Raw genomic sequence first — 461,373 nt, forward strand, 5'->3', positions numbered from 1 at the left:
CTCGGTCGTGGTGCTCGCCGCGGACGAGAGCGTCGCGGCCGTCCAGGCCGACACGGAGGCGGCACGAGGCCGGGTGGAGATCGTCGCCGGCGAACCCGCCGGATCGTTGCCGCAGCTCCGCACGGACGACGACACGACCTTCGGTGTGGTGTCCGCCGACGTCTCGCGGGCCGGTGCGGCCGAGGCCGTGCAGTACCTCGAGTGGGCGCTGGTGCTCGGTCGACCCGGGACCGCCGTGGTGGTCACCGGTGACGCCGACGGGGCGACGTGGACAGCGGTGCAGGACATGGTCGACGGTCACCCACGGCTCGCCGCGGCGTCGTGGACCGCGGGCACCGCGGTGATCGTCGCCGCCGTGACCGATCAACCCTGAGTCGAGGTCCCGACCGGCGGAGGGGTCAGGTCGCCGGAGTGCCGGGAAAGGCCACCGTCGACGGGAAGATGCCGAGAATCGCCTTCCACGCCGAGGCGCGCCGAGCTGAGTCCGTGAGGGCGACGATGCCGATGTCGCGGGTGTGCCCGGACTGGGCCCGTTCGACGACCGACCGCCAGGCGACTGCGGCGTCGTCCTCGACCTGCGCCGCGAGCCGTGCCGCTGCCACCGCGTCGGTCACCGGGAACGGCACCGTGTACCCGGCCGCGGGCTCCGGTGCGGTGACGCTGGCCGCGGTCAGGGCGTCGATGGTGCCGTCGCGCCGCGCTCGGTGGTCGGCGGCGTACTGCGCGACCATCGGATCGCGGGTGGGGTTCGAGAACGCCGCGATGACGCCGTACGCGAAGACGGCGGCGAACTCCACGTTCAGCGCGTCCACGAGGGCCTGCTGCTCTGGGCCGAGATCACTCATCCGGCCACCGCCGCGGACGCCAGCGTGCACGCGGCACTGATCGACCCGAGCAGGCCCGCTCGGTAACCGGACAGCGCACGCGCGTCGTCGGCTGCGCTGCGGCCCGCGTCCGACAGCGCCGTGGACAAGTCGATGAGAGCCGGAGCCGGCACCGGCTCGGCAGTGCCGGTCGTCGCAGTGGCGGTCCCGGACACCGTGGGCGGGGGAGTGAGACGTGCGATCTCGGTGTCGAGTGCGTCGGCGTGGGCGGTCCGCTGATCGGCGATCACGGTGAGAGTGTCGACCGCCGCCGGGTTCTGCGCGATCGCCGCCGTTGCGGCGGCCGCGTCGCGGCGGGCCCGGGCGGCATGGGCCGCGAGCGGATCGGGCTGCGCCGCCTCGTCGTCCTGCGTACCGTCCGAGCACGCGACCGTCGAGGCGAGGATCGTCGTGCCCGCTACCGCTGCTCCCGCACCGCGTAACATCGTGCGCCGCGAGAGCGTCGGGAGACTGCGGCCGTGCAGGAAGACCGGTCGGTGCGGAACTGTCGGTGGCACCCGGTCATCGTGCCAGACACGGACACCGTCCCCGCGCCGGACACGAGCACTCTCGGCGCGACGACGCAGCGTGTCGGGAGACGCGCCCCGGTCGCGGTATCGTGGTCCCTTCCCAGTTCGCCGGTGGCGAGCTGTACAACTTCAGCGAGGAGTGGTCGAGCGATGCCGGTTCCATCCAGGGAGAGGGTCGTCGCACTCCTCTCCGCACACGTGGCGGGCCCGGGGTTCACCGACGGCGATCTCGATCTCGAGGACGTCACCGTGTCGAAGGCCGGTGCTCACAGCGTCGTCAAGGTGATCGTCGACCGGGATTCCGGATTCGAGCTCGACGCGCTCGCTCGGCTGAGCCACGAGATCTCCGACATCCTGGACGCGGCAACCGAATTCGGGGACACCGCGTACAACCTCGAGGTGACCACGCCCGGTGTCGACCGACCCCTGACCGAGCCTCGCCACTGGCGTCGTGCTCGCGGCCGGATGGTCACCGTCGTGCTCGGGGACGAGACGATCGACGCCCGCGTCGGGGAGCTCAGGACCTCGGAGGGCGGTACGACCGAACTGGATCTCGTTCTCCGCTCGCGCACCGGTCCGACGCTGCGCACCGTGCCGCTCGACGCGGTCACGTCGGCCACCGTGCAGGTGGAGTTCAAGAAGCCCAATCCTGCGGAGCTCGAGATGGCGGGCGGCGTCACGCCCGGACGCTTCGATCCGCTGAACCCGCCGGAGGAGCCCGTCTCCGGTGACGAAGACGACGACACAGACGACGAAAGCCGATAACGACGTGAACATCGACATGACTGCCCTCCGCGCGATCGAGGCGGAGAAGGGCATCACCATCGACGCGGTGATCGAGACGCTGCAGAGTGCGCTGCTCACCGCGTACAAGCACACGGCCGGTCACCGGTCCGACGCCTACATCGACGTGAATCGCAAGAGTGGCGAGGTCCGCGTCATGGCACGCGAGACCGACGAGAACGGGAACTTCGTCTCCGAGTGGGACGACACCCCCGAGGGGTTCGGTCGCATCGCCGCGACCACCGCGCGTCAGGTCATCCTGCAGCGACTCCGGGACGCGGAGAACGAGAAGTCGTTCGGTGAGTACTCGACGCACGAGGGCGAGATCGTCGGCGGTGTCATCCAGGCCGACGCACGGCTGAACGCACGCGGCACGGTCGTGGTGCGGATCGGCAGCGACTCCGAGGGCGTGGACGCGACCATCCCGCCGGCGGAGCAGGTGCCCGGTGAGACGTACGAGCACGGCGACCGCATCAAGTGCTATGTCGTGGGTGTCACCCGCGGCACTCGCGGCCCGCAGGTCACCCTGTCCCGGACGCACCCCAACCTGGTCCGCAAGGTGTTCGCGCTCGAGGTGCCGGAGATCGCGGACGAGTCCGTGGAGATCGTGTCGGTGGCCCGCGAGGCGGGACACCGGTCGAAGATCGCCGTGCGGACGTCGGTGTCCGGCCTCAACGCCAAGGGCGCGTGCATCGGTCCGATGGGCCAGCGTGTCCGCAACGTCATGAGCGAGCTGGCCGGCGAGAAGATCGACATCATCGACTACGACGACGATCCCGCCGTGTTCGTCGGGAATGCGTTGTCACCGTCGAAGGTTGTCTCTGTCACGGTCGTCGACGCGGCTGCCCGCGCCGCGCGTGTGGTGGTGCCCGACTACCAGTTGTCGCTCGCGATCGGCAAGGAAGGTCAGAACGCGCGGCTCGCCGCGCGCCTGACCGGGTGGCGTATCGACATCCGGAGCGACGCCGCGCCGACCGAGGACGATCACTGAGTCGGCGCGCGCGAGCGGGCGACGTTCCGAACCGGACCGAATCCGCGTTAGACTGTGACACGGCTCGACACGCGTTGTCCGACGACACCGCGTCCGCACCAGCTGGACCGGTGCGTACGTGCGTAGGATGCAGACAGCGCGAGTCGCCTTCCGCCTTGGTGCGGATCGTCGCCGGCGTCTCCGACACCGGCACGGTCGGTGCCGTGGTCGATCATCGCCGCAGACTGCCCGGCCGGGGTGCATGGTTGCATCCCGACGCGACTTGTCTGCAGCAGGCGGAGCGACGTCGAGCCTTCGGGCGTGCCTTGCGCGTGACCGGTCCGCTGGACCTGTCCGCGCTTGCCCGAGAGTTCGCACCGTGACGGTGTGGACCACACCCGATCGACCGGCCGAACGGTCGCGGCACCTCGCCGCGCCACGAGGAGAACAGGTACACGAATTCATGAGCACACCGTGAAGCACCGACGATGAACATCGTTTCGAGATAACCCGAGGTCGTGCGGGCGCCTGCCATAGGAGCCGCGCTCGACCTCTCAGTGAGGAGAGCAGTGGCAGGCAAGGCCCGCGTGCACGAGTTGGCTAAAGAACTCGGTGTCACCAGCAAGGATCTACTCGCTCGGCTGAAAGAGCAGGGCGAGTTCGTGAAGTCGGCGTCGTCGACCGTGGAAGCACCGGTCGCGCGACGTCTCCGTGAGTCGTACCCGTCCGCGTCCGGCGACGCGGCACCGTCGACCGGCGCCCGTCCGTCCGGAAACGGCGCAGGCCCGAAGCCGGGCGGCCCCCGCCCCGGTCCGAAGCCGGCTCCGGCGGCCCCCGAGGCACCGGCCGCAGCAGCACCCGAGGCGCCCGCCGCGCAGGCTCCGGCCCCGTCGGCTCCCGCCGCCCCGGCACCCGCTGCCCCGGCTCCGACACCCGCAGCACCTGCCGCTCCCGCGGCACCGGCTGCTCCGGCGGCACCCGCCCCCGAGGCACCGGCAGCGTCGGCGCCCACAGCGCCCGCTGCTCCCGGCCCCAAGCCGGGACCGAAGGCACCGCGCGTCGGCAACAATCCCTACTCGTCCGCACCCGTCGAGCGCCCCGCGCCGCGTCCCGCTCCGGGACAGGCCGGTCCGCGACCCGGCGCCCCGCGTCCGGCTCCGGGCCAGGGTGGACCTCGTCCGGCCGGCGGTGCACCCGCTCAGGGTGGAGCAGGTCGTCCCCCCGCAGGTCAGGGTGGACCTCGCCCCGGCGGACCCCGTCCCAATCCCGGCTCCATGCCTCCCCGCCCGAACCCGGGTGCCATGCCGAGCCGCTCGGCTCGTCCGGCTCCGGCAGCCGGCGGTCGTCCGGGTCGTCCCGGCGGCGCACCGGGCGGTCGTCCCGGCGGTGCCGGTGGCGGCGGCGGTTACCGCGGTGGCGGCGGCGGTGCACCCGGCGCTCCCGGTGCCGGCGCACCTGCCGGTGGCGGCTTCCGTGGTCGTCCCGGTGGCGGTGGCCGTCCCGGCCAGCGCGGTGCCGCGGCAGGCGCGTTCGGTCGTCCCGGCGGCGCGGTCCGTCGTGGCCGCAAGTCGAAGCGGGCGAAGCGCGCCGAGTACGAATCCATGCAGGCTCCCGCAGTCGGTGGCGTGCGGTTGCCCCGTGGCAACGGTGAGACGATCCGTCTCGCTCGCGGCGCATCGCTGTCCGACTTCGCGGACAAGATCGACGCGAACCCGGCTGCACTCGTGCAGGCGCTGTTCAACCTCGGCGAGATGGTGACGGCGACTCAGTCGGTCAACGACGAGACGCTGGAACTGCTCGGCGGCGAGATGAACTACGTCGTCCAGGTCGTGAGCCCGGAGGACGAGGACCGCGAACTGCTGAACTCGTTCGACCTCACCTACGGCGAGGACGAGGGCGGCGAGGACGAGCTCGAGCAGCGTCCCCCCGTGGTCACCGTCATGGGTCACGTCGACCACGGCAAGACGCGACTGCTGGATTCGATCCGTAACGCCACCGTGCGTGAGGGCGAGGCCGGTGGCATCACGCAGCACATCGGTGCCTACCAGGTCCTCACCGAGCTCGAGGGCAACGAGCGTCTGGTCACCTTCATCGACACCCCCGGTCACGAGGCCTTCACGGCCATGCGTGCCCGTGGTGCCAAGGCCACCGACCTCGCGATCCTCGTGGTCGCGGCCGACGACGGCGTCATGCCGCAGACGGTGGAGGCGATCAACCACGCCCAGGCAGCAGACGTGCCGATCGTGGTCGCGGTCAACAAGATCGACAAGGAAGGCGCGAACCCGGACAAGATCCGGCAGCAGCTGACCGAGTACGGCCTCATCGCCGAGGAGTACGGCGGCGACACGATGTTCGTCGACATCTCGGCCAAGCAGGGCACCAACATCGATGCCCTTCTCGAGGCAGTGCTGTTGACGGCCGACGCGGCGCTCGATCTGCGCGCCAACCCGGACATGGACGCACAGGGTGTCGCCATCGAGGCACATCTCGACCGTGGTCGCGGACCGGTGGCCACCGTGCTCATCGCTCGCGGAACCCTGCGTGTCGGTGACTCGATCGTCGCCGGCGATGCCTACGGCCGCGTCCGTCGCATGGTCGACGAGCACGGCGAGGACGTCATCGAGGCGCTCCCGTCGCGTCCCGTCCAGGTCATCGGCTTCACGTCGGTGCCGGGTGCCGGTGACAACCTGCTCGTCGTCGACGAGGACCGCATCGCCCGTCAGATCGCGGACCGCCGCAACGCTCGCAAGCGCAACGCGCTGGCAGCGAAGTCGCGCAAGCGGATCAGCCTCGACGATCTCGATGCCGCACTGAAGGAGACGTCGCAGCTCAACCTGATCCTGAAGGGCGACAACTCCGGCACCGTGGAGGCCTTGGAGGAGGCGCTGGTCGGTATCGCGATCGACGACGAGGTCGAACTGCGCGTCATCGACCGCGGCGTGGGTGGTGTCACCGAGACCAACGTCAACCTGGCGTCGGCGTCCAACGCGATCATCATCGGCTTCAACGTCCGTGCCGAGGGCAAGGCGACGGAGCTGGCGAACCGCGAGGGCGTGGACATCCGGTACTACTCGGTGATCTACCAGGCGATCGACGAGATCGAGAAGGCCCTCAAGGGTCTGCTCAAGCCGGTCTACGAAGAGGTCACGCTGGGCCAGGCCGAGATCCGCGCGCTGTTCCGTTCCTCGAAGGTCGGAAACATCGCCGGTTGCCTCGTCACCTCGGGTCTGGTGCGCCGCAACGCGAAGGCTCGACTGCTGCGTGACAACAACGTGGTCGCCGAGCTCGTCACCATCTCGTCGCTCCGGCGCGAGAAGGAGGACGCCACCGAGGTCCGCGAGGGCTACGAGTGTGGTCTGACGGTGACGTACTCCGACATCAAGGTCGGAGACGTCGTGGAGGCGTACGAGCTTCGGGAGAAGCCGCGCGACTGATCGACGAGAACGTACGGGTGTGGCCCGCGGCATGTCCGCGGGCCACACCCGTTCGTCGAAGACGGTGTCCGACCCTGCTATCGATGAGGTGCTCGTGTTTCTCGGTGCTCTCGAACTCGACATCCTGCTCGGCGACGTACATTCGCTGAAGGAGAAACGTTCGGTGATCAAGCCCGTCGTCGCTGCCCTGCAGCGCTTCGGTGTGTCGGCCGCCGAGACCGGGGAACAAGAGCGTTACCGTCGTTCGATGGTGGGTGTCGCCATCGCCACCGGGGACGTCGCCCACCTGCACGAGGTACTCGACTCGTGCGAGCGACACGTGGCCGAGAGGCCGGAACTACAACTACTCGCAGTTCGGCGCCGAGTGTTCGGGCCAGAGGACTGATGGACGAAGGAGACGCATCGTGGTGGACCAAGCCCGCGCTCGTAAACTGGCCAAGCGCATCGGTGCGATCGTCGCGACGGCCATCGATCACGAGATCAAGGATCCGCGGCTGTCGTTCGTGACGGTCACCGACACCAAGGTGACCCCGGACCTGCACGACGCCACCGTCTACTACACCGTGCGCGGCGAGACGCTCGACGCCGAGCCCGATTTCCAGGCTGCCGCTCTGGGTCTGGAGAAGGCCAAGGGCGCTCTGCGCACCAAGGTCGGTGCCGGTACCGGCGTGCGCTTCACCCCGACGCTGACCTTCCGTGCGGACACGGTGCCCGACACCGCGCGCCACATGGAGGAACTGCTCGAGCGTGCCCGCCAGATCGACGACAAGGTGGCTCAGGCCGCTGCGGGGGCGCAGCCCGCCGGTGATCCGGATCCGTACAAGGTGCCTCGAAGCGACACCGACGAGCTCTGAGACCCCGGTGACCGACACGCTGCGCGCAGACATGCAGAAAGCCGTCCGTCTTCTCGAGGACGCCCGGACGGTGACTCTGCTGTGCCACGTGCAACCCGACGCCGACACCATCGGCAGTGCGCTCGCCCTGGCCGTCGCGCTCTCGCGACGCGGCGCGCGGCCGACCGTGTCGTTCGCGGCGCCCGCCTCGTTGCCCGAGTCGATGATCGGTCTGCCGGGAGCGGAGTTCCTGGTGCCGCCCGCCCAGGTCCCGACGGACGCGGACCTGGTGGTCACCGTGGACGCCGGCAGTCGAGGCAGGCTCGGGTCACTGGGTGACCGGTTGGACGGCGCCGTGTCCCTGGTCGTCGACCATCACCGGTCCAACACCTTCTACGGCTCGCATCACGTGATCGATGCGAGTGCGGAGTCCACCACAGCGGTGGTCGCCGTGCTGTTCGACGAGTGGGGCGTCGAGATCGACCGGGACCTCGCGCACTGCCTGTTCGCCGGCCTCGTGACCGACACCGGATCGTTCCGCTGGGTCCGGCCAGGCTCCCACCTGCTGGCCGAGCGACTTCTCGCGACCGGGATCGACGGCGCCGCCATCTCGCGCCGCCTGCTTGACACCCACCCCTTCGCCTGGCTGCCGATGCTGGGCGCCGTCCTGGGCTCGGCGCGCCTGGTGCCGGACGCGGCCGGCTCGCGTGGGCTCGTCTACGCGATCGTGCGGCTCGAGGACTCTCGCGGACTGCGTCCCGAGGAGATCGAGAGCGTCGTGGACATCGTGCGCACCACCGCGGAGGCCGAGGTGGCCGCCGTGTTCAAGCAGAACGAGGCGGGCTGGGCCGTGTCGTTGCGCGCGAAGAGCAGTGTCGACGTCTCCGTCGTGGCGTCCGCGCTGGGTGGGGGCGGCCACAAGTTCTCCGCCGGCTACACCGCGACGGGCCCGATCGAGGACGACGTCGACGCCCTGGTCGCCGCGCTCGGGTGACCGATCGCTCCGCCGTGGACGGGCGGGTGTCCGCTCGCACCCTGTTCGGCCTCGCGTTCCCCGCACTCGGCGTCCTGGTGGCCGAGCCGCTGTACCTGCTCTTCGACTCCGCGGTGGTGGGTCGACTCGGTGCGCTCCCACTCGCGGGTCTGGCCGTCGGTGGCCTCGTTCTCGCCCAGGTGAGTACGCAGCTGACGTTTCTCTCGTACGGGACGACCGCGCGCGCGGCACGGCTGCACGGTGCGGGCCGGGACGACGACGCCCGCAACGAGGGCGTCCAGGCCACGTGGCTCGCAGTGGTGCTGGGCCTCCTTCTGATCCTGGTGGTCCAGCTCTTCGCGAACCCGATCCTGTCGGTGCTGGGCGGCGGGGGAGACATCACCGCCGAGGCCACCACGTGGCTCCGAGTCGGCGTGCTCGGCACCCCGTTGATCCTCGTCACGCTCGCCGGGAACGGGTGGATGCGCGGCGTGCAGGACACCGTGCGGCCGTTGCGGTATGTGGTGGCGGGGCTCGCACTGTCGGCCGTGCTGTGTCCCGTCCTCGTGCACGGTCTGATCGGCGTTCCGGCCCTCGGCCTCGTCGGGTCCGCCGTGGCCAACGTCACCGGCCAGGCCGTCGCCGCGACGCTGTTCGTGTCCGCCCTGATGCGCGGGCCGCGGACCCGCTCGCTCCGGCCGGATCTCGCGATCATCCGCCGCCAGCTCGTCCTCGGCCGGGACCTCGTGCTCCGCTCGTTCGCCTTCCAGGCCTGCTTCCTGTCCGCGGTGACCGTGGCGTCACGCTTCGGTGCCGGTGCGGTCGGGGCCCATCAGGTGGTTCTGCAGTTGTGGAATCTCGTCGCGTTGATGCTGGACTCGTTGGCCATCGCCGCACAGTCCCTGGTCGGCGCCGCGTTGGGAGCGGGCCGTGGCCGCGCCGCGTCGATGCTCGCCTCGCGGGTGACCGCGTGGTCCGTCGGTTTCGCCGTCGTGCTCGCAGGACTGTTCGCCGCCACCCACGCCGTGATCCCGCCGCTCTTCACGTCCGACTCGTCGACCCTGACGAGCATCGACGGCATCTGGTGGTTGTTCGTCGCGCTGATCCCCGTCGCCGGCGTCGTGTTCGCCCTCGACGGTGTGCTGCTCGGGGCCGGGGATGCCGCCTTCCTGCGGAACGCGACTCTCGCGAGCGCCGTCGTCGGATTCCTACCGCTGATCTGGCTCGCGGCGATCCTCGACTGGGGGTTGCCGGGAATCTGGGTGGGCCTGATGGTGTTCGTCAGCCTGAGAGCGGTCTCCGTGGTCTGGCGGACCGCGTCGGGCGCCTGGATCAGAACGGGGACCGATACCGTCGGGAGCCGAACATCAACCGCAGAAGGGTCGTGAGTGTGCCAGCCAAGTTGTGGGCCGTCAGCGACATCCACGTCGGTCACAAGGGCAACCGGCCCGTCACCGAGGCCATCGAACCGGAGAGCCCCGAGGACTGGCTGATCGTCGCCGGAGACGTGTCGGAGAAGACGGACGACATCCGCTGGGCGCTCGCCGAGCTGAAGTCGAAGTTCGACACCGTGATCTGGGTGCCGGGAAACCACGAGCTGTGGACCACGGTCAAGGACCCGGTACAGATGCACGGTGAGGCGCGCTACGACTACCTGGTCACGATGTGCCGGGAACTGGGTGTGCTGACGCCCGAGGACCCGTTCCCCGTGTGGGAGGGGGAGGTCGGGCAGGCCGGAGGCCGGTCGGGATATATGGGCCCTGTCACGCTGGTGCCGATGTTCGTGTTGTACGACTACTCGTTCCTGCCCGCGGGCACCACGAACAAGCTCGACGGTCTGGCCCTGGCGCGCAGCCGCAACGTGGTGGCCACCGACGAGTTCCTCATCACCCCGACGCCCTACGCGTCCCTCGACGCGTGGTGCGCGGCGCGGCTGGCGATCACCGAGAAGCGGTTGGCCGAGGTGGACACCTCGATCCCGACGGTGCTGATCAACCACTGGCCGCTGGTGCGGCAGCCCACCGAGGTGCTGTTCTATCCCGAGTTCGCCCTCTGGTGCGGAACCACGGCGACCAAGGACTGGCACACCCGCTACAACGCCCTGTGTGCGGTCTACGGCCACCTCCACATCCCACGGACGACGTACTACGACGGCGTCCGGTTCGAGGAGGTGTCGGTGGGCTACCCGCGCGAGTGGAAACGCCGCGGACTCCCGGATCAGGTGCTGCGACAGATCCTTCCGGTCCCCGAGTACCCGCCGGGATCGTTGAACAAGTTCGGCGGCCACTTCACGGTCACGCCGGAGATGGAAGCGGAAGTGGAGAAGATGCGAGCGGAGAAGCGACTGTGACGACGGCACGAGAGACCTCCCTGCTCGGCGGGCTGCTCGCGCGCGGCGTCGTCGCCGAGGAGCTGTTCGAGGATCCGCCCGGTCTCACCCCGCACCCCCGCGAGGCGCATCTCGTGGAGAAGGCCGTCGACAAGCGCAAGCGCGAGTTCACCTCGGCGCGGCACTGCGCCCGACTCGCGATGGGCCGGCTCGGACTCGAGCCCGGTCCGATCCTGCGCGGCGAGATGGGATCGCCGGTGTGGCCGGGCGGCGTCGTCGGCTCGCTCACGCACTGCGACGGCTATCGCGCCGCCGCCGTGGGCTACGCGTTGCAGGTCCGCTCGGTGGGCATCGACGCGGAACCGCACGAACCGCTGCCGGACGGCGTGCTGAAAGCCGTGAGCATCGAGGCCGAGCGTGAGGTCCTGGCCACCCGCACCGACGACGAGGTGCAGTGGGACAAATTGCTGTTCTGCGCGAAGGAGGCGACGTACAAGGCCTGGTACCCGCTGACCGGGCGGTGGCTCGGATTCGAGGACGCGCACATCACCTTCGAGCGCGATGCCGACTCGGCGGGACGCTCGACCGTCACCGGTACCTTCCGCTCCCGGCTGCTGGTCCCCGGCGACACCACCAGCGGCGCACCGCTCACCTCCCTCGACGGACGCTGGGCCGTCTCCGACGGCCTCGTCGTCACTGCGATCACGGTCTTCTGACGGCCGGCCTCCGGCCTTCCCGCTTTATGGACGGCCGGCCTCCGGCCTTCCCGCGATCTTCTGACAGACTTCTCCCTCGTGCCAGCTCACCCCAAACCCCCCACAGGACTCGACGGCGCCGGACTTCTGGTGGTGGACAAGAGTGGCGGAGTCACCAGCCACGACGTCGTCTCCGCCTGTCGCAAGGCCTTGAAGACGCGCCGCATCGGACACGCCGGCACTCTCGATCCCATGGCGACGGGGGTGCTGGTGCTCGGTGTCGAACGAGCGACCAAGATGCTGGGTCTGCTGTCGCTGACCACCAAGGAGTACACCGCGACCGTCCGCCTCGGAGCCGCCACCACCACCGACGACGCCGAGGGCGAGACGGTGTCGACGGCAGACGCGAGTGCGGTGACGGACTCCGGGATCGACGAGGCCGTCGCCGCGCTGACCGGGAAGATCAGTCAGGTCCCGTCGAGTGTCAGCGCCATCAAGGTGGACGGCAAGCGCGCCCACGCTCTCGTTCGGGAGGGCGAGGACGTCGTGCTCGAACCGCGCACGGTCACCGTCTCCCGCTTCGACGTCCTGGAGCGTCGCCGGGGGAGCGACGTGATCGATCTGGACGTCCACGTCGAGTGCACGTCCGGGACCTACGTGCGGGCGCTCGCGCGAGACCTGGGTGCGTCCCTGGGCGTCGGCGGCCACCTGACCGCGTTGCGGCGCACCCGGGTCGGACCGTTCACGTTGGAGCACGCCCGCACTCTCGACGAGGTGCGGGACGACCCGCACGTGAGCCTCGACATCGACGCTGCCGCTCGCACGGCGTTCCCGCACCGGACGGTCACGTCGGACGAGGCCGAATCGTTGAGCCAGGGACGCTGGCTCGACCCGATCGGGATGCCCGGCATCTACGCGGCACTGGACGAGAACGGCCACACCATCGCCCTGGTGCAGGAACGCGGCAAGCGGGCCAGCACCGTGATGGTCGTGCGGCCGGCCACGCTGCGCCCCTGAGTTCGTCGGGGCGGTCCGGCGTCAGTCCGTGGTCATCCAGATCGCCTCGGCGGCAACATGACCCAGGTCGAGTACCGTGTCGGCCACCTGCACGGCCACGGTCCCGGCGAAGTCGCGGCGCTCGACCATCGTGATCGACAGGTCGAGGGTGATGCCGATGGAATCGAAGTACCGCAACATGTCCGGATCCGAGTCGGAGATGCGGGTGACGTGGCCCTTCTGGCCCGCGACGAAATCGCTGAGCGGTACCGCCGGCGGCGCGGGAATGGTGCCGTCGATGGTAGGGATGGGATCACCGTGCGGGTCGCGTGACGGCCGACCGAGTTTGGCGTCGATGCGCTCGACGAGCAGGTCCGACACCGCGTGTTCGAGCACCTCGGCCTCGTCGTGCACCTCGTCCCAGCCGTAGCCCATCTCCTCGACCAGCCAGGTCTCGATGAGCCGATGCCTGCGGACCATGCCGATGGCGGCGCGCCGCCCGGCCTCGGTGAGTGTGATGGACCCGTAGCGGGCGTGGTCGACGAGGCCCTGATCGGCGAGTTTGCGTACGGCCTCGGAGACCGTGGACGGCGAGACGCACATCCGGGAGGCGAGCATCTTGGTGCTCACCGGCTCGTCGGAGTACTCGCTCGCGGTCCAGATGACCTTGAGGTAGTCCTGCGCGACGGTGGAGAGGGCAGGGGCTGGCACGCCGACAGCTTAGCCGTCGGTGCGCCGGACGTGACCGGTCCATCGTCGGCCCGTAGGCTCCTGGTCGTGGAGAGATGGCGAGGTCTCGACGATGTCCCGGCCGACTGGGGCAGATGTGTTCTGACGATCGGCGTGTTCGACGGCGTACACCGCGGCCACGCCCAATTGATCGACCGCGCCGTGACATCGGCGGCGGCACGCGGAGTGCCGAGTGTGCTCATGACCTTCGATCCGCATCCGATGGAAGTGGTGCGTCCGGGCAGTCACCCGGCCCAGCTGACCACCCTCACCCGGCGTGCCGAACTGGCCGAGGAACTGGGCATCGACGTCTTCTGCGTCATGCCTTTCACGCCGGAGTTCATGAAGCTCACCCCCGATCGCTACATCCACGACATCCTCGTCGAGCGGCTGCACGCCGCCGAGGTCGTGGTGGGGGAGAACTTCACGTTCGGCAAGAAGGCCGCCGGCAACGTCGCTCTGCTCCGGTCCGCCGGCACGCGGTTCGGGTTCGCGGTCGACGGTGTCACTCTGCTGGCCGAGGAGTCGGTCACGTTCTCCTCCACCTACATTCGTGCCTGCGTCGACGCCGGTGACGTCGCGGCCGCCGCCGACGCGCTCGGTCGACCCCACCGAGTCGAGGGCGTGGTGGTGCACGGTGACGGCCGTGGCCGCACCATCGGCTACCCCACGGCCAACGTCAAGCCGCCCATGCACGCCGCCATCCCGGCGGACGGGGTGTACGCGTCGTGGTTCACGGTGCTCGGGCCCGGACCGATCATGGGTACCGTGACTCCCGGAAAGCGTTGTCGCGCAGCGGTATCGGTGGGGACCAATCCCACGTTCTCGGGGCGCACCCGCACGGTGGAGGCGTTCGTCCTGGACGGCGACGCCGATCTCTACGGGCAGCACGTCGCGGTGGACTTCGTCGAGCGTCTGCGCGGCATGGAGGCCTTCGCGTCGGTGGACGAGCTGATCGCGCAGATGGATCTCGACGTCGACCGCGCCCGCGACATCCTCGCCGCCCTGGACGCCTGAATGAAGAGGTGTCGTTCGGGCCTCGGCCACTGAGGTAGGATGGACGACTGTTGTTCGCTGCGGTCCGCGGCGGCTGCAACACCGCGCCCTCGGGTGCGGCACCATCCACGCGCGGACGGCATTGCATCAGGAGTTTCACTGTGGCTTTGACCACCGAACAGAAGAAGCAGATCCTCGGCGAGTACGGCGTCCACGAGACGGACACCGGATCGCCGGAAGCCCAGGTGGCGATGCTCACCAAGCGCATCCAGGATCTCACCGAGCACCTCAAGGTGCACAAGCACGATCACCACTCGCGTCGCGGCCTGCTGCTGCTCGTGGGTCGTCGTCGTCGTCTGCTCAAGTACGTGCAGAAGGTCGACGTCGCGCGGTACCGCTCGCTCATCGAGCGTCTGGGACTGCGTCGATAATTTCCGTCATGGTTCACGCGATCGCGCCGGCGAGGCAGCCCACGGCTGTTCCTCGTCGGCCGTTCGTCGTGGACCGGTAGTGTCACAGCAGTACTCCCTCTCCGGGAGTGCGCAGCACCACAGGTAGGCCGCCGACTCGGCGGTGAGCACCATCAGCCGTTCGTCCCCGACACACGTCGCGGTGTCGGTCTTCGGTAGTGGTCTCTCGGTTTCCGGACGCGCGGAGCGCGACCCGGCCCGGGGGACTTCGATCGTGGGCCGCCTCCGCTCGCACGTCGACTCGGGGACGCCGCACCGGACCACCGGGTTCGAGTGCGCGCCCGGGTGGGCACGGCGAAGACGAGAGGACGAGAAGACTTCCATGTCAGAGACCACCACGAACACCGCAGCGGCCACCGAGGTCGACGAGGGCGTGTTCGAGACCACTGCCGTCATCGACAACGGGTCGTACGGCACCCGCACCATCCGCTTCGAGACCGGGCGGCTGGCCAAGCAGGCCGCCGGCGCCGTCGTCGCGTACCTGGACGACGAGACCATGCTGCTCTCGGCCACCAGCGCCTCGAAGCATCCCAAGGACCACTTCGACTTCTTCCCGCTCACGGTGGACGTCGAGGAGCGTATGTACGCCGCCGGCCGCATCCCCGGATCGTTCTTCCGTCGTGAGGGACGCCCCAGCACCGACGCCATCCTGACCTGTCGCCTGATCGACCGGCCGCTGCGTCCGACGTTCGTCGACGGACTGCGCAACGAGATCCAGGTCGTCATCACCGTGATGAGCCTCGATCCGAAGGACCTGTACGACGTCGTGGCCATCAACGCCGCGTCGGCGTCCACCCAGCTCGCGGGCCTGCCGTTCTCCGGCCCCATCGGCGGCGTCCGTGTCGCCCTGATCGACAAGCAGTGGGTCGCGTTCCCCACCAACGAGCAGCTCGAGAAGGCCGTGTTCAACATGGTCGTCGCCGGCCGCGTCGTCTCAGGCACCGGTGCGGACGCCGATGTCGCGATCATGATGGTCGAGGCCGAGGCGACCGAGAAGGTCATCGCCCTCATCGAGGACGGCGCGCAGGCGCCCACCGAGGCCATCGTGGCCGAGGGCCTCGAAGCGGCGAAGCCGTTCATCGCATCGCTGTGCGAGGCGCAGAAGCAGCTCGCCACGGCGGCCGCCAAGCCCACCGGCGACTTCCCGCTCTTCCCCGCGTACCAGTCCGACGTGTTCGAGGCCGTCGAGGGTGCGGCTCAGATCCCGCTCAACGAGGCGCTCACCATCGCCGGCAAGACCGAGCGCGAGAGCAAGCTCGACGAGGTCAAGAACCAGATCCTCACCAGCGTGGGCGACCGGTTCGAGGGCCGCGAGAAGGAGATCGGCGCAGCGTTCCGCTCGCTGACCAAGAAGCTCGTGCGTCAGCGCATCCTGCGCGACCAGTTCCGCATCGACGGCCGCGGCATCACGGACATCCGTGAGCTCTCCGCCGAGGTCGCCGTCATCCCGCGCGCCCACGGCAGCGCGTTGTTCGAGCGTGGCGAGACCCAGATCCTGGGCGTCACCACTCTCGACATGGTCAAGATGGCCCAGCAGATCGACTCGCTCGGACCCGAGACCAGCAAGCGCTACATGCACCACTACAACTTCCCGCCGTACTCCACCGGCGAGACCGGACGCGTCGGATCGCCGAAGCGTCGCGAGATCGGCCACGGAGCCCTCGCGGAGCGCGCGCTGCTTCCCGTGCTGCCCAGCCAGGAGGAGTTCCCCTACGCCATCCGTCAGGTCTCGGAGGCGCTCAGCTCCAACGGCTCCACGTCGATGGGCTCGGTCTGTGCGTCGACGCTGGGCATGCTCAACGCCGGTGTGCCGCTGAAGGCACCGGTCGCCGGCATCGCCATGGGTCTGGTCTCCGACCAGGTCGACGGTGAGACCCGCTACGTCGCCCTCACCGACATTCTCGGTGCGGAGGACGCGTTCGGCGACATGGACTTCAAGGTCGCCGGCACCCGCGAGTTCGTCACCGCCCTGCAGTTGGACACGAAGCTCGACGGCATCCCGTCGCAGGTTCTGGCCGGTGCGCTGTCGCAGGCCAAGGACGCGCGCGTCACGATCCTCGACGTCATGGCCGAGGCCATCGACGCTCCGGACGAGATGAGCCCGTACGCACCGCGCGTCACCGCGATCAAGGTCCCCGTGGACAAGATCGGCGAGGTCATCGGGCCCAAGGGCAAGATGATCAACTCGATCACCGAGCAGACCGGCGCCAACATCTCGATCGAGGATGACGGCACCGTCTACGTCGGTGCTGCGGACGGCCCGTCCGCACAGGCTGCGATCGACATGATCAACGCCATCGCGAACCCGCAGCTGCCCAAGGTCGGCGAGCGGTTCCTCGGAACCGTCGTCAAGACCACGGCATTCGGCGCGTTCGTCTCGCTGCTCCCCGGTCGTGACGGCCTGGTGCACATCTCCAAGCTGGGCAGCGGCAAGCGCATCAACAAGGTCGAGGACGTCGTCAGCGTCGGATCGAAGCTCCGCGTGGAGATCGCCGACATCGACAACCGCGGCAAGATCAGCCTCGTCCCGGTCGAGGACGACGCGGCAGCCGCCGCGCCGGCCGACGATCAGGTCGCCACCTCCGACGAGGTCAGCGCTGAGTAAGAAGTACACGAACGCGGCGGCGCGGTCTGCGGAGCTCTCGGGCTCCCGGCCGCGCCGCCGTGTGCGTACACCCGAACCGTCCGGCGTCCGCCGCACGGTGTTGCCGGGCGGCGTCCGAGTCGTCACGGAGTTCGTTCCCGGCGTGCGGTCCGCCTCGGTCGGCGTCTGGGTCGCCGTCGGTTCGCGCGACGAGGGCCGCACCGTCGCCGGTGCCGCGCACTTCCTCGAGCACCTGCTGTTCAAGGCCACCCCCACCCGTACGGCTCTGGACATCGCGCAGGTGATGGACGGAGTCGGCGGCGAGCTCAACGCGTTCACGTCCAAGGAGCACACGTGCTTCTACGCGCACGTGCTCGACGAGGACCTGCACCTCGGACTCGACCTGGTGGCGGACGTGGTGCTCCGCGGTCGCTGCCGCGCCGAGGACGTCGATGTCGAACGCCAGGTGGTGCTCGAGGAGATCTCGATGCGCGACGACGACCCCGAGGACCTGCTCGGTGACGCCTTCCTCACCGCGCTGTTCGGTGACCACCCCATCGGTCGTCCCGTCATCGGATCGGTGGAGTCCATCGAGTCCATGACGCGGAATCAGCTGCACTCGTTCCACACTCGGCGCTACACCCCGCCGCGCATGGTGGTGGCGGTCGCCGGCAACGTCGACCACGACGACGTGGTGGCGGGGGTCCGTCGCAGTTTCGCCGACCGGATCGCCGGTGCCGCCGAACCGGCACCGCGGCGTGGGGGAGCGGGCCGCATCACCGCGCGCCCGGCCCTGAGCCTGACGACGCGGGACAGTGAACAGGCGCACCTGTGCCTGGGCGTGCGGGCGTTCGGACGCCACGAGGGTCATCGGTGGGCGTTGTCGGTTCTGAACACCGCCATCGGCGGTGGGCTCAGTTCGCGTCTGTTCCAAGAGATCCGGGAGGAGCGCGGTCTCGCGTACTCGGTGTACTCGTCGGTGGACACGTTCTCCGACACGGGTGCGTTCTCGGTGTACGCCGGATGCCAGCCCGAGAATCTCGGCGAGGTCACCTCGGTGATCCGCGACGTGCTCGCGTCGGTGGCCACCGACGGCATCACGGACGCGGAGTGCGCTCGCGCGAAGGGGAGCATGCGCGGGGGACTGGTTCTCGGACTGGAGGATTCCGGATCGAGAATGAACCGGATCGGTCGCAGCGAGCTCAACTACGGCGACCACAGGTCGGTGGAGGAGACGCTCGCGCGCATCGATCAGGTGACCAACGACGAGGTCCGCGATGTCGCCCGGACCCTGCTGGCGCGGCCCATGGCGGCCGCCGTGGTCGGGCCGTTCTCGAAGGTGACGAAGCTCCCGGCCTCGGTACGCGGAGCCGTGGCCGGGAGCTGAGGCGTCTCAGGCCAGGTGAACGGTGGCCATCGCCTTGTGGCCGAGGATGCGCTTGCCCTTGTAGCGGGCGTCGATGGAGACCACCGCAGTCCGGGTCGCCTCGTCCTTCGACTTCACCGTGCCGTCGATGACGATCTCCGACTTGGACACCGGGTCGACCATGACGGGGCTGGTGAAGCGCACGGTGCAGTCCTTCAGGGCACCCGGGTCGCCGAGCCACTCGGACACGAAGCCGGTGCCGAGGCCCATGGTGAGCATGCCGTGGGCGACGACGGTGTCGAGCTCGAGCAGCGACGCGAAGTGGTCGCTCCAGTGCACGGGGTTGTTGTCGCCGACCACGCCCGCGTAGTTCACGAGATCGCCGCGCGAGAGCAGCACCGTCCTGGTGGGCAGTGCGTCGCCGACCGCCACGTCCTCGAAGCGCCGACGGGCATGGCCGGTGTGCGGGACGACGACGGGCGGGGCGTAGACCGTCTCGAGGTCGTCACCGCCGGGATTGACGTCGGCCACCTCGTCGGACGTGGACAGGGTGAACATGCCGTTCATGACCATGCCGCGCGCGACGTCCGCGATGCTGTCGTCGCCGTCGTCGGCGCGCCCGATGAGCAGTGTGGTGTACGTGATCTGCGCAAGCTCGTTGCGCTGGTTGGTGATGACGGTCTTGGTCACCATCATGTCGCGGCCGACGACTGTGCGGAAGGAGTCGAGCGAGACGTCGCACGTGAGCCGGTCGCCCGCCAGGATCGGCGCGAAGTACTCGGCATGCTGGTCTGTCTGCAGCATCCGGCTGAGGTCGTATCCGGTGGCGATGCGCTCGAGCAGCTTCTGCTGGGCGATGATGCCGACCAGCGAGAAGAACGTGGGCGGCGCCATCAGCGCCGGATAGCCGACCTCGAGTGCGCCCTCCTCGGTCCAGTGGACCGGATGGAAGTCGCGGACGGCTTTCGCGTACTCCCGCACCTTCTCGCGGCCGACCTCGTAGTAGTCGTCGGCGCGGTAGTGGTAGCCCACCATGTCCAGCGCATGCTGCGCCGGGTCGAACGTGGTGTCGCTCGCGACGGCGTCGGTGGCCAGGATCTCGGCAGTCATGACGGCAACCTATCCCCGGCGACGAGCGCTGTGCAGTGCCAACGGAGTTCTCCGGGCTGATCACAGAAAAGCGACTTCGAGATTGTTATACGCACCCAATGCTGATCGGCATGCGGAGAATCAGGCCCCGAGGCTCTTCCTCATCCTGGTGAACGATCGGGCGTTGTTCATCGCCAGGACGGCGACGACGTCGTCCGCTCGCTCGTACACGGCGACGAACGAGCCGGCCTCCGGGTCGCCCTCGACCACGCGCACCGAATCGGTCGACTGGCGACGGCCGGCGAACTGGATGCGAGAGCCGTACTGGTCCGACCAGAAATACGGAACACCGGACGGCGCGGGCTGCGCCCCCACGATCGACCGCGCCACTCGCCGAGCCTGGGTGACCGCGTGCGACCAGTGTTCGCTGCGATGGTGGTCCTGCAGCACCTCGTCGAACGCGCGAGCGCAGTCCCCGATCGCGTAGACGCCCGGAACGGTGGTGCGGCACTGCGCGTCGGTGACGAAACCGCCGTCGATGGCGAGGCCGGACGCTGCCGCCCACTCCGTGTTGGGGATCGATCCGATTCCGATCACCACGACGTCGGCGGGCAGTACCGTCCCGTCCCCGAGCAGGACGGAGGTGACGGCCCCGTCGCGGCCCTCGAGAGAGTCGACGGCGGCGCCGAGCAGGAGGGTCACGCCGTTCGCACGATGCAGATCGACGCAGACCTCCGCCATCGTCAGGCCGAGCGGGCCGGACAGGGGAGCGGTGGACGCCTCGACGATGGTGACGGAGATGCCGAGGCCGGCGGCCGTGGAGGCCACCTCGGCTCCGATGAATCCCGCGCCGATCACCACCATGGTGGTCGCCGTGGCCAGCGACGAGCGCAGTGCGGCGGCGTCGTCCAACGTGCGCAGCGTGTGAACGCCGCGGAGGTCGTCGGCGCCCAGCAGGGTCCGTGCGCGCGCGCCGGTCGCGATGACGACGACGTCGGCACTCACCTCCCGCCCGTCCGCGAGCTCCACGCTCCGCCCGGTCATGCCGACAGCCGGTGTCCCGAGCACCCAGTCGACGTCGAGCGCATCGGGTTCGGGAACGAGCCACGGGTCGGGAGCCGATCCCTGCAGGAAGGCCTTGGAGAGGGGCGGGCGATCGTACGGCAGGTGGGGCTCGTCGCCGACGACGGTGACGCGACCCGTGAACCCGTCCTCGCGGAGAGCGGTCGCGACGGTCGAGCCCGCGAGCGACGCCCCGACGACCAGGACGGAGTTCACCGTCTCGACGTCGGGCCTGTCAGGGGTCGTCACGAGCCGGGGAGGTCGAGCACGACCGCGCCGTCGACGACGTGCACCGCATATGTCCGAACGGGAGTCTTCGCCGGTGTGCCCGAGGGCGCGCCGGTCCGCAGATCGAAGCACGACTCGTGGAGCGGGCACTCGACCGCGCAGTTCTCCACCCATCCGTCGGCGAGCGAGGCGTCCTGGTGTGTGCACGTGTCGTCGATCGCGAAGAGGCCCTCCTCGGTGTGGAAGACGGAGATCGCGGTGTGACCCGGCGGGGTGACGGTGGCGACCTCGCCGACGGGGAGGGCCGATGCGGAGCAGACGGCGACGCGATGAACGGTGTCCGGCATGATGCCTCCCGCAAGTGTGACGGTGTTGCGTCGATCGCAACTGTGATCGATCTGCGCAACAGGATGCACCAGGACGATCCACCACGTCAATCGCTGCACCGGTGTGTCGAACCACAGCGTGCCGGGTTGACAGCCCGGCCCGGGGCGTCGAGTCTGTGTTGCGTAAACCACCCATCGTTGCGCTGATCGCAACAGGTCCCAGGGGGACGCTCGTGACACCTCGTATCGTCGTCATCGGCGCCGGCATCGTCGGGACCTCCCTGGCGGACGAACTGACCGCCCGTGGGTGGACTGACGTCACCGTGCTCGACCAGGGGCCGCTGTTCTCCACCGGCGGATCCACCTCGCACGCCCCCGGGCTGGTGTTCCAGACGAATCCCTCGCGCTCCATGGCCCACTTCGCGGCCTACACGGCCGACAAGTTCCGCGCACTCACGCACGACGACGGGCCGTGCTTCGACACGCTCGGCGGCCTCGAGATCGCGACGACCGAAGCTCGGTGGACGGATCTGCAACGCAAGGCCGGGTGGGCGCGCTCGTGGGGCATCGAGGGACGGCTCGTCGACGCCGCGGCCGCAGCGGCTCTGCACCCGCTCGTGGACCCCGACGTCGTGCTCGGCGCGTTCCACACTCCGAGCGACGGTCTCGCCCGGGCGGTGCGGGCCGCCGAGATGCAGGCGCGTGCGGCGCAGGCCCGCGGGGCGGTGTTCCGGGGGGACAGTCCGGTGACCGAGATCCTCCAGGCGAGTGGACGTGTGACGGGAGTGCGGACCCCGCACGGCGACGTGCCGGCGGACATCGTCGTGTCGGCCGCGGGCTTCTGGGGTGCCGAGCTCGGGCGCACGGTGGGACTCACGGTTCCCCTGGTCCCGATGGCGCACCAGTACGCCTACACCGGACAGATCGAGGCGCTGGTCGGCCGGAACACCGGTGCGACGGACGCGAGTCTGCCGATCCTTCGTCACCAGGACGGCGACCTCTACTACCGGGAGCACGGGGATCGTCTCGGTATCGGCTACTACGGCCACGACCCGATGCCCGCGGACATGGGCGCGCTGTCGTGGGACGCGGACGGTGACGCGTCGTCCGTGGCACCCCCACCGATGCCGTCGATGCTGCCGTTCACCGAGGACGATTTCGCGCCGGCCTGGCGTGAGTCCGCGAGAGTGCTTCCGGCGTTGCGGGAGTCGAAGGTCGAATCCGGATTCAACGGCATCTTCTCCTTCACTCCCGACGGTCACTCGATCGTCGGGGAGCACCGGGATCTGGCCGGCTTCTGGGTGGCGGAGGCGGTGTGGGTGACGCACTCCGCCGGTATCGCGCGCGCTCTCGCCCAGACCCTGATCGACGGCGCCTCGGAGATCGACCTCCACGAGTCCGATCTGTATCGCTTCGAATCGGTCGAGCGCAGTCCCGCCTTCATCGCCGCCACCAGCGCCCAGGCGTTCGTGGAGGTGTACGACATCGTGCACCCCCGCCAGCAGCGCACGGCGCTGCGAGGACTGCGGCGCAGCCCGTTCCACGCCGCGGAGGTCGCGCTGGACGCCCGCTTCGTCCAGGGCGGAGGCTGGGAGCGCCCCGCCTGGTACGAGAGCAACGCGGGCGAACTCGCGGCGCTCCTCGAGACCGGGTTCCACCTTCCGGTCCGCAACGAGTGGTCCGCGCGTCACTTCTCCGACATCGCCGTGGCCGAGGCCGCGGTGACGAGGAGCCGGGTCGCGATGTACGACATGACACCGCTCACCCGGTACGACGTGGAAGGACCCGGCGCAGCCCACTTCCTGCAGCACCTCACCACCAACGACGTGGACACCGCGATCGGCCGTGTCACCTACACGCTGATGCTCGACGAGAGAGGCGGGATCCGCAGCGACCTCACGGTCGCGCGACTCGGCGCCGATCACTATCGCGTCGGAGCGAACGGTCCACTCGACCTCGATGCGATGCTGCGCCGCGCCAGGACGGGAACGCCCGACGGTCCGGTGACGGTGCGGGACGTCACCGGAGCGACGTGTTGTGTCGGAGTGTGGGGTCCCCGTGCCCGCGCGATGGTGGCACCGCTGGCCGACGCGGATTTGGGACACAAGGCCTTCGGCTACTTCCGGGCCGTGCGGACGTACCTCGGTGCGATTCCCGTGATCATGATGCGGGTGTCGTACGTCGGCGAACTCGGGTGGGAGATCTACACCGACGCCGAGTACGGCGGCGCCCTGTGGGACCTGTTGTGGGAGGCCGGGTCCGACCACGGGGTGATCGCTGCCGGTCGGCTCGCGTTCGACAGCCTGCGACTCGAGAAGGGGTACCGCGCGTGGGGGCACGACATGACCTCCGAGGACACCCCGGCCGACGCGGGCGTCGAGTTCGCCGTCAAGGACGCCACGGACTTCGTCGGTCGGTCGGCCCTGGCCGCTCGGCCCGCGACGCGACGGCTGCGGACCCTCGTGTTCGACGACCCGGACGCCGTGGTGCTCGGGAAGGAGCCGGTCTCTCTCGACGGCACGGTCGTCGGGTACGTCACGAGCGCGGGATGGTCGGCGACCCTCGGGCGGTGCGTCGCGTACGCCTGGCTTCCGCTGGACACTCCACTCGGCACCGCGGTGTCGGTGACCTACTTCGCCGCCGCACTGGGTGCGACGGTGTCCGACGACGCGGTCGTCGATCCCGCCGGACAGCTGATCAGGAGATGAACCACGTGAGCTACGACGTCATCGTCATCGGACTCGGCGGCATGGGCAGCGCCGCCGCCTTCCATCTGGCCGACCGCGGACAGCGGGTGCTGGGACTCGAGAAGTTCACCCCCGCCCACGACAAGGGATCGAGCCACGGCGGATCGCGGATCATCCGGCAGTCCTACTTCGAGGACCCGGCCTACGTCCCGCTCCTCCTGCGGTCCTACGAACTGTGGGACGAACTGAGGAGCATGTCCGGGAAGGAGGTGCATCGGATCACCGGAGGACTGTTCCTCGGGCGCGAGAGCTCGGTGACGTTCTCGGGCTCGCTGCTGGCGTCACGGCAATGGTCGCTGCCGCACGAGATCCTGGACGCCGCGCAGGTGCGCGAGGCGTTCCCCACCTTCGATCCCGACCCCGACGAGGTGGCACTGTTCGAGGCCGCCGCGGGTTTCGCGAGGCCTGAACTCACCGTTCAGGCCCATCTGGACCTCGCCGAGAACCGCGGTGCGACATTGCAGTTCGGTGAGACGGTGCTCGGCTGGGAGGAGTCGGGGGACGGCGTCACCGTCACCACCGACAAGGGGACCCACACGGCGGGCCAGGTGGTGATCTGCCCCGGTGCCTGGGCGCCGCAGTTGCTCGAGCAGTTCGCGGTACCGATCGTCGTCGAGCGCCAGGTACTGCACTGGTTCGGCGCGAGCGCCGGTACCGCAGCGTACGAGAACAACCCGATCTTCATCCACGAGGCCGCGGACGGTATGCAGGACTACGGTTTCCCGGCGATCGACGGTCCCGACGGCGGCGTCAAGGTGGCCTTCTTCCGCAAGGGCATCGAGTGCACGCCGGACACCATCGACCGTACGGTGCACCCGCACGAGATCGAGGCGATGCAGACCCGAGTGCGGCAGACGGTGCCCGGCCTCGACGGGCCGAGCGTGCACTCCGCGACGTGCATGTACTCCAACACTCCGGACGAGCACTTCGTCATCGCGCGGCACCCCGACGCCACCAACGTCACCGTCGCGTGCGGGTTCTCCGGCCACGGTTTCAAGTTCGTGCCCGTCGTCGGTGAGATCCTGGCCGACCTCGCGACCACCGGGACGACCGCGCACCCCATCACCCTCTTCGATCCCCGCCGATTGGTGACCGTATGACAAGCGCCGCGCCCCGCACTCAGTCGTTGATCCCCACTCTCCCCGGATCCTGGTACACCAGCGCGGAGACGTTTCTGGCCGAGCAGGAGCACGTGTTCGAGACGATGTGGTTCTGCGCCGTCCGCAGTGCCGATCTCGCGGCACCCGGCGCCTTCCGCCGCGTCGACGTGGGCCGCGAGAGCGTGCTGGTGGTGCGCGGGCGTGACGGGGTCCTGCGCGCGTTCCTCAACGTGTGCCGCCACCGCGGCGCACAGATCTGCACGGAGGAGTCGGGCCAGGTCAAGCGTAATCTGCAGTGTCCGTACCACGCCTGGACGTACGGGCTGGACGGGAAGCTCGTGGCCGCTCCCAATCTGTCCGCGTTGTCGGACGGGTCCGGTGCCCCGCTCGACCGTACGGAGTGGGGTCTGATCCCCGTCGCGCTCCGGGAGTGGCTCGGCTACGCGTGGCTGTGCCTTGCGGACGAGCCGCCGTCCTTCGAGGACGAGGTGATCGGCGCGGTCACCGAGCGGCTCGGCGACCCGACGGCCATCGACCGGTACGACATGCAGTCTCTCGAACTCGGTCGCCGCGAGGTCTACGACGTGGCGGCCAACTGGAAGCTGATCGTCGAGAACTTCATGGAGTGCTATCACTGTGCCACGATCCACCCGGAGCTGACCGAGGTCCTCCCCGAGTTCGCGGACGGGCTCGCGGCCCAGTACTTCGTCGGCCACGGTGCGGAGTTCGGCGCGGAGATCGACGGATTCACCGTGGACGGGTCCGCGGGGTTCGGCGCCCTGCCGACGCTCTCGGAGGATCAGGACCGGCGGTACTACGCCATCACGATCAAGCCGACCGTCTTCGTCAACCTGGTTCCCGACCACGTGATCCTGCACCGCATGTACCCGGTGTCCGCGGACCGCACCGTCGTCGAGTGCGACTGGCTGTACACGCGGGATGTCGTCGAGTCCGGCCGCGACGTCAGCCGATCGGTCGAGTTGTTCCATCGCGTCAACGTGCAGGATTTCGACGCATGTGAGCGAACCCAACCGGCGATGAGCTCACGGGCATACCGTGACGGTGGCGTTCTGGTGCCGGCCGAGCATCACATCGGGCTCTTCCACGACTGGCTGGCGGAACGCCTGCAGGAGGACGGGCGCCTGCAGGGGTGACCGATCGGTGAAAGGGTGGGGCAGTGAATCAACAGACCGAGCACGACGTCGATCCGACACTGTTCGAGCGCGTTCTCCTCATCGGGGGTGAGTGGGTTCCTGCCACCTCGGGGGAGACCCGAGACTGCATCGACCCCGCGACCGGTCGAGTCCTGGTGTCGGTCGACGAGGCCTCGCCGGACGACGCCCGCGCCGCCGTCGCCGCGGCCCGTGCCACCTTCGATCGCGGCGACTGGCCCGCCACCCCGGTCGCGGAACGCTGTGCGGTGCTCGACCGCGTGGCGGATCTCCTGCAGCGCGACAAGGAGCGACTGTCGGTCATCGAGACCCTCGACACCGGGAAGACGTTGGCGGAGAGCCGCATCGACATCGACGACGTCACCTCGGTGTTCCGGTACTACGCTCAGCTCGCCGCCGTCTCGAGCGATCGTCTCGTCGACGTGGGTGATCCTGCGGTCATCTCGCGCGTGGTGCACGAGCCGATCGGTGTCTGCGTGATGATCGCGCCCTGGAACTACCCTCTGCTGCAGATCTCGTGGAAGATCGCGCCTGCGCTGGCTGCCGGCTGCACGATGGTGCTCAAGCCGAGCGAGGTCACCCCGCTGAGCACCATCGCGTTCACCCATCTGCTGGAGGAAGCGGGGGTGCCGGACGGTGTCGTCAATCTGGTGCAGGGCAGCGGCGCGACCATCGGGCCGGCGCTCACGGACAATCCGGACGTCGACTTCGTGTCGTTCACCGGTGGACTGGCGACCGGCAGCGCGATCCTCGCGAGTGCCGCGCCGCACGTGACCAAGGTGGCGGTGGAACTCGGGGGCAAGAATCCGCACATCGTGTTCGCGGACGCCGCCGACGAGGACACGTTCGACGCCTCCGTCGACCAGGTGCTCACCGGCGTCTTCCTGCACTCCGGCCAGGTGTGTTCGGCCGGAACACGTCTCATCGTCGAGGACTCGGTGGCGGATCGGTTCGTCGACGAGATCGTGCGCCGCGCCGAAGCCATCCGGATGGGACCGGGAACGGACCCGTCCAGCGAGACGGGGCCACTGGTCTCCACGACTCAACGCGACAAGATGGAGGCGTTCGTCGAGACCGCCCTCGCGGAGGGTGCAGTTCTGCGCACGGGCGGCCGCGCACCGTCCGATCCGGCTCTGGCGGACGGAAGTTACTTCCTGCCCACGGTGTTCGACCACTGCTCTCGTGAGATGGACATCGTGCAGCTCGAGACGTTCGGGCCCATACTGACCGTCGAACGGTTCACCACCGAGGAAGAGGCACTGCGACTGGGCAACGACACGGACTACGGTCTCGCGGCCGGTGTGCGCACCACCGATCCCGAACGCGGCGAACGCATGGTGCGCGGGCTGCGACACGGAACCGTGTGGCTCAACGACTTCGGGTACTACACGGCCGCGGCCGAGTGGGGCGGTTTCAAGAAGTCGGGCAACGGGCGCGAACTCGGGCCCGCGGGACTCCACGAGTACCAGGAGACCAAGCACATCTGGAACAACACCGCAGCACCTCGGGCGGACTGGTTCGGCACCGGCGGGTAGGCCGGAGGCCGGCCGGGGTCGGACGAGCTAGTTTCTTCCATTCTCACGTGAGCGAGGCGACATGGTGTCTTCCACTTCCGACGTCGAGGACGGCGGTCTCGGCGATTTCGGATACAAGGAATCTCTCGACCGCAGTCTGGGCAAGTTCGCGAGTTTCGCGGCCGGCGTCAGCTACATCTCGATCCTGACCGGCACGTTCCAGCTGTTCTACTTCGGATTCGGGTCCGCGGGCCCGGCTTATCTGTGGTCCTGGCCCATCGTCTTCGTCGGGCAGATGGCCGTGGCGCTGTGTTTCATGGAACTCGCGGCCAAGTATCCGGTGGCGGGCTCGGTCTACAACTGGGCGAAGCTGCTCGGCAGCCGCATCGTCGGATGGTCGTCGGGGTGGCTCATGCTCACCGCGTCGATCGTCACGTTGTCGGCGGTGGTGCTCGCCCTGCAGGTGAACCTGCCTCGGTTGTGGTCCGGCTTCCAGCTCATCGGGGACGGCACGGGGGAGTACGACTACGCCACCAATGCCGTCGTTCTCGGCACCATCATGATCGCGTTCACGACTCTGGTGAACGCCGCGGGCATCCGGTTGATGGCGCGGATCAACAGTGCCGGCGTCTTCATCGAACTCGTCGCGGCCGTGCTCATCGCCGTGATCCTGGCGTTCAACATTCAGCGCGGCCCGGAGATCTTCTTCTCCACCAACGGGTACGGAACCGAGGAGAGTGCCGGGTACCTGGGCGCGTTCCTCGTGGCGTCGCTGGCGTCGGGCTACGTGATGTACGGCTTCGACACGGCGAGCTCGCTCGGTGAGGAGACCGTCGAACCGCGGCGTACCGCCCCCAAGGCGATCCTGCGGGCCATCCTCGCGTCGTTCGTCATCGGCGGCGCCATCCTCGTGTTCGCCGTCATGGCGGCGCCGGATCTGAACGATCCCGAGCTGGGCACGCCGCAGGGTGGACTGCAGTCCATCGTCACCTCGGTGCTGTCCGGACCCCTGGGAACGGTGTTCCTGATCTGCATCCTGGTGGCCGTCACGGTGTGCTCGCTCGCGGTGCACACGGCGGCGATCCGCCTCACCTTCGCGATGGCGCGCGACAACGCGCTGCCGTTCGGCGAGCGGCTGGCCACCGTGCATCCGAAGTACCAGACGCCCGTGGTGCCCGCCGTCGTGATCGGTCTGCTCTCGATCCTGATCCTGGTGATCAACGTGGGGCAGCCCAAGATCTTCACGGTGCTCACGTCGATCGCGATCATCATGATCTACCTGGCGTATCTGATGGTCACGGGACCGCTCTTGAAGAAGCGACTGAAGGGCGAGTGGCCGCCGAAGGACCTGAAGGAGGGTGGCTACTTCACGATGGGTCGCTGGGGTCTGCCCGTCAACATCTTTGCGGTCGTGTGGGGCGCCGGTATGGCGCTGAATCTGGCGTGGCCGCGCGAAGCCGTCTACGGGACACCCTGGTACAACACCTGGGGTGCGTTCGTCTACATCGGTGTCATCCTCGGGCTCGGATATCTGTGGTACTTCACCGTCGGTCGCGGACACATCGGTACGTTGACGTCACACGCAGCGACCACCACAGCGGGTACGGCGGAAGGCGAGAAGGTATGACGGACGCGATCTTCGACTACGTCATCGCGGGCGGTGGAACAGCGGGATGTGTTCTCGCCGCACGCCTCAGCGAGGATCCCACCGTGACCGTGTGTCTGGTCGAGGCGGGACCCACGGACGTCGGGAACGACGACATCCTGGTGCTCGACCGGTGGATGCATCTGCTCGACTCCGGCTACGACTGGGACTATCCCGTCGAGCCGCAGGAACGCGGCAACAGCTTCATGCGCCACGCGCGGGCGAAGGTGTTGGGCGGCTGCTCGTCTCACAACTCGTGCATCGCGTTCCATCCACCGGCCGGGATCCTGGACGACTGGGAGGTCATGGGCGCCACGGGCTGGAACGCCGAGTCGATCCTCCCGTACGTATCGCGCGTCACCGGACCGGTGACGCTGCGGGACGTTCCGCCACTCGATCCGTGTGGTGCCGCCGTCCTCGAGTCCGCGGCCGGCGTGGGACTGCCGACCGTGCAGTTCAATCGCGGTGAGACGGTGCTCAACGGGGCCGGCTGGTTCCAGATCAACTCGTCCGACGACGGGTTGCGCATGTCCACCTCGCACGCGTACCTGCATCCGATCATGGCGACGCGCCCCAATCTCGAGGTCCGCACGGGTTGCTGGGTCAGCGAGATCGTCATCGACGACTCGCTCACGGCCACCGGAGTGCGGTATAAGCGTCCTGATCTGACGGGGCACGACGTCGTCTCCGCACGCCGTGAGGTCATCGTCACCGCGGGTGCGATCGACACTCCGAAACTGTTGATGCTGTCGGGAATCGGGCCCTCGGTGCACCTGCGCGAGATGGGGATTCCGGTGCGTGTCGACTCGGCGGGCGTCGGCGCGAACCTCGACGACCACGTCGAGGGCCTGGTGTTCTGGGAGGCGTCGAAGCCGATGGTCACCACGTCGTCGCAGTGGTGGGAGATCGGCCTGTTCGCCACGACCGAGGACGATCTGACGTATCCGGACGTGATGATGCACTACGGCAGCGTGCCGTTCGACATGAACACCCTGCGCTGGGGCTACCCCACCACGGACAACGGCTTCTGCCTGACTCCCAATGTGACACAGGGCCGTTCACGCGGAACCGTCCGACTGCGCTCACGCGATTTCCGTGATCGCGCCAAGGTCGATCCGCGGTACTTCACCGACAGCGAGGGGCACGACGACCGCGTGATGCTCGCGGGTCTCAAGCTCGCTCGACGCATCGCCGACCAGCCGCAGCTGAAGGACTGGATCGCCCGCGAGTTGGCGCCGGGGCCGGACGCCGTCACCGACGACGATCTGCTCGACTACGTGCATCGCACTCACAACACCGTGTATCATCCGGCCGGCACCGCGAAGATGGGTGCCGCGTCGGATCCGATGGCGGTGCTCGATCCCGAATTGCGCGTCAAGGGCGTGCACAATCTGCGGGTGGTCGATGCGTCGGCGATGCCGAAGCTGCCGGCGGTGAACCCGAACATCACGGTGATGACGATGGCGGAACGGTGTGCCGACCTCGTCACCGGCTGACACGCTCGCAGAATTCCTCGCCGGTCACTCGCCGTTCGACTCGCTGACCAGAAGCGATCTCGCCGATCTGGCGGCGACGGCGTCCACCGCCGAGTACGCGGCGGGCGACGTCGTGGTCGGACCGGGTGTCGACGACATCGACGCGGTGTGGGTGGTGTGGTCCGGCAGCGTCGACCTGCTGCACCCCGACGACGTCGACGGCGCCGCGCCGCTCGACACGATCGAGCCGGGTGGGCTGTTCGGCTTCTCGGCCATGCTCGTCGGTCTGCGCACGACCTTCACGGCGACGGCGGCGCGGCCGTCGGTCGTCGTGCGCCTGCCGGGTCCGTCCGTGCGACCGGTGTTCGCGAGCCCCGCGGGCGTGACGTACCTGGCTCGCACGATCGCGCAGTCCTTCGGCGGCCGGTCCATCGCCTCACCGAGTCCCGACGGCGCCGGTCTGTCGGCGGCGCCCGGCGGCACCGCGGCCGCCCTCGTGCGTCGTGCGGCGGCGACCGTGGACGCCGACACCTCGATCCGCGACGCGGTCTGCCTGATGACGGAGCGCGGGTCGTCGTGCGTGGTGATCCCGACGACGCGGGGCCGGTACGGCATCTTCACCGATCGAGACCTGCGGACGCGGGTGGTCGCCGCCGGTGTGCCGGTGGACACACGGATCGGATCCGTCATGACAGTGCCCGCGGCCGTGGTGGACGCGGACCGGACGACCACCGGCGTCCTGCTCGAGATGCTCGAGCTCGGCGTGCAACACATGCCGGTCGTCGATGTCCGGGGCGGTCTGGTCGGTGTCCTCGAGAGCGCCGATCTGCTGGCCAACTCGACCACCCGCAGCTTCTCGTTGCGTCGGCACGTCGAGGCAGCCGTGTCCACCGACGCGTTGATCGAGGTGAGTGCGGGTCTGCGTCCGCTGATCGTCGACCTGTGGCGCACCGGGACCACCGCGGGGGCCGCGTCCGGGATCCTGTCCGTGGTGGTGGACGCCCTCGTCCGTCGTGCCGTGGAGCTGGCGATCGCGGCATCGCCGACCCCGCTGCGCGGCCGAGATCTCGCGTGGTTGTCGCTGGGAAGCGTCGGACGACGGGAGGCGATGCCGTCGTCCGACGTCGACAGCGCGTTGTCGTGGAGCGACGGTCTCGCCGGCCGAGAGGAGGCGCTCCGCGACCTCGCTCGCGCCGTGCACCGCACGCTCGACGCCTGCGGACTGCCCGCCGACACCAACAACGCGATCGCGTCCAGCCCCCGCTTCGCCCGATCGGCCTCCGCGTGGCGCGCGGCCGCGAGCGGCTGGCTCGACGACCCCCTGGGCGATCGCGGCATCGTCATGTCCTCGCTCCTGGTCGACGGCCGGGTGGTGTGGGGCGATCCCGATCTCCACTCGGTTCCGGACGCGTACCGCGAGATGGCCGTCGAGCATCCCGAGGCGCTGCGGCTCCAGCTCCGCGATGCGCTGGCCACCCGAGCACGGGTGCGGTCGGTGCGGGACGTGCTCGCGCGGCGCGGTACGACGGTGGATCTCAAGTCGCACGCGGTGTCGCCGATCGTGAACCTGGCGCGGTGGGGCGGTATGAGTGTCGGCGTCGCCTGCGCGTCGACACCCGCCCGGCTGACCGCGGCGGCGGGCAACGGATTGCTGTCGGAACCGGACTCACGCGTGCTCGTCGACGTGTTCGAGCGGCTGCAGCACCTGCGTTTCGGCCATCAGGTGAACTGCCTGAGCGACGGGCGCACCCCGACGGACGTCGTGGCCCTCGGTGAGCTGACACCCCTCGAGCGCAGCATGGTGATGGACGCGATCCGGGAGATCGCGTCGGTCCAGCGCAGGGTGGGCCACGTGGCGTCCACCGTCGGTGTCCCCGTGCCCCGCGCGGTGCGCGACCGCTGACACCGGGTGCCGGATAGAATCGGACACCATCATGGCTTCTTCCGAGATCTCCGTGTCCGACACGTCCGGCACCGACGACGGCGACGACGCGGGGAGAGCGGTGACGCGCGGTACCGCGGTGCAGTCGGTCGACCGCGCTCTCGAGGTCCTCGAGATCGTCGCTCGACTCGGGACGGCCGGTGTCACGGCCATCGCCGACGAACTCGGGGTGCACAAGTCCACCGTCTCGCGGCTGCTGGGGGTGTTGGACGCCCGCGGCTTCGTGGAGCAGGTGGGTGAACGGGGCAAGTACCGGCTGGGGTTCACCATCGTCCGCCTCGCCGGGTCCGCGACGGCCGAACGCGACCTCGCGAAGGCAGCGCAGGGCATCTGCGACATGTTGGCCGAGAAGGTGGGGGAGACCACCAACCTCGCGGTGCTCGACGAGGACCGCGCCGTGAACATCGTCAAGGCTCGGTCCGAGTCCGAGGTCGCGCTGCGTACGTGGGTGGGCCAGGGCAGCCCGGTCCACGCCACGTCGAGCGGGAAGATCCTCCTCAGCGGACTGTCGCGGGACGAGGTACGTCGGCGCCTCCCGTCCCGGTTGGACTCCTTCACGGAGACCACGGTGACCTCGTCGACCGCGCTGGAGCAGGAGCTCGAGGCGGTGCGCTCGCGGGGCTGGGCCTCAGTGCGTGAGGAACTCGAGATCGGTCTGAACGCGGTGTCCGCGCCCGTGCGTGACCACACCGGGGACGTCGTGGCTGCGCTCAGCGTCTCGGGTCCGGCCTACCGGCTCGAACCGGACGACTTCGCGTCCGTCGCGGCGGACGCGATGAGTGCGGCCCTCGAGATCAGCCGCAAGCTGGGATACGGCGGCGACTGACACCGTGACTTCTCACAGTCTCGGCGGTGAGTGTTCCGAAGGGAAACATACTTCAGGTATGGTTACGGAGTCCTTGACCTGATCGCCGATAGTTTCCTCGGCAGTTGGCGGTGTTGCGGTATGACCGGTCTCCACCCGCGCGGCGTGCTCGACGCACCGCCGTCGTCGGCGCTCCAGAGCGGTGTCGTCGCCGCGATCGACGCGGTGGCGCGGCGGAACCCGTCGAGTCTCGCGCTGGTCTCATCCGCCGACTCGATCACCTACGGCGAGCTCGCCGTGGCCGCCAGAAACCGCGGAGCCGCGCTGCGCCGTGCCCACTCCCGCGACCGCGTCCCGCTCGCCGTACTCGCCGACGGCTCGGTCGACGCGGTCACCTCCGTCCTGGCCGTCCTCGCCTCCGGGCATCCCCTGTTCGCCGTCGACGCCGAACTTCCCGACGTGCTCCGCGCGCACGCCTGCGCGGCCGTCGGTGCCGTACCGGCCGCGTCGGTGACGTTCGATGCTCGTCGCGACGCCGTCGTGGATCACGAGGGTGTCTGGTGGGAGTCGCCCGCCTGGGATCAGGGTCTCACCGAAGCCGGCCGGCCCACCGCACTCGACGCCTGGCGGCCCGCCCTCGTCGCGCTCGGTCCGGGCACGACCGGACGCGTCACCGTCACGCACGAGGAGTTGGCCGCGTCGGTGTCCGATCTCGCCGTCCGTGCGGGTCTCGCGCCGGGCACTCTCTTCGACCTGTCCCACCCGTCGGCCTCGGTCGCGGGTCTCGTCGGACTTCTGGCCGGTCTGGTCACCGGCTGCACCGTCAGCGCGCCCGGACGGGGATTTCCCGCGGCGGTGTGACGCCCGGGCCTCCGGTGCGATGCACGTCCGCGTCCGTCGGGGCACACTGTGGCGGTGACCGACGCCGCAGATCAGCCTGCACACCCGACCGTCGAGCACTCTCGGCTCGCCGAATCGCCCGGAGCACAGAGCGCCTGGCGTACCTGGGGCCCGTATCTCGCGGGCCGTCAGTGGGGCACCGTGCGCGAGGACTACTCCGAGGACGGCAACGCCTGGGAGTCCTTCCCCTTCGACCACGCCCGCTCGCGCGCCTACCGATGGGGCGAGGACGGCCTCGGGGGCATCTGCGACCGCTTCGGCTTCCTCAATTTCTCGGTGGCCCTGTGGAACCGGCGCGATCCGATCCTCAAGGAGCGGCTGTTCGGACTCACCAACGGTGAGGGCAATCATGGCGAGGACGCCAAGGAGTACTGGTGGGCGCTCGACGGAACGCCCACCCACAGCTGGATGACCTGGCTCTACCGCTACCCGCAGGCCGAGTACCCCTACGAGGGGCTGCGTGAGGCGAGCCGCGCGCGCACACGCATGGACCGCGAGTTCGAACTGGCCGACACCGGGGTGCTGGACGAGAACCGGTTCTTCGACGTGGTCGTCACCTACGCCAAGGCGTCGCCGGACGACGTGTGCATCGTCGTCGACGTCACCAATCACGGGCCCGAGGCCGCATCGGTCGACGTGGTGCCGCATCTGTGGTTGCGCAACACGTGGTCCTGGGGGCGCGACGATCGCACCGCCTCCATCGTCGACGTCACGGCGGACGCGCTTCCCGGTGACATGGCCGTGGTGCGTGCGGAGCACGGTTTTCTCGGCCGGTACCACCTCGCCGCTCAGGGTGATGCGCGAGTGCTGTTCTGCGACAACGAGACCAATGCGGTGGAGCTGTTCGGCGCCGCGGAGAACCTCTCGGCCTGGACGAAGGACGGCATCGGGCGGCGCATCGTCGAGGGCGACGAGTCGGCCGTCAATCCGGACGGCACGGGGACGAAGAGTGCGTTCTGGTACTCGCTCGACGACGTGGCGCCCGGCGAGACCCGCAGCATCCGTCTCCGGTTGAGCACCGCGGTGCCGGACTCGTTCACGTTCGGCCCCGGCTTCGACGCGGTCCTCGCCGACCGACGGTACGAGGCGGACCAGTTCTACGACCACGTCATCGGCCCGGATCTGTCCGCGGCCGACCGCCACGTCGCACGGCGCGCCTACGCCGGCCTGCTGTGGTGCAAACAGCTCTACCGCTACGACGTACGCGAGTGGGCGCAGGGTGATCCGGTGGGAGCGTCGGCGCCGCAGTCGCGACTCGACGCGACCGCCCGCAACCATGCCTGGTCGCACTTCTCGCTCGCGGACGTCGTCTCCATGCCGGACGAGTGGGAGTACCCGTGGTTCGCCGCATGGGATCTCGCCTTCCACACCATCCCGCTGGCGCACGTCGACCCGGACTTCGCCAAGGAACAGCTCGTGCTCATGTGTCGCGAGTGGGCGATGCACCCCAACGGTCAACTGCCCGCGTACGAGTGGGAGTTCGGAGACGTCAACCCGCCGGTCCACGCGTGGGCGGTGTGGCAGGTCTACCGCATCGACGGACACCGCGACCGTGAGTTCCTGGTCCGGGTGTTCACCAAGCTGTTGTTGAACTTCTCGTGGTGGGTCAACCGCAAGGACGCGGGCGGCTCCAACATCTTCGAGGGCGGCTTCCTCGGGATGGACAACATCGGGATGTTCAACCGCTCGGAGCCACTGCCTCCCGGTTTCCGACTCGAGCAGTCCGACGCGACCAGTTGGATGGCGTTCTACTGCCAGCAGATGTTCAAGATCGCGATCGAACTGGCACGCCACGACTCCGCCTGGGACGACGTCGCGACGAAGTTCTTCGCGCATTTCCTGTCCATCGCGGAGGCCGTGGGATCCTTCGGGTCGGCGCAGATGTCGCTGTGGCACGAGGAGGACGGATTCTTCTACGACGTCCTCGCCCCACCGCACGGTGACGCGGTGCCGCTGCGGGTGCGCTCGATGGTGGGCCTCCTGCCGATCCTGGGGGCCACCGAGATCCCGTCATGGGTGCCGAAGGAGTGTCCGGACCTGACGTCTCGCTTGCGGTGGTTGCAGCACCGGAGACCGGATCTGGTGTCCCCGATGATGTCGCGCAACGACAACGGGACCTGGCGCATGCTCCTCGCCCTCGTGGATCCCGATCGGCTGCGGCGCATCCTCGAGCGCATGTTCGACAGCGACGAGTTCCTGTCGTCCTTCGGTATCCGGTCGCTGTCCGCGTCCTACCGCGACGGCGTCACGATGGAGGTCGAGGGCCGATCACTGTCCATCGAGTACGAGCCGGGGGAGTCCCGCACGTCGATGTTCGGCGGGAACTCGAACTGGCGCGGCCCGGTGTGGTTCCCCGTCAACGTGCTGCTCGCCGACAAGCTCCGCGCCTACGGTCGCTACTTCGGCGACACGTTCACCATCGAGATCCCTACCGGATCCGGCGTGCAGCACACCCTGGTCGAGGCCGCCGAGATCATCGAGAACGGCCTCGCGGACCTGTTCCGCGTGCGCGGATCCGGTCGGCCGTCGGACGGCGATCGCATCGAGTCCTCGGACGATCCGCTGTGGTCGGAGCATCCGACCTTCAGCGAGTACTTCGACGGGGACACCGGAGAGGGGCTCGGCGCCAGCCATCAGACCGGCTGGACCGCGCTGGTCGCGCATCTTCTCAATCCCAGAGTGCCGCAACCGCCGACGCCGCCGGGTTAACGTGGCGGCATGAAGATTCGCGGAGCTGTCCTGGAAGAGATCGGCCGTTCGCGGCCGTTCGCGGAGTCGCGTCCCCTGACGGTGTCCGAGCTCGAGCTCGATCCTCCCGGCGAGGGGGAGATCCTCGTACGCATCGAGGCGGCGGGGTTGTGCCACTCCGATCTGTCGGTGGTCGACGGCAACCGCGTGCGCCCCGTCCCGATGCTGCTGGGGCACGAGGCCGCGGGCATCGTCGAGGGCGTCGGCCCGGGGGTCGATCTCGCGCTCGGCACGCGCGTGGTGATGACCTTCCTGCCTCGATGCGGTGAGTGCTCGGGGTGCCGGTCGAACGGGCGCACACCGTGCATCCCCGGCAGCGCGGCCAACAACGCCGGCACTCTGCTCGGCGGAGACGTGCGGCTGCGCCGCGACGGCGTCGAGATCAAGCACCATCTCGGGGTGTCCGGTTTCGCGACGCACACGGTGGTGGACCGCCGGTCGGTGGTGCCCGTGGGCGACGACGTCCCGCCGGCCGTCGCCGCGGTGCTCGGGTGCGCGGTGCTCACCGGCGGCGGCGCACTGCTGAACGCCGCGTCCCCCACCGAGGGCGACACCATCATGGTGGTGGGGCTCGGCGGAGTGGGCATGGCCGCGGTGCTCACCGCGGCCTCGCTCGGACTGGGCGACGTCATCGGGGTCGATTCGATGCCGGAGAAGCTGGAGACGGCCCGCGAGTTGGGCGCCACGTCCGTGTACACCCCGCAGGAACTGGCCGAGTCCGGCGTGCGTGCCCAGATCGTCGTGGAGGCCGCCGGCAACGCGCGCGCCTTCGAGACCGCTCTCGCTGCCACTGCTCCGGGCGGCACCACCGTGACAGTGGGCCTGCCGTCGCCGGACGCCCGAGCGTCGATCTCGCCCCTCACGCTCGTGGCCGAGGCGCGGACCATCGTCGGGAGCTACCTCGGGTCCGCCGTTCCCGAACGGGACATTCCGACGTACGAGCAGATGTGGCGCGAGGGCCGCTTCCCGGTGGAGAAACTGGTGTCCTCACGCATCACGCTCGACGGGATCAACCGGGCGATGGACGAACTTGCGGACGGCAAGGCGATTCGTCAGGTCATCGAGTTCGACCACTAGGCTGTCCCCGACGGTTCCAGGTGAGGGGTGAACAGGTGACAGAGGCGATACGTGTCGGAGTACTCGGCGCGGCCGGCAAGGTCGGCCAGGCGGTGTGCGAGGCCGTCGAGGCCGCGGCCGACACGGAGCTCGTCGCTCGCGTGGACAAGGACGACCGGCTCGAGACGTTCGCTGAGAACGGCGCGCAGGTCGTGGTCGACTTCACCCATCCCAGTGTCGTCATGGACAACCTGCAGTACCTGATCGGCGCCGGGATCCATGCCGTCGTGGGCACCACCGGGTTCGACGACGAGCGCCTCGATCAGGTGCGGTCCTGGCTCGCGGACTCGCCCGCGACCGGAGTGCTCATCGCTCCCAACTTCGCCATCGGCGCCGTGCTGTCGATGGCGTTCGCGCAGCAGGCGGCACGCTTCTTCGACTCGGTCGAGGTGATCGAGCTGCACCACCCGAACAAGGCGGACGCGCCGTCCGGCACCGCGTACCGCACGGCGGCGCTCATCGCGGACGCGCGGCGCGCGGCGGGAGTGGGCCCGAGTCCCGACGCGACCACCACCGAACTCGACGGTGCGCGCGGCGCCGACGTCGACGGAGTGCGTGTGCACTCCGTGCGTCTCGCCGGTCTGGTGGCGCACCAGGAGGTGCTCCTGGGAACGCAGGGCGAGACTCTCACCATCCGGCACGACTCGATCGACCGCACCTCCTTCACTCCCGGTGTGCTGCTGGGCGTCCGGTCCATCGCGGCGCGGCCCGGATTGACGTTGGGCATCGAACCGCTGATGGATCTGTGATGAGCAGCGGGAAGTCCGGAGGACGGTCGGAGTGAGCAAGTATTCGCGGGTGGTCGCGATCATCGCCGTGATGGTGTTGGTTCTCGGCGTCTACTTCGTCATTCTGGGCGGGCGGGGGATCGACTTCATCCAGCTCGGCGGTCCGGTGAACATCGGGCTGGGTATCGGTGTGCTGATCCTTCCGCTGCTGGGCCTGTGGATCGTGGCGGCGACGCTGCGGGCGGGTTTCCGGCACCAGCACCTGGCCCGTCGGATCCACGACGAGAATCTCGAGCTGGACGTCGACGACCTTCCGCGCATGCCGTCGGGGCGCATCGAGCGCGGCGCGGCGGATTCGCTCTTCGCGGACGTCAAGGCGGAGTACGAGAAGTCGCCCGACGACTGGCGCACGAACTACCGTCTCGCCCGTGCGTACGACTACGCGGGCGATCGCGGGCGCGCACGCGAGATCATGCGGCGCGCCGTGGAACTCGAGCGCACCGAGAGCGCGTGACCGTCCTGCTGGTGGTGCACCACACGGTGTCGCCGCCCATGGCGGAGATGCTCGAGGCGGTGCTGGCCGGGGCGCGGGATCCCGACATCGAGGGTGTCGACGTCCGGGTGCGCCCGGCCCTGGGTGCCACGATCGCCGACGTGGTCGACGCGGACGGCATCCTCCTCGGCACTCCCGCGAACTTCGGGTACATGTCCGGTGCTCTCAAGCATTTCCTCGACACGGTGTACTACCCGACGCTCGGGTCGATGAACGGAAAGCCCTGGGGCGCCTGGGTGTACGGCAACAACGACACTGCGGGCGCGGTGCGCGCACTGACGAGCATCGTGAGCGGATGGGGCCTCGAGCCGGCCGCGGTGCCCGTCGAGGTGACCGGGTTCGACGCCGCTGCGCGGGAACGGCTCGTCGAACTCGGTGGCACGGTGGCCGCGACGATCATGCCTGCCTGATCACTCCGGAAGGGTCAGCGGGGACGCGGGATCCGGCGCGCTCTCGACGAACGCCGGCGGGTTCGCCGTGTCGAACGTGGTGGGCAGGGTCGCGCACGTCGCGCCGGGCTCCGGGAAAGTGTTCGGATTCAGGCGCAGTGCCGAGACGAAACGGTCGATGCGCTCGTCGTCGCTGCTCTCCACTGCCAGGCGATGCCCCCACGACTGCAGCGAGATCCGGCGATCCATGCCCGGATACGGCGACATCATCAGGTACGGCTCGCCCTCCACCCGCGCGGCCAGCGCTGCGATCTCGCCGTCGTCGAGCGCTTCGGGGTCGTATGCGATCCACACGGCACCGTGTTCGAGGGAGTGCACCATGTTCTCGGTGCGCACGGCCTCCGGATAGACCACGCCGGTGCACGTCGCCCACGCGTTGTCGTGTCGACCACCCATCGGCGGTGAGAAGGCGTACGCCACACGGTAGTTCGGCAGTACGTGGTAGGCGGGCGGGTAGTCGACCACCTCGATGCCGTCGAGCGCGAGAGAGGGGTCGGGATTGTCGGCGGTGGGCACCCACGCGTCGGCCGTCGGACGTCCCTCGACGGCCCTGCCGCAGCCCCCGGCGAGGAGGGCGGCCGACAGGATCAGGGGAACGAGCGCCGACCGATGCATGATTCGAGAGTATCCGTCCGGCCGCACCGTCCTGCTCGTCAGCCGTTCCGCACCACCGCGACGACGAAGACGCGTCGGAACGGGAAGAAGGTGGTCCCGTCGGATCGTGCCGGGTAGGCCTCGGCCAACAACGGAGCGAGGTCGTCGCGGAACTCGTCCCGACCCTTCTCGTCGAGAAGGTCGAAGATCGGGGTGAGAGCGGTGCCGGAGACCCAGTCGAGAACGGGCCGGGCACCACGGAGTTGCTGGACGTACGTGGTCTCCCAGGCGTCCACGGCGCAACCCCGGGCGGCCAGCAGGTCGGCGTACTGCTCGGGATCGTCCACGGCGTTCGCGTGCCGCAGCTCGAGAGTGGGAAGTCGCGGTGCCCAGGCGTCCGATGTCGCGAGGTCCCGGATGATGCGGTGCGACGGTGCATCGAAATTGCCGGGCATCTGGACGGCGATCACGGCACCGTCCGGCAACTGGCCGGGCCAGCGCGCCAGCAGTTCCCGGTGTTCGGGCACCCACTGCAGAGTCGCGTTGGAGACGACGACGTCGGTGTCGGAGGACGGCACCCAGTCCCGCACGTCGAGCACGGTGGCGTCCAGACCGGCAGCGCGCGCGGCCGCGACCATGTCCGGCGAGTTGTCCGACGCCTCGACGGCGGTGTCCGGCCAGCGGTGCGCGAGCAACGCCGTCGCATTGCCCGGGCCGCAGCCGAGATCGGCGACGCGCCGGGGACTCTCGACAGAGATGCGTGCGAGCAGTTCGCGGAACGGACGGGTGCGCTCGTCGGCGAAGGTGAGGTAGTCGGACGGGCTCCACATGATGGCTCCTTCGACGGGCCGGCAAACAGTACGCTTGTACTGTTACGCACGCTACGCCGGAGTGAGCAGCACTGTCCACCGGCGCTACGGTCGCTGGACACGTGAGGGTGAGGAGGCTGCCGGTGCCGCACACGAGTGCGCCGCGATCCGGTGTGGCGTTGCTCGTCGTCGCCGCCGTGCTGTGGGGGACCGGCGGTGTTCTCGGAACCGCGCTGGGTCGCTCCGCGGACCTCCCGTCCACCGCGGTCGCCGCGTACCGGCTCGGCCTCGGCGGGCTGATGCTCCTCGCGGTCGTGGCCGCGACCGGGGGCGTCCTGCCGCGCGGCCGACCTGTGTGGCGTCGCATCGCCGTCATCGGAACACTCGCCGCGGTCTTCCAGGGTGCCTACTTCGCGGCCACCGTCACGGCGGGCGTGGCGGCCGCGACCCTGGTGACCATCGGGTCGGCTCCGGTGGTGGTCGTCCTCGTGGAGTCGCTGACGGCACGTCGCCGCCCGGCGGGTGCCGTAGTGCGGACCGTCGTCGTCGGTGTCGCGGGGCTCGGGCTGCTCGTCGGTTCCCCGGCCGACGGCGATCTGCGGTCCACCGTCGTGGGCGGCGCTCTGGCGGTGGTGTCGGGCAGTGCGTTCGCGACGATGACCCTCGTCGGTCGTCGACATGCCGCGCAGGGCGACGACACCGTCGTCACCGGATGGTCGTTCGTGCTGGGCGGGGCGCTGCTCGCGGTGGCAGCGACAGCCACGGACCGCACGGCGCTGCTCCCGGTCGTGTCGGTGACGAGCATTCTCCTCGTGCTCAGCTTCGCCCTCGTCCCGACGGCTGTGGCCTACAGCGCGTACTTCCGCGGACTGCGGACCGCGGCGGCGTCGACGGCGGCGGTCGTCGCACTCCTCGAACCTCTCACCGGTACCGTCCTGGCAGTGATCCTGCTGGACGAACGACTCACGGCGGTGGGCGCCGTCGGTGCGGTGCTGCTCCTGGTGTCCGTCGTCGACGCCGGAGTGACCCACGCCCGGACGAACGCAGGCGGTGCCCATGCGTGAGCTGTCCGCGGCAGCAGCGCGTCGCACGGCCGTCGCGGCCCAGGGCTTCGGTCGAGCGCGGTCCGGCGCGGTCTCCGGCAGGCGCGCGGTGGCGGGTGTCGTGCGCTCGACGAAACTGCTGCAGATCGATTCGGTCTCCGCGGCGGTGCGGGCCCACTACGCGCCGGTGTTCAGTCGTGTCGGCCCCTACGATCGCCAGGCTCTCGACGATGCGGCATGGACCGACACGGCGCGATCACCGCGCCTGCTCGTCGAGTACTGGGCGCACGAGGCGGCATTCCTGCCCGTCGCCGACTGGCCGCTGATGCGGTGGCGGATGGACCAGTACGTGCACGGTCGGTGGGGCGGCGCCGCGAGGGTCGCTGCCCGCAGTCCCGGACTGGTGGAGGACGTGCTCGACGCGATCCGCGACCAGGGGCCCGTCACCGCGCGAGAGCTCGAAGTTCTGTTGGATCGCCGGAGACCCGGCCCCAAGGGGCCGTGGTGGGACCACAGTGACGTCAAGGTGGTGTGCGAACAGCTCTTCGCCGGCGGCGTGTTGTCGGTACCGCGGCGGGAACGGTTCACGAGGCTGTACGACCTCGCCGAGCGCGTGCTGCCCCCGGACGTCGTGTCGCGACGGGTGGACGAGGTGGACGCGGTGCGTCAGCTCGTCGAGAAGTCGGCCGAGGCGATGGGGGTCGCCACGGCGGCCGACCTGCGCGATCACTACCGGCTGTCGGCGGCCCAGACCACTCGGGCCGTGGCCGACCTGGTGGACGCGGGCGTGCTGGTGCCCGTGACCGTGACCGGGTGGCGGGATCAGGCCTTCCTGCATCGAAACACCCGGGTACCGCGGTCGGTCGAGTCGGCCGCACTGCTGTGCCCGTTCGACCCGCTGATCTTCGGGCGTCCGCGCACCGAGCGTCTCTTCGACTTCCACTACCGCATCGAGATCTACACGCCCGAGCCGAAGCGGACGTACGGGTACTACGTCTTCCCGTTCCTGCTGCACGACGAGCTCGTCGCCCGCGTCGACATCCGGGTCGATCGCTCCGCCGGAGTGCTCACGGTGCCCGGTGCGTTCACCGAGCCCTCCGTCGACGCCCGCGGCCGCCGTGGCGAGGTGGCGGCGGCGCTGGCCGCGTCGGTGACGGAGATGGCGCGATGGCTGGACGTGGCCGACGTCGTGGTCGGTGACCGTGGTGATCTCGCGGCCGACCTGGGCCGCGAGGTACGCGCCGTCTCTCGATGACTCCGCCACCCCATAGTCTGTGTCGAATGTCCCAGCGTCCAGTGTCAGAGCATCGAGCCGGTGCCCCGTTGTCCGTTCAGCTCGTGGCCGCGACGTCCTTCACCCCTCCGTCGGAGGTGCCGTGGGAGACCGACGCCGACGGCGGTCAGGCGTTGGTCGAGTTCGCCGGCCGGGCCTGCTACCAGAGCTGGTCGAAGCCCAATCCGCGCACCGCGACCAACGCCGGGTATCTCAACCATCTACTGGCGGTGGGGAACTGGTCGGTGTTCGAGCACGCGTCCGCGAGTTTCTACATCACCGGCATCTCACGATCCTGCAGTCACGAGTTGATCCGGCACCGCCACTTCTCCTTCTCTCAGCTCTCCCAGCGTTCGGTGTCCGAACGCGACGCGCTGATGGTCGTGCCTCCAGCTCTCGAGTCCGACGCGACGTTGCGTGAGTTGTTCCAGAATGCGACCGACTCGTCCCGTGCCGCGTACGACGCGTTGCTGTCCGCACTCGAAGCGGAGTCCGGTGCGGACTCGCCTGCGGTCGTCGCCGGGAAGCAGGCGCGGCAGGCCGCGCGCTCAGTGCTCCCGAACGCCGTGGAGACGCGCCTGGTGATGACCGGGAACTACCGGTCGTGGCGGCATTTCGTCACCATGCGGGCCTCCGAGCACGCGGATCTCGAGATCCGACGGCTCGCGGTGGCCTGCCTGCGGCGCCTCGTCGAGGTCGCACCCGACGTCTTCGCCGACTTCGAGATCGAGACACTGGCCGACGGAACGGAAGTCGCCAGGAGTTCGTACGCGGGGGAATAGGCGGCGCGGGTCGTGGGGGTCCGGCGGCCGGACGGGGACCGGGTAACCTTCCTGACCATGACCATCGGTGACACCGCGAGGACTGTCGACGCTGCGGGGACTGTCGACACTGCGGCACGAGTGCAGACGAGCAGCACGCCCTCGCCGTTCGGTGCCGTCTCCGTCGCGATGGTGACACCGTTCACTCCGGACGGTGCTCTCGACATCGACGCCTCCGTCGCACTGGCCGCGCATCTGGTCTCGAGCGGGTGCGACAGCCTCGTGATCTCGGGAACGACGGGCGAGTCGCCGACCACGACGGATCGCGAGAAGGCCGACCTGCTGCGCGCCGTGGTCGCTGCCGTCGGAGATCGCGCTCGCATCGTCGCCGGCGCCGGTACCAACGACACCGCGCACAGCATCGAACTCGCTCGTGCCGCCGCCGACGCCGGGGCACACGGACTGCTCGTCGTCACCCCGTACTACTCGCGCCCGCCGCAGGCCGGCCTGTACGCCCACTTCGTCGCCGTGGCCGACTCGACCGATCTGCCCGTCATGCTGTACGACATCCCACCCCGCTCGGTGGTGCCGATCGAGACGGAGACGTTGCGTCGCCTCGCCGATCATCCGCGCATCCTCGCCGTCAAGGACGCGAAGGGCGACCTCGCCGCGGGAGCCGAACTCATCGCCTCGACCGGTCTCGAGTACTTCTCTGGCGACGACCCGCTCAACCTGCCCTGGCTGTCCGTCGGGGCCGTCGGCTTCGTCAGCGTCATCGGGCACCTCGTGCCCGGCAAGCTCCGGGATCTCCACTCCGCCTGGGCCGCGGGCGACATCGCCGCAGCGCAAGCCATCAACGTCGGCCTGCTCCCGATCGTGCGGTCGTTCGCCCGACTCGGCGGCGTCACGGGCTCCAAGGCGGGCCTTCGTCTTCTCGGCATCGACGTGGGGGAGCCCCGTCTGCCGCAAGTTCCACCGTCCACCGATCAGATCGATGCTCTGGCAGCCGATCTTCACCGTGCAGGAGTTCTTTGATGACTCGACCGCCCAGGCGGCGCAGTGCCACCCGTAGTGCCGGACCGCCCGCGGAACTTCCTCCGCAGGAACAGCAGCCCGCTCCTCCTGCACCGAAGGCCGAGGCCGCGCCCGTGCAGGACGCCCCCGCGGCGCAGGCGCCGGCGAAAGCCGCTCCCGTGAAGGAGGCGCCCGTGAAGGACGCGCCGACCGGCCGCGACCGCCAGTCGGGCGGCTCGCGATCGTCGAACGGCAACTCGGGCTCGGGTGGGGGCCGCGGTCCTCGGTCGCGTCCCGCGCGCACCCCGCAGAACTCCGCTGCCATCCAGCGACCCGATGCGCGCACGGTCGTGGACAAGACGCAGCGACTCGGAGCTCCGCCCAAGGCACCGAAGAACGGTCTCCGCGTCGTCGCCCTCGGCGGCATCGGCGAGATCGGCCGCAACATGACGGTCTTCGAGCACAAGGGCAAGCTGCTCATCGTCGACTGCGGTGTGCTCTTCCCCGAGGACGCACAGCCCGGTGTCGACCTGATCCTCCCGGACTTCCGTCACATCGAGAACCGGATGGACGACGTGGTCGCCCTGGTGCTCACCCACGGTCACGAGGACCACATCGGTGCCGTGCCGTTCCTGCTGCGCCTGCGCCCGGACATCCCGGTCATCGGCTCCAAGTTCACGTTGGCGCTGCTGGCGGCGAAGTGCCGTGAGCACCGCCAGAAGCCGAAGCTCGTCGAGGTGCGCGAGGGCGAGAGCACGAACCACGGACCGTTCGAGCTCGAGTACTTCGCGGTCAACCACTCGATCCCCGACGCGCTCGCCGTCGCCATCCGTACCGATGCCGGTGTCGCGCTGCACACCGGCGACATCAAGCTCGACCAGCTGCCGCTCGACGGCCGCCTGACCGATCTCGGCGGGTTCTCGCGACTCGGCGACGAGGGTGTCGACCTCTTCCTGGTGGACTCCACCAATGCCGAGGTGCCCGGATTCGTCACGCCCGAGCGTGAGATCGGCGGTGTCCTCGACACGGTCATCGGCAAGGCCAGGAACCGCGTGATCGTCGCGTCGTTCGCGAGCCACGTGCACCGCATCCAGCAGGTCATCGACGTCGCACACCGCTACAACCGCAAGGTCGCCTTCGTCGGGCGGTCGATGGTGCGCAACATGGCCATCGCTCAGGAGCTCGGGTACCTGACGGTGCCCTCGGGTGTCGAGGTCGACATGGACACCGCGACGAAGCTCGCGGACGACAAGCTGGTCCTGGTCTCCACCGGCTCGCAGGGCGAGCCACTCTCCGCGCTGTCCCGGATGGCGCGGGGTGAGCATCGTCAGATCAACATCCGTGCCGACGACCTGGTCGTCCTCGCGTCGTCGCTGATCCCCGGCAACGAGAACTCCGTGTTCGCCGTCGTCAACGGGCTCGCGAAGCGTGGCGCCAAGGTGGTCACGCAGCAGAGCGCCAAGGTGCACGTCTCCGGCCACGCGTCGGCCGGCGAGCTGCTGTACCTCTACAACGCGGTCCGTCCCACCAACGCGATGCCCGTGCACGGCGAGTGGCGGCACCTGCGCGCCAATGCCGCTCTCGCGGTGTCGACGGGTGTGCCGGAGGAGCGCGTGGTGCTGGCCGAGGACGGCGTCGTCGTGGACATGGTCGACGGCCTCGCCGAGATCGTCGGCCAGGTGCCGGTGGGCCACGTGTACGTCGACGGCCTGTCCGTCGGCGACGTGGGCGACTCGACGTTGTCCGACCGCCTCGTCCTCGGTGAGGGCGGCTTCATCGCCATCACGATGGCCGTGGACACCACCACCGGCAAGTCCGTCGGCACTCCCGAGGTCTCGGGTCGCGGCTTCTCCGACGATCCCGCGGCACTGAAGGAAGCGGCGCAGCTGGTCGAGGCGGAGTTGGTGCGTCTCGCCGGCGAGGGTGTGCGGGACACGCACCGCATCGCGCAGTCCGTCCGCCGCATCGTCGGTCGCTGGGTGGCGGACAAGTACCGCCGCAAGCCGATGATCGTGCCGACCGTGCTCGAGGTCACGCCGAGCTGACACGGTCGCACTCGACAGGCCGGCCCCGGGGACACCCCGGCGCCGGCCTGTCGTGTCTCTCGCCCCGTCGTCGACCGGCTAGGCGAGCAGGTTGTACAGACCGACGAGGCCCAGCAGGACGATGCAGGCACGCAGCACCCGCGGTGACAGACGCCGGCCGTACCGTGCTCCCACCGCGCCGCCGATCAGGGAGCTGACGGCGATGAGACCGGCTGCCGCCCAACTGATCCGGTCGAAGGCGAAGATGATGAACGATGCCGCCGCCACGACGTTGACCACGAGCGACAGCAGATTCTTGGCCGCGTTCATGCGCTGGATGTTCTCCGGCAGCAACGCGCCCATGACGCCCATCAGCAGAATGCCCTGGGCCGCGGTGAAGTAGCCGCCGTAGACACCCACGGCGAACGTCCCGATCACCAGCAGCACGAAGCGTCCGCGGCCGATCCCGGCGGCGGTGTCCGGCTCGGAGCGCTTCTGGGCCCAGGCCTGGATGCGGGGGCCGGTGACCACCAGGACCAGCGCCAGGATCAGCAGCACCGGAACCACGGCGGTGAAGGTCTTCTCGGGCAGGTGCTGCAGGAGCCATGCACCGAGCACGCCGCCGAGCAGCGATCCGGGGAGCTGCCAGCGCAACCGCGACCACTGGCCGCGTAGTTCGCGTCGGTAGCCCCATGCGCCGGAGGCGCTGCCTGCCACCAGTCCGATCGCATTGCTCATGGTCGCCGTGACGGGTGGGTACCCGAAGGCGATGAGAGTGGGGAACGTGATGAGCGTTCCTGACCCGACGACGGCGTTGATGCCACCGGCGGCGAACCCCGCGAGCAGCACGAGGACTATTTCGGAGACGGGCACACCGGCGACCGTACGACACGGCTAGATTCGTGTGTCATGAGCCTTGCGCACGACGAACGTCTGGAACTGGCCGACACGATGGCGAAGGTCGGTCCGGACGCTCCCACCCTGTGCGGTGACTGGACCGTCCGGGATCTTGCGGCGCATCTGGTGATCCGCGAACGCCGCCTGGATGCGGCTCCGGGCATCTTCCTACCGCCGCTGGCGGGGTACACGCGCCGCGTGCAGGACTCGGTCGCCGCGGGGGAGTGGGTGGGCCTCGTCGACGACGTGCGCACGGGACCTCCGGTGTGGTCGCCGTACAAGCTCCTCGACGCGCAGATCAACCTCGGGGAGATGTTCGTCCACCACGAGGACGTCCGGCGGGCCGACGGATCCGCACCGACTCCGCGAGAACTGAGCGCCGAGATGCAGACCGCCCTGTGGGGTCTGCTGGGTCTGCTCGGCCGTGTCGCCTACCGGGGAGCCCCCGTGGCCGTGGACGTGGAGACCCCGGACGGTCGTCGGCGGACGTTCGGGAAGAAGTCGGCCTCGCGCCGGGTGGCGCTGCGCGGGGAGCCGTCGGAGCTGGTGCTGCACGCGTTCGGCCGCGATGCGGTGGTGCTGGAGTTCGACGGCGACCAGGCGGACGTCGCCGCGGTGAAGGGCCTCGACCGCGGCGTGTGACAGCGGTCGAGCTGTTACTGGTGTTGCGGATGGTCCGGATGGGGTCGACCGACTAGCCTGACGGGTATGGCAGGCAAGACGAGTACGCGCGCGTCCCGATCCGGCGCGGCCGGATCGAGCAAGGCAGGCACCGGCACGAGTGGTGCCTCCACCGGACGCGGGCGGACGGTCACGACGCCGCGCAAGCCCACCGCCCCCCGGTCGTCCACCGGGCGCACCCCGGCGACTCGCTCGTCCGGTACCGCACGGTCATCGTCCGGAGCCCGACCTCGCAGCGCCCCCAAGCGCACGATCTCGCCCGGTCGCGCGGCCCTGAACTCCGTGGGTCGCGGCATCGGCAAGGGGTGGGGCCTCGCCGCGCGCGGACTCGGTGCCACCACTCGCACCGTCGGCAAGGCCGCCGACATCGAACACGGCCACCGCCGCGACGGCATCGCCCTCGGGTGCCTCGCGGTCAGCGTGGTCGTCGCCGCCGGTCTCTGGTTCTCGGCCGGTGGCCCGGTCGGGGAGTGGATCGAGATCGGGCTGCGCGCCGTCGTCGGCAGCGCGGCCATCCTGCTGCCGCTGCTCGGCATCGGCGTCGCCGTAGCCCTGATGCGGACCGAACCCGCTCCCGACGACCGCCCCCGGCTCGTCCTCGGGTCTCTGCTCGTCGGCCTGCCGATGCTCGGACTCTGGCATCTGGGTTCGGGATCACCGGACGACCTGGCCGGGCGTGCGTCCGGCGGCGGCTTCGTCGGCTTCGTCGTCGGCGGTCCGCTCAGCAGCGGGGTCACCGTCTGGCTCGCCGTGCCGCTGCTCCTGCTCGCGGTCCTGTTCGGCGTCCTTCTCCTCACCGGGACGACCGTGCGCGACATCCCCGCGCGTCTGCGGACCCTGTTCGGTACGGCGAACCGCGGCGACGAGTACAGCGACTACGAGGACTGGGAGGAGGAGTCGCACCTCGGTGACTTCGCACCGGACGGGTACGACTCCGCGGGCTACGGCTCCTCGTACGACGAGTACGACCCCGCCCTGTTCGACGCCGACGGCTACCCGGTCGACGAGAAGCCGGCGAGGTCGCGCCGCCGCCGATCGTCCGCGCCGGCCGACGCGTACCCGGTGGAGGAGTCGGCACCGGTGGACGACGCTCCCACCGAGTACGTGCCGGTGCCGCCGCCCGTCCGCACGCGTGCGAAGGAACCGGTGGTCGAGCCGACGCCGAAGCCGAAGCCCGCTCCGGTCGTCGCGGCGACTCCGCCGAAGCCGAGAGAGGACGACAAACTCGTCGTGGACCGGGTCGTCGACGGCGACTACGTCCTGCCCTCGCTGTCCCTGCTGATCGACGGCGACCCGCCGAAGACGCGCAGCCAGGCGAACGACGCGATGATCGAGGCGATCTCCGAGGTCCTCGAGCAGTTCAAGATCGACGCCGCCGTCACCGGCTTCACCCGCGGACCGACGGTCACGCGCTACGAGGTCGAGCTCGGACCGGGCGTCAAGGTCGAGAAGATCACGGCGCTCGCCCGCAACATCGCGTACGCGGTGGCCACCGACAACGTGCGTCTGCTGGCCCCCATCCCCGGCAAGTCGGCGGTGGGCATCGAGGTGCCCAACTCCGACCGCGAGATGGTCCGCCTGGCCGACGTGCTGACGGCGCCCTCGACCCGCAAGGATCACCATCCTCTGGTCATCGGCCTCGGCAAGGACATCGAGGGCGACTTCGTCAGCGCCAACCTCGCGAAGATGCCGCACCTCCTGGTGGCGGGCTCCACCGGCTCGGGCAAGTCGAGCTTCGTCAACTCCATGCTGGTGTCGTTGCTCGCGCGGGCGACGCCGGAGGAGGTCCGGATGATCCTCATCGACCCCAAGATGGTCGAGCTGACCCCGTACGAGGGGATCCCGCACCTCATCACGCCGATCATCACGCAGCCGAAGAAGGCTGCCGCGGCCCTCGCCTGGCTGGTCGAGGAGATGGAGCAGCGCTACCAGGACATGCAGGCAAACCGGGTGCGCCACGTCGACGACTTCAACAAGAAGGTGAAGTCGGGCGAGATCACCGCACCGCTCGGCAGCGAGCGCGTCTACAAGCCCTACCCGTACATCCTCGCGATCGTCGACGAGCTCGCGGACCTGATGATGACCGCGCCGCGGGACGTGGAGGAGGCGATCGTCCGCATCACGCAGAAGGCGCGCGCGGCCGGCATCCACCTCGTGCTCGCGACCCAGCGCCCGTCCGTCGACGTCGTCACGGGCCTGATCAAGACCAACGTCCCGTCCAGGCTCGCGTTCGCCACGTCGTCGCTGACCGACTCCCGCGTCATCCTGGATCAGCAGGGTGCGGAGAAGCTCATCGGTATGGGCGACGCCCTGTTCCTGCCGATGGGCGCGGGCAAGCCCACCCGTCTACAGGGCGCCTTCATCACCGACGAGGAGATCACCGCGGTCGTCGACTTCGCCAAGAACCAGGCGGAGCCGGAGTACCAGGAGGGCGTCACCGCGCAGAAGGCCGCGGAGAAGAAGGACGTCGACGCCGACATCGGCGACGATCTCGACGTGCTGCTCCAAGCCGTCGAACTCGTCGTCACGAGTCAGTTCGGCTCGACGTCCATGCTGCAGCGCAAGTTGCGCGTCGGCTTCGCCAAGGCCGGCAGGCTCATGGATCTGATGGAGACGCGCGGCGTGGTCGGCCCGAGCGAGGGATCGAAGGCCCGCGACGTCCTGGTCAAGCCCGACGAGTTGGACGGGCTGCTGTGGTCGATCAAGGGCGGGGATCCGGGAGAGTCGGACAATCCGGACGAGTGACGGTGGCCCCGTTGTGAATTGACTCTCACGCTAGCTGAGTTTTACCTGTGCATTACCCTTCGCGTGTCTCCATACGGCCGGGGCTGTGGCATGGTTGTTCTCAGGAGGGGAGTATCCCCAGCTTGCGAAGGACCCGTCAGCACGATCGAGCCCTGCCTCGATCCGGGTCATCGGCAGACACAGTGGTCACACGAGACATCATCACTGGTTCTGTGGGAGAGACCTCCGGAGCCCACCCATGGACTACCGGAGGTAGTTGCTCACATGAATGTCTCGTCCACAGTCTGGATCGTCACCATCGTGGTGATCCTGGGACTCTTCGTCTTCGACTTCTTCGCTCACGTGAAGACCCCCCACGAGCCGACCTTCAAGGAATCGGCGACGTGGTCCGTCGTCTACATCACGATCGCCATCATCTTCGGCGGAATCGTGTTCTGGCAGTACGGCGCGACCTACGGCGGTGAGTACTTCGCCGGGTACGTCACCGAGAAGGCGCTCAGCGTCGACAACCTGTTCGTCTTCCTCATCATCATGACGACGTTCGCCGTACCGCGTCAGTACCAGCAGAAGGTGCTGCTCATCGGCATCGTGATGGCGCTCGTGATGCGCGGTGGCTTCATCGCCCTCGGTGCCGCGGCCATCAACAACTTCAGCTGGGTCTTCTACCTCTTCGGTGCGTTCCTCATCTACACGGCCTACAAGCTCATCAAGGAGGCCGGGGAAGAGGAGGAGAACGAGGTCCAGCAGGACACCAAGATCATGAAGTTCGCCAAGAAGATCCTCCCCACCACGGACGAGTACCACGGTGATCGTCTGACGGTGAAGATCGACGGCAAGCGCGTGGTCACCCCGATGCTGCTGGCCCTGGTCGTCATCGGTTTCACCGACATCCTGTTCGCGTTGGACTCGATCCCGGCGATCTACGGTCTCACCACCGAGCCGTACATCGTCTTCACGGCCAACGCTTTCGCCCTCATGGGTCTGCGCCAGTTGTACTTCCTGATCGGCGGACTGCTCGATCGCCTGGTCTACCTGTCCTACGGCCTGTCCCTGGTACTGGCGTTCATCGGCGTCAAGCTCGTCCTCCACGCGCTCCACGAGAACGAGCTCGGCTTCATCAACGGCGGCGAGAACCTGTCGGTCCCCGAGATCAGCACCGGAGTGTCGCTCAGTGTCATCATGGGCATCCTGATCGTCACCACCGTGGCCAGCCTGCTCAAGACCCGCGGCGACGCGAAGCCCGCGGTGAAGGACGGCGAGACCGGAAGCCCGGTCCTCGGCGATGACACCACGGCCGCCTCGACCGGTACCACGTCGACCGGCGTCACGGACACCGAGCGCGACTCGCGCTGATCCGTCCCGCACGAGAACAGCCCGGCACCGAGAGGTGCCGGGCTGTTCTCGTGTCCGGCGGGTGCCGGAGGGCGGGTCACTCCGCGAGGACGCCCATCACCGGCTTCCACTCCTGGATCGCCACGGCGTCGACGAGCTTCTCCGCCGCGAACGGGTCCTCGGCGAACAGCGTTCCCACCTGGTCCGCACTCTCACCCTTGACGATGATGGTGGCGCCGCTGTCGTCCGCGTACGGCCCCGCCACCACCACGATGTCGCGAGCGAGGAGATCCCGCAGCCAGTCGCGGTGCTCGGCGCGGACGCGGTCGCGTCCCTCGGCGGTGGCCGACGAGTACGTGTAGTTGACGAGGAAATGGGCCATCGATGTTCTCCTGCGGTGTGAGCGGGTGGTGGGTGATCTAGAGCGTGAGCAGCATGCGGGTGTTGCCGAGAGTGTTCGGCTTGACGTAGCTGAGATCGAGGAACTCGGCGACACCGGTGTCGTACGAGCGACACATCTCCGCGTAGACCTCGGCGGTGACCGGGGTCCCGTCGATCTCGGAGAACCCGTGGCGGGCGAAGAACGGCACCTCGAAGGTGAGCACGAAGATGCGGGAGAGCTGCAGTTCGCGGGCGACGTCGATCAACCGGGACACGATGAGGTGGCCCACGCCGTGTCCCTTGACGGACGGATCGACGGCGACCGTGCGGATCTCGCCGAGATCCGCCCACAGCACGTGCAGCGCGCCGCAGCCGGCGACGACACCGTCGACCTCGGCGACCCAGAACTCCTGGACCGCCTCGTAGAGGGTCACGAGATTCTTCTCGAGCAGGATCCGGCCCGCGTAGATGTCGATGAGTCGCTTGATCTCCGGGATGTCGGAGGTGCGGGCACGGCGCAGGCGCACGCGCTCGGTGGTGGACCCGGACGCGGTCCGGACGTCTGCGCGATCCTGCGCCGCCCGGGAGTCCGTCTCCGGATCGAGGTCGGAAGTCATGGGGTGAACAGTAGTCATCGGGCGTACCGATATTGTGACCGTGTGTCCCGCGCCGGTAACTCACGTCACGTCCCGAGAGCGGGCTCGGCGACGTGAGCGCTCAGTACGACGTCGGTCGTGGCCCCGGTGACGCGTCCGCGCCGACGCCGGACGCCGTCGTCGGCTCGGGCCCGCTCACTCCGGCTCCACTGCTCAACATCGCCAACGTCCTGACCGTCCTGAGGATCGCGCTGGTCCCGGTGTTCCTGTGGGCTCTGTTCGCGGACGGTGGCCAGGAGACCGGGTGGCGGCTCGCGGCCTTCGGGATCTTCGTCGTCGCGGCGATCACCGATCGCATCGACGGCCAACTGGCGCGCAAGCACGGACTCGTGACGGAGTTCGGCAAGATGGCGGACCCCATCGCCGACAAGGCACTGATCGGGGCGGCCCTGGTCGGACTGTCCATGCTGGGGGACCTGCCCTGGTGGATCACCCTCGTCATCGGTGCCCGCGAGATCGGCATCACGCTCCTGCGGTTCGCCGTCCTGCGGCACGGTGTCATCCCCGCGGGACGCGGCGGCAAGCTCAAGACCCTCGTCCAGAGCGTGGCCATCGGGGTCTACGTTCTGCCGCTTCCCGACGCTGTGATCCCGGCAGCGATGGTGCTGATGATCGTGGCCGTGGCGCTGACCGTGATCACAGGCCTCGACTATGTGGTGCAGGCAGTGCGGCCGCGGGTCCGGACACCACACGACGGGCGATGAGCCGTCCGGTGCTCCGCCGCGTGCGGATCGCGAGCGGGGGTTAGGGTTCTCTCACCCGTTCCGACGGGTGTCCACACGCGTCGCGGGAACCGATCGGACCGTTCCGGCGTTGTAGGTGGACGAGGGTCGAGCGACGGTGCACCGACAGGCGTTCCCGCGGTCGACCACGACGTAGTTCGAACACGATGAAGGAGGGGCCACATGGCGCTGCTCTTGCGTGAGGCATTGGGCGACAGTCTTCGCCGCACACGGGTCGCTCAGAGCCGCACGTTGCGCGAGGTCTCCAACACGGCGCGCGTCAGCCTCGGGTATCTCTCGGAGGTCGAGCGTGGCCGCAAGGAGGCGTCGAGCGAACTGCTCAACGCCATCTGCGATGCCCTCGACGTCCCACTGTCGGACGTTCTGTTCGACGTGAGCGAATCGCTCACGGACACGATGGCGAGTGCGGCCGCGTCGACGGGTGTTCCCGCCGAGCGCGGTGCGGCCCACATCTCGGACGAGACGCGCGTGGTCATCCCGGCCCCGACCGCGCGAGCACTCGCCGCTGCCTGATCTTCGCGTCCCGTTTCCGACCATTCGTGGTTCGACATGGGATCATGGCGGGTACCGATCACAGACAGACCGCGTGTCCCGGACACGCGCAGCATCACCGGCGGTGACGGTCGCCAGCCGGGTCGCGTACGCGGCGGATCACATGGAGGCAGGAAGAACCGATGGCCAATCCTTTCGTCAAGGGCTGGAAGTATCTGATGGCTCTGTTCAACTCCAAGATCGACGAGAAGGCGGATCCGCAGGTCCAGATCCAGCAGGCCATCGAGGACGCCCAGCGTCAGCACCAGGCGCTCTCGCAGCAGGCCGCGTCGGTCATCGGTAACCAGCGCCAGCTCGAGATGAAGCTCAGCCGCCAGCTCGACGAGGTGGAGAAGCTGAACGCCAATGCGCGCCAGGCCGTCACCCTCGCCGACCAGGCCAATGCTGCTGCCGACGTCGAGAAGGCCACCCAGTACACCAATGCCGCCGAGGCGTTCGCGGCTCAGCTGGTCACCGCCGAGCAGAGCGTCGAGGACCTCAAGGTTCTGCACGACCAGGCGCTCCAGGCCGCCACCCAGGCCAAGAAGGCTGTCGAGCAGAACGCCATGACGCTGCAGGCCAAGGTCGCCGAGCGCACCAAGCTGCTCAGCCAGCTCGAGCAGGCCAAGATGCAGGAGCGCGTCAGCGAGTCGCTCCGCTCGATGGACTCCACGCTGTCCGCGCCGGGCAACACGCCCAGCCTCGACGCCGTCCGGGACAAGATCGAGCGCCGCTACGCCAACGCGCTCGGCTCCGCCGAGCTCGCTCAGAACTCCGTGCAGGGCCGCATGATGGAGGTCCAGCAGGCGAGCGTCCAGATGGCCGGACACAGCCGCCTCGAGCAGATCCGTGCCTCCATGGCGGGCGACTCGCTCACCGCCGGCCCCTCCGCGGACGGCGTGTCCACGCAGAAGAACCTGTCGTCCCCGCAGGCGACCCCCGAGCCTCCTCAGGCCAACTGATCTGCCTGCACGAGACCCTCACGGAGCGTTGATGTCCGGACACGGCGACCCGCACCGACGGCAGATGTGGCACGAGCGGCCCGCTGCACCGGCCGAAGTGGGGCGCGCTGCCGACCTGGTGCGCGCCCGGGCTCGTGGTGTCGTCGACGTCACGCGGCCGTTCCTCGACGCCGCCAAGTCGTGGAACGACCCGCGCAAGAAGGCCGAACGGCGGATCCGTCGGACTCGCCGGCGGGCCACGCTCTTCGGTGCGGCGTCCGGGTCGATGGGCGTCGCCACCGTCACGGTGGCGGCCACGTCCGCACCCGACTGGATCGTCGTCGGGGGATCGGGCACCACGGTGTTGTTCGCGGTGCCCGCCGTGGCCGCGGCGGCGGCCTACCGACGGCTGCGGGCCCAGCCACTGCCGGCAGCAGCGCCGGTCCGCCGTGCTCTGCCTCCGGTGGGCTCCGCCGCTCGCGAGCCCATCGAACGTCTCGCGGCCGCCGAACGCAGTCTGCACGAGCTGACGGGCATCCTCGCTCGGTCCGGGGCGGTCGCCGCGGACGACGTGCACGACACGACCCGGATCGCCGCGGCCGCGTCGGCAGCCCTCACCGAGGTCGCGCACGACATCGTCGCGATGGAGAGAGCAGCGCTGGGAAGTCCGGCTGCAGCGGTCCATCTGTCCGCGTCCATCGGGTCCACCGCGGCCCGGTTGACGGACGGTGTGCACCAGTTCGACGGGCTCGTCGCCGCGGCTGCGTTGCTCACCGCGCCGGGCTCCTCCGGTTCGCTCACCGCACTCGACGCGCGACGGGACGCCCTCCAGTTCGCGTCCGATCGCCTCGAGGGCTGGGCATTCGGCCTCGAGCACCTGCAGAGGCCCTGACCTCGGCGGCGGTCTCACCCGGACTGCGACCCTGAGATCGACCTACCGTCCTCGGGGTCGACCCCGATCTTCACCCTGAACTCCGCGACGAACCGGTGCTGTGCCAGTTCGGTTCTGGCAGTGTCGAACTCGTCGACGGATCGCCGGTGAACTCCACCGCGGCCGGCGACGGGAGTCCCCGACGAGAAGGAGTTCGACATGTTCTGGAAGATTCTCGGTGCGATCGTTCTGGTGTGGATCGGCATCGTCGTTCTCGGCGCCCTGCTGAAGGCGCTGTTCCCCCTGGTGGCGCTGGCCGTGGTGGGAACCGGTCTCTACTTCCTCTTCCGCGCGATGAGCGGCGATCGCGACTCGGCGAAGTCACCCTTCTGACGTCCCCGGTGCCGCGCTGACCTAGGCTTCGCCCATGCTCGTCGCGGTGGTCGCCGGCCCCGATGCGGGGCACGCCTTCCCTGCCATCGCGCTCGCGAAGGCGCTGACGGCCGCAGGAGAGACGGCCGTGGTCTACACCGGCGATCGGTGGCTCGACGCCGCGCGAGCGGACGGGGTGGACACTCGCCTGCTGCCGGGACTGGAACCGCGACCCGAGGACGACGACGCGGACGCCGGCCGCAGAATCCACGAGCGAGCGGCCCACATGTCCTCGATGCTGCTGCCGGTGCTCTCCGAGGCGGCTCCCGATCTGGTGGTCTCGGACATTCTCACGGCCGGCGGCGGTCTCGCCGCCGAGCGGCTGGGAGTTCCCTGGGTGGAACTGTCTCCGCACCCGCTCTACCGGCCCTCCGTGTCGTTGCCCCCGATCGGGAGTGGTCTCGCACCGGGCACGGGACTGCGAGGTCGGTTGCGGGACACCGTGATGCGAGCTCTGACGGACCGCTCCGTCCGAGCGGGGCTGGCGCAGCGCGCTCGGGCGCGCGAGGGCGTCGGTCTGCCCGCGTCGGACCCCGGCCCCGCGCGGCGCCTCGTCGCGACCATCCCCGCGCTCGAGGTGCCGCGGTCGGACTGGCCGGCCGAGGCGCGGGTCGTCGGTCCGTTGTTGTGGGAGCCGACGACCGCTCTCCTCGACCCGCCCCCGGGGACCGAACCGCTGATCCTGCTGGCACCGTCGACGGCCGCGACCGGCGCCGTGTCCATGGTCGAGGCCACTGTCGAGGCGACGGCGGCCTCACGTGCGCGCGGCCGGAGTCGTCGACTGGTGATCACCACGGTGGACGACGTTCCGGCCGGTCTACCGTCCTGGGCGGTGGGCGGACTGGGGCGCCAGGACGCGCTGCTGCCGCTGGCGTCGGTCGTGGTGTGCGGCGGCGGCCACGGGATGTTGGCGAAGGCGCTGTCCGCCGGCGTCCCGGTGGTCGTGATCCCCGGCGGGGGAGATCAGTGGGAACTGGCCAACCGCGTGGCCCGGCAAGGAAGCGCCACGATCGTGCGTCCGGTGTCCGCCGACGCCGTGGCGGAGGCGATCGACCGGGTGCTGAACGACTCGACGTACGCCGCCGCGGCAGGTCGCGCCGCGGCGACCGCCGCCGCGGTCGAGGATCCCGTCGCGGTGTGCCGCAGCGTGATCGTCGACTCCCGCCCGCGCTGAGGGGGAGCGCGGACGTCCCGGGTTACGGTGACATGGTGCGCCTGACCGACTTCCACGACCGTGTCGCCGAACAGTTCGGAACCGTGACCGGGGACTCGATGCTGGTCGACCACCTGCTGCTGAGCCTCGGGAACCGCACCGCCGCGCAGGCCATCGAGGACGGCGAGGATCCGAAGGACGTGTGGCGCGCACTGTGCGTCGAGTTCGACGTTCCCCGATCGCGGTGGTGAACCTCCGGCGTGTCGCTGGGTATCGAACACCTGTTCGCTTATAGTCGTGTGCAGAGTCGACGGGAATCGCACGGCAGCGGTTCTTGTCGGTACCCCCCTCTACCTTGGCGACAGATCGACGGGGTACAGACGCTTCGGGGACAAGAACTTCGAGAAGGAGACCATGATGGCTGCAGCTGCATACGATCGGGACAAGGCGCTCGATCTCGCGCTCGCGCAGATCGACAAGAACTTCGGCAAGGGGTCGGTCATGCGTCTCGGCGACGAGGCCCGTGTGCCCATCGCCGTCATCCCCACGGGTTCGATCGCGTTGGACGTCGCGCTCGGCATCGGCGGACTCCCGCGCGGCCGCATCGTCGAGGTCTACGGCCCGGAGTCCTCGGGTAAGACGACGGTCGCGCTCCACGCGGTCGCCAACGCACAGGCCGCCGGCGGCATCGCCGCGTTCATCGACGCGGAGCACGCTCTCGATCCGGACTACGCCGCCAAGCTCGGTGTCGACACCGACGCGCTGCTGGTCTCCCAGCCGGACACCGGTGAGCAGGCGCTCGAGATCGCGGACATGTTGATCCGGTCCGGTGCCATCGACATCCTGGTCGTGGACTCCGTGGCAGCCCTGGTTCCCCGTGCCGAGATCGAGGGCGAGATGGGTGACAGTCACGTCGGTCTGCAGGCCCGCCTGATGAGCCAGGCCCTGCGCAAGATCACCGGCGCCATCAGCTCGTCCGGCACCACGGTCATCTTCATCAACCAGCTGCGCGAGAAGATCGGCGTCATGTTCGGCTCGCCCGAGACCACGACGGGCGGTAAGGCGCTGAAGTTCTACGCATCGGTGCGCCTGGACATCCGTCGTATCGAGACGCTCAAGGACGGAACCGACGCAGTCGGTAACCGCACCCGCGTCAAGGTGGTCAAGAACAAGGTGTCGCCGCCGTTCAAGCAGGCCGAGTTCGACATCCTGTACGGCAAGGGCATCAGCAAGGAAGGCTCGCTCATCGACATGGGTGTCGAGCACGGCTTCGTGCGCAAGTCCGGCTCCTGGTTCACCTACGAGGGTGATCAGTTGGGCCAGGGCAAGGAGAACGCACGCAAGTTCCTGCTCGAGAACACCGACATCCGTGACGAGATCGAGAAGAAGATCAAGGAGAAGCTCGGCATCGGTGCAGACGTGCGTACGCCCGACGAGGCCGTCGCTGCTCCGGTCGACTTCTGACAGCAGGTCTCTCGACTGTGAACGACGACGAGTTTCCGGACTCGCGTGCACCGGGCGCCCGACGTACGTCGGGCGCCCGGTCCCGTTCCGGCCGCCGATCGGGCGAGACGCCGCCCCCGGGCGGGGGCACGGCGGTGCAGGCCAAGGATGCCGCGTTGCGGTTGCTCACCGATCGCGCCCGGAGCCGCGTCGAGCTCGAACAGCGGTTGGCCGCCAAAGGATTCACGGACGAGATCATCACGTCCGTGCTCGACAGGCTGACCGAGATCAAGCTGGTCGACGATCGCGACTTCGCCCATCAGTGGGTCCGCTCGCGACACACGTACTCGGGCCGAGGCAAGCAGGCGCTGCGCAGAGAACTACGCACCAAGGGCATCGATCCGGTGCTGGCCACCGAGGCACTCGACATGATCGAGCCCGAGGGCGAGCGGGAGCGTGCGCGCGAACTGGTCGTCAAGAAGCTCCGAGCCCCGGCTCTGCTGTCCGCTCTGAACGAGGAGATCGAGGATCCGCGGGAGCGGCGTGCGCAACGCGACAAGGTGGTGCGCAAGCTCGTGTCGATGCTCGCGCGTCGCGGGTTCGCCCAGGGCATGGCCTTCGACGTGGTTCGGACAGAACTCGAGGCCCTCGGAAACGATTCCGAAGGCCTCGAGTACTAGAACGTCAGACTGTCGCGCCACCCATGGCGGCACCCTGATCGACAGGAACCGGACTCTTCTTCGCTCGTCGCAGTCGCTTCTCCACCTTCGTGGCGAGGTACGTCAGCAGCGAGTTCAGGATGATCATGATGATGGCCACGATGATCAGCGCCGGCAGGAAGTTGCCGTAGAAGGCACCGACCTGCTGGCCCGACCGGACCACCTCGACATAGCCGATGATGTACCCCAACGCGGAGTCCTTCAGCGCCACCACCATCTGCGAGATAATGGCCGGCAACATCGCGGTCACGGCCTGGGGAAGCAGGATCATGCGCATGATCTGGCCCTTGCGCAGGCCGATGGCCATGGCCGCCTCGGTCTGACCCTTCGGCAGGGACTGGATGCCCGACCGCACGATCTCGGCGATGACCGAGCCGTTGTAGAGCGTCAGGCCCGTCACCACCGCGGCCAGGGCCAGGTAGCGGGACTTGAACACCTGGTACTCGGCGAAGAACTGGTACAGGAAGATCATCAGGATCAGCACCGGGATGGCGCGGAACAGTTCGACGAAGAATCCGGCGACCAGCCGCACCGGGCGGTGGTCGGACAGGCGAGCGATCCCCAGGACCGCGCCGAGGATCAGCGCGAACACGATGGACAGGAACGCGGCGATCAGCGTCCCCTGGATGCCGGGAATCAGGTATGTCGTCCAGGTCGAGGACTCGGTGAAGGGGCTCCACTTCTCCGATGTCAACTGGCCCTTCTCGTCCAGCTTCGCGTAGATCACGTACGCCGCCAGCAGTACCAGGACGAGCACGACGGCCGAGATGATGTGATTGCGCACCTTGGCGCGGGGCCCCGGAGCGTCGTAGAGAACGGTGGCGCGTTCGGCGGAGGCGACCTTCTTCGGCGGTGCCTCGGTGCTCAGAGGTGCGTTCGCTGTGGTCATCGGGCAACCGCCAATCGCTTGCCGAGGTAGCCGAAGAAGAGGCCGGTGGGGAAGGTCAGGATGACGAAGCCGAGCGCGAAGATACCGCCGACGACGAAGATCGCCGCCTCGTTCTCGATCATCTCCTTCATCAGAATGGCCGCTTCGAGGACGCCGATCGCCGCGGCGACGGTCGTGTTCTTCGTCAGGGCGATGAGCACGCTGCCCAGCGGGCCGATGACCGCACGGAACGCCTGGGGGAGCACGATGAAGCGCAGGTTCTGCGAGAACGTCAGACCGAGCGAACGCCCGGCCTCCGCCTGCCCGACGTTCACCGTGTTGATTCCGGACCGCAGCGACTCGCACACGAACGAGGCCGTGTAGATGCTCAGACCGAGAACGGCGAGCCGGAAGTTGTTGTCCGCCTGGCCGGTCGGGGACGCCTGATCGGCGAGCGTGACGCCCAGGGTCTGGTAGAGGCCGAAGGCGCAGAACAGCAGGATCAGCGTGAGCGGGGTGTTGCGGAAGATGGTGACGTAGGTGGCACCGATCCACCGCGCGACGGGAACGGGGGAGACCCGCATCGCCGCGAGCAGGGTGCCGAGGACGAGAGCGCCGATGGCGGAGAGCACCGTCAGCTTGATCGTCATCCAGAACGCGTCGAGGAGTTCGGGCGCGTAGTCACTCAGTATGTCCACCGGCGACTCCTTCCGAGAGCGGTGACGAGTCGAACGGGCGGTTCACCGGTGTGAACCGCCCGTTCGGGTCTCGCGAAGAGTGGTGATCAGTAGCGATCGACGGTCGGCTGTGCGGGCAGCGGGTACCCGGACGGTCCGACGGTGTCCTCGAATGCCTTCTGCCACGACCCGTCCTCGATCATGGCGTCGATCGCGTCGTTGATCTTGGTGCGGGTCTCGTCGTCGCCCTTGGCCAGGCCGATACCGTAGCGCTCCTCGGTGAACGGCTCGCCGACCACCTTGAGCTCACCCGGGTACTGAGCCGCGTAGCCGGCCAGGATGATGTCGTCGGTCGTGACCGCGTCGACGGCGCCGTTGCGCAGTGCCTCGACACAGGCGGAGTAGGTGTCGAACTCCTGCAGCTGCACGTCCTGCGCGTACTGGTCCTTGACCTTCTGCGCGGGGGTGGAGCCGGAGACGGAGCAGAGGCGCTTGCCACCGCTGAGCGACTCGGGGCCCGTGATGTCGGTGTTGCCGTCGGCAACGAGGAGCGACTGTCCGGCGACGAAGTACGGTCCGGCGAAGTCGACCTTCTCCTTGCGGGCGTCGGTGATCGAGTAGGTGGCTACGATGTAGTCGACCTCACCGTTCTCGATCAGCGTCTCGCGCTGCGCCGACGGCGACTCCTTGAACGTGATGTTCTCCGGCGTGACACCGAGCTTGCCGGCGACGTACTTCGCGACCTCGACGTCGAAGCCGCTGAACGAGCCGTCGGGGGTGCGCAGGCCCAGGCCCGGCTGGTCGAACTTGATGCCGACGGTCAGCTTGCCGCTCTCGGCGCTGGACGACGCGCTGGTGGCCTCGTCGCCACCACACGCGGTGGCGGCGAAGGCGAGCGCGAGTGCGGCGACGCCGACACGGGCGGTACGGGTGATTCTCATCGAGATCCTCCAGAAGTTGGGACGAGCGGGTGGGAGATCAGTGACTCAGGATCTTGCCGAGGAAGTCCTTGGCGCGATCGGACTTCGGTGTGGTGAAGAAGGTCTCGGGATCGGTGTCCTCGACGATCTGGCCGTCGGCCATGAAGATGACACGGTCGCCGGCGCGTCGGGCGAAGCCCATCTCGTGGGTCACGACCACCATGGTCATGCCCTCCTTGGCCAGCGACGTCATGACGTCGAGCACCTCGTTGACCATCTCGGGATCGAGCGCCGAGGTCGGCTCGTCGAAGAGCATCACCTTGGGGTTCATGGCGAGTGCACGCGCGATGGCGACACGTTGCTGCTGGCCGCCGGAGAGCTGCGCCGGGTACTTGTCGGCCTGGTTGGCGATGCCGACGCGTTCGAGCAGACGCTGCGCGGTCTTCTCGGCCTCGTCCTTCTTCATCTTGCGGACCTTCGTCGGCCCGAGCATGACGTTCTCACGAATCGTCTTGTGCGCGAAGAGATTGAAGGACTGGAAGACCATGCCGACGTCCGCGCGGAGCGCGGCGAGCGACTTGCCTTCGGAGGGAAGTGCCTTGCCGTCGACCTCGATGGTGCCCTCGTCGACGGGCTCGAGCCGGTTGATGGTGCGGCACAACGTCGATTTACCCGACCCGGAGGGGCCGAGGACGATGACGACCTGGCCGCTGGGAACGTCGAGTTCGATGTCCTTGAGGACGTGCAGATCACCGAAGTGCTTCTGCACGCCGTGCATCGCGATCATGGGGGCAGACGATGCTGTGGACGAGCGATGTTCGCGCTCGCCGTCAGGGTGGGTCATGGCGATGACCCTAGAGGTAGTTTCCTCCGCCACTGCTCGTTTTGGTGCGGGGACCGCGGATATGTAATGGAAACTTTACTCGGACCGCTCGGTGGGTCGGGTTCGAGCGCCGCCGTACCCTGGAGGGGTGGACACGATCGACACCCAGACCCTGCCTGCGCGGTCCGGGACTGCGCGCACCTACGAGGTGCGCACGTACGGCTGCCAGATGAACGTGCACGATTCCGAACGACTGTCCGGCCTTCTCGAGGAGGCTGGTTACGAGAAGGCCGACTCCGGGTCGTCCCCCGATCTCGTCGTCTTCAACACGTGTGCGGTACGGGAGAACGCCGACAACAAGTTGTACGGCAACCTCGGCCAACTCCGGCCGGCCAAGGACGAGAACCCCGACATGCAGATCGCCGTCGGTGGGTGCCTCGCACAGAAGGACCGCGACGTCGTGGTCACGAAGGCGCCGTGGGTGGACGTCGTGTTCGGCACCCACAACATCGGATCCCTGCCGGCGCTGCTCGATCGGGCGCGCCACAACCAGCGCGCCGAGGTCGAGATTCTCGAGTCGTTGGACGCGTAGCCCTCGACTCTCCCGGCCAAGCGCGACTCCGCCTACTCCGGGTGGGTGTCCATCTCGGTGGGGTGCAACAACACCTGCACCTTCTGCATCGTGCCCGCACTGCGCGGCAAGGAGGTCGACCGCAGGCCGGGCGACATCCTCGCCGAGGTGCAGGCCCTCGTCGACGAGGGCGTGCTCGAGGTGACGCTGCTCGGACAGAACGTCAACGCGTACGGCGCCTCGTTCGCGGATCCCGAGCAGCCGCGTGACCGGGGTGCGTTCGCATCGCTCCTGCGCGCGTGCGGGGAGATCGACGGTCTCGAGCGCGTCCGGTTCACCTCGCCGCATCCCGCCGAGTTCACCGACGACGTCATCGAGGCGATGGCGTCGACGCCCAACGTGTGCCCGACGCTGCACATGCCTCTGCAGTCCGGATCGGACCGCGTGCTGCGTGCCATGCGCCGCTCGTACCGCAAGGAGAAGTTCCTCGGCATCATCGACCGGGTGCGCGAAGCCATCCCGCACGCGTCACTGACGACGGACATCATCGTGGGCTTCCCCGGGGAGACCGAGGAGGACTTCCAGGAGACCCTCGACGTCGTCCGTCGCGCTCGCTTCAGCAGCGCCTACACGTTCCAGTACTCCAAGCGACCGGGAACGCCGGCCGCCGACATGCCGGATCAGGTGCCGAAGGCCGTCGTGCAGGAACGCTACGAACGGCTCGCCGCTCTGCAGGAGGAGATCTCCCACGAGGAGAACCGTCGCGTCGTCGGAACCGAGGTGGAGTTGCTCGTCGCCGACGGGGCCGGACGCAAGAACGCCGTCACCGAGCGGATGAGTGGACGCACCCGCGACGGGCGACTCGTGCACTTCACCCCGACGGGCGCCATCGACCGCGCCGTCCGGCCCGGCGACGTCGTCGTCACCACGGTGACCGACGCGAAGCCTTATCACCTGGTCGCCGACGTCCCGGTGCGCTCGCACCGGCGCACCACGGCCGGCGACCGACACGAGCGGGGCACGATGCCCCGGACCGCACCGGTCGGTGTCGGGTTGGGGTTGCCGTCCGTCGGCGCCCCGGCGCCCGAGCCGGTCACGACGATGGGATGTTCACTGTGAGTACGGAGCCGACGACCGGGTCCGATCCGGCGGCCGCCGAGAAGCGGATCTCGGGGCGTATCGACCCGGGGGTCCGCGCCGTCGTCGTGGCGGTGGTGGTGTTGTTGCTGCTACTGAGCTTCGCACTGCCGCACACAGGTTCGGCCAACGCGTGGGACGTGCTGGTGCACGACGAGGACGCCGTGGCGGAGTCGGTGGCACTGCCGTCACGCATCTTCGTGTGGCTGACCCTGGTGTTCGCGGTCGGCTTCTCGGCCCTCGCCCTGGTCACTCAACGCTGGGCGCTGGCCTGGGTCGCGCTCTACGGGTCCGGGGTGGCGACGGTGCTGGGCATCCTGGCCATCTGGTCGCGTCAGACCGTTCCCGTCGGCCTCACCGGGGCCGGCCCCGGGCTGGGCCTCGTCCTCGGCTGGTTGCTCGTGGTCGTGCTGGCGTTCCACTGGTTCAAGGTGGTGTGGAACCGCTCCAACGCTCAGTGGGCGGCTGCCGCCGCCCGGCGCGACGCGGCCGTGATGGACGAGGCGCGGCGCGAGAACGTGCTGGACACGTCCCGGCGCCGCGACAACTGATCCTCCGGAGTCACAGACCGCCGAGGGCGCTGTCGGCGGCGTCGGCCCACTCGCGCCACTGCTGTGCCTGCGCACGGGCCTTCTCGGCGTCCTTGGCCTTGCCCGCGGCCTCGGCCTTCTGGGCCTGCTCCTCGAACTGCGCGACCCGCTCGCGGAACTGAGCCGCGCGCGCCATCGCCTCGGGGTCGGTGCGTCGCCACTCGGAGTCGGCGGCGTCGCGGACGCGCTTCTCGATCGCGCGGAGCTTGCCCTCGAGATCGTGCATCTTCTCCCGCGGGACCTTGCCGATGGCGTCCCACTTGTCCTGCAATGTCCGCAGTGCTGCGCGGGCCGCCTCGATGTCCTTGGACGGGTCGATGTGACCGGACTCGGCCAGCAGCCGTTCCTTCGCCTCGGCGTTCTGCTCGAACTCCGCGTTCTGCTCGGACTGAGCCGCGTTGCGTGCCTCGAAGAACACGTCCTGGGCGCCCTTGAACTTCTGCCACAGCGAGTCGTCGGCGTCGCGGGGAGCCCGGCCGGCGGCCTTCCACTCGGTCAGGAGATCGCGGAACACCTGCGCGGTGCCCACCCAGTCGGTGGACGACGACAGTTCCTCGGCCTTGGCGACCAGTTCTTCCTTGCGCACCTTGGCGGCACCGCGTTCGCGGTCGAGATCGGCGAAGTGCGCGCCGCGGCGGCGGTTGAACGCCTCCCGTGCCTTGGAGTAGCGCTTCCACAGGGCGTCGTCGACCTTGCGGTCGACGCCGCGGATGGTCTTCCACTCCTCGAGGATCACGCGAAGACGGTCACCCGCGGCCTTCCACTGCGTGGATTCGCTGCCGATGGTCTCGGCCTCGACGGCCAGCGCCTCCTTGCGTGCCGTCGATTCGGTCCGCTCGGAATCCTTGCGCTTGCGATGCTCGGCGGCGACCTCGTCGGAGTGTTCGATCACGGCCTGCAGGCGGGTCGCCAGCGCGTCGATGTCGCCGATCACAGCAGCGGTGGGCAGGGTCTCGGCGAGCGCGACGGCGGCGGTCTTCGTCTTCTTGGCGTCGCCGGCGCCGGAGGCGAGTCGCGCTTCGAGGAGTGCGACCTCCGTGGCGAGATCGTCGTAGCGGCGCCCGAAGTGTGCGAGGCCCTCGGCCGCGTCACCGGCCTGCCAGGAACCGACCTGCCGCTCTCCGTCGGTGGTACGTACCCACGCGGAACCGTCCTCGTCGACCCGGCCCCAGCGGGACGGATCGGTCACGACCGGGACGACAGCGGGCGTCGTCGGCACGTGGTGTGCAGCCGGATGCGGCGTCGGGTGCGACTCCCCGTCGCCTGTGGACGACGACGGTGCGGACGGATCGGCCGGGGCACCGGGCCGGGTGGGCGCCGGGCGCGGTGCGCCGCCGGGTCGAGGACCCGGTCGGGGCCCGGGCCGGGGAGGTGTGGGGCTCGCCTGCGCCTCGCCGGGGGCGTTCTCGGTCGTCTCGTGCTCGGTCATGGTTCTCTCCGTCTCTGCCGCGCGTCACGGCTGCCTGGCGCTACGTGGTTCTCTGCTCGGTCGTTCTCGGCCCATTCAACCCCCTCCGCGCGTCGGCGACCATGCAAACCCCGAGGGACGCGCGGAAAAGGGACGCCCTCGGACGGTCGACTACCGTGGCGTCCGTGCTGTCCGCCCTCGCCTTCGTCCCGTCGCCTCCGTTGCTGCTCGCGGAGCTCGCCGGTTCCGCCACAGGCGAACTGGACGATCTGCGTGCAGCCGTGCGCGAGGTGTGCGACGACCTGGGGCAGTCCTGTCACGGCTGGATCGGGGTCGGGGTCGGTGCGACCACGACCTGGATCGACGGCGATGCCGCGGGTACGTACGCCGGTTTCGGGGCCGATGTCGTGGTCGGTCTCGCCCCGGATCGCGGGCCTGTCGATCGCGCGATGGAGTTGGCCGCGCTGACCGTCGGGCTGCTTCGCGAGCAGGCTGTTCCGCAGTGGTCGGTCCCCGTACAGCTCGTCGCTCGGAACGCGAGTGTCCAGGACGTGGCGGCAGTGGCGCTCGACCTGCGCGGCCGCGTCGACGCCGCGCCCGGCCCGGTGGGGCTGCTCGTCGTCGGTGACGGGGCGACGACCCTGACCGACAAGGCGCCCGGCGCGTTCGACGACCGGGCCGAGGCGGTGCAGCACGCGATCGACGATGCGCTCGGCAGAGCCGACGTCGATGCGCTGGCGTCCCTGGACCCTGCTCTGTGTGATGCCCTCGGCGTGGACGGGCGGGTGGCATGGCAGGTGGCGGCCACGCTGGTCGGACCCGCACGAGTGGTGCCGCACAGTCTCTTTCGCGGTGCCCCCTACGGAGTCGGGTATCACGTCGCCTCGTGGTCGCTGTGACGCGACCGACACCGGTCGCGGTGATCGGACCCACGGCCACGGGCAAGTCGGCCCTCGCGCTCGATCTCGCCGAGCGCCTCGGCGGGCACATCGTGAACATCGACGCGATGCAGCAGTACCGAGGCATGGACATCGGTACCGCGAAGACGCCGGTGGCGGAGCGTCGCGGCATCCCGCACCACCGACTCGACGTCCTGGACGTCACGGAGACGGCAACGGTGGCGGCGTACCAGGACGCCGCGGTGCGGGAGATCGAGGAACTGCTCGAGCAGTCCGTCGTGCCCGTCGTCGTCGGCGGATCGATGATGTACGTCCAGGCTCTGCTGGACCGATGGCAGTTCCCGGCCACGGATGCCGCGGTGCGTGCCGAACTCGAGGCCAGGCTCGCCGCCGAGGGGGTCGCGGCGCTGCATCGCGCACTCGCCGAGTCCGATCCGGCGGCCGCGGCATCGATCCTGCCGACCGACGGCCGACGCATCGTCCGCGCGCTCGAGGTGGGACGCCTCACCGGGAAGCCGTTCGCCGCGTCGGCGCCCACCATCGGCGAGCCGCGCTGGGACACCGTCGTCCTCGGCATCGACCGTGACACCGACGAGCTGGACGCGCGCATCGCGGCACGCACCGACGCGATGTTCGCCGAGGGGCTCGTCGCCGAGGTCGAGACCCTCGTGGGGCAGGGACTGCGCGAGGGAGTCACCGCCCCGAGGGCGATCGGCTACGCGCAGGTGCTGCAGCTGATGGACGGCGAGATCGACGAGGCGGCCGCGCGCGAGGCGACCTTCGTCGGTACCCGTCGCTATGTTCGCCGCCAACGGTCCTGGTTCGGCCGCGATCCCCGCGTGCACTGGCTGCGCGGGGGCGCATCGGACCTGCTGGACGCCGCACTGCGCACGAGGGGAGAACACCGATGAGCGATGCGCTCGTCCTGTCGAGGAACGCGCGGTTCCAGCAGTGGCAGTCCTACCTCGTCACCCGCGGCAAGCGCACCAAGGCGGGAGTCTTCCTCGTGCAGGGAGTGCGGCCGGTGACGCTGGCCGTCGAGCACGAGTGGCCGCTCGAGTCCGTGCTCTATCGAACCGGCGACCCCTTGTCGTCCTGGGCCACGTCGACTGTGGACCGCTGCCGGGCCGCAGGCGTGTCCGCGGTGGGTGTCGCGCCGGAGTTGATGGCGGAGCTCGGCGAACGCGTCGATCAACCACCGGAGGTCCTGCTCCTCGCACGGTCCCGGCTCCTCGATCCCGGCCACTGGACTCCGACGGGCGACGCGCCGGTGGTGGTCGCGTTCGATCGGCCGACGTCGCCGGGCAATCTCGGCACCCTGATCCGGTCCTCGGACGCCTTCGGAGCGTCCGGGCTGCTGGTCAGCGGGCATGCCGCGGACCCGTTCGATCCCGCGTGCGTCCGCGCGACCACCGGGTCCCTGTTCGCACTCCCCGTGGGACAGGTCGGAGGTCCGGAGCAGGTTCGCGCGATGGTGGACAGGCTGCGGCAGCAGGGCACCGACATGACGATCGTGGGCACCGACGAGACCGGCACGGTGGCAGCGCACGAGCACGACTTCACAGGAGGAACGGTGCTGGTGGTGGGCAACGAGACCCGCGGCATGAGTGCCGCGTGGCGGGATGCCTGCGACGTCGTCGTGTCCATCCCGATAGGCGGCGCGGCGAGCTCCCTCGGAGCACCGTCCGCCGGCGCCGTCGGGCTGTACGAGATCACGCGCCAACGGCTGATCGCGCGGACGTCCGCGCCGGTGGGAGACTGATCCCATGCAGTTCACCAAGGGACACGGAACGCAGAACGATTTCGTCGTGCTGCCGGACCCGGACGCACTCCTCGATCTGAGCGCACACCGCGTGGCGACGCTGTGCGATCGCCGAGCCGGGCTCGGCGCGGACGGGGTACTGCGAGTCGCCCGCAGCGGTGCTCTCGTCGACCGCGGCGTGCTCGACGCGCTGCCCGAGGGCGTGTCCGCCGGCGACTGGTTCATGGACTACCGCAACGCGGACGGGTCCATCGCGGAGATGTGCGGCAACGGTGTCCGGGTGTTCTCCCATTACGTTCGTGCGGCCGGTCTCGTGGACTCGGACGAGTTCGTCGTCGGATCGCGCGCCGGCGGAAAACCGGTCACGGTGCACTCGCACGACGCCACCGACGCCGTGGTCACCGTCGAGATGGGCACCCCGCAGGTCTTCGAGACCTCCGACACCGAGGTCGACGGCAGGTCCTTCACGGGCATCGGCGTCGACGTCGGCAATCCGCACCTGGCCTGCGTGTCCGCCGATCTCGATGCGGAGACCCTCGGCGACCTCGACCTCACGGCGCAACCCACCTTCGACGGTGCGGTGTACCCGCACGGGGTCAACATCGAGTTCGTCACCGTGCCGAAGGACGGTGCGGTGAGCATGCGTGTCCACGAGCGCGGCGTGGGGGAGACCAGATCGTGTGGCACGGGCATCGTCGCCGCCGCGGTCGCCGCCCTGCGTTTCGACGGGTCCGGCGACGGTGAGCTGGCCGTCCACGTTCCCGGTGGTGTCGTGTCGGTGCGCGTGTCGAACGGTTCCGCGTCGATGCGGGGGCCGTCGGTGCTGGTGGCGTCGGGGGAGCTGTCGGACGCCTGGTGGGCGGGGCTGGAAGCGTGACGGCCGGGGTGCGGGTATTCCCCGCGACACGGTTGCGTAAATGACAGTGCACGTCAGGACGTTCTCGTGGATCATGGGTCTCGTATGACGACAACGAATGCAGCGGCCGACAGGGCCGACACGACAGGTTCCTCCCACAGCGACGGGTTCGAGCAGGACGCCGAGTGGTCCACCGGCGACATGCAGCTCGACGATCGCAGCGCACTGCGCCGTGTGGCCGGACTCTCCACCGAGCTCACCGATGTCACCGAGGTCGAGTACCGCCAGTTGCGGCTCGAGCGCGTGGTGCTCGTCGGTGTCTGGACCAGCGGTTCCGCCGAGGAGGCGGAGTCCAGCATGACCGAACTCGCGGCTCTGGCCGAGACGGCGGGTTCCGAGGTGCTCGAAGGGCTGGTGCAGCGTCGCGACCGACCCGACGCCTCCACCTACATCGGCTCCGGCAAGGCGAAGGAACTGCGCGAGGTGGTCATCGCGACCGGCGCGGACACCGTCGTGTGCGACGGTGAACTCACGCCTGCGCAGCTGACGGCACTGGAGAAGATCGTGAAGGTGAAGGTCATCGACCGCACCGCGCTGATCCTCGACATCTTCGCTCAGCATGCCTCCTCCCGCGAGGGCAAGGCGCAGGTCGCCCTGGCGCAGATGGAGTACATGCTTCCGCGTCTGCGCGGCTGGGGTGAGTCCATGTCGCGTCAGGCGGGTGGCCGCGCCGGCAGCAATGGCGGTGTGGGCCTGCGTGGTCCCGGTGAGACGAAGATCGAGACCGATCGTCGTCGCATTCGCGAGCGCATGGCGAAGCTACGTCGCGAGATCCGGGGCATGAAGCAGGCCCGCGACACCAAACGTGAGCGCCGGCTGCAGGGCAACGTGCCGTCCATCGCCATCGTCGGCTACACCAACGCGGGGAAGTCGTCGCTGCTCAACGCGTTGACCGGATCCGGTGTGCTGGTGCAGAACGCACTGTTCGCGACCCTGGATCCGACCACGCGCAAGGCGACGCTCGAGGACGGCCGCGAGTGCGTGCTCACCGACACCGTCGGCTTCGTCCGCCACCTGCCGACCCAGCTGGTCGAGGCATTCCGCTCCACGCTCGAGGAGGTGACGGACGCCGATCTGCTGCTGCACGTGGTGGACGGGTCCGACCCGCTCCCCATCGGGCAGATCGAGGCGGTCCGCGAGGTCATCGTCTCGGTGGTGCGCGAGCAGAACGCCGCGGCGCCCGAGGAACTGATCGTGGTCAACAAGATCGACGCCGCGGATCCCGTCACGCTGACGCAGCTGCGGGGCCTGCTGCCGGGTGCGGTCTTCGTGTCCGCGAAGACCGGTGAGGGCATCGAGGAGCTGCGGACACGACTCGGCGAGCTGGTCCGCCCGCCCGAGGTGTCGGTCAGCGTCCTGCTGCCCTACGACCGCGGCGACCTGGTGTCGCGCATCCATGCGGACGGACGGATCTCGAGCACGAGTCACGAGAGCGGCGGTACGCGCATCGACGCGACCGTGCCGACGGCGCTGGCCTCGATACTCACGCGATACGCCCACAGCGCGTGAGCCGTCGGTTCGCGCCAGTGCTCGGCGCTGCCGTGGTGGCGCTCGTGGCAGCGTCTCCCGCGGCGGCGCAGACCGAGGCACCGGATGCGGAGCCGTACTGTGTGCCGACCGATCCGGGACTGTCCGAACTCTCGGGTATGACGGTGCTCGACGGGACGGTGTACGCGATCGGGGACAGCGGCGCCGACGACCGTGTCGCGCGCCTCGACTCCGAGTGTGCTGTCGCGGAGTGGCTTCCGAATCCGGTGGATCCGTACGACGTCGAGGATCTCTCGTCGTTCGAGGGGTCGTTGTGGCTCGCGGACATCGGCGACAACGACCGTCGACGCGACGCCGTGGCCCTCACCCGGATGGATCCTGCGGCCGGTGGTGCCGGTGAACTGCATCGGCTCACCTATCCCGACGGTGCGCACGATGCCGAAGCACTCCTCATCGGGCCCGACGGCCGTCCCGTCGTCGTCACGAAGGACGGTCTCGGAACCGGTGCCGTGTACACCGCGGACACGTCGGTGTCCGATCTCCCGAGTCCCGGTCCCACCCCGCTGCGCCGCGTGGCCGACTTCGCGCCGTCCGCGACGACCACACCCGGGGGTCCGCCGCTGCTCGACGGCAGTCGCCTGGTCACCGGCGGCGCCGTGAGCGCCGACGGGTCCATCGCTGCCGTGCGCACCTACACCGATCTGTACCTGTGGTCCGTGCGGGACGGTGACGTGGCCGCGGCCTTCGCGTCGGCCCCCGCCCGCGTCGTCGCGCTCCCGCCGCAGCCGCAGGGCGAGTCGATCGCCTTCACCTCGGACTACGAGGTGCTGCTCGGGTCCGAGCAGGGTGTGGACACGGCTGCAGCTCGTCCCGCCGTCCTCGTCCTGCGCGATGTGGCACCCTCCGCCGAGGCCGGCCCGGAGGCCACCGAGACCGCGGACTCCGAATCACCCGCCGAGCCCACCGGGTCCATCCTCGTTCCGTTGATCGCCGCCGCGGCGTCGGTCGGTGTGGTCGTGGTGCTGACCCTGTTCTTCGTGCGTCGACTGTTCCGGTCGCGGTAGACACAGAAGCACACATGACGACGGCCCCCACGGTGTGTGGGGGCCGTCGTCGTCTGTGCGGAAGATCAGGCGTCGAGGTCCGACGCGACCAGTGCGGCGACCTTGTCGAGCGTGGCCTGATCATCACTGGTGATCGTGACCTCGGTGCCCTTGGTGGCCCCCAGCGTCATGATCATGAGCGCGGAGCCGCCGTCGACGGCCTCTTCGCCCTCCACCTCGAGGGTGACGTCGACGCCGGAGTCGGCGACCGCCTCGGCGATGACGGCGGCGGGACGGGCGTGCAGGCCGATGGCGGATCCGACCGTGACCGTGGTGCTGGGCATCGTGGTGATCTCCTTCTTCGTCAGGTGAGTGCTGGTGTCGATACTGCCAGCTGTGGGGGTGGTGACGTGGGTGTCAGGCTGCGACGGCGACGGGTTCGTCGACGATCTCCGCAGGCTTCTTGCCGGCGAACTGCTTGGCCGCGGTGATGAGCGCCGCGGAGACCACGGTGCCGATCGCCAGAGCCAGCAGGAACAGGAAGAAGTTGTTCATCGCGAAGAACACCAGCAGTCCGCCGTGGGGCGCGCTGAGCGTCGTCCCGAAGGACATGATCAGGGCGCCGGTCACAGCGCCGCCGGCCATCATCGAGGGGATGACGCGCAGAGGGTCGGTCGCGGCGAACGGGATCGCACCTTCGGAGATGAACGCAGCTCCGAGAAGCCATGCAGCCTTGCCGTTCTCGCGTTCTGCCTCGCTGTATAGCTTCGGACGCAGCGTCGACGAGAGTGCCATGGCGAGCGGGGGAACCATGCCGGCAGCCATGACGGCGGCCATGATGCGCAGCGATGCCTCGTTGTCGACGCTGAGCCCGGCGGTAGCGAAGGCGTAGGCGGCCTTGTTCACCGGTCCACCGAGGTCGAAGCACATCATGAGGCCCAGGATGATGCCGAGGATGATGACCGACGAGCCCGAGAGGCCGTTGAGGAAGTTGGTCAGGCCGGTGGTGATGGCAGCGAGCGGGCGACCCAGCACGAGGAACATCAGACCGCCGACGACGAGGGTCGCTCCCAGCGGGATGATGACGACGGGCATCAGGCCACGCAGCCACGGCGGCACCGCGATCCGGCTGATCCACAGCGCCACGAAGCCGGCGATGAGGCCACCGACGAGGCCACCGATGAAGCCGGCACCGACGAACAGGGCCACCGCACCGGCGGTGAAGCCGGGTGCCAGACCGGGACGGTCCGCAATGGCGAAGGCGATGTAACCGGACAGAGCCGGGACGAGGAAGCCGAAGGCCAGGCCGCCGAGCTGGAACAGCACCGCACCGATGAAGATGCGGAGCCCGCCGTCGGGCAGGTTGGTGAGGCTGTTGTTGGTCATGATGTCCTCGGCCACACCCTTGATCTCGTATCCACCGAGAAGGAAGCCGAGGGCGATGAGGAGTCCACCGGCCGCGACGAACGGGATCATGTAACTGACACCGGTCAGGAGGATCTGGCGCAACCGCGTGCCCCAGCCGAGTCCACCGGCAGCGGCGGCAGCGGACGCTCCCGGTGCGGTACCGGAGACGCGTGCGGCGTTCGGGTCACCGCCGGCGCGCAGAGCCTCGGCAACCATCTTGTCGGGCTCGTTGATCGCGCGCTTGACGCCGGACTCGATGACAGGCTTGCCCGCGAAGCGCTCGCGGCCCTTGACGCCCACGTCGGTGGCGAAGATGACGGCCTCGGCCGACGCGATGAGAGCCGGGTCCAGTGCCGTGGAGCCGCTCGAGCCCTGCGTCTCGACGTGCACGGTGACGCCCGCACGGTCGCCGGCGTCCTTGAGGGAGTCGGCAGCCATGTAGGTGTGGGCGATGCCGGTGGGGCACGCGGTGATGGCGACGATGTGCTTGGCAGCGTCCGCCGTGGCGGTCGGAGCGGGAGGAGCGGTCGTCGTGGTCGTGACGGGAGTCGCAGCCTTCGGAGGCTTGGGGGCCAGAACGCCCTCGACCAGTGCGACGACGTCGGCGGGGGTGGCCGCCTCGCGCAGCGACGTCACGAATGCGGGCTTGACCAGCGCGCGTGCGAGCGAGGACAGCAGCTTCATGTGCTCCGCGCCGGCGCCCTCCGGTGCGGCGATGAGGAAGACCAGGTCCGCGTCGCCGTCGGGTGCGCCGAACTCGACCTTCGGGTTCAGGCGAGCGAATCCGAGCGATGCCGTCGTGACCGCGGCGGAGCGGCAGTGTGGAATCGCGATGCCGCCGGGCAGGCCGGTGGCCGACTGCGCCTCACGAGCCATCGCGGCGTCGCGCAGGGCGTCGGCATCCGATGCACGGCCCGCGTCGGTGAGGACGCGAGCGAGGCGGGCGATGACATCGTCCTTCGTCGAGCCGAGATCGGCGTCGAGCAGGATGAGGTCCTCGGCGATGATGCCGGGCTTGGCATCGTGAGCCGTGGTGGGACTGGACATGTCGTTTCCTCTGGGAGTGGAGTGGAGCTGGGGGATCAGGACTGGGGTTTCAGGACTGGGGTACGGCGGGTGACGAGTCGAGGGTGTGGACGGGGACGGCAGTGACGTCGACGTCGGACGGCGTCGGCAACCGGGTGCCCGGTAGGGCGGCGGCTGCGGATCCGTAGGCGACGGCCCGGGCGAGTCGACCGGCACCGTCCTCGCCGTCGAGATCGGCCAGGATGTATCCGGCCAACGACGAGTCGCCCGCGCCGACGGTGCTTCGCGGGGTGATCGGGGGAGGGGTGGCGAACCACGACCCTGTCGCGGTGACCAGGACGGCCCCGGACCCACCGAGTGTCGCCAGGACGGCAGCCACTCCGCGGTCGACGAGAATGCGCGCGGCCTCGACCGTGGGATACGGGTCACCCTGTGCGGCACTGGCTTCGAGCATGGCGCCGTCGTGGCCGGTGAGGTGCGCGAGTTCTTCCGCGTTCGGCTTGATCAGATCGGGTGCCGTCGCCGGGAAGCCGGCGGCGAGTGCCGAGAGCGGATCGTCGGAGGTGTCCACCGCGACCGTGGCCGACACCTCGTGCAGCGCGGTGACGAGGCGGCCGTACCAGGTGGCGTCGATTCCGGGCGGGATCGATCCGGACAGGACGACCCAGTCGGCGCGCTGCGCGAGTTCCAGGACGGACGCCATCAGGGCGTCGACCGTCTCGGGCGCGAGTCCGGCCCCGGGCTCGTTGATCTTGGTCGTCGTGCCGTCGGACTCGCTGATGGTCAGGTTCGTGCGCGCGACACCCGACGTGGGTACGGCGTGGTACCGGACTCCGAGGGTGCCGAGCGCGCTGAGCAGCGGATCGGAACCGCTGCACGGGAGCACCGCTGTGGCGGTCCGTCCGGCGGAGGTGACGACGCGTGCGACGTTGACCCCCTTGCCGCCGGGCTCCGTCGTGGTCAGTGCGCTGCGATGCACCGATCCGCGCACCAACGGCACGTCGAGGGAGACCGTGCGATCCATGCTGGGGTTGGCCGTCAGGGTGAGGATCATGCGACCACCACCTCCAATCCGTGTTGCTGCAGACGGGTGCAGTCGGTGTCGGTGATGCCGTCGTCGGTGACGAGGACGTCCACACAGTCGAGTGCGGCGAAGGACATGAAGAACTGCAGGCCGATCTTGGCCGAGTCCGCGACGACGATCACGCGGTCCGCCGCGCTCACCATCGCGCGCTTGACGGCGGCCTCGTCGGTGTCGGGAGTCGAGAGACCGTGGCCGACGCTGATCGCGTTGGTGCCCATGAACGTCACGTCGACACGCACGGTCCCGAGCACTCGCAGGGTGTCCTCGCCGACGGTCGCCTGCGTGACACCGCGGACGCGGCCACCGAGTAGGTGGAGATCGAGCGACGGAACCGCGGCGAGACGCGTCGCGATGGGAAGCGAGTTGGTCACCACCGTCAGATCCGACTCGACGGGGATCAGCGCGGCGAGTCGACCGGTGGTGGTGCCGGCATCGAGCGCGATGGATCCGCCGGGTGCAGGCAGGTAGGCGAGGGCGGCAGCGGCGATGCGGTCCTTCTCCTTCGCGCGGGTGTGTTCGCGCTCGGCCATCCCTGGCTCCACCGCGGTGACCGACGTGGCGGGCACTGCGCCACCGTGGACTCGGCGCACGACGCCCATACGGTCGAGCGAGGCCAGGTCACGGCGCACGGTCTCGGTGGTGACACCGAACGTGTCGGCCAGGTCGGCGACGGAGACGCGACCGCGCTGTCCGATGAGGCCGGCGATGGCGTTCTGCCGCTCTTCCGCGTACATCGTGTTCACCGCCCCTCCGTCCGATCCGTTGTTTCACTGTTGGTTTATGTTGTTTTACGCCCGTCTCTGTTGACATGTCAAGAGGTTCGAGTAATCTGAGTCACAAGAGCCATCGCGGGAGACGCGATGCACAGCGGGTAGGCGAGATGCCCCCGCACCACCGCGCAGCAGGAGGAAGCAGATGACGGGATCGCTCACCGTGAACGAGGCACAGCCGACGGCCCACGCGGTGCAGGGCACGCCGGTGGTGCCCGGCGTCGGCTACGGCCCCGCGATCCGCCCGGCGCCGCGCCCCTCACGTCCCGACACGGCCGTCGAGATCGCCGAGGACGCGCGCGATGCAGAGAAGGAGCGCTTCCGCGCCGCGGCGGCCGAAGTCGGTCGACGTCTGCAGGCCCGTGCCGCACTGGCAACCGGCTCCGCGTCCGAGGTGCTCGCCGCCAACGCCGCGATGGCCGAGGACCGCGGGTGGATCGGCGCCGGCGTCAAGGCCATCGGCAAGGGTTCCGACGCCGCGTACGCCGCCGTCACCGCGACGGACCAGTTCGTCGCCATGTTCGCCAAGCTCGGCGGACGCATGGCCGAGCGCATCACCGACCTCATGGACATCTGCGACCGCGTGATCGCCGAGCTGTCCGATCTCCCGGAGCCCGGCGTTCCCACACCCTCGGAGCCCTCGGTTCTCCTGGCGGAGGACCTCGCACCCGCCGACACCGCGGGACTCGACGCCACGCTGGTCGTCGGCCTCGCGACCTCGCTCGGTGGACCCACCAGCCACACCGCGATCATCGCCCGTCAGCTCGGCATCCCGTGCATCGTCGCGGCGACGGGCCTCGACGACGTCCCCGCCGGGACGCTCGTCATGGTGGACGGCACCACCGGCCTCATCGAGATCGAGCCCGATCCGTCCACGGCACGCTCCGCGGTCGAGGAATCGGCCACCCACCTCGCCGAGGTCGCCGACTGGAGCGGGCCCGGCCGGACGTCCGACGGTCACCGTGTCGACATCCTCGCGAACGTGCAGGACGGCGCCGGCGCTCGCGCAGCCCGCTCGACCGCGGCCGACGGCGTCGGACTCTTCCGTACCGAACTCAGCTTCCTCGACCGCGACGTCGAGCCCACCGTCGACGAGCAGGCCTCGATCTACGCCGAGGTGCTCACCGCGTTCGAGGGCACCAAGGTGGTCGTCCGCACGCTCGACGCCGGCTCGGACAAGCCGCTGCGCTTCGCGAACCACGCCGACGAGGCCAACCCGGCCCTCGGAGTGCGCGGCATCCGTATCGCCGAGGGCAATCGCGGCATCCTGCATCGCCAGCTCGACGCCATCGCGGCCGCAGCGGCCTCGACCGAGTCGTCCCCGTGGGTGATGGCCCCGATGATCGCCACGTCCGCCGAGGCGCAGGCCTTCGCCGCCGACGTGCGGGAACGTGGGCTCACCCCCGGCGTCATGATCGAGGTGCCCGCCGCGGCGCTGCTCGCGGACCGGATCCTCGATCACGTCGACTTCCTGTCCATCGGAACCAACGACCTCGCGCAGTACACGATGGCGGCCGACCGCATGTCCGCCGACCTGGCCGCACTGACCGATCCGTGGCAGCCCGCCGTCCTGACGCTCGTCGCCCACGCGGCGAAGGCCGGCGCAGCGGTGAACAAGCCTGTCGGAGTCTGCGGAGAGGCCGCCGCGGACCCGTTGTTGGCCTGTGTCCTCGTTGGCTTCGGCGTCACGTCCCTCTCGGCCGCGTCGGCCGCCGTGGCCGGTGTCGGCGCGAAGCTCGGCACCGTGACGCTCGAGCAGTGCAAGGCCGCGGCCGAGGCCGTGCTGTCCACCTCCAGCCCGGCCGAAGCACGCGAGGTGGCCGCCGGCCTGCTCGGGTGATGCGCTCCCGCCCTCCGACCGGCCTCCGGCCTTCCCGGTGACCTGCCGACCGGCCTCCGGCCTTCCCGGTGACCTGCCGACCGGCCTCCGGCCTTCCCGCATGACATCATTTCCGCCGTGACGACAACTCGATCCAGGCAGTTCTTCCCTCGCTGGTCCGTCCACGGTGACGGTCGCACCGTGGCGCCCGACGCGGTCGTCGCTCCGGACGAACGGCTCTCGTGGCCGCGCACGATCGGGATCGGGATGCAGCATGTCGTCGCGATGTTCGGCGCCACTCTGCTGGTGCCGACCATCACCGGGTTCCCGGTCACGACGACGCTGTTCTTCTCCGGTCTGGGTACCGCGATCTTCCTGTTGGCCACGCGCGGCCGGATCCCGAGCTACCTGGGCTCGTCCTTCGCCTTCATCGCACCCTTGGCGGCGACGGCGGGCGACGGTCCCGCTGCGCAGCTCGGCGCGGTGCTCGTGGTGGGCGTGGTGTTGTTCCTGGTCGGCCTGCTCGTCCGGCTGGCAGGGAGCCGCGTCCTCGACGCCGTCATGCCGCCGCTCGTGACCGGCGCGATCGTGGCGCTCATCGGCCTGAACCTCGCGTCCACCGCCGCGACCTCGTACGAGGCTCAGCCGCTCGTCGCGACCGTGACCCTCGTGGCGGTCCTGCTGGTCACCGTCGCGGTGCCGGGGCTGATCGGCCGCCTCGGCATCCTCGTCGGCGTCGTCGTGGGATGGGTGTTCGCTGCCGTCACCGGTGCTCTCGATCCCGCACGCGTCGACGCACTCGGTAGCGCGTCGTGGATCGGACTGCCCGAGTTCACGGGCCCTTCGTTCCAGCTGTCCGTCGTGCTCGTCGCACTGCCCGTCGTCGTGGTGCTCGTCGCCGAGAACGTCGGTCACGTGAAGGCGGTCGCGGCGATGACGGGTCGGTCCCTCGACGACGTCGCCGGTGACGCCCTCATGGCGGACGGCGCGGCGACCGTCCTCGCCGGTGCCGGTGGTGGTTCGGGCACCACGACCTACGCGGAGAACATCGGCGTCATGGCCGCCACCCGCGTGTACTCCACCGCTGCCTACTGGGTCGCCGCCGCCACGGCGCTGGTGCTCTCGTTCTCCCCGAAGTTCGGCGCTCTGATCTTCACGGTCCCGAGCGGTGTGATCGGCGGCGCGACGCTCGTGCTCTACGGTCTCATCGGCCTTCTCGGCGTGCGGATCTGGCAGGAAGCGGGGATCGACTTCACCAAGCCGCTCAACCTGATGGTCGCGGCGGCCGCCCTCGTCGCCGGTGTCGGTGACCTGACGCTGACCATCGGATCCGTCGAACTCGGCGGCATCGTGTGGGGCTCGGTCGGCATCCTGGTCGCGTACCCGGTGCTGCGCGCGCTGTCGGAGCGGCGACGAGACTGAGCGGTCTGTGTCACGCTGAGGCGGTGAGCCACGCACACCTCGACCCGATGCGACCCGTGCGCCTCGCGCCGGACGAGTGGCCGTCGGCGCCGGCGTGGAAGGTTCCGCTGATCGGCGTCGTCTGGGTTGCAATCGTCGTGGCGACCTTCGCGCTGCCGAACTCTGTTGCTCGTGCGGCCGTTGCGACTGTTGCCCTGATCGTTGCTGTGGTTCTCGCCGTTGCGTCGACGAGGCGGACCGTGCGCGAGAGCGGCGACCAGCGCATCTCCTGGTTGCGCGGCCCCGCGGTGCGTCGCCGTGACGTCGACCTGCTGCGGAGTGCCAGTGGTTCGGCGGTGATCGTCGTCGGCTTCGCTCTGAACGGCGTGCCGGGTCAGTACTGGTGGGTGACTCTGGCAATCGTCGCCTGGGTTCTGCCGCCACTCGTCCTGCAGGCTCGGCACAATCGCCGCGTCTAGGCTGGCTCCGTGCCGCATGCCCTCGTCTCGACCCGACACGTCGATGCGGAAACGGTGATCGAGCGGAGCCGGTTCCTCGCCCGCGTGGTCACCGTCCACACCGAGTCCGAGGCGCTCGACGTGGTCGCTGCGGTGTCGGCAGAGTTCCCCGATGCGGGCCACCACTGTTGGGCTTTCGTCGTCGGCGCAGATCAGGAGCACCGTCGTCAGCGCGCATCGGACGACGGCGAACCTGGCGGTACGGCAGGTGTTCCGATGCTCGGCGTGCTGACCGGCCGCGACCTCGTCGATGTGGTGGCCGTCGTCAGTCGGTGGTTCGGGGGCGTCAAGCTCGGCGCCGGTGGGTTGGTGCGCGCGTACTCGGGTGCGGTGAGTGCGGCGCTCGATCGTGCGGAGGTGGGCGAGCTCGCGCGTGTCGACGTTCTCGAGATGGCTTTGCCCCATGCGGATGCCGGTCGGGTGGAGGGCGTCCTGCGAGTGCACGGATTCGCCGTCGACGACGTCGCCTACGGATCCGACGTGCGGCTCCGGGTGATCGGTGACGGCGACCGGCTCGACGGTGTCCTCGCGTCCGCGACCGGCGGCGGTGTGGTGGCAGAGCGCGTCGGGCACCGGTGGGTGCTCGGTCTCTGAGGCGGCTGGGTGCGCTGAGCCGCGGATACCGCGGCTCAACACACCGGATTCGAGTCAGTGACGCCGAGGTCACCGAACGTGCTCGCACTGGTCATCGACCCCGCTCGTACCTGGTTCTAGGCTCGAGACAGATCCGCCGTACGCACGACGAGGAGAATCATGAAGCGCACGTTGTTCGAGCCCGAGCACGACCTGTTCCGCAGCTCGTACAAGAAGTTTCTCGAGCAGCACGTCGCGCCGCATCATGCGGAGTGGGAGACGCAGAACATCGTCGACAGAGGTGTCTGGGTCGAGGCCGGCAAGCAGGGCTTCCTGGGCATGGCAGTGCCGGAGGAGTTCGGCGGCGGCGGAGTCAAGGACTTCCGCTACAACGCCATCGTCACCGAGGAGACCACGGCCGGTGGGTACAGCGGCATCGGGTTCACGCTGCACAACGACGTCGTCGCTCCGTATCTCATCGAGCTGACGAACGACGAGCAGAAGCAGCGCTGGTTGCCCGGGTTCTGCTCCGGCGAGCTGATCACCGCGATCGCGATGACCGAGCCGGGCACGGGCAGTGACCTGCAGGGCATCAAGACCAAGGCCGTCCGTGACGGTGACGACTGGGTGCTCAACGGCTCCAAGACGTTCATCACCAACGGCATCAACGCCGACATCGTCATCGTGGTGGCGTGCACCGATCCGGAGAAGGGCGCGCAGGGCTTCAGCCTGTTCGTCGTCGAGCGCGACATGCCGGGCTTCGAGCGCGGCCGCAACCTCGACAAGATCGGTATGAAGGCGCAGGACACCGCGGAGCTCAGCTTCACCGACGTCCGCATCCCTGCCGCCAACATGCTCGGTCAGGAGGGTATGGGCTTCATCTACCTGATGCAGAACCTGCCGCAGGAGCGCCTGTCGATCGCCGTCGTCGCGGCTGCCGCGATGGAGTCCGCGCTCGCGATGACGATCCAGTACTGCAAGGACCGCAAGGCGTTCGGCAAGCCGATCGGCAAGTTCCAGAACACGCGATTCGTGCTGGCGGAGTGTGCGACCGAGACGACTGCCGTCCGCATCATGGTGGACAAGTACATCGAGCAGCTCAACGCGAACGAGCTGTCGGTCCAGGAAGCCGCCATGGCGAAGTGGTGGACCACCGAGAACCAGGTCAAGCTCATCGACCGGTGCCTGCAGCTGCACGGTGGCTACGGCTACATGAAGGAGTACCCGATCGCCAAGGCGTACATGGACTCCCGCGTGCAGACCATCTACGGCGGCACGACGGAGATCATGAAGGAGATCATCGGTCGCGGTCTGGACCTGTAGGAACCTCGAACACGACGACGCCGGCGCTGGAAATCCAGCGCCGGCGTTCGTGTGTCCGGAATCAGAGCTTGCGCATCACGGTGACGACCTTGCCCAGCACCACGGCGTCGTTCCCTTGAATGGGCTCGAACAGGTCGTTGTGGGGGAGCAGCCAGACGTCCCCACCAGTCCGCTTGAACGTCTTGACGGTGGCCTCTCCGTCGATCATTGCGGCGACGATGTCCCCGTTGTCGGCCACGTTCTGCTGACGCACGACCACCCAGTCACCGTCGCAGATGGCGGCGTCGATCATCGACTCACCGACGACGCGGAGAAGGAACAGCGAGCCGGACCCGACGAGCTCGCGCGGAAGCGGGAACACGTCCTCGACGGCCTGCTCCGCGAGAATCGGACCACCCGCGGCGATACGTCCCAGGACGGGGACGAAGGTCGGTGCGGGCAGGCGATCGTCGTCCGACGACGGTGTGTCCGCGCTGTCGAGGTGATTCGTAGTGTCCGCGGCGACGAGATCGTCCTGCGCGACGGCAGAGACCTCTTCGGGGCGCCCGTTCTCGCCCGGCAGACGCACGTCGACGGCGCGGGGACGGTTGGGGTCGCGGCGCAGGAACCCCTTGCGTTCGAGGGTGCGCAGTTGATGCGCGACCGACGAGGTGGACGTCAATCCGACGGCGTCACCGATCTCCCGGATGCTCGGCGGATAGCCGCGCTCGACGACCGACGCACGGATCACCTCGAGCACTCGCCGCTGACGTTCGGTGAGACCGGACTCGGTGTCGGCGGTCGTGGCCGAGCCGGTCGCTGACGCGCGCCCGCCGACCGTGCCGGATGAGCTGTCGTCCTTCATCGAGATACCTCCATCGGTAGCAGTGGACGTGGGGCAGGTGGTGCTGGTGTCACGTCCGTTGTGCGTGTGTCGAACCTAAACCGAAACGGGACTCGGATCAAACACCTGTTCGAAGCGTGTCGCGTGTTCGATGCACTTTGTCGGACCGGACTGCTATACATCGAACATGCGTTCATTCGAACGCGTGGGCGAATGTGTTGTTCGAACACCTAGGTGCATCGGCGACGCGGACGGCCACCGGCTATCCACGAGGAGTGGTTGCAATGACTCGAAGTGACCTGCTGACTGTCGGCACCGCACGTTCCATCGACATGCATGCACCCGTCCGCACGCGCTGGACCTGCGACGACGATTCCTACTGGGGTGTGGCCGACCGCGCGGCCGGGTCCACGACGACCGACGTGCGCGAGCGCACCACGGTCCGCCGCAGCCCCGCTCCGCGCGACTCCCGCCGCCCCGACGGCGGCACTGTCGACTACCGTCGCCGCTCGAACGGTGTCTCGCAGGTCGAACACCGCACTCGTCGGGGACACGGATTCGCGACGCCCATCGCTGTGGCGCTGATCACAGCAGTGTCCGTTTTGGGGCTGGTGGGGTTGGCGAACATGCGCTCCGCCGACGTTCCGGCACAGCCGTCCATCTCGGAGCAGGTGGAGATGGGCGTCGTCTCCGGACGCTGACACCGGCCGGACACGCCCCCGGGGCCGCGGAAGGCCGTCCCGGTACGCTGGACACACCGAGAGCCGCCGTGGCGCTCGGGAAATGCCCGAGCCATCGAGGGGTCTCTGTCCGATGCACTGCCCGTTCTGCCGTCACCCCGACTCGCGCGTCGTCGATTCGCGTGAAGCGGAAGAGGGCCAGGCGATCCGGCGGCGTCGTTCCTGCCCCGAGTGCGGTCGACGCTTCACCACGGTGGAGACAGCAGTGCTCTCCGTCGTGAAACGCAGTGGCGTGAGTGAGCCGTTCAGTCGCGAGAAGGTGGTCAAGGGAGTCCGTCGGGCCTGCCAGGGCCGCCAGGTCGACAACGACGCGCTCGTCCTCCTCGCCCAGCAGGTCGAGGACACGGTGCGGGCTTCCGGGTCGGCCGAGATCCCCAGCAACGAGGTAGGGCTCGCCATCCTCGGGCCACTGCGCGATCTCGACGAGGTGGCCTACCTCCGATTCGCCTCCGTCTACCGCTCGTTCAGCAGTGCGGACGACTTCGAGCGCGAGATCGAGGACCTTCGTCGCCACCGCGCCGAGCACGATGCCGCCCCCGCCCAGGACGCGGAGCCCGCCGCTCAGCGGTGAGTCAGCGCCGCACCGCACGTCGGACGTCGTCGATGGCCTTGCGCACCCGCTTCTCGCTCACCGGGTACAGCGTTCCCAGGGTCTGAGCGAACAGGTTGACCCTCAGCTCCTCGATCATCCAGGCGATCTCCCGCACGGCATCGCTGCGGCCCACCGAGTCCGGTACCGACCCGAGCAGGGCGTCGTAGTCCGCATAGACGCGGTCCAGCACGTCCATCCCCGCCGCGTCGCGGCGAGCGCTGGACGGGAATGCGCGAAGTCGGCGCTCGGCCGCCGCGAGGTAGCGCGGAAGATGTGGCAGGTGCGCTTCGCCGGTCTCGAAGACGTATCCGGGGAAGATCAGCCCGTCCAGCTGCTGGCGCACGTCGTCCGCGGCATCACCCGTCGCGTCGTCGAGTGCGAGGCGGACCCTCGTCGCGGCACCGAGAGATGGTTCCGCCACCCGGAGCACCGCGGCCGTCCGGCCGGCGAGCTCGCCCCGGACCGCCTTCTCCAGCACCGCATACGCCTCGGGCGTGGACACCGGGCCGCCGTGCTTCATCATGAGCTCGTCGGCCGCGAGGGTGCGGCAGTCCTCGACGAACGCCTCGATGCTTCCGTGCGGATTCTGCCCCAGCGCGAGCCGCTGAGCCGGGGAGCGTCCGGTGAGCAGGTTCTTCGTCGACAATGGGATGGCGTCGAGCAGGAGGCGTCGGGTGCCCTCGCGCATCGCTGCTCGCTGCTCGGCGGCGGTGCCCAGGACACGAACGGCGACCCCGCCCTTCTCGGGAACCAGGGCGGGATACCCGGTCACCTTCTGCGAGTTGACCGTTCGGGTGACGGTGGGCTCGAGTGTGCCGATGGTCTCGGACGTCCACCGTGTCACCGGGGCCTTCTCCGAGTCCTTGGCGGCGACGCCGACCGCAGCGGCCGCGGCGGCACCGAGTCGGGTGCGCAAGGCGGAGAGGGACGTGTCCTTGTCCAGTCGACGGCCGCGATCGTCGACCACCACGAACGTCATCTTCAGGTGGCGGGGCAGCGCGGCCGGGTCGAAATCCGACGGTGCGATCGGCACGGCGCCCATGCGGGTGAGTTCACGCGACAGTGCGACCAGTAGTGGTTCCGTCCTCGGTCGCATCGCCGCGACGGCGGCCACCGCGTGGTCGGGCGCTGGGACGACGTTGCGGCGCAACTCCTTCGGAAGAGTCTTGATCAGGGCCGTCACCAACTCGACGCGCATGCCGGGGACGAGCCAATCGAATCCGACGTCGGCGACGCGGGGGAGGAGGGCGATGGGAATGGTGATGGTGACGCCGTCGTCCTCCTTGCCCGGCTCGAACTGGTAGGTCAGGGGGAACTGCGCCTCGCCCTGACGCCAGGCGTCGGGGTAGTCGCCCTCGACGACCGCGGCGGCGTCCGGGTTGACGACGGTGGCGCGGTCGAAGTCGAGCAGGTCCGGCGTCGTGCGGGATGCCTTCTTCCACCACCGGTCGAAGTGACGGGCCGACACCACGGTCGCAGGTACACGCTCGTCGTAGAAGGCGAAGAGGGTGTCGTCGTCGACGACGATGTCGCGTCGGCGGGCGCGCGACTCCAGTTCCTCGGCGTCGCTGCGCATCTCCTGGTTCGCGTGGAAGAAGCGGTGGTGCGTCCGCCACTCGCCCTGTACGAGAGCGTGGCGGATGAACAAGTCGCGAGACACCTCGGCATCGATACCGCTGAAGGTGACGGGCCGGCGGGCGGCGAGAGGAATGCCGTACAGCGTGACGCGTTCGTAGGCCATCGCCACTTCGCGCTTCGTCGACCAGTGCGGCTCCGAGTACTGGCGTTTGATCAGGTGCGGGGCCAGCTTCTCGGCCCATTCGGGTTCGATGCGCGCACCCATCCGGGCCCAGAGTCTGCTGGTCTCCACGAGTTCGGCCGCCATGATCCAGCGCGGCGGCTTGCGGAACAGGCTCGAACCGGGGAAGACGGCGAAGGTCGACCCACGTGCTCCGAGGAAATCCTTCTTGTCGCCCTCACGAAGACCGATGTGCGACAACAGGCCCGGCAGCAGTGCCTGGTGGATCACGGCATGGTTCGGCTCCGAGGAGTCGCCCGCGTCAGGCATGGTCCAGCCCAGGCCGCGCGTGATCTGGCGCAGCTGACCGTGCAGGTCCTGCCATTCGCGGATGCGCAGGTAATGCAGGAATTCCGATCGGCACATGCGTCGGAACTGGTTGGAGGACAGCTCTCGGCGCTGGTCTCCCAGATACGTCCACAGTTGCCACAGTGCGAGAAAGTCCGAACCCTCCACCACGAAACGCTTGTGCATCTCGTCGGCGGCCTGCTGATGCTCCGCGGGCCGCTCGCGCACGTCCTGGATCGAGAGCGCCGAGACGATGACGAGAACTTCCCGCAGGCATCCGTTGCGGTTGGCCTCGACCAGCATGCGCGCCATGCGCGGGTCGACCGGGAGGCCGGCGAGCTCCTTGCCGAGCGAGGTGAGGACGGGCCCGTCCTCGCCCTGCGACTCGAGCGCCCCGAGTTCGTCGAGCAGGCCCAGGCCGTCACGGATGCTGCGCGGGTCCGGTGCCTCGACGAACGGGAACGCGTCGATTCGGCCCAGTCCCAGCGAGGCCATCTGCAGGATCACCGATGCGAGGTTCGTGCGCAGGATCTCGGGATCCGTGTACTCGGGGCGGGCCTCGAAGTCCTCCTCCGAGTACAGCCGGATGCAGATGCCGTCCGCGACGCGACCGCACCGGCCGGCACGCTGGCGGGCCGACGCCTGCGAGATGGGTTCGATCGGCAGACGCTGCACCTTGGTGCGCAGCGAGTACCGCGAGATGCGCGCGGTTCCGGGGTCGACGACGTACCGGATGCCGGGCACGGTGAGCGACGTCTCGGCGACGTTGGTGGACAACACGACTCGTCGACCGGTGTGGCCGGTGAAGACGCGGTGCTGCTCGGCTGCCGACAGCCGGGCGTAGAGCGGAAGAATCTCGACGTTGCGCAGTCGGCGGTCCTTCAGAGCATCGGCGGTGTCGCGGATCTCGCGCTCGCCCGACAGGAACACGAGGACATCGCCCTCCGGTTCGGTGAGCAGTTCCTCGACGGCGTCGCACGTGGCGTCGACCGGGTCGAGTTCGATGGTCTGCTCGCCGTTCTCGACCGTGAGCGGCCGATACCGGACCTCGACGGGGAACGTCCGGCCCGACACCTCGACGATCGGCGCGTCGACGCCGTTCACCGCGAAGTGGTGCGCGAAGCGGCCAGGGTCGATGGTGGCCGAGGTGACGATGACCTTCAGATCGGGACGCTGGGGGAGCAACCGGGCGAGATATCCCAGGATGAAGTCGATGTTGAGGCTGCGCTCGTGCGCCTCGTCGATGATGATCGTGTCGTACCGACGCAGCAGCCGATCCCGCTGGATCTCGGCGAGCAGGATGCCGTCCGTCATCAGCTTGACGAGGGTGTTGTCGCTGGAGTGGTCGGTGAAGCGCACCGTGTAACCGACGGCGTCGCCGATCTCCTGCCCGAGTTCGTCGGCGATACGTTCCGCGACCGTCCTGGCGGCCAGTCGCCGGGGCTGTGTGTGTCCGATGACGCCCTGGACGCCGCGACCGAGCTCGAGGCAGATCTTCGGAATCTGTGTCGTCTTGCCCGAGCCGGTCTCGCCCGCGACGATGACGACCTGGTTCTCCGCGATGGCGGCTGCGATGTCGTCCTTGCGGGCGGACACCGGCAGTGCCTCGGGGTACGTGATCGTGGGAACGGAGGCTCGACGAGCCGCGATCGTGGCTTCGGCGCGGCCGATGTCGGCAGCGATCGATTCGAGTTCGGCGGGCTTGCGGCTGCGGTCGAGCCGACGGCGCAGCCTGTGCGCGTCACGGAAGGTGAGGTCGGACAGGCGGGCCGTGAGGTCGCGGCGGGTGGGTCCGGAGGACGGGGGAGCAGATGTCGACATGGCTCACGCCAGTTTATCCGTCACCGCGGTGTCAGGATGCGTGGCCCGTCGTCCGTGATCGCGATGGTGTGCTCGGAATGGGCGGTCATGGATCCGTCGGCCGACCGGAGGGTCCATCCGTCCGGGTCCATGACGAGCTTCGCCGTCCCGCGGGACCACCAGGGTTCCAACGCGAGTGTCATGCCGGCCCGGAGTGTCAATCCCGATCCCGCACGGCCGGCGTTGGCCACGTGCGGGTCCTCGTGCATCGTCCGGCCCAGGCCGTGACCACCGAAATCGGTGTTGACCTGCTTTCCGGTCTCCCGGGCGACGTTCTCGATCGCCGCCGAGATGTCCCCGAGTCGCCCACCGACGACGGCCGCGGCGATGCCGGCATCCAGTGCGCGCCGGGTGCTCTCGATCAGTTCGACGTCTGCGGGATCAGGGTTGTCGCCGACGACGACGGTCAGCGCCGAGTCGGCGACCCATCCGTCGATGGAGACAGCGAAGTCCAGGCTGAGGACGTCCCCTGCGGCGAGCGTGTGGTCGAACGGGAGGCCATGCAGTACACGGTCGTTGACCGACAGGCAGATGACGTTGCGGAACGGCCCGCTGCCGAACTCGGGGGCGTAGTCCCAGTAGCAGGACACCGCGCCGCGGGTGGCGACGAGGTCGCGGCAGTGATGCTCGAGATCCATCAGGTTCACGCCGGGCTGCGCCTGCTCCGACAGCGTCGTCAGTGTCTCGGCCACGAACGCGCCGGTCACCGCCATCTTGTCGATCTCGGCAGGGCCCTTGAGCTCGATCATCCGTCCATCGCTTCCTGTCGGTATTTCAATACCAACGAACGGTAGCAGACCGGTACAGGAATACCGCTATGCTGACCTCGTGGTCCGCATTCCCCTGAGTCCCGAGCAGGTCGAGGCCGGTCGTCGCCTCGGCGCCGTCCTGCGCGCCGCACGAGCGGGACGAGACCCCGAGATCGTCGCCCGTGACGCCCGGATCTCACCCGAGACGCTCCGCAAGATCGAGGTGGGTCGGATCGCGAGCCCCAGCTTCGGGACCGTGCTGCAGATCTGTGCGGCACTGGGACTGCCGGTATCCGACGCGGTGGACGCATGGCAGGGCGACAGGGAGCATCGCGTCGCGATCTAGTGCTTCGTTGCTCGGCGCCGAGGACCGCGCTCGTGTGAGGATCGCTCCATGACTCCGCCGGACGATCGCGTCGCCACCCCTGTCGCGCTGCGCGTTCTCCGAGTCGTCGCCGCGCTGCTCGGGCTGGCCGCCCTGATCTGGATCCCCGTCCGGTCCGCGGACGTCGCCGGATTCTCGCTAGCCAACTTCTTCAGCTACTTCACCGTGCTGAGCAACGTGCTGGCCGTCGTGGTCTTCGTGATCGGCGGGGTCGTCGATCCCCGCTCCGAGACCTTCGACAGGCTTCGCGGGGCGGCCACGACCTACATGGTGATCACCGGAATCGTGTACGCGGTGTTGCTGTCGAACGTCGACGTGCAGATCCAGGACGCGTGGACCAACTCGGTGCTGCACCGCATCGTGCCCGTCCTCATCGTTCTCGACTGGATCCTGGCGCCACCACGTCGTCGCAGCGCGGAGAGCGGGCCGGTACTGTGGTTGGTCTTTCCCCTGGTCTACGGGGTCTACAGCCTGATCCGCGGGCCCATCGTCGAGTGGTACCCGTATCCGTTCCTGGACCCGCGGGAGCGGGGGTACGGCCCCCTCGCGATCGGGCTCGCCGTCCTGGTCGTGGCGTTCCTGCTCATCGCCCTGGCGGTCGACAGAGTGGGCGAACTGGCGGCGTCCCGCCGGTCGCGGAAGCACGCCACGAGTGGCCTAGGCTGACCTCTCGTGACCACTCCCCAGCACACGTCCTCCGCGTTCTGGCACGGCTTCGCCGACATGCACACCGTCGAGTCCGGCGGCCGATTCGTCGTCGCCCGAGGTGAGGGCGCGCGCATCTGGGACACGGCCGGCACCGAGTATCTCGACGGCACCGCGGGTCTGTGGTTCACGAACGTGGGTCACGGCCGCACCGCCATCGCGGACGCCGTGGCGCGGCAGCTGTCCACGCTCGCGCACTACTCGACGTTCGGCGACGTCGTTCCCGACGTGACGCTGGAACTCGCCGACCGCCTCGCAGCGATCGCGCCCGTCGCGGGCAGCAAGGTCTTCTTCACCTCGGGCGGCTCCGACTCGATCGACACCGCTGCCAAGCTGGCCCGGCGTTACTGGCACCAGATGGGCAAGCCCGGCAAGACCGTCGTCGTCGGCCGCCAGAAGGCGTACCACGGCATGCACGTCGCCGGCACCGCACTGTCCGGACTCCCGCTGAACCGGGAGAACTACGGCGAGCTGATGACGGACGCGCGGACGGTCGCGTGGGACGAGGGCAAGGCGCTGCTCGAACTGATCGAGAAGGAGGGCGCGGACACCATCGCCGCGTTCTTCGCCGAGCCGATCATCGGTGCCGGCGGGGTCTACCTGCCGCCCGAGGGCTACCTGCACGAGGTGCGTCAGATCTGCCGCGACCACGACATCCTGTTCGTGGCCGACGAGGTGGTGACCGGATTCGGTCGTATCGGCGGAGCGTGGTTCGCGTCGTCGAAGCTGGGCCTCGAGCCCGACATGATGTGCACCGCGAAGGGTCTGACGTCGGGCTACGTGCCGATGGGTGCGGTCTTCGTCGCCCCGCGCGTCGCCGAGCCGTTCTACGAGGGCGGCGCCTGGTGGCGCCACGGCTACACGTACGGCGGGCACGCCGGCGCCGCTGCCGCGGCCATGGCCAACCTCGACATCATCGAGAACGAGGACCTGCTGACGCACGCGTCGCGCCTCGAAGCCACGCTGCACCGGCATCTCTCACCCCTGGCCTCGCACGACCTGGTCAGCGAGGTCCGCAGTGGGATGGGTGTCGTCGCCGCGGTGCAGTTCGCCGATCCGTCCTACGCGATGCCGTTCGTCAAGACTCTGCGCCGCGAAGGTGTCTCCGCGCGAGCGGCCGGCAACGGCGCGATCCAGTTCTCGCCGGCGTTCGTCATGACCGACGAGCAGGTCGAACAGATGGCGTCCGCCACCGCGCGGGCGCTGGACGCCACGGTGAGCTGAGCGTCGTGGCAGTTCCCGATCACTGGATCCCGCACGCCCGCGAGGACGGCGAGGTGGTCGGGTGGATCGACATGCAGACGGCGACTCCGAATCTGATCCCCATCGATCGACTGGGTCGACCCCTGTCGGCGGTGTCGGAGTGGCCCGATGCGGAAGAAGCGTTGGAGCGCCGCGGCCTCCGGTTCCTCATGAACAGGTTCCGGTTCGAGGGGCGCACGGTGCGCATCCGATCTCTGGACGACCACCGCATCGTCCTGACGACCGCCGCGTCCGATGCTGTGGGGGACGTGGGCGAGGAATACGTGCTCGACTTCCCCGCGGGGCCGGAGTTGGTGGAGTCGCCGTAGTTCCCGCGGACGTCATCGGGAGTGGTGGATGCTGCAGCATCAGCGACTCCCGAGAACGTCAGCGTGTGTGTGGCCTCAACCCCTGCGTGCGCTTTCTGCCACACGATCGTCGCGATGTCCACCGATCCGCAGAATGTGTCGCAATCATGTGGCGTCAGGCGCGCCCCGACTGCAGCCACGAAAATGGGGTCGCGCGCTCGCTGGTCGAGCACCTACCGTGCAAGGGCCGACCGAGAGGGGTTCGACCCTGCGAGAACTGACCTACTACGTCGCCACGAGTCTCGACGGATTCATCGCGGCTCCCGACGGCACCTGGAGCGCGTTCCTCGACGAGGGCGACCATATGGACGTGCTGGTCGACGAGTTCGCGGACACACTTCCCGGACACGTGCAGGATGCGCTCGGGATCCATTCGGACGCAACGATGTTCGACACGGTGATCATGGGGTGGACGACATACTCCGCGGCCCTGGACGTGGGGATCGTCAGCCCCTACCCGCACCTGCGGCAGTTCGTGGCTTCTCGGCACCGGCAGACGGAGTCGCCGGACGTGACGGTCACCGCGGACCCCGTCGCCACCGTCCGCGAGCTCCGTGAGGAGGACGGCGCCGGAATCTGGCTGGCGGGTGGGGGAGCGCTGGCGGGTGACCTCGTCGACCAGATCGACCGACTCGTCCTGAAGATCAACCCGGTTGTTCTCGGAGACGGTGTGCGCCTGTTCGCCGGTGCCCGATACGCTGACCGGCCGTTCGAGCGCACCCGACTGCGGGCGTTCGACTCCGGAGTCGTCATCGCCGAGTACACCCGTCGAGCGGGGGTCGGATCATGAGCGGCCGGGTGTGGCTGATCACCGGTGCGAGTCGAGGGCTCGGTCGCGCGCTAGTGGACCGTGTGCTCGACGTGGGGGACAGCGTGATCGCGACCGTGAGGGGCGAGGCAGACCTTCCCGCTCACGAGCGACTCGTCGTCGATCACCTGGACGTGCGCGATCGCGGCGCGGCGCGGGCGGTCGTCTCGTCCGTCGTCGAGAAGTTCGGCCGCCTCGACGTACTGGTCGACAACGCGGGTCACGGGGCGGTGGGTGCCATCGAGGAGACGACGGAGCAGGAGGCCCGCGACATCGTCGACACGAACTTCTTCGGTGCGCTCTGGCTCAGTCAAGCGGCTGTCGAGGTCATGCGGCCTCGGCGGTCCGGCCACATCGTGCAGATATCGACCGTCGGAGCCGTCGGCACGATGCCCACCCTGGGTCTGTACGCCGCGTCGAAGTGGGCGCTCGAAGCCTTCAGTGAGGCGATGGCAGCTGAGGTGAAGGATTTCGGGATTCGCGTGAGCATCGCGGAGCTCGGCGCGGTCGACACCCAGTGGGGCACAGTAAGCATGCGATTCAGCGCTCCGTCTCCCGACTACGACGATCTGCGGACCGCGGTGTTCGGCACTCCCGCCGTGCCGTGGCCGCGAGAGGGGACGGGCGGTGGGACGGCGCCCGCGGATGCTGCGGCGGCGATCGTCGACCATGTCCGCAGCCCGGGCGACGACAGGCTGCGACTGCTGGTGGGCGATGACGCGCCCGGACAGGTTGCCGAGGCGCTCGCGCGCCGACTGGGGGACTATCGGCGCGACGAGCGTTTTCCCGCGACTGCGCTCGCCACTCCGAGCAGTTAGGAGGTGACGATCGAACGCTAGCGCTTCGTGGACGTGGCCACGGCCAGCCGCTGGTGCAACCGCTCGCGCACCTCGTCCGGTTCGTACTGACGACGCTGACGCTCGTTGCGGGCGACGAGGACGCCGGACGCTGCCACGCCGACGGCGCCGGCGAGACCTGCGACCTTCAGCAGACCGCGCACGGAGATCTTTCGGGATCGTGCAGCCATTCATGAAGGCTAGCGCCACGAACTAGGCTCGTCGTCGATGAGCGTCGACGGAGTGTCCTCAGTCAACCTCGCCACCGCCGTGGAGACCACGCGGACAGGCGATCTCTGGATCTTCCGCGGCCGGTCGGCGGCGGATCGAGCGATCCAGACGCTGACGAACAGCCCGGTGAATCACGTGGGCATGGCCGTGGTCCTCGACGACCTGCCGCCCTTGATGTGGCATGCCGAGTTGGGCCAGTCACTGCCCGACATGTGGACCGGGCGCCATCAGCGCGGCGTGCAGCTGCACGACCTACGCGACGCCGTCACTCACTGGGGCGAGCGCTACGACCAGAAATGCTGGTTCCGGCAACTGCAGTCGCCGATCACGCGTGAACAAGAAGACGAGCTGATGCGGACCATCGCGCGACTCGACGGCACCGCATTCCCGACCACCGCGAAGCTGGCGGGTAGATGGTTCGCGGGGCGGCTCCCAGCGGTGTCGGCCAAGGACGACCGTCGACTCGAGACCGCCTACTGCGCGGAGGTGGTTGCCCTGACGTACGAGGCGATGGGCCTGCTCGATCCACGAGAGTCACCGACGCCGCTGAAACCTTTCGACAAGGTGGGCCTGAAGCCACCGCGGCGCCGCGCGAACTGGTACGACCCCGGCCGGTTCTGGAGCGGCGATCACCTTCCCTTGGCGGAGGGCGTCGAGCTGGGGCGTGAGATCGCGGTCGTGCTGGACTAGTGGTTTCGGTCTGTCACGCGATCGGTGCAGGACAGACGCCGTTCGTTTCTCCGAGCGAGTTGATCTCCGCGTTCGATCTCGGGTCGCCGGCGTAGTCGATCTGGTTCGTGCACCTGTCATCAGGCGCAGCATTCGGATCCGGGTACGAGGCGCCGTTCGGATATGTGCAGACGGAACCATCGCAGGTCGGCGTGTTCGCGGCAATCTCGCTTTGTAGGACCTGATCGTGAACGGACTGGCAGTAGTCGCTGTACCCCGTGACCGTTCCGTCCGACCAGTACGTGACGACCGGTCCCAGGCCCATCTGGCAGTCGACAATCACCGGCTCCGCCTGGACGGGTTCGGTGTAGATCGGTTCGACGTCGACTGTCTCGGTGACCGTCTGCGCGCCGGCGGGGGGTGGTGCGGCGGCAGTCGTCGTGGTCTGCGTGGAGATCGTTGTCGACGGCGCCACGCTCGGCTCCGTCGGCGCACTGTTCTCGGCACCGCAGGACGACAGAACGATGACGGTGCAGGCGAGGAGCGCGGCCCGGAATTTTCTCATGCAGTGTCATCGTCGGCGTCGACCCGTTCCGTTACGGTCGGTCTGTTTCAGTGGCTCGCAACGGTGCGCGAGGTGTCCACCACCACTCGCCCACCGAGCTCCACCCACCCGTCGTCGGACAGCGTGGTCGACAGCACCGAGCCTCGGCCCTGCACGATGCCCAGGTCGCGACCGAGCAGTTCGGTGACGCGGACGGCGGCCGCGCCCGTGGCTTCGTCCTCGGGGACGCCCATGTCGGGTGCGAACATGCGGGAACGGATCGCACCTCGGTCTTCGTCCACCCACGCCCAGACGTAGTGGTGACCCTCGGTGAAGTCGGACGGGTCCACGTCGAGGACCTCGGCAGGCGAAGAGACCCGATGGAACTCGAACTGCGGCGCCCACGCCGGCCGGGCCCGGACGTAGGTGACGCCGTCGGCGACTCGGACGGCAACCTCGCCCGCGGGGACGAGCAACGTCTCCACCGGAGTTCCGCGGCCGGCCAGCCATGCTGCCGTGCCCACGGTGGGGTGCCCGGCGAACGGCAACTCGACGGCGGGCGTGTGAATGCGGAGGGCGGCGGAGTCGACAGGGCTCTCGGGAACATCGACGAACACCGTCTCGCTGTACTGCAGGTCGTGCGCCACGGACTGGCGATCCGACGGGGCAACGGACGCAGCGTCGACGATGCCGAGGGGGTTGCCCCATCGACCCTGGTCGTCGGTGAACACCCGCACGACATGGACGTCGAATGACATGGTCTTCCTCTCAGCCTGCGGTGACGGTGATGTCGTCGAACACGACCTCGGCCAGTTCGTCCGACTCCTCGACGTCGACTGTGGCGTCGAAGGACCACCCGTGGTCGCCCTCGGGGTCGTCGAGAACTTGCCGTGCGGTGGTCTCGTCGCGGGTCTGGACGAACGAGAACAGGTGGGGTCCGCGCGCGGTCGGTGTCATTCCGATCTCGCCGTACTCCTCGAAGTAGGGCTCGAGTTCGTCCTGCCAATCGACGTCGTCGCCCAGCTCCTCGAGGAGGTCCCAGCGACGACGGGACGCCAGCTCGACGCGTCGGAACAGGGCGTTGCGCACCATGATCCGGAACGCTCGGGGGTTCGCAGAGATGGGTTTCGGTGTGTCGGCTCCGTACGCGACGACGGGTGTACCGTCCTCCTCGAACGTCGGATCGGTGAGGTTCTCCCACTCGTCGAGAAGGCTCGAGTCGACCTGGCGCACCGTTTCGCCGAGCCATTCGGTGATGTCCTGGACGTCCTCGGTGCGAGCCTCCGGTGGAACCGTCTGTCGCAGAGCGCGATACGCGTCGGCGAGGTACCGCAGCACGGAGCCCTCCGAGCGGGAGAGACCGTAGTGTGAGACCAGCTCCGTGAACGTCATCGACTTCTCGATCATGTCGCGCACCACGGACTTGGGGGAGAGGCCGAACTCGGACAGCCAGGGGTGCCCACCGCGGTAGATCTCGAAGGCGGGGCCCAGAAGACCGGCCAGGGGCTTGGGCCAGGTCACCTCCTCGAGCAACTCCATGCGTTCCTCGTACTCGAGGCCGTCCGCCTTCATCTGCGCCACGGCTTCGCCGCGCGCCGCGTGCTGCTGTGCCATCAGGATCTGGCGCGGGTCGTCCAGGGTGGCCTCGATGACGGACACCACGTCGAGCGCGTAGGACGGCGACTCCTGGTCGAGCAGCTCGAACGACGCGAGGGCGAACGGCGACAGCGGCTGATTGAGAGCGAAATCGCGCTGCAGGTCGACGGTGAGCCGTGCGGTGCGCCCGTCCTCGTCCGGCTCGGGAAGCTGTTCGACGATGCCGGCGTCGCGTAGACCCCGGTACAACCGCACCGCCTGGAGAATGTGTCGCCGTTGGTTCGCCCTGGTCTCGTGGTTGTCCTCGAGCAGATGCCGCATCGCGTCGAAACAACTGCCCGGGCGGGCGATGACGTTGAGCAGCATCGAGTTGTTCACCGAGAACTTCGATGTCAGCGGCTCCGGGCTCGCCGCCACGAGTCGCTCGAAACTGGGCTTGCCCCAGGAGACGAAACCGTCGGGTGCTTTCTTGCGCTGAATACGTTTCAGCTTCTTGGGATCGTCGCCCGCCTTGGCGACGAGTCGGGCGTTCTCGACCTCGTGTTCGGGTGCCTGCACCATGACGGTGCCGAGCGTGTCGTAGCCGGCTCTGCCTGCGCGACCGGCGATCTGATGGAACTCGCGGGCGCGCAACTGGCGCGTGCGAACACCGTCGTACTTCGTCAGTCCGGTGAGCAGCACGGTGCGGATGGGCACGTTGATCCCGACGCCGAGAGTGTCCGTTCCGCAGATCACGGCGAGCAGACCCTCCTGCGCCAGCTTCTCGACGAGCCGCCGGTAGCGCGGCAGCATGCCCGCGTGGTGCACGCCGATGCCGTGACGGACCAAGCGGGACAGCGTCTTACCGAAACCGGTGGTGAACCGGAACCCACCGATGGCCTCGGCGATGGCCGCACGGGTCTCCTTGGAGGCGACGGTGATCGAGGTGAGCGCCTGAGCCCGTTCGAGTGCGGAGGCCTGCGTGAAGTGCACGACGTAGACGGGTGCGAGGTGCGTGGAGACGAGTTCCTCGATGGTCTCGACGACGGGTGTGAGTCGGTAGGAGAACATCAGCGGCACAGGGCGTTCGGAGCCCTCGACGACGGTGGTGACCCGTCCGGTCCGGCGGGTCAGGTCGTCGCGGAAGAAGGAGACGTCGCCGAGAGTGGCGGACATCAGCAGAAACTGGGCGTGGGGGAGTTCGATGAGCGGCACCTGCCACGCCCAGCCGCGATCGGGCTCGGAATAGTAGTGGAACTCGTCCATGATCACCTGGCCGATGGACGAGTCCGGTCCTTCCCGCAGTGCCATGTTGGCGACGATCTCCGCTGTCGCACAGATGATGGGTGCCGATGCGTTGACCGAGGCGTCGCCCGTGACCATGCCGACCTTGTCCGCGCCGAAGATCTCGCACAGTGCGAAGAACTTCTCGCTGACGAGCGCCTTGATCGGCGCCGTGTAGAACGATCGGATGCCGGCCGCGTACGCGGCGAAGTGAGCGGCGATGGCCACCATCGACTTTCCCGACCCGGTGGGGGTGGCGAGCACCACGTTGTTGCCGGAGACCAGCTCGATGACCGCCTCGTCCTGCAGCGGATACAGCTCGAGTCCACGGTCGGAGACCCAGGTGGTGAACGCGTCGTACAGATCGTCGGCCGACGCGGAGTCAGGAACCATCTCGGTCAGCAGCATCACTACAGGTTACGTAGCCGACCTCTCGTCCGACCCCATGGCACCCAGGACCGCCTGCCTCGTCGTCGCACTGCCGGTGATGGCGTCCTCGCCGACACCGGAGACGAGCATCTGCCGCCACCGCTGTTCGTCGAACTTCAGCGGCATCGTCGTACCGAGGAAGTTCTCCAGGACCTCGAGGAATCGCATCGGATCGTCGCGGTACGGGAAGTGGCCGGCGCCGGCGAAGACGTCGAGGCGGGAGCCGGGCATCGCGGCGTGAGCGAGCGTCGCGTGGGCAATGGGGATGACCGTGTCCTGATCACCCCAGATGAGTTGCACGGGCAGGTTCTCGGTCAGGTAACACCGGTCGAGCATGGTGACCACCTGCCCGCGCCAGTCGACGACGGCCCGCAGCGTGCGCAGGTAGGCGTCGTAGGCGGTGGAGTCGAGAAGGTTGCCGAGGACGCGGACCAGATCGGGCGTGTCGTGCAGGACGGCCCCGGGGTGCAGAGGAGTGCCGTCCAACTGGTCGATCGCAGCGCCCGCCATGCGCAGCAGGCGCATGGCTCCGGGCAGGCGCAGCAGTTTGAACGCCTCGTTGACGATGGGCGTGGACATGAGTCGCAGTGCCGGGTGCACGTCCTTGGTGACACCGCCCGCCGAGACGAGGACGAGGCGCTCGACCATGTCCGGATACTGGTAGGCGAACTGCATGGCCACACCGCCGCCGAGCGAGTGGCCCACCACGGACACCGCGTCGATGTTGAGGGTGACGAGCAGATCGCGGATGCCGTTCGCGTATGCGGCCACCGAGTAGTCGGCACGAGGCTTGTCGCTCAGTCCGTGGCCGAGCAGGTCCGGCGCGATGACGGTGTACTTCGACGCGAGATGGGGGAGCACGTCGAGCCAGGTCTCGGAGCTGTCACCGATGCCGTGGATCAGCAGCAGTACCGGTCCGTCTCCCGCCATCCGGAAGGCACGTCGATAACCGTGCACCGTGCGGAAGTGCAGCCGCGGTTCCGCGTCGGGAACCGGACGCAGGGCGCGGCGGCGTGTGTCGGACATCCCGGCCCCTCTCGATCGGCGGCACCGTGTGTGTCGCCGACCGAGCGTAAACCGGGATCGTCACCGTTCACACAGCCGTCGGGTTACGGCTGGGTAAGAACTCGTGACGTCAGGAGCGGTCTGTTCCGTCCTCGGGACCCTCGTGCGTCTCGGGCGACGGCTCGTCCTCGACGAACTCGGTCTGCTCCGCGAGGAACTTCTCGAACTCGGCACCCAGTTCGTCGCCGCTGGGCAGTTCCTCGTCCGCGGCGAGGAGCGTCGACTGCTGCTCCTGCGCCGTGACGAAGGTGTCGTACTGACGCTCGAGTGCCTGGACCACGGACTGGACCTCCGGGTTGCCCTCGACGTGCTGGTCGACCTGCTCGCGCACCCGTGCCGCGGATTCCGTCAGTGCGTTCAACGGGATGGTCAGCTTCGACGATTCGGCGACCAGTTCGAGCAGCGTCTCCGCCGCGCTCGGGTACGCCGTCTGTGCCAGGTAGTGCGGCACGTGCACCGAGAAGCCCATCGATTCGTGGCCGTGCTGAGCCATGCGGTACTCGAGCAGGGACGAGGCGCTGGCCGGCACCTGCAGCTCACCCGACCACTTGTGGTGCTCGCCCACCAGGTCGGTGTCGCTGGAGTGGGCGGTGACGCCCAGCGGCCGGGTGTGCGGCACCGCCATGGGAATGGAGTTGAGGCCGATGGTGCGGCGTACTCCGAGCTGCTCCGACAGCAGACGCACCGCGGTGGTGAACTTCTCCCACTTCAGGTCGGGTTCGAGACCCGCCAACAGCAGGAACGGGGTGCCCACGGCGTCCTGCACCGCGTAGAGATTGAGGTGCGGCTCGTCGTAATCGGAGAAGTGGTCGGCGGAGAACGTCATCATGGGGCGACGTGAGCGGTAGTCGAGCAGCTCGTCGACGTCGAAGGACGCCACCAGTTCGGTCTCCAGGGTCTCGCGCAGATGCGTGGTGGCCAGCTTGACCGCGTGACCTGCGTCGGAGAAACCCTCGAGGCCGTGAACCAGCACCGGACCCACGCCGTCCTCGGACGACACTCGGGGCGCTGGAAACTCCAGCTCGTACATTCTCGACTTCTCGTCCATGCCGGTGTCCTTCCTCGTCGCCGTGCGTGTCCTGCCGGGGCACCACTGTGCGGTTACCCCATTTTCCCACAGCGACCCTGCGCGACCGGGCTTCACCCGTTTCTCCTCCCAACGACGGCGGGGACCCCGACATTCCCCGCCGTCGCCGGTCAGCGCGTGAAAGCCTCCAGAGCCCGGATCTTGTTGGCGACGTCCAGCGCCGCGACCTTGTACGCCTCGGACATGGTCGGATAGTTGAAGACGGCGTCGACCAGATAGTCGACCGTGCCCCCGCACCCCATGACCGCCTGGCCGATGTGCACGAGGTCGGTCGCGCCGGAACCGAAGATGTGCACGCCGAGGACCCGTCGGTCGACGGTGGACACGATCAGTTTCAGCATCCCGTGGGAGTCTCCCGCGATCTGTCCGCGCGCGAGTTCGCGGTAGCGGGACACGCCCACCTCGTAGGGAACCGAGTTCTTCGTCAGTTCCACCTCGGTCGCGCCGACGTAGGACACCTCCGGGATGGAGTAGATACCGATGGGCTGGAGGTCGGTGAGCTTGTTCCCCGGCTCGCCGAAGGCGTGATACGCGGCCAGTCGGCCTTGATCCATCGACGTAGCGGCCAACGCGGGGAATCCGATGACATCACCGACCGCGTAGATCGTGTCCACCTTGGTCTGGAAGTCGTCGTCGACGTCGATCCGTCCTCGGGCGTCCGCCTCGAGTCCGGCCTTCTCCAGATCCAGCCCGTCGGTCATGCCCTGACGTCCGGCCGAGTACATCACCGTCTCGGCCGGGATCTTCTTCCCGCTCGCCAGCGTGGTGACCGTTCCCGACGGACCCACGTCGACGGCCGTGACCGCCTCGCCGAAGCGGAACGTGACCGCGAGGTCGCGCAGGTGGAACTGCAGCGACTCGACGATCTCACGGTCACAGAAGTCGAGCATGGTGTCGCGCTTCTCGACCACGGTCACCTTGCATCCGAGCGCCGCGAACATGGAGGCGTACTCGATCCCGATGACGCCGGCTCCGACCACCACCATCGACGACGGGATGAACTGCAGATCCAGAATGCCGTCGGAGTCCAGCACGCGGTAGTTGTCGAACTCGACGTCGTCGGGACGGGCGGGCGCCGTCCCGGTGGCGATCACGACGTTCCGCGCGCCGACCGTGATGCGCTCGCCGCGGCTGCGGTCGTCCACCGCGATGGTGTGCGCGTCGAGGAACCGGCCCTCGCCGGTGATCATCTCTATTCGGTTGCGCAGTAATTGCGATCGGACGACCTCGACCTCCTTGCCGATCACGTGGGACGTCCGGGCCAGCAGATCCGACGGCGTGATGTTCGCCTTGACGCGATAGCTCGCTCCGTAGAGCTCGCGTTGATTGAGGCCTGTCAGATAGAGAACCGCCTCGCGCAGCGTCTTCGACGGGATGGTGCCCGTGTTGACGCACACGCCGCCGAGCATGCTGCCCTTCTCGATGATGGCGACGCGCTTGCCCAGTTTCGCCGCCGCGATCGCGGCCTTCTGCCCTCCCGGTCCGGAACCGATGACTACCAGGTCGTATTCGAGTTGGTCCGACATGCCCCAACAAGTAGTCCCGTCAGGAGAATCCGGTGTGCCGTGCGTGTCACGACTGGGTGAACACCTCTCCGATGCAGCAGTTCGCACCTGTGCATCGTTAGGGTGACGGTCAGGTTCGCAGCAACCGGCAGTACCGACAGATGGAGGCAAGAAATGCCACAGCAGGTCCGCGGCGTCGTCGCTCGGAGCAAGGGTGCTCCGGTGTCCCTCGAGACGATCGTCATCCCCGATCCGGGCTCCAACGACGTGGTCGTGCGGGTGCAGGCCTGCGGCGTCTGCCACACCGACCTGCACTACCGCGAGGGTGGCATCAACGACGAGTTCCCGTTCCTGCTCGGCCACGAGGCGGCCGGCATCGTGGAGACGGTCGGCGACGCGGTCACCCACGTCGAGGTCGGCGACTTCGTGGTGCTCAACTGGCGCGCCGTGTGCGGTCAGTGTCGTGCCTGCAAGCGCGGTGAGCCCTGGTACTGCTTCGACACGCACAACGCCTCGCAGAAGATGACACTAGAGGACGGCACGGAACTCTCGCCCGCACTGGGCATCGGCGCCTTCGCCGACAAGACCCTCGTGCACGAGGGCCAGTGCACCAAGGTCGATCCCTCCGCCGACCCCGCCGTCGTCGGACTGCTCGGCTGCGGCGTCATGGCGGGCCTCGGCGCGGCGATGAACACCGGCAACGTCGGTCGCGGCGACTCGGTCGCGGTGATCGGCTGCGGTGGTGTCGGTGACGCCGCCATCGCCGGTGCCCGGCTGGCAGGAGCGGGCACGATCATCGCGGTGGACCGCGACAAGGGCAAGCTCGAGTGGGCGACGGGCCTGGGTGCCACGCACACCGTCGACGCCTCCGACGTGGACGCGGTCGAGGCCATCCAGGAGTTGACGGGCGGCTTCGGTGCCGACGTGGTCATCGACGCCGTCGGACGTCCCGAGACGTGGAAGCAGGCCTTCTACGCCCGCGACCTGGCCGGCACCGTCGTCCTGGTCGGTGTCCCGACGCCGGACATGACGCTCGAGATGCCGTTGATCGACTTCTTCAGTCGCGGCGGTTCACTCAAGTCCTCCTGGTACGGCGACTGCCTTCCCGAGCGCGACTTCCCGATGCTGGTCGACCTGTACCAGCAGGGTCGTCTGCCGCTGGAGAAGTTCGTGACCGAGCGCATCGCGCTGGACGACGTCGAGGCGGCGTTCGACACCATGGCCAAGGGTCAGGTCCTGCGTTCGGTGGTGGTCCTGTGACCACGCCTTCCGGCTTCCGTGTCGAGAAGGTCGTCACCACGGGCACGTTCGAGCTCGACGGCGGATCCTGGGCCGTCGACAACAACATCTGGATCGTCGGCGACGACTCCGAGGTGGTGATCGTCGACGCAGCGCACGACGCGGCCCCGATCGTCGACGCGGTCGGTGGCCGGAAGGTCGTCGCCGTGGTGTGCACCCACGGACACAACGACCACGTGACGGTCGCGCCCGAGCTCGCGGAGCGGCTCGACGCACCGATCCTGCTGCACCCGGCAGACGACGTGCTCTGGGAACAGACGCACCCGGGACTGGCTCACCGTGATCTGGCGGACGGGGACCGGATCTCGGTCGCCGGCACCGAGATCGAGGTCCTGCACACGCCGGGTCACTCACCGGGATCGAGTTGCCTGTATCTCCCCGAGGCCGGTCAGCTCTTCAGCGGCGACACGTTGTTCTCCGGCGGGCCCGGTGCCACCGGGCGGTCCTACTCGGACTTCCCGACGATCATCGGCAGCATCCGGGAACGACTGTTCGCCCTGTCACCGGAGACGGTGGTCAACACCGGACACGGGGACGGGACGTCCATCGGCGACGAATCGCCCCATCTCGAGGAATGGATCGCACGCGGATCCTGAGCCGAGTCCCGGGTAACGAACCGGACACCCCTCGGTGTGGCCCGCGGGCGGGCGGGCGCCGGTGTGGCAGCGTCGAGGCCACGCACGGTCACCGGACGCCCGGGGACCTCACCGACAGGGGAGACATGCAGACGCGAGCGACGAGTACCGGTGCCACCAGCAGAGTGTCCGCGGTGCGTGCCGGTGCGCTCGTCGCCCTCGCCGCCGCCGTGCTGGCGGGATGCGGTGGCTCCACGGTGAGCGGGACGCCGGAGGCCGGCGGTCCGCCGCCCTCCGCCGCGCCGTCCAGTGCACCCGGCTCGTCGTCGTCGACCACCACCACACCGTCGAGCTCTTCGTCCAGCACCTCGGCGAGTCCCGACGCGGCGGGATCGCTGTCGGCCCTGCTCCTCGATCCCAGCACCTTCACGGCGCCGTACCAGGCCGTGGTGTTGCCCCCGCAGGCCGTGGCGCAGGCGGCTCAGGACCTCGACGGCATCGCGGCCGACGCGTCCGTCGAACCGACGGGATGCAAGCCCGAGGCACGATCGTCCGATCCCGACTCGACGGCACTGCTCGTCGCGACCGATCCCGACGACCGGGCCACCATCTCCATCGAGTTGTCGCGGGTGGACACGACGCTGGAGGATCGGAAGGCACTCTGGGAGCAGTGCTCCGAGGTCGAGGCCACCTCAGCCGGTGTGACGAGCCTGGTGACCACCGACATCGTCCCGCCCCCGCCCATCGGTGCCGACGACACCCTCGCGCTACGTCGTACCGTCACCTCCGGTGGCCAGGCGGGCGAGGTCACGCAGTCCATGCTGTCGCTGCTCGCCCAGGTCGACGACGTCCGCGTCACGGCGACGTACATGTCCTTCGGGGAACTGACGCCCGACTCCGCCACGCTCGACCGCACGTTCACCGCCGCGGTGCAGAAGGTCAAGGCCGGGGGATAGCCCATGTCATGGGCAGTGCCCGAGCTGTTCCGGGTCCTCGACCTCACGGGTGTCTTCGCCAACGCCCTTCTCGGCGGCGCCGTCGCTCGGGCCTTCCGCTTCGACCTGGTCGGCTTCTCGGTTCTCGCCATCGTGTCGGGGCTCGGCGGCGGCATCATCCGCGACACGCTGCTCCAGGCCGGGCCGCCCGTCGCACTCACCGACTACCGCTATCTGACGGTGGCGCTGATCGGTGCCGTCGTCGCGTTCGCCGTGCGCTTCGAAGGGCGTGGGTGGGACCGCGTCTTCCCCTACGTCGACGCGCTGGCACTCGGTTGTTGGGCCGCGGCGGGAGCGCAGAAGACCCTGGGCGTCGGGCTCGGGTGGCTCCCGGCCATCGGGCTCGGCGCCGTCACCGCGGTGGGCGGCGGTGCGATCCGCGACGTCGCGGTGGGGCGCATCCCCACCATCTTCGGTGGCAACACGCTCTACGCGTCGTGCGCCCTGATCGCGAGCGCCACCCTCGTGGTGGTGCAGGCTGCAGGGCAACCGACGATAGCTCTGATCGCCGCGACCGTGGTCGGCGCGGCCCTGTGTCTCCTCGCGCGCCGTCGCGGCTGGATGTTGCCGGAGGAAGTGGTGTGGCGCCGTCCGCGGCGCCGACGAGGCCGGTGAGTCAGGGGCTGTCGACGAGGACGGTCATGGGCCCGTCGTTCACCGACTGCACCGCCATGTGTGCGCCGAACACACCTGTCGCGACCGTGATGCCGCGCGCACGGAGCGACGCCACCACCGCATCGACCAGCGGTTCCGCGATGTCGCCCGACGCCGCACCGTTCCACGACGGCCGACGGCCCTTGCGCGTGTCCCCGTACAGCGTGAACTGGGACACGACGAGGACCTCGGCTGCGTCGGGATCGTCCGAGACGGATCGTTCGTCCGGCAGGATGCGGAGATCCGCGATCTTGCGGGCGACGTATTCGACGTCCGCGCCGCCGTCCGACGGTGACACCCCGACGAGGGCCAGGAGTCCGGCGCCGATACGTCCGACCTCCACGCCGTCGACTCGAACGGTCGCTTCGCTCACTCGCTGAATCACTGCGCGCACGGTTGCCTCTCGTCGTCTCCTGACGAGTGTGGCAGCCGCGCAAGCGTCCATCCCCGGGCGCGGGCCGATCCACAGGCCGTTTCATCGGCCCAGGTCGACCCCGGAGGACCTGTCGGCCGCACGCGGACAGTCCTCCTCATGACTCGACGCCCGTACCCCGTTCCCCGCCATCGATCCCCGTCGTCCACGACGGCGGACCACCCCGTCGTGACGTCGGTGGGCGACCTCATCGCCGCCGTTCCGGCTCTGCTCGGCTTCGTGCCGGCGCGGTCCATCGTGCTCATCTGCCTCAGCACCGGCAGCCCCACCGTCGTGGAGATGTGCATGCGGCAGGACCTCTCCGACCGGCTCGACTCACCCGAGCTCGCCGACGTGATCGAGCGGTGCGGCGAGGTCTGCACGAGAGAGGGTCTGGACGCGGTCGTCGCGGTGCTGATCACCGGGTCGAAGTTCACGATGCCGTACGAGGTGGTGGCCGATGCTCTGCGGGACACACTCGACCCGCGCGGGATCGACCTGTTCGGTGTGCACCACGTGTCCCACCTGGCGGTCGGTCAGCGGTGGCGCAGCCTGGGTGGTGATTCGCGGTGCGGCACACTGCCCGATCCCGGATCGTCGCAGGTCGCGGCGTCCCGAGTGATGGCGGGACGGCAGATCCGCACGTCCCGGTCGGAGATCGCGCTGCTGCTGCAACCCGTTCCGGAGTCGGAGTGCGAACGGTTCCGCAACAGCCGACTGCGGGTCGAGCTGGAGGACGGGCCGGTCGGCCACTCGGACCTGCTGGCGGACACGGTCGTCTTCCTCGAGGCGCTGCACGCCTCCGACGAGCTCGACCACCTGACGGCGGCACGCATCATGGTGGCGATCAGCACGATCGCGGTGCGGGACGCCGTTCTCGGCCTCGCGACGACCGCGCTGGGACCCACGGCCGAGGCGGTGTGGGTCGAGCTGACGCGGCGGGTCAGCGGACCGGACCGAGCGCACCCCGCGACGATGCTGGGGGCGTGGGCGTACCTGCGCGGAGACGGACCGCTCGCCGGGGTGGCGCTGCAGACGGCGTTGACCGCGGATCCGGAGTACCGCTTCGCGCAACTGCTGGACACGGCTCTGCAGAACGGTGTGCGACCCACCGTGGTGCGCGAGCTCGTGCTGTCCGCGCGGTCACTGGCGGAGGACCTGGGGGTCGAGTTGCCGCCGGACGCGGTGTGAGCCCGGGGTCAGCGACGGGCGGAGTGCGCCCTGTCGCCGAGAGACTGCAGGAACGCCCAGGCGTCCGCGACGATCACGTCGAGATCGGTGAGCTCGGGCTTCCAGCCGAGCTCGGCCATGGCCTTCTCGCTCGACGCGACGAGCACTGCCGGATCGCCGGCTCGCCGGGGTGCGTCCGTGACGGCGATGTCGACCCCGGTGACGCGGCGGCACGCGTCGATGACCTCGCGCACCGAGAACCCTTCGCCACTACCCAGATTGAAGATCCGGTGACTCCCGGGGACGCTCTGGGACAGGGCGCGCAGGTGCGCGTCGGCCAGATCGCGGACGTGAATGTAGTCACGGACGGCCGTACCGTCCGGTGTCGGCCAATCGGTGCCGAACACCGAGATGGACTCACGGTGTCCGAGAGCGACCTGCAGGACGAGAGGAATGAGGTGGGTCTCGACGACACGGTTCTCGCCGAGGCCGGCGTGTGCTCCGGCCACGTTGAAGTACCGGAGGCTGGTCGCCCCGAACCCGTGCGCCGCGGTGTATCCCGTGATCGCATGGTCGATCGCGAGCTTGCTGGCTCCGTACGGGTTGGTGGGCCGAGTGGGGAAGTCCTCCGTGATGGGCGTGCGCTCGGGCTCCCCGTACGTCGCGGCGGTCGAGGAGAACACGAGGCGCGGAACCTGGTGCTCGACGACGGCATCGAGCAGTTCCAGCGCCGCACCGAGGTTGCCGCGCCAGTACTTCTCCGGCTTCTCCACCGACTCGCCGACCAACGACTGAGCCGCGAAGTGGAGGACCCCGTCGACCTTCTCGCGTCCGAGCACGGACGAGACGACCTCGGCGACGGGGCCCTCGACGAACTCCGCACCCGAGGGCACTCCGTCGGCGTTGCCGGTGGACAGATCGTCGACCACGACGACGTCGTGATCGTTCTCCATCAGGACGGCCGCACACACACTGCCGACGTAGCCGGCGCCGCCGGTCACCACGAACTTCACTCGAACTCCGATTCCTGTGTCTGGGAACTCCGCGAGAGACCCGAGCAGCTAGATGGTGCGGACCTGAACGGCGTGCGCCATCTCCTCGGACAGGTCGACGTCGTCGTGGCCCGGCACGGTGATGGTGACCGCGCCCGGCGTGACGGACACGGTGACGCGCGCGTCCGGGACGACTCCGGCTTCGCGCAGGCGCGCGATCGTGTCGGGGTCGGACTGCACGTACTCCGCGAGGCGGCGCACCACCACGGCGGTGGGCGTTCCGGGCGCGATGTCGCTGAGGCGCACCAGATCCTCCGGCTGCTCGGTCGGCCGGGACGAACCCAGCAGTGCGAGACCGGGAATCGGGTTCCCGTACGGCGAGGTGGTCGGGTTGTCCAGCACCTCGACGAGGCGACGTTCGACCTCCTCGCTCATGACGTGCTCCCAGCGGCAGGCCTCGGCGTGCACGTCCTCCCAGCGCAGGCCGATCACGTCCACGAGCAGCCGCTCGGCGAGCCGGTGCTTGCGCATCACGGCGACCGCGAGCTCACGGCCCTTCTCCGTCAGCTGCAGATGCCGGTCGCCCGCGACCAGGAGCAGCCCGTCGCGCTCCATCCGAGCCACGGTCTGGCTCACGGTCGGTCCGCTCTGCTCGAGGCGCTCGGCGATGCGGGCGCGCAGGGGAACGACCCCTTCTTCTTCCAAGTCGTAGATGGTCCGGAGATACATCTCGGTGGTGTCCACCAGATCCTTCACAATCACACCCTTCGTCGTCGTGGATTCTACCGGTACGGACGGTCCACCGGTGGGTCCAGGTGCGGCGTGGTGAGCCGCGGTGTGTCCGCCCTGCCACGACCCGTCGAGCACGTGTGCGCGAGTCGATCACGAACGCCGAATCGGACACGTAGGTTGAGGGCCATGACTCTGCAGTCGTCCTCGACATCGCAGTCGCCTCCGGGGCAGCCCGCTCTGGTCTGGAGCGCGGACTACCTGAACTACCGGTGGAGCGACGACCACCCGATGAATCCCACCCGCCTCGCACTCACCATGGATCTGGCACGGGGGATCGGTCTGCTCGAGGGGACCGAACTGCTGCCGCCGGAGGTCGCGTCGGACAGTGAGCTGTTGCGGGTGCACACACCGGGGTACGTCGAGGCGGTCAAGCGCGCGCCGCGTGACCTGCCGCTGGGTTCGCGGGCGTCCGAGGTGCTGCACGGTCTCGGATCCGAGGACAACCCGGTGTTCCCCGACATGCACGAGGCCAGTGCGGTCATCGCGGGTGGCACCCTGACCGCCGCGCGGGCCATCGCGTCGGGACGCTCGCGCCGCGCGGTGAGCATCGGCGGGGGCATGCACCACGCCATGGCCGACTGGGCGTCGGGCTTCTGCGTCTACAACGACGCGGCCATCGCCATCTCGTGGCTGCTCGACAACGGGTACGACCGCATCGCCTACATCGACGTGGACGCTCATCACGGTGACGGTGTCCAGGCGGCGTTCCTCGCCGATCCCCGCGTCATGACGGTCTCGGTGCACCAGCACCCTGCCACGCTGTGGCCCAACACCGGATGGTCCACCGAGGTGGGTGCCGACGCCGCGGAGGGCACCTCCGTCAACGTGCCGGTCCTGCCCGGCACGGGAGACCGGTTGTGGCTGAGAGCGTTTCACGCGGTGGTACCCGGAGCGGTGGCGGCGTTCAAGCCGCAGATCATCATCAGCCAGTGCGGCGTGGACAGTCATCGGGAGGATCCGCTCGCCGATCTGGGACTCACCGTGGACGGGCAGCGCGCCGCGTTCCGTGCGATGCGCGACCTCGCCGACCAGGTCTGTGAGGGTCGGTGGCTCGCGGTGGGGGGTGGCGGATACGGGTTGGTGCGGGTGGTGCCCCGTGCCTGGACCCATCTCATCGCCGCGGTGCTCGACCGCGATCTCGATCCGACGACGTCCATTCCGGACGAGTGGCACGAGAAGGTGCGGCTCGCCGCGCCGAGCATCGACCTGCCGTCCACGATGAGCGACGACGGCGACGTGGACTACCCGCCGTGGGACGGGCCGGGTGGTTCCCCGGAGTCGGGTGTCGAGCACGTCGATCGCGCCATCCAACGCATCGACACCGCCATCGTGGCCACCCGCCGCGCCGTCTACCCGCTGTGGGGACTCGACCCGGAGGATCCGCGTGACTGACGAGACACCCGCACCCGAGACACCGACAGCGCAGACGGCACCGGACGCGCCGACGCCGCCGGATCCCAAGGAGCTCGAGCGGCAGCGGGCCGAGAACTACCCGCGGCACTGGGCCGCCGACGTGCTCGCGTCCGACGGCCGCGTGGTGCATCTGCGGCCGATCGTGCCCGGTGACGCCGACGCCCTGGTCGAGTTCCACGGCAAGCTGTCCGAACGGACGCGGTACCTGCGCTACTTCGGTCCGTACCCCACCATGCCCAAGCGCGACATCCTCAACTTCACGACGGTCGATCACACGTCGCGGGTGGCCCTCGTCGCGACGCTCGGCGACGAGATCATCGCCGTCGGCCGGTACGAGCGTCTGCCGCAGGGCGACGGCAACTCCGCCGAGGTGGCCTTCGTCGTCGCCGACGCGCACCAGGGTCGTGGGCTCGGTCCGATCCTGCTCGAGCATCTGGCGGGGGCGGCCGCCGAGAACGGGGTGCGCCGCTTCGTCGCCGAGGTGCTCGCGGAGAACCGCAACATGGTCACCGTGTTCCGGCAGGCCGGCTACCAGGTCAGTCGCAGCTTCGACGGCGGCGTGCTCAACCTGGACTTCGACATCGATCCCAGCGACGCGCTCGTCCAGGTGCGCAACTCCCGCGAGCGCGCGGCCGAGGCCCGCAGCGTCCGCAACGTGCTCGGCCCACGCTCCGTCGCCGTCATCGGTGCCTCGACGGACCCCGAGAAGGTGGGCAACGCGGTGCTGACCAACCTGCTGCGCGGGTCGTTCACCGGACCCGTCTATCCCGTGAACGCGGAACACACGTCGGTGCGCGGAGTGCGCGCGTACCCGACGGTGCGGGACATTCCCGACGAGGTGGATCTCGCGGTGGCCGCCGTGCCGGCCGACCAGATCGACGCGGTGCTCGACGACTGTCTCGCCAAGGGCGTGAAGGCGCTGGTGGTGGTCTCGTCCGGGTTCGGTGAGACGGGAGAGGACGGGCGCGCGAACGAACGGCGCCTGGTGCACTCCGCTCGTGCACACGGCATGCGCCTGGTCGGCCCCAATGCTCTCGGCGTCGCGAACCTCGATCCCGCGGTGTCCCTCAACGCCACGCTGGCGACGGACCTCCCGGGTCGCGGACGCGTGGGCTTCTTCTGCCAGTCGGGTGCCCTGGGTATCGCCATCCTGGCGCAGGCGTCGAAACGGCTCCTGGGACTGTCGACGTTCGTCTCCGCCGGCAACCGCGCCGACCTGTCCGGCAACGACCTGCTGCAGTACTGGGACCAGGACGAGGCCACCGAGGTGGTCCTGCTCTACCTCGAGAGCTTCGGCAACGCCCGCAAGTTCTGGCGCATCGCGCGCCGGGTCGCGCGGTCCAAGCCGATCGTCGCGGTCAAGAGCGGACGCGGAGCCGTGCCGCCCGCGCTGGCGACCGGCACGGACATCGACGACACGATCGTGCGTGCCCTCTTCGAGCAGGCGGGGGTGATCCAGGTCGACTCGATCGCGGAACTGTTCGACTGCGCCATCCTTCTGGGTTATCAGCCGCTGCCGGCAGGTCCGCGGGTCGCGGTGGTGGGCAACTCGACGGCGCTCGGCGTCCTCGCCGTCGACGCCGCACGCGACAGCGGCATGACCGCACCGGACCCGGTCGACGTGGGCGCGCAGGCCACGCCCGAGGAGTTCGCGGCCGCGGTCACCACGGCGCTGCGGTCGGACGACGTGGACACCGTTCTCGCGGTCTTCGTGCCTCCGGTCGCCGTCCGTGTCGCCTCCTACGCCGAGGCACTCGGCGCGGCGGTCCGCGGCGCCGACAAGCCGGTGCTGACGACCTTCCTCGCCGCCGAGGGCATTCCGGACGTGCTGGCGGTCCGCGGCGACGACGGAACGCCGATCCGCGGATCGGTGCCGTCGTATCCCGACCCGGCGCGGGCGGTCTACGCGCTGCAGAAGGCGTGGCGGTACGCCTCGTGGCTGAATCGACCGGCCGACAGCGTGGTGCGGCCCGGCGGCGTCGACGCCGACGCGGCGCGCGCACTGGTGGCCGGCTGGATGGCGGCCAGTCCCTCGGGGCGGTGGCTCTCGGACGTCGAGACCGAGCAGTTGCTGCGGTGCTACGGCGTGGAGATCGCCGCCTTCCGCACGGTGACGGACGAGGCCGAGGCGGTGGAGGCGGCTCGCGAGCTGGGAGGACCCGTCGCGGTGAAGGCCACCGGCGATCAGTGGCGACACCGCCCCGACCTGAGCGGTGTCCGCCTCGACGTCGTGGGGCCGGACGCCGTCGCCCGCGCGTACCGGGATCTGTTCGAGGCATCGGGCACCCCGGTGATGCAGGTGCAGCGGATGGCGACCAAGGGGATCGGGTGCCTGGTGCGGGTCCAGGACGATCCGTCGTTCGGCTCACTGGTGTCGTTCGGGCTGTCCGGCATCATGTCGGATCTGCTGGGAGACAGGGCGTACCGTGTGCTCCCACTCACCGAGAGGGAAGCCGCGGAGCTCATCGACGCACCGCGGGCCGCGCCGATGCTGTCGGGGTACCGCACCGCGTCCCCGGTGAACAAGGGCGCGCTGGTGGACGTCGTGCTCCGGGTCTCCACACTGGCGGACGATCTGTCCGAGGTGCGCGAGCTGGTGTGCGACCCGGTCCTCGCGTCACCGAGTGGCGCGGAGACCACCGACGCACGGATCCGCATCGGACCCGAGCCCAGCCGTATCGATCTGGGCCCCCGTCGCCTGCGCTGAGCCCGTCAACGACGACAGGCCCCCGGCGAGAGCCGGGGGCCTGTCTCGTGATGCGGGGGACGATCAGCTGGCGTAGGACCGCAGTCGCTCGGCGCGGTCGCCCTGACGCAGCTTGCCCATGACCTCACGCTCGATCTGGCGTACGCGCTCACGCGAGAGGCCGAACAGCTTGCCGATCTGGTCGAGGGTACGCGGCTGACCGTCGTCGAGGCCGTAGCGCAACCGGATGACCTGTTGCTCACGCTCGTCCAGCGTGGCGAGCACGCTGCGCACGTCGGTGTGCAGCAGCCCGGCGATCACGGCGTTCTCGGCGGACGTCGCCTCCGAGTCCTCGATGAAGTCGCCCAGCGGCGCCTCCTCGTCGCTGCCGACGGGCATGTCGAGCGACACCGGGTCTCGGCTGTGGTCGAGCAGATCCGCGATCTTCTCGACCGGGATGCCGGACTCCTCGGCGAGCTCGTCGTCGGTGGCCTCGCGGCCGAGCTGCTGGTGCAGCTCACGCTTGATCCGCGCGAGCTTGTTCACCTGCTCCACCAGGTGCACGGGGAGACGGATGGTGCGGCTCTGGTCCGCCATGCCGCGCGTGATGGCCTGACGGATCCACCAGGTGGCGTACGTCGAGAACTTGAAACCCTTGGCGTAGTCGAACTTCTCCATCGCACGGATCAGACCCAGGTTGCCCTCCTGGATGAGGTCCAGCAGCGGCATCCCGCGGCCGGTGTAGCGCTTGGCGAGTGAGACGACGAGACGGAGGTTGGCCTCGAGGAGGTGTGCCCGAGCGGACTGGCCCTCGCGGACGATGAGCGCGAGGTCACGCTTCTTGGCGGGGGAGAGGCGCTTGCCGGTCGCGAGCACATGGGTCGCGTACAGACCCACCTCGATCTTCTTCGCCAGATCGACTTCCTCCGCGGCCGTCAGCAGAGCCGTGCGGCCGATGCCGTTGAGGTAGACGCGAACGAGGTCCGCTGCCGGGCTCTGTGCATCCAGGTCGGCATCACTCGGTCGAGGGCGAATGGTGGTGGGGCTGGTCATGACGTGCCTCCTGATCGGTGGTGTCTCACTGGCTACAACGCCGGGACACGTCAGAAAAGTTCCCGAAGCCCACCTCCGTCAAACACTCTGAGCTGCGGTTTCACCACCTCAGCCCTGAGAAGTTGCTGAGAGAAACGACTGCTCGGCTCAGGTGGGGATCACCAACCCGTGCACGACGAGCCCCGCGACCAACGCGACGACCGAGTCCGTCAGCTCCGCGGCGTCCACACCGCGTGCGGCCGCGAGAAGCTCGGTGAGGTCGCCGACCGTCAGTCCGCCCGCGCGCATCCCGGCCAGGAGTGCCGCCCCGTCCGCGTCGATCTCGTGGGACCACGCGGGCCCGTCGCCGCGGTGGACCCGGCGTACGACGGTGGTCCACCCACCGTCCGGATCGGGGGTGGAGACCTCCTCGAGTGCCGTGGTCGGGGCGACGGCCACACACTCGTCGAGCAGATCGTGTGTGCGGAGCCAGTCAACCCGGTCCAGGACGTCGAGTGCCTCGTCGCCGAGGGGATCCTCGTACCCGTGCATCAGGTCCTCCGCGAGGACGCTGGTGGGCCGGTCGGTCCGGCGGAGGTACACGAAGCCGAAGCCGACACCCGTGACGCCGGCGGCGTCGAGGTGATCGAGCCAGGCGGTCGCCGTCTCGTCGACGGCCGGGTCTCGCAGATCGAGGCCACCGTCCCGCAGCCACGTGCCCACGTAGAGAGCGGGGTCCGCGATGTCGCGCTGCACTATCCACGCGTCGACACCGTGGTCCGGCAGCCAGGAGGCGACCCGTGACCGCCAGTCCTCACCATCCACGTGAACCCAGGAGGCGAGCAACGAGGCGGTCCCGCCGGGAGCGAGATGCTCCGGTGCCGCTCCCACGACGAGGCTGCTGGCACCGTCGAGGTCCAGGCCGGAATCGCGGTAGGAGTGGGAGACTCGGCCCGATCCGACGACGAAGGGCGGGTTGGCGACGATGCGATCGAAGGTCCGCCCCGCGACGGGTGCGAACCACGAGCCCGGGATCGTCTCGAAGTCCAGACCGTTGAGGGCAGCCGTCATGCGGGTGAGGGCGATGGCCCGATCACTGACGTCGGTGGCGGTGATCGACCGGGCGTACGGCGCCGCGTGGAGCGCCTGGATGCCGCAGCCGGTACCGAGATCCAGGACGGTGGGCGGACTCCCGTCGACACGGGTGGGTGTCCCGCGGACCAGCGACAGCGACGCGTGCCCGACGCCGAGCACGTGATCGGATCCGATACGGACGTCGCGCATGCTGCCGTCGATGTCGGACACCACCCACCGCGTGCCCGTGCCGAGATCGAGGGGGCGGATGTCGAGCAGACTGCGCACGGTGTCGCTGCCGGTCTCGAGGAGGCCGGCAGCGACCGCCCCGTCGAGTGTCGTCGGCGCGAGGGCGGTGGTCGCGGCGTCGATCGCCACGTCGTCGGAGAGCAGGAACAGTCGGACGAGCGTGCCGAGGGGACCGAGTTCTCCGCACCGGCGTCGCACCGGTGCGGGTTCGCCACGTCCCAACGCGGCATGAACCGAGTCGCCCAGTGCCTCCAGGATCCCGTCCGCGGTGAAGTCCGCTCGGTCGAACGCGACCCGCAACGTGGACGCGAGGTCGACGAGGCGGTCCGCGTCCACCGGGACGGACGGGGGAGGCGAGGTGCGGTGGTTCGAGTCGGTCACCGCGTCAGTGTGTCAGCAGACCGATCTCGGGACGGACCTGTCTCAGGACGTGGCGCGCGGATTCGAGATCGCGCGGCGGTCGAGATCGGGTTCCTCGTCGAGGTTCACCACCGGGTGGCTGCGGGCCTCCAGCGCGGTGGAGTCGGTCGCCCGCCAGCCGTAGCGGCTGGGCTCGTCCGCGGTCCGCGGCGGTCGGTCGTTGGCGATCAGGACTGCCATCCACGGGAGAGGAATGGACACGCCGACGATGGCCATGGCGATCCACGGGTTCTGCCACGCGCCATACGACAGCGCCGCGAGGACCAGCGCCGGGATACGGAAAGACATGATGAAGAGGTATTTGCGCACGCGCGCTCGGTGCTGTTCCTCGACCGACGTTCGTGCCTCGGTGATCAGTACGGCCTCGCGAACGCTGTCGCGGGGTGAGATGCCGTCGTGTGCCATGACTCCACTGTGTCACTACTGAACGAAGTGTGCAGTAATCGGAGGTGGTGAGATGTGCGACGCGCGTGTCGGGAACAACCGTCATAATCGATGCATGAGCACGCAGACCAAGGAACGCCCCGACGTCAGCACCGACGAGACCACCGACGACGACACTCCGAAGTTCTTCCACTACGTGAAGAAGAACCGCATCGCCGAGAGCGCGGTGATGGGCACCCACGTCGTCGCACTGTGCGGCGAGGTCTTTCCCGTCACGAAGTCGGCCAAGCCCGGGTCACCCGTGTGCCCCGACTGCAAGAAGGTCTACGACGGCTTGCGCAAGGGCGAGTGATCCTGCCGATCACGCGTCACCTGACGCTTCTCCGGTGACTCGCCGCCGTCCCGATCCGACCGTGCGATGCGGATCGGGCCGGTGGCCAGCCGGCCGAGAGCGCCGACGGTGCCCGCACCCGGATCGGCTGCCTTCTCGGCGATCCATCCCTTGACCTGGTCCATGCGTGTGGCGCGCGCCGGCCAGAACTCCTGGACCGTGGCGTTGAACTCCGCCCCCAGCACCACCGCGAATCCCAGGAAGAACGTGAAGAGCAGGAAGGCGATCGGAGCCGCGAGCGCGCCGTAGGTGTAGCCCGTTCCGGTCACCCAGGACAGGTAGGTGCGCAGCACCGCACTCGCGAGCATGAAGAACACTCCGGCCAGCAGCGATCCGCCGAGCAGGCGGTGCCACGGCAGCGAGGTGTGCAGAGCCACCTTGTAGAGCGTCGTCAGGCCGACGATGAGCAGCAGTCCGACACCCGGGTAGTACGCGATGTCGATCACCTGCGAGCCGATCTCGAACCACGACGACGGCAGCACCCGACCGATGATGGTGGGCCCCAGCGCGACGAGGGGCAGGACGAACACCGCGACGATCAGGAACGCGACGTACAGCAGCAGAGCGAAGATGCGCTGCCACACGGGGTTGCGCGCGTCCTGCTGACCGTGTGCCTCGACGATGGAGTCGACGAAGGTGGAGATCGCCGACGAGCCGGCCCACAACGACAGCAGGAAGCCCACGGACACGACGGGACCGTGTCCGCTGTTGAGGATGTCCGTCAGCGTGGGGGCGATGATCTCGTCCACGACGTTGTCGCTGAACAGCGTGGAGCTGAACGTCACGATCTTCGACTCGATGATGTCGAGAGTGTTCGGTCCGAACCACCCCGCGATGTAGGTGAGGCTGCCGAGGAGTGCGAGCACCAGCGGCGGCAGCGACAGGGTCTGCCAGAAGGCGGCGGTGGCGGACTTGCCGAAGATGGAGTCGTCCCACGCCTTGCCCGCCGTCCTCGCGACGACGCGCCAGGCCGTGCGCAGCGGCCGTCCCGGGACGGGACCGGGCCCCGGCTCTCCGTCGGGCGTCGACGCTGCCGCGGTGTCCCGATCGGACGTGTTGTCGGCGGGTGCGCTCATGATGACTCCAGCATGGCCCACCGGCGTCGCTCGGGCACGTCCCGGCCCGGTGTGTCGCCGTCGCGGGCACCGGCGGCGACGTGCGCATTGGTGGGCGCGCCGACGTCCGCGATAGTCTGATCGACGGATGTGCACACGAGACGACGAGCCGAACGGGAGTTCCATGCCACGGGTGGTTCGCATCCTTTCAGGTGGACGTACGGCGCCGGACGAGGCCCGTTCATGACGGCCGAGATCGGCGAGAAGGTCGACAGCGCAGGAGGTCTCCCTGTGACAGGGCCGGCCGGAGTCGCCCTGCCGCCACTGCGCGCCTGGCAGCGGCGAGCGCTCACGAAGTACCTGTCGGCGGGTCCGACCGACTTCCTGGCCGTCGCCACTCCGGGAGCCGGCAAGACCACGTTCGCGCTCCGCGTGGCGCTCGAGCTGCTAAGCGACCGCACCGTGGACCAGGTCACGGTCGTCGCTCCCACCGAGCACCTCAAGCACCAGTGGGCGGAGGCGGCGGCGCGCGTCGGACTCGCCCTCGACTCCCGCTTCTCCAACAGCACCGGGCAGACGTCCAGCGACTTCCACGGCATCGTCGTCACGTACGCACAGGTGGCGTCGCACCCTTCCCGCCACCGGGTGCGGACCGAGAACCGCAAGACGCTCGTGATCCTCGACGAGATCCACCACGGCGGTGACGCCAAGAGCTGGGGCGAGGGCATCCGCGAGGCCTACGGCGACGCGACGCGCCGCCTGGCATTGACGGGAACGCCCTTCCGCAGCGACGACAGCCCCATTCCTTTCGTGAACTACGAGCCGGACGACGAGGGCCTGCCCCGGTCGCGCCCGGACCACAGCTACGGCTACGCCGACGCGCTGGCGGACGGTGTCGTGCGGCCGGTCGTCTTCCTCGCGTACTCGGGCGAGGCACGCTGGCGCAACAGTGCGGGCGAGGAGTTCGCCGCCCGTCTCGGGGAGCCGCTCAGCGCCGAGCAGACGGCGCGGGCCTGGCGTACCGCTCTCGACCCGTCCGGTGAGTGGGTGCCGTCGGTGCTCGCCGCGGCCAACACCCGGCTGCACCAACTCCGGCAGGGCGGCATTCCCGACGCAGGTGGCCTCGTCATCGCGTCGGATCAGACCACCGCGCGCGCCTACGCGGGAATCCTCGAGGCGGCGACGGGGGAGACCCCGACGCTCGTGCTGTCCGACGATCCCGGGTCCTCGGCCCGCATCGCCGAGTTCGGCGCGGGAACGTCGACCTGGATGGTGGCCGTGCGCATGGTGTCGGAGGGCGTGGACGTCCCGCGCCTCGCGGTCGGCGTCTACGCGACCAGCGCCTCCACACCGCTGTACTTCGCCCAGGCCGTCGGGCGCTTCGTGCGTTCTCGCCGCAAGGGTGAGACGGCGAGCGTGTTCCTGCCCTCGGTGCCGGTGCTCCTGGACCTGGCCAGCCAGCTCGAGGCGCAGCGCGACCACGTCATCGGGAAGCCGCACCGGGAGAAGGACGGTCTCGACGACGACCTGCTCATCGAGGCGAACCAGCAGAAGGACGAGCCCGGCGAGGAGGAGAAGGCGTTCACCTCGCTCGGTGCCGACGCAGAGCTCGACCAGGTGATCTTCGACGGCTCCTCCTTCGGCACCGCGACGTTCTCGGGCAGCGACGACGAGGCGGACTATCTCGGCCTGCCGGGCCTGTTGGACGGCGACCAGATGCGCGCGCTGTTGCGGAAACGGCAGGAGACGCAGCTGGCACGCCCGGCGACGCCCACGGAGACTCCGGCTCCGGTCACCCTCCCGCCCGCCGGGCGGTCCGCGGACGCCGCGAAGCTGGCCGATCTGCGTAAGGAGCTCAACGGCCTGGTGGCGATGCATCACCACCGCACCGGCAAGGCCCACGGCATCATCCACGGCGAACTCCGACGGAGCTGTGGTGGGCCGCCCACCGCGATCGCGACGGCGGAGCAGCTCACCGAGAGGATCTCGGCCCTGCGTTCGTGGTGATCGCAGCACTGCACGAGCCCGCGCACGACGAAGGGCGACCACCGGATCGGTGGTCGCCCTTCGTGGTGTCAGGAGTCGAGTGCTGGTGCTGTGGGACCGAGTGCCCCGGTCATCACGCCATGGCGTCGGAATCCGCGTCCGCGACGATGGTGGCGTTCATCTCGAGGAGACGCGCTTCGTGCTCGTTGGCGTGGTGACGGCAGAACAGCAGTTCTCCGCCGGTGGGGAGGACGGCACGCACCCGCGCTCCCGCTCCGCAACGATCACACCTGTCGGCAGCGGTGAGGGTGGTGTCGGTCAACAATTCGGGCATGACTCCTCCGTACTGACCGTGACTACCACGGTCCTGGGGTCGGTCCGCCACGTCGGTTCGACGCGGTTCGTTCACTCTTACAGACGTATGGGGTTCGTGCGTTGTTCCCACGCGGATGGCCGTGTGTTGTCACAGACACGAAACATGCTGGTGAACCACGTCCCTCTCGAGCATCGTTCGCTGTCGGCAGAACGCACCCGCCCCTGTGCGCCCGTGTCGCGACCGGTGGATACGGTTCGACCATGACGGATGTGGACGCGCGCGGCCTCGCGTCGGTGGGGCGTTCGTTCCCGCCGTGGTCGGTGCCGTTCGTCTTCGTGGTCGGAGCGCTCGCGCAATATCTCGGTGCCGCCATCGGCGTCCATCTGTTCGACACCATCTCGCCGGCGGCCGTGGCGTGGCTGCGCGCGGCAGGCGCAGCGGCCGTTCTGCTGGCCTGGCGTCGTCCCTGGCGCACGCGATGGACGGCCCGCACCATCGCGGTGGCCGGTGGGTTCGGTGTCGTCACGGTGGGAATGAACCTGGCGTTCTACGAGGCGATCGCCCGCATCCCGTTGGGCACCGCCGTGGCGATCGAGTTCCTCGGTCCTGTCCTCGTCGCCGCACTCGGATCGCGGCGCGCTCGCGACGTGCTCGCACTCGTCCTGGTGGTCGCGGGAGTCGCGCTGGTGGCCGGAGCGCGATTCGACGTGGGCCTGGTCGGGGTCGGTTTCGCACTCCTCGCCGCCGGACTGTGGGCCGGCTACGTGGTGCTCGGGAAGTCGGTCGCGACGGCGGGCGACGGGCTGGACTCCCTCGCCGTCGGCATGGCGGTGGCGTCGGTGATTCTCGCCCCGCTCGCGTTGACGCCCCAGGTCCTCGACGATCCGTCGGTGTTCACCGCGCCGTCCACGTGGCTGCTGGGTGTCGGGGTGGGTGTGTTGTCGAGCGTGATCCCCTACGCGCTCGACCAGGTGGTCCTGCGCACGGTCGGACGGGCGCGGTTCGCGTTGTTGCTCGCGTTGCTGCCCACCACTGCGACGGTGGTCGGCGTCGTGGTGCTGAGGCAGGTGCCCTCGATCGCCGAACTCGCGGGCATCCTGTGTGTGATCGTCGCCGTCGCGCTGGGCGGTGTGGAACGACGCGCACGACCGGCGCCGCCGGCCGACACGACGCGACTGCAGGACCCGACACGAGAGGACGGCCGATGACCGAGATCCTGGTGCACATGTGCCCGGCGGCGGACTGGGAGGCGAGTGTGGCCGCGGGGGAGGTGGCACCCGCGTCGCTCGCCGAGCAGGGGTTCGTCCATCTGTCGACGCCGCAGCAGGTTCATCTGCCAGCCAACCGGCTGTTCGCCGGGCGCCGGGACATCGTGCTGCTGTCGTTGGACCCCACTCGACTGAAGGACCGGCTGGAGTGGGAGCCGGGAGTACCCGGTGATCCGAGTTCGATGCTGTTCCCACACCTCTACGGACCGGTCCCGCTCACCGCGGTGGTCGAGGTGCAGCCCTACCTACCCGACGACGACGGGACGTTCGTCGCCGTCGGGTGAGGTGCGGAACTGTCAGTCGAGGTAGTCGCGCAGCACCTGCGACCGGCTCGGGTGCCGCAGCTTCGACATGGTCTTCGACTCGATCTGTCGGATGCGCTCACGCGTGACCCCGTAGACCTGGCCGATCTCGTCGAGTGTGCGCGGCTGGCCGTCGGTGAGGCCGAAACGCAGTCGCACGACACCCGCCTCGCGCTCGGAGAGGGTCTCGAGAACCGACTGGAGCTGGTCCTGCAGGAGGGTGAACGACACCGCGTCGACGGCGACGACGGCCTCGGAGTCCTCGATGAAGTCGCCGAGCTGGCTGTCGCCCTCGTCGCCGATGGTCTGGTCGAGGGAGATCGGCTCGCGAGCGTACTGCTGGATCTCCAGCACTTTCTCGGGCGTGATGTCCATCTCCTTGGCGAGTTCCTCGGGAGTGGGCTCACGACCCAGGTCCTGAAGGAGTTCACGCTGGATGCGTCCGAGCTTGTTGATGACCTCGACCATGTGCACCGGGATACGAATGGTGCGGGCCTGGTCCGCCATGGCGCGGGTGATGGCCTGACGGATCCACCACGTCGCGTACGTCGAGAACTTGTAGCCCTTGGTGTAGTCGAACTTCTCCACCGCGCGGATCAGACCGAGGTTGCCCTCCTGGATGAGGTCCAGGAACGCCATGCCGCGGCCCGTGTAGCGCTTGGCCAGTGAGACGACGAGGCGCAGGTTGGCCTCGAGCAGGTGGTTCTTCGCCCGGTTGCCGTCGCGGCAGATCCAGGTCATGTCGCGGCGCTGGGCCACGGGGAGCTTCTCGCCCTTCTCGGCGGACTCGGCCATGAGCTGGACGGCGTAGAGACCGGCCTCGATGCGCTTGGCGAGCTCGACCTCCTCTTCGGCGTTGAGGAGGGCGACCTTGCCGATCTGCTTGAGGTAGGCGCGGACGGAGTCGGCGGAGGCGGTGAGTTCGGCGTCCTTGCGGGCCTGTCGCAGCGCCTCGGACTCCTCCTCGTCCCACACGAAGTCGCCCGACGCCTTGTCCTCCGGCGTGGGTTCGGTGGTCGCGTCGTCCTCGACCTCGTCGCCGACGGCGACGACCTCGACGACGTCCGACTCGGCTGCGAGCTCGCCCTCGGGAACGTCGATGTCCTCGATGTCCGCGGTGGGCTCGTCGGCGTCGTCGCCGGTCGCAGGAGACGTCGCCTTCTTCGCTGCGGTCTTCTTCGCTGCGGCCTTGCGCGGCGCGGCCTTCTTGGCTGCTGCCTTGCGCGGGGCCGCCTTCTTGGCCGGGGCCTTCGCGGGTGCGGTTCCGACGGCGCCGGGTGCGGTGCCGTCGGCCGACGCGGTGTCGACGGCCGGAGTGCTGTCGACTGCCGGCGCGGTGTCCGCGGTCTGACGAATATCGATGGCTGCCACGTACGCCCTTTCGTGACGGTGTCGTGCGGCGTCACGCCAGAGTGATGATCCGGCGGAGAGGTCTGTGGATTTCCCGGCGTGAAACCGGGGCGTGGACCATTGTAACGACCGCCGCGAGTGCACAGCACCAACGCGCGGGAGGACGCCGAGGTTCCCGGCTCACCGGCAGTGGGGTGTGAGTCACATCGCGCATCGGCGAGCCGACGCGGCGCAGGTCAGAGGGGCGCGTGGTCGCCCTCGACGAGAATCAGGGCGCCACACCGGACTGTGCGGCGAGGGCCGCGCCGACGATTCCGGCGGCGTTGCGCAGCGTCGCGGGCTGCACCGGGGTGCGGTTGGTGAGCAGGGGGATCCACTTCTCGGCTTTGCGGCTGATGCCGCCGCCGGCGATGAAGAGGTCCGGCCAGAACAGATCCTCGATGCGCTCGAGCACGCGCGAGACCTCTTTGGCCCACGCCTTGTACGACAGTCCGTTGTCGTCCTTGACCGACGACGCGGCGCGGTGCTCGGCCTCCTTGCCGTCCACCTCCATGTGCCCGAGCTCCGTGTTGGGCAGGAGGACACCGTTCTGCAGGATCGCGGATCCGATGCCGGTGCCGAAGGTCAGCAGGATGACCACACCCTTGGAGTCCTTGCCGCCGCCGAACTTGTCCTCCGCGATACCCGCGGCGTCGGCGTCGTTGAGCACGGTCACCGAACGACCCCCGAGATGGTCGCGGAACAGCGCGCCGGCGTCGGTCCCGATCCAGCCCTTGTCGACGTTCGCGGCGGTTCGCGCCACGCCACCGGTGACGACGCAGGGGAGGGTGATGCCCACGTCCCCGGTCCACTCGAAGTGGTCGACGATGGCCGCGACCGTCTCGGCCACGGCCGTGGGAGTCGACGGTTGCGGGGTCTCGATCTTGTAGCGCTCGCCGATCAGTTCGCCGGTGGCGAGATCGACCACGCCACCCTTGACGCCACTGCCACCGACGTCGACACCGAAGCCTCGGCCCTCGGGGTGCGAGCCCGTCTTCCCGGCGATGGAGACCGGGCCGGGTTCGGTGTGGTCGTTCGTCATGACAGAACCTCCTGGTGGCGTACGCACGCGTCGGCGACCGGCGCGTTCGTGCGAGATCTGGTGCGCGCACGTCACCCTAGTTGCTGGCGGCGTTCCCGGTCGCGCGGCACCGCGGCGGGTGGCGCGCCGTACCGCTCCGCCGCCCGATGTGTTCGGATTACCGGGTGACTCCTCATGACGATCTGCCGCAGGACGACTCGACGAGCGCCCTCGACCCGGAGATGTTGCGCCGCATCGCCGTCGACGTCGCACGTGAGGCGGGACGCCACGTACGTCGGCGTCGGCCGGAGGTGTTCGGCGCGGGCGGTGCGGCGGTGGACGCCGTCCGGTCGAAGTCGACGCCCACCGATCCGGTGACGGTGGTCGACACCGAGACCGAACACGTCATCCGGGACCTGTTGAGCCGGCTGCGTCCCGACGACGCGGTACTGGGCGAGGAGGGCGGCGGGGAGGACATCGCCCCGTCCGGTGTCCGGTGGGTCCTCGATCCGATCGACGGCACCGTGAACTTCCTCTACGGCATCCCGGCCTACTCGGTCTCCGTGGCCGCGCAGATCGACGGTGCGTCGGTGGCGGGCGCCGTGGAGGACGTGGTGGGGGATCGCACGTACGCGGCGTCGCTCGGCGGTGGCGCGTGGTGCTCGGACGCGGGCGGAGACTGGGTGCGCCTGCGAGTCAACGACATCGACGACGTGGCACTCACGTTGGTGGCCACGGGATTCGGTTACGACGCGGCGCGCCGCCGCCGTCAGGGCGCGCTGATCGCGGCTCTGCTGCCCGAGGTGCGGGACGTTCGTCGCATCGGCTCGGCGGCACTGGATCTGTGCATGGTGGCGGCGGGGCGCGTCGACGCCCACTTCGAGCACGGGCTCAGCCCGTGGGACTGGGCGGCGGGCGCTCTGGTCGCGGCGGAGGCGGGTGCGCGGGTGATCACTCCGTCGCCGCACTCCCGCAGCGACGACGGCGAGGTGACGATCGCCGTGGCGGAAGGTGTGGCAGACGGGTTCCTGTCCGTACTCGACCGTCTCGGTGGCGTCGCCGCCATCGCGAAGGCCTGACCCGCGTCAGCAGTTGACGCGGTGCGCGGCGGCGAGCAGATCGACGTCCAGGTTCGGTGCCGCGGCGCCCGGAGCCACGTCCGCGAGCGAGCGGATGACCTCCTCGCCGTCGGTGTTCGGTTCCAGCGCACGGAAGTTGGTGCCCAGCGCGAGATCCACGGTGTCGTCCTCGCGGGTGTCCTGAACGAACTCGGCGCACGGCGCGACCAGTGCGACGGTGCCAGCGGCGGCCACGCCGGCCGCGCCGAACCGGATCTGAGCTATGCACTGCATGTTCTGGTCGACGTAGACCGGGTCGTTGCCCACCTGCACGTCCGGTGCGCTGGCGAAGCCGAAATCGCTGAGATCGGCGGCGATCTCGGCGGCCTGGCCGCCCTGTCCGTTCGCGTTGAACACGCGCACGCGGGTGGCGGACAACGGGGCGGGCTGGGTGTCCGTGACCACCGAGGCGTCCACGACGCTGCCGGGCTCGGCGGCCGCGGGGGCGGCGGGATCGGAGGCCGGCTGGGGGGCGTTGCAGGCGACGGCGTCCGTGCCGGTCTCGGTCGTGGTCAGGATGTTCACCCACACGGCCGCACCGGCGAGGGCGAGCACGACGAGCACCACGAGGATCGGGAAGGCCCGACGCCGCGCGTACGGCCGCCCCTTGTCGTCGGTCGAGGAGCCGTGAGTGATGAGTGAGACCACGGGAGCGTGCCCTTCTGCTGATACGTGTCGCGCTGTCGTGTCACGGGCGGTGACTCGCTCACTGTAGTGGGCCGCGCCGGCATGTGACGCGCGACGCACGGCGGGTGGGAACGTCTGCACGGTCGACGGCGTTGGGCGGGGTGAACAGGGGAGATGCGGTTCCTGCGGGAGCCGTTCGCGCCACGACACACCGCGCTGGGCAGGGTGTTTTCCACACCGGCTCGTCGTCGGCTATTGTCTGGCGGCCCGGCGGATCGAACTCACGGCCGGTCGGGCTCCTCGGGCCTGCACGCCCGCAGCAAGCGAATGTTTTCCCGTCACGGGGATTCGGGCACAGTCGGCTCACCCGCACGCCGGCCGTCATCCGTCAGGACGACGGCTGCGAATAGGTGAGCGAGAAGGACGGAGATCCTCCCGGCGGAAGTCGGGAAGAAGTCCGACCGGATCGATGTTCTGCCACGAACAGCAGACGAGGAACACGAACGACCTGCATCGGGATCCGAGGGTGTGAGTCCGACAGAGGACGAGTTCGTCGAACAAGAAGCGGTCGACGTCTTGAACATCCCCCATGAAGGCGATCGAAGGAGACCGGGCACACCCGGTCTCAGCAGGAAGGTAAGGGGAACAACATGGCCACCGATTACGACGCACCACGCCGTACCGAGTCCGACGACGTGTCGGAGGACTCCCTCGAAGAACTGAAGGCACGCCGCAACGAGGCGCAGTCCGCCGTCGTCGACATCGACGAGACGGACACCGCGGAGTCCTTCGAACTGCCGGGCGCAGACCTGTCCGGTGAGGAACTGTCCGTGCGTGTCGTGCCGAAGCAGGCCGACGAGTTCACGTGCTCGAGCTGCTTCCTGGTGCATCACCGCTCGCGGCTGTCGTCCGACAACGGCGGCGTTCTGGTCTGCCGCGACTGCGCGGCCTGACCGAGGAGACCTCCGTCAGGAGGTCGGTGGCTGCGGAGTCAGAGCCGCAGCCACTGCATCCGGGTTCCGGGTGCTCACCAACCAGTACGGTGTCGGGTCGTTCTCGTCGTCGAGGACGACCAACACCATCGGCTTGACCCACGAACGATGCTGCACGAAGGCGGAGGGGTCGAGCTGGCGTCCGAGGGCGGCACTCTTCGCCGTCCCCGGCACCACCGCCACCCGATCGATCACCGATGCGGGGAGCCGAGCCTTGCCGGCGTGCAGCATGCGCTCGCCGTTCTGCTCCGTCACCTCGACGCGCATCCGGCCCAGGTACGTGACCACCCAGATCGCGAACGGCACCAGCACCACGTACGGCAGCCAGGCCATCACGCCGGGTGATCCCATGTGCACCTCGGCCGAGAGGATCGCCGCGACGCCGATCGCGGCCACCCAGTACCAGACGGGTACGCGGAGCCGTTCGCTGTAGACGACCGTCTCACCCCCGCCGTCGTGTGCCGTCCCGGACGTCCGGGTGGCGTGATCTGCTGAGGTCTCTCTCGAAGCTGCGTCGGACACCTCTCCAGAGTAGAGGGTCGGACGGGCGGGAGGTCGACGGTGCATCGGCGAGTAATCTCGACCGATGTGAGCGATCTGACGGCCGAGACGGCGACACGCACGACCCGCGGAGACCAGGGATCGGCACCGGCCGTCGAGACGGTGGCCGTCAGACGACTCGATCCGGACATCCCGCTGCCCGTCCGTGCACACGCCGGTGACGCGGGTGTGGACCTGTGTTCCACCGTCGACGTCGTCATCGAACCCGGTGAGCGTGCCATGGTCGGTACGGGCATCGCCGTGGCGCTGCCGGTCGGCACCGTCGGCCTGATCCACCCCCGGTCCGGCCTCGCCGCGCGAGTGGGATTGTCGGTGGTCAACACGCCGGGAACGGTCGATGCCGGTTATCGCGGCGAGATCAGGGTCTGCCTCATCAACCACGATCCACGCACCCCCATCGAACTGCGGCGCGGGGACCGCATCGCCCAGCTGCTGGTGCAGCGGGTCGAACTGCCCGACTTCGTCGAGGTGGCCGAGCTGGACGACACCACCCGTGGTGTCGGCGGCTACGGCTCCAGCGGCGGACACGCGGTTCTCGATGCCGTCACCGCCAGCGAGAAGGAGAACTGAGCATGTTCGGACGCAAGAAGAAGGGGCGCGACGACGTCGACGCCACCGATCTCGACTCCGCGCAGGACGTCGAGGTCGAGGAAGTGGACGAGGTCGACGAGGTGGACGGTACGGCGGACGACACCACCGGGCCGTGGTCGATCGACGACCTGGACGGCGACCGCGAGAGCATCGCGGAGGGACGGCTCGATCTGGGATCCGTGCTGTTGATGCTTCCGGCCGGCGGACAGCTGCAGGTCGAGATGACGCAGGCCGGCGCACCCCAGGCCGTCCACATCGTCACTCCGAACGGGCGCATCACCGTGGCGGCCTTCGCCGCTCCGAAGTCGCCCGGTCAGTGGCGTGACGTCGCCGCCGAGTTGGCCGACACGCTGCGCCGCGACAACGCGCGGGTGGCCACCGAGACCGGCCCGTGGGGCCGTGAGGTGGTGGGCTCCGCGGCCGGCGGGGATCTGCGTTTCATCGGCGTCGACGGGTACCGCTGGATGATCCGCGGCGTGGCGAGCGGACCGGCAGGCAGTGTCGAGGCCGGATCGCCGCTGGTCGAGCAGGCGCGTGCCGTCGTGGCGGCGACCGTGGTCGATCGCGGCGCGGATCCGCACCCGGTGCGGACGCCGTTGCCCATCAGTCTGCCGCCGGCACTCGCTCAGCAACTCGCGGCCGCGCAGCAACAGCAGATGGCGGCCGCACAGGCGCAGGCACAGGCGGCGGTGCAGCAGCAGGTGCCCCAGCAGCAGGTACCTCAGCAGCAGGCCCCCGACGCGGACGCCGCTGCCGAGGCGCAACGTCGGCGCGGGCCCTCGGGTTCGGCGATGCAGCAGCTCGACTGAGTTCTCGGCGAGAGCAGCTCGACTAGGACCCGCCCGTCGCACGCCGGAACGCGTTGACGCCCAGCCTGCCGAGCTCGCCCGGGGACGCGGCGAGGACGTCGAGCGCGAAGGTGTCGAGGTGCGCCGTGGGAAGAGCCGCGCACCAGTCCTGCGCGACACCGAGCGGGTGCACCGGGTCGTCGATCGCTGCCACCACGCCGACCGGCACCGCGAGGGATCGCAGGTCGTCGAGGGTGGGTGCCACATACCGGGCGGCGTCGTCCAGCGCCGTCGGCAGCAGCGGCCACTGTGCTCGCCACGACCGCGTCAGCGCCTCGGCGAGCCACCGCGGACTCGACTGCGCCATCGCCGCCACCGACGCATCGAGGCCGTGGGCCCGCAGCGTCGCCGCCGTCGCGGCGGCACCGACCGCAGCGGGGGAGTCGCCCGGAGATCCGGTCCACGCCGGCATCGCGAGGACGGCGCCCTGCGCGGCGCCCCGACGGTCGAGCGCCCACCGCGCCGCGACCGCCGCGCCGAGTGAGACACCGCCCACGATCAGGTCCCCTCGAACGGCGCCTCGTACGTGGTCGAGCGCCCGCACGTAGCCCCCGACGACGTCGGCGGGTTCGGGCTCGATCACCCGCAGCGACCAGCCGAGATCCGCCACGGCATCACCGAAGGCCCCCTCGACGAACGACGCGTCGGAGCCGGTGCCGGGCAGCAGTACGACGGTGGTTGTCTCCATGGTGTCCGCATCTTCTCGTGGCGTTCACCGACCCGACCGGCCGGGTGTGGTGAGGCGTGCTCGGAAAGGTCTACAGTGGCGCTGACAGAAGCAGAACATCCGCCGCGGAAGGCCCGCGCGAACCGCTCCAGGAGCACTCATGGCACCCGCTGCCGCAGGATACTTCCGCCGCATGGCCCGGAAGTTGACCGAGGACATCGATCAACTCGATGCCGAGGAGTTGGAGTCGACGTCGAAGGCGTCCGGCGCCCAACGAGCATGCGATTGCACTCGCGGTGACGAGGTCACCATGGTCGGACGGCTCCGCAGCGTCGAGACGTGCAGCAAGGCCGCCAACGCCATCGTCGAGGCCGAGTTCTTCGACGGCACCGACACCATCTCGCTGATCTGGATCGGCCGACGCAAGATCGCCGGTATCGAGTCCGGCACGCAGTTGCTGGTCCGTGGTCGCGTGGGGGAGCGCGAGGGCCGCAAGGTCATCTACAACCCGTACTACGAGCTACGCACCGAGGACTAGTTCTTCGGGAGCCGCATCGTCTGGCACCCTGAACTGCATGAGCGAGTCACCGAACAGTCAGCCCACCGAGGACGCGCATCCCGAGACGATCCTGTCCCAGCTCGGTGGGGTCAGCGGACTGGTGTTCTCCACCCTGCCCGTGCTGGTCTTCGTTCCGGTCAACTCCCTCGCGGGTCTCACCGCGGCCGTCTGGGCCGCCCTCGGTCTGGCCGTGGCGATCCTGGTGTGGCGCGTCGTGAAGCGGGATCCGATCCAGCCGGCCGTATCGGGATTCTTCGGCGTGGCTGTGTGCGCGTTCATCGCCTACCGCACCGGAGACGCCAAGGGCTACTTCCTGTTCGGGATCTACACCTCGCTCGCGTACGGCGGGGTGTTCCTCGTCTCGATCCTCGCTCGTCGGCCGCTCGTCGGCATCGTGTGGGGCTACCTCAACGGCACCGGCAAGGCCTGGCGCGAGCATCGGGCCGCCGTCCGCGCGTACGACATCGCGACGTTCGCCTGGGTTCTCGTGTTCGTCGCGCGGTACGTCGTGCAATCGCAGCTCTACGACTACGACCAGACCGGGTGGCTCGCGGTCGCCCGCATCGCGATGGGCTGGCCGCTCGCGGCGGTCGCGTTCGCCGTCACGTTCTGGGCCGTGCGACGGGCCGACGCTGTCGTGGCCGCAGCGACGCACCGGGAGAGCGAGACCACCGAGGTCGTGGACGCGGACCGCATCGAGCCCTGACGGCTGTCGGTCGGTCCTGTCGGTCAACGCTGGGAGAGTCCCAGCACCTCGCGGAGTTCGTCCTCGACGTCGACGGTGGTGACGAACAGCAGTTCGTCGCCGCCCTCGAGCGGGTCGTCCTTCTCCGGGACGATGACGCGGCCACCGCGCAGGATGGTGACCAGCGCGACGTCGCGAGGAAGCGTGATGCGGCGCACCGGTTTGCCCGCCAGCGGTGTGTTCGCCGGCAACGTGATCTCCACGAGGTTCGCCTTGCCCTGCCGCAACGTCATCAATCGCACCAGATCTCCCACCGAGACCGCCTCCTCGACGAGCGAGGCCAGCATGCGCGGTGTCGACACGGCGACGTCGACTCCCCACGACGCGTCGAAGAGCCACTCGTTGCGCGGGTCGTTGACGCGGGCGACCACTCGGTCGACGCCGAACTCGGTCTTCGCCAGCAGGCTCAGGACCAGGTTGGCCTTGTCGTCGCCCGTGGCGGCGATGACCACGTCGTACGACTCGATGCCGGCGCCCTCGAGGGTGGCCAGCTCGCAGGCGTCCGCGTGGATCCACTCGGCCGCCTCGACCGATGCCGGGTCGACGTGGTCGGCCTTGCGTTCGATCAGCAGGACGTGATGGTCGGACCTGAGGAGCTCGCGGGCGATCGAACGGCCCACGGCTCCCGCTCCGGCGATGGCGACTCTCATGACGGATCCTTCGGTGACAGGTCTGGTGCGGGGACGGACACGAGGTGAGGCAGGAGCCGTCAGTCCTCGGGCGGAGGGTTGCTCGCGAGCGCCACGGCCTCGGCGACCATGCCGTCGACAGCCGCGATCCACACCTCGTCGTCGGCCTGGATCACCGTCTTGCGGTCGGGCAGCAGTCCGGCACCGAAGCGGATGATGAAGGCCACTCGGGACTTGGTCGCACTCTCGAGCGCGGTCACGCCCTTGCCCACCCATCCCTCGCCGATGTCGAGGCGGGCCACCGCGACGCTGCCCGACGGATCGCGCCACTTGGTGAGCTCGTTGTCGTGGATCAGCGTGTGCAGGAATCGATCCGTCGTCCACGGCACCGTGGCCACCGTGGGGATGCCGAGGCGTTCGTACACCGCGGCGCGCTTGGCGTCGTAGATGCGCGCGACGACGCGCTCGACACCGAACGTCTCGCGGGCGACACGCGCGGAGATGATGTTGGAGTTGTCGCCCGAGGACACCGCGGCCAGTGCGTCGGCCTTCTCGATGCCCGCCTCGACGAGCACGTCCCGGTCGAACCCCATGCCGATCACCTGACGTCCGGTGAAGTTGGGACCGAGCCGGTGGAACGCGGTGGGATCGCGGTCGATGACCGCGACCTCGTGGCCGATGCGGGTGAGTGCACCCGCGAGGGCGGAGCCGACGCGGCCACACCCCATGACGACTACGTACAACAGACGCTCCGTTCGGGAGTCGAGAGGACGGTGCCCAAGGTGATTGCTGCCGGGAGGGACTTCGCGCAACGCTATCGGTCACCCTGCCCCACGGTCGAGCCCGGTACGGCCTACGCTCTGCGATGTGTCCAAGCTTTCGACGGCCACCAAGAGGCTGCTGCTGGGTAGGCCGTTCCGTAGCGACACGCTCGGACACACGCTCCTGCCCAAACGCATCGCCCTCCCGGTGTTCGCGTCCGATGCAATGTCGTCCGTCGCCTACGCGCCCGAAGAAATCTTTCTGGTGCTGTCGGTCGCCGGGATCTCGGCGTACTCGTTCTCCATCTGGATCGGTCTCGCCGTCGCCGTCGTCATGGCGGTGGTCGTGGCGAGCTACCGCCAGAACGTGCACGCCTACCCGTCCGGCGGTGGCGACTACGAGGTGGCCACCACCAACCTGGGACCGACCGCGGGCCTGACCGTCGGCAGCGCCCTCCTCGTCGACTACGTGCTCACGGTCGCCGTGTCCATCTCGGCCGCCGCCTCCAACATCGGATCGGCCCTGCCGTTCGTCGCGGAGCACAAGGTGCTGTTCGCGGTCGCCGCCATCGTGCTCATCACCTCGATCAACCTGCGCGGCGTCCGCGAGTCCGGTACCGCGTTCGCGATCCCCACCTACGCCTTCATGGTGGGCATGGTCGTCATGCTCGTGTGGGGCCTGGTGCAGGTGTACGTCCTCGGCGACGACGTGTCGGCCGAGTCGTCGAACTTCGAGCTGCAGGCGGAGGACAGTCACCTCTACGGCATCGCGTTCGCGTTCCTGCTGGCGCGCGCGTTCTCCTCCGGGTGTGCGGCGCTGACGGGTGTCGAGGCCATCTCCAACGGCGTGCCCGCCTTCCGCAAGCCGAAGTCGCGCAACGCCGCCACGACGCTCCTGCTGCTCGGCTCGATCGGCATCACGTTGCTGCTCGGCATCATCCTGCTGGCGGAGAAGATCGGTGTGAAGTACGCGGCGGACCCCGCGACCCAGCTCGTCGGGGCTCCCGAGAACTACCAGCAGAAGACGCTCATCGCGCAGTTGGCCGAGGCCGTGTTCCGGCACTTCACGCCCGGCTTCTACTTCATCACCATCGTGACGGCGCTGATCCTGGTGCTGGCCGCCAACACCGCCTTCAACGGGTTCCCCGTACTCGGGTCGATCCTGGCCCAGGACCGCTTCCTGCCCCGCCAGTTCCACACCCGCGGCGACCGGCTCGCGTTCAGCAACGGCATCCTGTTCCTCTCGGCCGCCGCCATCTTCTTCGTCGTCATGTTCGGCGCCGAGGTGACCAAGCTGATCCAGCTCTACATCGTCGGAGTGTTCGTCTCGTTCACGCTCAGTCAGACCGGCATGGTGCGGCACTGGACGCGGTTGTTGCGGACGGAGACCGACCCTGCGCAGCGCCGGTCGATGATGCGGTCGCGTGTCGTCAACGGCATCGGCCTGGCCATGACGGGCGCCGTCCTGGTGATCGTCCTGCTGACCAAGTTCCTCGCGGGTGCCTGGATCGCGATCATCGCGATGCTCGCGATCTTCGGACTGATGAAGCTGATCCGCAAGCACTACGACTCGGTGGCCACCGAGCTCGCCGACGTCGAGTGGGACGGTGTGCTGCCCAGCCGCACGCACTCCATCGTGCTCGTGTCCAAGCTGCACAGCCCGACGCTGCGCGCCCTCGCCTACGCCCGTGCGACCAGGCCGGACACCCTCGAGGCGATCACGGTCAACGTCGACGAGGCGGACACGCGCACCCTGGTGCGCGAGTGGGAGAAGAGCGACCTCAGCGTCCCGCTCAAGGTGGTCGAGTCGCCCTACCGCGAGATCACCAAGCCCGTGCTCGACTACGTGCGCCGGGTCAAGCGGGACTCACCGCGCGACGTCGTCACCGTGTTCATCCCCGAGTACGTGGTGGGTCACTGGTGGGAGCAGGTGCTGCACAACCAGAGTGCGTTGCGACTGAAGAGTCGGCTGCTCTTCCAGCCCGGCGTCATGGTCACCAGCGTGCCCTGGCAGCTCAACTCGTCCGAGCGGGCGAAGCGCGAGAGCCTCGAGAACGCACCGGGCTCGTCCCGTCGTGGTTACGAGCCCACCTCGGCCGAACGGCGATCCGAACGATGACCGACTCGTGGCTCGGCGCGGTCGTCGAGGTCCGCGTGGGCAAGCCGGGACACGGCGGCTTCTGCGTCGCACGGCACGAGGGACGCGTCATGTTCGTCCGGCACAGCCTTCCCGGCGAGCTGGTGACGGCGCGGGTCACCGAGGACACCGGCAAGTCCTTCTGCCGCGCGGACGCCGTCGAGATCCTGGAGGCCTCGCCCGACCGCATCGCGCCGCTGTGTCCCATCTCCGGCCCCGGTGGGTCGGGATGCTGCGACTTCTCCCACGCGACCGCCGAGGCCGGACGCCAGATCAAGGCGGCCGTCGTCGCCGAGCAGCTGAGCCGCGTCGGGGGTATCGAACGCACCGTCGAGGTGGAGTCGCTCGGTGATCAGACCGGCTGGCGGACGCGCATCCGGTTGGGTGTGGACGACGAGGGACGGCCCGGTTTCCACCGGCTCCGCAGCGCCGACATCGTGACGGATCTGGCCTGCCCACAAGCGGTTCCGGGGATGTACGACGGGCTGGCTGCCCGGTCGTGGACGCCGGGCGCCGATCTCGCGGTGGCCGTGGACTCCGACGGGACCCGTCACATCGTGGAGATCGCTCCTGCCGTCGACCGTCGCATGCGCGCCGACACCGGTCGTCGCGGCGCCTCCTCGCGCCGCGCCGCGAAGTCCGGTGACCGCGCGCACCGGGTGCGCGCGGGCTCGGGTCGGGCCGTCGAGCGCGTCGGGTCGCGCGAGTGGACCGTGGACTCGTGGGGGTTCTGGCAGGCTCACCGGGCGGCTGCCACGCAGTACGCCGAGGTGGTCCGGGAGTGGTCCGGTGCTCGGCCCGGTGACACGGCCTGGGACCTCTACGCCGGTGCGGGCACCTTCGCGTCCGTCGTCGCCGAGGCGGTCGGACCGGGCGGCACCGTCGCAGCGGTCGAGTTCTCCCACCGGGCGGTGGTGGACGGGCGTGCGGCGGTGACGGACCTGCCGCAGCTGTCGATGCAGGCAGCGCCCGTCGAGCGCGCGATCGGATCCCTGCCGCCACAGCCGTCCGTCGTCGTCCTCGACCCGCCACGATCCGGCGCCGGCAGACAGGTGATCGCGGCGGTCGCCGGTGCGCACCCGGATCGTGTGGTGCACATCGGGTGCGACCCCGCGTCCTTCGCACGGGACGCGGGGCTCTACCTCTCGCACGGCTACCGCCTGGAGAATCTCCGTGCGTTCGACGCCTTCCCGATGACCAGCCACGTCGAGTGCATCGGATCGTTCGTCCGGGACTGACGCGTCACTTGGCGTTGTACAGGCGCATCGTGATCGGTCCGAACACCGCCAGCAGTCCGACGGACCAGATGCCGGTCCACATCAGCGCGTCCGTCTCGAGCACACCGTCGGCGAAGCCGCGCAGCGTCGTCACCAGATGCGACACCGGATTGACCGACACGAACGCCTGCAGCCACCCGGGCATCGTCGTCGGGTCGACGAAGATGTTGCTGGCGAAGGTCAGCGGGAACAGCACGAGCATGGACACGCTCATCACCGCGGTCTCGCTGCGCAGCATCAGCGCGAACATCGTCCACACCCACGAGACGCAGAACGAGAACGCCAGCAGCAACGCCACCGACGCCAGCACGCCGAGCACGCCGCCCGCCGGCCGGAAGCCCAGCGCGAGACCCAGCACGAGCACGATCGTCGAGGCGAGGGTGTAGCGGACCACGTCTCCGAGCAGGGCGCCGACCAACGGCGCCGGCCGCCAGATGGGCAGCGACCGGAACCGATCGAAGACGCCCTTCTCGATGTCTTTGTTCGAGGTCAGACCCGTGTACATCGTGATCATGACGACGGTCTGCACCAGGATGCCCGGCAGCAGGAACTGGATGTAGGCACTGGTCGAGCCCGCCAACGCGCCGCCGAACAGGAACGTGAACATCAGCGTGAACATGACCGGGAACATGGTCACGTCGAACAGCTGCTCGGGGACGTGCTTGATCTTCAGCAGTGCTCGCCACCCGAACGAGAGCGCCGCCGACATCGACGACGGTCGATCGGGACGGGGACCGGAGTCGCGGAGCAACTCGGCGATGGTCGGCTGCGCAGTGCCCGTCGCGGCGGTGGGGGAGTTGGTGGTGGTCATTCTCAGGACGCCTCCAGTTCTGTCGTTCGTCCGGTCAGTGCCAGGAACACCTCGTCCAGGCTGGGTTGCCCGAGGGCGTAGGTGGTGACGCCGATGCCGTCGTCCGACAGCGTCGCGAGTGCGCGGGCCACCAGGGCGGTGTCGTCGACCAGCGCTGTGACGGCGAAGGGATCGGACTCGAGAGTCACGTCGGTGTGCAGGGTCGCGCGCAGGACGTCAGCGGCGTCGTCGCGGCGCGACTGTTCCGCGACGCGGACGTGCAGCGACCCCGAGCCGACCGATGCCTTGAGCTGACCGGTGGTGCCCTCGGCGATCACGCGGCCCCGGTCGATGACTGCCACCCGGTCGGCCAACTGATCGGCCTCGTCGAGGTACTGCGTGGTGAGCAGGACCGTCGTGCCGCCGGCGACCAGGGAGCGCACGATCTCCCACACCTGGTTGCGGCTGCGGGGATCGAGACCCGTGGTCGGCTCGTCCAGGAACATCAGCTCCGGCGTGACCACCAGACTCGCCGCGATGTCGAGGCGGCGCCGCATACCGCCGGAGTACGCCTTGACCTGCTTGCCGCCGGCCTCCACCAGATCGAAGACGCCCAACAGCAGATCGGCACGCTCCCGCGACGCCGGGCGCGAGAACCCGTACAGCCGCGAGAGGAGCACCAGGTTCTCCACTCCGGTCAGGTCCTCGTCCAGCGAAGCGAACTGGCCCGTGAGCGCCACCTTCGACCGCACCGCGTCGGACTCCGTCGCCACGTCGTGGCCGAGCACGCGGGCCGACCCGCCATCGATGCCGGTCAACGTCGCCAACATGCGCATCGTCGTGGTCTTGCCGGCCCCGTTCGGCCCCAGCACCCCGTAGACCCCGCCCCGCGGGACGGCGAGATCCACGCCGTCCACCGCCACGGTGTCCCCGAACCTCTTCACCAGACCGACAGCCTCGATCGCCAGGCCCCCGGCCTTCCCGTCCGTCGGCGGCCGGCCTCCGGCCTTCCCGTCCTCCAGCGGCCGGCCTCCGGCCTTCCCGTCATGTGTCGTCATGTGAGTGCTGACTCCTGATCCGCCACGATCTCATCGGTATGTCCGGATCGTCCGATCCGGTGCGACGAGCGTCCCGCAGTCATTGCAGGTCCGCAACGGGTTTTTCGCCGGAGACGCCGGTCACCGATCCACTCACGCCCCGGTGACGAATGAATCCTGCACGATGTTCGCGCCGTGGCGTGGGCGCCATGACCCGGCGACGTGGGCGCCATGACCCGGTGGCGCGTACGCCAGGACCGCGACGCGCAGGACCACGATCGCCGAGGGGGTGAGGATATGACGACGATGGCCACTAGTCTCATGGTCGATGAACTCGACGATGAACGTCTCGCAGCGAGGTGGGGGTCTGTGAGCGCCGGAGGTACGAGCGCAGCCGACCCGAGCGCCGGCGAGCCTCGGCACCGACGCGCCCCGGACGACACCGCCGATCCGTCGTGCCCCGTTCCCGATCCCGACCTCAAGCGTCGGCGTGTCGCCGAGGCCGACGAACTGCGTGCGTTACTCGCACGTGTCGCCACCGGTGACCGCCGAGCGTTCGCCGATCTGTACGACGCGACCTCGTCTCGGGTGTTCGGCATGGTGCTGCGTGTGCTGCGCGATCCCGGGTTCAGCGAGGAGACCGCGCAGGAGGTGTTCCTGCAGATCTGGAAGACGGCCGACCGATACGACCCCGCGCAGGGGTCTCCGCTCGCCTGGATGATGACGTTGGCGCATCGCCGCGCCGTCGACCGTGTCCGGTCGGAGCAGTCCGGCACGGATCGCGAGGCGCTCTACGGCTCCTCGACCCACAGTCCCGCGCACGACGAGGTCCTCGAATCCGTCACCCAGACCCTGGAGTCGGAGTCGGTGGTCCGATGCCTGGACACGCTGACGGAGACCCAACGCGAATCGGTACGGATGGCGTACTACAGCGGGTTGACGTATCGGGAAGTGGCCGAGCGCCTGGGCGTGGCCGTTCCCACCGTGAAGTCGCGGATCCGGGACGGTCTGATCAAGTTGAAGAATTGTCTGGGGGTGGAGACCGGTGAGTGACGGAGACGGTCGCCATCGCCGCCATGACGACGCGTCCGCACCCGACGACGTGTCGAAGCAGGATGCGATGCAGGACGTGAACGAGATGAACGTCAGCGTGGTGGACGACGCCTACGCCTACGCACTGGACGCGATCGACCCCGCCGAGAGGGCGGACATCGAACGCAGGCTCGCGCAGTCGGACGCGGCGACGCGGTCGTGGTTCGAGAGCATCGTCGAGTCGGTCGACGAGACGATGGCGCTCAGCGCGTCGTCCACGGCCGCGGAACCGCCCTCGTCGTTGCGTGCGAGCATTCTCGCCGCGGTGGAGAGCACTCCGCAGGGTGATGCCCGGCCACTGGCCGATCCGATCGACGACGCTCCGGTCGCCCCGGTGGTGTCGCTCGACGATCGCCGCCGCACACGCCTGCGCGTGCTCGCGGCAGCCGCGGCGGCCGTCGTGATCGTCGGAGTGGGCGGCGCCGTGGTCACGCAGCAACTGGGAGACGCACCGTCGTCGCCCACGTCGCAGGTGCTTGCGGCCGGTGACATCAGGACCAGCACCGTCGAGGTCGAGGGTGGCGGTACCGCCACCGTGCGCTGGTCGCGCTCGCAGGACGCCGCCGTGGTCACGCTCGACGGGCTCGCGGAGCCCGGCGACGGCAAGGTGTTCGAGATGTGGCTCATCGGAGAGGATCCCGCGCCGCGCCCGGCAGGTCTCGTCCCCGCCGATGCCGCCACGCCCGCTCGCGAGCACGTCGTCACAGGCTTGAGCGACGCGACCACGTGGGCGGTGACGGTCGAGCCCGAGAGCGGTTCGGACGCACCCACCACCACGCCCATCGCCGCGGTCACGCTCGACGCCTGAGCGCAGCCGCCGGCTCAGACGACGCCGGAACGGCGCAGTGCGGCGACGATCGACTCGGCCTGCTCGTACGCGCGATCGAGAAGCACCTCCAGCAAGGCTGTCTTCGCAGCGGGGTTGCTCTCGGTCAGCGCGTCGAAGTCCTTCGGGCCGAGGATCGCGACCGTGGTGTCCTTCACCGCGGTGATGCGGAGCCCGAAGCGTGAGCGCCGGACCAACGGCATCTCACCGAAACTCATGCCGGCGGACAGCGTCGACACGGCGCGGGCCCGGCCGTCCGCGCCGATGAAGTCGACCGCGACGCGGCCGGACAGCACCATCACCAGACCCAGTGACACGTCACCGACCTCGGCGATGACGCTGCCTGCGCTGTACTGCGCGTCCGTCGTGCGGGAGGTGACCGCATCGCGGTGGGCCTCGTCCAGCGCGGTGACGATCGGGTGCTGATCGACCGTCACCTCCGTGGGTTGCCGTGCGCCGCCGCACCACCGGTCGAGGACGGTGTCCTCGCCCCAGCGCAGTGCGGAGTCCAGATCGTCGAAGACCCGGCCACTGCCGTCGTGTTCGGACAGGGACGACACGGTGTGCGCCATCGCAGCTCGGGGATCGACCAGGACGGCGGCACAACCCTGTCGGCGGAGCCCGGCGGCGAGGGTGTCCAGCATCGAGCGGGCGACGTCGCTCACCTCGTCGACCCGACGCATGTCCAGGATCACGCCGTCGAGTGCGCTCCCGTCGTCGGCGCCGTGGTCGACGGCCGTGGACACCGCGCGCACGACGCTCTCCGCTGCGGAGAACAGCAGATCGCCGTGCAGTTCGAAGACGCGGACTCGGCGTCCCCGCGCGGCGAGCGTCTCCTGCTCGGCGGCGGTGCGCCGGCGACGCGAGGGGGAGTCGGCGACGGTGTACTCGGCGCGCACGGCGCTGCGTGCGGCCCGGCCGACGTGGAGGAAGTGCAGTTCGAGGCGCGAGGACAGCTCGCGGCACGCCTTGACTCCGCGCACGCTGTTGCCGTGGGCGTCGAGTCTGGGTGAGAACACCGAGATACCGAGCTGACCGGGCAGGACCGCGAGCACCGCACCGGCGACACCGCTCTTGGCGGGGAGTCCGACGCGGTTGACCCAGTCGCCGGCTCCGTCGTACATGCCGCACGTCGTCATGACGCTCAGCACACGCTCGACGAGCACCGGTTCGAGGGCTCGGACGTCGGTACACGGGTTGAGGCCGTTGTTGGCGAGGGTCGCCGCCATGACGCCGATGTCGCGGCACGTGACGTCCAGCGAGCACTGGCGGAAGTAGAGATCGACCATCGCGTCGGGATCGCCCTCGACGATGCCGAAGGAGCGCAGCATGTGGCCGATGGCGCGGTTGCGATGGCCGGTGCGCGATTCCGAGGCGTGCACGGCGGCGTTCATGGCGAGTTCGCGTCCCGCGTACCGCGAGAACGAGGCCCGGATCCGTTCGAACTGCTCGTCGGGCGTCGCGCCTCGCACCAGCGACGCGGAGGTGATGGCGCCCGCGTTGATCATCGGGTTGCGCGGGCGCTCGGTGACGGGGTCGAGGCTGATCTCGTTGAACGGCTCACCGGACGGCTCCACGTCGATCTTGCGGGCCACCGCGGTCTCGCCGCGATCGGTGAGAGCGAGGGCGTAGGTGAACGGTTTGGACACCGACTGGATCGTGAAGGGCACGTCCGTGTCGCCCACCTGGTACACGTGGCCGTCGGCCGTCGTGAGACAGATACCGAAGCGATCGGGGTTCGCGGCCGCCAGTTCGGGGATGTAGTCGGCGACGCCACCGGAGGTGTCCGCCACACACAGCGCGTGGACCTCCTCCAGAATCTCCTGCACGACGTCGGTCATCGTCACCACTCTCTCGATTCTGTGCCGCGGCTCGGCGCTCGTACGGTAACCCGCCGATCCGGGTCCACGTAGACTTGTCCGAACTGGCCTGTCCGAGTGCCTCACGGCACGACGGACGACAAGGCAATCTTCGGAGGGGAGCGATTTCGTTGGGTGTTCTGGACGGCGTGCACGAGCCCAGCGACCTGCGTGCCCTCGGCCCGGTGGAGCTGGCCGAACTGGCGGACGAGATCCGTCGGTTCCTGGTCGAGAAGGTGTCTGCCACGGGTGGCCACCTCGGACCCAATCTCGGTGTCGTCGAGCTGACTCTGGCCATCCACCGCGTGTTCGACTCGCCTCGTGACCCGGTGATCTTCGACACGGGCCACCAAGCGTACGTGCACAAGATGGTCACCGGTCGAGCGGACCGCTTCGACTCCCTGCGCAAGGAGGGTGGGCTGTCCGGCTACCCGTCCCGCAGCGAGAGCGAGCACGACTGGGTCGAGTCCTCACACGCGTCGGCATCCCTCTCCTACGCCGACGGCCTCGCCAAGGCCTTCGAGCTGACCGGGCGCGGCGATCGTCACGTCGTCGCGGTCGTCGGGGACGGCGCCCTCACCGGTGGCATGTGCTGGGAGGCGCTCAACAACATCGCGGCCGGCAAGGATCGTTCCGTCGTGATCGTCGTGAACGACAACGGTCGCTCCTACTCGCCGACCATCGGCGGCCTCGCGGACCATCTCGCGACGCTGCGCCTGCAGCCCAACTACGAACGCGCGCTGGACACCGGCCGTCACATGGTGAAGAACCTGCCCGTGGTCGGGTCGGCCGCGTACGCCATGTTGCACGGCATGAAGGCCGGCCTCAAGGACGCGATCAGCCCGCAGGTCATGTTCACCGATCTGGGCATCAAGTACCTCGGTCCGGTCGACGGACACGATCAGGCGGCTCTGGAATCGGCGCTGCGCCGCGCGAAGGCCTTCGGCGGGCCGGTCATCGTCCACGCGGTGACGCGCAAGGGCATGGGCTACTCGTTCGCCGAGAACGACGTCGCCGACCAGATGCACTCGACGGGAGTCATCGACCCGCTCACCGGCCTGGCGACCAGCGTCGCGGCTCCGGACTGGACGTCGGAGTTCTCCCGTCAACTCATCGCCCTGGGAACCGACCGCGAGGACGTCGTGGCCATCACCGCCGCGATGGCCGGACCCACCGGGCTCGCCGCGTTCGGCGAGGTGTTCCCGGACCGTTTCTTCGACGTGGGCATCGCCGAGCAGCACGCGCTCACGTCCGCCGCCGGTCTCGCACTCGGTGGTCTGCATCCCGTGGTGGCGATCTACTCGACGTTCCTCAATCGGGCGTTCGATCAGCTGCTGATGGACGTGGCACTACTGAACCTGCCGGTCACCCTGGTGCTCGATCGCGCCGGGGTCACCGGATCGGACGGCGCCAGCCACAACGGCATGTGGGACATGTCGCTGCTCGGCATCGTGCCGAACATGCGCGTGGCGGCGCCCCGCGACGGAGCGACCCTGCGCGAGGAACTCGCCGAGGCACTCGCGGTGTCCGACGGTCCCACCGCGCTGCGCTTCCCCAAGGGCGCCATCCCCGACGACATCGAGGCGGTGCGGCGTCTGGACGACTCCGTCGACGTGCTGCACGAGCCCGAGGGGGAGTCGGACGTACTCCTCGTCGCCGTCGGTCCGTTCGCGTCGTTGGCACTGGACACGGCGCGAGAACTCGCCGCGGACGGTGTCTCGGCCACAGTCGTCGATCCGCGGTGGGTGCTGCCCGTTCCGGACTCGCTCGTGAAGCTCGCCGCGGACTTCCGCCTGGTGGTCACGCTCGAGGACAGCGGTCTGCACGGCGGCATCGGTGCATCCGTGTCGGCTGCCCTGCGCGCCGGCGGCGTGGACGTCCCCTGTCGGGATCTCGGTGTGCCACAGCAGTTCCTGGACCACAGCTCGCGGGATCGCATTCACGCCGACATCGGCCTCACCCCGTCGGACATCGCCGGCCGGGTGCGCGGATGGATCGCACACCGGCCCGGCGACATCTGACGGTCGCTACGTCGCCTTGGTGGCGGCGTCCTTCAACTGCGGGAGGATCCGGTCGAGTACCCACGGGGTGCTCACCGGGTTGACGTTGCTCAGACCGGCGATGACCTGCTCGTCACTGAGCGCGACCGCGGATCCGGAGGCGACCGCGGGCAGCGTCGCCACAGCCGGGGCCGAGGCGAGGTCGAAGCCCTCCGGAGTGAACGCGACGATCACGTCGGCGTCGAAGCTCTGCACGTTCTCCAGTGACACGGTGGAGAAGAAGGTGTCCGCGGAGTCGGCCTCGTCGAGTGCCACGACGCCGGGGGCGTTGACGAAGCCCATCTCGTTGAGAACCTGCACGCGAGGATCGGACGGCATGTAGACGTTCGCCTGACCGGCGTCCGTGTCCAGGTTCACCACCGCGACGGTCTTGCCGGCGAACTCCGGATTGGCCTCGGCCTCCGAGGCGAGCCGCTGGCCCATACCGTCGATGAGAGCCTGTGCCTCCGTGGGCTTCCCGACTGCCTCACCGATCATCGTGGTCTGGTCCTGCCACGTCGTCTGCCAGGCCTCACCGGGGTAGGCGACGACGGGCGAGACAGCGGACAACGTGTCGTAGTACGACTGCGGGAAACCCTCGTAGGGCGCGAGCACCAGGTCGGGTGCCAGGGCCGCGAGGGCCTCGACGTCGGGCTCACCCGCAGCCGGATCCTCGTACAGGGTGGTGGCGTCCGCGTCGTAGAACTCCTGTGCCCACGGCATCACGCCGTTCTCGTCGGCACCGTAGGTGTACTTCGGCTGGCCGACGGGCGTGATGTCGAGGGCGCCGAGGATGTCCTGTGCGTTCCAGCCCATCGTGACGATGCGCTCCGGTGCGGCGTCGATGGTGGTCGAACCGAAGGCGTGGTCGATGGTGACGGGGAACGCGCCACCCGACGCGGCGGCGGGCGCGTCGGAGTCGGCATCGGACGAACATCCGGCGACGAGGGCGAGCGCGGCGGTGGCCGCGACGGCGGGGAGAAGGCGAAGGCGTTTCACATGGTTAGCCTAACCTATGTATGGCCTCCGGCCCCGTGCGCCCTTCGCGTATCCAGGGATGCGCAAAGGGCGCACGAGGGCGCAGCCCCATCACACGCTGGCGACACCCTTGTCGAGGAACCGGTGACCGGTGACGGCCTCGGAGGTGCCGGTGCGATCGAGGTACGGCACGATGCCGCCGTTCCAGAACCCGAAGCCGCCGCCGAGGATCAGGCAGAGGTCGATGTCCTGAGCGGCCGCGACGACGCCTTCCTGCAGCATGATGTCGATCTCCTCCGCGAAGGCGCGGCGGGTGCGATCGAGCACCTGCTCGGCCGTCGACGGTGAGTCGCCCTGCGGCCACAGATCGGCGATCTCGGGGTCGACGGTCTTGGCTCCGTCGGCGCCGTAGGTCCACACCGCGGACTTCTTGTTCGCGACCATCGCCTGCAGGCCGGGGGAGTCGTGGAACCGCTCCGGGTAGTACTCGGCCATGGTCTCGCCGGTGTGCAGTGCGACGGCGGGGCCGACCAGCGAGAGCAGCGTGAGCGGGCTCATCGGCATGCCGAGCTCGCTGATGGCGTTGTCCGCGACGTCGAAGGGCGTGCCCTCGTCGATCGCGTTCATGACCTCGCCGAGGGCGCGGGTGAGCAAGCGGTTGAAGACGAAGCCGGGCTTGTCGGCGATCAGCACGGCCGACTTCTTCAGAGACTTCGCCGTCGCGAATGCTGTTGCGAGCGTGGCATCGTCGGTCTTCTCGCCGCGGACGATCTCCAGCAGCGGAAGAACGGCCACGGGGTTGAAGAAGTGGAATCCGACGACCCGCTCGGGGTGCTTCAGCTCCGCCGCCATACGGGTGATGGACAGCGACGACGTGTTCGTCGCGAGGATCGTCTCGGGGGAGACGAACTCCTCGAGCTCGGCGAAGACCTTCTTCTTCACGTCGAGATTCTCGAACACTGCCTCGATGACCCAGTCGGTCGTCGCGAATGCGGACTTGTCGAGCGATCCGGACACCAACGCCTTGAGACGGTTCGCCGCGTCGGGGGAGAGTCGCTTCTTGCCCTGCAGCTTGTCGATCTCGGCGTGAACGTAGCCGACGCCCTTGTCGATGCGCTCCTGGTCGATGTCGGTGAGGATCACCGGCACCTTCAACTGACGTACGAACAGCAGGGCGAGCTGGCTGGCCATGAGGCCGGCGCCCACGATGCCGACGCCGGTGACCTTCCGGGCGAGGGACTTGTCGGGCGCTCCGGCAGGCCGCTTGGCACGCTTCTGCACGAGGTCGAATGCGTAGAGCCCGGCCCGCAGTTCGTCGGCCATGAGAAGGTCGGCCAACGCCTCGTCCTCGGCAGCGAAGGCGGCGTCGAGCGACGCGGAGTCGGTGATGTCGGTCGACTTCGCCAGCTCGAGCAGCTGCACGGCGCGCACCGGTCCCGGTGCGTGGTCTCCCGTCTTGCCGGAGACGATGGCCTTGGCCCGCGCGATCGCGTCGTCCCAGCCCTGGCCGCGGTCGATCTCGGGGCGGGTCGGGGTGACGTCCCCGGAAACGACCTTCGCGGCCCACAGCAGGGACTGCTCGAGGAAATCGGCGCCGCCGAAGACTTCGTCGGCGATGCCCAGCTTCAGCGCGTCCGCAGGCTTGAGCATCCGGTTCTGGTTGAGCGCGTTCTCGATCACCACGGTGACGGCATTGGCCGGCCCGATCAGGTTGGGGAGCAACTGCGTTCCGCCCCAGCCGGGAACGAGGCCCAGGAAAGTCTCCGGGAGCCCCAGTGCCGCAGCGTTGTCCGCGACGGTGCGGTAGTGGCAGTGCAGCGCGATCTCGAGTCCACCGCCCAGAGCGGCGCCGTTGACGAACGCGAACGTGGGCACTGTGGACTCGCGCAGGCGGCGGAACACCTTGTGCCCCAACGTGCCGATCTCCAGCGCGACGGCGCGGTCGGAGATGTTCGGCACACCGTTGAGGTCCGCGCCGACGGCGAAGATGAACGGCTTCCCGGTCACCGCGACGGCCACCGGATTCGCCGCGTAGGCCGCGTCCAGTGCCGCATCGAGCTCGGTGAGTCCGGCGGGTCCGAAGGTGGACGGCTTGGTGTGGTCGAAGCCGTTGTCGAGGGTGACGATGGCGACCGGGCCGTCGAGGCCCGGCACGGTGACGATCCTGGTGAACGCGTGGGTCACCACTTCGTCGGCAAAAGCTGAAGTCATGGCAATCACTTGCTTCCGTCGTAGGCGGGGTTTTCCCAGATGACGCTGCCGCCCATGCCGAGGCCGATGCACATGGTGGTGAGGCCGTAGCGGACATCGGGACGGGTGGCGAACTGTCGGCTGAGCTGGGTCATCAGTCGAACGCCCGAGGACGCGAGGGGATGGCCGCAGGCGATGGCTCCGCCCCACTGATTGATCCGGGCGTCGTCGTCGGCGATGCCGAAGTGCTCGGTGAACGCGAGGACCTGGATGGCGAAGGCCTCGTTGATCTCGAAGAGGCCGATGTCCTCGATGGACAGGCCGGTGCGTCCGAGCAGCTTCTCGGTGGCGGGGACGGGACCGATGCCCATCACGGCCGGATCGACGCCGGAGAACGAGAAGCCCACCATGCGCATCCCGACCTTCAGGCCGAGTTCCGCGGCGGTGTCCTCGCCGGCCAGGATCGCCGCTGTCGCACCGTCGTTGAGTCCGGCGGCGTTGCCGGCGGTGACGCGTCCGGCGGGCCGGAACGGAGTCTTGAGCTTCGCCAGATCGTCCAGGGTCGTGCCGGGGCGCGGCGGCTCGTCCTCGGTGGCCAGACCCCAACCCGCAGCGGACTTCGTGGCGACGGGAACCAGTGTCTCGGCGATCAGGCCGGCCTTCTTCGCGGCGTCGTACTTCTCCTGGCTCGCGACGGCGTAGGCGTCCGTGCGGTCCTTGGTGATGGACGGGTAGCGGTCGTGCAGGTTCTCGGCCGTGTTGCCCATGACGAGCGCACTCGGGTCGACGAGATTGTCGGCCAGGAAGCGCGGGTTCGGATCGACGCCCTCGCCCATCGGGTGCCGGCCCATGTGCTCGACGCCGCCGGCGATGACGACGTCGTACTGTCCGAAGCCGATGCCCGACGCGGTGGTGGTCACCGCGGTCATCGCGCCCGCACACATCCGGTCGACGGCGAAACCGGGCACGCTGCGGGGGAGCCCGGCGAGCAGTGCCGACGTGCGGCCGATGGTCAGACCCTGGTCGCCGGTCTGCGTCGTGGCGGCGATGCCGACCTCGTCGACGCGCTCGGGTGGCAGTTCGGGATTGCGGCGGAGCAGTTCACGGATCGCTTTGACCACGAGGTCGTCCGCTCGGGTGTCCGCGTACATACCCTTGGGGCCGGCCTTGCCGAACGGCGTACGAACACCGTCGACGAACGCGACGCCACGACTGGACGCGGATCGAGCGGGAGCGGATTTCGGAGAAGACATGGTTCCTTCCGGCAGGCGCTGGAACGAGCCGGACGCCCGGCTCGCGCGCCCACTCTAACCCGTGCCTACTCGCCGGTAACTTCGGCCGTCCTCGACTCAGCGGCGGTCCGTAGGCCTGCTGCCACGACGGGGCCCGCCACCGCGCGCTGCCAGGGCCGCGACCCGTGCGCCTCGAGGAAACGGTCGACGAGCACGTCCTCGTCCGTCCCGTACTCCGCGACGAGAGCGGGGTGGTCCCAGCAGATGCGACGGACGAGATCGGGAGTCAGCAGGTTCTCGACGGGAATCGCGACATCCGCGGACAGGGCGGCCATCGCGTCGCGGACGGCGGACAGACGCCCGGCGGCCTCCGGATCGCGCCGCGCCCACCGACTGACCGGCGGGGGCCCCACGAAGGGCTGGGTCACCGGGGGCAGCGCATCGTCGGGAAGTGCGCGGGCGTGCTCGATCGCGTCCATCCACACGCGCGCCTGGCGACGCTGACGAGGTCCGCCGAAGACGGGCAACGCGTTCAGCTCGGACACCGTGGCGGGGTTCCTCTGCGCGGCGGCGACGATCGCGGAGTCCGGCAGGACGCGGCTCGGCGCGATGTCGCGGCGGCGCGCGAGATCGTCGCGGGCGGTCCACAGAGCGCGGACGACGGCGAGCGTCCGCGCGTTCTTGATGGTGTGGATACCGGAGGTGCGGCGCCAGCGGTCGGGCTTGGGAGGCGCCGGGGGTGCGGTGCGAATGTACTCGAATTCCTGTGCGGCCCAGTCGGTCTTGCCCTGGCTCTCGAGCTCCTCGGCCATGGCGTCACGCAACTCGACGAGCACCTCGACATCGAGTGCCGCGTAGTTGAGCCAGGTGTCGGGCAACGGTCGGGTGGACCAGTCCGCCGCACCGTGACCCTTCTGCAGCGACAGGCCCAACGTCCGTTCGACGATGGCCGCCAGACCGACACGGTCGAAGCCGGCGAGTCGGCCCGCCAGCTCCGTGTCGTACAGCGACGCGGGCGTCATGCCGAGCTCGGCGAGCCCCGGCAGATCCTGATCGGCGGAGTGCAGTACCCACTCCATGTCGTTCACGACGGCGGCGAAGCCCGCGAGCGCCTCGACACCACCGTCGCGGACCACCGGAATCGGATCGAGCAGGACGGTGCCCGCACCCCGGCGACGGAACTGCAGCAGATACGCGCGAGCCGAGTATCGGAAACCCGATGCGCGTTCCGCGTCGACGGCCAACGGTCCGGTTCCCGACGCCAGCAGCTCCGCGGCCGCTCGCACCGCGTCCGCCGTGTCCGTCAACGGCGGGACCCCCTCGCGTGGAGCGAGAAGGGGAGTCGCCTCCGGCTCGACGGCGGTGTCGCCGGAGGAGGCAGGAGTCGAGTCGGGCGTGTCGGGCATTGTTCGAACTCTAGGCTGTCCGACGGTCAGGCGTCGGAGCTGCCCGAGTCGGCGCGTGCACCCAGCGCCGTGATGCCCGCCGGGGGCAGCCCCGCGGCGTAGGCGAGAACCTCACGCGAACGCCTCGACGTGCACCGACAGTTCCTCGCTGAGCGCGGTCCACGAGGCCCGCAGCTCGAGCTGGTGGGCACGCGGCGGGCCGGCGATGTCCCCGTACCGCACCGAACTCGTCGAGGTGACCGTGCCGCCCAGCGCCGTCAGCGGCTCGGACCGCGCCTCGAACGCGTCGACCAGCCAACTCCACGCCACCTCGGGCAGCAGCGGATCCGACGCCAGCGACGCGTCGACGTCGGCCTGGATGTAGGCGACCAGGCGCATGGTGCCGTTCCACGCCTCGTCGCCGTCCGGGTCGTACAACAGGATGAGACGCCCGAACGCGTCACCCTCGCTCTGCTCGGGCACCGACTCCGTCTCGGAGTGGCGCACCTCGGCCCCCAGTGCGTAACTGAACGGTGCCAGGCGCTGCGGAGGCCGGATCGGCCCGACCTCGATGCTCGGGTGGACCGTCGCCCGGTGCATCGCGTCGATGGCGGCGCGGAAGGGCGCAGGCTGCGAGGCGCTCTCGGACGTGGTCACGTGTGCGGACGTTAGCCGCGACCGTCGGCCCAGCGGAGGAGGCGCGCCGGGCAGGTGTGCGTCTCTGGCAGCATGGACGCCGATGAACACCATCCCTGACGCCGTCGGTCCGCGTCGAAGCCTGCCCGAAGCTCCCTTCCTCGCGGCCGCGACGGGACGGACGCCGTCGCGTCGGCCCGTGTGGTTCATGCGTCAGGCCGGTCGGTCGCTGCCCGAGTACCGCAAGTTGCGGGAGGGCACCTCCATGCTCGCCTCGTGCTTCGACCCCGAGATGGTCTGCGAGATCACGATGCAGCCGGTCCGGCGGCACGGGGTCGACGCGGCGATCCTGTTCTCCGACATCGTCGTGCCGCTCAAGGCGGCCGGCGTCGACCTCGAGATCGTGGCCGGCACCGGTCCCGTCGTGGCGAACCCGGTGCGGTCCGTGGCCGACGTGCAGTCGTTGCCGGTCCTGCAGTCGGAGCAGATCGAGCCGGTCGCGAAGGCCATCTCCCTGCTTCTGGCCGAGTTGAAGGACGTGCCCCTCATCGGCTTCGCGGGCGCACCGTTCACGCTGGCGTCCTACCTGGTCGAAGGCGGTCCGAGTCGCAACCACGAGCGCACCAAGGCGCTCATGCACTCGGATCCGCAGACGTGGCATGCATTGCTCTCGTCGCTGGCCGACATGACCATCGCCTTCCTCACCGCGCAGGCCGATGCCGGCGTCGACGCGGTCCAGCTCTTCGACTCGTGGGCCGGGGCGCTGTCACTCGCCGAGTACCGCGAGTTCGTGTTCCCCCACTCCAGCCGCGTGTTCGAGGCCATGGCGTCGGCCGGCGTGCCGCGCATCCACTTCGGTGTCGGGACGGGCGAGCTGCTCGGGGCGATGGGGGAGGCGGGCGCGGACGTCGTCGGTGTCGACTGGCGGATCCCGCTCGACGTCGCCGCTCGTCGAGTCGGTCCGGGCAAGGCTCTGCAGGGCAATCTCGATCCCGCCGTGCTGTTCGCGGGCCCCGACGCGGTGCGCCGTGAGGTCACCCGCATCGTGGGCGAGGCGGACGCCGCACTCGCGGCCGGCGCCACCGGGCACATCTTCAACCTGGGCCACGGGGTCCTGCCCGCCACCGATCCCGACGTGGTGACGTCGGTGGTGGAGCTGGTGCACTCGCTGTGACCTCGGTCGCCGTCGTCGGAGCGGGCATCAGCGGACTGGTGGCCGCGTACCGGCTGCGGCAGTCGCTGGGACCAGCCGCGCGGATCGTGGTGGTCGAGAAGGCGCCGCGCATCGGGGGCAAACTCCGGTCCGTGGACCTGGCGGGTGGCCCGGTCGACGTCGGTGCCGAGGCGTTCATCGCGCGTCGTCCCGAGGTTCCCGCTCTGCTCGACGAGCTCGGACTCGCCGACCAGCTCGTGCGGCCGTCGCCCGCCGCCCGCCCGCTCCTGCGCTCGGGCGGCGCACTGCACGGACTGCCGACCGGCACGTTGATGGGCATCCCGGCCACATCCGACTCGGTGCGGACTCTGGTCGACGACGCCACGTGCCGCCGCATCGACACCGATCGTGACCGGCCGCTGCGGTGGGCACCCGGCGACGACGCGTCGGTGGGTGACCTGGTGTCCGAGCGGTTCGGCCCCCAGGTGACCGCGCGAAGCGTCGACCCACTGCTGGGCGGCGTCTACTCCGGACTCGCCGTCACCACGAGCATCCGGGCCGCGGTGCCGACGCTCGCCGCGGCCCTCGACGCCGGTGCCCCCTCGCTGGTGGACGCCGTCGAGCGCGCCCGCCCGACGCCGGCGCCGGGACCGGTGTTCGGCGGACTGCGCGGTGGCTACGGCGTGCTTCTCGACGCGCTGCTCGCCGCTTCCGGTGCCGAACTCGTCGCCGCGGACGTGCGGCGCGTGACGTCCGACGACCGCGGCGTGTGGCACGTCGACGGCGTCGGGGTGGTGGACGGCGTCGTCCTCGCCGCGCCCGCACCGCAGACGGTCTCGATGCTGCTCGACACGGCGCCGGCACTCGCGCGGGAACTCGGGGACGTGGAACTCGCCTCGTCGGCGGTAGTGGCCCTGGGGTTCGAGGACGGGGGACTACCGCAGAACTCGGGTGTCCTGGTCGCCACGGGGGAGCTCGATTCCTCCGGTGTCCCGTTGCGCGCCAAAGCTTTCACGCTGTCGAGCCGCAAGTGGCCGCATCTCGCCGAGCGCGGTGGCCAGCTGGTGCGGGTCTCCTTCGGACGCTTCGGGGACGCGGACATCGTCGACCGGCCCGACGCCGACCTGGTGTCGGCGGCCCGCACGGATCTGCGTGAGGTGCTCGGTGTGGACGAGGAGCCGACGACGACGTTCGTACAACGCTGGCACGGCGGACTGCCGCAGTACCGCCCCGGCCACACCGACCTCGTGGCCCGCGTCGAGGACGCCGCCTCGGTGGTGCGCCGACTCGAACTCGCGGGCGCGTACCTGCACGGCGTCGGAGTTCCCGCGTGCGTCGCGACGGCATCCGCGGCGGCGGCCCGGCTGGCGGAGGCGCTGGCCTGACGGCCCGATCGGGACGGCCGGGTGGCACGATGGGTGTCATGGCACGTCTCGATTTCGAAGCACTCAATTCCACGTTGCGCTACTCGATGCACTCGGTGTTCACGGCTCGGCCGGGCGCCCTCGGTGAGGATCGGGAGGCGGCGCTCGCCGAGGCCCGCGCGTTCTTCGACGGTCTCGACGAGACCGACGTCGTGGTGCGCGGGATCTACGACGTGGCCGGACTGCGCGCCGACGCCGACTTCATGATCTGGTGGCACGCGGAGAAGATCGAGGACCTGCAGGCGGCGTACGCGCGCTTCCGTCGGTCCACGGCTCTCGGCCGCGCGTGCGACGCGTTCTGGAGCAACGCCGCGTTGCACCGCCCTGCGGAGTTCAACAAGTCGCACGTCCCGGCCTTCATCGCCGGCGAGGAGCCGGGCGCCTACATCTGCGTGTACCCGTTCGTCCGCTCGCTCGACTGGTACCTGCTGCCCGACGCGGAGCGTCGCACGATGCTTGCCGACCACGGCAAGGCGGCACGCGGCTACAAGGACGTGCGCGCCAACACCGTCCCGTCGTTCGCCCTGGGCGACTACGAGTGGATTCTCGCGTTCGAGGCTCCGACGCTGGACCGCATCGTCGACCTGATGCGTGATCTGCGTGCGACCGAGGCCAGACGTCATGTGCGGGAGGAAGTTCCGTTCTTCAGCGGACCCCGGGTGACGGTCGAGGCGCTCGTCGAGTCACTACCGTGACCACGCCGGCCGCGGTGCTCTTCGACTTCTCCGGCACGCTGTTCCGTCTCGAGGAGGACGAGAGCTGGTTCACCGATCTGCGTGTCGGCGACGACGAGCAGATCGACGGTCATTTCCAGGCCGAGTTGATGCGCCGCATGACCCAGCCCGTCGGGTCGGTGGTCACCCTGGACGACGACGGCCACCGGGCCTGGGAGGCTCGCGATCTCGACCCCGCGATGCACCGGGCCGCCTACCTGGCAGTGCTGAAGGCGTCGGGTGTGCACCGCGTCGAGCACGCCGAGGCGTTGTACGACAAGGTGATCGACCCGTCCTCGTGGACGCCGTACCCCGACACGGCGCGAGTGCTGCACGGCCTCGCCGATCGCGGCGTTCCCGTGGCGGTGGTCAGCAACATCGCGTTCGATCTACGCGCGGCGTTCGATCTGCTCGGCGTGCACGACACCGTCGCGCACTACGCTCTGTCGTTCGAGGTGGGCGCCGTCAAGCCCGATGCCGCGATCTTCCGTTCCGCCGTGGACGCTCTGGGCGTCGACCCGGCCTCGTGCCTGATGGTCGGCGACAGCGAGGAGGCCGACGGCGGAGCGCAGGCGCTCGGTATGTCCTTCGCGCTGCTCGATCCACTGCCGACGTCCGAACGACCGTCGGCTCTGCTCGACGCCGTGGCGGCGCACGGTCTCGCGCTCGCGTAGGGCGCCGTGACGTCCGCGCGCCGTGGGGTGCAGCACATGGCCCACTTCGGTATGTACACCGCCGACACGGACGGCCGGGACGTGGTCGCGGTCCGTCCGCCGACGGGCGACGCCGATCCGTCCCCGATCCTGGGCAACGTTCCCGGGTCGGTGACCCATCGCTCGCGTATCCGTCGACCGGCGGTGCGTCGGGGCTGGCTCGAGAACGGCCCCGGACCGTCCACCGCGCGTGGCGCCGATGCGTTCGTCGAGATGGAGTGGGACGAGTTCCTCCCCCTGCTCGCCGGCGAGCTCCGTCGAGTCGTGCGCGAGCACGGCAACGAGGCCGTCTTCGGCGGGTCGTACGGGTGGGGCAGCGCGGGCCGGTTCCACCACGCGCAGAGTCAGGTTCACCGGTTCCTGAACACCCTGGGTGGCTACACGCGGTCGGTGGGCAGCTACTCCCTCGGCGCCACCGGCACGATCATGCCGCGGGTCATGGGGACGCACTGGAAGATGTTCTCGCGCTCCACCTCGTGGGACGTGATCGCCGAGCACACCGATCTACTGGTCGCGTTCGGCGGCGTTCCGCTGAAGAACACGTCGGTCAATCACGGTGGCACCAGCGATCATCCGACACGCGACGCGCTGCATCGCCTCCGTGCGCGCGGCGGCCGGATCGTCTCGATCTCGCCGCTGCGTGACGACACGGACGGAGCGGCGGAGTGGATCGCACCCGTACCGGGGTCGGACGTCGCCCTCATGTTGGGGCTGGCACACGTGCTCGCCTCGGAGGGGTTGCACGACACCGCGTTCCTGCAGCGGTACACCACCGGGTACGACGTCTTCGAGCGCTACCTGCTCGGCGAGACCGACGGTGTCCCGAAGTCACCGGAGTGGGCGCAGAACCTGACGGGAGTCCAGGCGTCGGACATCACCGCCCTGGCGCGGCGCATGGCTCGCGCCACCACGCTGGTCACCGTCACCTGGTCACTGCAGCGCATCCGCCACGGTGAGCAGGCGCCGTGGATGGGTCTCACGCTCGCCGCGATGCTCGGCGGCGTCGGTGTGCCGGGCGCGGGCTTCGGCCACGGCTACGGGTCGATGAACGAACCCGGCCTGGCACCCGTGCCGTATCCGCTGCCCACGCTTCCCCAGGGCATCAACGGTGTGTCGACGTCGATTCCGGTCGCCGCGATCTCGGACATGCTGTTGAACCCTGGTGGGCCGTACGACGCGGACGGCACCGCGTCGACGTATCCGAACATCCGGCTGCTGCACTGGGCCGGCGGCAACCCGTTCCATCACCACCAGGACATCGGCCGGTTGCGCACCGCGCTGGCTCGCCCCGAGACCATCGTGGTGCACGAGCCGTACTGGACACCGATGGCACGGCACGCCGACTTCGTGGTGCCGTCGACGACGACCCTCGAACGCGACGACCTGAGCTGCACCCGCAACGACCCGCTGCTCGTGGCGATGCAGGCCGCCGTCCCGCCCTTCGCCGACAGCCGCGACGACTACGACACCTTCGCGCTGCTCGCGCGAGAGCTCGGCGTCGAGTACGAATTCACGGAAGGTCGCTCGTCCGCGGACTGGCTGCGGCACCTCTACGAGCAGTGGCGACGGTTCGTGTCCGATGCGGGGCGGGTGACGCCGCCTGTGTTCGACGAGTTCTGGACCGAGGGAACGTTCCGGATGGACACCGAGGACGGTCTCACGCTGCTGTCCGATTTTCGCGACGATCCCGAGCGGGCCCCCTTGCGGACACCGAGCGGGCGCATCGAGATCTTCTCGGCCGACATCGAGTCGTTCGGCTACGCCGACTGCGGGGGACACCCACGGTGGTACGCACCGGACGAGTGGCTGGGCGGTGAACGCGCACAGGCGTTCCCGCTGCACCTGATCGCGAATCAACCGCGGACCCGGTTACACAGCCAACTCGATCACGGGGCCGTGAGCCTCGCGTCGAAGATTCAGGGCCGGGAACCGATGCGCATGCATCCCGCGGACGCCGCAGCGCGCGGACTCCGCGACGGCGACGTGGTGCGGGTGTTCAACGACCGTGGCTCGTGCCTCGCGGGGCTCGTCGTCGACGATCGCCTGCGCGAGCGCGTGGTGCAACTGTCGACCGGCGCCTGGTACGACCCGCTCGATCCGTCGGACCCGCGCTCGATGTGCGTGCACGGCAACCCGAACGTGCTCACCGCCGACCGCGGCACGTCGTCGCTCGCGCAGGGGTCCACCGGCCAGCACGTCCTGGTGGACGTCCAGAAGTGGACCGGCGAACTGCCGCCGATCCGCGCGCACGATCAGCCGGAGTTCGTCGATCGTGGGGACGTGCGTCAGAAGTAGACGCGGCTGATGACCTGGGCGACCAGCGCGGGCTTCGTCGCACCCTCGATCTCGATGGTCGAGTCGACGGTCATCTGCACCGCTCCGCCGTCCAGCCGATCTGCTGCGTCGAGGACGGCCGTCAGACGAACGCGCGACCCGACGAGCACAGGATTGACGAAGCGAACCTTGTTGCTGCCGTAGTTGACTCCCATCGTGGAGTTCTCGACCGTGTAGGTCTGCCAGGACAGGGCCGGCAACAGGGACAGCGTGAGGTACCCGTGGGCGATGGGACCACCGAAGGGGCTCTCCTTCGCGGCGCGCTCGGGATCCACGTGGATCCACTGGTGGTCGCCGGTGGCGTCGGCGAACTGGTTCACGCGCTCCTGCGTGATCTCCAGCCAGTCGCTGGTGCCGATGGTCTCGCCGAGGGCGGACACGATGTCGTCCGCGGACGTGAAGGTACGCATGGAGCCGACACTAGCGGCGGCGAGCCGTTCTGCACAGAACCTCTGTCGGGGCGCCACATCCGGCCCTGCGGACCCGGCCTGTGTGCAGGACGAGCGCAGTACGATGCGCCGATGACGTCCCACCCGGAACCCACCGGCCTACTCGAGCGCGCCGAGACGGGTGTCGATCTCGTGCTGGAGCGCGTCCTGGACGTACCGATCGACGACGTCTGGGACAGTCTCACCGTCAGTGAGCGCACCGCGCGGTGGTACGGCAGCTGGGAGGGAACGCAGGGAGCCGGCAGCACCGTGCGGGTGACGATGGGGTTCGAGGAGAACGCACCTGCCTCCGACCTGACGATCCTGGCGTGTGACGCGCCGAGGTATCTCGCACTGGAGTCCGACGGGTGGACGTTCGACGTGACGCTCAGGACCACGGGAGACGGGACCATGCTGATGTTCCGGCACCACCTGACGACGACGGACGGCCTCGAGGGCATCGGCCCGGGATGGGAGTACTACCTCGACATGCTGGTCTCCACACACACGGAAGGGTGGTCGCCGTCCTTCGACGACTACCACCCGTCCCAGTGTGGGTACTACGGCTCACTCAGCCCTTCGGCTCCAGCGTGAGCGAGATCGAGTTGATGCAGTACCGCTGATCGGTCGGGGTGGGGTACCCCTCGCCCTCGAAGACGTGGCCGAGGTGACTGTGGCAGTTGCTGCACAGGACCTCGGTGCGCTTCATGCCCATCGACCGGTCGACCTTCAGGATCACGGCGTCGGTGTCCTTGGGATCGAAGAAGGACGGCCACCCGCAGTGGGACTCGAACTTCTCGGTGCTGCGGAACAGTTCGGCGTCACAGGCGCGGCACTTGTAGACGCCCTCGGTGGTGGTGTCGGTGTACTCGCCGACGAACGGCCGCTCGGTGCCGGCCTTGCGCAGCACTGCGTACTCGGCTGCGGTGAGCTTGGTACGCCACTCGTCGTCGGACAGCTCGAACGTGGGCTTCTTCTCTGGTGCGGAACTCATGCCTCCACGCTAATGCGTGGCCGCGGTTCCCGCTGTCGTCGCAGGTACAGGCTTCGGTGAGGTCGTGTTCTCGTCGAGCAGGAACGCCGGATCGATGCCGCCGTCCAGCCGGCCCTCGCGTCGCGCGGTGAGATAGCGACCGACGAGCACGGCGAAGATCACGACGATGATCAGCGACCAACCCCACGTCGTGCGGAGGTACTCGATGGAGCGCCCGAACTCCGGGAAGCGGCCGACGAGCCAGCTGTCATAGCTGAGGAACCCGTACACGGCGAGCCACGCCGGCCAGTTGCGCATCACCGAGTTGCGCAGCACCACCGACATGATCAGCGGGAACAGCATCATCGAGTAGTACATCTGGCCGAGCGACGCGAGCAGGAACGATGCGACCAGCAGCAGCCCACCCGCGGTGGTCACGAAGAACAGCTCGTCGTGGCGGTAGTACTTCCACAGCAGCCACAGGGACACGAGCACCATCACGGCGAACACGGCGCGGAGCGCGAGCACCAGCGCGGTGGGCAGTCCGTAGTAGAGGCCGTTGCCGACGATCGCGCTGTTGAAGTAGTCCCGCGTCTCGAGGAGGTACGGCACCGTGTGGGAGACGAAGGCCATCGGGTCGACCGACAGCGGGAGGGCGAGCAGCGTCAGGACGACGGGGATACCGACAGCGGTGACGAAGACGCGCCACTCCTTGCGGACGAGCGGCAGCAGAAGCAGCGGTGCGAGAGTCGGTTTGACGGCGATGGTCAGGCCGATGGCGGCGCCGGACCAGTACGGGTGCCGCCTCAGCAGCAGCATCATGAACAGCACTTCGCCGAGCAGGATCAGGCCGTTGATGTTGGTGAAGATCAGTGTGTTGGTGACGGTCTCGGTGGAGAACGCGGCGAGCAGCACCACCGGTGCGGCCACCGACGACAGGCCGAGCTGGAACATGCGCAGTAGCAGGTAGAGCGCGACGATCACGGCGACGGCGTTGACCCCGATGAACAACCAGCGCGAGCGCTCGGGGTCCAGCACGGCCAGCGGCGCGATGATCAGCGTCCCGCTCGGCGGATAGAGATAGTGCGGGTCGACCGAGTCGAAGTTCGCCGTGTAGACCTCGCGCCGGTTCAGAAATGCCAACGCGGCGTTGTAGACCGGGCGGAAATCGTCGGTGATGTTGCCGTTGACGGCCTTGACGATCACGCGATTGAGGACCGTCAGGATGGCGATGGGCCACAACGCGAAACGGATCACCTGCGCGGTGGTCTCACCAGTTCGCGGTTCGAGATGACGGAACGACACCCGGAGACGGTACCCCGGCAACTAGGCCGGACACGCATTACCGCCTTCCGGCACGTCGCCCGTTTCGAGGTACGCCGCGACGGCCGCTCGCCCGCACCCCGAGCCCACCGACACGGGGTGTCCGATGCCGTCCCAGGTGATCGTCGTGGTGGCCGCGCCGGCCGCGCCCAACGCTCCCGTGACCGCCGGAAGCGGCTCCGTACCGGTGACGGCGTCGGCGTTCCCGCTGAGCACCAGGACCGGGAGCCCCAGGGTGGAGGGGACGGGCGGCGGGGTGGTCGCCGGCCACGCCGAGCAGGTGAGCAGGTTCAACGCCGCCGTCGCACCGAAGGCCGGGTACTGGCCCGACCACGACGTCTGCAGCTCCCGGACCCGGTCGGGCGCGGGCCACTGCTGGCCGTCGGTGCAGCGGCTCACGAAATGACCGTCGGTCTCGGTCAGGGCACGCACCTCGTCGACCGCGTCGTCGAGTGCGGTGGTGTTCCCGACGAGCGCACCTGCCACCCTGTCCGACGTGGAGCGCACCCGCGCGGCGCCGTCGGCGGTGGACGGATACGCCAGCAGGTGGACGACTGCCTGTCGAACGGTGGCACCGGACAGCGGTGCGAGATCACCGGCGTCGGCGCGGCGGAACAACTCCACCACCTGTGAGCGCGGATCCGCCCCGAGCGAGCATCCGACGGCGGCGCATCGGGTGGCGAACGCCTTCAGGGCGGCCTCCTCCCCGCGCACGGTCTGCTCGGCGCTGGTGACGGCGTCGGTGATGACGCTCGTGGGGGAATCGAGCACGAGACGGGCGACGTGGTCGCCGTACGCGGCCGCGTACCCGAGCGCGACGAGGGCGCCGTTGCCCGATCCCAGGAGCGACAGGGCACGCACTCCCCACGCCTCCCGGAGCGCCTCGAGATCGTCGGCGCTGTTGGTGACCCCGAAGATGAGTGCCTCGGGAAGCAGGAAGTCGGTACACGCGATCGTCGCGTCGCGGGCGAGGGTCGCGACCTTGTCCGCCGCGTCGGTGCCGGGTGAGTACTGCCCGAGGTCGGTCAGCGCGTCGCGGGTGGACGTGGCACCCGAGTAGCAGTCGAACGGCGCGGAGTTGCCGATGCCGCGCCGATCGACACCGACGATCGGGTGGGCGTCGAGGAGCGCGGTGTCCGGCTGCGCGGCGAGCGCCGCCATGTCCGCGGACGACGGTCGATCGGTGCCGGACGTGTAGACCAGCGGCGCCGCGTCCGCCGGCGTGGCGGCCGTGCGCACGCGGACCGCGGAGAGTTCGAACGTGCCGTCCGAGGCGACGGTGCGGTCGATGGGAGCGGGGAAGGTCGCGCAGTCCACCAGCACTCCGGGCGCGGCCGTGACCCCGCGAGCAGCGGTGGTGCGGGCCGTGCAGTCGGTCCAGTTCAGGTCGGTGACCGGTGCCTCGAGGGGGCGTGGCCCCTCGTCGGTGGGTTCGGTCGTCGCGGGCCCGCCGTCGGACCCGGCCGATCCACCCTCGATCGCCACGTCCGGACGGGTCGACGGTCCGGCCCCGCACGCGGCGGCGACCACGACGACGGCCGTCAGGGCGGCGAGCCGTGACCCGAACCTCGACATCTGCATACGTTCAGCGTGCCATCTCGCGCGCCCGCACCCAGCGCACCAGGATGGTCCCGTCGTCGTCGAGCAGGATGTGGCCCGGGGTCATCGGGCGGTCGACGGCGGCATCGGACGTCGCCATCCGGCCCGAGGTCCCGGCGCTGAGGGTGGGCGAGGTGGTCACGCAGACCTCGTCGACGACATCCGCGGCGAGAAGCGACCCGAAGAGTCCGGGCCCGCCCTCGCACAGCACTCGCTGCAGGCCGAGGTCCTGCAGCAGCGCGACCACGACGTCGCCGGTGAGGTCGCCGTCGGCGCGGACGACGGTGAGCCCGGCGTCGCGCAGTGCCTGCACCTTGTCCTCGGGCGCGTGCGAGGTGGTCAGCACGATCGGCGGCACCTCCGCGCCCGTCACCACCGTCGACTCGGGATCGACGCTCGCGGAGCCGGTCACCACGACGATCGGAGGGACCTCGCTCTGACCCCGCGCGGTGCGCGCGGCGCGCACCGCGTCGGACACCTCCACACCGCCGTAGTTCTCTGCCGTGACGGTGCCCGATCCCACCAGGACGGCGTCGGCGAGCGAGCGGAGCTCGCCGAAGACCGCCTTGTCAGCAGGGGTCCCCAGCCCACCGGACACCCCGTCCTGCGACACCGCACCGTCGATGCCCGCCACGAAGTTGACGCGGATCCAGGGGGAGTGGAGCTCGGCCGGATACGCGTAGAGATCGGTGAGATCGTCGTCGGTCACTGTGAGGTAGGTCCCATTATCGATACGCTGCACAAAAGCCATCACACCACGTCGTTAACCTCGTCCCATGCCACAACGCCTCGTCGACCGCGATCCCGTGGTGCCCGCCGACCAGCTGATCGCCCAGATGGTGCCGCCGGCGATGTTCGACGACGTGAGTTTCGCGTCCTACATCCCGGACCCGAACGAGCCGACGCAGACCGAGGCCGTGCGCAAGGCGGAGGAGTTCGCCGGCAAGGTCGCGAAGATCCGGTCGGGCGGGAAGCGCGGTCTGTTCGGCAAGAAGACGCCGGCCTCCGGCGCAGGTCTGTACCTCGACGGTGGGTTCGGCGTCGGCAAGACCCACCTGCTGGCGTCGATCTTCCACGCGTCGCCGGAGCCCAAGGCGTTCGGCACCTTCGTCGAGTTGACGCACGTCGTCGGAGCGCTCGGATTCACGAAGGCGCTCGACGAGCTGTCCGGTCACAGCGTGCTGTGCATCGACGAGTTCGAGCTCGACGATCCGGGCGACACGATGTTGGTGTCTCGGTTGCTCACCGAGTTGGCCGCCAAGGGCGTCTCCATCGTCGCGACGTCCAACACGCTGCCCGGCCAGTTGGGCGAGGGTCGCTTCGCCGCTCAGGACTTCCTGCGTGAGATCAAGAAGCTCGGCTCGATCTTCGAGTCCATTCGTGTCGACGGTCCCGATTACCGGCACCGCGACCTGCCCCCGGCTCCGGACCCGATCGGCGCGGACCAGATCGAAGCCGCCGCGGCGGCCGTCGAGGGATCGACGCTCGACGACTTCGACGCGCTGGTGAAGCATCTGAGCACCCTGCACCCGTCGCGCTACGGGAAGTTGATCGAGGGTGTCACGGCCGTCTTCATCGAGAACGTCCACGCGGCACCCGACCAGTCCGTGGCGCTGCGCCTCGTCGTGCTGGCCGACCGCCTGTACGACGCGGGTACGCCGGTCACCGTGTCGGGTGCGAAGCTCGACGAGCTCTTCACCGAGGAGATGCTCCAGGGCGGATACCGGAAGAAGTACCTGCGCGCGACGTCGCGTCTGCTGGCGCTCTCGCGCTTCGCCTCCGTCTGAGTCGCTACCGTCCGAGTCGGCGTCAGGTGAGGTCGCGCTGCATGACGAAGTCCTCGTGCAGCACGGCTCCCAGCGCGAAACGCTTCTCTCCCAGCTGCCGGAAACCGCTGCGCCGATAGAACGCCAGCGCGCGGGCGTTCTGCTGGTTCACTCCGAGCCACAGCGCGCTGCGTCCGAGCCGTCGAGCCTCGTCCGCGGCCGACTCCATCAGTGCTGCAGCAACTCCCGTGCCGTGGGCGGCGGGGTCGCTGTACATCTTGCTCACCTCCACGGCGTCCGTGGCCGTGAGGGCGCTCGACACGTCCGGGTCGGTCGACGCCGACAGGATCAGCATCGTGTACCCGACCAGTGCCGTGCCCTGCGGAGCAACCCGCACGATGCGCTCGTCGTCGTCGAGGTAGGTGCGGAACGCCGACTCCGACAGCACGGTCGCCACGAAATGGTCGATGTCCTCCTGCAGCGTTCCGGGTGGACACGCCAGGGGGAAGGTCCGTCCCGCCAGATCGGCGAGGGCCGGCACGTCGGCGTGCGTGGCGCGTCTCGTGGGCTGTGTCGCCACCCGTCAGGCCGATCGAGGGTGGGCGGCGTGGGGGCGGTCCGTCGCCTCCACGGCGTCCACCACGTTCTTCGCTTGTCGCAAAGGCATTCCCGTGCGATCGCGCAGCAGCGACATCGCCTGCGCCGGCTTGCGCGCGTGCACCAGAGCGGCCACGGCGGTGTGAGTCTCGGCGTCGACGGGATGACGGTCGACGGTCTCCGTCCGTGCGGCGGCGGTGCGGTGTCGCAGCGCGAACCAGGTGACGACGACGGCGAGATCGATGACCACGAGAGCCACGACGAACCAACCCCAGGTAGGCATGAGGCAAGTCAATCACCCTGCGCCGGACGCACACGGCGATTCGGGTGATCGGCGGGCGATCGCCGTTGTGTCTTCTCACTCCCGACGTCCGAGACGTGTCGTTCACGACACCGGACGATCGGGTAGGCGGAGGATGAACGACGAACGATGGCGCGGGGTCACGACGCCGCAGCGTGGCGACGACGAGAGGATCGACATGAGCGAACAGATGACGGTGCAGTACTTCACGGGTCGCGTGGACCGGGTCAAGGCAGCGGTTCAGAAGGCCGTCGACGAGGCGGGCGCGTACGGCAGCGATCAGCTGGTGGCGGATTTCGAGTGGATCCAGTACGCCCACGATCACGTGCACGTGACGACGCGCGACGAGGTGGACTACGTCGACGACGAGACGACGACGCGGCACCTCGACGAGCTGTTCGAGCGGTACAGAGTGGGATGAGGCGGAATGCACGAAGCCCCCGTCCGAGGACGGGGGCTTCGTGTGGTGGTGCGCGATACTGGGATTGAACCAGTGACCTCTTCCGTGTCAGGGAAGCGCTCTCCCGCTGAGCTAATCGCGCGGGACCCGGTGACGGGTGACGAGGTGGAGACGGGAATCGAACCCGTGTGCACGGCTTTGCAGGCCGTTGCCTCACCACTCGGCCACTCCACCGTGGTGACGAGAACCCCGGCTCGTGAGAACCGGGGGACTCGATACCCTCGAGCGGACGACGGGATTCGAACCCGCGACCCCAACCTTGGCAAGGTTGTGCGCTACCAGCTGCGCCACGTCCGCACACTCCTCGGTGGCGTTTCCGCCTCCGTGGTGCGGTTCGAAACATTAGCCCACGTCGGCCGGAAGTCACAAATCCGCTGTTCACACCGTGTTTTCCTGCCGTCACTCCTGTCACGACCGCCGCAGGGTCGGTCGGCCGCAGCGGTGGCCGGCGCGGGTCGGGGACCGTGTTGGGAGCACCCTCGGGGACGTGTTAACGTTTCCCCTCGTTCGGACGGCGTGCTCGCACGCGGCCCGGTCCCGTGGCTCAGTGGAAGAGCGTCCCGTTCACACCGGGAAGGTCGCTGGTTCGATCCCAGCCGGGACCACAGAGAAGACGACAGGCCCTCGCTGCAGCGGGGGCCTTTCGCCGTTCCGAGGCCGGTGTCCCCGGGTATGGTGACCTGGTGAGTACCGACAAGGCCCCCGCCGACAGGGTCGCCCCCGCAGAGCGCGCAGCGACTGCCGACCCGTCCGCGGTGACGGACTCCGGATCGCGTGAGCGCGGCAGCCGCGGGCGCGAGGAGCGCAGCCGGTACCGCGAGTGGCGTGACGGCATCGCCTCGCGCCCGACCGTGGATCGTGCGTACCGCATCGCGGTGGCCGCGGTGGGAACCGTCGTCCTCGCCCTCGGCATCGTCGCCATCCCGTATCCCGGTCCCGGATGGCTCATCGTCTTCGCCGGTCTCGGCATCCTCGCCTCGGAGTTCGCGTGGGCCAAGACCGTCCTGCACTGGGTGCGGGCCCGGTACGACACGTTCATGGAGTGGTTCGGTCGGCAGAACATCGTCGTCAAGGGACTCGGCGCACTGTTGACCACCGTGGTCGTGCTCGCCACGCTGTGGCTGCTCGGCGCCCTCGAGCTGGTCGCCGGTTGGGTGGGCCTGGACTGGGCGTGGCTGCAGAGCCCACTCTGACCGCCGCGGACGTCGTCACGCGCACCCGCGAAGGCGCTGCCGTGGACCGCGAACCTCATGGTGGTCCCGCCCGGGGACGGCTGGGACATCCCCGATCCAGCGCTGCTGGACGTCGCACTGGCTCGGTCCGCCGCGCGGTGGCCCGACGTCTCGGACACCACGTGCGCGACGCTGTGGTGGTACGGCTCCAGCTCGACGCTCGCACTGGTCCTCGGCGCTCAGATGCTCGTCACCGGGCACTGTGTCGACCCGACGGCTCCCGATGCGGTGGTGGCGATCGGCGACACCGGGACCGTTGCCGCACTGACGTCGCCCACGGTGGCGACGTCGGCGGACACAGTCGTGGCGGACCTGGTCGAACGCCTGGTCGGGGGGCTCGCACAGCGCGTGCCGGGGCTGTCCGCACCGAGCCTGTGGGCGATCGCCTCGGACTCCGTGGCCAACCGGGTGCTCGACGTGGCCTCCGCACTCGGACGCGTGGCCGACGCCACCGCGATGGCGCGGCTCCTCACGTCGCAGGCTCGGACGCACCGGTTCCCCGAACCGCGTTTCGTGGACGTGACGGCGGACGCGATCGTCACACCGGCGACTGCGAGTGCGCCGGATGCGCACTCGCGCCGTGTCGTCCGTCGTGGATCGTGCTGTCTGGTCTTCGAGGCCGGGGTCGACATGTGCGTCAGCTGTCCGCGTCGCACCCCCGAGGACAGAGCCCGACGGTGGTCGGCGCTTCTCTGACGCGCCAGGCGTTCGGGCGAGGTGTCTGCCGCGTCCCCGATGCCGATACGCTGTGCACGACACCCGACCCACACCTGTCGCCGCCGCCCCACCCGGGCGGCACCGACCCACGTCCGTAGGAGCGCATCACCGTGAGCATGCCCGATTCCGCTGTCCTCGCACCTCGCATCAGCGTGGCCGCAGGGACGACCGCCGGAACGGCGCTGCGCGACACCGGCCTTCCCAACAAGGGGCCGGACGCCATCGTGGTGGTCCGGGACGAGGAGGGTCGACTCCGCGACCTGTCGTGGGCGCCCGAGGCGGACATCGAGGTCGAGCCCGTGCGCGCCGACAGCGAGGACGGCCGTAGCGTCATCCGCCACTCGGCCGCGCACGTGCTGGCCCAGGCGGTGCAGGAGATGTTCCCGAACGCGAAGCTGGGCATCGGCCCGCCCATCGAGAACGGCTTCTACTACGACTTCGACGTGGAGAACCCGTTCACTCCGGAGGACCTGACCAAGCTCGAGAAGAAGATGAAGCAGATCATCAAGAGTGGTCAGCGGTTCTCGCGGCGCGTCTACGACTCCCTCGACGCCGCCAAGGCCGAGCTGGCCGACGAGCCGTACAAGCTCGAACTCGTCGACGACAAGGGCTCGGTCGACGATCCCGAGGTCATGGAGGTGGGCGGGGGAGAGCTCACCGCCTACGACAACCTGAACCCGCGGACCGGCGATCGCGAGTGGGGCGATCTGTGCCGCGGACCGCACGTGCCCACCACCAAGTACATCCCGGCGTTCAAGCTCACCCGCAGCTCGGCCGCGTACTGGCGCGGCGATCAGTCGAAGGCCGATCTACAGCGCGTGTACGGCACCGCCTGGGAGTCGCAGGAGGCGCTCGACGCGTACCTCGAGCTCCTCGCGGAGGCCGAGCGTCGCGATCACCGCAAGCTGGGGTCGGAGCTCGACCTGTTCAGCTTCCCCGACGAGTTGGGATCCGGCCTGCCGGTCTTCCACCCCAAGGGTGGCATCGTGCGCAAGGAGCTCGAGGACTACTCGCGCCAGCGCCATGTCGAGCAGGGCTACGAGTTCGTCTACTCACCGCACATCACCAAGAGCACGCTGTACGAGGTCTCCGGTCACCTCGACTGGTACAAGGACGGCATGTTCCCCGCGATGCATCTCGACGCGGAACTCGCCGAGGACGGCACGGTGCGCAAGCCCGGCCAGGACTACTACCTCAAGCCGATGAACTGCCCGATGCACAACCTGATCTTCGACTCCCGCGGCCGCTCGTACCGCGAGCTCCCGTTGCGGCTCTTCGAGTTCGGGTCGGTGTACCGCTACGAGAAGTCGGGTGTCATCCACGGGCTGACCCGAGTGCGCGGCATGACGCAGGACGACGCTCATATCTACTGCACTCGCGAGCAGATGCACGAGGAGCTCACGAACACGCTGAACTTCGTGCTCGGACTCTTGAAGGACTACGGCCTCGACGACTTCTATCTCGAGCTCTCCACCCGTAACCCCGACAAGTCCGTCGGCTCCGACGAGGTGTGGGAGGAGGCCACCGCCATCCTCGCCGAGGTCGCCGCTGCCTCCGGGCTGCACCTCGTTCCCGATCCGGGCGGCGCCGCGTTCTACGGACCCAAGATCTCGGTGCAGGCGAAGGACGCGCTCGGCCGGACATGGCAGATGTCGACCATTCAGCTCGACTTCAACCTTCCCGATCGTTTCGGCCTCGAGTACACCGGTAGCGACGGTGTGAAGACGCGCCCCGTCATGATCCACCGCGCACTGTTCGGTTCCATCGAACGCTTCTTCGGTGTGCTGACCGAGCATTACGCGGGTGCCTTCCCGGCGTGGCTCGCCCCCGTGCAGGTGGTGGGCATCCCCGTCGCCGAGGCATACGCGGACCACCTCTTCGGTGTGATCGCTGCGCTGCGGAAGGCGGGCATCCGCGCCGAGGTCGACGCCAGTGACGACCGCATGCAGAAGAAGATCCGCAACCACACCACGCAGAAGGTGCCGTTCATGCTGCTGGCCGGGCAGAACGACGCGGATGCCGGTGCGGTGAGCTTCCGCTTCCGCGACGGCACCCAGATCAACGGTGTCCCCGTCGACGACGCGGTCACCGCGGTCGCCTCCTGGGTGGCGCAGCGCCGCAACGAGTCCCCGACGGCGGACACCTTCGACACCATCCCCGGCGGGAGTGACGGAGCATGAGCGAGGACGACGCCACCGCCGACGCGGTAGCCATCGTGGACACCGGGACGGGTGACGAGGACCGCCTTCAGCGGCTCTGGTCGCCGCATCGGATGTCCTACATCGCGACGGCTCCGAAGGTCGACGACAAGATGGCGTCGGAGCCGTTCACCCAGATCCCCACGCTGGAGGACGAGGACGGGCTCATCGTCGCGCGCGGAGAGCACGTGTACGCGGTGCTGAATCTCTACCCGTACAACCCGGGTCACCTGATGGTGGTGCCGTACCGCAAGGTGGCCGACCTCGAGAACCTCACGGACGAGGAGAGCGTGGAGCTGATGCGATTCACGCAGCACGCGATCCGCACGATGAAGCGGGTCTCACGCCCGCACGGGTTCAACGTCGGGCTCAATCTCGGTGCGCCCGCAGGCGGTTCGCTCGCCGAGCACCTGCACCAGCACGTCGTCCCGCGGTGGGGCGGTGACGCCAACTTCATCACCGTCATCGGCGGTGCGAAGGTCATGCCGCAACTCCTCCGAGACACTCGCGCGTTGCTCGCCGCCGCGTGGAAGGACTGACTCCGTCGTGCTGAGCATCTTCGGTAGGGCATCGGCGTCCAAGGTCACCGCGCCGCTGGGCCGCGCCCTCAACAGCACGGGTCTCACGCCGGACTCCGTCACCATCATCGGCACCGTCGCGAGCGTCGTCGCCGCGATCACGCTGTTCCCCGCGGACCATCTGTTCATCGGCACGCTGGTGATCTGGCTGTTCGTCATGTTCGACATGCTCGACGGTGCGATGGCACGTGCGCGGGGCGGCGGCAGCAAGTACGGCGCCGTGCTCGATGCGACGTGCGACCGCGTGGCCGACGGCGCCATCTTCGCCGGGTTGTCGTGGTGGGCGGTCTTCCACCAGAACGATCGGCCGCTGTTCGTCGCGATGCTCGTGTGTCTGGTGACGTCGCAAGTCATCTCCTACGCCAAGGCCCGTGCCGAGGCGAGCGGACTGTCCGCAGACGGTGGCCTGATCGAACGTCCGGACCGCCTGGTGATCGTCCTCGTCGGATCCGGGCTCACCGGCATCGGCCAACTCGCCGATCTCACCTGGCTGCAGTTCGCTCTGCCCGTCGCGACGTACTTTCTGGCCGCGGCGAGCATCGTCACGGTGTTCCAGCGTGTACTGGCCGTCCGCAACTCCGCCGGTGCCCGCGACATCATTCCGATCCAGCCGAAGGCCAACCGGATCGAGCCGGACAGCACGGCTGGATGAGTCTGTCGGAGCGGCTCGGCGCCGCGGGATACATCGCCGGATGGCGGGTCGTCCGGGCGCTGCCCGATGGCGTCGCGACCCGACTCTTCGACGCCGGCGCCGACCTCGCCGCGCGCCGCAACGGTGGACCGGAGCAGCTGCGCCGCAACCTCGCCCGCGTGCTGGGCACCACCGCGGACGCGGTACCGGACGACCTCGTGCAGGCGTCGGTGCGCTCCTACGCGCGGTACTGGCGCGAGGCGTTCCGGTTGCCGTCCATGGATCTCGCGGCACAGGCCGCGGCCATCGACGACGCCGTCGTCGGCCAGGAACATCTGGACGCGGCGTTGGCGTCCGGCCGCGGCGCCGTGCTCGCGCTCCCGCACAGCGGGAACTGGGACATGGCGGGCGTCTGGCTCACGCGCACCCGCGGCCAGTTCACGACGGTGGCCGAACGGCTGAAGCCGGAGTCGCTCTACCAACGCTTCGTCGCGTACCGCGAGTCCCTCGGGTTCGAGATCTTCCCGCTGAGTGGCGGCGAACGCCCGCCGTTCGAGCAACTCTCCGAGCGCCTGCGAGACGGAAAGGTCGTGTGCCTCCTCGGTGAGCGCGACCTCGCCCGCCACGGGGTGCCCGTCACGTTCTTCGGGGAGCCGACCCGCATGCCGGCCGGGCCCACGCGTCTCGCGATCGACACCGGTGCGGCTCTGCTCCCGGTGCACTGCTGGTTCACCCCCACCGGCTGGGGTTTCTCGATCGAGCCCCCGATCGACGTCTCCGCCGGCGTCGAGCAGGCCACCCAGTCGCTCGCCGACCACTTCGCCGCCAACATCGCCGCGCATCCGGCCGACTGGCACATGCTGCAGCCGCTGTGGTGGGACGACCTCTCGCAGGGCCGGCGTGACCGCATGACCGGTGAGGCCGACCGGTGAAGATCGGCATCGTCTGCCCGTACTCGTTCGACGTCCCGGGTGGCGTGCAGGCGCACGTCGCGGAACTGGCCGAGGTACTGATCCAGCGCGGTCACCGTGTCAGCGTCCTGGCGCCGGCGAGCGACGAGACGGCGCTGCCCGACTTCGTCGTCTCGACGGGCAAGGCCCTGAGCTTTCCGTACAACGGCTCGGTGGCGCGCCTGGCGTTCGGTCCGGTGACCTACACCCGCATCCGGGCGTGGATCGAGAAGGGCGAGTTCGAGGTCCTGCACATCCACGAGCCGAACGCGCCCAGTCTGTCGATGCTGTCGCTGAAGATCGCGGACGGTCCGATCGTGGCCACGTTCCACGCCTCGACCACGAAGTCGTTGCTGCTGAGCACCTTCCAGGGTGTGCTGCGCCCGTATCACGAAAAGATCGCCGGGCGCATCGCCGTCTCGGAGCTGGCGCGACGGTGGCAGGTGGAGGCTCTGGGGTCCGATGCGGTGGAGATCCCCAACGGGGTCCACGTCCCCGCGTTCGCGACGGCGCCCCTGCTGCCCGGGTATCCCCGGCCGGGCCGGACGCTGGTGTTCATCGGCCGCTACGACGAGCCCCGCAAGGGCATGCAGACCCTGCTGGCCGCGCTCCGGCCCATCGCCGCGGTGTTCCCGGACATCGAGGTGCTGGTCGTGGGCCGCGGCGACGAGCAGAAGTTGTGCCGAGAGGCCGGCGATCTGGCGAAGCACTTCCGCTTCCTCGGCCAGACGACGGACGCCGAGAAGGCGTCGGCACTGCGCAGCGCCGACATCTACTGTGCTCCCAACACCGGCGGCGAGAGCTTCGGCATCGTGCTGGTGGAGGCCATGGCCGCGGGCGCGCCCGTGGTCGCGAGCAATCTGGACGCGTTCCGCCGCGTGCTGCGGGACGGCACGGCCGGTGTGCTCTTCCACGGTGGGCGATTCCGAGGCCATGGCGGACGCGGTGATCCGCGTGCTGTCGAACGACGACGAGCGGGCCGACCTGGTGCGCCAGGCGAGCCGCGCCGCCGTGTCCTACGACTGGCCGGTCGTCGCGGAGCAGATCGTCCGGGTGTACGAAGCGGTCGCGGTGGCCGGTCGCACGGTGAAGGTGATCGACTGATGACGTTCTGGGTGGCCGCCGCCGTCGTGGTCGTGGCACTGCTGGTCCTGCTCCTCGGCCTGTGGGCGTACTCGACGGCGCACCGTCTCGACCGACTGCACGTGCGCTCGGACCGGTCCTGGCAGTCCCTCGAGGCCGCCCTTGCCCGTCGGTCGGTGGTGACCCGTGCGGTCGCCGCCGCCCTGGACGCGCCGGGATCGGTGGAGAGCCGCACCCTGACGACGCTCGCGGATCGGGCGGAACGGGCGGAGCGAGCCGACCGGGAGCGCGCCGAGAACGCGGTGTCCGTCGCGCTGGGCCGCATCGACCTCGCCCGGCTGAACCCGCAGATGATCTCCGAACTCGCCGACGCGGAGGCGCGGGTGCAGATCGCCCGGCGGTTCCACAACGACGCGGTCCGCGACACCGTCGCACTGCGATCGCGTCGACCCGTCCGCCTGCTCCGACTCGGCGGGACGGCCGCGATGCCGACCTACTTCGAGCTCTCCGAGAGCGAGGCGACCCTCGAGGAGGTCGAGGGCGCGTCGACCCGGACCTCGGCGCGCGTCGTGCTGCTCGACGGGCGCGGCCGCGTGCTGCTGCTGCGGGGTCACGATCCGTCGGTGCCCGACGTGCACTTCTGGTTCACCATCGGTGGGGGCGTCGAGGTGGGGGAGACCCTGCGCGACGCCGCCGTTCGCGAACTGCGCGAGGAGACCGGCATGGTCGCCTCGGCGGAGGACCTGCGCGGGCCCATGTGGCGTAGGACTGCGACGTTCTCCTTCGACGGTGTCGTGATCCGGTCGGAGGAGCTGTTCTTCGCTCTCCGCGCCGAGGCGTTCGAGCCGGTGCGCACGGGCTTCACGGAGCTCGAGCGTCGCGTCGTCACCGGGCATCGCTGGTGCACGGCGGACGAGATCCGGTCACTGGCCGCCTCGGGCGACGCGGTCTATCCGCGCGCGATGGCGGAGCTGCTCGACGAGGCGGACACGGTGCTGGCTCTCCGCACCGATCCGGACGTGCGCGCTATCCACTGACCTGGTGTGATGGCAGCCATAGCGGGCCAGTGCGGTCGAAGTGGTTATCGCGACGAGGTCCAGCCGAGCCTAGGCTCGCGGTGCACACATTCCCGCATGCCTGAGGAGATCACCGTGACCACCACCCTCCCGTCCGAGCAGGACGCCACTCCGTCCACCGGAACCGCCCGCGTCAAGCGCGGTATGGCAGAGATGCTCAAGGGTGGCGTCATCATGGACGTGGTCACCGCCGAGCAGGCGAAGATCGCCGAGCAGTCCGGCGCCGTCGCCGTCATGGCTCTCGAGCGGGTGCCCGCGGACATCCGCGCACAGGGCGGCGTCTCGCGGATGAGCGATCCCGACATGATCGACAGCATCATCTCCTCGGTCAGCATCCCCGTCATGGCGAAGGCGCGCATCGGCCACTTCGTCGAGGCACAGATCCTGCAGAGCCTCGGCGTCGACTACGTCGACGAGTCCGAGGTGCTGACCCCCGCCGACTACGCGAACCACATCGACAAGTGGAAGTTCACGGTTCCCTTCGTCTGTGGTGCGACCAACCTCGGCGAGGCGCTGCGCCGGATCACCGAGGGCGCGGCCATGATCCGCTCGAAGGGCGAGGCCGGCACCGGTGACGTGTCCAACGCGACCACGCACATGCGCACCCTGCGTGACCAGATCCGCCACCTGACGTCGCTGCCCGAGGACGAGCTGTACGTCGCCGCGAAGGAGCTGCAGGCTCCCTACGATCTCGTCGTCGAGGTCGCCCGCGCGGGCAAGCTCCCCGTCACCCTGTTCACCGCCGGTGGCATCGCCACCCCGGCGGACGCCGCGATGATGATGCAGCTCGGTGCCGAGGGTGTCTTCGTCGGCTCCGGCATCTTCAAGTCCGGTAACCCCGAGCAGCGTGCCGCCGCCATCGTCAAGGCGACCACGTTCTTCGACGACCCGGACGTGCTGGCCAAGGTCTCCCGCGGCCTGGGCGAGGCCATGGTCGGCATCAACGTCGACGAGATCCCGCAGCCGCACCGCCTCGCCGAGCGCGGCTGGTGATCTGACACCACCTCCGGTCTGCGGGGGTGGTCAGCGCTCGACGAGCAGGGCCGGGCGGTCGGGGTGGTCCATCCGCACCTCGACGTCCGCCCGTTCGCCGTGCTCCGCGTGCGCCGTCAGGGCGGGCACCGTCCAGCGCTCGTCCTCCGGGGTGAGGCGCGACGCGGTGCGCTCGGTGAGCGTCAGCGCCACCGTGACGTCGAGATCGAGGCCACGCCCCAGCAGCATGGGGCCCGCGACGACCACCACCTGATTCTGCGCCGCCGTTCGCGGCCGAGCGCGAGCGGAGCGATCGGACCGCTCGTCCCACAGCGCGGGCAACCACTGATCGCGCGTGCGCACCGCCGTGATCACCTCGCGCGTCAGTGCGTCGTAGTCGAACCACAGGGTGCGGTAGGAGAGTTCGTCCTCGTGCCCGTACTCGAGTCGCAGCGACGCGGGCCGCACCCAGTCGTGCAGGGAGACGAGATCGGCGGCGCGGCCGTCCGCGCGGAGCCGGGCGACGACGCGCTGAGCGAAGGCCACCGGATCGGCGGCGTCCGCGCCGTCGACGGCCACGACACACCGTCCGTCGACGGCGTCGATGCGGTCCACGACGTGGTCCACCACCGCGTCGGGAGTGGTGGGGGAGAAGCGGGGCACGGCCTCGATCCTGCCCGACGCGCCGCCTCCGCCCCCCCGCGAGTACGGCCGAAGTGTCGTTCCGGGGCCCGATTCTGCGACACTTCTGCCGTACTCGCGGGGCAGGTCCCGTCTGTCCCGACCGGAAAGGGTGATCATGGCCGGAATCGAAGAGATCCTCGAGCTCGAGCGCATCGAGAACGACATCTATCGCGGGAGTTCCGTCCCGAGTCAGCTGCAGCGCACGTTCGGCGGCCAGGTCGCCGGGCAGTCGTTGGTGTCCGCGGCGAAGACGGTGGATCCCGCGTTCCGCGTGCACTCGCTGCACGGATACTTCCTGCGTCCCGGAAACCCGAACGAGCCCACCGTCTTCACGGTCGACCGCATCCGCGACGGTCGGTCGTTCGCCACGCGTCGGGTCACGGGCATCCAGGACGGCAAGGCGATCTTCACGATGTCGGCGTCGTTCCACGTGGAGGACGAGGGCATCGAGCATCAGGACCGGATGCCGGCGGTGGTGGGTCCGGAGGACCTCCCCGACGTCGCCGAGGACGAGGCGTTGCGGCAGAAGATGTTCTACAAGGAGTGGAACCGGTGGGACGTGCGGCTCGTCCCGCAGGACCGCATCACCCGGAGCTCCAGTCTTGCTGCGCAGCAACAGGTCTGGATCCGATACCGCGATCCGCTGCCGGACGATCAGGTCTTCCACGTGTGCGCTCTGGCGTACATGTCGGACATGACGCTGCTGGGTTCGGCGAAGGTCCCGCACGAGGACGTCGCCACGCAGACCGCGTCGCTCGATCACGCGTTGTGGTTCCTGCGCCCGTTCCGTGCGGACGAGTGGTTGCTGTACGACCAGACGTCGCCCTCCGCCGGCCTCGGCCGCGCGTTGACCCAGGGGCGGATCTACGACCGTCAGGGCCGGATGGTCGCGGCCGTCACGCAGGAGGGTCTGATGCGCTACGACCGCTCGGCGCAGCACACGCCGGGCCTCGAGACGTCACGGTGACAGCTTCGACCATCGGAGTGCTCGCGCTGCAGGGTGACGTGCGAGAGCATCTCGAGGCGCTCACTGCCGCCGGTGCGAGCGCGGTGACGGTGCGCCGTCCCGAGGAACTCGACGCCGTCGACGGTCTGGTGTTGCCCGGCGGCGAGTCGACCACGATGGGGAAGCTGCTGCGGATCTTCGATCTCCTCGATCCGCTCCGCGAGCGCCTCGCGGCCGGTATGCCCGCCTACGGGTCCTGCGCCGGCATGATCCTGCTGGCCTCCGACATCCTGGACACCACCCCGGATGCCGTGCATCTCGACGGCCTCGACATCACGGTGCGGCGCAACGCCTTCGGTCGTCAGGTCGATTCTTTCGAGGCCGACCTCGACGTCGCTCGGGTGGGCGGCGAGCCGATGCGTGCCGTGTTCATCCGGGCACCGTGGGTCGAGCGGGTCGGCGACGGAGTCGAGGTGTTGGCCACCGTCCCGGAGGGTCCCGCGGCGGGCCGCGTCGTCGCCGTGCGGCAGGGCGACGTGCTCGCGACGTCGTTCCATCCCGAGGTCACGGGGGACCGCCGGGTCCACGCCCTGTTCGCCGACATGGTGCGGGAGCGAAGGACCTCGTCCACGCCCGCGTAAGATAGGCACGTTCTCTGCCGGTACGAAAGGGGCTATTGCCGATGAGCGGCCACTCCAAATGGGCGACCACGAAGCACAAGAAGGCTGTCGTCGACGCCCGCCGATCGAAGTCCTTCGCCAAGTTGGTGAAGAACATCGAGGTCGCCGCGCGCACGGGTGGTGGTGACCCCGTCGGTAACCCCACGTTGTACGACGCCATCCAGAAGGCGAAGAAGACCTCGGTCCCCAACGACAACATCGAGCGTGCGCGCAAGCGCGGCGCCGGTGAGGAAGCGGGCGGCGCCGACTGGCAGACCATCATGTACGAGGGCTACGGGCCCAACGGTGTCGCCGTCCTCATCGAGTGCCTCACCGACAACCGCAACCGCGCGGCCGGCGAGGTCCGTGTCGCGATGACTCGCAACGGCGGCAACATGGCCGACCCGGGTTCCGTGTCCTACTTGTTCTCCCGCAAGGGCGTCGTCACGCTGGAGAAGAACGGCCAGTCCGAGGACGACGTCCTCATGGCCGTGCTGGACGCCGGCGCCGAGGAGGTCAACGACAACGGGGACACCTTCGAGGTGGTCTCGGAGCCGACCGACCTCGTCGCCGTGCGCACCGCGCTGCAGGAGGCAGGCATCGACTACGACTCCGCCGAGGCCAGCTTCCAGCCGTCCGTCAGTGTGCCCGTCGACGTCGACGGAGCGCGCAAGGTGTTCAAGCTGATCGATGCGCTCGAGGACAGCGACGACGTGCAGAACGTGTGGTCCAACGTCGATCTGTCCGACGAGGTGCTCGCGCAGCTCGACGAGGACTGACTCCAGCGCGCCGCCCACACTCGTCACCGACTCGCCGCTAAGGTATCGAACAACAGTTCTACGTGTTCGAAGGTCCGGAGCGGCCGAATCCGGTGAGGGAGTGGGCGTTGCGTGTCATGGGAGTCGACCCCGGGCTGACCCGGTGTGGACTGAGCCTGGTCGAGTCCGGCGCAGGCAGAGCGGTCACGGCGCTCGACGTCGACGTGGTGCGGACGCCGGCCGACATGGAGCTGGCGCAGCGACTTCTCCTGATCGCCGAATCCGCCGAGTACTGGCTGGACACCCACCGGCCCACGGTGGTCGCCGTCGAGCGGGTGTTCTCCCAGAACAACGTGCGCACCGCGATGGGCACCGCGCAGGCCGGGGGAGTGATCGCCCTCGCGGCCGCCCGGCGCGGTATCCCGGTCGCCTTCCACACCCCGTCCGAGGTCAAGGCCGCGGTCACCGGGAACGGCACCGCGGACAAGGCTCAGGTGACGGCCATGGTGACCCGCATTCTCGGCATGCAGCAGGCCCCCCGCCCCGCCGACGCCGCCGATGCTCTCGCCCTGGCGATCTGTCACTGCTGGCGGGCACCCATGATGGCGCGGATGGCCGCCGCCGAGGCGCAGGCAGCCGCGGCGAAGGCCGCGTACGAGAAGAAACTGAAGCAGCAGCGCGCGGCCGTGCGGGCCGCCGCGAGGACGGGAGCGCAACCGCGATGATCAGCTCGGTACGGGGCGAGGTGCTCGAGATCGCCCTCGACCACGCGGTGGTGGAAGCGGCAGGCATCGGCTACCGCGTCAATGCGACGCCGGCGACGCTGGCCGGGCTCTCTCGCGGAACCGAGGCGCGCCTGGTCATCTCGATGATCGTGCGCGAGGACTCCATGACGCTGTACGGCTTCGCGGACGCCACGTCGCGCGATCTCTTCGGCCTGCTCCAGACGGTGTCCGGCGTCGGTCCCCGGCTCGCCATGGCCGTGCTCGCCGTCCTCGAACCCGACGCGCTGCGCACCGCGCTGACCGACGGCAACGTCACGGCCCTGATGCGGGTACCGGGTATCGGCAAGCGCGGCGCCGAGCGTCTCGTGGTCGAACTGCGCGACAAGGTGGACGCGGTGGTGTCCGGTCCGGCCGGTGTCGCCGCACCCGGCCACTCGTCGGGCCCGGTGCGTGATCAGGTGGTCGAGGCGCTGCTCGGCCTCGGGTTCCCGGCCAAGCAGGCCGAGCCCGCCGTCGATGCCGTGCTGGCAGACGACCCCGCCGTCGGAACGGCGCAGGCTCTGCGCTCGGCCCTGGTGAGCCTGGGCAGGTCGCGGTGACGGACCCGGACGGCACCGATGACTCACTGGTCACCGCCGAGATGGTGCCGGACGACGGCGATCTCGATGCGAGTCTGCGGCCGAAGTCGCTCGACGACTTCATCGGTCAGCCCCGCGTGCGGGAGCAACTGCAGCTCGTCCTGCAGGGCGCGACGCAACGCGGCGGAACACCGGACCACATCCTGCTGTCCGGTCCGCCCGGACTCGGCAAGACCAGCATGGCGATGATCATCGCGGGGGAGCTGAACTCGGCGTTGCGCCTGACGTCCGGGCCGGCCCTCGAACGAGCGGGAGACCTCGCGGCGATGCTGAGCAACCTCGTCGAGGGTGACGTGCTCTTCATCGACGAGATCCACCGCATCGCGCGGCCGGCCGAGGAGATGCTGTACCTGGCGATGGAGGACTTTCGCGTCGACGTGGTCGTCGGTAAGGGGCCGGGCGCCACCTCGATCCCGCTCGACGTCGCACCGTTCACGCTCGTCGGTGCCACCACCCGGTCCGGCGCCCTCACCGGCCCGCTGCGCGACCGCTTCGGCTTCACCGCGCACATGGACTTCTACGACCCCCGCGAACTGCAGCGCATCCTGACGCGGTCGGCGGGAATCCTCGGAGTGCGCATCGAGGCGGATGCCGCCGCGGAGATCGCGGGACGATCGCGCGGCACACCCCGCATCGCCAACCGCCTGCTGCGCCGGGTGCGGGACTACGCCGAGGTGCGTGCCGACGGCCGCGTGACACTCGAGGTCGCCCGGGCGGCGCTCGAGGTCTACGACGTGGACGAGCTCGGCCTCGATCGCCTCGACCGGGCCGTGCTCGGCGCACTCGTCCGCAGCTTCGGCGGCGGGCCCGTGGGGGTCTCGACGCTCGCGGTCGCGGTCGGGGAGGAACCGGCCACCGTGGAGGAGGTGTGCGAGCCCTACCTCGTCCGCGCGGGCATGATCGCGCGGACGCCGCGCGGTCGGGTGGCCACGGCCGCCGCGTGGGAACGGATGGGTCTCACACCCCCGCCGGATCTCGCGGTCGGCGGCATCTCGGTGCGGACGAACGAGCCGCAACGCACGCTCTTCGACGAGACCTGAGCCGGTGGATCCGGACGATTCCGGCGTTTCAGGCGGTCGACACGCCCGATCGCCCGACCGAACGTGGCACACTGAAGGTTCCGAGTCCCAAGATCTAAGGATTGACGTTTCTGATGGAACTGCTGTTTCCGCTTCTCGTTCTCGCCCTGCTCGTGCCCATGTTTCTCGGCATCCGCCGCCAGAAGCGTGAGGTGGCCAAGACGGTCGAGCTGCAGGAAGCGCTGTCCATCGGTGATCGCGTCCTGACCACGTCCGGTCTGCACGGTCTCGTCGACGGACTCACCGAGACCACCGTCGACCTGGAGATCGCTCCCGGCATCATCACCACCTGGTCGCGTGCCGTCGTGCGCGACGTGCTGCCCGACGAGGACGAGCTGGACGAGTCAGGTGCGGAGAACTCCGGTCCGACCAGCAACTTCGAGGACCACAGCGACGCCGGATCGCGCGTCGACAGCCTGGAGAACGGCCTCGGCGGCGCGGACGACGGCCGATCGCAGGCACGACTCACCAAGGAGTGAGACAAAGCGGATACACCGCCCCCGAGGTCGTCCTCGGGGGCGGTGCGTCGTTGTGGAGAGGGTACGGTCGGTCAGGCTCCGGCCGTCCGTGACGCCCGCCGCCGCCGCGCTCCACCCCCGTCCGACCAGCAGCAGGTCCGTCTCCTCCAGCCGGTCCGTCTCACTCAGGAGAAGCACTCACCGTGGCCCCATCCAGCGGATCCTCGTATCCGGTGCGGTATCTCGCCGTGTTCGGCGTCTTCATCGCCCTCGTGTACGTCCTGGTCTTTTTCACCGGTGACAAGTCCCCGACTCCCAAGCTGGGCATCGACCTGCAGGGTGGAACACGCGTCACGCTCACCGCGCGCACGCCCGACGGCAGCGCCCCGAGCCAGGAGAGCCTGCGTCAGGCGCAGCAGATCATCGAGACCCGCGTCAACGGTCTCGGTGTCTCCGGCTCCGAGGTGGTCGTCGACGGTCAGAACCTGGTCATCACGGTTCCCGGCGACGACAGCTCGCAGGCCCGCACACTCGGTCAGACGGCCCGGCTGTACATCCGCCCGGTGCTGACGTCCCAGGCCCCCACTCCGGCGGGCACTCCCGCTCCCGCGGCGACCGATCCGGCCGCCGATCCCGCCGCGGCCGATCCTGCGGCCACCACGGCTCCCGCGACACCGGCACCGCAGAACCGCCCCTTCCCGGCGCAGGACCCCACGGACACCCCCGCCCCGTCCGAGACACCCGCGCCGTCCGACACCTCCGCCTCCGAGCCCGGTGCCGCCCCGCCCGCGTCGTCGGCGGACGAGACCGCCGACGCGATCGCCGAGGCGAAGGCGCAGCGGCAGAGCACCGACCCGACAGTGCAGCAGCAGGCCATGGCCACGATCGACTGCTCCGCGCCCGACCCCCTGCAGGGCAACGACGATCCGGCCCTGCCGCTCGTCGCCTGCTCCACGGACGGCACCGCGGTCTACATCCTCGAGCCGTCGATCATCGACGGACAGCAGATCGCCGACGCCAGCTCGCAGTTCGACACCCAGCAGTCCCGCAACGTCGTCTCCCTCAGCTTCACCACCGAGGGTGGCAACACCTGGGCTCAGTTCACGTCGGCGAACATCGGCAAGCAGGCCGCGTTCACCCTCGACTCCAAGGTCGTCAGCGCACCGGTCATCCAGGGCGCGACCCCCGCGGGCAGCGCCACGCAGATCACCGGCAATTTCACCGCTGACAGTGCCCGCGAGCTCGCCAACACGCTGAAGTACGGATCGTTGCCGTTGTCCTTCGCCGCCTCCGAGGCGGAGACAGTGTCGGCGACGCTGGGACTCGCGTCGCTCGAGGCAGGCCTGATCGCCGGCGCCATCGGTCTCGTGTTCGTCCTCATCTACTGCCTCCTCTACTACCGCATGCTCGGCATCCTCACGGCGCTGTCGCTGGTGCTGTCGCTGGTCGCCATCTACGGGATCCTCGTACTGCTCGGTCGATGGATCTCGTTCACGCTCGATCTCGCCGGCATCGCCGGTCTGATCATCGGTATCGGTATGACGGCGGACTCGTTCGTGGTGTTCTTCGAGCGCATCAAGGACGAGATACGCGAGGGCCGCAGCTTCCGCTCGGCGGTTCCGCGTGGTTGGGCCAGGGCGCGGCGCACCATCCTGTCCGGCAACGCGGTGAGCTTCATCGCGGCCGCGGTGCTGTACGTGCTCGCCGTCGGTCAGGTGCGCGGCTTCGCGTTCACGCTCGGCCTGTCGACCCTGCTGGACATCGTCATCGTGATCCTCGTGACGTGGCCACTGGTCAATCTCGCCTCGCGGTCCGAGTTCTGGTCCAAGCCGTCGATCAACGGTCTCGGTGCGGTCCAGGAGATCGCCCGCGCGCGCAAACGCGCTGCCGCCGCCAAGACCACCCGCGATGCTGCTACCGCGGCAGCCGGCCCGAGCAAGGAGGCCTGACCCGTGGCCGAGACGACCACCACCACCGAGGACACCGTTCCCGACGCACCCGAGGCCGGTCGCGGACTCCTGTCGCGGCTCTACACGGGCACCGGCGCGTTCGACATCATCGGACGCCGTCGCCTCTGGTACGGCGTCACCGCGGCCTTCGTGCTGGTGTCGTTGCTGTCGATCGCGGTCCGCGGCTTCACGCTCGGTATCGATTTCGAGGGCGGCACGCGCGTGCAGTTCCCGGCTCCGCAGGGCGTCGACACCGCGCAGGTCGAGGAGATCTACACCGACACCCTCGGTCAGGACGCCGTCGCCGTCCAGACCGTGGGCACCGGATCCGGCGCCACCGTGCAGATCCGCTCCGAGTCGCTGGACCAGGGGCAGGCGTCCGCGCTGCAGACGGCCCTGTTCGACGCGTTCCAGCCCGCCAACGCGGAGGGTGAGACCACGCGCGATGCGGTCTCTTTCACCGACGTCAGTGAGACCTGGGGTTCCCAGATCACCGACAAGGCGCTGATCGCGCTCGTGGTGTTCCTGGTGATCGTCAGCATCTACATCGCCGTCCGGTACGAGCGGGACATGGCGCTCGCCGGTATCGCGGCCCTGTTCTTCGACATCCTCGTCACGGCGGGTGTCTACTCGCTGGTCGGGTTCGAGGTCACTCCGGCGACCGTCATCGGACTGCTGACCATTCTGGGCTTCTCGCTGTACGACTCGGTGGTGGTGTTCGACAAGGTCGAGGAGAACACCCGCGGCATCCTGCACCTCAACAGGCGCACCTATGCCGAGCAGGCCAACCTCGCGGTGAACCAGACGCTGATGCGCTCGATCAACACCACCGTCATCAGCGTGCTCCCTGTCATCGCCCTCATCGTCATCGCGGTCTGGTTGCTGGGTGTGGGGACGTTGAAGGATCTCGCACTGGTCCAGCTCGTCGGCATCGTCATCGGCGCCTACTCGTCGATCTTCTTCGCGACCCCGCTGGTGGTCACGCTGAAGGAACGATGGGGCCCGGTCGCGGCGCACACGAAGAAGGTGCTCGCGAAGCGCGAGGGCACCACGCGTCCGCGCGCCGAGAGCGCGGTTCCGGCCGGCGCCACGTCCACGGCGACCGCCACGGCAACCGATGCTCCGGCCAAGACCGCACGCGCTGCGGCCGCGGCGCCCCGCGCAGTCGCACGCCCGACGGGTAAGCGCGGCAAGCGGAGGAGCTGACATGCGTGCGTCGTCAGGGGTCAGGACAGGCGTCGCCGTCGCGGCGATCGCCGCGATCACGGCCACGACACTCGTGGCGTGCGGCGACGAGGACACCCGCATCCCGTCCATCGGCTACGCCGTCGACAACACCGTCACCACCTACAACGGCGGAACCGTCGCCGGATCGGTCTCGGCTGCGCCGCAGGCCTTCTCGCGCGTGCTGCCCGGATTCGCGCTCACCGCCCCGAGCGGCGGTGCCGTGAGCGACACCGACATCGGGACGGCCGTGGAGGTACCCGGCGAGCAGCAGGTGGTCACCTACACGCTCGCCGCGCCCGCCGTGTGGTCCGACGGTGTGCCGATGACGTGCGACGACCTCGTGCTGGCGTGGGCCGCACGCAGCGGCCGGACAGCCGCGGACGGAGCGCCGCTCTTCAACGCCGCGTCCACCGCCGGTTACACCGACATCGAACGCATCGACTGCGCTCCCGCGGACAAGGTCGCGACCGTGACGTTCCGCTCGGGACGCGGGTACGTCGAGTGGCAGTCCCTCTTCGGCGCCGGGACGATGATGCCCGCACACGTCGCGGCCCGCATCGCCGGCGTGCCGGACGTGGTGAGCACCCTCGCCGGCGGTGACCAGGACGCACTGCGGCGCGTCGCGGACGTCTGGAACACCGGATGGAACCTCACCCCGGCGGAGGGGGAGGACGTCGGAACCGTCGACCCGGCGGTCTTCGTGTCGTCCGGGCCCTTCCGCATCGAGTCGTACTCGGTCGAGAACGGTCTCGCGCTCGTTCCCAACGAACGGTGGTGGGGTGTTCCCGCCGCCACGGATCGTGTCGTCGTGTGGCCCAAGGGCGCCGACATCGCGGCCAAGGCGGCATCGGGCGACATCGAGGTCGTCGACGCCGACGGCGGCACGGCGACTCCCGACGGCTTCACGTCGACGGCTCAGCCGTCCTTCGGCGTCGAGCAGTTGACCCTGGCCACGTCCGGTGTCTTCGTCGACCCGGCCGCACGCCGCGCCTTCGCTGCATGCGTTCCCCGCGGCGAGCTGTACGCGCAGCACGGCCACCCCGGATACGAGGCGGAGACCGGCCGCGGGTCCGGCATCGTCGACAGCCGGACCACCCTTCCCGCGACGCTGCCCTACCGCTCGGTGGCGGCCACCGCGGCGGAGCGGTACCGCACCGCGGACGTCGCCGGGGTGACCGCGGGTCTCGCCGAAGCGGGTCTGACCGACCCCGTCGTCCGCGTGGGCTACCTGGGGCCCGACGAGCGCCGCGCGGCCGTCGTCGCCGCCATTGCATCGTCCTGCGCACCTCTCGGCATCGAGATCGTGGACGCGTCGTCGCCGACCTTCTCGCCGCTCGCTCTGCGCGCCGGGGAAGTGGACGCCGTCCTGGCCTCCACCGCCGGACAGGCGGGAGCGTCGGGCACGTCCTCCGCGGATCCCGGTCGCTTCGCCCTGCGCGGCGGACAGGGCGTCAACGTCGGCGGCTACGCCAACGGGCGTCTCGACGAGCTGATCGATCGCCTGGCCGTCGACCAGTCCGACGCCACCGTGCTCTCCGCGGCGGTCGAGGCGGAGAACATCCTGTGGACCGACATGCCCACCCTCCCGCTCTACAACGCGCCGCGCGTCACCGCGGTGGCGTCCGGAATGCGTGGTGTGGAGTCGAACCCGACGGTCGCGGGTGCGGGCTGGAACATGGACAAGTGGATACTCGTCGGATGAGTACACCCGGATCGAGCAGCCCCACCACGAGCGCACCCGGTGGCTCGGACGTCGTCGCCCGGTTGACGCGCTGGGCCGACGACTTCCCCACGCCGGGAGTGCGCTTCGCCGACCTCACGCCCGTGTTCGCCGACGCGGAGGGGCTGCGCACCGTGGTGGACTCGCTCGCCGAGGCGGGCCGTGACGCCGACGTCGTGGCCGGTATCGACGCGCGCGGCTTCCTGCTCGGTGCCGGCGTCGCGCTGGCGTTGAACACCGGCGTGATCGCCGTCCGCAAGGCGGGGAAGTTGCCCCCGCCGGTGCACCGGCAGTCGTACGAACTCGAGTACGGCACGGCGGAGCTCGAGATCTCCGCCGAGGGCATCGCACTCGAGGGGCGCCGCGTACTCGTCGTCGACGACGTGCTCGCGACCGGCGGCACACTCGAGGCCGCCGCCGAACTGTTGACGCGGTGCGGAGCGATCGTGGTGGGTGCCGCCGTCGTTCTCGAGGTGGAAGTTCTGGGCGGCCGCGAGCGTTGGAAGCATGGACCGCTCACGACATTGGGCGTCGTCTGAGCATCCGACCTCGAGAAGATGTGAGGGCGTGCGCTGTGCGCTCCGGTGACGGCGGATAGAGTCGGGTCTCTCGAGCAGCTGAGGAGGTGTCGATCATGACGCGATACATCGGTCGTACCGCCGAGGAGTCCGCAGCAGTGCCGCCTGCCGCGGGGGAGTCGCTGCCGTCCGACGCCGTCCTGCCTGCCGACGCTGCGGCTGACGAGGCCGCGACGGAGCCCGTGCCCTTCGGGGCGGAGCCTGCCGATCCGACAGCGCGCACCGATGCCCTGACACCGGAGCCGGTCGCACCCGCCGCGGAGCCAGTGCCCGATCCGGCACCCTCCTCCGCCACCCCCACTGCGCCGTCGTCCGCGTCCCGGCGCGTTCGTGCGCGGCTGGCCCGCCGCATCACCGCGCAGCGCAACACCGCGGTCAAGCCGGTGCTCGAGCCGTTGGCCGGCACCCACCGGTCGATGTACCCGAAGGCGGACCTCGGGCTGCTGCAGCGCGCGTACGACGTGGCCGACGAGCGGCACGCAACGCAGATGCGCAAGTCGGGTGACCCGTACATCACGCACCCGCTCGCGGTCGCCAACATCCTGGCCGAGCTGGGAATGGACACCACGACGCTCGTCGCGGCGCTGCTGCACGACACCGTCGAGGACACCGGCTACTCGCTGGACCAGCTGCGCACCGAGTTCGGCGACGAGGTCGCCCATCTCGTCGACGGCGTGACGAAGCTCGACAAGGTCGCGCTCGGCACCGCCGCCGAAGGCGAGACCATCCGCAAGATGATCATCGCGATGGCGCGGGATCCGCGGGTGCTGGTCATCAAGGTGGCCGACCGGCTGCACAACATGCGTACGATGCGCTTCCTGCCGCCGGAGAAGCAGGCGCGCAAGGCGAAGGAGACCCTCGAGGTCATCGCACCGCTCGCGCACCGCCTCGGCATGGCGACGGTCAAGTGGGAGCTCGAGGACCTCGCGTTCGCGATCCTGCACCCCAAGAAGTACGACGAGATCGTGCGCCTCGTCGCCGACCGGGCCCCGTCACGCGACACCTATCTCGCCAAGGTGCGCGCCGAGATCAATGCGACCCTGTCGGCCTCCCGCATCAGTGCCGTGGTCGAGGGTCGGCCCAAGCACTACTGGTCGATCTACCAGAAGATGATCGTCAAGGGCCGCGACTTCGACGACATCCACGATCTGGTCGGCGTGCGCATCCTGTGCGACGAGATCCGGGACTGCTACGCCGCCGTCGGCGTGGTCCACTCGCTGTGGCAGCCGATGGCCGGACGGTTCAAGGACTACATCGCGCAGCCGCGCTACGGGGTCTACCAGTCGCTGCACACCACGGTCGTCGGTCCCGAGGGCAAGCCTCTCGAGGTGCAGATCCGCACCCGCGACATGCATCGCACCGCCGAGTTCGGCATCGCCGCGCACTGGCGATACAAGGAGACGAAGGGCCGTCACTCCGGTGACGCGACCGAGCTCGACGACATGGCGTGGATGCGCCAGCTGCTCGACTGGCAGCGGGAGGCCGCGGATCCGGGGGAGTTCCTCGAGTCGCTGCGGTACGACCTCGCGGTCAAGGAGATCTTCGTCTTCACCCCCAAGGGCGACGTGGTGACCCTGCCCGCCGGATCGTGTCCCGTGGACTTCGCCTACGCCGTGCACACCGAGGTGGGGCATCGGTGCATCGGTGCCCGCGTCAACGGGCGCCTCGTCGCACTGGAGCGTCAGCTCGACAACGGCGAGGTGGTCGAGGTCTTCACCTCGAAGGCCCCGACAGCCGGACCGAGCCGCGACTGGGCCACCTTCGTCGCGTCGCCGCGTGCGAAGACCAAGATCCGCCAGTGGTTCGCCAAGGAACGCCGCGAGGAAGCGCTCGAGGCCGGCAAGGACGCCATCGCCAAGGAGGTGCGGCGCGGGGGACTTCCGTTGCAGCGCTTGATGAACGGTGAGTCCATGTCGGCCATCGCGCACGAGCTGCGGTATGTCGACGTCTCGGCTCTCTACACCGCGGTGGGGGAGAACCACGTCTCGGCGCAGCACGTCGTGCAGCGTCTCGTCGCTCACCTCGGCGGTGTCGGCGATGTCGAGGAGGAACTGGCCGAGCGGTCCACCCCGTCCACCATTCCCACCCGTCCGCGCCGCGTCGGCGACGCAGGGGTCATGGTGTCGGGTGCGGACGGCGTCGTCGCCAAGCTGGCGAAGTGCTGCACCCCGGTGCCGGGAGACGACATCATGGGCTTCGTCACCCGCGGTGGCTCGGTGAGCGTGCACCGCACCGATTGCACCAACGCCGGGTCGCTGCAGACGCAGTCGGAGCGGCTGATCGAGGTCGAGTGGGCCCCGTCGCCGTCGTCGGTGTTCCTCGTCGCGATCCAGATCGAGGCACTCGATCGCCACCGTCTGCTCTCCGACGTCACGAAGGCGCTGGCCGACGAGAAGGTCAACATCCTGTCGGCGTCGGTGACCACCTCTGGCGATCGGGTCGCCATCTCGAAGTTCACCTTCGAGATGGGTGATCCCAAGCATCTGGGCCACGTGCTCAACGTGGTGCGCAACGTCGAGGGCGTGTACGACGTGTACCGCCTGACCTCGGCGGCCTAGAGCTCGACACACCCCCGGCGAGTACGTCCGACGTGTCGTGATCCCGTCCGGAATCACGACACTGTCGGCGTACTCGCGGGGAGGGTGCGGGGTGAGCCGTCAGGCCAGGTCGAGCCGCACCGTGTTCAGGGTGGTCGCGAGAGCCGGCGCACCGTCCTGCGCGCCACCCTCGACGCCGGCTGCAGCGATCTTGTCGAGCGTCGCGAGGCCGGTCTCGTCGATCGTGCCGAACACCGTGTAGTTCGGGGGCAGCTGCGAATCGCCGAACACGAGGAAGAACTGGCTGCCGTTGGTGTCGGCGCCGGCGTTCGCCATCGCGATGGTTCCGCGGGGGTACAGGACGGGCGACTGCAACGCGGCCGGATCGTCGGCGTACTGGTCCGTGGGGAACTCGTTGGCGTACTGGTAACCCGGGCCGCCCGTTCCGGCGCCGGTCGGGTCACCGCACTGCAGGACCTTCAGGCTGTCGGCCGTGGTCAGACGGTGGCAGGGAGTGGCGTCGTAATAGTTCTGCCCGGCCAGCGAGGCGAAGCTGTTCACGGTGCAGGGCGCCTTCGTGGCGTCGAGAGACAGGCCGATCGGGCCCTGCGAGGTGTCCATGCTGACGCTGACGTTGTCGTCCGTGGTGGGCACGTTCTCGGTCTGCGGAGCGTTCGCCGGCTTCGCGGCAGTGCCGCCCGCAGGGTAGGAGCAGCTCACGGTCTCGGGCAGCGGTTCCGAGCGGCCGGCGGGCAGCATGCCCTCCGGGGTCGCGTTCTCGCTGGTGGGGGAGTCGGAGGCCTCGACGGCGGTATCGTCGTCGCCGCGTGTCACACCGATGGCGACAGCGACGCCGCCGATGACGACGACCAGTCCGATGACGGCGGCGGCGATGGTCGCCTGCTTGCGTCGTCGCGCCCGAGCGGCACGGTTCTCGAGCTGGCGTTCGAGCTTGCGCTTGGCAGCGTCACGTCGTTGTTCGTTCGTCGGCACGGTTGGCGTTCCTCTTCTCGCTGGAGCGGGTGAGCAGCAGAAGTGTGCCAGGCTTCCCTGAGAGGCACCTGACCCGGTGGACGGCCGAGGTGCCTGCCCCACGTTCCGGGGCGCCCGGCCGCACCGCCTACGCTGGTGGCATTCGTCCGATCGCGGATCGCTGCACCGCAAAGCATGAGGAGTCCTTCACTGTGCGTGTCACCGGATTCCCCGCCGGCATGTTCCAGACGAACTGCTACGTCGTCAGTCGGGACGAGGGGACGGACTGCATCGTCGTCGATCCCGGCCAGGACGCCGCGGCGCCGCTCTACTCGTTCCTCGACGACGCGGGCCTGACGCCCATCGCAGTGCTCCTCACGCACGGCCACCTCGATCACATGTGGGACGCGACGCCGGTGTGCGCGCGCTTCGACATTCCCCTGTACGTGCATCCCGACGACCGCCACATGCTCACCGATCCGGCGTCCGGTATCGGCCCGGTCCTGGCACCGCTGATCGCGCACTCCACCTTCGAGGAGCCCGCGACGGTGGTGGAACTTTCTCACGGCGACGTTCTCGACGTGGCCGGACTCGGTGTCACGGTCGCGCACACGCCCGGTCACACCCGTGGCTCCGTCGTCTTCCGTCTCGACGGGGGCGAGCAGCAGGTGATCTTCTCGGGGGACACGCTCTTCGCGGGATCGATCGGCCGCTCCGATCTGCCCGGCGGCGATCACGAGCAGTTGCTCGCCTCGATCGCCGAGCACCTGCTGTGCCTCGACGACGAGACCGCCGTGTTGCCCGGACACGGCGAGTCCACCACCATCGGCGCGGAACGCGGCAGCAACCCGTTCCTCGTGGGACTCGGTGGTGTGCGATGACCGGCGACACACAGCGCATCCAGCCGTTCGCCGCCCCCAAGGGCGTCCCGGACTACCTGCCACCCGACTCCGCGACCTTCGTGGCAGTGCGCGACGGTCTCACCGCCGCTGCCCGGGCCGCGGGCTACGGCCACATCGAGCTCCCCATCTTCGAGGACACGGCGCTGTTCGCACGCGGCGTGGGTGAGTCCACCGACGTGGTGAGCAAGGAGATGTACACCTTCGCCGACAAGGGTGACCGCAGTGTCACGCTGCGACCCGAGGGCACCGCCGGCGTGATGCGCGCGGTCATCGAGCACAGTCTCGACCGCGGAGCGCTCCCGGTGAAGGTCAGCTACTCCGGCCCGTTCTTCCGCTACGAGCGCCCCCAGGCCGGTCGGTACCGGCAGCTGCAGCAGGTCGGCGTCGAGGCCATCGGGGTCGACGATCCTGCGCTCGACGCCGAGGTCATCGCCGTGGCCGACAGTGGCTTCCGGAGCGTCGGTCTCACCGGTTTCCGGCTCGAGCTCACCTCGCTCGGCGACGAGACCTGCCGCCCGCAGTACCGGGAGCTGTTGCAGGACTTCCTGTTCGGTCTCGAGCTGGACGAGGACACGCGTCGCCGCGCCGAGATCAATCCGCTCCGCGTCCTGGACGACAAGCGACCGCACGTCCGTGAGATGACGGCCGACGCACCGTTGATGATGGACCACCTGTCGGAGTCGGCTCGCGTCCACTTCGACACCGTGCGTGCCCATCTCGACGCGATGGGCGTGCCGTACGTGGTCAATCCGCGCATGGTGCGCGGTCTCGACTACTACACGAAGACCACCTTCGAGTTCGTCCACGACGGTCTCGGTGCGCAGTCCGGCATCGGCGGCGGTGGACGGTACGACGGCCTCATGGCGCAGCTCGGCGGGCAGCCCCTGTCGGGCATCGGTTTCGGTCTCGGCGTGGACCGCACGGTGCTCGCTCTCGCGGCCGAGGGCGTCGCGCCCGCGTCGACGGCCCGGTGCGAGGTGTATGGCGTGCCCATGGGTCCGGAGGCCAAGCTGCGTCTCGCGGTGATCGCCCGGGAACTTCGGGCCGCCGGCGTCCGCGTGGACCTCTCCTACGGCGACCGCGGAATGAAGGGCGCCATGAAGGGTGCCGACCGTTCCGGTGCCCGCCTCGCGCTGGTGCTCGGTGATCGCGATCTCGAGGCCGGAGAGATCGGCCTGAAGGACCTGGCGACCGGCGAGCAGTCGTCGATCCCGCTGTCCGAGGCCACCGCTCGCGTGCGTGCCACGCTGTCGCCAGTGAGCTGACCATGGCCGACAGAGGGCTGGTGGCGCTCGATCTGGTGCCGCCGGAGCTCATCGTTCCGCGGCTCCGCGTCGCCGGTGCGGTGTTCGCCGTGGTCGGTGTCGTCGCCGGACTGTTGATCTCGCCGTACGTCGGTGTCGCTCTGGGAGCTGCGCTCGTCGCCACTGCAGGGTTCGCCGTCGTGTCGGGCGGCCGCAGACGCGTGTGGATCGATCACGGTGTGGTGAGCCGGCGCGGGTCGTTCCGCGTGCGACGGGTCAACCTGTCGGACGCGACGAAGGTCGAGGTCCTCGTGCGGGTCGCGCGCGTCAGCCAGGTGCTGATCCGTGTCGGCGACTCGTCCGGCGACGTCACGGTCGGCGTGGCGATGTACACGACCGACGGCGGTCGCGAACTGCAGCCGATCGCGCTGCGCGCGGTGGCGGACGGACTGGCCTCGTCCCCGCTCGCGTCGGCTCTGGCGCTGTCGTCGGTACTGGTGACCCAGCTTCGCGCCGAGGCCCGCGAGGCCGGGCTGTCGGAGCGCCCGCTCTATCGGGCGATCGACGTGGTCCGCACGTCCGGGCGAGCCCCGGCGACCGTGCTCACCGACGCCGAGGTCGCGGCTCTCACCGACTGATCGGCCGAGCGGCGTCGAGCAGTGTCGTGGCCGTGTCACGCAGCGACGCCGTCGAGCCCGTCCACCCCAGCACGCGCACCGCGGCGTCGGCGATCGTGTCGGGCGTCGCGAGGGAGTGCCGCGTCGATTCCGCATCGGACCGGGCGCTGATCACCGATTCGACGATGCGGAACGGGAGGTGTGTGAGTTCCTCGGAGACCACCAGCGTGCCGATGTCGACGAGAGCGTCCCGCGACAGCGAGGCGTAGAGCGCCATGAGGTCGGAGCGACGAGTGCGGAACTGTTCGAACCGTGCGCTGCGCAGTTCGGGGACGAGGTACAGGGCGCCGAGGTTCCATCGCGAGGTCATGAGCTGGTCCGCGTCGAACCACACCAGGGCATACAGCGCCCTCGGAGCGTCGGCCGCGGCGTCGCGCAGCGCCTGCGCACAGGCCAGGGGTGCGTCGACGGTCCCCACCAGCAGCGCCGCGAGCATGTCGTCCTTGGTGGCGAAGTGGTGGTACAGCGACGCCTGCCGGACCCCGACCGCGTCGGCGATCATGCGGGTGGACGTGCTGGTGACACCCCGCGTCGTGAACAGCTCCGCCGCCGCGTCGAGGATCTCCTCCCGCGCCGTGGCTCCCGGTCGCTTACGGGTGGTGAGCCTGGGACGCCCGGCACCGGTGGTGGTCATCGACTACGTGACCAGGAACGCGTCGACCACGGACTGGGTGCCCTGACGCGAGCCGGAGGTGACGATCACGGCCCTGTTCAGGTAGGCGAGCGTCCGGATCGACGTGGACACCGTGAGGGTGCCGCGGAAGTAGTAGAGCGCGGACTCGACGTCCTCCCCGCGATCGAGGGCCTCGACGACCTCGGCCGATCCGAAGCGGACGGAGTTCAGCGTCAACCGCATCACGGCGCCCGGGTCGTCCGACTCGACGTCGGCCAACAGGTCGGTGGAGTACGTGGTCGATCCGTCCGCTCGGACGTGGGCGTGCTCGGCACCGACGGCGCGGACGACGGCCTCGACCCCGGGCCCACTCAGCACACCACCCACGACCGGTGCCACGGACTCCGCGCCGACGGGAGTGTCGCCGAGCTGCACCGGATCCGCGGTGCGCAACACGATGCGCAGCAGCGGCTCGAGCGTGGGAGCGGTCGGTTCGATCGACGCGGACGGGTCCGTGGGTTCGGTCACGCGCTCGACCGTATCCGATCCACCTGGTGCCCTCCTGCCGACTTTCCGGCCGGGCTCCGCCCTCCCCGCCTACTTCCCGGCCGGCCTCCGGCCTCCCCGCCTACTTCCCGGCCGGGCTCCGCCCTCCCCGCTCCGACGCCCGGCGCCACGCGCTGAACGACCGCACCGACGATCGGGTCGGACGCACCAACCACGGCCACGGGTGCACCTCCACCGGATCGAGGGCGGCCGCGATGCGTGCCCACCCCGGTACCGGGGCGTATGTCGCGGCGAGGCGCCGTCCGGCGAGCTCCTCGGTGACCCGTCCCCGTCGTACCTCCAGAGGCCGGACGGCGGCGAGCTCGCCGAGTGTCTCGGCGAGGAAGACCAGTCGCTTGCCGGACAATCGCAACCGTCGGAGCAGCGGCTCGTCGAACACGAACACCGCGGGGCGGGCGTCGTCGGCCGCGAGGGCCGGATCCGCGCTGCCGAGCGACTCCGCCGTCAGCCACACCTCGTCGCCGTCCTCACCCACGGTGTCCGCGGGGCCGGCCGGGGTGTCGCCGGTAGCCAGGCTCGGTCCGTCGACCGACGGGCCGAGAGCGGCCGTCGGCCAGTCCTGAATGGGACACGCTGACGACAGCGCGCACGATCGGCACAGGCTGGGTGCGCGTTTCTCCACCTGCCAGCGACTGAACCCGTAAACCTTGCCGCTGCCGGTACCGACGGTCCACTGCCAGCCGAGTCGGTTGGCCGCCCTCGAGCCGTCGAGGAGATGGGTGAACATCTCGTCCTCGCCGTCCCGCCATGTCGCGCCGGCCCGCACGGCCCACTGCGACGCCAGCCACATGCGCGTCTGGTTCACCAGCCACCCGTCCTCGTGCAGCTCGTCGACGACGGACTCCATGCAGCGCATCCGGGCCGGCCACGGATCGTCGGACCAGGTGTCGTGCGCCGAGACGGTGGGACGGGGCTGCTCGCGCGTGAGTGACGCCCCCAGGTGCGAGCCCACCCGTGCGTACAGGTGACGGGCGTACTCCTGCCACAGCAACTCGTCGCGGTAACGAGACCGGTCGCGGGTCGGCGCGTCCGCCACCGCGTCCCACACCTCGCTCAGCGTGAGCAGGCCGTGCCGGATGTACGGCGACATGCGACTCGCCCCGCGCCGCGACGGCGGTTCCACCGTGCTGCGGGACCGGGCGTAGCCCGTGATGTCCAGGCTCGCGAGAGCGGCGTCTGCTGCCGACTGTCCGCCGCGCAGACCGCCCGCCCGGATCTCCTCGGGCTCTTCGAGGGTGAGGTCACCGAGGTGCTCGGCGACCCAGGCGACGACATCGTCGGACCGGGCGCCGTCCGCAGGTGACGGGGGAGACGGGAGGAGGGCCATGTTCACCGACACTACCGAAGAGTTGACACCTCGATAGAACGGATGTTCGACTGTCTGCGATTCGTCGATCGATCGTGTGTTCGAGGCATTCGCGTGCCGGGGTCGCCGGAGAACAGGAGGGGTCATGCGGTGGGACGGTCAGACACTCGACGCTCCCGACGGGGCGCTTCCCGGCCTCGAGCGCACCGGGCTGGTGCGTGCAGGTCTGGTCCGCACCGTCCGCACGCCCGAGTTCGAGGGCGTCACTTTCCACGAGGTGCTCTGCAAGAGCGCCCTCAACCGGGTGCCCGAGGAATCGGCGCTGCCGTTCCGCTGGACCATCAACCCCGCGCGCGGGTGCTCGCACGCGTGCCGCTACTGCTTCGCCCGGCCGACCCACGAGTACCTCGACCTCGATGCGGGCCGCGACTTCGACTCGCAGATCGTGGTCAAGACCAACATCGTCTCGGTGCTGCGCAAGGAGCTCGCCCGCGCCTCGTGGAAACGTGACCCGGTCGCCCTGGGCACCAACACCGACCCGTACCAGCGCGCGGAGGGTCGCTACGAGCTCATGCCGGGCATCATCCGGGCGCTCACCGAGTCCGGCACCTCGTTCTCGATTCTGACCAAGGGCACGCTGCTGCGACGGGATCTGCCGCTGCTGACCCTCGCCGCTCAGCAGGTGAACGTGCAGGTGAGTGTCAGTCTCGCCTTTCACGACGAGGATCTGCAGAAGTCTCTCGAGCCGGGGGCGCCGTCACCGCGCGCTCGCCTCGACATGATCCGGGCCATCACGGACGCGGGTCTGTCGTGCCACGTGCTCATCGCGCCCGTCATCCCGTTCCTGACCGACAGTCCCAAACACCTCGGCGCCCTGATGGCGGCCCTGGAAGACGCGGGCGCGACCGGTGTGACCGCGCTGCCGATGCATCTGCGGTCCAGCACCAAGGAGTGGTTCATGAGCTGGCTCGCCGAGCATCATCCGGCTCTCGTGCGCCGCTATCGGGTGCTCTACGGACGCGGGGCGTACGTCAGCCCGGAATACAAGCAGTGGCTCCGCGACAAGGTGGAACCGTTGCGGGAGAAGCACTCTCTGACGGGGCTCGATCCGGCCGGTGCGCGGCGTGTGGCCAGTGCAGCTCCCGCGGAACCCGCTCCGGAACCGGCGATGACCCTGTTCTGAGTCGACCGGTCAGAAGCCGGGGGTCACGCCGATGTGCTCGAGGTAGCGCCGCGCCGAGCGGACCACCGCGCCGTGAGCGTCCTCCTCGACGACCCGGTCCCACCACGCCCCGACGATGCGCTCGAAGGCCACGTTCTCGAGAAGGGCGACCGTCCGGCGGATCGTGTCGGGATGTTCGGGGATCAGGTTGGGGTAGCTGTACATGAACGAGACCCATCGGCGGTCGGACACCACCTGGACGATGTCCCCGGTGCACAGCGCGCCGCGGCCGTCGGTGCCCGGCCAGTGCAGCACCGAACCGCCGGCGAAGTGGACCCGGGTGTTGATCAGCGTCCGCCCCGGCAGTATCTCCAGGGAGTCGCCCGACCACGTGCGGATGTTGCCGGCGCGGGGCAGCCACGCACGGTCGGACTCGTGCACGTAGATCGGCACGTCGCCGAAGGCCTCGCTCCACTCGACCATCGCGCTGTAGTAGTGCGGGTGGGACAGAGCGACGGCCGACACGCCGCCCAGTTCGGTGACACGGGCGATCGCGGCGTCGTCGATCGTGGTGATGCTGTCCCACAGCAGGTTTCCGCCGTCGCCGGGGACCAGCAGCGCGCGTTGACCGATCGCGAAGGTCGGCTCGGTGCCGATGCCCCACAGGCCCGGGTACTCCTCGCGCACCACGGTCCGGTGCGACGCCGACACCTCGGCGACGGTGGTCCACCGCTGGCCGCCGCGTCCGACGTACTGGCGCTCGTCGGTGCAGATCGGGCACTCGTCCGGATCGACGCGGTCGAACTGCACGCCACACGTCTCACAGACCGGCAGCTCCGTGCGGGACGACATCAGCGGACGGACGACGGGTCGTTCAGATCCGACGCGTCGTAGGTGTTGCAGGCGGCGACAGCTCCCGTGCGGTAGCCGGCGTCGAACCACGCCTGTCGCTGGTCGGACGAGCCGTGGGTCCAGCCCTCCGGGTTCACGCGGCCCGTCGAGGCCTGCTGGATCCGGTCGTCGCCGACGGACGACGCGGCCGACAACGCGTCGGACACGTCCTGGTCGGTGAGCGGATCGAGCAGCGGCTCGGAACTGCCGGGTGCGGGAACGTCGTCGGCCTTGTTCGCCCACACGCCGGCGTAGCAGTCGGCCTGGAGCTCGGTGCGCACGGCGCCGGACTCGGGTCCGTTCGGGTCGGCCTGCGCCCGGCCGATGTCGCCCAGCTGGTTCTGGATGTGATGGCCGAACTCGTGGGCCACGACGTACTCCTGCGCGAGCGGGCCGCCGCTGGAACCGAACTGGTCGACGAGCACCTGGAAGAATCCGGTGTCGAAGTACGCGGTGGAGTCGGCGGGGCAGTAGAACGGGCCGACGTCGGACGTCGCGGCGCCGCACCCGGTGGAGACCTGACCGGAGAAGATGTCGACCTCGGGGCGCTCGTACGGCACGCCCGTCTGCGCCGCCAGCTCGGCGTCCCACACCTGATCGAGACTGTTCACGGTGGCCGTGACCCGGCAGTCGACATTCGCGTTGGCGTCGGCCCCGGTGTCGCAGTTCTCGATGGCGCCGCTGCCCGAGTCCTGCGACGTGGCCTCACCGCCGCCGAGCTGCCCGATCACCGACGACGGGTCGCCGCCGAGCAGCAGGGTGATCACCACGATGACGATGCCGCCGAGACCGCCGCCGACGGCGATGCCCTTGCCGCGGCCACCGGAGGACCGTCGAACCCGGGAGGAGTCGATCCTGGCGTCGGGGTCGAACGTCATGAGTCACCACTTTCGTCGGCGTGTGCGGCTCACAGCTTCGCACGTGGCCACCACCGACACAGCGCTGTTTCTCCCGGCGTCGGGGTGGGCTCGAATGGTCCGTAGGATCACCAGCTGTATTCGTCTACTTCTGGAAGGACTCCTGTGCTGCGCACGCACCTCGCCGGTTCGCTTCGAGCCGAGCACGCGGACCGACACGTCACCCTGACCGGTTGGGTCGCTCGACGGCGCGATCACGGCGGAGTCATCTTCATCGACCTGCGTGACGCCTCTGGAGTGGTCCAGGCCGTGTTCCGCGACGGTCCGGCGGCCGAGCAGTCGCACCGCCTGCGGTCGGAGTTCTGCGTCAAGATCACCGGCATCGTCGAGCTCCGCCCCGAGGGCAACCAGAACCACGAGATCCAGACGGGCGCCGTCGAGGTGAACGTGACCGAGCTGGAGGTGTTGGGCGAGAGCGCGCCGCTGCCGTTCCAGCTGGACGAGACTCCGGGCGAGGAAGCGCGGCTCAAGTACCGCTACCTGGACCTGCGTCGCGCCGGACCCGGTCATGCGATCCGACTGCGCTCGAAGGTCAACGCGGCGGCACGGTCCGTCCTGGCCCACCACGAATTCGTCGAGGTGGAGACGCCCACGCTGACACGCTCGACCCCCGAGGGTGCCCGCGACTTCCTGGTTCCCGCGCGACTCCAGCCGGGAAGCTTCTACGCACTCCCGCAGAGCCCGCAGCTGTTCAAGCAGCTGCTCATGGTCGGCGGCATCGAGCGGTACTACCAGATCGCCCGCTGCTACCGGGACGAGGACTTCCGCGCCGACCGGCAGCCGGAGTTCACCCAGCTCGACGTCGAGATGAGCTTCGTCACGCAGGACGACGTCATCGTCCTCGCCGAGGAGATCCTCACCTCGCTGTGGAACCTGATCGGCCACGAGATCACCACACCCATCCCGCGCATGACCTACGCGGACGCGATGCGCCGCTTCGGTTCCGACAAGCCCGATCTCCGCTTCGGAGTCGAGCTCGTGGAGTGCACCGAGTACTTCGCCGAGACCCCGTTCCGCGTCTTCCAGGCGCCGTACGTCGGCGCCGTCGTCATGCCCGGCGGTGCGTCGCAGCCGCGTCGTCAGCTCGACGCGTGGCAGGACTGGGCGAAGCAGCGCGGTGCCAAGGGCCTCGCGTACGTCCTGGTCCAGGAGGACGGCACCCTCGGTGGTCCCGTCGCCAAGAACCTGTCGGACGCCGAGCGCGACGGACTCGCCGCCCACGTCGGCGCGAAGCCCGGTGACTGCGTCTTCTTCGCGGCCGGCCCCGCCAAGGCGCAGCGCGCACTGCTCGGTGCCGCCCGCGGTGAGATCGCCCGCAAGCAGGGCCTCATCGACGAGAACGAGTGGGCCTTCGTCTGGATCGTCGACGCGCCGCTGTTCGAGCCGACGTCCGATGCCACCGCCAGCGGCGACGTCGCCGTGGGTTCCGGCTCGTGGACCGCCGTGCACCACGCCTTCACCTCGCCGAAGCCCGAGTCGATGGACACCTTCGACACCGACCCCGGCAACGCCCTGGCCTACGCGTACGACATCGTCTGCAACGGCAACGAGATCGGCGGCGGCTCGATCCGTATCCACCGCAAGGACATCCAGGAGCGCGTCTTCGCGATCATGGGCATCGACGCGGAGCAGGCGCAGGAGAAGTTCGGCTTCCTCCTCGACGCCTTCGCCTTCGGTGCGCCGCCCCACGGTGGTATCGCCTTCGGTTGGGACCGCATCACGGCCCTGCTGGCCGGGGTGGACTCCATCCGTGAGGTCATCGCATTCCCGAAGTCGGGCGGCGGCGTCGATCCGCTGACCGACGCGCCGGCTCCGATCACCCCGGCGCAGCGCAAGGAGTCGGGTATCGACGCGAAGCCGGTTCCTCGTCAGACGCCGGGTGGCGCATCGGGCGAGAAGCCCGCGTCGGAGGGCCCCACGACCTAGGGTCGAGGCGTCGCCGGTCACGCGTCGACGACGCGCGGACGGAGAGTGCATGCAGAACCTCAGGGTGGTCAGTCCGGCGGACCGGACCGACGAGGTGCTGCGGGTGCTCGACGAGACTCCCGGCGTCGCACACGTCGTCGTTCTGCGCGGTGCCGCCGTGCGCCCGGAGGGCGACGTCGTGGACGCCGTCGTCGTGCGGGAGTGCGCGAATCAGGTTCTCGACGGTCTGCGTTCGCTGCGCCTGACCCACGACGGAGCCATCACCATGCAACCCGTGGAGACGGTGCTGTCGGACGCGGCGCGCACCGCGGAACAGGACGCGCCCGGTGACCCGGACGACTCGATCGTCTGGGACGAACTGGTCGGACGTACGCGGGAGGAATCGTCCCTCACCCTGACGTTCGTCGCCTTCCTGACCATCGCGCTGCTGCTGGCGGCCATCGGCGTCGTGACCGACTCGCCGGTCACCATCGTCGGTGCGATGGTGGTGGGACCCGAGTTCGGTCCGCTGGCAGCGCTGTCGGTCGGCCTGGTGCGTCGTCAGCGATCACTGATCCGTCGATCGTTGCTGGCGCTGCTCGTGGGTTTCCCGACCGCGATGGTCATCACGGCGCTGGGGGCGTTCGGGGCCGAGGCCCTCGGATGGATCCGACCGGAGGCGATGGACGACCTGCAGCAGGTCGACTTCATCTACCAGGTGGGTCCGTTCTCTCTCGTCGTGGCTCTGCTCGCCGGCGCCGCCGGCATGCTCGCGCTCGTGTCGGCGAAATCGGCCGCCCTGGTCGGGGTCTTCATCTCCGTGACCACCGTTCCGGCAGCAGGTTTCGCCGTCGTCGCGGCCACGGTGGGGAGCTGGCGCATCGCCGCTCTGTCCGCAGGACAGCTGGGTATCAACCTCCTCGGCATCGTCGTCGCGGCGACCTTCGTGCTCTCCCTGCACCGGCGATCGGCTCGGGCACAGGCGGACAGGTAGATTTCTCGCGGACGTGCGCCGAGCGCGGTGCCGGTCGTCTGCGGAGGGGGAGTTGCGTGCAGCAGGGTGAGGCCACGTCTCCCGTGCTCGCGGCGTACCTCGACGAGATCCGTCCGGACGGCCACGACGACCTCGTGGAGAACGCCGTCGACGGTGGTCCGCGGTTACGAGAGCGCTGGGCGGCCCTCCCCGGCGCCGAGGACGTGACCCCGGCTGACCTCGCCGCCGCACAGTTGCGCGTGGGCCGTCTGGTGGACGACTCCGGCATCACCTACAACGACACGGCGGACGCGTCGTCCGAATCGCCGTCGTCGACGCAGTCCGGTGCGCGGTGGGAGCTCGACGTGGTGCCGACGGTGGTGTCGGCGCCGGACTGGGACCGGCTCGAGGCCGGCATGCTGCAACGCTCGCGCATCCTCGACGCGGTGCTCACCGATCTGTACGGCGAGCGCACCCTGATCCGCCGCGGTCTGCTGCCGCCGGAGATCGTCTTCCGGCATCGCGGCTATCTCCGCGCCGCGCACGGCATCACCATCCCCGGCCCACATCAGCTGTTCTTCCACGCGGCGGACATCGCCCGATGCACCGACGGCGAGTTCCGAGTCCTCTCCGACCGCACTCAGGCACCGTCTGGCGCCGGCTACGCCCTGGCGGACCGGTCGATCGTCGCGCGCGCGGTACCGGCTGTCTTCGGCCGGGTGGCGCCCCGTCCCGCGAGCACCTACGTCGGTGCGATGCGCGTGGCCCTCGTCGAGGTGGCGCCTGCCGCCGCCGAGAACCCGCTCGTGGTGGTGCTCAGTCCCGGTGTCTGGTCGGAGACGGCGTTCGACCAGGCGCATCTCGCCTCGGTGCTCGGATTCCCCTTGGTCGAGTCCGCTGATCTGGTCGTCCGCGACGGCGCCCTGTGGATGCGCTCGCTCGGCACCCTGCGCCGCGTCGACGTCGTGGTGCGCCGTGTCGACGACGACTACGTGGATCCGCTCGACCTGCGCCCCGAGTCACGCCTCGGTGTCGTGGGACTGCTCGAGGTCGCGCGGCGCGGAGCCGTGACCGTGGTCAACACGATCGGCAGCGGCGTGCTCGAGAACGCGGCGCTGTTCGGACGGCTGCCGGAGCTGGGCCGGGCGCTGCTCGGCGAGGAGCCCCTGCTCGACTCGGTCCCCGCCTTCTGGGCGGGGGATCCACACGGCTTGTCGCACATTGTCTCTCGTATCGGTTCGCTCGTGGTGTACGCGATCGGTTCACACCGGAGCGTCGTCGGTCCCGCGCTGTCCATGCGCGAACGGGACGAGCTGGTGCGGCGGATCGGGGCGGACCCGACGGGGTGGGCGGCGCGGGCGATACCGGACCTGGCGACGTCGCCCGTCGGGCCGGTCGGTCATCGCCGGCACGACGCCGCCGTGCTGCCGAGGCCCGTCGGCATCCGACTGTTCGACGTGGCCGGGCGCCGGGGCTACACCCCGATGACGGGCGGTCTCGCCCAGGTGTTGGTCACGGATCCGCCGTCGGAGCCCATGTCCACGACCGCTGCCAAGGACGTGTGGGTGCTGGCCGAGCGTCGCGGCCGGCCGGATCAGCCGGACGTGTCGAGCGCCGTCGACGCACCGCGTCCGATGGGTGGACGCCGTCCCCGTGTCATCGACTCGGTGAGTACGCCGCGTGTGCTCGACGACCTGTACTGGATGGGTCGCTACGGCGAGCGTGCCGAGGCGACGGCCCGCCTGCTGGTGGCCGCGAACCAGATGGTCCGCGATCATCGCGGCGAGACGCCGTTCGGGGAGAAGGCGCGGTCCGACACGGACGTCGCCCTGGCCGTGGTGCTCGACGCGGTGACCGCGGTGACCGCGACGGCGCCGGGGTTCCGCGCCGCGACCACGCGGTCGGACCTGCTCGCGGAGTTCCGGTCGCTGACGGTGCGGACGCGGCGCACCGGTTCGCTCGCGCACGCCGTGGCGGCGTTGCAGACGTGTGCCCGCGCGGTGCGGGATCAGCTGGGCGAGGACACCTGGGCGGTGTTCAACCGGCTCGACACCGCGCTCGCCGAGTGTGCGGCGTCGCCGGTGTCCGACGAGGCGGGGCTCTGGTCGACGCAGAGCCGTGTCGTGGGGTCGATGCTCGCCGTCGCCGGTCTGTCGGCCGAGTCGATGGTGCACGATCCGGGCTGGTTCCTCATGGACACGGGCAAGCGCATCGAGCGCGCTCTGCAGATCACCGCCCTGCTCGCCGAGACCGTGGGCACCGCGCGCCCACCGGCCGTCGAGCAGGCCGTGCTCGGGGCGGTGCTGAACGCCGCCGACTCGTCGGTCACCTACCGGCGCCGCTATCGCGGTGCTCCCGAGGTGGGCGCCGTGGCCGAGCTCGTGCTCTTCGACGGCGGCAACCCGCGCTCGGTCATCCACTCGGTGGAACGAGCAGCGGTGAACCTTGCGTCGCTGCCCGGGTCGACGGGGACCTCCCGCACCGATCGGGCGCTCGAGCGCATCGTCGCGACGCTGCGCCGAGTCGACCCGTCCGATCTCGAGGACGTCGACGCCACCGGGACCCGATCGGAGTTCGACGACGTCGTCCGGTCGGTGCACACCGATCTGCTCGACCTCTCCGAGTCGATCACCGCGGCGCACCTGACGCTGCCCGGCGGCACGCAGCCGTTGTGGGGACGCGGCGGCGGACGGGTGTTGTCGTGACCGATCACGAGGGTGCGCGGTGGTACGCCATCACCCACCGCACCGAGTACGTCTATCAGGGCACCGTGTCGTCGTCGTACGGCCGCGGCCACCTCTTCCCGCGCTCGACCTCGGAGCAGCGGTGTCTCGACGCCTCCGTCACCGTGACGCCGACGCCGACCGACCGGTCCACCGGTGTCGACCTCTTCGGGAACGAGGACGTCTACTTCCACGTCACCACCGATCACGACCGGTTGTGCGTGACCGCGCGCGCCCTGGTCGCCGTGGACCCTCCCGACCCCGCTCGCCTCACCACCCGGGCTGCGACTACGGCGTGGGAGAGTGCTCGTCCCACCGGGGTCGACGGGGCCCTGGACGTCGACTTCGTGCTCGATCTCGTGCCACCGGAGATCACCGACGAGGTGCACGAGTACGCCGCGCTCTCGCTGACCGAGGGCCGCCCGTTGGTGGAGGCGGTGTTCGACCTCAACCACCGGATCCACACCGACTTCGCCTACCTGTCGGGGTCGACGACCATCTCGACGACCGTCGCGGACGTCCTCGCCGCCCGGACCGGTGTGTGTCAGGACTTCGCGCGGGTCGCCGTCGCGTGCCTGCGCTCGCACGGCCTCGCCGCGCGCTACGTCTCCGGCTACCTCGCGACTCGACCGCCGCCGGGCAAGGAACGCATGGTGGGTGTGGACGCCACCCACGCCTGGGCGGCGGTGCGGTCACCGGACGGCTCGTGGCTGGCCTTCGACCCGACCAACGACCAGTGGGTGGACGAGCGCTACGTGACGGTGGCGTGGGGCCGTGACTACGACGACGTCCCTCCGCTGCGCGGCATCATCTACACGGAGTCGGCGGGGAGCCGCATCGCCGTGTCGGTCGACGTCGCGCCGATCGTCCGAGCCGTCTGACCTCGGATCTTGCCTCTCGTGGGCACCGCGGTGCCAGCGGCGCCCCCGAGCTGTCGGGAGAGTGCGATAGGGTCGAGAAACCGCACAGCGAGCCCGTTTCATCGACTGTGGAGCGGGGAACCCGATCCTGCTCCGGCAGTACGCACACAGCATCACAGGCGGCCCTCACGGGCCGACGCGAGTACGGAAACGAGGAATGACCTGCCCGTTCACGAACGAGGTGGGTCGGACAATCGATGACGGCAATGTTGGCAGATCCGGTCACCGAAGCAGTGGCAGCAGCACGAGAACTCCTCACCAGACGCACGGGAGCATCGGTGACCCTGGTCGACCCGGTCGATCTCGGCGGCAGCGGGCGCACCGTGGTCATCCGTGTCCGGGTGGCCGAGAACCCGTTCCAGTTGCCCCGCACGCTCGTGATCAAGCAGGTCCGCGAGACGTCCACGGAGTCGGTGTCCCGCACGGGTCTCGGCGCCGGAGACCACACGGCGTTCCTGCGCGAAGCGGTCTCGTACCAGTTCGCCACCGCCCTCGCGACGCACACCCGTCCCGGTCCCTCCCTCATCGCGTACGACCTGAAGGAACGGCTCCTCGTCCTCAGTGACCTGGGGGACGCCGCGCCGTTCACCAGTCTGATCGCGAATCCGGATCCGTCGTCCGTCACCAACTCGCTCATGGCTCTGGCCCAGGCACTCGGGCGGATGCACGCCGCCACGTTCGGCCGCGAGGAGGATTTCGGGGCGCTCCTCGGTCGCGCCGGCGTCGCCGATTCTCGAGACGGGCTGGCCGATCAGGTCGCGGTGGCCCAGTCGGACGTCCCGGCGATGCTCGCCGCGGATCTCGGCATCGAGGTGCCGCCCGCGGTCGCCGCCGCCGTCGCCCGCGCGGCCAAACTCTTCGGTTCCGGCGGACACCGCGCCTTCAGTCCGTCGGACCTGTGCCCGGACAACATCATCGTCAACGACGAGGGCGTGCGATTCCTGGACTACGAGTGGGGCGGCTTCCGGGACGCCACTCTCGACGTGGCCTACACGCTCCTGTCCTACCCGGGCTGCCTGTGCCGTCTCGATCTCACGCCGGAACGCGCCGAGGCCATGGTCGATGCGTGGCGAGCCGAGGTGGTCGGAATCTGGCCGCACCTCGCCGACGACGACGTGCTGCACGCCAAGTTGCTGGACGCCCAGTTGGTGTGGGCCTGGCTCACGACGCACTGGTTCCTCCCCGACGACGACACCCGCAACGCCGCATTGCGTCGGCACCACCTCTCGGTGCCCCGCGCCGCCGCGCTGACCACGCGGTGGTCCATCCTCTCGGAGTACGCGCGCTTCGTCGGGCACCACGACCTCGCGGACTTCGCGGGCGATGTCCGGCAGGCACTCGCGGCGCGGTGGCCCGCCGCCGCGTCCTGACCGTCCGATGAGCGCCGACGACTCCCTCTTCGACGACGACACCGCTGCTCCCGACGGGGACGCGTTCGTCCCGTCCCCGCGTGCGAGCACACCGGGTGCGCCGCTGGCCGTGCGGATGCGTCCACGGTCGTTGGACGAGGTCGTGGGCCAGGGCCACCTCCTCACCCCGGGTGCCCCGCTGCGCCGCCTGGTGGAGGGGTCCGGGGCAGCGTCGGTCATGCTCTACGGCCCACCCGGCACCGGCAAGACCACGCTCGCGTCCCTGATCTCGGGTGCCACCGGCCGCAAGTTCGAGGCCCTGTCCGCGCTCTCCGCGGGCGTCAAGGACGTCCGGGCCGTGATCGACCTGGCGCGTCGCCGGCTGCTGAACAACGAGCAGACCGTGCTCTTCATCGACGAGGTGCACCGGTTCTCCAAGACCCAGCAGGACGCCCTGCTCGCCGCCGTCGAGAACCGGATCGTGCTGCTCGTCGCCGCGACGACGGAGAACCCGTCGTTCTCCGTCGTGTCGCCGCTGCTGTCACGGTCCCTGGTGCTACAGCTCCGGTCGCTCACCGACGACGACATCCGCGAGGTTCTCACGCGGGCCCTGGCGGACGAGCGCGGTCTCGGCGGGTCGGTGACGGTGACCGACGAGGCGCTCGGACACCTCGTGCGGCTGGCCGGCGGTGACGCTCGACGGGGTCTGACAGCGCTCGAGGCGGCCGCCGACACTGCGGGTGCGGGCGGCACCGTGGATCTCGAGACCGTGGAGAAGAGTGTCGACCGAGCCGCGGTGCGGTACGACCGGGACGGTGACCAGCACTACGACGTCATCAGCGCGTTCATCAAGTCGATCCGCGGTTCCGACGTCGACGCGGCCATGCACTACCTCGCCCGGATGATCACCGCCGGTGAGGACGCACGCTTCATCGCCCGCAGGCTCGTGGTGCACGCCAGCGAGGACATCGGCATGGCCGACCCCACCGCGTTGCTGGTCGCGACGGCGGCGTCGCAGGCGGTGCAGACGATCGGGATGCCCGAGGCGCGGCTCGCCCTCGCCCAGGCCACCATCCACCTCGCCACCGCACCGAAGTCCGGTGCCGTCACCAGCGCGCTGTCCGCGGCGATGGCCGACATCGCGGCGGGGAAGGCAGGCGCCGTGCCGCCGCACCTGCGCGACGGGCACTACACGGGAGCCGCCTCACTGGGCAACGCGGTGGGCTACAAGTTTCCGCACGACGACCCCGACGGTGTGCTCGCCCAGCAGTACCCGCCGGACGAGCTGGTGGGCGCCGACTACTACCGGCCCACCAACCACGGAGCGGAGCGAGACCTCGAGACGCGCGTCGGCAAGCTCCGCAGAATCGTGCGTGCTCTCGCGCGCTAGGGTGTTTCCGTGCAGACTCACGAGATTCGCCGTCGTTTCCTCGACCATTTCGAGAAGCTGGGACACACCCCCGTCCCCAGCGCCTCGCTGGTCCTCGACGACCCGAATCTGCTGTTCATCAATGCCGGCATGGTGCAGTTCGTCCCGTACTTCCTCGGGCAGCGCACCCCGCCGTTCGCGCGTGCCGTGAGTGTGCAGAAGTGTGTGCGCACCGGCGACATCGAGAACGTGGGCGTGACCACCCGCCACAACACGTTCTTCCAGATGGCCGGCAACTTCTCGTTCGGCGACTATTTCAAGCGCGAGGTCATCGGCTTCGCGTGGTCACTGCTCACCTCGTCCGTCGAGGACGGTGGCTACGGCTTCGATCCCGAGAGGATCTGGGCCACAGCGTATCTCGACGACGACGAGGCCATCCAGATCTGGAAGGACGTCGCCGGTCTGCCCGACGAGCGCATCCAGCGCCGAGGCATGGCCGACAACTACTGGTCCATGGGCATTCCCGGACCCTGCGGGCCGTGCTCGGAGATCTACTACGACCGCGGACCCGAGTTCGGCAAGGAGGGCGGTCCGGAGGCGGACGAGGACCGCTACATCGAGATCTGGAATCTCGTGTTCATGCAGAACGAGCGCGGACAGGGGACGTCGAAGGACGACTTCGAGATCCTGGGGCCGTTGCCGCGCAAGAACATCGACACCGGTATGGGTGTCGAGCGCGTGGCGTTCCTGCTGCAGGACGTCGACAACGTCTACGAGACCGATCTGGTCCGTCCCGTCATCACCGAGGCCGAGGCACTGTCCGGCCGTCGGTACGGGGAGAACCACGACGCGGACGTACGGTTCCGCGTCATCGCCGATCACGCCCGCACCGCGGTCATGCTCATCGCCGACGGCGTGACTCCGGGCAACGACGGCCGTGGCTACGTGCTGCGGCGTCTGCTGCGCCGGATCGTGCGCAGCGCACGCCTGCTCGGTGCCGAGGACCCCTCGATGGCGCGGTTCGTCACGGTCGTCCGCGACACGATGGCCGAGTCGTACCCGGAACTGGTCGAGGACTTCGCGCGCATCGAGTCCGTCGCCGTCGGCGAGGAGAAGGCGTTCCTCGCGACCCTCACGTCCGGATCGCGCCTTTTCGACAACGCTGCTCAGGCCGTGACCGCGTCCGGCGGCACCCGCATCAGCGGTGACGAGGCCTTCGTCCTGCACGACACGTACGGCTTTCCCATCGACCTCACACTCGAGATGGCGGCCGAGGCGGGCCTGCAGGTCGACGAGGCCGGATTCCGCACGCTCATGGCGGAGCAGCGTAACCGTGCGAAGGCCGATGCGCAGTCGCGCAAGCACGCGCACACCGACCTGACGGTGTACAAGGAGTTCGTCGACCGTGGTCCCACCGAGTTCACCGGTTTCGACGAGCTGGACAGCGAGGCAACGGTTCTCGCGATCATCGCCGGGGGCGTGCGGGTGCCCACCGCCGCTGCGGGGGAGAAGGTCGAGGTCATCCTCGACCGCAGCCCGCTGTACGCCGAGTCCGGCGGACAGCTCGCGGACATCGGCACCCTCACGGGCCCGGGACTGAGTGTCACCGTGGGCGACGTGCAGAAGATCGCGAAGACCGTGTGGGTGCACAAGGTCACCGTCGACGAGGGGCAGCTCACCGAGGGCGACGTCGTCACCGCGCACGTCGACCAGCAGTGGCGCCGCGGCGCCACCCAGGGACACTCCGGCACGCACATGGTGCACGCCGCACTCCGCCAGATCCTGGGCCCGAACGCGGTACAGGCCGGATCGCTGAACAAGCCCGGCTACCTGCGGTTCGACTTCACGTACCAGGGTGCGTTGTCGGAGTCGCAGCGCGAGGACATCGAGTCCGTCACCAACGACGCCGTCGCGTCCGACTTCGCGGTCAACACCTTCGTCACCGATCTCGACGACGCCAAGGCCATGGGGGCGATGGCGCTGTTCGGTGAGAACTACGGCGACGAGGTCCGGGTCGTGGAGATCGGCGGACCGTTCTCGATGGAACTGTGCGGCGGCACCCACGTCCAGCACTCGTCGCAGATCGGCCCGGTGACGCTCCTCGGAGAGTCGTCGGTCGGGTCGGGCGTGCGACGCGTCGAGGCCTTCGTCGGCCTCGACTCGTACAAGTACCTCGCCAAGGAGCGCGCGCTGCTCGCCGGTGTCGCCTCGTCGCTCAAGGTGCCCACCGACCAGGTGCCCGCGCGGATCGAGAACCTCGTCGAACGGCTCCGCGTCGCCGAGAAGGAGCTCGAGGCCACTCGCGCCGCCGCCGTGCTCTCGTCCGCCGGGTCCTACGTCGACACGGCGCGCCGGGTCGGGTCGCTGCTCGTCGTCGCGGAGCCCGCGCCGGCCGGCGTCGGTGCCGCGGATCTGCGCACCCTCGTCGGCGACGTTCGCGGCCGGTTCGGCACGCAGCCCGCGGTGGTGGCGCTGTTCGGAGACGTCGACGGCAAGGTGCCGTTCGTCGTGTCGACGACCAAGGCCGCGCAGGAACTCGGCGTGAAGGCCGGTGAACTGGTAGGTGCCTTCGGTCCGAGCATCGGCGGCCGCGGCGGTGGCAAGGCCGACACCGCGCAGGGAGCCGGGTCCGACGCGTCGGGTATTCCGGCGGCGATCGAGGCTCTGCTCGGTCGCGTCACCGAGATCGCCGGGAACTCCTGACGGTGGCCGCCGGCAGCTCCGCGCCCGACCGGCCGGGCGCCGACGACCCGGGGCGGGGGCGGCGGCTCGCGATCGACGTCGGGAGCGTGCGCGTCGGAGTGGCGTCCTCCGATCCCGACGGCACCCTCGCCACACCCGTCGAGACGGTCCCGCGCGCAGCGAAGACGCACACCGACTCGGCCGACGTCCAGCGGATCGTCGCGCTCGCCGAGGAGTACGAGGCCGTCGAGATCATCGTCGGTCTGCCGCGCACGCTGCGCGGCGAGCGCGGAACCGCCGCCACGCTGGCTGTCCGTTTCGCCCGAGTCCTGCACCGTGCGCTGCCCGGCGTGCCGGTGCGGCTGTCCGACGAACGCTTGACTACGGTGAGTGCCGCGCGTGGTCTTCGAGACAGCGGCGTCCGCGCGAGAGACCAACGGTCGATGATCGACCAGGCGGCGGCGGTCGCCATCCTGCAAGGGTGGCTCGACGAGCGCCGCAGTGTCCTGGCGCGAGAGATGGTCGCCCAGGCGAACGAGGAGGGGGCAACGGTGCCCGAGAATCACGGTCCGGAGCAGGACACACCGGGGACGACCCCGTGACGGACGACGGTCGTGGACAGCGGCCCGGCCGACGCGACGAGTGGGACACCGACGAGCTGAATCTCCCGGTCGACGACCTGCGCCGTCAGCCGCTCGCCGACGACCGCCGCGCCCGTCCTGCGCGAGTGGCGTCGGGTCCCGGTGACCGCCCGAGCCGCGCGAGCCGCGCGGACACCCGCCGCGACCGCGCCGCGGCCGGTCGCAAACGTCGCTCGCGCATCATCGGCGGACTCGGTGTGCTGGTCCTGGTCGGCCTCGTGGCCGTCGGAGGTGTGTGGGGAGTGTCGAAGTTCACCGGCGGCGGGGCCGCGGTCGCGGAGGACTACCCGGGTCCCGGCGGCGACGCCGTGGTGGTGCAGGTCGCCTCGGGCGACACCGCACAGGAGATCGCGACCGAGATGGCGGACAAGGACGTCACCGCCAGCTCGGCGGCCTTCTACGAGGCCGCGGTCCAGAACACCGCGATGACCTCCGTGCAGCCCGGTTTCTATCGGATGCGCTCGCAGATGGCGGCGGCCGACGCCGTCTCCGCACTGGTGGACCCGGCATCGCGAGTGGGCCAGATCCAGATCGCCGAGGGCCGTCAGCTGCACGACTCGACCGACGTCAACACAGGCGCCGTCCGCAAGGGCATCTACACGCTGATCTCCGAGGCCAGTTGTGCTGTCGGAGAGGGTCTTCCGTGCGTGACATACGACGACCTGAACCTCGCGGGTGCGGGGGACGATCCTTCCGCACTCGGTGTCGCCGACTGGGCGACCGACGCGGTGCGGCAGGTGCCGGATCGCGATCGTCAGCTCGAGGGGCTCATCGCCGCGGGCACGTTCAACTTCGACCCCAGCGCCGCACCGACGGACATCCTGCGTCAGCTCGTGTCCGAGAGTGCCGCGATCTACGAGGACACCGGTCTACTGGAGGCAGGCGCCTCCTCGGGTCTCGACCCGTACCAGGTGCTCGTGGCGTCGTCCCTCATCGAGCGCGAGGCGTTGCCGCAGGACTTCGCCAAGGTGGCGCGCGTCATCCTCAACCGTCTCGCCATCGGGCAGCGTCTGGAGTTCGACTCCACGGTCAACTACTCGCTGGACACCACCGAGGTGGCCACCACCGACGCCGACCGTGCGAACGTCACGCCGTGGAACACGTACGCCAAGGAGGGTCTGCCGGCGACGCCGATCTGCTCTCCCGGTGTGGCAGCGGTGCAGGCCGCCGAGGCTCCCGAGCCCGGCAACTGGCTCTACTTCGTCACCATCAACGCCGCCGGTGAGACGCTCTTCACCGACGACTACCAGGTGCACCTGGACAACATCACGAAGGTCGAGGGCGGGTTCCTCGACAGCGGCCGGTGACGTCCGTCTCCGACGCCTCGTCGACGAGGCGCGCGGCCGTTCTGGGGTCGCCGGTGGCGCACTCGCGTTCACCGATCCTGCACGCGGCGGCGTACCGGGAGCTCGGGCTCACCGGGTGGACCTACGAGCGGGTGGAGTGCACCGCGGAACGGCTTCCGGAGTTCGTGGACGGCCTCGGACCCGAGTGGGTGGGACTGTCGGTGACAATGCCGGGCAAGTTCGCGGCTCTGGCCTGTGCGACCGAACGAACGCAGCGCGCAATCGCTGTGGGCTCGGCGAACACCCTGGTACGCACCGACTCGGGCTGGCGCGCCGACTGCACCGACGTCGACGGTGTCACGGGCGCCCTCGGCACGGTCGGTGTCCGTGACCTGTCGGGAGCGTCGGTGGTCGTCGTCGGGGCGGGCGGAACGTCCCGCCCGGCGCTCGTCGCTCTGCGTGATCTCGGGGCGAATGCGGTCACCGTCGTCTCGCGGGACGAGGAGCGGGCGGAGGGAGCTCTGGTCTGTGCGCGCGACGCCGGTCTCACCGCCCGGTGGAGTGCACCGGACGACGACGCGCTGCCGCGAGCGGTCGCGGACGCGGCAGCCGTGGTGTCCACCGTCCCGCCCGAGGGCGGCGCTGCGATGATCGACGCACTGCGCGGGACGCGCGTGCTGCTGGACGCGATCTACCACCCGTGGCCCACGCCGCTGGCCGCCGCGGTCGAGCAGTCCGGTGGCGTCGTCGTCGGCGGCCTCGCGATGCTGCTGCACCAGGCCTTCGGTCAGGTGGAGCAGTTCACCGGTATGCCTGCCCCGCGTGCTGCGATGGAGCGGGCTCTGCGGGAGTCCTGATCATCCCCGGGTGCGCCGTCGTCCCCGGGCGGGTCTCCGCGGCACGGATCATGGGAGTCACCGGTGCCACCGTGACTGCATGACCGTCCTCCTCGGATCCGCGCTGTGTTGCCTCGCTCTTCTCACCGTCGGTCGGTGGGTGACGCCGACGGTGCCCGACCTGCTCGCGGCCGCCGTCGTCGGTGCCGCGCTCGGCGCGGTCACCACCGACGTGGCGATCCTCGCGGTCGGGGCGTGGTCCTGTGCCGTCGCGCTCGTCGACTTGGTCCGTCACCGCCTGCCGGACGATCTGACGCTGCCCGCCGCGGGTGCGGTGCTCCTGGCAGCCGCCCACCAGGGTGGGGGCGAGTCGGCGCTCCTCGGCGGCCTGGCTCTGGCCGGTGTGCACCTCGTCGGGTCGGTGGCGTCACCCGGATCGATCGGAGGCGGCGACGTCAAGCTGTGCCTCGCACTCGGGGGACTGGGCGCGGTCTCGGGGCCGTCCGTGTGGACCGTGGCCGCCGTGCTGGCACCGACGACGACGCTGGTGCTGGCGGCGATGACGGGACGAACCGGGGGAGCGGCGGGGATTCCGCACGGACCCGCTCTGTGTGCGGCGACCCTGGTGGCGTGGGTGAACGCCGGGACGTGAAAAGATCGATCCGTGTTGCGATGGATCACTGCCGGAGAATCTCACGGCCCTGCCCTGGTTTCCATTCTCGAGGGCATGGTGGCCGGAGTCGAGGTGACCTCCGAGGACATCGGAGCTCAGCTCGCCCGACGACGCCTGGGCTACGGCCGCGGCGCCCGCATGAAGTTCGAGGCCGACAAGGTCACCGTCATCGGCGGTGTCCGGCACGGCTCGACGCTCGGCGGTCCCGTCGCCATCGAGATCGGCAACACGGAGTGGCCGAAGTGGGAGACCGTCATGGCGGCCGACCCGGTCGATCCCGCCGTGCTCGCCGACCTCGCGCGCAATGCGCCCCTGACCCGTCCGCGCCCCGGCCACGCCGACTACTCGGGCATGCTCAAGTACGGCTTCGACGACGCCCGGCCCGTGCTCGAACGCGCCAGCGCACGGGAGACCGCCGCCCGCGTCGCGGTCGGCACCGTCGCGCGACAGTTCCTGAAACAGGTCCTCGGCGTCGACGTCCTGTCGCACGTCATCTCGATCGGCGCGTCCGACCCGTACGAGGGCCCGGAGCCGTCGGCGGGAGACATCGAGGCGATCGACGCCAGCCCCGTGCGGGCGTTCGACGCCGTGGCCGAGCAGTCCATGATCACCGAGATCGAAGCGGCCAAGCGCGACGGGGACACCCTCGGCGGCATCGTCGAGGTGGTCGTCCACGGCCTTCCCGTGGGACTCGGCTCGTTCGTCACCGGCGACAGCAAGCTCGACGCGCAGCTCGCCGCGGCACTCATGGGCATCCAGGCCATCAAGGGTGTCGAGGTCGGCGACGGGTTCGAGACCGCACGCCGCCGCGGCAGCGCCGCCCACGACGAGATCCTCCCCGGCCCGGACGGGATCGTCCGCACCACCAACCGCGCCGGCGGCATCGAGGGCGGCATGACCAACGGCGCCCCGCTGCGGGTGCGCGCGGCCATGAAGCCCATCTCCACGGTTCCGCGTGCCCTGGCGACGGTGGACATGTCCACCGGCGAGGGTGCGGTGGCCATCCACCAGCGCAGCGACGTCTGCGCCGTGCCGGCCGCGGGGGTCGTCGCGGAGACCATGGTGGCTCTGGTGCTCGCCCGCGCCACGCTGGAGAAGTTCGGAGGCGACTCCGTCGCCGAGACCGCCGGCAACGTGCGCCGCTACGTGGAGAACGCGCAAGCCCGTCCGCCGCGATGACCGGGCAGGCCGGAGGCCGGTCGCAGGATGCCGGGCAGGCCGGAGGCCGGTCGGGGGAGACCGGTGAGGCCGGGGAGGTTTCCGGTCCGCCGCGCGCGGTGCTGATCGGGCCACCCGGCGCCGGGAAGTCCACCATCGGCCGACGGCTGGCTCAGGCCCTGGGCACGCAGGTGTACGACACGGACGTGGCCATCGAGAAGGACACCGGCCGCACCATCCCGCAGATCTTCGCCGAGAGCGGTGAGGCGGAGTTCCGTGCCATCGAGGAGCGCATCGTGCTCGATGCGCTGCGCACGTATCCGGGCATCGTGTCCCTGGGCGGTGGGGCGATCCTGTCCTCGCGCACTCGTGCGGCGCTCCGCGGTCACACCGTCGTCTACCTCGAGATCAGTGTCGGCGAGGGCCTCCGGCGCACCGGTGCGACCACTGCCAACGCCTCGCGACCCCTCTTGGCCGGCTCGGACCCGCGGGCGAAGTACCGCGAACTGATGCGCACTCGGCGACCCCTGTACCGCGAGGTGTCCACCATCCGTGTCCGCACGGACGGCCGCAGCCCTGCTCGCGTCGTCACCGCTGTGCTCGGCCGTCTCGGCGTCGCCCCCGCCGACCGCGTCCCCGCGCCGGCCGCACCACCGCAGCGGACCTCGCCGCGGCGCCGGATCCGGCGCAAGGGCGGACGTCCGATCCCCACCGATCCGGGACCGTTGCCGCGGCAGTCGGCACCACGGACCGGCCGTACCCGACCACCGCAGGATCCACCCCCAGCACAGGAGACGCTCTCGTGACAGAACCTGTTCGTATCGACGTCCGGACGGCGAACCCGTACCCCGTGATCATCGGTCGCGGTCTGCTCACCGACCTGGTGGAGCAGCTCGCGGGCACGCGCACCGTCGCGATCTTCCATCAGCCTCCGCTCGCCGAGACCGCCGAGGCCGTCCGAGCAGCACTGGCGGACAACGGGATCGACGCACACCGCATCGAGATCCCCGATGCCGAGGACGGCAAGGAACTGGCCGTCGCCGGCTTCTGTTGGGAGGTGCTCGGCCGCATCGGTCTGACGCGGAGCGACGCCGTGGTCAGCCTGGGCGGCGGCGCGGCCACCGATCTCGCCGGCTTCGTCGCGGCCACCTGGATGCGCGGCGTCCGCATCGTGCACGTGCCCACCACGCTGCTCGCCATGGTCGACGCGGCCGTGGGAGGCAAGACCGGCATCAACACCGACGCCGGGAAGAACCTCGTCGGTGCCTTCCACGAGCCTGCGGCCGTCCTGGTGGACCTGGCGACCCTCGAGACGGTGCCGCACAACGAAATCGTGGCCGGGCTCGCCGAGGTGATCAAGACCGGATTCATCGCCGACCCGGTCATTCTCGACCTCATCGAGGCGGATCCCGCTGCCGCGCTGGACCCGACGGGCGAGGTGTTGCCCGAGCTGATCCGGCGCTCCATCGAGGTGAAGGCTCGGGTCGTCGCGGCCGATCTCCGGGAGTCCGATCTTCGCGAGATCCTGAACTACGGCCACACCCTGGGACACGCGATCGAGCGCCGCGAGAAGTACAAGTGGCGCCACGGCGCCGCGGTCTCCGTCGGTCTGGTGTTCGCCGCCGAGCTCGGACGCCTCGCGGGGCGACTGTCGGACGATGTCGCCGACCGGCACCGCAGCATCCTGCAGGCGGTGGGACTGCCCGTCAGCTACGACGCGGACGCGTTCGCCCATCTGCTGTCGGGCATGCAGACGGACAAGAAGAACCGAAACGGGCTGCTGCGCTTTGTCGTGCTGGACGGACTGGCCAAGCCGGGCCGCCTCGAAGGACCGGATCCGGCGCTCCTGGCCGCCGCGTACTCCGCAGTGGCGCGTGAGGAGCCGACGACGGGGTCGTCGATCTTCCTCTGACGACGGGGTCGGTCAGGAGGAGCGGTCGCCCTTCGCGAGGTTCGGGCGCCGATCGGAGTCCCGGACCGGCGCGAAGACCTCGGTGTCGGCGTCCGACTCGCCCCGTGCGGGTGCTCCGGAGGTGACGCGGTCGCGCTCGGTCGCGTCCTCCTTCTTGCCCGGCCGCAGGTCCTCCTGCTTGTCGTCGCCGCGTCCGGCCAGCCAGCGGCCCACCGTGACGGCGATGACCGTGGGGATGAAGACGAGCAGAATCGTGAACGCCGCGCCGGAGGTGACCTCGAAGAAGAGGGAGTTGCTGCTCACCGCGAGGTTCGCCACCGCCGAGAACACCCAGCAGACGAGCCCGGCGAGAACACCGGCCACGACCGACGCCTTCAGCCACAGCATCGTGAAATCGGTCCGGCCCTCACCGTGGTCGCCGCGGCGGTGCGCGTTGATCCCGTCGATTCCGCCCCACACGACGGCCACGAGAACGACGGCGGCCAGCGTGATCATGCGCAACACGGACCCTTGCGCGGGCCAGGCGGAGACCGCCAGCGCGAGCAGCACTCGTGCCACCACATGAACCAGCGCCATCCCCACACCGCGAACCACCCACCCAGTCATGCTGCACACAGTAATCACCCCGGTCGGCCACGTGTGCTTCTGCCCACATATCCGGGTGCGGTGTCGTCGGGCGGACCGGTGTCGCCGGCCGTCGGTGACGGCGGCGGTAGGTTCGAGAGATGCCGTCCTCCGACCGCGCCGCACGGCGCGACGCCCTCCGAGAGCTCGTCCGCGACCGGGAGGCCGACGCGCTCCTGGTGACCGATCTGCTCAACGTCCGCTACCTCACGGGGTTCACCGGTTCCAATGCCGCGCTGCTGCTGAGTGCGCACGACTCCGCCTCCGACGAGTCCGGCACCGTGGTGTGCACCGACGGTCGGTACGTGACGCAGGTGGCCGAGCAGGTGCCCGACCTCGCGGCGGTGATCGACCGCGCGGGCCCTGTTCGCCTGCTGCAGGACGCCGGCGGTGCGCGGGGCGGGCAGACCGTCGGATTCGAATCGCACGTCGTGTCCGTCGACGAGCATCAGGCATGGTCCAACGCCGCGTCCTCGCTCTCGCTCCAGCGCATGCCGCGACTGGTGGAGAAACTGCGGATGATCAAGGACGAGAGCGAGATCGACGCGCTGCGACGCGCCTGCGGTGTCGCCGACGCCGCGCTGGCCGCGTTGATCGAGCGGGGCGGCATCAGCGCCGGCCGGACCGAGAAGCAGGTCGCGATCGATCTGGAGTTCCTCATGCTCGAGCTGGGAGCGCACGCCATCTCGTTCGAGACCATCGTGGCCGCGGGCGCACACTCGGCGGTGCCGCACCACCGCCCCACCGGTGCGGTGCTCGAGCAGGGTGACCTGGTGAAGCTGGACTTCGGCGCGGAGGTGGACGGGTACCACTCCGACATGACGCGTACCTACGTGCTGGGCACCCCCGCGGACTGGCAGCGCGAGCTGTACGCCCTCGTCGAACAGTCACAGGCCGCCGGACGCGCCGCCGTCCTCCCCGGCGCCGACGTGCAAGCGGTGGACGGAGCGGCTCGCTCGGTCATCGTGGACGCGGGGCACGGGGACAAGTTCCTGCACGGACTCGGCCACGGCGTGGGACTCGAGATCCACGAAGCGCCGGGAATCGGTGCCACCGGCACCGGTACACTGCTCTGCGGTGCTGCGGTGACAGTCGAGCCCGGCGTGTACTTCTCCGGTCGCGGAGGCGTACGGATCGAGGACACGCTCATCGTTCGAGAGAACGAGCCGGAACTGCTGACGCTCACCAGCAAAGAGTTCACCGTTCTGTAGGCGAGGGCCTGCCGACCAGTGCTTGTCAGGCCCGGAGGCCGTGCGCGGCGTCCGGGTACCGAGAGACCGAGACGACAGTCGACGAGGAGACGCGAAGCAAGTGGCTTCCACCAGTGATTTCAAGAACGGACTCGTTCTCAACATCGAGAACCAGTTGTGGTCCATCATCGAGTTCCAGCACGTCAAGCCTGGTAAGGGACCGGCCTTCGTGCGCACCAAGCTCAAGAACGTCACGTCGGGCAAGGTCGTCGACAAGACCTTCAACGCGGGCGTCAAGGTCGAGACCGCGACGGTCGACCGACGCGACATGACGTACCTCTACCACGACGGTTCGGACTACGTCTTCATGGACGGCGACACCTTCGACCAGATCTCCGTCGCCGAGGCGACCATCGGCGAGGTCTCGCGCTTCCTGCTCGAGAACATGAAGGTCCAGGTGGCGATGCACGAGGGGCTGCCGCTGTACGTCGAGTTGCCGGTCACGGTCGAGCTGATCGTCCAGCACACCGATCCGGGTCTGCAGGGCGACCGCTCCACCGGTGGCACCAAGCCGGCGACCCTCGAGACGGGTGCCGAGATCAACGTGCCGCTCTTCATCAACACCGGCGACAAGCTCAAGGTGGACTCCCGCGACGGCAACTACCTCGGGCGCGTGAATTCCTGAGTGAGCGAGCCTTCCAAGAACCCTGCCGCACCGGGCAAGCCGGCGGCGAAGAAGCTCGGAGCACGGCACAAGGCGCGTAAGCGCGCCGTCGACTTCCTCTTCGAGGCCGAGGCTCGGGATCTCGATCCCGTGGTGCTCGCGACCGAGCGCGGCGAGCTGTCCGCTCACGAGGAGACGGTGGCGCCGGTCAACGCGTACACCACGACTCTCGTGACCGGAGTGGCCGAGAACCTCGACCGCGTCGACTCGGTCATCGGGGATCACCTGCACCAGTGGACTCTCGATCGTCTCCCCGCCGTCGACCGCGCGATCCTGCGCGTCGCGGTGTGGGAACTGCTGAACGCGGTCGACGTCCCGCCGGTGGTGGCCGTCGACGAGGCGGTCGAGCTGGCCAAGCAACTCTCCACCGACGACTCGCCGTCCTTCGTCAATGGGGTGCTGGGCCAGATCGTGCTCGTCGCACCCCAGGTGCGCGCCGCCGCGGCGGCGCGTCCGGCGGCGCAGAGCCGGCCCGTGACGGAGAACACCGCCGACGACGCCGTACCGCCCGCCTCGAGCTGAGTTCGAGCCCGGCGTGGTTGGTATAGTCACCGCGTCAGACATCCTTTAACGATCCGTCCAGTGAGGCGGAGAAGGAGGTCACCTGTTCTCGTGTCCTCAGACGAGCCCGGTACCCCCGGTCCAGCAGGCCAGTCCCGCGAGCTGTTGTCGTCGGCGGACGTCGGCCGCACCATCGCCCGGATGGCCCACCAGATCATCGAGAAGACCGCGTTCGGCTCGGCCGACGCCGCTCCGCTGGTTCTCGTGGGTATCCCCACTCGCGGTTCCACTCTCGCCACGCGCCTCGCGGCGCGGATCGAGGAGTACTCCGGACTCCGCCCGCCGGTCGGCTCTCTCGACATCACGCTCTACCGCGACGATCTGCGCAGCAAGCCCCACCGCGCGCTCGAGCGCACCTCGATGCCCGACACCGGTGTGGACGGCGCCCTCGTCGTGATCGTCGACGACGTGCTGTTCTCCGGCCGATCGGTGCGCGCCGCGCTCGACGCTCTCCGCGATCTCGGGCGTCCGCGGGCCGTGCAGCTCGCGGTGCTCATCGACCGCGGCCACCGCGAACTCCCGCTCCGCGCGGACTACGTGGGCAAGAACGTGCCGACCGCGCGCACCGAGGACGTCTCGGTGCTGCTCGACGAGCACGACGGTCGAGACGGGGTGGCGCTCTCGTGAGTGCCCGGCACCTGCTGTCGACGATGGACCTGAGCCGCGACGACGCCACCGACATCCTGGACGAGGCGGAGCGCTTCGAGCAGGCGCTGCTCGGCCGTGACGTGCGCAAACTCCCCACCCTGCGCGGCAAGACGGTCATGACCGTCTTCTACGAGAACTCGACGCGCACCCGGGTGTCGTTCGAGGTCGCGGGCAAGTGGATGAGCGCGGACGTCGTCAACGTCAGCGCGAGCAGCTCCTCCGCGTCGAAGGGCGAGTCGCTGCGCGACACCGCCCTCACGCTGCGAGCGGCCGGCGCGGACGCCCTGATCGTGCGGCACCCCGCGTCCGGCGCGGCGCACCGCATCGCCCAGTGGACGGCCCTGTCCGACGGCTCGGGTCCGGCCGTGATCAACGCCGGGGACGGCACGCACGAGCATCCCACCCAGGCGCTGCTCGACGCGCTGACGCTGCGCCAGCGTCTCGGCGGAATCGAGGGCCGCCGCATCGCCATCGTCGGTGACGTCCTGCACAGCCGCGTCGCCCGGTCCAACGCGTTCCTGCTGGCCACGCTCGGTGCCGAGGTGGTGGTCGTCGCGCCGCGCACTCTGCTGCCGGTCGGCATCGAGACCTGGCCCGTCACCGTGGCACCGTCGCTCGACTCCGAGCTGCCGGCGCTCGACGCCGTCATGATGCTGCGCGTCCAGGCCGAACGCATGAACGGTGGCTTCTTCCCGTCGGCACGGGAGTACTCCATCGGATACGGGTTGTCGCAGAAGCGGTTCGATCTGCTTCCCGACCACGCGGTGGTGCTGCACCCCGGTCCGATGCTCCGCGGCATGGAGATCGGCTTCTCGGTCGCCGACGCACCCGAGACCGCCGTCCTGCAACAAGTCCAGAATGGAGTGCACGTGCGTATGGCAGTGCTGTTCCGCCTGCTCATCGGGTCCGAGCCGACCACGGGACTCGCGCGATGAGCGGGACCGTGGTGCTGCGCTCGGTGCGCCCCTACGGCGAGGGTGATCCCGTGGACGTGGTGGTGTCGGGCGGCGTCATCGACGCGATCGGCGCGGACGTCACCGTTCCCGAGGGTGCCGAGATCGTGGACGGTGCCGGTGGCGTTCTGTTGCCCGGCTTCGTCGATCTGCACACTCATGTCCGGGAGCCGGGCCGCGAGGACACCGAGACTATCGAGACCGGTTCCGCCGCAGCAGCTCTCGGCGGATACACCGCCGTCTTCGCGATGGCGAACACCTCTCCGGTCGCGGACTCCGTGGTGGTCACCGACCACGTGTGGCGTCGCGGCCAGGAAATCGGGCTGGTCGACGTCCACCCCGTCGGCGCCGTCACCGTGGGCCTGCAGGGCAAGGCCCTGGCGGAGATGGCCACCATGAACGCCGGTGTCGGTGCGGTCCGGATGTTCTCGGACGACGGTCACTGCGTCGCAGACCCACTGCTGATGCGCCGTGCCCTCGAGTACGCGGCCGGCCTGGGAGTGCTCATCGCCCAGCACGCCGAGGAGCCGCGGCTCACCGAAGGTGCCGTCGCCCACGAGGGTCCGACCGCGGCGCGCTTGGGTCTCACCGGATGGCCCCGGTCCGCGGAGGAGTCCATCGTCGCCCGCGACGCGATCCTCGCGCGGGACGCGCGCAGCCGCGTCCACATCTGCCACGCCTCCACCGCCGGCACCGTGGAGCTCCTCGACTGGGCGAAGAAGCAGGGCATCGCCATCACGGCCGAGGTGACACCGCACCATCTGTTCCTGGACGACTCGCGTCTCGAGACCTACGACGCCGTGAACAAGGTGAACCCGCCGCTGCGGGAGGCCTCCGACGTCCAGGCACTCCGCGCGGCGTTGGCCTCGGGTGTCGTGGACTGCGTGGCCACCGATCACGCGCCACACGCCGAGCAGGACAAGTGCTGCGAGTTCTCGCAGGCCCGGCCCGGCATGCTCGGTCTCGAGACCGCCCTGTCGGTGATCGTCACGACCATGGTGGAGACCGGTCTGCTCGACTGGCGCGGCGTCGCACGGGTCATGAGCGAGCGACCGGCGGAGATCGTCGGGCTCACCGACCAGGGTCGGCCCATCGCGGTCGGAGAGCCCGCCAACCTGACGATCGTCGACCCGGACGTCCGGTGGACCGTCGTCCCGAAGGATCTGGCCTCGCTGTCCGCCAACACCCCGTACGAGTCGCTCGAGCTGCCCGCGAAGGTCACCGCGACGCTGCTGCGCGGACGGATCACCAGCCGCGACGGAGTCGCGGCCGCGCCATCGGGAGGGATGAACTAGATGGACAGAGTGCTGTTGGTGGTCGGCTTCCTCGTGTTCTGGGTCGCCATGATCGGCCTGATCATCTGGGGCTGGAAGAACCGTCAGAAGCGTCAGGCCGACGCGATCGGAACCCTCCCGGCCGTGCCGGAGCAGCTCGGCGCCGTCGTCACCCCCGGCCTGCACAGGTCTGTACGTGGGATCGACGTTGGCCCCGAGCTGGCAGAACCGGATCGCCGTGGGCGACATGGGCCATCGCGCCACCGGAACGCTGACGCGCTACGAGACGGGCATCCTGCTCGAGCGCACGGGGGAGTCCGACATCTGGATGCCCGCCGACTCGCTCCGCGCCGTGCGGACCGAGCGTGGCCTCGCCGGCAAGGTCATGACCAGGGACGGCCTGCTGGTCGTCCGCTGGGAACTGCCCACCGGCACCGAGATCGACACCGGCTTCCGAGCCGACGACAAGACGGTCTACCCGCAGTGGGTGGACGACACGAGCAGTGACGAGAAGGAGACCGCGTGAGCACCCAGGACGCCGCGGCACTGGTCCTCGAGGACGGGCGCATCTTCCGTGGCACCGCGTTCGGAGCCCGGGGTTCGACCCTGGGCGAGGCGGTGTTCTGCACCGGCATGACCGGCTACCAGGAGACGCTGACCGATCCGAGCTACCACCGCCAGATCGTGGTGGCCACGGCCCCTCAGATCGGCAACACCGGCTGGAACGGTGAGGACAACGAGTCCGTCGGACGCACCGGCGACGCCGACGACTCCCGTATGTGGGTCGCCGGGTTCGCCGTCCGCGACCCCAGCCGCCGCAGCTCGAGCTGGCGCTCGACCGGCACCCTGGGCGAGGAGATGGCGCGGCAGGACGTTGTCGGCATCGCCGAGATCGACACCCGCGCGCTGGTGCGGCACCTGCGCACCCGCGGGTCGATGAAGGCCGGCATCTTCTCCGGCGAGGCCCTCACCGACGTCGACGCGCTGATCGAGACCGTGCGCAGCCAGCCGAGCATGGTGGGTGCGGACCTGGCGGGCGAGGTGAGCACGACCGAGGGTTACACGGTCGACCCCGAGGGCGAGCCCCGGTACTCGGTCGTCGCGGTCGACCTCGGCATCAAGTCGAACACGCCGCGCATGTTCGCGCAGCGGGGAATCCGGGTCCACGTGGTCCCGGCTAACGCCGACATCGACCAGGTGCGGGCACTCGGCGCGGACGGCGTGTTCCTGTCCAACGGACCGGGCGACCCGGCCACCGCGGACTCCGTGGTGCGGCTGACCGAGCAGGTGCTCGGCGACGGCACCCCGCTGTTCGGCATCTGCTTCGGCAACCAGATCCTCGGCCGCGCCCTCGGCCGCTCCACCTACAAGATGACCTTCGGTCACCGCGGCATGAACATCCCGGTGATCGAACACGGCACGGGCCGCATCTCCATCACGGCCCAGAACCACGGGTTCGCACTCGAGGGCGAGGCCGGCGAGGAGTTCGACACCCCGTTCGGCCGGGCGATCGTCAGCCACACGTGCGCGAACGACGGCACCGTCGAAGGTGTCCGCCTGCTCGACGACTCGGCGTTCTCGGTGCAGTACCACCCCGAGGCCGCGGCCGGTCCGCACGACGCCGAGTACCTCTTCGACCGTTTCCTGCAGCTCCTCGACAAGAAAGCCGGCCAGTAATGCCACGGCGCACAGACCTCCAGCACATCCTGGTCATCGGATCCGGACCGATCGTCATCGGTCAGGCCTGCGAGTTCGACTACTCCGGAACGCAGGCCTGCCGTGTGCTCCGCGAGGAGGGCCTGCGGGTCAGCCTCGTGAACTCGAACCCGGCGACGATCATGACGGACCCCGAGTTCGCGGACTCCACCTACGTCGAACCCATCACGGCGGAGTTCGTCGAGAAGGTCATCGCGAAGGAGAAGGCCGAGGGCCATCCCATCGATGCGGTGCTCGCCACCCTCGGCGGCCAGACGGCGCTCAACTGCGCGGTGGCGCTGCACGAGCAGGGGATCCTCGAGAAGTACGACGTCGAGCTCATCGGAGCCGACTTCGAGGCGATCCAGCGTGGTGAGGATCGCCAGAAGTTCAAGGACATCGTCGCGAAGGTCGGCGGCGAGAGTGCCCGGTCGCGTGTCTGTTACACGATGGCCGAGGTGCACGACACCGTTGCCGAACTCGGCCTGCCCGTCGTCATCCGGCCCAGCTTCACCATGGGCGGGCTCGGCTCCGGCATGGCGTACACGACCGAGGATCTCGAGCGTCTCGCCGGCGGCGGACTGGCCGCGTCGCCGTCCGCCAACGTGCTCATCGAGGAGTCCATCTACGGGTGGAAGGAGTACGAGCTCGAGCTGATGCGCGACAACCGCGACAACGTGGTGATCGTGTGTTCGATCGAGAACGTCGACCCGATGGGTGTGCACACGGGCGACTCCATGACGGTCGCTCCGGCGATGACGCTCACCGACCGCGAGTACCAGAAGATGCGCGATCTGGGCATCGCCATCCTCCGCGAGGTCGGCGTCGACACGGGCGGATGCAACATCCAGTTCGCGATCGATCCGAAGGACGGTCGTCTGATCGTCATCGAGATGAACCCGCGCGTCTCGCGGTCGAGTGCACTCGCCTCGAAGGCGACGGGATTCCCGATCGCCAAGATCGCGGCGAAGCTCGCGGTGGGGTACAGCCTCGACGAGATCGTCAACGACATCACGGGCGAGACACCGGCCTGTTTCGAGCCGACGTTGGACTACGTCGTCGTCAAGGCGCCGCGCTTCGCGTTCGAGAAGTTCCCGGGGGCCGACGCCACCCTCACGACGACGATGAAGTCGGTCGGCGAGGCGATGAGCCTGGGCCGCAACTTCACCGAGGCGCTCGGCAAGGTGCTGCGGTCGCTCGAGACCAAGGCCACCGGATTCTGGACCACGTCGGACGAGGTGCTGGCGGGGGACCGGGCGCACGATCTGCAGGCGGTGCTCGCCGACCTGAAGGTTCCCACCGAGGGACGCATCTACGACGCCGAGTTGGCGCTACGCCTCGGCGGCACCGTCGAGGAGGTCGCCGCCGCGTCCGGTATCGACCCGTGGTTCATCGACGAGATCGCCGGTCTGGTGGAACTGCGGACCCGGCTGCTCGACGCTCCCGTCCTCGACGAGAACCTGCTGCGTCGGGCCAAGCACTCGGGCCTGTCCGATCGGCAGATCGCGGCACTGCGTCCCGAGCTCGCGGGCGAGGACGGGGTGCGCTCGCTGCGCCACCGGCTGGGAGTGCGGCCCGTCTTCAAGACCGTCGACACGTGCGCCGCGGAGTTCGAGGCGAAGACGCCGTACCACTACTCCACGTACGAGCTCGATCCCGGCGCGGAGACCGAGGTGGCCCCGCAGACCACGCTCGGCAAGGTGCTCATCCTGGGCTCCGGTCCCAACCGCATCGGCCAGGGCATCGAGTTCGACTACTCGTGCGTGCACGCGGCCACGACGCTCTCGGCCGCCGGCTACGAGACCGTGATGGTGAACTGCAACCCCGAGACCGTCTCCACCGACTACGACACGGCGGATCGTCTGTACTTCGAGCCGCTCACGTTCGAGGACGTGCTCGAGGTGTACCTGGCGGAGAAGGAGTCGGGCGAGGGCGGACCCGGTGTCGTCGGTGTCCTCTGCCAGCTCGGTGGGCAGACGCCGCTCGGTCTCGCGCAGCGACTGCAGGACGCCGGTGTGCCGATCGTCGGCACGTCGCCCGAGGCGATCGACCTGGCGGAGGACCGCAAGGAGTTCGGTGAGGTGCTCGTCGCCGCCGGTCTGCCCGCGCCGAAGTTCGGCACGGCCACCACGTTCGACGGCGCGAAGCGCATCGCGAGCGAGATCGGCTACCCCGTGCTCGTGCGTCCGTCGTACGTGCTGGGCGGACGCGGCATGGAGATCGTCTACGACGAGGCGTCGCTGGACGACTACATCTCCCGCGCCACCGAGCTCACGCCGGAGCACCCCGTGCTGGTGGACCGGTTCCTCGAGGACGCGATCGAGATCGACGTCGACGCCCTGTGCGACGGCACCGAGGTCTACCTCGGCGGCGTCATGGAGCACATCGAGGAGGCCGGCATCCACTCCGGCGACTCCGCGTGCGCGCTGCCCCCGATCACGCTCGGCCGCACCGACATCGACGCGGTCCGCCGGTCGACGGAGGCGCTCGCGTTCGGGATCGGGGTCCGCGGGCTGCTCAACGTGCAGTACGCCCTCAAGGACGACGTGCTCTACGTGCTCGAGGCCAACCCTCGTGCGAGCCGCACGGTGCCCTTCGTCTCCAAGGCCACGGCGGTGCCGCTCGCGAAGGCCGCGGCCCGGATCGCTCTGGGCGCGACCATCGCGGAGTTGCGGGCGGACGGCGTGTTGCCGCCCACCGGTGACGGCGGGCACGCTGCCTTCGATGCACCGGTCGCGGTCAAGGAGGCCGTGCTGCCCTTCAACCGGTTCCGCAAGGCGGACGGCAGTGGCGTCGACACCCTCCTGAGCCCCGAGATGAAGTCGACCGGCGAGGTCATGGGAATCGACGCGGACTTCGGTACCGCGTTCGCGAAGAGCCAGACCGCCGCGTACGGCTCGCTGCCGACGACGGGGTCGATCTTCGTGTCCATCGCGAACCGCGACAAGCGGTCGATGGTGTTCCCGGTCAAGCGGCTCGCCGATCTGGGCTTCCGCATCCTCGCGACCGAGGGAACGGCGGAGATGCTGCGCCGCAACGGCATCAGCAGCGACGTGGTGCGCAAGCACTCCGACGTGCTCGAGGACGGTGAGCGGACCATCGTGGACCTGATCCGCGAGGGGGAGGTCGACATGGTGTTCAACACACCGTTCGGCAACTCCGGCCCGCGGGTCGACGGGTACGAGATCCGCAGCGCCGCGGTGGCGCGCAACATCCCGTGCATCACCACCGTGCAGGGTGCCGCGGCCGCGGTGCAGGGGATCGAGGCGAGCATCCGCGGCGACATCGGGGTGCAGTCGCTCCAGGATCTGCACAGCTCGCTGACGACGTACCTGCGAGCGGGCACCGGGCCGACGGCCACGACCGACCCGGTCACCCCTCGGTGACCGGTAGTCCGGAGGCCGGGGTGTGGCGCAGGAAGCTGACCGCGGCCGTCCGGTCGCGGGGACGCCTGTGTGTCGGCATCGATCCACACTCCGCGATCCTCGCGTCGTGGGGCCTCGACGACACCGTGGCGGGCCTCGACCGCTTCGCGCGGCTCTGCGTCGAGGCGTTCGCGTCGGACATCGGGGTGGTCAAGCCGCAGGTGGCGTTCTTCGAGCGCTTCGGGTCCGGTGGACTCGCCGTGCTCGAGCGGACCATCGCCGATCTGCGTGCGGCGGGCGTGCTCGTCGTCGCGGACGCGAAGCGTGGGGACATCGGGTCCACGTCGGAGGCGTACGCCCGGGCGTGGCTGGACCCGTCCTCACCACTCGCCTCGGACGCCGTGACGGTCTCGCCCTACCTCGGGGTGGGTGCGCTGACGCCGTTCGTCGAGCAGGCGACTGAGCACGGCTGCGGCCTGTTCGTGCTCGCACGCACGTCGAATCCCGAGGGCGCGGCGCTGCAACAGGCGGTCACCGCCACCGGTGCGAGCGTCGCGCAGGCCGTGGTCGACGAGGCCGCGGCGGTCAACACGCGGGCGAACGACGACGTCATGGGTCTCGTGGTGGGTGCGACACGCGGACACGGGCTCGATCTGCGGACGTTCTCGGGGCCGATCCTCGCGCCCGGACTCGGCGCCCAGGGTGCCACCGCGCTGGACCTGCCCTCCCTGTTCCAGGGTTCGTCAGAGTTGTTGCTGCCCAACTCTTCCCGCGACGTCCTGCGACACGGTCCGGACGTGGCCGCTCTACGGGGAGCGGCGATCGTCGCTCGCGACACCGTCGAGCACGCCCTCGCATAGACCACCATCGCGGCGACACGGCGGCGGGGGGCAAGTTCGCAATCGGCGCCCTGCCCGGGTACGGTCGCTATCGCCGCTGGTCAATCCGGTGGCAGTGACTGGATGTACCAGAACGGCCGGCTCGCGCACATCGCGTGACGCGAGTACGGAATGCACTTCTCGACAGAGATTCACCGATGAGACGGAGGAACCGTGGCCCTTCCCCAGTTGACCGATGAGCAGCGCGCTGCTGCCTTGGAGAAGGCGGCACAAGCTCGTCGTGTCCGGGCTGAGCTCAAGGAACGCCTCAAGCGCGGCGGAACCGACCTCAAGCAGGTCCTCAAGGACGCCGAAGAGGACGAGATCCTCGGCAAGATGAAGGTGTCCGCACTGCTCGAGGCTCTGCCCAAGGTCGGCAAGGTCAAGGCTCAGGAGATCATGACCGAGCTGGAGATCGCACCCACCCGCCGCCTGCGCGGACTGGGCGATCGTCAGCGCAAGGCGCTTCTCGCCAGGTTCGACTTCGAGGCCTGACAGCGACGTGTCGACCGACAACGAGTCGACGGCAGTGTCGAGCGAGGACTCCTCGCTCAGGAAGGGTCGGCTGGTGGTACTGGCCGGCCCTTCCGCCGTCGGTAAGTCCAGTGTGGTCGCGAAGGTGCGTCAGCAGCTTCCCGATCTGTACTTCAGCGTGTCGGCGACGACGCGCGATCCCCGCCCCGGCGAGGTGCACGGACAGGACTACCGGTTCGTGGACGCAGCGGAGTTCGATCGCATGATCGAGGCCGGTGATCTCCTCGAATGGGCGGAGATCCACCGTGGCCTGCACCGCAGCGGTACGCCCGCCGAGCCCGTGCGTCGCGCGCTCGCCGCCGGTGAGCCGGTTCTCCTCGAGGTGGATCTGCAGGGTGCGCGCGCGGTCCGTGCCGCCGCCCCGGAGGCTCTGCTCGTGTTTCTCGCGCCGCCCTCCTGGGACGTGCTGGTGGGTCGGCTCACCGGCCGCGGCACCGAACCGCAGGACGTCATCGAGCGTCGGCTCGAGACCGCGCGCGAGGAACTGGCGGCCTCCGACGAGTTCGACACGGTCATCGTGAACGACGATGTCGACCGAGCGTGCGCGGAGTTGGTATCCTTGTTGGTCGGTGGCGTCCCGAACGGTGAGTTCGGGACCGCGTGACCGCACAGGTAACACCAGTTTTCTCTTCCGAGGCATCCGCCCCGGTGAATCTTCAGGAGCATTTGTGAGTAGTCCCTTGGCGAACGTGTCCGATTCCTTCTCCCGTATCGACGTGGCGACGTACGACACCCCGCTGGGCATCACCAACCCGCCCATCGACGAGCTGCTGGACCGGACGTCGTCGAAGTACGCGCTGGTCATCTACGCCGCCAAGCGCGCGCGTCAGATCAACGACTACTACAACCAGCTCGGTGACGGCATCCTCGAGTACGTCGGCCCCCTCGTCGAACCGGGTCTGCAGGAGAAGCCGCTGTCCATCGCCATGCGCGAGATCCACGCCGACCTTCTCGAGCACGTCGAAGGGGAGTGAGTTCCCTGTCTCCCTCGGACACGACGACACGGCGTCACGTCGTGGTCGGTGTCGGGGGAGGGATCGCCGCGTACAAGGCGTGCGGGCTGATCCGCCACTTCACCGAGGCGGGTGACGACGTCCGCGTCGTCCCCACCGAGTCGGCGCTGCAGTTCGTCGGCCGGGCGACCTTCGAGGCGTTGTCGGGCAACCCGGTGCACACCGGAGTGTTCGCCGACGTGCCGGAGGTACCGCACGTCCGCCTCGGTCAGAACGCCGATCTCGTCGTCGTCGCCCCGGCCACGGCCGACCTGCTGTCGCGGGCCGCTGCCGGACGCGCCGACGACCTGTTGACGGCGACGTTGCTCACCGCGCGGTGCCCGATCGTGTTCGCGCCGGCCATGCACACCGAGATGTGGGACCACCCCGCGACCGTCGAGAACGTCGCGACGTTGCGCCGGCGCGGTGTCACGGTGATCGAGCCGGCCTCGGGTCGGCTCACCGGCAAGGACACCGGAGCGGGCCGTCTGCCCGAGCCGGACGAGATCGCCGGCATCGCCGAGCTGCTGCTCGAGCGACCCGATGCGCTGCCTCGTGACCTCGAGGGGCGGCGCGTCGTCGTCTCCGCCGGCGGCACGCGCGAGCCGTTGGACCCGGTGCGGTTCCTCGGCAACCGCAGCTCCGGCAAGCAGGGTTACGCGCTCGCGCGGGTCGCCGCCCAGCGCGGTGCCGACGTGCTGCTGATCTCCGGCTACACCAGCGACCTGTCCGCTCCTGCCGGTGTCCGCGTCGAGACGGTCCGCACCGCCGAGGACATGCGCACCGCGGTCACGGCCGCCGCCGTCGGTGCCGACGCCGTGATCATGGCCGCGGCCGTCGCCGATTTCCGGCCGACGACGCTCGCCACCAGCAAGATCAAGAAGGGTGCCGACGAGCCGGACACCATCCCGCTCACGCGCAACGCCGACATCCTGGCCGGCCTCGTCGCGGCACGCGATGCCGGCAACCTGGCCGCCGACGCCGCGATCGTCGGCTTCGCGGCCGAGACCGGCGACCAGCACGGCGACGTGCTGACGCACGCCCGCGCCAAGCTGGCACGCAAGAAGTGCGACCTCCTGGTTGTGAATGCGGTCGGTGAGGGTAAAGCATTCGAGATGGACGACAACGACGGCTGGATCCTGTCCGCGGACGGGACCGAGCTGGCGCTCGAACACGGATCGAAGGCGCTCATGTCGTCTCGTGTGATCGATGCGTTGGTGCCCCTGTTGCGCGTGCGTCAACCGTCACCGACGTCGCAGGAGTGTACGAGCGCCGACGACTCGCGGTGACCCGCAGTACTCGAGACGTCGGTGGCTCCGTCTATCGTCGACTGGCGTCTCGGGGAGCGGTTCGATCATGTCGACACATTCATGCGTGTACGAGAGGAAACATCTGTGAGCACGTCCGCCAGTCGGCTCTTCACCAGCGAGTCCGTCACCGAGGGTCATCCCGACAAGATCTGTGACGCCATCAGCGACTCCATCCTGGATGCGCTCCTGACCGACGATCCGCGCGCACGCGTCGCCGTCGAGACCCTGGTGACCACCGGGCAGGTTCACGTCGCCGGTGAGGTCAACACCACCGCCTACGCCGACATCCCGCACATCGTGCGCGAGAAGGTGCTCGAGATCGGCTACGACTCGTCGGCCAAGGGCTTCGACGGCAACTCCTGTGGCGTCAACGTCGCCATCGGCGCGCAGTCGCCCGAGATCGCCCAGGGCGTCGACAACTCGCACGAGTCCCGCGTCGAGGGTCTGACCGACGACGAGATCGACCGTCAGGGTGCGGGCGACCAGGGCCTGATGTTCGGCTACGCCATCAAGGACACGCCCGAGCTCATGCCGCTGCCGATCGCACTGGCGCACCGGCTGTCGCGTCGCCTCACCGAGGTGCGCAAGACCGAGGTGCTGCCGTACCTGCGTCCCGACGGCAAGACCCAGGTCACCATCGAGTACGAGGGCAACAAGGCCGTTCGCCTCGACACCGTCGTCATCTCCACCCAGCACGCGGCCGACATCGATCTCGACAACATGCTGTCCCCGGACATCCGGACCCATGTCCTCGAGGCCGTACTGGCCGAGCTCGGGCACGACTCGCTCGACACCTCGTCGGTACGCCTGCTCGTCAACCCCACCGGCAAGTTCGTCCTCGGCGGGCCGATGGGCGACGCCGGCCTGACCGGTCGCAAGATCATCGTCGACACCTACGGCGGCTGGGCCCGCCACGGCGGCGGCGCGTTCTCGGGCAAGGATCCGTCGAAGGTCGACCGCAGCGCCGCGTACGCGATGCGGTGGGTGGCCAAGAACGTCGTGGCCGCAGACCTCGCAGAACGAGTCGAGGTGCAGGTCGCCTACGCCATCGGCAAGGCCGCTCCCGTCGGTCTCTTCGTCGAGACGTTCGGATCCGAGAACGTGGATCCGCTCAAGATCCAGTCCGCCATCACCGACGTGTTCGACCTGCGTCCCGGCGCGATCATCCGTGATCTGGACCTGCTGCGTCCGATCTACGCGCCCACCGCGGCGTACGGCCACTTCGGCCGCACGGACATCGATCTGCCGTGGGAGAACACCGACCGTGCCGAGAAGTTGCGGTCCGCCGCAGGTCTGTGACGTCTCGCTCCACTTCGTGATCATCGTCTGAAAGGGGTCGGTCGGTGAGTGCCACCGCATCCGGTGTGCGCTCACCGGCCCCCACCCGGCCCATTGCCCGCGTGCTTCCCATGCTCGCGTTGTCCCACCTCGATCGCGATTTCGACTACGTCGTCCCCGCCGAACTCGATGCCGTGGCGCAACCCGGTGTGCGTGTCCGCGTCCGCTTCGCCGGCCGTCTGGTCGACGGGTTCCTGCTCGCCCGCCTCGACACCAGCGACCATCCGGGGAAGCTGGGCTTCCTCGACAAGGTGGTCTCCGCCGAGCCGGTGCTCGGCCCCGAACTGCTCGGTCTCGTCGACGCCGTCGCCACGCGCTACGCCGGCACCCGTCCGGACGTTCTTCGTCTCGCGGTTCCACCCCGCCACGCGCGGGTGGAGAACGAATCGCTCGCTTCCGGTGCGCAGTCGATCCCCGTCCTTCGCCGCGACGAGTGGTCCGCGTACCGGCACGGCGCCGAGTTCCTCGACGCGCTCGGCGGCAGTCGGGCGCCGCGGGCGGTCTGGCAGGCGTTGCCGGGGGAGGACTGGGCCGCCCGGCTCGCCGACCTGGCAGCCGTGGCCGTGTCGTCGGGACGGGGAGCCGTTCTCGTCGTCCCGGACCAGCGCGATCTCGATCGCGTGGACACGGCCTGCCGAGCCGTCCTCGACGACGACGCGGTGGTCGCGCTCGCCGCGGGGCTCGGTCCCGCCGAACGCTACCGACGGTGGCTCGCCGCCGCTCGTGGCCGCGCTCGCGTCGTGATCGGCACGCGCAGCGCCGTCTTCGCCCCGGTGCACGACCCGGGATTGATGGTCGTCTGGGACGACGGCGACGACTCGTTGTCGGAGCCGCGTGCGCCGTACCCCCACGCCCGTGAGGTCGCGTTGCTGCGTGCACACCGAGCCGGGTGCGCCGCCGTGGTGGGCGGTTTCTCCCGGTCGGCGGAGGCACAGGCTCTGGTCGAGACGGGCTGGGCGCACGATCTCGTGGCCACCCGTGACACCGTCCGCGGGCGCGTTCCACGGGTCACCGCCCTCGCGGACAGCGACCACGCGCTCGCCCGCGACCCCGGAGCGCGCGCGGCGCGACTCCCGGCGATCGCCTTCGCGGCGGCCCGAGCGTCGCTCACCGCCGGGCACCCGGTGCTGGTCCAGGTCCCGCGGCGCGGGTACGTGCCCTCCCTCGCCTGCTCCAAGTGCAGGACGCCCGCCCGGTGCCGACGGTGCCACGGACCCCTGGCGCTGCCGTCCGCGCCCGGTGCCGACGGCGCGGGCAGCCCCACGTGCAAGTGGTGCGGCACCGCCGACCCGTCGTACTCGTGCCCCACGTGCGGTTCACGAGCACTGCGCGCCGTCGTGGTCGGCGCAGGACGGACCGCCGAGGAGCTGGGCCGGGCGTTCAGCGGCGTCACCGTGCGACAGTCCGGCGGTACCTCGGTGCTCGACACGGTGCCGGCCGGCCCGGCCATCGTCGTGTCCACCGTGGGCGCCGAACCCGTCGCGGACGGCGGCTACGGTGCCGCGCTGCTGCTGGACGGGTGGGCGCTGCTGGGTCGAGCTGATCTGCGCGCCGCAGAGCAGACCCTTCGCCGCTGGATGGCCGCCGCCACCCTCGTGCGCCCGTCGGCCGAGGGCGGTGAGGTGGTCGTGGTCGCCGATTCGGGACTTCCCACCGTGCAGGCATTGGTGCGGTGGGACCCCGTCGGACACGCGCGCACCGAACTCTCCGAACGCACCGAGGTCGGGTTTCCACCCGCGGTGCACATCGCCGCCGTGGACGGCACCACCGAATCGCTGCGCGCCCTGCTGGACTCGGCGCGGCTCCCGGACGACGCCGTCACGCTGGGACCCGTGGACCTGCCACCCGGCGAGCGGCTGCCGTTCGGCAGCGAGATCGACGCCGACTCGTCCGCGCCCGTCGAGCGGATGCTGGTCCGCGTCCCGCGATCGTCCGGTGCCGCCCTCTCCCGCGCACTCGGTGAGGCACGGGCCGTGGTGGGGGCGAAGAAGACCGCGTCGGCGCTGCGAATCCAGGTCGACCCGCTCCGCATAGGGTGAACGGCGTGCGCCTCGTCTTCGCCGGTACTCCCGACCCCGCTCTCCCGTCGCTGCGGCGACTGCTCGACTCCTCCCGTCACGAGGTGGTCGGTGTGCTCACCCGACCCGACACGGTGGCCGGTCGAGGGCGCAAGGTCGTGCGATCGCCCGTTGCGATGCTGGCCGACGAGCACGGCATCCCGGTGCTGCAGCCCGCGAAGCCGTCCGACCCCGAGGCGATGGCCGCGCTCCGCGATCTGGAACCGGACTGTTGTCCCGTCGTCGCCTACGGCGCGCTGCTGCCACAGCCCGTGCTCGACATTCCGCGACACGGCTGGATCAATCTGCACTTCTCCCTGCTGCCGGCCTGGCGCGGGGCCGCGCCGGTGCAGGCCGCGATCGCCGCGGGTGACGAGGTCACCGGCGCGTCGACGTTCCTCCTCGAGCAGGGGCTGGACACCGGTCCGGTGTACGGCGTCGTGACCGAGAGGGTGCGCCCCACGGACACCGCCGGAGATCTGTTGACCCGGCTCGCGGACAGCGGGAGCCAGTTGCTCGCGTCCACCCTCGACGGGATCGACGACGGTGCACTGCAGGCGGTTCCGCAGTCGAGCGACGGCGTGTCACACGCGCCCAAGGTGACCGTGGAATCGGCCCGCATCGACTTCGGTCGCCCGGCGCACCTGATCGACCGGCACGTCCGGAGTGTGACACCGGCACCCGGAGCGTGGACCGAGATCGGCGACGTCCGCGTCAAGATCGGTCCGGTGACGATCACCGACGAGGAGTTCGAACCCGGGCGCGTCGAGGTACGGAAGAAGGCGGTCCTGGTGGGTACCGCGACGACGGCCGTGTCGCTCGGGCTCGTGCAGCCGCACGGCAAGAAGCAGATGGCAGCGACCGACTGGGCGCGCGGCGCCCGCGATGTGAACGGAGCGACTGCACGATGAGCGGTGAGCAGACACCGGGGTCCGGCGGTCCTCGTAAGCGTGGCGGGAAGGCCGGCGGGAAGGCCGGAGGCCGGCCGAGTGAGAGCGGGAAGGCCGGAGGCCGGCCGAGTGAGAGCGGGAAGGCCGGAGGCCGGCCGAGCGCGAGCGGGAAGGCCGGAGGCCGGCCGGCGGTGGCCGGGGGTTCGAGCAAGGCCGGTGGTCGGTCCGGGAATTCGCGTCCGAAGCAGCCGGGTCGCCCGAATCCTGCCGAGGCGGGATTGGACCCCGCACGGATCGCGGCACGGGACGTCCTGCGCGCGGTGCGGGAACGTGACGCGTACGCGAACCTGGTGCTTCCGGGTCTGCTCCGGGATCGCCGGTTGAACGAGCGTGATGCCGCCCTCGCGACGGAGTTGGCCTACGGCGCGGCCCGCGCGCAGGGGGTGCTGGACGCGGTCGTCGAGCACGCGGCCTCGCGTCCGGTGTCGGACATCGACGGTCGACTGCTGGACGTCATCCGGCTCGGTGCGTACCAGTTGCTGCGCACGCGGGTGGCTCCGCACGCGGCGGTGGCGACGTCGGTCGACCTGGTGCGCAGCGAGGCCGGGCAGGGGCAGGCAGGGTTCGTCAACGCCGTGTTGCGCCGGGTCTCCGAGCGCACGGAAGCAGAGTGGATCGAGTTGCTGGCTCCCGACGCGGAGCGAGATCCGGTGGGTCACTCGGCGTTCCGGCACGCACATCCCGCCTGGATCGCACAGGCGTTCAACGACGCGTTGGGAGCGGATGCTGCGGAGCTGGACGAGGCGCTCGCCGCCGACGACGCCCGCCCGCTGGTGCACCTGGTGGCGCGGCCCGGCGAGATCTCGGCGGACGAGCTCGCGTCGATCACCGGCGGTGAGCCCGGACCGTGGTCGCCCTATGCGGTGCATCTGGACAGTGGCGGCGATCCGGGTCGTCTCGACGCCGTGCGTGAGGGGCTGGCCGGCGTCCAGGACGAGGGCAGTCAGCTGGTCGCTCGGGCTCTCACGCTCGCGGAGCTCGACGGGCCGGACGGAGGTCGGTGGCTGGATCTGTGCGCTGGCCCCGGCGGCAAGGCTGCGCTGCTCGGCGCCATCGCGGCGATCGACGGTGCGACGGTCGATGCCGTGGAACCGTCCGAGCATCGAGCCGACCTGGTGCGCAAGACGGTGCGGGATCTCCCGGTCACCGTGCACGCGGTGGACGGTCGCGCGAGCGGACTGGACGCGGGATACGACCGCGTCCTCGTCGACGCACCCTGCACCGGTCTGGGTGCACTCCGTCGTCGACCCGAGGCGCGGTGGCGTCGTCAGGCGAGCGACGTGGCGGGTCTGGTGACGTTGCAACGCGAGTTGCTCGCGGCAGCAGTGGAGCTGGTGCGGCCGGGCGGAGTCGTCGTCTACTCGACGTGTTCGCCGCATCTGTCCGAGACGGTCGGCGTCGTGGCCGATGCGGTCCGACGTCACGGTCTGACCGCGCTCGACACCGCGACGCTCGCGCCCGGCGTGCCGCGGGCGGCCTCGGGAACGTCTGTGCAGCTGTGGCCGCACCGGCACGGAACGGACGCGATGTTCTTCGCCGCGCTGCGCAAGGATGCCTCCTGACCGCGCTCGTTACCGGTCGGCAACGACTCGCGGGTACAACAGGAACGTGACTCCGCGACTCCTTCGACACCGCACGGCCGGGGCAGCGGTGGCCGCCCTCGCCTCGGTCGCGGTGCTGGGTGGCTGCTCGCTGTCCCCGTCGGTGACGGCAGGAACGGCCTCGGCGCGGACCGCCGACGCGGAGCGGGTGGTCGCGGCAGAGTCGGAGTGGAGCGCGGTCCGTGTGTCGGTGATCGGCGACTCGTTCTCCGCCGGCTCCATGAACGACGTGGTCTGGCCGGACGTCCTGGCGGAGGAACACGGATTCGAGGTGACCAACGCGAGCCTGGGCGGCGCCGGTTACGAGGCGGGCGACGACTATCTCGGCACCTTCGCGGACCAGGTCGCCTATGCCACCGAGGAGAACCCGACGGTCATCCTCGTGGTCGGCAGCGAGAACGACGTCGACGCGGATCCGGCGGACGTGCTCGCCGACGCCACCGACCTGTACGCGTCGCTGCGCGAGCGCTCACCCGAGGCCCGCATCGTCGTCATCGGACCGATCTGGAGCGGGGAGCCGGTGAGCGAGGAGATGTGGGACGTGGACGCCGCGGTCTCCGCCGCCGCGGTGTCGGCCGGGCTGGACTACGTCGACGCGCTGCCGCAGGAGTGGCTGGCCGACCCGCTGATCATCCAGGACGACGGTGATCACCCGACCGACGAGGGTCAGTACCTCCTCGCCGGCCACATAGACGACGCTCTGATGCAGGTGGATCCGGACCTACTAGGCTGATCGCCCGTGGCCCCGACTCCGCAGCACCCGATGATCGCACCGTCCATCCTGTCCGCCGATTTCGCGCGGCTCGCCGACGAGGCCGCGGCCGTCGCGGGCAGCGACTGGCTGCACGTCGACGTGATGGACGCGCACTTCGTCCCGAATCTCACCCTGGGTCTGCCCGTGGTGGAGAGCCTGCTGAAGGCGACCGACATCCCGCTCGACTGCCACCTCATGATCGAGGACCCGGCCCGGTGGGCGCCGCCCTACGCCGAGGCCGGCGCGTACAACGTGACGTTCCACGCCGAGGCCACCGACGATCCGCGCGCCGTCGCCCGCGACATCCGGGCGGCGGGCGCTAAGGCCGGGCTGTCGGTCAAGCCCGGTACCCCGATCGAGCCGTACCTGGAGGTCCTGAAGGACTTCGACACGCTGTTGATCATGAGCGTCGAACCGGGATTCGGCGGCCAGAGCTTCATGCCGGAGGTGCTGGACAAGGCTCGCGCCGTCCGCCGGCTGGTCGATTCGGGTGAACTGACGCTGGTGATCGAGATCGACGGCGGCATCAACGCCGACACCGTGGAGCAGGCCGCTGCCGCGGGCATCGACTGCTTCGTCGCGGGCTCGGCGGTGTACTCGACCAGTGACCCCGCGGGTGCCGTGCGTTCGCTGCGTGAGTCCGCCGCGAGCGCGTCGCCCCACCTGTCCGGCCGGTGACCGGGAGCCTCGACCCGATCGATGCCGCGATGCGGCGGGCGATCGAGGCATCGGTCGCGGCGCGCGGTGTCAGCACTCCCAATCCTCCCGTCGGCGCCGTCGTCCTGGACCGGGACGGGCTGGTGGTCGGAGTCGGCGCCACCGCGGCACCGGGCGGCCCCCACGCGGAGATCGCCGCGCTAGCGCAGGCGGGCGAGCGAGCGCGCGGCGGCACCGCCGTGGTGACGCTGGAGCCGTGCGACCACACGGGACGCACGGGTCCGTGCTCGCAGGCGCTGCTGCGCGCGGGTGTCGTCCGCGTCGTGCACGCGCTCGGCGATCCGAACCCGCTGGCGGCAGGCGGCGCGGAGACTCTGCGCGGTGCCGGCGTCGAGGTACGGTCCGGCGTTCTCGCCGATCTCGCCGAGACCGGGCCGATGCGTGCCTGGCTGCATCGGCAGCGCACCGGGCGCCCGATGCTCACGTGGAAGTACGCCGCCACGCTCGACGGCCGCACCGCGGCGCCGGACGGCACCAGCCGCTGGATCACGGGGGAGATCGCTCGCGCACACGTCCACGCCGAGCGCGCGCGGATCGATGCGGTGGTGGTCGGTACCGGGACCGTGCTCGCCGACGATCCGGTGTTGACGGCGCGACTGCCCGACGGGTCGCTCGCTGCGCACCAGCCGGTGCGCGTGGTCGTCGGGCTGCGCGACATCCCTGCCGGGTCTCGGATCCTCGACGACTCCGCCCCCACCCGCATCGTGCGGACCCGCGACCCGTTCGCGGTGATGGAGGCCCTCGCGGATCTGACCGACGTGGTGCTGGAGGGCGGATCGACGCTCACCGGAGCGTTCCTGTCGGCGGGCCTGGTCGACCGCGTCACGGCGTACCTCGCCCCTGTCGTGCTGGGCGAAGGTCCGACCGCTGTGCGGGGGACGGGTGTCGGAACAATTGCCGATGCGATGAGGTTTCGACGAGAGTCGGTGGAGACGCTGGGCGACGATCTGCTCGTCCGACTCGCTCCGCTACGGTCGTCCGACCACTGAGCCGAACAGAGATCACTGCACCAGCTGGTGCCGAAGGGATGACGAGCATGTTCACCGGAATCGTCGAGGAACTGGGCAGTGTCACCGCCAAGGAGGATCTGGCGGACGCGGCTCGCTTCACCGTTCGTGGCCCGCTGGTCACCTCCGATGCGTCGCACGGGGATTCGATCGCCGTGAACGGTGTGTGCCTCACCGTCGTCGAGGTCGCGGACGGCGCGTTCACGGCCGACGTGATGCAGGAGACACTGAACCGTTCGTCACTGCAGTCCCTGGCCGTGGGGTCACCGGTCAACCTCGAGCGTGCCGCCTCGCTCGCGTCGCGGCTCGGTGGGCATCTCGTCCAGGGCCACGTCGACGGGACCGGGGTGGTGCTCTCGCGCACCCCGTCGGACAACTGGACCGTGGTACGCATCTCGCTGCCCCGTGACATCGCGCGATACGTCGTGCACAAGGGGTCCATCACGGTCGATGGGGTGTCGCTGACGGTGTCCGCGCTGGGCGGCGAGAAGGACGATCAGTACTTCGAGATCTCCCTGATTCCTACCACCCTGTCGCTCACCACACTGGGCGAGGCGGAGGCGGGAACGCAGGTCAACCTCGAGGTCGACGTGATCGCCAAGTACGTCGAGCGGTTGCAGAAGGTCGACTGAACATCGGCCCCCGCAGCGGGGGTCGTAGTCTTGAGAACACAGGATCTGCCCGACACTGCGGGCAGCAGACGTGGGGAGCGCACGGCGTGACCAGGTTCGACACCATCGAGCGCGCTGTCGCCGACATCGCCGCCGGCAAGGCCGTCGTCGTCGTCGACGACGAGGACCGCGAGAACGAGGGCGATCTCATCTTCGCCGCAGAGAAGGCCACACCCGAGCTGGTGGCCTTCATGGTGCGGTACACCTCGGGATACCTGTGCGTTCCGCTGTCGGGCGAGGACTGCGATCGCCTCGGACTGCCGCCCATGTACTCCACGAACCAGGACAAGCACGGCACCGCGTACACCGTGACCGTCGACGCTCGCGTCGGTATCGGTACGGGCATCTCGGCATCGGACCGCGCGGCAACCATGCGTCTGCTCGCGGACCCCGACACCGGTGCGAACGACTTCACCCGTCCCGGTCACGTCGTCCCGTTGCGGGCGAAGGAAGGCGGCGTGCTGCGCCGCCCCGGCCACACCGAGGCCGCGGTCGACCTCGCCCGGATGGCGGATCTGCGCCCGGCCGGCGTCATCTGCGAGATCGTGTCGCAGAAGGACGAGGGCGAGATGGCCCGCACGGACGAGCTCCGTGTCTTCGCCGACGACCACGACCTCGCGCTCATCTCCATCGCCGACCTGATCGCGTGGCGACGCAAGCACGAGAAGCACGTGGTGCGCATCGCCGAGGCGCGCATCCCGACGGCGCACGGCGAGTTCCGTGCGGTGGGCTACCAGAGCGTCTACGAGGACGTCGAACACGTGGCGCTGGTGCGCGGCGACATCGCCGGGCCCGACGGCGACGGCAGCGACGTACTGGTCCGCGTCCACTCCGAGTGTCTGACCGGGGACGTGTTCGGCTCGCTGCGCTGCGACTGCGGTCCGCAGCTGGACGCGGCGCTCGACATGGTGGCGCAGGAGGGTCGCGGAGTCGTGCTCTACATGCGCGGTCACGAGGGCCGTGGCATCGGCCTACTGCACAAGTTGCAGGCTTACCAGCTGCAGGACGCCGGCACCGACACCGTCGACGCCAACCTCGCGCTCGGCCTGCCCGCCGACGCGCGGGACTACGGCATCGGAGCGCAGATCCTCGTCGACCTGGGCATCTCGTCGATGCGTCTGCTGACCAACAACCCGGCGAAGCGGGTCGGCCTCGACGGCTACGGCCTGCACATCACCGAGCGGGTGCCGATGCCGCTGCGTGCCAACGCCGAGAACCTCACCTACCTGCGTACCAAGCGTGACCGGATGGGCCACGACCTCGTCGGGCTGGACGATTTCGAGACGCCAGTGGTCACCCCCGATGCGGGCGGCCTCTGATGAGCGGCGAGGGCGAACCGGTACTGCAGCTCTCGGGCGCCGAGGACCTCGAGGTCGCGATCGTCGCGGGCCAGTGGCACGAGAAGGTCAGCACGGCACTCGTGGACGGCGCACTCCGCAAGGCCGACGAGGTGGGACTACGGAACGTGACTCTCGTGCGTGTCGCCGGAGCCATCGAGATCCCCGTGGTCGCACAGCAGCTCGCCCGCACCCACGACGCGGTGGTCGCTCTGGGCGTCGTGATCCGGGGCGGGACACCGCACTTCGAGTACGTGTGCGACGCCGTGACCGCCGGGCTGACCCGAGTGTCGCTGGACGAGTCCACCCCGGTCACCAACGGAGTACTCACCGTGAACGACGAGCAGCAGGCACTCGATCGCGCAGGTCTTCCAGGGTCCAAGGAGGACAAGGGTGCGCAGGCCGTCGCGGCGGCCGTCGACACGGCGCTGACGCTGAAGGGCCTGCGTCACGGGAGTCCGTCGTGACCGACGCACCGAGTCAGCAGTGGGAACTCGAGGCGCGGCCGCGCAAGAGCGCGAAGTACGCCGTCGGTGTCGCCGCTCTCCTCGTCATCGTGCACACCACCCTGGGGATTCTGCTGCGAACCGGCAACACAGGCGTGTTCTTCCAGCGCGTGGACCAGTTCGCCATGATCGCCATCGGGTGTGGCATGGCGGCGGGCGTGCTGTTGCTGACCCGTCCGCGGATCAAGGTCGGTGCGCAGGGCGTGCTGGTGCGCAACCTCGTCACCGAGAAACTGATTCCCTGGGACCTCGTGCGCGGCTTGTCCTTCTCGCCCGGATCGAGCTGGGCTCGCGTGGAACTGCCGGACGACGAGTACGTGCCGGTCATGGCGATCCAGTCCAACGATCGCGAGTACGCGGTGCACGCCGCGCGTACGTTCCGCTCTCTCGAGCAGAAGTACGCCGCAGCGAGCTGACCGAGGTCACTCGATCCCGTCTCCCATGACGACACCCTCGCGTCGGGGATCGGCACCGCCGATCCAGCCGTCGGCCGTTCGGACCAGGGCGCTCGAGCCGCTGGACTGATCGGCCACCGACACCTGGTGGCCCATCGCCCGCAGATTCGAGACCAGCGGATCCGCGGCACCGTCGTCCTGCGCGTCGATGTTCGGATGCTCGCCGCCGACGTTCGTCGTCGGCGCGTTGGCCGCACCCACGTTGACGGCGGACACGGCCTGCTGCGGATCGAGACCCCAGTCGAGCATGCCGACGAGGTTCTTCACGACGAACTGGATGATGACCGAACCGCCGGGTGATCCGGTCACCAGCCGCACGTCACCCCGCGCACCGTCGTCCCCGCGGTCGAACACGATCGTCGGCGCCATGGAACTGCGGGGACGCTTGCCGGGCTCCACGCGGTTGGCCACGGGTACCCCGTCGGGCCCCTCGGGTGCGGCCGAGAAGTCGGTCAGCTGGTTGTTGAGGAGGAAGCCGTTCGTCATGTGGAAGGAGCCGAACGCCGACTCCACCGTGGTGGTCATCGACGCGACGTTCCCCGCGCTGTCCACGATGCTGAGGTGACTGGTCCCTGCCTCCGGTCCGGCGTAGCTGCTCAGGGGTATCGGACCGAAGTCGCCCGGCTGAGCCGTGCCCATGCTGCGGGCGGGATCGATCATGCGGGCGCGCTGCTCGAGGTAGTCCGGATCGAGCAACTCGGCGGGGCTGCCACCGGGCAGGGGGATGTAGTCGGGATCGGCGACGTACTTGTCGCGGTCGGCGTACGCGAGGCGCTCCGCCTCGGCGATGAGATGGACGCCCTCCGCGTCGGGGACTCCACCGTCGGCATCGGGGGAGGCGGGTGCGTACTGCCCCATGTCGAAGTGGGACAGGATGCCCATCGTGGACGCGACCGCGATACCGCCCGACGACGGGCCCGGCATGCCGCACACGTCCGTGTCGCGGTACGGCACGCACACCGCGTCCCGCTCCTTCGCCTCGTATCCGGCGAGGTCGTCGAGTGTCAGCCGGCCGGGGGTGCGCCCGCCCGTCGTGTCCGCCGTCGCGTCGACGATGGACTGCGCCAGCGCACCGGTGTAGAACGCGTCGGCACCCTCGGTGGCGATCGCGCCGAGCGTCTTGGCCATCGCGGGGTTCGTCAGCGTCGTCCCCGCCGCCTTCGGGCTGCCGTCCGGCTCGAGGAAGTAGTCACGCGAGGCGGGGTCCAAAGCGAGTTTCGGCGCCGAGTCCGCGATCGACGACGCCATCCGCGGACTGATCTCGAAGCCGTCGTCGGACAGCGCGATGGCCGGATCGAACAGTGACCGCCACTCCTTGCTCCCGTGATCGCGGTGGACGTCGTCCAGCATGCGCACGACGCCGGGAACGCCGATCGCGCGGCCGCTCGATCGGGCATCGGGCTTCGGCACGGACAGATCGGCGGGCGCACCGGGGGCAGCCGTGTCGTCCACGAAGCGCAGGTAATTCGCAGTGGCAGAGGCGGGGGCCGTCTCACGGCCGTCGTAGGCACGCAGAGTCCTCGACTCGGCGTCGTAGTAGAGGAGGAAGGCGCCGCCGCCGATACCGGAGCTCTGCGGCTCGACCAGTCCGAGCACCGTCTGCGCCGCGACCAGCGCGTCGGCCGCGGTCCCGCCGTCGCGCAGCACCTCGCACGCCGCCTCCGTCGACACCGGGTTGGCGGTCGACACCGCGTACGTGGCGGTGCGCACCGCGGTCATTCCGGTGCGGTAGCCGGTGGCGACCTCCGGCGCGCCGTCCGGTCCCGTGCCCGCGTCCGCAGTGACGGGGGTGCCGCCTCCGCCCGCGACGCACGAGGGGGCCGAGCCGGAAGCGTCGTCACCGCTGCCCGAGGAGCAGGACACGGCGGTGAGGGCGACGACGGCCGCGAGGGCGAGAGGTCGAGTCAGTGATCGGCGGGAAGTCACCGGTCCATGACACCGCGTCCTCGCGTGGTTCGCAGCCCGAACGGCGGATTTCGACTGTCGGTCACGACGACTACCGTGGAGGTGTGTCCGACCCCGCTACGTACCGCCCGGCCACCGGAACCATTCCGGTCGAGCCAGGGGTCTACAAATTTCGTGATCCGCACGGCCGCGTCATCTACGTCGGCAAGGCGAAGAGCCTGCGCAGCCGTCTCAATTCCTACTTCGCCGACATCGCCGGCCTGCATCCGCGCACTCGTCAGATGGTCACCACGGCTGCCAGCGTCGAATGGACCGTCGTCACCACCGAGGTGGAGGCGCTCCAGCTCGAGTACAACTGGATCAAGGAGTTCGATCCTCGATTCAACGTCCGGTACCGGGACGACAAGAGCTACCCGATGCTCGCGGTCACGCTCAACGAGGAGTACCCGCGGTTGTTCGTCTACCGCGGGCCCCGGCGCAAGGGTGTGCGCTACTTCGGCCCGTACGCGCACGCGTGGGCGATTCGAGAGACGTTGGACCTGCTGTTGCGGGTGTTCCCTGCGCGGACGTGCTCCGCTGGAGTGTTCAAGCGGCACAACCAGATCGGTCGGCCCTGTCTGCTCGGGTACATCGACAAGTGCTCGGCGCCGTGCGTCGGACGCGTGTCGGCGGCCGAACACCGTGCGACCGTCGAGAACTTCTGCGACTTCCTGTCCGGCAAGACCGACAAGCTCGTCCGCGAGCTCGAGAACCGGATGCAGAAGGCGTCGGAGGACCTGGACTTCGAGACGGCGGCCCGGCTGCGTGACGATGTGGGGGCACTGCGGCGCGCGCTCGAGAAGCAGGCCGTGGTGCTCGGCGACGGCACCGACGCGGACCTCGTCGCCTTCGCGAGCGACGACCTCGAAGCGGCGGTCCAGGTGTTCCACGTCCGCGGCGGTCGCGTGCGCGGCCAGCGCGGGTGGGTCGTGGAGAAGGCAGGCGAGGTGATCGACGCTGCGGTCGCGGCCGAGGCGACGTCCGCCGGGGCCGACGACCGTGCCGAGGCGCAGGACGCTCCGGTGGACGCGGAGGCGGCGTCCGATCTGCCGGCTCTCGTCGAGCAGTTCCTCACCCAGTTCTACGGCGAGCAGGCCTCGCTCTCGTCGTCCACCGAGGACGCCGCTGCCAACGCCGTACCCCGCGAGGTGCTCGTTCCGGTGCTGCCGCCGAACGCCGACGAGGTGCAGGCGTGGCTCAGTTCGCTGCGCGGGTCCGCGGTGCAGCTACGGGTGCCTCGTCGCGGCGACAAGAAGGAGCTCGCCAAGACGGTGTATCGCAACGCCGTCGAAGCGCTCCAGCAGCACAAGATGAAGCGTGCGGGCGACTTCACGTCGCGCTCCGCAGCGTTGCAGGGCATCCAGGAAGCGCTCGACCTCGACAGTGCACCGTTGCGCATCGAGTGCATCGACATCTCGCACGTCCAGGGCACCGACGTGGTCGCGTCGCTGGTGGTGTTCGAGGACGGGTTGCCGCGCAAGAGCGACTACCGCCACTACTCCATCAAGGAGGCTGCGGGAGACGGTCACTCGGACGACGTCGCGAGCATCGCCGAGGTCACACGGCGACGGTTCCTGCGTCATGGCAAGGACTCCGGCGGCGATCTGGCTCCCGAGGCCTCCCTCGACCCGCAGACGGGTCGGCCCCGCCGCTTCGCCTATCCGCCGAACCTCTTCGTCGTCGACGGCGGCGCACCGCAGGTGGCCGCGGCGGCCGAGGTGCTCGACGAGCTGGGTGTCACCGACGTCGCGGTGGTGGGTCTCGCGAAACGGCTCGAGGAGGTGTGGGTGCCGGGGGAGAGCGACCCCGTGATCCTGCCGCGCACCAGCGAGTCGCTGTACCTCCTCCAGCGGGTTCGCGACGAGGCGCACCGCTTCGCCATCACGTTCCACCGCAGCAAGCGGTCCAAGCGCATGACGGCGTCCGCGCTGGACTCGGTGCGCGGGCTCGGTGAGGCGCGTCGCACGGCATTGGTGACGCACTTCGGCTCGGTGGCCAAGCTCAAGCAGGCCGAGGTGTCCGAGATCGTGAAGGTGCCGGGTATCGGCGAGACGACGGCACGCGCCGTCCTCGAGGCACTGGGAGTTCCACAGGACCAGGACGCGTCGGCTGCCGCGGCCGCGTCGGAACCGACCGCGGTCCCCGACAACGAAGCGGACAGCGCCCCGGTACGACATGATGAACGCACCGACGGCAGCGACCGTGACGAGCTGCCGGCACCGTCCGGTGAGCCGCTGTCGGTGGCCGCGCATCGAGGAACAGGACACCGGGACGAGTGAACGTGCAGCGAGAGCAGGTGGGTGACCCCGTTCGACCGCACTCCGACATCGACGTCGCTCTGGTCACAGGGCTGTCCGGTGCCGGGCTCGGCACGGCGGCGAAGGTCCTCGAGGACCTGGGCTGGTACGTCGCCGACAACATGCCGCCCGAGCTGATCACTCGCATGATCGAGATCGGTCGCACCTCGGACCCCGGCATCGAGCGGCTCGCCCTGGTGGTCGACGTGCGCAGCCGATTGTTCAACGGCGACGTCGGCACCCTGCTCGCCGACCTGGCAGCGGACGGGGTGCGCCCGCGCGTGCTGTTCCTGGACGCGTCCGACGACGTGCTGATCCGGCGATTCGAATCGGTGCGCCGCAGCCACCCGCTGCAGAACTACGGTGTGGACGGCACACTCACGGAAGGCATCTCGGACGAGCGGGCCCGGTTGGCCACCGTCAAGGAGGCCGCGGACATCGTCATCGACACGAGCTCGCTCTCCGTGCACGGTCTGCGCGATCGTGTCGCCGCGGCGTTCGGCGACGACGTGGTGGGCACCGTGGCCGTCACCGTCGAGTCCTTCGGCTTCAAGTACGGGGTACCGCTCGACGCGGACGTGCTGTGCGACATGCGTTTCCTCCCGAACCCGCACTGGATCCCCGAGCTGCGCCCGCTCACGGGCAAGGACGCCGGCGTGCGGGACTACGTGCTGGGGCAGCCGGACGCGGAGGAGTACCTCGAGCTGTATCACCGCCTGCTGACGATGACGCTCGCCGGCTACCGGCGCGAGGGCAAGCGGTACATGACCGTCGCCGTCGGTTGCACCGGCGGCAAGCATCGCAGCGTCGCCATGACCGAGGCGCTCGCCGAACGGCTGCGTGCCGATGCCGACACCAGTGTCCGCGTCGTGCACCGCGACCTGGGTCGAGAGTGAGCGCGGACGGCGGACGCGGCGACGACGACGCTCCGCACATCGTCGCGCTCGGCGGCGGACACGGCCTCTACGCGACCCTGTCCGCCGTACGGTCGCTCTCCACCCGGGTGACGGCGGTGGTCACCGTGGCCGACGACGGCGGGTCGTCCGGCCGATTACGCGCGGAGCTCGGCATGATCCCGCCCGGCGATCTGCGCATGGCGCTCGCGGCGTTGGCCGCAGACTCTCCGCAGGGCAGGCTCTGGGCGGACATCCTGCAGCACCGCTTCGGCGGCAGCGGCGCGCTCGCCGGGCACTCGGTGGGCAATCTTCTGCTCGCCGGACTGTCCGAGGTGCTCGGTGACCCGGTGGCCGCACTCGACGAGGCCGCGCGGTTGCTCGGTGTCGACGGCCGGGTGCTGCCGATGTCGCCCATCGCCCTGGACATCGAGGCGGACGTGTCGGGACTCGAGTCCGACCCGCGCGTGAGCCGCGTCATCCGTGGGCAGGTCGCCGTCGCCACCACTCCCGGCAAGGTGCGGCGCGTCCGACTGCGCCCGTCGGATCCGCCGGCCACCGAGCAGGCCGTCACCGCTGTGGGCGCCGCCGATCTGGTCGTCCTCGGACCCGGGTCCTGGTTCTCCAGCGTGTTGCCGCACGTCCTCGTGCCCGAGCTCGCCTCGGCGCTGCGCGCCACCGAGGCCCGCAAGGTGCTGGTGCTCAATCTCGGGCCGGAGCCGGGGGAGACCACGGGATTCTCGGCGGAGCGTCATCTCCACGTACTGTCCCAACACGCGCCGGGTTTTCGGGTGCATCACGTGGTGGTCGACTCGACGTCGGTGCCGCCGGGGTCCGAGCGTGATCACCTCGCGCGGGCCGCCGCGGTGTTCGGCGCCGACGTGATCCACGCCGACGTCGCGGGGGCGACACCACACGCACACGACCCGAGCAAGCTCGCGGCCGTGTTCGCCGCTGTTCTCGAGGGCGCCGACCGGGCCGACCTCGACAGCAGCACCGACAGCAGGAAGGGATCGACGTCGTGGCCATGACAGCCGATGTCAAGGACGAACTGAGCCGCCTCACCATCACGGCGGTCAGCTGCCGCAAGGCGGAGGTCGCTGCGTTGCTGCGCTTCGCCGGGGGGCTGCACATCGTGGCCGGTCGCGTCGTCGTCGAGGCGGAGGTGGACCAGCTGTCCATCGCCCGGCGGCTCAAGCGCGAGGTGTTCGATCTGTTCGGCTACAACGCGGACGTGCACTCCATCGGCGCGGGCGGGCTGCGCAAGTCGACCCGCTACATCGTCCGGGTGGCCAAGGACGGCGAGGCCCTGGCGCGCCAGACCGGGCTCCTCGACATGCGTGGTCGGCCGGTGCGCGGACTTCCCGCCCAGGTGGTGGGCGGCACCGTCGCCGATTCCGAGGCGGCGTGGCGCGGTGCGTTCCTCGCGCACGGCTCGCTCACCGAACCCGGTCGATCGTCGGCGCTCGAGGTCAGCTGCCCCGGACCCGAGGCAGCGCTCGCGCTGGTCGGCGCCGCCCGCCGGCTCGGTGTGGCGGCCAAGGCGCGAGAGGTGCGCGGCGCCGATCGCGTGGTCGTACGCGACGGCGAGGCCATCGGTGTCCTCCTCACGAGGATGGGCGCCCAGGACACTCGACTGACGTGGGAGGAGCGCCGGATGCGCCGCGAGGTGCGGGCCACGGCGAATCGTCTCGCGAACTTCGACGACGCCAACCTGCGCCGCTCCGCGCGGGCGGCCGTCGCGGCCGCGGCGCGGGTCGAGAGGGCGCTGGCGATTCTCGGCGAGGACGTCCCGGACCATCTCGCCGCGGCGGGTCACCTGCGCGTGCAGCACCGCCAGGCGTCGCTCGAGGAGCTCGGGCAGCTCGCCGATCCGCCCATGACGAAGGACGCGGTGGCGGGCCGGATCCGCCGACTGCTGTCCATGGCCGACCGCAAGGCGAAGGACTCGGGCATCCCGGACACGGAGTCGGCCGTCACGGCCGACCTACTCGACGAGGCATGAGCGCGGGTGCCTGACCGAGAACTGCACCACCCCGAACCATTAGGGTGATCACAGGTCACGGAGCGGCTCGGTCGCCCGGGACGGACACGTCCGCACCATCACGTGCGGTGGAGGAAACCGATGCACGACCCGTGCATCGACGAGGAACACGAGTTTCAACACAAAGGAGCGAACAGTGACGGTTCGGGTTGGCGTGAACGGCTTCGGTCGTATCGGACGTAACTTCTTCCGGGCGGTCGATGCGCAGAAGGCGCTCGGCACCACCGACATCGAGATCGTTGCGGTGAACGACCTCACCGACAACGCAACGCTCGCTCACCTGCTCAAGTACGACTCCATCCTCGGCCGCCTCCCGCACGACGTCTCGCTCGAGGGCGACGACACCATCGTCGTCGGCGACCGCAAGATCAAGGCTCTCTCGCTGCGCGAGGGTCCCTCCGCCCTGCCGTGGGGAGACCTGGGCGTCGACGTCGTCGTCGAGTCCACCGGCATCTTCACCGACGCGTCGAAGGCTCAGGGCCACATCGACGCCGGTGCCAAGAAGGTCATCATCTCCGCGCCGGCCAAGGGCGAGGACATCACCATCGTCATGGGCGTCAACGACGACAAGTACGACGGCAGCCAGAACATCATCTCGAACGCTTCGTGCACCACCAACTGCCTCGGCCCCATCGCCAAGGTGCTCGACGACGAGTTCGGCATCGTCAAGGGCCTCATGACCACGATCCACGCCTACACGCAGGATCAGAACCTGCAGGACGGTCCGCACTCGGACCTGCGTCGCGCCCGCGCCGCCGCGCTCAACGTCGTGCCCACGGGCACCGGCGCCGCGAAGGCCATCGGCCTGGTGCTCCCGCAGCTGCTCGGCAAGCTCGACGGCTACGCGCTGCGCGTCCCGATCCCCACGGGTTCGGTCACCGACCTCACCGCCCAGGTGCGCAAGACCGCCTCGGTCGAGGAGATCAACGCGGCCATGAAGGCTGCGGCCGAGGGCCCGCTGAAGGGCATCCTGAAGTACACCGACGCACCGATCGTCTCCTCCGACATCGTCACCGACCCGGCGTCGTCGATCTTCGACTCGGGCCTGACCAAGGTCATCGAGGACCAGGTCAAGATCGTCTCCTGGTACGACAACGAGTGGGGCTACTCCAACCGTCTCGTCGACCTCATCGGACTCGTCGGAAAGTCGCTCTGACCCGATGGCCGTCAAGACACTGCAGGATCTCATCGACGAGGGCGTCGACGGACGCGGCGTCCTCGTCCGTGCCGATTTCAACGTTCCGCTCGACGACGGGCAGATCACGGACGCCGGCCGTATCGAGGCGTCGCTCCCGACGCTGAAGACGCTGCTCGAGGCGGGTGCCAAGCTCATCGTGACCGCGCACCTCGGCCGGCCGGAGGGCAAGCCGGACGCCGCGTTCTCGTTGGCTCCGGTCGCGGCGAAGCTCGGCGAACTGCTGGGACGCCACGTCCAGCTCGCCGGTGACGTCGTCGGTCAGGACGCCGAGGCTCGCGCCGAGGGTCTGACCGACGGAGACGTTCTCCTGCTCGAGAACATACGCTTCGATCCGCGCGAGACCAGCAAGGACGACGCCGAGCGGCTGGCGCTCGCGAAGGAACTGGCCACGCTGGCCGGCGACGACGCCGCGTTCGTGTCCGACGGTTTCGGTGTCGTGCATCGCAAGCAGGCGTCGGTCTACGACGTCGCGACGCTGCTCCCGCACTACGCGGGCACGCTGGTCGCGACCGAGGTCGACGTCCTGACGAAGCTGACCGAGACCCCCGAGCGTCCCTACGCCGTGGTGCTCGGCGGCTCCAAGGTGTCCGACAAGATCGGTGTCATCGAGGCGCTGGCGCCGAAGGTCGACACGCTGGTCATCGGCGGCGGCATGGCTTTCACCTTCCTTGCGGCGCAAGGGTATTCCGTGGGCACGTCGCTGCTGCAGGAAGATCGCATCGAGACGTGCAAGGACCTGCTCGAGCGTTTCGGTGACGTCATCCACCTTCCGACGGACGTCGTCGTCGCCGACAGCTTCTCCGCCGACGCGGAGTCGAAGACGGTGAAGGCGTCGGAGATCCCCGACGGCTGGATGGGTCTGGACGTGGGGCCCGACTCGGTGGACCGTTTCGAGGCGGTGCTGAGCAACGCCAAGACCATCTTCTGGAACGGTCCCGCCGGAGTCTTCGAGTTCGAGAAGTTCTCGAAGGGCACCGAAGGTATCGCTCGGGCGATCATCGCGGCGACCACGAAGGGCGCGTTCAGTGTCGTGGGCGGTGGCGACTCCGCCGCGGCCGTGCGCACGCTGGGTCTCCCGGACGCCGGTTTCTCGCACATCTCCACCGGTGGCGGTGCCTCCCTCGAGTACCTCGAGGGCAAGCAGCTCCCCGGCCTGTCGGTACTGGAGGGCTGAACCATGACATCTCCACGAGCTTCGCTCGACCGTAAGGCCAGGACCCCGTTCATCGCCGGTAACTGGAAGATGAATCTGAACCACCTCGAGGCCATCGCCCTGGTGCAGAAGATCGCCTTCTCGTTGCCAGCGAAGTACTTCGAGAAGGTCGACGTCGCGGTGATCCCGCCGTTCACCGACATCCGCAGTGTCCAGACGTTGATCGAGGGCGACAAGCTCCTGCTCACGTTCGGCGCGCAGGATCTCTCGCCCCACGACTCCGGCGCCTACACCGGCGACATCAGCGGTGCCTTTCTGGCCAAGCTGGGCTGCACGTACGTCGTGGTCGGGCACTCGGAGCGTCGCGCCGGACACGGCGAGACCGACGAGGCGGTGCTCGCCAAGACCAAGGCCGCGCTGAAGCACGGACTCGTGCCGATCGTCTGCATCGGTGAGGGTCTCGAGGTGCGGGAGGCCGGCGAGCACGTGGCGTTCAACGTCGAGCAGCTCCGCGGGTCCCTCGCGGGTCTGAGTGCCGAGGAGATCGGGAAGATCGTCGTTGCCTACGAGCCGGTGTGGGCCATCGGTACCGGCCGCGTGGCCAGTGCCGCGGACGCGCAGGAAGTCTGCGGAGCCATCCGTCAGGAGCTGGCGTCGCTCGCCGACGTCGACACCGCGGCGGCGGTCCGTGTGCTGTACGGCGGATCGGTCAGCTCGAAGAACGTGGGCGAGATCGTCGGCCAGACCGACGTCGACGGTGCACTGGTGGGCGGAGCGTCGCTGAAGGCGGACGAGTTCGCCACCCTGTGTGCCATCGCCGCCGGGGGACCGCTTCCCTGACCCACCGTGCATCACCGATCGAAGGGCACGTCGCACACGCGACGTGCCCTTCGTCGTTCGGCGGCGCGCGGCCTGTAACATTGGCCATCATGCGCACGTTCCTGGACATCCTGCTGGTGGTCACCAGCATCGGCCTGCTCGTCTTCGTCCTGCTGCACCGCGGCAAGGGCGGCGGCCTGTCGAGCCTGTTCGGTGGTGGCGTGCAGTCGTCTCTGTCCGGGTCCAGCGTCGTCGAGAAGAACCTCGACCGTGTCACCGTCTTCACCGGTGTCGTGTGGCTCATCTGCATCCTGGGAATCGGCCTGGAGATCAAGTTCGCCTGATCAGGTGACGTGAGGCCCGGTCGACCGCGATGTCTCGTACCCCCGACACGCCTGACCCGGACACGTCTCTTCCCGACGACGTCTCCGCGCGCATCGATCGCGCCCTCGCTGATCACGATCTGTCCGCCGTCACGGTCGGGCTGTCCCGGGTCTCGGTGGACCAGGCCGTCGATCTCCTCGAGCGCCTGAGCCTGAAGCACCGCGCACTCGTGTTCCGATTGTTGCCGAAAGATCGTGCCCTCGCCGTCTTCGAGGGCCTGCCCGGCACGCTGCAGAGCGACCTCGTCCGCGGACTTCGCGACGAGGATGTCGCGTCGGTCTTCGCCGAACTCGATCCCGACGATCGGGTCGGACTCCTCGACGAGCTCCCCGCCTCGGTCGCCACCCGGTTGATGCTCGGACTCCCGCCGGCCGAGCGTGACCTCACCGCAGCGGTGCTGGGCTACCCGGCCGGGTCCATCGGACGACGCATGAGTCCCGAGTACGTCTCGTGCAGGCCGGACATGACGGCAGCCCAGTGCCTCGACCGAGTACGCGCCCGCGTCGCCGATGCCGAGACGGTCTACACGCTGCCCGTCGTGGACGAGGGCCGCAGCCTGGTCGGCGTCGTCAGCCTGCGCGACCTGATGGTGGCACCCGCGGATGCGCTGGTGCAGGAACTCGTGCACGAGGCGTATTCGGCGCTCGCGACGGACGATGCAGAATCCGCGGCACGACGCTGCGCCGACCGCAAAGTGCTCGCGCTGCCCGTCGTCGACGCCGAGGCCCGGCTCGTCGGCATCCTGACGGTGGACGACGCCCTCGCGATCCTCGAGGAGGCAGAGTCCGAGGACCAGGCGCGCCTGAGTGGATACGAGCCGTTGCGGCGGCCCTACCTCGCGACACCGGTCCTGTCGGTCGTCCGGTCCCGGGTGGTGTGGCTTCTCGTACTGGCGATCGGAGCCACGCTGACCGTCCACGTGCTCGAGATCTTCGAGGCGACGCTCGAACAGAAGGTGGTGCTGTCGCTGTTCGTGCCGCTGCTGATCGGCACGGGCGGCAACACCGGAAACCAAGCGGCGACGACCGTGACCAGGGCCCTGGCACTCGACGACGTCCGGCCGCGGGACATCCTCGCCGTCGTCGGACGCGAGATGCGTGTCGGTGTCAGTCTGGGCCTGCTTCTCGGTGGTGTCGGGTTCGCGGTCGCCTCCCTGGTCTACGACACGTCGATCGGCACCGTCATCGGACTCACCCTGCTGAGCATCTGCACGATGGCCGCGACCGTGGGCGGAGCGATGCCGCTGATCGGCAAGGCCGTCCGGGTGGACCCGGCGGTGTTCTCGAACCCGTTCATCACCACGTTCGTCGACGCGACCGGATTGATCGTCTACTTTCTCATCGCGCGGGCAGTGTTGGGGCTCTAGCCCCGCGCTGCGATCCGGGGGCGCGCCGACGATACTGTCCCCATGACAGTCGTGGATCCAGGTCTGCCCGCCACCGAACCTCTGCGCGAGGACATTCGGCTCCTCGGCGGAATTCTCGGTTCCGTCGTTCGGGACCACGAGGGAGAGGAGATCTTCGACCTCGTCGAGCAGGCCCGAGTGGAGTCGTTCCGCGTGCGGCGGTCGGAGATCGATCGCGGCGAACTCGCCCGGCTCTTCGACGGCATCGACATCACGCGTGCCATCCCGGTGATCCGGGCGTTCAGTCACTTCTCGCTTCTCGCCAACCTGGCGGAGGACATTCACCGCGAGCGCCGCCGCGCCGTGCACGTGCGTGCCGGGGAGCCGCCCCAGGACAGCAGTCTCGCCTCCACCTACAGCAAGCTCGATGCGGCGCGCCTCGACGCCGCCACGGTGGAGGACCTGCTCCGTGACGCCCTGGTGTCGCCCGTCATCACCGCGCATCCCACCGAGACGCGTCGCCGCACCGTGTCGGAGATCCAGAGCCGCATCACCGATCTGATGCGCTTCCGTGAGCGCACGGAACTGGACGACACCGAGATCGCGGAGACCGACGCGAAGATCGAGCGGCAGATCCTCGCACTGTGGCAGACGGCGCTGATCCGGCTGTCCCGCTTGCGGATCCAGGACGAGATCGAGGTGGGTCTGCGCTACTACGACATGTCGCTCTTCGACGTGATCCCGCGCATCAACACCGAGCTGCGGGCAGCGCTCCGCAGCCGTTGGCCGGATGCCGACCTGCTGACGCAGCCGATGCTGCGACCCGGATCGTGGATCGGCGGCGACCGGGACGGCAACCCCTTCGTCACCGGGGAGATCGTGCACCGCGCGACCAACCGTGCCGCGCAGGTCGCGTTCACCCGGTATCTCGCGGATCTCGTCGGTCTCGAGCACGAGCTGTCCATGTCGGCTCGGTTGATCGACGTGGACGCGGACCTGCAGGCCCTGGCCGATGCGTCGAAGGACGAGTCGGCGTTCCGTGCGGACGAGCCCTTCCGCCGAGCTGTGCGCGGTATCCGCGGGCGACTGTCGGCGACGGCGCGCCGCATGCTGGACGTGGTTCCGGACAACACCCTCGACTCGCCGGAACTCGAGCCGTACGGCGCCCCGCAGGAGATGCTCGACGATCTGGACCTGCTGGACCGCTCGTTGCGGCGCACGGCCAACGGCGTCATCGCCGACGACCGACTCGCGACGCTCCGGCAGGCGCTCGAGACCTTCGGGTTCCACCTGTCCGGGCTCGACATGCGGCAGAACTCCGAGATCCACGAACAGGTCGTGGCGGAGTTGCTGGCCTGGGCGGGCGTCCACGCGGACTACGCGTCACTGTCCGAGGACGAGCGCGTCGCGATCCTCTCCGCCGAGCTCGAGACGCGGAGACCCCTCATCGGGCCCCGCGCGGAGTTCAGCGAGCAGACGGCCAAGGAGCTGGCGATCGTCGAGTCCGCCGCGGACGCCGTGCGCACGTTCGGCGGCGGCGCGGTGCCGAACTACATCATCAGCATGTGCACCTCGGTCAGCGACATGCTCGAGGCCGCGGTGCTGCTCAAGGAGGCGGGCATCCTCGATCCCGGCGACGCCGAGACGGGTCCGTCCTCGCCCGTCGGTGTGGTGCCGCTGTTCGAGACGATCGACGATCTCCAGCAGGGCGCGGCGACCCTCACCGCGACGTTGTCCATCCCCGTCTACCGCGCGCTGGTGACGTCCCGCGGGGACAACCAGGAAGTCATGCTGGGGTACTCCGACTCCAACAAGGACGGCGGGTACCTGGCCGCGAACTGGGCGCTCTACCGTGCCGAACTCGACCTCGTCGAGGCTGCACGCGCCGCCGGGATCCGGCTACGACTGTTCCACGGCCGCGGTGGCACCGTGGGCCGCGGCGGTGGCCCGAGCTACGACGCCATCCTCGCGCAGCCGACCGGTGCGGTCACCGGCTCGCTGCGGATCACCGAGCAGGGCGAGGTGATCGCGGCGAAGTACGCGGAACCCCGCCTGGCGCGCCGCAACCTCGAGACGCTGTTGGCGGCGACCATCGAGAGCACGTTGCTCGACGTCGAGGGGCTCGGGGACGACGCCGAGCCGGCCTACGCGCTGCTCGACGATCTGGCGGCACGCGCCCAGGCCGCGTACGGGGCACTGGTCCACGAGACGCCGGGCTTCGTCGAGTACTTCCGGATGTCCACACCGGTCGCCGAGATCGGGGAGCTCAACATCGGCAGCCGGCCGGCGTCGCGGAAGCCCACCAACTCGGTGTACGACCTGCGGGCGATCCCGTGGGTGATGTCGTGGAGTCAGTCGCGGGTGATGTTGCCCGGCTGGTACGGGGTGGGTACCGCGTTCGAGGACTGGGTCGGCGGCGACGCGGACAAGCTGGCCACGTTGACCGATCTGTACCGGCGGTGGCCGTTCTTCCGGACGGTGCTGTCCAACATGGCGCAGGTCATGGCCAAGTCGGATCTGGGGCTCGCCGCCCGGTACTCCGAACTGGTGCCGGACGAGCAGCTCCGCAAGACCGTGTTCGACATGATCTCGACCGAGCATGCCAAGACCGTGTCGATGTACCTGAAGATCACCGGGCACGACGGGCTGCTCGACGACAACCCGGCGCTGGCGCGGTCGGTGTTCAACCGCTTCCCGTACCTCGAGCCGCTGAACCACCTGCAGGTGGAACTACTCGCACAGCTGCGGGCGGGAGACGATCGCGAGCAGGTCAAGCGCGGCATCCTGCTGACCATGAACGGGCTCGCGACCGCGTTGCGCAACAGCGGATAGAGGGAACCGCGCGGACCCTCCCGGCGTCGAACAGAACAGACCCATTCGACGCCGGGAGGATCTCCGTCATGACTCCGCAGAACCAACACCGTTGCACCGCAACCGCATCCGCGTGGCGCAGGGGAGTGCCCCGGCGTCGACCAGCGGCCTCGACACCCGTCCGACCGAAGGACGATCAGCCCGGACGGCCGCCGGCCTGACCGTCGCTCAGAGGCGGGACGCCGACCCCGCGTCGCTCAGAGGCGGGACGCCGACCCCGCGTCCAGGAACCACACGGTCGACTCGAGGCCGTGTGCGCCGGCGGCCGGATGCTCGACCGGGTCCGCGCCCCCGACACAGGCGGCGACGGCATCGGCCTTGCCCTCGCCCGAGACGAGGAACCACACGTGCCGAGACCTGTTCACCGCCGGGAGCGTCAGCGTGATGCGCACGGGAGGCGGCTTGGGGGAGTCGGTCACGGCCACGACCCAGCGTGACTTCTCCTGCACCGCGTCACCGTGGGCGAAGAGGGAGTTGACGTGAGAATCCGGGCCCATGCCGAGCAGGTGGATGTCGAAGGCGGGTCCGTCCTCCGGTGCGAAGGCTGCCACCGACTGCAGGTAGGTCACCGCCGCGGCCTCGACGTCGTCGCCCAGCGGCGAGTCGGACGGGGCCATGACGTGCACGCGGTCGGGATCGACGCCGACGTGATCGAGCAGGGCGTCCCTGGCCTGCACGTAGTTGCGTTCCGGGTCGCCCTCGGGGAGGAAGCGTTCGTCACCGAAGAAGACGTCGACGGCGGACCAGTCGATGTCGCCGCCGAGGTCGCGGACAGCGGCCAGGGTCGCGACGCCGGTGCCGCCACCGGTCAGCACGACGGATGCGGTACCGCGTGCTCGCTGGGCGTCGACGACCACCGACACGAATCGCTCGGCCGCGGCGCGGGCGAGAGCCGCCGTGTCGTCGGAACGGTGGATCTCCGGTCGTGTCTCACTCATAGGTCACCTTCGTCAGGCCGGCGAGGGCCTCTTCGTAGATCTCGTCACGGTCGAGTCGACGCAGCTCCTCCGCGAGGCAGTCGCGGGTCTCCCGCCGGGCGAGTGAGACCAGCGTGTCCGGTTGTCCGGTGCGGATGAGGGTGGCCGTGGTGCCGGTCTGCGGCCTGCTGATGGACACGGTGCTGTCGGCCAGCACCATCTCCACACGCAGGTCGCCGACCTTGCGCACCACGGGGACGTCGAGGCGGGCGGCGAACCACCCGGCGAGGATGTCCAGTGCGGGCTCCTCGCGCAGACCCGACACGGTCACCGATCGCACCGGCTCGGCCTGCTGGTCGAGTGCCGTGGTGAGCAGCGCACGCCAATAGGTGATGCGCGACCAGGCGAGGTCGGAATCCCCCTCGGCGTACGACTCGAGTCGCGACGAGATGGCAGCGCGCGGGTCGGGTGAGTTGGTCGCGTCGGTGATCCGGCGGATGGCGAGTCGGCCCACCGGGTCCTCCTTCGGGACCGCCGGTGCTCCGCTCGGCCACCAGGCCACCACGGGGGTGTCCGGCAGCAGGAAGGGGAGAACGACGCTCTGCTCGTGTTCCGACAGCTCGCCCCGTAGTCGCAGGAAGACCACCTCGGACGCGCCCGCGTCGCCGCCGACGCGGATCTGCGCGTCCAGAACGTCGTCGTCGTCGCGATCACCGCGGGCCAACACGATCACACGACACGGGTGCTCCCGGCTGGCCTCGTTGGCCGCCTCGATCGCGGCTTCGAACTTCGCGGGATCACGGATGACGACCACCAGGGTGAGCACCCGACCGAGCGTGACGGCGCCGCCCGATTCGCGGAGCTCCACCAGCTTCTTCGAGACGGCACCGGTGGTGGTGGCGGGCAGATCGACGATCACGGCCTTCTCCATTCGCGTCCGGTGCGCTGCATCATCTCGTTGGCCGAGTTGGGGCCCCACGTGCCGGCCTCGTACGGATCGGCCGCGCCTCCGGACGCCCAGTACTCGAGGATGGGGTCGAGGATCTTCCACGACAGCTCGACTTCGGCATTGACCGGGAAGAGCGACGGCTCACCGAGCAGCACGTCGAGGATGAGCCGCTCGTACGCCTCGGGCGACGACTCGGTGAAGGCCTGGCCGTAACTGAAGTCCATGCTGACGTCCCGCACCTGCATGCTGGACCCCGGCACCTTCGATCCGAAGCGCAGCGTGACGCCCTCGTCGGGCTGCACGCGGATGACGAGTGCGTTCTGGCCCAGTTCCTCGGTCATCGTGGCGTCGAACGGCAGGTGCGGTGCGCGTTTGAAGATCATCGCGATCTCGGTCACGCGCCGCCCGAGCGACTTTCCCGTGCGGAGGTAGAACGGCACGCCGCCCCACCGCCGGGTATCCACCTCGAGGGTGATGGCCGCGTAGGTCTCGGTGTTCGACTCCGCGTCGAACCCCTCCTCCTCCTTGAGCCCCTTCACCTTCTGACTGCCCTGCCACCCCGAGGTGTACTGCCCCCGGGCGGCGGTCTGCGCGAACGGCTCCGCCAGACGCGTCGACGAGAGGACCTTGATCTTCTCGCTCTGCAGTTCGCTGGGGCTGAAGCTGACCGGCTCCTCCATCGCGGTGATGGCGAGCAACTGCAGCAGGTGGTTCTGGATCACGTCGCGCGCAGCGCCGATGCCGTCGTAGTACCCGGCTCGACCCCCCAGGCCGATGTCCTCGGCCATCGTGATCTGCACGTGGTCCACGTAGTGGGCGTTCCAGATCGGGTCGAACAGCTGGTTGGCGAAGCGCAGCGCCAGGATGTTCTGGACCGTCTCCTTGCCGAGGTAGTGGTCGATGCGGAAGACGCGGTCCTCCGGGAACACCCGGTTGACGATCGCGTTGAGCTCCTTCGCGCTCGCGAGATCGTGTCCGAAGGGCTTCTCGATCACCACTCGACGCCAGTGCCGCGGCGCCTCGTCCTCGGTATCCGGCCCGGTGGCGAGACCGGACGCCGACAACTGCTCGAGCACCGTGGGGAACGCGCCCGGCGGGATGGACAGGTAGAACGCGTGGTTCCCACCGGTTCCGCGCTCGACGTCGAGTTCCGCGAGCGTTCTCGTGAGCTGATCGAACGCCGCGGCGTCGTCGAACGACCCCTGCACGAAGCGGATGCCTTCCGACAACCGTTCCCACACGTCCTCACGGAACGGCGTCCGGGAGTGCTCCCGGACCGCGTCGTGGACGATGGTGCCGAAGTCCTGATCCGACCATTCACGCCGGGCGAACCCGACCAGCGCGAACCCGGGCGGCAGGAGCCCACGGTTCGCGAGGTCGTACACCGCCGGCATCAACTTCTTGCGCGCCAGGTCGCCGGTGACACCGAAGATCACCAGGCTGCAGGGCCCGGCGATCCTCGGGAGACGCTTGTCTCTGCTGTCACGGAGCGGATTCACCCAGGGTGTGGCTGACTCCGTCGCCACGGTTCAGCTCTTCGACGCGGCGGAGAGTTGCTCGGAGGTGGCGTCGAGCAGTTCGCCCCACGACGCCTCGAACTTCTGGACGCCCTCGTTCTCGAGCACGAGGAAGACGTCGGTCAGGTCGATACCCAGTGCACTGATGGCGTCGAAGACGGCCTGCGACTCCTGACCCTTGCCCGTGATGGTGTCGCCGGTGACCTCGCCGTGGTCGGCGAAGGCGTCCATCGTCTTCTCGGGCATGGTGTTGACGGTGTTCGGGGCGACCAGCTCGGACACGTACAGCGTGTCCGGCAGGGTCGGATCCTTCACTCCGGTGGAGGCCCAGAGCGGGCGCTGCGGCCGGGCGTTGTCGGTCAGCATGCCTTGGAAACGCGACCCGATCTCGAACACCTGCTGGTAGGCGACGTACGCGAGGCGTGCGTTGGCCAGTGCGGCCTTACCCTTCAGGTCGGTCGCCTCCGGTGTTCCGATGGCGTCGAGACGCTTGTCGATCTCGGTGTCGACGCGCGAGACGAAGAACGACGCGACCGAGTGGATCGACGACAGGTCGTGGCCCGCGGCCTTCGCCGACTCGAGTCCCTCGAGGTAGGCGTTCATGACGGCCTCGTAGCGCTCGACCGAGAAGATGAGCGTGACGTTGACGCTGATGCCCTCGCCGATGACCTTGGCGATGGCGGGGATGCCGGCCTCGGTGGCGGGGATCTTGATCAGGACGTTGGGCCGGTCGACGATCTTCCACAGCTCGATCGCCTGCGCGACCGTCTTGTCGGTGTCGTGGGCCAGGCGGGGATCGACCTCGATGGACACCCGTCCGTCGACTCCGTTGGTCGCCTCGTACACCGGTGCGAGCACGTCGCACGCATTGCGGACGTCGTCGGTGGTGACCGTGCGGATGACGGAATCGACGTCGGCACCGCGAGCGGCGAGCTCGTTCACCTGCTCGTCGTACGAGGTGCCCTTCGACAGGGCGGCCTGGAAGATCGACGGGTTCGTGGTGACGCCGACGACCGACTTGGAGTCGATCAGGTCCTTCAGGTTGCCTGAGGAGATCCGGTCACGGGAGAGGTCGTCCAGCCAGACCGAGACTCCGGCGGCGGACAGGTCTGCGAGATTCTGGTTCTGAGTCATGCTGTCATCCCTTCACGTTGGTGATGGAGCGCTGAGCTGCGGCCACGACGGCCTCGGCCGTGAAGCCGTACTCGCGGAAGAGCGTCGCCGCGTCCGCGGACTCGCCGAAGTGCTCGAGCGAGATGATCTCGCCGAAGCCGCCGACGATCTTGTACCAGGGCATCGCGATGCCGGCCTCGATGGAGACACGGGCCTTCACGGTGGGCGGAAGGACCTGGTCGCGGTAGTTCTGGTCCTGGCTCTCGAACCACTCGACACACGGCATCGAGACGACGCGCGCCGCGATGTCCTGCGCCTCGAGAAGCTTCTGTGCCTCCACGGCGTACTGCACCTCGGAACCGGTCGCGACGATGATCACGTCGGGTGCGGCCTTGGACGACTCGACCAGGACGTACCCGCCCTTGGAGACACCCTCGTAGCTGGTGCCGTCGAGAATCGGGATGCCCTGACGGGTGAGCGCGAGGCCGACGGGTCCGCTGCTCGACGAGCGCGCGAGCACCGCGCGCCAGGCGTGGGCGGTCTCGTTCGCATCGCCGGGGCGCACGACCGAGAGGTTCGGGATCGCGCGCAGCGCCGCGAGGTGTTCGACCGGCTGGTGCGTCGGGCCGTCCTCGCCGAGACCGACGGAGTCGTGGGTCCAGACGTAGATGGGATCGATGTCCATGAGGGACGCGAGGCGCACCGCGGGACGCATGTAGTCACTGAACTGCATGAAGGTGCCGCCGTACGCACGCGTCGGTCCGTGCATGACGATGCCGGACAGGATCGCGCCCATCGCGTGCTCGCGGATACCGAAGTGCAGCGTGCGGCCGTAGGGCTCGGCGTCCCAGTCGTCGGTGGAGATCGACGTCGGGCCGAAGGACTTGGCGCCCTTCATGGTGGTGTTGTTGCTGCCGGCGAGGTCGGCGGAGCCGCCCCACAGCTCCGGCAGGACCGGGCCGACGGCACTGAGGACCTCACCGGACGCGGCGCGCGTCGCGATGGCCTTGCCGCCCGGCTCCCAGGTGGGGAGGACGTCGGTCCATCCGTCGGGCAGCGTGCCCTCGGTCAGACGGTCCAGCAGGCGGCGACGGTCGGGCTCGCGCTCGCTCCACGCGTCGAAGTCCTTGCTCCACGCCTCGTGCGCCGCGCGGCCACGCGCCTGCAGGCCGCGGGTGTGCTCGATGACCTCGTCGGTGACCTCGAACGTCTTCTCGGGATCGAAGCCGAGCGCCTTCTTAACGGCGGCGACCTCGTCGTCACCCAGAGCGGCACCGTGGACGGCACCGGTGTTCATCATCGTGGGGGCCGGGAAGCCGATGATGGTGCGCAGCACGATGATCGAGGGCTTGTCGGTGACGGCCTTGGCCGCCTCGACCGCCTCCTCGATGGCGGTGACGTTCTCGCCGCCCTCCACGACCTGCACGTGCCAGCCGTACGCCTCGTAGCGCTTGGCGGTGTCCTCGGACAGCGCGATGTCGGTGGAGTGCTCGATGGAGATCTTGTTGTCGTCGTAGAACAGGATCAGGTTGCCGAGCTGCTGCGTGCCGGCGAGTGAGGACGCCTCGGAGGTGATGCCCTCCTCGATGTCGCCGTCGGACGCGATGACGTAGACGTAGTGATCGAACGGGCTGTCGCCCCATGCGGGCTCGGGATCGAAGAGTCCACGCTCACGGCGCGACGCCATGGCCATGCCGACGGCCGAGGCCAGGCCCTGACCGAGCGGGCCGGTGGTGATCTCGACGCCCTTGGTGTGGCGGAACTCCGGGTGGCCGGGAGTCTTCGACTTGAACGTGCGCAGCGCCTCGAGATCGGCGAGCTCGAGGCCGAAGCCGCCCAGGTAGAGCTGGATGTACAGCGTGAGGCTCGAGTGACCGCACGAGAGCACGAAGCGATCGCGGCCGATCCACGTGGTGTCCGTGGGATCGTGGCGCATCGTGCGCTGGAAGAGCGAGTACGCCAGGGGAGCGAGGCTCATGGCGGTTCCGGGGTGGCCGTTGCCGACCTTCTGCACCGCGTCGGCAGCGAGAACACGCACAGTGTCCACCGCCCGTGTGTCCAGATCGGTCCAGTCGCTCGGATGGTGAGCGCTGGTGAGAACGGTGATGTCGTCTGTGATCGACACGGGTGGAGATCTCCTGACACTGTCGGGGTGGGGGTGGCCAGTAGTGCACGGACGCGGCGCACTCGTCGCCGCTCCGCGCGTGATGAGCCTAGTTCCCCGGCGGGTCGGTCGGGGATACCCGGTTCACGGTCGAGCCTAGTTCCGTCCGGGACGCCTCGCTGGTTCCGCGACGGGTGGTCCGCCGCCGATCCGTCACACGACGCCCGAACCATCCGACTACCCGCCGATTGGGGTGATGACACAGGCGGCGTCTACCATCGCTTGTAGTAGCACCATTCCGCTCGGTAACTGGGCCGGGTGGTGGAGCGGACGGTGCGAGAGGGAGATTCGAGTGGGTATGCGGCAGAGCCCGAGCGGACACGGGTTCACCGACAGTCCGACCCGGGACGTGTCGACCGCTCCCACGTCGAGACTCGGCCGGCTGACGGCCAAACCCGCCGCCTACATCGCGCTGACGAAACCGCGCGTGATCGAGCTCCTCCTGGTCGCGACCATCCCCACGATGCTCCTCGCGGACCGCGGCACGGTGAACCTCCCGCTGCTGTTCGCCACGCTGTTCGGCGGGTGGATGGGTGCCGCCAGCGCCAACACGCTGAACTGCGTCGTCGACGCGGACATCGACAAGGTCATGAAGCGCACCGCGCGGCGGCCCCTGGCCCGCGAGGCCGTGCCGACGTCGCACGCCTTCGTCTTCGGCGCGCTCCTCGGAGTCGGATCCTTCCTCTGGCTCTGGTGGGCGGCGAACCTCCTCAGTGGGATCCTGGTCGTCGCGACGATTCTGTTCTACGTCCTCGTCTACACGATGGTGCTCAAGCGCCGGACCTCGCAGAACGTGGTCTGGGGCGGTGCCGCGGGATGCATGCCCGCACTCGTCGGATGGTCCGCCGTGACCGGGACCGTCGGGTGGCAGGCGATCGTCCTGTTCCTCGTCATCTTCTTCTGGACTCCGCCCCACACGTGGGCCCTGGCCATGCGCTACAAGGACGACTACAAGGCGGCGGGTGTGCCCATGCTGCCCGTCGTCGCCACCGAACAGGTCGTCACCCGGCAGATCGTCCTCTACACCTGGGCCACGGTTGCGGCCACGGCTGCGTTGATCCCGGCGGCCGGTGTCGTCTACGCCGCGGTCGCCCTGGCGGCGGGTGCCTGGTTCCTCCTCATGGCGCACCAGCTCTACTCGGGCGTGCGACGCGGCGAGGCCGTGAAGCCGCTGCGCCTGTTCCTGCAGTCGAACAACTACCTCGCGGTCGTCTTCATCGGTCTCGCCGTCGACTCCGTGCTCGGGATGTCCACGGTCTCCGACTTCTTCTCCTGACACCCGCTCCGCGTCAGGGTTCCAGCACGATCGATCCCGCCGTCCGCCGGCTCTCCAGGTCGATGTGCGCCTGCCGGGCCTGCTCGAGCGGATAGCGATGCTCGACTCGGACCGTCAGGGTTCCGTCCGCCAGCGCGCGCACCACGTCTCCGCCGCGCCATTCCAGCTCTGCCCGGTCGCGGATGTGATGCGCGAGGGTGGGGCGGGTCAGGAACACCGAGCCGGCCTTGTTGAGGCGTTGCGGGTCCACCGGCGGTACCGGCCCGCTCGCGGCACCGAAGAGGGCCACTGTCCCGCGGATGCGCACGCTCTCGAGGCTCGCGTCGAACGTCGAGGCACCGACGCCGTCGTACACCGCCGCGACGCCGACACCGTCGGTGATGTCGCGCACGCGTGACGGGATGTCGTCGTCGTAGCGGAGAACGTGAGTCGCGCCTGCTTCGCGCGACAACGCCTCCTTCTCGTCGGTGGACACGGTGGTGATCACCGTCGCGCCCTTCGCCGTGACGAGCTGCGTGAGAATCAGCCCGACTCCGCCCGCGCCGGCATGCACCAGCACCACGTCGCCGGACCGCACGGGGTACGTCGACTCGATCAGATAGTGCGCCGTCATGCCCTGGAGCAGCACGGATGCCGCCTGAGGGGGATCCACACCCGCCGGCACCGCGATGGCAGAGGCGGCCGGGACCCGCACGAGTTCGGCGTAGCTCCCGGGCGCTGCGGCCCATGCGACGCGGTCGCCGACCGAGAACCCGGACACCTCCGAGCCCACCTGCTCGACGACGCCGGTGCCCTCGTCGCCCGGGACGTACGGCAGCTCCCGCGGGTAGGACCCGCTGCGGAAGTACGTGTCGATGTAGTTGATCCCGGAGGCCTGGACCCGGACCAGTAGATCGGCCGGGCCGGGTACCGGATCGGGGACGTCGGTCACGTCGAGGACGTCGGGTCCGCCGGTTCTGGTCACGAGTACAGCGCGCATGGGAAAAGTCTGCCACCGCGCCCGCGACAGCGGGGGCGGGACGGACCCACCGCTGAGTTACCGGCCAGTAGGGACGCGTGGGACGGACCGGGTATTCTCACGATCATGAGCACCGAGAGCATCGAGAACGCACCCAAGGGTGACTCCGGGCAGAGCACCGAGACGGCGGCCCCGCCGTCGAACCTGGTGTCCTCGATCGAGTCGTTCGTCGCAGCGCACGGCGGGTCCGCGACGGTGGTGTTGCAGCCGCTCGGCCGCGCCGGTGTCCGCATGACCCTGGTCGGTGCCGACGGGATCCTGGGGGACCGGGTCGCCGGCAATCTCCGCATCGCGCACGCGGTGGTGGACTCGCTCGACTCCGTGACCCTCGGTGACTGGGACCGCGAGCTGACGAGCATCGTCACCCCGCGCAAGGGTCACTTCGCGCAGATGGCGGGATGGGTGGCGCGTCAGTCGCGTTACCCGAAGGCGCGCAACGGTCTCTGACCGCGTCCGATCAGTCCGCGCGGGCCAGCCGCGGCGAGGTCACGTCGGTGTCCTCGGCTGCCGGCACGGTCTCCCGCTCCCGCAGAGACACCCAGAGAGCGGCCGTGGCGGCCGTGGCCGCGGCAGCACCGGCGACGTGGACGGCCACGAGGGCCGCAGGGACGTCGGTGAAGTACTGGACGATGCCGACGCACGCCTGGGCGACGACGATCGCGATGACCACCTGCAGACGCTTCTTGATGGCGGAGGCTCCGGACGGACTGACGGCGTAGACGGCGAACGTGAGCCCCACCAGCAGCGCCAGGTACCCCACCAGAAGTTCGGCGTGCAGGTGCACCAGCGTGACGATCTCCACCTCGAGCCGAGCCACGTCCGCGTCACCGGCATGCGGTCCCGCGCCGGTGACCATGGTGCCCGCCACCAGAACTCCGGCGAGAAGGGCCGCAGACAGCACGGTCAACCACCGCAGCGGCGCGGGCACGGCGGGTACCGATACGCCCTCGTCCTTCTCACCGATCTTGTGGAACAGCAACGTCGCGAGCCAGACCATCAGCATCGAGATCACGAGGTGCACCGCCACGGTCCACCACAGCAGCCCGGTGAGCACCGTGATGCCGCCGACGCCGGCCTGCAGCACCGTGCCCGCAGGCATGAGCCACGCGTAGACGACCACCTCGCGGCGGCGCCGTGCCCGTGTCACCGCCAGGACGATGGCAGCCGCGGTGAGGACCACGGCGAAGGTGAGCATGCGGTTGCCGAACTCGACCGCCTGGTGCAGGACGGGCACCTCGGACACGCCGACGGGCGTGAAGCTGCCGGGGAAACACTGCGGCCACGTGGGGCACCCGAGCCCGGAGCCCGTCACCCGGACCACGGCGCCCGTCACCGAGATACCGCCCTGCGTCAGGATCACGACGAACGCGATGATTCGCTGGACGCGAACGGAGGGGACCGGGAGGCGGTCGACCACGGAGAAGTACGCACGGGAGAGCACACGTCGATGGTAGACGGCATCTCCTACGCTGCGTAGTTGGCCTGCGGCCTCGGGTAGTCGGCCTGCGGCTTCGGGTGGTCGGACTGCGGCTTCGGTGTCAGGTGAACGAGAACTTGCGGGTCGCCCAGAAGCCGCAGATCGCCGCCCACACGACGAGGACCAGGATGCCGAACAGATCGGCTCGTCCCACGACGGCCTGCTCGAGCGTCTCCGCCATCGCGCCCGACGGGATCAGTCGCGCGATCATACGGACGCCGCCGGGAAGTGCCTCGTTCGCGAACACCACGCTGCCGATTCCGAGCATCACGAACCACGCGATGTTGGCGAGGGCGAGCACGATCTCGGCCCGCAGCGTGCCGCCGAGCAGGAGGCCCATCGTGGCGAAGGTGACGGTGCCCAGAGCGATGACCAGCGCGCCCAGCACGAGTCCGCCGGGAGTCGGACGCCACCCGAGGGCGAGGCCGATGGCGCCGAGCAGTACCGACTGCAGCACGACCACGAGGAGCACGGCGATCGACTTCCCGGCGATCGCGCCCCACTTCGGCAGAGCGGTGGCGCCGAGTCTCTTGAGAGCGCCGTAGCGCCGGTCGAAGCCGACGGCGATGGCCTGGCCGGTGAACGCGGTCGACATCACCGCGACGGTCATCACGGCGGGTACGACGGTGCCGACGCGCTCGGTGCCGAAGTCGCCGAACGGCAGCAGCGTGAGGCCGATGAGCAACGTCACCGGGATGAACATCGTCAGCAGCAGCTGCTCACCGTTGCGCAAGAGCAGGAGTAGTTCGAGGCGGCTCTGCGCCAGCAGCATGCGGCGGCGCGGTGCGGGCCGGGGATCCGGTGTGAACGTCCCCGGTGCGAATCGGTCGGACGCACGTTCGGACCGTGATGTCACGCTCACCCTCTCAGTTCCCGCCCCGTGAGGTCGAGGAAGACGTCCTCGAGGCTGCGCTGCTCCACACGGAGATCGGTGGCCAGCACGTTCAGTCGAGCACACCACGAGGTCACCGTCGCGAGCACCTGGGGGTCGATGGTCCCCTCGAGCAGATACGAGCCCGGCGAACTCTCGACCGGATCGAACCCCTCGGGCAGCACCATCTGCAGCAACGACAGGTCGAGGCCGGAGGGTGCGGAGAATCGCAACTGGCCCTCGGCGCCCCGACGGGTGAGCTCGGTGGGCGTCCCCGAGGCGACGACCTGGCCGTGGTCGATGATCACCAGGTCGTCCGCGAGGTGCTCGGCCTCGTCCATGAGGTGGGTGGTCAGCAGGATGCTCACGCCGTCGCGCCGCAGCGCCTCGACGAGGTCCCACACGAGGAGCCGGGCCTGTGCGTCGAGCCCGGCGGTCGGCTCGTCGAGGAACACGAGCTCGGGGCGGCCGACCAGCGCACAGGCCAGCGAGAGGCGTTGTTGCTGACCGCCGGAGAGTCGTCGGTACGGCGTGCGGACGGCATCGGTGAGCCCCAACTGTCCGAGGAGCCACTTGGGATCGAGCGGGTCGGCCGAGTACGCGGCGACGAGGTCGAGCATCTCGCCCGCACGCGAGCCGGGGTAGGCGCCGCCGCCCTGCAGCATCACCCCGATCCGCGGCTTGAGACGGTCGGAGTCGACGATGGGATCGAGCCCCAGGACGCGGACCTCACCGGAGTCGGGCGTGTGGAAGCCCTCGCACATCTCGACGGTGGTGGTCTTGCCGGCCCCGTTGGGACCGAGGAGTGCGAGCACCCGGCCGCGCTGCAGCTCGATGTCGAGTCCGTCGACGGCCGCGACGTCACCGAAGTGCTTGACCACACCGCGGAGCGACACCGCCGGAGAGTCCGTCGGCGTCCCGGCATCGGACGCCGTGGGCGGAGGGACAGGTCGGGCGGTCACGATGATCCAGCGTAGGCGTCCGACGGACGGTCCGGCGCCGCCGCCCCGTCGCGTGCCCGCCAGGGCAGCAGTCGCCTCGTCGAGGCGTACAGCACGGCGATCGTCAGGACTGTCGCCACCGCCGCCTGGACGATGACGAAGGGCTGGACCTCACCGCCGGTCGGCATGACGATCAGCGAGACGAACGCGGAGAAGACGATCACCGGCACCCGGAACGCCGGTCGGGTGGCCCAGGCGGCCAGCGGGGTGACGGCCCACAGCAGGTACCAGGGCTGGACCACGGGGAAGAGCAGCACGAGTGCCCCGAGCGACACGCCGAGGGCTCCGATGGGGTGGAGCCGACCCAGCAGGACCGACACCAGCATCCGCACGATGATCAGCGCGGCCACCAGGGAGGCGATCGGGCGGGTGAGGGACAGCACGGCAGTGGTGTGGTCGCCGATGCCGAGGAGGACGCCGGCGCCTCCCGTGGCGAGGCCGAGCAGTGTGGGCAACGACATCCAGCTGCGCACGGCGTTGGCCGTGCCCAGGGTGTCCAGCCAGCCGAATCCGAGCCCGCTCGCGGCGCTGACGCCCAGGATCACGGCGACGGTCACCGCGCCGAGCAGGGCGGCGGCGGCGGCGACGTCGCGGGGCCGACCACCCCATCGACGGGCCAGGGCCATGCCCACGAATCCGAGCGCGAGCACCGACGGGATCTTGATCGTCGCGGACAGGGCGATGACCGCCGCGCCGGCGAGCAGCAGCACGCCGGTACGGCCCCGCAGTGGTGCCGCGGACTCGACCGCACGGAACGAGAGTTCGAGCCCCGCGAGCATCAGGCCCAGCATTGCGGCCTCGTTGTGGATCCCGGCGACGAGGTGGAAGAGCAGGAGCGGATTGGCGGCACCGAGCCACAGCGCCGCCACGCTGGACACTCCGCACCGGGCGGCGAGGCGGGGGAGAGCCCACACGATGAGCGCGACGCCGATCAGCGCGACGATGCGATGCAGGAAGATCCCGGCGACGATGTCGTCACCGGTGAGCGCGGTGATGCCCCGACCGATCCACAGGAAGAACGGTCCGTAGGGCGCCGGGGTGTCGCGCCAGATGGTCGGCACGGTCCTGGTGAGCACATGGTCGACGCCGAGTGCCGCCTGCGGACCGATGGCGTACGGATCGAGTCCGCGGGCCGTGATCTCGCTCTGCGCCAGGTACGAGTAGACGTCCTTGCTGAACATCGGTGGCGCGACGCACAGCGGCACGATCCACAGCGCGAGCGTGCGGTCCAGCTGGGAGCGAGACATCCGGCGCGGCGACGAGTGCGCGCCGAAAGATCCCACGGCGAGGCGGCCGAGGAGCAGCCATGCGAGCACCACGACGGCGGTGCCGATCATCGTGATGGTGAGTGCGGCGGGGAGCGCGCGAGCGAAGAGCCCGAGCACGCGGACACCCTGCACCGGGTTCTGGAGAACCGGTTGTGCGCCGGCGCCCAGTGCACCGAGGGCCATCATCGCGGCGCCGATGGCACCGAAGCGGCGGATCCGTGTGAGATCGCGCACCTCGGCGGCGTTCAGTTCGGGGCGCTCGGGCTCGTTGTCGTGCAGAAACGCGACGCGGTCGCTGCGCGGAAACCCCTCGATCCCCAGCACCCGACGCGTCGCTCGACGGGCCGTCGCCCGCATCCGCGCGGCGGTACCGGAGCGGCTCGGCTCCGTCGCACCCGCCGTGACCACGTCGTCGGTGCCGCCCGCGAGGGACGCCGAGGCGTCGGTCGGTGTCACCGGCGCGGAGGGCACGGAGTCGTCGGCAGGTGCGGGCACAGAACGGAGCGTATCGACACCGGCGCCGATCACGAACGTCGCCGCGGCATCGGCCCTGCTACCCAGGGTGCCCTTGCTGGAACCTCTCCGGTAATTCGGTCACACTGGTGTTGTGAAAACGACTACCGAACGTTCCGGCGAGCGCGTCAGCGCCCGCGCCGACGTCGCGTCGGTCACTGTCACTCCGGCTTCGGGATCTGGTTCAGCAACGTCGGGCTCGGCAACGTCGGGCTCGGCAACGTCGGAGGGTCGCACGCGGTCGTCCGTCGTGACGCTCCTGCTCGAGGAGGGTCCGATCAGCGCCACCCAGGTCGGGTCCCGTCTGGGCATCAGCGCCGCCGGCGTGCGGCGCCACCTCGATGCTCTCATCGACGCGGGCGACGCGCGCGTCACGATGACCTCGCGTCCCGGTGCACGTACCCGCGGTCGCCCCGCGAAGCTGTTCTCCCTGACCGCGCACGGACGCTCTCGACTCGGCCACTCGTACGACGATCTCGCGGGTGCGGCCATGCGGCACCTACGGGAGATCGGCGGCGACGACGCGGTGCGCACGTTCGCCCGCCGACGCATCCAGTCCATCGTGGGCGACGTCGAGCCTGCCGACACGTCCTCGCAGCAGTCCGTCTCCGAGACGGCCGACGCCATCGCCGAGGCGCTGACCGAGTCCGGCTTCGCCGCCTCCACCCGCCCGGTCGGCAACGGGGTGCAGATCTGCCAGCACCACTGCCCGGTCTCGCACGTCGCGGCCGAGTTCCCCGAGCTGTGCACCGCCGAGCGCGAGGCGTTCGCCGATCTGCTCGGAACGCACGTGCAGCGCCTCGCCACCATCGCCAACGGCGACTGCGCGTGCACCACCCATGTGCCCCTTCGCACACTCTCGACTCCCGAATCAGGCAATACCGACGACGATGTCGGCGTTGCACCGAGTGATGCTGCCGACAGCGGCACGGTCCACCACGACCGCACAGCTCTCGATTCGGCCCGTACCAACCAGCTCCAGCCCGAACAGCCCGCTCGATCGTCTCCGGAAGGAGCCCGCATGACCGTCACACCAGACCAGGTGACCCCCACGGTGCCCGCGACACTCACGCAGGACGAGACCATCGCGTCTCTCGGGACCTACGGATACGGCTGGTCCGACTCCGACGTCGCCGGTGCGAGCGCCAAGCGCGGCATCAGCGACGCCGTCGTCCGCGACATCTCCGACAAGAAGAGCGAGCCCGAGTGGATGCTCGAGGCACGCCTCAAGGCGCTGCGCACGTTCGAGCGCAAGCCCATGCCGAACTGGGGCTCGAACCTCGACGGCATCGACTTCGACAACATCAAGTACTTCGTGCGGTCCAGCGAGAAGCAGGCCGCCACGTGGGACGATCTGCCCGCCGACATCAAGAACACGTACGACCGCCTCGGCATCCCAGAGGCGGAGAAGCAGCGCCTCGTGTCGGGTGTCGCCGCTCAGTACGAGTCCGAGGTCGTCTACCACTCGATCCGCGAGGATCTCGAGGAGCAGGGCGTCATCTTCCTGGACACCGACTCGGGTCTGCGTGAGCACCCGGAGCTGTTCCAGGAGTACTTCGGCTCGGTGATCCCGGCCGGCGACAACAAGTTCTCCGCGCTGAACACCGCGGTGTGGTCCGGTGGGTCCTTCATCTACGTGCCGCCGGGCGTCCACGTCGACATCCCGCTGCAGGCCTACTTCCGCATCAACACCGAGAACATGGGTCAGTTCGAGCGCACGCTCATCATCGTCGACGAGGGTGCGTACGTGCACTACGTCGAGGGCTGCACCGCCCCGATCTACAAGTCCGACTCGCTGCACTCGGCGGTCGTCGAGATCATCGTGAAGAAGGGTGGTCGGTGCCGCTACACCACCATCCAGAACTGGTCGAACAACGTCTACAACCTCGTCACCAAGCGCGCGAAGGCCGAGGCCGGCGCGACGATGGAGTGGATCGACGGCAACATCGGCTCGAAGGTCACGATGAAGTACCCGGCCGTGTGGATGACCGGTGAGCACGCCAAGGGCGAGGTTCTGTCGGTAGCGTTCGCCGGCGAGGGCCAGCACCAGGACACCGGCTCGAAGATGCTTCACCTCGCGCCGAACACGTCGTCCAACATCGTGAGCAAGTCCGTCGCTCGCGGCGGCGGCCGGGCGTCGTACCGCGGCCTGATCCAGATCAACAAGGGCGCGCACGGGTCGAAGTCGACCGTCAAGTGCGACGCACTCCTGGTCGATCAGATCAGCCGCAGCGACACCTACCCGTACGTCGACATCCGCGAGGACGACGTGACGATGGGCCACGAGGCCACCGTCTCCAAGGTCAGCGACGATCAGCTGTTCTACCTGATGAGCCGCGGCATGACCGAGGACGAGGCGATGGCCATGGTGGTGCGCGGCTTCGTCGAGCCGATCGCGAAGGAACTCCCGATGGAGTACGCCCTCGAGCTCAACCGTCTGATCGAGCTGCAGATGGAGGGATCGGTCGGATGACCCTGCCCCACACCGACACCGGGGTGAAGGCTGCCGTCACCGGCGAGAACCCCGCCACCGAGAACAAGCGCGCGATCGTCGCGAACAAGGGCGCGCAGTTCTCGTCCTACGACGTCGCCGCGTTCGAGGTGCCGTCCGGCCGCGACGAGATCTGGCGCTTCACACCGCTGCGGCGCCTGCGCGGTCTCCACGACGGCACCGCCGTGGCCACGGGCTCCGCGACCGTGACGGTCACCGACGCGCCCGAGTCCGTGCGCGTCGAGACCGTCGGTCGTGACGACGCGCGGCTCGGCACCGCGGGTGCGCCGGCCGATCGGGTCGCCGCCCAGGCGTACTCGTCCTTCGACTCGGCCACCGTCGTCACGGTGGCCTCCGAGGCAGAGCTCGCGGATCCGCTGATCGTGACGGTCGACGGTCCGGGAGCGGACGTCGTCGCCTACGGCCACGTCCAGATCCGCGTCGAGGCGTTCGCCAAGGCGACCGTCGTGCTCGAGCAGCGCGGCAGCGGAACCTACGCCGAGAACGTCGAGTTCGTCGTCGCGGACAGCGCACACCTCACGGTCGTCGCGCTGCAGGAGTGGGACGACGACGCGGTGCACGTCGCGTCGCATCACGCGAAGGTGGGCCGCGACAGCGTCCTGCGTTACGTGTCGGTCAGCCTCGGCGGCGACCTGGTGCGCCTGACCCCGACGGTGAACTTCACCGGTCCGGGTGGCGACGCCGAGCTCCTGGGCCTGTACTTCGCGGACGACGGTCAGCATCTCGAGCAGCGCCTGCTGGTCAACCACACCGCGCCGCACTGCAAGTCCAACGTGGTCTACAAGGGCGCCCTGCAGGGCGACCCGGCGTCGAAGAAGCCCGACACCCACACCGTGTGGGTCGGCGACGTCGTCATCGGTGCGAAGGCGGAGGGCACGGACACGTTCGAGCTCAACCGCAACCTGATTCTCACCGACGGCGCGCGCGCGGACTCCGTCCCGAACCTCGAGATCGAGACCGGCGAGATCGTCGGGGCCGGTCACGCGAGTGCCACGGGTCGCTTCGACGACGAGCAGCTGTTCTACCTCCGTGCTCGCGGCATCCCGGAGGACCAGGCACGCAAGCTCGTCGTGCGCGGCTTCTTCCACGACATCATCGCGAAGATCCCGGTCGTGTCCATCCGTGAGCGTCTCTCCGACGCGGTTGAGGCGGAACTCGCCATCACCGGCGTCTGACCCCTCGCGCGACCACCTTCTCCCGATTCACAGACAGGCAAGGAACATCATGTCCACTCTCGAAATCCGCGATCTGCACGTCGACGTCGCGAACACCGACGACGCCGCGCAGCCGATCGAGATCCTGAAGGGCGTCGATCTGACGGTCTCGTCGGGCGAGACGCACGCCATCATGGGCCCCAACGGCTCGGGCAAGTCGACGCTCTCCTACGCGATCGCCGGCCATCCCAAGTACCGCGTCACCTCGGGCACCATCCTGCTCGACGGTGAGGACGTGCAGGAGATGTCCGTGGACGAGCGTGCTCGCGCCGGCCTGTTCCTCGCGATGCAGTACCCCGTCGAGGTTCCCGGTGTCTCCATGTCCAACTTCCTCCGCACCGCTGCCACCGCCGTGCGCGGCGAGGCCCCGAAGCTGCGGCACTGGGTGAAGGAGGCCAAGGAGGCGATGACCGAGCTCGACATCGATCCGGCCTTCGCCGAGCGCAGCGTCAACGAAGGCTTCTCCGGCGGCGAGAAGAAGCGCCACGAGATCCTGCAGCTGGGTCTGCTCAAGCCGAAGATCGCCATCCTCGACGAGACCGACTCGGGCCTCGACGTCGACGCCCTGCGGGTCGTGTCGGAGGGTGTCAACCGCTACAAGGAGCGGGAGAACGGCGGCATTCTCCTGATCACGCACTACACCCGCATCCTGCGCTACATCACGCCCGATCACGTGCACGTGTTCTCCGCGGGCCGCATCGTCGAGTCCGGTGGACCCGAGCTGGCCGACGAGCTCGAGGCGAACGGATACGAGCGCTTCACGAAGACCACCGCGGGCGCATGACGGCCGTCGCGTCGGTCGGCACCCTGGACGTCGCGAGGCTTCGGGAGGACTTCCCGATCCTCGGTCGTACCGTGCGAGACGACAAGCCTCTCGTGTACCTCGACTCCGGCGCGACGTCTCAACGTCCGGTGCAGGTGCTCGATGCCGAGCGGCACTTCCTCACCACCTGCAACGCCGCCGTGCACCGCGGGGCCCACCAGCTGGCCGAGGAGGCCACGGACGCCTACGAGGGTGCCCGCGCGGGCATTGCCGCCTTCGTGGGTGCCCGCGCGGACGAGATCGTGTTCACCAAGAACGCCACCGAGTCGCTCAACCTGGTCACGCACGTCCTCGGCGACGACCGCTTCGCGCGGTCGCTGCGTCCCGGTGACGAGATCGTCATCACCGAGCTCGAACACCACGCGAATCTCGTTCCATGGCAGGAGCTCTCACGCCGCACCGGTGCGACGCTCCGGTGGTACGGGGTCACCGACGACGGCCGGATCGATCTCGACTCGCTCGAGCTCACCGACCGCACGCGCGTGGTCGCGTTCACCCACCAGTCCAACGTGACGGGCGCGGTGGCTCCCACCGAGGAACTCGTCCGTCGTGCACGGGCGGTCGACGCACTGGTCGTCCTCGACGCCTGCCAGTCGGTGCCGCACATGCCGGTGGACGTCTCCGCGCTCGACGTCGACTTCGCGGCGTTCTCCGGGCACAAGATGCTCGGACCGTCCGGGGTCGGTGTCCTGTACGGCAAGTCGGCGCTCCTGGCCGAGATGCCTCCCTTCATCACCGGCGGGTCGATGATCGAGACCGTGACGATGGAGCAGACCACCTACGCACCGCCCCCGCAGCGGTTCGAGGCCGGTGTGCCCATGACGTCGCAGGTCGTCGGTCTGGGTGCCGCCGTGGAGTACCTGAACGCGCTGGGGATGGACGCCGTCGCCGCGCACGAACAGACGCTCACTGCTGCCGCACTGTCGGAGCTCGCCACCATCGACGGGCTCCGCATCATCGGGCCCACGGACACGCAGGATCGCGGGGGAGCCGTGTCGTTCGTCGTCGACGGCATCCATGCGCACGATCTGGGGCAGATCCTCGACGACGAGGGCGTCGCCATCCGCGTCGGGCATCACTGCGCGTGGCCGCTGCACCGTCGTTTCGGCGTGGCCGCGACGGCCCGTGCCTCGTTCGCCGTCTACAACACGGTGGAGGAAGTGCACGCGCTGCGCGACGCGATCCGCACGGCACAGACGTTCTTCGGCGTCGGCGGTGCCGCGTGAGAATGGAACAGATGTACCAGGAAGTGATCCTCGATCACTACAAGCACCCGCACGGTCGTGGGCTCCGCGAGCCGTTCGGCGCCGAGGTGCACCACGTCAACCCCACGTGCGGTGACGAGGTCACGTTGCGCGTGAACGTCGCCGACGGTGTCGTAGCCGACGTGTCCTACGACGGGCAGGGGTGCTCCATCAGTCAGGCGGCCACCTCGGTCCTGACCGACCAGGTCGTCGGACTCTCCGTCGAGGACGCGCTTCTCACGGTGGACGCCTTCTCGGCGATGGTCGGCAGCCGCGGCACCGTCGAGGGTGACGAGGACGTCATCGGCGACGGCATCGCCTTCGCGGGTGTGGCGAAGTACCCGGCACGCGTGAAGTGCGCGCTGCTCGGATGGATGGCATTCAAGGACGCCGTTGTTCGTACTGTGGAGACGCAGGACGAGCACGCGAACAGTGGAGGACGATCATGACCGATACCGACAACGGCGCAGTGGCGCCCGATTCCGTCATCGAAGACCTCGAGGAGGCCATGCGTGACGTCGTCGACCCCGAGCTCGGCATCAACGTCGTCGACCTCGGACTGGTCTACGGAATCACCATCGACGACGAGGCCGTGGTCACCCTCGACATGACGCTGACGTCCGCGGCGTGCCCGTTGACCGACGTCATCGAGGACCAGAGCCGCACCGCCCTGGTGCGCAGTGGTCTGGCCGAGGACCTCAAGATCAACTGGGTCTGGATGCCGCCGTGGGGACCGGACAAGATCACCGACGACGGCCGCGAGCAGCTGCGCGCGCTCGGCTTCACCGTCTAGAGCCGGCTCACCCGATCTCACGCGAGAAGATGCGGTACGTCCTGCTCGGGTCCACCGGGTAGGACGAACGCACCGAGTGGAACCAGCCCCCGTCCGCCAGCACGGGGGCTGCTTCCACGGAGGCGTACCCGCCGTCGTGGATGCGCTGGAACAGTTCGAAGATCAGCAGTGCCGAGGTGCCCTTGTCGGGGCAGCTCGGGTCCACGAACATCATGTCGAGCCGCACGTGCGTGCGATGTCTGCGTCCGCCGGGCCCCCGCCACCGCGCGATCGTGTGGAGATCGCGCACGATGCCGAACCGTGAGCGCACCGCTCCGAGGGCTGCCTTGTTCACGTCCGGGATCCCCATGACGAAGCCGACGACCTCGCCGTCGAGTTCGGCGAACAGCACGATCTCGGGATCGAGGATCGGACGCATGGTCGCCACGAGCGCATCGAGTTCGTCGGGTTCCACGGGCGTGAATCCCCAGAACGACGCGAATGCGGTGTTGTAGAGCACGCGCAGCTTGGCCACGTCCTCGTCGAACGTCGCCGGATTCATCGGCCGGACGACGACGGACGACCGCGCCTTCCACCTCTGGCCCATCGCGTACTTGCGTGCGAACGGCGGCGACTGGACGAGCGTGTGCGGGTCGTCGTGATAGAAGCTGTGGAACTCCTTGATGCTGGTCATACCCCACGACTCGAGGAGATCGGCGTAATACGGGGGATTGTGGGGCATCCCGACCAGCGGCGGAATGTCGTTGCCGTGCACCAGCACTCCCGCGCTCCACAACAATGACGGGCTCATCGGACCCACCACGGTGCTCAGCGACCGCCCCCGAGCCCAGGCGGCCACGGCGTCGAGCAGAGCGTGCGCGGCCTCCCTGTCGTCGAGGCACTCGAAGTAGCCGAAGTACGCGGTCTGCTCCTCGTAGTGCGAGATGAAGACCAGGTCGGCGATGGCCGCGATCCGCCCCACGAGCCGCCGACCGCGATACGCGAGGAACGCCTGACTCGTCATCCGGCTCCGCGTCTTCTCCGACGGCCGACGCAGCATCGAGTCCACGTCCGCGATGTCGCCGGGGATCCAGTTCGGGTCGTTCCGATAGACCGCGAACGGGACTTTCGCGAAGGCCGTCCAGTCGCGACGGGTGCGTACCGCCGTGATGGTCACGGCCGCGGTCGTGACCGGCCGACCGACCGTGCGTGAGGTCATGAGAGGGCCTCCTCGAGATCGTTCTGCATCGTGCTCCGGGTCGTCGGTGCCGGCCGCACGACGGACCGGGCGAGCACCGACTCACCGGCCCACACGTACTGCCCCGGCCGTACCAGGACGTCGCCGTCGAGCAGAGCGTCGGGAAGGAACACGTCGCACTGTGACCCGAAGCGGATCAGGCCGTACTGCTCGCCGCGAGCGAGATTCTCACCGACCTCGACGTGGGCGACGATCCGGTCCACCCACAGATCGGCGATCTGCGTGACGAAGACGGTGGGACCGTCGGCGTGCCGGACACCGATGGTGAGCCGCTCGTTGGTCAGGAGGTACTCGCACCCCTCGTCGTAGGGCGTGCGGTGCAGGAACAGGTTCGCCGTCATGCGAGCCATCGACCTGTTGAACGGCGCCGCGCCGCGGTGTTCACGCACCACCACCGCCCCCTCGATCGGTGCGCGATTGCGGTGGACCGAGTGCTCGGTCATGTAGGTGCCGACGAGCCACCCGCTGGCGTCGGAGTCGATCCCGGCGTACTCGGACAGCCGGATGGTGCGCCGCTTCTTCACGGCGACCGGCATCTGGCCCGACTCGACACGCTTGACGTAGGTGATGTACCCGTCGGCCGCCGACACGATGGACGACGGGTCCGGGGGCACCGACCGCTCCGGATCACGGAGGAAGGCGGCGCTGCGCCAGTACGAGTACCCGCCTACGAGCGCAGCGAGAGCCACGGTTCCAGCGGTGGTGGCTGCTCTGGTCACGACGGCTCCACCGCCGTCTCCTTACCGTGGTCGATGCGCTCGACCAGTGCGATGAACGCGTCGTAGAGATGGGTGCGCAGCACGGCGTCGATCGCGACGGCGAGCACTCCGAGGGTCGCGCAGGCGACGTAGTAGACGAGCCCGAGGGTGAAGTTCACGAAATCGCCGAGGAACACCCGGACCCGGTACCTCGCGCCGGTTTCCAGGAACATCGGTTGCGGCGGGACGCGACTCATCGTGCACGACCGAGGACGTCGCGGGTCTGTGCGCTTCTGCTCACGCGGTGACCAGTCGGGGTCGGCGCGCCGTCGCGTCGCGGAACTGGATGACCGACAGGTACAGCGCGAAGAGCGCATCGTGATCCCACGAGGATCCGTCGAAGGACGACGGCATGAGCGACGGTGCGTTGGAACGGCGGATGAGGTCGTTGACGTCGGACCCGAGCAGGGACGCCGTCTTCTCCGCCGGGATCTTGCTGTCGACGATCGCTTTGAACTCCGCCCACGGCACGAGGTCCAGGCCGAGAGCCGATGCCAGGACGGCGTTGCTGTAGGGCACCGGATTGGACGGCACGAGGTGGGGGAGCGTGCCGTCGCCGAGAGCGTTGTCCGCCAGCACGCGCGCGAGCACGTCGACGGGCGCGTAGTTCATGCCCGGACCGTCCCACATCGCACCGACACTGTTCGCCAGCTCGATCGCGCGCCAGAAGCTGTAGACGCGACCCGGGTCCTTGCCGACGGTGGTGCTGCCGAGCACGTACGGCGACTCGACCAGGGTGACGGAGGCGACGCCGTCCCGTGCGAGCCATCCGAGGAGCTGACCGTTGATCCACTTCATCTGACAGTAGCCCGAGTACCACCAGGAATCGGGACGCAGGAAGTCCTCCGGGCTGGTGTAGATGAAGGCGCCGATCGACCCCATGTAGGTGAGGTGCTTGCGACGGTCCTCCAGGGTGAACTGGACGACGCGCAGCAGGGAGACGAACCAGTCCTGTCGCAACTCGAGGTAGCTGGAGTCGTAGTCGGTGGAACTGGCCGAGTTGAACACCTGGTCGACGGTGCCGCGGAGCCGCAGGTAGGTGTCCTCGTCCAGACCGAAGTTCGTCCGGGTCGGAACCGCCTCGATGACGACGATCTTCGCGAGATCGATCCCGGTGATCGAGTACTGGGCGACGGTCTCCTCGAAACGCTCGGCGGCGGAGGAGTCGCCGGCGGATCGGACACCGGCGTAGACCGTCGTGATTCCGGGGCGCAGAGACAGTTCCGCGACGAGATGCGCTCCGACGAAGCCGTTGGCACCGAACACCAGCGCGATCTCGTCGGCGGGCGGCGCCATGGAGCGCACCTGCTCGGCGGTGCTCGGATCGACGATCGGTCGCAGCAGCTCGTGGTCGCCGGCGGACAGCGCCGCGACGTCCGCATACTTTCGCGAGAACAACAGCGACGGCGCGTCGCCCGTCAGAGCGACGACCGGACTGACCAGGTGCCCGTCGTTGGCGACAGTGCTGAACGTGTACTCGTCGAACATGTGATCTCCCCCGATGGATGCGGCGCCCGTCGCCGGTGTGACCGGGACGACTCGCTGTGTCTCTCCAGAGAGAGTAAAAGCATCCTTGGGGTGATCAACCACGTTTGGCGTTGTGAGACATACGGTTCCGTGGGCACTTGATTGTGAGGCCCGTGCGGACGCGCACGCCGTGGTCGTGAGACCTCACGCCCCCTTGCGCTGCTGGTCCTCGTCGCCCGACGACGTGCCGCTCCCGGCCTTCTTCGCCGCCGCCTTCTTCGCAGCCGTCTTCTTGGCGGGCGCTTTCTTCGCCGCCGCCCTCTTGGCCGGTGCCTTCTTCGCGGCTGCCTTCTTCGCCGGAGCCTTCGCCGCGGACTCTTCGTTCCCCGACTCGTCCTTCGTCGATGCCGAGTCGGTGTCGCCGCGACGACCACGGCCGGACCGGCCCGCCGCCTCGACGCTGCGTTGGAGTGCCGCGACCAGGTCGACGACCTCGGCGTCCTCTCCCGAGTCGGTGTCCTCCGGTTCGGCGTGCACCACCTTCTCGCCGCCGTTCTCGATCATCTCGTCGAGGACCTTGCGGAGTTCGATCTGGTAGTCGTCGGTGTACTCGGACGGGTCGAAGTCGCCCGACATGCTCTCGACGAGTGCCCCCGCCATCTTCAGTTCGTTGGGGCGGGGCGCGGTGACGTCGTCGAGCGAGGAGAACTCGGCGGCCCGCACCTCGTCGGGCCACAGCAGCGTCTGGATCATCAGCACGTCGTCGTGCACGCGGAGGGCCGCGAGGCGCGTCTTCTGTCGCAGCGTGAAGTGCACCAGTGCGGTGCGATCGGTCGTGGACAAGGTCTCCCGGAGGAGCACGTACGCCTTCGGGGACGTCGAGTCCGGCTCCAGGTAGTAGCTCTTGTCGAACAGGATCGGATCGATCTGGTCGGTCGGCACGAACTCGAGAACCGGGATCTCGTGCTTCTCGGCGGCGGGCAGCGACGAGAAGTCCTGATCGGTCAGGATCACCCGGTCGCCGTCGGGGGTCTCGTAGGCCTTGTCGATGTCGGCGAACTGCACCGACTCACCGCACACGGAGCACTTCCGGTCGTACTTGATGCGACCGCCGTCCTTGCCGTGGACCTGATGGAACTTGATGTCGTGGTCCTCGGTGGCCGTGTACACCTTGACCGGGACGTTCACCAGGCCGAAGGCGATGGAGCCTTTCCAGATCGATCGCATGTGTCCAATCTTGGGGCACGCCCGGTCACATTTCCACCACCCGTCACGAACGCGTCCCCACCGCTGCGGAGAACATCGCCCGACGGACCGCTCCGAGGATCACGCGGCGGTCGGACGAACCGATCCGCGAGAACAGCGTCAGCATCGCCCGGGACATGCCGGCGACGTCGTCGTCCGACGACAGATAGGCGCGTTGCAGCGTCGACGGCATCTCGAAGAATCGGTCGAAGAACGGCGCGAGGGCATCGGGCGGGAAGGACAGCAGAGCGTCCGCGCCCACCGACCGCAGCCGTGTGACCGCCCGCGATCCCGCCGAGTCGACGCCGCCGCCGTCCAGCACGGCCGACGCGATGACGTCCGCTCGGCGCAGGGAGGCAGCGACGCTGTACCCGGTGGCGGTGTGCAGAGCCGGACTCCGCGTCCCGGTGGTGACGACCCCGCGCGTCGGACGGGTCGGCGGACGCATTGCGAAGCGCACCCGCTCGACGGGCTCGTCGCCGCGCAGAGTCACACCCCGCGCAGCCAGTCGTGCGAGCAGCCGACGCGCGAGCTCGGGTGAGGTGAGGCCGGGCCGGCCGACCAGGCAGGTTTCCTCGAGCAACACCGCGCCGCCGCCCAGCGGCACGACGTACAGGAAGGACGGCACTGCGTCCGCGTCCGCACCGTTGTCCCGCCGCCAGTCCATGATCACCGCGGACTCGCCGCCGCAGGCACGTGCAGCAGTCTCCTCGTCGACCACGACCCCGTGGGCCGTCTGCTCGGGGACGCCGGGTCCGACCGCCGAGCCGCGGGCGTCGATCACCGTGCCGCCGGACAGGGAGGTGCCGTTCCGCAGGGTCACCGACGTGGGCGTGACCTCCGCCGCGGACTCCGCGACCACCGACACTCCGTCGAGCGTGAGGTCGTCCTGCAGTCGTCCGGTGTCGAGCACCGAGTACCCCCGGTCCACCACGTGTCGGCGTGTGCCGACCACGACGGGGGAGCAGGACGTGGACGCGCGCGTCGACTCCGGCACCCAGTCCGGAATCTCGTCGGTCCACATCCCGTAGGTGTTGATCCATCGACGATCCGGACGGGGGTCGACGAGAGTCACCGTTGCCCCCGCGGCCGCGCAGCGATGTGCCGCCGCGCGGCCGGACGGGCCGGCGCCGACGACGAGGACGTCGGTCAGAACGTTCCCGTCGCCAGCAGTCCGCCGTCGACGCGCACCGTCTCGCCGGTGATCCACGACGCGGCGTCGGACACGAGGAACCCGACGAGCGAGGCCACGTCCTCGGGCGTTCCCAGCCGCTTCATCGGGTAGCCGGCGGCCGCCGCCTCCTCGCCATTGGCGACGAGTGCCTCGGCGAACTTGGTCTTGACGACGCCCGGGGCCACCGCGTTCACACGGATCGAGGGTCCGAGCTGCCACGCGAGCTCCTCGGTCAGCCGGATGAGCGCCGCCTTGGACGAGCCGTACGCGGCGATGACTCCGGTGGATCGGATTCCCGCCACGCTGGCGAGGTTCACGACCGAGCCGCCGTGCTCGCCCATCCACGCTCGGTGCGCCTCCTGGATGAAGCCGAGCGTCGCGACGACGTTGACTTCGAAGATCTTGCGGACGCCGGCCAGATCGGCCTCCATCAGCGATCCGTACACCGGATTGATGCCGGTGTTGTTGATCAGAATGTCGAGTGAGCCGAGCTCGGCGACCGTGCGGTCGACCGTCTCGCGGCGGGACTCCTCGTCCCCGGCGTTGCCGGCGATGGCGAGCACGGTGGCCCCCGGTACCGCGGCGCGCAACTCCTCGGCGGTGGCGTCGAGCTGCTCCTTCTTGCGGGCGGTCACCGTCACGGCGGCGCCGCGAGCGAGGAGGTCGGCCGCGATGGCCCGACCGATTCCGCGGCTCGCGCCGGTGACCACGGCGACACGCCCCTGCAGATCCTGTTCCTTCTCCATGCGTCGAACGTTAGCGGAGTCACGTCTGCGTGGACCGTGGGAGCCCGCGGAGGCGTTAAAATGAGGGATTGCTGCGCAGTCGACTTCGCGCTGCGCCCGGTCTGCCACCGGACAACTACGACGATCGAGGAGTTCGCACCGTGATCACCGCCACCGACCTGGAGGTTCGTGCCGGCGTGCGTACTCTTCTGTCCGCTCCCGGGCCCGCCCTGCGCGTGCAGGCCGGCGACCGCATCGGCCTCGTGGGCCGCAACGGCGCCGGAAAGACCACCACTCTTCGCATTCTGGCAGGAGAGGGCGAGCCCTACGCCGGCTCGGTCACCCGCACCGGGGACATCGGTTACCTGCCGCAGGACCCCAAGGAGGGCGACCTCGACCTGCTGGCCAAGGACCGCGTCCTGTCCGCCCGCGGACTCGACACCTTGCTGCACGACATGGAGAAGCAACAGGCGCTCATGGCCGAGGTGGCCGACGAGGATCGCCTCGACAAGGCCGTCCGCCGATACGGCGAGCTCGAGGAGCGTTTCGCCTCGCTCGGCGGCTACGTGGCCGAGAGCGAAGCGGCGCGCATCTGCAACAGCCTCGGACTTCCCGACCGTGTCCTGGCGCAGCCTCTGCGCACTCTCTCCGGCGGTCAGCGCCGCCGCGTCGAGCTGGCACGCATCCTGTTCGCGGCGTCCGACGGCAGTGGTGGTCGCTCGGCCACCACGCTGCTGCTCGACGAGCCCACCAACCACCTCGACGCCGATTCCATCACCTGGCTCCGCGGCTTCCTGCAGAGCCACGAGGGTGGGCTCATCGTCATCAGTCACGACGTGGAGCTGCTGAACGACGTCGTGAACCGCGTGTGGTTCCTCGATGCCGTCCGCGGCGAGCCGGACGTCTACAACATGAACTGGAAGAAGTACCTCGACGCGCGCTCGACGGACGAGCAGCGTCGTCGCCGCGAGCGTGCCAACGCGGAGAAGAAGGCCGGCGCTCTGCGCGCGCAGGCCGCCAAGATGGGTGCGAAGGCCACCAAGGCCGTGGCCGCCCAGAACATGGCCAAGCGTGCCGACAAGCTGATGGCGAACCTCGACGAGGAACGCGTGTCCGACCGGGTGGCACACATTCGCTTCCCCGAGCCCGCACCGTGCGGCAAGACGCCGCTCATGGCGTCGAACCTCACCAAGATGTACGGGTCCCTGGAGATCTTCGCGGGTGTGGATCTGGCCATCGACCGCAGTTCCCGCGTCGTGGTGCTCGGCCTCAACGGCGCCGGCAAGACGACGCTGCTCCGCATCCTCGCCGGCACGGAGAAGAGCGACTCGGGCCAGATCGAGCCCGGTCACGGTCTACGCATTGGCTACTTCGCCCAGGAACACGACACGCTCGACGACATGGCGTCGGTCTGGGAGAACGTGCGGCACGCGGCACCGGACACCCCGGAGCAGGAGCTGCGGTCGCTGCTCGGCGCGTTCATGTTCACCGGCCCGCAGCTCGAGCAGCCGGCCGGCACTCTCTCCGGCGGTGAGAAGACGCGACTCGCGCTCGCCGGCCTGGTCTCGTCGGCGGCCAACGTGCTGCTGCTCGACGAGCCGACCAACAACCTCGACCCGATCTCGCGTGAGCAGGTCCTCGAGGCGCTGCGGAGCTACAAGGGCGCCGTCGTGCTGGTGACGCACGATCCGGGTGCGGCCGAGGCACTGTCTCCCGAACGAGTGATCCTCCTGCCGGACGGCAACGAGGACCACTGGTCGCAGGACTACCTCGACCTGATCACGCTCGCCTGAGTCGGCTCACGGCCGATCGCGACGGACCGACTCCTCGACCAGATCGAGGACGGCCGACAGGTTCTCGGTGCCCTGGCCCGACGCGATGCGGGTCACGAGACCGTCCATGACGAGGTCGAGGTATCCCAGCAGTACCGCGGTGGGCACGTCGTCCCGCAGTCGGCCCGCAGACTTCTGACGCTCGAGACGTGACAGGACGGCGTCCTGCAGCTCGACCGAGCGCTCCGACCACCCGGCCCGGAACTCGGCGTCGGTCTTGAGCCGTCGGGCGATCTCCAGACGTGTACCGAGCCAGTCGAACTGGTCGGGAGCGGCCAGCATGTCCCGCATCACCTGGACGAGCCCCTGCTCGGCGGCGACGTCGGCCATGCGGCGCGCGTCGTCGCGGGCGAGCGCGAGGAACAGCCCGTCCTTGTCCTTGAAGTGGTGGAAGATCGCTCCTCGCGAGAGCGAGGTGGCCTCCTCGAGTCGCCGCACCGTGGCGCCCTCGTAACCGTATTCGGCGAAACAGCGGCGCGCGCCGTCGAGGATCTGACTTCGGCGCGCCGCGAGATGGTCGTCACTGACCTTCGGCACTCGGTGCTCCTGTCGTGTGCTGGGGACATCGTGCTGATCGCAGAACGCGCACGACCGAACCGGCGATACACGCGGTATCGCGGCGCGGTCGTGCGCGTTCTGCTCCCCTCACGGGGCAGTGATCACTGCGGTGATCAGCCGATCATGTTGCGCAGCACGTACTGCAGGATGCCGCCGTTGCGGTAGTACTCCGCCTCGCCGGGGGTGTCGATGCGGACCACGGCGTCGAACTCGACGGCAGAGCCGTCTTCCTTCGTCGCGGTGACGTGCATCGTCTTCGGCGTGCGGCCCTCGTTCAGCTCGGTGATGCCCGAGATGTCGAAGGTCTCGGTGCCGTCGAGCTTCAGCGACGCCGCCGACTCGCCGGCGGGGAACTGCAGCGGGACGACGCCCATGCCGATGAGGTTGGAGCGGTGGATGCGCTCGAACGACTCGGTGATGACGGCCTTGACGCCGAGCAGGCGGGTGCCCTTGGCAGCCCAGTCACGCGAGGATCCGGAGCCGTACTCCTTGCCGCCCAGGACGACCAGCGGGATGCCGGCGTTCTGGTAGTTCTGCGACGCGTCGTAGATGAAGGCCTGCGGGCCACCGTCCTGCGTGAAGTCGCGGGTGTAGCCACCCGAGACGTCGTCGAGGAGCTGGTTGCGCAGCCGGATGTTCGCGAACGTTCCGCGGATCATGACCTCGTGGTTGCCGCGACGCGAGCCGAAGGAGTTGTAGTCCTTGCGCTCGACACCGTGCTCGTCGAGGTACTGCGCAGCAGGCGTTCCTGCCTTGATGTTGCCGGCGGGGGAGATGTGGTCGGTGGTGACCGAGTCTCCGAGGTACGCCAGCACGCGCGCACCGGAGATGTCCGTGACGGCTTCCGGGTCCTTGGGCATGCCGTCGAAGTACGGGGGCTTCCGCACGTAGGTCGACTGCGGGTCCCACTCGAACGTCTTGCCGTCCGGGGTGGGCAGTCCGCGCCAGCGTTCGTCGCCCTTGAAGACGTCGGCGTAGCCCTTGGTGTACATCTCCTTGGAGATGGACGAGTCGATCGTGTCCTGGATCTCCTTGGGCGAGGGCCAGATGTCCTTCAGGAAGACGTCGTTGCCCTCGTTGTCCTGACCGAGAGCGTCGTGCTCGAAGTCGAAGTCCATGGTGCCGGCCAGCGCGTAGGCGATGACGAGCGGCGGGGACGCCAGGTAGTTCATCTTCACGTCGGGGGAGATGCGACCCTCGAAGTTGCGGTTACCGGACAGGACTGCGGTGACCGTGAGGTCGTTGTCCTGGATGGCCTCGGAGATCTTGGGATCGAGCGGTCCCGAGTTACCGATGCACGTGGCGCAGCCGTATCCGACGAGGAAGAAGCCGAGCTTCTCCAGGTACGGCCACATGCCGGCCTTGTCGTAGTAGTCGGTGACCACCTGCGAGCCCGGCGCCATCGAGGTCTTGACCCACGGCTTGCTGGTCAGACCCTTGTCGACGGCCTTCTTGGCCAGCAGGGCAGCGCCGAGCATGACCGACGGGTTCGAGGTGTTGGTGCACGAGGTGATCGACGCGATGGCGACGGCGCCGTGGTCGAGGACGAACGAGCCCTGCTCGTCCGAGTCGACGCGCACCGGGTTGGTCGGGCGACCCTCGGCGTTGCCGGCGGCGGAGTGCAGCGGAGCCGCATCGTCGTCGGCGAAGGACAGCGTGGCCGGATCCGAGCCCGGGAACGTCTCGTCGAGTGCCTCGTCCAGCTTCGACGGGGTGGCGTCGACGTCCTCGCCACCCACGTAGTTGTGGATGTCCTTGCGGAACGCGATCTTGGACTCCGACAACAGGATTCGGTCCTGCGGACGCTTCGGTCCGGCGATGGACGGCACCACGTCGCCGAGGTCGAGCTCGAGGTACTCGGAGTACGTCGCCTCGTTCTCGGGGTCGTGCCACATGCCCTGTTCCTTGGCGTACGCCTCGACGAGCGCGAGCTGCTCGTCGGAGCGTCCGGTCAGGCGCAGGTAGTCGACGGTCTCCGAGTCGATCGGGAAGATCGCCGCGGTGGAACCGAACTCGGGGCTCATGTTGCCGAGCGTCGCGCGGTTGGCCAGGGGGACCTCGGCCACACCCTCGCCGTAGAACTCGACGAACTTGCCGACGACGCCGTGCTTGCGCAGCATGTCGGTGACGGTGAGCACGACGTCGGTCGCGGTGACGCCGGGCTTGATCTCGCCGCTGAGCTTGAAGCCCACGACACGGGGGATGAGCATGGAGACGGGCTGGCCGAGCATGGCCGCCTCGGCCTCGATGCCGCCGACGCCCCAGCCGAGCACACCGAGGCCGTTGACCATCGTGGTGTGTGAATCGGTGCCGACACACGTGTCGGGGTAGGCCTGACCGCCCCGCACCATGACGGTGCGGGCGAGGTGCTCGATGTTGACCTGGTGCACGATGCCGGTGCCGGGCGGGACGACCTTGAAGTCGTCGAACGCACCCTGGCCCCACCGCAGGAACTGGTAGCGCTCACCGTTGCGCTGGTACTCGATGTCGACGTTGCGCTCGAAGGCGTCCGCGCGGCCGAACACGTCGATGATGACGGAGTGGTCGATGACCATCTCGGCCGGAGCGAGCGGGTTGACCTTCTCCGGGTCGCCACCGAGAGCGGTGACGGCCTCACGCATGGTCGCGAGGTCCACGATGCAGGGGACGCCGGTGAAGTCCTGCATGATCACGCGGGCCGGCGTGAACTGGATCTCGATGCTCGGATCGGCGGACGGGTCCCACGCGGCGATCGCGTCGATGTGGTCCTTGGTGATGTTCGCGCCGTCCTCGGTACGCAGGAGATTCTCCGCGAGGACCTTGAGGGCATAGGGCAACTTCTCGGTGCCGGGGACGGCCTTCAGGCGGAAGATCTCGTACGAGTTCTCTCCGACCTCCAGCGTTCCCTTGGCGCCGAACGAATCGATACTTGCGGTCACGTCAGCTCCACTCGTCTTCTGGGCTGCCGTCGACGGGGCTGTGTCGACGGCGTGGCGAGAGCGGGCGGACATCGCCGTGGGTGAGGGTGCACCCGGGTGGCGTCGAGGCCGCCGCAGTCTCGGTGTTTCGATTCTAACAGTACGCTTGTCCTGTGAGAACGAGTGGCCGAATCGCCGTGTCGCTCTCACCGTGGTGCGCACTCATCGTTCCCCGGCAGCGTTCCGGGCGCAACGAAGGGCTGCCTCCGTGCACCTCGGTGCGCCTCGGACTCGGCGACGGTCCCGTCCCGTAGGGTCCCGCTCGACGGCGCACACATTTCGACCATCATCGCCTCGCGATCCACCGCATCGCCTCGCGATCGACGACAACGGACGGACGATGTCTCTCTCTCCTCTCCCGGCCCTACCGCTGAGTGATCAGCCGCTGGTCGCCCTCCCGATGATCAGCGAGGTGCCGACGTTCGTCGACCTGCAGGCGACCCTCGCCGACGTCGCGGACGACGGGGTGGCCGCGCCGGGTCAGGACGTCGTCGGGCTCGAGGGTGTCGTGGCGCGCGCCGGCGAGCACGGTATCGACCTGAGCATCGTCGTGCTCGACGCGCCGGCGCCGCTCGATTCGCAGCTCCGCGACCTCGCCACGTCGGTCGGTGCCACCGACGGTGGGACGGTCCTCGTGATCGGTCCGGGACAGGTCGGCACGTTCAGCGACTCGATCGATCGCGTGACGCTCGAAGCGGGTCAGGATCAGGCGTACACCGGCAACGCGGTGCAGTCCGCGGACAACTTCCTCGACGTGCTCGTCGAGCCCGGCCCGCCGTGGACCGGCATCACTCTGGGCCTCGTTCTCGTGGTCGTCGCCGTGCTCGGCGGCACCTGGTGGGTGAACGAACGCCGTCATCGTTCGGGAGATGTCACCGATCGAGAGGCCGTCACGCCCGACGGGCAGTGACCGTTCCCAAAAAAGTCTCAACGAATCTTTCTCGGACAACGTCCTGATCAGCGCGGATGCGGTCGGCGGAATGACACATGTGTCATTTGTGACTGGAGTTCCTTAAGCGTTCGAAGTGTCGTACGGTTCGCATGGCACTGCTTGGGGAAGAAGTGTCGCAGAGGGGCTGATCGTTGCTCCCGGGTCGGCCGTTGTCGGCTGTGGTCCGGGATCCTGTCACGCTGCGTCGTGTCCTCCCCACGCGTGCGGTGGGTGAATCCGCACTGCGGACGTGAGGGAGACGAACAGGTGAAGCGATACTCCGGAGGTCGACGGCACGTCGGTCGATCGCGGGCTCTGCGTCGCACGATCGGGGGCGCCGTCGTCGCGACGACGCTGCTGCTGTCCGGGACGGGGTTCCTCGCACCGAGTCTCGCGTCCGCCGTGCCGCCGCCCCCGCCCAATCCCTCCGACTCCGACATCGCCGCCGCGGGTGCGCGCGTGGGGGACCAGCTCGGACGAGTCGGTCAACTGATCGACCAGGTCGCCTCGGCCAACCAGCAACTCGCCGCGATCGACGCGCAGGTGGCCGTCAAGCGCGAGGACGTCAACAAGGCCCTCGTCGACCTGCAGAACGCTCGCACCGTCGCCGACGCCGCCGCCGCGGCCGTCGGCATCGCGCAGCAGGCCCTCCGCGACGCCGGCCAGATGATCTCCGACGCGCAGAAGAAGTTCGACGCCTTCGCCGTCACCGACTACGTCAAGGGCACCGGGTCCGCCGGTGTCTCCTCACTGCTGGACGCGCAGGGGCCGCAGGACGTGCTCGATCGCGCGCAGATCCTGCGGATGCTGTCCGCCAAGCAGAACGCCACCCTGGACAGCCTGCAGCGGGCGCGTACCGAGGAGGCCAACCGAGACTCCACCGCACGCCAGAGCAAGATCGAGGCCGACCGTGCCTCCGCGGAAGCGGACGCGAAGAAGGACGAGGCGGAACAGGCCATCGCCGCGGCCGTGTCCGCACAGCAGGAGCAGGCAGCGCAGAAGGGCGGCCGTCGAGGCACAGCGGGACAGCGCCTCCGCCGAGCTGGAGCAGGCGCGCAACGACGCCGCGGGGCTCGAGGGACAGCGCGACGCGTACTCGCAGTGGGACCAGCAGCGTCAGGCGGAGGAAGCCGCCGCCGCGGCAGCCGCGCAGGCAGCGCAGGAGGCAGCGGTGGCCGCGGCCGCCCGGGTTGCCGCGAACCAGGCCGCCGCCGATCGTGCCGCAGCGTTGGTGGACGGGGAGCGCGACCACACCGACCTGACCGGATCGACGTCGAGCGGCACCTCGTCGGGCGGCACCTCGTCGGGCGGCACCTCGTCGGGCGGCACCTCGTCGGGCGGCACGTCGTCCGGTACCTCGTCGTCGGGAAGCACGTCGTCGGGAAGCACGTCGTCCGGCGGCGGTCGCGGGACCGCCACCAAGGATCCGTCGCTCACCGGGTCCGCAGCCATCGAACTCGTCATCGACCGCGGCATGTCCGTGTTGGGCACCCCCTACTCGTGGGGTGGCGGCAACGAGAACGGGCCGACCAAGGGCATCCGCGACGGCGGTGTCGCCGACAGCTACGGCGACTACAACAAGGTGGGCTTCGACTGCTCCGGCCTCATGATGTACGCCTTCGGTGGTCTCGGGATCTCGCTCCCGCACTACACCGGCTACCAGTACACGGCCGGCAAGCAGGTGCCGTCGTCCCAGATGCGCCGCGGCGACATGATCTTCTACGGTCCGGGCGCCTCGCAGCACGTCGCCCTCTACCTCGGTGACGGCAAGATGCTGGAGGCTCCGCAGTCGGGATCGGTGGTGAAGGTGTCGCCCGTCCGTTTCGACGGCATGACGCCGTATGCCGTCCGCATGGTGGAGTGACACCCCGTCCGAGCAGGTAGAACGTCATGTGTCCTCGCCACCTGCAATAGTGGTGCTCGGCAGCAGAGTCCGGGTAGAAAGCGGTGGTTCCACAGGTGACGTCACGAGAGACCGACACGACCGACATCTCTCGGGACGTGCAGACGCTCGAGAAGGCCGTCTACGAGGTCAAACGCGTCATCGTCGGTCAGGACCGACTGGTCGAGCGCATCCTCGTCGGGCTTCTCGCACGTGGGCACGTCCTGCTCGAGGGTGTTCCCGGTGTGGCGAAGACGTTGGCGGTGGAGACGTTCGCGACGGTGGTCGGGGGCTCGTTCTCCCGCGTGCAGTTCACGCCCGACCTGGTGCCCACCGACCTCATCGGTACGCGCATCTACCGTCAGGGCAAAGAAGAATTCGACACCGAGCTCGGCCCGGTGGTCGCGAACTTCGTGCTCGCGGACGAGATCAACCGAGCTCCGGCCAAGGTGCAGTCGGCTCTCCTCGAGGTCATGGCCGAGCGCCACGTCTCCATCGGTGGTCACACGTACCCCATGCCGGATCCGTTCCTGGTCATGGCGACGCAGAACCCCATCGAGAACGAGGGCGTGTACCCCCTTCCCGAGGCGCAGCGCGACCGCTTCCTGTTCAAGATCGTCGTGGACTACCCGACGGTCGAGGAGGAGCGCGAGATCGTCTACCGCATGGGCGTCGCGGCACCGAAGCCCAAGCAGATCCTCGACCCGGTCGAGTTGGTGCGCCTCCAGAACGTCGCGGCATCCGTGTTCGTCCATCACGCTCTGGTCGACTACGTCGTGCGCGTCATCGCCGCCACCCGTACTCCGCGCGACGTGGGCCTCGACGACGTGGCCGGCTGGATCGCCTACGGCGCGTCACCCCGAGCGACCCTCGGCATCATCAGTGCCTCCCGGGCGCTGGCGTTCCTGCGTGGACGGGACTACGTCGTGCCGCAGGACGTCCTCGACGTGGTGCCGGACGTGCTGCGGCACCGTCTCGTGCTCTCGTACGACGCCCTGGCCGACGAGATCACGCCCGAGCAGATCATCACGCGCATCCTGCAGACCGTGGGTCTGCCGCAGGTCGGCGCCCAGCCGGTCCAGCAGCAGGCGCCGGCTCCCCAGCACAACGGTCCGCAGCACAACGGTCCTCAGCAGAACGGGCCCCAGCAGGCGGGACCGGGCGGACCGCAGCAGTTTCAGCCCGGACCCCCGCAGCCCGGTCCCGACGGGTCGTCGCAGCAGAACGGTCCCCAGCAGAACGGTCCTCAGCAGGGTGGCCCGGCGCCGTGGATGCAGAAGCAGACTCCCGCGACCGATCCCACGCGGTGACCATGGCGTCACCCACGGGTGGCCGGCACGGTGATCCGGTGTTCGGCGCGCCCGCCGTGCAGCAGTCGTTGCGCGGTGCGCCCCCCTCCTTCGCCTCCGGATCGCTGGAGGACCCTCGGTTGTCGGCTGCGCTGCGCACCCTCGAGCTGACCGTTCGTCGGCGCCTCGACGGCGTTCTGCACGGCGATCATCTGGGCCTCATCCCGGGCCCGGGTTCCGAGCCGGGCGATGCACGCGAGTATCAGCCGGGCGACGACGTACGTCAGATGGACTGGTCCGTCACCGCGAGGACGACGCACCCCCACGTCCGGCAGAGCGTCGCGGACCGCGAGCTCGAGACGTGGATGGCGATCGACCTGTCGGCCTCCCTCGACTTCGGCACCGCGGGGTGCGAGAAGCGGGACCTCGCCGTCGCGGCCACATCGGCCATCGCGCATCTGACCAGTGGTGGCGGCAACCGCATCGGCGCCGTCGTCGCGACGGGCGAACGCGTCGTCCGGGTCCCCGCGCGGGGCGGTCGGGCGCACATCCAGTCCCTGCTCCGCACCGTGGCCACCACACCGCACCCACCCGACGGCACCCGCGGCGACTTCGTCGGCGCCATCGACGCTCTGCGACGGCCCGAACGTCGACGCGGCATGGTGGTCGTCGTCAGCGACTTCCTCGGTCCGACGGACTGGGAGCGTCCGCTCCGCGCCCTGGCGGCCCGCCACGACGTGCTGGCCGTGGAGGTCGTCGACCCCCGCGACCTCGAGCTGCCGGATGTCGGTGACGTGGTGTTGCACGACCCGGAGACGGGACGGACGCGGGAGTTCAGCACGACACCCCGGTTGCGGGAGGACTTCGCGGCCGCCGCTGCGGCGCACCGCGCGAACGTCGAGAAGATCCTGCGTGGCTGCAGCGCGCCTCGGCTCACCCTGCGGACTGACGGCGACTGGATCGCCGACGTCGTCCGCTTCGTGTCCCGGCGACGCCACGGCGCGAGCATGGGAGCGAGTACGCGGTGAGCCTGTCCGATTTCTCGTCACCCTGGTGGCTGCTCTTCCTCCTCGTGGTCGCGGGCCTGGTGGTGGCCTACGTGCTCGCGCAGCGCCGCCGTCAGCGCAACACCATGCGCTTCACCAACATGGAGTTGCTCGAACGCGTCGCACCGAGGCGCCCCGGACTGGTGCGCCACGTCCCCACGGCGCTCGTGCTCGTGGGGCTGCTCTTCCTGACCGTCGCGCTGGCCGGACCGACGTCCGATCAACGGGTTCCGCGTAATCGGGCGACGGTCATGCTGGTCATCGACGTGTCGTTGTCGATGGAGGCCACCGACGTCCAGCCGACGCGACTGGCAGCGGCGCAGGAGGCCGGCAAGCAGTTCGCCGACGGCCTGACTCCCGGCATCAACCTCGGACTCGTCGCGTTCGCGGGCACGGCATCGGTGCTGGTCTCACCGACCACCGATCGTGAGGCGACGAAATCGGCCATCGATCGGCTGCAGCTGGCCGAGCGGACCGCCACGGGCGAGTCCATCTTCACGGCGATGCAGTCGATCGAGACACTCGGCGCGGTGCTCGGTGGATCGGACGCGGCGCCGCCGGCACGGATCGTGCTGCTGTCCGACGGCAAGCAGACCGTTCCCGAGAACCCGGACGACCCGCGCGGTGGGTACACGGCGGCCCGCGAGGCGGAGACGAAGGGGATCCCGGTCTCCACCATCTCGTTCGGCACGAGTTACGGCACGGTGGACATCACCGACGAGCAGGGCGACACCCAGCGCGTCGCGGTGCCCGTCGACGACCCGTCGCTCGAGGAGATCGCACGCCTGTCGGGTGGCAACTTCTTCACGGCGTCGAGTCTCGAGGAACTCACCGAGGTGTACGACACGCTCGAGGAGCAGATCGGCTACGAGACCACCCGCGGTGACGCGAGTCGGCCCTGGTTGATCGCCGGAGTGCTGTTCGTGTCGGCGGGACTTGTCACAGCATTGTCACTACGCCAGCGAGTCCCCTGACACGCATCGGTAAAGTACGCGCGGGTCGAGGCGATCGACGACGTCCGTGATCGCCCACCGACTGGCCGTTGCTGCGAGCAGCACCCCCGAGAGAGAAGGTTCATCCGTATGTCCTCTGCGCCCGAGTCCGCGACACCCGACGCGACGGCCGGCGGGGGATTCGTCTCCCGGTCCGTGCTCGTCACCGGCGGTAATCGGGGCATCGGCCTGGCCGTGGCCCGCCGACTCGCCGCGGACGGCCACAAGGTCGCGGTCACGCACCGCAGCTCGGGTGCACCGGACGGACTGTTCGGGGTGCAGTGCGATGTCACCGACACCGCGTCCGTCGATGCCGCGTTCACCGAGGTGGAGAAGCATCAGGGCCCCGTCGAGGTGCTCGTCGCCAACGCGGGCATCACGGACGACACCCTGCTGATGCGGATGACCGAGGAGCAGTTCACCTCCGTCATCGACGCCAATCTCACCGGCGCGTTCCGGGTGGCCAAGCGAGCGAGCCGCTCGATGCTGCGGGCACGCTTCGGACGGTTCGTCTTCCTCGGTTCCGTCGTCGGTCAGGCCGGCGGACCCGGCCAGATCAACTACGCGTCCTCCAAGGCGGGTGTCGTCGGCATGGCGCGCTCGCTCACCCGTGAGCTGGGCTCGCGTTCGATCACCGCGAACGTCGTGGCACCCGGGTTCATCGAGACCGACATGACGGCCGAGCTCGACGACAAGCTCCGGGACACCGCGCGCGAGTACATCCCGCTGAAGCGACTCGGTACTCCCGAGGACGTCGCCGCGGTGGTGAGCTTCCTCGCGTCACCCGATTCGAGCTACGTCTCCGGCGCGATCATCCCGGTCGACGGCGGTATGGGCATGGGCCACTAGCCCACCTCGTCCCGACTCCTGCCCGATCGACTCGGGCCCACCAGACTTCACACGAAAGGCACACGCACATGGGCGGACTGCTCGAAGGCAAGACCATCCTGATCACCGGGATCATCACCGACGCGTCCATCGCGTTCCACGCGGCCAAGGTCGCGCAGGAGCAGGGCGCCAAGGTCGTCATCACCGGGTTCGACCGGCTGCGACTGATCGACAGGATCGCCCAGCGACTGCCGGAGCCCGTGCCGCCGGCGATCGAGCTGGACGCGACGAACGAGGAGCATCTCGCCGCGCTCGCCGGTCGCATCTCCGAGGTCGCTCCGGAGGGCATCGACGGCGTTCTGCACTCCATCGCGTTCGCTCCGCGCACCCTGATGGGCCCGGGGTCCAAGCCGTTCCTGGAAGGACCGGGTCCCGACGCCGCCGCCGCGTTCCAGATCTCTGCCTGGTCCTACGCCTCGCTCGCACGCGCCGTGCTCCCCGTCATGAACGAGGGTGGATCGATCGTCGGCATGGATTTCGATCCGCGCACGGCGATGCCGTTCTACAACTGGATGGGCGTGGCGAAGGCTGCGCTCGAGTCGGTCAACCGCTACGTCGCCCGCGAGGTCGGCGAGGCCAAGAAGGTCCGTTCCAACCTGGTCGCCGCGGGCCCGATCAAGACGCTCGCCGCCAAGGCCATCGCGGGTACCGCGACGGGTGACGCGGACAAGATGAACCAGCTCAACGAGTACTGGAACGGTGCGTCCCCGATCGGCTGGAACTTCAACGACCCGACGGCCGTGGCCAAGTCGATCTGCGCGCTGCTGTCGGACTGGCTGCCGGCGACGACCGGGTCGATCGTCTACGTCGACGGCGGCGCGAGCCACAACACCTGGCTGCCCGAGAATCTCTGACATCTCGCCTCGATCCGAGCATCCTCTCGGGTCCACCGAAACGGGTTCCGGCACAATGGCGTCATGACCTACGACGCGCTTCTGCTGCTGTCATTCGGTGGGCCCGAGGGGCCGGACGAGGTGCGGCCGTTCCTGGAGAACGTCACCCGTGGCCGCGGAATCCCGCCCGAGCGCCTCGATGCCGTCGCCGAGCACTACCACCACTTCGGTGGGGTCTCGCCGATCAACCGACTCAACCGCGAGATCATCGCCGCGGTCGAGACCGAGTTCGCGCTCACGGGCATCGATCTGCCGGTGTACTTCGGCAACCGCAACTGGCACCCCATGGCGGAGGACACCGTCGCCGCGATGAAGGCCGACGGCGTGCGCAACGCGCTGGTGTTCCCCACCTCGGCCTGGGGCGGGTACTCGGGCTGTCGGCAGTACCACGAAGACATCGCCCGCGCCCGTGCCGCCGTGGGGGAGGGCGCTCCGCAGCTCACGAAACTGCGGCAGTACTACGACCATCCGCTCATGGTGGATGCCTTCGCCGACGCGATCCGCGCGGCGATCGGCAGGCTTCCGGCGGATCGCCGGGCCGGTGCTCGCGTGGTCTTCACGGCGCACTCGGTGCCCGTCTCGGCGGACGAGGCCGCGGGTCCGCCGTCGGCGGGCGGCCACCTCTACAGCCGTCAGGTCACCGAGGCGTCCCGATTGTGCGCCGCCGCAGCAGGTGTCGACGAGTTCGATGTCGTGTGGCAGTCCCGGTCGGGACCGCCGCAGATCCCGTGGCTGGATCCCGACATCTGCGATCACCTCGAAGCCCTGGCGGAGACGGGCGTCGACGCCGTGGTGATCTGCCCGGTCGGGTTCGTCTCGGATCACCTCGAGGTGGTGTGGGACCTGGACACCGAGGCGGTCGAGAAGGCGCAGGAACTCGGCATCGCTCTCGAGCGCGCAGGCACGCCGGGTGCGGACCCCCGATTTGCCCGGCTCGTGCGGACGCTGGTCGAGGAACGCACCGCGGGCACCGCACCGCTGCGTCTGGGTTCCGAGCCCGCCTTCGGGACGACCGTCGACGGAACGCCGTGCAATCCCGGCTGCTGCGAGCCCCCGGTGCGTCGCCGCCCGGCCTGACAGCTCGAACATCCCGGGAACCACCCACCCGCGAGTACGCCGAAAGTGTCGTGATCCGGGCATGGATCGCGACACTACGGACGTACTCGCGCGAGGGGGTATCGCTAGCGTCGATCGTGCGACAGGTACCCGTCCACGGCGGCGCGCACGGCGGCACGGCGCGCGGCGCGCACGGCGCGACGCAACGGTCGGAGCACGGCCTCGCGGGCCTCGGCACCGCTGCTGCTGGGTGCCTCCGAGGGCGCCGACGTCTGCGCGGCCGCGAGGATGGCGTCCACCCGGTCGGCCGTGTCGAGAACTCGGGTGGTGCGTTCGGGGAGCGGCGGGTAGCGATGGCGGCTCGCGATGGCGAGGCGCTCGGCGATCATCGTGTGCGGGTCGCCGCCGGAACGGCCGGTGTCGACCGTCTGCACCGCGGTGAGGGCCTCGGCCGCACTCCGGACGGTGTCCCGCATCGAGTACTCGATCTCCCCGAGCGCCAGCTCCTGGTAGGTGACCGGCACGGTGACGGTGAACACCGTCCACCGCATGACGTCGGGGCCCTCGTCGGTGGGGACGAGTCCGACACCCGGCTGACCCGGCACTCCGATGACGACGCCTTCGCCCACGAGCACGGCGGCGGCCGAGAACGCGGAGTCGGTCGGCAGCCCGGCGACGTCACCGGGGGCGGGAAGAACCATGTCGACGGTCACCTCGCGGTCGCCGACGGGCGCCGCGGCGCGGACGACTCGGAGCAACTGGGCGATGCCGATGTCACGAGGAGTGGGCCACGGGAGGTCGTGCCGCTCGGCTGTCTCGGGATCGGCGGCGACGACGAGGGCCAACGGTGCCCACTCGGTGAGGGCATCGATCACGTCGTCGGGCGGCGCGGCTCCGGCGAGCCAGGCGCCGCACCAGATGGCGAGGCTCGAGGATGGGGACGACACCGTCCGATCATAGGCGGCGTCGGAGGCGACCGGCGTGGCTGCGGTCGGGGAGTGCGCGGCGCCGATACCGTGGGACGGCCCGGTGACCCGACAGTCCTGTCCCGGGAGTGAGCGCGGAGGGCGAGGGAAGACGATGACAGCGGACAACCGGTACGGCGGCGACATCTTCGCCGGGCACGCGAGGCGAGCGCGACGCGTGGTCCCGACGATGGCGGCCGAACGGGACGTGGTGGTCGAGGACGCGGCGACCGGATTCTGCGGCGCCGTGGTGGGTTTCGAGCGCACGTACGACGGTGACTTCGTCCGGCTCGAGGACGGCCGAGGCGTACGGAGGCTCTTCGCGATGCGCGAGGCCGCCTTCCTCGTCGACGGAAGCCCGGTGACGCTGACGCGTCCGGCGCCGACCCGTGCCGTCGCTCCGACCCGCTCGGCCTCCGGGTCGACGCGGGTGGAGAACGTACGAGCGAAAGTGGCTCTGCCCAGCCGTATCTGGGTGGAGGGCATTCACGACGCCGCCATCGTCGAACGGGTCTGGGGCCACGACCTGCGGGTCGAGGGTGTGGTCGTCGAGCATCTCGAGGGACTGGACAACCTGGCAGAGCGGTTGCAGGAGTTCGGACCCGGGCCGGGACGCAGGGTGGGGGTTCTCGTCGACCACCTCGTCGACGGCTCGAAGGAGGACCGCCTGACGCGGTCGCTCGGCCCGTACGTGACGGTCACGGGACACCCCTACATCGATGTGTGGGAGGCGGTGAAGCCCGCCGCGGTGGGCATCGAGGCATGGCCACGGATCCCGCGCGGCACCGACTGGAAGACCGGCATCTGCCGCGAGTTGGGTTGGGGCACACCGCAGGACGGGTGGCGCCGGGTCTACGGTGCGGTGTCCAGTTTTCGCGATCTCGAGGCGCCGCTCATCGGCGCGGTGGAGCGCCTCGTCGACTTCGTCACCCTGGGTGACGAGAACGGGGAGACAGGTCGGTAACGATCTCCCCACGACGGTCGCGCGCACCCCACGGGCTCGTCGTTCGTCGCTACTGTGGAGTTCGTGGTTGCACTTCTGTGGCTCGTCGGAGCGGTGATTCTCGCTGCGGGTGAAGCGCTGTCCGGAGATTTCTTCCTTCTCATGCTGGCCGGCGGGGCCCTGGGTACCGCGGGCATCTCGGCGCTGACCGACTTCCCCGTGTGGGGCGACGCGATCGTGTTCGCGATCCTGTCCGGAGCCCTCATCCTGGGTGTCCGGCCGGTGCTGACCCGCCGGTTCTCGACGCCCCCGCCGACCCCCACCGGGATCGCCGCGCTCACCGGGCGATCCGCGCAGGTGCTCGATGCCATCGATCAGCACTCCGGCACGGTGCGGCTGGACGGTGACGTGTGGACGGCTCGTCCGCTCGATCCCACCGAGGTGTACGCGGCCGGAACGACCGTGACCGTGATGAAGATCGACGGCGCCACGGCCGTCGTGTGGAAAGGACCCTAGATGGGTGACTATGCCGCCTTGATCGCCCTTGCCGTGGTGGTGCTGTTCGTCGCCGTGGTGGTGGCGAAGTCGGTGACGCTCGTGCCGCAGGCCGAGGCCGCGGTGATCGAGCGTCTGGGCCGATACTCCAAGACGGTCTCCGGGCAGCTCACGTTCCTCGTGCCGTTCGTCGACCGTGTCCGAGCGAAGGTCGACCTGCGTGAGCGCGTCGTGTCCTTCCCGCCGCAGCCGGTGATCACACAGGACAACCTGACGGTGTCCATCGACACCGTCGTGTACTTCCAGGTCACCACCCCGCAGGCCGCGGTCTACGAGATCAGCAACTACATCGTCGGTGTCGAGCAGCTCACCACGACGACGCTTCGCAACGTGGTCGGCGGTATGACCCTGGAGGAGACGCTCACCTCGCGTGACTCCATCAACGGCCAGCTCCGCGGAGTGTTGGACGAGGCCACCGGGCGATGGGGCCTGCGTGTCGCCCGAGTGGAGCTCAAGAGCATCGATCCGCCGCCCTCCATCCAGGAGTCGATGGAGAAGCAGATGAAGGCGGACCGCGAGAAGCGTGCCACCATCCTCACGGCCGAGGGACACCGTGAGTCGTCCATCAAGACGGCCGAGGGTGACAAGCAGTCGCAGATCCTGTCCGCGGAGGGCGCCAAGCAGGCCGCCATTCTCTCCGCCGAGGGTGAGCGTCAGTCCCGCATCCTCCGTGCGCAGGGTGAGCGGGCGGCCAAGTACCTCAACGCACAGGGTGAGGCGAAGGCCATCGAGAAGGTGTTCGAGGCGATCAAGGCCGGCAAGCCGACGCCCGAGTTGCTCGCCTACCAGTACCTGCAGACGCTGCCGAAGATGGCGCAGGGTGATGCCAACAAGATGTGGGTGGTGCCGTCCGACTTCGGTGATGCCCTGAAGGGCTTCGCCAAGAATCTCGGTGCACCGGGCGACGACGGCGTGTTCCGCTTCGAGCCCAGCGACCAGGGCGAGACGCACTCCAAGCCGGAGGACGACTCCGCGGAGGTGGCCGACTGGTTCGACACGAAGACGGACCCGGCCATCGCTCGGGCGGTCGCCGACGCCGAGGCCGTGGCACGCAAGCCTGTCGACACGTCGTTGGCCGCCGCACCCAACCCGGCGCGGGACTCTGCTCCGGAGCCCGCGAAGGCCGTCGAGGCCTCCACACCGGACGGGTCCGGGTCGGGCGACGACGCACCGCGCGAACTGGACCGCTGACGATCAGGCAGCCAGGCCCGCGCCGACGCCGCCCGCGGCGAGTGCCCAGAGCACGCTGGTGAAGGTTCCGATGATGAAGTACTCGGACGCCCGCGGGTCGCGGAGTTCGGGGTAGCGTGCGAGTCCCTTCACCGCGAGCACCACGGCGATGCCCTCGGGCCACCCCGTGAGCACCGCGACCACGACGGCGATGCGTTCGAGTGTGCCGATGACGAGCCCCCCACGCAGGACGGGGCGCTCGTCGTCGGCATCGCCGTCTCCGGGCTCGGGCCGTCGGCGCGCGAGATGGAAGACCGCGGGAACGACGACGGTGCCGCCGGTGACGGCGACCGCGACGACCAGGACCATCGCGACGACGAGTGGTGGCCCGGTGACCGGTGCGCCGGCGATCGCGGCGGCGAGACCCGCCAGTGCGAGCATCCCGGCGGACAGGAGTGCCGGAATCCACCAGCGCAGCGGCGGCAGCCACCGGACGCGGCGTCCCGGCGCAGCCGTCGGTGGGATCGTCGGCACCGGTCGGGCGGGAAGCAGTGCTGCTCCGGCGGAGAGCGCGAGTGCGAGCAGCGCGAGGGTGGTCGCCATCAGGCGTCCGTTCCGCGTGCGCGCAGATCGGCGAGCGCGAGCATCCGCGCCACGACCGGTCGTGCTGCACGCTCGGCCTGCCACCCCGCGACGGCCAGTCGTTGGGACACTGCCTGCGGTGTGATGGACAGTTCCTCGGCGACGGCGGTCTGCGATCCGAGCCTGCGGACACTGTCGACCGCGGCGCGGCCCTGCTCGGTGCGCCGGACCAGGAGCAGTGCCAGCAGTGCCACCACGGCGTCGGCATCGCCGGCGGACTCGGCGTCACCGCCGCGGACCGCGATGTGGGCGACGGCGTTCTTGGCGCTGTCGACGGCGTCCCGCGCGGCTTCGAACGCCGGGCCCCGACCCGCTCTGGTGGAGCGTGGCAACGGATCCTCCACGGCCCCCACCCCGATCCCGACGCTCCAGTGCCCGTCCTCGAGGAAGTCGAGGGCGAGGTCGAGTGCCACAGACGCGTCGTCCGCCACACCCTGGACCTCGTCGCCGGCCGTGCGTTCGAACGGGCGCACCAGGTCGGTGGCTCGGTCGAGGATGTCGGCGACGCGATCGATGTCGCGTCGACTTCCGCGTTGGTCCACGGTCAGAACGAACATCGATCAACCCTAGAAGCTTGATCAGCCGGAATCAAGCCTCGAGTCTTGATGCGTTGCGACGCACAGAGTTCATCGTCGACCTTGATCCGGCCACATCAAGCCCGTGACCTTGACCTCATCGATTCGCCGGCCACCGGCATCCGCGCGTCCAGGATCAGTCCCACGACGCCCACGGCAATGCAGACCCCCGAGATCGCGAGCAGGACCGGATCGCCGTGACCGGCCAGAGCGTCGCCGAGCAACACGATGCCGACCGTTCCCGGGATCACCCCGACCACCGTCGCCAGCGCGAACGGCACCACGGCCACCGAAGACAGGCCGGCGGAGTAATTGACCACCGAGAACGGCACCGGCGCGATGAGTCGAAGACTCCCCACCGCCAACCATCCCCGTCGCGCGAGACGGGAATCGACGGCCCGGATCACCGGATGGTCCCAGCGTGCGGTCACCACGTCGCGGCCGAGTGCTCGGACCAGCAGGAACGCGAGCACTGCACTCACGGTCGTCGCTGCGACCGCCACACCGACCCCCGTCACGGGTCCGAACAGCACACCCGCCGACACCGTGAACAGGGTGCGGGGGATCGGCGCCACCGTGATGATCGCGTGCGCCGCGAAGAAGACGAGGGGGAAGGCCGGCCCGACGGCGACGGCCCACTCCCGCACGCGGTCGATGGTGGGGAGGGGTACGAGCAGTGCCACGACGATCAGGGCGGCGAGCACGGTGACGGTCGCGGCCACGCGCAGCACGAGCGCGCGGCGGCCTCCGACGACGATCGACTCCTCCGACGGCACTGTGTCGTGCGGGTCGATGTCGGGGGTCGTCACGTCTGCTCACGCTACCGAAGAGCGATGCGAGCGGTGCTCGTCGACGCGGTCGGAACGGTCACTAGGAGGACCGATGCTCGGACGCCCTACTAGTGTGAAGTTTGTCTCAGGCCACTGTGATGGGACTCGGGATAGCGTGCCCGGAGTGCGGTTAACATCACAGCATCCGCAGGCGCGAAAGGGACACATGGCCACGTCACACACCGGGACACCGGATTCCGTCGCTGCCGAGGACGTCGGCGCGGCCGTACCGGTGAGCAGCGCCGAGGAGGGTTTCGCGACCTGGCGCCGCGGCGTGGCCGGGGTGCTGGCCAAGGCTCGTCGGGTGGACGTCTCGGAGCTCCCCGAGCATCCGGAGACGCTGCTCGAGGTGACCACGTACGACGGGGTCACGGTGCGGCCCCTGTACGGGCCGCTGGACGAGACTGCCGAGGCTCCGCTGCCCGGCACCTTCCCCTTCACGCGCGGCACGGACGCGCATCGCGACGTCAACGTCGGGTGGCTGGTCGCCGGTCGGTTCGGCCGTCCCGCCGGTGCGGACTCGGACGCGGCGACGCTCAACGACCAGCTCCTCGACGCGCTGCAGAACGGCACGAGCGCCCTGTGGCTCGACACGGCGTCCGTGGGTGCCGAGGGCCTGGCCCGCGCACTCGACGGGGTCCTGCTCGACCTCGCGCCCCTGACGCTGGACGCGGGTGCGGACATCACAGCGGTGGCCGACGCGTTGTTCGCGCTCCTGGACGAGCGCGGCGCCGCCGCCGACGTCCGATTGGGGGCGTCGCCGCTGACCGATCGATTCGCCGACCTCCCGGGTGCGAGCGAGCAGGACGCGATCGATCTCGCGGGGCGGGCAGTGGCGCGCACCGAGCGGGTGCGCGCGATCACGTTGGACGGCACCGTGTTCCACGCTGCCGGGTCGGCAGACGCGCAGGAGGTCGGCCTGACCGCCGCGGCCGGACTCGAGTATCTGCGCGCGCTCACGGCGGCGGGACTGTCCACTGCCGAGGCGTTGGGACAGGTGGAGTTCCGGCTCGCGGCCACCGACGAGCAGTTCGAGACCATCGCCAAGTTCCGTGCGGCCCGGCGGGTCTGGGCCCGGGTGGCCGAGGTGCTCGGGGTGCCGGAGCACGGCGGGGCCCCACAGCACGCCGTCACCTCGGCGGCGATGATGACGCAGCGCGATCCCTGGGTGAACATGCTGCGCACGACGCTGGCCGCGTTCGGCGCCGGTGTGGGCGGGGCCGACGCGGTGACCGTCCTGCCGTTCGACGCCGCGATTCCCGGCGGCGCCGCGGACGTCTCGCAGACCTTCGCCGCACGGATCGCGCGCAACACCCAGCTGCTCCTGCTCGAGGAGTCCCACCTGGGTCGGGTGGTCGATCCGGCCGGTGGTTCCTGGTACGTCGAGTCGCTCACCGACGCGCTCGCGGACTCGGCGTGGTCGGTCCTGCAGGCGGTCGAGGCCGCCGGCGGTTACCGCGCCGCCCTGGAGTCCGGTGAGATCGCGCGCCGGGTCGAGGAGACCCGAGCTGCCCGTGCGAGCGACATCGCCCACCGCCGCACCGCGGTCACCGGTGTCAACGAGTTCCCGAACCTGCAGGAGCCGTCGCCCGCGGCCTCGGGGAACGGCACCGTCGCCGGACGTCCCGCGACGCGGTACGCCGCCGAGTTCGAGGCGCTGCGTGATCGCAGCGACGCGGTGCTGGCGGACAAGGGCAGTCGCCCGGTGGTGCTGCTGGCGCCGTTGGGCAGCGTCGCGGAACACAACGGACGCACCACGTTCGCGGCGAACCTCATGGCGTCGGGCGGGATCGAGGCGGTGAACCCCGGTGCGGGAGCCGATCTCGCCGCGGTGGCACGGGAGACCGCCTCGCCGATCGCCGTGCTGTGCGGCACCGACAAGCGGTACGCCGCCGAGGGACCGGACGCCGTCGCCGCTCTGCGGTCGGCGGGGGTGCGGACGGTGCTCGTCGCCGGCGGTGCCTCGGCCTTCGCGGACGCGTCGCCGGAACAGACCCCGGACGGACATCTCACGCTCACCATCGATGCCGTCGCCGAACTGAGTGCTCTTCTCGATGCACTCACCGGCGAGGCTCGTACGGAAGGACACACCGCATGACCGACGACGCTGGTGACATGGGCCCCGTGGGCAGTTTCGCGGACGTTCCGCTCGTCGACCCCCGCGGCGCGGACGCGGAAGCGCCGGCGGCCGATGATGCGCGCGCCCACGTCGAGGCGGCCGCGGCGGCCCACGGCTACTCGCCCGAGCAGGTGGTGTGGTCCACCCCCGAGGGCATCGACGTCCGACCCCTGTACACCGGCGCCGACCGGGCGGAGGCGGCCGAGGCCGGGTACCCGCTCGACTCCTACCCGGGCACGGCTCCGTTCCTGCGCGGTCCGTACCCGACGATGTACGTCAACCAGCCGTGGACGATTCGTCAGTACGCCGGATTCTCGACGGCGTCGGAGTCCAACGCGTTCTACCGTCGCAACCTCGCTGCCGGTCAGAAGGGGCTGTCGGTCGCGTTCGACCTCGCGACGCACCGCGGCTACGACAGTGACCACCCGCGCGTGCAGGGCGATGTCGGCATGGCGGGTGTCGCGATCGACTCGATCTACGACATGCGCCAACTCTTCGACGGGATCGACCTGGGGTCGGTGTCGGTGTCGATGACCATGAACGGCGCCGTGCTGCCGATCCTGGCGCTGTACGTCGTCGCGGCGGAGGAGCAGGGCGTCGGACCGGAGAAGCTCGCCGGCACCATCCAGAACGACATCCTCAAAGAGTTCATGGTGCGCAACACCTACATCTATCCGCCCGAGCCGTCGATGCGGATCATCTCCGACATCTTCGCGTACACCTCGACGCACATGCCGAAGTTCAACTCGATCTCCATCTCCGGCTATCACATCCAGGAAGCCGGCGCGACGGCCGATCTGGAGCTCGCGTACACCCTCGCCGACGGGGTGGAGTACATCCGCGCCGGGCTGGCCGCGGGCATGGACATCGACACGTTCGCCCCGCGGCTGTCCTTCTTCTGGGCCATCGGCATGAACTTCTTCATGGAGGTCGCCAAGCTGCGCGCGGGCCGGTTGCTGTGGGCGGAGCTGGTGCAGAAGTTCGATCCGTCCAGCGCGAAATCGCTGTCGCTGCGCACACATTCGCAGACGTCCGGGTGGTCGCTGACGGCGCAGGACGTCTTCAACAACGTCTCCCGCACGTGTATCGAGGCGATGGCCGCGACGCAGGGACACACGCAGTCACTGCACACCAACGCGCTCGACGAAGCGCTCGCCGCTGCCCACCGACTTCTCCGCCCGGATCGCCCGCAACACCCAGCTGCTGCTGCAGCAGGAGTCCGGCACGACGCGGCCCATCGATCCGTGGGGCGGCTCGTACTACGTGGAGTGGCTGACCCACCAGCTCGCCGATCGGGCCCGCGCGCACATCGCCGAGGTCGAGGAGGCCGGCGGAATGGCCAAGGCCATCGGCGAGGGCATCCCGAAGCTCCGCATCGAGGAGGCGGCGGCGCGGACGCAGGCGCGCATCGACTCCGGTCGGCAGCCGCTGGTGGGTGTCAACAAGTACGTTCCCGACGAGCCCGACGCCATCGAGGTGCTCAAGGTCGAGAACTCGCGGGTGCGCACCGAGCAGATCGAGAAGCTGGAGCGGCTGCGCGAGGAGCGCGACCCCGGCCGCGTCGAGGCGGCGCTGTCCGCCCTCACCGCGGCGGCCGCGTCCACCGACGGCGGGATGGAGAACAACCTGCTCGCCCTCGCCGTCGACGCGGCGCGGGCCATGGCGACGGTGGGCGAGATCTCCGACGCCCTCGAGAAGGTCTACGGACGGCACCGCGCCGAGATCCGCACGATCAGCGGTGTCTACCGGGACGAGGCGGGGAAGGCCACGAACATGGTGCATGCAGGCGAGCTGGCGACGGCGTTCGCGAAGGCGGAGGGCCGCCGACCCCGCATCCTGGTGGCGAAGATGGGGCAGGACGGACACGATCGCGGGCAGAAGGTCATCGCGACGGCGTTCGCCGACATCGGCTTCGATGTCGATGTCGGCCCCCTGTTCCAGACCCCCGAGGAGGTGGCGAACCAGGCCGCCGACAACGACGTCCACGTCATCGGGGTGTCGTCGCTCGCCGCCGGTCACCTGACGCTGGTTCCGGCGCTGCGGGAAGCACTCGCCGCCGTCGGCCGGTCCGACATCATGGTCGTGGTCGGCGGCGTCATCCCGCCGGGCGACTTCGACGCGCTGCGTGAGGCCGGGGCGGCCGCGATCTTCCCGCCAGGCACGGTGATCGCCGACGCCGCGGTCGATCTCATCGGCCAGCTCGCGGAGAGCCTGGGGCACGGCGCGGCCGTCTCGGACGCAGGAGCGAACGCCTGAGCATGTCCGACGCGACCGCAGCACGTCCCACGCGTCCGGCGATCGATCTCGACGCGCTCGTGGCCTCGGTGCGGGCCGGTGAGCGTGCCGGGCTGGCGCGTGCCATCACCCTCGTCGAGTCCACCCGCGACGACCATCGCGACCTCGCCCAACAGATGCTGCTCGAGCTCCTTCCGCACGCCGGGGGGTCACATCGGGTGGGCATCACGGGCGTACCGGGAGTCGGCAAGTCGACGTTCATCGACGCGCTGGGCATGACGCTCATCGAGAAGGGCCACCGCGTCGCGGTTCTCGCGGTGGATCCGTCGTCGACCCGTACCGGGGGCTCCATCCTCGGGGACAAGACGCGGATGGCACGGCTCACGGTCGCGCCCGAGGCGTACATCCGGCCGTCCCCGACGTCGGGAACCCTCGGCGGTGTCGCGAAGGCGACCCGCGAGACGATCGTACTGCTCGAGGCGGCCGGCTACGACGTCGTGCTGGTGGAGACCGTCGGGGTCGGGCAGTCCGAGATCACGGTCGCGGGCATGGTGGACACCTTCTGCTTCCTGACGCTCGCGCGCACGGGAGATCAGCTGCAGGGCATCAAGAAGGGTGTCCTCGAACTCGCTGACGTGGTCGCCGTCAACAAGGCCGACGGGAACCATCTCCGCGACGCCAAGGGTGCCGCGCGCGAACTTGCCGGAGCGCTCCGACTGATCTACCCGCACGACGCCCTGTGGACGCCGCCCGTGCTGACGATGAGCGCGATCGAGGAGACCGGACTCACGGAGTTCTGGGACACTGTGTGCCGCCATCGCGACGTCCTCACCGCGGCAGGCGACTTCGACGCCCGCCGCCGCGACCAGCAGGTCCAGTGGGTGTGGACCATGGTGCAGGACCAGCTGATGCGCCGACTGTCGTCGAGTCCCGCGGTGACCGCCGTCCGCGCCGACGTGGAGAGGCGCGTGGCCGACGGGTCTCTCACCGCGGCCCTGGGTGCGCAGGAGATCCTGACCGCCTTCGACGGCTGAACTCAGCGCCCGGCGGCGAACGCCCCGACCGTCGCGAGCAGGTGATCGAAGAAGGCGTCCGGATCGGTCGACACGGCGATCGCGGCATTGGGGCGACGTCCCCAGAACCCGCGCCGGTCGGCCACCGTCGTTCCCCGCGTGAGGGTCCCGACGAGTTCGACGTCGACGGTGGCCAGGGCGTACTCGGCGATCTCCGGGTGCAGTGCGACGGCCGCCGCGAACGGGTCGTGCATGTGCGCCAGGTATCCCTCACCCTGCGCGTGGTGGAACTCCATGTAGAACCGCACCGCGTCGGTCAGGTACCGCACGACGGGCACGGACGCCGTCGAGCGTGCTCCCACCTCGTCGATCGAGAGATGCTCCACCGGAACGGATCCGGCGATCTCTGCCAGACGTGCCACGTGAGACGGGTGCATCTCGATCCGTTCCGTCAGGCCCAGGGCGCACACGATCGGCTCCCGGCCCGAGGGCACCGCGTCGAATGCGTCGAACACCTTTTTCGCGGCTTCCGGGTCGACCGCCACGTTCCATTCGGAGGTGGGCGTCGTGTTCCCCGGGTGATCGATGCTGCCGCCCATGATCACCAGACGCTTCAGCAGCAGGGGCAGTGCGGGCTCGAGCCGCAGTGCCAGAGCCAGATTCGTCATCGGACCGGTCACCAGCCCGACCAGCTCGCCCGGGTTCTCGCGCGCCAGGTCCACCCACGCCTGCGCCGCCGTCCGATCGGAGACGGTCATGGTGGGCGCCGGCAGATTCGCGTAGCCCACTCCCAGCGGACCGTGCGTGTCCTCCGTCGTCATCAGCGGGGCGACCAGCGGTGCGTCGACGCCGACGGCCACCTCCACGTCGGTCAGACCACAGATCTCCAACCAGGACAGCGTGTTCCGTGTCACCTGCGCGGTGGGCACGTTACCCGCCGTGCAGCACACGGCCACGATCTCGGCCTCCGGACTCGCAGCCAGATAGACCAGAGCGAGGGAATCGTCGATTCCGGTGTCGACGTCGACGAGGAGTCGAGTGCGGGCGGGGGAGTCGACGTCGGTCATGCCGCCATCCTGTCAGGACGGGAAGCGCGGCTCGTCGCATCCCCACGGGCGGGCCGGGAAGGGGTGATCGTCGTACTCCGCGAGCGCCGGTCGGGCCGTGCGCACGTCGTCGTGGAGGACGGTGTGCTCGTCCGTCGGCAGCACGGGGTCGGCCGGAGTGTCGACCCTGCCGTCGGCATCGAGCAGCCAGGCGGCAGTGCGTGCCAACGAGACCGACACCGTCCTACCGATGCCACCGTCGAGGCGCTGGGTCAGAGCGTCGACGATTCCCGCCGCCAGCAGGTGGCCGGACGCGTGGTCGAGCGCCTGCACCGGCAGCGCCCCCGGAACCCCGGTCGTCCCGCCGTCATCCGACCGGCCTCCGGCCTTCCCGCCGTCATCCGACCGGCCTCCGGCCTTCCCGCCGTCATCCGACCGGCCTCCGGCCTTCCCGCCGTCATCCGACCGGCCTCCGGCCTTCCCGCCGTCATCCGACCGGCCTCCGGCCTTCCCGCCGCACATGTTCGCGATGCCGGACGCCGCCTGCACCAGGCTGTCGAATCCGCGCCGCCGTGCCCACGGCCCCCGGCCGCCCCACGCACTCACCGTCCCGATGATCGCTCCGCTCGGCCGGTGCGCTCGGAGGTGGTCGTCGATGTAGGAGCCCGGCCGGTAGCCGCCGACCACCACGTCCACCGACGACATCAGCGCCGTCAGTCGCTCGTCGTCGTCGTCGACGAGCACGTCCAGGAGTGTCGAGTACTTGCCGGCGCCGGTGTCGAGGTGCTGGGCTTCGATCTCCGGCAGCAGTGGGGAGTCGACCCGCAGTACCGATGCACCGAGGAGGGCCAGATCGCGCGTGGCGACCGGGCCGGCGATGACCCGCGTGAGATCCAGTACGCGCACCCCGACCAGCGGTCGCATCGGGTCGGTCGGTGGTTCGGGGAGCGACGGCAGACCGTCGGGACGCACGGTGGACGAGACGATGGGGCCGGAACGCGTGAAACGGCCGGGCGCCGAGCCGAACCACTCGTCCGGGGTCCGCACCGCCACGACGATCGCGCCAAGTTCTGCTGCACGCTCCTCCACGTCCAGAGCCTCGTGGCGGAGCAGAGCCGCCGCGACGGCGGTGTGGTCGGCGTCGTCGGCGAGCTCGAGTAGCGAGAGCAGTCGCGCCCGGTGGTGCGGGTAGTTGGCGTGGGTGCGCACCCACCCGTCCGCGGTGCGGAAGAAGCCGGACAGGGCGGCGAACCCTGCGACCGGCCGCCCGTCGATGCGCAACAGTCTGTCTCCCGCGAACGACGCCGCGACCCGATCGCCGACCACCACGCGCGGTGACGGCGCGGTCAGCCCCGAGGCCACGCGGAACCGGTCGACCGCGGAACCGAGTGCAGCGACCGCACCGACGGCCAGCGCGGCCACCGGCAGGGTCGACGACAACACGCCCTCGGACACGGGTCGCACGGTGATGTCGGCGGCCTGAGCGAGACCCAGGTCGGCCTGGTACCGGTGCAGCAGGTCGGTCATACCTTGCGCGCGGAGATCTCCATGCCGGCGCCGCGGAGTCGGTGGATCAGCGCGTCACCGATTCCGGAGGCCGGGGTGAGCACGCCGCCGCCGACGGAGGGGAGTGCGTCACGGTCGAGCGCGAGCGCCAGTGCCGATTCGCCCAGCATCATGGCGGTGGCCGCGTAGCCAGGATCGCCCTTCGCCTTCACGCGCGAGACGTACCGGTCACCGGTGCTGGTGGTGGTGTAGACGTCGATCGTGAAATGCCCCTTCTGCCGGGTCTTCTCGCTGGGACCGTCGCCCGGCTTGGGCAGGATCTTGTCGAGGAGGAACCGGGTGGGTTTGAAGGCCATGCCCGCGACGAAGGCGCCCAGCCCGGCGAGCACGGCACCGGCGATCACCGGGGAGGCGGGCGACGAGCCCACGCTCATGACCTCGCTGTAGCGGAAGTTCTTGCCGTACGGGTATCCGAGCAGCGCGTTCGTGCGGCGCACGACCCGAGTGTTGTACGAGGACATCACGAACGGTGCCTTCCACCCCTTGAGATCGGGGTGGATGTCGGCGCCCTTGACGATGGGGGTGTCGCTCTGGCGTCCCAGATCCGGCTCGATCGAGCGGTCGGGGCTGAGCGAGTAGGGGCTCGCCGCCATCTTCGCCGCGGCGCGGTCCTTCGTGATCTCGTCGATCTGGCCGCGCAGCGAGTCGATGGTGCCGCCGCTGACCCCGCCGCTCATCGACGTCACGACGAGGGTGGTGTCGGTCAGGTCGCCTGCTCCGTCCTCGTGGACCTTGGAGTAGAGCGCGTGCACGCCGATGTCGGACGGCACCGAGTCGAAGCCGCAGGAGTGCACGATCCGAGCGCCGGTGGAGTGTGCGAGATCGTGGTTCTGGTCGGCACTGAGACGAGCGAACAGCACTTCGCCGGTGAGGTCGACGTAGTCCGTGCCCTGCGCCGCGCAGACGTGCGCGAGCGTGCGTCCGAACTTCGCGTACGGCCCGACCGTGGTGATGACGACCTGTGTGCGAGAAGCGATGTCGGTGAGCGCGGCCTCGTCGTCCGCGTCCGCGACGAGCAGTGGCCAGTCGGCGGCGCGGGACGGCAGACCGCGACGGGTCGACTCCAGCTTGGATCGGGACCGGCCCGCGAGAGCGATCGACGTGCCCTGCGGGGCATGATTCGCCAGGTACTCGGCGGTGAGCGCGCCCACGAAACCGGTGGCGCCGTAGACGACGACGTCCAACTCGCGATCCCCTGCCGTGTCGAGATCGGACGCAGTGTCGAGTTCGGATGGGTCAGGTGCGGAAGTCTCGGCCATCACCCGAGCCTACAAGCGCTCCTGTGACCCACCACCACTCACCACGACCACGTGTGGACGGCCTCGCCCTCGTGCATGAGCTGCAGGTAGTCGGACAACATGCCCGCCACGGCGCGCTCGCGCGACTCCCCGGCACGCTCGCGTGCGACGACGGCATTGCGTTGCCACACCGATCCGGACTGACGGCGCAGGCATCGACCCTCGATGACCCGGAGGTAGCGGTCGCGCACCTCGGTGTCCACGCCGTACGACGCGAGACCCGCCTCGGCCATGGGCAGCAGTCGGCGCAGGACCAGCTCCTGCGGCGAGATCCAGCCGACCTCCGGCCAGTAGAGCCGCGAGTCGAACCCGCCGCGGGCCGCCGAGTGCAGGTTCTCCACGGCGGCGTCGAACGACATCTGCGTCCACACCGGCCGGTCCGCGTCGACGAGCGACCGCAGGGTGCCGTAGTACAGCGCCGCGTCGGCGAGGACGTCGAGCACGGTCGGCCCTGCGGGAAGAACGCGGTTCTCGAGACGGATGTGCTGCTCGCCGTTCGAGGTGTCGTAGATCGGACGGTTCCATCGGTAGACGGTGCCGTTGTGCATCTTCAGCTCGGTCAGGCCGGGCGCTCGGCCCGCCGCGAGTTCGGCCATCGGATCCTCGTCGGACACGACCGGCAGCAGCGCGGGGAAATACCGCGAGTTCTCCTCGAACAGATCGAAGATCGACGTGATCCAGCGCTCGCCGAACCACACGCGGGGTCGTACTCCCTGGTTCTTGAGTTCCTGTGGGCGCGTGTCCGTCGCCTGTTCGAACAGGGGGATCCGGGTCTCGTGCCACAGTGCCTTGCCGGCGAGGAAGGGGGAGTTGGCGGCCAGTGCCACCTGCACTCCCGCCAGCGCCTGCGCGGCGTTCCAGTGCGCGGGGAACTCCGTCGGCGAGACCTGCAGGTGTAGTTGCACGGAGGTGCACGCGGCCTCGGGGAGGATCGTGTCGGAGATCTCGTTCAACGACTCGATGTCGTGGCTGCCGGGCAGAGGGACCCCGGTGATCGACAGTTCGATGTCCTCGCCGCGCGCCGCGAAGATCTGTTGGTTGAGCAGGTCGTATCGCGGATTGCTGGACAACCACTGGTGGGCGAAGTGATCCTTGCCCAGCGTGGGCAGCATCCCGATCATCGCCAGGGCGCATCCCTGCTCACGAGCACGGGCGTCCGCGGTGTCCAGGGAGGTGCGTAATCCGTTCTCCAGGATGCGCATCCGGTCGCCCGCCAGCGGTTCCGGGGCCACGTTGATCTCGATGTTGAACTGGCCCAGCTCGGTCTGGAAGTCCGGATCGGCGATCGCCTCGAGCACGGCCGCGTTGGCCATGGCCGGCTGCATCGACTCGTCCACCAGGTTGAGCTCGATCTCCATGCCCAGGCGTGGCTCGTCCACCCGGAAGGTGTCGTCCGCCAACATCGCCGCCAGGGCGTCCAGACACTCCTGCACCTTGTGCCGGAACATCTGCCGGTCCTTACGGCTGAACGTGCGCTGCTCGACCTCGTCGCCCATCACGACATTGCACCACGTGGGCGGCCGCCAGGCGCACGACACGGGGGTTCGGCGGTGTCACCAGGGCGAGGCCGCGTAGTCCTTGAGGAACTTCCCGTGCAGATCGACACCGAGCTCACCCTGGACGATGGGGTCGTAGACACGAGCCGCGCCGTCCACCAGATCCAGGGGCGCGTGGAAGCCCTCGTCGGCGAGGCGGATCTTAGTCGGGTGCGGGCGTTCGTCGGTGATCCAGCCGGTGTCCACCGCGCTCATCGAGATGCCGTCGTCGAGCATCTCGTTCGCACTGGTGCGCGTCAGCATGTTCAGTGCGGCCTTGGCCATGTTGGTGTGCGGATGCCCCGGTCCCTTGTAGCCGCGGCCGAACTGGCCCTCCATCGCGGAGACGTTGACGACGTAGGACCGGCGATGCGGCGACGCCGCCAGGGCGGCGCGCAGGCGCGAGACGAGGATGAACGGCGCCACCGAGTTGCACAGCTGCACCTCGAGCAGCTCGACGGGATCCACCTGGTCGACGGTGTGCACCCAGCTGTTGGTCGGCGCCTCGTCGGGTACCAGCCCACCCGCGTCGATCGCCGTTCCGGCAGCCATGCGCTGCAGGGACGCCGAACCGGCGACGAGGGCCATGGACGTCACCTGCGACGGCCCCATGTTCGCCATGACGGCGGTGTCGAGAGCGACGGTGTCGCCGTCGGTCTCGCCGAACGCCCCCACCAGCGCTGCCGGGTGGGCATCGCTCGTCGCGCCGAACGTGCGCACCCCGAGCGCTGCCAGATCGACGCCGTGCTCACCGTCCTCGAGGGCGGTGTACGAGCCGGCGGACCGCTTGACGGTCTGAGCGGCGTTGTTGATCAGGATGTCGAGCGGGCCCTCCGCCGCGACGGAGTCCGCGAACGCGACCACCTGCGCGGGATCACGCAGGTCGATGCCGACGACGGACAGCCGATGCATCCAGTCGTGGCTGTCGGACATCGAGGAGAACCGGCGCACCGCGTCCGCGGGGAAGCGCGTCGTGATGGTCAGGTGAGCACCGTCGCGCAGCAGGCGCAACGCGATGTACATGCCGATCTTCGCGCGCCCGCCGGTGAGCACGGCGCGGCGGCCGGTGAGATCGGTCCGGGCGTCCCGCTTCGCGTGGTTCAGGGCGGCGCACTCGGGGCAGAGCTGGTGATAGAACGCGTCCACCGTCGTGTACCGCTGCTTGCAGATGTAGCAGGGACGCGCACGCTGCAGTGTGCCCGCGGTCTCGGTGGTGGTGGCCGACGTCAGCGCCAGCCCGGCGGTCTCGTCGTCGATGCGGTCGGGTGATCCGGTCGCCGTGGCGGCGACGACGGCGCGGTCGGCGTCGGCGACGCGGGCGCGCGACTCCAGGCGGCGACGCTTCTTCGCGGCCTTGAACATGCCGGCCGTGGCACGCTGCACGGTCACGGCGTCGGGGTGATCGTCGTCCAGGGCCGCCGCGCGGTCGAGCACCCGCAGGCACGCGGCGAGTTCGTCGGGGTCGATGCCCGTCACGCTGTGCTCCGTCATCGCCGCCTCCACGCTCCCGTGTCATGACGAAAGCCCCGATTCCGTGAGGAATCGGGGCTTTCGTCGGTCTGTCTTCGGTGTCCGAGGGGGGACTTGAACCCCCACGTCCGTTAATAGGACACTAGCACCTCAAGCTAGCGCGTCTGCCATTCCGCCACTCGGACATCCCGCGTCACACCCTGCTGGTCACACACAGTTCATGATCGCGTCGCACCCGTGTTCTCGGTGCGGTCGCTAAATCTAGCCGATACCGCGCCCTGGACCAAAACCGCACGTCGGAGCACCTGCCGAGGCACCTGGAGTGGTAGGAACGAGCTGTGTCCGCAACAGGAGAGAACGACCACCAGACCGAGAAGCAGACCGTGGCCGTGGACGAGGTGGTCGACCTCGTCTCGTCGCTGATCCGCTTCGACACCTCCAACACCGGTGAGCTCGAGACCACCGCCGGCGAGAAGGAGTGCGCCGAGTGGGTGGCGCGCCAGCTCGAGGCCGTGGGGTACGAGACCGAGTACGTCGAGTCGGGTGCGCCCGGCCGCGGCAACGTCTTCGCCCGACTGGCCGGCGCCGACAGCTCACGCGGCGCGTTGCTCGTGCACGGCCACCTCGACGTCGTTCCGGCCGAGCCCGCCGACTGGAGCGTGCATCCCTTCTCGGGTGCCGTCGAGGACGGCTACCTGTGGGGACGCGGCGCCGTCGACATGAAGGACATGGTCGGCATGGCCCTGGCGCTGGCCCGACAGTTCAAGTCGGCCGGCACCGTCCCGCCCCGCGACCTGGTCTTCGCCTTCCTGGCCGACGAGGAGGCCGGCGGCAGGTACGGGTCGCACTGGCTCGTCGAGCACCGGCCCGATCTGTTCGAGGGTGTCACCGAGGCCGTCGGCGAGGTCGGCGGCTTCTCGCTGACGGTGTCCACCCCCGAGGGCGACGAGCGTCGCCTCTACCTCGTCGAGACGGCGGAGAAGGGGCTCGCCTGGATGCGTCTGACGGCCAAGGCTCGCGCCGGTCACGGATCGTTCCTGCACGAGGACAACGCCGTGACGTACCTCGCCGAAGCCGTTGCAGCACTGGGTAACCACCAGTTCCCGCTGGTGATGACGGACTCGGTGACCGAGTTCCTCGCCGCCGTGAGCTCGGAGACCGGCCTGGCCTTCGACCCCGAGTCGCCCGACATCGACGGCACCCTCGCCAAGCTCGGCAGCATCGCCCGCATCGTCGGCGCGACACTGCGCGACACGGCAAACCCCACGATGCTCTCGGCCGGGTACAAGGCCAACGTCATCCCGCAGACGGCCTCCGCCACCATCGACTGCCGCGTCCTGCCGGGACGCAAGGCGCAGTTCGAGCGCGAGGTCGACGCGCTCATCGGTCCGCACGTCGAACGGTCCTGGATCACCGACCTGGAGCCGTACGAGACCACGTTCGACGGGCACCTCGTCGACGCGATGAACGACGCGATCCTGGCGTTCGACGAGAACGGCCGCACGGTGCCCTACATGCTGTCCGGCGGCACCGACGCCAAGGCGTTCGCCAAGCTGGGCATCCGCTGCTTCGGCTTCGCGCCGCTCAAGCTGCCGCCCGAGCTCGACTTCGCGGCGTTGTTCCACGGCGTGGACGAACGGGTACCCGTCGAGTCGTTGATCTTCGGTACCAAGGTCTTCGAGCACTTCCTTCTGCACAGCTGACAACCCCCGAACCCATATCTCCCGAGAGGACCTCATGTCACACGATCCCTACGCCGCACTGCCGTCGCTGCCGTCGTTCGAGCTCACGTCGGACAACGTCACCGACGGTCAGCCGCTCCACGAGGACCAGGTCAGCGGCATCATGGGCGCGGGCGGCCACGACAACTCGCCGCAGCTGTCGTGGTCGGGTTTCCCGGAGGAGACCAAGAGCTTCGCCGTCACCGTCTACGACCCCGATGCGCCGACGGCGTCCGGTTTCTGGCACTGGGCGGTGGCGAACATCCCCGTCTCGACCACCACCCTGGTCACCGGAGCGGGCGACGACAGCTCCACCGGGTTGCCGAACGACGCGATCACGCTGCGCAACGACGCGGGCCTGGCCCGGTTCATCGGTGCCGCACCCCCGCAGGGGCACGGACCGCACCGCTACTTCGTGGCGGTACACGCCGTCGACGTCGAGAAGCTCGAGATCGACGAGAGTGCGTCACCGGCGTACCTCGGATTCAACCTCTTCAGTCACGCCATCGCGCGTGCCGTCATCGTGGGCACGTACGAGCAGAGCTGACGAGAACCGAGTCAGCGCGGCCCGGGCCGCGGGACAGTCTCCGTGCCGACCGCGTCGGCCACCGAGGCGAATCCCGCGGCCCGAGCTCGTCGAGCCAACCCGACGGCGACGCGACGCGCCCAGAACGGACCGCCGTAGACGAAGCCTGTGTACCCCTGCACGAGGGTGGCACCGGCGAGGATGCGTTCCCACGCGTCGTCGGCGGTCTCGACACCGCCGACCGAGATCAGCGTCATCGAGTCCCCGACGCGTGCACGCAGTCGGCGCAGCACCTCGAGTGATCGGTCCGCGACGTACGGGCCGGAGACGCCACCCGTTCCGAGATCCGCGGCCCCGGCCGTCCGCAGCCCGTCGCGCCCGATGGTCGTGTTGGTCGCCACGATGCCGGCGGATCCCAGCTCCATGGCCAGGTCTGCCACCGCGTCGACGTCGTCGTCCGACAGGTCGGGCGCGATCTTCACCAGGACGGGCACCGTCACGACGCTCGCCACGGCGGCCAGCAGAGGCCGCAGCGATTCCACCGCCTGCAGATCCCGCAGTCCGGGGGTGTTCGGCGAACTCACGTTGACCACGACGAAGTCCGACAGCGGGCCGAGCAGCCGCGCACTCTCCGTGTAGTCGATCGCGGCGTCCGCCGCGGGAACCACCTTCGTCTTGCCGATGTTGGCGCCGACCGGGATGTCCCCGCGTCGTCCGCGCAGACGCTCGGCCACCGCCGCCGCACCCGGATTGTTGAAACCCATGCGGTTGAGCAGGCCTCGGTCGGCGGGAAGCCGGAAGAGTCGAGGCTGTGGGTTTCCGGGTTGCGCCTGCGCGGTCACGGTGCCGACCTCCGCGAAACCGAACCCCAGCGGACCCCACGCGTCGACACCCTCACCGGTCTTGTCGAAACCGGCGGCCAGCCCGACCGGGGTGGGGAACGTCACGCCGAAGGCGGTCGTCCGCAGTGCCGGATCTCGGACCGAGAGCACGCGCGAGACCAGCGCACGCAGGGGCGCGAATCGAGTCACCGCGACCATCGCCGCGAATGCGAGGTGATGAATGCGTTCCGGAGGGAGCAGGAACATCGCGCGGAGCAGCAGCCGGTACGGGCTCACAGCCTGGAAACCTCTCGTCGGGGAATCTCGTCGGTGGTGCGGCGCCACCACTCGGTCAGAGACCGGGATCGGGCACGTGGTGCGCGGTCTTGCGTCGTTTGAGAAGTACTCGTCTGCTGCCGTCGGTGTACAGCCGGACCCGGGAGAGCTCCCACCCACCGAACTCGGCAGAGATGGCCAGCCGCATCGAGGCCGTCACTCGGGTGACGTCCGGCGGCAGCTTGATGGGCACGTACTCCCAGTCGTCCGACTGGGTCTCCCAGCCGACGGGCATCGCACGGTTGTTCCGGTTCACGGATCTCGCTCTCGTCCTCGCGGGCACTCACGCCCGGGTCGGGATCACCTGGACCCCGGCGCCACTGTTCGAGCCTACGAAAAGTTCGCCAGACTGCGAGTCCACGGCGAGCGAGTCGGGCTGGCGCACTGTGGGGAACCGTGCCGACTCGACAGGAATTCCGGAGGTGATGTCGAATCCCACCACCTCGTTCAGTGCGGTCACGGTCACCCACACGGTGCCGTCGTCCTCGCACGCGACGGCGAACGGGGAACCGGCGACGGGGTAGCGCTGTCGCATGATCAGATCGGGGTCGCCCGTGAAGACGAGCAGTTCGTCGTCGGTCGTGTCGGCGACCACGACGGCACCGTCGGCGCATCCGGTCATGCGGGTGGCCCCGTCGCCTGCGCGCAGCGCGGCGCCGAGACGTTCGGCACCGACGTTCACGGACGTCACCGACGTCTGCCGGGTGTCCAGGGACACCAGATCGTCTCCGGTGCGTACGAGACCGTCGACCGACGCCTGACCGGGGATGGTGCTCTCGACCGCGCCGTCGGCTCCCGTGATCACGACGGTTCCGGTCGGCGTCCCGACGGCGTACCCGTCGTCCCACGGCGTCACCGAGGCGGCGCCGCCGTCGATCGCGACGTCGGTCGCCTCACCGGACTGCGCGTCCACCCGGCTGATGCCCGACGACGACGTGACCAACAGTTCGCCGTCCCTGCCGGCGGAGACGGACGTGCCGGGTGCGGAGAGTCGCACCGAGCGCGGATTATCCTCCGAGTCGAGCGGGGTCAGCAGCAGCGTCGTACCGTCGTCGGTGAGGATCCCGGCGATCCGGTCGCGAGGCTCGATCGCGAGGCCGTCGACGGTGGCCGGACCGCCGAAGCGCGGGTCGGCCGTGACGCCCGCCGGCGTGACGGTCGTGTCGGGGGACACCGCGGCGACCTCCGGCTCACGCGTGTTCAGCTGCTCCGGATCGTCGGAGTTCGCGCATCCTGCTGTGACCGTCGTCACCAGGGCGAGGCCGAGAAGGACGAAACGGGTACTGCTGCGTCGTGCCGGGTGGGCACTGGTCGGTCGGGGTGCCATGGGGGTGATTCTCCTTCAGGTCTTCTCTCATCCGATCATCTCGCCGTCCCGGCGCGAGCACAGGGGAGGGATGTGTCCACCATGACGCGTCTGTACGTTTCGACGAGTGCCTGTCGACGAGAGAGAGCGAGGGAGGGCGCATGACGGGGCCGAGCAATACGGAGTTCTCGGTGGAGGACGTGTCGGTGGGGGCGCACGCCCACGGGTTCGGGTCCACTCCGGACGGGCGGAGCTTCGCCTTCCGGGTACGCGGTAAGTCGTTGCGCGTGGAGGTCTACCGCTCCGACCTGGCGCAGGCCGTTCCCGACGATCTCGACGTCGACGCGGTCGCGGAGCGCGATGTCACGGACGTCGACCTCTCGGACGAGCGCTCGATCGTCGCCGCGGTCCGGGACGCGGTCGCCGACGTCCGTCCGCTCGACTCGCCGCAGCCGCCCGACACCACACTCCTGCGATCGCTGCTCGGGCGGCTGGGCAACGTGATCGACCCGAAGTGACGGTCAGGAACTGACGTCGTCCAGCGCGGAGGTGATGGCCGACGGAAGCGCGACCTCCTCGGCGGCCAACACACCCGTCAGCTGACCGATGTCCCGCGTCCCGACCACGACCGACGCGACACCGGGGCGATCTCGGGCCCACGCCAGAGCCACCGCGAGTGGCGACGTGCCCAGACCGTCGGCCGCCGTGATGACAGCCTCGACCACCTTCCCGCCGTCCTCACCGAGGAAGGGTGCGAGCGCGTGGCGTCGGTGATCGTCCGCGCCGCGTGAATCCGCGGGTACACCGTCCCGGTACTTGCCCGTGAGCACGCCGCCCGCCAGAGCCGACACAGCGAGAACGCCCACGCCGTGGTGGTCGGCCGCGGGGAACAGCTCGTCCTCGGCGCCGCGCGCGAGCAGGGAGTACTCCGCCTGCGCCGCGGTGATGTCGACGGACGCCGACACGGTGGCCAGCTGCCACGCCGTGAAGCCGCGAACACCCGCGTAGCGGACCCGCCCGGACGAGACCGCGTGCTCCAGAGTCGCCGCCACCTCACCGAGAGGGGTCTGCGGATCCCACGCGCCGACGCTCCACAGATCGAGGTGATCGGTGCCGAGCTCGCGCAGTGTCCTGTCCAGGTCTGCGAGGAGCGCGCGCCGCGAGCAGTCGACGGTCCAGTGCCCCGAGGTGTCCGGACGCGAGACGCCGGAATCGATGCTGAGAACCAGCTCACCGCGCGGAACCACGTCGTCGACGATTTCGGCCAACACCCGCACCGCGCGTCCGTCTCCATACGAGGCGGACGCGTCGACGAGGGTCCCGCCCGCGTCGACGAACGCCGTCACCTGCGCCGCGGCGTCGTCACCGTCGACTCCGCGTCCCCATTCACCCGTTCCGAGCCCCAGGCGTGACACCCGCAGCCCGCTGCTCCCGACCGTTCTGTGCTTCATGAAGGCAGTGCATCCGTTTCGCCGTGTTCCGTCCGTGTCTCGTCCTGCCGACACGGTGGTCGAGGCACGACCCTAGTACGGTCGTGCCTCGTGACTTCGACAGGAAACCTCGTCGGTGGCGTCTGCGCGCCGCGGAATCGGACGGCAGGAGAGCAGCGATGATCGCGGAATCGATGTCCTGGGTGCAGGCCCTCGTGCTCGGCGCCGTGCAGGGGTTGACCGAGTTCCTCCCCATCTCCTCCTCTGCACACCTGCGCATCGTCTCCGAGGTCTTCTTCGGTGACGACGCCGGCGCGTCGTTCACCGCGGTGACGCAGCTCGGTACCGAGGCCGCGGTCCTGCTCTACTTCGCCCGCGACATCGGGCGCATCGTCGCGGCGTGGTTCCGCGGTATCGCCGACAAGTCCCAGCGCGACACTCTGGACTACCGCATGGGGTGGTACGTCATCTTCGCCACCATCCCGATCGGGGTGCTCGGCTTCGTCTTCAAGGACGCGATCCGGACGGGTGCGCGCAACCTGTGGATCATCGCGACGCTGCTCATCGTGTTCGCCGTGGTCATCGCCGTCGCGGAGAAGGTCGGCCGACAGACGCGACCGATCGAGAAGCTCACCACCCGCGACGGCCTCGTCATGGGCGCGGCGCAGTGTCTCGCGCTCATCCCGGGCGTGTCCCGATCCGGCGCCACCACGAGTGCCGGTCTGTTCATGGGGCTGACGCGTGCCGCCGCAGTCCGCTTCTCGTTCCTGCTCGCGATCCCGGCCGTCACCGCGTCCGGACTCTTCTCCTTGCCGGATGCCTTCGAACCGGCGGGCGAAGGTCTGCAGGCATCGGGTTCCCAGCTCGTCGTGGCGACGCTCGTGGCCTTCGTACTGGGGTACGCCTCCATCGCCTGGTTGCTGCGCTTCGTCGAGAACCACTCGCTGTACTGGTTCGTCGGGTACCGCATCGTCGTCGGCGTCGCGGTTCTCGGCCTCCTCGCCACAGGTGTCGTCGCAGCGAACTGACGCCACCGCGACGCCGGGCGCCCCTCGCGTCTCACTAGGCTGAGGTCATGACGGTCATACTTCTGCGCCACGGACGCTCGACGTCCAACACGGCCGGCACGCTCGCGGGCAGGTCGGACGGCGTGGAACTCGACGATCTCGGTCGGGAGCAGGCGGAGCGTGTCGTCGCCCGTCTCGAGGTGCTTCCGCTCGCGGCGATCGTGCGATCACCGTTGCTCCGGTGCGAACAGACGATCGCGCCTCTCGCTGCGGCGCGCGAGCTCGAACCCGTCGTGGAGGATCGGCTGCTCGAGGTCGACTACGGCGAGTGGACCGGCAAGCCGATCAAGGATCTCGTGGGGGAGCCGCTGTGGAAGGTGGTGCAGCAGCACCCGTCCGCTGCCGTCTTCCCCGGGGGTGAGGGCCTCGCCGACGTGCAGATCAGGGCGGTGCGCGCGATCCGTGAGATCGACGCGCGGCTCGCCGCCGAGCACGGCGCCGACGTGCTGTGGGTGGCCTGTTCGCACGGCGACGTCATCAAGTCCGTCCTGGCCGATGCTCTGGGGTCGCACCTGGACCAGTTCCAGCGCATCGTGGTGGACCCGGCGTCGATCAGTGTCGTCCGGTACACCGAGACGCGGCCGTTCGTCCATCGTCTCGGCGATCTCGGTGGGGATCTGACGCAGTTCATTCCGACGCCGCCCGCCGAGACGGACACCACTGCCGAGGCCCCGTCCGACCAGGCTCCGACCGCGTCGGAATCGGACGCCGTCCCCGGTGGTTCCACCGGACAGTGACAACACGCGGATAATGGGAGTCACAGCCGCGGCAGTTCGGCGGCGCGATCTTTGGAGGTGCAGATATGCCACGCGCGATTCACGTCTTTCGCACCCCCGACCGGTTCGTCGCCGGAACGGTGGGTGAGCCCGGCGATCGATCCTTCTACCTCCAGGCAGTGCACGACGCCCGAGTGGTGTCGGTGGCGCTCGAGAAGCAGCAGGTTCAGGTCCTGGCCGACCGTGTCGGGCTCCTGCTCGACGAGGTGGCGAGGCGCTTCGGTACCGATGTGCCACCCGAGGAAGCCGATCCGAGCGACGTCGACCCACTGGTGATGCCCGTGGACGCCGAGTTCCGGGTCGGGACCATGGGTCTGGGCTGGGACGCTGACGCCGGCGCCGTCGTGGTGGAGCTGCTCGCCATCACCGAGACCGAGATCGACGAGTCGGTGGTGCTCGACGACACGGACGAGGGTCCGGACGCCGTGCGGGTGTTCCTGAGTCCGGAGCAGGCCCGTGAGTTCGCCGCGCGCAGCGAGCGCGTCATCGCTGCCGGTCGGCCCCCGTGCCCGCTCTGCGGTGAGCCCCTCGCGCCCGGTGGTCACATGTGCGTGCGGACCAACGGGTACCGGCGCGGCACCGTGCTGGGAAGCGACACCACCGAGTTCGGGGACGAGTCCTGACCTCCGCCGGCGACGCCACCGCGCCCTGGACCGACGACGACACGGACCTGCTCGCGCACGGCGAGATGACCATCGTCGGTCGCGTGGTGCAGGCGTCCAACGCGACGCTCGTGTGCGAGATCGAGCGTGAGGATCCGGCGCCGGCACTGCGATGTGTCTACAAGCCGGTGCGCGGGGAACAGCCGTTGTGGGACTTCCCCGACGGCACGCTGGCGGGCCGCGAGATCTCGTCCTACCTGATCTCCGACGCACTGGGCTGGGGCGTCGTGCCCACGACCGTGCTACGGGACGGTCCGCTCGGTGTCGGCATGGTGCAGCGGTGGATCGACACCGTCGAGCGCCTCCCCGAGAAGGGCGAGGGCTACGACATGGTGGACCTCTGCCGCCCCGACCTCGTGCCCTCGTCCTACATCCCCGTGCTCCGGGCCTACGACGATGCCGGCGACGAGGTGGCACTGGTGCACGCGGACGATCCGCGGCTGCACCGGATGGCTGTTCTCGACGTCGTCATCAACAACGCCGACCGCAAGGGCGGACACGTGCTCGAGGCACTCGACGGCTCCGTGTACGGCGTGGACCACGGCATCGCCCTGCACCGGCAGAACAAGCTGCGGACCGTGCTGTGGGGGTGGGCCGGTCGACCCGTCGACGCCGCTCTGGTGGCCGACCTCGTCGACTTCTCCCGCGACCTGCGCGGTGCCTTCGGGGACACCCTCGCGCCACACATCACCGACGAGGAGATCGAGGCGCTGGCCGGTCGCGTGTCGCGGTTGCTCGCGGAACCGGTCATGCCGGCGCCCGACTCCAGCAGGCCCATTCCCTGGCCCGCGTTCTAGACCGGGCACGCGGCGGCGGCTCCGGCCCGACCGGATAGTCTTCACCCATGCAGTCGTGGCCCGAAGTGGACGTTCCCAGCGTGCCGGGCGAGGGCCCGCCGCTCCGTTTGTACGACACGGCCGATCGCGCCGTGCGTCCCGTCGCGCCCGGTTCGACCGCCACCATGTACGTCTGCGGCATCACCCCGTACGACGCGACGCACCTGGGCCATGCGGCCACCTACCTGACGTTCGACCTCGTCAACCGGGTCTGGCGCGACGCCGGCCACGACGTGCACTACGTCCAGAACGTCACCGACGTCGACGACCCGCTCTTCGAGCGCGCGGCACGCGACGGCGACGACTGGATGTCGCTCGGACAGCGCGAGACCGACCTCTTCCGGTCGGACATGACCGCGCTCCGCGTCATCCCGCCGCGCGACTACATCGGCGCGGTCGAGTCCGTGACCGAGGTCGTGGAGCTCGTCGAGAAGCTCGTCGCCTCGGGCGCCGCCTACGTGGTGGACGACGCCAAGTACCCCGACGTGTACTTCCGCGCGGACGCCACCGAGCAGTTCGGCTACGAGTCAGGGTACGACCGAGCGACGATGGACACCTTCTTCGTCGAGCGCGGCGGAGATCCCGACCGCCCCGGCAAGCGCGACCCTCTCGACGCCCTCGTCTGGAAGGCCGAGCGTCCGGGCGAGCCGTCGTGGCCCTCGCCGTTCGGTCCGGGGCGCCCCGGCTGGCACATCGAGTGCGCGGCGATCGCGTTGAACCGCATCGGATCCGGCTTCGACGTGCAGGGTGGCGGCAGTGACCTCATCTTCCCGCACCACGAATTCTCCGCGGCCCACGCCGAATCACTCACGGGCGCAGACCGTTTCGCGCGACACTACGTGCACACCGGCATGATCGGCCTCGACGGCGAGAAGATGTCCAAGTCGCTGGGCAATCTCGTCCTGGTCTCGAAGCTCACCGCTGCGGGTGTCGATCCCGGTGCCATCCGCCTCGGTCTCCTCGCCGGCCACTACCGGCAGGACCGCACCTGGACCGATGAGATCCTCGCCGCTGCGCAGGACCGACTCGCGTTGTGGCGCAAGGCCGTGGCGCTCGAGTCGGCACAGTCCGCCGAGGACACCGTCGCCCGCGTACGCCAGCACCTGGCCGACGATCTCGACTCCGCCAAGGCACTCGACGCGATCGATGCGTGGGCACACGACGCCGTGACGCTCGGCGGCTCCGACCCCGCGGCGCCGGGGCTGGTGTCGCTGGCGGTGGACGCGCTGCTGGGTGTGAAGCTCTAGCTCGTCGGGAGTGGTGTTCCACTCGTGGTTCGTGATCGCGGTTCTCCGCGCTGTGACCGATCGAGTGGAACACCACGCCCACGTCGTCCACAGGGTCGCTCGATCCACAGCTTCTCTGTCGACCCTGGTCGGCTGCGCTGACGATCGCACACACTCGTCGACGATCTCGGACATGACCACGTATGGCCTAGCGACACGTCGGCAACTGTTGGCGGCAGGAGTCTCCAGCAGTTCCCTCTCTCGCGACTATCACCGCGTGTTACCGCAGATCTACTCTCGCACCGAACCGAGCTGGACCGGACGGTGCGCCGCCGTCCTGCTGTGGAGATCGGACGCCGTCCTCAGTCATCGGACGGCGGCCCGCTTGTACGGGTGGCTCGCCGAACCGGCCATCATCGAGGCCACGGTTCCCCGGGCGAGAAAGGGCCGTACTCCGTCGTGGCTCGTCCTTCATCGACGTGACCTGGCCAGTGATGCCGTCACTCGGGTCGACGACCTCTCCGTCGTCACGGAGGCGCAGGCACTGCTCGACTGCGTCGCGATCATGGAACCTCGTGCGGCGGGTCGACTCGTCGATCATCGGCTGGCCGCGGGCATGACACGGGATTCCGTGCGGCGACTCGTCGCGTCGGCACCGGGGCGCTCGGGGAACGCTCGCCTGACCGAGCAACTCAGATCTGCCTCGACGAGGTTCGCATCCGAGCCCGAACGGGTTCTGGACCGTGCCCTCATCGCCATCGGGCTGCGCCTGAAGGTCAACGCGCGGGTCGGGGCGTTCATCGTCGACTTCTACGACGAGGCGTCGCGGGTGATCATCGAGGTGGACGGCCGGGAGTTCCACATCGACGGAGATGTCTTCCGACGAGATCGCGTGCGCCAGAACATTTTGGTCCTGGCAGAATTCCGTGTGCTCCGCTACGCGGCATTCGATGTGCTGCGTGATCCGGACAGCATCGCTCGACAGATCGCCCACGAGGTCAGAAGGCGACGGCACGCTCGTCGCTGAGGGAGTGTTGTGCCAGTGTCAGCCCGAGAGAGCGGATTCCCGCCGCGAACACCCGGTAGTGGAACACCACACCCACCATCACACCTCGGCGAAGTCCAGCCCACCCTCCGCGGGGAGGTCGACGCGGCGGCTCAACGGCGAGCCCAGTGCCGCCGCCAGGTCGGACCCGTCGTGCTCCGCGAGCAACTCCCCGTTCTCCCACACGAGAAGCGCTGCGCTGACGGTGTTCTCGACCGTCGAGTGCGCGAGGTCGTAGTGGGCGCACCCGGGCACGTCGCGGTACGTGATCCAGAGGTCGTAGCCGGTCATGAACAAGTCCAGGTCGAACTGCACACTGAGCCCGAGGAGCTCGCTGCGGCCGTTGTCGTCGACACCCGCGAACGCCTCGTCCAGTGCGAGCAAGCGCGGTGAGTGCGGGTCCGCGGACGACAGCATCACGTGCGCCGCCGCGAAGAGCGGGAGGTGCAGCGACACCGACTGCTCGCCGCCCGAGAGCGCACTGTGGCGTGCGACGGTGAGCCTGTCCTCGGAGCCGTCACCGGAGATGAGCGTGAACGCGAAGACGCGCCACTGCCGGTAGTCCAGTGCGGCACTGAGGATCTCGGGGTACGAGCGCTCAGGATGCTGCGCCCGCGCCGTCCGGATCTGTGCCGCGAAGTGCACACGCATCTCGGCCAGTTCCTCGGGTCCGAGCGCGGAGGCGTCCCGCTCGAGCAGCTTCGACACGGCACGGGTGCTGTCGTCGAGGTTGTCCGCGAGCACCCAGTGCACGCCGATGGTGTTGCCCGACGACATGCGTCGCTGCTTCATCTCCGATCCCATACGGGCGATCAGTTCGCGGGCGTCGACCGTGCGCTCGTGGATCTGCTGCGCCAGGCCGGTGAGCAGAGCGTCCTCGAGGATGCGGCGCTCGGCATCGGTGAGCAGCGTCTCCTGGTCGCGTCGTGCCGCGTCGATGCGATCCGCGAAGTCCGCGATGGTGGAGTGGCCCTGCTCGTCCTGCACCCGCACCACGGTGACCCCGTCGGCCGCGTCCCAACTGAGCCGGAAATCCTGACCCGACGCGGCCAGCTGAGCGTCGAACTCCTGCAACGCCGCCGTCAGCGCGCTGCGTGTGGAGCGGCGGCTCGCATCGCTGACCTTGACCTGCGCCGTCGCCTCGGTCAGCTCGGTGTGCAGTCGGTGCACTTCCGGGGGCAGCACGTCCGGGGCCTCGTCTGGCCCGGCAGCCGTGTCGGTTCGGTAGAGCAGTTGCTCGACCGTCGACCAGGCCGCGTCGCTCGCCGGCCAGGAGCAGTCGCGCGCCGCACCGAGCACCGCCAGCAGATCGCGGTGCGCGTAGGGAGCCAGTCGCGCGGCGTCGCTGAGCGCTTCGGTCAACGCGGTCGTCAGTCCGGCGACGGCCGTCTCGTGCGCGCCCTCCGCCTTGCCGATGGCCTCGCCCGATTCACGGTCCGCCTTCGTGGCGGCGCGCTGTTCGGTCTTGCACGCCTCGATGCGCATCCTGATCGCGTCGAGTTCGGCGTCGATCTTCTCGGCGCTCGCACCGAGCGAGTCCCGCAGCATCTCCAACTTGGCGTGCTGTTGCTCGTAGTCGGATTCGGCGATGGCCGCTTCCTCGGCGTACTCCTCGGCCAGAATCATGGCCTCGTCGAGGCGCCCGGCAGCTTCCCGGTCGCGCTCGGCGGACCGGTCCGCATCGCCGCGGTGGCGCAGGATGGCGGAACCGGTGTTCTCGAAGTGGCGGATCGCCGCCGCGAGCGCGTCGAGGTCTCGCGGCGTGAACGGAGCCCGCCGCGCGACGGCGTCCGTCCGCAGACGTCGTTCGGCGGCAGACAGTTCGGCGATCGCGTGGTCCAGTTCTCGGTCGGCGGACGCGACCGACTCGGTCGTCGATCGGAGAGCGCCGGCGGCCGACGTGACCGCCCGGAGCGCAGCGGTGACCTCCGACGTACGAGGAACCGTCGAGACGGCGGCGCGGATCGAGTCGAGACGTTCTCGACACTGCTCGGCGACTCGATCGGCCTCGTCGCGCCGCGCGGTGGCCACCTCGAGGGCCTCGTCGATCTCCGCGATGCGGGACGTGCGTCGTGCAGCTCGTGCCGTCGCGCCGATGTACTCGGCGGCGTCCTTGTGGTGCGCGCCGCGCACGAGACCGTGCGCGAAGCTCCCGTCCCGTCCGACACCCGCAGAACTGCCCACGTCGTCCAGCGCGATCGAGTCGAGGATCGCCCGCACGGTGCTGTGCTGCACGGGGATGTCGTCCTCGACGACGAGGACGTCGGCCAGCGATCGCCCGGTCACCGGTGCGGTGGCGGTCAGGTACTGATCCGAGACGAGCCCCGTCGGAGCCGTGTCGGCGACCCACGCGTCCAGCAGGGTGGCCGCGTCGAGCGCGGCCTCGAGGGCCGCGGCATCGTCGGCGGTGACGTCGTCGGCGAAGCGGACGAGTGTCCAGAACGGTGCGCCGTCGAGACCCGCACGGTCGCCGGTACGGGTGCGCAGCGCCGGGGGAGCGTCGTCGTGCTCGGCGGCGACCGACGCGCGCTCGGCCGTCGACTCGGTGATGATGCGCGCCGCGTCGTCCCGGTCCTGCAGTGCAGCACTCCGTCGGTCCCGCACCGTGTCGAGCAGCTCGCGAACTCCGTCGCCGAGTACCTCGCCGAGCGTGGGTGCGTCGTCCTCGCCGATGCGTGCGAGCGCGGTGTGCAACGACTCGAGGATCTCGCCGTCGTCCAGCACCGAGGCGTGCGTGGCCCACCACGCGCGCAGCGATTCCGCCGTCGCGGCACGGGACGACTCGACGGCGGCCTCGGCCTCGCGGACGGAGGCCACCGCGGCGTCGTGCAGTGTGTGGGCGCGGTCGGCGGCCCGTTCGGTACGGGCACGCTCGGTGGTGGCACGGTCGACGACGGACAGCGCGGCACGTACGGCCCGGACGTCCCCGTCCCGCTCCTCGGCATGACCGCGTACCGCTGCCGTGATCTGGTCGGTACGGGCGTCGCGGGGGAGTGGCGTCCAGGCGATGCCGGCGTCCTCGGCGGCCGCGAGGAGCTCGTCCTCGGCGCGGACGATCGACGCGGTCGACTCCCGCAGCGCCACTGCGGCCTCGTCTGCCTCTCGTCGCCGGACGTCGACGGCCTCCGTCGCCTTGCGAGCCTTGTCGCGCTGCTGCGCGGTGGACACCTCGAGCTTGCGGACCGCATCCGCGAGATCGTCGAGCTGCTGCTTGCCCTCGTAAGCGGTGGACCGTTGCAGGGTCTGCTGGTCGGCGACGGCGAGATCGAGTGCGCGCTCGGCTGCCTCGTACCGCTTCTCCGCCTCGACGCGCTCGACCCGTCGTCGTTCACGCAAGCCCTTGGCGGCGAAGAGGGCGACGGTGGCGTGGTCGACGGCCTCGAGACGTCGACCGACCTGATCGACGTCGGTGCGCGCCTGGACGGCGAGGTACTTCGAGTAGACCTCGACGAACCTCTTCGACGCGTGGTCGGCCTGCACCAGTCCCTCGAGCGCGCGGCCCACCTCCTCCATGTCGCTGAAGGAGCGCGCCGCCTCGAGGACGAGGTGCTCGTCGAGGGGGCGCAGTCCGTCGGACAGCGCACGGGACAAGCCCTTCGGGTCGAGATTCTTCGCCAACTGCGGGCGTCGCAGCGTGAGAATCAGGGTGATGAGCTGGTCGTACCGCTCGGCGCCGAGACCGAACAGTCGCGCGTCGATGGCGGCGCGGTAGTCCACCGGCCGATCGACGATGGCGTCGGTCCCGATCTGCTCGGCCAGTTGCTTCTTCGTCAGCGGCCTGTCGTCGGTGCCCAGCAGTGAGAAGTCGACGCCCACGCGGCCGTCGGCGACGAAGTACCAGCGCGTCACCTTGTCCGCCGACCGTGTCGCACGCATGCCGATGCCGACGGTCACCGCTTCGGGCTCGTCCCGATCGCCACGTGCGAACTCCATCCACACGTACGAGTGCGCCGAATCCTGGCCGCGGTAGAGCAGATTGGACTTCATGGTGCGTTCCTCACCCGCGAACGGGTTGAGGCGACGCGGCTCGATCCGGCCGTCGAACACGAACGGGAACAGCACCTCGAGTGCCTTGGTCTTGCCGGATCCGTTGGGGCCACGCAACACCAGCCGACCGTCGGCGAACGAGAACTCCTGATCGCGGTAGTCCCAGAGGTTGATGATGCCGGCGCGCGTGGGCCGGAATCGGGTGCTGCGCGTCACGGGGTGTGCTCCTCGAGGGTGCTCGTGTGATCGGTGGGAAAGAGGCCGGCGGACGCCTGTTCTCGGACGGTGACGACCACTCCCCGATAGCGCGCCAGGGCCGGCAACGCGACGATGCCCCCGCGTACCGGTGCCACCAGAGTGAGGTTCGTCAGGAGTGCGACAGCGGCCGCGCGAACCCCGGCACGGTCCGCCTGCCACTGAGCGGCGAAGGTGCGGCCGTAGGCGTCGACGAGGGCGCCGACGGTCTCGTCGAGCCAGGAGTCCGCGACGAACGGGTGCCGGATCGTCTCGTCCGACGCCTCCACCGTGTCCGGGGCGACAGAGTCGTCGACCAGGTCGTCCACGACGCCGCCGTCCGGGATCGCGCTGTCGAGGGCCGCGAGCAGCGCGTCGGTAGGATCGATGTCCGCCTCGAGCGTGGTCCGATCGTCGGCATCGGGATCGAGTACCCGCTCCGCGATCTCACCGGCGAGGAGAAGGGCGACCTGCGCGACCGTGCCGGTGGACGGAAACCTGATGTCCGACAGGCGTCCCGACGTGTCGATGAGCGCGATGCCCTCTGCCCGGCGTTCGACGGACAGTCCGGTCAGCAGCCGGACATCCTCGACGGACCGGTCGTCCGGCATCGAGTCGGGGCCGTGGACCACGGGCTGCTCGACGAGCGCACGGCGGGCACGGCGAGCGCGATCGGCCGGGTCGTCCGTGGTGCTGTGCAACAGGTGTGCCGTGCTGCGCAGATGCTGGAGCGCGCGCGGTGGACGAAACAGGGCCACGACGACGGATCGGTCGATGTCGTACAAGGCCTCTCCCGCGTCGGGGTTGTGCGCCCACCCGCCGGCATCGCCGTCGGCCAGGGTGATCGCACCGCGAACGGACAACCAGCCGACGGCGTCGACGAAGGCGTCCCGGTCGGTCGCGCGTTCGGTGTCGAGGTCGACCCCGACCACCCGTCCGGCATCGGAGGCGACCTGAACCGCCAACTCGGACAACGTGATCTGGTCACCCGCGCGACCGAGTGCCGCCAGGGTGAGCGCCAGGAATGCGTAGCGGCGACGGTCGAAGACGCGGTCGGAGGTCGTGCGGGCCGGTCGACTCGCGTCCAACCGGTCGAGTACGGGGTAGAGCCGGGCCGTGGTCTCCGTGACCTCGAGTCGGTATCCGAAGAGATCGAGCATGTCCTCGCGCAGTTCCGTGGCCCATCGGCGAACCAGGGGCAGGGCGATGCGGTCCGGGTAGGTGCGGGTGATCAGGTGGTGGGACAACACGACTCGGGCGGCGCGCTGGTACGAGTCGAGTGCCAGGCTCGGAATGGTGCGTGCTCTCATCGCCGCGCGCCGATGGTGAGTGACAGCCGTTCGAGGTGCAGTAGACCGCGTTCGGTGCGCACCACGGTGGACTGCTCATGCGGTGCCAGTGTCAGGGTGACGCCACCCTCGGAGCCGGTCGAGCTGCCCACGCGGCCGCTGACCGGGACGCGTGCGGTGAGGGCGGCGTTGAGCAGCCCGAGCAGCACGTCGGTCTCCTCGTTGGTCAGATCCCGTTCGTACACCCCGTGTTCGGCGAGTGATCGCGCGGCCTGAGCGCGGCGACGCTGCACGCTCAGCTGTTCCTCGCGCAGACGCCGGACACCGGCGTCGTTGCGGTGGACCCTGGCAGGAGCACCGGCGGCGGGGGGCCGACCGGTCTCGGCGAGCGTGCGCGAGATCTCGACAGGCGGAGCGTCCCACCACGATCGCGTGGTGGGAATGATGTCGTCGTCGGGGTGGACCATCGACAGGTGACGAGGCCGGCCGAGGCCGAACACGGCACCGAACAGGGCGTGGGCGGACTCCTCGGAGGGAGCGGACGCGAACCACCCGGCGAGATGTCGCAGCTGGGACTCGCGACTGACTCCGCCCCTGCGGGTCTCGGTGACGCGGCGCAGCAGCGACAGCACGGCGGCGATGGCGCTCATGGTGCCCTCCCGCAGACGATCCGACTCGGTGAGCTCGCCGTCGGTGGAGGTGAACCAGTGCACGAGACCGGTCCACCGGCCCGCCCAGTCGGCGCGGCGCTCCTCGCGGCTGAGGAAGACGCGTTCGTCACTGGCTGCCACCCGGTCGAGCAGCGAGTCGAGTCCGGTGGCGTCCACCCGCTCGATGGCGGCGGTGAGCTTGGGGCCGAAGCGGGCGAGGTCGAGGGAGAACTCCCGCATGTGGGAGAGCAATGCGTCCTTGTGTGCCAGGAACGACTCGGGTGTGACGTCCGTGGTGCGGACGAGGTCGCCCAGCGACAGGTAGAAGTGCGCGGCGCGGGTGGCCATGTCGTTGAGAGCGGTGTCGAGCCGATCGAGTTTGCGGTACACCAGGTCGGCGTCCCCGGCGAGGTTCGCCGCCGCGAGATCCTCCAGGTCGGCGAGCAGCTCGGGCAGCACCAGACGCGAGAGCGAGGCGTCCTCGGGGCGGGCGGCCAGGACGTCCTCGACGGCGCGGTATGCCTGGTAGCCGACCTGACCGAACTGGTAGACGTAGTGGCGATTGCGGTACTCGGCGAGCGTGGCCGCGCGGGTGCCGTCGTAGCTGCGTTCGAGAACGCCCCACGTGTGCAACTGTTCGAGCAGCGGGCCGATCTCGAGGCCGGTCAGAGTGTCGCCGCCGTCGGTGCGGGCCAGGATCTCGGCCACCTCGCCGGCGTGCAGCAGAACGACGTAGCCGGTACGGGCATGTTCGAAGGCGCGCAGAACCCGCAGGTAGTCGGCCCGTTTCTCGGCTGTCGCGAACGAGAAGAGCCGGAGCCTGTCGTCCACCACGAAGGAGTCGGCGGATTCGGTCACTGCAACAGGGTAGGCGGTCAGGACAGTCGGACAGCCACCTGCCCGTCGACGACGTCGGCACGGTGGGTCCCGACCGTTCCGATGCCGTCGGTGGTGCACCGGCCGGTGTCCAGGGAGAACTGGTACTGGTGCAGGGGACACACGACGACGGCCCCGTCGATCTGCCCGTCCGCCAGCGGCCCGCCGCGATGGGGGCACACCGCGTCCATGGCGCGGACCGTCCCGTCGGTCAGGAGGAAGACGGCGATCTGTCGTCCGTCGACCACGTAGGTCCGGCCCTCGCCGGGGGTGAGATCGTCGACGGTTCCCACCACGGTCGCCTGTGCCGTCGTCATCGAACCGGCACCTGAGGCAGCGGGAGAAGCGGGAGGGAGGGCGCGAACTGGGCCGGTGACCGCGGCGCCGCGCGTTCCTTCCACGGATCGGTGTAGCCGTCGATGGATATCTGGATGCGCTCGTCGAGTCCTGCACAGAGACCCTCGGCGTCGTCGACGAGCAGTCGCTGCAACGTCTCGAGGCCGACCCGCGGGACGAAGGCGTAGGTCCGCTCGAGCCACTTCGCCTCCTCGCGGTAGTACTGGATGAATCGGCCCGCGAGGGTCAGGACCTCCTCGGGGGAGTCGACCGTGGCGAGGACGTCGCCCTTGCGGATGTGTGCGCCGGCCGCGCCGCCGATGTAGATCTCCCAGCGGCCGTCGCCGACGGCCACCACACCGAAGTCCTTGCAGAGCGCCTCGGAGCAGTTGCGGGGGCATCCGGCCACGGCCAGCTTGAGCTTTGCGGGAGTTTCGAGACCCTGGAACCGTTCCTCGATCGCGATGCCGAGTGCGGTGGAGTCACCGAGCCCGAAACGGCAGAAATCGCTGCCGACACAGGTCTTCACGGTGCGCATGCTCTTGCCGTACGCGAACCCGGACGGCATGTCGAGATCGCCCCACACCTTCGGCAGGTCCTCCTTCTTGATGCCGAGAAGATCGATGCGCTGTCCACCGGTGACCTTGACCAGCGGGACCCCGTACTTGTCGGCCACATCGGCGATGCGCCGCAACTGGTCCGGGGTGGTCACGCCGCCCTTCATCTGCGGCACGACGGAGAAGGTGCCGTCGCGCTGGATGTTGGCGTGAACGCGGTCGTTGATGAACAGCGCGCCTCGCTCGTCGACCCAGTCGGGTCCCCAGACCACGCGCAGCAGCGAGGCCAGCGGCATCTTCGCGGTCGCGTCCTCGGCGTCGGCCAACGCATCGAAGACTGCGGAGACGGACCGGAGGTTCTGCGAGCGGACGGCCTCGATCAGCTCGGGCTTGGACATCGGGATGCAGGGGACGTACCAGTCCGCCGCGGGATCGACCGCGAGCGCTCCACCGGCGGCGCAGGCGACGATGTCCGCGACCAGGCCCTTGCAGGATCCGCATCCCTTGCCCGCACGGGTCTTTCCCACGACCTCGGAGACGGTGGTGGCCCCGCCGTGCACGCAGGCGACGATGTCGCCCTTCGTGACCCCGTTGCAGTTGCACACCTGGACATCGTCGGACAGTTCGGCGGCGCCGGTCTCCGCGCTCGGCGTGCCCATGTCGAACAGCATGCTGATGCGCTCGTCGGGAAGCGGTACCTTCTCGTCGAACGCCTGAGTCAGGAAGCTCACCTTGCTGATGTCGCCCAGCAGCATCGCGCCGATCAGCTTGTTGTCGCGCACGACCACCGACTTGTAGGTGCCGCTGCGGGGTTCGTAGAACTGCACGAACTCGTCGGTGTCCCGCTCGGGACCCTTGACGCCCATCGCCGCAACGTCGACGCCCGCGACCTTGAGCTTCGTCGTCAGTCGCGAACCATGATAAGCCGCAGCCGGATTCGCACCGGTCAGCACGTCGGCCAGGACCGACGCCTGCTCCCACAAGGGAGCCACGAGGCCGTACACCTCACCGCGATGCTGGCAGCATTCTCCGACTGCGTGGATCGCTCCCTCGTCCTCGCACCGCATCTGATCGTCGACGACGATGCCGCGCTCGATCACCAGTCCGGCACGCCGCGCGAGGTCTACGTTGGGGCGGATACCGGCCGTCACGACTATCATGTCCGCGGGCAGGGTGGAACCGTCGTTGAACGCGACCCCGGTGACGGCACCGCTCTCGTCCCGCAACACAGCCGTGGTGCGCTTGGACGTGTACACGCCGACGCCGAGGTCCTCGATCTTGTTGCGCAGCACGCGTCCACCACGTTCGTCCAGCTGCTGGTTCATCAGGTGTCCGGGGGAGTGCACGACGTCCACGTCGATGCCCTGCGTGCGCAGACCGTAGGCGGCTTCGAGGCCCAGCAGTCCGCCACCGATGACGACGGCGCGGATGCCGTCGCGGGAGGACGCCATCTGCAGCATGCCGTTGGTGTCCTCGATCGTCCGGAAACCGAAGACGCCGCGCGCCAGTCTGCCGTCGGCCTCCCGCAGTCCGTCCATGTTGGGAAAGAACGTCGTGCTCCCGGTCGCGATGATCACGGTGTCGTAGGGGACGACGCGTCCGCTCTCGCACGTCACGTTCTTGGCGAAGCGGTCCAACGCCACCGCCCGGTCTCCGACGTGGAGGGTGACGCCGTTCTCCCGGTACCAGGCCATCGGGTTGAGCATCAGATCGTCGTCGTCGATGGACGACTCGCCCGAGAGCACGTGCGAGAGCATGATGCGGTTGTAGTTGCCGTACGGCTCGTCGCCGATCATCGTGACGTCGAACTTCGCACGGTCGCGGCCGAGGATCTCCTCGACGGTGCGGGCCCCCGCCATTCCGTTGCCGACGACGAGCAGGCGCTGCCGTTCTCCTGCAGCCGGCATCAGAAGATCATCATCCCGAAATCGACGACGACCTCGCCGCTGCAGCCGTCGGGCGCCGCGACGGTGAGCTCGAGAACCGAGTCGGGATCGACGTCCTCGACGACGCGCAGCGGAACGTTGACGCTCGCCTTCGCGCCCATCGGGAACACGCGCATCGACTCTCCGTCGCGCGTGAGCGTGACGACGACCAGTTCGTCGGAGGAGTTACCGCCGCGGAAGTAGAGCGGCTGGGCGGTCAGGCCCGACGGAACGGTGTACGCCGTGGCGGCGTCGAGAAGCTCGGACTTGCCCAGGCCGTGCCCGACGAAGGGAAAGACGCCTTGGATGAACTTCGGAGTGCTGGCCATGGGACGACTGTCCGTGCACGCGGTGACGGCACTGCTGCGCCCGTGTTACGGCGGCGTCATCATTCACTCTCGAGCGCGGCCGCCGCAGTGTCAGGTCTTCCGCCCGGTCATCACCAGCGGCGCGGCCACTGCCAGCAGGACGGCGGGAATGAGGAAGGCCGACGTCGGGTGCACCCCGTACAGCGGGGTGAGCGCGAGAGGAGCGAAGGCCGCCCCGGAGAACCGGAACGACTGGACGACCGACACGGCGCCGCCGCGGTTCGCCCCCGACGAGCCGAGGACAGCGGCGTTGACGCCGACGAGGATGAACTGGCTGGCCACACCCGCTGCCGCCCAGACGAGGCCGACGACCACCAGGCTGGGCATGGTGCCGGCGAGGGCGATGAGGACTGCGCCGACAGGAGCTGCGCCGACGATCGCTCGACGTGGACCGATGCGGTCGATCAGTCCACCGACGCGTCGTGCCACCAGGATTCCGGCGACCCCGAACACGGTCAGCAGCAGTCCGCGCTGTGTGGAGGACAGACCGAACGTGTCCTCCGCGCGGAAGGCGACGAGGAAGTTGAGTCCCCCGAGGGCGCCCCAGCCGAGGAGCGCGACCACTGCCACGCGGAGGACCGGGACGGTGAGAGCGTCGCGCAACCGTTCGGGACGACCGCCGGGGGTGGACGGCGCGGTGGCCGCGGGGAGCCCGACCAGCCCGAGGATCGCGGCGACGACGGCCAGCACGACGAACGCGTACCGCCAGTCGAACTCGGCGGCGAGGCCACCGACCAGCGGCGCACTGGTCTGACCCGCCGCCTGCAGGGCGCCGAAGGTACCCAGCACCCGTCCCAGGCGCTCGCGGGGAGTGACGGCCGCCAGTGACGCGAGGAGCAGCGGCGTCGTGAAGGAATTGCCGATACCCTGCAGTGCGCGCGCACCCAGCAACAGGTCGAGCGTGGGCGCGACCGCACACAGGAGCGAGGAGACGACGTAGAGCAGGTAGGCGAGGCGCACGGTGCGCACCCGGCCCCATCGCGCGCCGAGAGTGCCCGACACCAGCATGGCCAGAGCGAACGGAAACAGGTACGCGCTGAGAGTCGATGCCGCCGACCCGGTGGACACCCCCAGATCCGCGCCCATCTCGGGCAGCATCGAGGACACCACTCCGCCGCCGAACGGGCCGAGGAAGCCACCGGCGTACAGAGCGCCGATGCGGAGCCGTGCGAGTCGTGCGCTCACCGGTGACGAGCGCGCGTCACAGCCCGAAGCTGCCCGGCCCGCGTCGGCGCAGGTAGCGCTCGAACTCGGCGGCCAGCGCATCGCCGTCCACCTTGGAGACGGCCTCGGACATGTCGACCTCGGCGTCGCCGCGCTCCTCAAGGGTGCGGACGTACTCGGCGATCTCGTCGTCGTCCTTGGTCATCTCGGTGACCGACTCCTCCCAGTCCTCCGCCTGGGACGGCAGCTCGCCGAGCGGCACCTCGATGTCGAGGACGTCCTCGACACGCTGGAGCAGGGCGACGGTGGCCTTGGGGTTCGGCGGCTGGGACACGTAGTGCGGGACCGCCGCCCACAGGGACACTGCCGGAATCCCCGCTTTGACGCACTCGTCCTGCAGAACACCGGTGATGCCGGTCGGGCCCTCGTACCGGGTCTGCTCGAGGTTGAACTGCTCCGCCGACTCGGTGCTGTACGCGGTGCCGGTCACGGGAACGGGCCGGGTGTGGGGCGTGTCGGCAAGCAGTGCGCCGAGAATCACGACCGTCTCGACCCCGAGCTGGTCGATGAACTCGAGCAGGTCGTCGCAGAAGCTCCGCCACCGCATGTTGGGCTCGATACCGCGCAGCAGCACGACGTCGCGGTCGCTGCCGGGAGGCGAACACACCGACAACCTCGTCGACGGCCACTCGATCTCGCGCGTCACACCGTCCACCTGTCGGACCGTCGGGCGGTTGACCTGGTAGTCGTAGTAGTCCTCGGAGTCGAGCTCGGCCAGGGGCGTCGCGTCCCAGATCAGTTCGAGATGCTCCACCGCGCCGCTCGCGGCGTCGCCCGCGTCGTTCCATCCCTCGAACGCCGCGACGAGAATCGGGCTGCGCAGGGTCGGCAGGATCTCGTCCAGGTCGGACTCGTCCGTCGCGGAGTCCTGATCGTCCGCTCCGACACCGGCCACCAGCTCGGCAGCGACGCCGGCGGCGAGGTCTGTCGGGGGGTCCTGGACCACGGGGAGATCGCCCTCGGGCGTTTCTGGCGCACTCACCCGCCCAGCCTACGACCAGAGCTGTCGGGACAGACCACTACGCTTGGGGGCATGCCTGTCGAATTCCGATCACGCCTGCTCGATGCGCTGTCCCAGCGTGTTGTCATCGGCGACGGTGCCATGGGAACGATGCTGCAGGCCGCAGACCTGACGCTGGACGATTTCCGCGGCCTCGAAGGCTGTAACGAGATCCTCAACGACACGCGTCCCGACGTGCTCCGCCAGATCCACCGGGAGTACTTCGAGGCGGGCGCGGACGCCGTCGAGACCAACACCTTCGGGTGCAACCTCCCCAACCTCGCCGACTACGACATCTCGGACCGTATCCGCGAGCTGTCCTACAAGGGAACGATCCTGGCCCGCGAGGTCGCCGACGAGATGGGTACCGGGCGAGACGGCATGGGCCGCTTCGTGCTCGGGTCCATGGGGCCGGGCACCAAACTGCCCACCCTCGGCCACGCCCCGTTCCGGGCGCTGCGCGACGCCTACGCCGAAGCTGCGCTGGGAATGATCGACGGTGGCGCCGACGCCGTCCTGATCGAGACGTGCCAGGACCTGCTCCAGGTGAAGGCCGCCATCCTCGGCAGTCAGGCCGCGATGGAGCAGCTGGGCATCCGCATCCCGATCATCACGCACGTGACGGTCGAGACCACCGGCACGATGTTGCTGGGCAGCGAGATCGGCGCGGCACTGACCGCGATCGAGCCGCTCGGGGTCGACCTGATCGGCCTCAACTGCGCCACGGGCCCCGCCGAGATGAGCGAGCACCTGCGTCACCTCAGCAGGCATGCCACCGTGCCGGTCTCGGTCATGCCCAACGCCGGCCTGCCGCAGCTCGGCCCCAAGGGTGCCGAGTACCCGCTCGGTCCCGACGAGCTGGCCGAAGCGCTCAGCGGCTTCGTCACCGAGTTCGGCCTCTCCCTGGTGGGTGGCTGCTGTGGAACCACCCCGGAGCACATCCGCCAGGTCGCCGACGCGGTGCACGACGCGCGCCGCGGAGTGCGGGACCCGAAGCCCGAGAAGGGTGTCTCGTCTCTCTACGCAGCGGTGCCGTTCGAGCAGGACGCCAGCATCCTCATGATCGGCGAACGCACCAACTCCAACGGTTCGAAGGCGTTCCGTGACGCGATGCTGGCCGAGGACTACCAGAAGTGCCTCGACATCGCGAAGGACCAGACGCGCGACGGCGCGCACATGCTCGATCTCAACGTCGACTACGTCGGCCGCGACGGTGCTGCCGACATGTCGGCTCTGGCCTCGCGCCTGGCCACCTCCTCGACGCTGCCGATCATGCTCGACTCCACCGAGCCCGCAGTCCTGGAGGCCGGGCTCGAGCACCTCGGTGGGCGCAGCGCGGTCAACTCCGTCAACTACGAGGACGGCGACGGGCCCGACTCGCGCTTCCAGCGCATCATGACGCTGGTCAAGCGTCACGGAGCGGCGGTCGTCGCGCTGACGATCGACGAGGAGGGTCAGGCCCGGACGGCTGACTGGAAGATCCGCATCGCGGAGCGGCTCATCGCCGACATCCGCGACAACTGGGGTCTTCCGGAATCGGACATCATCCTCGACACCCTGACGTTCCCCATCTCGACGGGCCAGGAAGAGGTCCGGCGGGACGGCATCGAGACCATCGAGGCCATCCGTCGACTGCACGAGAGTCATCCCGAGGTGCACTTCACCCTGGGTATCTCGAACATCTCGTTCGGCCTCAATCCTGCTGCGAGGCAGGTGCTCAACTCGGTCTTCCTGCACGAGTGCACGGAGGCCGGGCTCGACACGGCCATCGTCCACGCGTCGAAGATCCTCCCCATGGCGCGTATCCCCGAGGAGCAGCGCCAGGTCGCGCTCGACCTCGTGTACGACCGTCGCCGCGAGGGCTACGACCCGTTGCAGGCGCTCATGGCGCTGTTCGAAGGCGTCTCCGCGGCGTCCGCACGCGAGTCGCGGGCGCAGGAACTGGCCGGCCTTCCCTTGTTCGATCGCCTCGAGCGCCGCATCGTCGACGGTGAGCGTGCCGGGCTGGGAGACGATCTCGACGAGGCGATGCAGGAGAAGCCGCCGCTCGCGATCATCAACGAGACGCTGCTGTCCGGCATGAAGACCGTCGGTGAGCTGTTCGGGTCCGGGCAGATGCAGCTTCCGTTCGTGCTGCAGTCCGCCGAGGTGATGAAAGCGGCTGTGGCACACCTCGAGCCGCACATGGAGGCGTCCGACGAGGACGGCAAGGGCCGCATCGTGCTCGCCACCGTCAAGGGCGACGTCCACGACATCGGCAAGAACCTCGTCGACATCATCCTGAGCAACAACGGCTACGAGGTGGTCAATCTCGGGATCAAGCAGCCCATCTCGGCGATTCTCGACGCCGCGGTGGACAAGCGTGCCGACGTCATCGGCATGTCCGGTCTGCTGGTGAAGTCCACGGTGGTCATGAAGGAGAACCTGCTCGAGCTCAACGCCAAGGGCGTCGCCGAGAAGTTCCCCGTCATGCTCGGTGGCGCAGCGCTCACCCGGTCCTATGTCGAGAACGATCTCGCCGAGGTCTACGAGGGTGAGGTGTCGTACGCGCGTGACGCGTTCGAGGGCCTGCGCCTGATGGACACGATCATGAACACCAAACGCGGTGTGGCGCCGGCTCCCGACAGCGAGGAGGCGCTCGCCGCTCAGCAGAAGACCGCGGAGCGCAAGGAGCGGCACGAGCGGTCCCGGCGCATCGCCGAGAAGCGCAAGGCCACGGAGACACCGGTCGTCGTTCCCGAGCGCTCCGACGTCTCTGTCGAGAAGGAGCTTCCGGCGCCGCCGTTCTGGGGCAGCAGGATCGTCAAGGGCATCTCGCTGTCCGAGTACTCGGGGCTTCTCGACGAGCGTGCCCTGTTCCTCGGTCAGTGGGGTCTGCGCGGCGCACGCGCCGGTGAGGGCCCGTCCTACGAGGACCTGGTGGAGACCGAGGGCCGTCCGCGCCTGCGGTACTGGCTCGACCGCCTCAGCACCGACGGCATCCTCGCGCACGCGGCACTGGTGTACGGGTACTTCCCGGCAGTGTCCGAGGGTGACGACGTGGTGGTCCTCGAGTCCCCGGAACCCGATGCGGCGGAGCGCTTCCGGTTCACGTTCCCGCGCCAGGACCGCGGCAGGTTCCTCTGCATCGCGGACTTCGTGCGGTCGCGAGACCTCGCCCGTGAGACGGGGGTGGTCGACGTCCTGCCGATGAACCTGGTGACGATGGGTCAGCCCATCGCCGACTTCGCCAACGAGCTCTTCAAGGCGGATGCGTACCGCGACTACCTCGAGGTGCACGGCATCGGCGTGCAGCTCACCGAGGCGCTCGCGGAGTACTGGCATCGCCGCGTCCGCGAGGAACTGGTGCTGCCCAGCGGCCGCTCCCTCGTGGATCAGGATCCGTCCGACGTGGAGGGGTACTTCAAGCTCGAGTACCGCGGTGCCCGGTACTCGTTCGGGTACGGCGCGTGCCCCGATCTGGAGGACCGCATCAAGCTCGTCGCGATGCTCGAACCCCAGCGTATCGGGGTGGATCTGTCCGACGAGTTGCAGTTGCACCCCGAGCAGTCGACGGATGCGTTCGTGCTGCACCACCCGGAGGCGAAGTACTTCAATGTCTAGCGGGCAGGCCGGAGGCCGGTCGGAGTTGAGCGGGCAGGCCGGAGGCCGGTCGGATGTCTGAGCTCCAGGCCGTCTTGTTCGACATGGACGGGACGCTGTTGGACTCGGAGCGCCTGTGGGACATCGCGGTGTACGAGCTGTCCGAGTCCCTCGGGCGCGAGCTCACTCCGGAGGTGCGGGAGTCGACTCTGGGCAATTCGATGATGGGTGCGCTGGCGAAGGTCTACGCGCACGTGGGACGGGAGGCGTCGCCGGAGAACCTGGCGGAGTCCGCTGCCTGGCTCAACGGCCGTGTTGTCGAGCTGTTCGCGGGTGGTCTGCCGTGGCGTCCGGGTGCGGAGGCGGCGCTGGATCTGGTGCAGTCGGCCGGTCTGGGGTGTGCCCTCGTCACCAACACCGAGCGCATGCTGACGGAGATCGCGCTCGAGACGCTGGGCCGTCACCGCTTCGGCGCGACCGTGTGTGGCGACGAGGTGACGCACGCGAAGCCCGCTCCCGATCCGTACCGCCGGGGCGCAGAGCTGCTCGGTGTCGACACGGCGTCGTGCGTCGCCGTCGAGGATTCGCCCACGGGAACCGAGTCCGCCGTCTCGGCGGGATGCGCCGTCGTGGTGGTGCCCTCCGAGGTGCAGGTGCCCAGCGGACCGGGCCGTACGTTCCGCACCACCCTCGAGGGGCTCACCCTCGACGATCTCCGGTCTGCGCGCGCCGGGGGACACTGATAGCGGTCCGCGGGCCGCGTCGTGGAACAATCATCACCCGTGAAGAACTTCGAGTCCCTGTTCGCCGAGCTCACCGACCGCGCTGCCACCAGGCCCGAGGGCTCGGGCACCGTCGCCGCGTTGGACGCGGGTGTGCATCAGCAGGGCAAGAAGATCCTCGAGGAGGCCGGCGAGGTGTGGATCGCCGCGGAGCACGAGACGGACGAGGCGCTGGCCGAGGAGATCTCGCAGCTCCTGTACTGGATCCAGGTGTTGATGGTCGGGAAGAACCTCTCCCTCGAGGATGTCTACCGACATCTGTGAGCGGACCGACCCACTTCCACCGCCACCGATCTTCCCGCACCCCAGGAGTCCCACCATGCTTCGCGTCGCCGTCCCCAACAAAGGTTCCCTGTCCGAGCTCGCCGGAGAGATTCTGAGCGAGGCGGGCTACCGTCGCCGCGCCGATTCCCGCGATCTCACCGTGCTCGACAACGCCAACAACGTCGAGTTCTTCTTCCTCCGTCCCAAGGACATCGCCATCTACGTGGGCTCGGGTGAGCTCGATCTCGGCATCACCGGCCGGGATCTGTCGCTCGATTCTGGCGCACCCGTGACCGAGCGGCTCGCACTCGGATTCGGCAACAGCACCTTCCGCTACGCCGCGCCGGCCGGCAAGGAGTGGACCCCGAACGATCTGGCGGGGCTCCGCATCGCCACGTCGTACCCCAACCTGGTCCGCCGGGACCTCGCGGCGCGGGGCCTCGAGGCCACCGTGATCCGTCTGGACGGAGCCGTCGAGATCTCCATCCAGTTGGGTGTCGCCGATGCGATCGCCGACGTCGTGGGCTCGGGACGCACACTGCGCCAACACAACCTGGTGGCGTTCGGTGAATCCCTGTGCGATTCAGAGGGCGTGCTCATCGAGCAGGCGGGCTCGCCCGTCGACGACAAGGCGCGCAACCAGCTCATCGCGCGCGTCCAGGGCGTCGTCTTCGCCCAGCAGTACCTGATGCTCGACTACGACTGCCCGCGCAGCATCCTCGACGACGCCGTCAAGATCACGCCCGGCCTCGAGTCGCCGACGCTGTCCCCGCTCGCGGACGAGGCGTGGGTGGCCATTCGTGCCATGGTTCCGCGCAAGGGACACAACGCCGTGATGGACGAGCTCGCCGAGCTCGGCGCCAAGGCGATTCTCGCGTCCGACATCCGGTCGTGCCGCGCATTCTGACGCGTCCGCTCCGCTGTGATCGGTCCCAGTAGTTTCTGATCGGTACCGACCAGTCTCCTCTCGTCGCTAGAGTCGCGTCGTCGAGAGGATCCGTCATGACCGTCGTCGATTCTGCGAGCCCCGACCTGCTGGTCTCGCTCGCCGCTGCACTCACCGGAACACTGTCGCGTCCGGGGGAGCCCGGGTACGAGCGGTCGGTGCCGTGGAACGTCGCTGTCCCCGTCGATCCGGTGGCAGTCGTCGCGGCCGCCACCGCGGACGACGTCGCCGCCACCGTGCGGGCAGCGCGCGAGGCCGGGCTTCGCGTGGCCGTACAGGCCACCGGACACGGGGCGGTGCGCATCGGTCCGGACACGATTCTGGTCCTCACCGGTGATCTCGACGAACTGACGATCGATCCCGACACGCGCGTCGCCCGGCTCGGCGCCGGGGTCCGGTGGCACCAGGTTCTCGACGCCGGCGCGCCGTCCGGCTCAGCGCCGCTGTGTGGGTCGTCGCCGAACACCGGCGTCACGGGATTTCTGACCGGTGGGGGAATCGGGCCGGTGGCTCGGACGTACGGGGTCTCGTCGAGTCGTGTACGCGCGTTCGATCTCGTCACGGGCGACGGCACACTGCGCCGGGTGACACCGGACAGCGACGCCGATCTCTTCCGCGGCCTGTGTGGGGGCAAGTCGACACTCGGCATCGTCACCGCGGTCGAGACGGAGCTGCTGCCGATCGCCGAGTTCTACGCGGGCGCACTGTATTACGACGGCCGGCACGCGGCGGCGGTACTCGAGGCGTGGCGGGTGTGGAGCGCCACGCTGACCGAGGAGCACAACACCTCGCTCGCGTTCCTCCAGCTTCCACCGCTGCCCGGCGTGCCGGAACCGTTGGCCGGGAAGTTCGTGGTCGCGGTGCGTTTCGCATCGGTCGCGGAGCCGGGGATCGCAGCCGACGTTCTCGCACCGATGCGCGCTGCGGCCCCGACCGTCATCGACACGGTCACGACCATTCCGTACGCGGCGGTGGGGTCGGTGCATGCAGACCCGGTGGATCCGATGCCGACACGTGAGGCCACGACGATGCTCCGCGTGTTCGACGAGGAGGCGGCAGCGACCGTGTTGGTCATGACCGGCCCCGCGTCGAGTTCACCGCAGGTGATCGTGGAGCTGAGGCTGCTCGGCGGCGCTCTCGGCCGGCCGGGACCGCATCCCGACGTGTACTGCCATCGCGAGGCCGCCTACAGCCTCCTGTGCATCGGAGTGCTGGCGCCTCCCGTCGCCGATGCGGTGATCGCGCACGGCGAGGCAGTCGTGGAGGCTCTGGCACCGTGGTCGACCGGTGGCGCGTTGCCCAACTTCGCGGCGTCCGACGACCCCGCTCACCTCGCACGGGTCTACGACGAGGACACCCGGGCCTGGCTCGGAGCCCTGGCCGAACAGCACGATCCCGCGGGGATCTTCCGCGTCGGACAGGTGGTCCGGCTCGGCTGATCCGGTGTGGAGACGTCAGGGGCGAGCGCGCACCTCGAGTGTCTGGAACGTGCGGCCCACCGACCCCGTCGCGTCGTACAACGTCGAGGTGCACAGCCCGATGCCGTCGTCGCCGATCGCGGTGCGGGCCTGCACACCCACCCATTCGCCGACGGGTTCGCGCACGATCTGCACCGTCAGATCGGTGTTGAGGAACGTCCACTCCGTCGGATCGAGAAGCGCCGCGACGCCGTTGGCGATGTCCGCCACGGCGAACAGTCCGACGATCGGCGACGTCTGCTCGCCGGCCACCACGGGATACCTCGGACGTGCCCACACCCGGCCGGGCTCCGACGCCGTCACCGGGCGGGCGCCCCGGAACTCGAGACTGTCGAGGAACCCGCCGTGCCAGTGGTCCGGAAATGCCCACCCGGCCTCGGACTCGTCCGGACCGGGCACCAGCGGTGGATCGAGAGTCTGTTCGGCCGCCGAGGTGTCGGTCATCGCCACGCGCCAGGCCGTGGCACGCGCGACCGCCCTGGTCGACCCGTCGGGCAGATCCGCGACGAGGTCGGCCGACAGCATGGCCACCCGGCGACCGGGGCGTTCCACACGGGCCTGCACGGTGAGTTCTCCGACGGGCACCGGCCCGAGGATCTCCATCGTCACCCGCGCGAGCCGGGTGCCCGGCACCGGCGAACACTGCTCCAGTGCTCGCGCGAGCAGCGCCGACGGGGGAGCGCCGTGTTGCATGCTCTCCGCCCACACACTCGTGGTGAGCCGCGTGGCGCGATAGCGATCGGTTTCCCTCGACACGGACGAAGAGTGCATCCTCGCTCACGCCGTGACCTCCGTCGGCTCGCTCGGCCACCCCGGGTACTCGGGCGGAGTGCCGCCGAAGGACGGGCACAGGGCCTGGAAGTCGCACCACCCACACAGCTTTCCGGGCTTGGGGCGGAAGTCGCCCGTCTCGCCGGCGGACCGAATGGCCGTCCAGATGGCGGACAGCGTCCGTTCGAACCGGCGGAGCTCGTCCTCGTCCGGGGCGTAGGTGAGAATCTGGCTGTCCTTCAGGAACAGCAGGCGCAGCTGCGCGGGAACGATGCCGCGCGTGCGCATCAGCACCACCGCGTAGAACTTCATCTGGAACAACGCCTTGGCCTCGGCGATCTCGCGCGGCGCCTTGCCCGTCTTGTAGTCGACGACGCGCAGCTGCCCGGTGGGCGCGACGTCGATGCGGTCGATGTAGCCACGCAACAGCACGCCGTCGTCCAGTTCGGTCTCGACGAGCTGCTCGCACGACTCGGGGTCGAACCGTGTGGGGTCCTCGAGCGAGTAGTAGGACGCCACGAGCGACTGCGCCTCGGCGACGAACTTCTCGCGCTCGTGCTCCTCGACGAGATCGGCCGCGTACTCGTGCGACACGACCATGGCGTCCCATTCCTCCCGCACGAGGGTGCCGGCCCGCGTCGAGACCCGGTCCGCCGCGGGCAACGCGTAGAGCGACTCGAGGGCGGAGTGCACGAGGGTGCCGCGCAACTGCGCCTTCGACGGCGGTGCGGGCAGGCGGTCGATGGCCCGGAACCGGTAGAGCAGGGGGCACTGCTTGTAATCCGCTGCGCGCGAGGGCGACAACGCGGGACGACGGCGAGGACGGTCGGGTGCCGCCGCGGCGACGTCGGTGACGACGGGGTCTTCGGTCGAGATGCTCACGGCGCCGACACTATGCCCGCTCACCGACACGATCCGGTATCTGCCCTACAGTTCCCCGGGGCGCGTCGCGCCCCGAGAGCGCCCCGCTTCGTGGGCGGGACCAGAGTGCACCGGAAAGAGGACCACCCGTGGAACCGACCGACACCGACACGTCTGCGCGCGCGAGCGGACCGTTCCGCGTCGGTGATCGCGTGCAGCTCACCGACGCCAAGGGGCGGCACTACACGGTGGTGCTCGACGCGGCCAAGGAATTCCACACCCACCGCGGCGGGATCCGCCACGACGATCTGATCGGTGTCGACGAGGGCAGCGTCGTGAAGTCGACGAACGGCACCCCGTATCTCGCTCTGCGCCCGCTTCTCGTCGACTACGTGCTGTCGATGCCGCGCGGCGCGCAGGTCATCTACCCCAAGGACGCCGCCCAGATCGTGCACGAGGGCGACGTCTTCCCGGGTGCCCGCGTGCTCGAGGCCGGCGCCGGTTCCGGCGCCCTGACGTGTTCGCTGCTGCGTGCCGTCGGTCCGCAGGGGCGCGTCATCTCCTACGAGGTGCGCGAGGACCACGCCGTGCACGCGGTGCGCAACGTGGAGACCTTCTTCGGCGAGCGGCCGGAGAACTGGGACCTGGTGATCGACGACGTCGCCGCGTTCGACGTCGCGCGTCACGAGGGCATGGTCGACCGGGTGGTGCTGGACATGCTGGCGCCGTGGGACGCACTCGACGCCGTCGCCGGTGCGCTGGTTCCGGGCGGCGTGCTGATCGTCTACGTGGCCACCGTCACGCAGTTGTCCAAGGTCGTCGAGGCCCTGCGTGCGCAGGAGTGCTGGACCGAGCCGCGGTCGTGGGAGTCGATCGTGCGGGGGTGGCACGTCGTCGGGCTGGCAGTGCGACCCGAGCACCGCATGCAGGGGCACACCGCGTTCCTGGTCAGTGCGCGTCGTCTGGCCGAGGGCACCGTCACCCCGAAACCGCAGCGACGGGCCGGCAAGACCCCCACCGAACCCGCCTGACACCGGGGGTTCATGCACCGACCGTGTGCCGTTCGTCCGCTGTCTGTCGGTGGTCGGTGACAGTGTCTGACCACGGTCGTCACACACGTTTGCGTTTCGCCCGGTAGCGTTGAGAAATCGCTTTGGGAGGAGTCCTGCATGAGCCCTACAGACAACCCGGACCAGTCCGCAGTCCTGGCCGAACTCGATGCCCTGCGAGCCGAGGCCACCGTCCTGCGCCGACAACTCGACGCTTCCCGTGGGGGTGCGCCGTCGGCGGACACCCGTAACACCGACGTGCGTGATCTCGAGTCGCGGGTCGACTCGCTCTCCACGCGCAACACGAAGCTGATGGAGACGCTCAGGGAGGCGCGCCAGCAGCTCATCGCCCTGCGCGAGGAGGTCGACCGGCTCGGCGCACCGCCCAGCGGTTACGGCGTCCTGGTGCACACCTACGACGACGCGACGGTGGACGTGTTCACCTCGGGCCGCAAGATGCGCCTGACGTGCTCGCCGAACGTCGACGCCACCGCACTCCGGCCCGGCCAGACCGTGCGTCTGAACGAGGCCCTCACCATCGTCGAGGCGTGTGAATTCGAACGCGTCGGCGAGATCAGCTCCCTTCGCGAGATCCTCGAGGACGGCAAGCGCGCCCTCGTCGTCGGCCACGCCGACGAGGAACGTGTCGTGTGGTTGGCGACTCCGCTGCAGGAGATGGCCGACGACGAGGCACCGGAGGATCCGGACGGGCCGTCGCGCCGCCTGCGCCCCGGCGACTCGTTGCTGGTCGACACCAAGGCCGGCTACGCCTTCGAGCGCATTCCCAAGGCCGAGGTCGAGGACCTCGTGCTCGAGGAGGTCCCCGACGTCGGCTACGAGGACATCGGCGGCCTCGGGCGGCAGATCGAGCAGATCCGCGACGCCGTGGAACTGCCCTTCCTGCACAAGGATCTGTTCCGTGAGTACTCGCTGCGCCCGCCCAAGGGTGTGTTGCTCTACGGGCCTCCCGGCTGCGGCAAGACACTCATCGCCAAGGCGGTCGCCAACTCACTGGCGAAGAAGATCGCCGAGGCACGGGGGCAGGACGCACGCGACGCGAAGTCCTACTTCCTCAACATCAAGGGCCCCGAGCTGCTCAACAAGTTCGTCGGTGAGACCGAGCGCCACATCCGGTTGATCTTCCAGCGGGCTCGCGAGAAGGCGTCGGAGGGCACTCCCGTCATCGTGTTCTTCGACGAGATGGACTCCATCTTCCGTACCCGTGGGTCGGGCGTCTCGTCCGACGTGGAGACCACCGTCGTTCCTCAGCTGCTGGCCGAGATCGACGGTGTCGAGGGCCTCGAGAACGTCATCGTGATCGGTGCGTCCAACCGCGAGGACATGATCGACCCGGCCATTCTGCGCCCGGGCCGTCTGGACGTGAAGATCAAGATCGAGCGGCCGGACGCCGAGTCCGCGCTCGACATCTTCTCGAAATATCTCGACGACTCGCTGCCCGTCAACGCCGACGATCTCGCGGAGTTCGGCGGCGATCGCGCCGCCTGCATCCGCGGCATGATCGAACGCGTCGTCGAGCGCATGTACGCCGAGAGCGACGACAACCGATTCCTCGAGGTCACCTATGCCAACGGTGACAAGGAGGTCCTGTACTTCAAGGACTTCAACTCGGGCGCGATGATCCAGAACATCGTCGACCGCGCGAAGAAGTACGCCATCAAGTCGGTGCTCGACACCGGGACACCGGGTCTGCGCGTCGGACACCTCTTCGACTCCATCGTCGACGAGTTCGCCGAGAACGAAGATCTGCCCAACACCACCAATCCCGATGACTGGGCGCGCATCTCGGGCAAGAAGGGTGAGCGGATCGTCTACATCCGCACGCTCGTCACCGGTAAGAACGCCAGTGCGAGCCGCTCGATCGACACCGAGTCGAACACGGGTCAGTACCTCTGACCGCCCACCTGTAGCAGCGCCGAGACGATCACGCGGGTGTCCGGAACGAAGGGCCACGCGGGATCGTCCAGGTGTGTCAGCACCTCGACGTCCGACCACCACCAGCCGTCCGCGATCTCGGACGGCTGGTGGTGCATCGGTCCGTCGTGACGCACCTCGTACGCGAACAGGTGGCAGCGCACCGTCGCAGCGCCGGATCGTCCCGTCCAGCGGCCGACCACCGGGTCGCCCGTCACGTCCGCTACGACGCCGAGTTCCTCGGCGAGTTCTCGCGAGGCGGTCTGTCGAGGGTCCTCCCCGGCATCGACGACCCCACCGGCCAGAACGTCGTGCATCCCCGCGAACACCGACTTGGTCGTCGTGCGGCGGTGGACGTACACGCGTGACCCGTCGGTGGATCGCACCAGCACGCCGGCACTCGCGTGCCACAGGCCGCGCTCGTACACCTCGGTGCGCGGCGCTTCGCCCACCACGTGGCCACGCTCGTCGTACACGGCCACGATCTCGTCGTCAGGCATGCGTCACCGCTCCCACTCGATCAGGGGTCACAGGGTCGATAGCCTAGGGTCGAGAGCATGCAGCGCATCATCGGCATCGAGGTCGAGTACGGAATTTCCTCTCCTACCGAGCCTTCCGCCAATCCGATCCTGACATCCACCCAGGCGGTGCTGGCGTACGCCGCCGCGGCGGGTGTGCCGCGGGCCAAGCGGACGCGCTGGGACTACGAGGTGGAATCGCCGCTGCGTGACGCACGCGGGTTCGACCTGGGCCGGTTCAGTGGCCCGGCGCCGATCATCGACGCCGACGAGGTCGGCGCGGCCAACATGATCCTCACCAACGGCGCGCGTCTCTACGTCGACCACGCCCACCCGGAGTACTCCGCACCGGAGGTGCGCGATCCGCTCGACGCCGTCATCTGGGACAAGGCGGGGGAGCGCGTCATGGAAGCGGCTGCGCGCCATGCCTCGAGCGTGCCCGGCGCCCCGCGCCTGCAGTTGTACAAGAACAACGTCGACGGCAAGGGCGCGTCCTACGGCACCCACGAGAACTACCTGATGTCTCGCGAGACCCCGTTCTCCGCGATCATCGCCGGGCTCTCGCCGTTCTTCGCCTCCCGCCAGGTGTTCACCGGCTCGGGCCGCGTCGGCATCGGTCAGTCCGGCGACGAGCCCGGATTCCAGCTCTCGCAGCGCGCCGACTACATCGAGGTCGAGGTGGGCCTCGAGACGACGCTCAAGCGCGGCATCATCAACACCCGCGACGAGCCGCACGCCGACGCCGACAAGTACCGGCGCCTGCACGTGATCATCGGTGACGCCAACCTCGCCGAGATGGCGACCTATCTCAAGGTCGGAACGACGGCCCTGGTGCTCGACATCGTCGAGGCCGGCGTGGACCTGTCCGATCTGCAGCTGGCCCGTCCGGTGACGGCGGTGCACCAGATCAGTCACGACCCGACGCTGCGCCGGACGGTCGCGCTCGCGGACGGTCGCGAGCTGACGGCGTTGGCACTGCAGCGCATCTACCTCGAGCGCGTCTCCGCGCATCTCGACGCACAGGGCGAGAAGGATCCGCGCGCCGCCGACGTGGTCGAGAAGTGGGCGATGATCCTCGACAAGCTCGAGCGCGACCCGATGGACTGCGCGTCCCTCCTCGACTGGCCGGCGAAACTGCGGCTGCTCGAAGGGTTCCGCAACCGCGAGGGACTCGGCTGGTCGGCGCCGCGACTGCACCTCGTGGACCTGCAGTACTCGGACGTCCGCCTCGACAAGGGTCTCTACAACCGGCTCGTCGCGCGCGGATCGATGGAACGGCTGGTCTCCGAGCAGGACGTCATGGACGCCGTCTCGAACCCCCCGACCGACACCCGCGCGTACTTCCGCGGCGAGTGCCTCCGCAAGTTCGGCCGCGACATCGCGGCCGCGAGCTGGGACTCGGTCATCTTCGACCTCGGTGGAGACTCGCTGGTGCGTATCCCCACCCTCGAGCCACTGCGGGGGAGCAAGGCCCACGTCGGTGCTCTGCTCGAATCGGTGGACTCGGCCGCAGAACTGGTGGACCAGCTCACCACCTGACGGTCCGCCCGTGCCGGACGTACGGTGGGTTGTCACCCTGTGACGGCGCATGCTCGGTAGGGTGAAGTTTCGCTGCGTGTCGAGAGAACACGCGGTTCGTGACGAGGAGGTCGGCTATGGCACAAGAGCAGACCACACGCTCCGGCGGTGGCGATGACGACGACGGTTCGGCCGAGGGCGCATCGGGTCAGGAACGACGCGAGAAGCTCGCCGAGGAGACCGACGATCTCCTCGACGAGATCGACGACGTGCTCGAGGAGAACGCGGAGGACTTCGTCCGCGCCTACGTGCAAAAGGGCGGCCAGTGACGGACGCGAACTCCGTTCCCCGTCCCCACGAGAGCGACACCACCCTGCGCTACGGGTCGCCGTTCTCCTCCTTCAGTGAACACCTGCGGGCCTACGCACCGCACCTGTTGCCCGAGAACCGTTTTCGTGCGGATCTCGCTGTGTCCCCGGAGGCGACGATGCAGTCCGACATCGCACCGCACGGCACCACCATCGTGGCCGTCACCTTCGACGGCGGCGTCATCCTCGCGGGTGATCGCCGCGCGACGATGGGCAACCTCATCGCCAGTCGCGACGTCGACAAGGTGTACGTCACGGACGACTACTCGGCCGCCGGCATCGCGGGTACCGCGGGCATGGCGATCGAGCTGGTGCGGCTGTTCGCGGTCGAACTCGAGCACTACGAGAAGATCGAGGGCGTCTCCCTCACCTTCAACGGCAAGGCCAACAAGCTGTCCTCCATGGTGCGGGCCAATCTCGGTGCGGCCATGCAGGGTCTGGCTGTGGTTCCGCTGCTCGTCGGCTACGACCTCGACGCCGCCGACGCCCGCCATGCGGGGCGCATCGTCTCCTACGACGTGGTCGGTGGCCGCTACGAGGAACGGTCCGGCTACCACGCGGTGGGATCGGGATCGCTGTTCGCGAAGTCGGCGATGAAGAAGCTCTACCGCGAGGACATGACCGAGGACGAGGCACTGCGCGTCGCTGTCGAATCGCTGTACGACGCTGCCGACGACGATTCGGCGACCGGCGGACCGGATCTGACCCGCGGCATCTACCCGACGGCGGGTGGCCATCGGTGCCGGGGGAGCGAACCTGGTGGGATCGGACCGCATCGAGGCTCTGGCCCGTGCGGTACTGCAGGACCGATCGGAAGAAGGGGGTGCGCGCCGATGACGATGCCGTACTACGCGTCCGCCGAACAGATCATGCGCGATCGTTCGGAACTGGCGCGCAAGGGAATCGCACGCGGTCGCAGCGTGGTCGTGCTGACCTACGCGGACGGCGTGCTCTTCGTCGCCGAGAACCGGTCCTCCGCACTGCACAAGGTGAGCGAGCTGTACGACCGCCTCGGCTTCGCCGCGGTGGGCAAGTACAACGAGTTCGAGAACCTGCGCCGCGCCGGCATCGTGCACGCCGACACCAAGGGCTACACCTACGACCGTGCGGACGTCACCGGACGATCGTTGGCCAAGGCGTACGCGCAGACGCTCGGCACCATCTTCACCGAGCAGCTCAAGCCGTACGAGGTGGAGATCTGCGTGGCCGAGGTCGGTGCCGTCGACGAGAGTCCCCGGTCCCAGCTCTACCGCATCACGTACGACGGCTCGATCGTCGACGAGGTCGACTTCGTGGTCATGGGCGGTGCCACCGAACCGATCTCGACGGTCCTGCGCGAGAAGTACCGCTCGGGGCTCGATCTCGACGCGGCGGTCGCGCTGGCAGTCGGTGCGCTCCAGGACTCCACGTCGACGCCGCCGACCAACGGTGCCGCGAGCGAGCCCGCGGAGAAGCGCGTCCTCGAGGTCACGAGCCTCGAAGTGGCCGTTCTCGAACAGACGCGGCCGAGGCGTGCGTTCCGGCGGATCTCCGGAGCGGCGCTCCAGGGACTGTTGCCCCCCGGTTCGGAACCTGCGGGCACCTGACCGATCGGGTACGAAGCACCCGTCACGCGCGCGGCGCGTCGGCGGTGCCCGTTCCGTACAGCGTGAGCAGCGAGGGCCGGGCCCGGTAGTCGAAGGCCCGGCCCTCGCCCGCCACCTCCCCGTCCACCGCCACCGCGACCGTGGTCTGCAGGTTGCGCACCGAGACCGCCGGCACCCGCAGATGGCGGTAGGTGGGCGACGTGCCGAGAGTCCCGGTCATCGCGGCGAGTGCGAGGCGGGTACGCGAGAGCCGCATGTGCGCGCGCAGGAACCGCACGTCCAGCACACCGCTCGCGATCGACGGCCGCGACATGGGCACCTGATCACCCGGCGTGTAGGTGCCGTTGCCGACGAACATCATCCACACCGAGTCGCGGCGCCCGTCGATCTCCACGTGCATCGGTTCGGCCACCGCCAGGACGGCCACCATCGCGGCCGCGGCCGCGGGCCACTTCCCGATGCGTGAGCTCCACTTGTCCCGCAGCCGAACCGAATCCGGGTAGCCCCCGATGCTGGCGGTGTTGACGAAGAGGATCTCCTCACCGCCGTCGATGCTCACACCGCCGAGATCCACCCGGCTGGACGCGCCGCGAGTGACGGCGTCCGCGGTGACCGACACCTCCACCGCGCCGACGTCCCGTGCGAAGTGGTTCAGCGTGCCGCCGGGGAACACCGCGAGAGGAAGCCCCGTCCGCACCGCGGCCGCGACGGCAGCGGCCACCGTGCCGTCCCCTCCGCAGACTCCGAGCGCGAGCACGTCCGATCCTGCGGCGCGGACGAACTGGGCGGTGAAGTCGTCGTCGGCGTCCGGCTCGAGGAACCGCGCCCTCGGCAGGGCCTTCGCCACGTCGGCGACGACTTCCGAATTGTGGGTGCCCGCGCCCGGATTGACCAGCACGAGCATTCCCTCACCCTCGTGCAGGGCGGGCGCCGGCCCCGCGGGGCCCAACTCGGCCGACTCGGTGGAGCGCACGGCCCACCAGCGGCGGGTCGACAGCGCGACCGCGACCCCGAGCGCCGCGCCCACCACCACGTCCGACGGCCAGTGCACACCGACGTGCACTCGCGAGTACGCGACGGTCGCGGCCAGCGGGGCGACGAGGAGACCGGCGAGCGGAGCCTCGAGCGCCACGCCCGTCGCGAACGCCGCGGCGGAGGCGGCGTGACCCGACGGGAACGACGACGACACGGGTGGGGTCATGATCCGCCGGAGCGCGGGGACCGACGCGGCCGGTGGACGATCGCGGGGGAGCAGCGGCTTGAGCACCCCGTTCGCGAGCGAGCTGGCACCCACGACCGCGAGCATGCCGCGTACGGCACCTCGTCGTCGGGGGCCGCCGGACGCGGCGAGCGCCGACGCCACGATCGCCCACAGAACGCTGTGATCGGCGAGCCCGGTGAGCGTGCGCAGCGCCGGGTCCAACCCCGACGGTCGCGACGCGAAACTGGCCTTCACCAGCGCCAGATCGACGGAACGGGTACGGCCGCGCAGCGATCGGGGATTCACCTGCGCCACACTACGGCTGCCACGGGCTCGGGTAGCCGATGCCGCGGTCGATGCCGTTGTACTGTCGAAGTGTGCAGCGACGAATCATGGGGATCGAGACCGAGTTCGGTGTGACGTGCACGTTCCACGGGCACCGTCGACTCAGCCCGGACGAGGTGGCCCGGTATCTGTTCCGGCGTGTCGTGTCGTGGGGACGCAGCTCCAACGTGTTCCTGCGCAACGGTGCGCGGCTCTACCTGGACGTCGGCTCCCATCCCGAGTACGCCACTGCCGAGTGCGACAGCCTTCTGCAGCTGGTCACGCACGACCGCGCCGGCGAGCGTGTTCTCGAGGACCTGCTCATCGACGCCGAGCAGCGTCTCGTCGAGGAGGGCATCGGCGGCGACATCTACCTGTTCAAGAACAACACCGACTCCGCGGGCAACTCCTACGGCTGCCACGAGAACTACCTCGTGGTGCGCGCCGGTGAGTTCTCCCGCATCTCCGACGTGCTGTTGCCGTTCCTGGTCACCCGCCAGCTCATCTGCGGCGCGGGCAAGATCCTGCAGACGCCGAAGGCCGCCACGTTCTGCCTCTCGCAGCGCGCCGAGCACATCTGGGAGGGCGTGTCGTCCGCGACCACCCGCTCACGGCCCATCATCAACACGCGTGACGAACCGCATGCCGACGCCGAGAAGTACCGTCGTCTGCACGTCATAGTCGGCGACTCCAACATGGCCGAGCCGACGACCATGCTCAAGGTCGGCACCGCAGCGCTCGTCCTGGAGATGATCGAGGCGGGCGTCTCGTTCCGAGACTTCGCCCTGGACAACCCGATTCGCGCCATCCGCGAGGTGTCCCACGACTCGACGGGGCGGCGCCCCGTCCGTCTCGCGGGGGGACGCCAGGCCAGTGCACTCGAGATCCAGCGCGAGTACCACGCCCGCGCCGTCGAGCACCTGCGTAACCGCGAGCCGGACGCGCAGATCGAGCAGGTCGTCGACCTGTGGGGCCGCACCCTCGACGCCGTCGAGGCGCAGGACTTCGCCAAGGTGGACACCGAGATCGACTGGGTGATCAAGCGCAAGCTGTTCGATCGCTATCAGGACAGGTACTCGATGGACCTGTCCGACCCGAAGATCGCCCAGCTGGACCTGGCCTATCACGACATCAAGCGCGGCCGCGGCGTCTTCGACGTGCTGCAGCGCAAGGGACTGGTCAAGCGCGTCACCGAGGACGACCAGATCGACGAGGCGGTGAACACGCCGCCGCAGACGACACGCGCGAAGCTGCGTGGCGAGTTCATCAGCGCCGCACAGGAGGCGGGACGCGACTTCACCGTCGACTGGGTGCATCTCAAGCTCAACGACCAGGCTCAGCGCACGGTGCTGTGCAAGGACCCGTTCCGCTCGGTCGACGAGCGCGTGGAGCGCCTGATCGCGTCGATGTAGAGGCCGACGGTCCTCCTTCTCCACAGGAGTCCCGTCCTCCCCACCCCGGCGATGCGCACGGGTGGGGAGATGCTCAGCCACTAGGCTGGGTCGGTGGCGATCTCCAAAGTCGAGCGGTTGATGAACCTCGTCATCTGCCTGCTCTCGACACGGCAGTACCTGACCGCCGAGCGCATCCGCGAGTCCGTCGCCGGATACGAGGACTCGGCGAGCGACGAGGCCTTCAGTCGCATGTTCGAGCGCGACAAGAACGAGCTGCGTGATCTCGGCGTCCCGCTCGAGACCGGTCAGATCTCGCGCTTCTCGACGGTCGAGGGGTACCGCATCAACCGCGATCGGTACGAACTCCCCGACGTCGACCTGGCCAGCGACGAGGCCGCTGCGGTCGCCGTGGCCGTCCAACTCTGGGAGTCGCCCGAGCTCACCTCCGCCGCTCAGAGCGCGATGTTGAAGTTGCGCGCCGCGGGCGTGCAGGTGGACACCGAGAACTCGCCGGCCGCCGTGACCGCCGTTCCGTCCCGCAGTCGAGGTTCCGAGCCCGCGCTGGGCAAGCTGCTCGCTGCTATCGACGCCGGCCGGTCCGTGCGGTTCTCGCACCGTTCCACCCCGGCCGCCCCCTTCCGGGAGCGCACCGTCGAGCCGTGGGGAGTGGTCACCCACTCCGGACGCTGGTACCTCGTCGGGCACGACACCGAGCGCGACGCCGTCCGTACCTTCCGCCTGTCACGGATCGGGGACGACGTCGTGGCCTTCGGACCGGCGGGATCGGTGCGCAAGCCCGACGACGTCGATCTCGGTGTCATCGTGGCCCGCGCCGCCGCGAGCGGTGACGTGGCGGGCAGCGCCGACGTCTGGGTTTCGGAGGGACGGGGACTCGAGCTGCGCCGTCTCGGCACCGAGGTGGAGACGCGTGAGCTCGTGGGGCGACGCGGTTCCGTGGTCCGCATCCCGGTGCGGTCGTGGGAGTGGATCGCCCGGGTGGTCGCCGGCCACGGCGCCGACGCGATCGTGCTGTCGCCGACCGAACTCCGCGACATCGTCGTCGGCACCCTGTCCGTGAGCGCGCACCGCGCGCCGACCGACGCCGTCTCGCCCGGGAGCAGCTCATGAGCGTTCGCCTGTCCTCGCGGCTGGCCCGGCTGCTCAACCTCGTGCCGTACTTCATCGCCAATCCGGGTATCAGCGCGGCCGACGCCGCGGCCGAGCTCGGGGTCACGACCAAACAGCTGATGGACGACCTGAACCAGCTGTGGATGTGCGGACTGCCCGGATACGGTCCGGGCGATCTCATCGATCTGTCGTTCTCCGAGGACAGCATCGAGGTCACGTTCTCCGCCGGTATCGACAGGCCGCTGCGCCTGACGTCCACGGAAGCGACCGCACTGCTCATCGCGCTGCGGTCACTCGTCGAGATGCCCGGCATGGTGGACCCGTCCGCGGCGTACCGCGCCATCGCGAAGATCGAGGCCGCGGCGGGTGTCGCGGCGGCCGAGGGGCCGGACGACACGCCCGAGCCGCAGGAGAGTCCCAGTGTCACGACCGTCCGTGGGGCGCTCGCCCGCGGTCGCGCGCTGCACATCACCTACTACTCGGCATCGCGGGACGTGGTGTCCGAACGCACCGTCGATCCGTTGCGCATCGTCCTCGTCGACGATCAGAGCTACCTGCAGGCCTGGTGCCGCGACGCGGAGGGCGTCCGGCTGTTCCGGCTGGACCGCATCGATGCCGCGACCGAGCTGGACGAGCCGTCCGCACCGCCTGAGCAGGCCCGGACCGGTGGGGACGCACTCGATCTCTTCCACGACGATCCGTCGCTGCCGCTCGCACGGCTCGTCGTCGCACCCGACCACGTGTGGATTCTGGACTACTACCCCATGACGCAGACCGCTGCGCACGACGACGGCTCGATCGAGGTCTCGATGCGATTCGCGACGCTCGACTGGATGAGCCGTCTGGCGCTGGGTCTGGGGTCGGGAGTGCGGGTGCTCGGACCGCCCGCACTGGTTCGTGAGGTCACCGCTCGGTCGCGCGACGCCCTCGACGTCTATCGCGCCGTCTCGGGAGCGTGACCGGCCCATCTCGAGTCGTCCGGACATGCAGGACTCGTCCGGTGAACTCTCGGCGAACGGTCGGTACGCGGGTCCACCGGACACCGGGTGGGAGCCCTCGGGTCCGGTAGCATCGAATCCACCGAAACTGGGAGGTTTTTCATGGGTGCGTTACAACCCTGGCACTGGATCGTCCTGATCGTCGTGCTCGTACTGCTGTTCGGATCGAAGAAGCTGCCCGAGGCCGCACGTGGCCTGGGACGCTCGATGCGCATCTTCAAGAGTGAAGTGCAGGAGATGCAGAACGACGGCAAGAAGCCGGACACCACCACGAACACGGCGCCGGCACCGCAGTCGCAGTTGCCGTCCCCGAACACGGTCACCCCGACCGTCGCGTCGACCGAACCGACGCACGAGCAGCACCCGCGCTCGGCCTGACACTCGCAGGCACCACGGTCGGGGCGATGTCGCCTCGGCCGTTTCGTGGGTGGTGACCGAGGTTCGCGCCCGCTGCGGCGTGCGCACCTCGGCACCCGTCACCGCGAACCACAGTCTTCAGTCCAGGCACCGCAGTCGACAGGCGAAGAGTCACCGTGCGCATACCGTTCGATCCGCGACAGCGCAGGCGTCGCGTCAATCCCGACGGCACCATGTCGTTGGTGGAGCATCTCTACGAGCTCCGCACGCGTCTGCTGTGGTCGATGCTGGCCATCGTCCTCACCACGATCGTGGGGTTCTTCTGGTACTCGCACTCGCTGCTGGGCATCGAGTCGCTCGGTGACCTGCTCCGCGGGCCGTACTGCTCGCTCCCGTCCGAGAGTCGCGCCGAGCTCACCGACGACGGCACGTGTCGGCTGCTCGCCACCGGACCGTTCGAGCAGTTCATGCTCCGGTTCAAGGTGGCCATCACCGCGGGCGTCGTGCTCGCCTGCCCCATCTGGCTCTATCAGGTGTGGGCGTTCATCACGCCCGGCCTCTACCGCCAGGAACGGCGCTACGCCATCTCGTTCGTCACGGCGGCGGCCGTGCTCTTCGTCTCCGGCGCCGTCCTCGCCTACATCGTCGTCGCGAAGGCCCTGCACTTCCTGCTGACCATCGGCGACAACGTCCAGGTCACCGCTCTCAGTGGCGCCGAGTACTTCGGCTTCGTCATCAACCTGCTCGTCATCTTCGGCGTCAGCTTCGAGATCCCGCTTTTGATCGTCGCGCTCAACGCTGTCGGCGTCCTGAAGTACGAGAAGCTCCGCGGCTGGCGTCGCGGGCTCATCTTCGCGATGTTCGCCTTCGCCGCCGTCGTCACGCCCGGCGGTGACCCCTTCTCGATGACCGCGCTGGCGCTCGCGCTGAGCATCCTCGTCGAGTTCGCCATCCAGATCGCGCGCGTCAACGATCGACGGCGCGCACGGCGCGAGACCGAGGAGTGGGGGAACGTCTCCGACGACGAGGCGTCGCCTCTCGACACCTCCGCCGCCCCGGTCGGCAGGCCCGTCCCGGTGCGTCACGACGCCGAGGCCGACTACTCCGACACTCTCTGAGCTGCCCACGCTGTCTGAGTGACCCCCATCGGCGGACACCCTCTAATCTGGAGTCGTGGCCAATCACAGCGGGCAGCAGAACACCGGCGACATCCGGACTCGACTCGTGGACGGGCCGAAGCTGACGGAGTTCGCGGCGTCGCTTCCGTTCCCGCTCGATCCCTTCCAGATCCGCGCCTGCTCGGCCCTCGAGGACGGGCACGGCGTGCTGGTGTGCGCGCCGACCGGAGCCGGCAAGACCGTCGTCGGCGAGTTCGCCGTCCACCTCGCACTCACCAGCGGCGCGAAGTGTTTCTACACCACCCCCATCAAGGCACTGAGCAACCAGAAGTACGCCGAGCTCGTCGCGCGCTACGGCAAGGGCTACGTCGGCCTGCTGACCGGTGACCAGAGCATCAATTCGGACGCACCGATCGTCATCATGACCACCGAGGTGCTCCGCAACATGCTGTACGCGGAATCGCCTGCGCTGCGCGGACTCTCGCACGTGGTGATGGACGAGGTGCACTACCTCGCCGACCGGTTCCGCGGCGCCGTGTGGGAGGAGGTCATCCTGCACCTGTCCGAGGACGTCCGGCTCGTCAGCCTGTCGGCGACGGTGAGCAACGCCGAGGAGTTCGGCGCCTGGATGGAGACGGTGCGTGGCAACACCACCGTCGTCGTCGACGAGACCCGCCCGGTTCCGCTGTGGCAGCACATCCTCGTCGGTCGCCGCCTGTTCGACCTCTTCGACGCCGAGGCGAACAACGGTGCTCCGGGCGGCGTGGTCGTGGACAAGAACCTCGTCCGGTACGTCAAGGAACGAGTGCAGGCCGAGCGCATGGGCGCCTGGGAGGCCCCACGCGGCCGTGGCCCGCGGTCGGGTCGGTCCGGTGGCCGCCCCGGCCGGCCGGAATCTCGTCCGATCCCGCGGCCCGACGTCATCAAGCTCCTCGACGAGGAGGGGTTGCTTCCCGCCATCACGTTCATCTTCAGCCGCGCCGGGTGCGACGGCGCCGTCGATCAGTGTCTTCGATCGGGACTGCGGCTGACCTCCGAGGAGCAGGCGCGCGAGATCACCGAGGTCGTCGAGCGCCACACCGCCGAGATCCCGCGCAGCGACCTCGAGGTGCTCGGCTACTGGGAGTGGCGCGACGCCCTCGAGCGGGGCATCGCCGCGCATCACGCAGGGATGCTGCCGGTGTTCCGGCACACGGTCGAGGAGCTGTTCGTCCGCGGTCTGGTCCGCGCGGTCTTCGCGACGGAGACCCTCGCCCTCGGCATCAACATGCCGGCGCGGACGGTGGTGCTCGAGCGCCTCGTGAAGTTCAACGGTGAGGCGCACGCCAACCTGTCGGCGGGGGAGTACACGCAACTCACCGGCCGCGCCGGTCGTCGCGGTATCGACGTCGAGGGTCATGCGGTGGTGCTGTGGCAGTCGGGTGTCGAGCCGACGGAGGTGGCCGGGTTGGCCTCCACCCGTACGTTCCCCCTGCGGAGTTCGTTCCGCCCGTCGTACAACATGGCGGTGAACCTGGTCGACCGGATGGGTGTCGACGCGTCCCGGATGCTGCTCGAACGGTCGTTCGCGCAGTACCAGGCCGATGCGTCCGTCGTCGGGTTGGTGCGCGGTATCGAGAAGAACGCCGTGGCTCGGCGCGAGTTGCTCGGCAAGTTGGGCGGCGAGGACTCGCCCTACGTCGAGTACACCGCCCTGCGCGCGCGCCTCAAGGAGCGCGAACGCGAGCTCGAGCGTCAGGGCCGCACGGATCGTCGCAACGATGCCGTCACGTCGCTGGTGTCGCTGCGGCGCGGCGACGTCATCTCCATCCCGTCCGGTCGACGCTCGGGACTGGCTGTCGTCCTGGAGACCGACGCGAACTCGGTGGACCCGCGGCCGCTGGTGCTCACCGAGGACAAGTGGGCGGGGCGCGTGTCGTCGGCGGACTTCCCCACACAGGTGTCGGCTCTCGGCCACATGCGCCTTCCCCGCCACGTCGATCACCGCACGGCGCAGACCCGTCGGGACCTGGCGTCCGCGCTCCGTGGAACGGGAATCAGCGCGCCGGGACGCGGTCGGCGCCGGCAGTCGTCGGCCGGCGACGATCGCGAGCTCGGAGTGCTGCGCCGCGCCGTCCGCTCGCATCCGTGCCACACCTGGCCGGATCGTGAGCATCTCGCCCGGCTGGCCGAGAAGTACAGCCGGCTCGAACGTGACACCGATGCGATGAAGCAGAAGGTCGCCGCGACCACCAACTCGTTGGCCCGTACCTTCGATCGCATCCTGGCGCTGCTCACCGAGCGCGGCTATCTGGCCGCCGGTCCTGACGGCGAGGTCGCGGTCACCGACCGTGGAGCCAAGCTCGGACGTCTGTACTCGGAGTCGGACCTGCTGGTCGCGGAGTGCCTCGCCGAGGGAATCTGGCGAGGCCTCGGGCCGGCCGAGCTCGCCGCCGTGGTCTCGACCGTCGTGTACGAGTCGCGCCAGGAGGGTGAGAGCGCGGAGCAGGGTCCGACCGGGAACATCCGACACGCGTTGACCCGCACCGTCGCCGCGTGGCACGAGCTCCGCGCGGACGAGATCCGACTGAAGCTGCCTCCGACGCGGGAACCCGACACCGGGTTCGCGGTGGCCGTCTACAAGTGGGCTCGCAAGGAGTCGCTCGAGGACGTGCTGTTCGCCGCGGGTCAGCACGGCCGCGCCCTGTCCGGCGGGGACTTCGTACGGTGGTGCCGCCAGGTCATCGATCTGCTCGACCAGATCCGCTCGGCGTCCCCCGACGACGAGGTCACCGCGACCGCCACGAAGGCGATCTCGGCGATACGGCGCGGAGTCGTCGCCGTCGATGCCGCATGATGGTCTCCACAGTCACAGCAGTCACCACAGGCACCCACCGGAGGCGATGATGAGCGGCCCGTACAACCCCGACGACCGTTCCTCGGCCGGTGAGGACACGCCCACCAGCCAGTACCCGAGCGGACAGCAGCCGGGCTACGATCAGCAGCCCTACGGTCAGCAGCCCTACGGTCAACAGCCCTACGGTCAACAGCCCTATGGTCAGCAGCCGGGCTACGACCAGCAGGCCTACGGTCAGCAACCCCAGTACGGGCAGCAGCCTTACGGCCAGCAGCCCCAGTACGGCCAACAGCCTTACGGCCAGCAGCCCCAGTACGGCCAACAGCCCTACGGCCAGCAGCCCCAGTACGGCCAGCAGCCCTACGGACAGCCGGGTTACCCGCAGGGCAACCAGCAGTGGAACGCCGCGCCGGCGCAGAAGCAGTCGAAGGTGCCGTTCATCGTGGGCGGCGTCGTCATCGCCGCGATCGTCGTGGCGGGTGGGATCTACGCGGCCACGTCGCTGGGCGGCGACACCCTGGACAACTCCGCGGTGCAGAGCGGGGTGGCCAAGATCGTGACGGAGTCCTACGGCGCGATCGACGTCTCCGCGGTGTCCTGCCCGTCGGGCCAGAAGGTGGAGGCGAACACGACCTTCTCCTGCGACCTGACGGTGGACGGTGAGGCGCGCTCGGTGACGGTGACCGTCAAGGACGACCAGGGCACCTACGAGGTCGGCCGGCCCCAGTAGCTCACCGCGCCATCGCGGTGAGAAGGCGGCCGACGGAGTTCTGCACGCCGAGTTCCTCGGCGAGCGCCGCGAGGCGTTCCGGATCGACGGGCTCGTGCGGCAGCACGTCGGGGCGCGACCAGATGATGTCCGCATCGGTCACCACCCGTACCACCGGGAGTGCGGCGTCGATGTAGTCGCGGGAGCTCTGGATTTTCGCGCGCACCCCGGCCGACATCTCGGGGTCGCCCGAGTCGGCGGCGGCGAGCAACGCCTCGAGGGAGCCGAACTTCTGCATGAGGGACGCCGCGGTCTTCTCCCCGACGCCCTTCACCCCGGGCAGTCCGTCGGACGAATCACCGCGCAGCAGTGCGAGTTCGGCGTAGCCCGGCCCGGGTCGGTCCGCGGGCACCCCGTACTTCTCGGCCACTTCTGCCGGGCCGAACAGCTCGGCTTTCGCCAGTCCGCGTCCCGCGTAGAGCACACGCACCGGAACCGGATCGTCGGAGACGACCTGCAACAGGTCGCGGTCTCCGCTGACCACCACCACGGTGCCGTCGCGCTCGGTGGCGGCGAGGGTTCCCAACACGTCGTCCGCCTCGAGACCCTCCGCTCCGGCCGTCGCGATGCCCGCGGCCTCGAGGATCTCCAGGATCAGGTTCACCTGCGGACCCAGTGCGTCGGGTGCCTCCTCCGCGTCCGGGCCCGCAGCGGACTCGGTGAGCACCCGATGCGCCTTGTAGGACGGCACCAGATCGACCCGGAAGGTGGGACGCCAGTCGAGGTCGAGGCAGACGGCCAGTCGGGACGCACCCGTCCGCGTGATGAGGGACGCGACCATGTCGGTGAAACCACGCACCGCGTTCACCGGCCGACCGTCGGGCGCCGTGATCGATTCGGGCAACGCGTGGAAGGCCCGGAACCACAGGCTCGCCGCATCGAGGAGAAGTACCGTGTCTCTGCTCTCGGCCGTCATGCGCCACATCCTGCCGCATGTAGGCGGCACCGGAGTCGATAGCCTGGCGTCATGACGTCTCGGTTTCCCTCCTCCGTGTATCGCACCCGCCTCGACCGAGCGGCGGCTCTCGCCGCCGAGGCCGGTCTCGACGCGCTGTTGATCACGCCCGGACCCGACCTGCGCTATCTGCTCGGCTCGCGCGCCGAGTCGTTCGAGCGTCTGACCTGCCTCGTCGTCCCGGCGGACGGCACGGCCGCGTCGGTGGTGGTGCCTCGCATCGAATTGGCGGCGTTGAAGGACTCGGCCGCGGCCGACCTGGGAATCGAGCTGCGGGACTGGGTCGACGGCGTGAATCCGCATCAGGCAGTCGCGGCGCTGCTTCCCGGCCCGGCCCGGACCGCTGTCACCGACGCCATGCCCGCCCTGCATCTCGTTCCGCTGACCGAGGCGCTCGGCGCGATGCCCGTCCTGGCGACGGCGGTCCTGCGCGAGCTCCGGATGACCAAGGACGACGCGGAGATCGGCGCGTTGCGCACGGCGGGCGCCGCCATCGACCGCGTCCACGCGCGCATGGGCGAGTTCCTCGCGGCCGGGCGCACCGAGGCTCAGGTCGCTGCCGACATCTCGGCCGCGATTCTCGAGGAGGGGCACACGGAGGCGGCGTTCGTCATCGTCGGCTCGGGCGCGCACGGCGCCGACCCGCACCACGAGGTGTCCGAGCGCGTCATCGAGGAGGGCGACGTCGTCGTCATCGACATCGGTGGCCCCGTCGAGCCGGGCTACAACTCGGACTCCACCCGGACCTACAGCATCGGTGAGCCGTCGGACTCGGTCGCTGCGACCGTGGCGGTCCTCGAGCGCGCGCAGCAGGCAGCTGTCGATGCAGTCCGTCCCGGAGTCACCGCGGAGTCGATCGACGCCGCCGCACGCGACATCCTGGTCGACGCCGGCTACGGCGACGTCTTCGTGCACCGCACCGGGCACGGCATCGGCCTCTCGGTGCACGAGGAGCCGTACATCGTGGCGGGCAACGACATTCCGCTCGAGGTGGGGATGGCGTTCAGCATCGAGCCGGGGGTGTACTTCACCGGCGAGTGGGGCGCCCGCATCGAGGACATCGTCATCGTGACTCCGGAGGGCTGCGAGTCGGTCAACACGCGGCCGCACGGCCTGACCGTGCTTCCGGTGCGATGAGCCTCGACCTCCTCGCCACACTGCGACGCGAGGGCGACCGCCTCGCGTCGATGCCTGTCGAGGCGCTGACGGCGCCGGTACCCACCGTGCCGGGATGGACGCTCGAGCACGTGGTCCGACACACGGGCAAGGTCCACCGGTGGGCGAACGCGGTGATCCTGGCGGGCCCGGGTGCGGACACGGGCGCGGTGGCGAAGCAGCAGGTCGAATCGTTACCCAAGGGCCCGGACAGTCTCCCCGCGTACCGATCGTCGCTGGAGGCGATGGTCGCCACGTTCGAGTCGACGGATCCCGAGGCGGTTGTGGAGACGTTCGTCGGCGCGCGCACGGCCGCGTGGTGGCTCCGACGGCAGGCACACGAGGTCGCCGTGCACCGCATCGACGCCGCCGACGCCGTCCGCGCCGCCGGGGGAGTGGCGCCCGAGGCGCTCGATCCCGACGCCGCCGCGGACGCCGTGGCCGAGCTGACCGAGGTGCAGTATCCGCACCGACTGCTCCTCGACCGCCTGACGCCCGAGTCGATCGGGCGCACCGTGCACGTGCACGGAACGGACGTGGACGACCTGGAGTGGACGTTCACGCTCGGGGCCGACGTCCTCGCCAGTGCGCGCGGGCACGGGAAAGCCGATGTGGCGCTGCGGGGTACGGCAGAGCACCTGCTGCTGGTGCTCTGCCGTCGTCGACCACTCGACGTGCTCACCGTCTTCGGTGACACTTCGGTCGCGGAGTCACTGCTCGACGCGTCCCGCTTCTGACGTCACTCGAGGAAGTCGAGCAGCGCCGTGTTGACCTCCTGGTAGTGGGTCCACAGGAGACCGTGGGGCGCGCCCTCCACCTCGACGTAGGTGGCCTCGGGGAAGGCGTCGTGGAACGGGCGACCCGTCGAATCGATCGGCAGGATGTTGTCCGCGGTGCCGTGCAGGATCAGCGTGGGCTTGCCCGACTCGCGAACGGTGCGGACGTCGTCGCGGAAGTCGGTGAGCCACGTCGGAACCACCGCGTACGCGGCGATCGGCGCACTCGCCGCCGCGACGTTCCAGCTGTTGCGGACGGCGGCCTCGCTGATGCGCGTGCCGAGCGTGTCGTCCAGGTTGTAGAAGTCCTTGTAGAACGCGTCGAACCAGGCGAAGCGGTCTCCGCGTGCGGCGGCTTCGATGCCGTCGAACACCGACTGCGGCACACCCGTCGGGTTGTTGTCGGTCTGCAGGAGGAACGGCTCGAGCGACGCGAGGAAGGCGAATTTCGCCACACGGTCGGTCCCGTATCGCGAGGCATACCGCGCCAGTTCACCGGTACCCATGGAGAATCCGACGAGAATCACGTCGCGCAGATCCAGCGCTTCGAGCACCTCGTTCAGGTCCGAGGCGAAGGTGTCGTAGTCGTACCCGGACGTGGGCTTGCTCGACTGTCCGAAGCCTCGACGGTCGTACGTCACGACGCGGTGGCCGGCGTCGAGCAGAGCCGCGGTCTGGCGCTCCCACGAGTGTCCGTCGAGCGGATATCCGTGAATGAGGACGACGGGCTGTCCACTGCCGTGATCCTCGTAGTAGACGTCGACCGGGGTGCTGTTCTCGTGTCCGACAGTGATGTGTCCCATGGCGTGCGCGACCTTTCGACGGGAATGTCTCTCGTGGAGAACGAGCGTTCTCGCTCGTGTCGGCTACAGTAGAGAACGTTGGTTCTCGCCGCAAGTGCTCATGACGACAGGAGGGTTCGTGGAGACCGATCATCGCGCCAGGATCCTCTCGGCGGCAGACACGCTGTTCTATGCCAAGGGGGTGCAGGCCGTCGGTATGGACGAACTGCGCACCGAGGCGGGCGTTCCGCTCAAACGGCTCTACGCGGAGTTCCCGTCCAAGTCCGCGATCGTCACCGCGGTGCTCGACGGCCGGACGACGATGTGGAACAGCCGCATCGACGAGGCCGAGAGCGCACACGAGTCACCGCGGGACAAGCTGTTGTCTATCTTCGACTTCCTGCACGACTGGTTCCTCGAGGACGACTTCCGCGGGTGCGCGTTCATCAACTCGTTCGGGGAACTCGGCGCCACGATGCCCGCGGTGTCCGATGCCGCGCGCGCCCACAAGCTGACGTTCATCGACCATGTCACGACGCTGGCCGTCGCGGCCGGGGCGTCGCCCACCGTGGGACTGCAGATCGCGCTGTTGGCCGAGGGTGCTCAGACCACCGCGGCCATCACGCGGTCGAGCGAGACCGCGCGGGCGGCCAGGGAGGCCGCCGCCCGATTGCTCAGTCCCGCAACGACTGGGAGCCCATCACCCGGGTGACGGTGATCTCGATGACCACGCGCTCCGGGTTCTCCCGCGGCGTCCGGTAGCGCTGGGCGTATCGGTTCTCCGCATCACGCACGGCGTCGGGTTCGCGCAGGATGCGTGCCGGCCCCTCGAGGGTCAGCCATCGCGCCCCGTCGACCTGAGTCACGGCGCCGTAGCCGCCGCGCTCGGCGTTGCGCACCTTCTGCGATCCGTCCCGCGTGATCACTCGCGCCAGACCTGCCTCCGGATCCCACGTGAATCCCACCGCCACCACGTGCGGTGTGCCGTCCTGACGCTTCGTGGCCAGCGTTGCCAGATGACGCTCGGTGAGGAAGGTTCCGGCGTCGGCGTTCAGCGAGGAGGGGGTGGCGGGCATGACCGCCACGATAATCGAGGACACTGGACGCCGTGACCCACCCACCGGCCGGCCGTGACCTGACCACACCCGACCAGTCGAGCACCGGCATCCTGCTGCTCCTCGGTGGTCGCAGCGACATCGGTCTCGAGATCGCGGAGCGCCTCGCGCGCGGCCGCCACGTCGTCCTCGCCGCCCGGCGGTCCGACGATCTGGTCGCCGAGTCGGATCGAGTGCGCGCGGCCGGCGCGAGTCGGGTGACGACGCTCGAGTTCGACGCCGACGACCTGGCGTCGCACGACGGTCTCGTGACGTCGGTTCTGGCTCACGGGCCGATCGACACGGCGGTCCTGGCCTTCGGCATCCTCGGCGATCAGACGCGCGCCGAGACGGATGCGGCGCACGCGGTGGCCGTCGTCCACACGGACTACGTGGCGCAGGTCAGCATGCTGACACATCTCTCGACGGCGTTGCGCGAGCAGGGATCCGGCCGGCTCGTCGTCTTCTCCTCCGTCGCCGGCGCTCGGGTCCGCAGGGCGAACTACGTCTACGGGTCGGCGAAGGCCGGACTGGACGGATTCGCGTCCGGTCTCGCCGACGCGCTGCACGGGACCGGCGTGCGGTTGCTGCTGATCCGACCGGGTTTCGTCATCGGCCGGATGACCGAGGGGATGTCTCCCGCACCGATGTCGAGCACACCCGGCCAGGTGGCCGACGCGGTGGTCCGCGCGTTGAGCTCGCGGACCGACGTCGTGTGGGTGCCCGGCCGTCTGCGCCTACTCGTCGCCCTGATGCGCGTCCTCCCACGTCCGATCTGGCGCCGGATGCCGCGATGATCGACGTCGTGGGCGTGGGCGCCGACGGGTGGGCCGGGCTGTCGCCGACCTCCCGTGACGCCGTCGAATCCGCGGACGTCCTGTTCGGCTCCGAGCGCCAACTCGACGCGGTGCCGGGCACCGCGGCTCGGCGAATCGCGTGGCCCACCCCGATGCTGCCCGCCCTGACCGGTCTCCTGGACGAGCATGCCGGTACGCGGCGATGCGTGCTCGCGAGCGGTGACCCGATGTTTCACGGGATCGGCGTGACGTTGACGCGGCTCCTCGGTGCTGATGCGGTGCGCGTCCTTCCGCACCCGTCGTCGGCGTCGCTCGCGTGCGCCCGTCTCGGCTGGGCGCTCCACGACGTCGAGGTGGTGTCCCTGGTGAACAGGCCGATCGAGACCGTACTGCCCGCCCTGACACACCGACGCCGCGTCCTCGTGCTAGCCGAGAACGAGAGCACCGCAGCCGAACTCGCGACTCTGTTGCTGAGCCGTGACCTCGGCTCCAGTGCCATGTCCGTGCTCGAGCAACTCGGGGGACCGCGCGAGCGGGTGCGTGCGCTGCCCGTCACCGACTGGCTGCACGCGCGCGACGTCGACTCACTGAACGTCGTCGCGCTCGAGGTGCGGGGCCACACCGTCTCACGCGCACCCGGACTCGACGACGCGCTCTACGTGGGCGACGGTCAGCTGACCAAACGCGAGGTCAGGGCGCTGACTCTCAGCGCCCTCGCGCCCTCACCGGGTGAACGTCTGTGGGACGTCGGCGGCGGGTCGGGAAGCATCGCGATCGAATGGATGCGCACGCATCCGGCATGTTCCGCGATCGCGTTCGAGCGCGTCGAGTCCAGATCCGCCACCATCCGGACCAATGCTGTCGCCCTGGGCGTTCCGTCGCTCGTCGTCCGCGGCGCGGCACCCGATTCCTTGTCCGGTGCGCCCGAACCCGACGCCGTGTTCGTCGGGGGCGGCGCGACGCAACCCGGAGTGATGGACGCCTGCTGGGACGCCCTGCCCGAGGGTGGGCGGCTGGTGGCCAATGCCGTCACCGCGGAGTCGGAATCGCTACTTCTGCAGTGGTATTCGCAGCACGGCGGTCTGCTGCGACGACTGCAGGTGCACCGCGGCGAACCGCTCGGCGGATTCACCGGGTGGCGTCCGCAGATGCCGGTGACGCAGTGGAGCGTCGTGAAGAACGAGAAGGAGACAGCGTGACCGTCAGATTCGTCGGCGCGGGACCCGGTGCAGCCGATCTCGTGACCGTCCGCGCAGCCCGCATCATCGCGTCGAGCCCGGTCTGCCTGTACGCCGGGTCGTTGGTGCCACGCGAACTGCTCGACACGTGCCCGGCAGACGCCCGCGTCGTGAACACCGCTCGCATGACGCTCGACGCGATCGTCGACGAACTCGTCACCGCCTCGCGTGACGGCCTCGACGTCGCCCGCGTGCACTCCGGCGATCCGTCGCTGTACAGCGCCGTCGCCGAGCAGTCGCGACGACTCGACGCGGCGGGCGTGGACTACGAGATCGTGCCGGGTGTTCCGGCGTTCGCCGCGGCTGCGGCCGCGCTGGGTCGCGAACTCACCGTGCCCGGGATCTCGCAGAGCGTGGTGTTGACACGGGTGTCGACGTTGTCGACGGCCATGCCCGACGGCGAGGATCTGCCCACGTTGGCACGGAGCGGGGCGACACTGGTCATTCATCTCGGTGCGCGCCAGATCCACAGCATCACCGAGCAACTCGTGCCGCACTACGGATCCGACTGTCCCGCAGCGGTGGTGGCCTTCGCCAGCCGCGCGGACGAGGTGATCGTGCGGGGCACACTGGCCGATCTCGCGGACGCGACGGTGGCGGCAGGCATCGTCAAGACGGCGGTCGTGGTCGTCGGCCGCGTCTTGTCGGCCGAGGGCTTCCCGGACAGCTTCCTGTACTCGGCGGCCCGCCGACGGCTCGATCACTGACTGTCCGGGGCCGGTAAGGTCGCCCCAATGCATGTTCTGGTTCTCGGTGGCACGTCCGAAGCACGTCAGCTCGCGGTCAAGCTGGACGGACTGCACGGCACCACCGTGACCTCCTCGCTCGCCGGCCGAGTGGCCGATCCCGTGCTCCCGGTGGGGGAGGTGCGGATCGGCGGCTTCGGTGGCGTGGACGGTCTGCGCGAGTGGATCGCGGAGCACGAGGTGACGCACGTCGTCGACGCCACGCATCCCTACGCCGCGACGATGACGGCGCACGCGGTCGAGGTTTGCACGGCGGCCGACGTGCCGCTGGTGCTGGTGCGTCGCGCGCCGTGGAGCCCGCTGGCCGAGGACGACTGGATCACGGTGCCGTCGATGGAGGCGGCAGCGCAGGCACTCGCCGACCGACCCGCTCTCGCCCGCGTCCTGCTCACCATCGGCCGACAGGGCGTGCACCACTTCGCGTCCCTGGACGACCGGCACTTCATCGTGCGGTGTATCGATCCGCCCGAGGGCGAGGTCCCCGCGCACTCGAGCATTCTGGAGTCACGCGGGCCGTTCGACCTCGAGGGCGAGCGCGAGCTGTTGGACGAGCACCGCATCGACGTGGTGGTGAGCAAGAACAGCGGTGGCAAGCTCACGTCGGCCAAGCTTCAGGCCGCCCGCGAGCGCGGCATCCCCGTCGTCATGGTGGAACGGCCGCCCGTTCAGGACGACGTTCCCGTGGTGCCGACAGCCGACAAGTGCGTGACCTGGTTACTGAAGCGACGCACTCCCCGCGCCGCTCCCGACGCGGGCGATGGGATCGACGGTGTCGTAACGCCGTGACGTGAACACCCGCGGGCCGTCCGCGGTGTGATCGACCGTCGTGGTGGACGCTCCGACGATGAGCAGACAGCGCATGTCGATCGTGGCCGGGTCGAGATCCCCGAGCCGGACGACGGTCACCGATTCCTCGGGTCCCGAGACGTCGCGGCCCACGACGACGGGAGTGTCCGGGCCACGGTGCTCGAGCACGAGCGTCTTGAGCGCCTCCACCTGCCAGGTCCGCGAGCGCGAGGCCGGGTTGTAGACGGCGAACGCCATGTCGGCCGCCGCGATCGCGCGGATGCGGCGCTCGACCACGTCCCACGGCTTGAGGCGATCGGACAGGGACAGAACGGCATAGTCGTGGCCCAGGGGAGCGCCGACGCGGCTCGCGACCGCGTTGGCGGCCGTGACCCCGGGGCAGACGCGCACGGGAACGTGGCGCCATCGGTCCTGCGCCGCCACCTCGAGAACCGCTGCGGCCATGGCGAACACGCCGGGATCGCCGGAGGACACGACGACGACCCGACCGCCGCGAGACGCGAGATCGAGTGCCATCTCGGCCCGTTCCGATTCGACTCGGTTGTCACTCGCGTGTCGACGCTGGCCGGCTCGAACGGGCACCCGGTCGATGTAGGTGGTGTAGCCCACGAGATCGGTGGCGCGGAGCAGTTCGCCGCGCACCTCCGGCGTGGTCCACTCGGCCGAGCCCGGCCCCAGTCCGACGACCACCACCTCGCCCGACGCAGCGGGTTCGCTGACCACGTAGGACGGGCTCGAGACCACGGCGATGGAGAAGTACGGAACGTCCGTCGCATCGTCGGCGGCGAGAACGCGTTCGCCGGTGGTGCTCGCGCGCTCGACGTAGCGGGCGCGGTCGATCATGCCGCTGTCGCGCAAGGCTTCGCGCACAGCGGGATACGTGCGGCCCAGCTTGAGGATCGCGGCGGAGTCGGTGTCCTCGAGTCGCCGCGTGAGCTCGGCGCGGGGCAGGGTCCCCGGCAGGATGGTCAGGACCTCGTCACCCTCGACGAGCGGTTCCCCGACCGCCGCGGACGCCGCACTGACCGACGTGACGCCGGGGATCACCTCGGTGTCGAAGCGGTGCGCGAGACGAACGTGCATGTGCTGATACGAGCTGTAGAACATCGGGTCGCCGGCGGCGAGCAGCGCGACCGAGCGACCGGCCTCGAGGTGCGCCGCCAGACGTTCGGACGCTTCGACGTAGAAGTCCGCGAGAGCGCCGTCGTACCCGCCGGGGTGGTCGGTGCCTTCCGTGGTCACCGGGTAGACCAGGTGCTCCTCGATCTGACCCTCGCGCAGGTACGGCTCCGCAGTGCGGCGAGAGATGCTCTTGCCGTGCCGGGCGCTGTGGAAGGCGACGACGTCGGCGGCGGTGATGACCCGCGCGGCTTTGACCGTCACCAGCTCCGGATCACCCGGGCCGATACCGACACCCCAAAGCTTGCCGCTCATTCGCGTTCCGTCGCAATGGCATTGACGGCGGCTGCGGCGATGGCGCTGCCACCGCGGCGGCCGAGGACGAGCAGGTGGTCGAGGCCGAGACCGGAGGCGACGAGATCGTCCTTCGACTCCGCGGCGCCGATGAAGCCCACGGGCCCACCCAGGATCGCGGACGGGCGCGGAGCGCCCTGCTGGATCAACTCCATGAGCCGGAAGAGTGCGGTGGGTGCGTTGCCTATCGCGACGACGGCGCCGTCGAGGTGGTCGACCCACAGATCTACCGCTGCGGCCGTTCTGGTGGTGCCGCGCTCGCGCGCCATCTCCGGGACGTCCGGTGCGTTGAGGGTGCAGATCACCTCGTTGTCGGCCGGGAGCCGTCGACGGGTGATGCCGGACGCGACCATGGTGGCGTCGCAGAGGATGGGAGCCCCCGCGCGCAGCGCAGCACGGCCCTTCGCCACGACGTCGGCCGTCGACGCGATGGACTGCGCCAGATTCACTTCTCCGCACGCGTGGATCATGCGCACGACGACCTGGGCCACATCGTCGGAGAACGCCGACAGATCGGCTTCCGCTCGGATGGTCGCGAAGGAGCGCCGGTAGATCTCGTCGCCGTCGCGAATGTAGTCGTGCATGGCTCCACGATAGGGAGCGATGACGCGCCGTGGTCGGCCAGGGTCCGGCGCCGCGGCACGGGGGAGAGGCACCACGGATCGACACCGAATCGTAACGATGGGTCTGTTCCGGTCGTGCTGCAACGCCCGTAACGTTGCCGAGACGAACGACCGCGGGGTCGTCGACGAGAACGGAGCCGAACCATGTTTCCGAGCACTCTGTTCGACCTCGCCGGCCACTGGCTGGTCGACAACTACGCCTTCCCTGGCCAACAGATACTGGCTATCGGTGCCACGCTGTACTACCTGATCGTGACCTCACCGGGCTCCTGATCGGATGCAGGCGGCTCAGGAGCGCTGGTAACCGCTCTCGGTCGCGACCACGTCGGTGACCTCACCGCGGGGTCGGCCACATCGGCGCTCACACCCGACCCAGTGCTCCCGGCCGTCGCCCACCGCGCCGTGCTCCACGGCGGCGTCGAGATCGGCGCGCACGTCGGAGTGCGACTTCGCGCAGCCGGGAGATCCGACGCACGAGCTGGCCCGCACCCACGGTGACTCCGCGTCGAAGATCAGGCCCATCGGGGCCAACACACGCACGACCTGCTCGGCGACGCCCTCGTCGAGATCGAGGAGCACGATGCCGCGCCACGGCGTGACGTGGATCGGCTTCTCGACCGCCGCGAGGAAGAGGGCGGTGCGGGCCGGCAGCACGCCGTGGGCGAGTGCGGCACCGAGCGCGACGGTGGCGTCGTCCTGCACGAACCATCCGATCGGCGGCTCCACCGACGTCTCGACGGCGACCCGAGGGTGGTCGCCGACAGCGTGATCGACGTGACCGAGCACAGCCTCCACGCCGTTCGGCATCTCCGCGATGCGCCAGTGCCCCTGCCGCTCGCGGCGGAACCCGCGTGCCGCGTCGAGCATCACCGCGACCGCGTCGGCCCGCGGGACCCGGACGCCGCTGTCGGCGCCCGCGAGGATGAGGGCGAAGGAGTCCTCGTCGACGGCGTGGACGCCGATGTCGGCGCCGAAACCCGTCACATCGCCGCGGCCGTCGTCGACCGAGAAGAGCACCCGACCCGGCAGGTCGGCCAGCTCAGGATCACTCGTGAGCGAGGTGTCCAGCGAGGACACCAGGTCGCGGACGTCGGCCGTTCCGCCGAGACGACCCGAGAGTGGCGACGCCAGGATGTTGCGGACCCGCTCGTGGGTCTCCGACGGCAGAAGTCCCGCGGCCGCGAGCCGGTCGGCCAGGTCGTCGGGATCGCGTACCGCGCGGAGCTGGACGTTCCCCCGGGAGGTGAGCACCAACTCACCGTCGGACAAATCTGTCGACGCCGCCGCGAGCACACCCATCTGCTCGGCGCTGAGCGCGCCGCCGGGCAGACGCACCCGAGCCAGCAAGCCGTCCTTCGCCTCGTGCAGTTGGAGCGCCCCGGGGCAGGCGTCCCGTCTGGTCCTGTCCCCGGCATCACTCATGCAGTCCAGGCTACGACGTACGATCATCGCGAAGCACCCCGGAAGCCGGTGAGACTCCGGCGCGGTCGCGCCACTGTGACTCCAGCGTCTCCGGAGAAGTCAGACCTGGGGTGCACACCGACGCCGACGGGGCGCGAAAACCCCAGGGAAGGCTCCACCACCGTGATCTTGCTGCTCTCGACATCCGACACCGACCTGCTGAGCGCACGTGCCTCCGGCGCCGAGTACCGCTGGGCCAACCCGTCCCGCATCCTCGTCGACGCCGATCTGCCGACGCTCATGGACGGTGTCGACCTGGTGGTCGTGCGCATTCTCGGCGGGCGCCGGATGTGGGAGAGCGGTATCGACGCGGTGCTCCGCGGCCCCGTTCCGGTGGTCATGCTGGGCGGCGAGCAGGCTCCTGATGCCGAGCTGATGGAACTGTCGACGGTTCCCGCGAATGTGGCAGCGCAGGCGCACCAGTACCTGGCCGAGGGCGGCGCGGACAACCTCCGCGAGCTGTCGTGGTTCCTGTCGGACACAGTTCTGCTCACCGGTCACGGATTCGAGCCGCCCGCCCATCTCCCGACGTGGGGTGTGCTGCGCACCCGTGCGCCTTTTGCGCATCCAGAGGTACGCGAAAGGCGCACGGGGGCAGAGCCCACGATCGCCGTCCTGTACTACCGAGCCCAGCACCTCGCGGGCAACGTCGACTACATCCATGCCCTGTGCGACGCCATCGAGGCGAAGGGCGCCCGCGCGCTCCCGATCTACTGTGCGTCGCTGCGCAGCGCGGAACCCGAACTGCTCGAGGCGTTGCGCGAAGCCGACTCCATGGTGGTCACCGTGCTCGCGGCCGGCGGAACCCGTCCCGCCAACGTGGGCGCCGGTGGCGACGACGAGGCCTGGGACGTCGCCGAGCTCGCCGCGCTCAACGTGCCGATCCTGCAGGGCCTGTGCCTCACCAGCTCCCGCGCGATGTGGGACGCGAACGACGACGGCATGTCCCCGCTGGACGTCGCGACCCAGGTCGCGGTGCCCGAGTTCGACGGTCGCATCATCACCGTTCCGTTCTCGTTCAAGGAGATCGACTCGGACGGCCTGAGCACGTACGTGCCGGACCACGAGCGGTGCGCACGCGTCGCCGGCATCGCGGTCCGGCATGCTCGACTGCGCCGAATTCCCGCAGCCGACAAGCGCATTGCGCTGATGCTGTCCGCGTACCCGACCAAGCACGCCCGCATCGGCAACGCCGTCGGACTCGACACCCCGGCGTCGGCGATCGGTCTGCTGACGCGGATGCGCGAGTTGGGCTACGACATCGGACCCGTCGACGGTGACGACGCGGTGCCCGGCCTCGCCGCGCAGGACGGCGACGCCCTCATCCACGCGCTCATCGCCGCCGGTGGGCAGGACGCCGACTGGCTCACCGCCGAGCAACTCGAGGGCAACCCCATCCGTATCTCGGCCGCGCGCTACCGACGCTGGTTCGACACGCTGCCAGAGGACCTGCGATCCGGCGTCGTCGAACACTGGGGCGAGGCACCGGGCGAGCTGTACGTCGACCGTTCGGCGGATCCGGAGGGCGAGATCGTCATCGCCGCACTGCGGTTCTCCAACGTCGTCCTCATGGTGCAGCCGCCTCGCGGGTTCGGCGAGAACCCCGTGGCGATCTACCACGATCCGGATCTTCCCCCCAGCCACCACTACCTCGCCGCCTACCGCTGGCTCGCGGCCCCGGAGGAGGACGGCGGTTTCGCCGCGGACGCCGTCGTGCACCTCGGCAAGCACGGCAACCTCGAGTGGTTGCCCGGCAAGACTCTCGGCATGTCCGCCTCGTGCGGCACCGACGCCGCGTTGGGCGATCTGCCACTGATCTACCCGTTCCTGGTCAACGACCCGGGCGAGGGGACACAGGCCAAGCGCCGCGCGCACGCGACTCTCGTCGACCACCTCATCCCGCCGATGGCCCGCGCCGAGAGCTACGGCGACATCACCCGCCTCGAGCAGTTGCTCGACGAGCACTCGAACATCTCGACGCTGGACCCGGCCAAACTGCCGGCGATTCGTCAGCAGATCTGGACGCTCATGACCGCGGCCCAGATGCACAAGGACCTCGGCCTGGAGGAACGCCCCGACGAAGAGGTGTTCGACGACATGCTGCTGCACGTCGACGGCTGGCTGTGCGAGATCAAGGACGTGCAGATCCGCGACGGGCTCCACGTCCTCGGGCAGGCTCCGCGCGGTGAGGCGGAGGTCGACCTCGTGCTTGCCATGCTGCGGGCCCGTCAGATGTGGGGTGGGGAGCGCACCGTTCCGGGTCTGCGGGAAGCGTTGGGTCTCAGCGAGGACGGCGACGAGGCCCGTACGTCGGTCGATGCCGTCGAGGAGCAGGCACGTGGTCTCGTTGCGGCACTGCACCGCGCCGACTGGTCGGTGGACGCCGTCGACGGCATCACCGCGGGACTGCCCGACACCGTCGCCGAGATCCTCCGCTTCGCGGCCACCGAGGTGGTTCCCCGTCTGCGCGGAACCGACCAGGAGATCGACCGTGTACTGCATGCGCTGAACGGCGGATTCATCCCGGCCGGTCCCAGCGGGTCGCCGCTGCGTGGACTCATCAATGTGCTGCCGACCGGCCGCAACTTCTACTCGGTCGACCCCAAGGCGGTGCCGTCGCGGCTCGCGTGGGAGACCGGCCAGGCGATGGCCGAGTCGCTCGTGGCCCGCTACCTGCAGGATCACGGCGAGTACCCGCGCTCTGTCGGGTTGTCGGTGTGGGGGACCAGCGCCATGCGTACCTCGGGTGACGACGTGGCCGAGGTGTTCGCACTGCTCGGCGTGCTGCCCGTGTGGGACGAGGCGTCGCGCCGCGTCACGCACCTCGAACCGATCGCTCTGGACGAGCTGAAACGGCCGCGTATCGACGTGACGGTCCGCATCTCCGGCTTCTTCCGCGACGCGTTCCCGCACGTGCTCGCGATGATGGACGACGCCGTCCGCATGGTCGCGGGCCTGGACGAGACCGACGAGCAGAACTACGTGCGTGCGCACGCACAGGCCGATCTCGCGGAGCACGGCGACGACCGCCGAGCCACCACCCGCATCTTCGGATCCAAGCCCGGCACGTACGGCGCCGGACTGCTGCAGTTGATCGACAGCAAGAGCTGGCGCAGTGACGAGGATCTGGCGCAGGTCTACACGACGTGGGGCGGCTTCGCGTACGGCCGCGGACTGAACGGCGTCCCGGCAGCGGACGACATGCGTTCGTCCTACCGGCGCATCGCGGTGGCGGCGAAGAACACCGACACCCGCGAGCACGACATCGCCGACTCCGACGACTACTTCCAGTACCACGGCGGCATGGTGGCGACCGTGCGTGCGCTCACCGGCACGTCTCCCGAGGCGTACATCGGCGACAGCACCCGCCCGGAATCGGTGCGCACCCGCACGCTGCACGAGGAGACGTCCCGCGTGTTCCGTGCGCGCGTCGTCAACCCGCGCTGGATGGACGCGATGCGGCGGCACGGGTACAAGGGCGCATTCGAGATGGCCGCGACGGTCGACTACCTGTTCGGGTACGACGCCACCACGGGAGTCGTGCAGGACTGGATGTACGAGAAGCTCACGCAGGAGTACGTCCTCGACGAGACCAATCGGAAGTTCATGTCGACGTCCAATCCCTGGGCGCTGCACGGAATCTCCGAGCGACTGCTCGAGGCCGTGGAACGCGGCATGTGGGCGGAACCGGACCCGGCAGTGCTCGCGGACCTCCGTGCGGCCTACCTCGAGAGCGAAGGCGAGCTCGAGGGCGACTGACCGGCCTATCCTGTCTCGTATGAGCAACCCGTTCGGTGACGTCGGCACCGCGAAGTACGTCCTCCTGACCACGTTCACCAAGGACGGCACCCCCAAGCCGACACCCATCTGGGCGGCCCTCGACGGGGATCGGCTCCTCATGTGGACTCAGCGGGAGTCGTGGAAGGTCAAGCGGATCCGCAATACACCCCGCGTCACGGTGGCCACCTGCGATCGCAGTGGAAAGAACGTGGGCCCGGCCATGGACGCTGTCGCCGAGGTGCTGGACGACGCCGGCACCGCGCGTACCCGCGACGTGGTGATCGAGAAGTACGGCATCACCGGCCGCATCGCCGTCACGATGAGCTCCCTGTTCAAGGGCAAGAGCAGCACCGTCGGGTTGGCGTTACGCGCGGCCTGACTCCGTGTCGGTGGTGTCGGCTACTGTCTGTTCAGGTCGTCGGGGGGCGGCCTGATCGGGGCATCACCGGGGGGTGAATTCGTGTACGACGCACCAGTTTCCGTCGATGTGTTGGTGTCGGCGAAGGTCGACGCCCAGGCCTCGTTCGCCCGCACCGTCGCCGCGTCGTGCTCCTACATCCACTCCGAGTCCCGACGCCCCGCCGTGCTCGCGACCGGTGGGGTATTCGACGCCGACGCCGCCGAAGCATGCGCGGTCGCGGAGGTCGCGTCGGCGCTGTCGGTGTCCACCAGCACTGTCACGGAGTGGCTGTTTTTGATTCGCACCGCCCGTCCTGCGGTGCAGGAAGCGTTCGATGCGGGCCGGTTGGCGTACGCGGCGTTCCGCACGGTCTGCCGATCCCTGGCCGGGTTCCATCATGCGACCGAAGCATTACTGCAGCGGGTCATTGCTGTCGCAGCCCGGTGCACGCCGGGTGCGGTCGCGTCGGCGATCGACCGGATCCTCGCCGACTTCGACGCTGACTGGCACCGCATCATCCGTGAACGGGCAGCATTGGAGCGGTCGGCGACGGTGCGCAAGCTCCCGCGCGATCAGGCCGAGCTGAAGATCCGTGGTCCGGCCGACAAAGTCGCCGCACTGTGGCGGAACATCGCCGCTGCCGCCGCACGCGGGGTGACCGATCCGACGTCGTTGCCGGCTCGGTTGTTCGACGCCGCGCACGCGCTCTTGACCGGGGCCGTTTCGGGTACGCCGGCCCGTGCCGTGATCGTCCTCGATGCTGCCACCGCAGCAGGGTTGGCGGGGGAACCCGGCCACCTCGTCGGCTGGGGACCGGTACCAGCTGATATAGCCCGGAGAATTGCCGGGGATGCGACGTGGCAGGCGATGATCACCGCCGCGGAGGTCGCGGAACCGCGGGCGGGGTGCAGGTGCCGATGCCCGGAGCACGACCCGCCGACCGACTCCGAACCACCGGGCCCGCCGATGCCCGCCGCCGGGCGGGAAGTCCGCCGCACCCGCCGCATGCCCGCAGGGTGGACACCGACCACGGGGAAACTGGGCAGCACGACAGCCCGAAAAGCCAGCTAGCAGGTCGAGTACCTTCGCGCGCTCGCACCATCGGCGGTGGACCGTGCCGTCGCCAACCCCGACGGCCACGGGGGCTTCGCCGTACCCCCGGCCGGGGCGTTGACGTACCGGCCGTCCGAGGCGATCGCCGCCCTGGTGACAGCCCTGTATCCGACATGTATCCATCCGGGGTGTGCTGTGCCGAGTGCGGACTGCGACCTCGACCATGTCGTCCCGTTCGACCACACCGACCCGGAGAGAGGCGGCTGGACCGTCACCGGCAACCTCGCGCCGCTGTGCCGTCGGCACCACGGCCTGAAGACCCGGCGGCAGTGGCACCACCGCATGCTCCGGGACGGGATCGTCCATGTCCGCGACTCGCACGGCACCGACTACTTCACCGCACCCGGCGAGTGAGGCCCCTCCTACTGGGCCGCGCTCACGGACGACATGTGGAAGTCGGGGATCCGCATCGGGGGCATCGCTGCGCGGGTGAACCAGTCCGACCACTCACGCGGCAGGGTGGGAACGGTCGTACCCGCCTCTGTCGCGCGGCGCAGGATGTCGAGCGGGCTCTCGTTGAACCGGAAGTTGTTCACGGCAGCAGTCACCCGGCCGTCCTCGACCAGGTAGACGCCGTCCCGCGTCAACCCGGTGAGGAGCATGGTCGTCGGGTCCACCTCGCGGATGTACCAGAGCGTCGTCAACAAGAGTCCTCGTTCGGTGCGCGCGACGAGGTCGTCGACGGAACCGCCGGCGCCGCCCACCATGACGAGGTTGTCGCCGGGCACAGTGGGTGTGGTCCCGAATTCTGCTGCGGCGGAACGCGGGTAGGCAAGGGAGGTGATTGCACCGTCGCGGATCCAGTCGGTGCGGCCGGCGTCCATTCCGTTGTCGAACACCGACACCGCGTCGCTCGAGGATCCGGTGACCACGAATGGGGCGTACTCGAGGCCGTTCTCGGACGGGTCGGAGTACAGCGTGAGACCGAGGTGTCCGAGCACCTCACCGACGCGGGTGCCGCCGCCGGGAGCGGACAGGGCGGTGCGGCCCTCCTGCGCGCCCCGGCCGTCCATCGACCACAGCAGATCGATCATCAGATCGGCGACCGCGGACGGTGGGAGGATCGTCTCGTAGCGTCCCGCGGGAAGGTCGACGGTCCGGGCGGACCAGTCGAGCCGGCGAGTCAGTTCGGCCAGGGACGCATCCAGATCGATGTCGCGGAAGTCTCGGGTACCGGTGCCCACCCAGGCACTGGCACCGCCCGAGAGACCACCCCTCTTACCGTTGATCTCGAGCGACCCGACAGGTTCGACGACGCGCCGCCGCACCCCGGTGGACGTGCCCAGCCACACGGTACGGACCGTGTGATGCGCGAAGCCGTACAACGCATCGGCTCCGTCGAATCCCCGCGCCAGGCCGGGTACCACGGAGTCGAACACGTCGATCCCCGTGCGGAGCGGGACGTCGCCCCAGCCGGAGTCCGGCGTCGGGGCGCCCTCGACGAGGGGCATCGCATCGGTGGCGGGCTGAGCCACACGAGCGGCGTCCTCGGCGGCTGCCACGACGCCGGCCACATCATCCGGATCCATGCTCGTGGACGAGACCGTTCCCACCCGCGCCGCCGTGCCGTCCCGCACGATCGAGACGACGGTCCAGGACCTCGAGTCACCCACGCCGTTGGTGGTCATCGAGTTCCCGGCCCACCGCAGGGATGCCTCCGAGATGTCGGCGACGATCACGACGGTGTCCGAGACGGTGGCGTACGACAGCGCACGCTCCACCAGATCGTGGCCGCCGAGGGGAGTGCTGACGCTCACTGACCCGCCTCCGTTCGCGTATTGAGGACGTTGACCGAACGGAAGAGAGCAGCGGGGCAGCCGTGCGACACCGCCGCCACCTGACCGGGCTGCGCCTTGCCGCAGTTGAACGCGCCGCCCAGACGCCACGTGGACGGTCCGCCCACCGCCTCCATCGAGCCCCAGAAATCGGTGGTCGTCGCCTGGTACGCCAGGTCCCGGACCTGGCCCGCGAGAGCCCCGTTCTCGATGCGGAAGAAGCGCTGGCCGGTGAACTGGAAGTTGTAGCGCTGCATGTCGATCGACCACGACTTGTCGCCCACCACATAGACGCCGTGCTCGACGTCGGCGATGAGATCGTCCACGCTGCGATCGACGTGCGGGTCCGGTTGCAGCGAGACGTTGGCCATCCGCTGGATCGGGACGTGGTGGGGCGAGTCCGCGTACGAGCACCCGTTCGACCGCTCGAGCCCGAGGCGGGGGGCGAACACTCTGTCGAGCTGGTAGCCGACGAGAACCCCGTCGCGCACCAGATCCCACGACTGCGAGGCCACGCCGTCGTCGTCCCACCCGATGCTGGACAACCCGTGGCGTTCGGTGCGGTCGGCGGTCACGTGCATCGACTCACTGCCGTAGCGCAGCGTGCCGAGCTGGTCGGGCGTCGCGAAGGACGTTCCGGCGTAGGCGGCCTCGTAGCCGATGGCTCGGTCGTATTCCGTGGCGTGGCCGATGGACTCGTGGATGGTGAGCCACAGGTTGGTCGGGTCGATCACCAGATCGGTGAGACCCGGCTCCACGCCGGGGGCCTTCGTCTTCTCGGCGAGCCAGTCGGGGATGCGCGAGAGTTCGTCGTCCCAGTCCCACAGTCCGTCGGCGCCGGTCCCGTCGGAGGTCAGGTACTCCCAGCCACGTCCCGTCGGGGGAGCGAGGGTGCGCATCGAATCGAAGCCACCCGACGCGGAATCGACGGACACGGCGTCGATCTGCGGGTGGAGTCGCACCCGTTGCTGCGTGATGCGCGACCCGGCGAGGTCGGCGTAGAACGACTGCTCCTTGACCTGCAGCACGGAGGCACTCACGTGGTCGACGCCGTCCGAGGCCAGCAGACGGCCGGAGTACTCGCCCAGCAGATCGACCTTGTCGGTGGTGGGGACGTCGAAGGGATCGATCTCGTAGTCCGACACCCACGACACGTTCTCGTACACCGGCTCGGAGGCGAGCACGACGGGATCCCGGTTCAGGTCGCGCAACGCCTGCGCGACGAGCACGGCGCGCGAGGTGACGGAGACGGCCTCGTCCACCGACAGCACCGCGCCGGACGCGAAGCCCCAGGTGCCGTCGACGATCACCCGGACCGCGAGGCCGAGCGTCGTCGCCTCGACACTCGACTGCACCTCGCCGTCGCGGAGAGCGAGCGACTGCGTCCGCAAGCGATGCACCCGCAGATCCGCATGCGTGGCACCGGACGCACGTGCCGCTGTCAGCGCCGCATCCGCGAGCGCGTGCAGTGGCAGGGCGACGAAATCGCTGTCGACGTCTCTCACATCGGTGACGCTAGCCGAACTGTTGCCACCCGAGTCGGATGACGAGCGCGAACACCACCACCAGCAACACGATGCGCACGAACCCGGCGCCCCGCGAGATCGCCATGCGTGAGCCGACCAGCGAGCCCGCGACGTTCGCGACGGCCATGGCGAGGCCGAGCAACCACAGGACGTCGTCGGTCGCCGAGAAGTACAGGAGGGCGCCGATGTTGGATCCCAGATTCAGCACCTTCGCCATCGCCGCGCTGCGCACGAACTCGGTGCCGAGCAGGGTGGCGAACGTGATGATGAGGAAGGTGCCGGTGCCCGGACCGAGGATGCCGTCGTAGAACCCGATGGCGACGGCGGCCACCACCACCACGATGGTGATGCGGCGGCGCGTCGGCGGATCACCCACCACGACGCCGACGGTGGGGCGCAGCGTCACCAGCACCGCGACGCCGACCAGCACCACCAGCACGATGGGGATGAAGAGGTCCTTGTCGATGAGGCTGACGGTGGCGGCGCCGAACGCCGCGCCGACCGCGGCCACCACTCCGGCGGGTGCGAGGAGCCGCCAGTTCATCGGGACCTTGCGGGAGAAGGTCAGCACCGCGGCGGTGGTGCCGGCAACGGAGGCCAGCTTGTTGGTGGCCAGCACCGTCTGCTGGGTCGTGGCCGCCGGCGTGACCAACAGGAGTGCGGGCAACAGGATGAGCCCGCCGCCACCGACCACGGCGTCCACCCAGCCCGCCGCCAGCGCGGCAGCCAGCAACACCGACCAGTCACCAGCACCCATGGCGGACATTCGATCACAGCTCCCGCGCTACGCTTCGACCACGATGCGCCGATTCAGCGAATGGCTCCGCCACCGTCCGTTCGCGGTCGACTGTGCGCTGGCGGTGTCACTCTTCCTCATCGAGCTCACGGCCGTGGCTGCCGTGCAGCAGCCCCTCGTCTACGTGGCGATGGCGGTCGCCGTGTCCACGCCGATCGCCTGGCGCCGCCGCTACCCGGTGGCCGCCGCCTGGACGGCGCTCGCACTCGGCCAGGTCGCGACTCTGATGGTGTGGGCGTCGGAAGAACCGCGCACGCTGCCGCCCGGGCAGCTCGGCTTCGTGGTGATGCTCTACACGCTGGCCGTGTACACCGACCGGCGCACGACCCTGCTCTTCGCGCTGGGCCTCGCGGCCGACATCGTCGTCGTGCGGCTCGTGCTCGGGTCCGACTGGACCTCCACCATCTTCTTCGTCCTCCTCTACGCCCTGGCCTACATCACGGCGGAGTTCCTCGGGACTCGCCGGGCCTACGTCGCCGAGGTCAGCGCACGGCTCGCCGTCGCCGAATCCGATCGTGACCGACGCGCCGTCGAGGCGGTGTCCGCCGAGCGCACCCGCATCGCCCGCGAACTGCACGACGTGGTGGCCCACGCGGTGAGCGTCATGATCGTGCAGGCGGACGGGGCGTCCTACGCGCTGCGGTCGGATCCGGAGCGGGCCGCGGCGGCACTCGCGAACATCTCCGCGACCGGCCGCTCCGCACTCACCGAACTCCGACGCACGGTGTCGCTGTTACGGACCGACGAGTCGTCCGAGTCCCACCCCGAGTACGGCACCGCGGCCCTCGCCAAGATCGTGGAGTTGATGCGGGCCGCCGGTCTGCGGGTGTCGATCGAGCAGACCGGCGAACTCGACGACCTGCCGCCGGCGGTGTCGCTCGGGGTGCACCGGCTGGTGCAGGAATCGCTCACCAACGTGCTGCGCCACGGCGGCGAGCGGCCCCGAGCCGTGGTGGCCGTGCGACGCGAACCGTCCGCGGTGACGGTGTCGGTGATCAATTCCTCGGACGACACCGGCCCGGCCGTCGACATCCACGCCGCACCCACCACCAGCGGCTTCGGCGTCATCGGCATGCGCGAACGTGTCGCCGTGCTGGGCGGAGAGCTCCGCGCCGGTCCGCTGCCGGGCGGCCGGTGGCGCGTGGCCGCGACGCTGCCCCTCGAACTGAAGGCCGCGCTGGGCGTCGACCAGGACCACCCGGACCGCTAGGTTGTCTCCCGTGTCCATCTCGGTGCTCCTGGTCGACGATCAGGAACTGATGCGCATGGGTCTGTCGATGGTTCTCGGCGCGCAGCCCGACATCGACGTGGTGGGCGACGTGCCCGACGGTGCCACCGCGATCGCCGCGGCCGCGCGCCTCGAACCGGACGTCGTGCTGATGGACGTCCGCATGCCCGGTATCGACGGTGTCTCGGCCACCGAACGCATCATCGCGGCGCAACCCGAGGTGCGGGTCATCGTCATGACGACCTTCGACCTGGACGAACACGCCCTGGGCGCACTGCGTGCCGGTGCCAGCGGATTCCTCCTCAAGGACACGCCTCCGGAGGACCTCGTGTCCGCGATCCGCAGCGTGGCGGCAGGGGACGCCGTCGTCTCGCCGCGGGTGACCCGACGTCTGCTCTCCCGCATCGTCGCCGGGCAACCGCGCGATGTTCCCGGACGATCGGCAGCCGTCGAGTCGCTGACCGACCGTGAGCGCGAGGTGCTGCTGCTCATCGCCGCCGGCAAGTCGAACGCCGAGATCGCGGGTGAGCTGTTCCTGTCCGAGGCGACCGTCAAGACCCACGTCGGCCGCATGCTCACCAAGCTCGGGCTGCGCGATCGCGTCCAGGCCGTCGTGCTCGCCTACGAGCTCGGACTGGTCACTCCGGGCGCCTGACCGGCCGGGAGAAAAACGAGGCGGTCGCGCGTTGACACGGCAGACGGGTTCGACCAGTCGCCGAAAGGACTCCCGCGATGCCACTGCTCTACTTCTTCCTCTACCTCGTCGTCGAGATCAGCGCCCTCGTGTGGCTCGGCTCGGCGATCGGCATCCTGTGGACGGTGTTCGTGGTGATCGCACTGTCCGCAATGGGCATGGTCGCGATCCGCTCCCAGGGGCGGCGCGTGCTCTCGGAACTGCGCTCGGCCAACGCCGGACGCCGCTCACCCGGCGGCGCGGTCGCGGACGGTGCGCTCGTGGCCCTCGGCTCGGTCCTGCTGACGATCCCCGGTCTCGTCTCGAGCGTCCTCGGCCTGCTGCTGATGATCCCGCTGACCCGCGCGCTGCTTCGTCCGGTCATCGCGCGGTCCGCCGCCCGGCGCGTCGAGACGGCCGTGGCCTCGGGCCGTACGTTCCCGCCCGGTGGATTCGGGCCGCAGGGATTCGGGCCGCAGGGATTCGGGGCCGGTCACGTGGTCATCGACGGCGACGTGATGCCGGACCGCGGGAATTCGGCCCCTCGCGACACCCGCGGTGTGATCGACGGCACCACCGGCCGCGACGAGCGCTGACCCCCGACACCCCGGCCGCCCGACACCGGGCACACTGGCGAGCGTGAGTACGCATCTGCTGGTCGGCGGACGGATCTACAGCCCGTCCGCGCCCGACGCGACAGCCATGGCCGTCACCGACGGCACCGTCGTCTGGATCGGTGAGGATCGCCCCGCGCGGGCGCTGCATCCCGACGCCGAGGTGGTGGAACTGAACGGGGAGTTCGTGACTCCCGCGTTCGTGGACACCCATGTCCACACCACCGCGACAGGTCTGGCGCTCATCGGACTCGATCTGAGCGGCGCTCGGTCTCTCGACGAGTGCCTGCGCGCTCTCGCCGCGTACGCGGCCGAGGACGGGGGCACCCTGATCTGGGGACAGAACTGGGACGAGTCGACGTGGCCGGAGGGGCGCGGCCCCACCACCGCGGAGCTCGACGCCGCAGCACCCGGACGGGCCGTGTACCTCTCGCGCATCGACGCGCACTCCGCGGCGTGCTCGACGGTGCTGCGTCGCGCCGCCGGGGACGTGGTCGCCACCGCAGATCCGCAACGGCCGCTCGTCGCGGAGGCGCACCATGCCGTGCGCACCCGGGCGCTGGACCTGCTGAGCCCCGCGGGCCGGCACCGCGCCCGCGTCGCCGCGCTCGATCATGCTGCCGCGCACGGGGTCGCCGCCGTGCACGAGTGCGCCGGCCCCGACATCTCCGGCCGCGTCGACCTGGCCGAACTCCTCGCCCTCGAGCACGGCGTCGAGGTGCGCGCCTACTGGGGCGAGGCCGTCTCGACCCCGGACGAGGCGACGGCACTCCTGGCCGCGACCGGCGCGCACGCCCTGGGCGGCGACCTCTTCGTCGACGGTTCGATCGGCTCGCACACCGCCTGGCTGCACGACCACTATGCCGACCACTCCGGTTGCGGCCGTTCGTATCTCGACGTCGACGTGATCGCGGCGCACGTCTCTGCCTGCACGCGGGCCGGGATCCAGGCCGGCTTCCACGTCATCGGCGACGCCGCCACCAGTGCCGTGGTCGAGGCGTTCGGGCGGGTCGTGGCCGAGCTCGGCGGCCCCGCCGTGGCGTCTCGCGGCCATCGCCTCGAGCACATCGAGATGGTGTCGTCCGAGCAGGCCGACGCCCTCGCGGCGTGGGGTGTCATCGCGAGCGTGCAACCGGTGTTCGACACCTACTGGGGCGGTGAGGAGGGCCTGTACGCCACCCGACTCGGCGCGGAGCGCGCTCGCGCACTCAACCCGCTGGCGATGATGGCGTCCGCCGGGGTGTCGCTGGCCATCGGGTCGGACGCACCCGTCACGCCGCTCGAGCCCTGGCGCGGTGTCCGCGGAGCGGTCAACCACCGCACACCGGGCAGTGCCGTCTCGCCCCGCGCCGCGTTCTCCGCGGCGACGCGCGGCGCCTGGCGCGCCGGGGGAGTACGCGACGGCCTGGCCGGCACGCTGGTGCCGGGCGCGCCGGCCAGCTATGCGGTGTGGGACGCCGCGGAACTGGTCGTGAGCGCACCACGGGACTCGGTGCAGCGCTGGTCCACCGACCCGCGGTCACGAGTTCCGGCCCTGCCTCGCCTCGATCCCGAGGCGCCGGACCCGGTGTGCCTGGAGACCGTGCACCGCGGCACCACGGTGTACCGCGCGTGAGCGTTCCCGCTCGACTGATCCCACCCGCGCGGCTCGCTCTCTCGGCCGGCGCCGGCGCGCTCCTGTTCGCGTCGTTCCCACCGCGATCACTCTGGTTTCTCGCGCCCGTCGCCCTGGCGCTCGTCACGTTCGTCGTGACCGAGCGGCGGGTCGACGATCCGGCGCGCGCCCTGTCGCTGAAGGGCGGCTTCCTGTACGGGTTCGCCTTCGGCCTCGGCTTCTTCCTGCCGCTGCTCCCGTGGATCGGCGTGTACGTCGGACCGCTGCCGTGGATCGCGCTTGCCGTCGCGGAGTCACTGTTCCTCGGTCTGTTCGGACTGCTCGCCGTGGTGGTGTCCCGCCTGCCGCTCACCGCGGTGTGGATCACCATGGTGTGGTCACTGACGGAGTGGTTGCGCAGCACGGTCCCGTTCGGCGGATTCCCCTGGGGCCGTCTGGCCTTCGGTCAGTCCGAGTCACCCCTGCTTCCGCTGGCCGCACTCGGCGGCGCCCCGCTGCTCAGCGCCGCGGTGGCACTGATCGGTGTGTGCCTGACGCTGCTGTGCAGGACGGTGCGCACCGGCTTCGCCGTCACCTCGGTCGCCGGGCTGGTCGCGCTCGCCGCCGTGGCGCCGGTCGTCGCACTCGCCGTGCGCCCCACGCTCGCGGGTCCACAGGACGGTGACGACACGATCACCATCGCGGCCATCCAGGGCAGCGTTCCCCGGCTGGGCCTCGACTTCAACGCGCAACGCCGCCAGGTGCTCGACAATCACGTGAACGAGACTCTCCGGCTGGCGGAGGAGGTCGAGGCGGGGCGGACCCCGAAGCCCGACGTCGTCATCTGGCCGGAGAACGCGTCGGACGTCGATCCCACCCGCGACGCGACCGCAGCGGCCGAGATCACGGCCGCCTCCGTCCGGATCGACGCACCGATTCTCGTGGGCGCGGTGCTGTCGAATGCCGACGGCACCTCCACCAACTCGGTCATCGCCTGGGACAGAGCCGCCGGACCGGGGGAGCGCCACGACAAGAAGATCGTCCAACCGTTCGGGGAGTATCTGCCGTACCGCAGCTTCTTCCGGCTGTTCTCCTCGTACGCCGACTCGGCGGGCAACTTCGTGCCCGGCGACGGCGACGGCGTCGTGCACGTGCCCGCCGGCACGGATCGCGAGCAGCGGGCTCTCGCCGTGGGAGTCGCGACCTGCTACGAGGTGGCCTTCGACCGCGCACCCACCGAGGCGGTGCGCGCCGGCGCCCAGATTCTCGCGGTGCCCACCAACAACGCGACCTTCGGCGACACGGAGATGACCTACCAGCAGCTGGCCATGTCGCGAGTCCGGGCGGTGGAGCACTCGAGGACCGTCGTGGTCGCCGCCACCAGCGGGGTCAGCGCCGTCATCGCGCCCGACGGTTCCGTGACCTCGCGAACCGCTCTCTTCGACGCCGACCATCTGGTCGCCACGGTGGGTCTGCGCACCGACACCACACTCGCGACACGGCTGGGATCCACCGTCGAGTACGTGTTCGTGGCCCTCGGCGTCCTGAGTGTGATCGGCGCCACGATACCGAACGTTCGACGGCGCCGGGCCCGCTGACCGGGCACACGGCTCCGCGTCCGCTGGTCGGGGCGGTCTTTCCGCACTTTTCGTGATCTGTCACCGCGATGGACGTAACGTTTCGGGTCCGCAAACCGAGAAGTTGGTAAGTCTCACCCATCCACGGCGGGTGGTTGAGCGAATGCCACATACAGCTCAGTACAGAGTGCGACCACGGTCGGGGACACCGGAAGTCACACACAGCACGTAGACGTGCGGCCGAATCGGCCGCGGCGTCGATGCTCTCTGCGTCCGTTCGGTGGAAGTGTGCGTCGTCTCGCACAGCCCGGGGAGCAGGACCGCTCCTCGGCCACGGGACCGACGAGGAGGAGCGAACGATGACGACGTCGGACAGCGCACCGAGAACCACCGAACCGGCCGACACGGCACCTACCGTGAACCGGACAGCGTCCGATCCCTTCCCGCTCTCCCCGGCGCAGGCCAGCCTGTGGTTCGCCCAGAAGCTCGCTCCCGAGGTTCCCCTCACCGTCGCGCAGTACGTCGACGTGCAGGGTGACCTCGACATCGACCTGCTCGAGCGCGTGGGTGCCCGCGCGGCCGCGGAACTCCAGTCCGGCGAGATCAGGCTCGTGGAGATCGACGGTCAGCCGTATCAGGTCGTCGACCCGGCAGCCACCGTGCGCACCACTCGGCTCGACGTCCGGTCCGAGGCGGACCCGATCGCCGCGGCCCTGGCCTGGATGCAGAAGGAGATGCGCTCCCCGGTCGATCTGGACCGCGATCCGCTGACCGTCAACGTCGTCTTCCGCGTCGAGGACCACCGCTACTTCTGGTACACCCGCATGCACCACATCGCCGGTGACGGATACGGCGCCGTCACCGCCATGAAGCGTGTCGCCGAGCTGTACACCAACGAGCAGGCCGGCGTTCCCACCCCGGACAGCAAGGCCGGCGACCTGGCCACGCTCTACGCGGCAGAACGCGCGTACCGCACCTCCACCAGGTTCGAGACCGACCGCGCCTTCTGGCAGGACACGCTCCAGGGTCTGCCGGACACCTTCTCCCTCGCCGATCGCACCGCCCCGGCCGCGCCGAGTCGCCTGCGACGCAACGGTGTCACCGACGAGACCGTCGGCGACATGCTCACCTCCGCGGAGGAGCGATTCGACGCCAGTGCCGCTGCCGTCGTGGCCGCGTCCTTCGCCGCCTACCTGCACCGGGTCACCGGGCGCGCCGACGTCGTCATGAGTCTGCCGGTGTCCGTCCGCACCACCGCGGCGCTGCGCCGCTCGGGCGGCATGGTGTCCAACGTCGTACCGATCCGCGTGCACATCTCGCCCGACATGAACATCGGCGACCTGGTGTCGTCGGTGACCCTCGAGATCACCGGTGCGCTGCGCCACCAGAAATACCGCCACGAGGACATCCGCCGCGACCACGGCAGCTCGACCATGCACCGTGGGTTCTTCGGACCCATGGTGAACATCATGCTGTTCGACTGGACCGTCGGTCTGGGCGATCTGGTGGGCCGGCTGCACCTGCTCTCCAGCGGTCCCATCGAGGACTTCACCTTCAACGTCTACAACAGCGGCGGCAACTCGCTGAACATCGACTTCGAGGGCAACCCGTCGCTGTACGACGAGGACACCCTCGCCGCCCATCATCGGCGGTTCCTCGCCTTCTTCGAGAACTTCCTGGGACGCGGGGCACGAACTCGCGTCTCCGGTCTCGACGTCGTGCTGCCCGACGAGTACGACCGTGTGGTCACCGAGTTCAACGACACAGCCGTGAGCGTTCCGCGGACCACGCTGCCCGCGCTGTTCGACGCACAGGTGCGGCGCACCCCGGACGCGACGGCCCTGGAGTTCGCCGGCACCGCACTGACGTACGCGGAACTCGATCGTCGCTCGTCCCGCCTGGCGCGGGCGTTGATCGCCCGCGGCGTCGGACCCGACGTGCTCGTGGGCCTGGCCATGCAGCGCTCGCTCGACCTCGTCGTCGCGATGTACGCGATCGAGAAGGCCGGCGGCGCCTACGTACCGCTCGACCCCGATCATCCCGCCGAGCGTCTCGGCCACGTCCTCGACACCGCCCGGCCCGCGTGCGTGCTGACGGTGTCCACGCAGGGTGTCGTCCTGCCCGACACCGCTGCGCGCGTCGACGTCGACATGCTCGATCTCGCCGGCCTCGCCGACACACCGGTCGGCGACAGTGAACGCACGGCGACTCTGCGACCCGATTCGCTGGCGTACGTGATCTTCACGTCGGGTTCCACGGGCCGCCCCAAGGGTGTCGGGGTGTCGCACCAGGCGATCGTCAACCGACTGCTGTGGATGCAGAACGAGTACTACCTCGGCGCCGACGACGCCGTGCTGCAGAAGACTCCGGCGACGTTCGACGTCTCGGTGTGGGAGTTCTTCTGGCCGCTCCAGGTCGGCGCCCGCCTGGTGATCGCGGAGCCCGACGGGCATCGCGACCCGCGCTACCTTGCCTCGATCATCGCCGGATCAGGCGTCACCACGGCACATTTCGTGCCCTCGATGCTCAGCGCCTTCGTCGCTGAACTGCGCGCGTCCGACGCCCGGCTCGGTGACCTGCGTCAGGTGTTCTGCAGCGGTGAGGCACTGCCCGCGGAGACAGCATCGGCATTCCGCTCGCTCACCGGGTCCGCGCTGCACAACCTCTACGGGCCGACCGAGGCCGCCGTCGACGTCACCTACTGGGAAGTGACCGACGCCGACGCCGTCACGGTGCCGATCGGACGGCCGGTGTGGAACACCGCGTTGCAGATCCTCGACGCCCGGCTCGAGCCGGTTCCGGTGGGAACGGCGGGCGAGCTCTACCTCGCGGGCGACCAGCTCGCCCGTGGCTACGTCGGTCGGCCCGATCTGAGCGCCGACCGGTTCGTCGCCGACCCGCTGTCGGCGCACGGCACCCGCATGTACCGCACCGGCGACCTGGCGCGTTGGCGGGCCGACGGCGCCGTCGAGTACCTGGGCCGCACCGACTTCCAGGTCAAGATCCGCGGACTGCGGATCGAGCTCGGCGACGTCGAGGCGGCTCTGGTCGCGCATCCCGCCGTGCACCACGCGGTGGCCGTGGCCCACGTCGACGAGCGCGGCGAGACCACGCTCGTCGCGTACGTCGCACCCGAGCCCGGCACCGACGCGGCGAGCGTCGAGGTCCGCGCTGTCGCCGCGACCGTCGCCGACCGCCTCCCGTCCTACATGGTGCCGTCGCTGGTGATCGTTCTCGACGCACTTCCGTTGAGCGCCAACGGCAAGGTCGACCGCAAGGCACTGCCGGAACCGGTGCGCCGCCGGGCCGACGTGCCCTCGGTCCCGCCGCGCACAGAGGTCGAGCGACGCATCGCCGAGACCATCGCCGACGTGCTGGACGTCCCCGCTCCCGGTGTCCACGACAGCTTCTTCGAGATCGGCGGCAACTCGCTGCTGGCCACGCGCGTGGTCTCCCGCATCAGCGCCGAGCTCGGTGCCGACGTGGGCATCAAGGACCTCTTCGAGGCGCCGACCGTGGCACGTCTGGCGGATCGCGTCGCCCATGCGCCCGTGGTCACCACCGGGCCGCCGCTGGTCGCAGGACCTCGCCCGGATCGCATTCCCCTCTCGCTCGCCCAACAGCGACTGTGGTTCCTGAACCGGTTCGACTCGGCGTCCCCGGCGTACAACATGCCGTTCGCCATCACGTTGCACGGCGACCTCGACGCGGACGCTCTGAGTGTCGCGCTCGCCGACGTCCTGGAGCGCCACGAGACGCTGCGCACCGTATATCCCGACTCCGCCGACGGTCCGCACCAGGTGGTGCAGGACCCCGCGCACCACGACCTCGCGCCGATCGACACCGACGACTCGGCGCTGGCCGACACCGTGCGGGAGTTCGCGTCTCACGGATTCGACGTCACGCGGGAGCACCCGGTCCGTGTCCGCCTGTTCCGCACCTCGCCGACGTCGCACACGCTGGCCGTGGTGCTGCACCACATCGCGTCGGACGGGTTCTCCTTCGGCCCCCTCGCGACCGATGTCATGACCGCCTACGCTGCGCGGACGCAGGGGAGTGCGCCGCTGTGGGCACCGCTCGACGTGCAGTACGCGGACTTCACGCTCTGGCAGCACGCCGCACTCGGAGACGAGAACGATCCTACCTCGATCCTGCGCAGTCAGATCGACTACTGGACCGCGCGGTTGGACGGCCTGCCCGACACGCTCGAGCTGCCGACGGATCGCCCCCGTCCCGCTGCACCGTCGTACCGCGGCGGCGCCCACGACTTCCACATCGACGCCGATCTGCACCAGCAGCTCCTCGTGCTCGCATCGGACACCTCGGCCAGCCTGTTCATGGTGTTGCACGCGGCACTGTCCGCGCTGCTGGGACGGCTCGCGGACTCGGACGACGTCGCGATCGGGTCGCCCATCGCCGGTCGCGGCCACCGCGCGCTCGACGGACTCGTCGGCATGTTCGTCAACACACTGGTGCTGCGGTCGACGCCCGCGCCGCACGTCCCGTTCACCGACCTCCTCCGCGAGGTACGCGATCACGACCTCGAGGCGTTCGCCCGCGCGGACGTCCCGTTCGAGCGTGTCGTCGACGCGGCGGCACCGGAGCGCTCGACGTCGCGCCACCCGCTGTTCCAGGTCGTTCTCTCCTTCGAGAACCTCGCGCCGGTCCGCGTCGAGATGGCCGGACTGGATGTCGAGGTCGCCGAAATCGACTCCGGCACAGCCAAGTTCGACCTCACGCTGCAGCTCTCGGAGCGCACCACGGTCGACGGTCGGCCCGACGGGGTCGATGCGCGCCTGGGCTACGCCCGCGATCTGTTCGACGACGCGACAGCCGCGACGATGGCGCAGCGACTGGTGTCCGTCATGCGATCGGTCGCGGCGGATCCCACCCGAGCGATCGGCGACATCGATCTGTCCACGTCCACCGACGCTCCTGCCGTCCTCGTGGGCGCGGCAGCCGGGCCCACCTCGTCGCTCGCCGACATCCTCGTCTCGGCCGCGCGGCGCGATCCGTCCGCCACCGCCGTCGTCACGGCGGACGGCTCCGTCACGTACGGCGAACTCGACGACGCGTCGGACCTTCTGGCGCACGCGTTGATCGCCGAGGGAGTCGGCCCGGAATCGATCGTGCCCGTGTGCCTCGAGCGCTCGATCGACTCGATCGTCGCGACCTGGGCCGTGACGAAGACCGGCGCCGCCTTCCTCCCGGTGGATCCGCGCTACCCGGCGGACCGCATCGAGCGCATGGTCACCGACGTCGCCGCGTCCCTCGGCATCGCTGCCGCGGGAGCCGCACTGCCCGTCGCGGTCCGGTGGGTCACCGTCGATCACCGATCCGACGAGTCCTCGGCGGCACTGCCCGTACGGGTGCGCCCGGAGAACCCGGCATACCTCATCTTCACGTCCGGATCCACGGGCACCCCCAAGGCGGTCGTGGTGCCGCACCGCGGCCTCGCCGACTTCGCCCGCGAGCAGGTGGCGACCTACCGAGTCGGACCGCGATCGCGCACACTGCATTTCGCCTCGCCGAGTTTCGACGCCTCGATCCTGGAACTGCTCATGGGATTCGCCGCGGGCGCGACCGTCGTGGTCGCCGGTACCGACGTCTACGGCGGCGACCGCCTCACCGCACTGCTGCGTGATCAGCGGGTGACCCATGCCTTCGTCACCCCTGCTGCTCTCGAGACGGTGGACCCTGCGGACCTCGACGCTCTGACCTTCGTCGGGGTCGGCGGCGACGTCTGCAGTCCCGCCCTCGTCGAACGGTGGGCGCCCGGCCGCCGCATGCTCAACCTGTACGGGCCGTCCGAGGCCACCGTCGTCGCGACCCTGACACCGCCGATGGCACCCGGCTCGCCCGTCACCATCGGCGCCCCGCGCCGCGGTGTCGACGTGCGGGTGCTCGATCGTCGTCTGCGCCCGGTGGTCCCCGGAGTTCCCGGCGAGCTCTACCTGTCCGGGCCGGCGCTGGCCCGCGGGTACCTCGGGCGCCTGCCGCTGACCTCCACCCGCTTCGTCGCCGATCCGTTCGGCACGCCGGGTGACCGTATGTACCGCACCGGCGACGTCGTCGCCGCCGTGACCACCACCGCGGGAACCGAACTGGTGTTCCGCGGCCGAGCCGACGACCAGGTCAAGGTGCGGGGTCACCGCATCGAACTCGCCGAGATCGACGCGGTGCTCCAGCGTCATCCGTCGGTCACGTTCTCCGTCACGAGCGTGCAGAACGCGGGCCGGGCCGACGCCCGCCTGGTCTCGCACCTCACGCTCGCGCCTGGCGCCGCCGGAACCGAACCGGTGCTCGAGCACGCCCGCCGCACCCTGCCCGGGTACATGGTGCCGTCCGCGGTGGTCGTGCTCGACGAGGTGCCCCTCACCCCGTCGGGCAAGCTCGATCGCCGCGCGCTGCCCATGCCCACACCGGAGACGACGGAGGCGGCGTACCGCGAGCCCCGCACCGAGACCGAGTGGACCGTCGCCCGCGTGTTCGCGGACGTCCTCACGGTGCCCCGGGTCGGTCTGGACGACAGCTTCTTCGACGCCGGTGGCAACTCGTTGATGGCGACCCGTGTCACCAGTGCGATCGGCGCCGCGCTGAGCCGTGAGGTGGAGGTGCGCACTCTCTTCGAGGCCCCGACCGTCGAGGCGCTCGCGGCTCACCTCGACGCCGACAGCGGTGCGGCGTTGCGGATCCCGCTCGTCGCGATCCCGGCGGCGAGCCGTCCGGACCGGATTCCGCTGTCGTCGCCGCAGCAACGGCTCTGGTTCCTCAATCGCTTCGACCCCACCTCCGACGCCTACAACATCTCGTTCTCGGTGCACCTGGACGGCGTCCTCGACGCCCCCGCGATGGCACTGGCGTTGGCCGACGTGGTGGAACGGCACGAGAGCCTGCGGACCGTGTTCCCCGAGAGCGATTACGGACCGCACCAGGTCGTCGCACCGGCAGCACCCGTACCGCTCACAACGACCGTCGTGGACCGCGACGACGTCGCGGACGCGCTGACACGGTTCGCCCGTCGCGGGTTCGATCTCACGGTCGAGACCCCGCTGCGCACCACTCTTCTGTCGATCTCCGAGACGGAGCACGTGCTCGGTCTCGTCGTGCACCACATCGCCGCGGACGGGTGGTCCCTCGGACCGCTGACCCGCGACGTCATGGTCGCCTACGCCGCCCGCATCCGGGGAGCTGCCCCGCAGTGGACCCCACTTCCGGTGCAGTACAGCGACTTCACTCTGTGGCAGCGGGCCGTGCTCGGAGACGAGGCCGACCCGGAGAGCCGGGCACACCGCGACCTCTCCTTCTGGACCGACACTCTCGCCGACCTTCCGGACGAGTGCACCCTGCCCGGCGACCGCGTCCGCCCGGCGGCGCCGTCCCACCGGGCCGGCGTCCACGAGTTCGCCGTCGATCCGGCCGTGATGACCGCACTGTCGGCCGTCGCCCAGCGCCGGGGCAGCACCACGTTCATGGCGATGCACGCCGCACTCGCGGTCACGCTCGCTCGGCTCGCCGACACCCGGGACGTGGTGATCGGCACCCCGATCGCCGGCCGACGCGATCGCGCACTGGACGAGCTGGTCGGCATGTTCGTCGGCACTCTTGTCCTGCGCTCCGACGTGGCGCCGTCCGACACCTTCGCCGACCTTCTCGGCCGGGTCCGCAGCACCGATCTCGACGCGTTCGCCCACGCGGACCTGCCGTTCGAGCGTCTGGTCGACGCTCTGTCGCCGTCGCGGACGGCCGGTCGGCACCCGCTCGTGCAGGTCGTGCTGGCCTTCCAGTCCGACGGTGTCACCAGCGGCGAACTCGACGGTCTCACCGTCACCGCGTCGGAGATCGACCTGCAGCGCAGCAAGTTCGACGTCGAGCTCGCCGTCACGGAGAGCACCGACGCCGACGGTGAGCGGTCGTGGCGGTTCCGCGTCACCTACACGCGCGATCTCTACGACGAGAGCACCATCGCCGCCTTCGCGGACCGTGTCAGCGCCGTGCTCACCACGGTGGCCCGAGACCCGTCGCTGACCGTGGGCGACATCGAACTCCTGTCCCATCAGGAGTCCCGCGAGCTGACGACACGGGCCGGCGAGCGTCCCGGCGCACCGGTACTGCTGCCCGACCTGTGGGCCGCCGTCGCGCGGGAGAACGCGAACACCACTGCGCTGGTGCATGATCCGTCCCACGGCGTCGACGTCACGGCTCGGCGGTCGCGCACGTACGCCGAGCTCGATGCCGACGCCACCCGTCTCGCCCGGGTCCTGCTCGAACGCGGAGCCGGACCCGAGCGCGTCGTCGCCCTGGCGCTCACCCGGTCGGCGGAGTCCGTCGCGGCGATGCTCGCCGTGGCGATGACAGGCGCGGCCTGGGTCCCCGTCGATCCGCGCTACCCTGCGGACCGCATCGACCACATGCTCACCGACAGCGGGGCCGACCTCGGTGTCTGCACCGTGGCCGACCGCCCGGCGGCAGGACGGGACGTCGACTGGATCGTGTTCGACGACCCGGCCACCGTCGCCGACATCGCGACCCGGTCGACGGAACCCGTCACCGACCGTGACCGGACGTCCACGCTGCGTGTCGACCATCCGGCCTACGTCATCTACACCTCCGGATCGACGGGACTGCCCAAGGGCGTCGCCGTGACGCACTCGGGACTCTCCTCGTTCGCAGAGGTGCAGCGCACGACGTTCGGCATCACCGGAACATCGCGGACCCTGCACTTCGCCTCGCCGAGCTTCGACGCGTCGGTGCTCGAGATCCTGATGGCGATGGGCGCCGGCTCCACCGTCGTCGTCGCCCCGAGCGACGTCTACGGCGGCGCGGAACTGGCCGAACTGATCGACCGCGAGTCGGTCTCGCACGCCTTCGTCACCCCGGCCGCGCTCGCGACCGTCGACGTCGCCGCCGGATCACTGCCGAGTCTCACCACCGTGGTGGTGGGCGGCGACACGTGCTCCGCGGACCTGGTGCGGCGCTGGTCGGTCGGACGTTCGCTGTACAACGGGTACGGCCCGACGGAGGCGACCATCGTCGCCGCCATCGCGGAACTGCGTGCCGACGAACCGGTCACCATCGGTACGCCCATCGCCGGAGTCCGCGCCGTGGTGCTCGACGCGCGTCTGCATCCGGTGCCGGTCGGCGTCACGGGTGAGCTGTACCTGTCGGGTGTCGGCGTCGCTCGCGGCTACCTCGACCGCGCGGGACTGACGGCGGGCCGGTTCGTGGCCGATCCGTACGGCACAGCGGGGGAGCGGATGTACCGCACCGGCGATGTCGTGCGGTGGACTGCGGACGGCCGGCTCGACTACGTCGGACGCTCGGACACCCAGGTCAAGATCCGCGGATTCCGCGTCGAGCTCGGTGAGATCGACGCCGCACTGACGAGGGACCCGTCCGTCGGCTTCGCGCACACTCTGGTGCACACCGATGCCTCCGGTCGCGCCTCGCTGGCGTCCTACGTCGTCGCCGCCACCGGACACGACATCGATGTCGACGCGGTCACGGGCGGCGTCCGCTCCGTTCTGCCCGGCCACATGGTGCCGGCATCGATGACGGTTCTCGAGCGCATCCCTCTCACTCCCGTCGGCAAGCTGGACGTGCGGGCGCTTCCCGCCCCGGTCGTCGTGGCCGTCGACCGCACTCACGACGCGCCGGCCTCCGAGACCGAGCGGACCGTCGCCGAGACCGTGGCGGCAGTGCTGGACCTCGACGTCGAGGTCGGACGCGACGACAGCTTCTTCGCACTCGGCGGCAACTCCCTGTTGGCCACACAGGTCGCGTCCCGCCTGGGTTCCACTCGCGGCGTTCGGGTTCCGGTCCGGGCACTCTTCGAGCACCCGACGGTCGCAGCCCTCGCCGCGCACATCGACGGGCTCGCCGAGTCCGCCGGCCCCGCTCTCGAGGCACGGCCTCGACCCGACCGGATCCCGCTGTCCTCGGCGCAGCAACGCCTGTGGTTCCTCAACAGGTTCGACCGGGCGTCGGGGGCGTACAACGTGCCCTTCGCGGTGCGCCTGACGGGACCGCTCGACATCGCCGCGCTGGAGGCCGCGCTGCGCGACCTCGTCGACCGCCACGAGGTGCTCCGGACCGTGTACCCGGACTCGCCCGAGGGCCCGCACCAGGTGATCCTGCCTGCGCACGAGGTGCCGGTGGCGCTGGAGCCCGTCGTGACCGAGCCCTCCGCGGTGACGGTCGCGATCGTCACGAGCGCGGCCCGCGGGTTCGACGTGACCACGCAGGCGCCCCTGCGGGTGGACCTGCTCGAGGTGGCGGCCGGGGACGAGCACGTCCTCGTCGTCACGCTGCACCACATCGCCGCGGACGGCTGGTCGCTGGCGCCGCTCGCCGCCGACCTGCTCACCGCCTACACCGCGCGGTCCACCGGCACGGCACCCGCGACGGAGCCACTGCCGGTGCAGTACGCGGACTACACGCTGTGGCAGCGTGACCGGCTCGGCTCCGAGGACGACCCGTCGAGCCTCGTCTCGACGCAACTGGCGTACTGGACGGCGGCGTTGACCGGAGCTCCCGACCGTATCGACATCCCCACCGACCGTCCGCGGCCGAGCGTGCCGTCTCACCGGGGCGGGGTGGTCACCACCACGGTGGGTGTCGACACGCACCGGCGGCTCGTCGACCTTGCGCGGCGGGAGAACGCGACGCTGTTCATGGCCGTCCACACCGCCCTCGCCGTCGTGCTCGGCCGTCTCGCCGGCCGCTTCGACACGTCCGTCGGTACCGCGGTCGCCGGCCGCGGCGACCAGGCACTGGACGCGCTGGTCGGAATGTTCGTCAACACGCTGGTCCTGCGCACGCGGGTCTCGCCGACCGCGTCGCTGACCGAGGCGTTGCAGCACGTGCGCGCGGTCGATCTGGACGCGTTCGCGCACCCCGACGTTCCGTTCGAACGTCTGGTGGACGTGCTGCACCCGCAGCGCAGCACGAGCCATCACCCGTTGTTCCAGATCATGTTGTCGTTGCAGGACGACGTTCCGACGACTGCCCGCATGGGCGAGGTGACCGTCGACGCGGCCGAGGTGGACGTCGCCGTCGCCAAGTTCGACATCCAGTTCACGGTCACCGACCGGCGCACCGACGACCGGGAGCCGGCGGGGCTGACCGTCACCGCCGACTACGCGACCGATCTGTTCGACGCCGCCACCGTGAGCACCATGCTCGATCGTCTGGTGGGCGTGTTGGGCGTCCTGGCCACCGAACCCGACCGCAGCATCGGCAGCGTCGAGATGTTGACCTCGCAGGAGCGAGCCCATCTGGTGCCCGTGCACGGCGGCGAGACCGATCCTGATCCGTCGCTGACCCTGTCCGAGGTGTTCGAGCAGACCGCACGCCGGGTTCCCGACCGCATCGCGGCGGAGTACCTCGGCGCCCACATCACCTACGGCGAGCTCGACCGACGTTCGACCACGGTGGCCCGAGCTCTCGTCCGGCGCGGTGTCGGACCGGAATCACTGGTGGCCCTGGGCTTCACGCGATCCTTCGACTCTCTCGTCGCGGTCCTGGCCGTCGCGAAGGCCGGCGGCGCCTTCGTCCCGGTCGACCCGCACTACCCGGCCGACCGCGTCCGTCACATGCTGACGGACTCGGCGACCACGTGGGGACTGACGACCGCGGAGCACCGGGCGGCCGTGGACGGAGTCTCGTCGACACGGTGGCTCGTGCTCGACGACGCGGACACCCTGGCCGAGCTGGCTCGTACGTCCGACGAACCCCTCACGCCCGCAGAACTTCTCGGACCCATCGCTCTCGTGCACCCCGCGTACGTCATCTACACCTCGGGGTCGACCGGGACACCGAAGGGCGTCGTCGTCACCCACGCCGGCCTGTCGAACTTCGCCGGCGAGCTGCGCGATCGATTCGAGGTCGACGAGACGGCACGCGTACTGCACTTCGCGACACCGAGTTTCGACGCCGCCGTCATGGACCAGCTGTTCGCGTACGGATCCGGCGCGACACTCGTCGTGTCACCGCCCGGGGTCTACGGCGGCCGCGAACTGGGCGACCTGCTGGGATCGGAACGCATCACGCACGCCTTCATCACGACCGCGGCATTGTCGACCGCGGACCCGGCGAGCGCGACGTCGTTGCGACACATCCTCGTCGGCGGCGAGGCGTGCCCACCGGAACTGGTGGAGCGCTGGGCTCCGGGACGCTCGCTGTACAACGTGTACGGGCCGACGGAGACGACCATCGTCACGACGATGAGTGCGCCGATGGTGCCCAAGGGTCCGGTCACGATCGGTGGACCGATTCGCGGTGTCGCGGCGCAGGTCCTCGACCGCCAGCTGCAACCGGTGCCATTCGGCGTCGTCGGCGAGCTGTACCTCGCCGGACCGGAACTCGCTCGCGGATACCTCGGGCGCACGGCGTTGACGTCGTCGCGGTTCGTCGCCGATCCGCACGGCAAGCCGGGTGAGCGCCTCTACCGCACCGGTGACCTGGTGCGCTGGCGCGAGTCCGCCGACGGCGACCCGACCCTGTCCTACGTGGGCCGGACCGATCATCAGGTCAAGATCCGCGGGTTCCGCATCGAGCTGGGTGAGATCGACGCCGCGTTCGACGTGCACGACGGCGTGGACTTCGCGACCACGATGGGCCACGTCCTGCCCTCGGGGGACACCGTGTTGGTGTCCTACGTCCTGCCGCACCGGGAGTCGTCGGTCGACACGGCGTCGCTGCGTCGCCATCTGCAGGAGCGACTGCCCGGTTACATGGTGCCGCAGTCGATCATGCTGCTGGACGAGCTGCCGCTGACCTCCGTCGGCAAGCTCGATCGGCGAGCGCTGCCCGCTCCGGAGTTCGCCGTCACCGGCGAGCATCGCGATCCGGGCACCGCGACCGAGCGCGCCGTCTGCGCTGTCTACGAGGAGATCCTGGGGGTGGCCGGAGTCGGACTCGACGACAGCTTCTTCGAACTCGGCGGCACGTCGCTGGTGGGGACGCGCGTGGTCGCTCGACTCGAAGAGACCCTCGGCACGACGGTTCCGATGCAATGGTTGTTCACCGACTCCACGCCGGCAGCTCTCGCCGCGCGCATCGACGACACCGCGCATCTGTCGGCGGACGAGGTCGCAGCGACGGCCACGGCGTCACTGGACATGCTGCTGCCGCTGCGCCCGCAGGGTTCCGCGTCACCGGTGTTCTGCATCCATCCGGCGTTCGGACTGTCCTGGAGTTACAGCGGTCTGCTCGCCCACCTCGACTCGAATCAGCCGGTGTACGGCCTGCAGTCACCCGTCGTCTCGGGGCGCACCGAGGAGTTCGACACGGTCGAGGAGCTGGCCCGGTACTACGTTCGCGAGATCCGGTCGATCCAGCCGCACGGTCCGTACCACCTGCTGGGCTGGTCGCTCGGCGGCCTCATCGCCCACGCGATGACCGTCGAGCTGCAGCGGGTGGGGGAGAGCGTCGCGACGCTGACCATGCTCGACAGCTACGTGCTCGCCGACGAGTACCTCGAGTCGACACCGTCGGTGCGGGATCTCATCGAGGAGTTCACCGGCCACGAGTTGCCGGCAGGCGTGGAACCGACGGTCGCGGAGGCGGCGGCCGCGCTGCGGTCCGAGGGTGGTCCGATGGCGGCGATGACCGTCGACACCCTCGAGCGGCTGTACGCGGGCTACGTGAACGGGACCTCGCTGGCGCACGGGTACTCACCGGGCGTCGTGGACTGCGACGTGCTGTTCTTCACCGCGACCGAGGACGAGGTGAACCGGAACGACGTACGGCGGACCGCCTCGGCCTGGCGTCGACACGTCCGCGGTGCCATCCACGATCACGCGGTGCCGGTCGCACACTCCGCGATGACCGATCCGCAGGCACTCGCGATCATCGGACCGATCGTCGCGCAGCACCTGCGCTGATCTCGACGGACCCGAGACACACCGAGGGCCCCGGAGCAGATGCTCCGGGGCCCTCGGTGACGACAGGGGAGAGGCGGTCAGACTCCGGCGCCGCGACGCTTCGCCTTGAGCAGATCCATCCGCTCCTTGAGCAGTTCCTCGAGCTCCTCCACCGAACGCCGCTCGAGCAGCATGTCCCAGTGGGTGCGCGGGGGCTTGACCTTCTTGGCCTCGGGCGCGGTGCCCTCGATCAGACTGCCCTCGAGACCGTTGCGGCAGAGCCAGGTGCCGGGCAGCTCGGCGTCGTCGGCGAAGGGAACGTCGAACTCCTCGCCGTTGTCCGTCCGGTATCGAGCCATGCGCCGGGGCGCGAGGTCGTGGTCGCGATCGGTCTCGTAGCTCACCGCTCCGAGTCGACTACCTCGTAGAACGCGATCTGCCATGGTGGAGTCCTCTCTCGATCGTGGTACGCATGTCGCGTCCGTCGAATTCAACGCGCGTGGTGCGCGGAACGTTCCCGCACGCGAACACCCCATTCTAACCGGTGATGCGGCAGGGTCCGCGCACGTCGGTATCGTCGGGTCGATGCGGGGTGAATCCGGGACGGTGGGCGGTGGGATCGGTCGGTCCCGCGCACGGCGCCCGAGCACGTGTCTGTGGTGCGGTCGGCCGGTGGTCGAGGGCGCTGCGGGCCGGCGCCGACGGTACTGCCGTCAGTCCTGCCGTCAGCGTGCCTACGAACAGCGGACGTCGCTGAAGGACACCGTCGTCGCGGACGACGCCGTGGTGCTCACGGAGGCCGAGGCCGGTGCCGCCGCCGATCGCGCGTTCGGAGTCCGGTGCGCCGCCGAGGACGTGGCCACGGCCGTCGCGGAGGGCGCCGACGCGGCCGAACTCGCCGAGCTCTGCGACCGGTTGGTCACCCTGGCCAAGGACGCGGAACGACTGCGCTGATCCTGATCAGACACCCAGGTCGCTCGGGTGGTAGCCCTGCGGGTACCCGGGGTACGTCCGGTTGCGCGGATCCTGCGCCGACCGCGATGCCGTCCGCTTGGGCAGCAGACGCTCCACGCGGCCTCGGGCCTGCAGCGCCGACTCGAGCGCCGGACGCACGGCGGGGACCGGGTCGCCGAACCCGAAGGCGCGGGTCATGTCCTGATCGATCATCGACAGCACGGCGCCGCGCACCGCGGAGCGGACAGGGCGCGGGTACCACGACGCCAGCAGGTCGCGGGTGTACTCGCCGATGGCCCTGTTGTCGTCGGAGTAGACGAACCGCTCGCGCTCGTACCGCACCTTGAAGGCGTGGAAGTCGGCTGTCGACGCGGGAATGTCCCGGATGCCCATCCGGATCCCGACCTCGCGGTAGAACGCGACGCTCGCGATCCGTTCGTGCGGATGCAGGCGCCGCCACCCGTAGCGGTCGATCCAGTCCAGCGGATCGAACGCGAAGGTGGAGAGCACGTACAGCATGTCGTCGTTCGAGATGTCGTAGCGCGCGTGCATGCGGTTGACCGCGCGGAGCGACGCGCGCCCGCGCTCGGAGTCGTACCCGTGTTCCACGAGTTCCGACATGAGCAGCGCGGTGTCGTCGTACCGCTTCTGAGGGCGGTGCTCGAACTCTCCCGTCCTGCGGAGCAACGCCGAGATGGTGGGCACGCAGTACGTGCGGAACAGCGCGAACTCCAACGCGCGCTGATAGTCCCAGGGAAATTCGCAGCCCGCCGTGATCTTGAGGACGGTGGCCGCGTCCGCCACCGGATCCAGCTCGTCGATCACCCGCACCCACCCGAACCGCCCGAAGCGCGGCCGGGGGAGGGTGGTCATCGCCCGTAGACCTTGGTCAGCAACAGGCGCGCGACCGCGACGTCGCGCCGCTTGCGCGTCATCGTCACCAGGCCCAGCGGGGCGGCGAAGCGTTGCTTCGTCACCGACTTCACCCGGGAGAACTCCCGCAACCCATCCGCGCCGTGGATCCGTCCGAAGCCCGAGTCGCCGACTCCGCCGAACGGCAGCGCGCCCACCGCTGCGAAGCCCAGCACGGAGTTGACCGTCACCACTCCGACCCGGAGCCGGTCCGCCGCCCGCTCGGCCGCGGCCTTCGACGCGGTGAAGACCGACGCGCCCAGCCCGTACTTCGAGGCGTTGGCCCGCTCGATGCCCTCGTCGAGATCACGGACGCGGTTGACCACCACGGTCGGACCGAACGTCTCCTCGGCGACGGCCGAGCTGTCCTCCGGCACGTCGAGCAGCACGATGGGATCGACGTACGGCGCCCGGACGGATTCGAGTCCGCCGACGACGGCGCGACCACCGCGCGCCAGGGCGTCCTCGACCTGGTCCCGCACGATGTCGACCTGCTTCGGCAACGTCATGCGTCCGTACTGCGCATCGTCCGCGTCGCCGACCCGGAGGTCGCGTACACGGGAGGTCAGGATGTCCACGAAACGATCGGCGACCTCCTCGACCACGTAGATGCGCTCCACACCCGCGCAGGTCTGGCCCGCGTTGCCCATGGCGCCGAACGCGGCGAAGGTCGCCGCGGCCTCGAGGTCGGCGGTGGCGTCGACGATGAGCGCGTCCTTGCCGCCGCCCTCGACCACGATCGGCGTCAGCGTCTCCGCGCACACCGCCATGACCTTCTTCGCCGTCGCGGTGGACCCGGTGAAGGCGAGTTTGTCCACTCCCGAGCGGCACAGCGCCTCACCGACCCGACCGTCGCCGGTGACGGTCTGGAGCACCTGGTGCGGCGCCGCCAGCGACGCCCAGGCGTCGGCCAGCCAGGTGCCGGTGCGGGGAGTGAGCTCGCTGGGCTTGAAGACGACGGCGTTGCCGGCGGCCATCGAGTACGCGAGCGACCCCATCGGGGTGTAGACCGGATAGTTCCACGGGCCGATCACGCCGACGACACCCATCGGTTGATACCGCACGGAGGCAGCGTGATTGATGCTCACCAGACCCGGGAAGACGGACCGCTCCCGCAGGACACGTCGCGCGTTCTTCGCGGCCCACGTGAGATGCTCCACCGCGAGCATGACCTCGAGCAGAGCGTCGTCCTTCGGCTTGCCCGTCTCCTCTCGCACGGTGTCGACGAGCCACGCCGAGGTGCGGGCGATCCTGGATCGGAACTCGAGCAGCCACCCCTTGCGATCCGTGAAATCGAGAGCGCCCCACCACAGTGCCGCGTCACGCGCGCGGGCGACGGCCGCGTGCACCTCTCCGTCGGACGGCGTCGGTGCCGCGGTGCGTTCCGGAGAGTGCTGGACCGTCATGTGTGTACCCCTCAGTCAGCCGAATGATCCACTGTGATCGGTGACACTATGGCTGATCGCCGTCCGCGACAATGACCGAGCCGACCGTGGTCGGTGACCCGAACCGACCGTCAGGCGATGTCGCACCCTTCGGTGGGTACGTCGGCGAACCGGTCCATCAGGTACGCCGCGGCCGCACCGCCGTAGCCGTCGATGATCTGCGGACCGAAGTGATTGGGCAGCACCGCACCCGGCAGGATCGGCGGCAGCGGGTTCGACCGGAACGTCACCGACGCACCCTGGCCGCACCACTCCTCCGCCAACTCCCGCGCCTGCCCGTACGGCACCGTGTCGTCGTTGATGCCGCTGGTGATCAACACCGGGGCCGACGGCCGCAGGGTGCCGGTACGCAGCTTCTCGAAGATGGGACCGGCCTCGGGCACGGATCTCAGGTTCTCCGACATCGAGCGACCGTCCTTCGTCAGCGTCTCGGTGCGCAGGAACGGATACGTCAGGATCGTGTCGGCGATGCACTGGGTCGACAGGTCGTTCAGCACCGTCTTGCCGTGATCGGAGACGCGCTCCTCGACGCGGGCCCGCAACGACGGGTTCCGCTCGAGGACTCCGTTCAGTGCGTACCCGATGACGCCGCCGATGAGAGTGCCGTCCACCGTGTTCAGCACGTCGAGCAGGTCGGCCGTCGGTGCGCCCGCCCAGGTGCCCTTGATGTTCAGTTCCGGTGCGTAACTCGCCGCCGACTCGGCCGCGGCGGCGGTGGCGCCGCCGCCCTGCGAATAGCCCCAGAGACCGATGGGGGAGTCGGGGTCGCCTGTCAGCGCGTTCGCCGCTCGCGCGCCGTCGAGCACCGCGTGCGCCTCCTCCGGCCGGTTGACGTAGGTGTGCAACCCCGGCGTGCCGAGACCGATGTAGTCGGTCACGAAGACGCGCGCGCCCATCGACCCCCAGAGCGTCGACGACACGAGTTCCTGGTTCGCCGAGAGGGACAGCGGGTCCGTCGTCAGATTCAGCCCGAGCGGGAACGCCCGCGACGGCGCGCACTGGTCGCCCTGCCCCACCGTGCCCGGAGCGACCACGACGGTGGGTCTGGGGCCGGCGCCGCGCCAGGGAACGGCCGAGTCGATGAACGTTCCGGTCACCGCGACGGGCTCGTCGTTCTCGGTCCGCGAGGTGTACATGACGCGCTGCGCGGTGGCGGGGTAGCGACCGTCCACTCCTGGCGCAGCGAGAAAGAGCGACATCGGCTCGGTGCGGAGCACCGTGCCCGGCGCACCCGCGACGTCCGTCGGTGGGGAGTAGAAGTCGTCACCGGGGGCTGCGTCGGCGAGTGCGGGTGCGACACCGACCAACGCCACGAGCACCGCTCCCACGATCAGACTGCGTGACAGTGTCATCGACTTCCTTCCCGCTGCGCGGACCCCCGGCAGGCGCCCTGAAGTTAGACAGTTCCGGCACCAGGTGTCAAGGTCGCGACGTGAAGCCTGTCACTCCGGCGGCACGGTCATCGACGCCGGGAGCCACCGCAGGAGGAAGGCGCGGAGGTCGTCGTCGTCCGCGATGGACGGATCGTCGAAGAGCACGACGGACAGTCCGAGACGAGTGGTGATGAGGACGATGTCGTCCAACACCTCGGCGACCCGAGGGTCGAGCGCGGTCAGCGGGGACAGTAGATCTCGCACGACGGGAATGGCGTGCTGGACGACATCGGGATGCAGCACCGGGTTGATGCCGTTCAACCGCAGCAGCGCTCCCATCGCGGGAATGTCGCGCACCGCCCGCCGACCACCGATCACCATCTCCACGACGTAGTCGCGCACGGTCTCCGGGCCGTCGAGGCGCGACCGGATCTCGGTCATGACCTCGACCGCCAAATGCTCCATCGTGCGGGTCACCAACACCTCGCGCGTGCCGAAGATGGAGTACACGGTCTGTCGGGAGACCCCGGCAGCGGCGGACACACCCGCGATGGTGACGCCGTCGAAACCGTGCTCCGCGATCACCTCGAGGGTGGCCTCCATGATCTTGCCGCGCGATCGCATGGGACCAGTGTGCGGGATCCTCACGTCAGCTGCGGTCGCGCCGAGCCACCTCGAGGTCGAACCCGGCCGGCATGAGGGTGAGGCGTTCCTCGATGGCGAGCTCGTAGCCCGGATCGGGAGCGACGTCGAAGGTCTGGAGGATCGTGCCCAGCACCAGCAGCGACTCGTGGAGAGCGAACTGGCGCCCGATGCAGGCACGCTCGCCCGTGCCGAACGGCTTGTAGGCGTGCGGCGGCCTGGCCCGCACGTTCGCCGACAGGAAGCGGTCCGGGTCGAACACCTCGGGATCCGGCCCCCATACGGGATCGCGATGCAGACCGGGGATCAGCACCAGGGCCCAGTCGCCCGCGGCCATGGGACCGCCCGCCGACCGTCGTGTCGTGGCGTGCCTCGCGCGCGTAACCAGGGGCCGTCGGCCACAGGCGCAGTCCCTCGTCGAGAACCCGTCGGACGAAGCGCAACTTCGCCACCTGCTCGAAGGACGGCGTGTCCGCACCCCACACCTCGTCCACCTCCGCACGCGCCCGAGCCCACATCTCGGGATGCCTCGACAGGTAGTACAGGGCGAACGACAGTGAGCCGGAGGTCGTCTCGTGTCCGGCGATGAGGAAGGTGACGATCTGATGCCGGATGTTCACCTCGTCCAGCGCGTTGGGATCACCGTCGCGTGCCGCCTGGAGCATGATGTCCAGCAGATCGCCGTCGCCGCTCGTCTCACCGTCCCGGCGGGCCCGCACGATGTCGTCGAGCAGCTCGGCCATGAAGGCCTTGTCGGCATCGTTCCGCCGTTCGCGACGCCGGAACACCAGGTCGCCGACGACGGGGAGCGGCAGCAGTGCGCGGCGCTGGTTGTGCTGCAGGGTCCGCACCATGGCCCGGACGAACGGGTGCGTCTCGGCGCGGGTGAACGAGTCGAAGCTGTAGCTGAACCCGGTGCGGCCGATGGTCTCGAGCGTCAACTTGGTCATGTCCGAGGAGACGTCGACCCGATCACGGGACGACCAGTGCGACACCAGCTGTCCGGCGACGTCCACCATGATGTCGTGGTAGCTCCGCATGGCCGACTGCGTGAACGCCGGCCGGAGGAGATCGTGGGCCTTGCGCCAGTTCGGTTCGTGCGAGTACGCCGTGAACAGTCCGTCCCCGCCGATCGAGCGAAGTCCGGCGACCGCGGGTGCCACGTGCTTGACGAACCGCGACTCGTCGCTGAGTTCCTCCACGAGATCGGCGCCCGACACGATCACGAACCGGCGCCCCAGGACCACCCGCTCGAAGATGGGGCCCAGCTGCGCGGCCAGCGCCACCGAGTCCTGCACCGGGGTGCTCGCGTGTACGCCCAGCACGTCGCCCAGCACCGGGAGTCGTCGAGGGGGATGGGGAAGCGGAGAAGTGGACGAGATCGTGGTGACCACGGTCGGACCCTTTCGCGTGGGTGGCCGGCGTACTGAACCGGGATACAACAGCGGACGCTACCCCCTACTGAACGCGTGTCAAGTATCACGAGCAGTCCCGTAACATGGCGCAGGTCATGACCTCTCCCCGCAAACGCCTGTCACCCGATCAGCGTCGGCACCAGTTGCTCGAGATCGGGTCACGACTGTTCGCGGAACGGCCCTACGACGAGGTGTGGATCGAGGAGGTCGCCGACCTGGCCGGCGTCTCGCGTGGGCTGATGTATCACTACTTCTCGTCCAAGAGGGATTTCTTCGCCGACATCATCCGGCTCGAATCCGCTCGGATGGTCGAGATCACGGCTCCCGACACCACGCTGCCCGTCGAGCACCAGGTGTCTGCCGGACTGCGCGCCTACATCCGATACTCCACCGATCACGCTCACGGACTACGGGCCATCAATCGAGGAACGATGTCGGGCGACGTCGGTATCCAGGCGATCCTCACGGCCGAGTTCGAGACGCAGCAGCAACGGATCCTGGCGGCTCTGGGACCCGACGACGGCGCGGACGAGGTGACGCGGGTGGCCGTGGCCGGGTGGGTGTCGTTCGTTCGCGCCGTGTGCGTGGACTGGGTGGACCGGCAGTCGATCTCGGCCGACGAGGTGCATGATCTCTGCATGCGCGCACTGCACGGACTGCTGCGCCGTTCCTGAGAGGAGGACGCGTGACCGACACCGGTGCGGACTCGCGACACCTCGACGATCTGCGTCGTCTCCGTCGAGTACGGGATCGAATGGACCGCGAGTACGCCACGCCACTGAACCTCGAGACCCTGGCGCGCGACGCGCACGTGTCCGCGGGGCACCTGAGCCGGCAGTTTTGCGCCGCGTACGGAGAGTCGCCCTACGCGTACCTGATGACGCGGCGCATCGAACGAGCCATGGCGCTGCTCCGGGGGTCGGAGAGGTCGGTGACGGAGATCTGCTTCACGGTGGGGTGCTCCTCACTGGGCACCTTCAGTACCCGTTTCTCCGAACTGACCGGACTGTCCCCGTCCGCGTAGCGGCAGCAGAACCAGTCCACGGAGGTCGGCGCGCCGTCGTGTGTCGAGAAGGTGGTCACCCGACCGATCAGGAATCGAGAAGCGGACCGCGTAAGGCGAACCTAGTGTCGTCGCCATGACACTCACCATCGCCTCCAGCTTCCTCCCGCAGGACGATCCGGAGGCCGCACTGGCCTTCTACCGCGACCTTCTCGGCTTCGAGGTCCGCCTCGACGTCGGGTACGAGAACCTGCGGTGGCTCACCGTCGGCCCGCCCGGGCAGCCGGACACCGCCATCGTTCTGACACCGCCCGCGGTCGACCCCGCCATCACCGAGGACGAGCGCCGCACCATCACCGAGATGATGGCCAAGGGCACGTACGGCGGCATCCTGCTCGCGAGCGACGACCTCGAGGCGACCTTCGATGCACTCCAGGCCGCGGATGCCGACATCGTGCAGGAACCGACCGACCAGCCCTACGGGATCCGGGACTGCGCGGTGCGTGATCCCGCGGGCAACCTGATCCGCATCCAGCAGCGTCAGCGGTAGTCGCTCAGATCGAGGTTCGCGTCGTCCGAGCCGCCGAACCTGCCGGCCAGCGCTCGCACCGGCGCCGAACCGGCCAGTCGCACAGCAGAGTTGAAGACCGCGAGCCCCACTGCCGTCTTCGGGTGCGCCAGCCTCGGCGTTCCCGGCGGCAGCGACTGTACCGTGTCGACGAAGGGCCGCATCCGCGCGTCCCACGCCGTGAACGCGGCCCGGTGATCATCGGTGCGGGCGAGTTCGGCGGCCAGTACGTAGGCACCGGTGATGGCCAGTGTCGTGCCCATCCCGCTCACGGGAGTCGCGCACCAGGCCGCGTCGCCCACCATCGCGACCCGGCCCGACGACCACCGTGGGGCGCGCACCTGAGCGAGACGGTCGACGTACAGCTCCGAGGCGGAATCGAGCGACTCCAGGATGCGGGGAGTCTCCCAGCCGGCGCCGGCGAACGTCGTCCGAAGGGCGGCGACGACCTCCGACTGCCCTGCCCGCTCGAGGCCGGTCGGCCCCGACAACCAGGACAGGCTGAAGCGCGTGGTGCCCTGGTTGTCCGGGCGCAAGCCGGCCACACGTCCGCCGGTCGCGTTGTACCAGCGCCACCATGCATCGTCGTCCGAGGTGCGGGGGAGCACCCCGTAGGCGGTGAACAGCCCGAGATCTCGCGTGACGGCCTCGCCGGGAAAGACGATCTCCCGGCTCCCGGACCGCACTCCGTCGGCGAACACCACGAGGTCGTAGCGCTCGGGAGCGCCGTGCTCGAACGTCACGTCGACACCGTGGGCGTCCTGATCGCAGCCCACGACCCGGTCGCCGTAGCGGTACTCGACGTCCGGTCCCGACGTGTCGACGAGGATGCGCGCGAGTTCGCCGCGGAGGATCTCCAGCTCGGCCGTCGCGCCTCCGCTGTCCGCCGTACCGGCCGGGAACGCCGCGATCGTCGCGCCCCGTCGATCGACGAACCGGGTGCCCTGTTCCGTCGTGGTCGCGGCGAAGAGAGCGTCCTCCAGACCCATGCGGCGTACGACCTCGCGGCCGGGACCACGAATGTCGATGTTCTGCCCGCCGAGCCGAGGCGACGGAGCGCGCTCGACGACGGTCACAGCACGACCCGACCTCGCGAGCCAGTACGCGAGGGTCGGGCCGGCGATGCTGGCCCCGGTGATCAGTACGCGTCGTTCTGCAGTCACGATCCTCGCCTTCCGTGCTCACTACCTGTGAGGTACAGGAAGGACTTCGTCGACCGACGGTACGTCGGTCGACGTGCGACGCTCAGGCAGGGTTCCAGGTGATACCAAATTGTGCCGATAATCGACATTATGTCAATTACTGTGAATCTCTCGCCCCCTACCGCGCCAGGTACCTCGCCAGGTGCAGTCCACCCGAGAACGTCCGTGTCTCCACCAACTCCAGACCCGCCCACTCGTCGAGCGCCGTGAAGAACGGCGTACCGGCGCCCACCAGAACGGGGTGCGTCATGATCACGTACTCGTCGATCAGCCCGGCCCGCATCGCAGCCGCGGCCAGTGTGGCGCCGCCGATGTCCATCGGCCCACCGTCGCCGGCCTTCAGCCGGACGATCTCCGCCACGGCGTCACCTGTGACGAGCCGCGCGTTGCCCTCCACCGCGTCCAGGGTGGACGAGAACACCACCTTGGGCATGTCGCGCCACCGACGGGCGTACTCGACGTGCGCGGGCGTCGCCCCTGGCTGCCGATCGGCCGTCGGCCAGTGCGCGTTCATCGCCTCCCACAGCCTCCGCCCGTAGAGCGTGAGGCCCGTCGAGTCGACGCGGTCGGACCACCACTGGAACGCCTCGTCGCTCGGCACGCTCCAGCCGAGGTCGCCATCGGGCGCCGCGACGTACCCGTCCACACTCGTGTTCATCGCGAATCTCAGTGTGCGCATGACGTTTCCCCGTCAACGGCGCACATCGAACACCTGCTTCTGGACACCGTTGCCGTAGACCTCGTGCTCGACGAGCGTCAGCACCGTGGTGTCCTTGTCCGTGTCGCTGAACAGGCGCAGTCCGGCGCCGAGCAGCAACGGGAACACCAGCAGGTGGTATCTGTCGACCAGCCCGGCGTCGGCCAACGCACGTCCCAGCGTCGCGCTCCCGTGCACGAGGATCGGTCCGCCCTCGGTCTCCTTCAGCGCGGCGACGTCGTCGAGTGATCGAAGAACCGTTGCAGGCCAACGCGAATCATCATCGTCGAGCGTCGTCGAGACCACGTACCGCGGCATGGCGTTGTATCCGGCGAAGTCCTCCATCGTGGGCCACACGGGCGCGAACGCCTCGTAGGATCGGCGACCGAGCAGCAGTGCGGCGGCCTCCCCCTGCTCCCGCCCCTTGATCTCGTACGCGGCCTCGTCGAACTCGACGTCCGTGAAGGTCCAGCCCGCGTTGCGGTATCCGGCCTCTCCACCAGGCGCCTCCATCACGCCGTCGAGCGAGACGAACGCGGTGACGATCAACGTGCGCATGTGCACTCCTTCGTTCCCGGTGGGCGCTGGTCGGCCCACGAACACTCTGACCGACGCGCACCCCGAAAGTCATCGGTTGCGCCACACCCCGGATCGCCTGTAATACTTACCCGTATGGCTAACCATACGGCAGAACTCGACGCCGTGCTCACCGCCCTCGGAGATCCGACGCGGCGAGCAGTCGTCCGGCGTCTCGGTGCCGGTCCGGCAAGCGTCGGTGAACTGGCGGCGCCGTTCCCGATCGCGCTTCCCACCTTCCTCAAACACGTCCGCAGTCTCGAGTCGAGCGGGCTCATTCGCACGGCCAAAGTAGGACGCGTCCGGACGTGCACTCTGCACAGGGAACGACTCGACCTCGTCCAGGACTGGCTCGACGATCAACGACACCTCTGGGAGAGCCGCACGGATCGGCTCGAACAACTCGTCACCTCCCCGACTCCGACGGAAGAAGACTCATGACCGCGCTCCCGATCGATCCTGCCCTCGACCTCGTACTCGATCGCGTCATCGCGGCTCCTCGTCACCGCATCTGGGAGGCATGGACGAACTCGTCGCTGCTGTCACAGTGGTGGACACCGGCACCCACCGTCACTCGGGTGGACCACCTGGAGGTGCGACCGGGCGGGGCGTTCGTCACCGAGATGAGCGACGACGGAACGACATTCGTGACCCACACCGACGCCGTGTTCCTCGTCGTCGAGCCCGACACCCGGCTGGTGTTCACCAACACTCTCGACAGCGGGTGGCGCCCCGCGTCGCCGCAGCCGGTCGCGATGTCAGCGGAGATCACGCTGACCGACCACCCGCGCGGCACTGCTTACCGAGCCGTCGTCCGCCACGGAGATCCGACGACACGCGATCGTCACGCGAGCCTCGGGTTCGCGGAAGGGTGGGGCTCGGTCACCGCAGCACTCGCCCGGCTGGTCGAGTAGTCGGGCGGCTGTAGCGTGTCGGGCGTGAACTCCTCTCGTACCCTCGGTGTCCTGCTGGCCTCGTCCGCGTCGCTCGTCCTGGTGCTGTCCGGATGCAGCTCCGACAACGACACGCCATCTGCTGCCACCTCCTCCAGCGCCGCATCCTCGTCCGCGGGGTCGTCGTCGACCGCAGCTGCCGAGTCGTGCCCCACCGCGGCGCCCGAGTCCGGTGCCGCGGCCGAGTGGGACCTCGACGGTGACACGGGCAGCATCGCGGTGACCGGGTCCACCGACGATGCCGCTCCCCTGGTCACCGTCGAGGCACCCTTCAGCGTCGCGGAGACGCAGGTGCAGACATTGCAGGCCGGCGACGGCCCCGTCGTCGCGGCGGACGCCACCGTCTCCGTCTGCTACATGGGCGTCAACGGACGCGACGGATCCACCTTCGACAGCAGCTACGAGCGCGGCGCCCCGGTCGAATTCCCACTCGACGGTGTCGTGGCCGGTTTCCAGAAGGCCATCGCCGGCCAGACCGTGGGATCGACGATCGGCGTCGCGGTGACCTCCACGGACGGTTACCCCAACGGTCAGCCGCGCGCGGGCATCCAGCAGGGCGATTCTCTGATCTTCGCGATCAAGGTTCTCGGCGTCAGCTGAGCAGCATGACGAGGGACGTGCCGGTCGACCGCGGACCGCTGTTCGACGGTGTCCGCATCGGCCGGCCGGCGACCGGTGCGTTGATCGACGCGGGGTATCGCACGGTGCACGACCTCCCGGCGAACCTCGCGACTTTGTCCGCGCTACACGGAGTGGGGCCGTCCGCGATCAGGCGGTTGGCCGAGGCACGCGACGATCGGCGATGAGGGGAACCTCGCCAGAATCGACGCGGCACTGCGGCACCGCAGGCGGAGACTCCGCACAACGATGCGCGAGAGGAGACCTGGGCGGTTCTGGGCGAGATCCTCGTCGACCGCCTCGTCGCGAACGTGTCGGCCGGCGAGCTGGCGTCGTCGCTGCGTGAAATCGACGAGCTCTGCGACCGAGTGGAGTCGTCGTGGACGGTGATCGATGCTCCCGATCTCGTCGCCGACCTCTGGACTGTGCCGGCGTACCTACGCCACTGCGCACCCTGGCTCGACGACGATGACAGGGCGGCGGTCCGCAGGAACGTCGGGTCCCCCTGGACCACAGCAGATCTCCCGGTCCTCGATGTCGCTCGTCGCCGCCTCGGCGATCCACGGGCGACGGCGATGCGCGCGCGCCGCGCTCGTGCCACGCTCGGTGCGCACCACCGGCGTGGGCGTCCGGCACGCCGACGTCGACGACCTGGCGGCGGTGCTGGACGAGCGGGCCGCGACGAGTGAGGGTGTGGCCTGCGTCATCGGGATGCCGTCTCTACCGGACACCGCGAGGATCCGATCGTCGAGCGCACGATCGGCGAAGGGCCTCGGGTTCGATCTCGTCGACCGGTCGAGTGCGGACAGCGCCGTCGATCGCTACGTGGCGATGACCCGCGCGACCCAGCAGCTCGTCGTACTCCGTTGATCAGCTGTCGAGGGTGATCACGACACGCACGCCCCCCTTGTCGGAGACCACCGCCTGTGCGCTCCCCCGATGCTGGTCCCCCGCGATGTCGACGGTCACCGGGGCGGGGTCGGGATGGAAGTTGCGCCACCAGGCTTTCTGGCTCGGTGCCGCGACCATCACGGTGACCCTGTCGCCCGATCGCCGGTAGGAGACGGGCAGCGAGATGGTCCGGCCCGACCGTCGGCCGGTGTAGGTGACGGTGGCCAGGCCACGCCCGAGAACGGCGGACAGCACAGGCAGTCGCATCAGCGGTCGAACGACCTGGTTCGCGGCGTTGGCGACGGTCTGGAACGCGGTCATCTTCGTACCCCCTGCGAGCGTTGGATGTCGCCTCGCATCATGCCCCCGCGGGGGCCGGACGACACGCCGTTCGACCGGTGTTCGCGCCCCGTTTCCTGACTCATTCCAGAAAAGTCGTGCATACTGTTCGACGTGAGCCCATCGTCGAACTACCCGGAGATGCTGCGTGGTGCCGCGCTCCGAGTCACCCGCCCCCGTCTGGCGGTGCTCGACGCGGTGCACGAACATCCGCACGCCGACACCGACACCGTCTATGGAGCCGTTCGGGCCACCCTGCCCGACGTCTCCCGCCAGGCCGTGTACGACGTGCTCCACGCTCTCACCACCGCGGGACTGGTACGGCGCATCCAGCCGTCCGGCTCGGTCTCGAGGTACGAGAGCAGAATCGGCGACAATCACCACCATGTCGTGTGCCGCGCGTGCGGCACCATCGCCGACGTGGAATGCGCCGTCGGCGAGGCTCCGTGCCTCACTCCGTCGGAGGCCCATGGTTTCGTCGTCGACGAGGCAGAGGTCATCTACTGGGGCCTGTGCGAGAACTGCTCCACCAGCGTCAGCCCCTGATCTCGAGGCGCGAAGGCGCCGCGAAATCAGTTCATTCATCTTCTCTTGGAGGGAAACTCGTGTCCGAGGACCACACAACACGCGAAAAAGAGATGAACCAGGACCAGCCGCAGGACGCGTCCGGCGGCTGCCCTGTCATGCACGACAAGATGCCGATGCCGGTCGAGGGTGGCACCAACCACGAGTGGTGGCCCAAGGCACTGAACCTCAAGATCCTGAAGAAGAACCCCGCCGTCGGCGATCCGATGGGCGCCGACTACGACTACGCGGCCGAGTTCAACTCGCTCGATCTCGCCGAGGTCAAGCGCGACATCGAAGCGGTCATGACGAACTCGCAGCCGTGGTGGCCCGCGGACTTCGGCCACTACGGCCCCTTCTTCATCCGCATGGCGTGGCACGCAGCCGGCACGTACCGCAAGCAGGACGGACGCGGCGGGGCCGGAGCCGGCATGCAGCGCTTCGCACCGCTGAACAGCTGGCCGGACAACGCCAGCCTTGACAAGGCCCGTCGCCTGATCTGGCCCGTGAAGCAGAAGTACGGCCGCAAGCTCTCCTGGGCCGACCTCATCGTCCTGACCGGCAACGTCGCCATCGAGTCCATGGGACTGCCCACCTACGGCTACGCCGGCGGTCGCGTCGACGCCTGGGAGCCGGACGAGGACGTCTACTGGGGCCCCGAGCAGACCTGGCTGGGCGACGAGCGCTACGACGGTGATCGCACGAGCCTCGAGAACCCGCTGGCCGCCGTGCAGATGGGCCTGATCTACGTCAATCCCGAAGGCCCGAACGGCAACCCGGATCCCGTGCAGTCCGCACTGGACATCCGCGAGACCTTCGGTCGCATGGCCATGAACGACGTCGAGACCGCAGCACTGGCCGTCGGCGGACACACCTTCGGCAAGACCCACGGTGCGGCCGACCCCGATGCGCACATCGGAGCCGAGCCCGAGGGCGCCCCGATCGAGCAGATGGGCCTGGGCTGGAAGAACAGCTTCCAGAGCGGTGTCGGCGCAGACGCGATCACGAGTGGCCTCGAGGTCATCTGGACCCCGACCCCGACGCAGTGGGACAACACCTTCCTCGAGACGCTCTACGGCTTCGAGTGGGAGCTCTACAAGAGCCCCGGCGGCGCACACCAGTGGCGTCCGAAGAACGGTGAGGGTGCGGACCTGGTTCCCGACCCCGCCGACCCGACGAAGCGTCGCCATCCGTCGATGCTGACCTCGGACATCGCGATGCGCGTCGACCCGATCTACGAACAGATCACCCGTCGCTGGCTCGACCACCCCGAGGAGCTCGCAGAAGAGTTCCAGAAGGCGTGGTTCAAGCTCACCCACCGCGACATGGGACCGGTCAGCCGGTACCTCGGACCCGAGGTGCCGTCGGAGACCCTGCTGTGGCAGGACCCGATCCCGGCCGTCGACCACGAACTGATCGACGATGCACAGATCGCCGAGCTCAAGTCCACCATCCTCGATTCCGGACTGAGCACCGAGCAGCTCATCTCGACCGCGTGGGCCGCAGCATCGTCCTTCCGCGTCAGCGACAAGCGCGGCGGCGCCAACGGCGGTCGCCTGCGCCTGCAGCCGCAGGCGGGCTGGGAGGTCAACGAGCCTGACGAGTTGGCACAGGTCATCCGCGTGCTCGAGGGCATCCAGGAGTCGTTCTCCGGAACGGTGTCGTTTGCCGACCTCGTCGTCCTCGGCGGCGTCGCGGCACTCGAGAAGGCATCGGGCGTCAGCGTTCCGTTCACCCCGGGCCGCATGGACACCACGCAGGAGCAGACGGACGTCGATTCGTTCTCGGACCTCGAGCTGAAGGCCGACGGCTTCCGTAACTTCCTCGGCAAGGGCCAGAAGCTGCCGGCGGAGTACTCCCTCGTCGACCGGGCGAACCTGTTGTCACTCAGCGCACCCGAGCTGACCGTCCTCGTCGGTGGTCTGCGTGTTCTCGGCGCCAACTACCAGAACTCGTCGCACGGCGTTCTGACCGACAAGGTCGGCACACTGTCCAACGACTTCTTCGTGAACCTCCTCGACATGGGCACCGAGTGGGTTCCCACGTCCGAGGACGGCATCTACGAGGCCAAGGATGCTGCCACCGGTGCGACGAAGTGGACCGGCACCCGTAACGACCTGGTGTTCGGCTCGAACTCCGAACTCCGTGCCATCGCCGAGGTGTACGCCTGCGACGACGCGAAGGACAAGTTCGTCCAGGACTTCGTCGCCGCGTGGGACAAGGTCATGATGCTGGATCGCTTCGAACTGGCCTGATCTCGCTCCTGAACACCACACCACCCCCGCACCGAGTCCTCGGTGCGGGGGTGGTGTCGTCTCAGCGTCGGGTGCGGCGGACGGAGATGGGGAGCCCGGTCAGCGCTCTCGCCGCCGAGCCTGCCATGGCCAGATAACCCGCGGCGCTGCGCCACGACGCCGCCACCGAGAAGACGGTCCTGGTGGCCGCGAGTCCCGGTCGGCGCCCGGCGAACCGGTCGTCGAGCCATCGCAGCGTCAGCGGGACCGACAGCGGCAGCAGCGTGATGTGCTCGCTCGTGCGATCGCGGACGTACTCGACCTCGGCACCCGCGTCTCGATAGCGCGTCACCTGCCCGTCGACGTCGTCCACGGCGATGATCTGATCGTGCGTCGCCTGCAGGACGAGCAGCGGGAATCCGGGCGCCGAGCGGCCCGGCTGGATCTCCTCGAAGATCGTCACCATCTCCGGACGAGCCATGACGTCGGCGATGGGAATGGTCGAGTAGGCGTCGAGGTCGAACCCGCGGAGCGCGATGATGGCCTGCATCGTGGTCATCTTGTTCGTCGACGCCAGCAGCTCGAGACCCTCCTCGGTGACGAACTCCTGCATGACGTCGTCCAGGGCCGGGTAGGTACGCCGCAGCCCCTCGATGACGAGAGTCGGCAGCGCGGCGTAGCGGGTGGCGTTCAGCCGGAAGAACGCTGACGCCGGGTCACCCACCGGCGACCCGAGAACGGCTCCGACGACATCGATCTCGGGTGCGTACTCCTCCGCGGCCTCCGCCGCCCAGGACGACGCGAGCCCGCCACCCGAGTATCCCCACAGTCCGACCGGTGTGGTCGTGTCGAGACCGAGCTCGTCGAACGAGAGCGCGGCCCGGACGGCATCGAGAGTGCAGTACCCGGGCTCGAGCGGGGCGCCCCAATGCCCCTCGGCACCTTCGTGATCCGGGATCGAGACCGCCCAACCCAAGCGCAGGGCGTGCAGGACGAGCAGGAACTCGTACTGCGGCACCGTGCCGCGCGCACGTGACCCGAGCCGGAGCGCGTACGACGGGAACGATCGACCGGAGACGGCGTCTATGGCGCACTGATACGACAGGAGTGGTCGCGTCGCGTCGGGGACGGCTCCGGCGGGCAGCAAGACCGTGGTGACACTCACGCGTGGCACGCGCTCGAGATCCTCGGTGCGGTACAGCAGCTGCCAGGCCTGCACGCGCTGCCGCACCCTACCGAACACACCGATGCGCACGGGTCTGGTGCGCAGGACGTCGCCGCACGCGGAACTCTCGAAACCGTCGGGCGCGGCGTAGAACGGGTCCCGCTCCGGGGTGGTGACCGGGCCCTCGGACCAGTGCTCGGTCTCGGGCGGGCCGCCCGCGTCCCTGTCGTACTGCTCGATGCTCATGCCCACGGTTACCCCTGTCGTCGGGTCACACTAACCTTCCGACCCGTGAGCAGGACCGATCAGCCCTCGACGGTGCCGACGCGGGTGGCCGGATCGTCGTCCGAGGCCCGTGCGAGCACCGGGACGAGCGCGTCCACCGCGTACGGAAGGCTGAGGGGGCTGGCGAAACCGAGAGCGGCCGGCACGGTGGTCCCGAATTCGCCGACGTAGACGGTGCGATCCTCCTTCACCACGTTCAGGCTCTGCAGCAGCGGATCACCGGCGACGTCCTCGGGAGTGACGCCCAGCAGCACGAGAGTCTGCTGATCGAGCAGGTCGTAGCGCTCCGGGCTCACCGTCCCGGTGGTCTCGGGCGTCGCGAAGCCGAGGTCGGTGAAGAACCTGTTCCGCGGGTCACCGCTGTCGAGGATGTAGAAGGTGCCGTCGAGATAGAGCGCGACCGCAGCCGTGCGGCCGGCGAAGGACGGGTTCTCGGTCGTGGCGTCTACGAACGTCGCGTCGACCTCGCCACGCACGGTCTCTGCCTCGGCCGTCTTGCCCAGGGCGGTTCCGTACGCGGCCAACTGGTCTCGCCACGACGGGGTCTCCGACCCGTCCGAGCCGGGGATGTCGCCGACCGTCGTGGCGATCTGTCCGAGCTGCTGGTACTCGGGCTCCTCCAGATAGGCGTACGTCGCCATGATGAGGTCGGGCTCCGCGGCCGCGACACCTTCGAGATCGAGTGTGTCGCTTCCCACCTCGGGAATCGTGGCACCGTTCAGCTGCTGCTGGGCCCACGGTCGGGTGGTGTAGTCGTACCCCGTGAATCCGCGGGTGGCCACGGGTGTGACACCGAGAGCGAGCGCGAAGTCCTGGTCGTTGTACCCGGCGGTCACCAGACGCTCCGGCGCACCCTCGACCGTCACGGTCCCGAACTTGTCGGTGACCTCGGCCGGGAAGGCTCCCGACGCGTCCGCGGCCGGCGCCGAGTCCGTGTCCGACGAGCTGCACGCCGCCGTTCCGAGCAGAAGAACGGTGGCCGCGACGGACACACCGACGGAGACGCGCATGAAGAACCTTTCGGGGACGACTGGTGGAGCAGGCTTGCGGTAAGGCTACCCTCAGCTCAACGGGAGAGCTCGAGGGCCTCACCCAGTCGACGCCAGTCGTCCACCGGCGGAACGTTCATCGCGGATCCGAGGACCTGGACGAGGACGCTGGTGGCTCCCGCCTCGATGTGCTCGCGCACTCGGGCCACAGTCGCGTCGAGTCCGCGCGTCACCATCGCCTCGGCGAGCTTCTCGCTGCCGCCGCGGACGAAGTCGTCCTGCCCGAAACCCAGACGCTCCCAGTTGTTCCGGTAGTTGGGCAGCCCGGTGTAGATGTTCAGATGCGCGTGCGCGCGTTCGGCCCACACCTCCGCGTCGGTGTCGGCGACCGGGTCCACCACCGCCGCCTGCTCGACGACCAGTTCCGGGCGCTTCTCGCCGTCTCCGGCATCGAGGATCTCGCGGGCCGTCGCCGTGTGCTCCGGTGTGACGAGGTACGGATGCGCCCCCGCGGTGCGATCGCGGGACAGCTCGAGCATCTTCGGACCCAGCGCCGCCAGCAGTCGTGGTGGGTTCTGCTCTTCCCCCGCCACTGCCGCGGGTGCGTTGTCGAGTGCGTCGAGATACTCCCGCATCGCCGCGACGGGCTTGCCGTAGTTGTGACCGCGCATGCGCTCGACCAGCGGAGCGTGCGACACGCCGAGTCCCAGGACGAACCGACCACCCGAGACGGCATGCAGGGTACGGGCCGCCGATGCGGTGGCCACCGCGTCTCGGGCGTAGATGCTCGCGATGCCGGTACCGACGATCAGCGACGACGAGGCGCCGAGGTACATCTGCGCGGCGGTGAGCGCCTCGCGGCCGTAGGCCTCGCCGAACCAGAGCGAGTGCCAGCCCTGCGACTCCACCTCCCCCACCACGTCGGGAACCGCGGAGGCGGAGACCCCGTCGAGCGTTCCGGTCCAGATGCCGATCGTCGCGTGTGCCGTCATGGCGTCCAGTGTGCCCGCACTCGCACCCTACGAATCCGGGGGACCGTCGACGGTCTGCCGGAGCCGTTCGAGGGTGGCCGCGATGTGGTCGCCGTTGACCGTGGCGCGGTCGCGGACACCCGTCGCCAGTCCGCCGACGCCGACGAACCACCGCGGACGCCGGTCCCACATCCGCTCGGTCACCATGGTCTCGCCGCCGTCGCCACCGCCGTCGATGTCGTAGCGCCAGTGCGCGATCGGCAGCGAGAACGGGCCGTAGTGCACGTCGAAGGCGAAGGTTGCTCCGGGGTCGGCGGCGGTCACGGTGCATGTGGTCGACCATCGATGCAGACCGTTGCGGTTCCGACCGACGAAGGACGCACCCGGACGGGCGCCGGAGCTCCCCACCCACCGCATCGAGTGCGTCTCGTCCGCCAGATCGGCGAGTCGGTCGAGATCGGTCAGGAGGGCGTACACGTCCTCGGCATCGGCGCGGACCGTCACGGATCCGGACGCGAGCGGAGCGGTCGAGTCAGGCGTCACCGGTGCACCGTAGCGACCCGACAGCCTCGATGCGGGCGATCGACGACGGTGTCGCCTGAAGTCAAGAACGACGGCCCGCCGTCCGCGATGATCGAGACGTTGGTACCGCCGAGCTCAGGAGTTGTCATGTCGTCCTTGCCCCCCTTCCGCTTTCCCGGCGCCACCGCGCTCGTCACCGGCGCCGCCAGTGGCATGGGTGAGCAGATGGCCCACGAGCTCGCGCGACGGGGCACCGATCTGATCCTGCTCGACCGGGACGCCGATCGGCTCGCCGACGTCGCACGCGCCATCGAGTCCGCCTCACCGGCACGCAGCGTCGACGTCGTCGTCGCGGACCTCTCCGACCTCGACGCGCTCGGCGTGGTCATCGACGGTGTGATCGAGCGGCACGAGCGCATCGACCTGCTGATCAACAACGCCGGTATCGCGTTCGGCGGCTCGTTCGAGCAACTCACCGCCAAGGACTTCGACTCGGTGATGACCATCAACTTCCATGCGCCGGTGGACATCACCCGACGTCTGCTGCCGACGATGCGCCGATCCACGGGCGCGCACATCGTCAACGTGTCGAGCTTGTTCGGCATCGTGGCGCCTCCGGGGCAGTCGGCCTACTCGTCGTCGAAGTTCGCCATCCGCGGGTTCACCGAGTGCCTGCGCCACGAACTGGCGCCGACGATCGGCGTGACGTCGGTGCACCCCGGCGGCATCAAGACCCGCATCGCCGAGACGGCCGGTTCGGCCGCCGGAGCGACGGACAAGGAGATCGCGGACGGCAAGGCCACCTTCGCCAAACTGCTCACCTATCCCGCGGACAAGGCTGCACTCCGCATCCTCGACGGGGTCGAGAAGCGCAAGGGACGGGTCCTCATCGCCGCGAGTGCCCACACCGTCGACATCCTCGCCCGCGTGTTCCCGTCCGCCTACTACGCCGTGATGCGCCGCGGCATGTGACGGACGCGCTGCCGCTCTCAGGACAGATCGAGAGCGGCAGCGAGGTCGGTCTCCACCTGGTCCCTCGTCACGCCGAGACCACTGAGCAGCCCCGTCCCGTTCTCGAACTCCAGCATCGCGAGCAGCACGTGTTCGGTGCCGACGTAGTCGTGGCCGAGGCGCAGCGCCTCGCGGAACGTCAGTTCCAGAATTTTCGCCGTCGCAGCATCGAACGGAACGAGTGCCGGCGGCTCACCGTGCTCCCCCGCGGACGAACCTCGTGCCGAGACGGCGGCGCGTACGTCGTCGGGCGTCACCGATTGTGTCGCGAGCAGACGGGTGCCGAACGAGTCGGGGTCCTGCACCAGTCCGATCACGAGATGGTCGGGAGTGATCGACGACACCCGTTGCGCTCGGGCCTCGGTCTGCGCCGCCACCACGATGTTCTTCGCGCGCTCTGTGAAACGAGCGAAACCCTGGCTCGCGTTCAACGCCTCGTCGGCGTGCGGCCTGGCCACGAACTTCTTCTGCACGGCCTGTTTGCTCACTCCCATACTGCGGCCGATGTCGGTCCAGGACGCCCCGGACCGACGTGCCTGGTCGACGAAGTGTCCGACGAGGTGGTCGGCCACGTCGCCGAGGCGCTCGGCGGCGACGACGGCTCGCGAGAGCTGGATCAGAGGGTCGGTGTCGGTGCGGGAGACAGCGACGATCAGATCGTCGAGGCGCACACCGGGCGCGGGATCGGTGTCGGTCATGCGTCGACCGTAGAATGACGACCACCCATCGTCAACCCTGAGTTGACGATGAGTGGTCCTGTGCGTTGCGGGTCAGGCGACTCCGGCGGCGCGTCGCACCGACCGACGCGGCGTCCCCGAGAGGGTCTTGCCGAGGTCGCCCCGCAGCGTGGTGATGGAGTCGAGGATGTAGTTCTGACGCACCAGCCACGGGCCGTGATCGCCCTGCCGGGGAAAGGCGTCGATCGAGCGCTGGACGTAGCCGGACTGCAGGTCCAGCAGCGGACGCTCCTCGAGCGGGCCGTCGGGCTGCGGGACGATGGACGCGAAGTCCTTGTCGTCCATGTAGCCGAGCACGCGGCACACGAGACGCGACGTCAGATCGGCGCGCAGAGTCCACGACGCGTTGGTGTATCCGATGCAGATGGCGAAGTTCGGGACACCTGTCATCATGGCGCCCTGCCACACGAACTGCTTCGACAGATCGACGGTCACGCCGTCCACCTTGGGCTCGATGCCGCCGAAGGCGAGCAGTTGCAGCCCCGTCGCCGTGACGATCACGTCGGCGGGCAACGAGGCGCCCGACTGCAGGTCGATGCCGTCGGGGCGCACGGAGGCGATGCGGTCGGTGACCACCGACGCCTTCCCCTTCTTCATCGCCTTGAACAGATCGGCGTCGGGGACGGCGCACAGTCGCTGATCCCACGGGTTGTACTCGGGCGTGAAGTGCTCGGCCACCAGCTTCTCGTCGCCCAGGATCTTGGTCGAGAGGTTGGTGAGGAGTCGCCGTGCCGCCTGCGGACGACGCCGGCAGAACTGATAGAAGCCGGTGCTGAACAGAATGTTCTTGACCCGGATCACGCTGTGCGCCAGACCAGCCGGGAGAAGATCACGAATCTTGTCCGCCTGCTTGTCACGTCCGGGGACCGCGCTGATCCAGGTGGGTGAACGCTGCAGCATCGTGACGTGACCGGCGTCGCGCGCCATCGACGGCACGAGGGTCACTGCGGTGGCGCCACTGCCGATCACGACCACGTTCTTGCCGGCGTAGTCCAGATCGTCGGGCCAGAACTGGGGATGCACCACGGTGCCCTCGAACGTGTCGAGTCCCGGGATGTCGGGGTTGTAGCCCTTGGCGTAGTCGTAGTAGCCCGAGCAGCAGTACAGGAAGCCACACGTCATCTGCTGCTGCGAGGTTCCCGACTCGTCGGTCACGTCGAGAGTCAGGGTCCAGCGAGCCTCCGCGGTGGAGAAATCCGCGCCGACGACGCGGGTCCCGTACCGGACGTGCTCGTCGATCCCGAACTCCGCAGCGGTCTCCTCGATGTACTTCAGAATCGAGTGCCCGTCGGCGATGGACTTCGCTTCGCGCCACGGCTTGAACTGGTAGCCGAGCGTGTACATGTCGGAGTCCGAGCGCACACCGGGGTAGCGGAACAGATCCCAGGTGCCGCCCATCGAGGACCGCGCCTCGAGGATGGCCCACGACTTGCCGGGATGCTCCGTCGACAGGCGGTAGCCCGCACCGACGCCGGAGAGCCCGGCGCCGACGACGATCACGTCGAGATGCTCGAGGGTGGTGTCGGTCGGGGACGAGTCGAGTCGATCGGTGGTGGACGTCATGACTCCAGTGTCCTCGTGCCACCACCCGATGGCTTGACACCACACGACAACTAGTTGACTTCAGACGACAGCTGACCCAGGGTGAGCGCTGTGCCCGCCATCCGCTCCGCCGGTCTCCGCGGCTTCCGCGCGACCGTGGCCGAACTGGGCGGGGACGCCGAGGCGTACGCGGTCGCGGCGGGGCTGCCCGTGGACGCGCTCGACGCCGACGACCTCCTCGTCGAGGACGTCGCCATGGCCGCGGTTCTCGAGATCGCCGCGGCGGAGCTGGCGTGCCCCGATCTGGGGTTGCGGATCGCACGGCGCCAGGATCTCGGCATGCTCGGGCCGCTCGCACTCGCGATCCAGAACTCCTCGACCGTGGGCGAGGCACTCGAGTGCACCGAGCACTACCTGTTCATCCATGCCCAGTCGCTCAGCCTGCGTGCCGAACCCGACCCGTACGGGACGCCGGGGATCGTCGCGCTGCGGTACGGAACGAAGCCCGGGGTCGTCCCGCCCGTCCAGGGCACCGACATGGGGCTGGGGTTCCTCCACCGCGCCACCATCGCACTGGTCGGCGGGTCGTACGGACTCCGCTCGGTCGAGCTCCCCTACGTGCCGGCGGCTCCGGTGTCGGTCTACGAGAACTTCTTCGGCGTCGCGGTCAGCGTCGGCCGTCCCGCCGCCGTCCTCCGGGTCCCGGCCACACTCCAGAACCGACCGCTCCACGGCGGAGACTCGAACCTCAAACGGCTGGCCCTGGCCTTCCTCGCTCGGCAGGGCGCCGGACCCACCACCGAGGTGGCACCGCGAGTGCGCACCATCCTGCAGCAGTCCCTCGGCACCACCCCACCGCACATCGACGGTGCCGCACATCTGCTGAACCTGCACCCGCGGACGTTGCAACGCCGATTGGCCGGGGAGGGAACGTCGTTCGCGGCGATCGTCGACGAGGTGCGCCGCACGGAGGCCCATCGGTACCTCACGACGACGTCGCTGCCGATGAGTCAGATCGCGGCCGCTGTGGGACTGTCCGAGCAGTCCGCCTTCACTCGTGCGTGCCGACGGTGGTGGAACGCGACGCCCACCACCGTCCGCCGCGGCGCTCTCTGACCCGACTCAACTGAAGTCGGTCGACGCCAGATCCTTCTCGTCGTCCACGATGGCCTTGACGATCCGGTCGGCGACAGCGTCCGGATCGAGACCGTCCGGCATGGTGGGCGCCGTGCCCGCGATCGCGCGCCCGGCCAGACCGGTCTCGGTGTGCGGCGGACGTACGTCCACGACCCGCAGCTTGCGCCGACGCGCTTCCGGTCGAGCCGCCTCGACGAACGCGCTGATCCCGGCCTTCGCCGCGCAGTACGCAGCCATCCCGCCGACGGGCTTCTCCGCGATCACCCCACTGATGCTGACGACGACGCCCCCGGACTCCACCTCGGTGAGTGCCGATCGCACCAGCCGCAGTGGCGCCAGCAGATCCACCAGCAGGAGATCGTCGACGGTGTCGTCGTCCACCTCGGCCGCGGGTCCGAACGCCACCACGCCCGAGGCGATCACGACGCCGTCGAGCGTTCCGGTGTGGCTCTTGGCCGCCGCGATCAGGTCGACCGGGGCCGCGGGGTGGGTCAGGTCCGACGCCACGAGGTGCGCGCTGCCCAGGTCGACACCGGCCAGCGTCTGCTCCGAGCGGCCGGACGCGGTGACGGTGGCGCCGGCGTCGAGCAGGCGGCGAGTGATGCGCGATCCGAGAGCGCCGGAAGCGCCGGTCACCAGGAAGTGCTTGCCCGGGAGGTCCATGTCAGTTCTCCAATCCGGCGAGTGTGTCGACCACGGCTGCGGTGGCGGACCGGGTCCAGGTCACCGGGTCCTGTCCCTGCGGGCTCACGCACACGGTGTCGACTCCGAGCGCGGCGAACCCTTCCATCTCCCGGAGGAATCCGGCCTCGTCGGCCACCGGGTCGAGCGAGGTGATGATGGTCTTCTCGATCTCCGCGTAGTCGCGGTTCTCGCGCTCGCAGTGACCGCGCAGCACGTCGAGCTTGTGTGCCACGGTCTCCTGGTCGGGGGCGAAGAGGTTGCACAGCGAGGCGTACCGCGCGACGAACGCAAGTGTCTTCTTCTCCCCCGACCCGCCGACCATGATGGGCGGACCCGGACTCTGCAGCGGCCTCGGCTCGCAGAGCGTCTCGGCCAGCGAGTAGTGCGTGCCCTCGAAGGGTCCGTCGTCGTCGCTCCACATCTGTCTGCAGATGCGCAGCGTTTCCTCCAGACGCTCGAACCGCTCGGCCGTCGACGGGAACGGCACACCGAGGCCGCGGTGCTCGCGCTCGTACCAGGCCGCGCCGATGCCGAGCATCGCTCGACCGCCGGAGAGCACGTCCAGGGTCGTCACCGTCTTCGCCAGGAGCCCCGGATGCCGATAGGTCACGCCCGTGACGAGCAGGCCCAGGCGGATGCTCTCGGTCCGGCCCGCGAGGAAGCCCAGCGAGGTGTAGCCCTCGAGCATGGGGTCCTGCGCGGTCGCCAGATTCTCCATCTGGAACCAGTGGTCCATGAGCGTGAACAGCGTGCACCCGCCGTCCTCCGCAGCGCGCGCGGAGTCGGAGAGCAGTCCCGCCGTGGCCGCGGAGCCACCCGGAAGGGTGAAGTAGGGATAGTGGACTGCCAACTGCACGATGGTTCTCCTCGATGGTCGGATCAGCACTCCGCCGACGCGGTGCACTCCCGGGGAACATTCGGAGCACCGGGCACCGTTGGTCCTCGTATGACTGGTTCGAGAACGACACGCACCGTGGTCGCCACGGCCTTCGGTGGACCCGACGTCCTGGCGATCCGCGACGAGGTGGTCGACGAACCGGGTCCCGGACAGGTCGTCGTGGACATTCGCGCCGCCGGCGTCAATCCGTTCGATCACAAGCTCTACAGCGGCGCATTCGGGACGGACGAGAGCACACTCCCGCTGCACCTCGGCAGCGAGGCGTCGGGCGTGGTGTCCGCGGTGGGGCGCGACGCCGTCGGACCGGCGGGTCCCGTCCGTGTCGGCGACGAGGTCATTGTTCTGGCAGACGGTGCATACGCCGATCGCCTTCTCGTCGATGTCGACGCGGTGCTGCCGAAACCGCAGGCGCTCGGCTGGGAGGAAGCGGCCGGGTACTCCCTCACTGCGGCCACCGCCTACGACATGGCGGAGCTCGCGAGCGTAGAGGAGGGCGACTGCGTCCTGATCCACGGAGCATCCGGCGCCGTCGGCTCGCAGGCGGTCCAGCTCGCCCTGCACCGCGGAGCACAGGTGATCGGCACCGCGAATCCCCGCAACCTCGACGCGGTGCGCGCCCTCGGCGCCGTCGCAGTCGCGTACGGCGACGGTCTGCTCGACCGGGTACGCACCGCGGCGCCCGACGGCGTGGATGCCGCGCTGGACACGGCCGGCACCGACGAGGCGATCGACGTGTCCCTGGTGGTGGTGCAGGACCGGACGCGCATCGTGACCATCACTGCCTTCGGTCGGGCAGCCGACGAGGGTTTCCGGTCCGCGGGCGGCGGGAACCACGAGAGCGCCGCACGGCGCAAGGAGGCGCGTCTGCCTCTGCTCGAGTTGGCCGGATCGGTGATCACCGTGACGGTGGCCGGGACGTTTCCCCTCGCGGAGGCGGCCACCGCCCACCGCGAACTGCAGACGCACCACCCGCGCGGCAAGTACGTCCTCGTCCCCTGACGACGGCCTCGCGGAGACGCGCGGGGGTGGGGAGACTACCGTTGAGCTCAGAACGCATAGACATCTAGGAGCGGATACATGAGCGTCGAGACGAACGAGAAGAAGCGCCACCGCGTCGTCGTCATCGGTTCCGGCTTTGGTGGCCTTTTCGGCACACAGGCCCTCAAGCGAGCCGATGTGGACGTCACGCTCATCGCGCGGACCACCCACCACCTGTTCCAGCCACTGCTCTACCAGGTGGCCACGGGCATCCTCTCGGTCGGCGAGATCGCCCCCGCGACCCGCGTCATCCTGCGCAAGCAGAAGAACGCCGAGGTTCTGATGGGTGACGTCGAGACCATCGACCTGACGAACAAGACCGTCACCTCGCGGCTGCTCGAGCGCGAGACCGTGACGCCGTTCGACAGCCTCATCGTGGCTGCGGGCGCCCAGCAGTCCTACTTCGGCAACGACCACTTCGCCGAGTTCGCACCCGGCATGAAGACGATCGACGACGCCCTGGAACTGCGCGGACGCATCCTCGGCGCGTTCGAGCAGGCCGAGTTGTCCACCGATCCGGCCGAGCGCGAGCGCCTGATGACGTTCGTCGTGGTCGGCGCGGGCCCCACCGGCGTCGAGCTCGCGGGCCAGATCTCCGAGCTCGCGACGCGCACGCTCGACGGAGCCTTCCGCAACATCGACGCCAAGGACGCGAAGGTGGTGCTGCTCGACGCGGCGCCCGCCGTGCTCCCCCCGATGGGAAAGAAGCTGGGCGAGAAGGCCGCGAAGCGCCTCACCAAGCTCGGTGTCGACATCCAGCTCAACGCGATGGTCACCGGCGTCGACAACGACGGTCTCACCGTCAAGGACAAGGACGGCACCGAACGCCGCATCGAGGCGCAGTGCAAGGTCTGGTCCGCCGGCGTGCAGGCCAGCCCGCTGGGCAAGCAGCTCGCCGACCAGTCCGACGGCACCGAGGTCGACCGCGCGGGCCGTGTCGTGGTGGAGCCGGATCTGACCGTCAAGGGACACCCCAACGTGTTTGTGGTCGGCGACATGATGTCGGTCAAGGACGTCCCGGGTATGGCGCAGGGCGCGATCCAGGGCGCCAAGTACGCGGTGAAGCAGATCAAGGCGTCACTCGACGGACAGAACCCGTCCGAGCGCAAGCCGTTCTCGTACTTCGACAAGGGGTCGATGGCCACCGTGTCGCGATTCAGCGCCGTGTGCAAGGTCGGCAAGCTGGAGTTCGGCGGGTTCATCGCCTGGGTCGCATGGCTCGGACTCCACCTCTTCTACCAGGTGGGATACCGGAACCGTCTGACGACGGTGATCTCCTGGTTCGTCACCTTCCTGGGCAAGGGTCGGGCGCAGATGGCGTCCACCGAACAGCAGGTGTTCGCGCGCCTCGCGATCGAGCAACTCCACACGCTCGAGCAGGAGAACCGCGTCGACGGCGTGGCGATCCCCACCCGCACGGTCGAGGCGACCTCGAAGGCGGCGGACCGCGAGTCCGGTGCCACGGCCGATGCAGCGGAACAGAGCAAGCAGCTCGACAGCACGGAGAAGCGGGCCGCCTCCGGCGCCTCACCCACACCGGCGGAGCGTCAGGGCGAGGAGCCCTCCGCGAACGACGGAGCGGCGGAGACCGCGGAAGCCAAGCGCGCAGGCTGATCTCCCCGCGCCGAGAGCGCAGCGACCGACCGGGTCACCGGGAGCCGATGGCCGAGCCAGGTGGACAGTGTTCCGCCTCCGGCCATCGGCATCGTCGTCTCCAGACCGGCCACGGTGTCGCCGGAGGGACTGTCCGCCAGACACTCCGGCCAGGTCAACGTACTGATCGACGCGGTCGGCGCGAAGAGCGCGTCGTGCCCTGCGGCGCCCCTACCCAGGTCGAGTCGGTGGCGGAGCACCGGACCGGCCACGCCGTCGACTCGAAAGAGACCCAACCACCGGCCGTCCACTTCCCCGGTGCGGCCGATCTGGATCCGTTCGCGCACGGCGGCGCGTACCCGGTCGCCGAGATGCAGCGACACCGACGATCGGTGGTCCGCCGACCCGGCGACGATGGTGGGTTCCGGGTCCACGATCACCTCGGCACCGTCCTCGACGTCCACGGTCCACGACGCGTGTGACACGTCGGTCGAGCGCCCGGGCAACGCCACCGAGGCGGCGACACTGCACACGTGCAGCCGCGCCCCCGCCTCGACCACGATCCGGACGTCGATGGTGTCCCCACCCAGCGGGGTCGCGGCCGAGCCGACGAGGTGGACGCGGTCGACACCGGTCCGGCGCACGGCGAGCCCACCCACCGCCTCGATGCGCGGTGACCTGCTCCGCGACGCCACGACGAGCACCGTCGAGCGCAGGGCGCCGTGCGTCGTCACGTCAGGCGGCGACGGCAGCGAGCTGCTCGCGCACCCAGGTGAGCACCACCGTCGCGGCAGGATCCTCCGTGAGCGAGATCAGAGCGGTGGGACGACCCTCACGCACCCGCACCGCGTCGTTCTCCATGACCGTGAGGTCGGCACCCACCATGGGGGCGAGATCGGTCTTGTTGATCACGAGCAGATCCGAGAACGTCACGCCGGGACCGCCCTTGCGCGGCACCTTGTCACCGCCGGCGACGTCCACGACGAAGATCTGCACGTCGATCAGCCCGGACGAGAAGGTCGCGGTGAGGTTGTCGCCGCCCGACTCGACGAGGATCAGATCGAGTGGCGGATTGGCGTCGACCAGGTCGTCGATGGCGTCCAGGTTCGCCGTGATGTCGTCTCGGATCGCCGTGTGCGGGCAGCCGCCGGTCTGCACGGCCGTGATGCGCTCGTCCGGCAGAACTGCGTGACGGCGCAGGAAGTCGGCATCCTCCGTCGTGTAGATGTCGTTGGTCAGCACGGCCAGCGACAGTTCTTCGCGCAGCTGGCGGCACAGCGCCGCCACCAGTGCGGTCTTGCCGGATCCGACGGGACCGCCGATACCCACTCGCAGCGCTTCCCCGGGTGTGCGGACGCGCTTGGGCCGGTCCAGGGCGTGGGAGTGGGGCTCGCCGTCGATGAGATGCGGAGGCATGGGTGTTCTCTCTTTCTGTGGGGTGATCAGGAGACGAAGAGGGGGCGTTCGCGCCGGACGTGACGTTCGCCGAGGTGGTCCAGCAGCGGATCCGATTCGTCGGACAGAGCCGGGAGCGCGCGTGCGACCGAGGCCGCGATCCGGTCGCACTCGGCCGCGAGCGCCACGGTGCACCCCGCCACGGCGCCCGGGTCCAACGCGAGAAGTCGCTGGGCGGCGATGGCGGCGCCCGTCATGGCCGTGTAGATCTGCACGGACGCCGTCTCGTACGGTCCCGCGCCGGTGACGGCACCGACGACTCCCGCCACGACGGGCAGGTGCGGGCGCCGTCCGACCGCCGTCCAGTCGTGGTCCGGCCACACCGTCTCGGCGAGGCGACGCAATCCCCTCCCCTGGGCGCGGGACGCGGCGCGAGCCGCAGGAGACGGCGTGCGGGCGTCGGTCTCGCGATCGGCGGCGTCCGCGGGCAGGACACCGGCGGCCACAGCGGCAGCGATCGACGCCGCCACGGCGCCGCTGATGCGCATACGCCGCAGCAGATACGCCTCGAGCGTCGGCAGGTCCCGGACGAGTCCCTCGGCGATCGCCTCCTCGACTCCCCCCGAGTGCACGTGCCCACCGATCGGGAGCCGTGAGTCGGCGAGGGTGAGCAACGTGGCGAGGCCGACACCGGAATGCGGATTCGTCATCAGAACAGGAAGTACCGCTGCGCCATCGGCAGCTCCGTCGCCGGCTGCTCGGTCCAGACGTCGCCGTCGATGCGGACGGTGAAGGTGTCCGGATCGACCTCGATGCGGGGAACCGCGTCGTTGTTCACCATCTGTGCCTTCCCGATGCCGCGGACGTTCCCGACCGGAACGAGTCGACGCGCGACGTCGAGGCGATCGGCCAGCCCGTCGTCGAGCGCCTGGGGCGCGACGAAGTGCACGGACGTGGCGGCCGCCGCCTTGGGTGCCGCTCCGAACATCGGTCGCGGCAGTTCCGGCTGCGGTGTCGGAATCGAGGCGTTGGCGTCGCCCATGGTGGCCCACGCGATCATGCCGCCCTTGATCACCAGATGCGGCCGGACACCGAAGAACGCCGGCTCCCACAGCACGAGGTCGGCCAACTTGCCGGGCTCGACGGATCCGACCTCGCCGTCGAGTCCGTGCGCCACGGCCGGGCAGATCGTGTACTTCGCGACGTACCGCATCGCGCGGTTGTTGTCCGCACGGTAGTCACCGGCGAGGAAGCCACGACGCTTCTTCATCACGTGGGCCGTCTGCCACGTCCGCATGACCACCTCACCGATGCGTCCCATGGCCTGCGAGTCGCTGCCGATCATCGAGATGGCACCCATGTCGTGCAACAGATCCTCGGCCGCGATGGTCGAGGGGCGGATGCGGCTCTCGGCGAAGGCGAGGTCCTCGGGAATGGACGGGCTGAGGTGGTGACAGACCATCAGCATGTCGAGATGCTCGTCGAGTGTGTTGACCGTGTGCGGCCGAGTCGGGTTGGTCGAACTCGGGAGAACGTGGGGCTGCGAGGCGACCGTGATGATGTCCGGCGCGTGCCCGCCGCCCGCACCCTCCGTGTGGTACGAGTGGATGCCGCGACCCGCGATCGCGCCGAGGGTGTCCTCGACGAAGCCCGCCTCGTTCAGCGTGTCCGAGTGGAGCGCCGCCTGCACACCGGCCTCGTCGCAGACCCGCAGGCACGCGTCGATGGCGGCCGGCGTCGAGCCCCAGTCCTCGTGCAGCTTGAATCCCGATGCGCCGGAACGTAACTGCTCCCACATCGCGTCGGGTGAGACGGTGTTGCCCTTGCCCAGCAGCGCCACGTTCAGCGGCCACCCGTCCATGGCCTCGAGCATCCGCGCCAGATGCCAGGCACCCGGGGTCACGGTCGTGGCCTTCGTGCCCTCGGCGGGGCCGGTGCCACCGGCGATGATGGTGGTGATGCCACCGCCGAGCGCCTCCTCCATGAGCTGGGGGGCGATGAGGTGCACGTGGCAGTCGATGGCGCCAGCGGTCAGGATCTTGCCGTTGCCGGCGATGATCTCGGTGGACGGCCCGATGACGAGACCGGGATGCACTCCCGGCATGGTGTCCGGGTTCCCGGCCTTGCCCAGCGCCACGATCCGTCCGTCACGCAGTCCGACGTCGGCCTTGATCACGCCCCAGTGGTCGAGCACCACGACACCGGTGATGACGGTGTCGGGCGCACCGTCGGCCCGCGTGGCCCGCGACTGTCCCATCGACTCGCGAATCACCTTGCCGCCGCCGAACACGGCCTCGTCGCCGGCGAGACCCGGCCCACCGCTGCGGTCCTCGGTGATCTCGATCAGCAGATCGGTGTCTGCCAGGCGGATCCGGTCACCCGTGGTGGGTCCGTACAGCTCCGCGTAGCGCGAACGATCGAGGTACGCCATCAGTGACCGTCCCGGGGTGTCGTGTCGTCCAGTGCGCCGGGCGGGGTGAGCGAGATGCCGTGAACCTCGCGGAGACCGCCGATGTCGACGAGCACGACCTCCTGAGCGATACCCGGTTCGAACCGCACCGCGGTGCCCGCCGGGATGTCGAGGCGCTTCCCCTGCGCGGCGACGCGATCGAACGTCAGCGCGGCGTTGGCCTGCGGGAGATGGACGTGACTTCCCACCTGCACCGGCCGATCGCCGTCGTTCACGACGTCGAGAGTGAGCGACGCACGACCGGCGTTGAGCTCGATCGACCCGTCCTCGGTGATGATCTCTCCGGGAATCACGCGCACTCCTTCACGAGATCGGGTCATGAACGGTGATGAGCTTGGTGCCGTCCGGGAACGTGGCCTCCACTTGCACCTCGTGCAGCATCTCCGGGATGCCGTCCATCACGTCGGCGCGGGTCAGCACCTCACGGCCCGACGACATCAGTTCCGCCACGGACCGCCCGTCGCGTGCGCCCTCGAGCAGGTGGTCGGTGATCAGCGCGATCGCCTCCGGATGGTTCAACCGGAGTCCGCGCTGCTGCCGGCGACGCGCCAGTTCCGCGGCGTAGCTGAGCAGCAACCTCTCCTGCTCGTGCGGAGACAATCTCATGGGGGACACTTCCCTTCGCGGCGAACGACGGCGACAGGCAATGCTGGCACGACCTCGGCCGTCGCGCTCGCCGGACGCGCGTCAGGACGCGCCGATCCGCCCCGTGTCCTCGATGTTCTGCAGTCGGACCTGGCCGCGGGCGATGAGACGGTCCGCGGCATCGGTGATGGTGACGGTCCAGATCTGCTGGGTCCGCCCGCGGTGCACGGGCAGTGCCTCGGCGGAGAGCACGCCCTCGCGGGCGGCGCGGATGAAATCGGTGGTGTTGTTGACTCCGACGACGTGGCCGCGATCCCCCAACCACAGGGCGCCCGCCGTGCTCGCCAGCGACTCGACGACGGCGCAGTGCACGCCGCCGTGCACGATCCCGAACGGCTGCAGGAGTTCCGGGCGCACGGTCCACTCCGCGGTGACCCGATCGGGTCCCAGTTCGCGGAACTGCAGACCCAGCACCTTCCCGAAACCGCTGTCCAGCTGCTCTCGAAGTTCGTCCGACACCGACGGTGACACATCGTTCATGGCGTTCAGTGAATCACGTGGACGGACACGAAGCGGCGGGCCTCGCAGTGTGTCGCGAGGCCCGCCGGGGCACGGACGCCGACGTCGCTGCAGCCCTCAGGACGTCGGCACGATCCGAAGTTCGTGTGGCTCGGACTATACAGGATAGGCTTGCCTAAGTCACGCAGGTCGCCGTAACCGAACGCGCCACCCCGCGTCGACGAACGCATCGAGGAGCATCTGCCCCCTGCGCCAGCCGCCGTCACGAGACACGCCACCCAGCAACGGAACTCGTGCCGAGGCGCCGAGGACCGACTCGCCCACGATGCGGCTCATCTGCGTGGCGTCCAGAGGACCGAGCGCGGACAGCCCTGCCGCGGCGACCTCGAGCGAGCGAGCAGCGCGATGCGCGGTCCAGGCCGCGAGCGCCTCGTCGCACGGCATGACCACCGTTCCCGCGGTCGCGCCCGAGCCGGACACCGAGCGCAGCGCCGTGTCCCGCACGCCCGCCCAGTCGATGCCCACGTCGCTGTCGAGATGGATCCAGAGATTCTCGGGGCCGGGGTCCCACACCCGTCCACATCCGACGAACGCCGCGGCCGACCGTCCCACGACCGCGTGCACGAGTGCGGCCGCCACCTGGTCCACCGCACGACGCGGGTCCGGATGGTCGAGCGACGACCGGCGCAGCAGGGCCTCGAAGCGGCCCGACTCGAGCCCGGTGGCGAACGACCACCAGCGACGCTTGCTCTGCTCGGCCATGTCCGCGACGGCGTACACGCGGGGGGCCTCCGGATCGAGGTGTCGCAGAGCGGTCATGGTGTGCCGGAAGGCGGTGGACACCGCGGCTCGACGATCGTGCGGTGAGACGACGGTGTCGATCGTGACTGTCATCGGATGGAACTCCTCGTCTGCAAGTGCCCGGACGGTGACACGCACCGACCGGTCGAGGCGACCGGTCGAGTCATAAGGTAAGCCTAACCAATACATCGAAGACAACCGGGTGTGGTTCGCATCACCGCGAGACCGCGCCGCCACACGACTGCTTAGGCTTGCGTAACCTTCCATGAGAGACACCACCACACCGATCGAGGAGGACCGCGTGACCGACACCGCGTCCGGACCTCTCGCATCTCACCCCGGCCCGAACGACCTCCCCGAGCCCGGCACCACGGTTCGTCCCGATCGCGACTACTCGATCGCCGACGCGGATCGGCGGGCGCCCGGCCGGGTGACCGTCGCGGCAGCCTCGGCGGTCGACGTCGGTGTCGTCCTGCTCCCCCTCGTGCTCGGCCTCGTCGTCGTCCGATCGCTCGCCGACGACAACGGCGGCGGCCAGGTCGACCGCGCGGTCTTCGGCGTCATCGCGGTGCTCGCGGCCGCGGGTGTGCTGGTGTGGAACCGGGGGTTCCGGGACGGTCGCGCCGGACAGAGCGTCGGAAAGTCCCTGTTCGCCCTCGTGCTGCGGGACGCCGAGACCGGTGACGCGGTGGGCGTCCGACCTGCTCTGACGCTGCGTCGGAAGCCCGGTGTCGAGACGGTCCGGCTCACCGTCGCGGTCGCGGAGGACTTCGAACCGGTCGCTCCGGACACCTCCTCGGCAGCGACCCGTCGACGCCGAACCTCCGGACTGATCATCCTCGTCGCCGCCATCGTGCTCGTCGCGCTCATGAGCGTGGCCGTCGGTGCGCGGCCGCTCACCTTCGCCGAGATCTTCCATGCGCTGTTCTCCGCCACCGGGACCGACACCGACGTGATCGTCCGGTCGCTACGCCTCCCCCGCACGATCCTCGGACTCGTCGTGGGCATCGCACTCGGCGTCGCCGGCGCCCTGATCCAGGGCCACACCCGCAATCCGCTCGCCGATGCCGGGTTGCTCGGCCTCAACGCCGGTGCCGCCTTCTTCGTCGTCATGGCGATCTACCTCTTCGGCATCACGTCCCCCGGTGGCTACCTCTGGTTCGCCTTCGCCGGCGCTGCCGCGGCCAGCATCGTCGTGTTCGGTACCGCGTCTCTGGGCGGGGCGAGGGCCAACCCGCTGTCGTTGGCCCTCGCGGGAGCCGCGATCGCGTTCTTCCTGCAGGCCATGACCAACGCGGTGGTGCTGCTCGATCAGACCACCCTCGACAGCTACCGGTTCTGGGTCGTCGGCTCCGTCTCGGGACGCGGGCCGGACATCTTCTGGACCGTGCTCCCGTTCATCGTCATCGGGCTGATCATCGCCGTCGCGGGCACGCCCGCCCTCAACACGATCAGCCTCGGCGACGACGTCGCCCGCTCACTGGGCACCAACATCACCCTCACGCGCGTCGTCGGCATCGTGGCCATCACACTTCTGACCGGCGCGGCGACCGCTGCGTGTGGGCCCGTGGCCTTCGTCGGACTGGTGGTGCCCCACATCGCGCGTGCCATCACCGGCCCGGACTATCGCTGGCTGCTCCCGTTCGCCGGCGCGCTGGGCGGTGTCCTGCTCGTGCTCGCCGACGTCATCGGTCGCGTCGTCGTGCGGCCCGGTGAACTGCAGGTCGGCATCGTGCTCGCGCTGATCGGCGCGCCGTTCTTCATCGCCCTGGTACGCCGTCGGACGTTGGTGTCGCTGTGACCGCCCACCCGACCGTCCGTTCCGCGGCGACCGCGCCGTCGGTGGCGGGTCGCCCGGCCTTCCGCATGGGACCGCTGTCGACGGTGCGTCGCCCCGCCAGGGTGCTCGTCACCCTCGCCCTCGCGATCGTGCTGTTCCTCGTGTTCTGTCTGAACGTCGGGCGCGGCGACTACCCGCTCTCGATCCCGGACGTCGTGAACGTGTTGGTGGGCGGCGGCTCGCGGATCGAGCGTTTCGTCGTCATGGACCTCCGCCTGCCGCGTGCCCTCACGGGCGCGCTCGTAGGAGCTGCGCTCGCCGTCTCCGGCGCGTTGATGCAGTCGATCACCCGCAACTCACTCGCGAGCCCGGACATTCTCGGCATCACGTCCGGCGCGAGCGTCGCCGCCATCTCGCTGATCGTCCTGAGCGGCACCAGTACGGCCGTGGGCCTGTTCGCCACGCTCGGCGTGACCCTCGCCGCTCTCGTCGGCGGGCTGCTCACCGCAGCGCTGGTGTACCTGTTGTCGTGGCGGGGCGGAGTTCAGGGCATGCGGCTGGTGCTCGTGGGCATCGCGATCAACGCCATGATGGTCGCGCTGATCGGCTGGATGTTGGTCAATGCCGACATCACCGACGTCACCCGCGCCCAGCTGTGGCTCACCGGGACGCTGTCCGGCGCCACGTGGTCGCAGGTGTGGCCCGTCACCGCCGCCGTGGTCGTTCTCGGAGCGGGCTCGGTGATCATGTCGTTCCGACTGTCCGCCATGCGGCTCGGGCCGGACACCGCCCGCTCGCTGGGCGTGGACGTGCAGCGGTCCCAGGCCGTCCTGCTCGTCATCTCGGTCGCGATGGCCGCCATCGCCACGAGCGTCGCCGGCCCGATCGGATTCGTGGCCCTCGCCGCGCCGCAGATCGCCCTGCGGCTGACCCGGTGCGCCGAGCCTCCGCTGATCGCCTCGGCCCTCACCGGCGCCGTCACCGTGGTGGGGTCCGACCTGGTGGCGCGCACGATTCTGCCGGTCGAGCTCCCCGTCGGCATCGTCACGTCCGTCCTCGGCGGACCCTTCCTCCTCTATCTGCTGGTCCGAGTCAACCGAAAGGCGACAGTATGAGCGTGCACGCGCATCCGGAGATCACCGGAGCCACACCTCCGCACCGTCTCGCCGCGGAGAACATCTCGGTCGGCTACGGCGACCGCATCATCATCGAGGGGCTCGACCTCGAGATCCACACCGGCGTCGTCACGACGGTCATCGGACCCAACGGCTGCGGCAAGTCGACTCTGCTGCGCGCCCTCGGCCGCCTGCTGTCCCCGCGCCAGGGCCAGGTGACGCTGGACGGCAAGGCGATCGGCCACATGAAGACCCGCGACGTCGCGCGCACTCTCGGGGTGCTCCCGCAGTCGCCGATCGCCCCGGAGGGGCTGACGGTGGCGGACCTGGTGGCACGAGGCCGCCATCCCCACCAGTCCTGGATCCGGCAGTGGTCCCGCGACGACGAGTCCGAGGTGGCGCGTGCGCTGAAGCTCACCGGTATCGAGGATCTCGCCGAACGTCCCGTCGACCAGCTCTCGGGAGGACAGCGCCAGCGTGCCTGGATCTCCATGGCACTGGCGCAGGGCACCGACGTCCTGCTCCTCGACGAGCCGACCACCTACCTCGATCTCGCGCACTCCATCGAGGTCCTCGACCTGGTGGACCGGATGCACGACGAGATGGGCCGGACCGTGGTGATGGTGCTGCACGACCTCAACCTGGCCGTCCGCTACAGCGACCGTCTCGTGGTCATGCACGAGGGAGCGATCGTCGCCAGCGGTACGCCGTCCGAGGTCATCTCCGAGAAGATGCTCTTCGACGTCTTCGGCCTGTCCGCGGCCGTCATCGACGACCCGGTCTCCGATCGTCCGCTGATCGTGCCCATCGGCACCCGCCACGTCCGGGCGGGCGCCGGCATCCGACCGGCCTGACGGTCAGCGGTCGATCATCGTCTTCACGAGCCGGACACTCTGACCGAAGGACACGTCCGGCAGGTAGGCCCGTCCGATGGCGTTGCCGATGCTCGGTAGCGCAGCCGGATCGGGGAACGTCATGTACATCGGCTCGTACACCGGCTGGAACTTCGACTTGAACGCCAGCAACGACCGGAAGCCGTAGACCGGTTCGAGCGTGCGGCCCACGACGTCGAGCAGACGCTCGAGCATCCCCGAGAGTGTCGACGTCTGCGCCGTGTCCTCGGTCGGATCGCCCACCTTGGCCAGCGGCGCTCCCGACAGACTGAGGAACTGCGCGCCCTCCTCCTGCAGAGACAGTGCGGCGGACGCGATGAGGAATTCCATCGCGGGCCGGAAGCCCTCGGACCGACGGCGCATGAAGTCCAGGGTCCAGCCCACGACGACGCCGTCGCGGTACACCGGCATCCACGAGGTGATGCCGTGCACGGTGCGCTGCTCGTCCACGGCGATGAGGCACCGGACCTGCGGATCGTCGACCTCGTCCAGGCCGCCGAGCGTGAAGCCCATCTCGGGCATGCCCTTGTCGGCGACCCATTCCTCGGAGATCGCGGTGATCTGGTCCGTGATCGCCAGCGGCGCCGTCGGGAACGAGATCCACTCGGCCTCGACACCGGCCTTCTTCGCCCGGTTCACCGCGGTGCGGACGTCCTGGAACTTCTTGCCCGTGAAGGCGAGATCCGCGAGCGGGAGCACGGTCTCCTCCCCCACCTGGATGCTCTCCCAACCCAGAGCGCCGGTGATCGCCGCGACGTCCGGCGTCACCGAGTAGAAGCAGGGCGACCATCCGTTCGCGGCGGCGTACTCGGAGAAGCCGACGATGGCCGCCTCCCGGTCCGCGGGCGGACCCACCGGATCGCCGGTGGTGAGGGCGATGCCCGAGATCACCCGGAACGCCACATAACTGTGACCGTCGGGCGAGAACCAGTACCGGTTGCCGCGCCACGTCGTCATCCAGGACAGGGCGCTGCCGCTGCTGCTCGTCAGCACCGCCCGGGCGCGCTCGGTGGCGTCGGTCTCCACGCCGTACGCCGGTCTCACGAACGACCCCGCGGTCGCGACGACCAGCACCGCCCAGAACACGATGCCGGTCCATTCGTAGAGCACGGTGGCGAGCCAGCTCGTCGGCAGGAAGGGCGGGTCGAACCACTGCAGCAGAACCGGGGGCACGAGCCGCTGCGGGAAGTCGCCGAGCAGCGTCAGCACTCCCGGGCTGCCGTCGAAGCCGGACCGGATCAGTGCGCCGACGGCGACGTAGAGAACGGCGAGAACCGCGCCGGCCCCGACCACGGTGGCCCACAGGCGCGTGTACGTACCGGCAGGCGCGGACACGTCGAAGTTCGTGCGCGTGAACACCAGCAGTGCCATGACCGCCAGGGGGACGACGAACGGGACGGCGGTGCGGTAGAGCGTCGGATCTGCGACGCCGTAGAACAGCGTGTCGCCGTTGTCCAGATCGGCGAAGCGGATCAGGTAGTTGGCGAGCGCCAGGGCCAGGAGCACGACCTGCGAGACCATCGCACCGATCCAGGCGAACCGACGCCCGCGGCGCAGTCCGTCGCTGAGGACCAGCAGATAGACCGAGGGCATGACGCTGGCCAGCACCGGTCCCACTCCGCCGAGTCGGAGATCGAGCAGCCCGCGTCGGCAGTCGGTGGACCCCGGATCTGCACCACAGACCAGGTTCACCTCGTCGAGCGTCCACTCCTGGCTGCGGAACAGTTCGCGCAGGACGGCGAACGGGCCCACCGCATTGGGCGAGAAGGCAGCGATCATCGGGCCGATCGCGGACGCCGCGACGATGAGGGCCACCAGCACCCGACCCTCGCGGCGGGTACCGGCGAGATGGGTGGCGCGAGAGGATCGTCCGACGATCAACGGACCCGCCACTGCGCCGACCACGACCGAGCCGAGCGCGGTGATGTCGGCGAGATGGCCACCGAACAGGGCCATCACGACGGTCAGCGCCACGAGGCCCACCCGCACCCGCCGACGCCAGAGCGTTCCCATGTTCGCGCTGGCCACCATCAGCGTGCCGAGGATCCAGGCCGTGGGGCCCGAGGTGACGCCGAGATGAAGCTGGAAGCCCCACCCCTCGTCGAGCAACTGCCCGAGAGCGGCCAGCGCGAGACCCAGCAGCGAGCCGCCCACCTGGGTCACCAGGACGGCGACCGCGAAGCGCCGGGTACCCATCCGGTGCTCGATCGGCGCTGCCACGACCAGGAACAACGCGGTGGCGACGACGAAGGCGGCCACCCCCACGGCGAAGAGCCCCGACGTGACGGGGGTCCAGAGCCGCAGGTTCTCGATCGGAACGATGCCCAGCGCGGTGTGGTGGTCGAGGAAGCTGCGATAGCTGCGCGTGGTGAGGGAGAGCACGATCAGCCCCACCCACATGACGGCCAGCAGTGCCAGGCTGACCGGAGCCCCCTTGGCGCCGTAGGCGATCGTGGACCACAACCGTGCGCCCTGGCGACCGGTTCGTCCCCACCACGCGGCGATGTCGGTCCGCGCACGGGCGACCGGACCCTGCGCGGGAGATCCTGCGGCGGACGGATCGGTCACGACGTCAACCCCAGCCGGGTGCAGAGCCAGTCCAGCTCCAGCTTCAGGCCCGCAGACCACGTCTCGTAACTGTGTCCACCCGGGACCTCGGCATAACGCACGTCCATTCCGGCTTTCTGTGCGGCGGCGAGCAGCTGCTTCGCCGAGTTCTGGTAATCGGGATCACTGGCGCCGACGACGAAGGCGCCGGCGCTGATGGGGTACTGGCGTGTGGCCATGAGGTTCATCGGGTTCACGGCCTCGAACGCGGCCTCGCTTCCGCCGAACGCCGCGTCCAGCGTGCGCTGCTTGTCCCCCAACGTCGGTTCGAGCTGCCCCGAGAGAACGAGGAAGGTCGGGTACAGCTGCGGGTAGTTGGTGGTCATCTGCATGGCGCAGGTACCGCCGTAGGAGAGCCCGCCGATCGCCCAGTGCGCCGGATCGGTGTCCACCTGCAGGGTCGCGTTCACCCACGCCGGCACGTCCTTCGCCAGATAGGACGCCACGTTGCCGAGCGGAGAGTCGACGCAGAGCGGATTGGCGATGGTGGACCCGGTCGCGTCCGCCACCACCACGACGGGTGCGAGACCTGCGTGATCGGCGGGCGTAGGCGTCCATCGTCTGGACCAACCGGCCGCCGGTGAGCCAGTCGTCGGGCGCTCCGGGTTGGCCGGCGAGCAGCACGAGGACGGGCAGCAGCGGCCGGCGTGCGGTGAAGTACGCGGGCGGCAGGTAGACCTTCGCGTTCCGAGCGGAGAAACCCGACTCCGTGCCCGGGATCGGCGTGTCCAGGATGCGACCACCGGTCGGCATGTCGGCGGGGGCGGTCCACACGCTCGCGAGAGGTGTACCGGTGATCGGGTCGGCGGTGCGGCCGGTGACGTCGTCGACGTCCACCTCCTGCACGGACGAGATCCCCAGGGCGGTACTGACGGTGGGGTAAGCATCGAAGACCAGGTTGACCTGCAGCGCGGACGTCGCGACCACGGCCACCGTCGCGATCACGGTCACCACGCGGGTCCACCACCGTGTCGCGGCCAGCATCCGCGGCACGAGGAGGAACAGACCCAGGACTCCGAGACCGACCCAGACGTAGACCGACGTCTCGACGGGATCGGGGAAGACCCGCCAGATCTTCTCGATGCCGAACCACGCCGCCACCGTGAGGACGGCCGCCACCGCGACGGCCACCGGGACGGCGCGGGTGAGGTGCCGCCGACGCCGCGCGAGCACGAGCCAGACGAGCCCGAGCACTCCGACGACCGTGACGACGATCGGGACCGGTCCACTGACCAACGACGTGTCGACGAATGCCACGGCGCAACAGTAGCCGCGCAGTAGTTCTCGACGCGTGTTTCCGCGCCGGTGGACGCGCGCCGACGTGCGACGACCCGCTGCTACACCGTGTAGTACGCATTTGCGTCGGAGTGGCCGTATCATCTGACGAATGGCAGGCCTGGGCGATCTCGAACGAGCAGTGATGGAACATTTGTGGTCGAGTTCGGAGCCGCAGACCGTCCGTCAGGTCCACGAGGCACTGGCGTCGAAGCGTGAGCTCGCATACACGACGGTCATGACGGTCCTGCAGCGTCTGGCGAAGAAGAAGCTCGTCACCCAGCAGCGGGACGACCGCGCGCATCGGTACGCTCCGGTACATGGGCGCGAAGAGCTTGTCGCCAGCCTCATGGTCGACGCCCTCCAGCAGGCCGACCGCTCCGGCGGACGCGCTGCTGCCCTGGTCCACTTCGTGGGTCGGGTCGGCGCCGACGAGGCCGCCGCACTCCGGGAGGCCCTCGCGGCACTGGAGACGCAGGACGACGGTTCCTCCAACGCCTGACCTCTCGACCCTCGACGCTCCCTCCCACACGACGGTGAGGACATGAACGCACCGACAGCACTGGTCTTCGCGGTACTCGCGTTGATCCTGACGGGACCGGTTCCCGCGATGCTGTCCCGTGCGACATGGCCGCACCGGACACCGCGCGCCGCCCTGGTGCTGTGGCAGGCGATCGCACTCGCCGCGGTGCTCTCGGCCTTCAGTTCCGGTCTCGCGATCGCGAGCCAGCTGCTCGTCCCCGGACCGGACGGCCGGCCCACCACGGCGCCGACGGCCGAGATCGACGCCCTCGGCCTCCCGCTGTGGATCCTCTACGTGACGGTGCTCGCGATCACCCTCGTCATCGGTGCGCGGCTCGTCTGGGCCACGTCCCTGGTGGCGATCAAGACCCGACGGCGGCGTGCGCGACACCGCACGCTGGTCGACATCCTCGATCGCAGTGCGGGCGAGACCAGTGCCCACGGAACCGACGTGCGGGTCCTCGAGAGCCTCGACCCCATCGCCTACTGCCTGCCCGGACTGCGGCAACGCGTCGTGGTCAGCGAGGGCACGTTGTCCAACCTGGACGACGACGAGCTGGCCGCCATCCTGACCCACGAACGCTCCCACCTGCGCGCGCGGCACGATCTCGTTCTCGAGGCGTTCATGGCCGTCAACCAGGCGTTCCCGCACGTCGTGCGCAGCCGGTCCGCGCTGGGGTCGGTGCAGCTGCTGGTCGAGCTGCTCGCGGACGATTCCGCGGTGCGCGTCACGGGCCCTCGTCCCCTCGCCCGCGCTCTCGTGGCCTGCTCCGGATCGTCGGCGCCGCGGGGAGCGCTGGCCGCGGGTGGGCCGAGCACGCTGGTGCGGGTGCGCCGGTTGGCCACTCCCGGTTCCACCCCGGGTGTCGCCACTCTCGCCTATCTCGCGTCGGCGGCCATCCTCGTGGTGCCGACCATCTACGTCGCCGTGCCGTGGTTGACCGAGCTGACGCGCCTCGCACGACACGGTTCGTGACTACTGGCTCACACGAGTCGGCATCGACACCACTCGTCGCGTAGTGTTACCCGTGGTTCATCAGAACCATCCGTTAGTCGATATGGCACAAATTTCGCCGTCGCTCCGATCCGTCCCCTCGTGGACGCCACGGAGTCGTACCGGTGACAAGACACCTCACATTGCGCCCGAGCTCCGCTTGCGCATCGATGACCAGGTGATGTGTGCCCTGGCTCGTCACGCTGCGCGGTGATTCATCGTTGCTGTGCACCGACGCGCCTGCAACCCCGAGAGGTACCACCGCGTTGACCAGCGCCACCCCCGTTTCTGTTTCTGCCACCAGCACTCCCGAGGCGTCCGAGACCACGTTCTCCGACCTCGGACTTCCCGCGGCCATCGTCGCGGCGCTCGCCAAGAACGGCATCACCGTTCCCTCGCCCATCCAGAAGATGGCCATCACCGACGCCCTCGCCGGCCGTAACGTTCTCGGCCGCGCACAGACCGGATCGGGCAAGACGCTCGCGTTCGGTCTGCCGATGCTCGCCCGCCTGGCGTCGACCGGTACCAAGCCCGCCGCGAAGCGTCCCCGCGCACTGGTGCTGGTCCCCACCCGCGAGCTCGCCTTCCAGGTCGTCGACTCGCTGCAGTCCTACGCCACCGTCCTCGGACTGAGCGTGCGTCCGGCCGTCGGCGGCACCCCGTTCGGTCGTCAGGCCGATCAGCTCCGCCGCGGTGTCGACGTTCTCGTCGCCACCCCCGGACGCCTCGGCGATCACCTGCGTCAGGGCACCTGCGTCCTCGAGGCAGTGGAGATCACCGCACTCGACGAGGCCGACCAGATGGCCGACATGGGCTTCCTGCCCGAGGTGCGCGACATCCTCGGACAGACCGCGAACGGTGGCCAGCGCATGCTGTTCTCCGCCACGCTCGACCGCGAGGTCCAGTCGTTGGTCCGCCAGTTCCTGGCCGACCACGTCCAGCACTCGACCGGTGACAGCAAGGCCGCCGTCGAGTCGATGGATCACTACATCCTCAATGTCGGCCGCGGACAGAAGGACATCGTCCTGTCCGAGATCGCCGCTCGCGAGGGTGGCCGGACCATCATGTTCGCCCGCACCAAGCTCGGCTGCGACGGCATCACCGATCGCCTTCGCGCCGTCGGCATCCACGCCGAGTCGCTGCACGGCGGCAAGGCTCAGAACCAGCGCACCCGCGTCCTCGACCGCTTCAAGAGCGGCCGCACCCCCGTGCTCGTCGCCACCGACGTCGCCGCACGCGGCATCCACGTCGACGGCATCGACCTGGTCGTGCACGTCGATCCGCCCGCGGATCACAAGGACTACATGCACCGCGCCGGCCGTACGGCACGTGCCGGTGCGGCAGGCACCGTCGTCGCCATCGCGCTGCCCAACCAGCGCCGCATCATCAGCCGGCTGACCGGCCAGGCCGGTGTCAAGGTCACCTCGGTGGACGTCTCCCCCGGTTCGGTGGAGCTCGGTTCCATCACCGGAGCCAAGGCTCCGTCCGGCGAGCCGGTGCGTGAGGCACCGCGTCGCGAGCGTCCCAGTGGCCCCTCTCGCTTCGGCGCCTCGGGATCCCCGCGCACCGGTGGCTACCGTGGCGGCGACTCCGGCGGATACCGGGGTCGCGACGAGAACCGCACCGGTGGGTACCGCGGCGGTGAGTCGAGCGGTGGCTACAAGGGCCGCGACGAGAACCGCACCGGCGGCTACCGCGGCGGCGAGTCCACCGGTGGCTACAAGGGCCGCGACGAGAACCGCACGGGCGCAACGGCTTCGCGCACCGGCGGGTTCCGCAGCCGTGCTGCGGGCACCGCGCGCGACTGACAGCTCTCCCGTCCTTGTCCGGCCCCGACTTTCGCGTCGGGGCCGGGCAGGGAAAGCTGGGGGAATGACTTCCTCGGATTCTTCACCTCTCGCCCAGATCGGTGTCACCGGCCTCGCTGTCATGGGGTCCAACCTGGCGCGGAACTTCGCCCGCCACGGACACGTGGTCGCGGTGCACAACCGGAGTTACTCCAAGACACAGACTCTGCTCGACGCGCACGGCAGTGACGGCACCTTCGTCGCGTCCGAGAGCATCGAGGACTTCGTGGCCAGCCTCGAGAAGCCACGCAAGGTCGTCATCATGGTCAAGGCCGGCGATCCCACGGACGCGGTCATCGAGGAACTCGCCGGCGTCATGGACGAGGGCGACATCATCATCGACGGCGGCAACGCCCTCTACACGGACACCATCCGCCGCGAGTCCTCGTTGAAGGACCGCGGCCTTCTCTTCGTCGGCGCCGGCATCTCCGGCGGCGAGGAGGGTGCACTCAACGGCCCCTCGATCATGCCCGGCGGCCCCGCGAAGTCGTACGAGTCGGTCGGGCCCCTGCTCGAGTCGATCTCGGCACACGTGGACGGCACCCCGTGCTGCACCCACATCGGCCCCGACGGGTCCGGGCACTTCGTGAAGATGGTGCACAACGGCATCGAGTACGCCGACATGCAGCTCATCGGTGAGGCCTACAACCTGCTACGCGACGCGCTGGGCATGGATCCGGACGCGGTCGCCGACGTCTTCCGCCAGTGGAACGAGGGCGACCTCGAGAGCTACCTCGTCGAGATCACCGCGCAGGTGCTCGCCCACAAGGACGCGAAGACCGGGAAGCCGCTGGTCGACGTCATCGTCGACGCCGCCGAGCAGAAGGGCACCGGTCGCTGGACCGTCAAGTCCGCGCTGGATCTCGGAGTCCCCGTCACCGGCATCGCCGAGGCGGTGTTCGCCCGAGCACTCTCGGGCGCGCGCGGCCAGCGCGAGGCGTCCAAGGGTCTGGCGTCGGGAACGCTCTCGGCGAAGCCCGAGGACATCGAGACCTTCACCGAGGACATCCGTTCCGCGCTGTACGCCTCCAAGGTCGTCGCCTACTCGCAGGGCTTCGATCAGATCGCCGCCGGTTCGGCCGAGTACGACTGGAATCTGCACCCCGGCGATCTCGCCACCATCTGGCGCGGAGGATGCATCATCCGGGCCCGGTTCCTGAACCGCATCAAGGACGCCTACGACGAGAACCCGGAACTGCCCGCGCTGTTGCTGGCGCCGTACTTCCGTGACGCCGTCGAGAACGCCGTCGACAGCTGGCGTCGCGTCGTGTCCACCGCGACACTCCTCGGAATCCCGGTGCCCGGCTTCGCCTCCGCCCTGTCGTACTACGACGGACTGCGCGCCGAACGTCTGCCCGCCGCGCTGACGCAGGGTCTGCGCGACTTCTTCGGAGCGCACACCTACGAGCGCATCGACGCCGACGGCAAGTTCCACACCCTGTGGAGCGAGGACCGGTCCGAGATCGAGGCCTGACCTCCGCCGTGAGTTCGTCCGTGCTCGCGGTCGGGCTCTCGCTCGTCGCGGCATTCCTCTTCGCCTGCGCCGCCGTCGCTCAGCAGACGGCGGCGTCGGCGGTCGCGGACGGCGACTCGTTGATCTCGGGTCTCGTGCGCAGCCCGCGGTGGTGGGCCGGGGTGGTCGGCGACCTGGGCGGATACCTGGTGCAGGTGGCGGCCCTGGCCGTCGGGTCGGTGTCCGTGGTGCAGCCGTTGCTCGTCAGCATGCTCCTGTTCGCGCTTCCCCTCGCCGCGAAGTACTCCGGTCTGCGGATGCGGCGCGCCACCTGGATCTCGGCCGTGGGTCTCACGGTCGCGTTGGTGGCGTTCGTCGCGGTCGGCGACCCCACCGAGGGCACCGCCGACGCGCCGCTGTCGGTGTGGGCACTGCCGTTGGCCGCCGTGGTGGCGGTGGCATTGGTCGGCGCTGTCGCCGGTGTGCTCACGCGCGAGCCCGGTCGTGCGGCGCTGCTGCTCGGAGTCGGCGGTGGGCTGCTGTTCGGCGTCGCCGTCGCGTTCACCAAGTACGTCACCGACCTGGTGGAGTCCGATCTGCTCGGCGCCCTCACCGCGTGGCAGACGTACGCGTTGATCGCCGCGGGAGTCTCGGGCTTCTACCTGCAGCAGCGAGCGTTCCAGGCCGGTCCGCTCGCGGCGTCGCTGCCGGCGGTGACCGTGTGCGAGCCGCTGGCGGCGGTGTTCCTCGGCATCGTGGTGCTCGACGAACGGCTCCGCCTCGACGGACTGCGCGGCGTGGTCGTCGCCTCCGCGGTGATCGTCATGATCGTGACCACCGTGGTTCTCTCGCGGGAGCAGGGGCGTGCGGACGACGCCGTCCCGGTTGTCTGACCCACCCTCGACGTCGCCGCCGCAAGATATATCCGTCGGTCGCGTAGGCTGGCGTCCCGTGCATTTCCTTCGCGACCAGCGCCCGCCCTACGACCTGACGTACGACGACGTGTTCCTCGTCCCGAACCACACGACGGTCACGTCCCGTTTCGACGTCGATCTGGCGAGTGTCGACGGCTCCGGGACCACCATTCCCATCGTCGTCGCCAACATGACCGCCGTGGCCGGCCGCCGGATGGCGGAGACGGTCGCGCGACGCGGCGGCATCGTCGTCATCCCGCAGGACCTGCCGACCGCGGCCGTCGCCGAGACGGTCTCCTTCGTCAAGAGCCGGAACCTGGTGGCGGACACCCCGGTCGTGTTGACGGCGGAGGACTCGGTCTCCGACGCTCTCGCCCTCATGCCCAAGCGTGCCCACGGCGTCGTCGTGGTCGTGGACGGTGACACGGCCGTGGGCATCGTCTCCGAGGCGGCGTGCACGGACGTCGATCGCTTCGCGCGCCTCTCGACGGTGATGGACAAGGACTTCGTGACGGCCTCCGTGGACACGAGTCCCCGCGAGATCTTCGAGCAGCTCGAGGCCCGGCACGAGAACCTCGCCGTACTGACCGGACCGGACGGCGCACTCGCGGGAGTGCTCACCCGCACCGGTGCGCTGCGCGCCGGCATCTACCGGCCCGCCACCGACGCCGACGGACGCCTGCGCATCGCCGCCGCAGTCGGCATCAATGGTGACGTGGGCGCGAAGGCCGCCGCCCTGGTCGAGGCCGGGGCCGACGTCCTGGTGCTCGACACCGCCCACGGCCACCAGCAGAAGATGCTCGATGCGCTGGCCGTCGTCGCGGCGCTCGATCTGGGCGTGCCCCTGGTCGCCGGCAACGTCGTGTCCGCAGCGGGTACCCGTGACCTGATCGAGGCCGGCGCGGACATCGTCAAGGTCGGTGTGGGCCCCGGCGCCATGTGCACCACCCGCATGATGACCGGCGTGGGCCGCCCGCAGTTCTCGGCCGTCGAGGAGTGCGCCGCCGCGGCGCGCGAGCTGGGCAAGCACGTGTGGGCCGACGGCGGGGTCCGACATCCCCGCGACGTCGCGCTCGCCGTCGCTGCGGGTGCCTCCAACGTCATGATCGGGTCCTGGTTCGCCGGCACCCACGAGTCGCCCGGAGATCTCCGCGTCGACGCCGCCGGGGTGGCCTACAAGGAGAGCTTCGGCATGGCGTCGAAGCGAGCCGTGGCCGCACGCACCGCGGCGGACAGCGCGTTCGACCAGGCGCGCAAGGGCCTGTTCGAGGAAGGCATCTCCAGCTCGCGGATGCGCCTCGATCCGGAGCGGCCCGGTGTCGAGGACCTCATCGACCACATCTGCGCGGGTGTGCGCAGCACCTGCACGTACGCCGGTGCGCGCTCGCTCGAGGAGCTGCATCGGGATGCCGTGCTCGGCATCCAGTCTGCGGCGGGCTTCGCCGAGGGGCGGCCGCTCCCGTCCGGCTGGTGATCTCGGCCGCACTCGTGCTCACGCCGCCGACTCGGTGATTCCGGGTCGGCGACGATACGATGTGTGCGATAGCGGCGCCCCCCGAGCGGGTACTGCTGTGACACGCGCCGATTCTGCGGCGCAGGCGTCGCCTCCACGCGAACGCCACACGACAGGAAGGACACCGGTGCCCGAGGCACCCACGACGACGCCGACCCCCGGGTCCGGCACTCCGTCCCCGGACCGACCGTCCCGAGACCGCCCCTCCCCCGACGGGGAGTCGTCCGGCGGTCTCTCTCCGGAGGGCTCCTCTAGGTCGCCGGGCTCACCCGGCGCTTTCCCGACGACCACCTCGAGTCGCAGCGAGGTGTGTCCCTCGTGACCGTTCTCGTTCCGATCCTGTCCCTCGTGGGCTTCGTCGCGCTGACGGCGGGAACGGCGATCTTCGTCGCCGCGGAGTTCTCCCTCACCGCACTCGAACGCAGCACCGTCGACGCGGCGGCCCGCGACGGTGACATGCGTTCCCGCCAGGTCCAGCACGCGCACAGGACGCTGTCGTTCCAGCTCTCCGGTGCGCAGCTCGGCATCACCATCACCACACTGATCACCGGCTACATCGCCGAACCGGTGCTGGCGCGGTTCATCACCCCCGCCGCCACGGCACTCGGTGCGTCCGACTCGCTCGCCGGCGCCGTGTCACTGGTGCTGGCGCTCGTCATCGCCACGTCGGCGTCGATGGTGTTCGGCGAGCTGGTGCCCAAGAACATGGCCATCTCCAATCCGATGAAGGTGGCGCGGGCGACGGCCGGCCTGCAGGCAGGATTCTCCCTCGTCTTCCGCTGGGCCATCAACGGTCTCAACGGTTCCGCGAACTGGGTGGTCCGCCGCCTCGGCGTCGAGCCCGCGGAGGAACTGCGTTCGGCGCGCTCGCCCCAGGAACTCGGGTCGCTGGTGCGCTCCTCCGCGGAACACGGCTCCATCGACCAGCGCACCGCTCTCCTCGTCGACCGCTCGCTGCAGTTCGGCGAGCGCACGGCGGAGGAGTTGATGACCCCCCGCGTGAAGATCGAGACCCTCGCCGCGGACGACACGGTCGCCGACCTCATCGACACCGCGGCCCGCACCGGGTTCTCCCGGTTCCCCGTCGTCAACGGCGACCTCGACGACACCGTGGGCGTCGTTCACATCAAGCACGCGTTCACCGTGCCCGCCGAGCGCCGCGCCGGAACGACGGTCAGCTCCCTCGCGCAGCGTGTCCCCAACGTCCCCTCGAGCCTGGACGGCGATACCGTCATGGAACGGGTGCGCGCCGACGGCATGCAGGTCGCCATCGTGGTGGACGAGTACGGCGGCACCGCGGGCATCGTCACCATGGAGGACCTCATCGAGGAGATCGTCGGCGACGTCCGCGACGAGCACGACACCCGCGAGGTCGACGTCCAACGCGTCGCCGACGGGTGGCTCTGCTCCGGACTCCTGCGCATCGACGAGGTCACCGAGTTCACCGGGTACGCGGCACCCGAGGGCGAGTACGACACCCTCGGTGGCCTGGTGTTGACGCAGTTCGAACGCATCCCCGACGCCGGCGACCAGGTCATCCTGCCGCCCCCGAGCGGAGACCTCGAGTCCGACGAGGGCGGCTGGGTCGCGCGCGTGGACGCGATGGACGGGCGCCGGATCGACCGGATCCTCGTTCGCCCGGCCGCGGAGGACGAGATCACCCGGCTGCGCGCCGAGACCGTCCGCGAGCACGACCGGGAGGCCCTCGATGGGTGACCTTCTCGCCGTCGGCCTCGCGGTCGTCCTCCTGCTCCTCAACGCCTTCTTCGTCGGTGCGGAGTTCTCTCTGATCTCGGCACGCCGCGACCGCCTCGAGAGTCTGGTGGTGCAGGGCAAGAAACGGGCTCAGACGGTCATCGAGGCCGGTCAGAACCTGTCGATGATGCTCGCGGCCGCGCAGCTCGGCATCACCATCTGTTCGATCCTGCTCGGGCGCGTGGCGGAACCCGCCGTGGCCCACCTGATCGAGCGTCCGTTCGAGCTGCTCGGCGTACCCGACTCCCTGCTGCACCCCATCGGGTTCGCCCTCGCCCTGGGCATCGTGGTGATCCTGCACATCCTCATCGGCGAGATGGTGCCGAAGAACATCGCGATCGCCGGACCGGAAGCGACGGCGATGTTGCTGGTGCCCGTGCATCTGTGGTGGTTACGTGTCGCGAAGCCGCTGATCTCGTTCTACAACCTGTGCGCCAACGGCACACTGCGGTTGTTGCGCGTCGAGCCGAAGGACGAGCTGGACTCGTCGGTGTCGGCGGACCAGCTCTCCGACATGATCGGCGAGTCCCGCTCGGAGGGACTCATCGACGAGGAGGAGCACCGCCGGCTGACACAGGCTCTCGAGACGTCGGGTCGCACCGTGCGGGAGGTCCTCATCCCGCTGGACAAGGCCCGCACGGTGGTCTGCGGACCCAAGGGACCCACGCTGGGTGCGATCGAGGAGGCCGTCCGCGAGACCGGTTTCTCGCGGTACCCGGTCCGCGACGAGACCGACGGCATGATCGGGTATCTCCACATCAAGGACGTCCTCGATCTGATGGCGGACCCGCTGGCCGACTCGAAGACCATCATCCCGCGCTCGGACGTCCGCCTTCTGCCGATCATCGACGCACGCACCCCTCTCGACGAGGCGTTGGCCGGTCTCCGCCGCCGACGCAGTCACCTCGGCGCCGTGGTGGAGACGGGCAAGGGCACCATCGGCATCGTCGCTCTCGAGGACCTCGTCGAGGAGTTCGTCGGCACGGTGCGTGACGGCACCCACCTCGTGGAGGACGTCGTCCCCGGGCCCGACGCGACGTGACGTCCGTCGTGTCGGACACCGATCTCGTCGTTCTCGGACCGGACGCGTGGCATCCTCGGCGGCACGCTCACGGCGAGCGGGTGGACGAGATGATCGGTGCCTATCTGGAGCGGCGCGCGGTCGGCGAGCCGCATCCGGTGCTCGACTTCCTCTTCACCTACTACAGCCTCAAGCCGGGCCATCTGCGCCGGTGGCACCCCGGTCACGGCTCGGTACTGACCGGGGCGGGCATCGAGGACTACCGCGGACGCTCCGGGTACGTGGACGTCGCCGTGGGCGGGCGACCCGGCGTCACGGTGTCGTCCGAGTTCCTCGACCGGCGGTCGTCCGCGATCGAGTTCGTGAGCACCCTGATCGGCCGGACGGCCACCCGCCCGGCGCAGCTGGGCTGCTTCGGTCTGCACGAGTGGGCGATGGTCTACCGCGGCGGGGACGAGGCTCTGCGTCACGACGTGCCGCTGCGCCTCGGTCACGACGGCACCGACGCGGTGGTGGAGTCGATGCCGTTGCGCTGCACCCACTACGACGCGTTCCGTTTCTTCACCCCGGACGCGGTCCCGCGGAACGCGCTCGAGCTGACGCCGGAGCACCGGCTCCTGACGGAACAGCCGGGCTGCCTGCACGCCTCGATGGATCTGTACAAGTGGGTGGCGAAGCTCGGACCGCTGCTGCCGTCCGAACTGCTGCTCGACTGCTTCGCGCTGTCGATGACGGCGCGCGAACTGGACATGCGGGCGAGCCCGTACGACCTCACGGCGTACGGCTACTCCCCCGTGCGTGTCGAGACCCCGACCGGGCGCGCCGAGTACGTACGCGCCCAGTCGGCGATCGCGGAACGAGGAGCCGCTCTGCGAGTCGCGATCGGCGGCCTGCTCGCCGGTCTGCGCTGACGGTTCGGGTCAGACGCCCACGGCCGAGAGTTCGGCGAACTCCTCGTCGCTGAGCTCGATGCTCGCGGCGGCGACGTTGTCCTCGAGGTGGGACACCGACGACGTTCCGGGAATCGGCAGCATCACCGGGGATCGACGCAACAGCCACGCGAGGGCGAGCTGCGACGCGGAGACGCCGTGCCGCTGGGCCAGCTCCGTCAGCGGGCTGCCCTCGCCGGTGAGCTTTCCGGTGGCGAGCGGGAACCACGGGATGAAGCCGATGTTCTGCTCGGTCGACCAGTCGAGGAGCTCTTCGGAGGAGCGGTCCGTGAGGTTGAAGAGGTTCTGGACGGACACGATCGGAGCGATCCTCTGCGCCTGTGTCACCTCCTCGACGGACACCTGGCTGAGGCCGATGTGCCGGATCTTGCCCTCGTCCTGCAGCGCCTTCAGTTCGCCGACCTGATCCTCGAGCGCGACGT

Annotated in this window: 407 protein-coding genes, 5 tRNA genes, 13 pseudogenes and 1 riboswitch (2 of these 426 only partly in view); of the genes and pseudogenes, 269 read left to right on the forward strand and 156 right to left on the reverse strand. The window is 69.4% G+C overall.

Translation table 11 applies throughout. The features are described from left to right. Positions 1 to 373, forward strand: the 3' portion of a protein-coding gene (locus tag QE449_RS10375) for a hypothetical protein (RefSeq protein ID WP_056444993.1). Its footprint begins 134 nt before the window's first position; only the last 373 of its 507 coding nucleotides appear in the window; its start codon lies beyond the left edge, outside the window; its stop codon occupies positions 371 to 373. Positions 374 to 398: 25 nt separating this feature from the next. Here QE449_RS10375 and QE449_RS10380 read toward each other — a convergent pair whose 3' ends face one another. Together QE449_RS10380 and QE449_RS10385 are read right to left on the reverse strand one after the other, a co-directional pair. Further along, positions 399 to 845 carry a ferritin-like domain-containing protein gene (locus QE449_RS10380; protein ID WP_027505072.1) on the reverse strand — a complete coding sequence of 149 codons (447 nt, stop codon included), beginning with the start codon at positions 843 to 845 and terminating at the stop codon, positions 399 to 401. Then, a complete protein-coding gene (locus tag QE449_RS10385; protein WP_307108773.1) occupies positions 842 to 1,381 on the reverse strand; it encodes a hypothetical protein in 540 nt (179 codons plus the stop codon). The genes QE449_RS10380 and QE449_RS10385 overlap by 4 nt, the downstream gene beginning before the upstream one ends. A 162-nt stretch (positions 1,382 to 1,543) precedes the next feature. On the opposite strand from QE449_RS10385, the gene rimP reads away from it, so the two are divergent. The 11 genes from rimP to truB all read left to right on the forward strand — a co-directional run bounded on the left by rimP (position 1,544) and on the right by truB (position 12,427). After that, positions 1,544 to 2,158: a ribosome maturation factor RimP gene (gene rimP / locus QE449_RS10390; protein ID WP_027505074.1), complete on the forward strand. Its 615-nt coding sequence runs from the start codon at positions 1,544 to 1,546 to the stop codon at positions 2,156 to 2,158. A 4-nt stretch (positions 2,159 to 2,162) separates the two neighbouring features. Next, complete coding sequence (gene nusA / locus QE449_RS10395) at positions 2,163 to 3,167, forward strand: transcription termination factor NusA (RefSeq protein WP_222630852.1); 1,005 nt, start codon at positions 2,163 to 2,165, stop codon at positions 3,165 to 3,167. 158 nt (positions 3,168 to 3,325) lie between these two features. Then, positions 3,326 to 3,529, forward strand: coding sequence for a YlxR family protein (locus QE449_RS10400; RefSeq protein WP_373425284.1), 204 nt, complete (start codon positions 3,326 to 3,328; stop codon positions 3,527 to 3,529). 186 nt (positions 3,530 to 3,715) lie between these two features. After that, positions 3,716 to 6,580, forward strand: a complete 2,865-nt coding sequence (gene infB / locus QE449_RS10405) for a translation initiation factor IF-2 (RefSeq protein WP_027505077.1) — start codon at positions 3,716 to 3,718, stop codon at positions 6,578 to 6,580. Positions 6,581 to 6,674: 94 nt separating this feature from the next. Further along, positions 6,675 to 6,965, forward strand: coding sequence for a DUF503 domain-containing protein (locus QE449_RS10410; RefSeq protein ID WP_027505078.1), 291 nt, complete (start codon positions 6,675 to 6,677; stop codon positions 6,963 to 6,965). Between the two features lie 19 nt (positions 6,966 to 6,984). After that, positions 6,985 to 7,434, forward strand: coding sequence for a 30S ribosome-binding factor RbfA (rbfA, locus tag QE449_RS10415; protein WP_027505079.1), 450 nt, complete (start codon positions 6,985 to 6,987; stop codon positions 7,432 to 7,434). A gap of 31 nt (positions 7,435 to 7,465) precedes the next feature. Beyond that, positions 7,466 to 8,407: a bifunctional oligoribonuclease/PAP phosphatase NrnA gene (locus tag QE449_RS10420; RefSeq protein WP_307097424.1), complete on the forward strand. Its 942-nt coding sequence runs from the start codon at positions 7,466 to 7,468 to the stop codon at positions 8,405 to 8,407. Beyond that, a complete protein-coding gene (locus QE449_RS10425; RefSeq protein WP_307108774.1) occupies positions 8,404 to 9,774 on the forward strand; it encodes an MATE family efflux transporter in 1,371 nt (456 codons plus the stop codon). Before QE449_RS10420 ends, QE449_RS10425 begins: the two co-directional genes overlap by 4 nt. Positions 9,775 to 9,776: 2 nt before the next feature. After that, the gene (locus tag QE449_RS10430) at positions 9,777 to 10,736 is read left to right on the forward strand and encodes a metallophosphoesterase (RefSeq protein WP_056444971.1); all 960 of its coding nucleotides are present in this window, start codon (positions 9,777 to 9,779) and stop codon (positions 10,734 to 10,736) included. 20 nt (positions 10,737 to 10,756) lie between these two features. After that, positions 10,757 to 11,431, forward strand: coding sequence for a 4'-phosphopantetheinyl transferase (locus QE449_RS10435; RefSeq protein WP_027505082.1), 675 nt, complete (start codon positions 10,757 to 10,759; stop codon positions 11,429 to 11,431). Between the two features lie 78 nt (positions 11,432 to 11,509). Next, positions 11,510 to 12,427, forward strand: a complete 918-nt coding sequence (truB, locus tag QE449_RS10440; protein ID WP_222649191.1) for a tRNA pseudouridine(55) synthase TruB — start codon at positions 11,510 to 11,512, stop codon at positions 12,425 to 12,427. Between the two features lie 21 nt (positions 12,428 to 12,448). Here the strand turns inward: truB and QE449_RS10445 are convergent, their stop codons facing one another. Continuing rightward, a complete protein-coding gene (locus tag QE449_RS10445; RefSeq protein WP_027505084.1) occupies positions 12,449 to 13,117 on the reverse strand; it encodes a metal-dependent transcriptional regulator in 669 nt (222 codons plus the stop codon). Positions 13,118 to 13,183: 66 nt separating this feature from the next. Here QE449_RS10445 and QE449_RS10450 point away from each other — a divergent pair, with 66 nt between their 5' ends. The 4 genes from QE449_RS10450 (at position 13,184) to QE449_RS10465 (ending at position 18,572) form a co-directional block, all read left to right on the forward strand. Beyond that, positions 13,184 to 14,152: a bifunctional riboflavin kinase/FAD synthetase gene (locus QE449_RS10450; protein ID WP_222637681.1), complete on the forward strand. Its 969-nt coding sequence runs from the start codon at positions 13,184 to 13,186 to the stop codon at positions 14,150 to 14,152. A gap of 140 nt (positions 14,153 to 14,292) precedes the next feature. Next, a complete protein-coding gene (gene rpsO, locus QE449_RS10455) occupies positions 14,293 to 14,562 on the forward strand; it encodes a 30S ribosomal protein S15 (protein ID WP_027505086.1) in 270 nt (89 codons plus the stop codon). Positions 14,563 to 14,923: 361 nt separating this feature from the next. After that, positions 14,924 to 17,206 (forward strand): polyribonucleotide nucleotidyltransferase, encoded by a 2,283-nt coding sequence (locus QE449_RS10460; RefSeq protein WP_056445309.1) that lies wholly within the window; start codon positions 14,924 to 14,926, stop codon positions 17,204 to 17,206. A gap of 61 nt (positions 17,207 to 17,267) precedes the next feature. Continuing rightward, complete coding sequence (locus QE449_RS10465) at positions 17,268 to 18,572, forward strand: pitrilysin family protein (protein WP_051613192.1); 1,305 nt, start codon at positions 17,268 to 17,270, stop codon at positions 18,570 to 18,572. Positions 18,573 to 18,578: 6 nt separating this feature from the next. Here QE449_RS10465 and QE449_RS10470 read toward each other — a convergent pair whose 3' ends face one another. The 3 genes from QE449_RS10470 to QE449_RS10480 all read right to left on the reverse strand — a co-directional run bounded on the left by QE449_RS10470 (position 18,579) and on the right by QE449_RS10480 (position 21,277). Beyond that, on the reverse strand, positions 18,579 to 19,661 hold the full coding sequence (locus QE449_RS10470; protein ID WP_056444959.1) for a fused (3R)-hydroxyacyl-ACP dehydratase subunits HadA/HadB: 1,083 nt from the start codon (positions 19,659 to 19,661) through the stop codon (positions 18,579 to 18,581). A gap of 120 nt (positions 19,662 to 19,781) precedes the next feature. After that, on the reverse strand, positions 19,782 to 20,951 hold the full coding sequence (locus tag QE449_RS10475) for an NAD(P)/FAD-dependent oxidoreductase (protein WP_285185085.1): 1,170 nt from the start codon (positions 20,949 to 20,951) through the stop codon (positions 19,782 to 19,784). Then, positions 20,948 to 21,277, reverse strand: a complete 330-nt coding sequence (locus QE449_RS10480; protein ID WP_027505091.1) for a bifunctional 3-phenylpropionate/cinnamic acid dioxygenase ferredoxin subunit — start codon at positions 21,275 to 21,277, stop codon at positions 20,948 to 20,950. The genes QE449_RS10475 and QE449_RS10480 overlap by 4 nt, the downstream gene beginning before the upstream one ends. Positions 21,278 to 21,489: 212 nt before the next feature. Between QE449_RS10480 and QE449_RS10485 the strand changes: the two genes are divergently transcribed. The 14 genes from QE449_RS10485 to QE449_RS10550 all read left to right on the forward strand — a co-directional run bounded on the left by QE449_RS10485 (position 21,490) and on the right by QE449_RS10550 (position 40,111). Further along, complete coding sequence (locus tag QE449_RS10485; protein ID WP_307108775.1) at positions 21,490 to 23,964, forward strand: FAD-dependent oxidoreductase; 2,475 nt, start codon at positions 21,490 to 21,492, stop codon at positions 23,962 to 23,964. Next, positions 23,961 to 25,103 (forward strand): N-methyl-L-tryptophan oxidase, encoded by a 1,143-nt coding sequence (gene solA / locus QE449_RS10490; RefSeq protein ID WP_222645324.1) that lies wholly within the window; start codon positions 23,961 to 23,963, stop codon positions 25,101 to 25,103. Before QE449_RS10485 ends, solA begins: the two co-directional genes overlap by 4 nt. Continuing rightward, a complete protein-coding gene (locus tag QE449_RS10495; RefSeq protein WP_307108776.1) occupies positions 25,100 to 26,257 on the forward strand; it encodes an aromatic ring-hydroxylating dioxygenase subunit alpha in 1,158 nt (385 codons plus the stop codon). The genes solA and QE449_RS10495 overlap by 4 nt, the downstream gene beginning before the upstream one ends. A 59-nt stretch (positions 26,258 to 26,316) precedes the next feature. Beyond that, complete coding sequence (locus QE449_RS10500; RefSeq protein ID WP_373428388.1) at positions 26,317 to 27,810, forward strand: aldehyde dehydrogenase family protein; 1,494 nt, start codon at positions 26,317 to 26,319, stop codon at positions 27,808 to 27,810. Between the two features lie 61 nt (positions 27,811 to 27,871). Continuing rightward, a complete protein-coding gene (locus tag QE449_RS10505; protein WP_027505096.1) occupies positions 27,872 to 29,416 on the forward strand; it encodes an APC family permease in 1,545 nt (514 codons plus the stop codon). Then, positions 29,413 to 30,930, forward strand: coding sequence for a GMC family oxidoreductase (locus tag QE449_RS10510; protein WP_307108777.1), 1,518 nt, complete (start codon positions 29,413 to 29,415; stop codon positions 30,928 to 30,930). The genes QE449_RS10505 and QE449_RS10510 overlap by 4 nt, the downstream gene beginning before the upstream one ends. After that, complete coding sequence (locus QE449_RS10515; RefSeq protein WP_307108778.1) at positions 30,908 to 32,812, forward strand: DUF294 nucleotidyltransferase-like domain-containing protein; 1,905 nt, start codon at positions 30,908 to 30,910, stop codon at positions 32,810 to 32,812. Before QE449_RS10510 ends, QE449_RS10515 begins: the two co-directional genes overlap by 23 nt. 31 nt (positions 32,813 to 32,843) lie before the next feature. Continuing rightward, positions 32,844 to 33,677 carry an IclR family transcriptional regulator gene (locus QE449_RS10520; protein ID WP_037185313.1) on the forward strand — a complete coding sequence of 278 codons (834 nt, stop codon included), beginning with the start codon at positions 32,844 to 32,846 and terminating at the stop codon, positions 33,675 to 33,677. Positions 33,678 to 33,797: 120 nt separating this feature from the next. Beyond that, positions 33,798 to 34,517, forward strand: coding sequence for an AMP-binding protein (locus tag QE449_RS10525; protein ID WP_307108779.1), 720 nt, complete (start codon positions 33,798 to 33,800; stop codon positions 34,515 to 34,517). A 54-nt stretch (positions 34,518 to 34,571) separates the two neighbouring features. Beyond that, positions 34,572 to 37,265 carry a hypothetical protein gene (locus QE449_RS10530; RefSeq protein ID WP_056445300.1) on the forward strand — a complete coding sequence of 898 codons (2,694 nt, stop codon included), beginning with the start codon at positions 34,572 to 34,574 and terminating at the stop codon, positions 37,263 to 37,265. Between the two features lie 9 nt (positions 37,266 to 37,274). Further along, a complete protein-coding gene (locus tag QE449_RS10535) occupies positions 37,275 to 38,381 on the forward strand; it encodes a zinc-binding dehydrogenase (RefSeq protein ID WP_056444936.1) in 1,107 nt (368 codons plus the stop codon). A gap of 35 nt (positions 38,382 to 38,416) precedes the next feature. After that, positions 38,417 to 39,169 (forward strand): 4-hydroxy-tetrahydrodipicolinate reductase, encoded by a 753-nt coding sequence (gene dapB, locus QE449_RS10540; protein ID WP_027505103.1) that lies wholly within the window; start codon positions 38,417 to 38,419, stop codon positions 39,167 to 39,169. Between the two features lie 70 nt (positions 39,170 to 39,239). Then, complete coding sequence (locus QE449_RS10545; RefSeq protein WP_197027766.1) at positions 39,240 to 39,662, forward strand: hypothetical protein; 423 nt, start codon at positions 39,240 to 39,242, stop codon at positions 39,660 to 39,662. Further along, positions 39,659 to 40,111 (forward strand): flavodoxin family protein, encoded by a 453-nt coding sequence (locus QE449_RS10550; protein ID WP_027505105.1) that lies wholly within the window; start codon positions 39,659 to 39,661, stop codon positions 40,109 to 40,111. Before QE449_RS10545 ends, QE449_RS10550 begins: the two co-directional genes overlap by 4 nt. On the opposite strand, the gene QE449_RS10555 is transcribed toward QE449_RS10550, so the two are convergent. Together QE449_RS10555 and QE449_RS10560 are read right to left on the reverse strand one after the other, a co-directional pair. Next, positions 40,112 to 40,765 (reverse strand): DUF3105 domain-containing protein, encoded by a 654-nt coding sequence (locus QE449_RS10555; RefSeq protein WP_222649178.1) that lies wholly within the window; start codon positions 40,763 to 40,765, stop codon positions 40,112 to 40,114. A 38-nt stretch (positions 40,766 to 40,803) separates the two neighbouring features. Then, entirely contained in the window at positions 40,804 to 41,574 is a 771-nt protein-coding gene (locus QE449_RS10560) for a trans-aconitate 2-methyltransferase (RefSeq protein WP_307108780.1), read from the reverse strand. Between the two features lie 122 nt (positions 41,575 to 41,696). On the opposite strand from QE449_RS10560, the gene QE449_RS10565 reads away from it, so the two are divergent. From QE449_RS10565 to QE449_RS10585, 5 genes are read left to right on the forward strand one after another with little or no spacing between them, the layout of a single operon-like run. After that, positions 41,697 to 42,617, forward strand: coding sequence for a DMT family transporter (locus QE449_RS10565; RefSeq protein WP_307092730.1), 921 nt, complete (start codon positions 41,697 to 41,699; stop codon positions 42,615 to 42,617). Beyond that, on the forward strand, positions 42,610 to 43,851 hold the full coding sequence (locus tag QE449_RS10570; protein ID WP_307108781.1) for a winged helix-turn-helix domain-containing protein: 1,242 nt from the start codon (positions 42,610 to 42,612) through the stop codon (positions 43,849 to 43,851). Before QE449_RS10565 ends, QE449_RS10570 begins: the two co-directional genes overlap by 8 nt. A gap of 26 nt (positions 43,852 to 43,877) precedes the next feature. After that, entirely contained in the window at positions 43,878 to 44,651 is a 774-nt protein-coding gene (thyX, locus tag QE449_RS10575) for an FAD-dependent thymidylate synthase (protein WP_307108782.1), read from the forward strand. A gap of 57 nt (positions 44,652 to 44,708) precedes the next feature. Then, the gene (gene dapA / locus QE449_RS10580) at positions 44,709 to 45,665 is read left to right on the forward strand and encodes a 4-hydroxy-tetrahydrodipicolinate synthase (RefSeq protein ID WP_081821173.1); all 957 of its coding nucleotides are present in this window, start codon (positions 44,709 to 44,711) and stop codon (positions 45,663 to 45,665) included. Beyond that, complete coding sequence (locus QE449_RS10585; RefSeq protein WP_027505112.1) at positions 45,665 to 47,689, forward strand: ribonuclease J; 2,025 nt, start codon at positions 45,665 to 45,667, stop codon at positions 47,687 to 47,689. The genes dapA and QE449_RS10585 overlap by 1 nt, the downstream gene beginning before the upstream one ends. A gap of 78 nt (positions 47,690 to 47,767) precedes the next feature. Here the strand turns inward: QE449_RS10585 and QE449_RS10590 are convergent, their stop codons facing one another. Then, the gene (locus tag QE449_RS10590; RefSeq protein ID WP_056444919.1) at positions 47,768 to 48,541 is read right to left on the reverse strand and encodes a sulfite exporter TauE/SafE family protein; all 774 of its coding nucleotides are present in this window, start codon (positions 48,539 to 48,541) and stop codon (positions 47,768 to 47,770) included. Between the two features lie 36 nt (positions 48,542 to 48,577). Here QE449_RS10590 and QE449_RS10595 point away from each other — a divergent pair, with 36 nt between their 5' ends. The 3 genes from QE449_RS10595 (at position 48,578) to QE449_RS10605 (ending at position 53,344) form a co-directional block, all read left to right on the forward strand. Then, positions 48,578 to 49,207 (forward strand): TIGR03085 family metal-binding protein, encoded by a 630-nt coding sequence (locus tag QE449_RS10595; RefSeq protein ID WP_056444917.1) that lies wholly within the window; start codon positions 48,578 to 48,580, stop codon positions 49,205 to 49,207. 66 nt (positions 49,208 to 49,273) lie between these two features. Next, a complete protein-coding gene (locus QE449_RS10600; protein WP_307108783.1) occupies positions 49,274 to 51,991 on the forward strand; it encodes a DNA translocase FtsK in 2,718 nt (905 codons plus the stop codon). A 264-nt stretch (positions 51,992 to 52,255) separates the two neighbouring features. Then, positions 52,256 to 53,344 carry a TerC family protein gene (locus tag QE449_RS10605; RefSeq protein WP_081821174.1) on the forward strand — a complete coding sequence of 363 codons (1,089 nt, stop codon included), beginning with the start codon at positions 52,256 to 52,258 and terminating at the stop codon, positions 53,342 to 53,344. 76 nt (positions 53,345 to 53,420) lie between these two features. Here the strand turns inward: QE449_RS10605 and QE449_RS10610 are convergent, their stop codons facing one another. Beyond that, positions 53,421 to 53,705 (reverse strand): YciI family protein, encoded by a 285-nt coding sequence (locus tag QE449_RS10610; protein ID WP_307108784.1) that lies wholly within the window; start codon positions 53,703 to 53,705, stop codon positions 53,421 to 53,423. A 37-nt stretch (positions 53,706 to 53,742) separates the two neighbouring features. Then, on the reverse strand, positions 53,743 to 54,225 hold the full coding sequence (locus QE449_RS10615) for an amino-acid N-acetyltransferase (protein WP_027505117.1): 483 nt from the start codon (positions 54,223 to 54,225) through the stop codon (positions 53,743 to 53,745). A 284-nt stretch (positions 54,226 to 54,509) separates the two neighbouring features. Here QE449_RS10615 and pgsA (QE449_RS10620) point away from each other — a divergent pair, with 284 nt between their 5' ends. The 9 genes from pgsA (QE449_RS10620) (at position 54,510) to QE449_RS10660 (ending at position 61,154) form a co-directional block, all read left to right on the forward strand. Then, on the forward strand, positions 54,510 to 55,064 hold the full coding sequence (gene pgsA, locus QE449_RS10620) for a CDP-diacylglycerol--glycerol-3-phosphate 3-phosphatidyltransferase (protein WP_027505118.1): 555 nt from the start codon (positions 54,510 to 54,512) through the stop codon (positions 55,062 to 55,064). 201 nt (positions 55,065 to 55,265) lie between these two features. After that, positions 55,266 to 55,616, forward strand: a complete 351-nt coding sequence (locus QE449_RS10625) for a helix-turn-helix domain-containing protein (RefSeq protein ID WP_027505119.1) — start codon at positions 55,266 to 55,268, stop codon at positions 55,614 to 55,616. Positions 55,617 to 55,777: 161 nt separating this feature from the next. Further along, positions 55,778 to 56,596, forward strand: coding sequence for a phage shock protein PspA (gene pspA, locus QE449_RS10630; RefSeq protein ID WP_027505120.1), 819 nt, complete (start codon positions 55,778 to 55,780; stop codon positions 56,594 to 56,596). A gap of 31 nt (positions 56,597 to 56,627) precedes the next feature. After that, entirely contained in the window at positions 56,628 to 57,467 is an 840-nt protein-coding gene (locus QE449_RS10635; protein WP_307108785.1) for a hypothetical protein, read from the forward strand. A 198-nt stretch (positions 57,468 to 57,665) separates the two neighbouring features. Next, complete coding sequence (locus tag QE449_RS10640) at positions 57,666 to 57,839, forward strand: hypothetical protein (RefSeq protein ID WP_027505123.1); 174 nt, start codon at positions 57,666 to 57,668, stop codon at positions 57,837 to 57,839. 34 nt (positions 57,840 to 57,873) lie between these two features. Further along, complete coding sequence (locus tag QE449_RS10645; RefSeq protein ID WP_307108786.1) at positions 57,874 to 59,052, forward strand: glycosyltransferase; 1,179 nt, start codon at positions 57,874 to 57,876, stop codon at positions 59,050 to 59,052. A gap of 35 nt (positions 59,053 to 59,087) precedes the next feature. Further along, entirely contained in the window at positions 59,088 to 59,282 is a 195-nt protein-coding gene (locus tag QE449_RS10650; RefSeq protein ID WP_027505125.1) for a DUF3046 domain-containing protein, read from the forward strand. 166 nt (positions 59,283 to 59,448) lie between these two features. Further along, positions 59,449 to 60,495, forward strand: coding sequence for a recombinase RecA (recA, locus tag QE449_RS10655; protein ID WP_027505126.1), 1,047 nt, complete (start codon positions 59,449 to 59,451; stop codon positions 60,493 to 60,495). A 17-nt stretch (positions 60,496 to 60,512) separates the two neighbouring features. Next, positions 60,513 to 61,154, forward strand: coding sequence for a regulatory protein RecX (locus QE449_RS10660; protein ID WP_373428287.1), 642 nt, complete (start codon positions 60,513 to 60,515; stop codon positions 61,152 to 61,154). Positions 61,155 to 61,158: 4 nt separating this feature from the next. Here the strand turns inward: QE449_RS10660 and QE449_RS10665 are convergent, their stop codons facing one another. The 4 genes from QE449_RS10665 to gluA all read right to left on the reverse strand — a co-directional run bounded on the left by QE449_RS10665 (position 61,159) and on the right by gluA (position 64,445). Next, positions 61,159 to 62,082 (reverse strand): amino acid ABC transporter permease, encoded by a 924-nt coding sequence (locus QE449_RS10665; RefSeq protein ID WP_307108787.1) that lies wholly within the window; start codon positions 62,080 to 62,082, stop codon positions 61,159 to 61,161. Beyond that, entirely contained in the window at positions 62,079 to 62,759 is a 681-nt protein-coding gene (locus QE449_RS10670) for an amino acid ABC transporter permease (protein WP_027505128.1), read from the reverse strand. The genes QE449_RS10665 and QE449_RS10670 overlap by 4 nt, the downstream gene beginning before the upstream one ends. Before the next feature lie 86 nt (positions 62,760 to 62,845). Further along, entirely contained in the window at positions 62,846 to 63,679 is an 834-nt protein-coding gene (locus QE449_RS10675) for a glutamate ABC transporter substrate-binding protein (RefSeq protein WP_027505129.1), read from the reverse strand. A 37-nt stretch (positions 63,680 to 63,716) separates the two neighbouring features. Then, a complete protein-coding gene (gene gluA / locus QE449_RS10680; protein ID WP_027505130.1) occupies positions 63,717 to 64,445 on the reverse strand; it encodes a glutamate ABC transporter ATP-binding protein GluA in 729 nt (242 codons plus the stop codon). A 184-nt stretch (positions 64,446 to 64,629) separates the two neighbouring features. Here gluA and miaB point away from each other — a divergent pair. Both miaB and QE449_RS10690 read left to right on the forward strand, forming a co-directional pair. Beyond that, positions 64,630 to 66,171, forward strand: a pseudogene (miaB, locus tag QE449_RS10685) (tRNA (N6-isopentenyl adenosine(37)-C2)-methylthiotransferase MiaB). Further along, positions 66,159 to 66,740 (forward strand): hypothetical protein, encoded by a 582-nt coding sequence (locus tag QE449_RS10690; RefSeq protein WP_037185326.1) that lies wholly within the window; start codon positions 66,159 to 66,161, stop codon positions 66,738 to 66,740. Before miaB ends, QE449_RS10690 begins: the two are co-directional and overlap by 13 nt. Positions 66,741 to 66,750: 10 nt before the next feature. Here QE449_RS10690 and QE449_RS10695 read toward each other — a convergent pair whose 3' ends face one another. Continuing rightward, entirely contained in the window at positions 66,751 to 68,208 is a 1,458-nt protein-coding gene (locus QE449_RS10695) for a DUF349 domain-containing protein (protein WP_307108788.1), read from the reverse strand. 164 nt (positions 68,209 to 68,372) lie between these two features. On the opposite strand from QE449_RS10695, the gene QE449_RS10700 reads away from it, so the two are divergent. The 6 genes from QE449_RS10700 (at position 68,373) to QE449_RS10725 (ending at position 74,316) form a co-directional block, all read left to right on the forward strand. Beyond that, the gene (locus QE449_RS10700; protein ID WP_307108789.1) at positions 68,373 to 69,086 is read left to right on the forward strand and encodes a hypothetical protein; all 714 of its coding nucleotides are present in this window, start codon (positions 68,373 to 68,375) and stop codon (positions 69,084 to 69,086) included. After that, positions 69,083 to 69,997, forward strand: coding sequence for a tRNA (adenosine(37)-N6)-dimethylallyltransferase MiaA (gene miaA / locus QE449_RS10705; RefSeq protein ID WP_222637656.1), 915 nt, complete (start codon positions 69,083 to 69,085; stop codon positions 69,995 to 69,997). The genes QE449_RS10700 and miaA overlap by 4 nt, the downstream gene beginning before the upstream one ends. Further along, positions 69,994 to 70,848, forward strand: a complete 855-nt coding sequence (locus QE449_RS10710) for an RNA methyltransferase (RefSeq protein WP_222637655.1) — start codon at positions 69,994 to 69,996, stop codon at positions 70,846 to 70,848. Before miaA ends, QE449_RS10710 begins: the two co-directional genes overlap by 4 nt. Before the next feature lie 4 nt (positions 70,849 to 70,852). Further along, positions 70,853 to 71,725: a diaminopimelate epimerase gene (gene dapF, locus QE449_RS10715; RefSeq protein WP_027505134.1), complete on the forward strand. Its 873-nt coding sequence runs from the start codon at positions 70,853 to 70,855 to the stop codon at positions 71,723 to 71,725. Between the two features lie 84 nt (positions 71,726 to 71,809). Next, positions 71,810 to 73,273, forward strand: a complete 1,464-nt coding sequence (gene hflX / locus QE449_RS10720) for a GTPase HflX (RefSeq protein ID WP_027505135.1) — start codon at positions 71,810 to 71,812, stop codon at positions 73,271 to 73,273. Next, positions 73,270 to 74,316, forward strand: coding sequence for a hypothetical protein (locus QE449_RS10725; protein WP_307108790.1), 1,047 nt, complete (start codon positions 73,270 to 73,272; stop codon positions 74,314 to 74,316). Before hflX ends, QE449_RS10725 begins: the two co-directional genes overlap by 4 nt. A gap of 65 nt (positions 74,317 to 74,381) precedes the next feature. Here QE449_RS10725 and QE449_RS10730 read toward each other — a convergent pair whose 3' ends face one another. The 4 genes from QE449_RS10730 to QE449_RS10745 form a co-directional block, all read right to left on the reverse strand. After that, a complete protein-coding gene (locus tag QE449_RS10730) occupies positions 74,382 to 74,639 on the reverse strand; it encodes an HPr family phosphocarrier protein (protein WP_027505136.1) in 258 nt (85 codons plus the stop codon). 73 nt (positions 74,640 to 74,712) lie between these two features. Next, positions 74,713 to 76,749: a fructose-specific PTS transporter subunit EIIC gene (locus QE449_RS10735; RefSeq protein ID WP_307108791.1), complete on the reverse strand. Its 2,037-nt coding sequence runs from the start codon at positions 76,747 to 76,749 to the stop codon at positions 74,713 to 74,715. Positions 76,750 to 76,798: 49 nt separating this feature from the next. After that, entirely contained in the window at positions 76,799 to 77,782 is a 984-nt protein-coding gene (locus QE449_RS10740) for a 1-phosphofructokinase family hexose kinase (protein WP_307108792.1), read from the reverse strand. After that, a complete protein-coding gene (locus QE449_RS10745) occupies positions 77,779 to 78,546 on the reverse strand; it encodes a DeoR/GlpR family DNA-binding transcription regulator (RefSeq protein ID WP_027505139.1) in 768 nt (255 codons plus the stop codon). Before QE449_RS10745 ends, QE449_RS10740 begins: the two co-directional genes overlap by 4 nt. 181 nt (positions 78,547 to 78,727) lie before the next feature. Between QE449_RS10745 and QE449_RS10750 the strand changes: the two genes are divergently transcribed. The 5 genes from QE449_RS10750 to QE449_RS10770 all read left to right on the forward strand — a co-directional run bounded on the left by QE449_RS10750 (position 78,728) and on the right by QE449_RS10770 (position 84,216). Continuing rightward, complete coding sequence (locus QE449_RS10750; protein ID WP_307108793.1) at positions 78,728 to 80,422, forward strand: phosphoenolpyruvate--protein phosphotransferase; 1,695 nt, start codon at positions 78,728 to 78,730, stop codon at positions 80,420 to 80,422. A gap of 117 nt (positions 80,423 to 80,539) precedes the next feature. Further along, positions 80,540 to 81,823 carry a uracil-xanthine permease family protein gene (locus QE449_RS10755; RefSeq protein ID WP_027505141.1) on the forward strand — a complete coding sequence of 428 codons (1,284 nt, stop codon included), beginning with the start codon at positions 80,540 to 80,542 and terminating at the stop codon, positions 81,821 to 81,823. 23 nt (positions 81,824 to 81,846) lie between these two features. After that, positions 81,847 to 82,281 carry a hypothetical protein gene (locus QE449_RS10760; RefSeq protein ID WP_307108794.1) on the forward strand — a complete coding sequence of 145 codons (435 nt, stop codon included), beginning with the start codon at positions 81,847 to 81,849 and terminating at the stop codon, positions 82,279 to 82,281. 9 nt (positions 82,282 to 82,290) lie between these two features. Beyond that, positions 82,291 to 82,914, forward strand: a complete 624-nt coding sequence (locus QE449_RS10765; protein WP_307108795.1) for a YigZ family protein — start codon at positions 82,291 to 82,293, stop codon at positions 82,912 to 82,914. Between the two features lie 159 nt (positions 82,915 to 83,073). Next, complete coding sequence (locus tag QE449_RS10770; RefSeq protein WP_027505144.1) at positions 83,074 to 84,216, forward strand: acyl-CoA dehydrogenase family protein; 1,143 nt, start codon at positions 83,074 to 83,076, stop codon at positions 84,214 to 84,216. 61 nt (positions 84,217 to 84,277) lie between these two features. On the opposite strand, the gene lexA is transcribed toward QE449_RS10770, so the two are convergent. Then, the gene (gene lexA, locus QE449_RS10775) at positions 84,278 to 85,060 is read right to left on the reverse strand and encodes a transcriptional repressor LexA (RefSeq protein WP_307108796.1); all 783 of its coding nucleotides are present in this window, start codon (positions 85,058 to 85,060) and stop codon (positions 84,278 to 84,280) included. Positions 85,061 to 85,323: 263 nt separating this feature from the next. On the opposite strand from lexA, the gene QE449_RS10780 reads away from it, so the two are divergent. Next, a complete protein-coding gene (locus QE449_RS10780; protein WP_027505146.1) occupies positions 85,324 to 85,740 on the forward strand; it encodes a hypothetical protein in 417 nt (138 codons plus the stop codon). A 112-nt stretch (positions 85,741 to 85,852) separates the two neighbouring features. Further along, positions 85,853 to 86,350, forward strand: coding sequence for a transcriptional regulator NrdR (gene nrdR, locus QE449_RS10785; RefSeq protein ID WP_027505147.1), 498 nt, complete (start codon positions 85,853 to 85,855; stop codon positions 86,348 to 86,350). 1 nt (position 86,351) lies between these two features. Here the strand turns inward: nrdR and hrpA are convergent, their stop codons facing one another. Together hrpA and map are read right to left on the reverse strand one after the other, a co-directional pair. Then, positions 86,352 to 90,278, reverse strand: coding sequence for an ATP-dependent RNA helicase HrpA (gene hrpA, locus QE449_RS10790; protein WP_307108797.1), 3,927 nt, complete (start codon positions 90,276 to 90,278; stop codon positions 86,352 to 86,354). A 20-nt stretch (positions 90,279 to 90,298) separates the two neighbouring features. Further along, positions 90,299 to 91,066 carry a type I methionyl aminopeptidase gene (gene map / locus QE449_RS10795; protein WP_027505149.1) on the reverse strand — a complete coding sequence of 256 codons (768 nt, stop codon included), beginning with the start codon at positions 91,064 to 91,066 and terminating at the stop codon, positions 90,299 to 90,301. A gap of 79 nt (positions 91,067 to 91,145) precedes the next feature. Between map and QE449_RS10800 the strand changes: the two genes are divergently transcribed. From QE449_RS10800 to QE449_RS10825, 6 genes are all read left to right on the forward strand, one after another. Next, positions 91,146 to 91,412 carry a helix-turn-helix domain-containing protein gene (locus tag QE449_RS10800; RefSeq protein ID WP_027505150.1) on the forward strand — a complete coding sequence of 89 codons (267 nt, stop codon included), beginning with the start codon at positions 91,146 to 91,148 and terminating at the stop codon, positions 91,410 to 91,412. Positions 91,413 to 91,460: 48 nt separating this feature from the next. Further along, a complete protein-coding gene (locus QE449_RS10805) occupies positions 91,461 to 92,117 on the forward strand; it encodes a Pr6Pr family membrane protein (protein WP_222630917.1) in 657 nt (218 codons plus the stop codon). Positions 92,118 to 92,174: 57 nt separating this feature from the next. Next, complete coding sequence (locus QE449_RS10810; RefSeq protein ID WP_222631506.1) at positions 92,175 to 93,380, forward strand: aspartate aminotransferase family protein; 1,206 nt, start codon at positions 92,175 to 92,177, stop codon at positions 93,378 to 93,380. 5 nt (positions 93,381 to 93,385) lie between these two features. Beyond that, a complete protein-coding gene (locus QE449_RS10815; protein ID WP_222637645.1) occupies positions 93,386 to 93,727 on the forward strand; it encodes a hypothetical protein in 342 nt (113 codons plus the stop codon). Between the two features lie 217 nt (positions 93,728 to 93,944). Then, positions 93,945 to 94,556, forward strand: a complete 612-nt coding sequence (locus QE449_RS10820) for a dihydrofolate reductase family protein (protein ID WP_307108798.1) — start codon at positions 93,945 to 93,947, stop codon at positions 94,554 to 94,556. Then, positions 94,553 to 95,392, forward strand: a complete 840-nt coding sequence (locus tag QE449_RS10825) for an SDR family NAD(P)-dependent oxidoreductase (protein WP_307108799.1) — start codon at positions 94,553 to 94,555, stop codon at positions 95,390 to 95,392. Before QE449_RS10820 ends, QE449_RS10825 begins: the two co-directional genes overlap by 4 nt. Positions 95,393 to 95,409: 17 nt before the next feature. Here the strand turns inward: QE449_RS10825 and QE449_RS10830 are convergent, their stop codons facing one another. Further along, entirely contained in the window at positions 95,410 to 95,601 is a 192-nt protein-coding gene (locus tag QE449_RS10830) for a hypothetical protein (protein WP_037185345.1), read from the reverse strand. Between the two features lie 37 nt (positions 95,602 to 95,638). Between QE449_RS10830 and QE449_RS10835 the strand changes: the two genes are divergently transcribed. Beyond that, positions 95,639 to 96,331 carry a hypothetical protein gene (locus QE449_RS10835; protein ID WP_027505155.1) on the forward strand — a complete coding sequence of 231 codons (693 nt, stop codon included), beginning with the start codon at positions 95,639 to 95,641 and terminating at the stop codon, positions 96,329 to 96,331. A 13-nt stretch (positions 96,332 to 96,344) separates the two neighbouring features. Here the strand turns inward: QE449_RS10835 and QE449_RS10840 are convergent, their stop codons facing one another. From QE449_RS10840 to sthA, 6 genes are all read right to left on the reverse strand, one after another. Next, positions 96,345 to 96,875: a hypothetical protein gene (locus QE449_RS10840; protein ID WP_307108800.1), complete on the reverse strand. Its 531-nt coding sequence runs from the start codon at positions 96,873 to 96,875 to the stop codon at positions 96,345 to 96,347. 47 nt (positions 96,876 to 96,922) lie between these two features. Beyond that, the gene (locus QE449_RS10845; protein ID WP_307108801.1) at positions 96,923 to 97,612 is read right to left on the reverse strand and encodes a PhzF family phenazine biosynthesis protein; all 690 of its coding nucleotides are present in this window, start codon (positions 97,610 to 97,612) and stop codon (positions 96,923 to 96,925) included. A 10-nt stretch (positions 97,613 to 97,622) separates the two neighbouring features. Then, complete coding sequence (locus QE449_RS10850) at positions 97,623 to 100,121, reverse strand: RNA helicase (RefSeq protein WP_307108802.1); 2,499 nt, start codon at positions 100,119 to 100,121, stop codon at positions 97,623 to 97,625. A gap of 9 nt (positions 100,122 to 100,130) precedes the next feature. Continuing rightward, entirely contained in the window at positions 100,131 to 101,168 is a 1,038-nt protein-coding gene (locus QE449_RS10855; RefSeq protein ID WP_307108803.1) for an alpha/beta fold hydrolase, read from the reverse strand. Between the two features lie 109 nt (positions 101,169 to 101,277). Beyond that, the gene (locus QE449_RS10860) at positions 101,278 to 102,255 is read right to left on the reverse strand and encodes a proteasome assembly chaperone family protein (RefSeq protein WP_204867686.1); all 978 of its coding nucleotides are present in this window, start codon (positions 102,253 to 102,255) and stop codon (positions 101,278 to 101,280) included. Between the two features lie 149 nt (positions 102,256 to 102,404). Then, positions 102,405 to 103,820: a Si-specific NAD(P)(+) transhydrogenase gene (sthA, locus tag QE449_RS10865; RefSeq protein WP_027505160.1), complete on the reverse strand. Its 1,416-nt coding sequence runs from the start codon at positions 103,818 to 103,820 to the stop codon at positions 102,405 to 102,407. Between the two features lie 153 nt (positions 103,821 to 103,973). On the opposite strand from sthA, the gene QE449_RS10870 reads away from it, so the two are divergent. The 4 genes from QE449_RS10870 to QE449_RS10885 all read left to right on the forward strand — a co-directional run bounded on the left by QE449_RS10870 (position 103,974) and on the right by QE449_RS10885 (position 107,283). Further along, a complete protein-coding gene (locus QE449_RS10870) occupies positions 103,974 to 105,059 on the forward strand; it encodes an S-(hydroxymethyl)mycothiol dehydrogenase (RefSeq protein ID WP_027505161.1) in 1,086 nt (361 codons plus the stop codon). Beyond that, positions 105,056 to 105,694: an MBL fold metallo-hydrolase gene (locus QE449_RS10875; protein ID WP_307108804.1), complete on the forward strand. Its 639-nt coding sequence runs from the start codon at positions 105,056 to 105,058 to the stop codon at positions 105,692 to 105,694. The genes QE449_RS10870 and QE449_RS10875 overlap by 4 nt, the downstream gene beginning before the upstream one ends. A 125-nt stretch (positions 105,695 to 105,819) precedes the next feature. Continuing rightward, positions 105,820 to 106,629, forward strand: a complete 810-nt coding sequence (locus QE449_RS10880) for a sensor domain-containing protein (RefSeq protein WP_307108805.1) — start codon at positions 105,820 to 105,822, stop codon at positions 106,627 to 106,629. A gap of 3 nt (positions 106,630 to 106,632) precedes the next feature. Then, positions 106,633 to 107,283 (forward strand): trimeric intracellular cation channel family protein, encoded by a 651-nt coding sequence (locus QE449_RS10885; protein WP_027505164.1) that lies wholly within the window; start codon positions 106,633 to 106,635, stop codon positions 107,281 to 107,283. A gap of 1 nt (position 107,284) precedes the next feature. Here the strand turns inward: QE449_RS10885 and dtd are convergent, their stop codons facing one another. After that, positions 107,285 to 107,716 carry a D-aminoacyl-tRNA deacylase gene (gene dtd, locus QE449_RS10890; RefSeq protein WP_222645293.1) on the reverse strand — a complete coding sequence of 144 codons (432 nt, stop codon included), beginning with the start codon at positions 107,714 to 107,716 and terminating at the stop codon, positions 107,285 to 107,287. A gap of 138 nt (positions 107,717 to 107,854) precedes the next feature. Between dtd and QE449_RS10895 the strand changes: the two genes are divergently transcribed. Beyond that, positions 107,855 to 108,925 (forward strand): DUF4192 domain-containing protein, encoded by a 1,071-nt coding sequence (locus tag QE449_RS10895; RefSeq protein WP_307108806.1) that lies wholly within the window; start codon positions 107,855 to 107,857, stop codon positions 108,923 to 108,925. A gap of 8 nt (positions 108,926 to 108,933) precedes the next feature. Here QE449_RS10895 and galE read toward each other — a convergent pair whose 3' ends face one another. Both galE and QE449_RS10905 read right to left on the reverse strand, forming a co-directional pair. Next, a complete protein-coding gene (galE, locus tag QE449_RS10900; protein ID WP_307108807.1) occupies positions 108,934 to 109,917 on the reverse strand; it encodes a UDP-glucose 4-epimerase GalE in 984 nt (327 codons plus the stop codon). 48 nt (positions 109,918 to 109,965) lie between these two features. Beyond that, on the reverse strand, positions 109,966 to 110,652 hold the full coding sequence (locus tag QE449_RS10905) for a metal-dependent transcriptional regulator (RefSeq protein WP_027505168.1): 687 nt from the start codon (positions 110,650 to 110,652) through the stop codon (positions 109,966 to 109,968). 162 nt (positions 110,653 to 110,814) lie between these two features. On the opposite strand from QE449_RS10905, the gene QE449_RS10910 reads away from it, so the two are divergent. Beyond that, positions 110,815 to 112,080, forward strand: coding sequence for an acetoin utilization protein AcuC (locus QE449_RS10910; RefSeq protein WP_027505169.1), 1,266 nt, complete (start codon positions 110,815 to 110,817; stop codon positions 112,078 to 112,080). Next, positions 112,073 to 114,808, forward strand: coding sequence for a bifunctional GNAT family N-acetyltransferase/acetate--CoA ligase family protein (locus QE449_RS10915; protein ID WP_056444843.1), 2,736 nt, complete (start codon positions 112,073 to 112,075; stop codon positions 114,806 to 114,808). Before QE449_RS10910 ends, QE449_RS10915 begins: the two co-directional genes overlap by 8 nt. A gap of 63 nt (positions 114,809 to 114,871) precedes the next feature. Here QE449_RS10915 and QE449_RS10920 read toward each other — a convergent pair whose 3' ends face one another. The 3 genes from QE449_RS10920 to QE449_RS10930 form a co-directional block, all read right to left on the reverse strand. Further along, the gene (locus tag QE449_RS10920) at positions 114,872 to 115,840 is read right to left on the reverse strand and encodes a sigma-70 family RNA polymerase sigma factor (RefSeq protein ID WP_027505171.1); all 969 of its coding nucleotides are present in this window, start codon (positions 115,838 to 115,840) and stop codon (positions 114,872 to 114,874) included. 147 nt (positions 115,841 to 115,987) lie between these two features. Then, on the reverse strand, positions 115,988 to 117,478 hold the full coding sequence (locus tag QE449_RS10925) for a class I SAM-dependent methyltransferase (RefSeq protein ID WP_222637806.1): 1,491 nt from the start codon (positions 117,476 to 117,478) through the stop codon (positions 115,988 to 115,990). A gap of 87 nt (positions 117,479 to 117,565) precedes the next feature. Further along, positions 117,566 to 117,967 (reverse strand): DUF3099 domain-containing protein, encoded by a 402-nt coding sequence (locus QE449_RS10930; protein ID WP_056444840.1) that lies wholly within the window; start codon positions 117,965 to 117,967, stop codon positions 117,566 to 117,568. A 94-nt stretch (positions 117,968 to 118,061) separates the two neighbouring features. Between QE449_RS10930 and QE449_RS10935 the strand changes: the two genes are divergently transcribed. Continuing rightward, a complete protein-coding gene (locus tag QE449_RS10935; RefSeq protein ID WP_027505173.1) occupies positions 118,062 to 118,298 on the forward strand; it encodes a DUF3039 domain-containing protein in 237 nt (78 codons plus the stop codon). Here QE449_RS10935 and QE449_RS10940 read toward each other — a convergent pair. Next, the gene (locus QE449_RS10940; protein ID WP_081821180.1) at positions 118,271 to 119,413 is read right to left on the reverse strand and encodes a YihY/virulence factor BrkB family protein; all 1,143 of its coding nucleotides are present in this window, start codon (positions 119,411 to 119,413) and stop codon (positions 118,271 to 118,273) included. The genes QE449_RS10935 and QE449_RS10940 overlap by 28 nt on opposite strands. A gap of 222 nt (positions 119,414 to 119,635) precedes the next feature. On the opposite strand from QE449_RS10940, the gene QE449_RS10945 reads away from it, so the two are divergent. Continuing rightward, the gene (locus QE449_RS10945; protein ID WP_027505175.1) at positions 119,636 to 121,399 is read left to right on the forward strand and encodes a DEAD/DEAH box helicase; all 1,764 of its coding nucleotides are present in this window, start codon (positions 119,636 to 119,638) and stop codon (positions 121,397 to 121,399) included. 112 nt (positions 121,400 to 121,511) lie between these two features. Here QE449_RS10945 and QE449_RS10950 read toward each other — a convergent pair whose 3' ends face one another. Continuing rightward, positions 121,512 to 121,712, reverse strand: a complete 201-nt coding sequence (locus QE449_RS10950; protein WP_027505176.1) for a hypothetical protein — start codon at positions 121,710 to 121,712, stop codon at positions 121,512 to 121,514. 242 nt (positions 121,713 to 121,954) lie between these two features. Between QE449_RS10950 and QE449_RS10955 the strand changes: the two genes are divergently transcribed. Both QE449_RS10955 and QE449_RS10960 read left to right on the forward strand, forming a co-directional pair. After that, complete coding sequence (locus QE449_RS10955; protein ID WP_082544481.1) at positions 121,955 to 122,902, forward strand: DMT family transporter; 948 nt, start codon at positions 121,955 to 121,957, stop codon at positions 122,900 to 122,902. Then, positions 122,899 to 123,246 (forward strand): DUF952 domain-containing protein, encoded by a 348-nt coding sequence (locus tag QE449_RS10960; RefSeq protein ID WP_027505177.1) that lies wholly within the window; start codon positions 122,899 to 122,901, stop codon positions 123,244 to 123,246. The genes QE449_RS10955 and QE449_RS10960 overlap by 4 nt, the downstream gene beginning before the upstream one ends. Positions 123,247 to 123,258: 12 nt before the next feature. Here the strand turns inward: QE449_RS10960 and QE449_RS10965 are convergent, their stop codons facing one another. Next, entirely contained in the window at positions 123,259 to 124,635 is a 1,377-nt protein-coding gene (locus QE449_RS10965; protein WP_056444837.1) for an RNA polymerase sigma factor, read from the reverse strand. Positions 124,636 to 124,882: 247 nt separating this feature from the next. Next, positions 124,883 to 125,695 carry a polyphosphate--glucose phosphotransferase gene (gene ppgK, locus QE449_RS10970; RefSeq protein ID WP_081821182.1) on the reverse strand — a complete coding sequence of 271 codons (813 nt, stop codon included), beginning with the start codon at positions 125,693 to 125,695 and terminating at the stop codon, positions 124,883 to 124,885. 146 nt (positions 125,696 to 125,841) lie between these two features. On the opposite strand from ppgK, the gene QE449_RS10975 reads away from it, so the two are divergent. Then, the gene (locus QE449_RS10975) at positions 125,842 to 126,753 is read left to right on the forward strand and encodes an inositol monophosphatase family protein (RefSeq protein ID WP_037185531.1); all 912 of its coding nucleotides are present in this window, start codon (positions 125,842 to 125,844) and stop codon (positions 126,751 to 126,753) included. Between the two features lie 6 nt (positions 126,754 to 126,759). On the opposite strand, the gene cei is transcribed toward QE449_RS10975, so the two are convergent. After that, the gene (gene cei, locus QE449_RS10980; protein WP_027505181.1) at positions 126,760 to 127,440 is read right to left on the reverse strand and encodes an envelope integrity protein Cei; all 681 of its coding nucleotides are present in this window, start codon (positions 127,438 to 127,440) and stop codon (positions 126,760 to 126,762) included. Positions 127,441 to 128,069: 629 nt separating this feature from the next. Between cei and QE449_RS10985 the strand changes: the two genes are divergently transcribed. Continuing rightward, positions 128,070 to 128,372 (forward strand): DUF4193 domain-containing protein, encoded by a 303-nt coding sequence (locus QE449_RS10985; RefSeq protein ID WP_027505182.1) that lies wholly within the window; start codon positions 128,070 to 128,072, stop codon positions 128,370 to 128,372. 15 nt (positions 128,373 to 128,387) lie between these two features. Here QE449_RS10985 and QE449_RS10990 read toward each other — a convergent pair whose 3' ends face one another. Beyond that, positions 128,388 to 128,933: a DUF3093 domain-containing protein gene (locus QE449_RS10990; RefSeq protein ID WP_268788562.1), complete on the reverse strand. Its 546-nt coding sequence runs from the start codon at positions 128,931 to 128,933 to the stop codon at positions 128,388 to 128,390. A 141-nt stretch (positions 128,934 to 129,074) separates the two neighbouring features. On the opposite strand from QE449_RS10990, the gene dut reads away from it, so the two are divergent. Both dut and QE449_RS11000 read left to right on the forward strand, forming a co-directional pair. After that, entirely contained in the window at positions 129,075 to 129,542 is a 468-nt protein-coding gene (gene dut, locus QE449_RS10995; RefSeq protein ID WP_307109705.1) for a dUTP diphosphatase, read from the forward strand. 2 nt (positions 129,543 to 129,544) lie between these two features. Then, complete coding sequence (locus QE449_RS11000; protein WP_307108808.1) at positions 129,545 to 130,372, forward strand: DUF3710 domain-containing protein; 828 nt, start codon at positions 129,545 to 129,547, stop codon at positions 130,370 to 130,372. Positions 130,373 to 130,394: 22 nt separating this feature from the next. Here QE449_RS11000 and QE449_RS11005 read toward each other — a convergent pair whose 3' ends face one another. After that, positions 130,395 to 131,099 (reverse strand): alpha/beta fold hydrolase, encoded by a 705-nt coding sequence (locus QE449_RS11005; RefSeq protein WP_373428288.1) that lies wholly within the window; start codon positions 131,097 to 131,099, stop codon positions 130,395 to 130,397. 139 nt (positions 131,100 to 131,238) lie between these two features. On the opposite strand from QE449_RS11005, the gene QE449_RS11010 reads away from it, so the two are divergent. Together QE449_RS11010 and QE449_RS11015 are read left to right on the forward strand one after the other, a co-directional pair. Then, entirely contained in the window at positions 131,239 to 131,616 is a 378-nt protein-coding gene (locus QE449_RS11010) for an OB-fold nucleic acid binding domain-containing protein (RefSeq protein ID WP_027505186.1), read from the forward strand. A gap of 37 nt (positions 131,617 to 131,653) precedes the next feature. Then, on the forward strand, positions 131,654 to 132,343 hold the full coding sequence (locus QE449_RS11015) for a DUF3159 domain-containing protein (RefSeq protein ID WP_307108809.1): 690 nt from the start codon (positions 131,654 to 131,656) through the stop codon (positions 132,341 to 132,343). Between the two features lie 23 nt (positions 132,344 to 132,366). Here QE449_RS11015 and QE449_RS11020 read toward each other — a convergent pair whose 3' ends face one another. Next, positions 132,367 to 133,032, reverse strand: a complete 666-nt coding sequence (locus QE449_RS11020) for a TrkA family potassium uptake protein (RefSeq protein WP_027505188.1) — start codon at positions 133,030 to 133,032, stop codon at positions 132,367 to 132,369. Positions 133,033 to 133,091: 59 nt separating this feature from the next. Beyond that, positions 133,092 to 133,754 (reverse strand): TrkA family potassium uptake protein, encoded by a 663-nt coding sequence (locus QE449_RS11025; protein WP_027505189.1) that lies wholly within the window; start codon positions 133,752 to 133,754, stop codon positions 133,092 to 133,094. 124 nt (positions 133,755 to 133,878) lie between these two features. On the opposite strand from QE449_RS11025, the gene QE449_RS11030 reads away from it, so the two are divergent. Both QE449_RS11030 and QE449_RS11035 read left to right on the forward strand, forming a co-directional pair. Beyond that, positions 133,879 to 135,891, forward strand: a complete 2,013-nt coding sequence (locus QE449_RS11030) for an APC family permease (protein WP_027505190.1) — start codon at positions 133,879 to 133,881, stop codon at positions 135,889 to 135,891. After that, positions 135,888 to 137,147 (forward strand): class I SAM-dependent RNA methyltransferase, encoded by a 1,260-nt coding sequence (locus QE449_RS11035; protein WP_307108810.1) that lies wholly within the window; start codon positions 135,888 to 135,890, stop codon positions 137,145 to 137,147. Before QE449_RS11030 ends, QE449_RS11035 begins: the two co-directional genes overlap by 4 nt. 4 nt (positions 137,148 to 137,151) lie before the next feature. Here the strand turns inward: QE449_RS11035 and QE449_RS11040 are convergent, their stop codons facing one another. Continuing rightward, a complete protein-coding gene (locus QE449_RS11040; protein ID WP_307108811.1) occupies positions 137,152 to 137,997 on the reverse strand; it encodes an ABC transporter permease in 846 nt (281 codons plus the stop codon). Positions 137,998 to 137,999: 2 nt separating this feature from the next. Beyond that, complete coding sequence (locus tag QE449_RS11045) at positions 138,000 to 139,034, reverse strand: ATP-binding cassette domain-containing protein (protein WP_222637630.1); 1,035 nt, start codon at positions 139,032 to 139,034, stop codon at positions 138,000 to 138,002. Between the two features lie 348 nt (positions 139,035 to 139,382). On the opposite strand from QE449_RS11045, the gene QE449_RS11050 reads away from it, so the two are divergent. Then, on the forward strand, positions 139,383 to 140,066 hold the full coding sequence (locus QE449_RS11050; protein WP_268788561.1) for a sigma-70 family RNA polymerase sigma factor: 684 nt from the start codon (positions 139,383 to 139,385) through the stop codon (positions 140,064 to 140,066). Next, positions 140,059 to 140,913, forward strand: coding sequence for an anti-sigma factor (locus QE449_RS11055; protein ID WP_307108812.1), 855 nt, complete (start codon positions 140,059 to 140,061; stop codon positions 140,911 to 140,913). Before QE449_RS11050 ends, QE449_RS11055 begins: the two co-directional genes overlap by 8 nt. 14 nt (positions 140,914 to 140,927) lie before the next feature. Here the strand turns inward: QE449_RS11055 and glsA are convergent, their stop codons facing one another. Beyond that, positions 140,928 to 142,772 carry a glutaminase A gene (gene glsA, locus QE449_RS11060; RefSeq protein WP_056445252.1) on the reverse strand — a complete coding sequence of 615 codons (1,845 nt, stop codon included), beginning with the start codon at positions 142,770 to 142,772 and terminating at the stop codon, positions 140,928 to 140,930. Positions 142,773 to 142,921: 149 nt separating this feature from the next. On the opposite strand from glsA, the gene dxs reads away from it, so the two are divergent. After that, the gene (gene dxs, locus QE449_RS11065; protein ID WP_027505197.1) at positions 142,922 to 144,811 is read left to right on the forward strand and encodes a 1-deoxy-D-xylulose-5-phosphate synthase; all 1,890 of its coding nucleotides are present in this window, start codon (positions 142,922 to 142,924) and stop codon (positions 144,809 to 144,811) included. Between the two features lie 6 nt (positions 144,812 to 144,817). Here dxs and QE449_RS11070 read toward each other — a convergent pair whose 3' ends face one another. The 5 genes and pseudogenes from QE449_RS11070 to QE449_RS11090 form a co-directional block, all read right to left on the reverse strand. After that, positions 144,818 to 145,828, reverse strand: coding sequence for an iron-siderophore ABC transporter substrate-binding protein (locus tag QE449_RS11070; protein WP_307108813.1), 1,011 nt, complete (start codon positions 145,826 to 145,828; stop codon positions 144,818 to 144,820). A 90-nt stretch (positions 145,829 to 145,918) separates the two neighbouring features. After that, a complete protein-coding gene (locus QE449_RS11075) occupies positions 145,919 to 148,018 on the reverse strand; it encodes a 3-hydroxyacyl-CoA dehydrogenase NAD-binding domain-containing protein (protein WP_373428289.1) in 2,100 nt (699 codons plus the stop codon). Between the two features lie 5 nt (positions 148,019 to 148,023). Next, positions 148,024 to 149,250, reverse strand: coding sequence for a thiolase family protein (locus tag QE449_RS11080; protein ID WP_307108815.1), 1,227 nt, complete (start codon positions 149,248 to 149,250; stop codon positions 148,024 to 148,026). Between the two features lie 65 nt (positions 149,251 to 149,315). Next, on the reverse strand, positions 149,316 to 150,635 hold the full coding sequence (locus tag QE449_RS11085) for a ribonuclease D (protein WP_307108816.1): 1,320 nt from the start codon (positions 150,633 to 150,635) through the stop codon (positions 149,316 to 149,318). A gap of 26 nt (positions 150,636 to 150,661) precedes the next feature. Continuing rightward, positions 150,662 to 151,271 (reverse strand): annotated as a pseudogene (locus QE449_RS11090) (DUF3000 domain-containing protein). An 82-nt stretch (positions 151,272 to 151,353) separates the two neighbouring features. On the opposite strand from QE449_RS11090, the gene hemE reads away from it, so the two are divergent. Genes hemE through QE449_RS11115 form a run of 5 tightly spaced genes read left to right on the forward strand, consistent with a single transcriptional unit; the run spans position 151,354 to position 157,548 of the window. Next, the gene (gene hemE / locus QE449_RS11095) at positions 151,354 to 152,424 is read left to right on the forward strand and encodes a uroporphyrinogen decarboxylase (RefSeq protein WP_222637623.1); all 1,071 of its coding nucleotides are present in this window, start codon (positions 151,354 to 151,356) and stop codon (positions 152,422 to 152,424) included. Continuing rightward, complete coding sequence (locus QE449_RS11100; protein ID WP_307108817.1) at positions 152,421 to 153,788, forward strand: protoporphyrinogen oxidase; 1,368 nt, start codon at positions 152,421 to 152,423, stop codon at positions 153,786 to 153,788. The genes hemE and QE449_RS11100 overlap by 4 nt, the downstream gene beginning before the upstream one ends. A gap of 38 nt (positions 153,789 to 153,826) precedes the next feature. Next, positions 153,827 to 154,522 (forward strand): hydrogen peroxide-dependent heme synthase, encoded by a 696-nt coding sequence (gene hemQ / locus QE449_RS11105; protein WP_307092842.1) that lies wholly within the window; start codon positions 153,827 to 153,829, stop codon positions 154,520 to 154,522. After that, positions 154,519 to 155,214 carry an HAD family hydrolase gene (locus QE449_RS11110; RefSeq protein ID WP_222637621.1) on the forward strand — a complete coding sequence of 232 codons (696 nt, stop codon included), beginning with the start codon at positions 154,519 to 154,521 and terminating at the stop codon, positions 155,212 to 155,214. Before hemQ ends, QE449_RS11110 begins: the two co-directional genes overlap by 4 nt. Positions 155,215 to 155,250: 36 nt before the next feature. Further along, positions 155,251 to 157,548, forward strand: a complete 2,298-nt coding sequence (locus QE449_RS11115) for a molybdopterin-dependent oxidoreductase (RefSeq protein ID WP_307108818.1) — start codon at positions 155,251 to 155,253, stop codon at positions 157,546 to 157,548. Here QE449_RS11115 and QE449_RS11120 read toward each other — a convergent pair. Further along, on the reverse strand, positions 157,539 to 157,997 hold the full coding sequence (locus tag QE449_RS11120; protein ID WP_307108819.1) for a MaoC family dehydratase: 459 nt from the start codon (positions 157,995 to 157,997) through the stop codon (positions 157,539 to 157,541). The genes QE449_RS11115 and QE449_RS11120 overlap by 10 nt on opposite strands. A gap of 111 nt (positions 157,998 to 158,108) precedes the next feature. Between QE449_RS11120 and QE449_RS11125 the strand changes: the two genes are divergently transcribed. Continuing rightward, a complete protein-coding gene (locus tag QE449_RS11125) occupies positions 158,109 to 158,609 on the forward strand; it encodes an SRPBCC domain-containing protein (RefSeq protein WP_307108820.1) in 501 nt (166 codons plus the stop codon). Here the strand turns inward: QE449_RS11125 and msrB are convergent. From msrB to QE449_RS11145, 4 genes are read right to left on the reverse strand one after another with little or no spacing between them, the layout of a single operon-like run. Continuing rightward, a complete protein-coding gene (gene msrB, locus QE449_RS11130; protein ID WP_027505209.1) occupies positions 158,587 to 159,009 on the reverse strand; it encodes a peptide-methionine (R)-S-oxide reductase MsrB in 423 nt (140 codons plus the stop codon). The genes QE449_RS11125 and msrB overlap by 23 nt on opposite strands. Positions 159,010 to 159,018: 9 nt before the next feature. Continuing rightward, positions 159,019 to 160,293, reverse strand: a complete 1,275-nt coding sequence (locus QE449_RS11135; protein WP_155956979.1) for a glycosyltransferase family 87 protein — start codon at positions 160,291 to 160,293, stop codon at positions 159,019 to 159,021. 21 nt (positions 160,294 to 160,314) lie between these two features. Next, entirely contained in the window at positions 160,315 to 161,892 is a 1,578-nt protein-coding gene (locus tag QE449_RS11140; RefSeq protein ID WP_307108821.1) for an alpha/beta hydrolase, read from the reverse strand. A gap of 4 nt (positions 161,893 to 161,896) precedes the next feature. Then, entirely contained in the window at positions 161,897 to 162,661 is a 765-nt protein-coding gene (locus QE449_RS11145) for a pyrimidine reductase family protein (RefSeq protein ID WP_081821184.1), read from the reverse strand. A 25-nt stretch (positions 162,662 to 162,686) separates the two neighbouring features. On the opposite strand from QE449_RS11145, the gene zapE reads away from it, so the two are divergent. Next, complete coding sequence (gene zapE, locus QE449_RS11150; protein WP_307108822.1) at positions 162,687 to 163,697, forward strand: cell division protein ZapE; 1,011 nt, start codon at positions 162,687 to 162,689, stop codon at positions 163,695 to 163,697. Between the two features lie 22 nt (positions 163,698 to 163,719). Here zapE and QE449_RS11155 read toward each other — a convergent pair whose 3' ends face one another. After that, positions 163,720 to 164,256: a GNAT family N-acetyltransferase gene (locus tag QE449_RS11155; protein ID WP_027505214.1), complete on the reverse strand. Its 537-nt coding sequence runs from the start codon at positions 164,254 to 164,256 to the stop codon at positions 163,720 to 163,722. 3 nt (positions 164,257 to 164,259) lie between these two features. Further along, positions 164,260 to 164,556, reverse strand: coding sequence for a hypothetical protein (locus QE449_RS11160; protein ID WP_162246766.1), 297 nt, complete (start codon positions 164,554 to 164,556; stop codon positions 164,260 to 164,262). 196 nt (positions 164,557 to 164,752) lie between these two features. On the opposite strand from QE449_RS11160, the gene QE449_RS11165 reads away from it, so the two are divergent. After that, on the forward strand, positions 164,753 to 164,995 hold the full coding sequence (locus QE449_RS11165) for a hypothetical protein (RefSeq protein ID WP_162246765.1): 243 nt from the start codon (positions 164,753 to 164,755) through the stop codon (positions 164,993 to 164,995). A 46-nt stretch (positions 164,996 to 165,041) separates the two neighbouring features. On the opposite strand, the gene QE449_RS11170 is transcribed toward QE449_RS11165, so the two are convergent. From QE449_RS11170 to QE449_RS11180, 3 genes are all read right to left on the reverse strand, one after another. Beyond that, a tRNA-Val gene (locus tag QE449_RS11170) sits at positions 165,042 to 165,116 on the reverse strand. Between the two features lie 21 nt (positions 165,117 to 165,137). After that, positions 165,138 to 165,208, reverse strand: a tRNA-Cys gene (locus tag QE449_RS11175). Between the two features lie 50 nt (positions 165,209 to 165,258). Further along, positions 165,259 to 165,331, reverse strand: a tRNA-Gly gene (locus tag QE449_RS11180). Between the two features lie 236 nt (positions 165,332 to 165,567). Between QE449_RS11180 and QE449_RS11185 the strand changes: the two genes are divergently transcribed. The 10 genes and pseudogenes from QE449_RS11185 (at position 165,568) to pdxS (ending at position 174,492) form a co-directional block, all read left to right on the forward strand. Beyond that, positions 165,568 to 165,639, forward strand: a tRNA-Val gene (locus QE449_RS11185). A gap of 150 nt (positions 165,640 to 165,789) precedes the next feature. Next, a complete protein-coding gene (locus QE449_RS11190) occupies positions 165,790 to 166,227 on the forward strand; it encodes a TIGR02611 family protein (protein ID WP_051613207.1) in 438 nt (145 codons plus the stop codon). A 57-nt stretch (positions 166,228 to 166,284) separates the two neighbouring features. Then, positions 166,285 to 166,962: a (2Fe-2S)-binding protein gene (locus QE449_RS11195; RefSeq protein ID WP_307108823.1), complete on the forward strand. Its 678-nt coding sequence runs from the start codon at positions 166,285 to 166,287 to the stop codon at positions 166,960 to 166,962. 137 nt (positions 166,963 to 167,099) lie between these two features. Beyond that, a complete protein-coding gene (thrS, locus tag QE449_RS11200; RefSeq protein WP_307109707.1) occupies positions 167,100 to 169,163 on the forward strand; it encodes a threonine--tRNA ligase in 2,064 nt (687 codons plus the stop codon). Continuing rightward, the gene (locus QE449_RS11205) at positions 169,160 to 169,720 is read left to right on the forward strand and encodes an HIT domain-containing protein (RefSeq protein ID WP_307108824.1); all 561 of its coding nucleotides are present in this window, start codon (positions 169,160 to 169,162) and stop codon (positions 169,718 to 169,720) included. The genes thrS and QE449_RS11205 overlap by 4 nt, the downstream gene beginning before the upstream one ends. Before the next feature lie 7 nt (positions 169,721 to 169,727). Next, positions 169,728 to 170,411 carry a phosphatidylinositol phosphate synthase gene (pgsA, locus tag QE449_RS11210; RefSeq protein ID WP_056444783.1) on the forward strand — a complete coding sequence of 228 codons (684 nt, stop codon included), beginning with the start codon at positions 169,728 to 169,730 and terminating at the stop codon, positions 170,409 to 170,411. After that, positions 170,408 to 171,322, forward strand: a complete 915-nt coding sequence (locus QE449_RS11215) for a phosphatidylinositol mannoside acyltransferase (RefSeq protein ID WP_307108825.1) — start codon at positions 170,408 to 170,410, stop codon at positions 171,320 to 171,322. The genes pgsA (QE449_RS11210) and QE449_RS11215 overlap by 4 nt, the downstream gene beginning before the upstream one ends. Beyond that, positions 171,319 to 172,444, forward strand: a pseudogene (locus QE449_RS11220) (glycosyltransferase family 4 protein). The gene QE449_RS11215 and the pseudogene QE449_RS11220 overlap by 4 nt, the downstream one beginning before the upstream one ends. A gap of 542 nt (positions 172,445 to 172,986) precedes the next feature. After that, a pseudogene (locus QE449_RS11225) lies at positions 172,987 to 173,460 on the forward strand (NUDIX hydrolase); the annotation flags it as partial. Between the two features lie 96 nt (positions 173,461 to 173,556). Beyond that, positions 173,557 to 174,492, forward strand: a complete 936-nt coding sequence (pdxS, locus tag QE449_RS11230; protein ID WP_051613209.1) for a pyridoxal 5'-phosphate synthase lyase subunit PdxS — start codon at positions 173,557 to 173,559, stop codon at positions 174,490 to 174,492. A gap of 30 nt (positions 174,493 to 174,522) precedes the next feature. On the opposite strand, the gene QE449_RS11235 is transcribed toward pdxS, so the two are convergent. Further along, positions 174,523 to 175,134 carry a hypothetical protein gene (locus QE449_RS11235; RefSeq protein WP_197027759.1) on the reverse strand — a complete coding sequence of 204 codons (612 nt, stop codon included), beginning with the start codon at positions 175,132 to 175,134 and terminating at the stop codon, positions 174,523 to 174,525. A 136-nt stretch (positions 175,135 to 175,270) separates the two neighbouring features. Here QE449_RS11235 and QE449_RS11240 point away from each other — a divergent pair, with 136 nt between their 5' ends. From QE449_RS11240 to QE449_RS11295, 12 genes are all read left to right on the forward strand, one after another. Next, complete coding sequence (locus QE449_RS11240; protein WP_027505223.1) at positions 175,271 to 176,122, forward strand: acyl-CoA thioesterase II; 852 nt, start codon at positions 175,271 to 175,273, stop codon at positions 176,120 to 176,122. Next, positions 176,119 to 176,742 (forward strand): pyridoxal 5'-phosphate synthase glutaminase subunit PdxT, encoded by a 624-nt coding sequence (gene pdxT / locus QE449_RS11245; RefSeq protein ID WP_307108826.1) that lies wholly within the window; start codon positions 176,119 to 176,121, stop codon positions 176,740 to 176,742. Before QE449_RS11240 ends, pdxT begins: the two co-directional genes overlap by 4 nt. Before the next feature lie 41 nt (positions 176,743 to 176,783). Then, on the forward strand, positions 176,784 to 177,539 hold the full coding sequence (locus tag QE449_RS11250; RefSeq protein WP_027505225.1) for a YebC/PmpR family DNA-binding transcriptional regulator: 756 nt from the start codon (positions 176,784 to 176,786) through the stop codon (positions 177,537 to 177,539). Positions 177,540 to 177,646: 107 nt separating this feature from the next. Further along, positions 177,647 to 178,243 carry a crossover junction endodeoxyribonuclease RuvC gene (ruvC, locus tag QE449_RS11255; RefSeq protein ID WP_027505226.1) on the forward strand — a complete coding sequence of 199 codons (597 nt, stop codon included), beginning with the start codon at positions 177,647 to 177,649 and terminating at the stop codon, positions 178,241 to 178,243. Beyond that, entirely contained in the window at positions 178,240 to 178,842 is a 603-nt protein-coding gene (gene ruvA / locus QE449_RS11260; protein WP_027505227.1) for a Holliday junction branch migration protein RuvA, read from the forward strand. The genes ruvC and ruvA overlap by 4 nt, the downstream gene beginning before the upstream one ends. A 41-nt stretch (positions 178,843 to 178,883) precedes the next feature. Then, positions 178,884 to 179,921, forward strand: a complete 1,038-nt coding sequence (ruvB, locus tag QE449_RS11265) for a Holliday junction branch migration DNA helicase RuvB (protein WP_056445240.1) — start codon at positions 178,884 to 178,886, stop codon at positions 179,919 to 179,921. A gap of 113 nt (positions 179,922 to 180,034) precedes the next feature. Beyond that, positions 180,035 to 180,439, forward strand: a complete 405-nt coding sequence (gene yajC, locus QE449_RS11270; protein ID WP_307108827.1) for a preprotein translocase subunit YajC — start codon at positions 180,035 to 180,037, stop codon at positions 180,437 to 180,439. Positions 180,440 to 180,621: 182 nt separating this feature from the next. Then, entirely contained in the window at positions 180,622 to 182,367 is a 1,746-nt protein-coding gene (gene secD, locus QE449_RS11275; protein WP_051613210.1) for a protein translocase subunit SecD, read from the forward strand. A 69-nt stretch (positions 182,368 to 182,436) separates the two neighbouring features. Beyond that, a complete protein-coding gene (gene secF / locus QE449_RS11280; RefSeq protein WP_307109709.1) occupies positions 182,437 to 183,573 on the forward strand; it encodes a protein translocase subunit SecF in 1,137 nt (378 codons plus the stop codon). Position 183,574: 1 nt separating this feature from the next. Next, positions 183,575 to 185,296 (forward strand): ABC transporter substrate-binding protein, encoded by a 1,722-nt coding sequence (locus tag QE449_RS11285; protein WP_307108828.1) that lies wholly within the window; start codon positions 183,575 to 183,577, stop codon positions 185,294 to 185,296. After that, positions 185,293 to 185,853, forward strand: a complete 561-nt coding sequence (locus QE449_RS11290) for an adenine phosphoribosyltransferase (protein ID WP_027505231.1) — start codon at positions 185,293 to 185,295, stop codon at positions 185,851 to 185,853. Before QE449_RS11285 ends, QE449_RS11290 begins: the two co-directional genes overlap by 4 nt. 95 nt (positions 185,854 to 185,948) lie before the next feature. Beyond that, positions 185,949 to 188,450: a bifunctional (p)ppGpp synthetase/guanosine-3',5'-bis(diphosphate) 3'-pyrophosphohydrolase gene (locus QE449_RS11295; protein ID WP_307108829.1), complete on the forward strand. Its 2,502-nt coding sequence runs from the start codon at positions 185,949 to 185,951 to the stop codon at positions 188,448 to 188,450. Positions 188,451 to 188,549: 99 nt separating this feature from the next. Here QE449_RS11295 and QE449_RS11300 read toward each other — a convergent pair whose 3' ends face one another. Then, complete coding sequence (locus QE449_RS11300) at positions 188,550 to 189,422, reverse strand: peptidylprolyl isomerase (protein WP_027505233.1); 873 nt, start codon at positions 189,420 to 189,422, stop codon at positions 188,550 to 188,552. A gap of 191 nt (positions 189,423 to 189,613) precedes the next feature. Here QE449_RS11300 and QE449_RS11305 point away from each other — a divergent pair, with 191 nt between their 5' ends. Genes QE449_RS11305 through QE449_RS11315 form a run of 3 tightly spaced genes read left to right on the forward strand, consistent with a single transcriptional unit; the run spans position 189,614 to position 192,185 of the window. After that, complete coding sequence (locus QE449_RS11305) at positions 189,614 to 190,282, forward strand: MBL fold metallo-hydrolase (RefSeq protein ID WP_222637610.1); 669 nt, start codon at positions 189,614 to 189,616, stop codon at positions 190,280 to 190,282. Continuing rightward, positions 190,279 to 191,568: a histidine--tRNA ligase gene (gene hisS / locus QE449_RS11310; protein ID WP_056444766.1), complete on the forward strand. Its 1,290-nt coding sequence runs from the start codon at positions 190,279 to 190,281 to the stop codon at positions 191,566 to 191,568. The genes QE449_RS11305 and hisS overlap by 4 nt, the downstream gene beginning before the upstream one ends. 2 nt (positions 191,569 to 191,570) lie before the next feature. Beyond that, positions 191,571 to 192,185: a hypothetical protein gene (locus QE449_RS11315; protein ID WP_307108830.1), complete on the forward strand. Its 615-nt coding sequence runs from the start codon at positions 191,571 to 191,573 to the stop codon at positions 192,183 to 192,185. On the opposite strand, the gene QE449_RS11320 is transcribed toward QE449_RS11315, so the two are convergent. The 3 genes from QE449_RS11320 to QE449_RS11330 form a co-directional block, all read right to left on the reverse strand. After that, positions 192,175 to 192,858, reverse strand: a complete 684-nt coding sequence (locus QE449_RS11320) for a TetR/AcrR family transcriptional regulator (RefSeq protein WP_222637609.1) — start codon at positions 192,856 to 192,858, stop codon at positions 192,175 to 192,177. The genes QE449_RS11315 and QE449_RS11320 overlap by 11 nt on opposite strands. A gap of 3 nt (positions 192,859 to 192,861) precedes the next feature. Beyond that, the gene (locus QE449_RS11325; RefSeq protein ID WP_056444756.1) at positions 192,862 to 193,365 is read right to left on the reverse strand and encodes a DUF3237 domain-containing protein; all 504 of its coding nucleotides are present in this window, start codon (positions 193,363 to 193,365) and stop codon (positions 192,862 to 192,864) included. 100 nt (positions 193,366 to 193,465) lie between these two features. After that, positions 193,466 to 194,731, reverse strand: coding sequence for an FAD-binding domain-containing protein (locus QE449_RS11330; RefSeq protein WP_307108831.1), 1,266 nt, complete (start codon positions 194,729 to 194,731; stop codon positions 193,466 to 193,468). Between the two features lie 124 nt (positions 194,732 to 194,855). Here QE449_RS11330 and QE449_RS11335 point away from each other — a divergent pair, with 124 nt between their 5' ends. Further along, positions 194,856 to 195,893, forward strand: a complete 1,038-nt coding sequence (locus tag QE449_RS11335) for an Rv2578c family radical SAM protein (RefSeq protein ID WP_307108832.1) — start codon at positions 194,856 to 194,858, stop codon at positions 195,891 to 195,893. Positions 195,894 to 195,902: 9 nt separating this feature from the next. Here QE449_RS11335 and QE449_RS11340 read toward each other — a convergent pair whose 3' ends face one another. Then, positions 195,903 to 196,682, reverse strand: coding sequence for an MBL fold metallo-hydrolase (locus QE449_RS11340; RefSeq protein ID WP_222631021.1), 780 nt, complete (start codon positions 196,680 to 196,682; stop codon positions 195,903 to 195,905). Positions 196,683 to 196,723: 41 nt separating this feature from the next. Continuing rightward, positions 196,724 to 197,641: a neutral zinc metallopeptidase gene (locus QE449_RS11345; protein ID WP_027505242.1), complete on the reverse strand. Its 918-nt coding sequence runs from the start codon at positions 197,639 to 197,641 to the stop codon at positions 196,724 to 196,726. A 144-nt stretch (positions 197,642 to 197,785) separates the two neighbouring features. Between QE449_RS11345 and aspS the strand changes: the two genes are divergently transcribed. From aspS to aroB, 14 genes and pseudogenes are all read left to right on the forward strand, one after another. After that, positions 197,786 to 199,606 (forward strand): aspartate--tRNA ligase, encoded by a 1,821-nt coding sequence (aspS, locus tag QE449_RS11350; protein WP_222631023.1) that lies wholly within the window; start codon positions 197,786 to 197,788, stop codon positions 199,604 to 199,606. A gap of 49 nt (positions 199,607 to 199,655) precedes the next feature. After that, a complete protein-coding gene (locus QE449_RS11355) occupies positions 199,656 to 200,579 on the forward strand; it encodes a DUF389 domain-containing protein (protein WP_056444744.1) in 924 nt (307 codons plus the stop codon). 56 nt (positions 200,580 to 200,635) lie between these two features. Continuing rightward, the gene (locus tag QE449_RS11360; RefSeq protein ID WP_307108833.1) at positions 200,636 to 203,263 is read left to right on the forward strand and encodes a circularly permuted type 2 ATP-grasp protein; all 2,628 of its coding nucleotides are present in this window, start codon (positions 200,636 to 200,638) and stop codon (positions 203,261 to 203,263) included. Next, on the forward strand, positions 203,260 to 204,162 hold the full coding sequence (locus QE449_RS11365; protein ID WP_222649050.1) for a transglutaminase family protein: 903 nt from the start codon (positions 203,260 to 203,262) through the stop codon (positions 204,160 to 204,162). Before QE449_RS11360 ends, QE449_RS11365 begins: the two co-directional genes overlap by 4 nt. A 236-nt stretch (positions 204,163 to 204,398) precedes the next feature. Then, the gene (locus tag QE449_RS11370) at positions 204,399 to 205,571 is read left to right on the forward strand and encodes a kinase (RefSeq protein ID WP_027505245.1); all 1,173 of its coding nucleotides are present in this window, start codon (positions 204,399 to 204,401) and stop codon (positions 205,569 to 205,571) included. A 7-nt stretch (positions 205,572 to 205,578) separates the two neighbouring features. After that, positions 205,579 to 206,940, forward strand: a complete 1,362-nt coding sequence (locus QE449_RS11375; RefSeq protein ID WP_307092885.1) for a replication-associated recombination protein A — start codon at positions 205,579 to 205,581, stop codon at positions 206,938 to 206,940. 9 nt (positions 206,941 to 206,949) lie between these two features. Then, complete coding sequence (alaS, locus tag QE449_RS11380) at positions 206,950 to 209,622, forward strand: alanine--tRNA ligase (protein WP_307108834.1); 2,673 nt, start codon at positions 206,950 to 206,952, stop codon at positions 209,620 to 209,622. A gap of 2 nt (positions 209,623 to 209,624) precedes the next feature. Continuing rightward, positions 209,625 to 210,203 carry a Holliday junction resolvase RuvX gene (ruvX, locus tag QE449_RS11385; protein WP_051613214.1) on the forward strand — a complete coding sequence of 193 codons (579 nt, stop codon included), beginning with the start codon at positions 209,625 to 209,627 and terminating at the stop codon, positions 210,201 to 210,203. Beyond that, positions 210,200 to 211,549 (forward strand): endolytic transglycosylase MltG, encoded by a 1,350-nt coding sequence (gene mltG / locus QE449_RS11390; protein ID WP_051613215.1) that lies wholly within the window; start codon positions 210,200 to 210,202, stop codon positions 211,547 to 211,549. Before ruvX ends, mltG begins: the two co-directional genes overlap by 4 nt. Further along, positions 211,546 to 212,385 (forward strand): shikimate dehydrogenase, encoded by an 840-nt coding sequence (locus QE449_RS11395; RefSeq protein WP_285185016.1) that lies wholly within the window; start codon positions 211,546 to 211,548, stop codon positions 212,383 to 212,385. The genes mltG and QE449_RS11395 overlap by 4 nt, the downstream gene beginning before the upstream one ends. 79 nt (positions 212,386 to 212,464) lie before the next feature. Continuing rightward, complete coding sequence (locus QE449_RS11400; RefSeq protein ID WP_056444731.1) at positions 212,465 to 213,016, forward strand: prepilin peptidase; 552 nt, start codon at positions 212,465 to 212,467, stop codon at positions 213,014 to 213,016. A gap of 12 nt (positions 213,017 to 213,028) precedes the next feature. Further along, complete coding sequence (gene aroC / locus QE449_RS11405) at positions 213,029 to 214,216, forward strand: chorismate synthase (RefSeq protein WP_027505250.1); 1,188 nt, start codon at positions 213,029 to 213,031, stop codon at positions 214,214 to 214,216. Positions 214,217 to 214,314: 98 nt separating this feature from the next. Further along, positions 214,315 to 214,806, forward strand: a pseudogene (locus tag QE449_RS11410) (shikimate kinase); the annotation flags it as partial. A gap of 191 nt (positions 214,807 to 214,997) precedes the next feature. Then, positions 214,998 to 216,107, forward strand: coding sequence for a 3-dehydroquinate synthase (gene aroB, locus QE449_RS11415; protein ID WP_027505251.1), 1,110 nt, complete (start codon positions 214,998 to 215,000; stop codon positions 216,105 to 216,107). 12 nt (positions 216,108 to 216,119) lie between these two features. On the opposite strand, the gene QE449_RS11420 is transcribed toward aroB, so the two are convergent. Beyond that, positions 216,120 to 216,713, reverse strand: coding sequence for a B-4DMT family transporter (locus tag QE449_RS11420; protein WP_222631037.1), 594 nt, complete (start codon positions 216,711 to 216,713; stop codon positions 216,120 to 216,122). A gap of 119 nt (positions 216,714 to 216,832) precedes the next feature. Here QE449_RS11420 and QE449_RS11425 point away from each other — a divergent pair, with 119 nt between their 5' ends. The 25 genes and pseudogenes from QE449_RS11425 (at position 216,833) to QE449_RS11545 (ending at position 242,209) form a co-directional block, all read left to right on the forward strand. Next, positions 216,833 to 217,942, forward strand: a complete 1,110-nt coding sequence (locus QE449_RS11425; protein ID WP_307108835.1) for a Xaa-Pro peptidase family protein — start codon at positions 216,833 to 216,835, stop codon at positions 217,940 to 217,942. Between the two features lie 100 nt (positions 217,943 to 218,042). After that, positions 218,043 to 218,606, forward strand: coding sequence for an elongation factor P (gene efp / locus QE449_RS11430; RefSeq protein WP_027505254.1), 564 nt, complete (start codon positions 218,043 to 218,045; stop codon positions 218,604 to 218,606). Further along, entirely contained in the window at positions 218,607 to 219,167 is a 561-nt protein-coding gene (gene nusB, locus QE449_RS11435; RefSeq protein ID WP_051613217.1) for a transcription antitermination factor NusB, read from the forward strand. Between the two features lie 90 nt (positions 219,168 to 219,257). Further along, positions 219,258 to 219,833 (forward strand): bifunctional pyr operon transcriptional regulator/uracil phosphoribosyltransferase PyrR, encoded by a 576-nt coding sequence (gene pyrR / locus QE449_RS11440; protein WP_307108836.1) that lies wholly within the window; start codon positions 219,258 to 219,260, stop codon positions 219,831 to 219,833. Next, entirely contained in the window at positions 219,830 to 220,789 is a 960-nt protein-coding gene (locus QE449_RS11445; RefSeq protein ID WP_307108837.1) for an aspartate carbamoyltransferase catalytic subunit, read from the forward strand. The genes pyrR and QE449_RS11445 overlap by 4 nt, the downstream gene beginning before the upstream one ends. Next, complete coding sequence (locus QE449_RS11450) at positions 220,786 to 222,102, forward strand: dihydroorotase (protein WP_307108838.1); 1,317 nt, start codon at positions 220,786 to 220,788, stop codon at positions 222,100 to 222,102. The genes QE449_RS11445 and QE449_RS11450 overlap by 4 nt, the downstream gene beginning before the upstream one ends. Then, positions 222,103 to 222,607: pseudogene (locus QE449_RS11455) on the forward strand (transporter). Beyond that, positions 222,604 to 223,758: a glutamine-hydrolyzing carbamoyl-phosphate synthase small subunit gene (carA, locus tag QE449_RS11460; protein WP_027505259.1), complete on the forward strand. Its 1,155-nt coding sequence runs from the start codon at positions 222,604 to 222,606 to the stop codon at positions 223,756 to 223,758. Before QE449_RS11455 ends, carA begins: the two are co-directional and overlap by 4 nt. Next, complete coding sequence (gene carB / locus QE449_RS11465) at positions 223,758 to 227,162, forward strand: carbamoyl-phosphate synthase large subunit (RefSeq protein ID WP_051613218.1); 3,405 nt, start codon at positions 223,758 to 223,760, stop codon at positions 227,160 to 227,162. The genes carA and carB overlap by 1 nt, the downstream gene beginning before the upstream one ends. Further along, positions 227,159 to 228,001 (forward strand): orotidine-5'-phosphate decarboxylase, encoded by an 843-nt coding sequence (gene pyrF / locus QE449_RS11470; RefSeq protein ID WP_285185005.1) that lies wholly within the window; start codon positions 227,159 to 227,161, stop codon positions 227,999 to 228,001. Before carB ends, pyrF begins: the two co-directional genes overlap by 4 nt. Before the next feature lie 192 nt (positions 228,002 to 228,193). Next, positions 228,194 to 228,514, forward strand: a complete 321-nt coding sequence (gene mihF / locus QE449_RS11475; RefSeq protein WP_027505261.1) for an integration host factor, actinobacterial type — start codon at positions 228,194 to 228,196, stop codon at positions 228,512 to 228,514. A 73-nt stretch (positions 228,515 to 228,587) separates the two neighbouring features. Beyond that, positions 228,588 to 229,157, forward strand: coding sequence for a guanylate kinase (gmk, locus tag QE449_RS11480; RefSeq protein ID WP_056445214.1), 570 nt, complete (start codon positions 228,588 to 228,590; stop codon positions 229,155 to 229,157). 64 nt (positions 229,158 to 229,221) lie between these two features. After that, the gene (gene rpoZ / locus QE449_RS11485) at positions 229,222 to 229,527 is read left to right on the forward strand and encodes a DNA-directed RNA polymerase subunit omega (RefSeq protein ID WP_027505263.1); all 306 of its coding nucleotides are present in this window, start codon (positions 229,222 to 229,224) and stop codon (positions 229,525 to 229,527) included. Beyond that, on the forward strand, positions 229,524 to 230,834 hold the full coding sequence (coaBC, locus tag QE449_RS11490; protein ID WP_307108839.1) for a bifunctional phosphopantothenoylcysteine decarboxylase/phosphopantothenate--cysteine ligase CoaBC: 1,311 nt from the start codon (positions 229,524 to 229,526) through the stop codon (positions 230,832 to 230,834). The genes rpoZ and coaBC overlap by 4 nt, the downstream gene beginning before the upstream one ends. Positions 230,835 to 230,939: 105 nt before the next feature. Continuing rightward, positions 230,940 to 232,154: a methionine adenosyltransferase gene (gene metK, locus QE449_RS11495; protein ID WP_307108840.1), complete on the forward strand. Its 1,215-nt coding sequence runs from the start codon at positions 230,940 to 230,942 to the stop codon at positions 232,152 to 232,154. Positions 232,155 to 232,264: 110 nt separating this feature from the next. Further along, positions 232,265 to 234,232, forward strand: coding sequence for a primosomal protein N' (locus tag QE449_RS11500; RefSeq protein ID WP_307109710.1), 1,968 nt, complete (start codon positions 232,265 to 232,267; stop codon positions 234,230 to 234,232). Between the two features lie 5 nt (positions 234,233 to 234,237). After that, entirely contained in the window at positions 234,238 to 235,161 is a 924-nt protein-coding gene (gene fmt / locus QE449_RS11505) for a methionyl-tRNA formyltransferase (RefSeq protein WP_307108841.1), read from the forward strand. Positions 235,162 to 235,331: 170 nt separating this feature from the next. Further along, complete coding sequence (locus tag QE449_RS11510) at positions 235,332 to 236,762, forward strand: RsmB/NOP family class I SAM-dependent RNA methyltransferase (protein WP_307108842.1); 1,431 nt, start codon at positions 235,332 to 235,334, stop codon at positions 236,760 to 236,762. A gap of 46 nt (positions 236,763 to 236,808) precedes the next feature. Further along, positions 236,809 to 237,534, forward strand: a complete 726-nt coding sequence (locus QE449_RS11515) for an SGNH/GDSL hydrolase family protein (protein ID WP_162246764.1) — start codon at positions 236,809 to 236,811, stop codon at positions 237,532 to 237,534. A gap of 30 nt (positions 237,535 to 237,564) precedes the next feature. Continuing rightward, positions 237,565 to 238,233, forward strand: coding sequence for a ribulose-phosphate 3-epimerase (rpe, locus tag QE449_RS11520; RefSeq protein WP_056444707.1), 669 nt, complete (start codon positions 237,565 to 237,567; stop codon positions 238,231 to 238,233). Between the two features lie 29 nt (positions 238,234 to 238,262). Next, positions 238,263 to 239,261, forward strand: a complete 999-nt coding sequence (gene ribD, locus QE449_RS11525) for a bifunctional diaminohydroxyphosphoribosylaminopyrimidine deaminase/5-amino-6-(5-phosphoribosylamino)uracil reductase RibD (RefSeq protein WP_307109711.1) — start codon at positions 238,263 to 238,265, stop codon at positions 239,259 to 239,261. A 47-nt stretch (positions 239,262 to 239,308) separates the two neighbouring features. Further along, on the forward strand, positions 239,309 to 239,911 hold the full coding sequence (locus QE449_RS11530; RefSeq protein ID WP_027505271.1) for a riboflavin synthase: 603 nt from the start codon (positions 239,309 to 239,311) through the stop codon (positions 239,909 to 239,911). A gap of 86 nt (positions 239,912 to 239,997) precedes the next feature. Next, on the forward strand, positions 239,998 to 241,269 hold the full coding sequence (locus QE449_RS11535; RefSeq protein WP_051613220.1) for a bifunctional 3,4-dihydroxy-2-butanone-4-phosphate synthase/GTP cyclohydrolase II: 1,272 nt from the start codon (positions 239,998 to 240,000) through the stop codon (positions 241,267 to 241,269). Continuing rightward, positions 241,269 to 241,754 carry a 6,7-dimethyl-8-ribityllumazine synthase gene (ribH, locus tag QE449_RS11540; RefSeq protein WP_027505272.1) on the forward strand — a complete coding sequence of 162 codons (486 nt, stop codon included), beginning with the start codon at positions 241,269 to 241,271 and terminating at the stop codon, positions 241,752 to 241,754. Before QE449_RS11535 ends, ribH begins: the two co-directional genes overlap by 1 nt. Then, positions 241,751 to 242,209: a PH domain-containing protein gene (locus QE449_RS11545; protein ID WP_222645245.1), complete on the forward strand. Its 459-nt coding sequence runs from the start codon at positions 241,751 to 241,753 to the stop codon at positions 242,207 to 242,209. The genes ribH and QE449_RS11545 overlap by 4 nt, the downstream gene beginning before the upstream one ends. Positions 242,210 to 242,215: 6 nt before the next feature. Here QE449_RS11545 and QE449_RS11550 read toward each other — a convergent pair whose 3' ends face one another. Then, the gene (locus tag QE449_RS11550) at positions 242,216 to 244,174 is read right to left on the reverse strand and encodes a gamma-glutamyltransferase family protein (protein WP_307108843.1); all 1,959 of its coding nucleotides are present in this window, start codon (positions 244,172 to 244,174) and stop codon (positions 242,216 to 242,218) included. 83 nt (positions 244,175 to 244,257) lie between these two features. Here QE449_RS11550 and uvrC point away from each other — a divergent pair, with 83 nt between their 5' ends. From uvrC to ppc, 10 genes are all read left to right on the forward strand, one after another. After that, positions 244,258 to 246,471, forward strand: a complete 2,214-nt coding sequence (gene uvrC / locus QE449_RS11555) for an excinuclease ABC subunit UvrC (RefSeq protein ID WP_307108844.1) — start codon at positions 244,258 to 244,260, stop codon at positions 246,469 to 246,471. Next, positions 246,468 to 247,385, forward strand: coding sequence for an RNase adapter RapZ (gene rapZ / locus QE449_RS11560; protein WP_051613222.1), 918 nt, complete (start codon positions 246,468 to 246,470; stop codon positions 247,383 to 247,385). Before uvrC ends, rapZ begins: the two co-directional genes overlap by 4 nt. Next, positions 247,382 to 248,413, forward strand: coding sequence for a uridine diphosphate-N-acetylglucosamine-binding protein YvcK (gene yvcK / locus QE449_RS11565; RefSeq protein WP_051613223.1), 1,032 nt, complete (start codon positions 247,382 to 247,384; stop codon positions 248,411 to 248,413). Before rapZ ends, yvcK begins: the two co-directional genes overlap by 4 nt. Next, positions 248,410 to 249,387 carry a DNA-binding protein WhiA gene (whiA, locus tag QE449_RS11570; protein WP_197027771.1) on the forward strand — a complete coding sequence of 326 codons (978 nt, stop codon included), beginning with the start codon at positions 248,410 to 248,412 and terminating at the stop codon, positions 249,385 to 249,387. The genes yvcK and whiA overlap by 4 nt, the downstream gene beginning before the upstream one ends. Before the next feature lie 175 nt (positions 249,388 to 249,562). Then, complete coding sequence (gap, locus tag QE449_RS11575) at positions 249,563 to 250,582, forward strand: type I glyceraldehyde-3-phosphate dehydrogenase (protein ID WP_027505278.1); 1,020 nt, start codon at positions 249,563 to 249,565, stop codon at positions 250,580 to 250,582. 4 nt (positions 250,583 to 250,586) lie between these two features. Beyond that, positions 250,587 to 251,798, forward strand: coding sequence for a phosphoglycerate kinase (gene pgk, locus QE449_RS11580; RefSeq protein ID WP_222637594.1), 1,212 nt, complete (start codon positions 250,587 to 250,589; stop codon positions 251,796 to 251,798). 3 nt (positions 251,799 to 251,801) lie between these two features. After that, positions 251,802 to 252,617 carry a triose-phosphate isomerase gene (gene tpiA, locus QE449_RS11585; protein WP_222637593.1) on the forward strand — a complete coding sequence of 272 codons (816 nt, stop codon included), beginning with the start codon at positions 251,802 to 251,804 and terminating at the stop codon, positions 252,615 to 252,617. An 89-nt stretch (positions 252,618 to 252,706) separates the two neighbouring features. After that, entirely contained in the window at positions 252,707 to 252,940 is a 234-nt protein-coding gene (gene secG, locus QE449_RS11590; protein WP_027505281.1) for a preprotein translocase subunit SecG, read from the forward strand. Between the two features lie 29 nt (positions 252,941 to 252,969). Continuing rightward, the gene (mgtE, locus tag QE449_RS11595) at positions 252,970 to 254,346 is read left to right on the forward strand and encodes a magnesium transporter (protein ID WP_307108845.1); all 1,377 of its coding nucleotides are present in this window, start codon (positions 252,970 to 252,972) and stop codon (positions 254,344 to 254,346) included. A 42-nt stretch (positions 254,347 to 254,388) separates the two neighbouring features. After that, a complete protein-coding gene (gene ppc, locus QE449_RS11600; protein ID WP_056444689.1) occupies positions 254,389 to 257,157 on the forward strand; it encodes a phosphoenolpyruvate carboxylase in 2,769 nt (922 codons plus the stop codon). 236 nt (positions 257,158 to 257,393) lie between these two features. Here ppc and pgl read toward each other — a convergent pair whose 3' ends face one another. From pgl to tkt, 5 genes are read right to left on the reverse strand one after another with little or no spacing between them, the layout of a single operon-like run. Further along, positions 257,394 to 258,134: a 6-phosphogluconolactonase gene (pgl, locus tag QE449_RS11605; RefSeq protein WP_027505283.1), complete on the reverse strand. Its 741-nt coding sequence runs from the start codon at positions 258,132 to 258,134 to the stop codon at positions 257,394 to 257,396. Next, positions 258,127 to 259,032: a glucose-6-phosphate dehydrogenase assembly protein OpcA gene (gene opcA, locus QE449_RS11610; RefSeq protein WP_027505284.1), complete on the reverse strand. Its 906-nt coding sequence runs from the start codon at positions 259,030 to 259,032 to the stop codon at positions 258,127 to 258,129. Before opcA ends, pgl begins: the two co-directional genes overlap by 8 nt. Further along, on the reverse strand, positions 259,029 to 260,588 hold the full coding sequence (gene zwf, locus QE449_RS11615; protein WP_307108846.1) for a glucose-6-phosphate dehydrogenase: 1,560 nt from the start codon (positions 260,586 to 260,588) through the stop codon (positions 259,029 to 259,031). The genes opcA and zwf overlap by 4 nt, the downstream gene beginning before the upstream one ends. A gap of 3 nt (positions 260,589 to 260,591) precedes the next feature. Further along, a complete protein-coding gene (gene tal, locus QE449_RS11620) occupies positions 260,592 to 261,713 on the reverse strand; it encodes a transaldolase (RefSeq protein WP_027505286.1) in 1,122 nt (373 codons plus the stop codon). 4 nt (positions 261,714 to 261,717) lie between these two features. Then, entirely contained in the window at positions 261,718 to 263,817 is a 2,100-nt protein-coding gene (gene tkt, locus QE449_RS11625; protein ID WP_027505287.1) for a transketolase, read from the reverse strand. A 337-nt stretch (positions 263,818 to 264,154) separates the two neighbouring features. Between tkt and QE449_RS11630 the strand changes: the two genes are divergently transcribed. Beyond that, complete coding sequence (locus QE449_RS11630) at positions 264,155 to 265,132, forward strand: heme o synthase (protein ID WP_056444679.1); 978 nt, start codon at positions 264,155 to 264,157, stop codon at positions 265,130 to 265,132. A gap of 13 nt (positions 265,133 to 265,145) precedes the next feature. On the opposite strand, the gene QE449_RS11635 is transcribed toward QE449_RS11630, so the two are convergent. After that, entirely contained in the window at positions 265,146 to 266,111 is a 966-nt protein-coding gene (locus QE449_RS11635) for a quinone oxidoreductase (RefSeq protein ID WP_027505289.1), read from the reverse strand. A 105-nt stretch (positions 266,112 to 266,216) separates the two neighbouring features. Between QE449_RS11635 and QE449_RS11640 the strand changes: the two genes are divergently transcribed. Then, entirely contained in the window at positions 266,217 to 266,597 is a 381-nt protein-coding gene (locus QE449_RS11640; protein WP_307108847.1) for a hypothetical protein, read from the forward strand. A 10-nt stretch (positions 266,598 to 266,607) separates the two neighbouring features. Here QE449_RS11640 and QE449_RS11645 read toward each other — a convergent pair whose 3' ends face one another. The 4 genes from QE449_RS11645 to mptB all read right to left on the reverse strand — a co-directional run bounded on the left by QE449_RS11645 (position 266,608) and on the right by mptB (position 271,124). Next, positions 266,608 to 267,591, reverse strand: a complete 984-nt coding sequence (locus QE449_RS11645) for a heme A synthase (protein WP_222631066.1) — start codon at positions 267,589 to 267,591, stop codon at positions 266,608 to 266,610. A 97-nt stretch (positions 267,592 to 267,688) separates the two neighbouring features. After that, a complete protein-coding gene (locus QE449_RS11650) occupies positions 267,689 to 268,489 on the reverse strand; it encodes an ABC transporter permease (RefSeq protein ID WP_027505292.1) in 801 nt (266 codons plus the stop codon). Beyond that, positions 268,486 to 269,460 carry an ABC transporter ATP-binding protein gene (locus QE449_RS11655; RefSeq protein WP_051613224.1) on the reverse strand — a complete coding sequence of 325 codons (975 nt, stop codon included), beginning with the start codon at positions 269,458 to 269,460 and terminating at the stop codon, positions 268,486 to 268,488. The genes QE449_RS11650 and QE449_RS11655 overlap by 4 nt, the downstream gene beginning before the upstream one ends. Beyond that, positions 269,457 to 271,124, reverse strand: coding sequence for a polyprenol phosphomannose-dependent alpha 1,6 mannosyltransferase MptB (gene mptB, locus QE449_RS11660; RefSeq protein WP_307109712.1), 1,668 nt, complete (start codon positions 271,122 to 271,124; stop codon positions 269,457 to 269,459). The genes QE449_RS11655 and mptB overlap by 4 nt, the downstream gene beginning before the upstream one ends. Positions 271,125 to 272,301: 1,177 nt before the next feature. Between mptB and sufB the strand changes: the two genes are divergently transcribed. From sufB to QE449_RS11690, 6 genes are read left to right on the forward strand one after another with little or no spacing between them, the layout of a single operon-like run. Next, positions 272,302 to 273,753 (forward strand): Fe-S cluster assembly protein SufB, encoded by a 1,452-nt coding sequence (gene sufB / locus QE449_RS11665; RefSeq protein ID WP_027505295.1) that lies wholly within the window; start codon positions 272,302 to 272,304, stop codon positions 273,751 to 273,753. Then, positions 273,750 to 274,967 carry a Fe-S cluster assembly protein SufD gene (gene sufD / locus QE449_RS11670; RefSeq protein ID WP_307108848.1) on the forward strand — a complete coding sequence of 406 codons (1,218 nt, stop codon included), beginning with the start codon at positions 273,750 to 273,752 and terminating at the stop codon, positions 274,965 to 274,967. The genes sufB and sufD overlap by 4 nt, the downstream gene beginning before the upstream one ends. A 49-nt stretch (positions 274,968 to 275,016) precedes the next feature. Then, positions 275,017 to 275,790, forward strand: coding sequence for a Fe-S cluster assembly ATPase SufC (sufC, locus tag QE449_RS11675; RefSeq protein WP_027505297.1), 774 nt, complete (start codon positions 275,017 to 275,019; stop codon positions 275,788 to 275,790). After that, positions 275,787 to 277,055 carry a cysteine desulfurase gene (locus QE449_RS11680; protein WP_222645240.1) on the forward strand — a complete coding sequence of 423 codons (1,269 nt, stop codon included), beginning with the start codon at positions 275,787 to 275,789 and terminating at the stop codon, positions 277,053 to 277,055. Before sufC ends, QE449_RS11680 begins: the two co-directional genes overlap by 4 nt. Then, complete coding sequence (gene sufU / locus QE449_RS11685; protein ID WP_027505299.1) at positions 277,052 to 277,522, forward strand: Fe-S cluster assembly sulfur transfer protein SufU; 471 nt, start codon at positions 277,052 to 277,054, stop codon at positions 277,520 to 277,522. Before QE449_RS11680 ends, sufU begins: the two co-directional genes overlap by 4 nt. After that, complete coding sequence (locus QE449_RS11690; protein ID WP_027505300.1) at positions 277,519 to 277,866, forward strand: metal-sulfur cluster assembly factor; 348 nt, start codon at positions 277,519 to 277,521, stop codon at positions 277,864 to 277,866. The genes sufU and QE449_RS11690 overlap by 4 nt, the downstream gene beginning before the upstream one ends. Before the next feature lie 7 nt (positions 277,867 to 277,873). Here the strand turns inward: QE449_RS11690 and QE449_RS11695 are convergent, their stop codons facing one another. From QE449_RS11695 to QE449_RS11725, 7 genes are all read right to left on the reverse strand, one after another. Beyond that, positions 277,874 to 279,064 carry a GNAT family N-acetyltransferase gene (locus QE449_RS11695; protein ID WP_307108849.1) on the reverse strand — a complete coding sequence of 397 codons (1,191 nt, stop codon included), beginning with the start codon at positions 279,062 to 279,064 and terminating at the stop codon, positions 277,874 to 277,876. Next, complete coding sequence (locus tag QE449_RS11700) at positions 279,061 to 279,822, reverse strand: phosphatidylserine decarboxylase (protein WP_307108850.1); 762 nt, start codon at positions 279,820 to 279,822, stop codon at positions 279,061 to 279,063. The genes QE449_RS11695 and QE449_RS11700 overlap by 4 nt, the downstream gene beginning before the upstream one ends. Beyond that, complete coding sequence (locus tag QE449_RS11705; RefSeq protein ID WP_056444659.1) at positions 279,819 to 280,034, reverse strand: hypothetical protein; 216 nt, start codon at positions 280,032 to 280,034, stop codon at positions 279,819 to 279,821. The genes QE449_RS11700 and QE449_RS11705 overlap by 4 nt, the downstream gene beginning before the upstream one ends. Before the next feature lie 64 nt (positions 280,035 to 280,098). Then, positions 280,099 to 281,349, reverse strand: coding sequence for an SDR family oxidoreductase (locus tag QE449_RS11710; RefSeq protein ID WP_261769385.1), 1,251 nt, complete (start codon positions 281,347 to 281,349; stop codon positions 280,099 to 280,101). Positions 281,350 to 281,532: 183 nt separating this feature from the next. Then, positions 281,533 to 282,555 carry a Ku protein gene (locus tag QE449_RS11715; protein ID WP_307108851.1) on the reverse strand — a complete coding sequence of 341 codons (1,023 nt, stop codon included), beginning with the start codon at positions 282,553 to 282,555 and terminating at the stop codon, positions 281,533 to 281,535. A 43-nt stretch (positions 282,556 to 282,598) separates the two neighbouring features. After that, on the reverse strand, positions 282,599 to 283,783 hold the full coding sequence (locus QE449_RS11720) for a lycopene cyclase family protein (RefSeq protein WP_307108852.1): 1,185 nt from the start codon (positions 283,781 to 283,783) through the stop codon (positions 282,599 to 282,601). Next, positions 283,723 to 284,493, reverse strand: coding sequence for an SDR family oxidoreductase (locus QE449_RS11725; RefSeq protein ID WP_027505304.1), 771 nt, complete (start codon positions 284,491 to 284,493; stop codon positions 283,723 to 283,725). Before QE449_RS11725 ends, QE449_RS11720 begins: the two co-directional genes overlap by 61 nt. Before the next feature lie 140 nt (positions 284,494 to 284,633). On the opposite strand from QE449_RS11725, the gene QE449_RS11730 reads away from it, so the two are divergent. Beyond that, positions 284,634 to 286,265 carry an ABC-F family ATP-binding cassette domain-containing protein gene (locus QE449_RS11730; protein ID WP_307109713.1) on the forward strand — a complete coding sequence of 544 codons (1,632 nt, stop codon included), beginning with the start codon at positions 284,634 to 284,636 and terminating at the stop codon, positions 286,263 to 286,265. Positions 286,266 to 286,271: 6 nt separating this feature from the next. Here the strand turns inward: QE449_RS11730 and QE449_RS11735 are convergent, their stop codons facing one another. Together QE449_RS11735 and QE449_RS11740 are read right to left on the reverse strand one after the other, a co-directional pair. After that, positions 286,272 to 286,841, reverse strand: coding sequence for a TetR/AcrR family transcriptional regulator (locus QE449_RS11735; protein WP_027505306.1), 570 nt, complete (start codon positions 286,839 to 286,841; stop codon positions 286,272 to 286,274). A 134-nt stretch (positions 286,842 to 286,975) separates the two neighbouring features. Beyond that, the gene (locus QE449_RS11740) at positions 286,976 to 289,780 is read right to left on the reverse strand and encodes an aconitate hydratase (protein WP_056445197.1); all 2,805 of its coding nucleotides are present in this window, start codon (positions 289,778 to 289,780) and stop codon (positions 286,976 to 286,978) included. Positions 289,781 to 290,159: 379 nt separating this feature from the next. Here QE449_RS11740 and QE449_RS11745 point away from each other — a divergent pair, with 379 nt between their 5' ends. Beyond that, the gene (locus tag QE449_RS11745) at positions 290,160 to 290,729 is read left to right on the forward strand and encodes a DUF6676 family protein (protein ID WP_231476272.1); all 570 of its coding nucleotides are present in this window, start codon (positions 290,160 to 290,162) and stop codon (positions 290,727 to 290,729) included. Between the two features lie 506 nt (positions 290,730 to 291,235). On the opposite strand, the gene QE449_RS21440 is transcribed toward QE449_RS11745, so the two are convergent. Then, positions 291,236 to 291,460 carry a hypothetical protein gene (locus tag QE449_RS21440; protein WP_373428290.1) on the reverse strand — a complete coding sequence of 75 codons (225 nt, stop codon included), beginning with the start codon at positions 291,458 to 291,460 and terminating at the stop codon, positions 291,236 to 291,238. Positions 291,461 to 292,191: 731 nt separating this feature from the next. Here QE449_RS21440 and QE449_RS21445 point away from each other — a divergent pair. The 7 genes and pseudogenes from QE449_RS21445 to QE449_RS11780 all read left to right on the forward strand — a co-directional run. Beyond that, positions 292,192 to 292,614, forward strand: a pseudogene (locus tag QE449_RS21445) (NlpC/P60 family protein); the annotation flags it as partial. A gap of 95 nt (positions 292,615 to 292,709) precedes the next feature. After that, a complete protein-coding gene (locus tag QE449_RS11755; protein WP_307108853.1) occupies positions 292,710 to 293,942 on the forward strand; it encodes a MoxR family ATPase in 1,233 nt (410 codons plus the stop codon). A 2-nt stretch (positions 293,943 to 293,944) separates the two neighbouring features. Further along, entirely contained in the window at positions 293,945 to 294,949 is a 1,005-nt protein-coding gene (locus QE449_RS11760) for a DUF58 domain-containing protein (protein WP_307108854.1), read from the forward strand. Then, the gene (locus tag QE449_RS11765; RefSeq protein ID WP_056444650.1) at positions 294,946 to 295,941 is read left to right on the forward strand and encodes a VWA domain-containing protein; all 996 of its coding nucleotides are present in this window, start codon (positions 294,946 to 294,948) and stop codon (positions 295,939 to 295,941) included. Before QE449_RS11760 ends, QE449_RS11765 begins: the two co-directional genes overlap by 4 nt. A 108-nt stretch (positions 295,942 to 296,049) precedes the next feature. Further along, positions 296,050 to 296,808 carry a 3-oxoacyl-ACP reductase FabG1 gene (fabG1, locus tag QE449_RS11770; RefSeq protein WP_037185384.1) on the forward strand — a complete coding sequence of 253 codons (759 nt, stop codon included), beginning with the start codon at positions 296,050 to 296,052 and terminating at the stop codon, positions 296,806 to 296,808. A gap of 68 nt (positions 296,809 to 296,876) precedes the next feature. Further along, complete coding sequence (gene inhA, locus QE449_RS11775; RefSeq protein WP_027505312.1) at positions 296,877 to 297,701, forward strand: NADH-dependent enoyl-ACP reductase InhA; 825 nt, start codon at positions 296,877 to 296,879, stop codon at positions 297,699 to 297,701. A gap of 63 nt (positions 297,702 to 297,764) precedes the next feature. After that, on the forward strand, positions 297,765 to 298,817 hold the full coding sequence (locus QE449_RS11780) for a ferrochelatase (protein WP_307108855.1): 1,053 nt from the start codon (positions 297,765 to 297,767) through the stop codon (positions 298,815 to 298,817). 104 nt (positions 298,818 to 298,921) lie between these two features. Here the strand turns inward: QE449_RS11780 and QE449_RS11785 are convergent, their stop codons facing one another. Beyond that, a complete protein-coding gene (locus tag QE449_RS11785; protein WP_307108856.1) occupies positions 298,922 to 299,743 on the reverse strand; it encodes a hypothetical protein in 822 nt (273 codons plus the stop codon). 133 nt (positions 299,744 to 299,876) lie between these two features. Here QE449_RS11785 and QE449_RS11790 point away from each other — a divergent pair, with 133 nt between their 5' ends. The 3 genes from QE449_RS11790 (at position 299,877) to QE449_RS11800 (ending at position 302,450) form a co-directional block, all read left to right on the forward strand. Further along, a complete protein-coding gene (locus QE449_RS11790) occupies positions 299,877 to 300,725 on the forward strand; it encodes a DUF3097 domain-containing protein (protein WP_056444639.1) in 849 nt (282 codons plus the stop codon). Between the two features lie 63 nt (positions 300,726 to 300,788). Beyond that, positions 300,789 to 301,220 carry an NfeD family protein gene (locus QE449_RS11795; protein ID WP_027505316.1) on the forward strand — a complete coding sequence of 144 codons (432 nt, stop codon included), beginning with the start codon at positions 300,789 to 300,791 and terminating at the stop codon, positions 301,218 to 301,220. Further along, the gene (locus QE449_RS11800; protein WP_051613228.1) at positions 301,221 to 302,450 is read left to right on the forward strand and encodes an SPFH domain-containing protein; all 1,230 of its coding nucleotides are present in this window, start codon (positions 301,221 to 301,223) and stop codon (positions 302,448 to 302,450) included. It abuts the gene before it with no gap. 3 nt (positions 302,451 to 302,453) lie between these two features. Here QE449_RS11800 and QE449_RS11805 read toward each other — a convergent pair whose 3' ends face one another. The 3 genes from QE449_RS11805 to QE449_RS11815 form a co-directional block, all read right to left on the reverse strand. Next, on the reverse strand, positions 302,454 to 303,032 hold the full coding sequence (locus QE449_RS11805) for a hypothetical protein (protein ID WP_307108857.1): 579 nt from the start codon (positions 303,030 to 303,032) through the stop codon (positions 302,454 to 302,456). After that, positions 303,032 to 303,628: a hypothetical protein gene (locus QE449_RS11810; RefSeq protein WP_027505318.1), complete on the reverse strand. Its 597-nt coding sequence runs from the start codon at positions 303,626 to 303,628 to the stop codon at positions 303,032 to 303,034. The genes QE449_RS11805 and QE449_RS11810 overlap by 1 nt, the downstream gene beginning before the upstream one ends. Positions 303,629 to 303,723: 95 nt before the next feature. Beyond that, on the reverse strand, positions 303,724 to 304,368 hold the full coding sequence (locus tag QE449_RS11815; protein ID WP_307109714.1) for a TVP38/TMEM64 family protein: 645 nt from the start codon (positions 304,366 to 304,368) through the stop codon (positions 303,724 to 303,726). A gap of 274 nt (positions 304,369 to 304,642) precedes the next feature. Here QE449_RS11815 and QE449_RS11820 point away from each other — a divergent pair, with 274 nt between their 5' ends. The 3 genes and pseudogenes from QE449_RS11820 to meaB all read left to right on the forward strand — a co-directional run bounded on the left by QE449_RS11820 (position 304,643) and on the right by meaB (position 309,864). Next, complete coding sequence (locus tag QE449_RS11820) at positions 304,643 to 306,574, forward strand: methylmalonyl-CoA mutase family protein (protein WP_307108858.1); 1,932 nt, start codon at positions 304,643 to 304,645, stop codon at positions 306,572 to 306,574. 17 nt (positions 306,575 to 306,591) lie between these two features. Further along, positions 306,592 to 308,851 (forward strand): annotated as a pseudogene (scpA, locus tag QE449_RS11825) (methylmalonyl-CoA mutase). A gap of 2 nt (positions 308,852 to 308,853) precedes the next feature. Beyond that, a complete protein-coding gene (gene meaB, locus QE449_RS11830; RefSeq protein ID WP_027505321.1) occupies positions 308,854 to 309,864 on the forward strand; it encodes a methylmalonyl Co-A mutase-associated GTPase MeaB in 1,011 nt (336 codons plus the stop codon). Between the two features lie 2 nt (positions 309,865 to 309,866). On the opposite strand, the gene QE449_RS11835 is transcribed toward meaB, so the two are convergent. From QE449_RS11835 to QE449_RS11860, 6 genes are all read right to left on the reverse strand, one after another. After that, positions 309,867 to 310,910 carry a nucleoside hydrolase gene (locus QE449_RS11835; protein WP_307108859.1) on the reverse strand — a complete coding sequence of 348 codons (1,044 nt, stop codon included), beginning with the start codon at positions 310,908 to 310,910 and terminating at the stop codon, positions 309,867 to 309,869. 12 nt (positions 310,911 to 310,922) lie between these two features. Beyond that, a complete protein-coding gene (locus tag QE449_RS11840; RefSeq protein ID WP_307108860.1) occupies positions 310,923 to 312,416 on the reverse strand; it encodes a CoA transferase in 1,494 nt (497 codons plus the stop codon). Continuing rightward, positions 312,413 to 313,714 carry a trans-acting enoyl reductase family protein gene (locus tag QE449_RS11845; protein ID WP_222648994.1) on the reverse strand — a complete coding sequence of 434 codons (1,302 nt, stop codon included), beginning with the start codon at positions 313,712 to 313,714 and terminating at the stop codon, positions 312,413 to 312,415. The genes QE449_RS11840 and QE449_RS11845 overlap by 4 nt, the downstream gene beginning before the upstream one ends. A 38-nt stretch (positions 313,715 to 313,752) precedes the next feature. Beyond that, complete coding sequence (locus QE449_RS11850; RefSeq protein ID WP_027505325.1) at positions 313,753 to 315,249, reverse strand: glutamate-cysteine ligase family protein; 1,497 nt, start codon at positions 315,247 to 315,249, stop codon at positions 313,753 to 313,755. A 57-nt stretch (positions 315,250 to 315,306) separates the two neighbouring features. Then, the gene (locus tag QE449_RS11855; protein WP_037185609.1) at positions 315,307 to 316,779 is read right to left on the reverse strand and encodes an SDR family NAD(P)-dependent oxidoreductase; all 1,473 of its coding nucleotides are present in this window, start codon (positions 316,777 to 316,779) and stop codon (positions 315,307 to 315,309) included. Between the two features lie 78 nt (positions 316,780 to 316,857). Next, positions 316,858 to 316,943: transfer RNA gene (locus QE449_RS11860), tRNA-Leu, on the reverse strand. Positions 316,944 to 317,096: 153 nt separating this feature from the next. On the opposite strand from QE449_RS11860, the gene QE449_RS11865 reads away from it, so the two are divergent. Both QE449_RS11865 and QE449_RS11870 read left to right on the forward strand, forming a co-directional pair. Further along, positions 317,097 to 318,461: a M20/M25/M40 family metallo-hydrolase gene (locus tag QE449_RS11865; RefSeq protein WP_081821196.1), complete on the forward strand. Its 1,365-nt coding sequence runs from the start codon at positions 317,097 to 317,099 to the stop codon at positions 318,459 to 318,461. A 34-nt stretch (positions 318,462 to 318,495) separates the two neighbouring features. Next, complete coding sequence (locus tag QE449_RS11870) at positions 318,496 to 319,026, forward strand: YbhB/YbcL family Raf kinase inhibitor-like protein (RefSeq protein ID WP_027505328.1); 531 nt, start codon at positions 318,496 to 318,498, stop codon at positions 319,024 to 319,026. A gap of 11 nt (positions 319,027 to 319,037) precedes the next feature. Here QE449_RS11870 and QE449_RS11875 read toward each other — a convergent pair whose 3' ends face one another. From QE449_RS11875 to QE449_RS11885, 3 genes are read right to left on the reverse strand one after another with little or no spacing between them, the layout of a single operon-like run. Next, the gene (locus tag QE449_RS11875) at positions 319,038 to 320,123 is read right to left on the reverse strand and encodes a quinone-dependent dihydroorotate dehydrogenase (RefSeq protein WP_307108861.1); all 1,086 of its coding nucleotides are present in this window, start codon (positions 320,121 to 320,123) and stop codon (positions 319,038 to 319,040) included. Between the two features lie 55 nt (positions 320,124 to 320,178). Continuing rightward, positions 320,179 to 320,397 carry a DUF5703 family protein gene (locus tag QE449_RS11880; RefSeq protein WP_037185612.1) on the reverse strand — a complete coding sequence of 73 codons (219 nt, stop codon included), beginning with the start codon at positions 320,395 to 320,397 and terminating at the stop codon, positions 320,179 to 320,181. Between the two features lie 48 nt (positions 320,398 to 320,445). Beyond that, a complete protein-coding gene (locus tag QE449_RS11885; RefSeq protein ID WP_307108862.1) occupies positions 320,446 to 321,489 on the reverse strand; it encodes a hypothetical protein in 1,044 nt (347 codons plus the stop codon). A 140-nt stretch (positions 321,490 to 321,629) separates the two neighbouring features. On the opposite strand from QE449_RS11885, the gene QE449_RS11890 reads away from it, so the two are divergent. Then, positions 321,630 to 321,986, forward strand: a complete 357-nt coding sequence (locus QE449_RS11890; RefSeq protein ID WP_307108863.1) for a hypothetical protein — start codon at positions 321,630 to 321,632, stop codon at positions 321,984 to 321,986. Positions 321,987 to 321,989: 3 nt separating this feature from the next. Here QE449_RS11890 and QE449_RS11895 read toward each other — a convergent pair whose 3' ends face one another. Next, positions 321,990 to 322,919, reverse strand: a complete 930-nt coding sequence (locus QE449_RS11895) for an aldo/keto reductase (RefSeq protein WP_222631102.1) — start codon at positions 322,917 to 322,919, stop codon at positions 321,990 to 321,992. Between the two features lie 161 nt (positions 322,920 to 323,080). Here QE449_RS11895 and QE449_RS11900 point away from each other — a divergent pair, with 161 nt between their 5' ends. The 6 genes from QE449_RS11900 (at position 323,081) to QE449_RS11925 (ending at position 328,492) form a co-directional block, all read left to right on the forward strand. After that, entirely contained in the window at positions 323,081 to 323,926 is an 846-nt protein-coding gene (locus QE449_RS11900) for an undecaprenyl-diphosphate phosphatase (protein ID WP_027505333.1), read from the forward strand. Positions 323,927 to 323,973: 47 nt separating this feature from the next. Further along, entirely contained in the window at positions 323,974 to 324,702 is a 729-nt protein-coding gene (locus QE449_RS11905; protein ID WP_307108864.1) for a histidine phosphatase family protein, read from the forward strand. Between the two features lie 65 nt (positions 324,703 to 324,767). Then, entirely contained in the window at positions 324,768 to 325,364 is a 597-nt protein-coding gene (locus QE449_RS11910) for a DUF3090 domain-containing protein (RefSeq protein ID WP_027505335.1), read from the forward strand. After that, positions 325,361 to 326,200, forward strand: a complete 840-nt coding sequence (locus QE449_RS11915) for an SCO1664 family protein (RefSeq protein ID WP_373425285.1) — start codon at positions 325,361 to 325,363, stop codon at positions 326,198 to 326,200. The genes QE449_RS11910 and QE449_RS11915 overlap by 4 nt, the downstream gene beginning before the upstream one ends. A gap of 47 nt (positions 326,201 to 326,247) precedes the next feature. Further along, on the forward strand, positions 326,248 to 327,486 hold the full coding sequence (gene mshC, locus QE449_RS11920; RefSeq protein WP_307108865.1) for a cysteine--1-D-myo-inosityl 2-amino-2-deoxy-alpha-D-glucopyranoside ligase: 1,239 nt from the start codon (positions 326,248 to 326,250) through the stop codon (positions 327,484 to 327,486). Positions 327,487 to 327,742: 256 nt separating this feature from the next. Then, positions 327,743 to 328,492 (forward strand): endonuclease domain-containing protein, encoded by a 750-nt coding sequence (locus QE449_RS11925; protein WP_307108866.1) that lies wholly within the window; start codon positions 327,743 to 327,745, stop codon positions 328,490 to 328,492. 78 nt (positions 328,493 to 328,570) lie between these two features. Here the strand turns inward: QE449_RS11925 and QE449_RS11930 are convergent, their stop codons facing one another. From QE449_RS11930 to QE449_RS11965, 8 genes are all read right to left on the reverse strand, one after another. Further along, positions 328,571 to 332,713, reverse strand: a complete 4,143-nt coding sequence (locus QE449_RS11930; protein WP_307108867.1) for a TIGR02680 family protein — start codon at positions 332,711 to 332,713, stop codon at positions 328,571 to 328,573. Beyond that, positions 332,710 to 334,041 (reverse strand): DUF2398 family protein, encoded by a 1,332-nt coding sequence (locus tag QE449_RS11935; RefSeq protein ID WP_307108868.1) that lies wholly within the window; start codon positions 334,039 to 334,041, stop codon positions 332,710 to 332,712. The genes QE449_RS11930 and QE449_RS11935 overlap by 4 nt, the downstream gene beginning before the upstream one ends. After that, positions 334,038 to 335,528 carry a TIGR02677 family protein gene (locus QE449_RS11940; protein ID WP_307108869.1) on the reverse strand — a complete coding sequence of 497 codons (1,491 nt, stop codon included), beginning with the start codon at positions 335,526 to 335,528 and terminating at the stop codon, positions 334,038 to 334,040. Before QE449_RS11940 ends, QE449_RS11935 begins: the two co-directional genes overlap by 4 nt. Before the next feature lie 17 nt (positions 335,529 to 335,545). After that, positions 335,546 to 335,863 carry a Rieske 2Fe-2S domain-containing protein gene (locus QE449_RS11945; RefSeq protein ID WP_307108870.1) on the reverse strand — a complete coding sequence of 106 codons (318 nt, stop codon included), beginning with the start codon at positions 335,861 to 335,863 and terminating at the stop codon, positions 335,546 to 335,548. Continuing rightward, positions 335,860 to 338,346 carry a nitrite reductase large subunit NirB gene (nirB, locus tag QE449_RS11950; RefSeq protein ID WP_222631119.1) on the reverse strand — a complete coding sequence of 829 codons (2,487 nt, stop codon included), beginning with the start codon at positions 338,344 to 338,346 and terminating at the stop codon, positions 335,860 to 335,862. The genes QE449_RS11945 and nirB overlap by 4 nt, the downstream gene beginning before the upstream one ends. After that, positions 338,346 to 338,693 (reverse strand): hypothetical protein, encoded by a 348-nt coding sequence (locus tag QE449_RS11955; RefSeq protein WP_042572487.1) that lies wholly within the window; start codon positions 338,691 to 338,693, stop codon positions 338,346 to 338,348. Before QE449_RS11955 ends, nirB begins: the two co-directional genes overlap by 1 nt. 90 nt (positions 338,694 to 338,783) lie before the next feature. After that, positions 338,784 to 339,917, reverse strand: coding sequence for an MFS transporter (locus QE449_RS11960; RefSeq protein ID WP_307108871.1), 1,134 nt, complete (start codon positions 339,915 to 339,917; stop codon positions 338,784 to 338,786). A 16-nt stretch (positions 339,918 to 339,933) separates the two neighbouring features. After that, positions 339,934 to 340,800 (reverse strand): PAC2 family protein, encoded by an 867-nt coding sequence (locus tag QE449_RS11965; RefSeq protein ID WP_197027772.1) that lies wholly within the window; start codon positions 340,798 to 340,800, stop codon positions 339,934 to 339,936. Between the two features lie 189 nt (positions 340,801 to 340,989). On the opposite strand from QE449_RS11965, the gene metH reads away from it, so the two are divergent. The 5 genes from metH (at position 340,990) to QE449_RS11990 (ending at position 347,969) form a co-directional block, all read left to right on the forward strand. Beyond that, positions 340,990 to 344,559 (forward strand): methionine synthase, encoded by a 3,570-nt coding sequence (gene metH / locus QE449_RS11970; RefSeq protein ID WP_307108872.1) that lies wholly within the window; start codon positions 340,990 to 340,992, stop codon positions 344,557 to 344,559. A 53-nt stretch (positions 344,560 to 344,612) separates the two neighbouring features. Then, the gene (locus tag QE449_RS11975; protein ID WP_056444592.1) at positions 344,613 to 345,281 is read left to right on the forward strand and encodes an HAD family phosphatase; all 669 of its coding nucleotides are present in this window, start codon (positions 344,613 to 344,615) and stop codon (positions 345,279 to 345,281) included. Positions 345,282 to 345,320: 39 nt separating this feature from the next. Next, a complete protein-coding gene (locus QE449_RS11980; RefSeq protein ID WP_027505348.1) occupies positions 345,321 to 345,584 on the forward strand; it encodes a phosphoribosyl-ATP diphosphatase in 264 nt (87 codons plus the stop codon). Between the two features lie 55 nt (positions 345,585 to 345,639). Further along, positions 345,640 to 346,491 (forward strand): ATP phosphoribosyltransferase, encoded by an 852-nt coding sequence (gene hisG / locus QE449_RS11985; RefSeq protein ID WP_027505349.1) that lies wholly within the window; start codon positions 345,640 to 345,642, stop codon positions 346,489 to 346,491. Between the two features lie 95 nt (positions 346,492 to 346,586). Beyond that, positions 346,587 to 347,969, forward strand: a complete 1,383-nt coding sequence (locus QE449_RS11990; protein WP_307108873.1) for an FAD-binding oxidoreductase — start codon at positions 346,587 to 346,589, stop codon at positions 347,967 to 347,969. 15 nt (positions 347,970 to 347,984) lie between these two features. On the opposite strand, the gene QE449_RS11995 is transcribed toward QE449_RS11990, so the two are convergent. After that, positions 347,985 to 348,764: a thioesterase family protein gene (locus tag QE449_RS11995; RefSeq protein WP_307108874.1), complete on the reverse strand. Its 780-nt coding sequence runs from the start codon at positions 348,762 to 348,764 to the stop codon at positions 347,985 to 347,987. Positions 348,765 to 348,785: 21 nt separating this feature from the next. Beyond that, positions 348,786 to 349,661 carry a RecB family exonuclease gene (locus QE449_RS12000; RefSeq protein WP_373428291.1) on the reverse strand — a complete coding sequence of 292 codons (876 nt, stop codon included), beginning with the start codon at positions 349,659 to 349,661 and terminating at the stop codon, positions 348,786 to 348,788. A 128-nt stretch (positions 349,662 to 349,789) separates the two neighbouring features. Here QE449_RS12000 and QE449_RS12005 point away from each other — a divergent pair, with 128 nt between their 5' ends. Continuing rightward, on the forward strand, positions 349,790 to 350,671 hold the full coding sequence (locus QE449_RS12005; protein WP_027505353.1) for a tRNA (adenine-N1)-methyltransferase: 882 nt from the start codon (positions 349,790 to 349,792) through the stop codon (positions 350,669 to 350,671). Positions 350,672 to 350,809: 138 nt separating this feature from the next. Then, positions 350,810 to 352,603 (forward strand): proteasome ATPase, encoded by a 1,794-nt coding sequence (gene arc / locus QE449_RS12010; protein WP_307108875.1) that lies wholly within the window; start codon positions 350,810 to 350,812, stop codon positions 352,601 to 352,603. Here the strand turns inward: arc and QE449_RS12015 are convergent. After that, entirely contained in the window at positions 352,591 to 353,121 is a 531-nt protein-coding gene (locus QE449_RS12015) for an NUDIX domain-containing protein (RefSeq protein ID WP_056444586.1), read from the reverse strand. The two genes, arc and QE449_RS12015, sit on opposite strands and share 13 nt — an antisense overlap. Positions 353,122 to 353,178: 57 nt before the next feature. On the opposite strand from QE449_RS12015, the gene dop reads away from it, so the two are divergent. The 4 genes and pseudogenes from dop to prcA all read left to right on the forward strand — a co-directional run bounded on the left by dop (position 353,179) and on the right by prcA (position 356,611). Then, positions 353,179 to 354,678: a depupylase/deamidase Dop gene (gene dop / locus QE449_RS12020; RefSeq protein WP_027505356.1), complete on the forward strand. Its 1,500-nt coding sequence runs from the start codon at positions 353,179 to 353,181 to the stop codon at positions 354,676 to 354,678. Positions 354,679 to 354,794: 116 nt separating this feature from the next. After that, entirely contained in the window at positions 354,795 to 354,986 is a 192-nt protein-coding gene (locus QE449_RS12025; RefSeq protein WP_027505357.1) for a ubiquitin-like protein Pup, read from the forward strand. Then, positions 354,983 to 355,862 (forward strand): annotated as a pseudogene (gene prcB / locus QE449_RS12030) (proteasome subunit beta). The gene QE449_RS12025 and the pseudogene prcB overlap by 4 nt, the downstream one beginning before the upstream one ends. Beyond that, positions 355,859 to 356,611 (forward strand): proteasome subunit alpha, encoded by a 753-nt coding sequence (gene prcA / locus QE449_RS12035; protein ID WP_027505359.1) that lies wholly within the window; start codon positions 355,859 to 355,861, stop codon positions 356,609 to 356,611. Before prcB ends, prcA begins: the two are co-directional and overlap by 4 nt. A gap of 22 nt (positions 356,612 to 356,633) precedes the next feature. Here the strand turns inward: prcA and QE449_RS12040 are convergent, their stop codons facing one another. Beyond that, positions 356,634 to 357,917 (reverse strand): bifunctional phosphatase PAP2/diacylglycerol kinase family protein, encoded by a 1,284-nt coding sequence (locus QE449_RS12040; RefSeq protein ID WP_373428389.1) that lies wholly within the window; start codon positions 357,915 to 357,917, stop codon positions 356,634 to 356,636. Between the two features lie 272 nt (positions 357,918 to 358,189). Here QE449_RS12040 and pafA point away from each other — a divergent pair, with 272 nt between their 5' ends. The 7 genes from pafA (at position 358,190) to QE449_RS12075 (ending at position 366,697) form a co-directional block, all read left to right on the forward strand. Next, positions 358,190 to 359,548: a Pup--protein ligase gene (pafA, locus tag QE449_RS12045; RefSeq protein ID WP_197027762.1), complete on the forward strand. Its 1,359-nt coding sequence runs from the start codon at positions 358,190 to 358,192 to the stop codon at positions 359,546 to 359,548. 93 nt (positions 359,549 to 359,641) lie between these two features. Continuing rightward, entirely contained in the window at positions 359,642 to 360,658 is a 1,017-nt protein-coding gene (locus tag QE449_RS12050; protein ID WP_222631129.1) for a YafY family protein, read from the forward strand. Then, positions 360,655 to 361,617, forward strand: a complete 963-nt coding sequence (locus tag QE449_RS12055; protein WP_027505363.1) for a YafY family protein — start codon at positions 360,655 to 360,657, stop codon at positions 361,615 to 361,617. The genes QE449_RS12050 and QE449_RS12055 overlap by 4 nt, the downstream gene beginning before the upstream one ends. A gap of 141 nt (positions 361,618 to 361,758) precedes the next feature. Next, positions 361,759 to 362,034 carry a Sec-independent protein translocase subunit TatA gene (gene tatA / locus QE449_RS12060; RefSeq protein WP_027505364.1) on the forward strand — a complete coding sequence of 92 codons (276 nt, stop codon included), beginning with the start codon at positions 361,759 to 361,761 and terminating at the stop codon, positions 362,032 to 362,034. Positions 362,035 to 362,189: 155 nt separating this feature from the next. After that, positions 362,190 to 363,131: a twin-arginine translocase subunit TatC gene (gene tatC / locus QE449_RS12065; protein WP_027505365.1), complete on the forward strand. Its 942-nt coding sequence runs from the start codon at positions 362,190 to 362,192 to the stop codon at positions 363,129 to 363,131. Positions 363,132 to 363,237: 106 nt separating this feature from the next. Then, the gene (locus QE449_RS12070; protein WP_027505366.1) at positions 363,238 to 365,967 is read left to right on the forward strand and encodes an RNA helicase; all 2,730 of its coding nucleotides are present in this window, start codon (positions 363,238 to 363,240) and stop codon (positions 365,965 to 365,967) included. Between the two features lie 49 nt (positions 365,968 to 366,016). Beyond that, positions 366,017 to 366,697 carry a DUF4333 domain-containing protein gene (locus QE449_RS12075; protein WP_307108876.1) on the forward strand — a complete coding sequence of 227 codons (681 nt, stop codon included), beginning with the start codon at positions 366,017 to 366,019 and terminating at the stop codon, positions 366,695 to 366,697. Position 366,698: 1 nt separating this feature from the next. On the opposite strand, the gene QE449_RS12080 is transcribed toward QE449_RS12075, so the two are convergent. After that, complete coding sequence (locus tag QE449_RS12080; protein ID WP_027505368.1) at positions 366,699 to 367,661, reverse strand: 5'-3' exonuclease; 963 nt, start codon at positions 367,659 to 367,661, stop codon at positions 366,699 to 366,701. A gap of 42 nt (positions 367,662 to 367,703) precedes the next feature. Here QE449_RS12080 and QE449_RS12085 point away from each other — a divergent pair, with 42 nt between their 5' ends. Together QE449_RS12085 and QE449_RS12090 are read left to right on the forward strand one after the other, a co-directional pair. Then, positions 367,704 to 368,828 carry a Xaa-Pro peptidase family protein gene (locus QE449_RS12085; RefSeq protein ID WP_307108877.1) on the forward strand — a complete coding sequence of 375 codons (1,125 nt, stop codon included), beginning with the start codon at positions 367,704 to 367,706 and terminating at the stop codon, positions 368,826 to 368,828. Then, entirely contained in the window at positions 368,825 to 369,583 is a 759-nt protein-coding gene (locus tag QE449_RS12090) for a maleylpyruvate isomerase family mycothiol-dependent enzyme (protein WP_051613232.1), read from the forward strand. Before QE449_RS12085 ends, QE449_RS12090 begins: the two co-directional genes overlap by 4 nt. Positions 369,584 to 369,585: 2 nt before the next feature. On the opposite strand, the gene QE449_RS12095 is transcribed toward QE449_RS12090, so the two are convergent. Further along, positions 369,586 to 370,425, reverse strand: a complete 840-nt coding sequence (locus QE449_RS12095; protein ID WP_307108878.1) for an alpha/beta fold hydrolase — start codon at positions 370,423 to 370,425, stop codon at positions 369,586 to 369,588. A gap of 100 nt (positions 370,426 to 370,525) precedes the next feature. Here QE449_RS12095 and QE449_RS12100 point away from each other — a divergent pair, with 100 nt between their 5' ends. Beyond that, entirely contained in the window at positions 370,526 to 371,116 is a 591-nt protein-coding gene (locus QE449_RS12100; RefSeq protein WP_027505372.1) for a TetR/AcrR family transcriptional regulator, read from the forward strand. Here QE449_RS12100 and QE449_RS12105 read toward each other — a convergent pair. Continuing rightward, positions 371,079 to 371,480 carry a PPOX class F420-dependent oxidoreductase gene (locus QE449_RS12105; RefSeq protein ID WP_056444561.1) on the reverse strand — a complete coding sequence of 134 codons (402 nt, stop codon included), beginning with the start codon at positions 371,478 to 371,480 and terminating at the stop codon, positions 371,079 to 371,081. The genes QE449_RS12100 and QE449_RS12105 overlap by 38 nt on opposite strands. Before the next feature lie 32 nt (positions 371,481 to 371,512). On the opposite strand from QE449_RS12105, the gene QE449_RS12110 reads away from it, so the two are divergent. The 4 genes from QE449_RS12110 to QE449_RS12125 are packed head-to-tail and all read left to right on the forward strand — an operon-like array spanning position 371,513 to position 375,065. Next, entirely contained in the window at positions 371,513 to 372,295 is a 783-nt protein-coding gene (locus QE449_RS12110; RefSeq protein ID WP_307108879.1) for an SDR family NAD(P)-dependent oxidoreductase, read from the forward strand. After that, the gene (gene cbiE / locus QE449_RS12115; protein WP_285184822.1) at positions 372,292 to 373,494 is read left to right on the forward strand and encodes a precorrin-6y C5,15-methyltransferase (decarboxylating) subunit CbiE; all 1,203 of its coding nucleotides are present in this window, start codon (positions 372,292 to 372,294) and stop codon (positions 373,492 to 373,494) included. The genes QE449_RS12110 and cbiE overlap by 4 nt, the downstream gene beginning before the upstream one ends. After that, the gene (cobM, locus tag QE449_RS12120) at positions 373,491 to 374,240 is read left to right on the forward strand and encodes a precorrin-4 C(11)-methyltransferase (RefSeq protein WP_027505376.1); all 750 of its coding nucleotides are present in this window, start codon (positions 373,491 to 373,493) and stop codon (positions 374,238 to 374,240) included. Before cbiE ends, cobM begins: the two co-directional genes overlap by 4 nt. Positions 374,241 to 374,267: 27 nt before the next feature. Continuing rightward, positions 374,268 to 375,065 (forward strand): cobalt-precorrin-6A reductase, encoded by a 798-nt coding sequence (locus QE449_RS12125; RefSeq protein WP_307108880.1) that lies wholly within the window; start codon positions 374,268 to 374,270, stop codon positions 375,063 to 375,065. Here QE449_RS12125 and cobJ read toward each other — a convergent pair. Both cobJ and QE449_RS12135 read right to left on the reverse strand, forming a co-directional pair. Then, positions 374,994 to 376,520, reverse strand: a complete 1,527-nt coding sequence (cobJ, locus tag QE449_RS12130) for a precorrin-3B C(17)-methyltransferase (RefSeq protein WP_056444552.1) — start codon at positions 376,518 to 376,520, stop codon at positions 374,994 to 374,996. The two genes, QE449_RS12125 and cobJ, sit on opposite strands and share 72 nt — an antisense overlap. After that, positions 376,517 to 377,143: a precorrin-8X methylmutase gene (locus QE449_RS12135; RefSeq protein WP_027505377.1), complete on the reverse strand. Its 627-nt coding sequence runs from the start codon at positions 377,141 to 377,143 to the stop codon at positions 376,517 to 376,519. The genes cobJ and QE449_RS12135 overlap by 4 nt, the downstream gene beginning before the upstream one ends. Positions 377,144 to 377,326: 183 nt before the next feature. Between QE449_RS12135 and QE449_RS12140 the strand changes: the two genes are divergently transcribed. After that, positions 377,327 to 377,455 (forward strand): hypothetical protein, encoded by a 129-nt coding sequence (locus QE449_RS12140; protein WP_307093034.1) that lies wholly within the window; start codon positions 377,327 to 377,329, stop codon positions 377,453 to 377,455. Positions 377,456 to 377,470: 15 nt separating this feature from the next. On the opposite strand, the gene cobG is transcribed toward QE449_RS12140, so the two are convergent. Further along, positions 377,471 to 378,604 (reverse strand): precorrin-3B synthase, encoded by a 1,134-nt coding sequence (gene cobG, locus QE449_RS12145; protein ID WP_307108881.1) that lies wholly within the window; start codon positions 378,602 to 378,604, stop codon positions 377,471 to 377,473. A 40-nt stretch (positions 378,605 to 378,644) separates the two neighbouring features. Continuing rightward, positions 378,645 to 378,709: riboswitch (cobalamin riboswitch) on the forward strand. A 57-nt stretch (positions 378,710 to 378,766) separates the two neighbouring features. Between cobG and cobN the strand changes: the two genes are divergently transcribed. From cobN to QE449_RS12165, 4 genes are all read left to right on the forward strand, one after another. Further along, the gene (gene cobN / locus QE449_RS12150; RefSeq protein WP_307108882.1) at positions 378,767 to 382,402 is read left to right on the forward strand and encodes a cobaltochelatase subunit CobN; all 3,636 of its coding nucleotides are present in this window, start codon (positions 378,767 to 378,769) and stop codon (positions 382,400 to 382,402) included. A gap of 19 nt (positions 382,403 to 382,421) precedes the next feature. Further along, positions 382,422 to 382,802, forward strand: a complete 381-nt coding sequence (locus QE449_RS12155) for a PPOX class F420-dependent oxidoreductase (protein WP_222648929.1) — start codon at positions 382,422 to 382,424, stop codon at positions 382,800 to 382,802. An 81-nt stretch (positions 382,803 to 382,883) separates the two neighbouring features. Next, positions 382,884 to 383,894 (forward strand): hypothetical protein, encoded by a 1,011-nt coding sequence (locus QE449_RS12160; RefSeq protein ID WP_307108883.1) that lies wholly within the window; start codon positions 382,884 to 382,886, stop codon positions 383,892 to 383,894. 36 nt (positions 383,895 to 383,930) lie between these two features. Then, on the forward strand, positions 383,931 to 384,290 hold the full coding sequence (locus QE449_RS12165; protein WP_307108884.1) for an HNH endonuclease signature motif containing protein: 360 nt from the start codon (positions 383,931 to 383,933) through the stop codon (positions 384,288 to 384,290). A gap of 8 nt (positions 384,291 to 384,298) precedes the next feature. Here the strand turns inward: QE449_RS12165 and QE449_RS12170 are convergent, their stop codons facing one another. Genes QE449_RS12170 through QE449_RS12180 form a run of 3 tightly spaced genes read right to left on the reverse strand, consistent with a single transcriptional unit; the run spans position 384,299 to position 387,994 of the window. After that, the gene (locus QE449_RS12170) at positions 384,299 to 385,693 is read right to left on the reverse strand and encodes a metallopeptidase TldD-related protein (RefSeq protein WP_307108885.1); all 1,395 of its coding nucleotides are present in this window, start codon (positions 385,691 to 385,693) and stop codon (positions 384,299 to 384,301) included. Continuing rightward, a complete protein-coding gene (locus QE449_RS12175; protein ID WP_222637525.1) occupies positions 385,690 to 387,216 on the reverse strand; it encodes a TldD/PmbA family protein in 1,527 nt (508 codons plus the stop codon). The genes QE449_RS12170 and QE449_RS12175 overlap by 4 nt, the downstream gene beginning before the upstream one ends. 10 nt (positions 387,217 to 387,226) lie before the next feature. Further along, complete coding sequence (locus QE449_RS12180) at positions 387,227 to 387,994, reverse strand: TSUP family transporter (RefSeq protein ID WP_056445145.1); 768 nt, start codon at positions 387,992 to 387,994, stop codon at positions 387,227 to 387,229. A gap of 43 nt (positions 387,995 to 388,037) precedes the next feature. On the opposite strand from QE449_RS12180, the gene QE449_RS12185 reads away from it, so the two are divergent. The 6 genes from QE449_RS12185 to QE449_RS12210 all read left to right on the forward strand — a co-directional run bounded on the left by QE449_RS12185 (position 388,038) and on the right by QE449_RS12210 (position 407,605). Beyond that, positions 388,038 to 389,243 (forward strand): sensor histidine kinase, encoded by a 1,206-nt coding sequence (locus tag QE449_RS12185; RefSeq protein ID WP_307108886.1) that lies wholly within the window; start codon positions 388,038 to 388,040, stop codon positions 389,241 to 389,243. Positions 389,244 to 389,253: 10 nt separating this feature from the next. Continuing rightward, complete coding sequence (locus QE449_RS12190; RefSeq protein WP_056444522.1) at positions 389,254 to 389,916, forward strand: response regulator transcription factor; 663 nt, start codon at positions 389,254 to 389,256, stop codon at positions 389,914 to 389,916. 77 nt (positions 389,917 to 389,993) lie between these two features. Next, entirely contained in the window at positions 389,994 to 390,530 is a 537-nt protein-coding gene (locus tag QE449_RS12195; protein ID WP_056444519.1) for an FxsA family protein, read from the forward strand. Positions 390,531 to 390,573: 43 nt separating this feature from the next. Beyond that, complete coding sequence (locus QE449_RS12200; RefSeq protein WP_307108887.1) at positions 390,574 to 392,163, forward strand: amidohydrolase; 1,590 nt, start codon at positions 390,574 to 390,576, stop codon at positions 392,161 to 392,163. Beyond that, positions 392,160 to 393,740 carry an apolipoprotein N-acyltransferase gene (gene lnt, locus QE449_RS12205; protein ID WP_307108888.1) on the forward strand — a complete coding sequence of 527 codons (1,581 nt, stop codon included), beginning with the start codon at positions 392,160 to 392,162 and terminating at the stop codon, positions 393,738 to 393,740. The genes QE449_RS12200 and lnt overlap by 4 nt, the downstream gene beginning before the upstream one ends. Positions 393,741 to 394,078: 338 nt before the next feature. Continuing rightward, positions 394,079 to 407,605 (forward strand): amino acid adenylation domain-containing protein, encoded by a 13,527-nt coding sequence (locus QE449_RS12210; protein ID WP_307108889.1) that lies wholly within the window; start codon positions 394,079 to 394,081, stop codon positions 407,603 to 407,605. A 77-nt stretch (positions 407,606 to 407,682) separates the two neighbouring features. Here the strand turns inward: QE449_RS12210 and QE449_RS12215 are convergent, their stop codons facing one another. Next, entirely contained in the window at positions 407,683 to 408,027 is a 345-nt protein-coding gene (locus QE449_RS12215) for an RNA polymerase-binding protein RbpA (protein WP_027505388.1), read from the reverse strand. Between the two features lie 142 nt (positions 408,028 to 408,169). Here QE449_RS12215 and QE449_RS12220 point away from each other — a divergent pair, with 142 nt between their 5' ends. Then, positions 408,170 to 408,538, forward strand: coding sequence for a hypothetical protein (locus tag QE449_RS12220; protein WP_051613280.1), 369 nt, complete (start codon positions 408,170 to 408,172; stop codon positions 408,536 to 408,538). Positions 408,539 to 408,544: 6 nt separating this feature from the next. Here the strand turns inward: QE449_RS12220 and QE449_RS12225 are convergent, their stop codons facing one another. The 5 genes and pseudogenes from QE449_RS12225 to QE449_RS12245 form a co-directional block, all read right to left on the reverse strand. Further along, a complete protein-coding gene (locus QE449_RS12225) occupies positions 408,545 to 409,411 on the reverse strand; it encodes an oxygenase MpaB family protein (protein ID WP_222631181.1) in 867 nt (288 codons plus the stop codon). Then, positions 409,408 to 410,856 (reverse strand): aldehyde dehydrogenase family protein, encoded by a 1,449-nt coding sequence (locus tag QE449_RS12230; protein ID WP_307108890.1) that lies wholly within the window; start codon positions 410,854 to 410,856, stop codon positions 409,408 to 409,410. The genes QE449_RS12225 and QE449_RS12230 overlap by 4 nt, the downstream gene beginning before the upstream one ends. Positions 410,857 to 410,966: 110 nt before the next feature. Further along, the gene (locus QE449_RS12235; RefSeq protein ID WP_307108891.1) at positions 410,967 to 412,247 is read right to left on the reverse strand and encodes a lipase family protein; all 1,281 of its coding nucleotides are present in this window, start codon (positions 412,245 to 412,247) and stop codon (positions 410,967 to 410,969) included. A gap of 90 nt (positions 412,248 to 412,337) precedes the next feature. Continuing rightward, positions 412,338 to 412,892 carry a TetR/AcrR family transcriptional regulator gene (locus QE449_RS12240; protein ID WP_285184776.1) on the reverse strand — a complete coding sequence of 185 codons (555 nt, stop codon included), beginning with the start codon at positions 412,890 to 412,892 and terminating at the stop codon, positions 412,338 to 412,340. 25 nt (positions 412,893 to 412,917) lie between these two features. Further along, positions 412,918 to 414,304: pseudogene (locus tag QE449_RS12245) on the reverse strand (cytochrome P450). A 116-nt stretch (positions 414,305 to 414,420) separates the two neighbouring features. Here QE449_RS12245 and QE449_RS12250 point away from each other — a divergent pair. From QE449_RS12250 to QE449_RS12260, 3 genes and pseudogenes are all read left to right on the forward strand, one after another. Continuing rightward, positions 414,421 to 414,999 carry a TetR/AcrR family transcriptional regulator gene (locus tag QE449_RS12250; protein ID WP_056445136.1) on the forward strand — a complete coding sequence of 193 codons (579 nt, stop codon included), beginning with the start codon at positions 414,421 to 414,423 and terminating at the stop codon, positions 414,997 to 414,999. Between the two features lie 80 nt (positions 415,000 to 415,079). Further along, positions 415,080 to 415,454, forward strand: a pseudogene (locus QE449_RS12255) (helix-turn-helix transcriptional regulator). 10 nt (positions 415,455 to 415,464) lie between these two features. After that, positions 415,465 to 415,878, forward strand: a complete 414-nt coding sequence (locus tag QE449_RS12260; protein WP_027505395.1) for a VOC family protein — start codon at positions 415,465 to 415,467, stop codon at positions 415,876 to 415,878. Here the strand turns inward: QE449_RS12260 and QE449_RS12265 are convergent. The 3 genes from QE449_RS12265 to QE449_RS12275 all read right to left on the reverse strand — a co-directional run bounded on the left by QE449_RS12265 (position 415,869) and on the right by QE449_RS12275 (position 418,353). Continuing rightward, positions 415,869 to 417,059, reverse strand: coding sequence for an FAD-dependent monooxygenase (locus tag QE449_RS12265; protein WP_307108892.1), 1,191 nt, complete (start codon positions 417,057 to 417,059; stop codon positions 415,869 to 415,871). The genes QE449_RS12260 and QE449_RS12265 overlap by 10 nt on opposite strands. Positions 417,060 to 417,216: 157 nt before the next feature. After that, the gene (locus tag QE449_RS12270; RefSeq protein ID WP_285184766.1) at positions 417,217 to 417,777 is read right to left on the reverse strand and encodes a dihydrofolate reductase family protein; all 561 of its coding nucleotides are present in this window, start codon (positions 417,775 to 417,777) and stop codon (positions 417,217 to 417,219) included. 12 nt (positions 417,778 to 417,789) lie between these two features. Then, positions 417,790 to 418,353 carry a dihydrofolate reductase family protein gene (locus QE449_RS12275; RefSeq protein ID WP_027505399.1) on the reverse strand — a complete coding sequence of 188 codons (564 nt, stop codon included), beginning with the start codon at positions 418,351 to 418,353 and terminating at the stop codon, positions 417,790 to 417,792. 114 nt (positions 418,354 to 418,467) lie between these two features. Here QE449_RS12275 and QE449_RS12280 point away from each other — a divergent pair, with 114 nt between their 5' ends. The 5 genes from QE449_RS12280 to QE449_RS12300 all read left to right on the forward strand — a co-directional run bounded on the left by QE449_RS12280 (position 418,468) and on the right by QE449_RS12300 (position 420,812). Beyond that, complete coding sequence (locus QE449_RS12280) at positions 418,468 to 418,812, forward strand: helix-turn-helix transcriptional regulator (RefSeq protein ID WP_056444493.1); 345 nt, start codon at positions 418,468 to 418,470, stop codon at positions 418,810 to 418,812. Further along, positions 418,809 to 419,285 carry an SRPBCC domain-containing protein gene (locus tag QE449_RS12285; RefSeq protein ID WP_307108893.1) on the forward strand — a complete coding sequence of 159 codons (477 nt, stop codon included), beginning with the start codon at positions 418,809 to 418,811 and terminating at the stop codon, positions 419,283 to 419,285. The genes QE449_RS12280 and QE449_RS12285 overlap by 4 nt, the downstream gene beginning before the upstream one ends. Before the next feature lie 15 nt (positions 419,286 to 419,300). Beyond that, the gene (locus tag QE449_RS12290; RefSeq protein WP_307108894.1) at positions 419,301 to 419,924 is read left to right on the forward strand and encodes an FKBP-type peptidyl-prolyl cis-trans isomerase; all 624 of its coding nucleotides are present in this window, start codon (positions 419,301 to 419,303) and stop codon (positions 419,922 to 419,924) included. A gap of 5 nt (positions 419,925 to 419,929) precedes the next feature. Further along, positions 419,930 to 420,130, forward strand: a complete 201-nt coding sequence (locus QE449_RS12295; protein WP_027505403.1) for a hypothetical protein — start codon at positions 419,930 to 419,932, stop codon at positions 420,128 to 420,130. 346 nt (positions 420,131 to 420,476) lie between these two features. Then, positions 420,477 to 420,812: a hypothetical protein gene (locus QE449_RS12300; protein WP_027505404.1), complete on the forward strand. Its 336-nt coding sequence runs from the start codon at positions 420,477 to 420,479 to the stop codon at positions 420,810 to 420,812. Here the strand turns inward: QE449_RS12300 and QE449_RS12305 are convergent, their stop codons facing one another. Next, positions 420,813 to 421,154 carry a nitroreductase/quinone reductase family protein gene (locus tag QE449_RS12305; RefSeq protein WP_307108895.1) on the reverse strand — a complete coding sequence of 114 codons (342 nt, stop codon included), beginning with the start codon at positions 421,152 to 421,154 and terminating at the stop codon, positions 420,813 to 420,815. It lies immediately after the preceding gene. 159 nt (positions 421,155 to 421,313) lie between these two features. Here QE449_RS12305 and QE449_RS12310 point away from each other — a divergent pair, with 159 nt between their 5' ends. Both QE449_RS12310 and katG read left to right on the forward strand, forming a co-directional pair. Next, on the forward strand, positions 421,314 to 421,718 hold the full coding sequence (locus QE449_RS12310; protein WP_037185410.1) for a Fur family transcriptional regulator: 405 nt from the start codon (positions 421,314 to 421,316) through the stop codon (positions 421,716 to 421,718). Between the two features lie 92 nt (positions 421,719 to 421,810). Next, entirely contained in the window at positions 421,811 to 423,991 is a 2,181-nt protein-coding gene (gene katG / locus QE449_RS12315; protein WP_027505407.1) for a catalase/peroxidase HPI, read from the forward strand. A gap of 61 nt (positions 423,992 to 424,052) precedes the next feature. Here katG and QE449_RS12320 read toward each other — a convergent pair whose 3' ends face one another. From QE449_RS12320 to QE449_RS12335, 4 genes are read right to left on the reverse strand one after another with little or no spacing between them, the layout of a single operon-like run. Then, a complete protein-coding gene (locus tag QE449_RS12320) occupies positions 424,053 to 425,381 on the reverse strand; it encodes a lipase family protein (protein ID WP_307108896.1) in 1,329 nt (442 codons plus the stop codon). A gap of 59 nt (positions 425,382 to 425,440) precedes the next feature. Further along, entirely contained in the window at positions 425,441 to 426,430 is a 990-nt protein-coding gene (locus tag QE449_RS12325; RefSeq protein ID WP_307108897.1) for an ABC transporter substrate-binding protein, read from the reverse strand. 56 nt (positions 426,431 to 426,486) lie between these two features. Continuing rightward, positions 426,487 to 427,401 (reverse strand): TIGR03620 family F420-dependent LLM class oxidoreductase, encoded by a 915-nt coding sequence (locus tag QE449_RS12330; protein WP_037185417.1) that lies wholly within the window; start codon positions 427,399 to 427,401, stop codon positions 426,487 to 426,489. A gap of 27 nt (positions 427,402 to 427,428) precedes the next feature. Then, the gene (locus QE449_RS12335; RefSeq protein ID WP_307108898.1) at positions 427,429 to 427,923 is read right to left on the reverse strand and encodes an SRPBCC family protein; all 495 of its coding nucleotides are present in this window, start codon (positions 427,921 to 427,923) and stop codon (positions 427,429 to 427,431) included. 126 nt (positions 427,924 to 428,049) lie between these two features. On the opposite strand from QE449_RS12335, the gene QE449_RS12340 reads away from it, so the two are divergent. Further along, entirely contained in the window at positions 428,050 to 428,874 is an 825-nt protein-coding gene (locus tag QE449_RS12340; RefSeq protein ID WP_037185420.1) for an SDR family oxidoreductase, read from the forward strand. A 17-nt stretch (positions 428,875 to 428,891) separates the two neighbouring features. On the opposite strand, the gene QE449_RS12345 is transcribed toward QE449_RS12340, so the two are convergent. Further along, the gene (locus QE449_RS12345) at positions 428,892 to 429,611 is read right to left on the reverse strand and encodes a Clp protease N-terminal domain-containing protein (protein ID WP_056444475.1); all 720 of its coding nucleotides are present in this window, start codon (positions 429,609 to 429,611) and stop codon (positions 428,892 to 428,894) included. A gap of 72 nt (positions 429,612 to 429,683) precedes the next feature. Next, positions 429,684 to 431,213 carry an NAD(P)/FAD-dependent oxidoreductase gene (locus tag QE449_RS12350; RefSeq protein WP_307108899.1) on the reverse strand — a complete coding sequence of 510 codons (1,530 nt, stop codon included), beginning with the start codon at positions 431,211 to 431,213 and terminating at the stop codon, positions 429,684 to 429,686. 81 nt (positions 431,214 to 431,294) lie between these two features. On the opposite strand from QE449_RS12350, the gene QE449_RS12355 reads away from it, so the two are divergent. Then, positions 431,295 to 432,308: an AraC family transcriptional regulator gene (locus QE449_RS12355; RefSeq protein WP_307108900.1), complete on the forward strand. Its 1,014-nt coding sequence runs from the start codon at positions 431,295 to 431,297 to the stop codon at positions 432,306 to 432,308. A gap of 6 nt (positions 432,309 to 432,314) precedes the next feature. Here the strand turns inward: QE449_RS12355 and QE449_RS12360 are convergent, their stop codons facing one another. Both QE449_RS12360 and QE449_RS12365 read right to left on the reverse strand, forming a co-directional pair. Beyond that, positions 432,315 to 432,992 carry an SDR family oxidoreductase gene (locus QE449_RS12360; RefSeq protein ID WP_307108901.1) on the reverse strand — a complete coding sequence of 226 codons (678 nt, stop codon included), beginning with the start codon at positions 432,990 to 432,992 and terminating at the stop codon, positions 432,315 to 432,317. A gap of 1 nt (position 432,993) precedes the next feature. Further along, on the reverse strand, positions 432,994 to 433,869 hold the full coding sequence (locus tag QE449_RS12365; protein WP_056445133.1) for an LLM class F420-dependent oxidoreductase: 876 nt from the start codon (positions 433,867 to 433,869) through the stop codon (positions 432,994 to 432,996). A 90-nt stretch (positions 433,870 to 433,959) separates the two neighbouring features. Here QE449_RS12365 and QE449_RS12370 point away from each other — a divergent pair, with 90 nt between their 5' ends. Continuing rightward, entirely contained in the window at positions 433,960 to 434,910 is a 951-nt protein-coding gene (locus tag QE449_RS12370) for an NADP-dependent oxidoreductase (protein WP_307093088.1), read from the forward strand. Between the two features lie 78 nt (positions 434,911 to 434,988). Next, positions 434,989 to 436,327: pseudogene (locus QE449_RS12375) on the forward strand (NAD(P)/FAD-dependent oxidoreductase); the annotation flags it as partial. A 169-nt stretch (positions 436,328 to 436,496) separates the two neighbouring features. On the opposite strand, the gene QE449_RS12380 reads toward QE449_RS12375, so the two are convergent. From QE449_RS12380 to QE449_RS12415, 8 genes are all read right to left on the reverse strand, one after another. Next, positions 436,497 to 437,276, reverse strand: coding sequence for an urease accessory protein UreD (locus QE449_RS12380; RefSeq protein ID WP_307108902.1), 780 nt, complete (start codon positions 437,274 to 437,276; stop codon positions 436,497 to 436,499). Between the two features lies 1 nt (position 437,277). Continuing rightward, entirely contained in the window at positions 437,278 to 437,958 is a 681-nt protein-coding gene (gene ureG / locus QE449_RS12385; protein ID WP_027505415.1) for an urease accessory protein UreG, read from the reverse strand. A 26-nt stretch (positions 437,959 to 437,984) separates the two neighbouring features. Continuing rightward, positions 437,985 to 438,647: an urease accessory protein UreF gene (locus QE449_RS12390; RefSeq protein ID WP_222645180.1), complete on the reverse strand. Its 663-nt coding sequence runs from the start codon at positions 438,645 to 438,647 to the stop codon at positions 437,985 to 437,987. Continuing rightward, positions 438,647 to 440,368, reverse strand: coding sequence for an urease subunit alpha (locus tag QE449_RS12395; protein WP_027505417.1), 1,722 nt, complete (start codon positions 440,366 to 440,368; stop codon positions 438,647 to 438,649). Before QE449_RS12395 ends, QE449_RS12390 begins: the two co-directional genes overlap by 1 nt. After that, the gene (locus QE449_RS12400; RefSeq protein WP_307108903.1) at positions 440,368 to 440,700 is read right to left on the reverse strand and encodes an urease subunit beta; all 333 of its coding nucleotides are present in this window, start codon (positions 440,698 to 440,700) and stop codon (positions 440,368 to 440,370) included. The genes QE449_RS12395 and QE449_RS12400 overlap by 1 nt, the downstream gene beginning before the upstream one ends. A gap of 10 nt (positions 440,701 to 440,710) precedes the next feature. Further along, entirely contained in the window at positions 440,711 to 441,013 is a 303-nt protein-coding gene (locus QE449_RS12405) for an urease subunit gamma (RefSeq protein ID WP_027505419.1), read from the reverse strand. A gap of 81 nt (positions 441,014 to 441,094) precedes the next feature. Beyond that, positions 441,095 to 441,532 (reverse strand): PaaI family thioesterase, encoded by a 438-nt coding sequence (locus QE449_RS12410; protein WP_027505420.1) that lies wholly within the window; start codon positions 441,530 to 441,532, stop codon positions 441,095 to 441,097. Between the two features lie 159 nt (positions 441,533 to 441,691). Then, positions 441,692 to 442,405, reverse strand: coding sequence for a hypothetical protein (locus QE449_RS12415; RefSeq protein ID WP_156380490.1), 714 nt, complete (start codon positions 442,403 to 442,405; stop codon positions 441,692 to 441,694). Positions 442,406 to 442,577: 172 nt separating this feature from the next. Here QE449_RS12415 and QE449_RS12420 point away from each other — a divergent pair, with 172 nt between their 5' ends. The 3 genes from QE449_RS12420 (at position 442,578) to QE449_RS12430 (ending at position 446,061) form a co-directional block, all read left to right on the forward strand. Continuing rightward, on the forward strand, positions 442,578 to 444,113 hold the full coding sequence (locus tag QE449_RS12420; RefSeq protein ID WP_222637501.1) for an iron ABC transporter permease: 1,536 nt from the start codon (positions 442,578 to 442,580) through the stop codon (positions 444,111 to 444,113). Between the two features lie 65 nt (positions 444,114 to 444,178). Next, positions 444,179 to 445,207 (forward strand): iron chelate uptake ABC transporter family permease subunit, encoded by a 1,029-nt coding sequence (locus tag QE449_RS12425; protein WP_081821226.1) that lies wholly within the window; start codon positions 444,179 to 444,181, stop codon positions 445,205 to 445,207. Then, complete coding sequence (locus QE449_RS12430) at positions 445,204 to 446,061, forward strand: ABC transporter ATP-binding protein (RefSeq protein WP_056444458.1); 858 nt, start codon at positions 445,204 to 445,206, stop codon at positions 446,059 to 446,061. The genes QE449_RS12425 and QE449_RS12430 overlap by 4 nt, the downstream gene beginning before the upstream one ends. 3 nt (positions 446,062 to 446,064) lie before the next feature. Here the strand turns inward: QE449_RS12430 and QE449_RS12435 are convergent, their stop codons facing one another. Both QE449_RS12435 and QE449_RS12440 read right to left on the reverse strand, forming a co-directional pair. Next, positions 446,065 to 448,668: a bifunctional lysylphosphatidylglycerol flippase/synthetase MprF gene (locus QE449_RS12435; protein ID WP_373428292.1), complete on the reverse strand. Its 2,604-nt coding sequence runs from the start codon at positions 448,666 to 448,668 to the stop codon at positions 446,065 to 446,067. Further along, positions 448,665 to 449,964 (reverse strand): annotated as a pseudogene (locus QE449_RS12440) (alpha/beta hydrolase). The gene QE449_RS12435 and the pseudogene QE449_RS12440 overlap by 4 nt, the downstream one beginning before the upstream one ends. A 130-nt stretch (positions 449,965 to 450,094) precedes the next feature. On the opposite strand from QE449_RS12440, the gene QE449_RS12445 reads away from it, so the two are divergent. The 9 genes from QE449_RS12445 to QE449_RS12485 all read left to right on the forward strand — a co-directional run bounded on the left by QE449_RS12445 (position 450,095) and on the right by QE449_RS12485 (position 460,912). Beyond that, positions 450,095 to 450,484 carry a BlaI/MecI/CopY family transcriptional regulator gene (locus QE449_RS12445; RefSeq protein ID WP_027505427.1) on the forward strand — a complete coding sequence of 130 codons (390 nt, stop codon included), beginning with the start codon at positions 450,095 to 450,097 and terminating at the stop codon, positions 450,482 to 450,484. Positions 450,485 to 450,526: 42 nt separating this feature from the next. Further along, a complete protein-coding gene (locus QE449_RS12450) occupies positions 450,527 to 451,480 on the forward strand; it encodes a M56 family metallopeptidase (protein WP_027505428.1) in 954 nt (317 codons plus the stop codon). Between the two features lie 284 nt (positions 451,481 to 451,764). Further along, positions 451,765 to 453,306: a DEAD/DEAH box helicase gene (locus tag QE449_RS12455; protein ID WP_051613283.1), complete on the forward strand. Its 1,542-nt coding sequence runs from the start codon at positions 451,765 to 451,767 to the stop codon at positions 453,304 to 453,306. Positions 453,307 to 453,370: 64 nt separating this feature from the next. Beyond that, positions 453,371 to 454,819, forward strand: a complete 1,449-nt coding sequence (gene gndA / locus QE449_RS12460) for an NADP-dependent phosphogluconate dehydrogenase (protein ID WP_027505429.1) — start codon at positions 453,371 to 453,373, stop codon at positions 454,817 to 454,819. 8 nt (positions 454,820 to 454,827) lie between these two features. Next, positions 454,828 to 455,691 carry a DMT family transporter gene (locus tag QE449_RS12465; RefSeq protein ID WP_231476281.1) on the forward strand — a complete coding sequence of 288 codons (864 nt, stop codon included), beginning with the start codon at positions 454,828 to 454,830 and terminating at the stop codon, positions 455,689 to 455,691. Between the two features lie 58 nt (positions 455,692 to 455,749). Further along, positions 455,750 to 457,186: a GuaB1 family IMP dehydrogenase-related protein gene (locus QE449_RS12470; protein ID WP_222631279.1), complete on the forward strand. Its 1,437-nt coding sequence runs from the start codon at positions 455,750 to 455,752 to the stop codon at positions 457,184 to 457,186. Between the two features lie 357 nt (positions 457,187 to 457,543). Beyond that, the gene (locus tag QE449_RS12475; RefSeq protein ID WP_056445121.1) at positions 457,544 to 458,941 is read left to right on the forward strand and encodes a hemolysin family protein; all 1,398 of its coding nucleotides are present in this window, start codon (positions 457,544 to 457,546) and stop codon (positions 458,939 to 458,941) included. Then, positions 458,934 to 460,022 (forward strand): hemolysin family protein, encoded by a 1,089-nt coding sequence (locus QE449_RS12480; RefSeq protein ID WP_307108904.1) that lies wholly within the window; start codon positions 458,934 to 458,936, stop codon positions 460,020 to 460,022. The genes QE449_RS12475 and QE449_RS12480 overlap by 8 nt, the downstream gene beginning before the upstream one ends. Next, positions 460,019 to 460,912 carry a 3-methyladenine DNA glycosylase gene (locus tag QE449_RS12485; protein WP_373428293.1) on the forward strand — a complete coding sequence of 298 codons (894 nt, stop codon included), beginning with the start codon at positions 460,019 to 460,021 and terminating at the stop codon, positions 460,910 to 460,912. Before QE449_RS12480 ends, QE449_RS12485 begins: the two co-directional genes overlap by 4 nt. Positions 460,913 to 460,921: 9 nt before the next feature. On the opposite strand, the gene QE449_RS12490 is transcribed toward QE449_RS12485, so the two are convergent. Then, positions 460,922 to 461,373, reverse strand: the 3' portion of a protein-coding gene (locus tag QE449_RS12490) for an aldo/keto reductase (protein ID WP_027505433.1). It continues 424 nt past the right edge of the window; only the last 452 of its 876 coding nucleotides appear in the window; the start codon falls outside the window, past its right edge; it ends in the stop codon at positions 460,922 to 460,924.

The organism is Rhodococcus sp. SORGH_AS_0303, assembly GCF_030819335.1.
Classification (GTDB): domain Bacteria; phylum Actinomycetota; class Actinomycetes; order Mycobacteriales; family Mycobacteriaceae; genus Rhodococcoides.

Excerpts from the sequence above, each read along its gene's own strand:
- QE449_RS11810 (WP_027505318.1), bottom strand. The coding sequence starts at position 303,628 with ATGTTCGTTCTGACCGTGGACCAACGCGGAAGTCGACGCGACATCGAT.
- QE449_RS11705 (WP_056444659.1), bottom strand. The coding sequence starts at position 280,034 with ATGTTCCTGGAAACCGGCGCGAGGTACCGGGTCCGGGTGTTCCTCGGC.
- QE449_RS11425 (WP_307108835.1), top strand. The coding sequence starts at position 216,833 with ATGCCGTCCTCCGACCGCGCCGCACGGCGCGACGCCCTCCGAGAGCTC.
- QE449_RS11820 (WP_307108858.1), top strand. The coding sequence starts at position 304,643 with ATGGCCACGTCACACACCGGGACACCGGATTCCGTCGCTGCCGAGGAC.
- QE449_RS11240 (WP_027505223.1), top strand. The coding sequence starts at position 175,271 with ATGGCCGGAATCGAAGAGATCCTCGAGCTCGAGCGCATCGAGAACGAC.
- QE449_RS11145 (WP_081821184.1), bottom strand. The coding sequence starts at position 162,661 with ATGGCTTTTGTGCAGCGTATCGATAATGGGACCTACCTCACAGTGACC.
- nirB (WP_222631119.1), bottom strand. The coding sequence starts at position 338,346 with ATGCCGGCTGCAGGAGAACGGCAGCGCCTGCTCGTCGTCGGCAACGGA.
- QE449_RS11870 (WP_027505328.1), top strand. The coding sequence starts at position 318,496 with ATGTCACACGATCCCTACGCCGCACTGCCGTCGCTGCCGTCGTTCGAG.
- QE449_RS10470 (WP_056444959.1), bottom strand. The coding sequence starts at position 19,661 with ATGACTGCCGAGATCCTGGCCACCGACGCCGTCGCGAGCGACACCACG.
- QE449_RS10645 (WP_307108786.1), top strand. The coding sequence starts at position 57,874 with ATGCTCGTCGCGGTGGTCGCCGGCCCCGATGCGGGGCACGCCTTCCCT.
- QE449_RS12405 (WP_027505419.1), bottom strand. The coding sequence starts at position 441,013 with ATGAGATTGTCTCCGCACGAGCAGGAGAGGTTGCTGCTCAGCTACGCC.
- QE449_RS12300 (WP_027505404.1), top strand. The coding sequence starts at position 420,477 with ATGTCGCTCGTCGCCGCCTCGGCGATCCACGGGCGACGGCGATGCGCG.
- ruvA (WP_027505227.1), top strand. The coding sequence starts at position 178,240 with ATGATCAGCTCGGTACGGGGCGAGGTGCTCGAGATCGCCCTCGACCAC.
- QE449_RS10855 (WP_307108803.1), bottom strand. The coding sequence starts at position 101,168 with ATGTCCGACACACGCCGCCGCGCCCTGCGTCCGGTTCCCGACGCGGAA.
- thyX (WP_307108782.1), top strand. The coding sequence starts at position 43,878 with ATGTCCCAGCGTCCAGTGTCAGAGCATCGAGCCGGTGCCCCGTTGTCC.
- meaB (WP_027505321.1), top strand. The coding sequence starts at position 308,854 with ATGTCCGACGCGACCGCAGCACGTCCCACGCGTCCGGCGATCGATCTC.
- QE449_RS11290 (WP_027505231.1), top strand. The coding sequence starts at position 185,293 with ATGAGTACACCCGGATCGAGCAGCCCCACCACGAGCGCACCCGGTGGC.
- QE449_RS11695 (WP_307108849.1), bottom strand. The coding sequence starts at position 279,064 with ATGACCTCACGCACGGTCGGTCGGCCGGTCACGACCGCGGCCGTGACC.
- nrdR (WP_027505147.1), top strand. The coding sequence starts at position 85,853 with ATGCACTGCCCGTTCTGCCGTCACCCCGACTCGCGCGTCGTCGATTCG.
- QE449_RS10460 (WP_056445309.1), top strand. The coding sequence starts at position 14,924 with ATGTCAGAGACCACCACGAACACCGCAGCGGCCACCGAGGTCGACGAG.
- QE449_RS10860 (WP_204867686.1), bottom strand. The coding sequence starts at position 102,255 with ATGGACGAGAAGTCGAGAATGTACGAGCTGGAGTTTCCAGCGCCCCGA.
- hemE (WP_222637623.1), top strand. The coding sequence starts at position 151,354 with ATGAACACCATCCCTGACGCCGTCGGTCCGCGTCGAAGCCTGCCCGAA.
- dop (WP_027505356.1), top strand. The coding sequence starts at position 353,179 with ATGCAGCGCATCATCGGCATCGAGGTCGAGTACGGAATTTCCTCTCCT.
- QE449_RS12220 (WP_051613280.1), top strand. The coding sequence starts at position 408,170 with ATGCGGGGTGAATCCGGGACGGTGGGCGGTGGGATCGGTCGGTCCCGC.
- thrS (WP_307109707.1), top strand. The coding sequence starts at position 167,100 with ATGCCCGATTCCGCTGTCCTCGCACCTCGCATCAGCGTGGCCGCAGGG.
- QE449_RS12285 (WP_307108893.1), top strand. The coding sequence starts at position 418,809 with ATGACCGCGCTCCCGATCGATCCTGCCCTCGACCTCGTACTCGATCGC.
- QE449_RS12310 (WP_037185410.1), top strand. The coding sequence starts at position 421,314 with ATGCTGCGTGGTGCCGCGCTCCGAGTCACCCGCCCCCGTCTGGCGGTG.
- QE449_RS12320 (WP_307108896.1), bottom strand. The coding sequence starts at position 425,381 with ATGAGCATCGAGCAGTACGACAGGGACGCGGGCGGCCCGCCCGAGACC.
- QE449_RS11085 (WP_307108816.1), bottom strand. The coding sequence starts at position 150,635 with ATGCCCGACACGCCCGACTCGACTCCTGCCTCCTCCGGCGACACCGCC.
- QE449_RS11710 (WP_261769385.1), bottom strand. The coding sequence starts at position 281,349 with ATGTTCGACGAGTACACGTTCAGCACTGTCGCCAACGACGGGCACCTG.
- dapF (WP_027505134.1), top strand. The coding sequence starts at position 70,853 with ATGCAGTTCACCAAGGGACACGGAACGCAGAACGATTTCGTCGTGCTG.
- QE449_RS12100 (WP_027505372.1), top strand. The coding sequence starts at position 370,526 with ATGACGACAGGAGGGTTCGTGGAGACCGATCATCGCGCCAGGATCCTC.
- QE449_RS11805 (WP_307108857.1), bottom strand. The coding sequence starts at position 303,032 with ATGGCGACCACCCTCGCGCTGCTCGCACTCGCGCTCTCCGCCGGAGCA.
- QE449_RS11140 (WP_307108821.1), bottom strand. The coding sequence starts at position 161,892 with ATGCAGATGTCGAGGTTCGGGTCACGGCTCGCCGCCCTGACGGCCGTC.
- QE449_RS10810 (WP_222631506.1), top strand. The coding sequence starts at position 92,175 with ATGCACACCGTCGAGTCCGGCGGCCGATTCGTCGTCGCCCGAGGTGAG.
- QE449_RS10750 (WP_307108793.1), top strand. The coding sequence starts at position 78,728 with ATGACGGGATCGCTCACCGTGAACGAGGCACAGCCGACGGCCCACGCG.
- QE449_RS11990 (WP_307108873.1), top strand. The coding sequence starts at position 346,587 with ATGACCGTCGTCGATTCTGCGAGCCCCGACCTGCTGGTCTCGCTCGCC.
- ribD (WP_307109711.1), top strand. The coding sequence starts at position 238,263 with ATGCGGCGGGCGATCGAGGCATCGGTCGCGGCGCGCGGTGTCAGCACT.
- QE449_RS11690 (WP_027505300.1), top strand. The coding sequence starts at position 277,519 with ATGACCGATACCGACAACGGCGCAGTGGCGCCCGATTCCGTCATCGAA.
- QE449_RS12095 (WP_307108878.1), bottom strand. The coding sequence starts at position 370,425 with ATGGGACACATCACTGTCGGACACGAGAACAGCACCCCGGTCGACGTC.
- QE449_RS10830 (WP_037185345.1), bottom strand. The coding sequence starts at position 95,601 with ATGGCTGCACGATCCCGAAAGATCTCCGTGCGCGGTCTGCTGAAGGTC.
- hisG (WP_027505349.1), top strand. The coding sequence starts at position 345,640 with ATGCTTCGCGTCGCCGTCCCCAACAAAGGTTCCCTGTCCGAGCTCGCC.
- tal (WP_027505286.1), bottom strand. The coding sequence starts at position 261,713 with ATGACTCAGAACCAGAATCTCGCAGACCTGTCCGCCGCCGGAGTCTCG.
- QE449_RS10625 (WP_027505119.1), top strand. The coding sequence starts at position 55,266 with ATGGCGCTGCTCTTGCGTGAGGCATTGGGCGACAGTCTTCGCCGCACA.
- QE449_RS11250 (WP_027505225.1), top strand. The coding sequence starts at position 176,784 with ATGAGCGGCCACTCCAAATGGGCGACCACGAAGCACAAGAAGGCTGTC.
- QE449_RS11935 (WP_307108868.1), bottom strand. The coding sequence starts at position 334,041 with ATGAGAGCACGCACCATTCCGAGCCTGGCACTCGACTCGTACCAGCGC.
- QE449_RS12420 (WP_222637501.1), top strand. The coding sequence starts at position 442,578 with ATGAGAGACACCACCACACCGATCGAGGAGGACCGCGTGACCGACACC.
- QE449_RS10690 (WP_037185326.1), top strand. The coding sequence starts at position 66,159 with ATGTTCACTGTGAGTACGGAGCCGACGACCGGGTCCGATCCGGCGGCC.
- sthA (WP_027505160.1), bottom strand. The coding sequence starts at position 103,820 with ATGTCGGACCAACTCGAATACGACCTGGTAGTCATCGGTTCCGGACCG.
- QE449_RS11120 (WP_307108819.1), bottom strand. The coding sequence starts at position 157,997 with ATGCGTACCTTCACGTCCGCGGACGACATCGTGTCCGCCCTCGGCGAG.
- carB (WP_051613218.1), top strand. The coding sequence starts at position 223,758 with ATGCCACGGCGCACAGACCTCCAGCACATCCTGGTCATCGGATCCGGA.
- zapE (WP_307108822.1), top strand. The coding sequence starts at position 162,687 with ATGCCACAACGCCTCGTCGACCGCGATCCCGTGGTGCCCGCCGACCAG.
- QE449_RS12280 (WP_056444493.1), top strand. The coding sequence starts at position 418,468 with ATGGCTAACCATACGGCAGAACTCGACGCCGTGCTCACCGCCCTCGGA.
- cbiE (WP_285184822.1), top strand. The coding sequence starts at position 372,292 with ATGATCGACGTCGTGGGCGTGGGCGCCGACGGGTGGGCCGGGCTGTCG.
- QE449_RS10895 (WP_307108806.1), top strand. The coding sequence starts at position 107,855 with ATGACTCGACGCCCGTACCCCGTTCCCCGCCATCGATCCCCGTCGTCC.
- QE449_RS12340 (WP_037185420.1), top strand. The coding sequence starts at position 428,050 with ATGTCGTCCTTGCCCCCCTTCCGCTTTCCCGGCGCCACCGCGCTCGTC.
- prcA (WP_027505359.1), top strand. The coding sequence starts at position 355,859 with ATGACGATGCCGTACTACGCGTCCGCCGAACAGATCATGCGCGATCGT.
- QE449_RS11005 (WP_373428288.1), bottom strand. The coding sequence starts at position 131,099 with ATGGAGACAACCACCGTCGTACTGCTGCCCGGCACCGGCTCCGACGCG.
- QE449_RS10975 (WP_037185531.1), top strand. The coding sequence starts at position 125,842 with ATGTGTTCGGATTACCGGGTGACTCCTCATGACGATCTGCCGCAGGAC.
- QE449_RS11955 (WP_042572487.1), bottom strand. The coding sequence starts at position 338,693 with ATGGCCAGCACTCCGAAGTTCATCCAAGGCGTCTTTCCCTTCGTCGGG.
- QE449_RS10985 (WP_027505182.1), top strand. The coding sequence starts at position 128,070 with ATGGCCACCGATTACGACGCACCACGCCGTACCGAGTCCGACGACGTG.
- QE449_RS10510 (WP_307108777.1), top strand. The coding sequence starts at position 29,413 with ATGACGGACGCGATCTTCGACTACGTCATCGCGGGCGGTGGAACAGCG.
- QE449_RS11370 (WP_027505245.1), top strand. The coding sequence starts at position 204,399 with ATGACGGCAATGTTGGCAGATCCGGTCACCGAAGCAGTGGCAGCAGCA.
- QE449_RS12370 (WP_307093088.1), top strand. The coding sequence starts at position 433,960 with ATGACTGGTTCGAGAACGACACGCACCGTGGTCGCCACGGCCTTCGGT.
- QE449_RS12240 (WP_285184776.1), bottom strand. The coding sequence starts at position 412,892 with ATGCGATCGCGCGGCAAGATCATGGAGGCCACCCTCGAGGTGATCGCG.
- QE449_RS11080 (WP_307108815.1), bottom strand. The coding sequence starts at position 149,250 with ATGTCTTCTCCGAAATCCGCTCCCGCTCGATCCGCGTCCAGTCGTGGC.
- whiA (WP_197027771.1), top strand. The coding sequence starts at position 248,410 with ATGACAGCCGATGTCAAGGACGAACTGAGCCGCCTCACCATCACGGCG.
- QE449_RS10805 (WP_222630917.1), top strand. The coding sequence starts at position 91,461 with ATGACTCCGCCGGACGATCGCGTCGCCACCCCTGTCGCGCTGCGCGTT.
- QE449_RS12260 (WP_027505395.1), top strand. The coding sequence starts at position 415,465 with ATGACACTCACCATCGCCTCCAGCTTCCTCCCGCAGGACGATCCGGAG.
- QE449_RS10880 (WP_307108805.1), top strand. The coding sequence starts at position 105,820 with ATGCAGACGCGAGCGACGAGTACCGGTGCCACCAGCAGAGTGTCCGCG.
- QE449_RS10555 (WP_222649178.1), bottom strand. The coding sequence starts at position 40,765 with ATGCATCGGTCGGCGCTCGTTCCCCTGATCCTGTCGGCCGCCCTCCTC.
- QE449_RS11165 (WP_162246765.1), top strand. The coding sequence starts at position 164,753 with ATGAGCGAACAGATGACGGTGCAGTACTTCACGGGTCGCGTGGACCGG.
- QE449_RS10770 (WP_027505144.1), top strand. The coding sequence starts at position 83,074 with ATGAAGCGCACGTTGTTCGAGCCCGAGCACGACCTGTTCCGCAGCTCG.
- QE449_RS10960 (WP_027505177.1), top strand. The coding sequence starts at position 122,899 with ATGACCGAGATCCTGGTGCACATGTGCCCGGCGGCGGACTGGGAGGCG.
- QE449_RS10835 (WP_027505155.1), top strand. The coding sequence starts at position 95,639 with ATGAGCGTCGACGGAGTGTCCTCAGTCAACCTCGCCACCGCCGTGGAG.
- QE449_RS11040 (WP_307108811.1), bottom strand. The coding sequence starts at position 137,997 with ATGACCACCACCAACTCCCCCACCGCCGCGACGGGCACTGCGCAGCCG.
- secG (WP_027505281.1), top strand. The coding sequence starts at position 252,707 with ATGCGCACGTTCCTGGACATCCTGCTGGTGGTCACCAGCATCGGCCTG.
- sufB (WP_027505295.1), top strand. The coding sequence starts at position 272,302 with ATGACCGTCACACCAGACCAGGTGACCCCCACGGTGCCCGCGACACTC.
- QE449_RS12395 (WP_027505417.1), bottom strand. The coding sequence starts at position 440,368 with ATGGCGTACCTCGATCGTTCGCGCTACGCGGAGCTGTACGGACCCACC.
- QE449_RS10525 (WP_307108779.1), top strand. The coding sequence starts at position 33,798 with ATGACCGGTCTCCACCCGCGCGGCGTGCTCGACGCACCGCCGTCGTCG.
- QE449_RS11205 (WP_307108824.1), top strand. The coding sequence starts at position 169,160 with ATGAGCGAGGACGACGCCACCGCCGACGCGGTAGCCATCGTGGACACC.
- QE449_RS10480 (WP_027505091.1), bottom strand. The coding sequence starts at position 21,277 with ATGCCGGACACCGTTCATCGCGTCGCCGTCTGCTCCGCATCGGCCCTC.
- QE449_RS10885 (WP_027505164.1), top strand. The coding sequence starts at position 106,633 with ATGTCATGGGCAGTGCCCGAGCTGTTCCGGGTCCTCGACCTCACGGGT.
- sufD (WP_307108848.1), top strand. The coding sequence starts at position 273,750 with ATGACCCTGCCCCACACCGACACCGGGGTGAAGGCTGCCGTCACCGGC.
- QE449_RS11115 (WP_307108818.1), top strand. The coding sequence starts at position 155,251 with ATGGCCCACTTCGGTATGTACACCGCCGACACGGACGGCCGGGACGTG.
- QE449_RS10665 (WP_307108787.1), bottom strand. The coding sequence starts at position 62,082 with ATGACCACAGCGAACGCACCTCTGAGCACCGAGGCACCGCCGAAGAAG.
- QE449_RS12225 (WP_222631181.1), bottom strand. The coding sequence starts at position 409,411 with ATGACCACCCTCCCCCGGCCGCGCTTCGGGCGGTTCGGGTGGGTGCGG.
- QE449_RS12195 (WP_056444519.1), top strand. The coding sequence starts at position 389,994 with ATGCCACTGCTCTACTTCTTCCTCTACCTCGTCGTCGAGATCAGCGCC.
- QE449_RS11910 (WP_027505335.1), top strand. The coding sequence starts at position 324,768 with ATGCCACGCGCGATTCACGTCTTTCGCACCCCCGACCGGTTCGTCGCC.
- QE449_RS11195 (WP_307108823.1), top strand. The coding sequence starts at position 166,285 with ATGGTGGTCCCGCCCGGGGACGGCTGGGACATCCCCGATCCAGCGCTG.
- QE449_RS11320 (WP_222637609.1), bottom strand. The coding sequence starts at position 192,858 with ATGACCACCACCGGTGCCGGGCGTCCCAGGCTCACCACCCGTAAGCGA.
- tpiA (WP_222637593.1), top strand. The coding sequence starts at position 251,802 with ATGACATCTCCACGAGCTTCGCTCGACCGTAAGGCCAGGACCCCGTTC.
- ribH (WP_027505272.1), top strand. The coding sequence starts at position 241,269 with ATGAGCGGCGAGGGCGAACCGGTACTGCAGCTCTCGGGCGCCGAGGAC.
- mgtE (WP_307108845.1), top strand. The coding sequence starts at position 252,970 with ATGTCTCGTACCCCCGACACGCCTGACCCGGACACGTCTCTTCCCGAC.
- QE449_RS11000 (WP_307108808.1), top strand. The coding sequence starts at position 129,545 with ATGTTCGGACGCAAGAAGAAGGGGCGCGACGACGTCGACGCCACCGAT.
- recA (WP_027505126.1), top strand. The coding sequence starts at position 59,449 with ATGGCTGCAGCTGCATACGATCGGGACAAGGCGCTCGATCTCGCGCTC.
- QE449_RS10710 (WP_222637655.1), top strand. The coding sequence starts at position 69,994 with ATGAGCGATGCGCTCGTCCTGTCGAGGAACGCGCGGTTCCAGCAGTGG.
- QE449_RS12185 (WP_307108886.1), top strand. The coding sequence starts at position 388,038 with ATGCGCCGATTCAGCGAATGGCTCCGCCACCGTCCGTTCGCGGTCGAC.
- QE449_RS11330 (WP_307108831.1), bottom strand. The coding sequence starts at position 194,731 with ATGGCCCTCCTCCCGTCTCCCCCGTCACCTGCGGACGGCGCCCGGTCC.
- QE449_RS11880 (WP_037185612.1), bottom strand. The coding sequence starts at position 320,397 with ATGCCCGTCGGCTGGGAGACCCAGTCGGACGACTGGGAGTACGTGCCC.
- QE449_RS12105 (WP_056444561.1), bottom strand. The coding sequence starts at position 371,480 with ATGCCCGCCACCCCCTCCTCGCTGAACGCCGACGCCGGAACCTTCCTC.
- pgl (WP_027505283.1), bottom strand. The coding sequence starts at position 258,134 with ATGAGTGAGACACGACCGGAGATCCACCGTTCCGACGACACGGCGGCT.
- QE449_RS10600 (WP_307108783.1), top strand. The coding sequence starts at position 49,274 with ATGGCAGGCAAGACGAGTACGCGCGCGTCCCGATCCGGCGCGGCCGGA.
- arc (WP_307108875.1), top strand. The coding sequence starts at position 350,810 with ATGAGCCCTACAGACAACCCGGACCAGTCCGCAGTCCTGGCCGAACTC.
- QE449_RS11680 (WP_222645240.1), top strand. The coding sequence starts at position 275,787 with ATGACGGCCGTCGCGTCGGTCGGCACCCTGGACGTCGCGAGGCTTCGG.
- QE449_RS10610 (WP_307108784.1), bottom strand. The coding sequence starts at position 53,705 with ATGGCCCATTTCCTCGTCAACTACACGTACTCGTCGGCCACCGCCGAG.
- metH (WP_307108872.1), top strand. The coding sequence starts at position 340,990 with ATGCCTGTCGAATTCCGATCACGCCTGCTCGATGCGCTGTCCCAGCGT.
- QE449_RS10740 (WP_307108792.1), bottom strand. The coding sequence starts at position 77,782 with ATGATCCTCACCCTGACGGCCAACCCCAGCATGGATCGCACGGTCTCC.
- QE449_RS12210 (WP_307108889.1), top strand. The coding sequence starts at position 394,079 with ATGACGACGTCGGACAGCGCACCGAGAACCACCGAACCGGCCGACACG.
- QE449_RS10825 (WP_307108799.1), top strand. The coding sequence starts at position 94,553 with ATGAGCGGCCGGGTGTGGCTGATCACCGGTGCGAGTCGAGGGCTCGGT.
- yajC (WP_307108827.1), top strand. The coding sequence starts at position 180,035 with ATGGAACTGCTGTTTCCGCTTCTCGTTCTCGCCCTGCTCGTGCCCATG.
- QE449_RS11780 (WP_307108855.1), top strand. The coding sequence starts at position 297,765 with ATGACCTACGACGCGCTTCTGCTGCTGTCATTCGGTGGGCCCGAGGGG.
- mptB (WP_307109712.1), bottom strand. The coding sequence starts at position 271,124 with ATGCGGGCGACGGCCCGTCGAGCGACGCGTCGGGTGCTGGGGATCGAG.
- pspA (WP_027505120.1), top strand. The coding sequence starts at position 55,778 with ATGGCCAATCCTTTCGTCAAGGGCTGGAAGTATCTGATGGCTCTGTTC.
- sufC (WP_027505297.1), top strand. The coding sequence starts at position 275,017 with ATGTCCACTCTCGAAATCCGCGATCTGCACGTCGACGTCGCGAACACC.
- QE449_RS11020 (WP_027505188.1), bottom strand. The coding sequence starts at position 133,032 with ATGAGAGTCGCCATCGCCGGAGCGGGAGCCGTGGGCCGTTCGATCGCC.
- QE449_RS11745 (WP_231476272.1), top strand. The coding sequence starts at position 290,160 with ATGTCTCTCTCTCCTCTCCCGGCCCTACCGCTGAGTGATCAGCCGCTG.
- pdxS (WP_051613209.1), top strand. The coding sequence starts at position 173,557 with ATGCCTGAGGAGATCACCGTGACCACCACCCTCCCGTCCGAGCAGGAC.
- solA (WP_222645324.1), top strand. The coding sequence starts at position 23,961 with ATGAACCACGTGAGCTACGACGTCATCGTCATCGGACTCGGCGGCATG.
- QE449_RS12125 (WP_307108880.1), top strand. The coding sequence starts at position 374,268 with ATGCATGTTCTGGTTCTCGGTGGCACGTCCGAAGCACGTCAGCTCGCG.
- QE449_RS12325 (WP_307108897.1), bottom strand. The coding sequence starts at position 426,430 with ATGCGCGTCTCCGTCGGTGTGTCCGTCGCGGCCACCGTTCTTCTGCTC.
- QE449_RS12230 (WP_307108890.1), bottom strand. The coding sequence starts at position 410,856 with ATGACGGTCCAGCACTCTCCGGAACGCACCGCGGCACCGACGCCGTCC.
- QE449_RS10930 (WP_056444840.1), bottom strand. The coding sequence starts at position 117,967 with ATGGCACACGACGGCATCTCACCCCGCGACAGCGTTCGCGAGGCCGTA.
- QE449_RS10850 (WP_307108802.1), bottom strand. The coding sequence starts at position 100,121 with ATGCTGCTGACCGAGATGGTTCCTGACTCCGCGTCGGCCGACGATCTG.
- QE449_RS11800 (WP_051613228.1), top strand. The coding sequence starts at position 301,221 with ATGGGTGACTATGCCGCCTTGATCGCCCTTGCCGTGGTGGTGCTGTTC.
- QE449_RS11315 (WP_307108830.1), top strand. The coding sequence starts at position 191,571 with ATGGCCGACAGAGGGCTGGTGGCGCTCGATCTGGTGCCGCCGGAGCTC.
- QE449_RS12155 (WP_222648929.1), top strand. The coding sequence starts at position 382,422 with ATGAGCAACCCGTTCGGTGACGTCGGCACCGCGAAGTACGTCCTCCTG.
- QE449_RS10910 (WP_027505169.1), top strand. The coding sequence starts at position 110,815 with ATGACTCTGCAGTCGTCCTCGACATCGCAGTCGCCTCCGGGGCAGCCC.
- QE449_RS12215 (WP_027505388.1), bottom strand. The coding sequence starts at position 408,027 with ATGGCAGATCGCGTTCTACGAGGTAGTCGACTCGGAGCGGTGAGCTAC.
- QE449_RS10595 (WP_056444917.1), top strand. The coding sequence starts at position 48,578 with ATGAGCCTTGCGCACGACGAACGTCTGGAACTGGCCGACACGATGGCG.
- rimP (WP_027505074.1), top strand. The coding sequence starts at position 1,544 with ATGCCGGTTCCATCCAGGGAGAGGGTCGTCGCACTCCTCTCCGCACAC.
- ppgK (WP_081821182.1), bottom strand. The coding sequence starts at position 125,695 with ATGACGAACGACCACACCGAACCCGGCCCGGTCTCCATCGCCGGGAAG.
- QE449_RS11975 (WP_056444592.1), top strand. The coding sequence starts at position 344,613 with ATGTCTGAGCTCCAGGCCGTCTTGTTCGACATGGACGGGACGCTGTTG.
- QE449_RS10505 (WP_027505096.1), top strand. The coding sequence starts at position 27,872 with ATGGTGTCTTCCACTTCCGACGTCGAGGACGGCGGTCTCGGCGATTTC.
- QE449_RS10675 (WP_027505129.1), bottom strand. The coding sequence starts at position 63,679 with ATGAGAATCACCCGTACCGCCCGTGTCGGCGTCGCCGCACTCGCGCTC.
- QE449_RS10495 (WP_307108776.1), top strand. The coding sequence starts at position 25,100 with ATGACAAGCGCCGCGCCCCGCACTCAGTCGTTGATCCCCACTCTCCCC.
- QE449_RS12305 (WP_307108895.1), bottom strand. The coding sequence starts at position 421,154 with ATGACCGCGTTCCAGACCGTCGCCAACGCCGCGAACCAGGTCGTTCGA.
- QE449_RS10955 (WP_082544481.1), top strand. The coding sequence starts at position 121,955 with ATGACGGATGTGGACGCGCGCGGCCTCGCGTCGGTGGGGCGTTCGTTC.
- QE449_RS12015 (WP_056444586.1), bottom strand. The coding sequence starts at position 353,121 with ATGCCTGACGACGAGATCGTGGCCGTGTACGACGAGCGTGGCCACGTG.
- QE449_RS11635 (WP_027505289.1), bottom strand. The coding sequence starts at position 266,111 with ATGCGCGCTGTACTCGTGACCAGAACCGGCGGACCCGACGTCCTCGAC.
- QE449_RS10635 (WP_307108785.1), top strand. The coding sequence starts at position 56,628 with ATGTCCGGACACGGCGACCCGCACCGACGGCAGATGTGGCACGAGCGG.
- QE449_RS10920 (WP_027505171.1), bottom strand. The coding sequence starts at position 115,840 with ATGACCAGCCCCACCACCATTCGCCCTCGACCGAGTGATGCCGACCTG.
- QE449_RS10695 (WP_307108788.1), bottom strand. The coding sequence starts at position 68,208 with ATGACCGAGCACGAGACGACCGAGAACGCCCCCGGCGAGGCGCAGGCG.
- QE449_RS10940 (WP_081821180.1), bottom strand. The coding sequence starts at position 119,413 with ATGAGCGCACCCGCCGACAACACGTCCGATCGGGACACCGCGGCAGCG.
- glsA (WP_056445252.1), bottom strand. The coding sequence starts at position 142,772 with ATGACCGACGTCGTGCAGGAGATTCTGGAGGAGGTCCACGCGCTGTGT.
- QE449_RS11945 (WP_307108870.1), bottom strand. The coding sequence starts at position 335,863 with ATGACGACGGCACAGGCGACCGTGGTGGGAACCGTCGACGATCTCACC.
- QE449_RS11905 (WP_307108864.1), top strand. The coding sequence starts at position 323,974 with ATGACGGTCATACTTCTGCGCCACGGACGCTCGACGTCCAACACGGCC.
- QE449_RS11500 (WP_307109710.1), top strand. The coding sequence starts at position 232,265 with ATGCTCGCGTTGTCCCACCTCGATCGCGATTTCGACTACGTCGTCCCC.
- hemQ (WP_307092842.1), top strand. The coding sequence starts at position 153,827 with ATGGCACGTCTCGATTTCGAAGCACTCAATTCCACGTTGCGCTACTCG.
- QE449_RS10945 (WP_027505175.1), top strand. The coding sequence starts at position 119,636 with ATGACGGCCGAGATCGGCGAGAAGGTCGACAGCGCAGGAGGTCTCCCT.
- QE449_RS12275 (WP_027505399.1), bottom strand. The coding sequence starts at position 418,353 with ATGCGCACGTTGATCGTCACCGCGTTCGTCTCGCTCGACGGCGTGATG.
- QE449_RS12295 (WP_027505403.1), top strand. The coding sequence starts at position 419,930 with ATGACGAGGGACGTGCCGGTCGACCGCGGACCGCTGTTCGACGGTGTC.
- QE449_RS12250 (WP_056445136.1), top strand. The coding sequence starts at position 414,421 with ATGACCTCTCCCCGCAAACGCCTGTCACCCGATCAGCGTCGGCACCAG.
- QE449_RS12080 (WP_027505368.1), bottom strand. The coding sequence starts at position 367,661 with ATGTGGCGCATGACGGCCGAGAGCAGAGACACGGTACTTCTCCTCGAT.
- QE449_RS10745 (WP_027505139.1), bottom strand. The coding sequence starts at position 78,546 with ATGTACGCGGAAGAGCGGCAGAACGCCATCGCCGGCCTCATCGGACAG.
- QE449_RS12445 (WP_027505427.1), top strand. The coding sequence starts at position 450,095 with ATGGCAGGCCTGGGCGATCTCGAACGAGCAGTGATGGAACATTTGTGG.
- QE449_RS11890 (WP_307108863.1), top strand. The coding sequence starts at position 321,630 with ATGACGGGGCCGAGCAATACGGAGTTCTCGGTGGAGGACGTGTCGGTG.
- QE449_RS11355 (WP_056444744.1), top strand. The coding sequence starts at position 199,656 with ATGCAGAACCTCAGGGTGGTCAGTCCGGCGGACCGGACCGACGAGGTG.
- QE449_RS10870 (WP_027505161.1), top strand. The coding sequence starts at position 103,974 with ATGCCACAGCAGGTCCGCGGCGTCGTCGCTCGGAGCAAGGGTGCTCCG.
- QE449_RS10380 (WP_027505072.1), bottom strand. The coding sequence starts at position 845 with ATGAGTGATCTCGGCCCAGAGCAGCAGGCCCTCGTGGACGCGCTGAAC.
- QE449_RS10605 (WP_081821174.1), top strand. The coding sequence starts at position 52,256 with ATGAATGTCTCGTCCACAGTCTGGATCGTCACCATCGTGGTGATCCTG.
- QE449_RS11215 (WP_307108825.1), top strand. The coding sequence starts at position 170,408 with ATGAGTCTGTCGGAGCGGCTCGGCGCCGCGGGATACATCGCCGGATGG.
- QE449_RS10845 (WP_307108801.1), bottom strand. The coding sequence starts at position 97,612 with ATGTCATTCGACGTCCATGTCGTGCGGGTGTTCACCGACGACCAGGGT.
- QE449_RS12085 (WP_307108877.1), top strand. The coding sequence starts at position 367,704 with ATGACGTCTCGGTTTCCCTCCTCCGTGTATCGCACCCGCCTCGACCGA.
- QE449_RS10935 (WP_027505173.1), top strand. The coding sequence starts at position 118,062 with ATGAGCACGCAGACCAAGGAACGCCCCGACGTCAGCACCGACGAGACC.
- QE449_RS11840 (WP_307108860.1), bottom strand. The coding sequence starts at position 312,416 with ATGACCGACCTGCTGCACCGGTACCAGGCCGACCTGGGTCTCGCTCAG.
- QE449_RS12410 (WP_027505420.1), bottom strand. The coding sequence starts at position 441,532 with ATGAACGATGTGTCACCGTCGGTGTCGGACGAACTTCGAGAGCAGCTG.
- gluA (WP_027505130.1), bottom strand. The coding sequence starts at position 64,445 with ATGATCGCGATGCACGGCGTGCAGAAGCACTTCGGTGATCTGCACGTC.
- QE449_RS11015 (WP_307108809.1), top strand. The coding sequence starts at position 131,654 with ATGAGCGAGTCACCGAACAGTCAGCCCACCGAGGACGCGCATCCCGAG.
- mshC (WP_307108865.1), top strand. The coding sequence starts at position 326,248 with ATGCAGTCGTGGCCCGAAGTGGACGTTCCCAGCGTGCCGGGCGAGGGC.
- QE449_RS11010 (WP_027505186.1), top strand. The coding sequence starts at position 131,239 with ATGGCACCCGCTGCCGCAGGATACTTCCGCCGCATGGCCCGGAAGTTG.
- QE449_RS11400 (WP_056444731.1), top strand. The coding sequence starts at position 212,465 with ATGACCGTCCTCCTCGGATCCGCGCTGTGTTGCCTCGCTCTTCTCACC.
- fabG1 (WP_037185384.1), top strand. The coding sequence starts at position 296,050 with ATGTCCTCTGCGCCCGAGTCCGCGACACCCGACGCGACGGCCGGCGGG.
- QE449_RS12235 (WP_307108891.1), bottom strand. The coding sequence starts at position 412,247 with ATGACACTGTCACGCAGTCTGATCGTGGGAGCGGTGCTCGTGGCGTTG.
- QE449_RS11725 (WP_027505304.1), bottom strand. The coding sequence starts at position 284,493 with ATGGAGAAGGAACAGGATCTGCAGGGGCGTGTCGCCGTGGTCACCGGC.
- msrB (WP_027505209.1), bottom strand. The coding sequence starts at position 159,009 with ATGAGTTCCGCACCAGAGAAGAAGCCCACGTTCGAGCTGTCCGACGAC.
- ureG (WP_027505415.1), bottom strand. The coding sequence starts at position 437,958 with ATGCCTCCGCATCTCATCGACGGCGAGCCCCACTCCCACGCCCTGGAC.
- QE449_RS10545 (WP_197027766.1), top strand. The coding sequence starts at position 39,240 with ATGGTGTTGGTTCTCGGCGTCTACTTCGTCATTCTGGGCGGGCGGGGG.
- ppc (WP_056444689.1), top strand. The coding sequence starts at position 254,389 with ATGACAGTCGTGGATCCAGGTCTGCCCGCCACCGAACCTCTGCGCGAG.
- QE449_RS12360 (WP_307108901.1), bottom strand. The coding sequence starts at position 432,992 with ATGGACCTCCCGGGCAAGCACTTCCTGGTGACCGGCGCTTCCGGCGCT.
- QE449_RS11760 (WP_307108854.1), top strand. The coding sequence starts at position 293,945 with ATGGCGTCACCCACGGGTGGCCGGCACGGTGATCCGGTGTTCGGCGCG.
- QE449_RS11160 (WP_162246766.1), bottom strand. The coding sequence starts at position 164,556 with ATGCCTACCTGGGGTTGGTTCGTCGTGGCTCTCGTGGTCATCGATCTC.
- QE449_RS12425 (WP_081821226.1), top strand. The coding sequence starts at position 444,179 with ATGGGACCGCTGTCGACGGTGCGTCGCCCCGCCAGGGTGCTCGTCACC.
- QE449_RS11420 (WP_222631037.1), bottom strand. The coding sequence starts at position 216,713 with ATGACTGGGTGGGTGGTTCGCGGTGTGGGGATGGCGCTGGTTCATGTG.
- QE449_RS12430 (WP_056444458.1), top strand. The coding sequence starts at position 445,204 with ATGAGCGTGCACGCGCATCCGGAGATCACCGGAGCCACACCTCCGCAC.
- QE449_RS12415 (WP_156380490.1), bottom strand. The coding sequence starts at position 442,405 with ATGACAGTCACGATCGACACCGTCGTCTCACCGCACGATCGTCGAGCC.
- QE449_RS12055 (WP_027505363.1), top strand. The coding sequence starts at position 360,655 with ATGAGCGTTCGCCTGTCCTCGCGGCTGGCCCGGCTGCTCAACCTCGTG.
- QE449_RS11895 (WP_222631102.1), bottom strand. The coding sequence starts at position 322,919 with ATGAAGCACAGAACGGTCGGGAGCAGCGGGCTGCGGGTGTCACGCCTG.
- QE449_RS11045 (WP_222637630.1), bottom strand. The coding sequence starts at position 139,034 with ATGACGACACATGACGGGAAGGCCGGAGGCCGGCCGCTGGAGGACGGG.
- QE449_RS11640 (WP_307108847.1), top strand. The coding sequence starts at position 266,217 with ATGAGCACCGAGAGCATCGAGAACGCACCCAAGGGTGACTCCGGGCAG.
- QE449_RS11285 (WP_307108828.1), top strand. The coding sequence starts at position 183,575 with ATGCGTGCGTCGTCAGGGGTCAGGACAGGCGTCGCCGTCGCGGCGATC.
- QE449_RS10520 (WP_037185313.1), top strand. The coding sequence starts at position 32,844 with ATGGCTTCTTCCGAGATCTCCGTGTCCGACACGTCCGGCACCGACGAC.
- QE449_RS12330 (WP_037185417.1), bottom strand. The coding sequence starts at position 427,401 with ATGACGGCACACGCGACGATCGGCATCTGGACCGGAACGCTCGACGGG.
- QE449_RS11790 (WP_056444639.1), top strand. The coding sequence starts at position 299,877 with ATGACAGCGGACAACCGGTACGGCGGCGACATCTTCGCCGGGCACGCG.
- dapA (WP_081821173.1), top strand. The coding sequence starts at position 44,709 with ATGACCATCGGTGACACCGCGAGGACTGTCGACGCTGCGGGGACTGTC.
- QE449_RS12480 (WP_307108904.1), top strand. The coding sequence starts at position 458,934 with ATGGGTGACCTTCTCGCCGTCGGCCTCGCGGTCGTCCTCCTGCTCCTC.
- QE449_RS10570 (WP_307108781.1), top strand. The coding sequence starts at position 42,610 with ATGCGTGAGCTGTCCGCGGCAGCAGCGCGTCGCACGGCCGTCGCGGCC.
- inhA (WP_027505312.1), top strand. The coding sequence starts at position 296,877 with ATGGGCGGACTGCTCGAAGGCAAGACCATCCTGATCACCGGGATCATC.
- QE449_RS11450 (WP_307108838.1), top strand. The coding sequence starts at position 220,786 with ATGAGCGGGACCGTGGTGCTGCGCTCGGTGCGCCCCTACGGCGAGGGT.
- cobG (WP_307108881.1), bottom strand. The coding sequence starts at position 378,604 with ATGAGTGATGCCGGGGACAGGACCAGACGGGACGCCTGCCCCGGGGCG.
- QE449_RS12350 (WP_307108899.1), bottom strand. The coding sequence starts at position 431,213 with ATGACGTCCACCACCGATCGACTCGACTCGTCCCCGACCGACACCACC.
- QE449_RS12180 (WP_056445145.1), bottom strand. The coding sequence starts at position 387,994 with ATGGGTGCTGGTGACTGGTCGGTGTTGCTGGCTGCCGCGCTGGCGGCG.
- QE449_RS11845 (WP_222648994.1), bottom strand. The coding sequence starts at position 313,714 with ATGGCCGAGACTTCCGCACCTGACCCATCCGAACTCGACACTGCGTCC.
- QE449_RS11125 (WP_307108820.1), top strand. The coding sequence starts at position 158,109 with ATGACGTCCCACCCGGAACCCACCGGCCTACTCGAGCGCGCCGAGACG.
- QE449_RS10560 (WP_307108780.1), bottom strand. The coding sequence starts at position 41,574 with ATGTGGAGCCCGTCCGACTACCTCACCTTCGCCGACGAGCGCACCCGT.
- lexA (WP_307108796.1), bottom strand. The coding sequence starts at position 85,060 with ATGAAGGACGACAGCTCATCCGGCACGGTCGGCGGGCGCGCGTCAGCG.
- QE449_RS11335 (WP_307108832.1), top strand. The coding sequence starts at position 194,856 with ATGCGGTGGGACGGTCAGACACTCGACGCTCCCGACGGGGCGCTTCCC.
- QE449_RS11530 (WP_027505271.1), top strand. The coding sequence starts at position 239,309 with ATGTTCACCGGAATCGTCGAGGAACTGGGCAGTGTCACCGCCAAGGAG.
- tatA (WP_027505364.1), top strand. The coding sequence starts at position 361,759 with ATGGGTGCGTTACAACCCTGGCACTGGATCGTCCTGATCGTCGTGCTC.
- QE449_RS11855 (WP_037185609.1), bottom strand. The coding sequence starts at position 316,779 with ATGACGGAGCACAGCGTGACGGGCATCGACCCCGACGAACTCGCCGCG.
- QE449_RS11835 (WP_307108859.1), bottom strand. The coding sequence starts at position 310,910 with ATGACCGACGTCGACTCCCCCGCCCGCACTCGACTCCTCGTCGACGTC.
- ruvB (WP_056445240.1), top strand. The coding sequence starts at position 178,884 with ATGGTGCCGGACGACGGCGATCTCGATGCGAGTCTGCGGCCGAAGTCG.
- QE449_RS12450 (WP_027505428.1), top strand. The coding sequence starts at position 450,527 with ATGAACGCACCGACAGCACTGGTCTTCGCGGTACTCGCGTTGATCCTG.
- QE449_RS11295 (WP_307108829.1), top strand. The coding sequence starts at position 185,949 with ATGACGCGATACATCGGTCGTACCGCCGAGGAGTCCGCAGCAGTGCCG.
- QE449_RS10535 (WP_056444936.1), top strand. The coding sequence starts at position 37,275 with ATGAAGATTCGCGGAGCTGTCCTGGAAGAGATCGGCCGTTCGCGGCCG.
- hisS (WP_056444766.1), top strand. The coding sequence starts at position 190,279 with ATGACCGGCGACACACAGCGCATCCAGCCGTTCGCCGCCCCCAAGGGC.
- QE449_RS10730 (WP_027505136.1), bottom strand. The coding sequence starts at position 74,639 with ATGCCCAGCACCACGGTCACGGTCGGATCCGCCATCGGCCTGCACGCC.
- QE449_RS11885 (WP_307108862.1), bottom strand. The coding sequence starts at position 321,489 with ATGGCACCCCGACCGACCAGTGCCCACCCGGCACGACGCAGCAGTACC.
- QE449_RS10585 (WP_027505112.1), top strand. The coding sequence starts at position 45,665 with ATGACTCGACCGCCCAGGCGGCGCAGTGCCACCCGTAGTGCCGGACCG.
- QE449_RS11375 (WP_307092885.1), top strand. The coding sequence starts at position 205,579 with ATGAGCGCCGACGACTCCCTCTTCGACGACGACACCGCTGCTCCCGAC.
- QE449_RS12075 (WP_307108876.1), top strand. The coding sequence starts at position 366,017 with ATGAGCGGCCCGTACAACCCCGACGACCGTTCCTCGGCCGGTGAGGAC.
- QE449_RS10950 (WP_027505176.1), bottom strand. The coding sequence starts at position 121,712 with ATGCCCGAATTGTTGACCGACACCACCCTCACCGCTGCCGACAGGTGT.
- QE449_RS10780 (WP_027505146.1), top strand. The coding sequence starts at position 85,324 with ATGACTCGAAGTGACCTGCTGACTGTCGGCACCGCACGTTCCATCGAC.
- katG (WP_027505407.1), top strand. The coding sequence starts at position 421,811 with ATGAACCAGGACCAGCCGCAGGACGCGTCCGGCGGCTGCCCTGTCATG.
- QE449_RS12040 (WP_373428389.1), bottom strand. The coding sequence starts at position 357,917 with ATGCTCGCGGTCGTGGGTGCCAGCTCGCTCGCGAACGGGGTGCTCAAG.
- pgk (WP_222637594.1), top strand. The coding sequence starts at position 250,587 with ATGGCCGTCAAGACACTGCAGGATCTCATCGACGAGGGCGTCGACGGA.
- QE449_RS12390 (WP_222645180.1), bottom strand. The coding sequence starts at position 438,647 with ATGACGAATCCGCATTCCGGTGTCGGCCTCGCCACGTTGCTCACCCTC.
- QE449_RS12345 (WP_056444475.1), bottom strand. The coding sequence starts at position 429,611 with ATGACCGACACCGATCCCGCGCCCGGTGTGCGCCTCGACGATCTGATC.
- map (WP_027505149.1), bottom strand. The coding sequence starts at position 91,066 with ATGATCGAGCTCAAGGGCCCTGCCGAGATCGACAAGATGGCGGTGACC.
- cobJ (WP_056444552.1), bottom strand. The coding sequence starts at position 376,520 with ATGAGCGGCAAGCTTTGGGGTGTCGGTATCGGCCCGGGTGATCCGGAG.
- rpe (WP_056444707.1), top strand. The coding sequence starts at position 237,565 with ATGATCGCACCGTCCATCCTGTCCGCCGATTTCGCGCGGCTCGCCGAC.
- QE449_RS12140 (WP_307093034.1), top strand. The coding sequence starts at position 377,327 with ATGTTTCCGAGCACTCTGTTCGACCTCGCCGGCCACTGGCTGGTCGAC.
- hrpA (WP_307108797.1), bottom strand. The coding sequence starts at position 90,278 with ATGTCGACATCTGCTCCCCCGTCCTCCGGACCCACCCGCCGCGACCTC.
- QE449_RS11850 (WP_027505325.1), bottom strand. The coding sequence starts at position 315,249 with ATGGGCGACGAGGTCGAGCAGCGCACGTTCAGCCGTAAGGACCGGCAG.
- QE449_RS12270 (WP_285184766.1), bottom strand. The coding sequence starts at position 417,777 with ATGCGCACACTGAGATTCGCGATGAACACGAGTGTGGACGGGTACGTC.
- QE449_RS10640 (WP_027505123.1), top strand. The coding sequence starts at position 57,666 with ATGTTCTGGAAGATTCTCGGTGCGATCGTTCTGGTGTGGATCGGCATC.
- QE449_RS11715 (WP_307108851.1), bottom strand. The coding sequence starts at position 282,555 with ATGCGATCGATCTGGAAAGGCTCCATCGCCTTCGGCCTGGTGAACGTC.
- QE449_RS10420 (WP_307097424.1), top strand. The coding sequence starts at position 7,466 with ATGCAGAAAGCCGTCCGTCTTCTCGAGGACGCCCGGACGGTGACTCTG.
- gndA (WP_027505429.1), top strand. The coding sequence starts at position 453,371 with ATGACTTCCTCGGATTCTTCACCTCTCGCCCAGATCGGTGTCACCGGC.
- QE449_RS10840 (WP_307108800.1), bottom strand. The coding sequence starts at position 96,875 with ATGAGAAAATTCCGGGCCGCGCTCCTCGCCTGCACCGTCATCGTTCTG.
- QE449_RS12025 (WP_027505357.1), top strand. The coding sequence starts at position 354,795 with ATGGCACAAGAGCAGACCACACGCTCCGGCGGTGGCGATGACGACGAC.
- QE449_RS11345 (WP_027505242.1), bottom strand. The coding sequence starts at position 197,641 with ATGACGTTCGACCCCGACGCCAGGATCGACTCCTCCCGGGTTCGACGG.
- hflX (WP_027505135.1), top strand. The coding sequence starts at position 71,810 with ATGACGACAACGAATGCAGCGGCCGACAGGGCCGACACGACAGGTTCC.
- QE449_RS11075 (WP_373428289.1), bottom strand. The coding sequence starts at position 148,018 with ATGACTTCAGCTTTTGCCGACGAAGTGGTGACCCACGCGTTCACCAGG.
- QE449_RS12090 (WP_051613232.1), top strand. The coding sequence starts at position 368,825 with ATGAGCCTCGACCTCCTCGCCACACTGCGACGCGAGGGCGACCGCCTC.
- QE449_RS11630 (WP_056444679.1), top strand. The coding sequence starts at position 264,155 with ATGCGGCAGAGCCCGAGCGGACACGGGTTCACCGACAGTCCGACCCGG.
- QE449_RS11035 (WP_307108810.1), top strand. The coding sequence starts at position 135,888 with ATGACCGACTCGTGGCTCGGCGCGGTCGTCGAGGTCCGCGTGGGCAAG.
- QE449_RS12135 (WP_027505377.1), bottom strand. The coding sequence starts at position 377,143 with ATGCACGACTACATTCGCGACGGCGACGAGATCTACCGGCGCTCCTTC.
- QE449_RS10735 (WP_307108791.1), bottom strand. The coding sequence starts at position 76,749 with ATGTCCAGTCCCACCACGGCTCACGATGCCAAGCCCGGCATCATCGCC.